At 72.0% G+C, this 461,373-nt stretch carries 383 protein-coding genes, 4 tRNA genes and 11 pseudogenes (2 of these 398 running past the window's edge); 185 read left to right on the forward strand and 213 right to left on the reverse strand.

The window, feature by feature from the left end; genetic code table 11:
- Positions 1–1,162, forward strand: the 3' portion of a protein-coding gene (locus HA039_RS14675; protein WP_167029223.1) for a threonine aldolase family protein. Its footprint begins 20 nt before the window's first position; only the last 1,162 of its 1,182 coding nucleotides appear in the window; its start codon lies off the left edge, out of view; it ends in the stop codon at positions 1,160–1,162.
- Here HA039_RS14675 and HA039_RS14680 read toward each other — a convergent pair.
- Positions 1,159–1,839 (reverse strand): response regulator, encoded by a 681-nt coding sequence (locus HA039_RS14680; protein ID WP_167029226.1) that lies wholly within the window; start codon positions 1,837–1,839, stop codon positions 1,159–1,161. The genes HA039_RS14675 and HA039_RS14680 overlap by 4 nt on opposite strands.
- A 34-nt stretch (positions 1,840–1,873) precedes the next feature.
- The gene (locus HA039_RS14685) at positions 1,874–3,073 is read right to left on the reverse strand and encodes a sensor histidine kinase (protein ID WP_167029229.1); all 1,200 of its coding nucleotides are present in this window, start codon (positions 3,071–3,073) and stop codon (positions 1,874–1,876) included.
- 150 nt (positions 3,074–3,223) lie between these two features.
- Between HA039_RS14685 and HA039_RS14690 the strand changes: the two genes are divergently transcribed.
- Entirely contained in the window at positions 3,224–4,303 is a 1,080-nt protein-coding gene (locus HA039_RS14690; protein ID WP_167036800.1) for an SAM-dependent methyltransferase, read from the forward strand.
- A gap of 13 nt (positions 4,304–4,316) precedes the next feature.
- A complete protein-coding gene (locus tag HA039_RS14695; RefSeq protein WP_167029232.1) occupies positions 4,317–5,468 on the forward strand; it encodes an NADH-quinone oxidoreductase subunit D in 1,152 nt (383 codons plus the stop codon).
- A gap of 30 nt (positions 5,469–5,498) precedes the next feature.
- Here the strand turns inward: HA039_RS14695 and HA039_RS14700 are convergent, their stop codons facing one another.
- From HA039_RS14700 to HA039_RS14715, 4 genes are all read right to left on the reverse strand, one after another.
- Positions 5,499–6,725 carry a hypothetical protein gene (locus HA039_RS14700; RefSeq protein ID WP_243869437.1) on the reverse strand — a complete coding sequence of 409 codons (1,227 nt, stop codon included), beginning with the start codon at positions 6,723–6,725 and terminating at the stop codon, positions 5,499–5,501.
- Between the two features lie 117 nt (positions 6,726–6,842).
- Positions 6,843–7,838 (reverse strand): ABC transporter substrate-binding protein, encoded by a 996-nt coding sequence (locus HA039_RS14705; RefSeq protein ID WP_167029235.1) that lies wholly within the window; start codon positions 7,836–7,838, stop codon positions 6,843–6,845.
- A 35-nt stretch (positions 7,839–7,873) separates the two neighbouring features.
- On the reverse strand, positions 7,874–8,608 hold the full coding sequence (locus HA039_RS14710; protein ID WP_167029238.1) for an ABC transporter permease: 735 nt from the start codon (positions 8,606–8,608) through the stop codon (positions 7,874–7,876).
- Between the two features lies 1 nt (position 8,609).
- On the reverse strand, positions 8,610–9,404 hold the full coding sequence (locus tag HA039_RS14715; RefSeq protein ID WP_167029241.1) for an ABC transporter permease: 795 nt from the start codon (positions 9,402–9,404) through the stop codon (positions 8,610–8,612).
- 155 nt (positions 9,405–9,559) lie between these two features.
- On the opposite strand from HA039_RS14715, the gene HA039_RS14720 reads away from it, so the two are divergent.
- The 6 genes from HA039_RS14720 (at position 9,560) to HA039_RS14745 (ending at position 13,795) form a co-directional block, all read left to right on the forward strand.
- Positions 9,560–10,726 (forward strand): ABC transporter ATP-binding protein, encoded by a 1,167-nt coding sequence (locus tag HA039_RS14720; protein ID WP_167029244.1) that lies wholly within the window; start codon positions 9,560–9,562, stop codon positions 10,724–10,726.
- Between the two features lie 47 nt (positions 10,727–10,773).
- The gene (gene folP / locus HA039_RS14725; protein ID WP_167029247.1) at positions 10,774–11,631 is read left to right on the forward strand and encodes a dihydropteroate synthase; all 858 of its coding nucleotides are present in this window, start codon (positions 10,774–10,776) and stop codon (positions 11,629–11,631) included.
- Positions 11,628–12,083 carry a nuclear transport factor 2 family protein gene (locus HA039_RS14730; RefSeq protein WP_167029250.1) on the forward strand — a complete coding sequence of 152 codons (456 nt, stop codon included), beginning with the start codon at positions 11,628–11,630 and terminating at the stop codon, positions 12,081–12,083. The genes folP and HA039_RS14730 overlap by 4 nt, the downstream gene beginning before the upstream one ends.
- 144 nt (positions 12,084–12,227) lie before the next feature.
- A complete protein-coding gene (gene folB / locus HA039_RS14735) occupies positions 12,228–12,587 on the forward strand; it encodes a dihydroneopterin aldolase (protein WP_167029253.1) in 360 nt (119 codons plus the stop codon).
- Positions 12,584–13,198: a 2-amino-4-hydroxy-6-hydroxymethyldihydropteridine diphosphokinase gene (gene folK, locus HA039_RS14740; RefSeq protein WP_167029256.1), complete on the forward strand. Its 615-nt coding sequence runs from the start codon at positions 12,584–12,586 to the stop codon at positions 13,196–13,198. The genes folB and folK overlap by 4 nt, the downstream gene beginning before the upstream one ends.
- 111 nt (positions 13,199–13,309) lie before the next feature.
- A complete protein-coding gene (locus HA039_RS14745; RefSeq protein ID WP_167029259.1) occupies positions 13,310–13,795 on the forward strand; it encodes a DUF3180 domain-containing protein in 486 nt (161 codons plus the stop codon).
- A gap of 58 nt (positions 13,796–13,853) precedes the next feature.
- Here the strand turns inward: HA039_RS14745 and folE are convergent, their stop codons facing one another.
- From folE to dacB, 6 genes are all read right to left on the reverse strand, one after another.
- Positions 13,854–14,459: a GTP cyclohydrolase I FolE gene (folE, locus tag HA039_RS14750; RefSeq protein ID WP_167029262.1), complete on the reverse strand. Its 606-nt coding sequence runs from the start codon at positions 14,457–14,459 to the stop codon at positions 13,854–13,856.
- A gap of 112 nt (positions 14,460–14,571) precedes the next feature.
- The gene (gene ftsH, locus HA039_RS14755) at positions 14,572–16,608 is read right to left on the reverse strand and encodes an ATP-dependent zinc metalloprotease FtsH (protein WP_167029265.1); all 2,037 of its coding nucleotides are present in this window, start codon (positions 16,606–16,608) and stop codon (positions 14,572–14,574) included.
- A gap of 183 nt (positions 16,609–16,791) precedes the next feature.
- Entirely contained in the window at positions 16,792–17,352 is a 561-nt protein-coding gene (hpt, locus tag HA039_RS14760) for a hypoxanthine phosphoribosyltransferase (protein ID WP_167029268.1), read from the reverse strand.
- 45 nt (positions 17,353–17,397) lie between these two features.
- A complete protein-coding gene (gene tilS, locus HA039_RS14765; RefSeq protein ID WP_167029271.1) occupies positions 17,398–18,453 on the reverse strand; it encodes a tRNA lysidine(34) synthetase TilS in 1,056 nt (351 codons plus the stop codon).
- A 187-nt stretch (positions 18,454–18,640) separates the two neighbouring features.
- A complete protein-coding gene (locus tag HA039_RS14770) occupies positions 18,641–19,783 on the reverse strand; it encodes a zinc-dependent metalloprotease (protein ID WP_167029274.1) in 1,143 nt (380 codons plus the stop codon).
- Positions 19,784–19,865: 82 nt separating this feature from the next.
- On the reverse strand, positions 19,866–21,284 hold the full coding sequence (gene dacB, locus HA039_RS14775) for a D-alanyl-D-alanine carboxypeptidase/D-alanyl-D-alanine endopeptidase (protein ID WP_167029277.1): 1,419 nt from the start codon (positions 21,282–21,284) through the stop codon (positions 19,866–19,868).
- Positions 21,285–21,457: 173 nt separating this feature from the next.
- Here dacB and HA039_RS14780 point away from each other — a divergent pair, with 173 nt between their 5' ends.
- Positions 21,458–21,955, forward strand: coding sequence for an inorganic diphosphatase (locus HA039_RS14780; RefSeq protein ID WP_167029280.1), 498 nt, complete (start codon positions 21,458–21,460; stop codon positions 21,953–21,955).
- Between the two features lie 360 nt (positions 21,956–22,315).
- Positions 22,316–23,971 (forward strand): threonine/serine exporter family protein, encoded by a 1,656-nt coding sequence (locus HA039_RS14785; RefSeq protein WP_167036803.1) that lies wholly within the window; start codon positions 22,316–22,318, stop codon positions 23,969–23,971.
- A 21-nt stretch (positions 23,972–23,992) separates the two neighbouring features.
- On the opposite strand, the gene HA039_RS14790 is transcribed toward HA039_RS14785, so the two are convergent.
- On the reverse strand, positions 23,993–24,697 hold the full coding sequence (locus HA039_RS14790; RefSeq protein WP_208298614.1) for a DedA family protein: 705 nt from the start codon (positions 24,695–24,697) through the stop codon (positions 23,993–23,995).
- Between the two features lie 258 nt (positions 24,698–24,955).
- On the opposite strand from HA039_RS14790, the gene HA039_RS14795 reads away from it, so the two are divergent.
- Positions 24,956–26,242 carry an ion channel protein gene (locus HA039_RS14795; RefSeq protein WP_167029286.1) on the forward strand — a complete coding sequence of 429 codons (1,287 nt, stop codon included), beginning with the start codon at positions 24,956–24,958 and terminating at the stop codon, positions 26,240–26,242.
- A 129-nt stretch (positions 26,243–26,371) separates the two neighbouring features.
- Complete coding sequence (gene gad, locus HA039_RS14800) at positions 26,372–27,808, forward strand: glutamate decarboxylase (protein ID WP_167029289.1); 1,437 nt, start codon at positions 26,372–26,374, stop codon at positions 27,806–27,808.
- 23 nt (positions 27,809–27,831) lie between these two features.
- On the opposite strand, the gene HA039_RS14805 is transcribed toward gad, so the two are convergent.
- The 5 genes from HA039_RS14805 to HA039_RS14825 all read right to left on the reverse strand — a co-directional run bounded on the left by HA039_RS14805 (position 27,832) and on the right by HA039_RS14825 (position 32,849).
- Positions 27,832–28,662 (reverse strand): ABC transporter permease, encoded by an 831-nt coding sequence (locus tag HA039_RS14805; protein WP_167029292.1) that lies wholly within the window; start codon positions 28,660–28,662, stop codon positions 27,832–27,834.
- Entirely contained in the window at positions 28,659–29,636 is a 978-nt protein-coding gene (locus HA039_RS14810) for an ATP-binding cassette domain-containing protein (RefSeq protein WP_243870105.1), read from the reverse strand. Before HA039_RS14810 ends, HA039_RS14805 begins: the two co-directional genes overlap by 4 nt.
- A 98-nt stretch (positions 29,637–29,734) precedes the next feature.
- Complete coding sequence (locus HA039_RS14815; protein ID WP_167029298.1) at positions 29,735–30,376, reverse strand: PadR family transcriptional regulator; 642 nt, start codon at positions 30,374–30,376, stop codon at positions 29,735–29,737.
- A gap of 54 nt (positions 30,377–30,430) precedes the next feature.
- Positions 30,431–31,888: an aldehyde dehydrogenase family protein gene (locus tag HA039_RS14820; RefSeq protein WP_167029301.1), complete on the reverse strand. Its 1,458-nt coding sequence runs from the start codon at positions 31,886–31,888 to the stop codon at positions 30,431–30,433.
- A 91-nt stretch (positions 31,889–31,979) separates the two neighbouring features.
- Positions 31,980–32,849 (reverse strand): helix-turn-helix domain-containing protein, encoded by an 870-nt coding sequence (locus HA039_RS14825; protein WP_208298615.1) that lies wholly within the window; start codon positions 32,847–32,849, stop codon positions 31,980–31,982.
- Between the two features lie 336 nt (positions 32,850–33,185).
- Between HA039_RS14825 and HA039_RS14830 the strand changes: the two genes are divergently transcribed.
- Complete coding sequence (locus HA039_RS14830; protein ID WP_167029307.1) at positions 33,186–33,680, forward strand: ATP-binding protein; 495 nt, start codon at positions 33,186–33,188, stop codon at positions 33,678–33,680.
- An 83-nt stretch (positions 33,681–33,763) separates the two neighbouring features.
- Here HA039_RS14830 and HA039_RS14835 read toward each other — a convergent pair whose 3' ends face one another.
- From HA039_RS14835 to rpmG, 5 genes are all read right to left on the reverse strand, one after another.
- The gene (locus HA039_RS14835; protein WP_167029310.1) at positions 33,764–34,006 is read right to left on the reverse strand and encodes a DUF397 domain-containing protein; all 243 of its coding nucleotides are present in this window, start codon (positions 34,004–34,006) and stop codon (positions 33,764–33,766) included.
- A gap of 355 nt (positions 34,007–34,361) precedes the next feature.
- Positions 34,362–34,637: a 30S ribosomal protein S18 gene (gene rpsR / locus HA039_RS14840; RefSeq protein WP_167029313.1), complete on the reverse strand. Its 276-nt coding sequence runs from the start codon at positions 34,635–34,637 to the stop codon at positions 34,362–34,364.
- A 1-nt stretch (position 34,638) separates the two neighbouring features.
- On the reverse strand, positions 34,639–35,856 hold the full coding sequence (locus HA039_RS14845; RefSeq protein WP_167029316.1) for a CobW family GTP-binding protein: 1,218 nt from the start codon (positions 35,854–35,856) through the stop codon (positions 34,639–34,641).
- Positions 35,856–36,113, reverse strand: coding sequence for a type B 50S ribosomal protein L31 (locus tag HA039_RS14850; protein ID WP_167029319.1), 258 nt, complete (start codon positions 36,111–36,113; stop codon positions 35,856–35,858). The genes HA039_RS14845 and HA039_RS14850 overlap by 1 nt, the downstream gene beginning before the upstream one ends.
- A gap of 58 nt (positions 36,114–36,171) precedes the next feature.
- Entirely contained in the window at positions 36,172–36,336 is a 165-nt protein-coding gene (gene rpmG, locus HA039_RS14855; protein ID WP_161309516.1) for a 50S ribosomal protein L33, read from the reverse strand.
- Between the two features lie 52 nt (positions 36,337–36,388).
- Between rpmG and rpmB the strand changes: the two genes are divergently transcribed.
- A complete protein-coding gene (rpmB, locus tag HA039_RS14860; RefSeq protein ID WP_167029322.1) occupies positions 36,389–36,625 on the forward strand; it encodes a 50S ribosomal protein L28 in 237 nt (78 codons plus the stop codon).
- On the forward strand, positions 36,625–36,930 hold the full coding sequence (gene rpsN, locus HA039_RS14865) for a 30S ribosomal protein S14 (protein ID WP_167029325.1): 306 nt from the start codon (positions 36,625–36,627) through the stop codon (positions 36,928–36,930). The genes rpmB and rpsN overlap by 1 nt, the downstream gene beginning before the upstream one ends.
- A 78-nt stretch (positions 36,931–37,008) precedes the next feature.
- On the opposite strand, the gene HA039_RS14870 is transcribed toward rpsN, so the two are convergent.
- Complete coding sequence (locus HA039_RS14870) at positions 37,009–38,241, reverse strand: DUF2786 domain-containing protein (protein WP_167029328.1); 1,233 nt, start codon at positions 38,239–38,241, stop codon at positions 37,009–37,011.
- Positions 38,242–38,396: 155 nt separating this feature from the next.
- Here HA039_RS14870 and HA039_RS14875 point away from each other — a divergent pair, with 155 nt between their 5' ends.
- Entirely contained in the window at positions 38,397–38,969 is a 573-nt protein-coding gene (locus tag HA039_RS14875; protein WP_167029332.1) for a sugar O-acetyltransferase, read from the forward strand.
- 63 nt (positions 38,970–39,032) lie between these two features.
- On the opposite strand, the gene HA039_RS14880 is transcribed toward HA039_RS14875, so the two are convergent.
- The gene (locus HA039_RS14880; protein ID WP_167029335.1) at positions 39,033–39,947 is read right to left on the reverse strand and encodes an NADP-dependent oxidoreductase; all 915 of its coding nucleotides are present in this window, start codon (positions 39,945–39,947) and stop codon (positions 39,033–39,035) included.
- Positions 39,948–40,063: 116 nt separating this feature from the next.
- On the opposite strand from HA039_RS14880, the gene HA039_RS14885 reads away from it, so the two are divergent.
- Entirely contained in the window at positions 40,064–41,755 is a 1,692-nt protein-coding gene (locus HA039_RS14885; protein WP_167029338.1) for a bifunctional 3'-5' exonuclease/DNA polymerase, read from the forward strand.
- Between the two features lie 445 nt (positions 41,756–42,200).
- Here the strand turns inward: HA039_RS14885 and HA039_RS14890 are convergent, their stop codons facing one another.
- Together HA039_RS14890 and HA039_RS14895 are read right to left on the reverse strand one after the other, a co-directional pair.
- Entirely contained in the window at positions 42,201–43,496 is a 1,296-nt protein-coding gene (locus HA039_RS14890) for a hypothetical protein (protein WP_167029341.1), read from the reverse strand.
- 67 nt (positions 43,497–43,563) lie between these two features.
- On the reverse strand, positions 43,564–44,106 hold the full coding sequence (locus HA039_RS14895; RefSeq protein ID WP_425086343.1) for a SigE family RNA polymerase sigma factor: 543 nt from the start codon (positions 44,104–44,106) through the stop codon (positions 43,564–43,566).
- Positions 44,107–44,348: 242 nt separating this feature from the next.
- Between HA039_RS14895 and HA039_RS14900 the strand changes: the two genes are divergently transcribed.
- The 3 genes from HA039_RS14900 to HA039_RS14910 are packed head-to-tail and all read left to right on the forward strand — an operon-like array spanning position 44,349 to position 46,823.
- On the forward strand, positions 44,349–45,362 hold the full coding sequence (locus HA039_RS14900) for a heavy metal-binding domain-containing protein (RefSeq protein WP_167029345.1): 1,014 nt from the start codon (positions 44,349–44,351) through the stop codon (positions 45,360–45,362).
- A gap of 26 nt (positions 45,363–45,388) precedes the next feature.
- The gene (locus HA039_RS14905; protein WP_243869439.1) at positions 45,389–46,279 is read left to right on the forward strand and encodes a heavy metal-binding domain-containing protein; all 891 of its coding nucleotides are present in this window, start codon (positions 45,389–45,391) and stop codon (positions 46,277–46,279) included.
- Positions 46,272–46,823, forward strand: coding sequence for a hypothetical protein (locus HA039_RS14910; protein WP_208298616.1), 552 nt, complete (start codon positions 46,272–46,274; stop codon positions 46,821–46,823). The genes HA039_RS14905 and HA039_RS14910 overlap by 8 nt, the downstream gene beginning before the upstream one ends.
- A gap of 65 nt (positions 46,824–46,888) precedes the next feature.
- On the opposite strand, the gene HA039_RS14915 is transcribed toward HA039_RS14910, so the two are convergent.
- Complete coding sequence (locus HA039_RS14915; RefSeq protein ID WP_167029348.1) at positions 46,889–48,397, reverse strand: glycoside hydrolase family 3 protein; 1,509 nt, start codon at positions 48,395–48,397, stop codon at positions 46,889–46,891.
- A gap of 506 nt (positions 48,398–48,903) precedes the next feature.
- Here HA039_RS14915 and HA039_RS14920 point away from each other — a divergent pair.
- Genes HA039_RS14920 through HA039_RS14940 form a run of 5 tightly spaced genes read left to right on the forward strand, consistent with a single transcriptional unit; the run spans position 48,904 to position 54,401 of the window.
- Positions 48,904–49,968: a phytanoyl-CoA dioxygenase family protein gene (locus HA039_RS14920; protein WP_167029351.1), complete on the forward strand. Its 1,065-nt coding sequence runs from the start codon at positions 48,904–48,906 to the stop codon at positions 49,966–49,968.
- Positions 49,950–51,269 (forward strand): DUF6271 family protein, encoded by a 1,320-nt coding sequence (locus tag HA039_RS14925; protein ID WP_167029354.1) that lies wholly within the window; start codon positions 49,950–49,952, stop codon positions 51,267–51,269. Before HA039_RS14920 ends, HA039_RS14925 begins: the two co-directional genes overlap by 19 nt.
- Before the next feature lie 8 nt (positions 51,270–51,277).
- Positions 51,278–52,528, forward strand: a complete 1,251-nt coding sequence (locus HA039_RS14930; protein WP_167029357.1) for a type III PLP-dependent enzyme — start codon at positions 51,278–51,280, stop codon at positions 52,526–52,528.
- Positions 52,529–53,122: a GNAT family N-acetyltransferase gene (locus tag HA039_RS14935; RefSeq protein ID WP_208298617.1), complete on the forward strand. Its 594-nt coding sequence runs from the start codon at positions 52,529–52,531 to the stop codon at positions 53,120–53,122.
- 7 nt (positions 53,123–53,129) lie between these two features.
- Positions 53,130–54,401 carry an MFS transporter gene (locus HA039_RS14940; protein WP_167029360.1) on the forward strand — a complete coding sequence of 424 codons (1,272 nt, stop codon included), beginning with the start codon at positions 53,130–53,132 and terminating at the stop codon, positions 54,399–54,401.
- Here the strand turns inward: HA039_RS14940 and HA039_RS14945 are convergent.
- Positions 54,375–55,715 (reverse strand): acyltransferase family protein, encoded by a 1,341-nt coding sequence (locus tag HA039_RS14945; protein WP_167029363.1) that lies wholly within the window; start codon positions 55,713–55,715, stop codon positions 54,375–54,377. The genes HA039_RS14940 and HA039_RS14945 overlap by 27 nt on opposite strands.
- A gap of 123 nt (positions 55,716–55,838) precedes the next feature.
- On the opposite strand from HA039_RS14945, the gene HA039_RS14950 reads away from it, so the two are divergent.
- From HA039_RS14950 to HA039_RS14960, 3 genes are all read left to right on the forward strand, one after another.
- Positions 55,839–56,651, forward strand: coding sequence for a class I SAM-dependent methyltransferase (locus tag HA039_RS14950; protein ID WP_167029366.1), 813 nt, complete (start codon positions 55,839–55,841; stop codon positions 56,649–56,651).
- A 74-nt stretch (positions 56,652–56,725) separates the two neighbouring features.
- Positions 56,726–57,340, forward strand: coding sequence for a cysteine hydrolase family protein (locus HA039_RS14955; protein ID WP_167029369.1), 615 nt, complete (start codon positions 56,726–56,728; stop codon positions 57,338–57,340).
- Positions 57,341–57,578: 238 nt separating this feature from the next.
- Positions 57,579–57,977: a nuclear transport factor 2 family protein gene (locus HA039_RS14960; RefSeq protein ID WP_167029372.1), complete on the forward strand. Its 399-nt coding sequence runs from the start codon at positions 57,579–57,581 to the stop codon at positions 57,975–57,977.
- 345 nt (positions 57,978–58,322) lie between these two features.
- On the opposite strand, the pseudogene HA039_RS34600 reads toward HA039_RS14960, so the two are convergent.
- The 5 genes and pseudogenes from HA039_RS34600 to HA039_RS14985 all read right to left on the reverse strand — a co-directional run.
- Positions 58,323–58,732 (reverse strand): annotated as a pseudogene (locus HA039_RS34600) (winged helix-turn-helix domain-containing protein); the annotation flags it as partial.
- Between the two features lie 127 nt (positions 58,733–58,859).
- Complete coding sequence (locus HA039_RS14970) at positions 58,860–59,948, reverse strand: DNA cytosine methyltransferase (protein ID WP_167029375.1); 1,089 nt, start codon at positions 59,946–59,948, stop codon at positions 58,860–58,862.
- Positions 59,945–61,111, reverse strand: a complete 1,167-nt coding sequence (locus HA039_RS14975; RefSeq protein WP_167029378.1) for a DNA cytosine methyltransferase — start codon at positions 61,109–61,111, stop codon at positions 59,945–59,947. The genes HA039_RS14970 and HA039_RS14975 overlap by 4 nt, the downstream gene beginning before the upstream one ends.
- A gap of 152 nt (positions 61,112–61,263) precedes the next feature.
- Positions 61,264–62,457: a 5-methylcytosine restriction system specificity protein McrC gene (locus tag HA039_RS14980; RefSeq protein WP_167029381.1), complete on the reverse strand. Its 1,194-nt coding sequence runs from the start codon at positions 62,455–62,457 to the stop codon at positions 61,264–61,266.
- A gap of 2 nt (positions 62,458–62,459) precedes the next feature.
- Positions 62,460–64,073: an McrB family protein gene (locus HA039_RS14985; protein ID WP_167029384.1), complete on the reverse strand. Its 1,614-nt coding sequence runs from the start codon at positions 64,071–64,073 to the stop codon at positions 62,460–62,462.
- Positions 64,074–64,389: 316 nt separating this feature from the next.
- On the opposite strand from HA039_RS14985, the gene HA039_RS14990 reads away from it, so the two are divergent.
- The 4 genes and pseudogenes from HA039_RS14990 to HA039_RS34605 form a co-directional block, all read left to right on the forward strand.
- On the forward strand, positions 64,390–64,614 hold the full coding sequence (locus tag HA039_RS14990; RefSeq protein WP_167029387.1) for a hypothetical protein: 225 nt from the start codon (positions 64,390–64,392) through the stop codon (positions 64,612–64,614).
- Between the two features lie 52 nt (positions 64,615–64,666).
- Positions 64,667–64,813: pseudogene (locus HA039_RS33975) on the forward strand (DNA cytosine methyltransferase); the annotation flags it as partial.
- A gap of 214 nt (positions 64,814–65,027) precedes the next feature.
- Positions 65,028–65,189 (forward strand): hypothetical protein, encoded by a 162-nt coding sequence (locus HA039_RS33980; protein ID WP_243870298.1) that lies wholly within the window; start codon positions 65,028–65,030, stop codon positions 65,187–65,189.
- Positions 65,190–65,377: 188 nt separating this feature from the next.
- A pseudogene (locus tag HA039_RS34605) lies at positions 65,378–66,447 on the forward strand (tyrosine-type recombinase/integrase); the annotation flags it as partial.
- 48 nt (positions 66,448–66,495) lie between these two features.
- On the opposite strand, the gene HA039_RS15005 reads toward HA039_RS34605, so the two are convergent.
- The 10 genes from HA039_RS15005 to HA039_RS15055 form a co-directional block, all read right to left on the reverse strand.
- Positions 66,496–66,569, reverse strand: a tRNA-Thr gene (locus tag HA039_RS15005).
- A gap of 97 nt (positions 66,570–66,666) precedes the next feature.
- A complete protein-coding gene (locus HA039_RS15010; RefSeq protein ID WP_167029390.1) occupies positions 66,667–68,211 on the reverse strand; it encodes an alpha/beta hydrolase in 1,545 nt (514 codons plus the stop codon).
- Positions 68,212–68,302: 91 nt separating this feature from the next.
- A complete protein-coding gene (locus HA039_RS15015) occupies positions 68,303–69,508 on the reverse strand; it encodes a DNA polymerase III subunit delta' (RefSeq protein ID WP_167029393.1) in 1,206 nt (401 codons plus the stop codon).
- A 241-nt stretch (positions 69,509–69,749) separates the two neighbouring features.
- The gene (gene tmk / locus HA039_RS15020) at positions 69,750–73,751 is read right to left on the reverse strand and encodes a dTMP kinase (RefSeq protein ID WP_243869445.1); all 4,002 of its coding nucleotides are present in this window, start codon (positions 73,749–73,751) and stop codon (positions 69,750–69,752) included.
- 121 nt (positions 73,752–73,872) lie between these two features.
- The gene (gene topA / locus HA039_RS15030; protein ID WP_167029395.1) at positions 73,873–76,749 is read right to left on the reverse strand and encodes a type I DNA topoisomerase; all 2,877 of its coding nucleotides are present in this window, start codon (positions 76,747–76,749) and stop codon (positions 73,873–73,875) included.
- A 416-nt stretch (positions 76,750–77,165) separates the two neighbouring features.
- Positions 77,166–77,363: a hypothetical protein gene (locus tag HA039_RS15035; protein ID WP_167029399.1), complete on the reverse strand. Its 198-nt coding sequence runs from the start codon at positions 77,361–77,363 to the stop codon at positions 77,166–77,168.
- A 123-nt stretch (positions 77,364–77,486) separates the two neighbouring features.
- Positions 77,487–78,986 (reverse strand): DUF7059 domain-containing protein, encoded by a 1,500-nt coding sequence (locus HA039_RS15040; protein ID WP_167029402.1) that lies wholly within the window; start codon positions 78,984–78,986, stop codon positions 77,487–77,489.
- 91 nt (positions 78,987–79,077) lie between these two features.
- Entirely contained in the window at positions 79,078–79,659 is a 582-nt protein-coding gene (locus HA039_RS15045; RefSeq protein ID WP_167029405.1) for a small secreted protein, read from the reverse strand.
- 199 nt (positions 79,660–79,858) lie between these two features.
- Entirely contained in the window at positions 79,859–80,314 is a 456-nt protein-coding gene (locus HA039_RS15050) for an ATP-binding protein (protein WP_208298618.1), read from the reverse strand.
- A 103-nt stretch (positions 80,315–80,417) separates the two neighbouring features.
- Positions 80,418–80,771 carry an STAS domain-containing protein gene (locus HA039_RS15055; RefSeq protein ID WP_003967428.1) on the reverse strand — a complete coding sequence of 118 codons (354 nt, stop codon included), beginning with the start codon at positions 80,769–80,771 and terminating at the stop codon, positions 80,418–80,420.
- A 79-nt stretch (positions 80,772–80,850) separates the two neighbouring features.
- Between HA039_RS15055 and HA039_RS15060 the strand changes: the two genes are divergently transcribed.
- Positions 80,851–83,493, forward strand: coding sequence for a DEAD/DEAH box helicase (locus HA039_RS15060; RefSeq protein ID WP_243869447.1), 2,643 nt, complete (start codon positions 80,851–80,853; stop codon positions 83,491–83,493).
- Between the two features lie 70 nt (positions 83,494–83,563).
- On the opposite strand, the pseudogene HA039_RS33580 reads toward HA039_RS15060, so the two are convergent.
- The 7 genes and pseudogenes from HA039_RS33580 to ssd form a co-directional block, all read right to left on the reverse strand.
- A pseudogene (locus tag HA039_RS33580) lies at positions 83,564–83,794 on the reverse strand (Rv3654c family TadE-like protein); the annotation flags it as partial.
- Entirely contained in the window at positions 83,791–84,141 is a 351-nt protein-coding gene (locus tag HA039_RS15065) for a TadE family type IV pilus minor pilin (RefSeq protein ID WP_425086345.1), read from the reverse strand. The gene HA039_RS15065 and the pseudogene HA039_RS33580, both read right to left, overlap by 4 nt.
- A 127-nt stretch (positions 84,142–84,268) precedes the next feature.
- On the reverse strand, positions 84,269–84,481 hold the full coding sequence (locus HA039_RS15070; protein WP_341830019.1) for a DUF4244 domain-containing protein: 213 nt from the start codon (positions 84,479–84,481) through the stop codon (positions 84,269–84,271).
- A gap of 79 nt (positions 84,482–84,560) precedes the next feature.
- The gene (locus HA039_RS15075) at positions 84,561–85,343 is read right to left on the reverse strand and encodes a type II secretion system F family protein (protein ID WP_167029411.1); all 783 of its coding nucleotides are present in this window, start codon (positions 85,341–85,343) and stop codon (positions 84,561–84,563) included.
- Positions 85,340–86,239 (reverse strand): type II secretion system F family protein, encoded by a 900-nt coding sequence (locus HA039_RS15080; protein WP_167036826.1) that lies wholly within the window; start codon positions 86,237–86,239, stop codon positions 85,340–85,342. The genes HA039_RS15075 and HA039_RS15080 overlap by 4 nt, the downstream gene beginning before the upstream one ends.
- Positions 86,240–86,250: 11 nt before the next feature.
- Complete coding sequence (locus HA039_RS15085) at positions 86,251–87,438, reverse strand: TadA family conjugal transfer-associated ATPase (RefSeq protein ID WP_243869451.1); 1,188 nt, start codon at positions 87,436–87,438, stop codon at positions 86,251–86,253.
- A complete protein-coding gene (ssd, locus tag HA039_RS15090; protein ID WP_167029414.1) occupies positions 87,435–88,532 on the reverse strand; it encodes a septum site-determining protein Ssd in 1,098 nt (365 codons plus the stop codon). The genes HA039_RS15085 and ssd overlap by 4 nt, the downstream gene beginning before the upstream one ends.
- 539 nt (positions 88,533–89,071) lie before the next feature.
- Between ssd and HA039_RS15095 the strand changes: the two genes are divergently transcribed.
- Complete coding sequence (locus tag HA039_RS15095; protein ID WP_167029417.1) at positions 89,072–89,908, forward strand: HAD family hydrolase; 837 nt, start codon at positions 89,072–89,074, stop codon at positions 89,906–89,908.
- Positions 89,909–90,434: 526 nt separating this feature from the next.
- On the opposite strand, the gene HA039_RS15100 is transcribed toward HA039_RS15095, so the two are convergent.
- Positions 90,435–91,313, reverse strand: coding sequence for a Fic family protein (locus tag HA039_RS15100; RefSeq protein ID WP_167029420.1), 879 nt, complete (start codon positions 91,311–91,313; stop codon positions 90,435–90,437).
- A 101-nt stretch (positions 91,314–91,414) separates the two neighbouring features.
- On the opposite strand from HA039_RS15100, the gene HA039_RS15105 reads away from it, so the two are divergent.
- Positions 91,415–92,401, forward strand: coding sequence for an ATP-binding protein (locus tag HA039_RS15105; RefSeq protein ID WP_167029423.1), 987 nt, complete (start codon positions 91,415–91,417; stop codon positions 92,399–92,401).
- 74 nt (positions 92,402–92,475) lie between these two features.
- Here HA039_RS15105 and HA039_RS15110 read toward each other — a convergent pair whose 3' ends face one another.
- Positions 92,476–93,753, reverse strand: a complete 1,278-nt coding sequence (locus tag HA039_RS15110) for a polysaccharide deacetylase family protein (protein WP_167029426.1) — start codon at positions 93,751–93,753, stop codon at positions 92,476–92,478.
- A gap of 264 nt (positions 93,754–94,017) precedes the next feature.
- On the opposite strand from HA039_RS15110, the gene HA039_RS15115 reads away from it, so the two are divergent.
- The 6 genes from HA039_RS15115 (at position 94,018) to HA039_RS33995 (ending at position 102,549) form a co-directional block, all read left to right on the forward strand.
- Positions 94,018–96,921 carry a SulP family inorganic anion transporter gene (locus HA039_RS15115; RefSeq protein ID WP_167029430.1) on the forward strand — a complete coding sequence of 968 codons (2,904 nt, stop codon included), beginning with the start codon at positions 94,018–94,020 and terminating at the stop codon, positions 96,919–96,921.
- A gap of 231 nt (positions 96,922–97,152) precedes the next feature.
- On the forward strand, positions 97,153–99,108 hold the full coding sequence (gene acs / locus HA039_RS15120; protein ID WP_167029433.1) for an acetate--CoA ligase: 1,956 nt from the start codon (positions 97,153–97,155) through the stop codon (positions 99,106–99,108).
- Positions 99,109–99,343: 235 nt separating this feature from the next.
- Complete coding sequence (gene nhaA / locus HA039_RS15125) at positions 99,344–100,744, forward strand: Na+/H+ antiporter NhaA (RefSeq protein WP_425086347.1); 1,401 nt, start codon at positions 99,344–99,346, stop codon at positions 100,742–100,744.
- A gap of 67 nt (positions 100,745–100,811) precedes the next feature.
- Positions 100,812–101,306 carry a phage holin family protein gene (locus HA039_RS15130; RefSeq protein WP_167036829.1) on the forward strand — a complete coding sequence of 165 codons (495 nt, stop codon included), beginning with the start codon at positions 100,812–100,814 and terminating at the stop codon, positions 101,304–101,306.
- A complete protein-coding gene (locus tag HA039_RS15135; protein ID WP_167029439.1) occupies positions 101,303–102,226 on the forward strand; it encodes an alpha/beta fold hydrolase in 924 nt (307 codons plus the stop codon). Before HA039_RS15130 ends, HA039_RS15135 begins: the two co-directional genes overlap by 4 nt.
- A 143-nt stretch (positions 102,227–102,369) precedes the next feature.
- Positions 102,370–102,549, forward strand: a complete 180-nt coding sequence (locus HA039_RS33995) for a hypothetical protein (RefSeq protein ID WP_167029442.1) — start codon at positions 102,370–102,372, stop codon at positions 102,547–102,549.
- Between the two features lie 63 nt (positions 102,550–102,612).
- Here the strand turns inward: HA039_RS33995 and HA039_RS15145 are convergent, their stop codons facing one another.
- The 3 genes from HA039_RS15145 to nth all read right to left on the reverse strand — a co-directional run bounded on the left by HA039_RS15145 (position 102,613) and on the right by nth (position 105,789).
- A complete protein-coding gene (locus tag HA039_RS15145) occupies positions 102,613–103,812 on the reverse strand; it encodes a MarP family serine protease (RefSeq protein WP_167029445.1) in 1,200 nt (399 codons plus the stop codon).
- Positions 103,813–103,905: 93 nt separating this feature from the next.
- Positions 103,906–104,625 carry an NUDIX hydrolase gene (locus tag HA039_RS15150; protein WP_208298620.1) on the reverse strand — a complete coding sequence of 240 codons (720 nt, stop codon included), beginning with the start codon at positions 104,623–104,625 and terminating at the stop codon, positions 103,906–103,908.
- Positions 104,626–104,892: 267 nt separating this feature from the next.
- Entirely contained in the window at positions 104,893–105,789 is an 897-nt protein-coding gene (gene nth, locus HA039_RS15155; protein WP_167036834.1) for an endonuclease III, read from the reverse strand.
- Between the two features lie 302 nt (positions 105,790–106,091).
- Between nth and HA039_RS15160 the strand changes: the two genes are divergently transcribed.
- A complete protein-coding gene (locus HA039_RS15160; protein ID WP_161307922.1) occupies positions 106,092–106,766 on the forward strand; it encodes a Crp/Fnr family transcriptional regulator in 675 nt (224 codons plus the stop codon).
- Positions 106,767–106,948: 182 nt separating this feature from the next.
- Here the strand turns inward: HA039_RS15160 and HA039_RS15165 are convergent, their stop codons facing one another.
- The 4 genes from HA039_RS15165 to sp36 form a co-directional block, all read right to left on the reverse strand.
- Complete coding sequence (locus tag HA039_RS15165) at positions 106,949–107,782, reverse strand: MBL fold metallo-hydrolase (protein WP_167029448.1); 834 nt, start codon at positions 107,780–107,782, stop codon at positions 106,949–106,951.
- On the reverse strand, positions 107,779–108,735 hold the full coding sequence (locus tag HA039_RS15170) for an NUDIX hydrolase (protein ID WP_167029451.1): 957 nt from the start codon (positions 108,733–108,735) through the stop codon (positions 107,779–107,781). Before HA039_RS15170 ends, HA039_RS15165 begins: the two co-directional genes overlap by 4 nt.
- Positions 108,736–108,848: 113 nt before the next feature.
- Positions 108,849–109,340 (reverse strand): RidA family protein, encoded by a 492-nt coding sequence (locus HA039_RS15175; RefSeq protein WP_167029454.1) that lies wholly within the window; start codon positions 109,338–109,340, stop codon positions 108,849–108,851.
- The gene (gene sp36 / locus HA039_RS15180) at positions 109,337–109,498 is read right to left on the reverse strand and encodes a Sp36 family protein (RefSeq protein WP_107018142.1); all 162 of its coding nucleotides are present in this window, start codon (positions 109,496–109,498) and stop codon (positions 109,337–109,339) included. Before sp36 ends, HA039_RS15175 begins: the two co-directional genes overlap by 4 nt.
- 117 nt (positions 109,499–109,615) lie before the next feature.
- On the opposite strand from sp36, the gene bagA reads away from it, so the two are divergent.
- Both bagA and bagB read left to right on the forward strand, forming a co-directional pair.
- Positions 109,616–110,581 carry an ATPase BagA gene (bagA, locus tag HA039_RS15185; RefSeq protein ID WP_167029458.1) on the forward strand — a complete coding sequence of 322 codons (966 nt, stop codon included), beginning with the start codon at positions 109,616–109,618 and terminating at the stop codon, positions 110,579–110,581.
- Positions 110,578–111,954, forward strand: a complete 1,377-nt coding sequence (gene bagB / locus HA039_RS15190; RefSeq protein WP_167029462.1) for an ATPase BagB — start codon at positions 110,578–110,580, stop codon at positions 111,952–111,954. The genes bagA and bagB overlap by 4 nt, the downstream gene beginning before the upstream one ends.
- Positions 111,955–112,149: 195 nt before the next feature.
- On the opposite strand, the gene HA039_RS15195 is transcribed toward bagB, so the two are convergent.
- Positions 112,150–112,494 carry a WhiB family transcriptional regulator gene (locus HA039_RS15195; protein WP_208298803.1) on the reverse strand — a complete coding sequence of 115 codons (345 nt, stop codon included), beginning with the start codon at positions 112,492–112,494 and terminating at the stop codon, positions 112,150–112,152.
- A gap of 396 nt (positions 112,495–112,890) precedes the next feature.
- On the opposite strand from HA039_RS15195, the gene HA039_RS15205 reads away from it, so the two are divergent.
- A complete protein-coding gene (locus HA039_RS15205) occupies positions 112,891–115,176 on the forward strand; it encodes a transglycosylase domain-containing protein (RefSeq protein WP_167029465.1) in 2,286 nt (761 codons plus the stop codon).
- Positions 115,177–115,297: 121 nt separating this feature from the next.
- Here the strand turns inward: HA039_RS15205 and HA039_RS15210 are convergent, their stop codons facing one another.
- A complete protein-coding gene (locus tag HA039_RS15210; protein ID WP_167029468.1) occupies positions 115,298–115,765 on the reverse strand; it encodes a GatB/YqeY domain-containing protein in 468 nt (155 codons plus the stop codon).
- 100 nt (positions 115,766–115,865) lie between these two features.
- Between HA039_RS15210 and HA039_RS15215 the strand changes: the two genes are divergently transcribed.
- The 5 genes from HA039_RS15215 to HA039_RS15235 all read left to right on the forward strand — a co-directional run bounded on the left by HA039_RS15215 (position 115,866) and on the right by HA039_RS15235 (position 119,661).
- A complete protein-coding gene (locus HA039_RS15215) occupies positions 115,866–116,792 on the forward strand; it encodes a metallophosphoesterase (RefSeq protein ID WP_167029471.1) in 927 nt (308 codons plus the stop codon).
- Positions 116,793–116,876: 84 nt separating this feature from the next.
- Positions 116,877–116,950: transfer RNA gene (locus HA039_RS15220), tRNA-Pro, on the forward strand.
- A 153-nt stretch (positions 116,951–117,103) separates the two neighbouring features.
- Positions 117,104–117,607, forward strand: coding sequence for a DUF4365 domain-containing protein (locus HA039_RS15225; RefSeq protein ID WP_167029474.1), 504 nt, complete (start codon positions 117,104–117,106; stop codon positions 117,605–117,607).
- A gap of 1 nt (position 117,608) precedes the next feature.
- The gene (locus HA039_RS15230) at positions 117,609–118,745 is read left to right on the forward strand and encodes a hypothetical protein (RefSeq protein WP_167029477.1); all 1,137 of its coding nucleotides are present in this window, start codon (positions 117,609–117,611) and stop codon (positions 118,743–118,745) included.
- A gap of 478 nt (positions 118,746–119,223) precedes the next feature.
- Entirely contained in the window at positions 119,224–119,661 is a 438-nt protein-coding gene (locus HA039_RS15235) for a hypothetical protein (RefSeq protein ID WP_167029480.1), read from the forward strand.
- Between the two features lie 166 nt (positions 119,662–119,827).
- Here the strand turns inward: HA039_RS15235 and HA039_RS15240 are convergent.
- A tRNA-Trp gene (locus tag HA039_RS15240) sits at positions 119,828–119,902 on the reverse strand.
- Positions 119,903–119,965: 63 nt separating this feature from the next.
- Positions 119,966–121,345, reverse strand: a complete 1,380-nt coding sequence (locus tag HA039_RS15245) for a PIN-like domain-containing protein (RefSeq protein WP_167029485.1) — start codon at positions 121,343–121,345, stop codon at positions 119,966–119,968.
- Positions 121,346–121,501: 156 nt separating this feature from the next.
- On the opposite strand from HA039_RS15245, the gene HA039_RS15250 reads away from it, so the two are divergent.
- Positions 121,502–121,696, forward strand: coding sequence for a DUF7336 domain-containing protein (locus HA039_RS15250; RefSeq protein WP_208298621.1), 195 nt, complete (start codon positions 121,502–121,504; stop codon positions 121,694–121,696).
- 19 nt (positions 121,697–121,715) lie between these two features.
- Here HA039_RS15250 and HA039_RS15255 read toward each other — a convergent pair whose 3' ends face one another.
- Both HA039_RS15255 and HA039_RS15260 read right to left on the reverse strand, forming a co-directional pair.
- The gene (locus tag HA039_RS15255) at positions 121,716–122,075 is read right to left on the reverse strand and encodes a YbaB/EbfC family nucleoid-associated protein (RefSeq protein WP_167029491.1); all 360 of its coding nucleotides are present in this window, start codon (positions 122,073–122,075) and stop codon (positions 121,716–121,718) included.
- Positions 122,076–122,185: 110 nt separating this feature from the next.
- Complete coding sequence (locus tag HA039_RS15260; protein ID WP_167029494.1) at positions 122,186–123,106, reverse strand: RICIN domain-containing protein; 921 nt, start codon at positions 123,104–123,106, stop codon at positions 122,186–122,188.
- Between the two features lie 481 nt (positions 123,107–123,587).
- Between HA039_RS15260 and HA039_RS15265 the strand changes: the two genes are divergently transcribed.
- The 4 genes from HA039_RS15265 (at position 123,588) to HA039_RS15280 (ending at position 128,422) form a co-directional block, all read left to right on the forward strand.
- Entirely contained in the window at positions 123,588–123,947 is a 360-nt protein-coding gene (locus tag HA039_RS15265) for a WXG100 family type VII secretion target (RefSeq protein ID WP_167029497.1), read from the forward strand.
- A gap of 11 nt (positions 123,948–123,958) precedes the next feature.
- Entirely contained in the window at positions 123,959–124,279 is a 321-nt protein-coding gene (locus tag HA039_RS15270) for a WXG100 family type VII secretion target (RefSeq protein ID WP_167029500.1), read from the forward strand.
- Between the two features lie 64 nt (positions 124,280–124,343).
- Positions 124,344–125,702, forward strand: coding sequence for an EsaB/YukD family protein (locus HA039_RS15275; protein WP_167029503.1), 1,359 nt, complete (start codon positions 124,344–124,346; stop codon positions 125,700–125,702).
- Positions 125,699–128,422: a right-handed parallel beta-helix repeat-containing protein gene (locus HA039_RS15280; protein WP_167029506.1), complete on the forward strand. Its 2,724-nt coding sequence runs from the start codon at positions 125,699–125,701 to the stop codon at positions 128,420–128,422. Before HA039_RS15275 ends, HA039_RS15280 begins: the two co-directional genes overlap by 4 nt.
- Positions 128,423–128,444: 22 nt before the next feature.
- Here HA039_RS15280 and HA039_RS15285 read toward each other — a convergent pair whose 3' ends face one another.
- Positions 128,445–129,194: a hypothetical protein gene (locus HA039_RS15285; RefSeq protein ID WP_167029509.1), complete on the reverse strand. Its 750-nt coding sequence runs from the start codon at positions 129,192–129,194 to the stop codon at positions 128,445–128,447.
- A 152-nt stretch (positions 129,195–129,346) separates the two neighbouring features.
- Between HA039_RS15285 and HA039_RS15290 the strand changes: the two genes are divergently transcribed.
- The 3 genes from HA039_RS15290 (at position 129,347) to eccCa (ending at position 134,333) form a co-directional block, all read left to right on the forward strand.
- Positions 129,347–129,640 carry a WXG100 family type VII secretion target gene (locus HA039_RS15290; RefSeq protein ID WP_167029511.1) on the forward strand — a complete coding sequence of 98 codons (294 nt, stop codon included), beginning with the start codon at positions 129,347–129,349 and terminating at the stop codon, positions 129,638–129,640.
- A gap of 63 nt (positions 129,641–129,703) precedes the next feature.
- Positions 129,704–130,141 (forward strand): hypothetical protein, encoded by a 438-nt coding sequence (locus HA039_RS15295; protein WP_167029514.1) that lies wholly within the window; start codon positions 129,704–129,706, stop codon positions 130,139–130,141.
- Positions 130,142–130,148: 7 nt separating this feature from the next.
- Positions 130,149–134,333 carry a type VII secretion protein EccCa gene (gene eccCa / locus HA039_RS15300; RefSeq protein ID WP_167029517.1) on the forward strand — a complete coding sequence of 1,395 codons (4,185 nt, stop codon included), beginning with the start codon at positions 130,149–130,151 and terminating at the stop codon, positions 134,331–134,333.
- 195 nt (positions 134,334–134,528) lie between these two features.
- On the opposite strand, the gene HA039_RS15305 is transcribed toward eccCa, so the two are convergent.
- From HA039_RS15305 to HA039_RS15315, 3 genes are all read right to left on the reverse strand, one after another.
- Positions 134,529–135,248: a hypothetical protein gene (locus HA039_RS15305; RefSeq protein WP_167029520.1), complete on the reverse strand. Its 720-nt coding sequence runs from the start codon at positions 135,246–135,248 to the stop codon at positions 134,529–134,531.
- Positions 135,249–137,306: 2,058 nt separating this feature from the next.
- Positions 137,307–137,993, reverse strand: a complete 687-nt coding sequence (locus HA039_RS15310) for a hypothetical protein (RefSeq protein ID WP_167029523.1) — start codon at positions 137,991–137,993, stop codon at positions 137,307–137,309.
- A gap of 390 nt (positions 137,994–138,383) precedes the next feature.
- Complete coding sequence (locus tag HA039_RS15315; protein ID WP_167029526.1) at positions 138,384–139,967, reverse strand: hypothetical protein; 1,584 nt, start codon at positions 139,965–139,967, stop codon at positions 138,384–138,386.
- A 220-nt stretch (positions 139,968–140,187) separates the two neighbouring features.
- On the opposite strand from HA039_RS15315, the gene HA039_RS15320 reads away from it, so the two are divergent.
- Positions 140,188–153,117 carry a hypothetical protein gene (locus tag HA039_RS15320; protein ID WP_167029529.1) on the forward strand — a complete coding sequence of 4,310 codons (12,930 nt, stop codon included), beginning with the start codon at positions 140,188–140,190 and terminating at the stop codon, positions 153,115–153,117.
- Positions 153,118–153,174: 57 nt separating this feature from the next.
- Here HA039_RS15320 and metG (HA039_RS15325) read toward each other — a convergent pair whose 3' ends face one another.
- A complete protein-coding gene (metG, locus tag HA039_RS15325; RefSeq protein ID WP_167029531.1) occupies positions 153,175–154,896 on the reverse strand; it encodes a methionine--tRNA ligase in 1,722 nt (573 codons plus the stop codon).
- Positions 154,897–155,174: 278 nt separating this feature from the next.
- Here metG (HA039_RS15325) and HA039_RS15330 point away from each other — a divergent pair, with 278 nt between their 5' ends.
- Positions 155,175–155,777: an SMI1/KNR4 family protein gene (locus HA039_RS15330; RefSeq protein ID WP_167029534.1), complete on the forward strand. Its 603-nt coding sequence runs from the start codon at positions 155,175–155,177 to the stop codon at positions 155,775–155,777.
- A gap of 1 nt (position 155,778) precedes the next feature.
- Here HA039_RS15330 and HA039_RS15335 read toward each other — a convergent pair whose 3' ends face one another.
- Both HA039_RS15335 and HA039_RS15340 read right to left on the reverse strand, forming a co-directional pair.
- Entirely contained in the window at positions 155,779–157,776 is a 1,998-nt protein-coding gene (locus HA039_RS15335; RefSeq protein WP_425086348.1) for an ABC transporter ATP-binding protein, read from the reverse strand.
- A gap of 173 nt (positions 157,777–157,949) precedes the next feature.
- On the reverse strand, positions 157,950–158,651 hold the full coding sequence (locus tag HA039_RS15340; protein WP_167029537.1) for a hemerythrin domain-containing protein: 702 nt from the start codon (positions 158,649–158,651) through the stop codon (positions 157,950–157,952).
- A 220-nt stretch (positions 158,652–158,871) separates the two neighbouring features.
- On the opposite strand from HA039_RS15340, the gene HA039_RS15345 reads away from it, so the two are divergent.
- Both HA039_RS15345 and HA039_RS15350 read left to right on the forward strand, forming a co-directional pair.
- Positions 158,872–160,680 (forward strand): S9 family peptidase, encoded by a 1,809-nt coding sequence (locus tag HA039_RS15345; RefSeq protein WP_167029540.1) that lies wholly within the window; start codon positions 158,872–158,874, stop codon positions 160,678–160,680.
- Between the two features lie 266 nt (positions 160,681–160,946).
- Positions 160,947–161,711 carry an SURF1 family protein gene (locus HA039_RS15350; RefSeq protein ID WP_167029542.1) on the forward strand — a complete coding sequence of 255 codons (765 nt, stop codon included), beginning with the start codon at positions 160,947–160,949 and terminating at the stop codon, positions 161,709–161,711.
- A 79-nt stretch (positions 161,712–161,790) separates the two neighbouring features.
- Here HA039_RS15350 and HA039_RS15355 read toward each other — a convergent pair whose 3' ends face one another.
- The 4 genes from HA039_RS15355 to HA039_RS15370 all read right to left on the reverse strand — a co-directional run bounded on the left by HA039_RS15355 (position 161,791) and on the right by HA039_RS15370 (position 166,548).
- Positions 161,791–163,095 carry a hypothetical protein gene (locus tag HA039_RS15355; RefSeq protein WP_167029545.1) on the reverse strand — a complete coding sequence of 435 codons (1,305 nt, stop codon included), beginning with the start codon at positions 163,093–163,095 and terminating at the stop codon, positions 161,791–161,793.
- Complete coding sequence (locus tag HA039_RS15360) at positions 163,092–163,667, reverse strand: SigE family RNA polymerase sigma factor (RefSeq protein ID WP_167036847.1); 576 nt, start codon at positions 163,665–163,667, stop codon at positions 163,092–163,094. Before HA039_RS15360 ends, HA039_RS15355 begins: the two co-directional genes overlap by 4 nt.
- 524 nt (positions 163,668–164,191) lie before the next feature.
- Positions 164,192–165,250, reverse strand: a complete 1,059-nt coding sequence (locus HA039_RS15365; protein WP_167029548.1) for an aspartate-semialdehyde dehydrogenase — start codon at positions 165,248–165,250, stop codon at positions 164,192–164,194.
- The gene (locus HA039_RS15370; RefSeq protein ID WP_167029551.1) at positions 165,247–166,548 is read right to left on the reverse strand and encodes an aspartate kinase; all 1,302 of its coding nucleotides are present in this window, start codon (positions 166,546–166,548) and stop codon (positions 165,247–165,249) included. Before HA039_RS15370 ends, HA039_RS15365 begins: the two co-directional genes overlap by 4 nt.
- 99 nt (positions 166,549–166,647) lie before the next feature.
- Between HA039_RS15370 and HA039_RS15375 the strand changes: the two genes are divergently transcribed.
- Both HA039_RS15375 and HA039_RS15380 read left to right on the forward strand, forming a co-directional pair.
- The gene (locus HA039_RS15375; RefSeq protein ID WP_167029555.1) at positions 166,648–166,959 is read left to right on the forward strand and encodes a hypothetical protein; all 312 of its coding nucleotides are present in this window, start codon (positions 166,648–166,650) and stop codon (positions 166,957–166,959) included.
- A 49-nt stretch (positions 166,960–167,008) separates the two neighbouring features.
- On the forward strand, positions 167,009–167,833 hold the full coding sequence (locus HA039_RS15380; protein WP_167029558.1) for a hypothetical protein: 825 nt from the start codon (positions 167,009–167,011) through the stop codon (positions 167,831–167,833).
- 436 nt (positions 167,834–168,269) lie between these two features.
- Here HA039_RS15380 and HA039_RS15385 read toward each other — a convergent pair whose 3' ends face one another.
- The 4 genes from HA039_RS15385 to HA039_RS15400 form a co-directional block, all read right to left on the reverse strand.
- Entirely contained in the window at positions 168,270–169,205 is a 936-nt protein-coding gene (locus HA039_RS15385) for an NHL repeat-containing protein (RefSeq protein ID WP_243869456.1), read from the reverse strand.
- A 275-nt stretch (positions 169,206–169,480) separates the two neighbouring features.
- Entirely contained in the window at positions 169,481–170,158 is a 678-nt protein-coding gene (locus HA039_RS15390) for a DUF5063 domain-containing protein (protein WP_167029561.1), read from the reverse strand.
- The gene (recR, locus tag HA039_RS15395) at positions 170,151–170,750 is read right to left on the reverse strand and encodes a recombination mediator RecR (RefSeq protein WP_161311300.1); all 600 of its coding nucleotides are present in this window, start codon (positions 170,748–170,750) and stop codon (positions 170,151–170,153) included. The genes HA039_RS15390 and recR overlap by 8 nt, the downstream gene beginning before the upstream one ends.
- A 113-nt stretch (positions 170,751–170,863) precedes the next feature.
- Positions 170,864–171,199, reverse strand: coding sequence for a YbaB/EbfC family nucleoid-associated protein (locus tag HA039_RS15400; protein ID WP_167036853.1), 336 nt, complete (start codon positions 171,197–171,199; stop codon positions 170,864–170,866).
- Between the two features lie 318 nt (positions 171,200–171,517).
- On the opposite strand from HA039_RS15400, the gene HA039_RS15405 reads away from it, so the two are divergent.
- Complete coding sequence (locus HA039_RS15405) at positions 171,518–172,435, forward strand: SLATT domain-containing protein (RefSeq protein WP_243869458.1); 918 nt, start codon at positions 171,518–171,520, stop codon at positions 172,433–172,435.
- A gap of 86 nt (positions 172,436–172,521) precedes the next feature.
- On the opposite strand, the gene HA039_RS15410 is transcribed toward HA039_RS15405, so the two are convergent.
- The 6 genes from HA039_RS15410 to HA039_RS15435 all read right to left on the reverse strand — a co-directional run bounded on the left by HA039_RS15410 (position 172,522) and on the right by HA039_RS15435 (position 181,163).
- Positions 172,522–173,172 (reverse strand): hypothetical protein, encoded by a 651-nt coding sequence (locus HA039_RS15410; protein ID WP_167036859.1) that lies wholly within the window; start codon positions 173,170–173,172, stop codon positions 172,522–172,524.
- Positions 173,173–173,317: 145 nt separating this feature from the next.
- Complete coding sequence (locus HA039_RS15415; RefSeq protein ID WP_167036862.1) at positions 173,318–176,002, reverse strand: dolichyl-phosphate beta-glucosyltransferase; 2,685 nt, start codon at positions 176,000–176,002, stop codon at positions 173,318–173,320.
- A 98-nt stretch (positions 176,003–176,100) separates the two neighbouring features.
- Positions 176,101–176,784 (reverse strand): GntR family transcriptional regulator, encoded by a 684-nt coding sequence (locus tag HA039_RS15420; RefSeq protein ID WP_167029564.1) that lies wholly within the window; start codon positions 176,782–176,784, stop codon positions 176,101–176,103.
- Positions 176,785–176,862: 78 nt separating this feature from the next.
- Entirely contained in the window at positions 176,863–177,927 is a 1,065-nt protein-coding gene (locus tag HA039_RS15425) for a PP2C family protein-serine/threonine phosphatase (RefSeq protein ID WP_167036865.1), read from the reverse strand.
- Between the two features lie 140 nt (positions 177,928–178,067).
- Positions 178,068–179,498: an aspartate aminotransferase family protein gene (locus HA039_RS15430; protein ID WP_167029567.1), complete on the reverse strand. Its 1,431-nt coding sequence runs from the start codon at positions 179,496–179,498 to the stop codon at positions 178,068–178,070.
- A gap of 573 nt (positions 179,499–180,071) precedes the next feature.
- Entirely contained in the window at positions 180,072–181,163 is a 1,092-nt protein-coding gene (locus tag HA039_RS15435; RefSeq protein ID WP_167029570.1) for a GlxA family transcriptional regulator, read from the reverse strand.
- A gap of 175 nt (positions 181,164–181,338) precedes the next feature.
- On the opposite strand from HA039_RS15435, the gene HA039_RS15440 reads away from it, so the two are divergent.
- From HA039_RS15440 to HA039_RS15450, 3 genes are all read left to right on the forward strand, one after another.
- On the forward strand, positions 181,339–181,977 hold the full coding sequence (locus HA039_RS15440) for an HD domain-containing protein (RefSeq protein ID WP_167029573.1): 639 nt from the start codon (positions 181,339–181,341) through the stop codon (positions 181,975–181,977).
- A gap of 286 nt (positions 181,978–182,263) precedes the next feature.
- Positions 182,264–184,102: a serine/threonine-protein kinase gene (locus HA039_RS15445; RefSeq protein WP_167029576.1), complete on the forward strand. Its 1,839-nt coding sequence runs from the start codon at positions 182,264–182,266 to the stop codon at positions 184,100–184,102.
- Between the two features lie 73 nt (positions 184,103–184,175).
- Positions 184,176–184,691 (forward strand): GNAT family N-acetyltransferase, encoded by a 516-nt coding sequence (locus HA039_RS15450; protein ID WP_167029581.1) that lies wholly within the window; start codon positions 184,176–184,178, stop codon positions 184,689–184,691.
- Between the two features lie 1,160 nt (positions 184,692–185,851).
- Here HA039_RS15450 and HA039_RS15455 read toward each other — a convergent pair.
- Positions 185,852–186,418 (reverse strand): AAA family ATPase, encoded by a 567-nt coding sequence (locus HA039_RS15455; protein WP_167029584.1) that lies wholly within the window; start codon positions 186,416–186,418, stop codon positions 185,852–185,854.
- 119 nt (positions 186,419–186,537) lie between these two features.
- On the opposite strand from HA039_RS15455, the gene HA039_RS15460 reads away from it, so the two are divergent.
- Positions 186,538–186,951, forward strand: coding sequence for a MarR family winged helix-turn-helix transcriptional regulator (locus HA039_RS15460; RefSeq protein WP_243870110.1), 414 nt, complete (start codon positions 186,538–186,540; stop codon positions 186,949–186,951).
- Positions 186,952–187,067: 116 nt separating this feature from the next.
- On the opposite strand, the gene HA039_RS15465 is transcribed toward HA039_RS15460, so the two are convergent.
- The gene (locus HA039_RS15465; protein ID WP_167029587.1) at positions 187,068–188,540 is read right to left on the reverse strand and encodes a M6 family metallopeptidase; all 1,473 of its coding nucleotides are present in this window, start codon (positions 188,538–188,540) and stop codon (positions 187,068–187,070) included.
- A 239-nt stretch (positions 188,541–188,779) separates the two neighbouring features.
- Positions 188,780–190,000 (reverse strand): erythromycin esterase family protein, encoded by a 1,221-nt coding sequence (locus tag HA039_RS15470; protein WP_167029590.1) that lies wholly within the window; start codon positions 189,998–190,000, stop codon positions 188,780–188,782.
- Positions 190,001–190,057: 57 nt separating this feature from the next.
- Here HA039_RS15470 and HA039_RS15475 point away from each other — a divergent pair, with 57 nt between their 5' ends.
- Complete coding sequence (locus HA039_RS15475) at positions 190,058–190,879, forward strand: TioE family transcriptional regulator (RefSeq protein WP_167029593.1); 822 nt, start codon at positions 190,058–190,060, stop codon at positions 190,877–190,879.
- Positions 190,880–190,901: 22 nt separating this feature from the next.
- Here the strand turns inward: HA039_RS15475 and HA039_RS15480 are convergent, their stop codons facing one another.
- Positions 190,902–191,498, reverse strand: a complete 597-nt coding sequence (locus HA039_RS15480) for a methylated-DNA--[protein]-cysteine S-methyltransferase (RefSeq protein WP_208298622.1) — start codon at positions 191,496–191,498, stop codon at positions 190,902–190,904.
- An 88-nt stretch (positions 191,499–191,586) separates the two neighbouring features.
- A complete protein-coding gene (locus tag HA039_RS15485) occupies positions 191,587–192,192 on the reverse strand; it encodes a hypothetical protein (protein ID WP_243869460.1) in 606 nt (201 codons plus the stop codon).
- A 175-nt stretch (positions 192,193–192,367) separates the two neighbouring features.
- On the opposite strand from HA039_RS15485, the gene HA039_RS15490 reads away from it, so the two are divergent.
- Entirely contained in the window at positions 192,368–193,093 is a 726-nt protein-coding gene (locus HA039_RS15490) for an SDR family NAD(P)-dependent oxidoreductase (protein WP_167029595.1), read from the forward strand.
- A 27-nt stretch (positions 193,094–193,120) separates the two neighbouring features.
- Here the strand turns inward: HA039_RS15490 and HA039_RS15495 are convergent, their stop codons facing one another.
- On the reverse strand, positions 193,121–194,032 hold the full coding sequence (locus tag HA039_RS15495) for an NAD(P)-dependent oxidoreductase (protein ID WP_167029598.1): 912 nt from the start codon (positions 194,030–194,032) through the stop codon (positions 193,121–193,123).
- A 90-nt stretch (positions 194,033–194,122) separates the two neighbouring features.
- On the opposite strand from HA039_RS15495, the gene HA039_RS15500 reads away from it, so the two are divergent.
- Positions 194,123–194,521 carry a winged helix-turn-helix transcriptional regulator gene (locus tag HA039_RS15500; protein ID WP_243869462.1) on the forward strand — a complete coding sequence of 133 codons (399 nt, stop codon included), beginning with the start codon at positions 194,123–194,125 and terminating at the stop codon, positions 194,519–194,521.
- A 216-nt stretch (positions 194,522–194,737) separates the two neighbouring features.
- Complete coding sequence (locus HA039_RS15505) at positions 194,738–195,505, forward strand: alpha/beta hydrolase family protein (protein ID WP_167029601.1); 768 nt, start codon at positions 194,738–194,740, stop codon at positions 195,503–195,505.
- Here the strand turns inward: HA039_RS15505 and HA039_RS15510 are convergent.
- Positions 195,489–196,275: pseudogene (locus HA039_RS15510) on the reverse strand (transposase). The gene HA039_RS15505 and the pseudogene HA039_RS15510 overlap by 17 nt on opposite strands.
- Positions 196,272–196,730: a nuclear transport factor 2 family protein gene (locus tag HA039_RS15515; protein WP_167029604.1), complete on the reverse strand. Its 459-nt coding sequence runs from the start codon at positions 196,728–196,730 to the stop codon at positions 196,272–196,274. The pseudogene HA039_RS15510 and the gene HA039_RS15515 overlap by 4 nt, the downstream one beginning before the upstream one ends.
- Before the next feature lie 206 nt (positions 196,731–196,936).
- Between HA039_RS15515 and HA039_RS15520 the strand changes: the two genes are divergently transcribed.
- Positions 196,937–197,479 carry a hypothetical protein gene (locus HA039_RS15520; RefSeq protein ID WP_167029607.1) on the forward strand — a complete coding sequence of 181 codons (543 nt, stop codon included), beginning with the start codon at positions 196,937–196,939 and terminating at the stop codon, positions 197,477–197,479.
- A 97-nt stretch (positions 197,480–197,576) separates the two neighbouring features.
- Here HA039_RS15520 and HA039_RS15525 read toward each other — a convergent pair whose 3' ends face one another.
- On the reverse strand, positions 197,577–198,389 hold the full coding sequence (locus HA039_RS15525) for an AraC family transcriptional regulator (RefSeq protein WP_167029610.1): 813 nt from the start codon (positions 198,387–198,389) through the stop codon (positions 197,577–197,579).
- 55 nt (positions 198,390–198,444) lie between these two features.
- Between HA039_RS15525 and HA039_RS15530 the strand changes: the two genes are divergently transcribed.
- Positions 198,445–199,725 carry a CynX/NimT family MFS transporter gene (locus tag HA039_RS15530; RefSeq protein ID WP_167029613.1) on the forward strand — a complete coding sequence of 427 codons (1,281 nt, stop codon included), beginning with the start codon at positions 198,445–198,447 and terminating at the stop codon, positions 199,723–199,725.
- 39 nt (positions 199,726–199,764) lie between these two features.
- Here the strand turns inward: HA039_RS15530 and HA039_RS15535 are convergent, their stop codons facing one another.
- The gene (locus tag HA039_RS15535; RefSeq protein ID WP_167029617.1) at positions 199,765–200,277 is read right to left on the reverse strand and encodes a TetR-like C-terminal domain-containing protein; all 513 of its coding nucleotides are present in this window, start codon (positions 200,275–200,277) and stop codon (positions 199,765–199,767) included.
- 227 nt (positions 200,278–200,504) lie between these two features.
- Between HA039_RS15535 and HA039_RS15540 the strand changes: the two genes are divergently transcribed.
- Together HA039_RS15540 and HA039_RS15545 are read left to right on the forward strand one after the other, a co-directional pair.
- Positions 200,505–201,746 (forward strand): MFS transporter, encoded by a 1,242-nt coding sequence (locus tag HA039_RS15540; RefSeq protein ID WP_167029621.1) that lies wholly within the window; start codon positions 200,505–200,507, stop codon positions 201,744–201,746.
- A 64-nt stretch (positions 201,747–201,810) separates the two neighbouring features.
- On the forward strand, positions 201,811–202,626 hold the full coding sequence (locus HA039_RS15545; protein ID WP_167029624.1) for an alpha/beta fold hydrolase: 816 nt from the start codon (positions 201,811–201,813) through the stop codon (positions 202,624–202,626).
- Between the two features lie 91 nt (positions 202,627–202,717).
- Here the strand turns inward: HA039_RS15545 and HA039_RS15550 are convergent.
- A pseudogene (locus tag HA039_RS15550) lies at positions 202,718–203,116 on the reverse strand (hypothetical protein); the annotation flags it as partial.
- 155 nt (positions 203,117–203,271) lie between these two features.
- Here HA039_RS15550 and HA039_RS15555 point away from each other — a divergent pair.
- Positions 203,272–204,108: a helix-turn-helix domain-containing protein gene (locus HA039_RS15555; RefSeq protein ID WP_167029627.1), complete on the forward strand. Its 837-nt coding sequence runs from the start codon at positions 203,272–203,274 to the stop codon at positions 204,106–204,108.
- A complete protein-coding gene (locus HA039_RS15560) occupies positions 204,105–204,341 on the forward strand; it encodes a DUF397 domain-containing protein (protein WP_167029630.1) in 237 nt (78 codons plus the stop codon). Before HA039_RS15555 ends, HA039_RS15560 begins: the two co-directional genes overlap by 4 nt.
- A 15-nt stretch (positions 204,342–204,356) precedes the next feature.
- Here HA039_RS15560 and HA039_RS15565 read toward each other — a convergent pair whose 3' ends face one another.
- Complete coding sequence (locus HA039_RS15565) at positions 204,357–205,373, reverse strand: hypothetical protein (RefSeq protein ID WP_167029633.1); 1,017 nt, start codon at positions 205,371–205,373, stop codon at positions 204,357–204,359.
- 298 nt (positions 205,374–205,671) lie between these two features.
- Here HA039_RS15565 and HA039_RS15570 point away from each other — a divergent pair, with 298 nt between their 5' ends.
- Entirely contained in the window at positions 205,672–206,448 is a 777-nt protein-coding gene (locus HA039_RS15570; protein WP_243869464.1) for an IclR family transcriptional regulator, read from the forward strand.
- Positions 206,449–206,506: 58 nt separating this feature from the next.
- Here the strand turns inward: HA039_RS15570 and HA039_RS15575 are convergent, their stop codons facing one another.
- A complete protein-coding gene (locus HA039_RS15575; RefSeq protein ID WP_167029639.1) occupies positions 206,507–206,992 on the reverse strand; it encodes a hypothetical protein in 486 nt (161 codons plus the stop codon).
- 112 nt (positions 206,993–207,104) lie between these two features.
- Positions 207,105–208,388, reverse strand: a complete 1,284-nt coding sequence (locus tag HA039_RS15580) for an adenylosuccinate synthase (protein ID WP_167029642.1) — start codon at positions 208,386–208,388, stop codon at positions 207,105–207,107.
- Positions 208,389–208,650: 262 nt separating this feature from the next.
- On the opposite strand from HA039_RS15580, the gene HA039_RS15585 reads away from it, so the two are divergent.
- Positions 208,651–209,730 carry a diacylglycerol kinase catalytic domain-containing protein gene (locus tag HA039_RS15585; RefSeq protein ID WP_167029645.1) on the forward strand — a complete coding sequence of 360 codons (1,080 nt, stop codon included), beginning with the start codon at positions 208,651–208,653 and terminating at the stop codon, positions 209,728–209,730.
- A 110-nt stretch (positions 209,731–209,840) separates the two neighbouring features.
- Positions 209,841–210,386 (forward strand): hypothetical protein, encoded by a 546-nt coding sequence (locus tag HA039_RS15590; protein ID WP_167029648.1) that lies wholly within the window; start codon positions 209,841–209,843, stop codon positions 210,384–210,386.
- A gap of 257 nt (positions 210,387–210,643) precedes the next feature.
- Here HA039_RS15590 and HA039_RS15595 read toward each other — a convergent pair whose 3' ends face one another.
- Positions 210,644–211,741 carry a DNA polymerase III subunit beta family protein gene (locus tag HA039_RS15595; protein WP_167029651.1) on the reverse strand — a complete coding sequence of 366 codons (1,098 nt, stop codon included), beginning with the start codon at positions 211,739–211,741 and terminating at the stop codon, positions 210,644–210,646.
- A gap of 443 nt (positions 211,742–212,184) precedes the next feature.
- Here HA039_RS15595 and HA039_RS15600 point away from each other — a divergent pair, with 443 nt between their 5' ends.
- Positions 212,185–212,916 (forward strand): hypothetical protein, encoded by a 732-nt coding sequence (locus HA039_RS15600; RefSeq protein WP_167029654.1) that lies wholly within the window; start codon positions 212,185–212,187, stop codon positions 212,914–212,916.
- Here the strand turns inward: HA039_RS15600 and HA039_RS15605 are convergent.
- Positions 212,893–213,273 (reverse strand): aromatic-ring hydroxylase C-terminal domain-containing protein, encoded by a 381-nt coding sequence (locus HA039_RS15605; RefSeq protein ID WP_341830020.1) that lies wholly within the window; start codon positions 213,271–213,273, stop codon positions 212,893–212,895. The two genes, HA039_RS15600 and HA039_RS15605, sit on opposite strands and share 24 nt — an antisense overlap.
- Here HA039_RS15605 and HA039_RS15610 point away from each other — a divergent pair.
- Complete coding sequence (locus HA039_RS15610) at positions 213,272–213,712, forward strand: hypothetical protein (RefSeq protein ID WP_167029660.1); 441 nt, start codon at positions 213,272–213,274, stop codon at positions 213,710–213,712. The two genes, HA039_RS15605 and HA039_RS15610, sit on opposite strands and share 2 nt — an antisense overlap.
- A gap of 89 nt (positions 213,713–213,801) precedes the next feature.
- Here the strand turns inward: HA039_RS15610 and HA039_RS15615 are convergent, their stop codons facing one another.
- The 18 genes from HA039_RS15615 to HA039_RS15700 form a co-directional block, all read right to left on the reverse strand.
- Positions 213,802–214,461 (reverse strand): response regulator, encoded by a 660-nt coding sequence (locus HA039_RS15615; protein WP_167029663.1) that lies wholly within the window; start codon positions 214,459–214,461, stop codon positions 213,802–213,804.
- Positions 214,458–215,705, reverse strand: a complete 1,248-nt coding sequence (locus HA039_RS15620; protein WP_167036876.1) for a sensor histidine kinase — start codon at positions 215,703–215,705, stop codon at positions 214,458–214,460. Before HA039_RS15620 ends, HA039_RS15615 begins: the two co-directional genes overlap by 4 nt.
- A gap of 1,440 nt (positions 215,706–217,145) precedes the next feature.
- Positions 217,146–218,048, reverse strand: coding sequence for an alpha/beta hydrolase (locus tag HA039_RS15625; protein WP_167029666.1), 903 nt, complete (start codon positions 218,046–218,048; stop codon positions 217,146–217,148).
- An 893-nt stretch (positions 218,049–218,941) separates the two neighbouring features.
- A complete protein-coding gene (gene kynU, locus HA039_RS15630; protein ID WP_167029669.1) occupies positions 218,942–220,246 on the reverse strand; it encodes a kynureninase in 1,305 nt (434 codons plus the stop codon).
- Positions 220,239–221,207: a tryptophan 2,3-dioxygenase gene (locus HA039_RS15635; protein WP_167029672.1), complete on the reverse strand. Its 969-nt coding sequence runs from the start codon at positions 221,205–221,207 to the stop codon at positions 220,239–220,241. The genes kynU and HA039_RS15635 overlap by 8 nt, the downstream gene beginning before the upstream one ends.
- A gap of 170 nt (positions 221,208–221,377) precedes the next feature.
- Positions 221,378–222,037 (reverse strand): DUF3152 domain-containing protein, encoded by a 660-nt coding sequence (locus HA039_RS15640; RefSeq protein ID WP_341830021.1) that lies wholly within the window; start codon positions 222,035–222,037, stop codon positions 221,378–221,380.
- Positions 222,038–222,183: 146 nt separating this feature from the next.
- The gene (locus HA039_RS15645) at positions 222,184–222,597 is read right to left on the reverse strand and encodes a DUF3151 domain-containing protein (protein ID WP_167029679.1); all 414 of its coding nucleotides are present in this window, start codon (positions 222,595–222,597) and stop codon (positions 222,184–222,186) included.
- Positions 222,598–223,270: 673 nt separating this feature from the next.
- Positions 223,271–224,662 carry a Mucin-2 gene (locus HA039_RS15650; RefSeq protein WP_167029682.1) on the reverse strand — a complete coding sequence of 464 codons (1,392 nt, stop codon included), beginning with the start codon at positions 224,660–224,662 and terminating at the stop codon, positions 223,271–223,273.
- 504 nt (positions 224,663–225,166) lie between these two features.
- Complete coding sequence (locus tag HA039_RS15655) at positions 225,167–226,651, reverse strand: MFS transporter (protein ID WP_167029684.1); 1,485 nt, start codon at positions 226,649–226,651, stop codon at positions 225,167–225,169.
- Between the two features lie 75 nt (positions 226,652–226,726).
- The gene (locus tag HA039_RS15660) at positions 226,727–227,917 is read right to left on the reverse strand and encodes a MalY/PatB family protein (RefSeq protein ID WP_279592838.1); all 1,191 of its coding nucleotides are present in this window, start codon (positions 227,915–227,917) and stop codon (positions 226,727–226,729) included.
- Positions 227,918–227,992: 75 nt separating this feature from the next.
- The gene (fbaA, locus tag HA039_RS15665) at positions 227,993–229,024 is read right to left on the reverse strand and encodes a class II fructose-bisphosphate aldolase (protein ID WP_167029690.1); all 1,032 of its coding nucleotides are present in this window, start codon (positions 229,022–229,024) and stop codon (positions 227,993–227,995) included.
- 283 nt (positions 229,025–229,307) lie between these two features.
- Entirely contained in the window at positions 229,308–229,847 is a 540-nt protein-coding gene (pyrE, locus tag HA039_RS15670; RefSeq protein ID WP_167029693.1) for an orotate phosphoribosyltransferase, read from the reverse strand.
- A 44-nt stretch (positions 229,848–229,891) separates the two neighbouring features.
- Positions 229,892–230,719, reverse strand: coding sequence for an aldose epimerase family protein (locus HA039_RS15675; RefSeq protein ID WP_167029696.1), 828 nt, complete (start codon positions 230,717–230,719; stop codon positions 229,892–229,894).
- A gap of 112 nt (positions 230,720–230,831) precedes the next feature.
- Positions 230,832–231,773 (reverse strand): SRPBCC domain-containing protein, encoded by a 942-nt coding sequence (locus tag HA039_RS15680; RefSeq protein WP_167029699.1) that lies wholly within the window; start codon positions 231,771–231,773, stop codon positions 230,832–230,834.
- Between the two features lie 132 nt (positions 231,774–231,905).
- A complete protein-coding gene (locus tag HA039_RS15685) occupies positions 231,906–233,594 on the reverse strand; it encodes a polyamine aminopropyltransferase (protein WP_167029702.1) in 1,689 nt (562 codons plus the stop codon).
- A 73-nt stretch (positions 233,595–233,667) separates the two neighbouring features.
- Positions 233,668–234,186: a DUF2617 family protein gene (locus HA039_RS15690; protein ID WP_167029704.1), complete on the reverse strand. Its 519-nt coding sequence runs from the start codon at positions 234,184–234,186 to the stop codon at positions 233,668–233,670.
- Between the two features lie 474 nt (positions 234,187–234,660).
- Positions 234,661–234,987, reverse strand: coding sequence for a hypothetical protein (locus HA039_RS15695; RefSeq protein WP_167029707.1), 327 nt, complete (start codon positions 234,985–234,987; stop codon positions 234,661–234,663).
- Positions 234,988–235,146: 159 nt separating this feature from the next.
- Positions 235,147–236,283, reverse strand: coding sequence for an aminotransferase class I/II-fold pyridoxal phosphate-dependent enzyme (locus tag HA039_RS15700; protein WP_243870116.1), 1,137 nt, complete (start codon positions 236,281–236,283; stop codon positions 235,147–235,149).
- Positions 236,284–236,597: 314 nt separating this feature from the next.
- Here HA039_RS15700 and HA039_RS15705 point away from each other — a divergent pair, with 314 nt between their 5' ends.
- Positions 236,598–237,836 carry a hypothetical protein gene (locus HA039_RS15705; RefSeq protein WP_167029713.1) on the forward strand — a complete coding sequence of 413 codons (1,239 nt, stop codon included), beginning with the start codon at positions 236,598–236,600 and terminating at the stop codon, positions 237,834–237,836.
- Positions 237,837–237,867: 31 nt separating this feature from the next.
- On the opposite strand, the gene HA039_RS15710 is transcribed toward HA039_RS15705, so the two are convergent.
- Entirely contained in the window at positions 237,868–238,395 is a 528-nt protein-coding gene (locus HA039_RS15710; RefSeq protein WP_167029715.1) for a type III secretion system chaperone family protein, read from the reverse strand.
- Positions 238,396–238,593: 198 nt separating this feature from the next.
- On the reverse strand, positions 238,594–241,233 hold the full coding sequence (gene clpB / locus HA039_RS15715; protein WP_167029718.1) for an ATP-dependent chaperone ClpB: 2,640 nt from the start codon (positions 241,231–241,233) through the stop codon (positions 238,594–238,596).
- Between the two features lie 99 nt (positions 241,234–241,332).
- Between clpB and HA039_RS15720 the strand changes: the two genes are divergently transcribed.
- Positions 241,333–241,740, forward strand: coding sequence for a pyridoxamine 5'-phosphate oxidase family protein (locus tag HA039_RS15720; protein ID WP_167029721.1), 408 nt, complete (start codon positions 241,333–241,335; stop codon positions 241,738–241,740).
- 146 nt (positions 241,741–241,886) lie between these two features.
- Here the strand turns inward: HA039_RS15720 and HA039_RS15725 are convergent, their stop codons facing one another.
- Positions 241,887–242,207 carry a Rieske (2Fe-2S) protein gene (locus tag HA039_RS15725; RefSeq protein WP_167029724.1) on the reverse strand — a complete coding sequence of 107 codons (321 nt, stop codon included), beginning with the start codon at positions 242,205–242,207 and terminating at the stop codon, positions 241,887–241,889.
- Positions 242,204–242,419, reverse strand: a complete 216-nt coding sequence (locus HA039_RS15730) for a 5'-nucleotidase (RefSeq protein ID WP_243869467.1) — start codon at positions 242,417–242,419, stop codon at positions 242,204–242,206. The genes HA039_RS15725 and HA039_RS15730 overlap by 4 nt, the downstream gene beginning before the upstream one ends.
- 166 nt (positions 242,420–242,585) lie before the next feature.
- On the opposite strand from HA039_RS15730, the gene HA039_RS15735 reads away from it, so the two are divergent.
- Positions 242,586–243,596: a helix-turn-helix transcriptional regulator gene (locus tag HA039_RS15735; protein WP_167029730.1), complete on the forward strand. Its 1,011-nt coding sequence runs from the start codon at positions 242,586–242,588 to the stop codon at positions 243,594–243,596.
- A gap of 196 nt (positions 243,597–243,792) precedes the next feature.
- Here HA039_RS15735 and HA039_RS15740 read toward each other — a convergent pair whose 3' ends face one another.
- From HA039_RS15740 to dnaK, 4 genes are all read right to left on the reverse strand, one after another.
- The gene (locus tag HA039_RS15740) at positions 243,793–244,260 is read right to left on the reverse strand and encodes a heat shock protein transcriptional repressor HspR (RefSeq protein WP_167029733.1); all 468 of its coding nucleotides are present in this window, start codon (positions 244,258–244,260) and stop codon (positions 243,793–243,795) included.
- 6 nt (positions 244,261–244,266) lie between these two features.
- The gene (gene dnaJ / locus HA039_RS15745; RefSeq protein ID WP_167029735.1) at positions 244,267–245,469 is read right to left on the reverse strand and encodes a molecular chaperone DnaJ; all 1,203 of its coding nucleotides are present in this window, start codon (positions 245,467–245,469) and stop codon (positions 244,267–244,269) included.
- Positions 245,470–245,544: 75 nt separating this feature from the next.
- Positions 245,545–246,216 carry a nucleotide exchange factor GrpE gene (gene grpE, locus HA039_RS15750; protein ID WP_167029738.1) on the reverse strand — a complete coding sequence of 224 codons (672 nt, stop codon included), beginning with the start codon at positions 246,214–246,216 and terminating at the stop codon, positions 245,545–245,547.
- A complete protein-coding gene (gene dnaK / locus HA039_RS15755; RefSeq protein ID WP_167029741.1) occupies positions 246,213–248,078 on the reverse strand; it encodes a molecular chaperone DnaK in 1,866 nt (621 codons plus the stop codon). Before dnaK ends, grpE begins: the two co-directional genes overlap by 4 nt.
- A gap of 288 nt (positions 248,079–248,366) precedes the next feature.
- On the opposite strand from dnaK, the gene HA039_RS15760 reads away from it, so the two are divergent.
- From HA039_RS15760 to HA039_RS15770, 3 genes are all read left to right on the forward strand, one after another.
- Positions 248,367–249,095 carry a sugar transferase gene (locus HA039_RS15760; protein ID WP_167029744.1) on the forward strand — a complete coding sequence of 243 codons (729 nt, stop codon included), beginning with the start codon at positions 248,367–248,369 and terminating at the stop codon, positions 249,093–249,095.
- A gap of 59 nt (positions 249,096–249,154) precedes the next feature.
- On the forward strand, positions 249,155–251,467 hold the full coding sequence (locus HA039_RS15765) for a (Fe-S)-binding protein (protein ID WP_167029747.1): 2,313 nt from the start codon (positions 249,155–249,157) through the stop codon (positions 251,465–251,467).
- A 128-nt stretch (positions 251,468–251,595) separates the two neighbouring features.
- Entirely contained in the window at positions 251,596–252,567 is a 972-nt protein-coding gene (locus tag HA039_RS15770) for a Yip1 family protein (protein ID WP_167029750.1), read from the forward strand.
- A gap of 102 nt (positions 252,568–252,669) precedes the next feature.
- Here the strand turns inward: HA039_RS15770 and HA039_RS15775 are convergent, their stop codons facing one another.
- Together HA039_RS15775 and dcd are read right to left on the reverse strand one after the other, a co-directional pair.
- Positions 252,670–253,143 carry a phosphoribosyltransferase gene (locus HA039_RS15775; RefSeq protein WP_167029753.1) on the reverse strand — a complete coding sequence of 158 codons (474 nt, stop codon included), beginning with the start codon at positions 253,141–253,143 and terminating at the stop codon, positions 252,670–252,672.
- Positions 253,144–253,158: 15 nt separating this feature from the next.
- On the reverse strand, positions 253,159–253,734 hold the full coding sequence (dcd, locus tag HA039_RS15780) for a dCTP deaminase (protein WP_167029756.1): 576 nt from the start codon (positions 253,732–253,734) through the stop codon (positions 253,159–253,161).
- Positions 253,735–254,293: 559 nt separating this feature from the next.
- On the opposite strand from dcd, the gene HA039_RS15785 reads away from it, so the two are divergent.
- Together HA039_RS15785 and HA039_RS15790 are read left to right on the forward strand one after the other, a co-directional pair.
- Positions 254,294–254,367: transfer RNA gene (locus tag HA039_RS15785), tRNA-Gly, on the forward strand.
- A gap of 79 nt (positions 254,368–254,446) precedes the next feature.
- Positions 254,447–255,112, forward strand: a complete 666-nt coding sequence (locus HA039_RS15790; protein WP_167029759.1) for an RNA-binding protein — start codon at positions 254,447–254,449, stop codon at positions 255,110–255,112.
- Positions 255,113–255,602: 490 nt separating this feature from the next.
- Here the strand turns inward: HA039_RS15790 and HA039_RS34610 are convergent, their stop codons facing one another.
- Positions 255,603–256,205 carry a transposase family protein gene (locus HA039_RS34610; protein ID WP_425086350.1) on the reverse strand — a complete coding sequence of 201 codons (603 nt, stop codon included), beginning with the start codon at positions 256,203–256,205 and terminating at the stop codon, positions 255,603–255,605.
- 110 nt (positions 256,206–256,315) lie between these two features.
- Here HA039_RS34610 and HA039_RS15800 point away from each other — a divergent pair, with 110 nt between their 5' ends.
- Together HA039_RS15800 and HA039_RS34005 are read left to right on the forward strand one after the other, a co-directional pair.
- Positions 256,316–256,891: a DUF302 domain-containing protein gene (locus HA039_RS15800; protein WP_208298625.1), complete on the forward strand. Its 576-nt coding sequence runs from the start codon at positions 256,316–256,318 to the stop codon at positions 256,889–256,891.
- Between the two features lie 78 nt (positions 256,892–256,969).
- Positions 256,970–257,121, forward strand: a pseudogene (locus HA039_RS34005) (telomere-protecting terminal protein Tpg); the annotation flags it as partial.
- 312 nt (positions 257,122–257,433) lie between these two features.
- Here HA039_RS34005 and HA039_RS15810 read toward each other — a convergent pair.
- Positions 257,434–259,374: an NPCBM/NEW2 domain-containing protein gene (locus HA039_RS15810; RefSeq protein ID WP_243869469.1), complete on the reverse strand. Its 1,941-nt coding sequence runs from the start codon at positions 259,372–259,374 to the stop codon at positions 257,434–257,436.
- Positions 259,375–262,419: 3,045 nt separating this feature from the next.
- Complete coding sequence (locus tag HA039_RS15815) at positions 262,420–263,409, reverse strand: helix-turn-helix domain-containing protein (RefSeq protein ID WP_167029768.1); 990 nt, start codon at positions 263,407–263,409, stop codon at positions 262,420–262,422.
- A gap of 102 nt (positions 263,410–263,511) precedes the next feature.
- Between HA039_RS15815 and HA039_RS15820 the strand changes: the two genes are divergently transcribed.
- The gene (locus tag HA039_RS15820; RefSeq protein ID WP_167029771.1) at positions 263,512–264,543 is read left to right on the forward strand and encodes a saccharopine dehydrogenase family protein; all 1,032 of its coding nucleotides are present in this window, start codon (positions 263,512–263,514) and stop codon (positions 264,541–264,543) included.
- A 200-nt stretch (positions 264,544–264,743) separates the two neighbouring features.
- Here the strand turns inward: HA039_RS15820 and HA039_RS15825 are convergent, their stop codons facing one another.
- The 3 genes from HA039_RS15825 to HA039_RS15835 form a co-directional block, all read right to left on the reverse strand.
- Positions 264,744–265,496, reverse strand: a complete 753-nt coding sequence (locus tag HA039_RS15825) for a DUF4232 domain-containing protein (protein ID WP_167029774.1) — start codon at positions 265,494–265,496, stop codon at positions 264,744–264,746.
- A 146-nt stretch (positions 265,497–265,642) separates the two neighbouring features.
- On the reverse strand, positions 265,643–266,140 hold the full coding sequence (locus HA039_RS15830; protein ID WP_167029777.1) for a hypothetical protein: 498 nt from the start codon (positions 266,138–266,140) through the stop codon (positions 265,643–265,645).
- Positions 266,141–266,190: 50 nt separating this feature from the next.
- The gene (locus tag HA039_RS15835) at positions 266,191–267,132 is read right to left on the reverse strand and encodes a CPBP family intramembrane glutamic endopeptidase (protein ID WP_167029780.1); all 942 of its coding nucleotides are present in this window, start codon (positions 267,130–267,132) and stop codon (positions 266,191–266,193) included.
- A 589-nt stretch (positions 267,133–267,721) separates the two neighbouring features.
- Here HA039_RS15835 and HA039_RS15840 point away from each other — a divergent pair.
- Entirely contained in the window at positions 267,722–268,723 is a 1,002-nt protein-coding gene (locus HA039_RS15840) for an SMP-30/gluconolactonase/LRE family protein (RefSeq protein ID WP_167029783.1), read from the forward strand.
- A gap of 123 nt (positions 268,724–268,846) precedes the next feature.
- On the opposite strand, the pseudogene HA039_RS34010 reads toward HA039_RS15840, so the two are convergent.
- Positions 268,847–268,990, reverse strand: a pseudogene (locus HA039_RS34010) (type I-E CRISPR-associated protein Cas6/Cse3/CasE); the annotation flags it as partial.
- A gap of 62 nt (positions 268,991–269,052) precedes the next feature.
- Between HA039_RS34010 and HA039_RS15850 the strand changes: the two are divergent.
- From HA039_RS15850 to HA039_RS15865, 4 genes are all read left to right on the forward strand, one after another.
- Positions 269,053–271,098 carry a PA14 domain-containing protein gene (locus HA039_RS15850; RefSeq protein ID WP_167029786.1) on the forward strand — a complete coding sequence of 682 codons (2,046 nt, stop codon included), beginning with the start codon at positions 269,053–269,055 and terminating at the stop codon, positions 271,096–271,098.
- A gap of 459 nt (positions 271,099–271,557) precedes the next feature.
- Complete coding sequence (locus tag HA039_RS15855) at positions 271,558–272,127, forward strand: DinB family protein (protein WP_167029789.1); 570 nt, start codon at positions 271,558–271,560, stop codon at positions 272,125–272,127.
- A gap of 115 nt (positions 272,128–272,242) precedes the next feature.
- Complete coding sequence (gene cutA / locus HA039_RS15860; protein ID WP_243869471.1) at positions 272,243–272,566, forward strand: divalent-cation tolerance protein CutA; 324 nt, start codon at positions 272,243–272,245, stop codon at positions 272,564–272,566.
- A 208-nt stretch (positions 272,567–272,774) separates the two neighbouring features.
- Positions 272,775–273,401: a C39 family peptidase gene (locus HA039_RS15865; protein ID WP_167029795.1), complete on the forward strand. Its 627-nt coding sequence runs from the start codon at positions 272,775–272,777 to the stop codon at positions 273,399–273,401.
- 58 nt (positions 273,402–273,459) lie between these two features.
- On the opposite strand, the gene HA039_RS15870 is transcribed toward HA039_RS15865, so the two are convergent.
- Entirely contained in the window at positions 273,460–274,545 is a 1,086-nt protein-coding gene (locus HA039_RS15870; RefSeq protein WP_167029798.1) for a DNA topoisomerase subunit B, read from the reverse strand.
- Between the two features lie 880 nt (positions 274,546–275,425).
- Here HA039_RS15870 and HA039_RS15875 point away from each other — a divergent pair.
- Positions 275,426–275,866 (forward strand): DUF4259 domain-containing protein, encoded by a 441-nt coding sequence (locus HA039_RS15875; RefSeq protein ID WP_425086351.1) that lies wholly within the window; start codon positions 275,426–275,428, stop codon positions 275,864–275,866.
- Between the two features lie 483 nt (positions 275,867–276,349).
- On the opposite strand, the gene HA039_RS15880 is transcribed toward HA039_RS15875, so the two are convergent.
- The 3 genes from HA039_RS15880 to HA039_RS15890 form a co-directional block, all read right to left on the reverse strand.
- Positions 276,350–276,985: a hypothetical protein gene (locus HA039_RS15880; protein WP_167029801.1), complete on the reverse strand. Its 636-nt coding sequence runs from the start codon at positions 276,983–276,985 to the stop codon at positions 276,350–276,352.
- On the reverse strand, positions 276,982–277,626 hold the full coding sequence (locus tag HA039_RS15885) for a hypothetical protein (protein ID WP_167029804.1): 645 nt from the start codon (positions 277,624–277,626) through the stop codon (positions 276,982–276,984). Before HA039_RS15885 ends, HA039_RS15880 begins: the two co-directional genes overlap by 4 nt.
- Positions 277,627–277,734: 108 nt before the next feature.
- Positions 277,735–278,703 (reverse strand): hypothetical protein, encoded by a 969-nt coding sequence (locus HA039_RS15890; RefSeq protein ID WP_167029807.1) that lies wholly within the window; start codon positions 278,701–278,703, stop codon positions 277,735–277,737.
- A 119-nt stretch (positions 278,704–278,822) separates the two neighbouring features.
- Here HA039_RS15890 and HA039_RS15895 point away from each other — a divergent pair, with 119 nt between their 5' ends.
- The 11 genes from HA039_RS15895 to HA039_RS15945 all read left to right on the forward strand — a co-directional run bounded on the left by HA039_RS15895 (position 278,823) and on the right by HA039_RS15945 (position 292,157).
- On the forward strand, positions 278,823–279,281 hold the full coding sequence (locus tag HA039_RS15895) for a hypothetical protein (RefSeq protein WP_167029810.1): 459 nt from the start codon (positions 278,823–278,825) through the stop codon (positions 279,279–279,281).
- A gap of 147 nt (positions 279,282–279,428) precedes the next feature.
- Entirely contained in the window at positions 279,429–279,941 is a 513-nt protein-coding gene (locus HA039_RS15900) for a hypothetical protein (RefSeq protein WP_167029813.1), read from the forward strand.
- The gene (locus tag HA039_RS15905; protein ID WP_167029815.1) at positions 279,941–280,585 is read left to right on the forward strand and encodes a hypothetical protein; all 645 of its coding nucleotides are present in this window, start codon (positions 279,941–279,943) and stop codon (positions 280,583–280,585) included. The genes HA039_RS15900 and HA039_RS15905 overlap by 1 nt, the downstream gene beginning before the upstream one ends.
- A gap of 3 nt (positions 280,586–280,588) precedes the next feature.
- Positions 280,589–285,412: a putative T7SS-secreted protein gene (locus tag HA039_RS15910; RefSeq protein ID WP_167029818.1), complete on the forward strand. Its 4,824-nt coding sequence runs from the start codon at positions 280,589–280,591 to the stop codon at positions 285,410–285,412.
- A gap of 44 nt (positions 285,413–285,456) precedes the next feature.
- Positions 285,457–285,909 (forward strand): hypothetical protein, encoded by a 453-nt coding sequence (locus HA039_RS15915; protein WP_167029821.1) that lies wholly within the window; start codon positions 285,457–285,459, stop codon positions 285,907–285,909.
- Positions 285,910–286,285: 376 nt separating this feature from the next.
- On the forward strand, positions 286,286–289,174 hold the full coding sequence (locus HA039_RS33585; RefSeq protein ID WP_208298626.1) for a sensor histidine kinase: 2,889 nt from the start codon (positions 286,286–286,288) through the stop codon (positions 289,172–289,174).
- Positions 289,171–289,602, forward strand: coding sequence for a roadblock/LC7 domain-containing protein (locus HA039_RS15925; RefSeq protein WP_167029824.1), 432 nt, complete (start codon positions 289,171–289,173; stop codon positions 289,600–289,602). Before HA039_RS33585 ends, HA039_RS15925 begins: the two co-directional genes overlap by 4 nt.
- Positions 289,599–289,997: a DUF742 domain-containing protein gene (locus tag HA039_RS15930; protein ID WP_167029827.1), complete on the forward strand. Its 399-nt coding sequence runs from the start codon at positions 289,599–289,601 to the stop codon at positions 289,995–289,997. Before HA039_RS15925 ends, HA039_RS15930 begins: the two co-directional genes overlap by 4 nt.
- Positions 289,978–290,577: a GTP-binding protein gene (locus HA039_RS15935; RefSeq protein ID WP_167029830.1), complete on the forward strand. Its 600-nt coding sequence runs from the start codon at positions 289,978–289,980 to the stop codon at positions 290,575–290,577. Before HA039_RS15930 ends, HA039_RS15935 begins: the two co-directional genes overlap by 20 nt.
- A gap of 12 nt (positions 290,578–290,589) precedes the next feature.
- A complete protein-coding gene (locus HA039_RS15940; protein ID WP_167029833.1) occupies positions 290,590–291,267 on the forward strand; it encodes an SMI1/KNR4 family protein in 678 nt (225 codons plus the stop codon).
- Between the two features lie 41 nt (positions 291,268–291,308).
- Entirely contained in the window at positions 291,309–292,157 is an 849-nt protein-coding gene (locus HA039_RS15945; RefSeq protein ID WP_167029836.1) for a PIG-L family deacetylase, read from the forward strand.
- Positions 292,158–292,263: 106 nt separating this feature from the next.
- On the opposite strand, the gene HA039_RS15950 is transcribed toward HA039_RS15945, so the two are convergent.
- Both HA039_RS15950 and HA039_RS15955 read right to left on the reverse strand, forming a co-directional pair.
- Positions 292,264–293,019 carry a cation efflux transmembrane domain-containing protein gene (locus tag HA039_RS15950; RefSeq protein WP_167029839.1) on the reverse strand — a complete coding sequence of 252 codons (756 nt, stop codon included), beginning with the start codon at positions 293,017–293,019 and terminating at the stop codon, positions 292,264–292,266.
- On the reverse strand, positions 293,019–293,354 hold the full coding sequence (locus tag HA039_RS15955) for an ArsR/SmtB family transcription factor (RefSeq protein WP_167029842.1): 336 nt from the start codon (positions 293,352–293,354) through the stop codon (positions 293,019–293,021). Before HA039_RS15955 ends, HA039_RS15950 begins: the two co-directional genes overlap by 1 nt.
- 164 nt (positions 293,355–293,518) lie before the next feature.
- On the opposite strand from HA039_RS15955, the gene HA039_RS15960 reads away from it, so the two are divergent.
- The 3 genes from HA039_RS15960 (at position 293,519) to HA039_RS34385 (ending at position 295,928) form a co-directional block, all read left to right on the forward strand.
- Positions 293,519–294,784 (forward strand): APC family permease, encoded by a 1,266-nt coding sequence (locus HA039_RS15960; RefSeq protein ID WP_167029845.1) that lies wholly within the window; start codon positions 293,519–293,521, stop codon positions 294,782–294,784.
- Positions 294,785–294,970: 186 nt separating this feature from the next.
- Positions 294,971–295,642: a hypothetical protein gene (locus HA039_RS15965; RefSeq protein WP_167029848.1), complete on the forward strand. Its 672-nt coding sequence runs from the start codon at positions 294,971–294,973 to the stop codon at positions 295,640–295,642.
- A 160-nt stretch (positions 295,643–295,802) separates the two neighbouring features.
- Positions 295,803–295,928 carry a hypothetical protein gene (locus HA039_RS34385; RefSeq protein WP_279592839.1) on the forward strand — a complete coding sequence of 42 codons (126 nt, stop codon included), beginning with the start codon at positions 295,803–295,805 and terminating at the stop codon, positions 295,926–295,928.
- Positions 295,929–295,933: 5 nt separating this feature from the next.
- Here the strand turns inward: HA039_RS34385 and HA039_RS15970 are convergent, their stop codons facing one another.
- Genes HA039_RS15970 through HA039_RS34390 form a run of 4 tightly spaced genes read right to left on the reverse strand, consistent with a single transcriptional unit; the run spans position 295,934 to position 298,447 of the window.
- Positions 295,934–296,605 (reverse strand): hypothetical protein, encoded by a 672-nt coding sequence (locus tag HA039_RS15970; protein WP_167029851.1) that lies wholly within the window; start codon positions 296,603–296,605, stop codon positions 295,934–295,936.
- Positions 296,602–297,066, reverse strand: a complete 465-nt coding sequence (locus HA039_RS15975) for a DUF6228 family protein (protein WP_341830022.1) — start codon at positions 297,064–297,066, stop codon at positions 296,602–296,604. Before HA039_RS15975 ends, HA039_RS15970 begins: the two co-directional genes overlap by 4 nt.
- A gap of 53 nt (positions 297,067–297,119) precedes the next feature.
- Positions 297,120–297,611 carry a hypothetical protein gene (locus HA039_RS15980; protein WP_167029854.1) on the reverse strand — a complete coding sequence of 164 codons (492 nt, stop codon included), beginning with the start codon at positions 297,609–297,611 and terminating at the stop codon, positions 297,120–297,122.
- Positions 297,608–298,447 carry a class I SAM-dependent methyltransferase gene (locus HA039_RS34390; RefSeq protein WP_167029857.1) on the reverse strand — a complete coding sequence of 280 codons (840 nt, stop codon included), beginning with the start codon at positions 298,445–298,447 and terminating at the stop codon, positions 297,608–297,610. The genes HA039_RS15980 and HA039_RS34390 overlap by 4 nt, the downstream gene beginning before the upstream one ends.
- A 43-nt stretch (positions 298,448–298,490) precedes the next feature.
- On the opposite strand from HA039_RS34390, the gene HA039_RS15990 reads away from it, so the two are divergent.
- Positions 298,491–299,174, forward strand: a complete 684-nt coding sequence (locus tag HA039_RS15990; protein WP_341830023.1) for a hypothetical protein — start codon at positions 298,491–298,493, stop codon at positions 299,172–299,174.
- Between the two features lie 59 nt (positions 299,175–299,233).
- A complete protein-coding gene (locus tag HA039_RS15995; RefSeq protein ID WP_167036888.1) occupies positions 299,234–300,223 on the forward strand; it encodes a nucleotidyl transferase AbiEii/AbiGii toxin family protein in 990 nt (329 codons plus the stop codon).
- A gap of 25 nt (positions 300,224–300,248) precedes the next feature.
- Here the strand turns inward: HA039_RS15995 and HA039_RS16000 are convergent, their stop codons facing one another.
- Positions 300,249–300,962, reverse strand: a complete 714-nt coding sequence (locus HA039_RS16000; RefSeq protein ID WP_167029863.1) for a hypothetical protein — start codon at positions 300,960–300,962, stop codon at positions 300,249–300,251.
- Entirely contained in the window at positions 300,956–301,978 is a 1,023-nt protein-coding gene (locus HA039_RS16005) for a helix-turn-helix transcriptional regulator (RefSeq protein ID WP_167029866.1), read from the reverse strand. The genes HA039_RS16000 and HA039_RS16005 overlap by 7 nt, the downstream gene beginning before the upstream one ends.
- Positions 301,979–302,099: 121 nt before the next feature.
- Here HA039_RS16005 and HA039_RS16010 point away from each other — a divergent pair, with 121 nt between their 5' ends.
- Positions 302,100–302,888 carry an NIPSNAP family protein gene (locus HA039_RS16010; RefSeq protein WP_167029869.1) on the forward strand — a complete coding sequence of 263 codons (789 nt, stop codon included), beginning with the start codon at positions 302,100–302,102 and terminating at the stop codon, positions 302,886–302,888.
- Between the two features lie 31 nt (positions 302,889–302,919).
- Here HA039_RS16010 and HA039_RS16015 read toward each other — a convergent pair whose 3' ends face one another.
- Positions 302,920–303,702 (reverse strand): polysaccharide deacetylase family protein, encoded by a 783-nt coding sequence (locus HA039_RS16015; protein WP_167029871.1) that lies wholly within the window; start codon positions 303,700–303,702, stop codon positions 302,920–302,922.
- Between the two features lie 344 nt (positions 303,703–304,046).
- Here HA039_RS16015 and HA039_RS16020 point away from each other — a divergent pair, with 344 nt between their 5' ends.
- Together HA039_RS16020 and HA039_RS16025 are read left to right on the forward strand one after the other, a co-directional pair.
- Positions 304,047–305,663 (forward strand): discoidin domain-containing protein, encoded by a 1,617-nt coding sequence (locus HA039_RS16020; protein WP_167029874.1) that lies wholly within the window; start codon positions 304,047–304,049, stop codon positions 305,661–305,663.
- Between the two features lie 113 nt (positions 305,664–305,776).
- Positions 305,777–306,769, forward strand: coding sequence for a DUF4232 domain-containing protein (locus HA039_RS16025; protein ID WP_167029881.1), 993 nt, complete (start codon positions 305,777–305,779; stop codon positions 306,767–306,769).
- A gap of 319 nt (positions 306,770–307,088) precedes the next feature.
- Here the strand turns inward: HA039_RS16025 and HA039_RS16030 are convergent, their stop codons facing one another.
- A complete protein-coding gene (locus tag HA039_RS16030; RefSeq protein ID WP_243869475.1) occupies positions 307,089–307,589 on the reverse strand; it encodes a YfbM family protein in 501 nt (166 codons plus the stop codon).
- A 68-nt stretch (positions 307,590–307,657) separates the two neighbouring features.
- On the reverse strand, positions 307,658–309,226 hold the full coding sequence (locus tag HA039_RS16035; protein ID WP_167029886.1) for a cryptochrome/photolyase family protein: 1,569 nt from the start codon (positions 309,224–309,226) through the stop codon (positions 307,658–307,660).
- Between the two features lie 268 nt (positions 309,227–309,494).
- On the opposite strand from HA039_RS16035, the gene HA039_RS34025 reads away from it, so the two are divergent.
- Together HA039_RS34025 and HA039_RS16045 are read left to right on the forward strand one after the other, a co-directional pair.
- Positions 309,495–310,958 carry a fibronectin type III domain-containing protein gene (locus HA039_RS34025; RefSeq protein ID WP_243869477.1) on the forward strand — a complete coding sequence of 488 codons (1,464 nt, stop codon included), beginning with the start codon at positions 309,495–309,497 and terminating at the stop codon, positions 310,956–310,958.
- Between the two features lie 155 nt (positions 310,959–311,113).
- The gene (locus HA039_RS16045) at positions 311,114–312,787 is read left to right on the forward strand and encodes an esterase-like activity of phytase family protein (RefSeq protein WP_167029893.1); all 1,674 of its coding nucleotides are present in this window, start codon (positions 311,114–311,116) and stop codon (positions 312,785–312,787) included.
- 116 nt (positions 312,788–312,903) lie between these two features.
- Here HA039_RS16045 and HA039_RS16050 read toward each other — a convergent pair whose 3' ends face one another.
- From HA039_RS16050 to HA039_RS16075, 6 genes are all read right to left on the reverse strand, one after another.
- A complete protein-coding gene (locus tag HA039_RS16050) occupies positions 312,904–313,503 on the reverse strand; it encodes a hypothetical protein (RefSeq protein WP_167029900.1) in 600 nt (199 codons plus the stop codon).
- 528 nt (positions 313,504–314,031) lie between these two features.
- Entirely contained in the window at positions 314,032–315,366 is a 1,335-nt protein-coding gene (locus tag HA039_RS16055) for a vWA domain-containing protein (RefSeq protein WP_167029905.1), read from the reverse strand.
- Positions 315,363–316,685 (reverse strand): AAA family ATPase, encoded by a 1,323-nt coding sequence (locus HA039_RS16060; RefSeq protein ID WP_167029927.1) that lies wholly within the window; start codon positions 316,683–316,685, stop codon positions 315,363–315,365. The genes HA039_RS16055 and HA039_RS16060 overlap by 4 nt, the downstream gene beginning before the upstream one ends.
- A 186-nt stretch (positions 316,686–316,871) precedes the next feature.
- Positions 316,872–318,482 (reverse strand): hypothetical protein, encoded by a 1,611-nt coding sequence (locus tag HA039_RS16065; protein ID WP_167029930.1) that lies wholly within the window; start codon positions 318,480–318,482, stop codon positions 316,872–316,874.
- 105 nt (positions 318,483–318,587) lie between these two features.
- A complete protein-coding gene (locus HA039_RS16070) occupies positions 318,588–319,136 on the reverse strand; it encodes a hypothetical protein (RefSeq protein WP_167029933.1) in 549 nt (182 codons plus the stop codon).
- Positions 319,133–320,662, reverse strand: a complete 1,530-nt coding sequence (locus tag HA039_RS16075; RefSeq protein WP_167029936.1) for a helix-turn-helix domain-containing protein — start codon at positions 320,660–320,662, stop codon at positions 319,133–319,135. Before HA039_RS16075 ends, HA039_RS16070 begins: the two co-directional genes overlap by 4 nt.
- Before the next feature lie 190 nt (positions 320,663–320,852).
- Here HA039_RS16075 and HA039_RS16080 point away from each other — a divergent pair, with 190 nt between their 5' ends.
- The 3 genes from HA039_RS16080 (at position 320,853) to HA039_RS16090 (ending at position 325,006) form a co-directional block, all read left to right on the forward strand.
- On the forward strand, positions 320,853–321,587 hold the full coding sequence (locus HA039_RS16080; RefSeq protein ID WP_167029939.1) for a DUF4232 domain-containing protein: 735 nt from the start codon (positions 320,853–320,855) through the stop codon (positions 321,585–321,587).
- Between the two features lie 225 nt (positions 321,588–321,812).
- Entirely contained in the window at positions 321,813–323,654 is a 1,842-nt protein-coding gene (gene leuA / locus HA039_RS16085; RefSeq protein ID WP_167029942.1) for a 2-isopropylmalate synthase, read from the forward strand.
- Positions 323,651–325,006, forward strand: a complete 1,356-nt coding sequence (locus tag HA039_RS16090; protein ID WP_208298628.1) for a DMT family transporter — start codon at positions 323,651–323,653, stop codon at positions 325,004–325,006. The genes leuA and HA039_RS16090 overlap by 4 nt, the downstream gene beginning before the upstream one ends.
- On the opposite strand, the gene HA039_RS16095 is transcribed toward HA039_RS16090, so the two are convergent.
- The gene (locus HA039_RS16095) at positions 324,978–329,138 is read right to left on the reverse strand and encodes an AAA family ATPase (protein ID WP_167029945.1); all 4,161 of its coding nucleotides are present in this window, start codon (positions 329,136–329,138) and stop codon (positions 324,978–324,980) included. The genes HA039_RS16090 and HA039_RS16095 overlap by 29 nt on opposite strands.
- Positions 329,139–329,331: 193 nt before the next feature.
- Between HA039_RS16095 and HA039_RS16100 the strand changes: the two genes are divergently transcribed.
- From HA039_RS16100 to HA039_RS16110, 3 genes are all read left to right on the forward strand, one after another.
- Complete coding sequence (locus HA039_RS16100; RefSeq protein ID WP_167029948.1) at positions 329,332–332,415, forward strand: LuxR family transcriptional regulator; 3,084 nt, start codon at positions 329,332–329,334, stop codon at positions 332,413–332,415.
- Positions 332,416–332,557: 142 nt separating this feature from the next.
- On the forward strand, positions 332,558–333,199 hold the full coding sequence (locus tag HA039_RS16105; protein WP_167029951.1) for a helix-turn-helix transcriptional regulator: 642 nt from the start codon (positions 332,558–332,560) through the stop codon (positions 333,197–333,199).
- 119 nt (positions 333,200–333,318) lie between these two features.
- Entirely contained in the window at positions 333,319–336,501 is a 3,183-nt protein-coding gene (locus HA039_RS16110; protein WP_167029954.1) for an FG-GAP repeat domain-containing protein, read from the forward strand.
- 465 nt (positions 336,502–336,966) lie between these two features.
- On the opposite strand, the pseudogene HA039_RS34395 reads toward HA039_RS16110, so the two are convergent.
- Positions 336,967–338,058 (reverse strand): annotated as a pseudogene (locus tag HA039_RS34395) (HtaA domain-containing protein); the annotation flags it as partial.
- Between HA039_RS34395 and HA039_RS16120 the strand changes: the two are divergent.
- Positions 337,979–338,197 carry a hypothetical protein gene (locus tag HA039_RS16120; protein WP_167021941.1) on the forward strand — a complete coding sequence of 73 codons (219 nt, stop codon included), beginning with the start codon at positions 337,979–337,981 and terminating at the stop codon, positions 338,195–338,197. The pseudogene HA039_RS34395 and the gene HA039_RS16120 overlap by 80 nt on opposite strands.
- 33 nt (positions 338,198–338,230) lie before the next feature.
- Here the strand turns inward: HA039_RS16120 and HA039_RS16125 are convergent, their stop codons facing one another.
- On the reverse strand, positions 338,231–339,757 hold the full coding sequence (locus HA039_RS16125) for an HtaA domain-containing protein (protein WP_167029957.1): 1,527 nt from the start codon (positions 339,755–339,757) through the stop codon (positions 338,231–338,233).
- A gap of 61 nt (positions 339,758–339,818) precedes the next feature.
- On the opposite strand from HA039_RS16125, the gene HA039_RS16130 reads away from it, so the two are divergent.
- From HA039_RS16130 to HA039_RS16145, 4 genes are all read left to right on the forward strand, one after another.
- On the forward strand, positions 339,819–340,919 hold the full coding sequence (locus tag HA039_RS16130) for a heme/hemin ABC transporter substrate-binding protein (protein WP_167029962.1): 1,101 nt from the start codon (positions 339,819–339,821) through the stop codon (positions 340,917–340,919).
- The gene (locus HA039_RS16135; RefSeq protein WP_167029965.1) at positions 340,916–342,040 is read left to right on the forward strand and encodes a FecCD family ABC transporter permease; all 1,125 of its coding nucleotides are present in this window, start codon (positions 340,916–340,918) and stop codon (positions 342,038–342,040) included. Before HA039_RS16130 ends, HA039_RS16135 begins: the two co-directional genes overlap by 4 nt.
- Positions 342,037–342,936 (forward strand): heme ABC transporter ATP-binding protein, encoded by a 900-nt coding sequence (locus HA039_RS16140; protein WP_167029968.1) that lies wholly within the window; start codon positions 342,037–342,039, stop codon positions 342,934–342,936. Before HA039_RS16135 ends, HA039_RS16140 begins: the two co-directional genes overlap by 4 nt.
- Before the next feature lie 106 nt (positions 342,937–343,042).
- On the forward strand, positions 343,043–344,830 hold the full coding sequence (locus HA039_RS16145; protein ID WP_243869481.1) for a protein kinase domain-containing protein: 1,788 nt from the start codon (positions 343,043–343,045) through the stop codon (positions 344,828–344,830).
- A 21-nt stretch (positions 344,831–344,851) separates the two neighbouring features.
- Here HA039_RS16145 and HA039_RS16155 read toward each other — a convergent pair whose 3' ends face one another.
- From HA039_RS16155 to HA039_RS16185, 7 genes are all read right to left on the reverse strand, one after another.
- Positions 344,852–345,190, reverse strand: a complete 339-nt coding sequence (locus HA039_RS16155; protein ID WP_167029974.1) for a YciI family protein — start codon at positions 345,188–345,190, stop codon at positions 344,852–344,854.
- 95 nt (positions 345,191–345,285) lie between these two features.
- Positions 345,286–345,741, reverse strand: a complete 456-nt coding sequence (locus tag HA039_RS16160; protein ID WP_167029977.1) for a DUF4440 domain-containing protein — start codon at positions 345,739–345,741, stop codon at positions 345,286–345,288.
- A 76-nt stretch (positions 345,742–345,817) separates the two neighbouring features.
- Positions 345,818–346,801, reverse strand: coding sequence for an oligopeptide/dipeptide ABC transporter ATP-binding protein (locus HA039_RS16165; protein ID WP_167029980.1), 984 nt, complete (start codon positions 346,799–346,801; stop codon positions 345,818–345,820).
- Positions 346,801–347,709: an ABC transporter ATP-binding protein gene (locus HA039_RS16170; protein WP_243869484.1), complete on the reverse strand. Its 909-nt coding sequence runs from the start codon at positions 347,707–347,709 to the stop codon at positions 346,801–346,803. Before HA039_RS16170 ends, HA039_RS16165 begins: the two co-directional genes overlap by 1 nt.
- Positions 347,706–348,629, reverse strand: coding sequence for an ABC transporter permease (locus HA039_RS16175; RefSeq protein ID WP_243869485.1), 924 nt, complete (start codon positions 348,627–348,629; stop codon positions 347,706–347,708). The genes HA039_RS16170 and HA039_RS16175 overlap by 4 nt, the downstream gene beginning before the upstream one ends.
- On the reverse strand, positions 348,626–349,687 hold the full coding sequence (locus tag HA039_RS16180) for an ABC transporter permease (RefSeq protein ID WP_243869487.1): 1,062 nt from the start codon (positions 349,685–349,687) through the stop codon (positions 348,626–348,628). The genes HA039_RS16175 and HA039_RS16180 overlap by 4 nt, the downstream gene beginning before the upstream one ends.
- Positions 349,677–351,263: an ABC transporter substrate-binding protein gene (locus HA039_RS16185; RefSeq protein WP_167029986.1), complete on the reverse strand. Its 1,587-nt coding sequence runs from the start codon at positions 351,261–351,263 to the stop codon at positions 349,677–349,679. Before HA039_RS16185 ends, HA039_RS16180 begins: the two co-directional genes overlap by 11 nt.
- Positions 351,264–351,521: 258 nt before the next feature.
- Between HA039_RS16185 and HA039_RS16190 the strand changes: the two genes are divergently transcribed.
- The 3 genes from HA039_RS16190 to HA039_RS16200 all read left to right on the forward strand — a co-directional run bounded on the left by HA039_RS16190 (position 351,522) and on the right by HA039_RS16200 (position 354,704).
- Positions 351,522–352,091 (forward strand): Lrp/AsnC family transcriptional regulator, encoded by a 570-nt coding sequence (locus HA039_RS16190; protein WP_243869489.1) that lies wholly within the window; start codon positions 351,522–351,524, stop codon positions 352,089–352,091.
- Positions 352,092–352,332: 241 nt separating this feature from the next.
- Positions 352,333–354,012 (forward strand): TROVE domain-containing protein, encoded by a 1,680-nt coding sequence (locus HA039_RS16195; protein ID WP_167029992.1) that lies wholly within the window; start codon positions 352,333–352,335, stop codon positions 354,010–354,012.
- An 89-nt stretch (positions 354,013–354,101) separates the two neighbouring features.
- Positions 354,102–354,704: a DUF998 domain-containing protein gene (locus HA039_RS16200; protein WP_167029995.1), complete on the forward strand. Its 603-nt coding sequence runs from the start codon at positions 354,102–354,104 to the stop codon at positions 354,702–354,704.
- 548 nt (positions 354,705–355,252) lie between these two features.
- Here the strand turns inward: HA039_RS16200 and HA039_RS16205 are convergent.
- On the reverse strand, positions 355,253–356,185 hold the full coding sequence (locus tag HA039_RS16205) for a LysR family transcriptional regulator (RefSeq protein WP_167029998.1): 933 nt from the start codon (positions 356,183–356,185) through the stop codon (positions 355,253–355,255).
- Positions 356,186–356,396: 211 nt separating this feature from the next.
- Between HA039_RS16205 and HA039_RS16210 the strand changes: the two genes are divergently transcribed.
- Together HA039_RS16210 and HA039_RS16215 are read left to right on the forward strand one after the other, a co-directional pair.
- Positions 356,397–357,371 (forward strand): FAD-dependent oxidoreductase, encoded by a 975-nt coding sequence (locus tag HA039_RS16210; protein ID WP_243869491.1) that lies wholly within the window; start codon positions 356,397–356,399, stop codon positions 357,369–357,371.
- A 179-nt stretch (positions 357,372–357,550) separates the two neighbouring features.
- Positions 357,551–358,042: a DinB family protein gene (locus HA039_RS16215; protein ID WP_167036907.1), complete on the forward strand. Its 492-nt coding sequence runs from the start codon at positions 357,551–357,553 to the stop codon at positions 358,040–358,042.
- 14 nt (positions 358,043–358,056) lie between these two features.
- Here HA039_RS16215 and HA039_RS16220 read toward each other — a convergent pair whose 3' ends face one another.
- From HA039_RS16220 to HA039_RS16235, 4 genes are all read right to left on the reverse strand, one after another.
- The gene (locus HA039_RS16220; RefSeq protein ID WP_208298629.1) at positions 358,057–359,208 is read right to left on the reverse strand and encodes an HTTM domain-containing protein; all 1,152 of its coding nucleotides are present in this window, start codon (positions 359,206–359,208) and stop codon (positions 358,057–358,059) included.
- The gene (locus tag HA039_RS16225) at positions 359,198–359,863 is read right to left on the reverse strand and encodes a DUF5819 family protein (RefSeq protein WP_167030000.1); all 666 of its coding nucleotides are present in this window, start codon (positions 359,861–359,863) and stop codon (positions 359,198–359,200) included. The genes HA039_RS16220 and HA039_RS16225 overlap by 11 nt, the downstream gene beginning before the upstream one ends.
- A 201-nt stretch (positions 359,864–360,064) precedes the next feature.
- Entirely contained in the window at positions 360,065–361,372 is a 1,308-nt protein-coding gene (locus tag HA039_RS16230) for an ice-binding family protein (protein WP_167030003.1), read from the reverse strand.
- 232 nt (positions 361,373–361,604) lie between these two features.
- Positions 361,605–362,252 (reverse strand): GOLPH3/VPS74 family protein, encoded by a 648-nt coding sequence (locus tag HA039_RS16235; protein ID WP_167030006.1) that lies wholly within the window; start codon positions 362,250–362,252, stop codon positions 361,605–361,607.
- A gap of 254 nt (positions 362,253–362,506) precedes the next feature.
- Between HA039_RS16235 and HA039_RS16240 the strand changes: the two genes are divergently transcribed.
- Both HA039_RS16240 and HA039_RS16245 read left to right on the forward strand, forming a co-directional pair.
- Positions 362,507–363,802 (forward strand): amidohydrolase, encoded by a 1,296-nt coding sequence (locus HA039_RS16240; RefSeq protein WP_167030009.1) that lies wholly within the window; start codon positions 362,507–362,509, stop codon positions 363,800–363,802.
- On the forward strand, positions 363,799–364,926 hold the full coding sequence (locus HA039_RS16245) for a DUF5937 family protein (protein ID WP_167030012.1): 1,128 nt from the start codon (positions 363,799–363,801) through the stop codon (positions 364,924–364,926). The genes HA039_RS16240 and HA039_RS16245 overlap by 4 nt, the downstream gene beginning before the upstream one ends.
- Before the next feature lie 38 nt (positions 364,927–364,964).
- On the opposite strand, the gene HA039_RS16250 is transcribed toward HA039_RS16245, so the two are convergent.
- Together HA039_RS16250 and HA039_RS16255 are read right to left on the reverse strand one after the other, a co-directional pair.
- Positions 364,965–366,371, reverse strand: coding sequence for a tetratricopeptide repeat protein (locus tag HA039_RS16250; RefSeq protein ID WP_243869495.1), 1,407 nt, complete (start codon positions 366,369–366,371; stop codon positions 364,965–364,967).
- Positions 366,372–366,436: 65 nt separating this feature from the next.
- Positions 366,437–367,171: a CDP-alcohol phosphatidyltransferase family protein gene (locus HA039_RS16255; RefSeq protein ID WP_243870122.1), complete on the reverse strand. Its 735-nt coding sequence runs from the start codon at positions 367,169–367,171 to the stop codon at positions 366,437–366,439.
- Between the two features lie 317 nt (positions 367,172–367,488).
- On the opposite strand from HA039_RS16255, the gene HA039_RS16260 reads away from it, so the two are divergent.
- The 5 genes and pseudogenes from HA039_RS16260 to HA039_RS16285 all read left to right on the forward strand — a co-directional run.
- On the forward strand, positions 367,489–368,487 hold the full coding sequence (locus HA039_RS16260; protein WP_167030014.1) for a zinc-dependent alcohol dehydrogenase: 999 nt from the start codon (positions 367,489–367,491) through the stop codon (positions 368,485–368,487).
- Between the two features lie 112 nt (positions 368,488–368,599).
- Entirely contained in the window at positions 368,600–368,998 is a 399-nt protein-coding gene (locus HA039_RS16265) for a 6-pyruvoyl trahydropterin synthase family protein (protein WP_167030017.1), read from the forward strand.
- Entirely contained in the window at positions 368,995–370,488 is a 1,494-nt protein-coding gene (locus HA039_RS34035) for a glycosyltransferase (RefSeq protein ID WP_243869497.1), read from the forward strand. Before HA039_RS16265 ends, HA039_RS34035 begins: the two co-directional genes overlap by 4 nt.
- Complete coding sequence (locus HA039_RS16280; protein ID WP_167030020.1) at positions 370,485–371,360, forward strand: class I SAM-dependent methyltransferase; 876 nt, start codon at positions 370,485–370,487, stop codon at positions 371,358–371,360. Before HA039_RS34035 ends, HA039_RS16280 begins: the two co-directional genes overlap by 4 nt.
- Before the next feature lie 62 nt (positions 371,361–371,422).
- Positions 371,423–372,214 (forward strand): annotated as a pseudogene (locus HA039_RS16285) (lysylphosphatidylglycerol synthase domain-containing protein); the annotation flags it as partial.
- Positions 372,215–372,919: 705 nt separating this feature from the next.
- Here HA039_RS16285 and HA039_RS16290 read toward each other — a convergent pair.
- Together HA039_RS16290 and HA039_RS16295 are read right to left on the reverse strand one after the other, a co-directional pair.
- Positions 372,920–373,873, reverse strand: a complete 954-nt coding sequence (locus HA039_RS16290) for a RibD family protein (RefSeq protein ID WP_167030022.1) — start codon at positions 373,871–373,873, stop codon at positions 372,920–372,922.
- The gene (locus HA039_RS16295) at positions 373,870–374,739 is read right to left on the reverse strand and encodes a creatininase family protein (RefSeq protein ID WP_167030025.1); all 870 of its coding nucleotides are present in this window, start codon (positions 374,737–374,739) and stop codon (positions 373,870–373,872) included. Before HA039_RS16295 ends, HA039_RS16290 begins: the two co-directional genes overlap by 4 nt.
- A gap of 101 nt (positions 374,740–374,840) precedes the next feature.
- On the opposite strand from HA039_RS16295, the gene ribA reads away from it, so the two are divergent.
- The 3 genes from ribA (at position 374,841) to HA039_RS16310 (ending at position 378,003) form a co-directional block, all read left to right on the forward strand.
- Complete coding sequence (ribA, locus tag HA039_RS16300) at positions 374,841–375,554, forward strand: GTP cyclohydrolase II (RefSeq protein WP_167030028.1); 714 nt, start codon at positions 374,841–374,843, stop codon at positions 375,552–375,554.
- A gap of 190 nt (positions 375,555–375,744) precedes the next feature.
- Complete coding sequence (locus HA039_RS16305) at positions 375,745–376,662, forward strand: ABC transporter ATP-binding protein (RefSeq protein ID WP_167030031.1); 918 nt, start codon at positions 375,745–375,747, stop codon at positions 376,660–376,662.
- Positions 376,663–376,665: 3 nt separating this feature from the next.
- Positions 376,666–378,003, forward strand: coding sequence for an ABC transporter permease (locus tag HA039_RS16310; protein WP_167030034.1), 1,338 nt, complete (start codon positions 376,666–376,668; stop codon positions 378,001–378,003).
- Positions 378,004–378,006: 3 nt separating this feature from the next.
- Here HA039_RS16310 and HA039_RS16315 read toward each other — a convergent pair whose 3' ends face one another.
- A complete protein-coding gene (locus HA039_RS16315) occupies positions 378,007–378,990 on the reverse strand; it encodes a TrmB family transcriptional regulator (RefSeq protein ID WP_167030036.1) in 984 nt (327 codons plus the stop codon).
- Positions 378,991–379,154: 164 nt separating this feature from the next.
- On the opposite strand from HA039_RS16315, the gene HA039_RS16320 reads away from it, so the two are divergent.
- A complete protein-coding gene (locus HA039_RS16320) occupies positions 379,155–383,432 on the forward strand; it encodes a peptidase S8 (protein WP_167030038.1) in 4,278 nt (1,425 codons plus the stop codon).
- A 109-nt stretch (positions 383,433–383,541) separates the two neighbouring features.
- Here the strand turns inward: HA039_RS16320 and HA039_RS16325 are convergent, their stop codons facing one another.
- Complete coding sequence (locus tag HA039_RS16325) at positions 383,542–384,483, reverse strand: hypothetical protein (protein WP_167030040.1); 942 nt, start codon at positions 384,481–384,483, stop codon at positions 383,542–383,544.
- A gap of 191 nt (positions 384,484–384,674) precedes the next feature.
- Here HA039_RS16325 and HA039_RS16330 point away from each other — a divergent pair, with 191 nt between their 5' ends.
- A complete protein-coding gene (locus HA039_RS16330) occupies positions 384,675–385,154 on the forward strand; it encodes a hypothetical protein (protein WP_167030042.1) in 480 nt (159 codons plus the stop codon).
- Between the two features lie 160 nt (positions 385,155–385,314).
- Here the strand turns inward: HA039_RS16330 and HA039_RS16335 are convergent, their stop codons facing one another.
- The 3 genes from HA039_RS16335 to HA039_RS16345 form a co-directional block, all read right to left on the reverse strand.
- On the reverse strand, positions 385,315–385,524 hold the full coding sequence (locus HA039_RS16335) for a DUF397 domain-containing protein (protein WP_243869499.1): 210 nt from the start codon (positions 385,522–385,524) through the stop codon (positions 385,315–385,317).
- On the reverse strand, positions 385,521–386,378 hold the full coding sequence (locus HA039_RS16340) for a helix-turn-helix domain-containing protein (protein WP_167030044.1): 858 nt from the start codon (positions 386,376–386,378) through the stop codon (positions 385,521–385,523). The genes HA039_RS16335 and HA039_RS16340 overlap by 4 nt, the downstream gene beginning before the upstream one ends.
- Positions 386,379–386,544: 166 nt before the next feature.
- A complete protein-coding gene (locus HA039_RS16345) occupies positions 386,545–387,132 on the reverse strand; it encodes a hypothetical protein (RefSeq protein WP_167030046.1) in 588 nt (195 codons plus the stop codon).
- A 333-nt stretch (positions 387,133–387,465) separates the two neighbouring features.
- Here HA039_RS16345 and HA039_RS16350 point away from each other — a divergent pair, with 333 nt between their 5' ends.
- The 3 genes from HA039_RS16350 to HA039_RS16360 all read left to right on the forward strand — a co-directional run bounded on the left by HA039_RS16350 (position 387,466) and on the right by HA039_RS16360 (position 390,265).
- Positions 387,466–387,975 carry a hypothetical protein gene (locus tag HA039_RS16350; protein ID WP_167030048.1) on the forward strand — a complete coding sequence of 170 codons (510 nt, stop codon included), beginning with the start codon at positions 387,466–387,468 and terminating at the stop codon, positions 387,973–387,975.
- Between the two features lie 93 nt (positions 387,976–388,068).
- Positions 388,069–389,520 (forward strand): SPFH domain-containing protein, encoded by a 1,452-nt coding sequence (locus HA039_RS16355; protein WP_167030050.1) that lies wholly within the window; start codon positions 388,069–388,071, stop codon positions 389,518–389,520.
- A 220-nt stretch (positions 389,521–389,740) separates the two neighbouring features.
- On the forward strand, positions 389,741–390,265 hold the full coding sequence (locus HA039_RS16360; protein WP_167030052.1) for a molybdopterin-dependent oxidoreductase: 525 nt from the start codon (positions 389,741–389,743) through the stop codon (positions 390,263–390,265).
- A 69-nt stretch (positions 390,266–390,334) separates the two neighbouring features.
- On the opposite strand, the gene HA039_RS16365 is transcribed toward HA039_RS16360, so the two are convergent.
- Positions 390,335–391,198, reverse strand: a complete 864-nt coding sequence (locus HA039_RS16365; protein ID WP_167030054.1) for a helix-turn-helix domain-containing protein — start codon at positions 391,196–391,198, stop codon at positions 390,335–390,337.
- Positions 391,199–391,470: 272 nt separating this feature from the next.
- Here HA039_RS16365 and HA039_RS16370 point away from each other — a divergent pair, with 272 nt between their 5' ends.
- Together HA039_RS16370 and HA039_RS16375 are read left to right on the forward strand one after the other, a co-directional pair.
- On the forward strand, positions 391,471–392,346 hold the full coding sequence (locus HA039_RS16370) for a glycosyltransferase family 2 protein (protein WP_167030057.1): 876 nt from the start codon (positions 391,471–391,473) through the stop codon (positions 392,344–392,346).
- Between the two features lie 229 nt (positions 392,347–392,575).
- Positions 392,576–393,577, forward strand: coding sequence for an ABC transporter substrate-binding protein (locus HA039_RS16375; protein WP_167030059.1), 1,002 nt, complete (start codon positions 392,576–392,578; stop codon positions 393,575–393,577).
- Positions 393,578–393,635: 58 nt separating this feature from the next.
- Here the strand turns inward: HA039_RS16375 and HA039_RS16380 are convergent, their stop codons facing one another.
- Complete coding sequence (locus tag HA039_RS16380; protein ID WP_167030061.1) at positions 393,636–393,971, reverse strand: hypothetical protein; 336 nt, start codon at positions 393,969–393,971, stop codon at positions 393,636–393,638.
- Between the two features lie 71 nt (positions 393,972–394,042).
- On the opposite strand from HA039_RS16380, the pseudogene HA039_RS34615 reads away from it, so the two are divergent.
- Positions 394,043–394,108, forward strand: a pseudogene (locus HA039_RS34615) (DUF6368 family protein); the annotation flags it as partial.
- Between the two features lie 72 nt (positions 394,109–394,180).
- Here the strand turns inward: HA039_RS34615 and HA039_RS16385 are convergent.
- The 4 genes from HA039_RS16385 to HA039_RS16400 form a co-directional block, all read right to left on the reverse strand.
- The gene (locus tag HA039_RS16385) at positions 394,181–395,554 is read right to left on the reverse strand and encodes a lysine N(6)-hydroxylase/L-ornithine N(5)-oxygenase family protein (protein ID WP_167036926.1); all 1,374 of its coding nucleotides are present in this window, start codon (positions 395,552–395,554) and stop codon (positions 394,181–394,183) included.
- Between the two features lie 89 nt (positions 395,555–395,643).
- Positions 395,644–397,194 carry a pyridoxal phosphate-dependent decarboxylase family protein gene (locus HA039_RS16390; protein ID WP_167030063.1) on the reverse strand — a complete coding sequence of 517 codons (1,551 nt, stop codon included), beginning with the start codon at positions 397,192–397,194 and terminating at the stop codon, positions 395,644–395,646.
- The gene (locus HA039_RS16395; protein ID WP_167030065.1) at positions 397,154–398,761 is read right to left on the reverse strand and encodes a diaminobutyrate--2-oxoglutarate transaminase family protein; all 1,608 of its coding nucleotides are present in this window, start codon (positions 398,759–398,761) and stop codon (positions 397,154–397,156) included. Before HA039_RS16395 ends, HA039_RS16390 begins: the two co-directional genes overlap by 41 nt.
- An 89-nt stretch (positions 398,762–398,850) precedes the next feature.
- Positions 398,851–399,531, reverse strand: a complete 681-nt coding sequence (locus HA039_RS16400; protein ID WP_167030067.1) for a GNAT family N-acetyltransferase — start codon at positions 399,529–399,531, stop codon at positions 398,851–398,853.
- 125 nt (positions 399,532–399,656) lie between these two features.
- Between HA039_RS16400 and HA039_RS16405 the strand changes: the two genes are divergently transcribed.
- Complete coding sequence (locus HA039_RS16405; RefSeq protein WP_167030070.1) at positions 399,657–399,869, forward strand: hypothetical protein; 213 nt, start codon at positions 399,657–399,659, stop codon at positions 399,867–399,869.
- Positions 399,870–400,630: 761 nt separating this feature from the next.
- Here the strand turns inward: HA039_RS16405 and HA039_RS16410 are convergent.
- Positions 400,631–407,752 carry a polymorphic toxin-type HINT domain-containing protein gene (locus HA039_RS16410; protein WP_243869505.1) on the reverse strand — a complete coding sequence of 2,374 codons (7,122 nt, stop codon included), beginning with the start codon at positions 407,750–407,752 and terminating at the stop codon, positions 400,631–400,633.
- Positions 407,753–408,329: 577 nt separating this feature from the next.
- Here HA039_RS16410 and HA039_RS16415 point away from each other — a divergent pair.
- Entirely contained in the window at positions 408,330–411,821 is a 3,492-nt protein-coding gene (locus HA039_RS16415) for a DNRLRE domain-containing protein (protein WP_167030073.1), read from the forward strand.
- Between the two features lie 23 nt (positions 411,822–411,844).
- Here the strand turns inward: HA039_RS16415 and HA039_RS16420 are convergent, their stop codons facing one another.
- Positions 411,845–412,681, reverse strand: coding sequence for an alpha/beta fold hydrolase (locus HA039_RS16420; RefSeq protein ID WP_167030076.1), 837 nt, complete (start codon positions 412,679–412,681; stop codon positions 411,845–411,847).
- A 154-nt stretch (positions 412,682–412,835) separates the two neighbouring features.
- Here HA039_RS16420 and HA039_RS16425 point away from each other — a divergent pair, with 154 nt between their 5' ends.
- Together HA039_RS16425 and HA039_RS16430 are read left to right on the forward strand one after the other, a co-directional pair.
- Positions 412,836–413,297 carry a GNAT family N-acetyltransferase gene (locus HA039_RS16425; protein ID WP_167030079.1) on the forward strand — a complete coding sequence of 154 codons (462 nt, stop codon included), beginning with the start codon at positions 412,836–412,838 and terminating at the stop codon, positions 413,295–413,297.
- A 42-nt stretch (positions 413,298–413,339) separates the two neighbouring features.
- Positions 413,340–413,867, forward strand: coding sequence for a DUF5959 family protein (locus tag HA039_RS16430; protein WP_208298630.1), 528 nt, complete (start codon positions 413,340–413,342; stop codon positions 413,865–413,867).
- Between the two features lie 116 nt (positions 413,868–413,983).
- On the opposite strand, the gene HA039_RS16440 is transcribed toward HA039_RS16430, so the two are convergent.
- The 3 genes from HA039_RS16440 to HA039_RS16450 all read right to left on the reverse strand — a co-directional run bounded on the left by HA039_RS16440 (position 413,984) and on the right by HA039_RS16450 (position 415,311).
- The gene (locus HA039_RS16440) at positions 413,984–414,361 is read right to left on the reverse strand and encodes a hypothetical protein (RefSeq protein WP_167030082.1); all 378 of its coding nucleotides are present in this window, start codon (positions 414,359–414,361) and stop codon (positions 413,984–413,986) included.
- Between the two features lie 59 nt (positions 414,362–414,420).
- Positions 414,421–414,819 (reverse strand): copper chaperone PCu(A)C, encoded by a 399-nt coding sequence (locus HA039_RS16445; RefSeq protein ID WP_167030085.1) that lies wholly within the window; start codon positions 414,817–414,819, stop codon positions 414,421–414,423.
- Between the two features lie 321 nt (positions 414,820–415,140).
- Positions 415,141–415,311, reverse strand: a complete 171-nt coding sequence (locus tag HA039_RS16450; protein ID WP_167030088.1) for a hypothetical protein — start codon at positions 415,309–415,311, stop codon at positions 415,141–415,143.
- Positions 415,312–415,429: 118 nt separating this feature from the next.
- Here HA039_RS16450 and HA039_RS16455 point away from each other — a divergent pair, with 118 nt between their 5' ends.
- The 6 genes from HA039_RS16455 to HA039_RS16480 all read left to right on the forward strand — a co-directional run bounded on the left by HA039_RS16455 (position 415,430) and on the right by HA039_RS16480 (position 418,777).
- Complete coding sequence (locus HA039_RS16455; RefSeq protein ID WP_167030091.1) at positions 415,430–416,260, forward strand: helix-turn-helix domain-containing protein; 831 nt, start codon at positions 415,430–415,432, stop codon at positions 416,258–416,260.
- Entirely contained in the window at positions 416,257–416,463 is a 207-nt protein-coding gene (locus HA039_RS16460) for a DUF397 domain-containing protein (RefSeq protein WP_167030094.1), read from the forward strand. The genes HA039_RS16455 and HA039_RS16460 overlap by 4 nt, the downstream gene beginning before the upstream one ends.
- 136 nt (positions 416,464–416,599) lie before the next feature.
- Entirely contained in the window at positions 416,600–417,082 is a 483-nt protein-coding gene (locus HA039_RS16465; RefSeq protein ID WP_167030097.1) for a hypothetical protein, read from the forward strand.
- 51 nt (positions 417,083–417,133) lie between these two features.
- Positions 417,134–417,340: a DUF397 domain-containing protein gene (locus HA039_RS16470; protein ID WP_167030100.1), complete on the forward strand. Its 207-nt coding sequence runs from the start codon at positions 417,134–417,136 to the stop codon at positions 417,338–417,340.
- 115 nt (positions 417,341–417,455) lie between these two features.
- On the forward strand, positions 417,456–417,842 hold the full coding sequence (locus HA039_RS16475) for a BlaI/MecI/CopY family transcriptional regulator (protein WP_167030103.1): 387 nt from the start codon (positions 417,456–417,458) through the stop codon (positions 417,840–417,842).
- A 5-nt stretch (positions 417,843–417,847) separates the two neighbouring features.
- A complete protein-coding gene (locus HA039_RS16480; RefSeq protein ID WP_167030106.1) occupies positions 417,848–418,777 on the forward strand; it encodes a M56 family metallopeptidase in 930 nt (309 codons plus the stop codon).
- Positions 418,778–419,200: 423 nt separating this feature from the next.
- Here HA039_RS16480 and HA039_RS16485 read toward each other — a convergent pair whose 3' ends face one another.
- From HA039_RS16485 to HA039_RS16505, 5 genes are all read right to left on the reverse strand, one after another.
- A complete protein-coding gene (locus HA039_RS16485; RefSeq protein WP_167030109.1) occupies positions 419,201–419,656 on the reverse strand; it encodes a tellurite resistance TerB family protein in 456 nt (151 codons plus the stop codon).
- A gap of 146 nt (positions 419,657–419,802) precedes the next feature.
- Positions 419,803–420,834, reverse strand: a complete 1,032-nt coding sequence (locus HA039_RS16490) for a sporulation protein (RefSeq protein WP_167030112.1) — start codon at positions 420,832–420,834, stop codon at positions 419,803–419,805.
- A gap of 38 nt (positions 420,835–420,872) precedes the next feature.
- A complete protein-coding gene (locus HA039_RS16495) occupies positions 420,873–421,091 on the reverse strand; it encodes a hypothetical protein (RefSeq protein WP_167030115.1) in 219 nt (72 codons plus the stop codon).
- 188 nt (positions 421,092–421,279) lie between these two features.
- Positions 421,280–421,870, reverse strand: coding sequence for a DUF1062 domain-containing protein (locus HA039_RS16500; RefSeq protein WP_167030118.1), 591 nt, complete (start codon positions 421,868–421,870; stop codon positions 421,280–421,282).
- A 175-nt stretch (positions 421,871–422,045) separates the two neighbouring features.
- The gene (locus HA039_RS16505) at positions 422,046–423,116 is read right to left on the reverse strand and encodes a hypothetical protein (RefSeq protein WP_167030121.1); all 1,071 of its coding nucleotides are present in this window, start codon (positions 423,114–423,116) and stop codon (positions 422,046–422,048) included.
- Positions 423,117–423,364: 248 nt separating this feature from the next.
- Between HA039_RS16505 and HA039_RS16510 the strand changes: the two genes are divergently transcribed.
- Genes HA039_RS16510 through HA039_RS16520 form a run of 3 tightly spaced genes read left to right on the forward strand, consistent with a single transcriptional unit; the run spans position 423,365 to position 425,649 of the window.
- Positions 423,365–424,459 carry an LLM class flavin-dependent oxidoreductase gene (locus HA039_RS16510; RefSeq protein WP_167036933.1) on the forward strand — a complete coding sequence of 365 codons (1,095 nt, stop codon included), beginning with the start codon at positions 423,365–423,367 and terminating at the stop codon, positions 424,457–424,459.
- Positions 424,460–424,461: 2 nt separating this feature from the next.
- A complete protein-coding gene (locus HA039_RS16515; RefSeq protein ID WP_167030124.1) occupies positions 424,462–425,199 on the forward strand; it encodes an FMN reductase in 738 nt (245 codons plus the stop codon).
- Between the two features lie 9 nt (positions 425,200–425,208).
- Positions 425,209–425,649, forward strand: coding sequence for a universal stress protein (locus HA039_RS16520; protein WP_167030127.1), 441 nt, complete (start codon positions 425,209–425,211; stop codon positions 425,647–425,649).
- A gap of 90 nt (positions 425,650–425,739) precedes the next feature.
- On the opposite strand, the gene HA039_RS16525 is transcribed toward HA039_RS16520, so the two are convergent.
- The 5 genes from HA039_RS16525 to HA039_RS16545 form a co-directional block, all read right to left on the reverse strand.
- Positions 425,740–426,891: a MerR family transcriptional regulator gene (locus HA039_RS16525; RefSeq protein WP_167030130.1), complete on the reverse strand. Its 1,152-nt coding sequence runs from the start codon at positions 426,889–426,891 to the stop codon at positions 425,740–425,742.
- Positions 426,892–426,995: 104 nt separating this feature from the next.
- Positions 426,996–427,865, reverse strand: a complete 870-nt coding sequence (locus HA039_RS16530; RefSeq protein ID WP_167030132.1) for an ABC transporter permease — start codon at positions 427,863–427,865, stop codon at positions 426,996–426,998.
- Positions 427,862–428,848: an ATP-binding cassette domain-containing protein gene (locus tag HA039_RS16535; protein WP_167030135.1), complete on the reverse strand. Its 987-nt coding sequence runs from the start codon at positions 428,846–428,848 to the stop codon at positions 427,862–427,864. The genes HA039_RS16530 and HA039_RS16535 overlap by 4 nt, the downstream gene beginning before the upstream one ends.
- A gap of 149 nt (positions 428,849–428,997) precedes the next feature.
- The gene (locus HA039_RS16540) at positions 428,998–429,375 is read right to left on the reverse strand and encodes a hypothetical protein (protein ID WP_167030138.1); all 378 of its coding nucleotides are present in this window, start codon (positions 429,373–429,375) and stop codon (positions 428,998–429,000) included.
- 84 nt (positions 429,376–429,459) lie between these two features.
- A complete protein-coding gene (locus HA039_RS16545; RefSeq protein WP_167030140.1) occupies positions 429,460–429,834 on the reverse strand; it encodes a DoxX family protein in 375 nt (124 codons plus the stop codon).
- Between the two features lie 120 nt (positions 429,835–429,954).
- On the opposite strand from HA039_RS16545, the gene HA039_RS16550 reads away from it, so the two are divergent.
- The 6 genes from HA039_RS16550 to HA039_RS16575 all read left to right on the forward strand — a co-directional run bounded on the left by HA039_RS16550 (position 429,955) and on the right by HA039_RS16575 (position 435,847).
- Entirely contained in the window at positions 429,955–430,530 is a 576-nt protein-coding gene (locus HA039_RS16550) for a MarR family winged helix-turn-helix transcriptional regulator (RefSeq protein WP_167030142.1), read from the forward strand.
- A gap of 51 nt (positions 430,531–430,581) precedes the next feature.
- On the forward strand, positions 430,582–431,535 hold the full coding sequence (locus tag HA039_RS16555; protein ID WP_279592840.1) for a hypothetical protein: 954 nt from the start codon (positions 430,582–430,584) through the stop codon (positions 431,533–431,535).
- A 137-nt stretch (positions 431,536–431,672) separates the two neighbouring features.
- The gene (locus tag HA039_RS16560) at positions 431,673–432,104 is read left to right on the forward strand and encodes a DUF7144 family membrane protein (RefSeq protein ID WP_243869507.1); all 432 of its coding nucleotides are present in this window, start codon (positions 431,673–431,675) and stop codon (positions 432,102–432,104) included.
- Between the two features lie 135 nt (positions 432,105–432,239).
- Entirely contained in the window at positions 432,240–433,313 is a 1,074-nt protein-coding gene (locus tag HA039_RS16565; protein WP_167030151.1) for an endonuclease/exonuclease/phosphatase family protein, read from the forward strand.
- An 84-nt stretch (positions 433,314–433,397) separates the two neighbouring features.
- Positions 433,398–433,694, forward strand: coding sequence for a DUF2630 family protein (locus HA039_RS16570; RefSeq protein WP_167030154.1), 297 nt, complete (start codon positions 433,398–433,400; stop codon positions 433,692–433,694).
- A 56-nt stretch (positions 433,695–433,750) separates the two neighbouring features.
- On the forward strand, positions 433,751–435,847 hold the full coding sequence (locus tag HA039_RS16575; RefSeq protein WP_167030157.1) for an FUSC family protein: 2,097 nt from the start codon (positions 433,751–433,753) through the stop codon (positions 435,845–435,847).
- Here HA039_RS16575 and HA039_RS16580 read toward each other — a convergent pair.
- The gene (locus HA039_RS16580; RefSeq protein ID WP_167030160.1) at positions 435,840–436,292 is read right to left on the reverse strand and encodes an ATP-binding protein; all 453 of its coding nucleotides are present in this window, start codon (positions 436,290–436,292) and stop codon (positions 435,840–435,842) included. The two genes, HA039_RS16575 and HA039_RS16580, sit on opposite strands and share 8 nt — an antisense overlap.
- A 258-nt stretch (positions 436,293–436,550) precedes the next feature.
- On the reverse strand, positions 436,551–436,970 hold the full coding sequence (locus tag HA039_RS16585) for an RNA-binding S4 domain-containing protein (RefSeq protein ID WP_167030163.1): 420 nt from the start codon (positions 436,968–436,970) through the stop codon (positions 436,551–436,553).
- 218 nt (positions 436,971–437,188) lie between these two features.
- On the opposite strand from HA039_RS16585, the gene HA039_RS16590 reads away from it, so the two are divergent.
- Positions 437,189–438,709: an APC family permease gene (locus tag HA039_RS16590; RefSeq protein WP_167030166.1), complete on the forward strand. Its 1,521-nt coding sequence runs from the start codon at positions 437,189–437,191 to the stop codon at positions 438,707–438,709.
- 19 nt (positions 438,710–438,728) lie between these two features.
- The gene (locus tag HA039_RS16595; RefSeq protein WP_243869509.1) at positions 438,729–439,739 is read left to right on the forward strand and encodes a hypothetical protein; all 1,011 of its coding nucleotides are present in this window, start codon (positions 438,729–438,731) and stop codon (positions 439,737–439,739) included.
- 89 nt (positions 439,740–439,828) lie between these two features.
- Here HA039_RS16595 and HA039_RS16600 read toward each other — a convergent pair whose 3' ends face one another.
- Positions 439,829–441,898, reverse strand: coding sequence for a PhoX family protein (locus HA039_RS16600; RefSeq protein ID WP_167030169.1), 2,070 nt, complete (start codon positions 441,896–441,898; stop codon positions 439,829–439,831).
- A 494-nt stretch (positions 441,899–442,392) separates the two neighbouring features.
- Here HA039_RS16600 and HA039_RS16605 point away from each other — a divergent pair, with 494 nt between their 5' ends.
- A complete protein-coding gene (locus HA039_RS16605) occupies positions 442,393–444,438 on the forward strand; it encodes a VWA domain-containing protein (protein WP_167030172.1) in 2,046 nt (681 codons plus the stop codon).
- 120 nt (positions 444,439–444,558) lie between these two features.
- A complete protein-coding gene (metG, locus tag HA039_RS16610) occupies positions 444,559–446,181 on the forward strand; it encodes a methionine--tRNA ligase (RefSeq protein WP_167030176.1) in 1,623 nt (540 codons plus the stop codon).
- 155 nt (positions 446,182–446,336) lie between these two features.
- On the opposite strand, the gene HA039_RS16615 is transcribed toward metG (HA039_RS16610), so the two are convergent.
- Both HA039_RS16615 and aspS read right to left on the reverse strand, forming a co-directional pair.
- The gene (locus tag HA039_RS16615) at positions 446,337–447,188 is read right to left on the reverse strand and encodes a L,D-transpeptidase family protein (RefSeq protein WP_167030179.1); all 852 of its coding nucleotides are present in this window, start codon (positions 447,186–447,188) and stop codon (positions 446,337–446,339) included.
- A gap of 165 nt (positions 447,189–447,353) precedes the next feature.
- The gene (aspS, locus tag HA039_RS16620; protein ID WP_167030183.1) at positions 447,354–449,162 is read right to left on the reverse strand and encodes an aspartate--tRNA ligase; all 1,809 of its coding nucleotides are present in this window, start codon (positions 449,160–449,162) and stop codon (positions 447,354–447,356) included.
- Between the two features lie 157 nt (positions 449,163–449,319).
- On the opposite strand from aspS, the gene HA039_RS16625 reads away from it, so the two are divergent.
- Positions 449,320–451,569 (forward strand): SpoIIE family protein phosphatase, encoded by a 2,250-nt coding sequence (locus HA039_RS16625; RefSeq protein ID WP_167030186.1) that lies wholly within the window; start codon positions 449,320–449,322, stop codon positions 451,567–451,569.
- A 93-nt stretch (positions 451,570–451,662) separates the two neighbouring features.
- Here HA039_RS16625 and HA039_RS16630 read toward each other — a convergent pair whose 3' ends face one another.
- From HA039_RS16630 to HA039_RS16640, 3 genes are all read right to left on the reverse strand, one after another.
- A complete protein-coding gene (locus HA039_RS16630; protein ID WP_167036944.1) occupies positions 451,663–452,778 on the reverse strand; it encodes an AI-2E family transporter in 1,116 nt (371 codons plus the stop codon).
- A 65-nt stretch (positions 452,779–452,843) separates the two neighbouring features.
- Complete coding sequence (locus HA039_RS16635) at positions 452,844–453,800, reverse strand: pirin family protein (protein WP_167030189.1); 957 nt, start codon at positions 453,798–453,800, stop codon at positions 452,844–452,846.
- Between the two features lie 183 nt (positions 453,801–453,983).
- Positions 453,984–454,469 (reverse strand): SseB family protein, encoded by a 486-nt coding sequence (locus HA039_RS16640; RefSeq protein ID WP_161307010.1) that lies wholly within the window; start codon positions 454,467–454,469, stop codon positions 453,984–453,986.
- A gap of 194 nt (positions 454,470–454,663) precedes the next feature.
- On the opposite strand from HA039_RS16640, the gene HA039_RS16645 reads away from it, so the two are divergent.
- From HA039_RS16645 to HA039_RS16655, 3 genes are all read left to right on the forward strand, one after another.
- On the forward strand, positions 454,664–456,490 hold the full coding sequence (locus HA039_RS16645) for an acyl-CoA dehydrogenase (protein WP_167030192.1): 1,827 nt from the start codon (positions 454,664–454,666) through the stop codon (positions 456,488–456,490).
- Positions 456,491–456,647: 157 nt separating this feature from the next.
- Positions 456,648–457,946: a M18 family aminopeptidase gene (locus tag HA039_RS16650; protein ID WP_167030195.1), complete on the forward strand. Its 1,299-nt coding sequence runs from the start codon at positions 456,648–456,650 to the stop codon at positions 457,944–457,946.
- 99 nt (positions 457,947–458,045) lie between these two features.
- Entirely contained in the window at positions 458,046–458,261 is a 216-nt protein-coding gene (locus tag HA039_RS16655; protein WP_161307013.1) for a DUF6458 family protein, read from the forward strand.
- Between the two features lie 316 nt (positions 458,262–458,577).
- On the opposite strand, the gene HA039_RS16660 is transcribed toward HA039_RS16655, so the two are convergent.
- A complete protein-coding gene (locus HA039_RS16660) occupies positions 458,578–460,470 on the reverse strand; it encodes an NHL domain-containing thioredoxin family protein (RefSeq protein ID WP_167030198.1) in 1,893 nt (630 codons plus the stop codon).
- A gap of 205 nt (positions 460,471–460,675) precedes the next feature.
- Here HA039_RS16660 and HA039_RS33590 point away from each other — a divergent pair, with 205 nt between their 5' ends.
- Positions 460,676–461,373: the 5' portion of a YncE family protein gene (locus HA039_RS33590; protein WP_243870128.1), read on the forward strand. The gene runs 1,420 nt beyond the window's last position; the window shows 698 of its 2,118 coding nt (coding positions 1–698); its start codon is at positions 460,676–460,678; its stop codon lies off the right edge, out of view.

The following is a 461,373-nucleotide window of genomic DNA, read 5'->3' on the forward strand; positions in this document are numbered from 1 at the left end:
GGCCGAAGAGGCGAGGGAGCCCTCCCCCGACGACGTGCGGGACCGCCGGCGGGCCGCGTGGCGGGGCGCCGAGCGGAAGCTGGGCAACGACTTCATGAGCCGCCCCATGGGCGGGGCGCTGGCCGAGCTCGCCGAGGCGGGCGGCTCGGTGTACGACCTGGACGAGGGTCCTGACATCTACGGGGACGGGGTGGTCGCGGAGCTGGAGCGGCGGGTGGCCGCGCTGCTGGGCTTCCCGGCCGCCGCGTTCTTCCCGACGGGCACGATGGCGCAGCAGGCCGCGCTGCGCGGCTGGGCGGGGCGTACGGGCAACGACGTGGTGGCGATCCACCCGCTCGCGCATCCGGAGGTCCACGAGAGCGGTGCGCTGTCGGTCGTCGGCGGGCTGCGCACGGTCCATCCGACGCGGGAGCCCAGGCAGCCGACGGCCGAGGAGGTCCAGGACCTGGCGGAGCCGTTCGGGACGCTGATGCTGGAGCTGCCGCTGCGGGACGCGGGCTTCGTCCTGCCCACCTGGGACGAGCTGGTCGCGGTGGTGGACGCGGCGCGTGAGCGGGACGCTGTGGTGCACTTCGACGGGGCGCGCCTGTGGGAGTGCGTGACCCACTTCGGGCGGCCGCTGGCGGAGATCGCCGGGCTCGCGGACAGCGTCTACCTGTCCTTCTACAAGTCGCTGGGCGGGTTGTCGGGCGCGGTGCTGGCCGGTCCCGCGTCGCTGGTGGCGGAGGCGCGGGTGTGGCGCCACCGGTACGGGGGGCAGGTCTTCCAGCAGTATCCGGCGGCCCTGTCGGCGCTGCTGGGCCTGGAGCGGGAGCTGCCGCGCCTGCCGTCGTACGTGGCGCACGCGCGCGAGGTGGCGGCCGCGCTCGCCGAGGGGTTCGCGGAGTCGGCCGTCCCGTGGTTCCGCGTCCATCCGGAGCCGCCGCACACGCACCAGTTCCAGGTGTGGCTGCCGTACGCGCCGGAGGTGCTGAACGAGGCGGCGCTGCGGCAGGCGGAGGAGACGAAGGTGCTGCTGTTCCGCGTCTGGCACGCCTCGGGCACCGGGCCGCCCGGGGTCTCCCTCACGGAGGTCACGGTCGCGGAAGCGGGGCTGGAGTGGACGGCTCAGGACGTCCGGGCGGCGGTGGCGGACTTCGTGGAGCGGATAGCCAGGGTCTAGGCCGCGCCGCCGCCCGCCCGTACCAGCCCGGACTCGTAGGCGAGGACGACCACCTGCACGCGGTCGCGCAGGCCGAGCTTGGTGAGGATGCGGCCGACGTGTGTCTTCACGGTCGCCTCCGACAGGACGAGGCGGCCGGCGATCTCGCCGTTCGACAGGCCCTGCGCGACCAGCATCATCACCTCGCGCTCCCGCTCGGTCAGCCGCTCCATGTCCTTGTTCCTGGGCTTGTCGGCGGTCGGCAGGAGCGGGGCGAACCGGTCGAGCAGCCGCCGGGTGGTGGAGGGCGCGACCACGGCGTCCCCGCTGTGCACCGAGCGGATCGCGCTCAGCAGCTCGCTGGGCGGCACGTCCTTCAGCATGAAGCCGCTCGCCCCGGCCTTGAGGCCGGAGAACGCGTACTCGTCGAGGTCGAAGGTGGTCAGGATGAGGACTTTCGGGGGGTTGGGCTCCGCGCAGATCCGGCGCGTGGCCTCCACCCCGTCGAGGCGGGGCATGCGGACGTCCATCAGGACGACGTCGACGGCGGTGGTGCGGAGGTTCTCGATCGCCTCGGCGCCGTCCCCGGCCTCCGCGACGACCTCCATGTCGGGCTGCGCGGCCAGCACCATGCGGAAGCCGGTGCGAAGCAGCATCTGGTCGTCCACGAGCATGACGCGAATCGCCGTCGGGGTCATCGGGGGTTCCTTCTGTGGGGCGGGCCCGGGCACGTCAGTGCGCCGGCTTGAGGGGGAGGAGCGCGCTGATGCGGAAGCCGCCGCCGGGGCGCGGCCCCGCGTCCAGCGTGCCGCCGACCATCCCGACCCGCTCCCGCATCCCGATCAGGCCGTGGCCGCGGCCGTCGGCGCCGCCGTCCTCGTACAGCTCGTGGGTGGCGCCCCGCCCGTCGTCCTCGACCAGGAGGCCCAGGCCGTCGTCGAAGTAGACCAGCCGCACGCTCGCGCCCACGTCCGGTCCGCCGTGCTTGCGGCTGTTGGTGAGGGCTTCCTGCACGATCCGGTACGCGGTCAGCTCGACCCCGCTGGGCAGCGGGCGCGCGGTGCCCTCGATCCTGAAGTCCACGGTGAGGCCGGCCCTGCGCACCTGCTCGACCAGGTCCTCGATCTGGTCGACGTCGGGCTGGGGCACGTACTCCCCGCCCTCCCGGGTGTCCCCGGTCCGCAGGACGCCGAGCAGCCGGCGCATCTCGGCGAGGGCCTGGCGGCCGGTGCTGGAGATGGTCTCCAGGGCCTGTTTGGCCTGGTCGGGGGCGGCGTCCAGGACGTACGCGGCGCCGTCGGCCTGCACGACCATCACGGACACGTTGTGCGCGACGACGTCGTGCAGTTCGCGGGCGATCCTGGCCCGCTCGGCGGCGACCGCCACCTTGGCCTGCGCCTCGCGCTCCTTCTCCAGCCGGGTCGCGCGCTCCTCCAGCTGGTCGAAGTAGGCGCGGCGGGTACGGAGGGAGTCGCCGAGCACCCAGGCGAGGACGAACGGCACGGCCAGCACCACGCCCGCGAAGACCCGACCGAAGGTGCTCGCCCCGTCCACGGGCCAGCGCAACTGCGACAGCGGGGCCGCGAACAGGCCGCCGACCAGGGCGAGCCGGGAGGCCCAGCGCGGGCCGCCCTCGGCGGCCACGGTGTAGATGATGACGAGCATGGCGAAGTCGCCGGGGTTGACCGCGACGTCCAGCGCGAGCTGGACGACGCCCAGCGCGACGACGAGGAGCAGCATCCCGGCCGGCGCCCGGCGGCGCAGCGCGACCACCAGGCTCAGCAGCACGACCACGCCGATCGCCCGGAGCCGGTCGCCGACCCCGGTCTCCGCGGTGACCGCCCACAGCAAAGACACCCCGAGGAGCATGACAGCCCAGAAGGTGTCGACGCCCGTGGGGTGTCTGCGGAGGAAGTCGTAGAAGCGCTGCACGTCATCCAGCGTAGGGAGGCGGAGAAGGCGGAGGGGTCAACCGGAGGGTCGATCCGGTCGGCGGAAGCGTACTCCCCAAGGTGGAGACTTGACGCCGTGACGGATGACACCGGGAAGCACCCGGGCGCGCGCCCCGGCGCGGACGATCCCCTGGCCACGGGCCCGGGCGGAGCGCGGGCCACGGGCTGGCGGGCGGCGGCGGAGCGCGCGCTGTACGGGCCGGGGGGCTTCTACCTGCGCCCGGAGGGCCCGGCCGGGCATTTCCGCACGTCGGTGCACGCCTCCCCGCTCTTCGCGACCGCCGTCGCCCGGCTGCTGGCCGCCACCGCCCGGTCCCTGGGGACGGACGAGGTGGCGTTCGTCGACATGGGCGCGGGCCGGGGCGAGTTGGTGGCCGGGGTGCTCGCGGCGGTCCCCGAGAGCCTGACCGTGCATCCGTACGCCGTGGAACGCGCCCCCCGCCCCGCGGGGCTCGACCCGCGGGTGGAGTGGTACGCGGAGCCCCCGGCCGGGGTCAGCGGGCTGCTCTTCGCGAACGAGTGGCTGGACAACGTGCCGGTGGACGTCGCCGCGACGGACGCCGACGGGGTGGTGCGGTACGTGCTCGTGCGCCCCGACGGCACGGAGGAGCCGGGCCCGCCCGTCGGGGGCGCGGACGCCCGGTGGCTGGCGCGCTGGTGGCCGCCGGCCGGTCCCGGCACCCGCGCGGAGATCGGCCGGCCCCGCGACGAGGCCTGGGCGGCGGCCGTCGGCACGCTGGCGCGCGGGCTCGCGGTGGCCGTGGACTACGCGCACGTACGGGACGCCCGGCCGCCGTTCGGGACGCTGACGGGCTTCCGCGAGGGCCGGGAGGTGGCGCCCGTACCGGACGGGAGCCGCGACCTGACCGCCCATGTGGCCCTGGACGCCTGCGCGTTGCCGGGCGCGGAGCTCACCGACCAGCGCACGGCGCTGCGCCGCCTCGGGGTGAGCGGGGCGCGCCCGCCCCTGTCCCTGGCCGCCGCGGAGCCGGGCGCGTACGTACGGGCGCTGGCGGCGGCCGGGGAGGCGGCGGAGCTGACGGCCCGGGGCGGGCTCGGCGACTTCGGGTGGCTGGCCCAGCCGGTGGGCGTCGACCTCGGGTGGCCGTCCCGGTCCCTCGGCGCGGAAGCGGCCGACGGCGGTGAACCGGGCGGCGGCGGTGAACCGGGCGGCGGCGCCCTGCCCGGCGCCGGGTCCCGGGGCCTCTGAGAGACTGTCGCCCATGACGGAGACCACGCGGACGACGGTCGGCATCGGCGGCGCGGCGGAGAGCACCGACATGGTGCTCAACATCGGCCCCCAGCACCCTTCGACGCACGGTGTGCTCCGGCTGCGCCTGGTGCTCGACGGCGAGGTGATCCGCGAGGCGGAGCCGGTCATCGGCTACATGCACCGGGGCGCGGAGAAGCTCTTCGAGGCGCGCGACTACCGGCAGATCGTGATGCTGGCCAACCGCCACGACTGGCTGTCGGCGTTCTCCAACGAGCTGGGTGTCGTGATGGCCGTCGAGCGCATGCTCGGCATGGAGGTCCCCGAGCGCGCCGTGTGGACGAGGACGCTGCTGGCCGAGCTGAACCGGGTGCTCAACCACCTGATGTTCCTCGGCTCGTACCCGCTCGAACTGGGCGGGATCACCCCGGTGTTCCACGCGTTCCGCGAGCGGGAGGTCATCCAGGCGGTGATGGAGGAGGTCTCCGGCGGCCGGATGCACTACATGTTCAACCGGGTCGGCGGCCTCAAGGAGGACCTGCCCGCGGGCTGGCAGGGCCGGGCCCGGCAGGCGATCGCCGAGGTCCGCTCCCGGATGGACGTGTACGACGGGCTGGTCCTCGGCAACGAGATCTTCCGGGGCCGTACGCGCGGCGTCGGCGTGCTGTCGCGCGAGGCGGTGCACGCGTACGGCGTCTCCGGGCCGATCGCCCGCGCCTCGGGGGTCGACTTCGACCTGCGCAGGGACGAGCCCTACCTCGCGTACGGCGACCTCCAGGACACGCTGAAGGTCGTGACCCGGGAGGCCGGTGACTGCCTGGCGCGGTTCGAATGCCTGCTGGAGCAGACGCACAACGCGCTGGACCTGGCGGACGCCTGCCTGGACCGGCTCGGGGAGCTGCCTCCCGGGCCGATCAACCAGCGGCTGCCCAAGGTGCTGAAGGCCCCGGAGGGGCAGACGTACGCGTGGACCGAGAACCCCCTCGGCATCAACGGCTACTACCTGGTGTCGAAGGGCGAGAAGACGCCGTACCGGCTGAAGCTGCGCTCGGCGTCGTTCAACAACATCCAGGCGCTGACCGAGCTGCTGCCCGGGACCCAGGTCGCGGACATGGTGGCGATCCTGGGGTCGCTGTTCTTCGTCGTGGGCGACATCGACAAGTAGCGGGCCCGTACCGGTGCGGTACGGGCGGCCTCAGCGGGTGCCGCGCCCCACTTCGAGGGGCTCGGCGGCCTCCGCCTTCTCCGTCGCGCCGTCGGTACGGTCGTCCCCCGCGTCGCCGTCGTCGGAGTCGGCCAGGTCGATGACCGCGCCGACGGCCGGGTCCTCGGAGCGCCGCCGCTCGGCGAGCGCCTCCTCGCCCACGACGTCCGCGAGGTCCTCGCGCTCGACGGTGGCTCCCCCAGCCGCCGGGGCCTGCGCGGGACCGTCCTGCTCCGCCTTGGGATGCGCGCCCGCCTGCGTACCGAAGAAGTCGAAGCCGCTGCCCGGCCGCCGTGCCGGTCGGCGCTGCGCGGCGTACGGAACGATCGCGGACGCGCCCGGCACCCGCTTGGCGAGCGCCGCGGGCGGCCGGGTGGGCCGCTCCCCCACGCTCCGGGGGGTGCCTCCCCCGCCGAACACGGAGTCGTCCGCGCCCTCGGCGTCGTCGTCGCCGGTGTCCGCGGCGTCCTGCCCCGGAACGTCCTGCGCGGGGGTGCCCTTCGCGGGGGTCTTCTCCGGTGCCCCGGCACCGGACTCGGACTTCGCCCCCTCGGCGGGCTCCTTCGCCGACGCCTCGTCCGCGACGGGCCGGCCTGCGACGGGCTCGCCCGCGACGGCCTCACTCACGACGGCGGTCGCGGCCGGCGGGAGCGGCTGCCGGTTCTCGGCGTTCTTGGCCAGGGTGTCGAGGGCCTGCGCCGCGCGCAGGTAGACGGACGCGGTGGGCGTACTGCCCGCCGGCGGGAGCGCCTTGGGCTCGACGGCCGCCTCCAGGGCGAGCTGGCGCCGCCCCTCCAGCGCGGTGGCGCGCTCGGTCTCGGCGGTGGCGTACCGCCGCAGCAGCGCCGCGTGTTCGCCCCGGAGCCCGGCCAACTCGACGCGCTTCGTGCGGAGTTTGGCGTCGAGTTTCACGCGCAGTTCGCGCGATTCGTCGACGTCCGCCTCCAGCTCCGCTATCCGCTCCTCGGTCTTCCACTGGTCGCTCTCCCGCGCCCGGGTCAGATCCGCGACCCGGCGGCCGGCGCTCTCGTCCCAACTGCGCATGAACACGGCGCCGGTGAGCGCCGCCACGGCCGTGGCGGCGACCAGACCGCGCAGCGTCGCCGGATCCGCGACGAACCAGGCCCCCGCCGCGCAGAGGACCGCGGCTCCGGCGACCGCCATCGGCGGCAGAAGCTTGTGGAGGGGTGGGGAATGGCGGTGGCGTCCACGTGGCATGGCCTGAAATTTACCGTGCGTGGAGACCGGATGGGGTGCCCGTCGGACAATCTTTCCCGGCCCGTTGCCGATCCGCCGCCGATTCGGCTTTCGCGCCCCGCCATTCGCCCGCCGGACCTACTTCGTAAGAAGGCCCTTCGACTCCAGGTACTCCTTCGCGACGTCCTCCGGCTTGGCCCTCTCGGCGTCGACCTTGAGGTTCAACGCGGCGAGATCGCCGGTGGTCAGAGTGGCTGTCAGCTTGTTGAGGACCGCGGCCACCTCCGGCGTTCCGGCGTCCTTGGCATTGACGACGGGAAGCAGGTTGTCCGCGTTCTGGAGCTTCTTGTCGTCCTCCAGGACCACCAGCCCGAAGCTGTCGAGCGTGCCGTCCGTGGTGGAGCTCAGGACGACCTGGTCGACCCCGTCCTTGACGGCCTGCTTGGACTGCGGCGTACCGACACCCTTGGGGTCGATGCCCGCGACGTCGATGCCGTAGGTCTTCTTGAGGCCCGGCGCGCAGAACGGGCGCACCTCGCACTCGTCACCCGCCGCGATCTTCACCTTGATCTTCGACTTGCCGAGGTCGGAAAGGGTCTTGAGGTTGTTCTTCTCGGCGAATTCCTTGGTGACCGCGAAGGCATTCTGGTCGACGGCCTGACCGACATCCAGCACCTTCAGCCCGCGGGGCTCGGCGAGCTTCTTCAGCTCGGCGACGGTCGCGGCGGGGTCGCTGGACGCGAGCGGCTTCGCCGCGGCCTCCTTCGCGCCGTTCACCTTGGCGTTGAGGAATTCCGTGATCGTCGCCGCGTATTCCGGTACGACGTCGATCTCGCCCTTCTCCAGGGACGGTTCGTACAGCTCACGGTTGTTCACCGTGGTGACGGACGTCGAATACCCGGCGTTGCCGAGGATCTGGGCGTACAGCTGCGCCAGCACCTTGGACTCCGTGAAGGCCGCGGCGCCGATGACGAGCGAGCCCTTCTTGCCGGAGCCGGAGCCCGCGTCGGTGTCCGAGGAACTGCCCGAGTCGCTCTTGCCCTTCTCCAGGCTGTCGCCGCCGCACGCGGCGAGCGACACGGTCAGCACCGAGGCTCCGAGGACCGCACCCGCGATGCGCGAGATCTTGCTCATGAGATTCACCATCCAAAAAGACCAGAAGACATTCGTCACGCGGTCGTGGGGGACCCGGCGGCATCAGTGGCACCGGACGTCTGTGAGGGGCGCGAGCGCGCGGAGGCGCTGCGCCGGCCGGGGTCGATCAGCCGGTCGATCAGCAGCAGCGCGCCCTCGACGAACAGGGCGAGCAGTGCCACGAGGAGCGCGCCCGCGACCACCTGCGGGGTGTTGTACGTGTTGAAGCCGGCCGTGATGATCCGGCCGAGCCCGCCCTGGCCGACCATCGCCGCGATGGTGGCCGTGGCCACCACCTGGACGGAGGCCGAGCGCAGGCCGGTCATGATCAGCGGGTACGCGAGGGGCAGCTCGACCCGGACGAAGACCTGGCGCCCCGACATGCCCATGCCCCGGGCCGCCTCCACCACCGCGCGGTCCACCTCGCGCATGCCGACGTACGCGTTGGTCAGCAGCGGCGGCACGGCGAAGAGGACGAGGGCGATGATCGTCGGCACGTAACCGGAGTTGCGCAGCGGCGAGACCATGAACAGGGCCAGCACCGCGAACACGGGGACGGCCCGGCCCACGTTGGAGATGTTGATCGCGAGCGCGCCGCCCTTGCCGAGGTGGCCCAGGTACAGCGCGACGGGCAGGGCGACCAGGCAGGCCAGGACGAGGGCGACCCCGCTGACGTACACATGCTCGCCGAGCCGGTGCCAGACCCCGCTGGTGCCCGACCAGTTGGCGCCGGTCGTCAGCCAGGTCCAGGCGTCTCCCAGGACTCCCATGTCAGCCCACCGCCTTCACGGGGTCGTCGGCCGTCGCGCGGCCGTCCTCCGGGGACGGGCCGCCGCCCCCGGGCCGGGCGGCGCGGTCCGTACGGCGCGGGAGGCGCGCGCGGCGCGACGCGCGGCCGCCTCCCGCCCGCGTCCAGGGCGTCAGCAGCCGCTGCACCCCGAGGAGCAGCAGGTCGGCGACGACCGCGAGCAGCACGCAGAGCACCGACGCGGCGAGCACCTGCGCCTTGAAGAAGCTGGTCAGCGCGTCCGTGATCAGATTCCCGAGGCCGCCCTTGCCGACGATCGAGCCGACCGTCGTGAGGGCCACCGTCGAGACCGTGGCGATGCGCAGCCCCGCCATCAGGGCGGGCAGGGCGAGCGGCAGCTCGACCTCCCAGAGCAGCCGCGCGGGACCGTAGCCGAGTCCGCGGGCCGCTTCCCTGGCCTCCTCGGGCACCGATTCCAGCCCCGCCATGATGTTCCGCACGAGGATCGTCAGCGAGTACAGCACCAGGCCGGTGATCACGAGACCGGCGGACAGCCCGAAGAACGGCAGCAGCAGCGAGAACATCGCCAGCGACGGAATCGTGTAGAGCAGGGTCGTCAGCCCCAGCACCGGCCCCGCGAACGCCGGCCGGCTGCGCGCCAGCAGCGCCAGCGGGAACGCCACGATCAGCCCGATGGCGACCGACACGGCCGTGATCCAGATGTGCTGGACCGTCGCGTCGGTCAGTTCTTGGCTACGGGAGCGGAGATACTCCCCGCAGATCCAGTCGTTCGCCGCCAGGCATCCTTGTGCGCTCATCCGTCCCCGCCTCCCCCCTCTTCCCGTACCTATGTATCCGAACGTATGTGTCGTCTGTGTGTCCGGCGAGACTATCCCCGACCACTGACATTCGCGGAAATCCGCCACATTCCAGCAACATGGCCTTCACACAAGACGTCGCACAATGGGGAATCATGATCCGATTCGAGAACGTCACCAAGCGATACCCGGACGGCACCACCGCCGTCGACGACCTCTCCTTCGAGGTCTCCGAGGGCGAGCTGGTCACGCTCGTCGGACCGTCCGGCTGCGGCAAGACGACCACCATGAAGATGGTCAACCGCCTGATCGAACCCACCGAGGGGCGCATATTCCTCGACGGCGACGACATCTCCGCGATCGACCCGGTCCAGCTCAGGCGGCGTATCGGATACGTGATCCAGCAGGTCGGGCTGTTCCCGCACAAGACCGTGCTGGAGAACACCGCGACCGTCCCGCACCTCCTCGGCTGGAAGCGCGACAAGGGCCGGGCCCGCGCCGCCGAGCTGCTCGACCTGGTGGGCCTCGACCCGTCCGTGTACGGCGACCGGTACCCGGAGCAGCTGTCCGGCGGCCAGCGCCAGCGCGTCGGCGTGGCCCGCGCCCTGGCCGCCGACCCGCCCGTGCTGCTGATGGACGAGCCGTTCGGCGCGGTCGACCCGGTGGTGCGCGACCACCTCCAGAGCGAGTTCCTGCGTCTCCAGGCGGCCGTCCGCAAGACCGTGCTGTTCGTCACGCACGACATCGAGGAGGCCGTGCGGCTCGGCGACCGCATCGCCGTCTACGGACAGGGCAGGATCGAGCAGTTCGACGCCCCGGCCGCGGTGCTCGGCACGCCCGCCACCCCGTACGTCGCGGACTTCGTCGGCGCGGACCGCGGCCTCAAGCGGCTCTCCGTGACCCCGATCGAGGAGGGCGACCTGGAGCAGCCGCCCGTCCTGCACCTCGACGACCCGCTGGGGCGCGCCGCGGCGAAGCTCAAGGAGGAGGGCGCGCGCTGGGCCGTCGTCCTGGACGGCGACGACAACCTGCACGGCTGGATCTCCACCGAGCAGACCGGCGCGGAGGGGACCGTACGGGAACACGCGCGCCGCATGGAGGCGTGGCTGCCCGTCGGCGCCTCGCTCAAGCAGGCGTTCTCCACGATGCTCCAGCACGACGCGGGCTGGATAGCGGTGATCGACAAGGAGGGCACGGGCCGCTTCCTGGGCGTCCTCACCCCGGCCCGCCTCCACGAGGCGCTGCGCCGCTCGATCGACGCGGACGCGCACGCCGTCCCCCGTACCGCCGTGGAACTGGAGACGATCAGCAAGATCGGGTGAAGCCCGCCGATACCGACACTCATACCGACACCCCCTAGGGTGTCGGTATGAGTACGTTGCGCGGGCGAGGCACGGTCGAGGGGCTGCCGCGGTGGGACCGCTGCGCGGTCATGGGAGTCGTCAATGTGACGCCGGACTCCTTCTCCGACGGAGGCCGCTGGTTCGACACCACCGCCGCCGTCAAGCGCGGTCTCGACCTGGTCTCCGAGGGCGCCGACCTGGTCGACGTCGGCGGTGAGTCGACCCGCCCCGGGGCCACCCGGGTCGACGAGGACGAGGAGCTGCGCCGGGTCGTTCCCGTGGTGCGCGGCCTCGCCTCCGAGGGCGTCACGGTCTCCGTCGACACCATGCGCGCCTCGGTCGCCGCGCGGGCGGTCGAGGCGGGCGCGGTCCTCGTCAACGACGTGAGCGGCGGCCTGGGTGATCCGGACATGATCCCCGTCGTCGCCGCCGCCGGGGTGCCCTTCGTGGTGATGCACTGGCGCGGCTTCAGCCAGGACATGAACAGCCGGGCCGTGTACGAGGACGTCGTCGCCGAGGTCGTCGCCGAGCTGCGCGCCCGGATGGACGCGGTCGTCGCGGGCGGCATCGCCCCCGAACGGCTGGTCATCGACCCCGGCCTCGGCTTCGCCAAGCGGGCCGAGCACGACCTCGCGCTCGTCGCGCACCAGGCCGAGCTGCACACCCTGGGCCGCCCGCTCCTCATCGCCGCGTCCCGCAAACGCTTCCTGGGCCACGTCCTGGCCACCGAGGGCGCCCCGCCGCCGGCCCGCGAGCGCGACGCGGCCACCGCCGCGATCTCCGCGATCGCCGCGCACCAGGGCGCCTGGGCGGTCCGGGTCCACGAGGTACGGGCCACGGCGGACGCGGTCCGCGTGGCGCGCGCCGTCGAGGACGCCGCATGACCGCCCGCACGGACGTCGAGCAGGTGGAGCTGGCGAACACCACCTTCTACGAGGCCATGGAGCGCGGCGATCTCGACGCGCTGACCGCGCTGTGGCTGGCGGACGAGGACGGCATCTCCTGCGTCCACCCCGGCTGGCCCGTGCTCTCGGGGCGCGCCGAGGTGCTGCGCTCGTACGCGCTGATCATGGCGAACACCGAGTACATCCAGTTCTTCCTGACGGACGTCGCCGTGTCCGTCTCCGGCGACACCGCCCTCGTGACCTGCACCGAGAACATCCTCAGCGGCGGCCCCGCCGAGGAGAGCGGCGAGCTGGGGCCGCTCGTCGGGCAGCTGGTCGTGGCGACCAACGTGTTCCGCCGCACCGGCGACGGGTGGCGGGTCTGGTCGCACCACGGTTCTCCCGTGCTGACGGAAACCGACGAGGAGGAAGACGAGGAGCCGTCCTCCTGAGTGGGTAAGGGCCTCGTACGGGTCGGTTCCCCGGGGACCCGTGAAGGAGCCCTGTCGGTGTCCGAAGGTAGATTCGAATCAGGGCCCCTGCCGCCGACCCGCGCCGGGACGCCCCGACGACCGACAACAGCAGGAGTGATTCGCGTGGATCGTGTCGCGCTGCGCGGCCTCAAGGCCCGTGGGCACCATGGCGTCTTCCCCAGGGAGCGCGAGGAGGGGCAGACCTTCGTCGTGGACGTGGTGCTCGGCCTGGACACGCGCCCCGCGGCGGCGGCCGACGACCTCACCAAGACCGTGCACTACGGAATCGTGGCCGAGGAGATCGTGGAGGTCGTCCAGGGGGACCCGGTCGACCTGATCGAGACACTCGCGGAGCGCATCGCCCAGCGCTGCCTGAAGCACGACGGCGTCCAGGAGGTCGAGGTGGTCGTGCACAAGCCCGACGCGCCGATCACCGTGCCCTTCGACGATGTGACCATCACCATCACCCGGAGCCGAGTATGAGCGCCCCCTCCGTGAACGGGCCCCAGAGCGACCCGACCGTCCAGCCGGTGCCCGCCTCCGTCGTCGCCCAGGTCGACGCCGCCGACGTCACCCTGTCCAACCCGCAACGGGCCGTGGTGGCCCTCGGCTCCAACCTGGGCAACCGGCTGGAGACGCTCCAGGGGGCCGTCGACGCCCTGGAGGACACCCCGGGCCTGCGCGTCAAGGCCGTCTCCCCGGTGTACGAGACCGAGCCGTGGGGCGTCGACGCCGGCTCCCAGCCGACGTACCTGAACGCGGTCGTGGTGGTGAAGACCACCTTGCCGCCCTCGTCCTTGCTGGAGCGCGGCCAGGCGATCGAGGAGGCCTTCGACCGGGTACGGCTGGAGCGCTGGGGCCCCCGGACGATCGACGTCGACATCCTGGCGTACGCGGACGTCGTCCAGGACGACCCGCTGCTCACCCTGCCCCACCCCCGCGCCCACCAGCGGGCCTTCGTCCTCGCCCCGTGGCACGACGTGGAGCCGGAGGCCACGGTGCCCGGCCTCGGGGCCGTGGCCGACCTGCTGGCCTATGTCGGGACGGACGGCGTCCAGCCCCGCGCCGACCTGGAACTCCGCCTGCCGGATTAGTCGTTAGGCTCAACGGATTCCCCGATACGGATTCCCCGGTACGGGGACTCTCGGGCCCAGCGGATTTCCCCGGTACGGCACAGGACGGCAAGGCGAAGGGCGGCTCTCTCGGTGCAGCAGTTGCGGATCAAGGTGCTCGCCGGCCTCTTCGTGGTGGCCGGTGTGCTCTCCTGGGGCGCCGCCCGCCTCTGGGACGCCGTCGGCAGCCTGCCGGGGGTGCCGCTCGCGGCGCCCATCGTGCTCGCGGTGATCGCCGTCGTCCTCGCGGCCACCGCGCTGTCGCTGCGCTCGCGGCTGCGGGCCCAGCGGGAGCGGCGGCCGGGGGCCAAGGGCGTCGACCCGCTGATGGCCGCCCGCGCCCTGGTCTTCGGCCAGGCGAGCGCGCTCGTCGTGGCCCTGGTCGCGGGGATGTACGGCGGGGTGGGCGTCTTCCTGCTGACGAAGCTCGACATCCCCGCCCGCCGCGACCAGGCGATCTACTCGGGCTTCGCCGTGGTCGCGGGCATCGCGGTGATCCTCGCGGCCTTCTTCCTGGAGCGCGTCTGCAAGCTCCCCGAGGACCACGACGACGACCACCCGACCGCGACACGCGCCTGACCCGTACGCCCGCCCCGCCTACCCCCGGCCCCGTCACCGCGGGCCGTCGGCCGTTCGTTCAGCGCGCCATGATCAGGCTCATCGCCTCGGCGCGGGTGGCCGGCACGCGCATCTGGCCGCGGACCGCAGACGTGATCGTCTTGGCGCCCGGCTTCCGTACCCCGCGCATGGTCATGCACATGTGCTCGCACTCGACCACGACGATCACGCCGCGGGGTTCGAGGATGTCCATCAGCGAGTCGGCGATCTGGGTCGTCAGCCGCTCCTGGACCTGCGGGCGGCGGGCGAAGACGTCCACCAGCCGGGCCAGCTTCGACAGTCCGGTGATCTTCCCGTCCGCCGACGGGATGTACCCGACGTGGGCCACCCCCACGAACGGGACGAGGTGGTGCTCGCAGGAGCTCATGACCTCGATGTCCTTCACGAGGACCATCTCGTCGTGCCCCAGGTCGAACGTGGTGGTCAGGACGTCCTCGGGCGTCTGCCACAGACCCGCGTATATCTCCTTGTAGGCACGGGCCACCCGCTCCGGGGTCGCCCGCAGACCGTCGCGGTCGGGGTCCTCGCCGATGGCGGACAGCAGCTCCCGCACCGCGTTCTCCACCCGCTTCTCGTCGAACGCGCGGATCGGGCTCTCCCCGTCCAGAGTCACCGGGTCGGTCATGTCTGTGCCTCGTTCCTGTGCCGTCCTGTGGGCGGGCAGACGAATGCCGCGCCCCCACAGGCTAAAACCTGGGGGACGCGGCATGCATTCCGGGCCTGGTGGCGGCCCTTGATCAGCTCTCCGGGCGGTCCTCGGGGATCGCTTCGGTCGGCGTGTCACCGTTGGTGACGGACGGCAGGCCGCCGTTCGACCCGTTCGTCCCGAGGGCGCCGTTGGTGAGCGCCAGCTCCTTCGGTGAGAGCACCGGCGGACGCGTCGAAGGCGTACGACGCGAGGAGCCGGTCCACGCCGGGCGGGCGGGGCGCCGAACGATGGTGGAGAAGATCTCGGCGATCTGCTCCTTGTTCAGCGTCTCCTTCTCCAGGAGCGCGAGGACCAGGTTGTCGAGAACGTCGCGGTTCTCGACCAGGATCTCCCAGGCCTCGTTGTGCGCGGTCTCGATGAGCTTCTTGACCTCTTCGTCGACCAGCGCCGCGACCTCTTCCGAGTAGTCGCGCTGGTGGCCCATCTCACGGCCGAGGAAGGGCTCGGTGTTGTCGCCGCCGAACTTGATGGCGCCGAGCCGCTCGGTCATGCCGTACTGGGTCACCATGGCCCTGGCGGTGGCCGAGGCCTTCTCGATGTCGTTGGCGGCGCCCGTGGTCGGGTCGTGGAAGACCAGTTCCTCGGCCGCGCGTCCGCCCATCATGTACGCGAGCTGGTCGAGCATCTCGTTGCGCGTGGTGGAGTACTTGTCCTCGTCGGGCAGGACCATGGTGTAACCCAGGGCCCGGCCGCGGGACAGGATGGTGATCTTGTGCACCGGGTCGGAGTTCGGAGACGCCGCGGCGACCAGGGCGTGTCCGCCCTCGTGGTACGCGGTGATCTTCTTCTCCTTCTCGGACATGATCCGGGTCCGCTTCTGCGGGCCCGCCACCACTCGGTCGATCGCCTCGTCCAGAGCGTGGTTGTCCACGAGCTTCTTGTCGCCGCGCGCCGTGAGGAGCGCCGCTTCGTTCAGCACGTTCGCCAGGTCGGCGCCGGTGAAGCCGGGCGTACGACGGGCGACCGCGCCCAGGTCGACGTCCGGGGCGACCGGCTTGCCCTTCTGGTGGACCTTGAGGATCTCCAGACGGCCCAGCATGTCGGGGCGGTCGACGGCGATCTGCCGGTCGAAGCGGCCCGGGCGCAGCAGCGCCGGGTCGAGGATGTCCGGCCGGTTCGTGGCGGCGATCAGGATCACGCCGCCCTTCACGTCGAAGCCGTCCATCTCCACGAGCAGCTGGTTCAGCGTCTGCTCGCGCTCGTCGTGGCCACCGCCGAGACCCGCACCGCGGTGCCGGCCGACGGCGTCGATCTCGTCGACGAAGACGATCGCCGGGGCGTTCGCCTTGGCCTGCTCGAAGAGGTCACGCACGCGGGACGCGCCGACGCCGACGAACATCTCGACGAAGTCCGAGCCGGAGATCGAGTAGAACGGGACCCCGGCCTCCCCCGCGACCGCGCGGGCGAGCAGCGTCTTGCCCGTACCGGGCGGCCCGTACAGCAGGACGCCCTTCGGGATCTTGGCGCCGACGGCCTGGAACTTCGCCGGCTCCTGGAGGAACTCCTTGATCTCGTGGAGCTCCTCGACGGCCTCGTCGGACCCCGCCACGTCGGCGAACGTCGTCTTCGGGGTGTCCTTGGTGATGAGCTTGGCCTTGGACTTCCCGAACTGCATGACTCGGGAGCCGCCGCCCTGCATGGAATTCATCAGGAACAGGAAGACCACGACGATCAGCACGAAGGGCAGCAGCGAGAACAGCACCGAGAGGAACGGGCTCTGCTTCGACGGCGAGACCGTGTAGCCCTTCTTGATGTCGCCGTTGTCGAACTTCGACTGAAGCGTCTTGGCCAGGGTCGAGCCCTGGCTGCCGATGTAACTCGCCTGGATCTTGCTGCTGTCCTTGATCTTCACGCCGGACTTGAGCTCGGCCTTGATGATCTGATCGTCGCCGGTCGTCAGTTTGACCTGCTGGACCTGGTTCTTGTTGATCGCCTGGATCACCTGGCCGGTGTCCACTGTCTTATAGCCGCCCGACGAGCCGACGACCTGCATCAACACGACCACGGCGAGGACGGCCAGCACGATCCACATGACCGGCCCACGGAAGTATCGCTTCACGTCCATCCATACGGAGCGAGAACGCTCCGTCCCTCCTGCCCGTAGGTAAATGACGCTGTGAGAAAAGACTGTTCTTCGGACGGTACCCCAGCATTGTCACCCGCGACCGCACGGGACGGCTGACAAACCGGCCTTCCCCTGCTCCAACGGCGGGAGGGGGGCGGGGGTTCCCGTCCGGAGCCGAACGGTTCAGCCGCCGTACACGTGCGGTGCGAGTGTGCCGACAAATGGCATGTTGCGGTACTTCTCGTTGTAATCCAGGCCGTATCCGACGACGAACTCATTCGGAATGTCGAACCCGATCCACTTCACGTCGATCGCGACCTTTGCGGCATCCGGCTTACGGAGCAGGGTGACGACCTCCAGCGAGGCCGGCTCCCGGGAGCCCAGGTTGGACAGCAGCCACGACAGGGTCAGCCCCGAGTCGATGATGTCCTCCACGATCAGGACGTGCTTGCCCTTGATGTCCGTGTCCAGGTCCTTGAGGATCCTGACGACACCGGAGGACTGCGTGCCCGCCCCGTACGAGGAGACGGCCATCCAGTCCATCGTCACGGGGGTGGACAGAGCTCGCGCCAGGTCCGCCATCACCATCACGGCGCCCTTGAGCACCCCGACGAGAAGCAGATCCTTGCCCGCGTACTCCGCGTCGATCTTCCCGGCCAGTTCGGCCAGCTTCCCGTCGATCTCTTCCTTGGTGATGAGCACCGATTGAAGATCGGTGCCCAAGTCCTTGTCGTCCACCCGCATCACTTTCGTCGTCGCCAGGAGACCAGCGCCACAGATGCTGTTGTCTCAGCCCTGCCGGATGACCAGTCTGCCACCCTGCCTCCTGGCCTCCACGCGGCCGGGCAGGTTGATGGCTCCCTGGCCGCGCCAGCCCGTGATCAGGCGGTCGACCTCCTCGATGTGCCGGGCGAACAGCGAACCGGCCGGGGCGCCCGCGCCGATGACCGCCGTACGGAGCACCCGGCGGCGGACGGCGGGCGGCAGCGCGTACAGCTTCGCGCACTCCAGCAGGCCCGCCGCGTCCCGTACGGAGCGCTCCGCGTCGGCCGCCCAGGCGTCCAGGGCGTCCGCGTCGTCGCGGGAGAGCCGTGCCGTACGGGCCAGGGCCTCCACCACGCCCTTGCCGAGGGCCTTCTCCAGGGCGGGCAGCCCCTCGTGGCGCAGCCGGGAGCGGGTGTAGGCCGGGTCGGTGTTGTGCGGGTCGTCCCAGACGGGGATCGACTGCACCAGACAGGCCTTGCGCGCGGTCTGCCGGTCGACCTGGAGGAACGGGCGGCGGTAGCGGCCGGCCGCCCCCGAGACGGCCGCCATACCGGAGAGCGAGCGGGTGCCCGAGCCGCGGGCGAGACCCAGCAGCACGGTCTCCGCCTGGTCGTCGCGGGTGTGGCCGAGCAGGACGGCGGCAGCGCCGTGGCGCTCGGCCGCGGCGTCCAGCGCGGCGTACCGCGCGTCCCGGGCCGCGGCCTCGGGGCCGCCCTCGCGGCCGACGGTCACGGCGACGGATTCGACGGGGTCGAGCCGCATGCCGCCCAGGCGGGCCACGACCTCGGCGGCGCGGAGGTCCGAGCCGTCCTGGAGGCCGTGGTCGACGGTGACGGCGCCGGCGCGGACGGAGAGTTTGGGGGCCTCGAAGGCGAGGGCCGAGGCGAGCGCCATGGAGTCGGCGCCGCCGGAGCAGGCGACGAGGACGAGCGGGCGGTCGTCGGCGACGAGCGTCGAGGAGCGGTGGGGGGTGGTGACGCGGGACGCCTCAGGTCGCTCGATGAGGGCGTCGTGCAGTACGTCGTGGAGTACGCGGCGGACCGCCAGGCGTATCGCCGCGACCGCAGGATGGGGACCCATGTCCGGTGCCCTTCGTGATGTTTTTCGGGGGGTGCCTCGGTCGGAGACCGGCCGGAGACCGTCACGCAGAGTGCGTAGATGGTGACAGATCCGAGCCATTACCCGAGCATGGCACGCCTACCCCTGGCTCACGGTCCCTCGGACGGGTGATTACTGAGGCGTACTTCTGCCGTCGGCGGGATCACGATCAGGAATCTGTCTTACGGTGCACCCTCGCCACCCAGTCCGCGGGCTTGGCGATCTCGGCCTTGGTCGGCAGGGTGTTCGGCGAGGTCCAGACCCGGTTGAAGCCGTCCATGCCGACCTCCTCGACCACCGCGCGCACGAACCGCTCGCCGTCCCGGTACTGGCGCAGCTTGGCGTCGAGCCCCAGCAGCTTGCGCAGCGCGAGGTCGAGCCGGCTGGCGCCGCTGGCCCTGCGCTGCTGGAACTTCTCGCGGATCTCGGCGACGGACGGCACGACCTGCGGTCCGACGCCGTCCATCACGTAGTCGGCGTGGCCTTCGAGCAGGGACATCACGGCGGTGAGGCGGCCGAGGACCTCGCGCTGGCCGGGGGTCTGGACCAGCTCGACGATGCTGCGGCCGCCGTCGGTGCCCGTGTTGTCGTCCCCGCCCTCGGCACGGTTGCCCGTGAGGGACTGGGCGGCCTCCCTGAGCCGTTCCACGACGGTCGTGGGGTCGACGTCGGTCTCGGCGAGGAAGGACTGGATCTCGCCCTGGAGGTGGTCCCTGAGCCAGGGCACGCCGGTGAACTGGGTGCGGTGCGTCTCCTCGTGGAGGGCGACCCAGAGCCTGAAGTCGTGCGGGTCGACGTCGAGTTCGCGCTCGACGTGGACGATGTTGGGGGCGACGAGCAGCAGCCGGCCGCCGCCGTCGGCGCCCGACGGCAGGTCGCGGGTGGGCGGTGCGAACGTCTCGTACTGGCCGAGGACCCGGGACGACATGAACGACAGCAGCATGCCCAGCTCGACGCCGGTCACCTTGCCGCCGACCGCGCCGAGGACGGCCGATCCCGGGTTGCCGGAGCGCCGCTCCTGCATCTTCTCGAACAGGGGCTTGAGCAGCTCACGGAATCCGGCGACGTTGGCCCGGACCCAGCCGGCCCGGTCCACGACCAGCACGGGGGTGTCGGCGGGCTCGTGCCCCTCGGGGATCATCCGGGTGTACCCCCGGACGTGCTCCTCGGAGGCCTTGGCGTGCCGCCGCAGCTCGGCGACGATCTCGCGCGCCTCGTCCCGCGTGACCTCCGGGCCGGGCCGCGCCAGGCGGATCGCCGTCGCGACCGCGAGGTTCCAGTCGACCATCTCTGCACCACCGATGCTCGTCATGCGTCAACCGTACGTGGTCGGCGGCGGAGTCGTCAGGGGACGACGGGCCCCCCTTGGCGCCTTCGGGGGCCTCCCGGCCGCGTCAGCGGGGGCCGAGGGCGGCGGAGAGGCGGTCCAGGGCCGCCTGGGCGGTGTCGGGGGCGGGGGTGGCGCCGGCCATGAAGGCGAAGGCCAGGAGCCGCCCGCCGGGGTCCACGACGGTGCCCGCGAGGGTGTTCACGCCGGTGAGCGTGCCGGTCTTCGCCCGAACGAGTCCCCTGGCCGGTACGGCGTCGGCGTACCGGCCGCGCAGGGTGCCGCTGAATCCGGCGACCGGCAGCCCGGTCAGGACGGGCCGCAGCTCGGGGTGGTCGGGGTCGGCGGCCCGGGCGAGGAGCGCGGTCAGCAGGGAGGCGCCGACCAGGTCCTTGCGGTTCAGTCCGCTGCCGTCGGTGAACCGGGCGTGGCCGAGGGGCAGTTCGAGCTCGTCGAGCTGTTCCCTGACGGCCCGTCCCGCGCCGGCGAAGCTCGCCGGTTCGTCCTCGGCGAGCGCGGTCTGCCGGGCCAGGGACTCCGCGATGTCGTTGTCGCTCTCGGTCAGGGTCCGCTCGACCAGCGCGGACAGGGGCGCGGAGTACGTCCTGGCCAGGGGCTTCGCGTCCTTGGGGGCGCGGTGGGACCCGGTGACGGCGGTGACCCGGACGCCCCGGTCGCGCAGCAGCCCGGCGAAGACGTCGGTGGCGTCGCCGGCCGGGTCGCCGCTGCGGGGGGCGGGCCCGCTGGTCGAGGCGTTCAGGCGGCCCTCGTCGGCCATGAGGGCGACGACGGGGGCGATGTTGTCGTTGGGGCCGATGGGGTGCTGGCGGGGGCCCGAGTAGAGGGAGACGTCGTAGCCGAGGCGGACCTCGGCGACGCCCCGGTCGCCGAGGGCGCGGGCGGTGTCGTCGGCGAGCGCGCCGAGCCGCCGGGTGGTGAGGGTGGCGTCGCCGCCGCCGACGAGGGTCAGCGTCCGCGCGTCGCGGCCGGCCACGACGGTGGTGGGGATGCGGTGTTCGGGGCCGAGGGCGGAGAGGGCGGCGACCATGGTGGCGATCTTCACGGTGGAGGCGGGGACCATCGGGGTGTCGGGGCCCTTGCCGTACAGCCGCCTGCCGGTGGCGACGTCCACGACGTCCGCCGTGCGGACGGCGCCGAGCGCGGGGTCGTCCAGGAGGGGGCCGAGCTTCTTGCCGAGCTTCTCGGCGAGGCCGGCGGGGAGCCGGGCGGGGGCCGGGGCCGTACCGCTGAGCGCGGCGAGGACCGCCGGGGCGCTGGGGGCGGGCGCGGGCCCCCGGTCGGGGCCCCGCGCGGGCGCCGGGCCGTGACCGGCGGCGGCCGTGCGGTCCTGGGCGGCGGCCCATCTCCGCTCGGCCTCGCGCTGGCCGGAGTCCCACGGGCCGGCGAGCGCGACGGCTCCGGCGGCGAGCACGAGTCCGACGGCGACAGAACCCGCGGTGAGCTGCCACACTTTCGGCTCAAGCACGGCTGACCAGCCCCTTTCGCAATCACACAGCTGCGTGGGGGACACTTAATCACTGCGCCTTGCCACGAGCACGGCACCCCGGCCAACGGCAGCCCGTCCAGCCGCGGCACGGGGTGCTTCTCCGTGAGGCCGCAACGTCACCGTACGCATGTGTTGATCATGGAGGAGCACCCGTGGAGTTCGACGTCACCATCGAGATCCCTAAGGGTTCGCGGAACAAGTACGAGGTCGACCACGAGACCGGTCGGATCCGACTTGACCGTCGGCTCTTCACCTCGACCAGCTACCCCGCGGACTACGGCTTCGTCGAGAACACCCTGGGCGAGGACGGCGATCCGCTGGACGCGCTCGTCATCCTGGACGACCCGACCTTCCCGGGCTGCCTCATCAAGTGCCGCGCGATCGGCATGTTCCGGATGACCGACGAGGCCGGCGGCGACGACAAGCTGCTGTGCGTCCCGGCGTCGGACCCCCGGGTGGAGCACCTGCGCGACATCCACCACGTCTCCGAGTTCGACCGCCTGGAGATCCAGCACTTCTTCGAGGTCTACAAGGACCTGGAGCCGGGCAAGTCCGTCGAGGGCGCCGACTGGGTCGGCCGCGCCGAGGCGGAGGCCGAGATCGAGGCCTCGTACAAGCGCCTTGAGGCCAAGGGCGGCGCGCACCACTGATCGCCTGACCGCGTACGGCCGTACGGGCGGCGCACCCCTCCAGGGGTGTGCCGCCCGTTCGTGTGCGGAGGTCACGGGGGCAGGGGGGCGTGCGGGTACGAGGGCATGCGGGCATGCGGGTACGGGGGCAGGGGGGACAGCGGGGCAGGGCGACAGACGACGCGCTAGGGCCTGTCTGACCATTCGCGTCGTTGCCCGGAGGGCGGCCTCGCGGCGTCAGGTGCGTGCTCTCGGCGTGCCGGGCGCGGATCCTCGTACTGGACGTACTCGGGTCTGTGCCCGGTGCGGCGAGAGTGCGTGCATGGCGTCGCGAGGCAGACGGGAATGGGCAGACAGGCCCTAGAGAGCGGGAAGCAGACAGTGGTGGTCGAGCCGGACGGTCCCGAGGACCGCAAGCCTCTTACGGACGAGGCGCGTAGTGCCTTCACCCCGCCGTTCGGGGTGGCGCGGCCGCCCGTTCCCGGGGACGACCACCCGACGTCGGAGTTCGCCGCGCCGGCGGGCTTCACGGCGCCGCCCGCCGCCTCCGCGCCGCCCGCGTACGGGCTGCCGTCGCAGGCCGGGCTCCCGTCGCAGGCGCTCACACCGGCGGAGGGCATCCCGCTCGTCACGTTGACGAAGGAGGCGCCCTGGCAGGACCGGATGCGCACCCTCCTACGGATGCCGGTCGGCGAGCGGCCCGTACCGGACACCGTGCAGCGCCACGACGGCGCCGGGCCCGCCGTCCCCCGGGTGCTGGACCTGACGCTGCGCATCGGGGAGCTGCTGCTCGCGGGCGGCGAGGGCGCGGAGGACGTGGAGACGGCCATGTTCGCGGTCAGCCGGGCGTACGGGCTGGCCCGCTGCGAGCCGACGGTGACCTTCACGCAGCTGTCGATCTCCTACCAGCCGTCGCTGGTGGAGGACCCGGTGACGGCCAGTCGGACCGTACGGCGCCGGGGGACGGACTACACGCGGCTCGCGGCGGTCTACACGCTCGTGGACGACATCACGGCCGAGGACACGGACGTCACGCTGGAGGAGGCGTACCGCAGGCTGGCGGTGATACGGCGCAACCGCCACCCGTACCCGGGGTGGGCGCTGACGCTGGCGAGCGGACTGCTGGCGGGGGCCGCGTCGGTGCTGGTGGGCGGTGGTCCCGTGGTGTTCGTGGCGGCGGCCGTCGGCGCGATGCTCGGGGACCGGCTGGCGTGGCTGGCGGCGGGGCGCGGGCTGCCGGAGTTCTACCAGTTCGTGGCGGCGGCGATGCCGCCGGCCGCGGTGGGGGTGGCGCTGACGCTGCTGGGGTCCGCCGTCCACTGGGACGGCCGGCCGTCGGCCGTGATCACCGGTGGGCTGTTCGCGCTGCTGCCGGGGCGGGCGCTGGTGGCCGGGGTGCAGGACGGGCTGACGGGCTATTACATCACCGCCGCGGCGCGGCTCCTGGAAGTCATGTACTTCTTCGTCGCGATCATCATCGGTGTGCTGCTCGTGCTCTACCTGGGGGTGCAGCTCGACGCGCAGCTGAACCCGGACGCGGCGCTGAGCACCCCCGAGCGGCCCGTGGTGCAGATCGTCTCGGCCGTCGTGCTGAGCTTCGCCTTCGCGATCCTGCTCCAGCAGGAACGTTCCACCGTGCTGATGGTGTCCCTCAACGGCGGGGTGGCGTGGACGGTGTACGCGGCGCTGCACCACACCGGGGGCATCTCGCCGGTGGCGGCGACGGCCGTGGCGGCGGGGCTGGTGGGGCTGTTCGGGCAGCTCTTCTCGCGCTACCGCTTCGCGTCGGCGCTGCCGTACGTGACGGCGGCGATCGGTCCGCTGCTGCCCGGCTCCGCCACGTACTTCGGGCTGCTGGGCCTCGCCCAGAACGACCTGGACCACGGGCTGGCGTCCCTGTCGAAGGCGGCCGCGCTGGCCCTGGCGATCGCGATCGGGGTGAACCTCGGCGGCGAGATCTCCCGGCTGTTCCTCAAGGTGCCGGGCGCCGGGCGGGCGTCCGTCCGCCGCGCGGCCAAGCGGACGCGCGGCTTCTGATCCGGCTCGTACGACGCGCGGTCAGCGCTTCGCGTGGCGGCCCCGGCCGCCCGTCTCCGGGGCGGTGTCCGTGGCGGGCCGGGAGGCCGGGGAGCCGCCCTCCTTCTTGGACTTGGAGCGGGCCCGCAGGAACTCGATCGCGATCGGCAGCACCGAGATGAGGACGATCAGGATCAGGATCAGCTCGATGTGCTGGTGCACGAAGTCGATCTTGCCGAGCGCGGCGCCGAGCAGCGTGACGCCCGCGCCCCAGAGTGTGCCGCCGATGATGTTGAACGTGATGAACGAGCGGTAGTTCATGCGGCTCACACCGGCGATGATCGGCGTGAACGTCCTGACGACCGGTACGAAACGGGCCAGGACCAGCGACTTGGGGCCGTACTTCTCGAAGAAGTCGTGCGCCTTCTCCACGTTCTCCTGCTTGAAGAGCTTGGAGTCCGGGCGCTTGAACAGCGAGGGCCCGACCTTGCGGCCGAAGAGATAGCCGACCTGGTCCCCGACGATCGCCGCCAGCACCACCAGCGCGCAGACGAGCCACAGCGGGTGGTCGAGCGTGCCCGCCGTGACCAGCAGGCCCGTGGTGAAGAGGAGCGAGTCCCCCGGCAGGAAGAAGCCGATGAGGAGGCCGGACTCGGCGAACACGATGACGAGGACACCGATCAGTCCGAACGTCCCGATCAGATAGTCGGGGTCCAGCCAGCTGGGTCCGAGCGCAAGGGTGGTCACGGGTTCCGGACTCCTGTGTCGTTGGTCGGTCGATCGTCGAATCGGCGTGGTCGGCCGCGCACAAGCTATCAACGCGTACCCCCGCTCCCTGGTTCCACCCGCCCCCATGAGATCCGCCCCGGCCACGGCCCGGACAGAGAGGGACAAAAGAACCCCGGGAACGGCGCGCGGACCCCTGGGTCGCGCCGGCCGGTTGTTTCCGCCCGCCATGCCACTCTTTGCGACGGTACGGGGCGTTCGCCCCCGTACGGTGGGCGCGTGGCCTCCGACGCTCCGCCGACCGGCACCGCGCCGGCGCCCGCGCCCTCCGCGCGCACGCTGCTGCCCCTGGTCGTCCCCTCGCTGGTGACCGGCGTCCTCGCCAGCCTCGTGCTGCTGGGCGTGAGCGAGCTGGCGGGACAGCTCCAGGACGTCCTGTGGAAGTACCTCCCGGACGCGCTCGGGGTCGGCCGGTACTCGACGCTCTGGATGATCGTGGTCCTCACGGCGACCGGTCTCGCGGTGGGCATCGTCGTACGACGGGTGTACGGGCACGCGGGACCCGACCCGGCGACCACGGCCCTGGTCGACAGTCCCCTGCCGGCGGGCGTGGTGCCGGGGCTGCTGGTCGTGACCGTGCTGGCGCTGGCGGGCGGGGTGAGCCTCGGCCCGGAGAACCCCGTCACGGCGGTGAACATCGCGCTGACGTACTGGCTCGGGCGCAGGGTCGCGCCGAAGGCGCCCGCCGTGCTGTGGGTCTCGCTGGGCGCGGCCGGGACGATCGGGGCGCTGTTCGGTACGCCGGTGGCCGCCGCGCTCGTCCTGTCCGAGACGCTCGCGTCGCGTCCCGGGCCCGGCTCGCTGTGGGACAAGCTGTTCGGTCCGCTGATCGCGGCGGGGGCCGGCGGGCTGATGACCGTCCTGGTCGACCGTCCGACGTTCGACCTGGACCTGCCCGACCACTCGGGCACCCACTGGAGCGACGCGCTGGCGGCGCTGGTGATCGCGCCGGTCGCCGCGGCGCTGGGCATGGTGATGGTCTACGCGTTCCCGTACGCCCACACGGCCTTCCGGCGCCTGGGGCGCCCCGTCCTGGCGCTGACCCTCGGCGGGCTGCTGCTGGGCCTTCTGGGGGCCCTGGGCGGCCCTCTGACGCTCTTCAAGGGGCTGGACGAGGTGAAGACCCTGGCCGCCGACCCCGACGGCTGGTCGGCCGGGCGGTTCGCGCTGATGTCGGTGGTGAAACTGGCGGCGGTACTCGTCGCGGCCACCTGCGGCTTCCGGGGCGGCCGGATCTTCCCCGCGCTCTTCGCGGGGGTGGCGCTCGGGCTCTGCGCGCACGCCCTGGTCCCGGGCGTGGACCCCACGGTCGGGGTGGTCTGCGCGGTGCTCGGGATGCTGCTCGCCGTCACCCGGCAGGGCTGGCTCAGCCTCTTCACGGCGGCGGTGCTGGCGGCCGACCCGAACCTGCTGCCGCTGCTGTGCGTGGCGCTGCTCCCGGCCTGGCTGCTCGTCACCGGCCGTCCGCAGATGCAGGTACGGGAGGACGGGACGGCGGTGCGGTGAGGCCGCCGGGCGCGCGGACGGCCCCGGTGCGCTCCCCCGGCCGCCCCGTTCGTCCGTCCCGTCGGGCGACCGGCGGCGATCCTCCGTATCCTCGCCGAGGGGGCCTTTCCCACGCCGAGGAGACCCGCAGTGTCACTCCACCGAGGAGCGCCCCCGACGCCGCACGAGTCGGACGAGCACGCCGCCGAGACGCGCAGGCTGTCGCTCAACCCCTTCTACGGGGAGGCGGATCCGATCGCCGGCATGACCTCCGCGCCGCCGCTGCACCGGCTGGCCGACGGGCCCATGCCGCCCTCCACCGCGTACCAGCTGGTCCATGACGAGCTGCTCCTCGACGGCAACTCCCGGCTGAACCTCGCCACCTTCGTCACCACCTGGATGGAGCCCCAGGCGGGGATCCTGATGGGCGAGTGCCGGGACAAGAACATGATCGACAAGGACGAGTACCCCCGCACGGCCGAGCTGGAGCGGCGCTGTGTGGCGATGCTCGCCGACCTCTGGAACGCCCCCGACCCGGCGACGGCCGTCGGCTGTTCCACGACCGGGTCGAGCGAGGCGTGCATGCTCGCGGGGCTGGCGCTGAAGCGCCGCTGGGCCACCCGGAACGCCGCGCGCTACCCGGCGACGGCCCGGCCGAACCTGGTCATGGGCATCAACGTGCAGGTCTGCTGGGAGAAGTTCTGCAACTTCTGGGAGGTGGAGATGCGGCAGGTACCCATGGAGGGCGACCGCTTCCACCTCGACCCGCAGGCCGCCGCCGACCTCTGCGACGAGAACACCATCGGCGTCGTCGCCGTCCTCGGCTCGACCTTCGACGGCAGCTACGAGCCGGTCGCCGAGCTGTGCGCGGCGCTGGACGCCCTCCAGGAACGCACCGGCGTCGACGTCCCCGTCCACGTCGACGGGGCCTCGGGCGCCATGGTCGCGCCCTTCCTCGACGAGGACCTCGTCTGGGACTTCCGGCTGCCGCGCGTCTCGTCCATCAACACCTCCGGGCACAAGTACGGCCTGGTCTACCCGGGGGTGGGCTGGGCGCTGTGGCGCTCGCCCGCCGAGCTGCCCGAGGAGCTGGTGTTCCGGGTGAACTACCTGGGCGGCGAGATGCCCACCTTCGCGCTGAACTTCTCCCGGCCGGGAGCGCAGGTCGTCGCGCAGTACTACACGTTCCTGCGCCTCGGCCGGGACGGCTACCGGGCGGTCCAGCAGACCGCCCGGGACATCGCCATGAAGCTGTCCGGGCGGATCGGGGCGATGAAGGAGTTCCGGCTGCTCACCCGGGGGGACGAGCTGCCCGTGTTCGCCTTCACCACGGCTCCCGGTGTGACGAACTTCGACGTCTTCGACGTGTCGCGGCGGCTGCGGGAGCGGGGCTGGCTGGTGCCCGCGTACACCTTCCCCGCCAACCGCGAGGACCTGGACGTGCTGCGCATCGTGTGCCGCAACGGCTTCTCGGCGGACCTGGCGGAGCTGCTGATCACCGACCTGGCGAACCTGCTGCCCGAACTGCGCGCCCAGGATCGCCCGTCGGCCCGGGACAAGACGGCGGCCACGTCCTTCCACCACTGAGTTCCGTCACGGAGTGGGACGCCCTAGTGGCTCAGGCGGCGGAACCTCCGTACCGCCAAGGGGAAGAACACCAGGAAGAGGGCCGCCGGCCACGCCACCGCCAGCAGCGCCGCGTGGTCGGCCGCCCACGAGCCGCCCGTGACACCCGGGTTGCCGAAGAGGTCGCGTACCGCCGTGGCCGTGGCCGACAGCGGGTTCCACTCCACGACCGCGCCCAGCCACCCCGGCATCGACTGGGGCGTCGCGAAGGCGTTGGAGAGGAAGCCGACCGGCCAGACGAGGATCTGGACCGCCTGCACCATCTCCGGGCGGCCCGCCACCATCGCCAGGTGGATCCCGATCCACAGCATCGCGAACCGCAGGAGGAGCAGCAGCCCGACCGCGCCCAGGAACGAGGCCGGGCCGTCGTGCCAGCGCCAGCCGATCGCCCAGCCGACGCCGATCATGACCACCAGGCTGACCGCGGACTGGATCATGTCCGCGACGCTGCGCCCCACCAGGACCGCCGACGGCGCCATCGGCATCGAGCGGAAGCGGTCGATGACGCCCTTGTTGAGGTCCTGGGTGACGGCGAGCATCGTCGCTTCGAGGCCGAAGGCCATCGTCAGGGCGAGCATGCCGGGTACGAGGAAGTCGACGTAGTCCCCCGCGAGGCCGCGCCCGCCGCCGACCAGGAAGCCGAACATCAGGAGCAGCATCACGGGGAAGACCAGGCCCACGACGACCTGGACGGGCTGCCGCGCCCAGTGGGCCAGTTCGCGCCGGGTCATGGTCCACGAGTCGGCGAGCGCCCGGCCGAGCCGGTTGCCCCCGCCGGCCGCGGGGAGGGACGGGGTCACGTCCAGGGTGGTCATACGAGCGCCTCCTGCTGGTGGTCGTGGTGGCCCGGGGTGTCGCCGCCGGTGAGGTGGAGGAAGGCCTCGTCGAGCGTCGGCCGCCGCAGCGCGATGTCCTCGGCCTCGATGCCCGCCGCCCCCAGCGCCCGTACCACCTCGGCCAGAGCCGCCATCCGGTCGGTGACGGGCGCGCTCAGCAGCCGCCGGTCCACGTCCGTGCCGACCGCGTACGTGCCCGCCACGGCCGCCAGCAGCCGGGCGCCCTCGCCGAGCTGGTCCGCGTTCCGCAGGACGACGTCGATGCGGTCGCCGCCGATCGTCGCCTTCAGCTCGTCGGCCGTGCCGTCCGCGACCACGCGCCCGCCGTCCACGACCGAGATGCGGTCGGCGAGCTGGTCGGCCTCCTCCAGGTACTGCGTGGTGAGGAGGACCGTCGTCCCCCCGCCCACCAGGGAGCGCACCGCGCTCCACACCTCCGCCCGGCCGCGCGGGTCGAGCCCGGTGGTCGGCTCGTCCAGGAACAGCACCTCCGGGTCGGTGATCAGCGACGCCGCCAGGTCGAGCCGCCGCCGCATCCCGCCGCTGTACTGCTTGACGGCCTTGCGCCCGGTGTCCAGGAGCCCGAAGCGGTCGAGCAGTTCGTCGGCCCTGGTCCCCGCGCCCCGGGCGCCGAGCCGGTGGAGCCGCCCGAACATCTCCAGGTTCTGGCGGCCGCTCAACTCCTCGTCCAGGGCGGCGTGCTGGCCGAGGAGCCCGATCCGGCGCCGCACCTCGGCGCCCTGGGTCCGTACGTCGAAGCCGGCCACGCGCGCGACGCCCTCGTCGTGCCGCAGGAGCGTCGTCATGATCCGTACCGCCGTGGTCTTGCCGGCGCCGTTGGGTCCCAGCACGCCGTGCACCGTGCCGCGCGCCACGGCCAGGTCGAGGCCGTCCAGCGCCCGCTTCCCGCCGTACCGCTTCCGTACGCCCTCCATGACGATCACGTCGATCAGCTCAGCCACGCGTTCCCCTTCGTTTCGGGCAAGCAGAAGTAGTCAAACTTGACCACACGCACCAAGGTATCCCCCGTTCGCGCTTTGGTCAAACTTGATTAGCCGAGATCGCCTTCATGGGTGACGCCCGTCGCGTAAGGGTTCTCCTCGCCGTCGGCGAGCACGCCGATGAACGGCTCGCCCTCGCCCGCGAAGGTGTAGGCCCCGCCCTCGATGCGCGCGATCAGCCCGCGCGTCCACTCGGCGCCGGTGTCCGCCGTGTGCACCCAGAGGTTCATGATCTCGCCGATGTGCCCGAGCTGTTCGGGACCGGCTTCCGGTACGTAGTCCTCGGTCACCGCGTCCCGCCAGGCCTCGATCGCGGCCACCCGCCGCCGCAGCAGGCCGACCACCTCCGCGCGCGGCAGGTCAGGGATGAAACCGAGGGCGGCGGAGAGGACGTCGACGTTCTGGTCGTACGCCGTCAGCGCCTCGCGGAGCAGCTTGAAGTACTCCTCGTGCCCCGTCGCGGTGATCTCGTACTCGGTCCGCGGCGGTCCGCCCGCCGTGCTCGGCGCCACCTCGTGGGCCAGCAACACGCCCTGCTTCGCCATCTGCTTGAGGGCGTGGTAGATCGAGCCGGGCTTGGCGTTGGACCACTCATGGGCGCCCCAGTACTCCAGGTCGTTGCGCACCTGGTAGCCGTGGGCCCGCCCGTGCTGGCGCACCGCGCCGAGCACGAGCAAACGGATCGCTGACATGCCTCAAGGCTATTGCGCGGCAGGGCACACCCGGCGCCGACCCCGCAACTCGCCTCAGAACGGGAACGTGGAGCGGCCGTACTGCACCGAGATCCACTTCTGGGTGGTGAACGCCTCGATCATGGACTCGCCGTTCAGCCGTCCCGAGCCCGAGTGCTTCTCGCCGCCGAAGGGGACGATCGGCTCGTCGTGGACCGTGCCGTCGTTGATGTGGATCATGCCGGTACGGATCCGGTGGGCGATCCGCACGCCGCGCTCGATGTCCCCGGTGTGGACGGCGCCGCTCAGGCCGTACGGGGTGTCGTTGGCGATCCGTACCGCCTCGTCCTCGCCGTCGAACGGGAGGAGGAGCGCGACCGGGCCGAAGATCTCCTGCGAGAGCACCGGGGAGCCGGCCGGCAGGCCGGTCAGGATCGTCGGGGAGACGAGGTTGCCGACGGTCGTGCCGCGCAGCAGCGCGGTCGCGCCCGCCGCGACGGTCTGCTCGACCGCCGCCGTCACGGAGTCGGCCTGCGAGGAGTTGATGAGCGGGCCGATGTGGGTCTCCGGGTCCGCGGGGTCGCCGACCTTCAGCGTCCGCACCTTGGCGACGAACTTCTCGGTGAACTCCTCCTCGACCGAGCGGTCCACCAGGATGCGGTTGGCCGCCATGCAGACCTGGCCCTGGTGCACGAACCGGCTGAACACCGCCGCGTCCACCGCGTAGTCGATGTCGGCGTCGTCGAGGACGATGAGCGCGCTGTTGCCGCCCAGTTCGAGCACGGACCGCTTGAAGTTCTGGGCGCAGACCGTGGCGACGTGCCGGCCCACCCGGTCCGAGCCGGTGAAGGAGATGACGGCGGGCACGGGGTGCTCCAGCAGCGCGTCGCCGATCTCCGCGATGTCGGTGATCACGACGTTCAGCACGCCGGGCGGCAGGCCCGCGTCCTCGAAGACCTTCGCCACCAGGGATCCGCCGCAGACCGGGGTGTTCTGGTGGGGCTTGAGGACCACCGCGTTGCCGAGCGCCAGGGCCGGCGCGACGGACTTGAGCGAGAGCAGGAACGGGAAGTTGAAGGGGCTGATGACCCCGACGACACCGACCGGCAGCCGGTGGACGCGGTTCTCCTTGCCGTCGATCGGCGACGGGAGTATTCGGCCCTCGGGGCGCAGCGACAGCTGGGCCGCCTCGCGCAGGAACTCCTTGGCGAGGTGCAGCTCGAAGGCGGCCTTGAGGCGGGTGCCGCCCAGCTCCGCGACGATCGTCTCGGCGATCTCGTCCTCACGGTCCTGGACGATCCGCAGGGCCCGCTCGAACACCAGCCGCCGGGTGTACGGGTTGGTCGCGGCCCAGGGCACCTGCGCGCGTTCCGCCGCACGGTAGGCCTGGTCGACCTCCGCCACCGAGGCCACGGTGATCGCGGCCAGCTTCTCCCCGTTGTACGGGTTGAAGTCGATGATGTCCCAGGAGCCGCTCCCGGGCTTCCACTCACCGTCGATGTACTGATGGGCGAGGCTGGTGAAGAAGGACATGAGACTCGACCCCTCGTCGCAGGACTACCGCGTACAGGACTACCGCGTAACCGATGTCACGTCACTGATGTCACGTCATCATACTTCTGTATCAGCAGAGTTCGAGGAGACCACGGAGCAGATCGCGGCTCTCCTCGGGCCCCGGGCTGTCCTGATGCAGCCGCTCCATCACCCGTTCGTAGTGGGCGATCTCCTCGCGCTTGTCCAGATACAGCGCGCTGGTGAGCTGTTCGAGGTAGACGACGTCGGAGAGGTCCGACTCGGGGAAGCTCAGCATCGTGAAGGCGCCGGTCTCGCCGGCGTGGCCGCCGAAGCTGAACGGCATGACCTGAAGGGTGACGTTCGGCTGCTCGGAGATCTCGATCAGGTGCCTCAACTGGCCCTGCATGACGGAGCGGTCGCCGTACGGGCGGCGGAGCGCGGCCTCGTCGAGCACGGCGTGGAAGCGGGGCGCCCGTTCGGAGACGAGGACCTTCTGCCGCTCCAGCCGCAGCGCGACGCGCCGTTCGATCTCGGCGCACTGCTTCTCGGGGTCGCGCATCCCGCGGGTGACCACGGCGTGGGCGTACGCCTCGGTCTGCAACAGGCCGTGCACGAACTGCACTTCATAGATACGGATGAGTGAGGCGGCGCCCTCCAGACCGATGTAGGTCGGGAACCAGCCAGGGAGCACGTCGCTGTAACTGTGCCACCAGCCCGCGACGTTGGCCTCCCTGGCCAGGCCGAGGAGAGCTCCGCGCTCCCGCTCGTCCGCGACCCCGTAGAGGGTCAGCAGGTCCTCGATGTCTCTGGCCTTGAAGCTCACCCGTCCCAACTCCATACGGCTGATCTTGGACTCGGATGCGCGGATCGAGTAGCCGGCGGCCTCACGGGTGATGCCGCGCGTCTCGCGCAGGCGCCTCAACTGTGAGCCCAGCAGTATGCGCCGCACTACGGAACCGCCCGATTCGGCTGCGGTCACGTCTCCAACCCTCCCCATCACAAGTGGTTCACCGCAGGGCACCCCCGAACCCCAAGCCCCGGATTCTGCCATCAAAACGCTTCAGCGCGTACTCATTCGATTACGGAAAGAAGAAGGCTTTACGGAGAGCCTAAAAGTAGTCGGTGGGAGAAATGTGAAAGAACCGTCACGGGAGGGGACAGGTCCGGCACGTGCACGTGCATCTGCCCTTGCATCTGCCGTACGCATTCGGAACCATGGTCCCCGCGCACCTGTGTGCTCGTTCGTGATTGACGTGTTGTGACGCTGGACCACCGCGCAGTATCGCTACGGCCGCGAATCCCGGGAGTGCCTCGCATGGGGACGAATGGATCGACCATGCTCGAGCCTTTAAGGCAGGGGCTTCCCCCGATAGATCCCGCTGGGGTCGCGAGTTCGGCGTCGTGCGCCCTGCCCGCCCGCTACGAGGCGGTGCGCGGGGCCAGGCAGTTCACCCGGACGACGCTGTGCCAGTGGGAACTCGACGACCGCTTCGACGACGTCGCGCTGGTCGTGTCCGAGCTGGTCACCAACGCGCTGCGGCACGCCCTGCCCGCGGACACCCCGCGGGAACCCCAGGACTCCCCCGTACGCCTGCACCTGATGCGGTGGAAGTCGCGTCTGGTGTGCGCGGTCCGCGATCCCAGCCACTCGAGTCCGGTGGCGCGGGAGACGGACGAGGACTGTGCGGCGGAGTCCGGCCGGGGACTGTTCCTGGTCGACTCCTTCAGCGACACCTGGGGGTGGCACCCGCTGGCGGGATCGCTGCACGGAAAGGTGGTCTGGGCGCTCTTCCAGCTCCGGACCGAGTGAACGACCGGACGACGGACACGAGGGTGGCCGGAACGCATGCGTTCCGGCCCGACTCTCCGGGCGGTTCGCCCGCTTCGCGGCTCTCAGCCCTCCGCGATCAGGTGGTCGAACTCGCCGTCCTTGATGCCGAGCAGCATCGCCTCGATCTCGGCCGGCGTGTACACCAGCGCGGGGCCGTCCGGGTGGCGTGAGTTCCGTACCGCCACCGCCCCACCAGGCAACTTGGCGAACTCCACGCAGGATCCCTGGGAGTTGCTGTGCCTACTTTTCTGCCAGACGACGCCGTGCAGCTCTGTGGCCGCAATGCCGTTGTACACGTGGTGCACAGGTCGCTCCCCGAGTTGCAAGGTGCAAGTGTCAACTTTCCCGGATCATAGCTGTGTTCATGTGCGCATGCATGAGCAGATGCACGTGCACGCGGGGTGGTCCCTCGGTTACACCTTCACGCGTGCACGTGCGCTCTCCAGGAACAGACGCACGGAAGGGCTTTCTGGCTCCAGTGTCCAGGTAAAGATCGAGAGCGTCACACCGGCCCCATAGATCACATTGGTCACACGGGTAACGCGGAAGAGGCCCCCCGACGCGCGAGAGGCTCCCCCCACGCCGTGGGGGGAGCCTCCGGTCGGCCGGAGCGCGGCGCGTGCGGCGCCCCGCGCGGCGTCCCGCGCCCGATCGCGCCGGTCAGCGCGGTACCGAGCGGTACGGCAGCAGGCCCATCTCGCGCGCGTTCTTGATCGCCCGCGCCACCTGCCGCTGCTGCTGCGCGCTGACGCGCGTCACCCGGCGGCTGCGGATCTTGCCGCGGTCGGAGATGAACTTCCGCAGCAGGTCGGTGTCCTTGTAGTCGACGTAGGTGATGCCCGCGTGGTCCAGCGGGTTGGGGCGGGCGGACGGCTTGCGGTCGGCGCGGCGGCCGGAGCCGGCGCGCGCGGAGGAAGCGGGGCCTCGGGTGGGCATGTCAGACCTCCAGGAGGGAGTCGAAGGCGGGGGGCAACTGCTTCCAGGCCTCGCGGCCCGCGTGGTACTCGGCGTCGGTCAGCAGGCAGGAGTCGAGGAGGTGCTCGATCCCGTCGCGGTCGAGGCCGGGCGAGGTGAAGACCAGGTGCTGGCAGCAGTCGCCGTGCTCGGGGTGCCAGTCCAGGGCCGCCGCGGCGCGCCGCAGCGGGGACACCGTGTCCCAGGCGGCCTCCGGCAGCGAGGCCAGCCAGGGGCCGAAGCTCTCCACGCACAGGGCGCCGCCCGCGGCGTCCCACGCCAGCAGGGTGTCGGGCCGGTCGGCGAGCCAGAAGCGGCCGCGGCTGCGGGCCGCCGCGCAGCACAGGTCCTCCAGGGCCCGGTAGAGGCGCTCGGGGTGGAAGGGGCGGTCGCGGTGCCACACCAACGTACCGACACCGCAGTCGTCGGCGTCCTGCGGCAGCAGCGCGCACGCGGGGTGCTGGCGGGCCGCGGCCGAGTCGATGTCGAAGCCGGCCACCGCGGCGGCGGCCAGCCCGGCGCCGTCCTCGATCCGTACCTGGGGGGCGGTGGGGTGGAGTTGGGCCAGCAGCGCCCGGTCCTCGTCGTCCGCGAGCGGGTTGTCGGTGACGGCGAGCACCGACGCGTACTCCAGCTGCCTGGCCCAGGTGTCCGCGACGGTCCGCCGGTCGGCTGCGGCCGCGGCGAGGCCGGCGTCGGAGAGGTCGTCGCCGTTGCCGAGGTAGGGCAGGAGCAGGGCGGGGTCGACGGCGGTCAGGACGGAGCTGACCACGAGCCGTTCGCCGTGCGCGGCGATGACCTCGGCCATGCCGCGCGGCTCGACTGAGTCCCAGAGCTCGACGATCGCGAGGCGGGTTATGCCGTCGTCGGCGAGCCGGACCAGCTCGGGGACGAGGTCCTCGCGCAGGGCGCAGCAGGCGCAGTCGTTGACCAGCGGGGTCTCGCCGTGGGACAGCAGGGAGGAGGCGTCGCGGACCGTCCGCACGACCGTGCCGCGCTCGGCGGTGGAGAGGTCGTGGTGGAGCACGACGCTGCCGGGGACGGAGGCGAGCAGCCGCTCGACGGCTTCCTTGCGGGCGTCGGAGTGCAGGCCGCCGACGAGGGCGACGGGGAGGCGGGAGTCGCCTCCGCTCCTTCCGGGTCCCGCGCCGTCCGCCGGGCCGTTTGCCGCGCCGTTTGCCGCGCCGTTTGCCGCGCCCATCAACGGGCCTCGGGCTTGCGGCCGTAGCGGCGCTCGAAGCGCTCGACGCGGCCGGCGGTGTCCAGCACCCGGGCGGTGCCCGTGTAGAAGGGGTGGCTCGCCGAGGACGTCTCGACGTCCACGACGGGGTAGGTGTTGCCGTCCTCCCACTCGACCGTCTTGGTGCTGGTGAGGGTCGACCGGGTCAGGAAGGCGAAGTCGGCGGCCTTGTCGCGGAAGACGACGGGCCGGTAGTCGGGGTGGATGCCGGGCTTCATGGGGGTCCTCTTGTCGGGGTGCGGGTCAGCTCGGGGCGTGAATCGGCTCGGGTGCGGGTCAGCGTTCTTCGCGGAAGTCGACGTGCCGGCGGACGACCGGGTCGTACTTGCGCAGGGTCATGCGGTCGGGGTTGTTGCGGCGGTTCTTGCGGGTCACGTACGTGAAGCCGGTCCCCGCCGTGGACCGGAGCTTGACGATCGGGCGTAGTTCGTTGCGGGCCATGGGGTTAGTATATGGAAACGGTTTCCATTACCAAAGAGAGGGGTGCGCGACGTTGTCCGCCCATTGCCAGCTGACCGGTGCCAAGCCCGGATTCGGCAACCAGATCTCCCACTCGCACCGGCGCACCTCCCGCCGGTTCGACCCGAACATCCAGCGCAAGCGCTACTGGCTCGCCGGCGAGGGCCGGTACGTACGCCTCACGCTCAGCGCGAAGGGCATCAAGACCATCGACTCGATCGGCATCGAGGCCGCCGTGGCCCGGATCCGCGCCCGCGGGGTGAAGGTCTGATGGCGAAGAAGAGCAAGATCGTCCGCAACGAGCGGCGCAAGGTGATCGTCGAGCGGTACGCGGTACGGCGCGCCGAACTCAAGGAGATCCTGCGGCGCCCCGGCACACCCGAGGCCGAACGGGACGCGGCGCGCGCGGAGTTGCTGCGCCAGCCGCGGGACGCCAGTGCGACGCGGGTGCGGAACAGGGACAGCGTGGACGGGCGGCCCCGCGGTCACCTCAGGAAGTTCGGCATCTCCCGGGTCCGGCTGCGCGAGCAGGCGCACGCGGGGTTCCTGCCGGGGGTGCGCAAGTCGTCCTGGTAGGCAGGGGGGTGGCTGCCGGAGGGCTGCCGGGTGGTGGCTGCCGGGGGGGGCAGGCGTACGGCGAGTGGCGCGCGTCCCTCAGCGCCGGTCCGTCCCCGGGCGGATCCGGCCGCGCCCGTCCCCCGTACCCCCGCCGCCCGTGCCCCCGCCGCCCGGCACCCGCGCCGCGTCCGCCGCCGACGTGCCGTGCGTCCAGCCCGCCGCGTCGGTCACCCCGCGCACCCGGGTCGCGACCGTCTCGGGGAACATCCGGTCCGTACGGTCCTCGACCGCCACGTCCCGCGCGGCCAGCACCGGCAGCAGGGCGGCGGACCCCTCCCCCGGGTGCGCGCCGGCGTCCGCCGTGACGTGCTCGGTCGCCGAGGCCAGCCGTTCGCCCATGCGATGCGCGTACGCCATCAGGAACGACTGCCGGAAGGTCTTCGTCCGCTTGCGCCCCGCCGCCCGCTGCTCGGCCTCGGCGCGGGTCATCGCCGCCGTCCCCTGCACCAGCAACGACGTGTGCAGCAGTTCGACCGCCGTCAGGTCGGCCTCGAAGCCGACGACGGTGGAGAAGCCGTACGCGCTGTTCCACACCGCGCGGCAGCGGTTGGCGGTGGCGACGGCGTCGAGCAGGATCGCCTTCGCCGTCTCGTACGGCGCGTCCACCCCGATCCGGCACGCGCCGGGCACGTCACCGCGCAGCGTCCGGTCGGCGAGGAGCGCGTCGTCGATGCTGTGCCGGGCCATCAGCTCCTGCGCCTTGGCGGTGAGCGCCTCGGCCTCCGGCGGGTAGCCCGTCGCCTCCGCCTTCGCGAGCAGCGCGCGGATCCGGGTGAGCATGCGGGGCTCGCCCTCGGCGGGCGGCAGGTGCAGGGGGGTGCCCGGGACGGGACCGACCGGTTCGAGGGCGGGCAGGCGGACGAGCAGCAGGTAGAGCTCCAGTACGGCGGTGGCGTGCGAGAAGCGGTCGGTCCTTGGCCGCTCCTGGCCCACGTCGGCGGCGAGGTCGGCGAGCTGGCCGGACCAGCGCGGCGGGAGCCGCTCGTACCCCTCCGTCTCCGCCGTGATCAGGTCGGTGACCAGCCGGACGTGTGTCTCGTCGAGGTCGCGGCGGACCAGCCGTACGACGTCGGCGGGCTGCCAGCCGCGCTCCCAGGCCAGCCGGACGAACCCCTCGCCGCGCCGGCGCAGCTCGGCGTCGGCGGTGGGGTCGGCGGCGAGGAGGGAAGCGCCGGTGTCGACGCCCTCGCCGCCGTCGCGGCCCCGGCCGCCGGTGGCCAGGAGGGCGGCGAGGGCCCGCTCGACGGTCCGTGTGCCGGCCTCGCTCATGCCACTGCCCTCTCCGAACCCGCCCGCCGTACCCGCCCGAAGGATCAATGGTCCCAGACCGGCGGTACGACTACCGTGGGCGCCTCCGTATCGCGTCCTCGGGTGCGATCGATCCGCACTTCGAGTGCGTCCCGCATCCGACGAGAGGACCGTCCGTGGGCGAGAACAAGCGGCGCATGCTGGCCGGGGAGTGGTACGTCGCGGACGACGAGGAGCTGGGCGCGGACACCGAGCGGCGCTTCGCGCTCTGCGCGGCGTACAACGCCGGCGGCGGCGCGGCGCCCGCCGACCGGGCGGGGATCCTGGCGGAGCTGCTCGGTTCGGTCGGTGAGCGGGTGAACATCCGGCCGCCGTTCCACTGCGACTTCGGTACGTACATCAGCGTCGGGGACCGTACGTTCGTCAACTTCAACGCGGTGTTCCTGGACGCGGCACCGATCACGATCGGGGCGGACGTCAAGATCGGCCCGAACGTCCAACTGCTCACGCCGCTCCACGAACTGGACACGGAACGGCGGCGGGCGGGGTGGGAGCGGGCGGCTCCGATCACCATCGGGGACAACGTGTGGCTGGGGGGCGGGGTGATCGTCTGCCCCGGGGTGACGATCGGCGAGAACACGGTGGTGGGGGCGGGGGCCGTGGTGACGAAGGACCTGCCGGCGGGGGTGCTGGCGGTGGGGAATCCGGCGCGGGTGATCCGGTCGCTGACGGGGCCGGAGTCTGGCTGAGGGGGGCGGGCGGGGCGCTCGCTGAGGGGGCAGGGGTCTCGCGACCCCGCCGCCCCCGCCGCGTTACGGCACGATCACCAGCTTTCCGTTCGCGCCGCCCTGCTCGATCCGCGCCTGTGCCTCGGCCGCGCCGGCCAGCGGGTACGTCTCCGCGATCCGGAGGAGCAGGTCGCCGTCCGCCGCCAGCCGGGCGGTCCGTACCAGGGAGTCCCGCCGCGACTCGTCGTCCGGCGCGCCGGACGTCATCGTCACGCCGTACGCGGCGGCCTCCCCGTCGGCGATGGTGACGATGCGGTCGGTCGTACCGCCGCGCAGTTCGATCGAGTCGGGCAGCGCGCCCCGGCCCGCCGCGTCGAAGACGGCGTCCACGCCCTGGGGCGCGACCTTGCGGACCCGTTCGACGAGACCCTCGCCGTACGCCACGGGGACGGCGCCCAGCGAGCGCACGTAGTCGTGGTTCGCCGGGGCCGCCGTGCCGATGACGTTGACGCCGCGCGCCACCGCGAGCTGGGCGGCGACCGCGCCGACGCCGCCGGACGCGCCGTGCAGGAGCAGGGTCTCGCCGTCGGCCACCGCCAGCAGGTCCAGCACCCGGTTCGCGGTCTCCCCGGCGATCGGGACGGCCGCGGCCTCCGCCCAGCCGAGGCCGGCGGGCTTGGGGGCGATGACGTCGGCGAGGGCGTACTCGGCGTACGAACCGGTGGCGCACCACCCCAGCACCTCGTCGCCGACGGCGTACTCCGTCACTCCCTCACCGGTCTCGTCGACGACACCGGCGAATTCGAGGCCGGGGACGTACGGCAGCGGGGTGGGGAAGAAATCTTTCAGCCATCCGTGGCGGATCTTGTAGTCCATCGGGTTGACGCCGGCGGCCTTCACGGCCACCCGGACCTGGCCGGGGCCCGCGTGCGGTTCGTCGATGTCCTTGAGGCGCAGTACCTCGGGGCCGCCGAACTCCTCGAACTCGATCGCCTTCATGCCTGTCTCCGTGGGGGTGGGGTGGGGGTCGTGTTCCTGTGGGCTCGATCCTGTCGCCTCCCGGGACCCCGGCCGGTCGGACCTGGCTGTCAGACCCTCCTGCGAAACTCGTTCCCATGACCGATCGATGGGCTGTCGCGCCGACGGACGGCGGCGGCGCGCTGCTCGCCCCGCTGGGCGCGGACGGGCGTCCGGCCGGGCCCGTGCTGCGGGAGCCCGACCTGGTCGCGGCGGTCAGGCAGCGGCTGCCGGAGGTCGGCCGGTGGGTGTGGCGGTCGACGGCGGAGACGTATCCGCGCCTGCTGGCGGCGGGGGTACGGGTGGAGCGGTGCTACGACATCGAGGCGGCCGAGCAGCTCCTCCTCGGCCACGAGGGCCGGCTCGGCGAGCCCCGGTCGGCGGCGGCGGCCTGGGCGCGGCTGCGCAACGGGCCCGTACCGCCCGATCCGCCGCCGCGCTCGGCGGCGCCGGGGTCGCAGTCGTCGCTGTTCGAGCAGCACGCGGGCGCGGACGTCCCGTTCGAGGGCCTGTTGGAGGTGTACGCGCGGCAGCAGGATCGGCACGGGGAGGCCGAGCACCCGGGGCGGATGCGGTTGCTGACGGCGTCGGAGTCGGCGGGGATGCTGGTGGCCGCCGAGATGCACCGCGCGGGGCTGCCGTGGCGGGCGGACGTGCACCGCGAGGTGTTGAACGAGCTGCTGGGCGAGCGGTACGCGGGCGGGGGCGAGCCGCGGCGGCTGGCGGAGCTGGCGGACGAGGTGTCGGCGGCGTTCGGGCGGCGGGTGCGTCCTGACCTGCCGGCCGACGTGGTGAAGGCGTTCGCGCAGGCCGGGATCAAGGTGAGGTCGACGCGGCGCTGGGAGCTGGCGGAGATCGACCATCCGGCGGTGGAGCCGCTGATCCAGTACAAGAAGCTGTACCGGATCTGGACGGCGCACGGCTGGGGGTGGCTCCAGGACTGGGTACGGGACGGCCGCTTCCGGCCGGAGTACCTGCCGGGCGGTACGGTCTCCGGCCGCTGGACGACCAACGGCGGCGGGGCCCTCCAGATCCCCAAGGTGATACGGCGGGCCGTCGTCGCGGACGAGGGGTGGCGGCTGGTCGTGGCGGACGCGGACCAGATGGAGCCCCGGGTGCTGGCCGCGATCTCGCGCGACCCGGGCCTGATGGAGGTGGCCGGGCACGGCGGCGACCTGTACACGGCCCTGTCCGACCGCGCGTTCGCGGGCGACCGCGACCACGCGAAGGTCGCTCTGCTGGGCGCGATCTACGGCCAGACGTCGGGCGACGGGTTGAAGAACCTGGCGGCGCTGCGGCGCAGGTTCCCGCTGGCCGTGGCGTACGTGGACGACGCGGCGAAGGCGGGCGAGGAGGGCCAGCTCGTACGGACGTGGCTGGGGCGCACGAGCCCGCGCGCGGCCGGGGCGGAGGACGACGGGGAGGCGGGGATCCCGCAGGAGGGCGGCGAAGCGGCGTCCGGGGACGGCGAGTTCACCCCCGGGTACGCGTCGACGAACGGGCGGGCGCGCGGGCGCTTCACGCGGAACTTCGTCGTGCAGGGCAGCGCCGCGGACTGGGCGCTGCTGATGCTGGCGGCGCTGCGGCGGTCGACGGCGGGACTGCGGGCGGAGCTGGTGTTCTTCCAGCACGACGAGGTGATCGTGCACTGCCCGGAGGAGGAGACGGCGGAGGTGACGAAGGCGATCCACGCGGCAGGCGAACTGGCAGGCCGCATCGCCTTCGGCGAGACACCGGTGAGGTTCCCGTTCACGACGGCAACGGTGGAGCGCTACTTCGACGCGAAGTAAGGGGCCGGCCGGCCGGGGGCCGCGGAGGGGCGGGGTCCGGCCCCGGGACGACGCGGACCGCGAACGGGAGCAGCGCCGACTCCGGACCCGACGCGGGGAAGGCCGCCGCGAGCGGGAGCGGTGAGCCCGGACGGCGCGGGTGCTGGGCCCGTCAGGGGGCAGGCCGCCGGCCCGGACTGCCGGGCTGCGGCGGGGCAGGCCCCGGTGCTGGAGCGACGCGGGCCGCGAACGGAGCGGCGTCGGCTCCGGCCCGGCGCGGGGCGGGGTCCGCGAGCCGCAGCGGGCGGACCGGACTGCCGGGCCCCGCAGCGGCGCGGGTACCGGGCCGGGTGCGGGTGGGTGCCCGGCGCAGGGTAGGGCCCGGCGCAGGGTGGGTGCGTAGCGGGTGGCGGGAGCCGCCGGGCCCCCCGGCTCGGCGGATCTCGGTGCCTCCTCGTGGGCGGCCCTAGCGGGCCGTTCGCCACTTCTCGCTGGTGGCGAGGGCGGTGAGTTGTTCGATCGAGAGCACGGGCGCCTCCCGGGTCGCGTCGGCGTGGAACCCGGCCGCGTTGAGGGCGGAGACCACCACCCGGAGCCCGTCGGGGCGCAGGGTGTCGACCGTCCACATGACCGCGCCCTGACCGCCCTTCTCGCTGGGCTCCTTCTTCGTGCTGAGGAGCGTGCCGTCCGGCAGGGTCGTCGAGCCCGCCCCGAACAACTCGCCCGCGACGTCGCCCATGCCGGCCTGCACGTTGATCTGCACGAAGCCCGCCCCCTTGCCGTCGTCCACGACGGCGTACGCGTACTCGTCGCCCTGCCCGCCCTGGTCGAGCACCTTCACCCCGGCGGGGAGCAGGGACAGGAACGTCTGACGGACCTTCTTCGGCGCGGTCCCGGCCGACCCGCTCCCGCCCGCCCCCTTCGGGTCCGGGGTCGTGGAGGGGGCGGCCGACCGGGTGGGGGCCTTCGCCGGGCCGGTGGCGTCCTTGCCCGACGGCGCGACGGCCAACTCGCCCAGCGGCCCGTTCCACGCGTTCGACGTCACCAGGTCCCGCAACTGCTCGACGCCGAGCGGTGGTTCGGGCCGGGAGACCGGAGCCCCCTTCTCGGCCGGGGAGTTGTACTCGGTGACGTCGACCAGGAACCGGTCGGTCACCAGCGTCGCCTGCCACCGCTGGACACCCTGCGGCTGGTCCGGGTACTCGTACCCCTGGAAGATCCGGAGCGTCGAGCCGCCGAGCAGCGTGGTGAGGGAGCAGCCCTTGTGCGGGACGATCGCCCGCGGGGGGCACTGCTTCTCCGGGATCGCGGGCTCGCCCGACACGCGGGTGAGGGTGAGCGAGATCCCGGCCCGGCCCTTCCCGTCGTCGAACACCCCGGACACGAGGGCGCCGTGCGGGTCCCCCGGCCCCCGGGCGGTCACCTCACCGAACGTTCCCCGGGGAAGCAGCCCGGTGAGGATCCTGGTCAGCTCGGCCCCGGACGTCTCCTTCGCGGAGGCGGACAGCGCGGGCAGCGCGACGGACGTGTCGCCCTTCCCCGTACCGTTCCACCACCCCCCGCCGTACGCCCCGCCGACACCGACCACGGCCAGCGCCACCACGCTCCCGGTCACGGCGGCCCACCGCCGCCGGACCACCGTGCGGCGGCCGCGTGCCAGTCCGCCGTCGACGAGGGCGGAGCGGTCGGGGGGCTCGAAGGCGTCGCCCGTGGCTCGCAGCGCCTGACCGATCCTGTCCTCGAACGGCTCTTCGATGGGCATGGCTGATCCCACTCCTAACTCATGGTTCATGGAACAGCGCCGGTTCCGGGCTGAGGTGGTACGACGGTCAGTGGTCGGCGAACTCGGCGAAGGCTCCGCCCAGTTGCTCGCGCAGCTTCGCCAGCGCCCGTACCGAACGGGTGCGTACGGCCGCCGGACTGCACTGCATCGCCTCGGCGGTCTCCTCGATGCTGCGGTCCTCCCAGTACCGCAGCACCACCACCGCCCGGTCCTTCGGCGCGAGCCGGCCGAGCGCGGCGAGGAGCGCCACGCGCAGCGCGGGGTCGTCGGCCGAGTGGAGGACGGCCTCGGGTATCGCCTCGACGGGACGTTCGGTGGCCGAGCGCCGCCGCCGGTGGGTGAGGAACGTACGGACCAGGACGGTCTGGGCGTACCCCGCCGGGTTGTCGATGCGGGCGACGCGCCCCCACAGCGCGTACATCCGGCCGAGGGTCTCCTGCACCAGGTCCTCGGCGAGATGCGTGTCCCCGCTGGTCAGCAGGCACGCGGAGCGGAACAGGGGGTTCGTGCGGCCGGCCGCGAACTGTTTGAAATCGTCCGCGCGGGTCGTGCGCACGATCTCGCCGCCGCTCCGCCCCCTCACCCCCATGAGGGCCATGGTCTCCCCGTTCCGTGAACTGCTCCGGCTTCCCGGCCTTACATCTGTCTGACGCGCCGGCCGGGCCGGAATGTTTCAGGGAAATCCTCGGCGATCCGCGGTGGGCGCCACCGAGCGGGTCCGGCGCTCGTCGCTCGACTGGATTAGGGTGAAGAGAGGCACAAAAGAGACAGAAAGCAGCACCGGCGCACAAGCTCGGACGATCCTCGCGGTCAGCGACAGGTGGTGGGCGGATGACGGTCCCATGGAGCGGCGCAGGCCTGCCCCCCGCCGCCGAGCTGCGCATCACCGAGGCCCAACGAAGCGGAACGTGGTCGTCCGCGCTCTCCACCAGCGCCTTCGCGGCGATCCGCTCGGTGGGTTTCGAGCCGGTCGGGCAGGCGATGGGGTCGACGGTCTACCAGGTCGGGCGCGCGGGGCGGTTCTGGGGCTACTACGACTGCCTCTACCTCGGGGCCGGCTACACGATGTCGTCCGCGCCCGGCCAGGTGGCCCTGTCCGGGGACGACGCCCCGTCGGCCGGGCTCGTGCACGTGTTCGACGAGGCGCGCCGTACCGCACTGGGCAGGCTGGCGGCGGAGTGCACGGCGCTGGGCGGCGACGGGGTGGTGGCGGCGGAGTTCACCATGGCGCCCTTTCCCTCGCAGCCGAACTGCCTGGAGTTCAAGGTGATCGGTACGGCCGTCCGGGCCAGGGGTGAGGTCCGGGCCCCGCGCCCCTTCACGTGCCACCTGGACGGCCAGGGCTTTGCGAAGCTCGTCGCGGCGGGCTGGGTGCCGGTGGAACTGCTGGTCGGCATGTCGATCGGCGTACGCCACGACGACTTCGGCACCCGCTCCCAGGCGTTCTCGTGGAACAACACCGAGGTCGGCGCGTGGAGCGAGCTGGTCGGGGACGTACGGGCCGACGCCCGGCACCAGCTGGAGCTGCAAGGGACCCGGGCCGGGGGCGACGGCGTGGTCCTGGCCAGCGGTGACCTGCGGATCTGGCGGGAGTCGTGCGTACGGGCATCGCGGTACGGCACCGAGGCGGAGGACCACGTGGCCGAGTCGACGATGATCGGCACGACCATCGCCCGCTTCCGGACGCGCGCGGAACGGCCGCCGACGCTCGCCGTGATGCCGCTGGGGCGGCGGGGCGAACGACTGCGGCGGCGGCTCGCGGCGATGGAGGCCAGTCCGTACGGGGATCCGGCCGAGCGCCGCCGGCTCGGCGCGGAACTGGAGGAGTTGGGCGACCAGGGATGACACGGCCCGGAGGAAGAGGTGGAGACGTGAGTGGTGACAGCGCGGACGAGGGTACGTACGACGTCGGCCCCATGGACGCGGCGCCGGATCCCGGCGCCGCCCCGGGCGACCAGGGCGTCCCGGTCGACGCCATGCGCAGGCTGGCGGCGCTGGAGCCGGGGAAGGCCGGTTCGATCTTCACGAGCGACCTGTCGGTGAACGAGTTCCTGCTCGTACGGGAAGTGGGCTTCCGGCCCATCGGCCTGGTGCTCGGCAGCTCGATCTACCACGTGGGCATCCAGCTCGGCCGGTGGAACAAGAACCAGGAACTGGAGACCCTCAGCCAGGCGATGTACCACGCCCGCGAGTTGGCCATGACCCGGATGGAGGCCGAGGCCGCGCAACTGGGCGCGGACGGCATCGTCGGGGTGCGACTGAGCGTCGAGGCACGGGAGTTCGGCAACGACATCGCCGAGTTCATCGCCATCGGCACGGCCGTGAAGTCCGACCACCCCGCGCCGGGCGGCACGGCCTGGCGCAACAACAAGGGCCAGCCCTTCACCTCGGACCTCTCGGGCCAGGACTTCTGGACCCTGATCCGGGCGGGCTACGCGCCGCTCGGCATGGTGATGGGCACCTGCGTCTACCACATCGCGCACCAGCGGATGGGGTCCACGTTCTCCAACTTCGGCAAGAACGTGGAGATCGAGAAGTTCACCCAGGCCCTCTACGACGCCCGCGAGTTGGCCATGGCGCGGATGCAGGCGGAGGCGGAGGAGCTGGACGCGGAGGGTGTGGTCGGCGTGCAGCTGAACGCGCACAACCACCGCTGGGGCGGGCACACCACGGAGTTCTTCTCGATCGGTACGGCGGTACGGCCGCTGCGCTCCGACCACGAGATCGAACGTCCGACGATGGTGCTGAGCCTGGATGGGTGACGCCCGCATGGACCAAGGCCAGGGCCAGGACCCGGAGCGCGGCCAGGACGGGACCGAGAACGAGGCGCAGGGCGAGGCCCTGTTGCCCGCCTCCCCGGCGGAGCCGGACCTCGCCCCCGTATCTCCCCCGGACGCCGGAGAGCCGAACCCCGCCCGGACCGTCGACACCCTCGCCGCGGCCCTCCGCAGGGACGCCGCGGACCTGGAGATCTACGGCCAGGTGCTCAGCGGCTCGCTGGCGGTGGCGCTCCCGCCCGGATCCATCACGCTGGACCGCAGGCGGACGCTGTCCGACCGCCTCGCCGGCCGCGAGGGCCGGGTCGAGCGGGTGGAGATCGCCCTGGAGGACCAGCGCCTCACGCTCACCCTCACGCACGGCCACCCGGTGGCCGAGGTCGCCAAGATGGTGCGGGGCGTGGTGCTGTCCCGTACCCCGGTGGGCCTGGACGAGTGGACGCGCCGCCTCGCGGCGGCCATGGCCGCCCGCTCCCGCTCCGATGCCGAGGCCCGCGCGGCCCTGGAGAGACTGATCCTGGAGGGCTGAAGCGCGCGGGCCCGGGCGCCGGACATCCGCCGACGGGCAACGGGCGAGCGGGAGCTGACGGTACGTCAGGCGCCGACCAGGACCTCGGCCGCCGCGACGCCCGAGGCCGCGGTCGCGCCGTGCGTGAAGATCTGGAGAGCGCCGGGGACGGCCGAGCCGGGCAGGCCCATCTCCACCACGATCGCGTCGGGGCGCGCCGCCGTGAGGTCCGCGAGGGCGCGTCCCATCCACTTGTTCCGGGAGGCGTCCCGTACGACCAGGACGATCGGCCGGCCCGACGCGGGCGCCAGCGCGTGCTTCTCCAGGACGGTGGAGTCCGCCTCCAACTGCTGGTGGTGCACGCGTACGAAGGTCGTTCCCGGCAGCCGCTCGCGCAGCGGTACGGCGACGCCCCACGGCGTCTCCTTGCCGATGGCCAGGTTGTTGGACGGCACCAGCTCCACCACGTGGGGCGCGGCCGCCAGCGGGAGGACGCCCTGCGTCGTACCGCTCGTACGGATCGCGCGCCGCGCGGCGACGAAGCCGATGTCGCCGCTGACGGGGTCGACCGGCACGCCCTGGCCCAGGCGCGTGGACCACTCGGCGAACTCGGCGACCCGGCGGGAGGCTTCCGCGAGGCGGTCCTCGGCGAGGTCCCCGGAGGACACCGCGCGGACGAGGGCGTCGGCGAGGAGGGCGACGGTGGACTCCTCCGCGCTCTCGCCGCCCACGCAGATCGCGTCGGCCCCGGCGGCGACGGCCATGACCGTGGCGCCCTCGATCCCGTAACGGTTCGTCACCGCGCCCATCTCGATGGCGTCGGTGACGATCAGTCCGTCGAAGCCGAGTTCCTTGCGGAGCAGGCCGTTGAGGACCCGGCTGCTGAGAGTGGCCGGCAGGTCGGGGTCGTACGCGGGGACGAGGAGGTGGGCGCTCATGACCGCGCGCACCCCCGCCTCCAGCGCGGCCCGGAACGGGGGCAGTGCCTGCGCGGCGATCTCGTCGAGGTCCGCGTCGTAGGTGGGCAGGCCGTGGTGGGAGTCGACGGCGACGTCCCCGTGGCCCGGGAAGTGCTTGGCGCAGGCGGCGACCCCGCCCGACTGGAGGCCCTGGATCCACGCGGCGGCGTGCCGGGAGACCAGGCCCGCGTCGACGCCGAAGGACCTGACGCCGATGATCGGGTTGTCGGGGTTGGAGTTGACGTCCACGCTGGGCGCGTAGTTGAGGCTCACGCCGGACGCGTGGAGCTGGCGGCCCAGGTCGCGCGCGACGGACTCGGTCAGCTCGGGGTCGTCCACGGCGCCGAGGGCGAAGTTGCCGGGCCGGGTGGATCCGGTCGACGACTCGATGCGGGTGACGTCCCCCGCCTCCTCGTCGATGGCGATGATCAACGAGGGCTTCTCGGCGCGGAGTTGGGACGTCAGGCGGGCGACCTGTTCCGGCGACACGATGTTGCGCGCGAAGAGCACGACGGAGGCCAGACCGTCACGGATGTCGCGCAGGATCCACTCCGGCGCCTCGGTGCCCACGAAGCCCGGCTGGAGGACGGAGAGCGCGAGTCGCCGCAGCTCTTCGCTGCGCTTGCTGGAGGACATCGGCTGGGCCTTCCGGTAGTGCCGGATGACCCGGCCCTTGGTACAGACCAACGGATATTCGCCTAGCTCAATCGGCAGTGTCAAGACACCCCCTCGGCCCCGGGCGCCGACGTTACGCCGCCCGTACCGCCGTTCTCGTCACCCCACCGACACCAGCCGTGACCACCGAATAACGAGGCGATTCTCGTAACCTCTTCGGCACTATCCGTGACCGCCAAACCGGAATCCGCTCACCTTCTTACCGCGGCGGGAATCATTGCCCATTCATGCGGTTGACACGGAGCCGCTGGTCTAGTCCAATTTGTGATGCGCGAGTTCGCCAAGGGACACGAGGGGGCGCAAGGGGCTGGCGGGGCGAACCGTCTCTGGGGGGACGGTACGTCGGCGCTGACCGCTGTGTGTATCAACTCCCGCACGGACAGCGACTGCTGACTGACGCTATGCCCCGCCGCGTGAACGGCCCGGGAGCGATCCGCTCAAGCAATTTCGATCATTGGAGCGACCCTATGTCGGAGCCCGACAACTATCTCTATCGAGCGCCTTCGGACGTCCCGTATTTCAGTTCGGACGGCGAAACCTATCTCGCGCAGACGCAGTTGCGGGATCTCCGGAAGACACAGAAGCTCCGCGTGCTGTCGGAGGAGGACTTCGCCTTCTGGCAGACGTACGGCTACATCGTGGTGAAGGAAGCGATCCCGGCCGTTTCCGCGAAACAACTCCTCGATTTCGCCTGGGAGTTCCAGGGCCTTGATCCGGAACGGCCCGACACGTGGTACGAGGAGAAGGAGTTCCGCTCCGACCTCGAACGCGAACTGCACATCTACGGCTTCGTCGAGGCGTACCACCACCAGCTCATCTGGGACAACCGCCAGACGCAGCGCGTGTACGACGCGTTCGCCGACGTGTGGGACTGCGAAGAGCTCTGGGTGAGCCTGGACCGGCTCAACCTCAACCCGCCCAACGTCAAGAACCGCGACCGCGCGCACATCGCGCCCACGGAGCGGGGCTTCGACATCGACCTCCACTGGGACGTCGACACCACGCTCGGGGTGCTGCCGCAGCGGGTGCAGGGGATCATCGCGCTCGACGACACGCGGCCGGACCACGGCGGCTTCCAGTGCAACCCCGAGCTGTTCCGGCGGTTCGACCCCTGGCGGGTGGCCCAGCCGGCCGACCGGGACCCGATCAGGCCGCAGGTCGACCGTACGGAATTCCCCGTGATCCGGCCCGAGTTGGAGGCCGGCGACCTGCTGATCTGGAACGGCCTGCTGGCGCACGGAGTGGCCCCCAACACCTCCGACAACGGTGTCAGGGCGGTCCAGTACCTCACCATGATGCCCGCCCTGGAATCGCACCGGGAACTGCGGCGTTCGCGCGTCGAGTCGTGGCGCCACCTCCGTACCCCGGAGTGGAACAAGACGCTGGTCGGCGACGCCACGAAGCACGAATCGCTCCGGTACGGGGCCGCCGAGCTGACCGACCTGGGTGCCAAACTGCTGGGTCTCGAATCCTGGGGCAAGCAGGACCGCGAACTGTCGACCGGGGACACCGCGTGCGCAGAATCTGCCTGACCCTTCCGACCAACAGAGCCTGCGGCGACACGATTTCGGCCATCGCCGAAGAAGCGGCCTACGGGGCGGGACAGTTCGGCGTCGAGGTCCACCTGCTGATCCTCGACTCGTCCGACGCCGACACGTTCGCCGAGCACGCGCGGGTCGTACGCGGGACGCCCTCCGTACCGCATGTGATCACCCATCATCTCGACGAGGCCGAACAGCGGGAGTTTCTCCGGCGGGTCATCGAGCGGGCCGGCGCGACCAAGCCGGATCTGCTGCTCGACCTGATGCTGCCGGACGGCCTTTCGTATGGTGCGTGCACCAATCGCGCGTTCCTCATCGCCGCCGCACTCGGCTGCGAATCCGTGCACCGCAGGGATTCGGACAGCCGTTATCAGGCCGTCGACGGGGTGCCCGTCTTTCCCCTCCACCACGAACTCATGTCGCTCGGAAAGCGCGCGGCCGACGCGGCCGGCGGCGTGGACGAGACCACGCTCGATCCCCGGCACGCGGACAAGCCCGTGACCATGGTGGGCAGTTCGTTCGTGGGCGAGATGTCCGTCGACATCGACGAGATGTACCGGCTCGACCGCGACGTCTACTACGACGTGGTCAGCCTGTGGGCCCCCGGCGAGTGGTCGGCGGAGGAGAAGAGGGACCTCGCCGAGGAGTCCTTCCGCGGCGCCGGCTCCGAGGCCTTCACCCGGGACCACGCGACGCTCACCGTCGTGGACCCCATGCACGTCGACATGTGCAACATCGCCTTCCACCAGGTGCATGAATCGGTGCCGCTGCCCCCCGCGAGGGACACCATCGGCAGCGACTACTTCCTCCTGCACCTGGTCCACGATGCGACGCTGCCGGGTGTGCTGCACAACCGCCACATCGTGAACTACTACACGGGTGAGAGGCGCACGGACGCCGGATTCGTCGCGTACCAGACGAGGTTCGCGAAGTTCTTCCTGTCGATGCTCTACTTCAATTTCGTCTACGACAGGATGACGGCGGCCGGCGGGAATCTGCTGGACGACCAGCACCGGGTACGGGTCCCCGAGATTCTCGAATTCGTCAGGGAAAGCGCCGGGCTCGACCGGACGGAGAACGTGGCACGACTGGACACCCTTGACCGGTCCTACCGGAAACTGGGCGGCAGGTACGCCGAGTTCGCCGACGTCCTTCTCGCGCATCGCGAGCGATTCCTGGACGAGGCCCGGCAGGACATCAATGATTTCGCGCTGTTGATCGAGGCATGGGGGCCGATGATGCACGCGAGCCGAGCCACGAGCCTTTACCGGCTCGAACGGCAGTCTGGCTGAAACTGTCGATGACGCACGAGAACACATCCATGCTCACCGCCCTGGCCGCCGCCACCGATGACCGGATCTTCTTCGATCTCGCCGGGATCGAGGCGAGTTACGACGTACTCATCCAAGAACTCCCCGACGTCGCCGTCCGCTTCGCGATGAAAGCCTGTCCGGTGGACGAGGTGATCTCCTGCCTCGCTGAAAGGGGAGCCGGAGTCGACGCGGCGAATCCGAACGAGATCGCGCAGGCGATCCGTTCGGGTGTGCCCGTCGATCGCATTCATTACGGCAACACCGTCAAGTCCGACCGGAACATCGTGGACGCCCACCGGCTCGGAATCCGGGACTTCGCGACCGACAGCCTGGAAGACGTCATGGCGATCGCGGAACACGCCCCCGGGGCACGGGTGTTCTGCCGCCTGGCCACCGACGGGCAGGGCGCTCTGTGGGGTCTGACCAACAAATTCGGCTGCTCGGCCGCGGACGCCGTACGCGTACTGGAAAGGGCCCGCGAGACGGGCCTGACCCCGTCCGGGCTGTCCGTGCACGTCGGTTCGCAGCAGATGACCGCGGAGGCCTGGCGCAGCGCCTTCGACAAGCTGGCCGACGTGCTCGAAGTCCTGCACGAGCGCGGCATCTCCCTCGATCACGTCAACCTGGGCGGCGGCCTGCCGGCGCTCGGCTACCTCAACAAGCGCGGGGAGCGGCTCGATCCGCCGCTCGACAAGATCTTCGCCGTCATCCGCGAGGGCGTCCGGCGGTGCCGGGGGGTGCCGGGGCACGACCTGGGCTTCCTCGTGGAGCCGGGCCGGTACCTCGTCGCCGACCACGGGGCCATCCGGGCGCACGTCTCCCGGCTGTCCACGCGGGGGACGCCGGACGGTGCGCGGGAGCACTGGCTGTACCTGAGCTGCGGGAAGTTCAACGGCCTGTACGAGATGGACGAGTTGCAGTACCGGCTCAGCTTCCCGACGCACCAGGGCGCCGAACTCGTACCGGCCGTCGTCGCGGGACCGACCTGCGACAGCGACGACGCGTACTCCCGTGAGCACGGGTTGGTGGCGGTCCCCCGGACGGTCACCTCGGGCGATCCGGTCTGGGTGCTGTCCAGCGGGGCGTACGCCATCAGTTACATGACGCAGGGCTTCAACGGCTTCAGCCCGCTGCCCTACACGTGCTTCCGGGACGACGGGGGCACGGCGGGACTCGGTCGGCGGGACTCGGCGGGCGGCTCGGTCGGCGCCTCGGTCGGCGGGGAGGGCTGGGAGTAGATGAGCCACGACGTGCGCATCCGGCCGATCTCCCCGGGGGACTGGGACGGCATCGTCGCGCTCGAAGCGGGCGCGTACACCGCCCTCGGGCTGTCCGAGGAGCGGGATGCCCTGGAGTCCCGGGTGCGCGCGTCGCCGGCCACCTGCTTCGCCCTCGACGCCGAACAGGGCGCGGTGGGTCACGCGTTGGCCGGGTACGTGCTGGCGCTCCCGTACCCGGAGCACGGGTATCCGGACCTGACCCGCGCGGAGGAGCCGACCACCGCAGCGTCACCCCACCGGGGTGACCGGAATCTGCACCTGCACGATCTGGTGATCGACGAGCGGCTTCGCGGCCGGGGTCTCGCCAGGACCCTGCTGCGCCATCTCCTCGCCACGGCGCGGTCGGAGGGGTACGAGCGGATCTCCCTGATCGCCGTCAACGGGAGCGACACCTTCTGGGGGGCGAACGGCTTCGCACCCCACGAGGGGGTCGCGCCCGAGGAGGGGTACGGCCCGGGCGCGGTCTACATGTCCAGAGCCGTACCCGATGTGCCGGACGCGCCGGCCGTACCGGATGTACCACCCGTACCAGGGCAAGACGAAGTGAGCTGATCCCACCATGTCCCGTCTCCACGACGATCCCTTCCTCCGGGCGCAGTTGGCGATCGCCGCACTGTTCAGCTCGCTGGGGTTCCAGTACGCCACCTGGGCCTCGCGGCTCCCCGCGATCAAGTCCCATCTCGACCTCAGCGCGGCCGAGGTCGGCCTGCTGCTGATGGCGACCGGCGTCGGCGCGGCGGCGTCGTTCCCGCTGGTGGCCTACCTGATGCGGCGGCTGGGCTCCCGCCGCCTCTCCCTCGTCTCGGCCGTCGGACTGGCGCTCCTGCTCCTCGTCCTGGCGGAGGCGCCGAACTACCCCGTGGCGCTGCTGATCATGGCGGTCGACGGCGCGCTCGTGGCGTGCCTGAACGTCGCCATGAACGCGCAGGGCGCGGCGCTCGAAGTGAAGTACGAGCGCAACGCCATGTCCAAGCTGCACGCGACGTTCAGCGGCGGTTCGCTGTGCGCCGCGCTCCTGGCGTCGGGCCTGAACACCGTGACGTCCACCGTGCTCGTCCACTTCGCGGTGGCGGCCGTCCTGCTCCTGCTGCTGACCGCGTACGCGCGACCGGGCCTGCTGGCGCAGGAGCAGCCGGCGGCGGAGGAGAAGACCGAGGCGGCCTCGGAGACGTCGGGGGCAGCGGGGACCTCAGGGGCTTCGGAGAAGAAGAGCCGCGCCCGGTGGACCCTCCCGGCCGCGATGACGCTGTGGATGGGCGCCGCGATGGCGTTCGGCACGGTCACCGAGGGCGCCATGAATGACTGGTCGGCGATCTACCTCAGGGACGTCGCCAAGGCCTCGGCGCAGCTCGCGCCCCTCGGCATCGCCGTCGTCTCCGGGATGATGGTCCTCGCCCGCCTCTTCGCCGACGGCTGGCGCAGCCGCTGGGGCGACGCGCGCATCGTCCGTACCGGCAGCGCGCTGGCCGGCGTGGGCCTGGCCCTCGCCCTGCTCGCCGGCGGGGTGGTCCCGGCCCTGATCGGCTTCGCCTGCGTCGGCCTCGGCATCGCGGCGGTGACGCCCTGCGTGTACGTGGCGGCGGCGGCGCAGGGGTCGGACGCGCTGACCCTGGTGGCGACGATGGGCACGGTGGGGCTCCTGGGGGGTCCCCCGGTGATCGGCTTCATCGCCAACGGGAGCGGCCTGGTCTGGGGCATGGCGGCGGTGGCGGCCTCGGCGGTCATCGTCTCGCTGTGCAGCACGCAGATCCGCTGGACCCCGCAGCCCAAGAGCGCGGACCCGGACCCCGGTCCCGGCCCGGACTCACTGGACGACCCGCTGGCGGCCTGACGGCCTCACGGCCCGGCCGCCGGATGTCAGGCGGGTGGTCGTCACCAGCGCCGTACCCACGGCGAGGCCCAGGGCGGCCACCACCGGGAAGTGGCCGTCCGGGGCGAAGCCGCGCGTGGCGAAGTGGGCCAGCGCGGCGACGACGGTGGCCAGGCCGAGCCACAGGGGCCAGGCGCGGCGCAGGCCGGGGCGTGGCCGCGTACGGTCGTACAGCAGCGCCTGCCACCGCTCCAACGGCCGCATTACCAGCAGCAGTCCGACGAGGATCGCGCCGAGCAGCAGCAGCCACGGCACGCGCAGCGCCCACCAGGCCCCGGAGCCGAACGCGGGGTCGGGCGCGATGCCGGGCAGGTAGAGGGCGGCGGCGACCACCAGCACGGGCAGCATGTGCCACAGGTAGAGCGTCATGCTCGCGCCGCCGACCCGGCGGACGGCGCGCCGGACCCGTTCGCGGGCGAGGAACCGCCGTACCGCCGGCGCGACGAGCAGGCACAGGCCGACCTGGGCCACCACCCACGCCAGCATCGCGGCCGACGGGGGGTCGGTGTTGCTGGGAGTCTGGCCGGTCACCCGGATCAGGCTGACCGGGAACGGCCCGACCGTGATCAGCGCCACGAAGGCGACTCCCCCGCCCGCGGCCATCAGGAGGGGCACGGACACGCGCCCGTCCCGGGGCAACAGCCCGTCGTGCCAGCAGAATCCCAGCTGGTACGCCACCCCCCACACCAACACGTAGGTGAGCGCCCCGAGGTGTCCCAGGGGTCCGAGGTACGGGTCGTGCCCCGCCACCAGCGCCCCATCGAGCAGCACGGCCGCACCGCCCATCACCACCGGGACGCGGACCCCCCAGCGCCGGTGGGCCGCGTGCAGGGGCGGGGTCAGGGCGCTGAGCAGCAGGTACACCGGCAGGAACCAGAACTGCATCGCCATCGCCCACCCCACCAGCGCGAGCGTGTCCGGGTCCACGCCGACGGCCGCGCAGATCCCGACGGCGAGCAGGACCGCCCCGCTGTAGACGGCCGCCGGAAGCAGCAGCCGCGCCGCCCGCCCGCCGACCCACCCGGCCGCCGTACCCCCCGCCGCCCTGGCCCGCGACCAGGAGCCGCCCGCCGCGTGGCCGCCGGCGAGGAAGAACAGCGGCATGATCTGGAAGCCGAGCGTCAGCCACTGGGTCCAGGGCACGACCGCCAGCAGCTCCGGCGCCCCGATCTCCTCGCCGGGCCCGCGCACCAGACCGGTGATCAGCCAATGCCCCAGCACCACCAGGACGATCGCCCACGCGCGGATGAAGTCGACATAGCGGTCTCTGCCCATGCGTCGTCATGCTGGCGCGGATCGGGCGCGATTCCGCCGGAAGATCCAACACCGCAACCAACTCGTGCCCAGCACGACACCACGCGCCGCCCTCCCTCTCCCCCTCTCTGCCAAACTCACCACATGGATGAGCCCTACACGGACCCTGGCGACCGCGGCTACCTGCTGAACAACCAGCAGGCGGAGGCGGGCGTCCGCTTCGGCGCGCTCGCCGAGCTGTTCGACCCCGTGACGTTCCGCCACCTCGACCGGCTCGGGCTCGGCCCCGGCATGCGCTGCTGGGAGGTGGGCGCGGGCGGCCCCTCCGTACCCCTCGGGCTGGCCGAGCGCGTCACACCCACGGGTACGGTGATCGCCACCGACATCGACACGTCCTGGACCCGGGACGTCGCCGGGGGCGCGATCGAGGTGCTGGCCCACGACGTGGCGGCCGACCCGCCGCCGCCCGGCGTCTTCGACTTCGTGCACGCCCGGCTGGTCCTGGTGCACGTCACCGACCGCGCCGAGGCCCTGCGCCGCATGGTGGGCGCGCTGCGCCCGGGCGGCTGGCTGCTGCTGGAGGACGCCGATCCCCTGCTGCAACCGCTGCTGTGCCCCGACGAGTCGGGCCCCGAACAGCGCCTCGCCAACCGGCTGCGCTCCGGCTTCCGCACCCTGATGGCCGCGCGCGGCGCGGACCTCGCGTACGGCAGGACGCTGCCCCGCGTACTCCGCGAGGCGGGCCTGACGGAGGTCGGGGCGGACGCGTACTTCCCGATCACGTCACCCGCGTGCGCCGTCCTGGAGGACGCGACGGTACGCCAGATCCGCCCCCGCCTGGTGGCCGAGGGCCTGGCCACGGACGAGGAGATCGACCACCACCTGACCCACGTCGCCACCGGCACCCTCGACCTGGCCACAGCCCCCTTGATCTCCACCTGGGGCCGCCGCGCCTAGGGGCGTGTCCGGCGGTCCCCGGTCGGGCAGGCTGTTCCTGCCGCTGATATGTCCCAGCTCACCGAGGAGCCGTCATGTCCGAGACCTTCCGCCTCGATCCCGCGAAGACCGCGCTCGTCCTGATCGAGTTCCAGAACGACTTCACCAGCCAGGGCGGGGTGCTCAACGGTGCCGTCGCCGGGGTGATGGAGAAGACCGGGATGCTCGCGAACACCGTGGCCCTGGCCGCGGCCGCGCGCGCCGCGGGAGTCACCGTCATGCACGCGCCCATCACATTCGCCCCCGGCTACGGCGAGTTGTCCCGGCACCCGTACGGGATCCTCAAGGGAGTCGTGGACGGCTCGGCCTTCGTGAAGGGCTCCTGGGGCGCCGCGATCGTGGACGAACTCACCCCGGCCGACGGCGACATCGTGATCGAGGGCAAACGCGGCCTCGACACCTTCGCCAGCACCAACCTCGACTTCATCCTGCGCAACAAGGGCATCGAGACGATCATCCTCGGCGGCTTCCTCACCAACTGCTGCGTCGAGTCGACGATGCGCACCGGCTACGAACACGGCTACCGCGTCATCACCCTGCCCGACTGCGTCGCCGCCACCTCCCAGGAAGAACACGACAACGCCCTCACCTACGACTACCCCATGTTCTCCCTGCCCATGACGTCGCCCGAGGTCATCGCCGCCCTCTGACCGTACGACCGGACCCGCACCGGTCTCCCCTCCCGCCCCCGTATCCGGGTGATACGGTCCCGCCGCTCGTGCGGCTCTCCCTGCCCCGGAGGCGGGACCGGCACTACCGTGGCAGGCTGTTTGTTGCCGTTGACAGGCCCGGACAACGCGACGCGAACGACACGAATGCGGAGATCCGCACGGCAGAGCCGCTCTCCCCGATCGCGATCCGGCGCATCCTTCGGACGAGGAGCCCCGCATGCCTGACGCAGCCAAGCAACCGGCCGGCAAGGTCAGCGACCTCACACAAAGGGTCTTCGGAAACCTCGACGCCGGCGATGTCGAGGCCTTCATGAAGCCGTTCGACGAGAACTGCACCGTCATCTTCGGAAATCTGGCCCCGGTCACGGGAACGACCGCGCTCCGCGGCCTGGTGGACCAGTTGCGCAGCGTGGTCAAGACGTTCCACCACGGCGTCGTCCACGAGTGGATCGCCGGCCCCGACACCATCCTGGAACTGGCGATGGTCTACGAGCGCCACGACGGCAGGAAGGTCGACCTGCCCTGCGCCGCCGTCCTCACCGTGAACGACAAGGGACTGGTCTCCGATTGGCGAATCTTCCTGGACCCGGCTCCGCTCTACGCCGAACAGGAGTAGCGATGAAGAGTACGAGCGGGCCGGCACCGCTCTCTCCGACCGCCGAGCCGGCACCCCGGCCGCACAGGGCGCGGGAATAGCAAAAGCCCCAGGTCATGGCGAGATGTCCTGGGGCTTCTACAGAGCCGCCTTCGGGATTCGAACCCGAGACCTACGCATTACGAGCTGTCCGATCTTGTTCCGGTGTGGTCCACAGCGGTCCGCAAATCAGCTCGCGTTGCAGGTCACGCCACGCGCCGGACGTCCACGGACCAGCCCGTACTGCGCCGGATTAGGCAGCAACCGAGACTGAACCTAAGACTGGCCCCATCCGTACAGCTCCCGTCCACTCGAAGGGCAGGAGGCCGCCCGGCGGGCCAGCTGCTGCCACGACCAGCCATGGCGCTTCAGCAGCCGCCATGTCCCCTCCACCGTGTAGCTGACATGGAACAACCGTCCGATCAGAGTCTTCACCCCGGCCAGTGTCCCCCGCTGGTCAGCCCAGCCATGGGCGAGCGGACTACGCTTCAACTCCCGCTCCAGCTTCGGAATTTGTTCCGCCGAAAGCTGCGGATGCCCTTCGACCGGACACCCTCCTCGCCAGAATCCCGCCACTGACGGCGCCAGCGCTCCACCGACCGCTCGCTCACCCGCAGCCCGGCCGCGGTCTCCCGGCTCTTTGCGCCACTCTCAAAACGACCGACCGCATCCAGCCGGATCCGCTCTCTTGCAGCCCTCTTGGCATCGGTCAAACCGCCGCCCTGCACGTATCTCACACCCCACAGCTACCGACCCGACTCAGCCCCAGTAAGGCGAACGGCCCGACATCACGCATTCAAGCAATAGCTCCCTCTGTCCGCGTAGTCCACGGGTTGTGCTGACGCTTCAGAGTTCAAAACATGCTTAAACAGCGGCAACGCCTGCACCCCACAAGGACATCTGCACCGGTTCGGAGTCGCCAGGTGTCTGACTTCCGGACAGGGCTGACTTGATGCTCTGCCCAATCGCTTGTGCGAGCAGGGGGGGCACCGCATTGCCGATCAGCCTTGCACCTTCTTCACGATTTCCAAGGAAGACAAAATTATCTGGAAATGACTGAAGGCGCGCCCCTTCGCGAAGAGTGATAGTCCGATGCTCTTCCGGATGACCGAATTTGCCGCGAGTGAAACTGTCGAACCGTGCCGTGATCGTCACCGCTGGCTCATTCCACGACAGGCGTCCGTACGTGTCTAGGTGGCGATGGTTCCCCTGGTGGCATGCGAGCTGGAGGTGCTTTGGAAGATACTCTCGGCCTCCCCCAGGTGGGACGTGCTTGATCCGTTCGATGTTGAGGTCGCTCAGCCTAGCTTCCCTGTAGTGGTTCGCTAGAGATGGATGACTCGACCCGTCTGCGGGTGGCGACGGAAGGTCTCGAATGGCATCCCCCACAGTGCGCGGGGACGGGGTAATCGCCGCAGGCCAAGAGAAATGCGTGCCGGCCGGAAGTCCTACTAGGAATGCTCTCCGACGTTTCTGGGGAACGCCATATTGAGAAGCGTCGAGAATTGTTGCATGAACCTGAAATCCTAGATCCTGTGCGGCCTCTTCCACGGCCCTCAAAATATGCTTCCCGCGCACACTTTGGATGGCGGCGACATTTTCCATAAGGAATGCACGAGGCCGCACCTCTTCGAGCCAGTCGAGATACCGAAGGACGAGGAGATTTCTTGGGTCATCTCGCTCTCCTCTGCGCTGAAGGGAGAAGCCCTGGCACGGAGGTCCTCCAGCGAGCAAATCGACTTGGCCGCGCTTTAGCCCAGCAAGGTCGAGAAGCTCACTCCCGCTGGTAGTGGCGGCGTCAAGCATTTCCGCACGGCATGACAGATTTTTACGATGCGTGTCTACGGCAATCTGGCTGTTATCGAAAGCCAGGCGCACTGAATACCCGGCACGGGTAAGCCCTAGGCTGAGCCCACCCGCGCCAGAAAATGCATCGATTGCAGTAAGCGTCACGGAGTCAGCAACCCTCCGCGCCGGCGGATACCCGGGATCAGCACCGAGAAGCTGCTACCAACTGGCTTGTCAGCCACCTCGAAGAGGCCTACCTCGGATTCCACGGGTGGCATACCTGCTGCGATATGTTCACCGAAAGCCTGAGCAGCCAGCGGAGGCACCGCATTTCCGATTTGCTTGTAACGGTCGTCGAAAGGCCCCTTGAACTGCCAAGTGGCCGGGAACGTCTGCAGGAGTCCGGCTTCCCTTGCAGTCAACCCACGATTTTGCTCAGGGTGGGCAAATCGCCCGCAACTAGGCGTTCGGCATCGAGCAGTGATTGTCGGCGCCGGGCCAGACCAAGGGAGACGTCCGTACACATCCGTATACCCACCGTGGGACCCACGCGTGCGGTCCAAGCACTCCGGACCGACCCCAGGGGGACGCGATCCGCCGTCCTGAGGGACCTGCTTCAGAATCTCGATCGTGGATGGCCGGTGCCGCGATGTGACATGCATCGGGTCGTCAGGATTCGCCTCACCGCTGGAAATATGGGGTAGCTGACCAATCCATTCCTTGACGGTGGCAAACGTTTCTGGCGTGTTTCGAATCGAGGGAAACGTTGGCATTTGATGCAAAGATGCCAGCACTACGGTCCGGAAGCGTTCTTGTGGAACACCAAGCTGAGCCATGTTCATAATCCGCGCCCGAACGCGGTAGCCCGCTTTCTCCAGCTTCGAACGAAATTCGTCGAACAAATCCCATGATCGAGCCGACACGAGGTCAGCGACGTTCTCGACCATAACGACATCTGGTTTGAGTGTGGCCGCCAAATCACCGAACACGCTGAAAAGTTGGTTCCGCCCTTTGCGGTCGCCACGTGTTTTGACGTGTGACGAGAAGCCCTGGCACGGCGGCCCGCCAGAGAGCAGGAACGACCGAGAACCGACTGATTCGCGGATCTGCGCTGCCCACGAACGCCGAGCGGCAGGGTCCTGCAGCGTCAGCAGGTCCATATCGTCCGGCGTGTGGCCGATGTTGGCAGCGTAAGTAGCGTTGGCCCAACGGTCGTTGTCTGCGGCGTAGACCGCCTCAAACTGGCCTGTTGCTGCCAGGCCGGCCGACATGCCGCCGCAACCACTGAAGAGGTCGGCGTATGCCCAACCGGGTTCACCCTTGTCCATGGGATAGATCCTAAGAGCTCGGACTGACAGCGCGGTCTCTGGCGCACCCTCTGAGACCATCGGACCTCGAGGGTGAGCCGGCACAGCCATGGGGACATGACGGCGTGTTGATAACACAGCATGCCTCACCGATCATCCCGACGTGAGCTAAATCACTGCGCCAGCCTCGCGGTCCACTGACCGATCAGGTCGCTCATCACATCCGCTCGCGTGGGATCGACTGCGATGACGTCCACAGAACACCCCGTGCTGATGCGACCTAGTCTGCGGATGCCTGGCGGGCCATGTAGAGCCGGTGCCACCAGTGCAGCAGCGTCGGCCGCGCAGGCTCCAGCGTGAGAGATCAGTTGATATATAGCGTCTTCGGTGACCTTTTCTCCTGACTTCCTATACTTGGCATCGAGTAGTCCGATCCTAGTCGCGCTCCGGATCACGATGTCCGGATCAGCTCTTTTGGCTACAGGTAGTGGCTCTCCCTCTATTGCGTGAAACAAAGAAATTTTCTGCGATTTCCCATCCGTCACGGTGCAGTTGGTGGGTGTCGTATTCCGACAGATGGTGCGCACAGCTTCCTCGAAGATTCGGTCGATGTTCACCCAGGCGCTGAACGGCGAATTACCCGCATTTCGGAAGTTGAATGGCACGCCGCGGATCAGGGTCTTGGCTACTTCCAAGGTCTCTTTCAGGCTTGCGCTGATGTTAGGAGAAGGTGACGTAAGTGTTGGTTCGACAAGCATCTTCGCTCCCGAAAGCATTTGGATGCATCGCTGTACGGCCGCTCTTTCCTCATCGTATTTATTCAGCAGATGTTCGGCCCGGAGGCATGCGGACAAAAGATACCTATTTATCTCTGTATCTTCGGTTAGATTGCGATATCGTATTGCCAGCAAGTCGTGTCGTCCGCGACTCCACAAATTGCGAACCGTTTCGCCGACGTGGATTTTTCCTCTGACACGATTACTGTAGGCGGAGGTGGCTGTGTACTGCTTTTGCGGCCCCAACGCCAACTCCCTCTCGATCATGTCGGAGAATGCTCGCGCAACTGACGCGAGCGGAGGCAGAATTGAACCGGATTGTGCCGCTTGTGAGGCTTGCCGTCGGCCGCTGGAGGACAAACTGAGACACGCATCAACAGTTCCAGGAATCATCTCCTCGATAGTAATAATGAGGTTTTCGTGGACGACGAGAGTGCCAGCATAGGGGCCGATTTCGAGGTCGTAGCCGAAACGATTTGGCCGCACAGAGGCCACTTTGCCTTGAACCCATGAAAGCTGAGACAGCTCTTCGAGGGAAAATCCAACCTCTTCATGCGTGAGTTGAACGCGTCCGTATGTGGTGGCTCTCACATCTATTCCTCGGATGTCGCGCTATAAGTGGGACTTCTCCAGACATAACCATTCTCGATCTGTTCCGGATTGGGGTATGTTGTGATACCGCCCCGGCGGAGGAAGTATCGTAGCGATTCGTTCCAGAGGTCGTGCAGGTCATGTTCATCGCGCATGCCAACGAATAGACCGTGCCCGAAGGGGGCATCTGCTGGCAGACCGTCGAACCACCGAACCACTTGGCTTCGAAGGTCATTTTCCATTCCCGACTCGGTCAAGATTGCTTCGAGAGCATCGCGACTGGGTGGAATTTCGATCTGCCTCAGCCTTCTTACCAATGCGTCGTCCATGTTGATAACGCTTCGATCGGAAGGATTCATGGTTGCAATGATCACGAGGTTCGGAGCAATGGATACCCGTTGATTCAGTCCAGGGACTAGGAATGGGCGGTTTCTATACTCGATGTATGTGAGGAGTTCGCCTAGGACATTGGCGACATCGGCTCTGCTCAACTCGTCGACGATGAGAACGTGCGTCTTATCTGGAGACGCCAGAGCTGCCTCGTTTATCTGCACAAGAGCCCCGGGTGACGGCTCAAAACCACCGCCATTGCTGGGAGCGAGTCCGCCCACGAATTCCTCGTAGGTGAATGCGGCATGGAATTGCACGGTCAAAATGCGCGTGAGGTCCCCTTCCGACAAGGCCATGGCCACTTCCTGCGCCACTCTTGTTTTTCCTGTCCCAGCTGGTCCGACGAGCGCCACGATTTGACGATCGCCATAGCGGCGACACTTCTCGACGATGAGGTTTCGGAACTTATTGTCGGAGTGGGCAAGAATGAGTGTCGGTTTCTCTGGAGCTTCTCCTAGCCAACGCACGTACTCCCCTCGGTCTTCAAACAGTCGCGGCTCAGAGGAGGCCTCAATCGTTTCGTCGATGAGAGGAATAAATTCTGGGTTCAGGTAGCGGTAGCCATCCGGTCGATCGCGATATTCAAGCAAAAGATTTTTGAAGGCTGCGCGAGAAAACCATGTGTCTAGCCTGTCGGACTGGTTGGCTCCCTTGTCGGGGCGACGAGGGCCGAGGACCTGATCCATGATGGCAGGGTCATTCGGATCGTAGCCAGCCTGCGTGCGAGCATTTGCAATCCGTTCGATTGCCGAATCGATTTCTGATTCCTTCAAGCACGTGGTGAGGCACCGCCCCATTTCCTCCCAATGTAGTTTGTTGTCCAGTTTCCTCATCGTGCGCCAGATCGCCAACAGGGGCCTGATGTTAGTTCCCGGCGGATAAGGGTCTCGTGTGAGTGGATTTGCGAGTTGGTACCTAGCGAGGCTAGGGGCCACCATCTGGGCGAGCTGAGCGCGGTAGGTGCCATAGATCTGCTGGCTGAAGTCATCGATGCGCTGATATTGTTCATTGAGGATGGCAAGTAGAGTTTTGCCAATGTCCGTAGACTCCAGCACGCCGCTTTCTTCATATAGCAGGCCGATTCCTCGGAACAATGCCATGTATGTTCTAAAGCGTTGATCTGCTTGATCTTGTAGCTCGGGCGCAACCTGCTTGCTTCTGATCTGCAGATTTTTGCGCACTTCGTCGTAAGGCGGTGCCCAACGTGTTCCCGATGAAGTCAGCATTGCGTGAAGGGCGGCTGCACCTACATCAGCCGGACGTGCCGTGGCACGTAGGTCTGGTACGACATCACGTCCCGAAAGATCCCAGTGTTCTTGCATGGACGTAGGTTGCCATACGGAGGATCTCGCGTGGTGGGTTGCTGAGGACCGAAGCCGTGAGCGGAACAGCGCGGCGACTCCTGCCTAGTGCTGTGGCCGCAAAGGTTCGCCGGGTTGCCTGGCAGGATCTCCCCATGCTCGATGAGAAGCTCGACGCGCTTGCGCAGATGATGGCAGAGCACATGGCCAGGCCGTTTCCCCCCGGCTTCCACATACCCGCATGCTCGACCCAGCTACGGTGATCGGCGTGATGTCCTATTTGGTGCGCTCGTCGCTCAGGCCAGCTCGTTGGTACGTCCGCTACGCGCCGGGGACTCTCGGCAAGGCGCCGGCGGTGGCCCAACTCCCCAACGCCGGCCTCCGTGACCGGCCGCAGCGCACGATGGCGCGGACAGTGTTCAGAGACCGGTTCGAGGTCGACACGGTCGACTTGATCCAGCGCTAACGTTGCTCAGGCTGTGGGCGTCGTTCGACCCCGCTACGTCTTCCTGGAAAACGTGGCGGCGCTCCGCTCGCGGCGGCTGGACGTCGTCGCCGGGGACCTGGCCGCGCTCGGGTATGACGCGCGGTGGACATGTCTACGAGCTGGTGACCTCGGAATCGGCACCCCGCACCCGCAGGACCGGTGGTTCGCAGTTGCCCATCCCGCTGATGCCGACCACGACCACCTCGGACGGCACTGGCGGCCCCGGCACCTCCCCCAAACGGCGCGGGGGCCTGAACCTGCGGACCGCGGTCACACGACTTCCCGCATCACCTCCGCGGAACTGACGTTCCTGCACACCGGCAGCGCGGGACTGGAAGTCCGGCGCCTCGAACCTGATCGGCCGCAACAGCCGGCCGCTCAACGAGGTCGTCGTGAACCTCCTGCCCACCCCGAAAGCCTCCGACGGGCCGCACGGCGGATCCAACCAACGCGACACCTCGGGCCCCTACTACCTGCCCGGCCAAGCCGTCCGCCTCGACCCGACATGGGTGGCCCTGGACGGCACCGCCTACGGCCCCGCCATCCGCCGCTGAGAACACGTCACCGGACGCCCGGCGCCCTGCACGACCGAGCCGGGCACCCGCGGCAACCGGCGCCTGTCGCCGGCGTTCGCCGAATGGCTCATGGGCCTGCCCACCGGCTGGGTCACCGACGTCCCGGACATCCCCCGCAAGGAACAACTCCGCATCATCGGCAACGGCGTCGTACCTCAACAGGCACCCCCGGCATCGGGAAGCACCGCATCGACAAGCTCGCCCCCGAGTACCTTGAGCAGATGTACCGAGCCATGCTCGATGCCGGACACGCGCCATCCCACGTGGTCAAGGTGCACCGCATCCTGTCGCGGGCCCTGAAGATTGCCCACCGCTGGCGGATGATCGGCGAGAACGTCGCCACGCTGGTCGAACCGCCTAGCATCGAGGAGGCCGAGACCAACCCGTTCACCCAGGAAGAGGCGAAAGCCTTCCTGAAAGCGGCTGCCAAGCGCCCCACCTTCATGCGGTGGATCGTCGGCGTGGGCATGGGGTTCCGGCAGGGCGAGACCCTGGGGCTGCGGTGGCCGTACGTCGACCTACAGGCCGAGCTGTTCCACCCCCGGTGGCAGCTTCAGCGGCTCACGTGGCGGCACGGCTGCGGCAACGCGCACGCCTGTGGAACGCGCCTGCAACCGCTTCGAACCCTGCCCGCCGGACTGCGCCACACACACCGGGGCTACAAGCGGGGATGCCCGAAGCCGTGCACGGCGACGTGCGTCAAACACGCGAGCATCTGCCCCGACCGTAAGGGAGGAGTTTGGCCTTCACCCGCCCCAAAACGAGGAAGAGCACGAACCCCGTGCCGATCCCGCCGGCGTTCATCCCCCACCTGATCGCACACAAGGCACAGCAGGACGAATTGCGTGAGGCGGCCAGCGAACTCTGGCAGGAGCACCAGGCCGTGTTCACTCAGGCCGACGGGCGCCCCATCGACCCCCGCGACGACTGGGAGGAGTTCAAGGAGCTCCTGGCAGAGGCAGGCATCGGTGACCGTCGCCTCTACGACGGGAGCCGCCACACTGCGGGCACGATCCTGAACGAGCTGGGGGTGGACATGCCCACGATCATGGAGATCCTCCGGCACACCCAGATCAGTCAGACGCGCCGCTACGTCAAGGGCCGATCGCATCTCTCGAAGGACGCCATGCGACGCATGGGAGACACCTTCCTCCCCGCCCCGAAACTGGCCCCTGAGCCCCCGACTGAGACTGGGGACCGGCGCGCGGCCCGCGCGCGGCGTCGCAGGATCCGGTGAAATAGCAAAAGCCCCAGGTCATGGCGAGATGTCCTGGGGCTTCCACAGAGCCGCCTTCGGGATTCGAACCCGAGACCTACGCATTACGAGTGCGTTGCTCTGGCCAACTGAGCTAAGGCGGCGTGCCGTCCGGACCATACTGCGGTCAGCGGCGGGGCCAAGTCTACACAGTTTCCGGGGGTGCTCCCGACCTCCCGGGTTCTGGGGCCTTTTCGCTGGTCAGGAGCACTTTGTGGCGGGTTTGGGGGGTGTGCCCTCCAGGAGGTACGTGTTGATCGCCGTGTCGATGCAGTCGCTGCCCCGGCCGTAGGCGGTGTGGCCGTCGCCGTCGTACGTGAGCAGGGTGGCCGACGAGAGCTGGTCGGCCAGGGAGACCGCCCACTTGTACGGGGTCGCCGGGTCGCGGGTGGTGCCGACCACGACGATCGGGGCCGCGCCCTTCGCCTCGATGCGGTGGGCCGTGCCGGTGGCCTTCGTCGGCCAGTACGCGCAGTTCAGGGACGCCCACGCGAGGCCCTCGCCGAAGACCGGGGAGGCCTGCTCGAAGGAGGGCAGCGCCGCGGTGACCTCGGCGGGGCCGCTGAAGGCGGGCGGGAGGTCCAGGCAGTTGACGGCGGAGTTGGCGAACATCAGGTTCGCGTACGTACCGTCTCCGTCGCGTTCGTAGTACGAGTCGGCGAGACTGAGGAGCGCCGAGCCGTCGCCCGCCATCGCCGTCGTGAGCGCCTCGCGCAGCTGCGGCCAGGTGGACTCGTCGTACATCGCGGCGATCACCCCCGTCGTCGCCAGCGACTCGGTCAGGCGGCGGCTCTCCCCGGTGGCCACGGGCTTGGCGTCCAGGGCGGTGAAGAACGCCTTCATCCGCGCGCCGACGTCGGCGACGGACTTGGTGCCGAGCGGGCAGTCCTTCCGCTTCACGCAGTCGGCCGCGAAGGACGTGAAGGCCGTCTCGAAGCCGGCGGTCTGGTCGCGGTTCAGCTCGCGGGCCGGGAGCGAGGGGTCCATCGCCCCGTCGAGGACGAGTCGCCCGGTGTTCCCGGGGAACAGCTCGGCGTACGTCGCCCCGAGGAAGGTCCCGTACGAGGCCCCCACGTACGTCAGCTTCTTGTCGCCCAGCGCCGCGCGGAAGATGTCCATGTCGCGGGCCGCGTCGACCGTGGACACGTGCGGGAGGATCTTGGCCGACCGCTTCTCGCAGCCCGCCGCGAACTTCTTGAACGACGTGGTCAGCAGCGTCTCCTCGCGCGGGTCGTCCGGGGTCTGGTCGACCTGCGTGTACGCGTCCATCTCCTTGCCCGTGAGGCATTCGACGGGCTCGCTGTCGGCCACTCCGCGCGGGTCGACGGCCACCATGTCGTACCGCGCACGGACCGGGGCCGGGTAACCGATGCCCGCGTACGCCTGGAGGTAGCCGATCGCCGAGCCGCCGGGGCCGCCCGGGTTGACCTGGAGGGAACCGAGGCGTTTGCCGGGGCCCGTGGCCTTCTTCCGGGCAACCGCCAGGCTGATCTCGGTCCCGTCCGGCTTCGCGTAGTCCAGCGGGGCCTTCATGGTGGCGCAGTCGAAGCCGGCCGCCCCGCACGAACGCCACGCGAGCTTCTGCCCGTAGAACTTCTTCAGCGCGGCCTGTTCCGCCGTCGAGCCCGCTCCCGTTCTCGTCCCCGTACCCGCTCCGGACGCCGAGTCCGAACTACAGCCGGAGAGCAGCAGGCCGGCCGCCACGAGGGCGGTGGCGGAGATACGGAAGAGGCGCCTCGTGTCCATTCCGCGAGCCTAGCCGCCGGGTGACGCCTTCCTGGTACCCACGCTCGTACGGGTGAATCACGGCCCCAAGCGGGACGAAACCACGTCCCCGTCAGCCCGCGCGCAGCGACACCGCCATCGCCTCGACCGCCAGCAGCGGCGCCACGTTGCGGTCCAGGGCCTGCCGGCACGCGCTGATCGACTCGATGCGCCGCAGCGTCCGCTCCGGCGTGGAGGCCCTGGCGACCCGGTCCAGCGCGTCCCGTACGTCCACGTTGGCGAGCTGGACGCGGGAGCCCAACTGGAGGGCCAGGACGTCGCGGTAGAAGCCGGTGAGCTCGGTCAGCGCCAGGTCGAGGCTGTCGCGCTGCGTACGGGTCGAACGGCGCTTCTGGCGGTCGGCCAGCTCCTTCATCACACCCGCCGTACCGCGCGGCATCCGGCCGCCCGCCGACGCGCCGAGCGCCGCCTTCATGTCCTCCGTCTCCTTGACGTCGACATCCTCGGCGACCTGCTTGGCGTCCTCCGTCGCGGCGTCGATCAGCTCCTGGGCCGCCCGCAGGCAGCCGCCGATGTCGTCGACGCGCAGCGGCATCTTCAGGACCGTGGCGCGGCGGGCGCGGGCCCGCTCGTCCGTGGCCAGGCGGCGGGCCCGGCCGATGTGCCCCTGGGTCGCGCGCGCGGCGGCGTGCGCGGCCTCGGGGTCGATGCCGTCGCGCCGGATCAGGACGTCCGCCACCGCCTCCACGGGCGGCGTACGCAGGACGAGGTGGCGGCAGCGCGAACGGATCGTGGGCAGGACGTCCTCCAGCGAGGGGGCGCAGAGCAGCCATACGGTGCGCTGCGCCGGCTCCTCCACGGCCTTCAGCAGGACGTTGCCCGCGCCCTCGGTGAGGCGGTCGGCGTCCTCCAGCACGTTGACCTGCCAGCGCCCGCCGGCCGGGGAGAGCTGCGAGCGGCGGACCAGCTCACGGGTCTCCTTCACGCCGATGGAGAGCAGGTCGGTACGGATGACGTCCACATCCGCGTGCGTCCCGATCAGGCTCGTATGGCAGCCGTCGCAGAACCCGCAGCCCGGCTCCCCGCCCAGCGCGCGGTCCGGGCTGGTGCACTGGAGGGCGGCGGCGAAGGCGCGGGCGGCGGTGGAGCGGCCGGAACCGGGGGGGCCGGTGAAGAGCCAGGCATGCGTCATCCTCGACGCCTCGGGGGGTACGAGGCCCGCCGCCTCGGCCGTGACGCGCGCGTCCGCGTCCCGCGCGGCCGCCGCCAGCGTCGCCTGGACGCGGTCCTGCCCGACCAGGTCGTCCCATACGGTCATGTGCCGCCATCACCTCCGTGCCGTGCCGTCTGCCGTCTGCGTTGTACGGAGTGTTTCGCGCCGTACGGAATCCATTGTGGGGCCCGGGTCTGACAGTCCCGCCCCTCACCAGGAACCCCACGGGCTGACCGGGGCCCGACCGGCGCGGGAACGGCCTCGGGGCCCGGGCGCGAAAGCCCGGGCCCCGAGGCCGTTCAGCCGTACTCAGGTCCTGCCCGCCGGGCAGACCAGCGGACGGGTCCTAGCGGCGCCGCCGCCGTCCGCCGTTCTCGTCGCGGTCGTCGTCGTGCGGGCCGAGCAGTTCGTCGGCCAGGGTCGGGAGGTCGTCCAAGGGGGTCTCCTCCGCCCAGTCCGAGCGACGGCGCGGACGCTCCGCCTCCGGCGCCTGCGCGTACCCGGGCTCCGGGCCCTGTCCGGCGTCCGGATACAGCTGCGGCAGCTCACGCGTGCGCTCGTTGGGGCCGTCGACCGCCGCCGGATCCGGCGTCTCCTCACGGAAGAAGCCCGGCGGCACCCGGTCCGCGGGAACGGTGTCCTGTACGGGCCGTACCGGCGGCAGTACGGCGGTCTCGTCGGTGGCGCGCACCTCGCGCGCGTCCCTGGCGTCCCGCACGCCACGCGGCTGGGGGGCGGCTGGCGGGGCCGGCGGGGCCCACGACTGCCGCGGATCCCGCGCGTCCGACGAACCCGGCTCGTCCTGTGAGCCGTGCGAACCCGGCGCCTCCTGCGCACTGCCCGAGTCCGCCGCGTCCGCCGAACCCTCCGCATCCTTAGGACGCTCGACACGCGCGTCCCGTACCTGCGGGATCACCGCCGTGTCGTCGGCCGCCGGATCCTGGATCCGCGGGATCACCCGGGTCTCGTCCGCGGCCGGCTCCTGGACCTGCGGGATGACCGCCGTCTCCTCGGCGTCGGAGTCCCGTCCCGGCCGCTCGCCCTCCGGACGTACCGCCGGCACCTCCCGCGTCACCTCGTCCGGAGCGAACTGCGGTCCCTTCGCCTCCGGCCCCTTCGAGTCGGGCCCCGTCGACTCGGGCCCCTGCGAATCCGACTCCCCCGACTCCGGCTTCTTCAACTCCGGTTTCGTCAGGTCCGGCTTCTTCAGGAACTTCCCGCTCGGCACCACCGGCGTCGGCACCGTCGTCTCGTGCGGCGGATACGCCGGCGGTACGGGCCGCTCCGCGTCCGCCGCAGCCCGAGCCGCCGCCTCAGCGGCCTCCCGAGCAGCCGCGGCCTCCCGCTCAGCGGCCTGCCTGGCCGCCTCCTCGGCCGCGGCGCGCTCCGCGACAGCCCGCTCGGCAGCGGCCCGTTCCGCCACAGCCCGCTCGGCGGCAGCCCTCTCGGCCGCGGCCTGCTCCGCAGCGGCGCGCTCCACGGCGGCCCTCTCGGCAGCCGCCTGCTCCGCGGCGGCCCGTCCGGCCGCCGCCTCTTCCTCCGCCGCCTTGGCCGAAGCCGCCGCGGCCGCCGCCGCGGACTCCTCCGCGAGCCGCCGCGCCTCCTCGGCCCTGAGCAGCGCCTCCTCCGCCTTGCGCTGCTTCTCCCGGCGCCGTTCCTCCGCCTCGGCACGCAGCCGGGCCTCGTCCTCGGCCTGCCTCCTGAGACGCGCCTGCTCCGCCTCGTGCGCCTGCTGCTCGGCCTCCCGGCGCCTGCGCTCCTCCTCGGCCAGCCGGCGTTCGTCCTCGGCGCGCTGCCTGGCCTCCTCCGCCTGCCGTTCGGCCTCGCGCTGCCGCGCCTCCTCCAGCTCGCGGCGCTTGCGCTCCTCCTCCTCGGCCCGGAGCTTGGCCAGCTGCGCCTGGCGCTCGCGCTCCAGCCGCTCTTCCTCCGCCTTGCGCGCCGCCTCTTCCTCGGCCCGGCGGCGAGCCTCCTCGATGGCGGCCTTCCGCGCGTCCTCCCGGGCTTTCACCTCGGCCTCGGACAGCGGCAGCATCTGGTCGAGCCGGTGCCGTACGACCGTGGTGACGGCCGCCGGCTCCTGGCCCGCGTCCACGACGAGGTACCGGGCGGGGTCGGCCGCCGCGAGGGTCAGGAAGCCGGACCGTACCCGCTCGTGGAACTCCGCGGGCTCCGACTCCAGCCGGTCCGGCGCCTCCGTGAACCGCTCACGCGCCGTCTCCGGGGAGACGTCGAGCAGCACCGTCAGGTGCGGTACGAGACCGTCCGTCGCCCAGCGCGAGATCCGCGCGATCTCCGTGGGCGAGAGGTCACGGCCCGCGCCCTGGTACGCCACGGACGAGTCGATGTACCGGTCCGAGATGACAATCGCACCCCGCTCCAGGGCGGGACGGACCACCGAGTCGACGTGCTCGGCGCGGTCGGCCGCGTACAGCAGCGCCTCCGCGCGGTTCGACAACCCGGCGCTCGACACGTCGAGCAGGATGGACCGCAGCCGCTTGCCGACCGGCGTCGCGCCGGGCTCGCGCGTGACGACCACCTCGTGTCCCTTGCCGCGGATCCACTCCGCCAGCGCCTCCACCTGCGTGGACTTGCCGGCGCCGTCACCGCCCTCCACCGCGAGGAAGAAGCCGGACGCGGCCGGGGCCTGCGCCGGATCGGCGCCGCCGCGCACCGCGTCCCGCAGGTCCCTGCGCAGCGGCACACCCGCGCGGTCGTCGGTCTTGGCGAGCACCACGGCCGCGACGGGCAGCAGCAGCGCGCCGACCAGCATGAGCGTGAAGGCCGCGCCGCCGTGCGCGAAGACGAAGTCCTCGTTGGCGAGGCGGTGCGGGCCGATGGCGGCGGCGAGCAGGGGCGCGACGACCACGCCGGCCGCCACGAAGACCCGTACGACCGCGTGGAGATGTTCCGTCACGCGCGTACGGAGTGATTCCTCGGTCTCCAGATCGATGAGCGTGTGCCCGGTGTTCGCCGCGACACCGGCGGCGAAGCCGGTGAACAGCGCGAGGAACAGGACGGTCGCCGTGTCCGGGACGAGCCCCATGGCGAGCAGCGAGATCCCGGTCAGCGCGATCGCCAGCGGCAGCAGGCGGCGGCGGGACAGGGAGGGCAGCACCTTGGCCGCGCGCCGGATGCCGAGCCCGGTGCCTCCGGTCAGGAGGAGGACGAGCAGCGCGAACGCGACGGGGCCGCCGCCGAGGTCCTTCGCGTGCAGGACGGACACGGCCACGGCGGCCGACACCGCGCCGGCCACGGCGGAGCAGGCGAGGACGAACAGCGGCACTCCGCCCGTACGCCCCTTGCCCGCACTGGAGCGGGAACCGGCGGACGTGGAGGCCGAGGGCCGTCGCAGCCCTTCCAGCGGCGAGCGCGGCCGGGGCGTCCGCCCGTCGGGCAGCTCGATGAAGTAGAGCGTCGACACGGAGGCGGCGAAGAGTCCCGCCGCCACGTACGACCCGAGGGCCGCCTGATGCAGCGAGAACCAGTCGATGCCCGTGCCGAGCAGATTGCCGATCAGTGTGGCCACGAGCAGCACGGCCGCCGCCGCGGGCACGGCGAGGAACGCCGTGCGCAGCGAGAGCCGGTGCAGGGCGTCGAGATGGTCGGGCAGCGGGCGGACCGCCGCGCCCTCCAACGGAGGCGCCGGGAGCAGGGCGGGAGCCGCGCTCTCCTTGGCGATCGTCCAGAAGCGCTCGGCGACGCCGGCCACGAAGACCGTGCCGAGCAGGATGGGCAGGGCGCGGTCCGGGGTCCAGTCGATCCACAGCGGCGCGATGATCAGGAGCGCGAGGCGTACGACGTCCGCGCCGATCATCGTCCAGCGGCGGTCGAGCGGCCCGCCCTCCCGCGGCTGCTTGCGCGGCTTGGCACGCTTGCCGGAAGCGGAAGCGGGGGCAGAGGCGTTACGCGGCAGGGGGCTGCCGTCGGCCGCGACGGCCGAGGCGCCGGTCCCGCCGGCCTCGCCCGCACCGGCGCCCGTCCTCGGACGTGTGCCGGAAGAACGGGTGCCGGAAGGGGGAGTCACCAACGCCGTCAGCGGTCCCAGGAGCACCGCCCCGAACAGCACCGTGGCCACGACCCGTGCCCCGAACACCGCCGCGACGGCGAACGCCGCGCCCCGGTATCCCGCACCGAACGAGCCCTCGGAGATCGCCGCTTGCAACGACAGGAGCAGAAGCACGAGAACGGCGAGCGCGTCGCCCACCCCGCCGATGAGCTGGGCGCCCCACAGCCGCCGGAGCGGTGGGAGGCGCAGCAGTGATCGGACGGCGCGCTCTCGTGAGTCTGCGGCAAGTGCGTCGGAGTCGGAGGTGGGGCTCACGACCGTTGGCTGCTCGGCTCGCGTCATCCGCCCAGCCTATCCGCAGCCGCTGACAGTCCGTGCGGCCGGTGCGGAGCGGGTGGCCCCGGCGTGGTGATTACCGCCCGGTTGCCCTCCCCGACCCGCCCATCGGTCCGCCCGGGTCCGCCTATTCGTCCGTTTTCGCCGACCTCGAAGCGGAGGCGGACGTCTTCTTGGCCGTCGACTTCGCCGCGGTCGACTTCGCCGCCGTGGACTTCGCCGCCGTCGTCTTCTTGGCGGCCGTCTTCGCCGTGGTCTTCTTCGCGACGGCCTTCTTCGCCGTCGTCGCCTTCTTGGCCGGCGCGCGCTTGGCGGGGGCCTTCTTCGCCGTCTTCTTGGCAGGCGACTTGGCGCGCTTCTCCGCGAGCAGCTCGTAACCCCGCTCAGGAGTGATCGCCTCGACGCTGTCGTCCGTCCGCAGCGTCGCGTTCGTCTCGCCGTCGGTGACGTACGGCCCGAACCGGCCGTCCTTCACCACCACGGGACGCTCGCTCACCGGGTCCGTGCCCAGTTCCTTGAGCGGCGGCTTGGCCGCGGCGCGGCCCCGCTGCTTCGGCTGGGCGTAGATCGCCAGCGCCTCGTCGAGCGTGATGTCGAAGAGCTGGTCCTCGGTCGTCAGGGACCGTGAGTCGGTGCCCTTCTTAAGATACGGGCCGTACCGGCCGTTCTGCGCCGTGATCTCGACCCCCTCGGCGTCCGTCCCCACCACACGCGGCAGCGACATCAGCTTGAGGGCGTCGTCGATGGTGACCGTGTCCAAGGACATCGACTTGAAGAGGGAGGCGGTACGCGGCTTGACCGCGTTCTTGCCCGTCTTCGGGGTGTTCTCCGGGAGGATCTCGGTGACGTACGGGCCGTACCGGCCGTCCTTGGCGACGATCTGGTTCCCCGTCACGGGGTCGGCGCCCAGTTCGAAGTCGCCGCTCGGCTTGGCCAGCAGCTCTTCCGCGTACTCGACCGTCAGCTCGTCCGGTGCCATCTCCTCGGGCACGTCGGCGCGCTGGTGGCCCTCTTCGTCCTTCTCGCCGCGCTCCACGTACGGCCCGTACCGGCCGACGCGCAGCATGATGCCGTCGCCGACGGGGAACGAGGAGATCTCCCGGGCGTCGATCGCGCCGAGGTCCGTGACCAGTTCCTTCAGGCCGCCGAGGTGGTCCCCGTCGCCGTTGCCCGCGGCCGAGGCGGCGCCGACGTCCTCGCCGTCCCCGCCCTCGCCGAAGTAGAAGCGCTTGAGCCACGGCACGGAGTGCGCCTCGCCCCGCGCGATGCGGTCGAGGTCGTCCTCCATCCGGGCCGTGAAGTCGTAGTCGACGAGCCGGCCGAAGTGGGTCTCCAGCAGATTGACCACGGCGAAGGAGAGGAAGGACGGGACGAGCGCCGTGCCCTTCTTGAACACGTAACCGCGATCGAGGATGGTCCCGATGATCGAGGCGTACGTGGACGGGCGGCCGATCTCGCGCTCCTCCAGCTCCTTGACCAGCGACGCTTCCGTGTAGCGGGCCGGGGGCTTGGTGGAGTGGCCGTCGACGGACAGTTCCTCGGCGGACAGCGCGTCGCCCTCGGCGACCTGCGGCAGTCGGCGCTCGCGGTCGTCCAGCTCGGCGTTCGGGTCGTCGGCGCCTTCGACGTACGCCTTCATGAAGCCGTGGAAGGTGATCGTCTTGCCGGACGCGGAGAACTCCGCCTCGCGGCCGTCGGAGGCGGACCCGACGATCTTGACGGTGACGCTGTTGCCGACCGCGTCCTTCATCTGGGAGGCGACGGTCCGCTTCCAGATCAGCTCGTAGAGGCGGAACTGGTCGCCGGACAGACCCGTCTCGGCGGGCGTGCGGAAACGATCACCCGAAGGCCGGATCGCCTCGTGCGCCTCCTGCGCGTTCTTGACCTTGCCGGCGTACGTGCGCGGCTTGTCCGGCAGGTAGTTCGCCCCGTACAGCTGCGTGACCTGCGCGCGGGCCGCCGAGATCGCGGTGTCGGAGAGCGTCGTGGAGTCCGTACGCATATAGGTGATGAAGCCGTTCTCGTACAGCTTCTGCGCGACCTGCATCGTGGACTTGGCCCCGAAGCCCAGCTTGCGCGAGGCCTCCTGCTGGAGCGTCGTCGTACGGAAGGGGGCGTACGGGGAGCGGCGGTACGGCTTCGACTCGACGGACCGCACCGAGAAGGAAGCGTTCTCCAGCGCGGCGGCCAGGGCGCGCGCGTTCGCCTCGTCCAGGTGGAGCGTCTGGTCGGACTTGATCCGGCCGTCGGAACCGAAGTCACGGCCCTGGGCGACCCGCTTGCCGTCGACCGCGTTGAGCCGGGCGAGCAGCGAGGACGGGTCGGAGGCGTCACCGGCACGGCCGGTGGAGAACGTGCCGGTCAGGTCCCAGTACTCGGCGGAGCGGAACGCGATGCGCTCCCGCTCGCGCTCGACGACGAGGCGGGTGGCGACGGACTGCACACGGCCGGCGGACAGGCCGCGCATGACCTTCTTCCACAGGACCGGCGAGACCTCGTAGCCGTACAGCCGGTCGAGGATACGGCGGGTCTCCTGGGCGTCGACCATGCGCGTGTTCAGCTCGCGCGGGTTGGCGACGGCGGCCCTGATCGCGTCCTTGGTGATCTCGTGGAAGACCATCCGGTGGACGGGGACCTTGGGCTTCAGGACTTCCTGGAGGTGCCACGCGATGGCTTCGCCCTCGCGGTCCTCATCGGTGGCGAGGTAGAGCTCGTCGGACTCGGCCAGCAGCTCCTTGAGCTTTCTGACCTGTGCCTTCTTGTCGGCGTTGACGACGTAGATCGGCTCGAAGTCGTTGTTCACGTCCACGCCGAGACGGCGTACCTCGCCCGTGTACTTCTCCGGCACCTCGGCGGCACCGTTCGGGAGGTCGCGGATGTGCCCGACGCTCGCCTCGACGACATATCCGGGGCCGAGGTAGCCCTTGATCGTCTTCGCCTTGGCGGGCGACTCGACGATGACGAGTCGGCGGCCGCCGTGTGCGGCTTCGCTGGTCGGGGACAACTTCGCTCTTCTCTCCGGATCGACACTCGGTGGGCCCGTACGCCAGTACGGCAGAACGGCACGGCGGGACCGGGTACGGCCCAGCGGTGACGCTGCTTCGCTGCGGAGTGTGACGGTACAACCCGCCCCCGTGTCAAACGGCGAAAGACCGCAGCGGCCACTCGAACGGTAACCCGACTCCGGGCATTCCTGCCGCCCGGACCCCCGGGCCCGTCGCGTCGGGGCGCTTCCCGGGTGGTTCCGGGGCGGGCCGGGAGGGGGGTCGCGTACCGGCGGCCCGGAGAGGGTCCGGTGCAGGTCCGGGGTGGTCGGGGCGCCGGGCGGAGGCGCCTGTCGATCATGGACGGGAGATTCCGGTCCGGGACCGGAAAGCCGGAATCGGATCGGGGAGCCGGAGCCGGATCGCGGGGAGCGGATCAGATACGACCGAAGAACCAGACGCCGAGAGCGAGAAAGACCACGCCAGAGAGTGTCGTGAGCGTGACGGAGGCCGCGGTGCCCACTCCGTGGGCCACCGGCGCGCGGTGCAGGACCCGGACCCCGGTCCACAGCAGCAGCGCGGCGCCGAACAGCGCGAAGGCCGTCCCCGCGAAGATCGCCGGTCCGCTCTCCATGCCCGCACCCCGTTCGCTCCGTCGTACCCCGGCGCCCATGACGCGGCGCCGGGACCCAGGAGCCCGAGGCTGGCACCCCGGAGCGTCAGGAGTACGAATTTCGGGTGAACGCCACGCGCCGGTTCACCCGGAAGCCGGTTCCAGGAAGCCTTCCTCCACCAGGAGCCGGATCGACTGCGGCGTACGGTCCCTGAGCAGCACCGGGTCCTCGCCCATGACCTGCGCGATCGCGTCCAGGATCCGGCCGGCGCTCAGCGTCCCGTCGCAGACCCCGGCGAAGCCCGCCCCGACGGTGTCGACCTTCGTGGCCCGCCGCATCCCCCGGTGCTGGCGCAGCACCACGTGCTCGGGGTCCTCCGCGCCGGGCAGCCCCACCTGCTCCTGGACGACCTCGGTCGCGAGGACGAAGTGGTCGGCGAGCAGCGCCGCGTCGTCATGCCCCCGCAGGTAGTCCTGCCGCGCGAAGTGCGCCTGTACGGCGTCGCCGAGCGGCTGCTCCACCGCGTGCGGCCACTCCTCCACGACGACCGAGGGCTCCTCGGCGCCGGACTTCCTCAGCGTGATCCAGCCGAAGCCGACGGCCTTGGTCCTACGGGACTCGAACTCGTCCAGCCACGCCCCGTACCGCTCCGCGTACGCCTCCGGGTCGCTGCGGTGGTCGCCGCTGTCCCGCAGCCACAGCTCCGCGTACTGCGTGATGTCCTGCACCTCCCGCTGGACGATCCACGCGTCGCACCCGCGCGGCACCCAGGAGCGCAGCCGCTCCTGCCATTCCTCGCCCTCGACGTGCTCCCAGTTGGCGAGAAACTGCGCGTACCCGCCCCGGTTCAGGTGCTCCCCCGCCTGCGACACCAGCGTCCGGCACAGGTCGTCGCCCGCCATGCCGCCGTCCCGGTAGGTGAGCCGGGCGCCGGGCGAGATCACGAAGGGCGGGTTCGACACGATGAGGTCGTACGTCTCGTCCGCGACCGGCTCGAACAGTGATCCCTCGCGCAGGTCGGCCCCGGGCGCCCCGGAGAGGGCCAGGGTCAGGCGGGTGAAGGCCAGGGCGCGCGGATTGAGGTCGGTGGCGGTGACGCGTGTGGCGTGCCGGCTGGCGTGCAGGGCCTGGATGCCGGAGCCCGTGCCGAGGTCGAGGGCGCTGTCCACCGGCGTCCGTACGGTGATGCCGGCCAGGGTCGTCGAGGCGCCGCCGACCCCGAGCACGACCCCCTCGTCGTGGTCACCCACGCCGCCCGCGCCGCCGACGGCGCAGCCCAGGTCGGAGACGATGAACCAGTCCTGCCCCTCGGGTCCGCCGTACGGCCGGACGTCGACCGTGGCGCTGATCTCGTCCCCGTCCTCGACGATCCAGCCGTCGGCCAGCGCCTCGGGGAGCGTCAGGGCGCGCTCCGCGTGTTCGCGGGCGACGGGCCGCTGGAGCAGGAAGAGCCGGACGAGCGATTCGAGCGGGGTGTGGCCTTCGGTGGCGCGCAGGGCGGGCACGGTCTCGCTGCGGGCCAGCGCGGCGTAGGCGGGGGCGCCGAGCAGGTCGAGCAGGCCGTCGACGGTGAAGTCGGCGGCGAGGAGGACCTCACGGAGCCGGGACGAGTGGTCGGGCGAGGGAAGGCTGGTCGTACTCACGCCACCATTGTGGCGGGTGTCACCGACAACGGCCCGCGGCCCGCCGCCCGGAAGGGGTGACGGGCCACGGCGCCGGCTCGCGCTCGGCGTCCTAGGACGCGCTCGCGCCGTCCGAGGCGGACGGGGAGGGCTTCTGGCAGCCGGGCTGCTTGGCCATGGCCTTGCCGACCTCGCCGGACTGGAGCCTCTGGAGCGCGTCGTCCCCGCTCTTGCTGAGCTTGTCGAGCTCGTCGGCGATCCCGGTCAGGCCGTCGGCGAACCGGGCCTGGTCCTTGGTGTCGAGCGCGTCGACCTTCTGCTTGAGGCCCGCGTAGGCGGCCGAGGTGGCGTTGAGTTCCTTGACGGCTTCCTGCTGGGTCGTCGCGCCGTCCTTGACGGGCGGGGCGCCCGCGCCGTTCACGGCGGAACCCAGGGCCTTGTAGGCGTCCGAGATGGACTGGAAGGCCGCCGAGTCCGTCTTCTGGACGTCGGCCGGCTTGCTGCTGTCCGAGGTCACCTGCTGGATGGAGACGTTGGCGGCCGCGATCTTCTTGAGCTGCGGCTGCACCTGGTCGCAGACCTGCTTCGCCCAGTCGTTGACCTTGTTGTCGCTGTCGTCGCCGCTACTGCAGCCGGTCAGCGCCATGAGCAGTGCCGCACCGCCGGACAGCGCGGCCACAAGCTTCTTGTTCACCGGTTTGGTCCCTTCCAAGGCTCTCGGCCCCGGAACATACACGCCATGTGGGCTACATCCGCGCGCCGGACGTCCGGTTCAGATCGCATTGTCACCGTTTGCACCAGCGGCGAGGGAGAGACACCTCACGCTCGCCGGACGTTCCGGAGAACAAGAAAGACCCTGCTCAGCAGGGCCTCTCCCGAAATGAATCAAGAATTCACGACAGCGCCACGGCGTGCGCCGTCGGCCACGTCATGCGGATGACACCACCGTCGTCGTCCGAGGTGACCTGGACGTCGTCGACGAGCCCGCTGATGACCGCGAGACCCATCTCGTCCTCGCCGTCGGCCTCATGGTCGTAGAGATCGCCGGCAGGCGCTCCCCCGCTCGTCTCCGGGGTCCCGGTGGCGACGCTGCCCGTACTCGGCACCTCGTCGCCGACCTCGATGGAGAAGCTCTTCTCCTCCTCGATCAGGACGACCCTCACCGGGGCGGTGATGCCATGGCTGCGATGCAGCCCGACCGCCCGGCTGCATGCCTCACCGACCGCGAGTCTGACCTCGTCCAACACAGCTTCGTCGACCCCGGCCCGGCGTGCCACGGCGGCCGCCACCAGACGGGCCGTCCTGACATGTTCGGGCTGGGCGCTGAAGCGGAGTTCAACGGTGGCCATGCGATCCCCCTCGAACGTACGAGCGTGCAAACTCACAGGACGCGGGCGCCCGGGCGCACAGCCCGGAGCCCACCGCCCTTCCTCCGGAAGGTGGCGACCGACCTCAGTCGGTGGCCGCCACGGCCTCGTCGACCGTGGTGTGGATGGGGAACACCTTGGTCAGACCGGTGATCCGGAAGATCTTGAGAATGCGCTCCTGGTTGCAGACCAGGCGCAGCGAGCCTTCATGCGCACGCACCCGCTTGAGTCCGCCCACGAGCACGCCGAGACCGGTGGAGTCCAGGAAGTCCACGCCTTCCATGTCGACAACCAGGTGGTAGCTGCCGTCGTTCACCAACTCGACCAACTGCTCGCGCAGCTTGGGCGCGGTATACACATCAATCTCGCCACCGACCTCGACGACCGTACGGTCGCCACCAGGGCCGGACACATTGCGAGTCGACAGAGACAGGTCCACGGATCCTCCAGCACCTTGCTATCGAGCGGTCGCCCCTCGGGTCTCCCCGACGGAGCCAGGGGACGTATCGCCAGCCGCGATGGCATTCAATCACTTACCAGCAGCCATGCACGACGCCTTGGGACCATTGTCCGTCATGCCAGTGACACACTCGATGCCGATGGCCAGGAATCACCGCCCCCAAGGACCCGCCGAGAGCGGGGAAAGCCGCCCCTCCCCGGACACGGTCCTCGACCGGCTCGCCGCGGGGGCGGGTCGTGCTGCGCGCATCACCCATACGGAGCACCTGCCCCCGAGGGAGGGACGTCATGCGGTCTGGCCTGATCGCATCCGCGCGGAGGTGATCGACGCCGTCCAGCGGGCCGGGATCGACCATCCGTGGGCCCACCAGGCGACCGCCGCCGAGCACGCCCTCGACGGCGAATCCGTCGTGATCGCCACCGGCACCGCCTCCGGCAAGTCCCTCGCCTACCTCGCCCCCGTGCTGAGCACCCTCCTCGACGGCTCCGAGGCCCCCAACGGGCGCGGCGCGACCGCGCTCTACCTGGCCCCCACGAAGGCCCTCGCCGCCGACCAGCGCCGCTCCGTCAAGGAACTGGCCGCCCCGCTCGGCACGCGCGTACGCCCCGCCGTCTACGACGGGGACACCCCCGTCGAGGAACGCGAGTGGGTCAGGCAGTACGCCAACTACGTCCTGACCAATCCGGACATGCTGCACCGCGGGATACTCCCGTCCCACCCCCGCTGGGCCTCCTTCCTGCGCTCCCTGCGCTATGTCGTGATCGACGAGTGCCACACCTACCGCGGGGTCTTCGGCTCCCACGTGGCCCAGGTGCTGCGGCGGCTGCGCCGCGTCTGCGCCCGGTACGGGGCCGACCCCGTCTTCCTCCTCGCCTCCGCCACCGCCGCGAGCCCCGCCCAGGCCGCGGGACGGCTCACCGGCCTGCCCGTCCACGAGGTCGCCGACGACGCCTCCCCGCGCGGCGAGCTGGTCTTCGCCCTGTGGGAGCCCCCGCTCACCGACCTGCACGGCGAGAAGGGCGCCCCCGTCCGCCGTACCGCCACCGCCGAGACCGCCGAGCTCCTCACCGACCTCACCCTCCAGGGCGTCCGTACGGTGGCGTTCGTACGCTCCCGGCGCGGCGCCGAGCTCATCTCCGTCATCGCCCAGGAACGGCTGGCCCAGGTCGACCGCTCCCTGGTCCGCCGGGTCGCCGCCTACCGGGGCGGCTACCTGCCCGAGGAACGCCGCGCCCTGGAGCGGGCCCTGCACTCCGGCGAACTCCTCGGCCTCGCGGCCACCACCGCCCTGGAACTCGGCATCGACGTGTCCGGCCTGGAGGCCGTCCTGATCGCGGGCTACCCGGGCACCCGCGCCTCCCTGTGGCAGCAGGCGGGCCGCGCGGGCCGCGCCGGGCAGGGGGCGCTGGCCGTCCTGGTCGCGCGGGACGACCCGCTGGACACGTTCCTCGTCCACCACCCCGAGGCGCTGTTCCAGCAGCCCGTCGAGTCGACCGTCCTCGACCCGGACAACCCGTACGTCCTCGCCCCCCACCTGTGCGCGGCCGCGGCGGAGCTGCCCCTCACCGAAGAAGACCTGCCGCTCTTCGGCCCGGCCGCCGCCGGGCTACTCCCCCAGCTGGAGGCCGCGGGGCTGCTGCGGCGGCGCGCGTCCGGCTGGTACTGGACGCGCCGGCAGCGGGCCGCCGACCTCGCGGACATCCGGGGCGAGGGCGGCCGGCCCGTCCAGATCGTCGAGGCGGCGACCGGGCGGCTGCTCGGCACCGTCGACGAGCCCGCCTCGCACGCCGCCGTCCACGACGGCGCCGTCCACCTCCACCAAGGCCGCACCTACCTGGTGAAGCGGCTCGACCTGGAGGACTCGGTCGCGCTGGTCGAGGAGGCCGCCCCGCCGTACTCCACGACCGCCCGCGACACCACCGCCATCTCCGTCCTGGAGACCGACACCGAGATCCCGTGGGGCGCCGGGCGCCTCTGCTACGGCTCCGTCGAGGTCACCAACCAGGTCGTCTCCTTCCTGCGCCGCAGGCTCATCACGGGCGAGGTGCTCGGCGAGACCAAGCTCGACCTGCCGCCGCGCACGCTGCGCACCCGGGCCGTGTGGTGGACGGTCACCGAGGACCAGCTGGACGCCGCCCGGGTCAACCCGGAGCAGCTGGCCGGCGCCCTGCACGCCGCCGAGCACGCCTCGATCGGGATGCTCCCGCTCTTCGCCACGTGCGACCGCTGGGACATCGGCGGGGTGTCCGTACCGCTCCATCCGGACACGCTGCTGCCGACGGTCTTCGTGTACGACGGCCACCCCGGCGGCGCGGGCTTCGCCGAGCGGGCGTTCCACACGGCCCGTGAATGGCTCACGGCCACCCGCGAGGCGATCTCCTCCTGCGAGTGCGAGGCCGGCTGCCCCTCCTGCGTCCAGTCCCCCAAGTGCGGCAACGGCAACGAGCCCCTGCACAAGCGCGGTGCCGTCCGCCTCCTCACCGAACTGCTCAGGGGATCCCCGGCGGACTCCGCCCCCACGGCGACCCCCGCGGCACACCCCCCGGCCCCGGAGCCGGCTGCAAGGGAGCCGGTGACGTCGCCGGGGACCACGGCGACCGTGCCGCCGGCCCGGTCCCGACCCGCGCCCCGGTCCCGACCCGCGCTCCGGTCCGAACCGGAGCAGGGCCCGGCGCCTGTGGTGGCCCCGCCCGGGACCTGACCACCGGGCCGTACGGGCCGAAGCGCGCCCGTACGCTCACGTCCGCGACCTCCCCCGTCAGCGCGCACCGCACCAGCTCGGCCCCCTGGGCCGCGGCCACCTCCGCCGCCCGGTCGCAGGCGGCGGCCCGGCCCTGGAGCGCCCGCCCGGCCGCACCGAGGGCGGCCAGGTCGGCGGCGCCCCCGGCCCGGTGGCGGGTGGCGACCGCCTGGCCGAGCGCGAGGACCACCGCGAACACCGCGCACATCGCCGTCGCCGCCATCGCCGCCCAGACCGTCGCGGCCCCCCGGTCCCCGCTCATGAGGCGACCCGCACAGCCCCAGGGCCTCCAAGGCCGCCTCCAGAGCCGCCCTGGGCGTCCTCGGCCGGAGCCACGGCCTCCGCACCGAGCGTGAGGGCGAGCGCGCCCGGCCCCGGCATGGGGGCCTCCACCCGTACCCGCCACAGGTCGCCGGACCGCGCCATCGTGATCCGCGCGCCCTCCGGAGCGGCCGACCGGGCCGCCGCCAACGCCTCGGCCCCGGGCTCCGACCTGGCAGCCGCCCGCGCCCCCGCCCGCGCCGCGTCGACGCACCGGATCTGCGCGGCGGCCGCCCACAGCCCCCAGACCAGCGCCAGCGTGAACGCCACCAGCACCGGCACGGCCATCGCCGCCTCCACCGTCACCGACCCCCGGTCACCCGCCACGGACCGCCGGCGGCCCACCCGGGGTCGACCGGATGATCGCCACGACCGCCCCACCGTTCGCCGAAGGTCCCGCACCGGGCGCCGGGCGTCAGTAGCGCGCACCGAGCGCCTCCCCGATGACCGACCGCAGCGCCTCGGAGACCTGTCCGCCCGTGACGACCTTGTAGAGCACCGCCGCCAGCGCCGCGGCGGCCAGCGTCACCATGGCGAACTCCGTCGTCGCCATCCCCGCGTCCGTCCAGGCCCCGCGCAGCCGCAGCCACCGCACGCCCGCCCGCATCCCCATGACGATCTTCCTCATGCCTGCCTCCCGTGATCCGCGAAATGAACATGAACTCGAAGGGTGAAAAGGCCTCGCGACCGTTGACAGCTGCCGCGCCTCACCTGCCGCGCAGCAACCCGCCCGCCAGGCCCACCACCACCGGCGCCACCCCCAGGGCCAGGAACGCGGGCAGGAAGCACAGGCCCACCGGCGCGGTGATCAGCACCTGCGCCCGCTGGGCCCTGGCCAGCGCCGCACGGGCCCGGTCCGCCCGGAGGCCTTCGGCCAGCCGCGCCACCGGCTCGGCCGCGGGCGCCCCGCTGGCCCCGGCCCGCTCCAGGCACCTGGCCAGCCCCGCCGCGCCCGGTATCGCGCCGAACCTCCCCCACACCTGAGCCGGTTCACCGCCGAGCCGAAGCTCCGCCGCCGTCCGGGCCAGCCGCTCCCCGACCGGTCCGCCCAGCGACTCACCGACCGCCGCGGCCGCCTCACGCGGGCCCGCCCCGGCGGCGACACAGGCCGCCAGGAGATCCGCGGCGAGCGGCAGCCGGCGCGCCACCTCGGCCTCGTCGGCGGCGACGGCGTCCTGGTCCGGCGTCCGGCCCCGCGCCCACCGCCACACCCCGTACGCCGCCGCGCACCCCACGATCCAGCCGGTCACGCCTCCGACCAGCGCACAGCCGACAACCAGCGCCCCGAACACCGGGACCCAGCGCCGCGCCCGAGCCCGCACGTCCGGCCACGGTCGCCGCCGCCGCCCGTACTCCACGGCTAGGACACCCGCGAGCCGCCTGCGCACGCGCCGCTCGGACCGCACCGCCCCCACCGCGAACCACACGCACCCGACAGCGGCCAACGCCCAGACCACCACCCACAACAGATGGCTCAACTCCCCACTCATGTCCCCATCCCCGTCCGCACGATCCGGCCGGCCCACCACAGACCGGCCCCCTCCAACAACCCGCCGACCACCAGGCAGCCGCACCCGGCCGGCGTGTGCAGCAGCACGCGCAACGGATCCGCGCCGAGCGCCCAGCCCATCGCCAGGCCCAGCACCGGGAGGAGCCCGAGCACCGCGACCGTCGACCACGCCCCGGCCAACTGGGCCCGCAAGGCCTCCCGCTGCTCCCTCTCGGCCCGCAGGGCCGCCTCCAACCGGTCGAGACCGGCGGCCAGACCCGCCCCGCCGTCCACGGCCACCCGCCAACAGGCCGCCAGCCCGGCCAGCCCTTCGCATCCGGGCTCCCGCGCCGCCCGCCGCAGCGCCTCGGACACGTCGCCCCCGAACCGCGCGGCGGCCACCACCCGGGCCTCGCCGTCGCCCAGGCCACCGGTCGCCACGGCCGCCGCCAGCAACGCCGGGACGGGCTGCGCACCGGACCGCAACTCCCCCGCCGCCGCCCCGCACAACGCGACGACACCCCCGGCCCGCCGCTCGGCCGCCCTCGCCCGCTCCCCGGCCCGCAACCGCCGCCGCACGAACGGCACCGCGACCGCGCCTCCGACCAGCGGCAGCACCGAGTCGCCCAGCACCGCGAGCACCACCGCCACCGGCAGACAGAGCCACTCCCCGCGCAACCGCCGCGCCCCCAGCACGACGCGCACCCGCCACCGCCGCCACAACACCGCGCCGGACCACCGACCGACCCCGGCACGGCCACCGTCCACACCGTGGGCCGCCCCCTCCGGGCCGTCCACGAACAGCACCGTGGCCCGCCTCACCGCCGCGTCGCGGTCAACCGTCAGCCACGCCGCGACCCCCGCGCAGAGCATCGCCGCGTACGCCGCGGCCGACATCGGCACCGTCGTCACAGCGCACCCCCGATCAGCATCAACAGCCGTGGCCAGCCCCGGTCGTACGCGAACGCCTCCTCGCCCCACCGCAACGCGGGCACCGGCACCACCAGCCCCGCGCTGTCCCGCTCCAGCACGTCCACCTCCGCGACCCGCCGCCGCCCCTCCCGGTCCCGCACCAGATGGATCACCACCGACAGCGCGGCCGCCAACTGGCTGTGCAGCGCCGCCCGGTCGAGACCCGCCGCCGTCCCGAGAGCCTCCAGCCGGGCGGGCACATCGGCCGCCGCATTGGCGTGCACCGTCCCGCAGCCGGCATGACCCGTGTTGAGCGCGGCCAGCAGGCTCGTCACCTCAGGCCCGCGCACCTCGCCGACGACCAGCCGGTCGGGCCGCATCCGCAACGCCTGCCGGACCAGGTCCTCCAGCGTCACCAGGCCCGCGCCCTCCTGATTCGCCGGCCGGCACTCCAGCCGCACCACATGCGGATGATCCGGCCGCAGCTCCGCCGAGTCCTCGGCCAGGACGATCCGCTCCCGCTGGCCGACCAGCCCGAGCAAGGTCGAGAGAAGGGTTGTCTTTCCCGTGCCGGTCCCGCCGCTGATCAGGAACGACTGCCGCGCTTGGACCAGGGCGCGCAGCACCCGGTCCCCGCCCGGCGGGACCGTCCCCGCCGCGGCCAACTCCCCCAGCGAGAAGGCCTTGGGCCGCACCACCCGCAGCGAGAGATACGGCGATCCGACCGCCACCGGCGGCAGGACCGCGTGCATCCGGGTGCCGTCGGGCAGCCGGGCGTCCACCCAGGGCCTCGCGTCGTCCAGCCGCCGCCCGGCCACCGCCGCCAGCCGTTGCGCGAGCCTCCGCACGGAAGCCGCGTCCGCGAACGCCACCCCCGTCAGCTCCAGTCCGCCGCCCCGGTCCACCCACACCCGGTCGGGCGCCGAAACCAGGACGTCCGTCACCGAGGGGTCGGCGAGCAGCGGCTCCAGCGGCCCCGTGCCCACCAGCTCGCACCTCAACTCCTCCGCCGCACCGAGCACTTCCGCGTCCCCGAGCAACCGCCCCTGGGCCCGCAGCGCCGCCGCCACCCGTGCCGGGGTCGGCTCCGCCCCGCTCTCCGCCAGCCGCTGCCGCACGGCGTCCAGCAGACCGCCCGCCGCCGTCCCGCCGTACGGGATCTCGTCCCGCGCGCGGCCGGTCACGGGCTCACGCTCCCCTCGCCGGCGAGCGCCCGCTCCCAGAACGCCGTACAGAACGCGGCGAGCGGCCCACGCGCACTCGATCCCGGCGGCGCACCCCCGTCCTGCGCCTCGGCCAGCCCCGGCTCCCACGGCAGCTCACCCACCAGCGGCAACCCGAGCGCGCCCGCGATCCACCGCTCGTCCAGCCCCGCCGCGTACGGCCCCCGGACCACGGCCCGCAGGTCCTGGAGGACCATCCCGACCATGGCGGCCACCCGGCCTGCCGCCGCCACGGCCCGCAGCTCGGCGGGCACCACCAGCAGCCCCAGATCCACCTGGGCCAGGGCCTCCGCCATGGCCTCGTCGATCCGGCGCGGCAGATCCACCACCACGATCCCGCCGCGCCTGCGGGCAGCGGCGAGCACGGACCGCATGGCCTCGGGCTGCACCACCACCGCGTCACCGCGATCCCAGCTCAGCACCCGTAATTCGTGCAGCCGGGGCAGCGACTCCTCCAGCGCGCCGCCCGCGACCCGGCCCTTCGAGGCCGCGAAGTCCGGCCAGCGCCGGCCTTCGGTCTGCTCGCCGCCGAGGAGCACGTCGAGGCCGCCGCCCAGCGGATCGGCGTCGATCAGCATCGTGCGGCGCCCGGCCCGCGCGGCGGTGACGGCCAGCGCGCAGGCCAGGGTCGAGGCGCCCGCCCCACCCCGCCCGCCGATCACGCCGACGGTGAGGGCCTGCCGGCCCACGCCCTCCGTCGCGTCGGCGATCCGGTCGACCAGCCAGCCTTCCGCGTCGGGAAGCCGCAGGACACAGTCGGCGCCGATCTCCACGGCGCGGCGCCACACGTCCGGATCGTCCTGGTCCCGGCCCACCAGCATCACGCCCCGCCGGCGGGTGGCACCGCGGCAGCGCGCCGCCGCGTCGTCCCCGACGAGAACCATCGGCGCGTCCTCCCAGCACCCCTTCGCCGCCGGCACCCCGTGGTGGACCTGCGGCTCGGCGCCCGCCGCGGCGCACAGCCGCAGCAGGTCGTCCAGCAGGTCCGCGTCCTCGGTCACGATCAGCGGTCCCGCCCGCCGCCCTCCGGCGACCTGCGACCGATCGGATGTCATGGATCCCGCCACGATCTCCGCCCCCTCATCCCCGCTCGATGCCGGAACGCCTCGATCCGTGATCCGCGAGCGCTTCTCGGCGATCTCGCGGGAATCCGGTATCGGCGATTCCGGCTGCCGCGGACTTCGCGGTCGGAATCACCGTGCGGGGGAACGGAAAATCTTGTGGATCTTGGTCAAAAACTGTGGACAACTCACAGGTTGTGAATAACTCGCTCGCTCGTACCGGTGACTTCCGGAGCGCAGCGCATCGGCTACGCAGAGTGAGGGGTATGAATGAAAACGCGCCGCCGCACGCCGAGCCGTCGAGAGGGACCGAGAGAGAGGGGACAGCGGGATCCGAGAGCCGAAAACGCGTCCGGACATGCGACGACCCCCGCCGGGGGGGAGAGCGGGGGTCGTCCCCACGGCCTGACTCGGGGGGGGAGGAGTCGGGCCGGGTTAGCACGGTCGCGAACGATCCGTGACTTCCATGGTGTACCCGAGGGGCTTCTCAGGCAAACCCACGCGCCGGACCTTACGCCGAATGGTGGGCGCATATGCTCACCCTCGTGGAAATCCGCTCCTTGCCGCGCACAGCTGCCTTCTTTGACCTGGACAAGACGGTCATTGCGAAGTCATCGACGTTGACCTTCAGCAAGCCCTTCTACCAAGGCGGTCTGATCAACCGCCGGGCGGTACTACGGACCGCTTACGCGCAGTTCGTCTTCCTCGCGGGAGGCGCCGATCACGACCAGATGGAGCGGATGCGCGAGTACCTCTCCGCGCTCTGCAAAGGCTGGAACGTCTCACAGGTCAAGGAGATCGTCGCAGAGACCCTGCACGACCTCATCGACCCCATCATCTACGACGAAGCGGCGTCCCTCATCGAGGACCACCACACCGCCGGCCGGGACGTGGTGATCGTCTCCACCTCGGGCGCCGAGGTGGTCGAACCGATCGGTGAACTCCTGGGCGCCGACCGGGTGGTGGCGACCCGGATGGCCGTCGGCCCCGACGGTTGCTTCACCGGCGAGGTGGAGTACTACGCGTACGGACCGACCAAGGCCGAGGCGGTCAAGGCGCTCGCCGAGTCGGAGGGCTACGACCTGTCGCGCTGCTACGCGTACAGCGACTCCATCACGGACGTACCGATGCTCCAGTCCGTCGGCCATCCGTACGCGGTCAATCCGGACCGATCGCTGCGGCGTGAGGCGATCGCGCGCGACTGGCCGATCCTGGTCTTCAGCCGGCCCGTTCGGCTGAAGCGACGCCTGCCCGCCCTGTCGATGCCGCCGCGCCCGGCGTTGGTGGCCGCGGCCGCCGTGGGCGCGGCGGCGGCCACGGCGGGGCTGGTCTGGTACGCCAGCCGTCGCAGGACGGCGACGCCCGTGTGACCGCCTCACCCACGTCACCCGCTGCGCCGACTCCACCCGCTTCACCCGCGCGCGCCCGGTCGCCCCTTTCCTGGGAACCGGCTGTCCGTTTCACCCCTGTTTGAACGTGAAAGTAAAGAAGTCGGGCCGGGGGTTTCGCATCCCTGGGGAGAGGAGTACAAAGGAATCAACGGCCCGCGAGACCAAGGACATCCGAGAGGATCACCTGAGAAACGCTTGAGGCCCCACGGACCGAAGCACGGAAGTCGAGTACCCACGCGACGTCGACCCGTCGATTACGGGCCAGCCGCACCAGGTGACGGGCGAAGATCCCGGCCTGATGGGCACTACTTCGAGGACGCTTGGTAACTCGGCGGACGTGTTGGCGGCGGCATCGAATGTGATGCCGCCGCAATTACGTCCGGACGCGACGCGAATTCGGACCCGGAGACCGCGCCGAACGAATGCGGGGCGAATTCACCGGAGCGCCCGATTCGGAAGCGCCGACCGGTCAGGCCGGGTCGGGTGCGATGAGCAGGGCGTCAGGTCAGGCCGCGCCGCGCTGGAGGGCTTCGCACACCGCCGTGGACTCCCGTACGCCCAGCTCGATCGCGCGGGCGCAGTGCGCGATCCACGTGACCATCCCGTCCGGGGTGCCCGACAGGTAGCCCGCGAAGGCGGCGGCGTACGCGGCCCGGCCCAGCTCCGCGTGGCCGGCCTCCGCGGGACAGACCGACTTGGGGTCGAGCCCGCTGCCGGTCAGCACGATGCGTTCGGCGGCGCGCGCCACGAGGCCGTTGTACGAGCCGAACGGGCGCAGCGCCAGGAGTTCGCCGTGGACCACCGCGGCCGTCACCAGGGCCGGCGCCGAACTCCCCGCCAGGATCAGGGCCGACAGCCCCTTCAGCCGTCCCGCCACCTCGTCGGCGCCGGGGAGCGGCGCCTCGGTCAGCGGTCCGGTGGCGTCGGCGCCGGGGGTCTCCGTCACGCGTTCGCCGTGGAGCCGGGGACGCCCGACCGTGTCATCGGCGGGGCCCGCGCCGCCCGCCGCCACCAGATGCAGCCGGGCCAGCACCCGTACCGGTGACTGGTCCCAGATGGAGAGGAGTTGGCCGGCCTCGGCGGTCAGGCGCAGGGCGGCGCCGACCGTGCGGGCCTCGTCGTCGGCGCCGAAGTCGCTGCGCCTGCGCACCTCTTCCAGCGCCCAGTCGGCGCCGGACAGCGCGGCGGAACCACGCGCGGCGCGCAGGGCCGCCTCCGAGGTGACCTCGTTGCTGCGGCGGCGCATGACCCGGTGGCCGTAGACGCGGTCGACCGCCCTGCGCACGGAATCCACCGCGTCGGGGACACCCGGCAGGGAGGCCAGCGCGAGCAGGGGTTCCTCCGGCCGCGGAGCGGAAGAGGCGTCAGAGGCAGTCGTACTCATAAGTAGCAAGGCTACGCGCCCGGAACGGGGGCCCTACCTTGGAGTGGACTTCTTCACTGAATGTGATCGGCGAACACAGAGAGCCGCTAACCTATGTGAACATGAAGATCGCTTTCGTGGGTAAGGGCGGCAGCGGCAAGACCACGCTGTCCTCGCTCTTCATCCGCCACCTGACCGCCAATGAGGCTCCCGTCGTCGCGGTGGACGCCGACATCAACCAGCACCTGGGGGCCGCGCTCGGCCTCACGGACGAGGAGGCGGCCGCGCTGCCCGCGCTCGGCGCGCACCTTCCGCTGATCAAGGACTATCTGCGCGGCAGCAATCCGCGGATCGCGTCCGCCGAGGCAATGATCAAGACGACTCCGCCGGGCGAGGGGTCGCGGTTGCTCCGGGTGAACGAGGACAACCCGGTGTACGACGCGTGCGCGCGGCCCGTCCGGCTGGACGACGGGGAGATCCGGCTGATGGCGACCGGGCCCTTCACGGAGTCGGACCTCGGGGTGGCCTGCTACCACTCCAAGGTCGGCGCGGTCGAGCTGTGCCTGAACCACCTGGTCGACGGGCCGGACGAGTACGTCGTCGTCGACATGACGGCCGGTTCCGACTCGTTCGCGTCGGGGATGTTCACGCGGTTCGACATGACGTTCCTGGTGGCCGAGCCGACCCGCAAGGGGGTGTCGGTCTACCGCCAGTACAAGGAGTACGCGCGGGACTTCGGCGTCTCCCTGAAGGTCGTCGGCAACAAGGTGCAGGGGGAGGACGACCTGGACTTCCTCCGCCAGGAGGTGGGCGACGACCTGCTCGTCACCATGGCGCACTCCAACTGGGTCCGGGCGATGGAGAAGGGCCGCCCGCCCCGCTTCGAACTGCTGGAGACGGACAACCGCTGCGCGCTCCAGACCCTCCAGGACGCGGCGGAGGACTCGTACGCGAACCGCGACTGGGAGCGGTACACCCGGCAGATGGTCCACTTCCACCTCAGGAACGCGGAGAGCTGGGGCAACGCGAAGACGGGCGTCGACCTGGCTTCCCAGGTCGACCCCGCCTTCATCCTCAGCGAAGCCTCAGCCGTCCCCCTGCCCGGCTGAGACCCCGCTGTGCCTCGGTCGCCGCGCCCCGGCCGGCGGTCCCGCGCCGGCCGAGGCCGCGTCGCCCGGCCCGGTCAGTGCTTCGCTTGCGGGCCTGCCGGGGCCACGGAGGGGGTGAGGGTGGCCGGGTCCGTCATGTACGGGGCCCAGCCGCCCTTCGGCGCCTGGCCGACGCCGAGACCGCGCAGCTTCTCGAGGATCACCGGGTCCTGCGTGTCCAGCCAGTCGGCCAGCTGACGGAACGACACGCAGCGCACGTCCCGCTTGACGCAGACCGTCTTGATCGTCTCCTCGACGGCGCGCATGTACGTGCCGCCGTTCCAGGACTCGAAGTGGTTGCCGATGATCAGCGGGGCGCGGTTGCCGTCGTACGCGCGGTCGAAGGCCTTCAGCAGCCCGTCCCGCATCTGGTTGCCCCAGTACGTGTGCTTGGCCGGGTCGCCCTTCGTGGTCCCCGACTGGTTGAACATGAAGTTGTAGTCCATCGACAGCGTCTCGAAGGCGCGCCCCGGCACCGGGACCAGCTGGAGCGGCAGGTCCCACAGGCCCTCGGTCTTCTTCGGCCAGACCTGGTTGCCGACGCCGCTGGAGTCGTAGCGGAAGCCCATCGTCCGCCCGGCCAGCATCATGTTCTTCTGCCCTTCCAGGCAGGGGGTGCGGCCGCCGACCAGTTCCTTGTCGTAGTCGAAGGGCAGCGGCGGCTCGTTCGTGAGCCCCGCGTTGGTCTTCCAGCCCTTCACGAACGCCTTGGCCTGGCTGATCTCGCTCTTCCACTCGTCGACCGACCAGGTGCCGACGCCACCGTCCTTGCCGCAGAAGTGGCCGTTGAAGTGCGTGCCGATCTCGTTGCCGTCGCGCCAGGCGCCCCGGAGCTGCCGCAGGGTGTCGGAGATCCCCTTGGTGTCGTTGAAGCCGATGTCCGAGCTGCCGGAGGCGTGCTGCGGCGGGTCGTACTGCCGGGCCTTCTCCTTGGGGAGGAGATAGACGCCGCTGAGGAAGTACGTCATGGTCGCGTCGTACTTCCGGCCCACCTCGCGGAAGTGGGAGAAGAGGCGCTGGCTGTCCTCGCCCGCCCCGTCCCACGAGAACACCACGAACTGCGGGGGCTTCTGACCGGGCTTCAACCGGAGCTGCTTGGGCAGGCGCGGCTGCGCACCGGTGTACGCGGTGGACCCGTCGCCGATGAGCCGTACGACGTTCTTGGGCGCGGCCGGGGCCTTCTTGGCCCCGTGCGCGCCCTTCTCGGCCGCGGGGCCGTCCCCCGGGGCGCCGGCGCCCGAGCAACCGGCGAGTCCGACGGCGAGCGCCGTGACGACGGCGCCGAAGGTGATTCTCTTTCTGGCGGCCAGCATCCGCCCACCTCTTCCTTCAGGTTTCGCGTACCGAAGTGCCGAGCGCCGCCAACCTCGCATCACGACCAAAAGGAAGATGAAACGACAAGCCGTACAAAATTACTAATCACTAGTTCGAGTGATTGATTACCCCAATTGACTGGAAAGTCCTGCCTGAGTCTTTACTCTGCATTACGATCTGTTTACCTAGATTTGCCTTCGGCTTCCCCACCGCCGCGTCCCCCCACGTTCCGCGACCGCGCCGCCCCGGAGGAGACGGGAATCATGTCTGCTCGCGTACCCACTCGCGCCGACCGCGCGTCCCGATCGACCCGTACCGACCCGTCCGACCCGTCGTCCCCCGGCTCCGAGTCCGGTTCCGAGTCCGGTTCCCGGTCCGGATCCGACTCGGGCTCCGGCTCCGGCGCCCGGCCCCCCTTCCGGTCCCGGTTCCGTTTCCGGATCGCCGGGGCCGACCTGTCCGCCTCCGTCACCGTCTTCCTGATCGCGCTGCCGCTCTCGCTCGGCATCGCGCTCGCCACCGGCGCGCCGCTCCAGGGCGGCCTGGTCGCGGCGGCCGTCGGCGGCCTGGTCGTCGGCCGTCTCGGCGGCGCCCCGCTCCAGGTGAGCGGACCGGCCGCGGGGCTCACGGTCGTGACGGCCGATCTGATCCAGCTGTACGGCTGGCGCACGACCTGCGCCATCACCGTCTGCGCCGGCCTCGCCCAACTCGCCCTCTCGGCGCTGCGGGTGGCCCGCTCCGCCCTCGCCGTCAGCCCGGCGATCGTGCACGGCATGCTCGCCGGCATCGGGGTCACGATCGCCCTGTCCCAGCTCCACATCGTGCTGGGCGGCTCCCCGCAGAGCTCCGCCGTCGCCAACGTCAAGGGGCTGCCGGCCCAGCTGGCGGACCTGCACCCCGGCGCGCTGTCGGTCAGCGCGTTCACGATCGTCGTGCTGCTCGCGTGGCCGCGGATCCCGGGGCGCGGCGGCCGGATCGTACGGAAGGTCCCCGCCACGCTCGCCGCGGTGGCCCTGGCGACCTCGGTGGCCGCCGTCTTCGGGGTGAGCCTCCCCCGGGTCGACCTGCCCTCGTGGCGCAACCACGCCCTCCCGGAGCTGCCCGAGGGGCCGGTGCTCGGGCTGATCGCCGCGGTGCTGACGGTCACGCTGGTCGGCAGCGTCGAGTCGCTGCTCTCCGCGGTCGCCGTGGACAAGCTGGTGGCCGCGCGCAAGGAGCCGGCCGTCCGGATCCCGCGCGCCCGTCTCGACCGCGAGCTGTTCGGTCAGGGGTCGGGCAACGTCCTGTCCGGCGCGCTCGGCGGGCTGCCCATCACGGGCGTCGCCGTCCGCAGCTCGGCCAACGTGGCGGCCGGCGCGGTGAGCCGGAACTCGACGATGCTCCACGGGCTGTGGGTCGCGGTCGCGGCGCTGCTGCTGGTGCCGGTGCTCGACCTCATCCCCCTGGCGGCGCTGGCCGCGCTGGTGATGGTCGTGGGGATCCAGATGGTCAACCTCGTCCATCTGCGCAGCGTGAAGCGGAACCGCGAGATGCTGGTGTACGCGGTGACGCTGGCCGGGGTGGTGTTCACCGGCGTCCTCGAAGGGGTGGCGATCGGGATCGCCGTCGCGGTGGCGGTCGCGATGCACCGGCTGACCAGGACGCGGATCACGGTGGCCGAGCGGAACGGTGTCCACCGCATCCGGGTCCGGGGCCAGTTGACGTTCCTGGCGGTGCCGCGACTCAGCCGGATCCTCCAGGAGGTGCCGCAGCGCGCGGACAGCGTGGTCGAGCTGGACGGGTCCTTCATGGACCACGCGGCGTACGAGGCGTTGCACGACTGGCAGACGGCGCATCTCGCGCAAGGGGGGACGGTGGAGTTCACCGGGCGGGCCGGCGGGAGGATCGCCGAGCCGACGACGGAGCTCCAGTCCTGTTGCCGTCCGTGGACGCCGTGGCGCAACCACCACTGCGGGGAGCACCCTGCGGCGGAGGCGACGCGGGAGGCGGCCGTCGCCGAGGTGTCGGGCGCGAGTCCGTCCTCGGACGTGGCCCCGGCAGACGTGCCCGCGACGGAGCCGACAGCGCCCGGCACGACGGCGGTCAGCGCGATGACGCCCGACACGACGACGGCCGACGCAACGACGGCCGACGCAACGACGGCCGAAGCGACCGCGCCCGGGGCGACGGCCTCCGGCCCGGGCCCGCTCGACAAGACCGCCCCCTCGGTCGCTCCGACCTCGCCCGGGGACCACCCTTCCGAGGACCACCCCTCCGAGAACCACCCCTCCGAGAACCACCTGCCCGAGGGCCACGCCTCCGGGGCCCCCTCCGGGAACCTCTCGGCGCACATCAACGCGCTCAACGCCGGCACGCCCACCCCTGACCTGTCCGCCACCGCTCCCTCCCCCGCCACCCCCCGCGTCACCGAGCCCCACCCCGGGCGGCGGCCCGCGGGCGGCGGGGCGAGCAGTCGTCAACTGGCCAGCGGGATCAGCTCGTTCCAGCGCAACACGGCTCCCCATGTCCGGGAGGAGCTGGCGCGGCTCGCCCGCGAGGGGCAGCGCCCGTCGCAGCTCTTCCTCACCTGCGCGGACTCCCGCCTGGTCACCAGCATGATCACGTCCAGCGGTCCGGGCGACCTCTTCACCGTACGGAACGTCGGGAACCTCGTGCCGCACCCCGGCGCCGACGGCGCGCACGGTACGGGGGACGACTCGGTGGCGGCCGCGATCGAGTACGCCGTGGACGTCCTCCGCGTCCAGTCCATCACCGTCTGCGGGCACTCCGGATGCGGCGCGATGCAGGCCCTGTTGAACACGCCGGACGTCAACGGCGAGCCCCGCACCCCCCTGCGGCGCTGGTTGCGGCACGGGCAGCCGAGCCTGGACCGGATGAAGAGCAAACGTCACTCCTGGGCCAGGATCTCCGGACGGCTGCCGGCCGACGCGGTCGAGCAGCTCTGCCTGACCAACGTCGTCCAGCAGTTGGAGCACCTGCGCGCCCATGACGCGGTCGCGCGCGGACTGGCCGACGGGAGGCTGGAGTTGCACGGCATGTACTTCCACGTCGGCGAGGCGCAGGCGTACCTGCTGGCCGACGGCAGTACGACGGGCAGTTCGGGCGGCGGCGACGAAGAGGTGTTCAACCGCGTGGCTCCCACGGCCCTGGAGGGCTCGCGCGCCTGAACCGTAGGCGCCTCCCGTCCGTGAGAGTGTGTGGCCCGCCGTGGCCCTCTTCCCCGCCGCCCGGGGCGGAGGGCCACGCCCCGTCGTACCCGAAGAGCCTCCGCGGCAGGGCCGTACCCCACACAGGTCTAAACCAATTGCCGGAAGGGCCTTGTCACCCGGGCATCCGCCTGATGAGCTAGGCCAGGGACACATAGGACGCCCTGGGGACGCCCGGGAGAGGGAGATGTCGTGAGCAACGAAAGCCTGGCCAATCTGCTCAAGGAGGAGCGGCGGTTCGCGCCGCCGTCCGAGCTGGTCGCGCACGCCAATGTGACGGCGGAGGCCTACGAGCAGGCCGAGGCGGACCGGCTCGGCTTCTGGGCCGAGCAGGCGAGGCGGCTCACCTGGGTCACCGAGCCGACCGAGACGCTGGACTGGTCGAACCCGCCCTTCGCGAAGTGGTTCGCGGACGGTGAGCTCAACGTCGCGTACAACTGCGTGGACCGTCACGTGGAGGCCGGCAACGGCGACCGGGTCGCGATCCACTTCGAGGGAGAGCCGGGCGACAGCCGCTCGATCACCTACACGGAGCTCCAGGACGAGGTCTCCCGCGCCGCCAACGCGCTGACGGAGCTGGGCGTTCAGGCCGGCGACCGGGTCGCGGTCTACCTGCCGATGATCCCCGAGGCCGCGATCGCGATGCTCGCCTGCGCCCGGATCGGAGCGGCGCACTCCGTCGTCTTCGGCGGCTTCTCCGCCGACGCGGTCGCCTCCCGCATCCAGGACGCGGACGCCAAGGTCGTCATCACCGCCGACGGTGGCTACCGCCGCGGCAAGCCGACCGCGCTCAAGCCCGCCATCGACGAGGCGGTCACGAAGTGCCCGCAGGTCGAACACGTGCTGGTCGTGCGCCGTACGGGGCAGGACACCGCCTTCGACAGCACCCGTGACGTGTGGTGGCACGAGATCGTCGCCCGCCAGGCCGCGACCCACACCCCGCAGGCGTTCGGCGCGGAGCACCCCCTCTTCATCCTCTACACGTCCGGGACGACGGGGAAGCCGAAGGGCATCCTCCACACCTCCGGCGGCTACCTCACCCAGGCGGCCTACACCCACCACGCCGTCTTCGACCTCAAGCCCGAGTCGGACGTCTACTGGTGCACGGCCGACATCGGCTGGGTGACGGGCCACTCGTACATCGTGTACGGGCCGCTCGCCAACGGCGCCACGCAGGTCATGTACGAGGGCACCCCCGACACCCCGCACCAGGGGCGGTTCTGGGAGATCGTCCAGAAGTACGGGGTGACGATCCTCTACACCGCGCCGACCGCGATCCGTACGTTCATGAAGTGGGGCGACGACATCCCCGCCAAGTTCGACCTGAGCAGTCTCCGGGTCCTGGGCTCGGTCGGTGAGCCGATCAACCCCGAGGCGTGGATCTGGTACCGCGAGCACATCGGCGCCGGCAAGACCCCCATCGTGGACACCTGGTGGCAGACCGAGACCGGCGCGATGATGATCTCGCCGCTCCCCGGCGTCACCGAGACGAAGCCGGGCTCCGCCCAGCGCGCCCTGCCCGGCATCTCCGCCACGGTGGTGGACGACGAGGCCAACGAGGTCCCGAACGGGGGCGGCGGGTACCTGGTCCTGACCGAGCCGTGGCCCTCGATGCTCCGGACGATCTGGGGCGACGACCAGCGGTTCATCGACACGTACTGGTCCCGCTTCGAGGGCAAGTACTTCGCCGGTGACGGCGCGAAGAAGGACGACGACGGGGACATCTGGCTGCTGGGCCGGGTGGACGACGTCATGCTGATCTCGGGTCACAACATCTCGACCACCGAGGTCGAGTCGGCGCTCGTCTCGCACCCCAAGGTCGCGGAGGCCGCCGTGGTCGGCGCCGCCGACGAGACCACCGGCCAGGCCATCGTGGCGTTCGTCATCCTGCGCGGCACCGCCAGCGTCGACGACGGGCTCGTCGCCGAGCTGCGCAACCACGTCGGTACGGCCCTGGGCCCGATCGCCAAGCCCAAGCGGATCCTGCCGGTGGCGGAGCTGCCGAAGACCCGCTCGGGCAAGATCATGCGGCGCCTGCTGCGCGACGTGGCCGAGAACAGGACCCTCGGGGACGTCACGACCCTCACCGACTCCTCCGTCATGGACCTCATCCAGACGCAGCTGCCGTCGGCCACCACCGAGGACTGACCGCCACCGCGCGAAGCGGCCGGAGCACCGAGCCCCGCCGCGCGCACGAACCGTCCGTATCGGGGCACCCGGGTCAACACCCCGGGTGCCCCGGCGCGCACCCGGGTACGGTGTGCGGGACGCCAACAAATCAACACCGCCAACAAATCAACACCGAGCATTCTGGGTGCGCCGGGAAGTCTGGTCGGCAACGTGATCCGCCATGTCCGCCGAACCGCCCCGGAGGTACGACCCCGTGCCAGCCCCCACGGCCACCACGGCCCGCAAGTTCCTCGGCCGGCTGCCGCTGCCCGAGCGCAACCACCTCGCCGACGCGCTGCGTACCGAGACGGTGGGCGGACTGCTCCTCCTCGCCGCTGCCGTCGCGGCCCTGATCTGGGCCAACACCCCGGCGAGCGCCTCGTACGCCTCCGTACGTGACTTCCACCTCGGCCCCGCCGCCCTCGGCCTGCACCTCTCCGTCCAGCACTGGGCGGCCGACGGCCTCCTCGCCGTCTTCTTCTTCGTGGCCGGCGTGGAGCTGAAGCGCGAGCTGGTCGCCGGCGAGCTGCGCGATCCCCGGGCCGCCGCCCTCCCCGTCATCGCCGCGCTCTGCGGGATGGCGACCCCGGCGCTCGTCTACCTGGTCGTGAACGTGGTGGGCGGCGGGTCCCTCGACGGCTGGGCCGTGCCCACGGCCACCGACATCGCCTTCGCCCTCGCCGTCCTGGCCGTCCTCGGCACCTCCCTGCCCGCCGCGCTCCGCGCCTTCCTCCTCACCCTCGCCGTCGTCGACGACCTCTTCGCGATCCTGATCATCGCCGTCTTCTTCACGAGCGACCTGGACTTCGCCGCGCTCGGCGGCGCGTTCGCCGGCCTCGCGCTCTTCTGGCTGCTGCTCAGGAAGGGCGTCAAGGGCTGGTACGTGTACGTCCCGCTCGCCCTCGTCAACTGGGGGCTCATGTACAACAGCGGCGTCCACGCCACCATCGCGGGCGTGGCGATGGGCCTGATGCTCCGCTGCGTCAGGACCGGCGACGAGACCCGGTCCCCGGGCGAGCGCGTCGAGCACCTGGTGCGCCCCCTGTCGGCGGGGGTCGCCGTGCCCGTGTTCGCGCTCTTCTCCGCGGGCGTACTGGTGACCGGGAGCGTCCTCGGCGACGTCTTCACCCGCCCGGAGACCCTCGGGGTGGTCCTGGGGCTGGTGGCGGGCAAGGCCGTCGGCATCTTCGGCGGTACGTGGCTCGCGGCGCGCTTCACGCGGGCGCGCCTCAACGAGGACCTGGCCTGGCCCGACGTGTTCGCGGTCGCCGTCCTCGCCGGGATCGGCTTCACCGTGTCGCTCCTCATCGGCGAACTGGCGTTCGCCGGGAACGCGGCGCTCACCGACGAGGTGAAGGCCTCCGTCCTGCTCGGCTCCCTCGTGGCGGCGGTCCTCGCCGGCGTGCTGCTCAAGCTGCGCGTACGGACCTACCGGGCGCTGTACGAGGCCGAGGAGCGCGACGAGGACGAGGACGGCGTACCGGACATCTATGAACAGGACGATCCCGGGTATCACCTGCGCATGGCCGCGATCTTCGAGGCGAAGGCCGCCGAGCACCGCCGTCTGGCGGAACACGCGGGGGCAACGCGCGATGACGGCGACGGTCCGGCATGATCTGACAACGGATCCGCCACACATGACCCACACACGCGAGACCCAGAGCGAGAAGAGGGAGTCACCGATGAGCGACCCCGGCAGGAAAGCCGCCGACGCAGTCCGGACCGGCGTCATCGTGGAACCCGTCAGTGCCGACCGCAGCCTCGGCCAGCTGGTCGCCGAGGCGACGACCGAGCTGTCCGGGCTGGTGCACGACGAGATCGCGCTCGCCAAGGCGGAGATCCGGGAGGACGTCAAGCGGGGCGCGATCGGCGGCGGGGCCATCGCCGTCGCGGGGATCCTCGCCCTCTTCTCGCTGCCGGTGTTCAGCTTCGCGGCGGCGTACGGCATCCACAACTGGGGACTGGGCCTCGCCTGGTCGTTCCTGATCGTGGGCGGGGCGTTCGTGGTGCTCGCGGGCCTGCTGGCCGGGCTCGCCGTACTCAAGTTCAAGAAGATCAAGCCGCCGGAGAAGACCATCGCCTCGTCCAAGGAGACGGCGGCCGTTCTCCAGAACGCGAAGCCTCACCCCCGGGGGGTCCGGCAGGAGACCAAGTCTGTGGCACGCTCGTCCGCATGACCGTCCCTGATTCCGCCTCCGCCGTCCGCCTCGATGGCCCGTGGGTCCACCGCGACGTGGCGGCCAACGGCGCGCGCTTCCACATCGCCGAGGTGGGCGACGGACCGCTGGTGCTGCTGCTGCACGGGTTCCCGCAGTTCTGGTGGACGTGGCGGCACCAGCTGACTGCGCTCGCGGACGCCGGGTACCGGGCGGTCGCCATGGACCTGCGGGGGGTGGGCGGCAGCGACCGTACGCCGCGGGGGTACGACCCCGCCAACCTGGCGCTCGACATCACCGGCGTCGTGCGCTCCCTCGGCGAGCCCGACGCGGCCCTCGTGGGGCACGACCTGGGCGGCTACCTCGCGTGGACGGCCGCCGTCATGCGGCCCAAGCTGGTGCGCAGGCTCGCGGTGTCCTCGATGCCGCACCCGCGCCGCTGGCGCTCCTCGATGCTCTCCGACCTGTCGCAGAGCCGGGCCGGCTCGTACATCTGGGGCTTCCAGCGGCCGTGGCTGCCGGAACGTCAGCTCGTGGCGGACGACGCGGCGCTGGTGGGGCAGCTGATCCGGGAGTGGTCGGGGCCGACCCTGCCGGACGAGGAGGCGATCGGCGTCTACCGGCGGGCGATGACCATCCCGTCCACGGCGCACTGCTCGATCGAGCCGTACCGCTGGATGGTGCGGTCGATGGCCCGTCCGGACGGCATCCAGTTCAACCGGCGCATGAAGCGCCCGGTACGGGTGCCCACCCTCCAGCTGCACGGGTCGCTGGACCCGGCGATGCGTACGCGCAGCACGGCGGGGTCGGCGGAGTACGTGGAGGCGCCCTACCGGTGGCGGCTCTTCGACGGGCTCGGGCACTTCCCGCACGAGGAGGACCCGGCGGCGTTCTCCTCGGAGCTGATCAACTGGCTGAAGGACCCGGAACCGGACCGCTGAGGGGGCGTCGGGCGGCGCCGGAACGGTCCTCCCGAGCCCCACCGCGAACACCTGTCCTACGAAGCGCCACTTGCCGGGCGCATAGGCCAATTGGCCCTCCCCCAGGCGGTTATCGACCTTGGGGCACGGGCACACGTCCCCGTATGGGCTGGACGCACGACTACGGTGACGCACCACGCAAGCGCCGCTCGGCCACCGCGCCGATCACCCACGAGAGGGGCGGCCCGCCGGATCGAGCACACGATCCGAGGCTCGGCATTTCCCTCATCCTCCGCCGCAGGGCCCGCTGGGTCTCCGCGCGGCTGCGCCACCCGCGCACGTAGCCACGAGCGGCCCGCCCGCGCGGATCCGGTGGATCCGCCACCGGGCCACGGTCCGCCGTCGGGCTACAGCGCGCACCCCTGGCTGTCGACCTCCTGATTGGCCGTACGGCCCTTCTCGATGTCCTCGCGGATCTCGTCGACCGTCAGGGCGTACCCCGTGTTCGCGTCGTCGAGCGACCGCGCGAAGATCACGCCGTACACCTTGCCGTCCGGCGTGAGCAGCGGGCCGCCCGAGTTGCCCTGGCGCACGGTCGTGAACAGCGAGTACACCTGGCGGCTGACCTCGCCCCGGTGGTAGATGTCGGGCCCGTTGGCGTTGATACGGCCCCGGACGCGCGCGGAGCGCACGTCGTACGCGCCGTTCTCGGGGAAGCCCGCGACGATCGCGTTGGCACCGCTGCTCGCCTCGCTGCCGCTGAAGCGGAGCGGGGTCGCGGGCAGGTCCGGCACGTCCAGGACGGCGATGTCGCGCCGCCAGTCGTAGAGGACGACCTTCGCGTCGTACAGCTTGCCCTCGCCGCCTATCTGGACCGTCGGCTGCTCCACGCCGCCGACCACGTGCGCGTTGGTCATCACGCGGCGGTCCGCGAAGACGAACCCGGAGCCTTCGAGGACCTTGCCGCAGCTCTGCGCCGTACCGACCACCTTGACGATGGACCGCTGCGCGCGGGCCGCGACGGGGCTGCCCGCGAGGGCGGGGTCGGGGGGCTGGACCGCGGTGATCGGCTCGTTGGCGAAGGGGCTGAAGACCTGCGGGAAGCCGTTCTGCGCGAGGACGGACGAGAAGTCCGAGAACCACGTGGAGGCCTGGCCGGGCATCACCCGGGAGACCCCGAGGAGCACCTTGGAGCTGCGGACCTCCTTGCCGAGCGTCGGCAGTGTCGTCCCCGCGAGGGCGGAGCCGATCAGCCAGGCGACCAGCAGCATGGCGAACACGTTGACCAGCGCCCCGCCGGACGCGTCCAGGGCGCGGGCCGGGGACCACGTGATGTAGCGGCGGAGCTTGTTGCCGAGGTGGGTCGTGAAGGCCTGCCCGATGGAGGCGCAGACGATGACGATCACGACCGCGACGACGGCGGCCGTGGTGGAGACCTCCGCGTCCTCGGTGAGGTTGTCCCAGACCACCGGGAGCAGGTACACGGCGACCAGGCCGCCCCCGAGGAAGCCGACGACCGACAGGATGCCGACCACGAAGCCCTGGCGGTAGCCGACGATCGCGAACCACACGGCGGCGAGCAGCAGCAGGATGTCCAGCACGTTCACCGTCGTTAGCCTCGCAGATTCGTCAACGGCCTGGGCAGCGGGGTCGGGCGGGGGCGGCGCGCGGGGGCCGGCGCGTCCCCCGGAGTCAGCGTGTCACGCGCGCCAGTCCAGTGGGACCTCCTTCGAGCGGTCCCAGGGGACCTCGAAGCCGGCGAAATGCAGGATGCGGTCGATGAGTCCGGCGGTGAAGCCCCAGACCAGGGTGGACGCGACCAGGAACGCCGGGCCCACGTACCCGCTCGGGTGCAGGGCGCTGACCCGGTGGTCGGGGTCCGTGAGCTCCGCCACGGGGACGGTGAAGACGCGGGCGGTCTCGGCGGGGTCGACGGCGGCCACCGGGGTCGGCCGGCGCCACCAGCCGAGCACGGGCGTCACCACGAAGCCGCTGACGGGGATGTAGAGGGCGGGGAGCACCGCGAAGAGCTGGACCCCCGACGGGTCGAGGCCGGTCTCCTCCTCGGCCTCCCGCAGGGCGGCCCGCAGCGGTCCGGTGGTCGCCGGGTCGCCGTCCTCGGGGTCGAGCGCGCCGCCGGGGAACGACGGCTGGCCCGGGTGCGAGCGCAGGCTGCCCGCCCGCTCCATGAGGAGCAGCTCGGGGCCGCGCTCGCCCTCCCCGAAGAGGATGAGCACGGCGGACTGGCGTCCGCCGCCGCTCTTGGGCGGCAGGAAACGGCTCAGCTGCTCGGGCGCCACGCCGAGCGCGGCGCGCGCGACGGGCATGAGCCACTCGGGCAGCCCGTCCGTGGTCACGTCGAGCCCGGTCGTCCCGTCGTCGTACATCCGGTCGTGGTACGTCCTGTCAGCGCGCGTCATCTGCACCCCTGTCGCATAACGCCTGCCGTCGGCCGGATCGTTCCGCCCTCGTCCGGCTCCGCCCGTGTGTGTCGCCGCGCGGCCGTCACGCGTCGCCGCACGGCACTCGCGTCGTGCGGCTGTGACGTCATACGGCGGGGGCCCCTCATACGCTCAACGCGCGCGGTTCTTCTGTGCGACCGCGCTCTGTACGGGGGCTGTCAGCCCCCGTACAGCGGTCAGCCCCCCGTACAGCGGTCAGCCCCCGGTCCACCGGCCGCCCGTCGCTCATTCGGCCCCCGCGTCGCCGCCGGTCCCGGCGTCCGCGCTCGCGCCCAGCGGGGGCGCGGGCCTGCCCGGGTAGTCGGGGGGCGGGCTCAGGCGCTGGCCCGGGTAGCCGCCCTTCTCGTACTTGAGGAGCTTCTCCGCCTTCTCCGGGTCCGTCTCCCCCACCCCGTACGACGGACAGAGGTGCGCGATCGGGCAGGCGCCGCACGCGGGCTTGCGTGAGTGGCAGATCCGGCGGCCGTGGAAGATCACCCGGTGCGAGAGCATCGTCCACTCGCTCTTGGGGAAGATCGCCTCGATCTCCGCCTCGACCTTCTCCGGGTCCTCCTGCTCCGTCCACTTCCAGCGGCGCACCAGCCGGCCGAAGTGGGTGTCGACCGTCAGGCCGGGGACCCCGAACGCGTTGCCCAGCACCACGTTCGCCGTCTTGCGCCCCACTCCGGGCAGCGTCACCAGGTCGGCGAGGCGGCCGGGGACCTCGCCGCCGAAGTTGTCGCGGAGCGCCTTCGACAGCCCTATGACGGACCGCGCCTTGGCCCGGAAGAAGCCCGTCGGGCGGATGATCTGCTCCAGCTCCTCGGGCACGGCGGCGGCCATGTCCTCGGGCGTGGGGTAGGCGGCGAAGAGCGCGGGGGTGGTCTGGTTCACCCGCAGGTCGGTCGTCTGGGCGGACAGGACCGTCGCGATCAGCAGCTCGAACGGATTCCGGAAGTCCAGCTCCGGGTGGGCGTACGGATAGACATCGGCCAGCTCGCGGTTGATCCGCCGGGCCCGCCGGACCATGGCCAGTCTCGATTCCGGTTTCGCCGCGCTACGGACGGGCGTAGCGGCTTTCGTCGCTTTTCTCGGTTTCTCCGAGGGCTGTTCGCCCACAGCGGAATTGTGGTCGGCCGCCACTTCTCCAGCCCCCTCTGCCTGCGCTGTCACCGGCTTTTTGGACACCCGGCCAGCCTAAAGCCCTGCACCGACATCCGCCCCGGCCACGGCCGATCACCACCCGAATCGGCCTCCCGGGCACGGTCCGGGGCCCCTGTACGTCAAGCTTGTGACCGATCACACGGTTTCGAACACGGGGTGGCACGGCAGACGGCGAGAGGGCCGTGAGATACGGAGCCACCCGAGAACGGACAGCACGTACGGCATTATGGGGACCCTGGTTCCGCTCTGGTTCCCTGAGCAGGTCGACAAGGAGAGAACACGTGGACGACGTTCTGCGGCGTGCCCCGCTCTTCGCGGCGCTCGATGACGAGCAGGCCGGAGAGCTCCGCGCCTCCATGAGTGAAGCGACGCTGGCCCGCGGTGATGCTCTCTTCCACGAGGGCGACCCCGGCGACCGTCTCTATGTGGTCACCGAAGGCAAGGTCAAGCTCCACCGCACTTCCCCGGACGGCCGGGAGAACATGCTGGCCGTGCTGGGCCCCGGCGAGCTGATCGGCGAGCTGTCCCTCTTCGACCCCGGCCCGCGTACGGCCACGGCGAGCGCGCTCACCGAGGTCAAGCTGCTCGGCCTCGGCCACGGCGACCTCCAGCCCTGGCTGAACGCGCGGCCCGAGGTGGCCACGGCGCTGCTGCGCGCGGTCGCGCGCCGGCTCCGCAAGACCAACGACCAGATGTCCGACCTGGTCTTCTCCGACGTCCCGGGCCGGGTGGCCCGCGCGCTCCTCGACCTGTCGCGCCGCTTCGGCGTGCAGTCGGAGGAGGGCATCCACGTCGTGCACGACCTGACGCAGGAGGAGCTGGCCCAGCTGGTCGGCGCGTCCCGCGAGACGGTCAACAAGGCGCTCGCGGACTTCGCCCAGCGCGGGTGGCTGCGGCTGGAGGCGCGCGCGGTGATCCTGCTGGACGTGGAACGGCTCGCGAAGCGCTCGCGCTGACCCGCTGAGGCGCTGAGGCCCTGAGGCCCTGAGGTTCGACGCCCTCGGCCTGAACCCGCCGTATCCGTAGGACGACCTCCGTCCGGGCCGCCGCACCGGCGCCCGGACGGAGGTGTGTCGGGGGCGGGGTGAGGGGTGGCCCGCCGGCGGGTTGAGCGGCTGACCCCGGCGCCCCGCGGCGATCAGGTGATCAGGCCGTGTTCGCGCAAGTACTCCAGCTGCGCCCGTACCGACAGCTCCGCCGCCGGCCAGAGGGATCTGTCCACGGCCGCGTAGACCTGTTCCACCACCTCGGACGGGGTGCGGTGGCCGTTCTCGACGGCGGTCTCGACCTGGGCCAGCCGGTTCGCGCGGTGGGCGAGGTAGAACTCGACCGCCCCCTGGGCGTCCTCCAGCACGGGACCGTGGCCCGGGAGCACCGTATGAACGCCGTCGTCCACCGTCAGCGAGCGCAGGCGGCGCAGCGAGTCCAGGTAGTCGCCGAGCCTGCCGTCCGGGTGGGCGACGACCGTCGTCCCCCGGCCGAGAATCGTGTCGCCCGTCAGTACGGCGCGGTCGGCGGGCAGGTGGAAGCAGAGCGAGTCGCCGGTGTGGCCCGGGGTCGGGACGACCCGCAGTTCCAGCCCGCCGGTGGTGATCACGTCGCCCGCCGCGAGCCCTTCGTCGCCGAGGCGCAGCGCGGGGTCGAGGGCTCTGACGTGGGTACGGGTCAGCTGGGCGAAGCGCGCCGCGCCCTCGGCGTGGTCCGGGTGGCCGTGGGTGAGCAGGGTCAGCGCGACCCGCTTCCCGGCGCGCTCGGCGGTGGCGACGACCGCTTTCAGGTGGAGGTCGTCCAGGGGGCCGGGGTCGATGACCACGGCGAGGTCGGAGTCCGGCTCCGCGACGATCCAGGTGTTGGTGCCGTCCAGGGTCATGGCGGAGGCGTTGGGCGCGAGGACGTTGACGGCGCGGGTGGTGGCCGGGCCGGAGAGCGTGCCGCCGCGCGGCTGGCCGGGCAAGGCCGCGGCGTCCGTCATCGGGGCCCTCCCTCGGCTCGGGCCGCGGGATTGGCTCCCGGGGGCGTGGCCGCGCCCGTACCGACCGGGTCCACGCGCTTCGTGAACTCGTCGTGGCCCGGCCAGCTCAGTACCAGCTCGCCGTCCACCAGCCGGGCCGTCGCCAGCACGGGCGTCAGGTCCGGGCCCCCCGCGGCGGCGTCGTCGGCTGCTGCGGCGGCGGCGGCGAGCGCCTCGGCCGCCGAACCGTACGCCGTGAGCGCGCGCAGGGTCGAGACGGTCGGCGGCATCATCAGCAGGTCGCCCTTGTCGTACGCCTCGATGGCCGCGGCCGGCCTGATCCACACCGTACGGTCGGCCTCCGTGGACGCGTTCCTGGTGCGCTGCCCGGTCGGCAGGGCGGCCACGAAGAACCAGGTGTCGTAGCGGCGCGGTTCGAACTCCGGGGTGATCCAGCGCGCCCACGCGCCGAGCAGGTCGCTGCGCAGGACCAGGCCGCGGCGGTCGAGCAGGTCGGCGAAGGACAGCTCGTGGCGGACGAGGGCCGCGCGGTCGGCCTCCCAGTCGTCGCCGGTGGTGTCGCCGACGACGGTCCCGGGCGTCTCGCCCGCGAGCAGGACGCCGGCCTCCTCGAACGTCTCGCGGACGGCGGCGCAGACGATGGCCTGCGCGGAGGCCGCGTCGACGCCGAGGCGGCCCGCCCAGACGTCCCGGCCGGGCCCGGCCCAGCCGACCGGCCGGTTGTCGTCACGGGGGTCGACGCCGCCGCCGGGATAGACGTACGCGCCGGCCGCGAAGGCCATCGAGGCCTGCCGCCGCAACATGTGCACCTCGGGCCCGCGGAGGCCCGCGTGATCGTCACGCAGCAGCATCACGGTGGCCGCGCGCCGTGGCGTCACCGCGGTGATCTCACCGGCGGCGAGGGCCCGGATCCGTTCGGGCCACTCCGGCGGGTACCACTGACCATTGGGCATGGCGGGATGCTATGCGCTGAGGACCCGATGTTCGAGAGCCACCCGCCTCCCGAACGCGCTGCCCGCCCTCGGCAAGGCACCCGCCCGCACCGTCACGACTCAGGACGCCGGCCTCACGCCTCCGTCAGTTCCACCAGGATCTCGACCTCGACCGGCGCGTCCAGCGGCAGGACCGCGACGCCCACCGCGCTGCGCGCGTGCACGCCCTTGTCACCGAGGGCCTGGCCCAGGAGCTCGCTGGCGCCGTTGACCACCGCCGGCTGGCCGGTGAAGTCCGCCGCCGAGGCGACGAACCCCGTCACCTTCACCACCCGCGCGATGCGGTCCAGGTCGCCGGTGACCGACTTCACGGCGGCCAGGGCGTTCAGGGCGCAGATGCGCGCGAGGTCCTTCGCCTCCTCGGGCGTGACCTCGGCCCCGACCTTGCCGGTGACCGGAAGCTTGCCCTCCACCATCGGGAGCTGGCCCGACGTGTAGACGTAGAGGCCCGTCCGTACGGCCGGCTGGTACGACGCCAGCGGCGCGACCACCTCGGGCAGGGTCAGGCCGAGCCCGGCGAGGGCGGCCTCGACGGTCCCGGTCGCCGTGCTGTCCGACGCGCTCACGCGGCCCGCTCCCGCTTCAGGTAGGCCACGAGCTGCTCGGGGTTGTTCGGCCCGGGCACGACCTGGACGAGCTCCCAGCCGTCCTCGCCCCAGGTGTCCAGGATCTGCTTGGTCGCGTGCACGAGAAGGGGCACGGTCGCGTATTCCCACTTGGTCATGGGGGCGACTGTATCCGTACGGCGCGGGCGGCTGTATCCGTACCGCCCGGCGACCGTACGCGTACCGCCGGGCAGCCTCGTGCGTAGCCCGCGGCCTTACTGGTTAGGCTCGAATACGTGAGCAGGCTCCAGGTCGTCAGCGGCAAGGGCGGTACCGGTAAGACGACGGTCGCCGCCGCCCTCGCGCTCGCCCTCGCGACGGAGGGCAAGCGCACCCTCCTCGTCGAGGTCGAGGGCAGGCAGGGCATCGCACAGCTCTTCGAGACGGAGGCCCTTCCGTACGAGGAACGCAAGATCGCCGTCGCCTCGGGCGGCGGGGAGGTGTACGCGCTGGCGATCGACGCCGAGCGCGCCCTTCTCGACTACCTCCAGATGTTCTACAAGCTCGGCGGCGCGGGGCGGGCCCTCAAGAAGCTCGGCGCGATCGACTTCGCGACGACGATCGCCCCAGGCGTCCGGGACGTCCTGCTGACCGGCAAGGCGTGCGAGGCGGTCCGGCGCAGGGACAGGCAGGGACGTTTCGCCTACGACTACGTGGTGATGGACGCGCCGCCCACCGGGCGCATCACGCGCTTCCTGAACGTGAACGACGAGGTGGCGGGGCTGGCGAAGATCGGCCCCATACACAATCAGGCGCAGGCGGTGATGCGGGTCCTCAAGTCGCCGGGGACGGCCGTGCACCTGGTGACGCTGCTGGAGGAGATGCCGGTCCAGGAGACCGTGGACGGCATCGCCGAGCTGCGGGCCGTGGAGCTGCCGGTCGGCAAGGTGATCGTGAACCAGGTACGGCCCCATCTCCTGGACGAGGCAGCCGTGCGCGCCGCGTCGGGCGACCGTCGCAAGGAGGTCGCGAAGGCGCTCGGTACGGCGGGGGTCGGCGCCCCCACGAAGCTGGTGGGTCCGCTGCTCGACCAGGCGGCGGAGCACGCGCAGCGCGTGGAGCTGGAGCGCGAGCAGCGGGCGGTCCTGGCGAAGCTGGGCCTGCCCACGTACGAACTCCCCCTGATCGGCGAGGGGATGGACCTCGCCGGTCTCTACCGGCTGGCGGGGGAGCTACGGCAACTCGGGAAGGCCTTCGCATGACCCGGACCCAGCCCACCGCATCCGCCGCCGGCCGGACCTCCCCCGCCCTCGACGCCGCGGCCGCCCCCCTGGAGATCGATCCCCTGCTCGACGACCCGGACACCCGCATCATCGTGTGCTGCGGCTCCGGCGGCGTCGGCAAGACGACCACGGCGGCGGCTCTCGGCGTACGGGCGGCGGAGCGCGGGCGCAAGGTGGTCGTGCTCACGATCGACCCGGCCCGCCGGCTGGCCCAGTCCATGGGCATCGACTCGCTCGACAACACCCCGCGCCAGGTCAAGGGCGTCGAGGGTCCGGGCGAACTGCACGCCATGATGCTCGACATGAAGCGGACGTTCGACGAGATCGTCGAGGCGCACGCGGACCGCGACCGGGCGCGCGCCATCCTGGACAACCCCTTCTACCAGTCCCTGTCGGCCGGGTTCGCGGGCACGCAGGAGTACATGGCGATGGAGAAGCTCGGGCAGTTGCGGGCGCGGGACTCCTGGGACCTGATCATCGTCGACACCCCGCCCTCGCGCTCCGCGCTGGACTTCCTGGACGCGCCGAAGCGCCTCGGGTCGTTCCTGGACGGGAAGTTCATCAGGTTGCTGATGGCGCCGGCCAAGGTCGGCGGCCGGGCCGGGATGAAGTTCCTGAACGTCGGGATGTCGATGATGACCGGCACGATCGGGAAGGTGCTGGGCGGCCAGTTCCTCGGTGACGTGCAGATGTTCGTGACGGCGATGGACTCGATGTTCGGCGGGCTGCGGACGCGCGCGGAGGCGACGTACCGGCTCCTCCAGGCGCCCGGCACGGCGTTCCTGGTGGTCGCGGCGCCGGAGCGGGACGCCCTGCGCGAGGCGGCGTACTTCGTGGAGAGGCTGGCCGCCGAGGAGATGCCGCTGGCGGGTCTGGTGCTCAACCGGGTGCACGGCAGCGGCGCGGCGCGGCTCTCCGCCGAGCGCGCCCTGGCCGCCGCGGAAAATCTTGAAGAGGGCGGCATTGTGGATCAGGAGCCCGGGAATGCTCCTCCTCGTGGCGTCGCAGCCGCGGCAGGCTCCTCTCCCCGGGCCTCCGAGGCGCCGCCCGAGCCGCCCCCCGAGTCCCCCGAAGCCCCCGTGTCCGACTTGTCCACAACTGCGCCTGCCCCCGGGGCGGGTTCCGTCACACCTTCTGTCACAAGTGTGGAACAGCTGACCGCTGGTTTGCTGCGTCTGCACGCCGAACGGATGCAGGTGCTCGCGCGCGAACGACGCACGCGCGACCGCTTCACCGCGCTGCATCCGGAGGTCGCGGTGGCCGAGGTGGCCGCCCTGCCCGGCGACGTTCATGACCTCGCCGGGCTCAGGGCCATCGGTGATCACCTCGCGGCGGGTCGTAGTACGACCTGACCTGCGAGGACGCGCTCGGTGGCGCGGCTGATCGAGCCGCCACCACCGGTCCCACTACCGGGCCGTACCGCCGTCAGGCCGTACCGCCCACGCACTACCGGCCGCGCACGTCCGGACGCACACCGGACGTAGCAGTCGTACGCGCTCCACGTGCTGCGCGAGCCGTACGGGTCGTACGGATCCGTACGTCCGCCGCTATCCCGCGGCCGCGTACGTCTCGTACGTCTCGTCGTCCTCCAGGCCCACGGGCAGGAGGCCCGCGCCGCGCTCGTACTCGGTACGCGCGGTTTCGAGCAGTCTTCGCCACGACGTGACGGTCGGACGCCTGCGCAGCAACGCGCGGCGCTCCCGCTCCGTCATCCCACCCCACACGCCGAACTCGACGCGGTTGTCCAGCGCGTCCGCCAGGCACTCCGTGCGCACCGGGCAACCGGTGCACACCGCCTTGGCCCTGTTCTGCGCTGCACCTTGCACGAACAATTCATCCGGATCGGTAGTGCGGCAAGCTGCCTGCGCACTCCAGTCGGTTACCCAGCCCATTCCGGCGCCGTCCTCTCCCGAATCGAGGCTCCCCCACGGCGGCAGCGGCATATTCACCGCTGCCAGTTGAGGACGTTACGGAAGGCGGGCACAGCGCAACACCCCCTTCGGGCCCAATCTTGAATGGCCCGAACGGACTATGCGTGCGTGGTAGATCACCCAGGGGAGTGAGCGAAGGACATCACTCATGAACCCGGCACGGCGGGGCAAGAGGGGTGAGTCACAACGGACGTTCAGGGGCAGACATACTCAATACAGACGTGGCTCCCCGTGTTTCGGGTTCACGGGAAGTTCACACCGAGGGCTTGATGCGCAACCCCACTGCTGTGACAGTTGGATACAGCTTAGGCCAGAGCCTTGACGCGTGTCCGGCGAATGAGAACGTAGGCTGCCCTCATGCCAAAGAAGCGCTCGGGCGGGGGTCTGACCGGGACCCAGCAGGCCGCCAAATTCCTCGGTGTCAGTGTGCTCGCGGGAGCGGTGCTGGCGGGAATCGCCTTGCCGGCGTTCGGCGCGCTGGGACTCGCGGCCAAGGGAACGGTCGAGGGATTCGACGAGATCCCCGCCAATCTCAAGACGCCGCCGCTGAGCCAGCGCACCGAGATCCTGGACGCCGACGGCGGCCAGATCGCCACGGTCTACTCGCGTGACCGCACCGTCGTGCCGCTCAAGGACATCTCCCCGTACATGCAGAAGGCGATCGTCGCGATCGAGGACTCGCGCTTCTACGAGCACGGGGCGATCGACCTCAAGGGCGTGCTCCGCGCGGCCAATCGCAACGCGCAGTCGGGCGGGGTGTCGGAAGGCGCCTCGACACTGACCCAGCAGTACGTGAAGAACGTGTTCGTCGAGGAGGCCGGCGACGACGCGACGAAGTTCAAGCAGGCCACCCAGCAGACGCTGGGCCGCAAGATCCAGGAGTTGAAGTACGCGATCCAGGTCGAGGAAGAGCTCGGCAAGAAGAAGATCCTCGAGAACTATCTGAACATCACCTTCTTCGGTCAGCAGGCGTACGGCATCGAGGCCGCGTCGCAGCGGTACTTCTCCACGTCGGCGAAGAACCTGAGCCTCGGCCAGGCCGCCATGCTGGCGGGCATCGTCCAGTCGCCGACGCGCTACGACCCGGTCAACGACCCGGCGGAGGCGCAGAAACGCCGTAACACCGTCCTCCAGCGGATGGCCGACGTCGGCGCCGTCACGCAGGCCGAGGCCGACAAGGCCGGCGCCGAGCCGATCAAGCTGAAGGTCAGCAAGCCGAAGAACGGCTGCATCACCGCCGTCAGCGGCGCGGGCTTCTTCTGCGACTACGTCCGCGAGGTCTTCCTCACCGACCCGGTCTTCGGCAAGACGCGCGAGGCGCGCGCCAAGGTCTGGAACCAGGGCGGGCTGACGATCCGTACGACGCTGGACCCGCAGGCGCAGAAGTCGGCGCAGGCGTCGATCAAGGACCACGTCTACAAGAGCGACCCGGTCGCGACGGCGCTGTCGATCGTCGAGCCGGGCACCGGCAAGATCCTGGCCATGGGCCAGTCGCGGCCGTACGGCTTCGGGAAGAACGAGACCCAGATCAACCTGTCCGTGAACCAGAACATGGGCGGCGGCGCCGGGTACCAGCCGGGGTCGACGTTCAAGCCGATCGTCGCGGCGGCGGCGCTGGAGCAGGGCATTCCGGCGACGCAGCAGTTCCCGTCCCCGTACCAGATGACGTACCCGCGGCCGGTCCAGACCTGCGACGGTCCCTGGAACGACAGGGACGTCCCGGTCGAGAACGAGAACGAGTCGGAGCACGGCCCGTACGACATGAAGGAAGCGACCGCGAAGTCGGTCAACACCTACTACGTCGAGCTGATCAGCAAGATCGGCGTCTGCCCGGTGACCGACATGGCCACCAAGATGGGCGTCAAGCGGGCCGACGGCAACCGGATCCAGCAGGTGCCGTCGATCACCCTGGGCACGCAGGAGATGTCGCCGCTGACCATGGCGTCGGCGTACGCGACGTTCGCCAGCCGCGGCATGTACTGCTCGCCGATCGCGATCGAGTCGATCACCGGCCCCGGCAAGAAGCAGCTGCCGGTGCCGAAGTCGACCTGCAACCGCGCGATGTCCGAGAAGACCGCCGACACCATCAACACGCTGCTCAAGGGCGTGGTGGAGGACGGTACCGGTACGGAGGCGGGCCTCGGCCCGCAGCGGCCGAGCGCGGGCAAGACCGGTACGACGGACTACCGCTACGCGGCCTGGTTCGTCGGCTACACGCCGAACATGTCGGGCGCGGTGTGGGTCGGTGACCCGCAGCACAAGCGGAAGATGGTGAACATCACCATCGGTGGCGAGTACCAGGCGAAGGTCTTCGGTGGGCAGGTGCCGGGGCCGATCTGGAAGGACGCCATGACGGGCGCGCTGGCCGGGCACCCGGCTCCGCCGTTCAACGAGATCAGCATCCCGGATCCTCCGAGGAAGGACGCGAAGCCGGAGAACGGGGACGCTAAGCCGGGTGACATCGCGGGCCAGACGGACGGCGGGAACGGCGATGGCGGCGGCAACGGTGACGGTGGGAACGGGGGCGGTGGGAACGGCGGCGACAACCCCTTCCCGGACTTCTCGGTGCGGCCGGGGCTGCTGAGCGGCGGGAACGGCAACGGCGGCGGGAACGGCCAGGACGGCGGCGGAAACGGCCCGTAGGGGCCCTGCTCCTCCGTACCTGACAGAGAAGGGCGCCCGGCCGGTGACGAGACACAGTCACCGGCCGGGCGCCCTTCTGTGCTGCGGCCGCAGTCCCTTTACATCTCTGCTTCTGTGCTTCTCACCCAGCGGCGAGCTGCTGCTTGACCAGGGCGGCGACCCGGCCGCCCTCGGCCCGGCCGGCGACCTTCGGGTTCACGATCTTCATGACGGCCCCCATCGCGCGCGGCCCCTCGGCGCCCGCGGCGCGCGCCTCGCCGACGGCCTGGGCGACGATGTCGCCGAGCTCGTCGTCGGACAGCTGCTTCGGCAGGTACGCGTCGAGGAGCACGCCCTCGGCCTTCTCCCTCTCGGCCTGCTCCGTACGCCCGCCGAGCGCGAACGCCTCGGCCGCCTCACGGCGCTTCTTCGCCTCCCGGGCGATGACCTTCTGCACCTCGTCGTCGGAGAGCTCACGGGCGGACGTGCCCGAGACCTCCTCCTTGGTGATCGCGGTGAGGGTCAGCCGGAGCGTGGCGGAGCGCAGCTCGTCACGGGCGCGGATGGAGGCGGTGAGGTCTTCCTTGAGCTTGGACTTGAGGCTGGTCATGGTTCCAAGTGTGACAGGTACGCCACGAAACCCGCCCCGCATTAAGGGCCTCCTCCCCTGGTCGTACAGGGTCGGACACAACCTCTGAGACGATGGGAACATGCGCGCACGTTACGGAGTACCCCTCGGAATCGCGGCAGTCGGCGCGGCCGGAATCGCCTACGCGGCGGGGATCGAAGCACGCTCGTTCCGGTTGCGGCGGGTCACCGTCCCCGTACTGCCGCGGGGCATGCGTGATCTTCGTTTCCTCCAGGTGTCCGACATCCACATGGTGAGCGGACAGCGCAAGAAACGGCACTGGCTCCAGGCGCTCGCGGGGCTGCGCCCGGACTTCGTGGTGAACACCGGCGACAACCTGTCGGACCCGGAGGGCGTACCGGAGCTGCTGGACGCGCTGGGCCCGCTGATGGAGTTCCCGGGCGTGTACGTCTTCGGCTCGAACGACTACTACGGCCCGAAGCTCCGCAACCCGGCCCGCTACCTCCTGGAGAAGGCCCAGGGCCGCCACGGCCTGAACGGCAACGCCCCGGCGCCGGCCGCGGTGCGCAACCCCTGGGAGCCGATGCGCGACGCCTTCGACGCGGCGGGCTGGGCGGACCTCACCAACACGCGCGGCCGGCTCAAGATCGACGGCTACGAGCTCGCGTTCACGGGCCTGGACGACCCGCACATCAAGCGGGACAGGTACGAGCGGGTCGCCGGCGGCCCGGAGGCGGACGCGGACCTCTCGATCGGCGTGGTCCACGCCCCGTACCTGCGCGCCCTGGACGCCTTCACGGCCGACGGCTACCCGCTGATCCTGGCGGGCCACACCCACGGCGGCCAGCTGTGCATCCCCTTCTACGGCGCCCTGGTCACCAACTGCGACCTGGACACGGACCGCGTGAAGGGCCTCTCGACCCACCGCTCGGGCGGCCACACCTCGTACCTGCACGTCTCGGCGGGCTGCGGCACGAACCGCTACACCCCGGTCCGCTTCGCCTGCCCCCCGGAAGCCACGCTGGTCACCCTGACCCCCCACCCCTGACACGCCACCCCTCCCCGAAACCGGATTTCGTCCTCGGCCAGCGGTGGGCTAAAGTAAGCGATGTCGCCGCCACACGGGCGACATCGGGGTGTAGCGCAGCTTGGCAGCGCGCTTCGTTCGGGACGAAGAGGTCGTGGGTTCAAATCCCGCCACCCCGACAGCCAAAGCAGCAGGTCAAGGGCCTGATCCTCTCTGAGGGTCAGGCCCTTCCCGCGTCTCCGGATCGGGCGTCGGAAGGCGGCCCGTGTCCGCGGTATTCCCTCGTCGGCGGAACCCACCTATCGTCGCGGTCACGCAACCGGGGGGTGAGTATGGCTGCTGAGGCGACAAGCTGGCAGAAGGAGCAAGTCAGCCGCGCTTACGTGCACGCCTTAGCCACGCAGGGTGGGTACACGATCTGCGACTGGAACGTGGACAAGGACGGAGTCGACGTCACTCTTCGTTCTCGTGGCCTCATGGTCGATATCCAGCTCAAGTGCACACAGAACCCGCGCACTATCAGGAGCGGCTACAGCTTCGACCTGGACATCGAGACCTACGACAAATTGCGTGACCCTGAGCGCTCGGCGCCTGGTCATCTTGCACTGCTCATCGTCCCGCGCGACATCGGGCGCTGGGTCATCCACCAGCCGGATTCGATAGTCCTTGCTTGTCACGGCTACTGGTCCTCCCTCTACGGGATGGAACACGCCCCAGGGAGCTCAACCACCGCGATACACCTTCCTGAGCACCAAGAGCTCACCGTGAAGGCCATGGGGACCATGTTCGATGCTGCACGCCGCATGACCAACAGCGCCGGTCCGGGGTTGAACTGACATGGCGGACATCACCCCTGACTTCGGCCCCGAAGAGATTCGCAGCTACCTCAAGGTCACCGGATGGGCCCCGGTATCGGGCGGCGCCGTAGCTGAGCTATGGACGCTTCCGGGGCCGGCTGACGAAGTCGTCCTGGTCCCGATGAAGCCCGGCGCGCCAGACTTCGCCAAGAGGGCGCGGATTCTCATCCAGGACCTCTCGAGGATCGAGTGCGAAGACGTCCAGACAGTCCACGACGCCATCGCCACGATCTACAACGACGTCACCGACCTCCGGGCCTCCCACCCATCGATGAGCGACGGATCGATCCCCCTTGAGTCCGGGTACGAGCTCTTCGTCTCCGCCAAGCGTCTCCGTGTCGCCTCCGCAGCGGCGACCCTCCGACGCCAAGGGCACTTCCGGAACTTCCCACCTCGGGCGCGTGATCAAGCACGAGAGGTTCGCCTGGGCCAGACGCGTCGTGGCTCGTACATCGTCCCCATCATCAGCCAGGCACGCTCCCCCGAGGACGTCTACTCACCGCGTCAAGATCACATCGACGTCAAGATCGAAGAGACTCTCTTCGACCGGCGGGTGACTGCCACAATGTCCCGCGCGCTGGGCGTGCTGGGGGATATGGCGGGTGCCGACCACGAACCCACCCCGAGCGAGATCAACGACTCCATCGGGGAAGGCGTCTCGTACGAGCTCTGCAAGGCCCTCGCCAAAGTCGTGAACACAGAATCCGTCAGCGCGCTCGACGTGACCTTCAATTGGTCGCGCGTGGCGGCGCCACCACCGGGCACCCCGACGCGTGTCGAGTTCAACCGCGAGGCGATCGAGATCGTCGACCTGGTATCCGAACAGCTCAAGTCCAAAATCCACACACGGAATCACTTGATCTACGGTGTCGTCACAGACCTCAGTCGGCATCCCAATGACGACACCGGCCATGTCGGCGTCCAGACGCTTCTTCAGCGCCGCAGTCGCACGGTGTGGATGGACCTTCCGGACAGGGAGTACCACACGGCCGTGCGTTGTCACGACGCCGGAATCCCTGTCCGCGTCAGCGGCACGTTGACCAGTCCGCCAGGTGGGCTCGCCCGCATGAATGTCAGCGCCTTCGGCCCCGATCCGTCGCTGGGAGCGGACAACTAACAGCCCGAAGGGCCTCTCCGTCCGCCCGACCGCAGCAGGCGTTCGAGACCTCGCACCGGCGAGGTCGAGCACGTGGCACGACGCGTCCCGAGGGCGGCTTCTCTCTGCTCGGTCAGAACCGTGTACACGGCGCTTTCGCATTCCGCAGGTGACGTGGGCGTGCGCCGACACCAAGCCGTCGACCTGGCCCGTGCGCTCGTCCATGAACAGCCTCTCGGGTACCGCTCTGGAGCGCTGTCGTCGCTGCGCTCGCTTTCGCGGTCCCCACGGCCGTATCGGCCAAGCAAGCCCTCTTCCCCTCGGCCCGGGCCACGCTTTTGGTCGAACCCAACAACCACTTCTGCTTGAACCGTTGGTACATTCCGGACTCGGACGCGGCCCTGCGGCCGCGGGTGAACGGCGCGACTCCCCATCAGCTGAAAACCTGGCAACGGGAGGGCCGCATCGCGCACGCGGGGTTCTGGAAACGGCCGTCACAGTGCATGGCAAAGCGGGTTCGTCCGTCGAGGTGCGAGACATATCCATCACGGTGACCCGGCGCGAGAAGGTCGCGCCCGGTACGGTGACTGCTCCGTCTGGCTGTGGGGGCGATCCGAACGAACCTGCCTATCTGGTCGTCGACCTGGACACTCTCCCGCTGAACAGGCCCGCACCCGCCGCTTATCTGCTGCGGAGCCCCCAGCAAAGGTCGGCCCGCCAACTGGAGAGCGATTTCGGCAAGTCGCTCAGCCTTCCCCATACCGTTGCCGCCGGCGACTTCTACTCGCTCTTCCTGATCAGCCGCACACAGCGTCATGACTCTTACTGGCGTGCCACGATTACTTGGTGGGACGGCGAGGAAACGCATCGCCGTTCGATCTCGGGAAGCAGTGGCCAGGACCTCCGTGTGGTTCCGACCGGGGACGACGCGCCGTAGCACTGATGGTCTGGAACTCAGTTGCCAGCGCAGTCACCGGGTTGCAGGCCCACCTCCCACCTGTACGCAGGTAAGGGGTCCATCGACCTGTCCTGGCCCGGGACGAAGCGCTGTGAGGTCGTACGCCGGACCGGCGTCACAGGCCGGATTCGGTGGCAGTGGAAGGCGGGACCGGCCGGGATCGAACCGGCGTCCTCGCGATTGTGGAGACCGCGCGCGTCGACCTCTGCGCTACGGCCCCGCCCCGTCGGCCATTCTACGGATCGTACGGACTCCTGCGCCCTGGGCTGTCCGGCGGTCGCGCCTACGGAGCGGCCTGCTCGTCGCCCCGGACGGGCTCGGGCTTGGTCTCCTCCGCCATCCGCGCGAAGAACGCCATCACCTCGTCGGCCAGCCGGAAGCCCGTGGCCCAGGAGGGCTCGTCCGGCGAACCGTAGATGGTGCGCAGCAGGAACGGCTCCTCACCGGTGAGCACTCCCTTGTCCTCCAGGTTTCGCGTGACCGTGCTGATCGGCCGCGTGAACCCCTTGAGTTGCCGATCCGGTCGGTATCCGGCCAGCTCGTAGACCCTCGCCCGATCCACGAAACCACCGTTCTGAGCGGCCTCGACCACCACCTTGTGGTGCACCGGGTACCGCGCCTCGAGTTCCCCGACGAAGCGCCCGAGGGACATCACTCCCCACCCCGTCGGCGCGCTCGTGTCGCCGTCCTGGCCCTCCCCTCGCAGTCGGTCCAGGTCGGAGACCGAGTCCTCGTCGACCTCCAGGCCTTCGAGCAGATCCTCGGCCCACTTGAGCAGCTCACCCGGGGTGAGCATGTAGAGGCGGCCGCCGGCCTGCTTGCGTAGCTCGACGACAAGCTCCGGCCGGGGGCGCGCGGGGATGTCCGCGTCCCGCGGCACCCACCAGTCCTTCTTCACGTCGCCGGTGACCAGCAGCACGTCACCCCCGCGGCGCTGCGCCTCCTGCATGAGTTGCAGCCACAGCACGTAGTCACCGGCCGCCTGCTCGGGGGACTTGGTCCTGAAGTCCTCGTACCCCGGCGGGATTTCGTCCTCGGCACGTGTCTGTGCCTCTTGTACGGCCTTGTCGTACTCATCCTGAGGCAACGGACCGCCGATGCGGCCCGACAACAGCGTTTCCAGCTCGGTCAGTACAGGATCGGTGTACGTCTCCGCGGTTCCGACCAGTGCGTCGAGCTTCGCCTGGCCCTCGATGAGGCCACGCAACTCCGCTGCTGCCTCTCTGAGTTGCTCCAAAGCCGCTTCGATCTGCTGAGTGACGGCCTCGTCCTTCTTCAGCCTCACGTCTCTCATCCAGCGCTCCACCGCGTCCTCCGCAGTCCGCGGCACCTTGTCCATCACCGCGGCGGCGTCCTTCGCCTTGGTGCTGTGGTGGTGGCGGACGGAGCGCTGCTCCCGGTTGCGCCAGATCTCCGTCAACACCTGGTGCGGAACCCACAGTCGGTCGCGGAGCTTGGTCAGTACGGCGAGGGTGTCCAACCGTGTCCGCTCGTTCGAACGGTAGAGATTGAGCAGCACATTGGTGTCCAGGACGACCATGCCGGTCCGGAAGACGTGCGCGTAGTCGGCGGCGACCGGACTGCGGTACGCCTCGTCACAGTCGAAGATCCCGCGCGGCACTTCGACACCGCCCGCTTCCGGGTCTGTTCCCGCGTACGTCATGGTCGTGCGCCCCCCGTCCCCCGCGCCGCTCACACGGCGGTATGAGCGGCGATTCTGGCAGGGGATCGATCGAGTAGGGGCAGGAATTCGCGGATTGGCTCGCGTCCGAAGGGTCTTTTCCGCGCGGCTGCGAGACGGCCCGCGGGTGGTGTGTTCGTGGACGAGCGGGACGGCGACGACGTCAAGCTGCTCGGTGTGTTCTCGACGCGGGAGCGGGCAGAGGCGGGGCGGGAGCGGGCGCGGGTTTTGCCGGGGTTTCGGGATGAGCCCGAGTGCTTTGTCGTCGACGGGTACGAACTCGACGTGGGCACCTGGGGCGAGGGGTTCGTTCGGGTCCCGCCCGGTGAGTAGGTGCCCACGTGCGTTCTCGTTACTCCGGGGTCGGGCGCGGGCGTTGTGCGGCGTTGGGGTGGCGGGGGTCGAGGTGTTGTCGGATGCCGTGGGTCAGGGTGTCGGCTATGGCCGGGAGCAGGGCGCTGGTCGCGGTCTCGCGGGCCGAGGCGCGTGCGTTCTCCGTTGCCGTGAGGATCAGGCGGGCCAGGTGTTCGGTGTCGTTGGGGTCGGCGGCCTCGGGGGCGATGAAGACGTGCTTGAGCTGGAGGGCTCCGTCCACCGTGACGCGGACCGCCCCGCCGCCGGCCGAGCCCTCGATGGCCAGTTCGGTCAGTTCCCGTTGCGCGGCCAGCAGGCCGGCCTGCATCTGCTGGGCCTGTTGCAGGAGTTGACTCATGTCCGGGCGGCGGGAGGCAGGGGGAGGGGAAGAGGGGGGAGGGGGCGAGGGGGGTGTTTTCATGGGGGCCTGTCTTTGGGCTGGGGCCTGGGCCTGGTGGGCTGGTCGGGTCAGCCGAAGTGCCACTTCTGGTTGTTGGTGCCCTCGCAGGCGTAGATCTGGAGCGCCGTGCGGTCCGCGGTGCCGAAGTCGCGGGCGTCCAGGCACTTGTTGGCCTTGACGTTGGCGATGTCACCCGCCGCTTCGACGCGCCACTGCTGGCTGGCGCTGCCGTCGCAGGTGTAGAGGTCGACACTGGCGCCGTCGGCCGTGGAGCCGCCGCCCACGGACATGCACATCCCCAGGGAGCGGATGGTGCCGTCGGAGTGGACGGTCCACTGCTGGTTCGGGTTGTTGCCGCACGCGAACAGCTGGAGCGCGGTCGCCGGGGCGGCGGTGTAGATGGCATCCTTCACGTCGACGCAGCGGTTCGACGCGGCGCCGACGATGCGGTGGCTCGGCTGGGAGGCCTGGAGGCTGAAAGATTTCTGTCCGGCCGCCAACTGCTGGGAGTTGCCGGCGGAGGAGTTCGCGGGCTTCTCGGAGGGCTTCTGTGACGGCTTCTTGTCGGCGGGCGCCTTGGACGGCTTGTCGCTCGGCTTGCCCGTCGGGCTCGGCGAAGAGGGGGCGACGGGCTGGAGCGCCGGGGGCACCAGGTACCGGATCGGCCCCTGCCCGGACGGCAGTTGGGGGATGTCCCGGGGTTTGCCCGTGCCGCTCGGCGCGGGCGACGGGCGGGACGGTTCGCTCAGCGCGACCCGTTCGGCGGCCTGGGCCTGCGCCGCCCGGCTCTTGTCGCGCTGGTAGTCGATGAGCTTGCCCACGCCCATGACCCCCGCGCCCAGAACCACGACCACCAGTCCGGTGGTGAGGAGCCGGCCCAGCAGACCCGGGGTGTCGCGGTCGCCCCGCTGCCTCGAACTCGTCGCGAAGCTGGCCGCGAAACCCGGTACGCCGGGGCCCTTGGGCCCCTCGTGTATGGGCTCTCCCACAGCGTGCATCCTTTCCGGCGCCGGAAGATTTTGCCTGCACCGTACAATACGGTTGCCGCGGCCCACAATTGAGCCCCCTTGATACCGCTATACCGTTGCTTTCCGAAGTCACTTCCCTTCGGCGCGGGTTGAACAGAACCAATGAGTAACCAACCCATCGGTATGTTGTCTCCTGTTCATTCATCGGCCACCGACCGTGACATGACAGGGCCGCACATGCGCTGACCTCGGACGCAGACATGGCGTCCCGCTGGGTAAAAAAAGCGTAAACAGCGCTGCCCGGGCTGGCCCGGTTGACATGGACAATGTGAGCATATAGCCGTCACGTCGGCCGCCGAGCGGCACCAACGCCGCTTCCGCCGACTGCTTTCGCCCCGCACCGCAGGCTATTTTGGGTAACTGAGACAAAGCATTCAGGGCTGTCCCGAGTGATTTCTCCGTGTTCCCTCGCAGGCAGTCGCGGCAGGTACGAGGAGGATCCATGTCCACTCCGGTCGAACAATCCACAACAATCGGTGATGTCGAGTACAGCGTCACTCCCGGTGAGCTTCTGGCGGCGGCGAACAGTACGAACACCACCGCGCAGGAACTCGACGCGCAGCTGAGCGCGCTCAAGACGTACGTGATCGGCCTGGAAGAGGCCTGGCACGGTATGGCGGCCAACGAGTTCCAGGACCTCATGGTCCAGTGGGACACCTACGCGCGGATGCTCAACGACGCGCTGACCAGCATCGCCGGCGGCCTCCAGGGGAACTACGGCAACTACGACGTCTCCGAGCAGCGGAACCTGACGAACCTGTCGTCCGTCCGCGCCAACATCCCCTCCGCCAACTTCTCCTGAGGAGTCCCGCCATGCCCGGTTTCGACGACGTACAGATCCTTGTCACCCATGAACTCGGCACCGCCGGCCCCACTTTGACCAACCGGGCCGACGAGTGCGTCGACGAGCTCAACGCGCTGAAGGCGCGGCTCGCGCCGCTCGCCGACTCCTGGACCCGCAGCCAGGCCGCCTCCTTCTACCAGGAGAAGCAGGCCGAGTGGGACACCGCGGCGCTCGGCCTGTTCGGGCCCGAGGGGATCCTCGCGCAGATCGCCCACGCCATGAACGTCAACTACGGCAACTACGCGGACGCGGAGCTGTCCAACATCAGCACCTGGCGCAGCGGCAACTGACCCGCCCGGCCACCGGAAGACAGAAGCCCGAACACCGGAAGACAGAGGACAGAGGACAGCGCTAGTGGACGACGAACGGTGCCGGATCACGGTGGTGGGCAGCCGCAGGCGGGTCGATCTGGCGGTCCCGGCCCGGACGGCGATCGCCGAGTACACCCCGGGTCTGCTGCGGCTCTGCGGGCAGGACGAGGAGGACGACACCTTCCCCGCCGCCTGGTCGCTGGCGCTGCCCGGGGCGAGGCCGCTCTCCCCCGGCGTCTCGCTCAGCGAGGCCGGTGTCGCCGACGGCGCGACGCTGTACCTGCGGGACGCGGCCGCGGGTGAGTTCGACGGCCCGGAGATCACCGACCTGGACGAGCTGGTCGGCGAGGCCAACCAGGACGGGCTGCACTGGGACACCCGGCAGCACGCGCTGACCGTGCTGTTCCTCGGGCTGGGCGGCATGGTCGCCGCACTCGCGGTGTTCGTCGGCCTGACCGCCGGCGACGCCGTGTACCAGGCGGCCGGACTCGGCGCGGTGGTGGGCGGGTTGGGGCTCGCGGTGCTCGCGGGCCACGCGACCCGCCGCGCCTGGCCGCTCGCCCTGCCGGTACGGCTCGGGCTGGCGCTCGCGGCCGTCCCCCTGGTCGCGGTCGGCGCCGTACTCCTCGTACCGTCGTCGCGGGACAGCTCCACGGCGGTGATCGTCGCGACGGCCTCGGGCGTCCTGGCCGGCGCTCTCGCGGCCCGGCTCGCGGTCAACCACGCGCTCACCCTGACCACCCTGGTGGTGGCCGCGGTCGTGCTGCCCACGGCCGGGCTGCTCGCCGGCTTCGGCGCCACCCTGGTGGAGAGCGCCGGGGTGGTCGCGGTCCTGGCGATGGGCGCGCTCGCCGTACTCCCGGTGACGGCAGGTCACTTGGTGGCGCTCTCGGCGCCGTCCGACGCGCGGGAGGGCGTCTCGGGGGCCTCGGTGCCGGGCCTGGTGGCCCTCGGCCGCCGGGTGCTCGCCGGGCTGACGCAGGTCCTCTCGGCGGTCCTGGTGGCCGCGCTGGTGGTGCTCGGCACCGCCGCCGACGCGTACGCGCTGATCCTCACGCTCGTCGTCAGTGGCGTACTGCTGCTGCGCTCGGGCCAGTTGAAGATCACGGCGGCGGTGCTGCCGATGGCCGCGGCGGGCTTCGCGGGCCTCGCCACGGTGCTGCTCCACGCACCCGGCGCCCTCGGGGCGCCCGACTGGTCCGGCCCGCTGGCCGGGCTGGTGGCCGGCGCCGTCCTGCTCGGCACCGGAGTCGTCAGGGCCCTGCCCGCCGCCGAGCAGATCCGGGAGCGGCCCTCGTGGTTCTCCGGCCTCTCCTCGGCGCTCGCCCTGACGGCCGTACCGCTCGCCGTCGGTCTCTTCGGGGTCTTCGGCACCCTGATGAACATGGGTGAGTTGATGTGACAAGGGAGTTGCAGCGCGTCGCCGCGCGGGGCTGGGGCACCCACCGCACCATCGCCTCGGCCGTCCGCGCCGCCGCGGACGGCGCGGTGGTGTCCGTACAGCCCGGTACGTACACCGAGTCCCTGGTCCTCGACCGCGACGTGACCCTGGTCGCCGAGAAGGGGCCGGGCACCGTACGCCTCACGGCGGCGCACGGGCCCGCGGTCAGTGTGCCCGCGGGCCGCGTGGCGTTGCGGGAGCTGGAGATCACCGGGGCGGATCCGGCGGAGCCCGCGGTGCTCGTCCGGGGCGGCGAAGTGGAACTGGAGCGCTGCGAGATCTCCGGCGGACGGCTGGAGTTGGCGCGCGACGCGCGCGCGGTGGTCCGCGGGTGCACGGTCCGGGACAGCCGCCGGGCCGGGGTGCACGTCACGGGCACCGCCCACGGCACCTTCGAGGACTGCGTCGTCCACACCGTCGACGGCCACGGGATCACCCTGGTCGACACCGCGGGCGCGGAGTTGCGGCGTACCCGGGTACGGCACACCACCGCCTGCGGGATCCTCCTCGGCGGCACCAGCACCGCCGTCCTCGACGACTGCGACGTGGCGCACGCCGGGGACGCCGCCCTGCTGGTGTACGCGCCCGCGCGGCCGCTGCTGCGCGGCTGCCGCCTGCACGACACCACGGCCCAGGGCGTACGGGTGGAGGACGCGCCCGATGTGCCGGTCCAGCGGACCCGGGCGGGCACGGCAGGCGCGTCGGCCACGGCAAGCACCGCGGGCGCGTCGGACGCCGGCGCGGAGTCGGCCGGCCAGGACGAGCGCCGGATCCGGCTCGACGGGTGCGAGATCTTCCGTACGGGGGCGGAGGGCGTCCTCGTCTCGGGCGGCAGCGAGGTGCTGCTGCGCGCCTGCGAGGTCCGCGAGACGCCCGGCGCCGGGGTGCTGGCGCGCGGCCTCGCGCGAGTGGAACTGGACACGGTACGGATCGTCGACGTACCGGACACCGCGCTGACGGCCACCGAGGGCGCCGAACTCCGCGCCCGGGCCTGCGAGCTGGCGCGCAGCGGGGGCAACGGGCTCCTGGCCGACGGCACTTCGGTGGTCGAGATGGTGGACTCCTCGATCGCCGCCACCGGGAACTGCGGGGTGCGCCTGGCGGGCAACGCCCGGCTGCGCCTCGCGGACTGCCGGGTGGCGGACAGCGCGCAGGACGGCGTCCGGGTCGGGGGCAGCGCCGAACTGGTGGCGGAGCACACCCGCGTAGAGCGCAGCGCGCTCGCCGGGGTGCGGGTGGACGGCGCGGACGCGGTGCTGCGCGCGTGCGAGGTCACCGGCGCCGAGACGGGGGTACGGGTGGCGACCCGGCACCGGCCGCTGCTGGAGGACTGCGTGGTCACCGGGGCCCGCCGCACCGGGATCGAGGTCGGTCCGGACACCGGCGTGCTGATCCGCGGCGGACGGGTCGCGGACACCGGCTCGGCCGGGGTGTTCCTTGAGGAGCGCAGCCAGGCCTGGATCGAGGGGCTGGAGATCTCGGAGGCGCGGGGCAGCGGGCTCGTGGTGTGGACCGGTGCCGATCCGCGGATCCGCGCGGTGACGGTCGCGGGCAGCGGGAAGAACGGGATCTACGTGCATGAGGAGGGCGCGGGGGTCTTCGAGGACTGCGAGATCTCCCGGTCCGCCTTCCCCGCGCTGTACGTGGGGTCCAAGGCGGCCCCGGTGCTGCGCCGTTGCCTGGTGCGCGACGTACAGGAGGATCTGTCGGCGGCCGAGGACGCCGTGCCGGTCTTCGAGGACTGCACGGTCCGTGACGTCGCCGTCGGCACGATGCCGCACCGCCCGGAGGAGGCCGCGCGGTCCGGCGGCCCGGGGTCTTCCGCGGTCCCCGGCCGGCCGGCGGAGCAGGACCCCGCACCGGAGCAACTGCCCGCGCTGATGAAGGAGTTGGAGGCGCTGGTCGGGCTGGAGCGGGTCAAGCAGGAGGTCGGCTCGCTGACCAAGGTGATGCAGATGGTCAAGCGGCGCGAGGAGGCGGGCCTGCAACCGCCGCCGCTCAGCCGCCATTTGGTGTTCGCGGGGAATCCCGGGACCGGCAAGACGACGGTGGCCCGGCTGTACGGGCGGTTGCTGGCGGCGCTCGGGCTGCTGGCCCGGGGGCATCTGGTGGAGGCCGACCGGGGCTCGCTGGTCGGTGAGTACGTGGGGCACACCTCCCCGAAGACCACCGCGGTCTTCCGGCGGGCGATGGGCGGGGTGCTCTTCATCGACGAGGCGTACGCCCTGGTCCCGCACGGGCAGTCCACCGACTTCGGCCACGAGGCGATCGCCACCCTCGTCAAGCTCATGGAGGACCACCGGGACGACGTCGTGGTGATCGCGGCGGGCTATCCCGCCGACATGCGGCGGTTCATGGAGTCGAACCCGGGGCTGGAGTCGCGCTTCACCCGGACGCTGACCTTCGACGACTACGCCGCAGACGAGCTGGTGGAGATCGTCCGCTACCAGGCGGTGCGGCACCAGTACCGGCTGCCGGACGAGACGCTGGCCGCGCTGCTCGGTTACTTCGACGGGCTGGAGCGCGCGGAGCACTTCGGCAACGGCAGGGCCGCTCGGCAGGTGTTCCAGCGGATGACCGAGCAGCACGCCGAGCGGGTGGCCGATCTGCCGGAGCCCGACACCGACGACCTGACGATCATCCGGCCGCAGGACCTGCCCGAGTCCCTGGCGCCGCCGTGAGCCCGGCGGCGGGACCCGGGGGTCATCCGACGACGGGGCCGGGACCGAAACCCTTCGGCACGGAGTCCGGCGGCACCGCGTGGCCGAACCGGATGTCCCCGCCGATGCCCTTCGGTACGGATTCCGGCGGGACCCCGTGGCCGAATCGGAGATTACCGATGGAGCGGACCACTTCCTGGCCGAGTGCGTCGGTGGGGAATCGGGAGTTGCGGTCGACCTCCGAGTAGGTCTGGCCGGCGCGGTTCACCATGGCGATGTATTCGCCGACCAGCTCCAGCACATTCCCGATGGAATAGAGCGCCTTCTCCATCGCCGGATTCATCGTCGCGGCGAACTCCTTGGCGAAGGGCTGGATGTCGCTGTCCACGGGACCCGGGAAATACGGAATCCCGTAGACGGGGTCCTCCGCCTCCTGCCCGAATACGGAGTCACCCATGCCGAGGACCCGGTCGCGCAACGCCTGGTAACTGTCGGTGGCGACCCGGGCGGCGGCCAGCATGGTCTCCTCGGCACCGCGCATGCTGGCGAGGTTCACCCTGATGGGAGGCGTTTCGGGCACATCGGCGGTGGGCGCCTGGCCGCTTCCGGCAGGGGACCCGGGAGGGGGGTTGTTGAAGGAGGGCGGGGTGGTGCCCCAGCCGACGTGGACATTCGGCGCCAGATAGCCGAGGTCTTTTCCCCGGTCCGGATCGGGCCCGGGATTTGTCTGGATGTCCGGGTTCGGTTGCCAGTGGTCGTACGAAGAGTGCTGGATTCCATCGTCGTCAGCCATGGTCCGGATATTACCTCGGCGACCCGCCCCGGATGATTAAGATTTGGTAATGAGTGGGCTCATGTGCTTATCCGCTGTGGCAGGATGGGAAAGCGGCGGCATGAATGCGTGTGGCGGCGGACAGGCAAGCGGAAGGTCTAATTATGCCCGATATGTCGTGGTCGGATTTCAAGGTGGCACTGGGGCAATTGCAGGCGGCCGTCGGCTCGGTGAACGGCGAGGCGGGCAATATCGCCGGAAGTATGTCCAGCATCTCCGGTGAGTTCGCCAAGATCGGCTCGGCCTGGCAGAGCCCCGCCTCCATGACCCTCCAGGAGGTGCAGGAGTGGTTCGCGCGCTCGTCCTCCGACCTGCACGCCCTCCTGGAGGACGTCGGACGGCGCCTCCAGGTCGCGTACGACAACTACCACCAGGTCGAGACGACCAACACCGGCAACCTCACCTGAGCACCGCCGCCCGCGCGCCCCTTCCTTCCCCCACCCTCCCCCTGCATCCCTCGCGGAGACGGCATGGCCAGCGACCCCAACTACGACGCCTCGTCCCTCTACATCGACCCGCAGTCCATCGTCACGTCGGCCCGGCTGCTGACCACGTACGCCCAGGACGTGGCCGACGCGATCACCCGCATCAACACCACACTGGGCGACCTCGCCCTCGGCTGGGCCGGGGAGACGCAGCAGGAGGTCGACCTGATGAACCAGCGGTGGACCACGGTCATGCGGGGCCTGTTCGGCACGGAGGACTCCCCCGAGAGCGGCGTGCTCAACGTCATGGCCGCCGGGGCGGAGGCGGTCGCCGCGGGCAACGCCCAGACCGAGGTCGCCCTGCGCGACATGTTCAAGCAGTTCGGCAGCGCCATCGACGCGCCGCAGGGCAGCGGCACCCCCGGCTCCGCCCCCGCGGACCGTACCGATCTCGACTACACCGCGATCACCGCGGACTGGTGAACCCCACATGACCCGTACCGCGTTCCACCGCCCCGCCCGCACCTTCCCGCCGTCGGTGCCGGAAGAGCGGATCAGCCTCGCCGCCGCGCCGCAGAAGCCGGCCAACAACCAGGCGTCGAACTGGCTGATCATCCTGCTGCCGCTGCTCAGCAGCGTCAGCATGGCCGCCTACATGGTCACCTTCGGCCGCCCGTGGATGATCCTCCTCGGCGTGTCCTTCGTGATCCTGTCCGTCGCCATCACGGTGTACGTGCGCTGGCAGTCCCGCAGCACCACACGCCAGCAGCGGCTGCGGCAGCGCGACCGGTACGTCGAGTACCTGTCCGGCATCCGGGCCAAGGCCCGCGCCTCGGCCTCCGCCCAGCGCGCCGTCGGCGCCTTCCTGCACCCCAGCCCCCGGCGGCTGTGGGCCATCGCGGTGAACCGGCGCCGGGTGTGGGAACGCCGCCCCGGTGACGCGGACTTCCTCACCGTACGGGTCGGACTCGGCCGGGGCCTGCCGCAGTTGCGGATCGCGCCCGGCAACCGCAACGACCCCACCGCCGAGTTCGAGCCGCTGTCCCAGCGCGCCGCGGAGAAGCTGACCCGGGACTACGCCTGGGTCGGCCTCCAGCCCGCCTGCGTCGACCTCGCCCGCACCGGGGTCGTCAGCCTGCTCGGTACGAAGGAGCGCACCCGGTCCACCGCCGCCGCCCTCCTCCTCCAACTCGCCGTGCTGCACGCCCCCGACGACGTCCAGCTCGTCGTCCTCGACGGGGACGCGGCCGCGAAGGGCGACGGGCCCCGCGAGGCGGGAACCGCCACGACCGACTCCCCCTGGTCCTGGGTCAAGTGGCTGCCGCACACCCACGAATCGGACGCGTCCTCCTCCGGCGCGGGCCTGGTCCCCACGATCGCGGGACGGCTCGACGGAGTCGCCGACGTCCTGGAACGCCGGCTGGAACGCGCCCGCGCCGAGCGCTCGGAACGCTCCACCGTGCTGCCCTCGCTGCGCAACGCCGACCCGGGCCGCCGCTGCGTCGTCGTCCTCGACGGATACCGCCCCGACGCCCTCTGGGCCCGCTCGTCCCTGATCGCCGAACTCCTCGCCGAGGCCGGCCCGGCCAGCGGCATCCACGTCGTGTGCCTGGTCTCCAAGGAGAACGAGGAGCCCGGCCGGGTCGACGTACGGGCCAGGCTCGACGGCGGCCGGGGCCTCACCCTGGAGAGCCGCGACCCCGACCTCCTCGACGGCGTCGAGGACATCGTCGCCGACGAGGCGGAGCCCGCGCTGTACGAGCAGACCGCGCGCGCCCTCGCCCCGCTGCGCCTCTCCGGGGAGCGCGACCAGGTCCTCTCCCGTACGGTGTCGCTCCCCGACATGCTCGGCTTCGGGGACCTCGCGGCCTTCGACCCGACCGCGTTCTGGCGCGCCCCCGGTGACGAGGCGCTGCTGCGTATCCCGATCGGCGTCACCGGCTCCGGCGACGACCTCGTACTGGACCTCAAGGAGTCCGCCCAGGGCGGCATCGGCCCGCACGGCCTGGTCGTCGGGGCCACCGGTTCCGGCAAGAGCGAACTGCTGCGGACCCTGGTGACCGGGCTGACGATGACCCACTCGCCGGAACAACTGGGCTTCGTCCTGGTCGACTTCAAGGGCGGCGCCACCTTCGCGGGCGTCACCGAACTCCCGCACGTCGCGGGCCTGATCACCAACCTGGCCGACGACCTCGCGTTGGTCGACCGGATGCGTGCCGCGCTCGCCGGCGAACAGCAGCGCCGCCAGCGGATGTTGCGCGACGCGGGCAACGTCGACTCGGTCCGCGAGTACCAGATGCTCCAGGCGCAGGGCGGCACCGACACCGAGGGGCGGCCGCTGGAGCCCATGCCGTACCTGATGATCGTCGTGGACGAGTTCGGTGAACTGCTGTCCCAGCGGCCGGACTTCATCGAGCTGTTCGTCCAGATCGGCCGCGTCGGCCGCTCGCTCGGCATGCACCTGCTGCTCGCCACCCAGCGGCTCGACGAGGGCCGGCTGCGCGGCCTGGAGTCCCACCTCTCGTACCGGATCTGCCTGCGCACCTTCTCCGCCGCCGAGAGCAAGGCCGTGCTCGGCACGAACGACGCCTACAAGCTGCCGCCCATCCCCGGCTCCGCGTACCTGCGCGTCGACGAGTCGGTGTACGAGCGGTTCCGCGTCGCCCACGTCTCCGGCACCTACCAGGAGCCCGACCCCGAGGCCTCGGCCGAGGCGTCCGGGCCCGCCCCGACGCCCGTGCTCTTCGGCCTGCGCACCGCCGAACACGCCCGCGCCCGCTCCGAGGACCCGGACGTCACCCGGACCCCGGCCCCGCTGCCCGTCGCGGGATCGCGCACCGAGATGCAGGTCGCGGTCGAACGGCTGCGGCGGTACGGGCGGCCCGTCCACCAGGTGTGGCTGCCGCCCCTGCCCGCCCACATCGACCTCGACTCCCTCCTCGGCCCGGTCGGCGAGGACCCCGAACGCGGCTTCCAGGCCGCCAAATGGGACGGGATCGGCTCCCTCTCCTTCCCGGTCGGCGTGGTCGACCTGCCGATGCGCCAGGCGCAGAAGGCCCTCCTCGTCAACCTCGCCGGCGCGCACGGCCACGTCGCCGTCGTCGGCGCCCCGCAGTCCGGCAAGAGCGTCGCCCTGCGCACCACCCTGCTGGCCGCCATGGCCACCCACACCCCGGACGAACTCCAGTTCACCTGCGTCGACTTCGGCGGTGGCGGACTCGGACCCTTCGAGGCCGCCCCGCACGTGTCCGGCGTCGCCACCCGGCACGACGAGACCCGCGTCCGGCGCGCTCTCGCCGTCGTCCGGCAGACGGTCGTCGCCCGCGAGCAGCTCTTCGAACGCCTCAACGTCGACTCCGTCGCCGGCTTCCGCCGCGCCCGCGCCGAGGGCCGGCTGCCGCAGGACACCCTCGCCGCGGACCTCGTCCTCGTCATCGACAACTGGGCCGCGCTGCGCGGCGCGGTCGAGGAGGCCGAGTCGCTCGTCCACGACATCGCCACCCGCGGCCTCGGCGTCGGCGTGCACCTGCTGCTCACCGCGAACCGCTGGGGCGAGATCCGCACCAGCCTGCGCGACGCCATCGGCGGGCGGTTCGAACTGCGGCTCAACGAGACCGGCGAGTCCGAGATCAACCGCAAGGCCGCCAAGCTCCTCAGCGCCGCCGCGCCCGGCCGCGGCATCGCCCCGCCCGGCGACCAGATCCACATCGCGCTGCCCCGACTCGACGGCGCCCAGACCATGGAGGGCCTCGCCGAGGCCCAGCAGGCCGCCATCGCCGAGTCCGCCGCCCGGTGGACCGGCACGCCCGCGCCCGTGCTGCGCGTCCTGCCCGACCGCGTCACGCCCGGCGACCTCAAGGCGGCGGCCGCGGACCAGCCGAAGGCGTCCGCCACCGCCGTACCGATCGGGATCCGCGAGTCCGACCTCGGCCCGACCAGCGTCGACCTCGGCACGGGCGACTCGCACTTCCTCGTCCTCGGCGACTCCGGGTCCGGCAAGACCTCGTTCCTGCGGTCCTGGATGCGCGGCCTGGCCGAGCGGAACTCGCCGTACGCGATCCGCTTCATCACCGTCGACTACCGGCGCGGCCTCCTCGACGCCGTACCCGACGAATACCTCGGCGCGCAGGCGGCCAACGCCGAGCACGCCGCCGCGTACGTCGAGCAGCTCGCCGCCAAGCTCCAGGAGCGGATGCCGCCCGCCGGGATCTCGTCGCGCGAACTGCGGGAGCGCGCCTGGTGGTCGGGGCCCGAGCTGTACGTCGTCGTCGACGACTACGACCTGGCCGCCGGCCAGCCCGGCGCCCGCGGCCCGCTCGCGCCCCTCGCCGAGTACCTCACCCACGCCGCCGACATCGGCTTCCACCTCGTGCTCGCCCGGCGCGTCACGGGCGTCACCCGCGCGCTGATGTCGGACCCGCTGATCTCGCGGCTGCACGAGTACGGCACCGGCGGCCTGATCCTGTCCGGCGACCCGCGCGAGGGCGCCCTCATCGCCGACCAGCGCGCGGCCCGCCGCGTACCGGGCCGGGGGCTTGTGGTCGGCCGCCGGGTCGCGCCCACCCTCGTACAGACGGTGCTCGATCCCGCGCTCGACCCGTCGCTGGATCCCACCCTCGATCCGTCGCTCGACTCCTCGCTCGATCCGCTCGCTACCGGGCCCGACTCCCGCTGAGCGTCCGAGAAGGACAGCTGAGCGCCCCAGAAGGACAAGAAGCATGGCCGTCACCTTTGATACCGGTCCTCTCCACGAACTCGCCGCCCAGTGGATGAAGACCGGTGACACCCTCTTCGAGCAGTTGCAGAGGATGAGCGATGCCGTCAACGGCATCGAGTGGTCGGGCATGTCCGCCGACGCCGCCCGGGCCGCCTACGCGGAGGCCCCGGGCGGCGCCGGCGCTCCCAGCGGAGGGGTCGCGCTCCAGGTCCTGCTGTCGGCGATCACCGCCTGGCGGGTCAGCGAGTCGCTCCAGTCGTACGCGAACCAGCTCGACACGACGATCGACGACATCAACGACGCCGAGATGATCTCGGGCCTCGCGTCGATCTTCGGCCTGATCCTGAGCTTCGCGCTGCCGGGCCTCGGGGCCCTGCTCTCCTCGCTGTTCGGGGTGGTCGGCGAGGCGATCTCCTTCATCGTGTCCGTCGTCAGCCGCGTCGTGGGCGCTCTCGGCGAGCTGTCCTTCGTCGGGAACTTCGCCATCAACGCCGTTCTCGGCGCCGCGATCCAGCTGGGTACGGACGTGTTCGCCCAGGCCCTCGCCACCTGGGCGACCGGCAACAGCGACATCAAGGTCGACTGGAACGCGGAGGCGATCAGCCTCGGCATCGGGGCGGGACTCGGCGGGCTGTTCGGGCCCGACTGGCGCGGCCCGTCGAACATCAAGGGGACCAGTCCGGAAGGGCTCGGCGCCGGCAACTTCCGGCCCACGCCCCTCGACGAGCCGGTGAACGTCCCGCGGACCGGCTCCCCGCAGACGGTGACCGCGCCGCACACGGACATCACCGCGCCGCCCGCGGTACGGACGAACCCCGCGGACGGCGTGACCCTGACCGGCCCCGGCACGCGCGTGGAGACCCCGACCGGCATCACGGACGTCGTCAGGGGCAACCCAAGGGACAACCCGGGCCTGGGCGGGCGGCCCGTCGGCACGGCGGGGAACGGCGACCCGGTCGTGACGCGGTCCTCGTCGCCCGACACGGTCGCGCCCCGGACGGGCGACCCGGCGACCGGGAACCCGGGCCGGGTCAACCCCGAGGCGTCGACGCCCGGTTCAACGGTGCCGGCCCCGACGGGGTCTACGCCGGGGGGCGGTGCGGGGGTACGAAACGTGACGGCGACGGACGCGCCACCACCGCTCGCCACGCGGGGCGGGGCGCCTGGCAGCCGGGTGCCGGACAGCGCGGTACCTGGCTCCGGGACCCCGCAGGGCGCGGGTGCGGGGACTCCGGGGCGGGACGTACCCGGATCGACACGGGTGGATGCGGGCTCGCCCAACACGGTGGCACCGGACCGGCCGGTGACGGGGAACCCGGGTCGGGTGAACCCCGAGACGACGACTGCCGGTTCGGTGGCGGCAGGTGGACGGGGGGCGGACCCTGTGGTCCCCACGAACACCGGTCGGCCGGGTGACCCGGCGGGGGTTGCGGCCGGCGGGCGGGGCGCGGATCCCGTGACGCCGGGCAACGGCAACCCCGGCCGGGTCAATCCTGAGACGGCGACGCCCGGTTCGGTGGCGGCAGGTGGCCGGGGGGCGGATCCTGTGGCACCCACGAACACCAGTCGGCCGACCGACCCGGCAGGGGTGGCGGCGGGAGGCCGTACGCCCGACTCGGCGGGGGTGGCGGGTGGGCGTGCGCCTGACTCGGCCGGCTCTCCCGGTACGCGGACGACGCCCGGCTCCGGTACGCCGGCCGCGGCGGACCCGGTGGCCTCGCCTCCGACGCGGGCGGCGGGCGACCCCGCGTCCTCTCCGGGCACGACACCGACCCGGCCGGGTGCGGGCGGCGCCGACACGTCGGTGCCGGGCGGGAGCCCCGCGCGCGCGGGAGTTCCCGACCAGCCGGTGCGTACCGGCGCCGGTACGCCCGGCGCGGGCGCCGGCGTCCGCGGCACCTCACCGGACGCGTCCACGGGCTCCTTCCCGGGCACCGGGCAGCGGCTCGGAGACGTACCCGCCGGGACGCCGCCGCGCTCGGTGACGGCTGACGCGTCGCCGTCTGCGGGGAGTGGGGCTTCGGGGGCTGGTTCGGGTTCCGGTGCTGGTGCCGGTTCCGGCTCTGGCTCTGGTTCGGCTGGCCGGGGGGAGGCGTTCCCGGGGAGTGGGAAACGGCTCGGAGACGTACCCGCGGGGACTCCGCCGCGCTCGGTGACGTTGCCTGACGGTCCGTCAACTAGCAGTGGTGTCACGGGATCCGGCTCCGCCGCACAGGGCGAGTCCTTCCCGGGCGCCGGGCAGCGGCTCGGCAGCACGCCCGCGGGGACTCCGCCGCGTTCGGTGACGACCGACACGCCGTCGACCGGCAGCGGTGTGCCCGGTTCCGGCCCGGTGGGCCGGGGCGAGCCGTTCCCCGGCCGGGGTGACGTGTTGGGCGGTCCCAATTCGGGCGTACGGAACGCCGGTGGTCCGGCGGCCGGTACGCGCGCGGTGGAGGGCTCGGGTGCGCCCGCGAGCATCGTTCCGCCGCGGGAGGGGCCGGGCTGGGGAGGCCGTCCCGCGACGATGAACGACCTGCCGTCCGGTGACGTCCCCCCGGCGACGGTGCCGGGGGGCCACCGGGACCCGTTCCCCGGAGCGGGCAGGACCCTGGGCGGGGATCCGGCAGGCCCGGTTCCGCGCGCTGGTACGGGCGGGGACGCGCCCGCGTCCGGGGCCGGATCCGGCGGGCAGCGTTCGGGCCTCGGGCACGACCGTCCGATGACGGTCGACGATCTGCCGGGGCACTCCGGTGCGCCGGGCGGCGGCACGGGGGCCGGGGCCGATCATGGCGCCGGCGGCGGGCGTGGCGGTGGCAGCGGTCCGGGCAGTGGTGGTGCGGCGGGGTCGGCGGGGGCCAAACCGTCGGGCGGCGGTACGGAGTTGAACCGGGGCAACAACGGCTCGGTCACCCAGGTCGAACACCGCCGACCGACCGGCACCGGGCCCGATCAGGGCACGCGCGGGGACGGTACGCCGGGCGATCCCGCGGACGCGACGGGCACGGCGTCGCGCGACACGACGGGCACGGAGGTCGCCACGGCGACGGACGCGCCGGAGACGTCCACGGCGACGCACGTGGATACGGCGACGGGGACGCGGACGGACACGCCGACGCCGACCCGTACCGACACGGGGACGCGTACGGATACGGCGACGGGGACGCGTGCGGACACGGCTGCGTCGACGCGCACCGACGCGGGGACGCGGACGGATACGGCTGCGTCGACGCGCACGGACGCGCCCACAGGGACGGGTGCGGATACGGCGACGCCGTCCCGTAGCGACGCGGGGACGGGGACGCGTACGGACGCCCCGACCGGGACACGCACGGATTCCGGGACGCGCACGGCAGGTACGGCAGGGTCCTCGGTGGGCGCCTCCACGACGGACGCGCCGGTCACGACGCCCTCGGGCGCGAGCCGTTCGGGGTCCGCCCCGACCGGCGGGGACGCCTCCGCGGCGCCGACCGGCACGCGCCCGGCGGGCGCCACCGGCGACGTCGGGACGTCGACGTCCACGCCGACCGCCGCCTCTTCGACGGGTGCGCGGCCGGGTTCGGCGGCGCGGCCGGCGACGATCCGCGACCTGCCGCAGGGCGACCCGGCGGGGCGTACCGCGGCGAACGCGGCCCCCACGGAACCCTTCCCGGGACGGGGCCAGGCAGTTGGCGGCGCCAACACGGGGGTGCGCGGAGTCGACGCCCCGGCGCCGGGAACGCGCCTGGTGGAAGGCCCAGGAGGTGCCGTACGCGCCGAACAACCGGCCATGGCAACGCCCGACGGGCGCCCGGGTGCGCACCCGGGCCAGGACGCCGGGAACAGCGGGTCCTCGGCGGGCGCCCCGGCCGAAGCCAACCCGGTCCAGGGCACGAGCGACGCGCCGACCCCGGCCAACAACGCGTCGGGGGCGTCCTCTTCGGCCGTACCGCCCACCACCGTTCCCTCGACGGCGGTCGGCCAGGAAACTCACACAGGCGTGGGTACGGGTACGAGTACGGGCCCGATCGCGGCCGGTGACGGCGAGGTTCAGAGCGTCCCGGGGTCCGCGGCCACGCCCGACCCCCGCGACGCGGGATTCCCCGGCGCAAGCCCCTCGGTCGTGACAACTCGGAGCACAGCGGACGGTACGGCGTCCACGCCTGGCGCCGTCCAGGCGGACCAGACGACGGTAGGAAACGGCCCCGGCAGCGGTACGCAAAGCCCGACCGCCACGACGCCCCCTCCCAACGTAACCACCATCCCCAGCACGGCCCCGGCGACCGGCACGCCGGCCGCAACCGCTCCAACGACGGGCTTCCCGTCCCCGGGGACTGCGGCCCTGGCCACTCCGACCACGGGTCTCCCGACCACGGACACGGGGAACGCCCCTGCTCCGACAGCGGGCTCCCTGTCCCTGGGCACGTCGGACACCTCCCCTCCGACCACCGGCCTGCCGCCCACGGGAGGCGTTGCCACGCCGCCGACGACCTCCCCAGCCGCAGCCGCTTCCAACACAACCGTTCCAGCACCAGGCTCCCCGACCACGGGCGCGTCAGACACGAGCACTCCGGCCACCAGCACACCTGCCTCGGGCACGTCGGACGCCACCCCTCCGACTACCGGATCCCCAGCCCCAGGTACCGCCGAGAGCGCCGCTCCAGCGACGGGCCTCCCGGCAACGGGCACGTCGGACACGAGTGCTCCGACCATCGGCACACCCACCCCGGGGACTGCGGAGACCACCACTCCGACCACCGGCACCCCGGCAACGGGCACCGGGAGCGCGGCTACTTCAACGACGGACGCGTCGGACGCCACGACCCCGGCGACCGTCACCCAGGCCTCGGGCACGACGAACGCGGCTCCTCCGACCACCGGCACCCCCGCAACCGGCACCGGCGAGAGCGTTACTCCAGCGACGGGCTCCGCGGCCACGGGCACGTCGGACACCACGACCCCGATCACCGGCACCCCCGCCACGGGGGTCGCGGGGACCGCCACCGCAACCACCGGCGGGGCGGACGCGGCCGTTCCGGCGACGGGCTCGCCGGCTGCGGGCAACACGAACGCGGGCGTTCCAACCACCGGCACCCCAGCCCCAGGTACCGCCGAGAGCGCCGCTCCAGCGACGGGCCTCCCGGCAACGGGTGCTGGCAATGCCGATACTTCGACCACGGACGCGTCCGACACCACGAACCCGGCGACCGGCACCCCGGCCGCAGGCACGTCGGGCACGAGCACTCCGAGCACCGGTTTCCCTGCCACAGGCACGTCCGATGCCAACACTCCAGCCACCGGCACCCAGGCCCCGGGTACCGGGGACAGCTCTACTCCGGCCACGGGGACTTCGGACACGGGCACTCCGAGCAACGGCACCCCCGCCGTGGGGACCGCGGAGACCGGCGCCCCTGCCACGGGCGCGACGGACGCGGCCTCTCCGACCACCGGCACCCCGGCCCCGCCTACCGGGGCGAGTGGTACTCCAGCGGCGGGCTTCCCGGCAACCGGGACTGGGAACACGGCTACTTCGACCACAGGCTCCCGGACCACGGACGCCGCGACCACAGCGACCGGCACGCCGGCCACGGGCGCATCGGGCACCGGCACTTCAGCCACCAGCACGCCGGCCACGGGCACTTCCGACGCCACCCCTCCGGCCACGGGCACCCCGGCGGCGGGCTCCGCGGCTGTGGGGGGCGTTGACTCGGGCGTTTCGGCCATCGGGACCCCCGGCCCGGACGCCATCCCCGTGGATGCCACCCCTTCGGCCGCCGGGGGCCCCGTCCCGGGCGACCCTGTCTTCGGTGACCGGCCGGCGGCGCAGGTGGCGGGGCAAGCAGCGGTGTCTGCGGTGCCCCGCGTCGCCGCGAGCGGAGCCGTCCGCGACCGCTGGGACATCGACGCCGCCCTTGCCGCGCTTGCCGATCCCGGGCGGAACCCCGGCGACGTGGCGCTGGCGTTGGCTAACGCTTCGACGATCATGGTCGTGCGGGCCCATCAGGTTCTGCCGGGTGTCGACCCGCGCGGGATCGCCCCCCTCGTACCGCGCCCGACCGGCGGCCCCGGTGTCGTGATCCGCCCGGCGATGGTCCGCGCGCAGCACCTCGTCGCCGCGGAGATACTCCGCCACGGCGTCCTCGCCGGGCAGGTACTGGCCCGGGACCTCCTGCCGGGAGCCGTGAAGCCGGAGGGCGCGGCGCCGCCCGTGCTCTACGGGACGACGTACGACCACGCCGGGCGGACCGTGCAACTCGGTTCCCACAGCGTGCCGTTGACCGACCTGCCGGACTTCCTCCGGGAGAACCTGGACTGGCGTCCCGGCCTGCCGGTGATCCTCCCCGTCCCCATGACCCCGGCGGCCCTGGGGACGCCCGGAACGGCGGAAGCGGCCGGCCCCGCCGAACTCACCCTGCCCGAAGCGCTGGCCGACGCCCTGGGCACCCCGGTCCTCGTGCCGGTCGCCGACGACAACAACCCCCTCGCCCCCCTGCTCTGGGTCGAGCTGGGCCCCGGCGGCGAAGTCCTCGGATCCGCGCCCTCGCTGGGCGTGCTGATCACGGACAGCCCCTGGAGTACGCAGGCGGACGTCCCGGCGGAGTTCGGCGGCCCGTCCGCGGACCGGGGGCAGGAGCCCTCGGCGGTCGAGTCGCAGGACCACTCGGACACCCTCCAGCGGTACACCGACGCCCGGCGCGACGCGATCACGGCGCAGGACGCGCTGGACACGGCCAGGGCCGCGCACGCGGCCGGGATCCAGGCGTCGGCCCACGCCGACGGCAGCGCCGTCGCCGCCGCGGCCGTCCGCCTGGACGCCGCGCTCGACCGGCTCACCGGCGCGGAACGGGAGTGGTCCGCGCGGACCGGGGGCGAGCCGCTGCCGACGGTTCAGGAGGTGGCGGAGCCGACCGGCGCCCTGCCCGGCGGGGCGCCCTGGTTCAGGCGCCTGTTGGAGCGGGTACGGGTGGCCGGCGCGTCGTCCGGACCGTCAGCACCGTTCGTACCGTCCACAGAGTCCACACCGCCCGCATCGTCCACACCGCCCGCACCCCTCGCCGGCGCCGGCGCCGGCGCCCCGCCCGTGCCGCCCCCCGCCGTTCCGCCCGCGGAGCCCGGCGACTTCGGCGGGATCGCCGCCGAGTTGCTCGCCTCGATGACCATCGGTCGCCGGGACGCGTTCGGCGGCGACCCGTTCGGGGTGCGCAACCCCGCCCCGGCGCCCGACTTCCTCCAGGTCGAGGGGCACCCGTACGACTACGCGGCACTGCGCCCCGACCAGCTGACCGCCTTCTTCCACGCGCTGGACCTCGGCCGCCCCGACCGCCCCACCGCCGCCGAACTCTCCCCCCGGACGCTCCCCCGGCAGCCGCGCACCGTGACGACCGGGTCGGCCGCCCGGGACGCGGCGGGGCACCGGGTGCGCAACGAGATGCCGCACCTGGCGCACAGCATCTGGTTCGGCGGTCCCCTCCACGACGACGGGCCGCACGGCTCGCGTACGGACTTCCGGCAGAACGTCTCGGCCGCCGCCGGGGCCAACCCCCGCATCACCTTCGTGGTGTGGACGGACCTGACACGCGCCGAGACCGAGGAGGTACGGCGGCTCCCGGACGGGCCCGTGACCGAACGACAGGCCCAGGCCGCCTCCATGCTGGAGTGGGCCGCCGGACGCCCGAACATCGTGCTCGTCAACGCCGACGAGGTGTTCAACGCCGCCACCCCCGCCTCGACGCAGGCCGAGATCCTGACCGAGCGGGCCCGCGGCGGCAAGTCGTACGCCATGGCCAGCGACCTGTTCCGGGTCGAGGCGCTGCACACGTTCGGCGGGGTGTACTCCGACGGCGACAACACGATCACCGGCCTGGTGAAGCAGCTCCGGCCCGTCGCGGACCGGCCGGACGGGTTCGCCGTCGTACGCGTCGACATGCCGCGCAACCCCCAGGACGCACCGGGGCGCGACTCCCGCGCCCTGACCAACGCGGCCGTCGCGTCCGTCGCCCGCGGCACCGCCGTCGGGGTCTACCGCGACCTGCTGCGCGCCAACTACGCCCTCACCTACGCGTCCCTGCTGCGCAAGCCGTTCGCCGGCCTCGGCCAGGTCGACGACGACACGATCAACCAGGACAACACCCGCTTCGGCGACCGCCTCCACCAGCCCAGCATCGAGGTCGTCCAGCGGACCGGCCCCAACAAGGTCACCTACGACGCGATCGCCCGCGCCCTCGGCCTGACCCAGCAGGACGTCCCGGCGAACGCCCCGGCCGACGCCCCGGCGGCCGGTGACCGCTTCCGCCTCGGCGCGATCCCCCCGGAGGTCATCGCACCGGGCAGCAAGAACAGTTGGAACGTCGGCTTCTCCGAGACCGCGACCCAGGTGTCCCGGGACCGGCTGCTCTCGACCGTCCGCACGCTCGTGATCGAGTTGCACGCGGAGTTGCGCAACCGTCCCGGCGGCGTCTACCTGCCCGCCGTCGCCCGCGCGGCGGAGAAGCTGCCGCCTGCGGACCGGATCCCCTTCTGGCACACGGCACTTGACCTCTTCCACACCTCGCTGGGGGATCAGGCGGGCGACATCCGGTGGATCACCGGCAAGGGTGTCACCGTGCCGGTGGAGGTGCATCCGGCGCTGGTACGGCTCTTCCCCGGCGCCGAGCACGTCGGCTTCACGGTGACCGCGCCGCCCCCGCCCGTACCGGCACCCGGCCCCGGCCCCGACACCGGTACGGGCACGGGCACGGGCACGCGCACGCGCACGCGCACCGAATCCGACGACGACATCGACCACTCCCTCGCCACCGACTTCCCGCACACGGTGGTCGACTATCCGGCGGACGGCGACGGTTGGTACGTGGAGCCGCCCGAGGTCATCCCGGTGCCGGACCGTTCGCGCGCGCTGCGGGCCTTCGAGCGGGCCTGGGCGAAGGCCCCGGCCGAGGCGCCCGGTGAAGGCGCCCCCACCAACCCGGTGCACGTCGCGGTGTTGGACGCGTACACGCTGGTGAGGCAGTTCCAGGAGCTTCCGTTCGGTGGGATCGCCGGCCGGCTGGAGGAGCACGCGGACGACTTCACGGGGCTGGCCCCGGCCGACCAGGACGTCGTGATCGTCGCGCACCACCTGCTCACCGCCCCCGAGGCGGACCCCGCCGAGGCCCCGCGCCTGGCCCGGGCGCTGTCCGAGGGCCGGCCCACCCCCCGGCCGGGTGGGCTCTCCGGAGGCGCCCCGACCTGGCTGAGTCCGTCCCAGCGGGCCGCGTACGCCACGGTGGAGCCGGCCATCGGCCAGGTCCTGCGGCGGATGACGACGGACCAGGTGGACTCCGACGATCCGCTGGACAGGGCGTTCCTGGAGCCGAGGAACGCCGACGGCGGCATGTCCGCGACGGCGCAGCAGTACATCCTCCAGCAGGCGGAGCAGGTGTTCCGGCACGTCATCGGCTCGATCTTCGGTGACGCGAGAACTCCGGGCCTGGGTGTCAGGCGCTCCCGGGCGGCGGCCGACTCCACGGTGTGGGAGCGGTTCACGGCCGACCGACAGGCATCGTTCCCAGAGGTGGAGTCGTACCTCCTGCGGCCGGACCGGACGTATGCCAGCGACATCAACGTGCCGTACAACGCGCTGCACACGATGCAGGTGCCGGTGAACAGCACCCAGATCACGGTGCGTTACGACCCCACCGAGCCCGCGCAGGTACGGGACGCCCGGATCGGCCAGGCGGTACGGGCCGTCACGCGCGTCCAGCAGGCGGGGTTCACCGTGCCGCCGATGGAGTTCATCCTCCCGAAGTACGGACGGCAGTTGCAGATCCTGGACGACGGCCGGGTCGAGCACGTCGAGGTGCGAAACGGCTGGGGCGCCGCCGCCGAGTACTTCGCCCCCAACAGGTTCGTACTCTCGCCCGTCCTGAGGAGCACGGCACAACGTCTCCGGACGGCGAGCGGCACGTTCGGGGCGGTGAAGATGCGCTTCGCCGCGGACGACATCGCGATGATCGTCCACGAGATCGGGCACGGCCTGCACCAGAACCAGAACCAGGCGCGCCACTTCGACGCGAAGGGGACGCGGTTCACGGCGCAGGCCTTGGCGCACGCGACGGAACTGAGCGTGTACAGCGAGCGGCCCAACGAGTTCGTGGCGGAGGCGTTCACGGCGATCGTGATGGGCCAGCAGCTCACCTCCGGCCAGACCGACCTGTACCTCGCGCTCGGCGGCCCGCTGCCGTCGCACGCGCCGCTGCCTCCGGCTCCTCCCGCTCCGCACTTCGGCGACCTGCGCAACGAGGTCAACCTGCACCTGCGCGGGCGCGGCGACACGAGGGTGGCCAACCCCCAGGACGTGCGGACCGCCTACGAGCAACTGCCCCCGGGACTCAAGCAGTCGTACCTCCGCCTGATGGCCGCCGCCGTCGCCGACATCCTCCAGACCGGCGCCGTCGGCCGGATGCTGGGCGGCGCCCCGGCGACCGGCACGGTCACCGTGACCGACGCGGAGCAGGACGAGCAGGTCGCCGGGCCCTCCGGAACGACGTCGGACGACAAGGGCCAGGGCGAGGGCCAGGGCAACGGCAAGGGCAAGGGCCGGGAGAACAGCGGACCGGAGGCGGCGCCCGCGCGGGTGCCCGCGCCCGAGACCGCCCCGGGATCCCTCTCCGCGACCGCCCGCGAGATCATCCGCAACCTCCAGGAGAACGCCGACCGCAGGGGCTTCGGTGAAGGGCGGCTCCCGGACCGGCCCGGGCCGCTGGGCGTCGACCTCTTCGGGCTGCTGGAGCCCTACCCCGTACCGGAGTTCCTGACCGACCCGGCGACGGGCACCCCGTACGACTACACCCGGCTCGACGCGGACCGGACCGTCCAGTTCCTCTACAACATGGACATGGCCGAGAGCCCCTCCGCCGCGCTGATGGACCCGGCGACCTGGGAGGTGTCCGGCCTGAGCGCGTCGCACGAGCGCGCCGACACCCGCTGGTCACCCGGCGCCGACGTGGAGCCGCTGCCCGACCGGACCGTGCACATGCCCGGCCTGGTGCACGCGATCTGGCTGGGCGGGCCCCTCACCGAGAGCGGGCCCGGGGGATCGTTCCGCGACCAGTTCGGCGGGGACGCCGAACGCCTGCGCGGCCAGGCGATGTTCACGCTCTGGAGCGACGTACCGCGCTGGGCCGTGGAGGCCGTGCGCGACCTGGAGGAGGCTCCGGAGGACGCGTACTACGCGGACGTCTGGCGGTTCGTCAACTGGGCGCGGGACCGGGGCGTGGCCCTGGTCAACGTCCACGAGGTGTTCAACGAGGCCAGGCCCCTGAGCCTGCACGCCGAGGTCATGACGGAGCTGGCCAAGCAGACCGGCCCCGGCTACGCGGCGGCCAGCGACATCCTGCGGCTGGAGATCGTCGCCGCCTTCGCCGGTCTGTACGTGGACGGGGACAACGAGCTGCGCAACGTCGGCAGTCTCTGGGAGACCCTCGCGTCCGACGCGGCCTTCGCGATCAACACCAAGAGCGGCATCTTCACCAACTCCACCCTCGCGGCCACCCAGGGCCACCCCTTCCCGCGGCTGGCCCTGGAGGTCATCAAGGAGAACTACGCACAGACGCAGCCCGAGCTCCAGGGGCCGCGCGTCGCCGCGCTCCCCCCGGCGTTCTGGACCAGGGGGATGGGGCTGGCCCGCCGCAACTCGGTCATGCGCCGGACGGGCCCCGACGCCTATCCGGCCGTCGCCCGGCGGACCGGTTACGCCTCGACCGCCGCCATGCCGGCGATGGGAGGGGTGAACGTCCGTTCCGACAACAGCTGGTTGTCGACGCGGTCGGACGAGGCGCGGGACTTCTCGCTGGACGAGCTGACGGCGTTCACCGAGTCCGCCGTCCACACGCTGGTCCGCGGACTGCACAACCGTCCCGGTGACCTCTCCCTCCTCCCGCTCGAGAACGCCATTCGCCGGCTTCCGCTGCCGACGCCCCCGGAAGGCGAGCCGGACAGTGTCCGGGACGCGCTCTGGGAGGCGGCCGTCGGCTACCTCGCCTCGCGTGAGGACCTGCGTGCCCTGGTCCGCGGTGTCACGCGGACGACCCTGCCGCCTCACAGCACGGAGCCCCGCGGGATCGTGCTGCCGCGGGCGGTGGAGGACCTGTTGGAGCCGCTCACCGGCGCCGACGCCCGGCCGCCGATCGGGAACGCGGAGGGGTGGTGGTTCGGCGACCGTTCGGAGCCGGCCACACTCCTGCCCCTGCCGGCGCAGGCCTTGGAGGCCGCTGGTACGGATGGGTCGCTCACCGGGCCCGGCGCGGAGGCGGATGCGGGGGCTGTCGCGGACGCCGTGCCCGCCGGCCTGCGCAACGAGGTCAACCTCCGCCTGCGAAGCCGGGGGGACAGCCGGGTGGCCACGGACGACGACGTCGCCGCCGCGTACCGAGAACTGCCGCCGCACCTCCAGCACGCCCACCTGCGCCGGACGGCGTCGGCGATCGCCGACCTCGTCCAGAGCGGCGAACTGGGCCGGGTGATCGGTGGCTCCTCCACGGCCACCATGACGACCACGGCCACCACAACCACAACCACAACCACAACCACCGACATCGCCGCCGGCCCGTCCGGGACGTCGGCCGACAAGGGCAAGGGCCGGGCGGACGGCCGCGACCGTACGAACCTCCTGCCGCGCGCCCCGCGCGCCGAAGCCCCCGCACCCGACCCCGCGCCCGCGCCTGCTCCCGCCGCCCCCCTCGCCGAGAACGAGCCCGATCACGCGCGGCCCTACCCCTGGTACGTGGACCACGGCGCGCTCGGCGACGCCGAGGTCGCCCAGGTGCCGCGGTGGTCCGACGGGCGTGCCCACATGTGGGCCTCGATCGTCACCTCGTACCTCACCGACCAGACCCTGGCGGACGCGGTCACCCCGGTCCTCCGGGAGATCCTGGCCTCGGAGGACGTCGCCGGGTGGAACGAGCTGCTGGCCAACGGCCGCACGCTCGTCGTCGGCGGGAAACTGGTGTGGCTCAAGCCCGTCCCGGCCGGGATCCGCCCGCACGCCCGCCCGGCACCGCTCCCGACGGGCGCCGAGGCCGTCCCCGTACCCGAAACCGTCCCGGCCCCCGCCCCCGTAACAGAAACCGCCCCCGTCCCCGTGCCCGAAGGGTGGGCCCCCGAAGGCGACCGGGAGTTCCGCGTCGGCACCCGGAGCACCGCCCGGTCGGGCGCGCGGACCACCACCTCCGCCCTCACCTCCGCCGCGATGGTCGCCGTGGACGTGGCCTCGGCGCACGCGTCCGCGCTCTACCCCGTCCCGCGTGTGTCCGTCACCGCCTCGACCGGTGAGAGCCGCGGGTACGAGGCCGCGGTCAAGACCGCGCACCGCACCCACGCCGAGTGGAAGGACTTCTCGGCCGCCGACTCCCACCTGCGGTTCCGCGTCTTCGTGGACGGCGAGGAGCAGGCGAACGACGCCGAGGTCCCGCGCGACCTCGGCGTTGTCTTCCCGCCCGCGCTGCCCGCCGACGTCACGCCCGACACGACGGTGCTGGACGCCACCCCGCCGCAGACCCCGGACGGGCGGCCCGAGGTGCAGCGGCCCGTACGGAACCCGCAGTACCTCAACGCCCTCGACACCGTTCCGCTGATCACCGGACTGCACCGGCAGTTGCGCGAGGCCGGGCTGCCCGCCGTGACGGTACGGGACGTGATGACCCAGCTCGACGCGTGGCTGGCCGAGAAGAGCCTGCGCCAGCAGGGCCGCTGGGTGCTCACGTCCGGACTGTCCACCGGGCCGATCGAGGCAGGGATCCCGGGCCGGACCAAGCCGTTCCGGGCCTCCTTCACCATCAAGGCGGGCATCGCCGACCTCCAGTTCCTGGGACTCTCCGAGCCGGGGCTCAGCCGCGGCCTGGAGGGGCTGGGAAGCAGCAGCTCCGCCGGTGTGGCGGGCAGTTCGGGCGTCTCCGTCAGCGCCGGGGTCTCCCTGAGCGGGCTGACGGACGGCGGCGGCGCTCCGGTCACGGGCCGCTTCCCCGACGTCTCCGTCGTCGGATCGGCCGCTCGCGGCGTCGGGTTCACGCTGTCGTCGACCACCGCCCGCCACACCGAGTTCAAGTCCGCCAAGCCGCAGGTGACGTACGCGGCGGGGCTCGGGCTCTCGGTGTCCGTGACCTCCCCCACCCACCCGGACATCGGCGAGGTGACCCGTACGGTCCAGTCGGAGCTGGGCACGATGTGGCGGGGCCGCCCGCACGCCGCCGACTTCGAGCGGCGGGTGCTGGGCGCCGTACGCACCCCGCTGTTCCGCCCGCCGGTCGACCCGGCGGACGAGGCGGCGCGCCCCGCGCTGCTGCCGGGTCCCGTGGACGCGCAGCCGCACGTTCGCGCGCTGCTCAAGGAGTCGGGCACCCGGCCGGTACGCCGGACCACCCGGCCCGCCCGGCTGGACGCGCCGCTCCCGGCGCCCCACCCGCGCGAGCCGCGCGCGCTGGCCTCCCGCAAGGGCGGCGGCTACGCCACGACCCTCGGCCTGCCCGGCGCCGAACTGGTCCAGGACCACTTCCTCGCCGCCCTGCGGGACGACGTCGAGCGGCGCGGCGCGAAGGTCGCGGACTGGACGACCGTCGAACGGGACCTGTCGGGCACCTTCGGCCGGCCCGTCCTGGAACAGGACCCCGGCCGCGTGATGGCCGGCTACCGGCGGACCGTGTGGGTCGGCGGCCGGCCGTACCGCCTCTACGTCCGCGGCCACCTGGTGGAGCGGCTGCCCGGCGACGTGGCGACCACGATGGAGGTCGAGTCGGTCGTCGGTACGGGCGGCGGCGTCTCGTCCCGCCGGGGTACCAACTGGACCGTGCGGGCCAACGTCGGCGGCGGTCTGCGGGTGAAGATCCTCGACCTGTTGTCGCTCCAGCTCGGCAGCGTCGGCGGGTATGTGGGTTACGGCCGCGGCAACGAGGTGTCGTTCACCGGCGGCAACAAGTCCAGCCGCCGGTCCAAGCCGAAGGCGGGCGCCGACGAGCACACGTACAACGTCGTCTACGAACAGCGGCTCACCCCGCTGAAGGTCCCTTCGTGGCCGGCGCGCGACAAGAAGGAGGCGCTGCGCAAGCCGCGGGCCGACGGACCCACCGAGACCTGGTGGATCGACCGGCCGGGCGACGTGGTGGCGCAGGTCGTCGTGCCGCACGCGTTCGTGCCGGGGACACCGGTCACCGCCGCGGAGGCCGCCGGGGTCGGTACGGCGAAGCGCGAGGAGTCCTGGCCGGCGGGCCCGGGCCGGGACGGGCAGCACCTGGACTTCGCGCGCGGCGGCACCGGGGGCGTCGTGCCCGCGTTCCTGCCCGCGCCCGAACTCGCCCGTACCGCCGCCGCGTTGTACGCGGACCTCAACGGTCTCGGGGAGGAGTGGGCCCGCGACCCCGAGCTGTGGCCGGACGAGATCCACGCCCTGGCCGACCCGGCCGTCCTGGGCGCGGCGTTCAACGACCTGGTCGGCCGCTTCGGCCACGAACCCGAACTGGCCCACCGCAAGGGCTTCCAGCAGGCCTTGCGGGTACGGCTGCGGGCGTACGCGCCGCAGGACCTCGGCGAGACGGCGACGGCCACGGACATCGTCGACACCAAGGAGGTGAACAGCGGCCAGGGTTCGGTACGGGGGACGACGGTCGAGGTCGGCGTCAGCGGCACCGTGGGCGGCTATATCACGGCGCTGGGCGCGGAGGCCGGGGAGCATTCCTCGGTGGGCGCGAGCGGCGGTCACCTCTACGCCCAGGGGCGGGTGTGGACCTCCCGGGGCTGGAGCACCACCCACCGCGAGGAGCCGGGGCAGCTCAACCGGAACAAGGCGACCTACCGGGGCGCGCCGCACGAGGTGGACTCGCTCCCGGTGTTCGAGGTCACGGCGGTCCGCTGGAAGAACGGCGGCCGGCAGGAGGAGCGCACCGGGTACCTGTCGGTGACCCAGGGCCTCCAACTCCTCGTACCGCCACGGACGCTGGAGGAGGTGATGCCGGCGGGCGAGACGACCGGGGAACAGGCGGCAGGCGAGCGGCCAGCGGTCGAGCAAGCGGCAGTTGAGCAGGAAGCAGTCGCGCAGGGGGCAGTTGAACAGACACCGGCCGAGCAGGCAGCAGCGCGCGAACCGCTCCCCGCCCCCGTCGAGCGCGACTACCTCGTTCCCGACATCGCGAGCGGCATCGGCCGCCCCGAGGTGATGCACGCCGACCAGGTCCTCGACACGATCGTCGCGCGCCTCGCGGCGCACGGTGTGCTCCGGACCGGGCAGTCGGCCGACTCACCGCGCCCCGACCTGCTCACCCGTACGCTCCACCAGCTCTACTCCTCCGAGTCGCTGGCGAACCAACTGCCCGTGCTGCTGGGCACCGGCGTCTGGTCCTGGCTGCCGGTGCCGGGCTTCCTCGGCGCCACCTCGTACGTATGGGTACGTGTCGTGGCCGAGCGGGTGCGCCCCGCGCACGCCCACCGGCCGCGCCCCGAGATGAAGCTCAACGTGGCGGCGGCGGCCACGTCCAACACCCGTGACGAGAAGGGCACGTTCAAGTCGTCCGGCGGCGATGTGCGGAGTCGGGTGGGTGGGTTCACCGACGGCACCACGGACGCCGGCTTCGAGACCGGCGCCGGGTACCGCAGCACGAGCAGCCGGACGGTGGCGGACAGCGGCGCCGGGTCGGAGGTCTACGACGCGGACCCGCAGGACACGTTGGAGGAGTTCAGCCACCAGGTCGACTTCCGCGTGGAGGTCGGTGGCACGACCGAGCTGCCCCGGGTCCTGGACCTGCCGCTCACCGGGGCGCACCACGCGCTGCTGAGCGCGGCGCACCACGGCTTCGACTCGCGCGACGCCATCGCGCGATGGCTGGACGGGCACCGGGCGTGGACGTGGTTCGAGCGCGACGCGCGGCCGACCGGTGACGTACGCCTCCTCGTACCGACCCACCTGACCGGGCCCGCCGGCGAGCAGCGGGTGGTACCGGTCAGCCAGTCGCTCGGCACCGAGCCGCGCTGGGCCGGGCCGCCGGCCGCGCCGCCCGGGCTCCCCGAGGCGCTGCTCCACGGCCTGCACCCGCTGGCCGTCCCCGCCGCGGCGGCGGTGGAGCGCTGGGCGGGCGTCGCCGGGTCCGCGGCGAGGCGGGCGCCGGACCTCGGCGCCGCCGCCGCGAGCCGGGACGCCCGGGGCCCGGACTTCACCACCACCGCGGGCCCCGCGTACGCCCACTTCGCCGGCACCGGCATGCTCAAGACGCACATCGCGCAGCTGCTGGAGCACACCTACGGCGTACCGGTCGACGGCGGGAACGTCACCGTCGGCTTCCGGCTGGACGGCGCCCACGTCGTCGGGCCGCAGGAGGGCTTTGCGTACGACGCGGCCCGGTACTCCAAGAACGAGACGACCACGTCGTACGCCGAGGCGGAGTCGCGCGGCTGGTCGGCGGGCGCGGGTCCGCGGGTCGTGGGCGCGGGCGTGGACCCGACCACCGTGTACGGCGACGCGTCGGCCGAAGGCGGGGTCGCGCAGAGCTTCGGCCAGGTGTTCCGGGACGGGGACAACGACGAGAACTCCCGTACGGGCAAGGTCAAGCGGCCCTACCGCTACTACCAATTCGATCTGACGGTGGTCCTCCAGGGCCCCCGACGCACCCTGGAGGTACGGGCACCGGGCGGCCTGCTGGGCATGCTGCCGCTCGGTCCGGACGGCAAGCTGATCGGCGACCTCGAAACGGCGCTCCCGGAACTGTTCGGCGGGGCCGTCACCGAGACCCCCCTCACTCGGGCACCCGGGGTCGCAGGGCCTCTGCCGCGCGTGGAGGAGACCGCGGAGGAACACCTGCTCGCGGCCGCTCCCCCGCCGGTGGCGGAACCCGCACCGTTGGCGGAGCCCGCACCGGTAACGGACCTTGCGCCGGTGACGGATCTTGCACCGGTCACGGACCCCGCACCGTTGGCGGACCTTGCACCGGTCACGGACCCCGCGCCAGTGACAGATCTTGCACCGGTCGCTGACCTGGCACCGGCGGCGGATCTTGCACCGGTCGCTGACCTGGCACCGGCGGCGGAACCCGCGCGGGCCGAGGCACCACCCGCACCCCTCGCGCCACCCGCACCGCTCGCACCGCTCGCACCGCTCGCACCGCTCGCACCGCTCGCACCGGCCCAGGCGGCGCCCGTCCGGGAGACACCCCCGACCACGGACCCCGCTCACGAGGCCGCCCCCGCCCCGGGAACGGCCCCCACCCCGGAGATCACCCCCGCCCCCGCCCCGCCACTCACGGCTCCCGAGCCGCCCCGCCCCGTCGTCACGGCCAACACCTGGGCCGGCACCGCACCCGTCCTCAACCCGGTGGTCGGCGTGCAGCCCGGGGCCCGGAACGGGACAGGAGACACCACCGCCCCCGCGACACCCGTCACCCCCGCCCCGACGGCCGCGCCCCCGACCGTCCCGCAGGCCTTCCTCGACGCACCCCGCCCGAACCGGCCGGCACCACCGGCGGAGGAGGCGCCCGCGGGGAACGTACCGCCGGAAACCATCCCGACACCCCCGCCACTCACCGCCGAGCCCCGGACGGCCGACCCGTCGTCCGACGAGGTCCCGAACGACCCCGTCGCGCTCATCAGGGCGGAGTACGAGGCGGCGCGCCAGGACGCGATGACCGTACGGGAGCGTTACGCGGCCGCCGCGGCCCGTTCCGCCGCCGGGCGGTCGGTGGGCTGCGAGTTCGCCGAGGCCGCCGTGTCCCTGGGCGCGGCCGAGGACCGCTTCGACCGCGCCCAGGCGATGCTGAACCTGCTCGGCGGCTGAACAACGGCGGACGCCGGCGCCAGGCTTCGAAGCCAGGCGCCGGCGTCGGGCTATGGCTCAGGCGTCGGCGCCGCCGAAGCGGGTGCGGTACGTCTCCAGGTCCTCGTCCGAGAGCTTCGCGAAGAGGACCGGCGGCACGGTGAACGGCGTACCGGCCGGGACCGCGTCCAAGGACCTGGCCTCGTCGGCGGTCACCCAGGTCGCCGTGTCGCCTTCGAGCGCGAAGGCACCGCGCATCGCGGCGGCCGAGGCCGGGATGAACGGCTCGGAGACGATCGCGTAGAGGTGGATGAGGTTCATCGCGGTACGGAGGGTCAGCGCCGCGCCCTCCGGGTCGGTCTTGACCTCCGTCCAGGGGACCTTGGCCTCCAGGTACGAGTTGCCCGCCGACCACAGGGCGCGCAGCGCCGCACCGGCCTTGCGGTACTGGAGGGCGTCCATGTACTCCTCGTACTCGCCGAGCAGCCGCGCGATCTCCTCGCCCAGTTTCGCCTCGGCCTCGCCGGCCGCGTTGCCCGCCGGGACGTCGTCGCCGAAGCGCTTACGGGAGAAGGAGAGGACGCGGTTGACGAAGTTGCCGAGGGTGTCGGCCAGGTCCTTGTTGACCGTGGCGGCGAAGTGCTCCCAGGTGAAGGACGAGTCGTCGGACTCCGGGGCGTTGGCGATGAGGAAGTAGCGCCAGTAGTCGGCGGGCAGCAACTCCAGGGCGGCGTCGGTGAAGACGCCGCGCTTCTGGGAGGTGGAGAACTTGCCGCCGTAGAAGGTCAGCCAGTTGAAGCCCTTGACGACGTCGACCTTCTTCCACGGCTCACGCACGCCCAGTTCGGTGGCGGGGAACATCACCGTGTGGAACGGGACGTTGTCCTTGGCCATGAACTGGGTGTAGCGGACGGTGTCGTCGGCCTCGAACCACCACGACTTCCAGTCGCGGGTCTCGCCGTCGGGCGCCGCGTCCGACCACTCCTTCGTCGCGGCGATGTACTCGATCGGGGCGTCGAACCAGACGTAGAAGACCTTGCCGTCCGCGGCGAGTTCCGGCCAGGTGTCGGCCGGTACGGGGACACCCCAGTCGAGGTCGCGGGTGATGGCGCGGTCGTGGAGGCCCTCGGTGAGCCACTTGCGGGCGATCGACGAGGACAGCTGCGGCCACTGCTCCTCGTGCCGGCCCACCCAGGCCTCCACCTCGTGCTGGAGCTTCGACTGGAGCAGGAAGAGGTGCTTGGTCTCGCGGACCTCCAGCTCCGTGGAACCGCTGATCGCCGAGCGCGGGTCGATCAGGTCGGTCGGGTCCAGGACGCGGGTGCAGTTCTCGCACTGGTCGCCGCGGGCCTTGTCGTAACCGCAGTGCGGGCAGGTGCCCTCCACGTAGCGGTCCGGCAGGAAGCGGCCGTCGACGGGCGAGTACACCTGCCGGATCGCACGCTCCTCGATGAAGCCGTTCTTCTGGAGCTGGCGCGCGAAGTGCTGCGTGATCTCGGCGTTCTGCGGGGAGGAGCTGCGGCCGAAGTAGTCGAAGGCGAGCTGGAACCCGTCGTACACGGCCTTCTGCTCGTCGTGGGCCCGCGCGCAGAACTCGGCGACCGGCAGCCCGGCCTCCTTGGCCGCCAGCTCGGCCGGCGTCCCGTGCTCGTCGGTGGCGCAGATGTAGAGGACGTCGTGACCGCGCTGGCGGAGGTACCGGGAGTAGACGTCCGCCGGAAGCATCGACCCCACCATGTTGCCCAGGTGCTTGATCCCGTTGATGTAGGGAAGCGCGCTGGTGATCAGGTGTCGAGCCATCCTTGGATGCTCCATTTCGTACGTAAGTCTTCGGTGGCGGTGCCGCGGCGGGCCCAAGTCGGGGGGCGGCAGCAGACTCGTCCGCCCGGCGTCGCTCGGTCGGGTGACGCACGGTGACGGGCGGGCCGGGTCTGCAGGCCACTGCCATGGTATCCAACCTGGCCATGGGTCCGGCGAGGTGTTTGTTACGGGGCGGGGGCGGGGCCCTGGGAGAGGAGGGGGACGGGGTGTGCGGCCTGACCACCGCGTTGTCAGACCTGGATGTCACGATCCGTTGCATGTCCGATCACGATGAACTGATACGCCGCGTCCGTACGCTGGCCGTCCAGGAGTCCTCCCCGCTGCCGCCGTGCGTGGACTCCGCCGCCGTCGCCGAGGCGGAGCGGCTGCTCGGCTTCGGCCTGCCCCCGCTGCTCGTGCGCCTGTACGCGGAGGTCGCCAACGGAGGGTTCGGCCCCGACTACACACTGTTTCCCCTGCTCGGGGAGGGGCAGACGGTTGTTTCGGAGTACGGCGAGCAGCGGCCCGTACAGCCTGCGGAGCCGGCGGGGTCGATAGGGCCGGCGGAGCCGGAGGAGACCTGGGACTCGGAGCCCCACTGGCCGCACGGCGTGCTGCCCGTCCTGGAGTGGGGCTGCGCCATGTACGCCGCCGTCGACTGCCTCCGGCCGGATGCGCCCGTCCTCCTCTTCGAGCCGAACGGCTACGTGGACGACTGGGCCGAGGTGTGGTTCCGGGACGCGCCGTCGCTCTCCGAGTGGTTGCTCAGGTGGGTGAACGGCACGGGCTGGTGGGAGGAAGACGCGACGCGGTCCGAGGACGCCGTGGTGCCCGTCCCCTGGCCGGAGGCGGCCGACCGGATCAACGTCTCCGCCCAGTAGGTCAGTTGCCCGGCCGGACGGGCGCCGCAGGGAGGGTGGTGTATTGGGCTGCCTGGAGTTGGTAGAGGGAGCGGAAGAGGTGGGGGCCTGGGGTGTGGTCGGACATCAGGGCGGGGAACGTGCCGCTTTCCGCCACGCGGCCGTGGTCCAGGACGTGGATCAGGTCCGCCGCGCGGACCGAGCCCAGGCGGTGGGTGATGAGGATGACCGTCTGGCCGGCGTCGGCGAGGGTGCGGATCTGTTCGAAGAGGCGTTGTTCCGCCTTCGCGTCCAGAGCCGAGGTCGGTTCGTCGACGATGAGGATCTGGCCGGACCGGTAGTGGGCGCGGCCGAGGCCGAGGCGCTGCCATTCGCCGCCCGACAGTTGGTGGCCTCCCTTGTAGCCGCGGGCCAGCAAGGTCTGCCAGCCGCGCGGGAGTTCGGCGATCAGGTCCTCGGCGCCCGCGTACCGGACGGCCTCTTCGAGGCGGGGGCGCGAGACCGGCACGTCGGCCCGGCCGATGCTGATGTTCACCGCCGCGGTGAACGGCCAGCGGTAGAAGTCCTGTCCGACGACCGCCACGCGCGAGACCAGTTCCTGGCGGTCGGCCTTCGCGGCGTCGACACCGTCCCACAGGATGCGGCCCGCGTCCGGCTGGTAGAGGCCGCACAGCAGCTTGATCAGCGTGCTCTTGCCGCTGCCGTTCTCGCCCACCAGCGCGACGATCTTCCCCGTCGGGATGGTGAGACTTACACCGTCGAGCGCCCGCTTGTTGTCCTTGCCCCGGTAGGTGAACTCCACGTTCTCGAAGGTGATTTCCGCCGGGTCCGGCGGAAGGGGCACTCCCCCGGTCGGGATGGACCGGGTGACGGCCTCCTCGCACAGCCGGTGCAGGTCCCCGACGAACAGGCTCTCCTCGTGCAGGTAGTTGACCTGGAGGACAAGGTTCTCCAGGCTCGCGGACCCGCTCCGGATCGCCAACACCGCCGTCCCGCCGACCGCCAGCGCCATCGTCCCGGTCCACAGCAGTCCGCCGAGGGTCGAGTACGCGGCGGCCGTGGCGAGCCCCGTCCAGCCGGCCGCGATCAGTCCCGTACGGGCGGCGAGGCGCGCCAGGCGGCGCTGTTCCGCCTCCTGCGACTGGGACATCGCCCGGAAGTGGTGCAGGAGGAACGGGCCGACGTCGTGGACGCGGATCTCGGGCGCCGCGTCCGTGGAGATCAGCATCTGGCTGATGAGGTGGCCGGCCCGGGAGTGCTGCACCCAGACCTGGAACGACGCGTAGCGGCGCCGCGCCACCGACAGGGCCGCCCAGGCGCTCGGCACGGTCATCGCGACGAGCAGCGGCAGCAGCACCGGGTGCAGGACGGCCAGGACGCCGGCGGCCGCGACGAGTGACATCAGGGCGTTGAGGACGCCCTGGCAGTACTGCACCATGCGCCGCGCCGAACTGGCCCCGTACTGGGCGCTGTCGAGGAGTTTGTGGAACTCGTCGTCCTCGACCGCCTCCAGCTCCACCCTGGCCGTGTGCGACAAGTACCTCTCGGTGGCGACCCGTTCGACCTTCGGCTCCAGTTGCCCCGTACCCGCCGTGGCCAGGGCGCGCAGCACCGCGCCCGCCAGGGCCGTACCGGCGGCCAGCGCCAACGCGCCGCCGGCGTCGGCGAGTCGCTCGGCCGTGGTGCCTTCGCCGAGGAGGTGGGCGAGGACGCGGTTGACGGCGATCAGGCCGACCGCCTGGCTGATCCCCCGCCCGGCCTCGGCCAACGCCACCAGCTTCAGGGCGCCCCGGTCCGCCTCCCAGGCCAACTGGCCCGTCATGCGCAGGAGTCGGGGCATCCCGGTGATCATGGATCGCAGGTTCAGCTGGAGGAACGCGTCCTCGTGCTTGTTCCAGCCCATGTCGTACCGCAGCGCTCCCCCGAAGAGCAGCTCCTCGGATTCCGAGACCTGGGGGGTCTCGACCTGGGCCGTCGTGCCGCTGTCGCTTCCGCCGGTGGGGGTCTTCCGCCTCGCCATACGCACTCCCGCTCGTGTCGTGCGTGGGTGACCGTCTCCGCTCCCCGGCATTCAATCGCCCGGCGCCCCTCGGCGGAGAGGGCGCACGGCGCGTCCGCGGCGGCGCGTGCGGGGCACGTCCGGCGCGCGGCGGTGGTACGGAGCGGACGTACCCCAGCAGCGGTACGGAGCGGTCAGCGCGTCGCGCCCAGGGCCTTCTTGGTGGCGCGGTAGCGGGTCAGGAGCAGGGGGCGCAGCCAGCGCAGGGGCGGCGGGAAGTTGGCGGCCATCGCCGCGTAGCCCGGCACCCGCACCGGGTCCTCCATCAGGCCGAACACCAGGTGCGGGCTGTCGCGCGGGGCGCTGTGGACGATGGCCTTGCGGACGCGGACGATGTCGGCGTCCGGGACCTGGGGGAAGAGGTCGCGCAGGACCGGTTCCTCCCTGTCCAGGTGGGCTGCCAGGAGGTCCTGGACCTTCTGCGCCGACGGAAGCCCGGCGAGCGCCGCCTGCCCGACGACCGCCAGGGTCTTGGCGCGCTCGCCCGCGACGGCGGGGTCGGCGATGCCGTCCACGGCCCGGGTGAGGGTGTGCAGCTCCACGTCCAGGGCTTCGTGTTCGACGGTCAGGGCGTCCAGTACGGCGACCGAGGACGGGAAGAGGCCGCGCAGGACGGGCCAGAACAGTTCGTCCTCGCTCGCGTGGTGGTGATGCACGAACGCGATCAGCCAGCGGGACGTCCTGACCAGGGCTCTGACGTCGACCGCCTCGCCGGCGGTCAGACGGGCGAACGACGTCGTCACGAGGGTGGTGCCCCGGCGCATGATCATGTGTACGGCGAGCAGCTCGTCGTACATCCTGGAGCCTTCGGCCCCGGCCTGGGGTGAAGCAGCCATCGTCCGGTCCTCGACGTCGTCCTGGGCGCCGGTTCCGCGACGCGTCCGCCCCCCACAGTGCCCCCGGCCGCGGGGCGGCGCATCTCGGACCTGGCCGGGAGTGGCATTCGGGCTGGTCGGGAAAGGGCTCCGAGCTGGTCGGAGAGTTATCCACAGGCGGTTGTCCACAGGCTGGGCGGTAGGCCGACGGAATGTCCTGGCCCGGGCGCAGAATGGGGTCATGACTCAGATCACCGGTTCGATGCCGGATTGGGAGAAGCGCTTCAGGGCGCCGCGGGTTTCGCTGCCCGACTGGGCGGAGGACGCTCCGCAGCGGGCGCTGTTCGTGTCGAACGCGACAGGGACATACGAGCTGTACGCGTGGGACAGGGCGACGGGCGAGCAGCGGCAGGCGACGGACCGGCCGAACGGGACGACGGACGGGGTGCTGTCTCCCGACGGCGAGTGGATCTGGTGGTTCTCCGACACCGACGGGGACGAGTTCGGGGTCTGGATGCGGCAGCCGTTCGTGGCGTCCGGGGCGGGGACAGGAGCGGGATCCGGGGACGAGCCCGCGACCCCGGGGCTGGAGCCCTCCTACCCGGGCGGGCTGGCGCTCGGGCGGGACGGGACGTCCGTGGTGGGGCGGTCCACCGACGAGGACGGTTCGACGCTCCATGTCGTACGGCCGGGGCAGCCGCCCGTCGAGATCTACCGGCACCGGGAGTCGGCGGGGGTCGGGGACCTGTCGTACGACGGCGACCTGCTCGCGATCGAGCACACCGAGCACGGGGACGCGATGCACTCGGCGGTCCGGGTGCTGCGGCTGGACGGTTCGGTGGTGGCCGAGCTCGACGACACCGCGGGCGGGACGCGCGAGCTGGGTCTTGAGGTGCTGGGGTTCGCGCCGGTGGCCGGGGACAGCCGGCTGCTCGTCGGGCACCAGCGGCGGGGGCGCTGGGAGCCGATCGTCTGGGACCCGCTGACCGGCGAGGAGACCGACCTCGCCATCGAGCTGCCCGGGGACGTCAACGCGGAGTGGTATCCGGACGGGTCGGGGCTGCTCGTCGCGCACAGCTTCGAGGCGCGCGGGGAGCTGTGGCGGTACGACTTCGCCCGGCGCGCGCTGATCCAGGTGGACACCCCGCCCGGGACGGTGTCGGGGGCGACGGCCCGGCCGGACGGGAGCGTCGAGTATCTGTGGTCGTCGGCCGCGCAGCCGCCGGAGGTACGGTCCACGGCCGGCGGGGTCGTGCTCGACCCGCCCGGCGCCGCCGCGCCCGCGTCGGTGCCGGTGGAGGACGCGTGGGTGGCGGGTCCCGGCGGGCGGGTGCACGCGCTGGTCCAGAGGCCCGAGGGCGAGGGGCCGTTCCCGACGGTCTTCGAGATCCACGGCGGGCCGACCTGGCACGACAGCGACGCGTTCGCCGCCGGGCCCGCCGCGTGGGTGGACCACGGGTTCGCGGTCGTGCGGGTCAACTACCGCGGGTCGACGGGGTACGGGCGGGACTGGACGGACGCGCTCAAGCACCGGGTCGGGCTGATCGAGCTGGAGGACATCGCGGCGGTCCGGGAGTGGGCGGTGACGTCCGGTCTCGCGGACCCGGCGAAGCTGGTCCTGTCGGGGGGATCGTGGGGCGGTTACCTGACGCTGCTCGGGCTGGGCACGCAGCCGGAGGTGTGGGCGGTGGGGTTGGCGGCGGTGCCGGTCGCCGACTACGTGACGGCGTACCACGACGAGATGGAGGCCCTCAAGGCGATGGACCGCACCCTGCTGGGCGGTACGCCGGAGGAGGTGCCCGAGCGGTTCGAGGCGTCGTCCCCGATCACGTACGTCGATGCCGTACGGGCGCCGGTGTACATCTCGGCCGGCGTCAACGATCCGCGCTGCCCGATCCAGCAGGTGGAGAACTACGTCGACCGCCTGGCGGCCCGGGGTGCGCCGCACGAGGTGTACCGGTACGACGCGGGCCACGGCTCCCTCGTCGTGGAGGAGCGCATCAAGCAGGTCCGCATGGAGCTGGACTTCGCGGCTAGGCACCTGGCGTAGCCGGGGGCCGCCGTCCCAGCGGGTCGCCACTGCCGGGCCGGGCCTCGTGTCCGGCTCGGCGGGGGTGGGCCGGGCGGGCGGCTCGGGAAGACAGGTGGTTCTGGGGCGGGGGGATGTTGGGCCGTTCGGGGGACTGCGGGGGTGGGGGTCCGGGGGTAGGGGTTTCGCTGCGGCGGTGGGGGGGCTTGGTGGGGCGGGGCTCGGGAGGGGGTGGGGTAGCGGGACCCGGGGGGTCGGGGGTGGGGGACGTTCCGTACCGTGGAGGGGTGTATCGCTTCCTGGTGACTCCCCACTGGTGGGGGATCAATCTGTTCGTCGTGCTGGCGATCCCCGTCTGCATCTTCATGGGCACCTGGCAGCTCGGGCGCTTCGAGGACCGTGTCGCCACCCAGAACGCGGCCGACAGACGGCCCGACCCCGCCACGGAGGCCACCGCGCCGCTGGCAAAGCTGCTGCCGGTCGATCAGGAGACCTCAGGTCGGCACGCGACGGCGACGGGCCGCTACGGCGATCAGTTCGTCGTGCCGGACCGGGAGTTGGACGGGAAGGACGGTTCGTACGTCCTGACCCTGCTCCGTACGGACGGCGGCAAGGCGCTGCCCGTCGTACGGGGCTGGGTGGCCGACGGCGAGAAGGTGCCCGCGCCGCCGGCCGGCGAGGTCACCGTGACGGGTGCGCTCCAGGCGTCGGAGACGTCCGGTTCCACCGGTGTGCACACGGGCGGCGGGCTGCCGCAGGGGCAGCTCGGGATGATCAGCGCGGCGTCGCTCATCAACGTCGTGCCGTACGCGGTGTACGACGCGTGGGTCACCGTCAGCCAGGCGTCGCCGGGGCTGCTGCCCGTACCGGCCACCGCGGCGCAGAACACCGGGCTCGACCTCAAGGCGTTCCAGAACCTCGGGTACACGGGTGAGTGGTTCGTGTTCGCCGGGTTCGTGGTGTTCATGTGGTTCCGGTTGTTCCGCCGTGAGGTGGAGACCGCGAAGGACCGGGCGCTGGGGCTGGACCTCGGGCTGGACACCGCCGCCTGAGGGAGCTCGGCGGGTCCGGCAGGTTCATTGGGTCAGCGGGCCGGACGGGCCGGGCCTCGCCCGGCCCCGGCCCCGACCTCTACGCCGTCGGTGGCAGGACGCCCGTCCGGTAGATCGTGCCCGCGCAGGCGTTGGGGATCGTCGCCTCGGCGACCGGTGAGCCCGGTTCGGCCGTGTGGGACACGGTGACGCTGCCGTCCTCCGTACCACCGCCGTCCTCGACGAGCTGCGTGTCGGTGCTCGTCGCGTCCGTGCCGGACGTGGCGCTGGAGCCCGGGTTGGAGCCGCCGGTGCTGCCTGTGGTGGTGCCCGACGACACGTTGTCCGTCGGCGAGGGGTCCGGGGAGGGGTCGACCGTCGGACAGGTGTCCGCCGGCACCCAGGCGAACTGCACCTCGTACGCGCCGTTCGGCGGGAGGACCATCGCCGGCGCCTCCAGCGACGGGTCCGGCAGGCCGCTCGCCTGGTCGCCCGCCGTGTGCTGCACCACCGCGATCTTGTCGCGGTCGGCGGCGCCCGCCGCCGTGAAGTTGACCGTTCCCTTGCCGGCGACCGCGCACTCGGATCCCGAGACGTTGGCGACGCGGAAGGTGCCGTAGACCGTGCCGTCCGCGGTCGGGGCGCCTGTCCTGGCGGTCACCACGTTGAGCTGGTTCGGGTCGCACACCGGCGAGGAGGCGGTGGAGGTGTCGTGCGGCGGCGCCGTACCCCCCGTACCGCCGTTGACGGAGCCCGGTGAGGGGTCCTTCGGCTTGTCGGGCTTCCCGGACGCGTCCGGGTCCGAGGAGGCCTCGCCCGGCAGGTGGTCGGTGTCCTTGTGGATGCCGCCCGACGTCTTCCCGCCGTCCGCGCCGTGCTGCTCGCGCTCGCCGTGACCGGCGTTGACGGACCGGCTGTCCGTCGTGCTGCTGGAGTTGGCGACATGGACGAACGCCGGGATCGCCGTACCGCACAGCAGCGCGGCGGCCGCCACGCCGACCATCGCCTGGCGCTTCCTGGCCCGCCGGGTCGGAACCGCCTTGCGGAGGTGGTCGAGCGCGCCGTCCGACGGCTCCAGGTCCTCCACCGCGGTGTGGAACAGGCGGCGCAGCGCCAGTTCGTCGTCCCCGAAGCCGAAGTCCTCGCGCCCCGAGCCGTCGTCGTCGCCCTTGCCGGTGCCCGATTCGGCCCCGTTGTCGCCACCGAGCGCCTTGCGCAGGCCACTCAGCTCGTTCTCCGGCCCGTTGTTCACAATTCCGTTTCCAGTCAGGTCGTTCATCGGCGCGCCCTGCGTGTCGCCCGGCCGGCGGTCCCTGTCGGGGTCCCACCGGTCCGGTTCTTCGTGCCGCGCGTTCTCACGGCCGTCTCCCCGGCCGTTCGTACGGCCGAAGCCGCGCCCTTTCATGCCTGCGCCTCCATCACGACGCGCAGCGCCTTGATACCCCGCGAGCCGTACGCCTTCACCGAGCCCAGCGATATCCCGAGCGTCTCGGCGACCTGCGCCTCCGTCATGTCCGCGAAGTACCGCAGCACCAGGACCTCGCGCTGCCGCCGCTGGAGCCCGCGCATGGCCTTGATCAGCGCGTCCCGCTCCAGCTGGTCGTACGCCCCCTCCTCCGCGCTCGCCATGTCGGGCATCGGCTTCGAGAGGAGCTTGAGACCCAGGATCCGCCGACGCAGCGCGGAACGGGAGAGGTTCACGACCGTCTGGCGCAGATACGCCAGGGTCTTCTCCGGCTCCCGTACCCGGTTGCGGGCGGAGTGCACCCGGATGAAAGCTTCCTGCACGACGTCCTCGCAGGAGGCGGTGTCGTCCAGGAGCAGGGCCGCGAGGCCGAGCAGCGAACGGTAGTGCGCCCGGTAGGTCTCGGTGAGGTGGTCGACGGTCGTACCCGCCGCCGCCGTGTCGTCACTGCCGTCGCGCTGGGCCGGAATGCGGGTCGAACGCGCGGCGGGCATGCGGGCGATCACCGGCATACCGCCGGGCGCACGCGGGCGCCGGGCGGGGCGCACTGCCGCGCCACGCACCGGGACGATCGCTGTGATGTCGAGAACCTCTGCCACGCCTGTTGGACACGCTCCCCCCCGTCAGGGTTGTACGCGTAGGCCCACCCATTTGACGTTGCACCAAATACCGTCATGCGTACCTGATCTCCCCCAATGCCCCATTTGCCTGCGGCACCCCGCACCCCCACAGGCGCGACCGCATAGACGCCTCCCGGCGAGCGAGCGGTTGCGGAACTCCCGAAGGAAACTCACAGAAAGACTGATACGCATCGTCGGACACAACGACATACCAGTTCAAGTGGTACAGACCATCGTCTTGATCACAGGGCGTTCACAGATCCTACAAACACTTAAGGATCCAGGGCTTCCGGTTTTCTCTCGACTACCCCCAGAACAGGGCAAGTTCAGCCAAGGAAGGTGAGCAAGGCATACGGAAGGAGCACACAAGGGGTACGCGAGGACAACGGGGGCGGTATGGCAGTACAGCTGCGGCCTCAGGCCTTCGAGAGCTCGACCGCCACGGCCTCGGCGATCTGCGCCACGTTGAGCGCCGCCCCCTTACGGAGGTTGTCGCCGCAGACGAACAGCTCCAGCGCCCTGGGGTCGTCCAGCGACCGCCGTACGCGCCCCACCCACGTCGGGTCCGTGCCCACCACGTCCGAGGGCGTGGGGAAGTCGCCGGCGCCCGGGTTGTCGAACAGCACCACACCCGGCGCGGTCGCCAGGATCTCGTGCGCGCGGTCGACCGTGATCTCCTGCTCGAACCGCGCGTGCACGGCCGCCGAATGGGCAGTGATCACAGGCACGTTGACGCAGGTCGCCGCGATCCGCAGGCCGGGCAGGTCCAGGATCTTGCGGGTCTCGTCGCGGATCGCCGTCTCCTCCGACGACCAGCCGCCGTCCTGGAGCGAACCGGCCCACGGCACCACGTTGAGCGCCAGCGGAGCGGCGAAGGGGCCGGTGCTGTCGCCCACCGCGCGGCGTACGTCGCCCGGGTGCGTACCCAGGTCCGTACCGGCGACGAGCGAGAGCTGGTCGCGGAGCGCGGTGACGCCGTCCTGGCCGGCGGCGCTGACGGCGAGGTACGAGGAGACGACCAGTTCGCGCACCCCGAACTCGGCGTGGAGCGCTCCCACCGCGACCACCATCGACAGTGTGGCGCAGCCGGGGCTCGCGACGATGCCGCGCGGACGGGACCGTACGGCGTGGGAGTTGAGCTCGGGGACCACCAGCGGGACATCCGGTTCCATCCGGAAGGCGGCCGAGTTGTCCACCACGACCGCGCCCTTGGCGACGGCGACGGGTGCCCACTGGGTGGACACCTCGTCCGGTACGAGGAACACCGCGACGTCCACGCCGTCGAACGCCTGCTCGGTGAGCGCGACGACCTCGGTCTCCTGACCCCGTACGGACAGCTTGCGGCCGCTCGTACGGGGCGAGGCGACGAGCCGGATGTCGCCCCAGACGTCCGCGTGCTGCGACAGGATCTGGAGCATGACGGCGCCGACGGCACCGGTCGCACCCACGACCGCGAGCGTCGGCTTGCCGTTCATCGTCCGGTGCCCCCATAGACCACGGCCTCGTCCGAGTCGCTGTCGAGGCCGAAGGCGCTGTGCACGGCCCGTACCGCCTCCGTGACCTCGTCCGCGCGGGTGACGACCGAGATGCGGATCTCACTGGTCGAGATCAGCTCGATGTTCACGCCCGCGTCCGACAGCGCCTCGAAGAAGCCCGCCGTCACTCCCGGGTTGGTCTTCATCCCGGCGCCGACCAGCGAGATCTTGGCGATCTGGTCGTCGTACCGCAGCGAGTCGAAGCCGATCTTCGACTTCGTCTTCTCCAGCGCGTCGATCGCCTTGCGGCCCTCGGACTTGGGGAGCGTGAACGAGATGTCGGTCAGACCGGTCGCCGCGGCGGACACGTTCTGCACGATCATGTCGATGTTGATCTCGTTGTCCGCGATGGCGCGGAAGATCGTCGCGGCCTCGCCGGGCTTGTCGGGGACGCCGACGACCGTGATCTTCGCCTCGGAGGTGTCGTGGGCGACACCGGAGATGATGGCCTGCTCCACCTTGCGGTCCCCTTGCGGTTCGTGACTGAGCGGTTCGCGACTGAGCGGTTCGTGACTGACCCACGTGCCCGGCAGCCCCGAGAAGGAGGAGCGGACGTGGATCGGGATGTTGTAGCGGCGTGCGTACTCGACGCAGCGGTGCAGCAGCACCTTCGAGCCGGAACTCGCCAGCTCCAGCATGTCCTCGAACGAGATCCACTCGATCTTCCGGGCCTTCGTCACGACCCGCGGGTCGGCGGTGAAGACGCCGTCGACATCGGTGTAGATCTCGCAGACCTCGGCGTTCAGCGCGGCCGCGAGGGCGACGGCGGTGGTGTCCGAGCCGCCCCGGCCCAGCGTGGTGATGTCCTTCTTGTCCTGGGACACCCCCTGGAACCCGGCGACGATGGCGATGTTGCCCTCGTCCAGCGCGGTACGGATCCGGCCCGGCGTGACATCGATGATGCGCGCCTTGTTGTGGACGGAGTCGGTGATGACGCCGGCCTGGCTGCCCGTGAACGACTGGGCCTCGTGGCCCAGGTTCTTGATCGCCATGGCCAGCAGCGCCATGGAGATCCGCTCTCCCGCGGTCAGCAGCATGTCGAACTCGCGCCCGGCGGGGATCGGCGATACCTGCTCGGCGAGATCGATCAGCTCGTCCGTCGTGTCGCCCATCGCCGAGACCACGACGACGACCTGGTGGCCGTTCTTCTTGGCATCGACGATTCGCTTGGCGACCCGCTTGATGCCCTCGGCATCGGCTACGGAGGAGCCTCCGTACTTCTGCACGACAAGGCCCACGTGCGCTCCTCGCTCAATCCAGCAATCCATCACAACTGTCGACTGTCGGCTCAGTCTAACGAGCGGCCGTAGGACGCCATGGCTATATCACATCGTGAGATGTCCCGCTCACTGGATGATCACCGAGTCCGCTCGGTGAGGATGTATGCCCGCGATCGCGGCGCCCACGCGGAACGTAACCCACGTCACACGGCCGGCCTCGGCGCGCGCTTGTCCGTGTTCAGGCAAGAGGGTGGGCAGGAAGGTTGTACGGCGGCACGTCTCGATCCGACGGCTCTGGGATTGCGCGAGCGTCACGATCCCGCGCGCGAGCCCTATTTCTTGATCACGCGAGCCTTATTTCTTGATCATGGGACGGCAAAGAACGTACTTTCGGTCGATCAACAGAATCCGCGTGTCGCTGAGCAGTGAACTTCGCGCGGGGGGAACGTTGTTCACCGAGACCCAGAGGACCCGCTCCATGCGCAGCACCACCGCCGCCCGCACCACCACCCCGGGCAGCTCCCTCGTCCGCCGTACCGCCGTCGCCGCGTCCGCGCTCTCGCTCGCCCTGCTGGTCGGCGCGTGCGGCGGCTCCGACGACAGCTCCGCGGACTCCGACAAGAACAGCGGCAAGTCCGGCGACAAGACCAAGGCGAGCGCCGCGGCGAAGCCGGCGGCCGACGCGGCCGGCGCCACCGCCCTGCCGCAGGCCGAGCTGGAGAAGCTGGCGCTGGCCGAGGGGGACGTGAAGAACTACAAGATCGCCAAAGCTTCCGCGGCGGACGTCGCCGCCGGGGCGGGCATCACCACCGACAACAACGCCTGCACCCCGCTGATCGACGTCCTGGGCCTCCGGCCGACGGGCAAGCCCGGCGCGTCCACGCCGCTCCGGATCTCGAGCGTGCCGCAGAAGCCGGCCGCGGACGCCCCGCCGGAGGACGCGCTCGCCGCCCTGACCAGCATGACGATCACCGCCGAGACCCTCAGCTCGTACGAGGGCCAGGGCGCCCCGGAGGCGCTCGAAGCGCTGCGCGCGGCGGGCAAGGCGTGCGCGGGCGGCTTCACGTACACCGTCGGCGGCGAGAAGACCAAGGTCACGAAGGTCGCCCCGGCGACCTACACGGCGGGCGACGAGGCCGTCGCCTACACCGTGACGACGGACGTGGAGGGCGAGCCCACCACGTCCCCGCTGGTGGCCGTGCGCAAGGACGGCCTGGTGGCGGCCTTCGTCGCGATCAACCTCGGCGGCGAGAGCAAGCAGCCGAAGGACCTCATCGACGCGCAGTTGGCCAAGCTCGGCTGACCGCCGTCCGGCACGGCTCGCACCCCGTCCCGGCGTCGTGCCGGGACGGGGTCGTGCCCGTGCGGGGTCGGTTGGCGGTGGCGGAGAGGGCGGGTACGGGGGCTTCGGCGGCGCCCCTGGAGGCCGCCCGGGCCAGCACGCCCCCGGCCGCGGCCAGCCCGCGGGCGGTGCGGGCGCCCAGGGCGCGGGCGGTGTTCCGTACGCGCCTGGCGTGTTCCGTACGACGCGTCGTGGGGACGGCGGCGGTCGACAGGGTCGTACAGGCGGGCGCTGTGGTCGAGGCGGTCACATGTCCGGGCACGAGCGATCGGGTCCATTCCGTCCGGGGCGCACCGCCCGGCGACCGGGTGGGCGCGGGCGGTGCGGTGTGTCGTACTGACTGCTACCTACATTCATATACGGCACCCGGACGCCGTTCGTTCAACGCCCGAACAAACTAGCGGACCAACCCCGCGATCCTCCAGAGCGAACCCCCGCCGCTGGCCACGTCCGTCGCGTAGGCGTCGCCGTTCCTGTCGACCTTGAAGAAGACGGAGTTGAGACCGCGCAGCGTGGCGATCTCGACGGCCTGGCCCGTGACCGGATTCAGCCGGGTCACCTCCGAGCCCACCGCGAAGTAGACCTGCCCGTCGCTCCCGACGGAGATGGACGTCGGCTCGTACTGCTCCTTGGCCAGGCTCTTGACCGCGCCCGTCGTGAGGTCGGTCTGAAGGATCCGCCCGGTCATCATGTCGGCGGTGTAGGCGAGGCCCTTGCCGTCGAGCGCGATGCCCTGGGAGAGCCCGAGGCCGGAGGCGACCACGCGTACGGCCCGCCCGGGCCGTACCTCGTACAACTTGCCCGCCCCACCGGTCGCGTAGGTGACACCCGCGCCGTGGACGATGCCGTGCAGCGGCCCCAGCCCACTGGCCAGCAACTCCTGCGAACCGGTGGCGAGATCCACCTTCCGCAGGTTCCCGTCGAAGTCACCGACGTACGCGCTGCCGGCGCCGTCCAGGTCCACGCCGCGCAGATTGCCGAGGCCCTTGGCGACGGTGGTCGTGGCACCGGAGGCGAGGGCGACCTTGCGGAGGTCGCCGTTGACGTACGTGATGTACGCGTTGCCCGCGCCGTCGAGCACCGAGGTGACGGGCTCGCCGAGACCGGAGGCGAGGCGCTGGCAGGAGGTGGAGGGGCACGTAATGGCCGCGGGAGCCGGGGAGTTGACGGCCCCCGAGGCAGGCGCCGCGTTCATCGCGTTCGCGGTGTTCCCGGAGATGCCGCCGGTGAGGACGAGGGCCCCGGCCGCGAAGGCACCCATGGCGAATGCGGTGAGACGTACGTGCCAGGTCGAGCGGGAGGTGCCGGTCGGAAATGCCGAGGGAGCAGTCACGATCGAGTCCATTCCGTGTCGGGGCCGAGTGCCGCGACCGCACAGCTGAGAGCCGTACGGCCGCACGTACCGAACCAGTGCGCCAGGAGCGCCCAAGTCACCTCGCACGCCCCCACCAGACATACGGCGACAACGACCCCGAGGTTCAACTCCCCTGACAACCTGGCCGAAACCCCACCACCACACACCCCACCCAGACACTCAAGCCCCGTACCGAACAGACCAGTTGACGGTCCCTCAGCCGACGCGGGCCTGCGGGCGCGCGTTGTCGGCACTCACGGCCGGGCGGTCCGGGCCGGGAGGCCCAGGGGGCCGGCGATTTCTTCGGCCATTACTCGGCCCGCCTCTTCCGCCAGGGCGTCTTCCGCGTCCTCGCTGAGGTCCTGGTCCGTGTCCAGGCCGTCGAGGGCCGGGAGGGGCTGGTCCAGGCGGACGTGGGCGACCAGGGAGTGGAGGGCGCGGAGGGTGGCGGAGGCGGTGGAGCCCCAGTTCGAGAAGTACGAGAACTGCCACCACCACATCGCCTCGGTCGTCCGGCCCGCGCGGTAGTGCGCCAGGCCGTGGCGCAGGTCCGCCACCACCCCCGCGATGTCGTCCGAGATCCGCGCGGCGACCGGCGCCTTGCGGGGCTCGTACGGGTCGAAGACCTCCGAGTAGACGTCGATCGGCTCCAGGAGCAGGGCGAACCGCTCGCGCAGGTCGTCCGTGTCCGGCTCCGGGCCGAGGTCCGGCTCGTACCGCTCGTCGGGGAGGATGTCCTCGTGCGCGCCGAGCCGGCCGCCCGCCAGCATGAGCTGGGAGAACTCCAGCAGCAGGAACGGTACGGCGCTGTCCGGCTCGTCGCCCTTGGCGACCTCCGTGACCGCGACGATGAAGCTCTCGATCTGGTCGGCGATCTGGACCGCGAAGTCGTCCGGATCCTGATGAGCCGCGTGCAGCGTTGCGTCAGACATCGAGAAGTCGTCTCCCCTCGAAGGCACGCCCGAGCGTGACCTCGTCGGCATATTCGAGGTCGCCCCCCACGGGGAGACCGCTGGCCAGGCGTGTGACCCGCAGGCCCATCGGTTTGATCATGCGGGCGAGGTACGTCGCCGTCGCCTCGCCTTCCAGATTCGGGTCCGTCGCCAGGATCAGCTCCGTGACCGTGCCGTCGGCGAGGCGCGTGAGCAGCTCGCGGATCCGCAGGTCGTCCGGGCCGACCCCCTCGATCGGGCTGATCGCCCCGCCGAGGACGTGGTACTTCCCGCGGAACTCGCGCGTACGCTCCACCGCGACGACGTCCTTGGGCTCCTCCACCACACAGATCACCGTCACGTCCCGGCGGACGTCACGGCAGATCCCGCACAACTCCTCCTGCGCGACATTGCCGCACACCGCGCAGAACCTGACCTTGTCCTTGACCTCGAGGAGGGCGTGGGCGAGGCGGCGGACGTCGGTCTGCTCGGCCTGGAGGATGTGGAAGGCGATCCGTTGCGCACTCTTGGGGCCGACGCCGGGCAGCCTGCCCAGTTCGTCGATGAGGCCCTGAACCACGCCTTCGTACAACGGATTGCCTTTCCTGGTGCCGGGGTTGTGCGGGGTGCCGCGCCGGGTGTCCTGCTTCTACGTACCGTAGTTGGTACGCCCTTGCCCGGAGAAGGGCGGGCCGGAAGGGCGGGCTAGAAGGGCATCCCCGGCATGCCTCCCAAGCCCTGCGCCAGCGGGCCCAGCTTCTGCTGCTGGAGCTGGTGCGCGTTCTCGTTCGCGGCGTGGACCGCGGCGACGACAAGATCCGCGAGCGTCTCCGTGTCGTCCGGGTCCACGGCCTTCGGGTCGATGACAAGGGCGCGCAGCTCACCGGAGCCGTTGACCGTGGCCTTCACGAGGCCACCGCCCGCCTGCCCGTCGACCTCGGTCGCCGCGAGCTCTTCCTGTGCCTGTGCGAGCTCCTGCTGCATCTTCTGGGCCTGCTGGAGGAGCTGCTGCATGTTCGGCTGACCACCACCGGGAATCACGGTCACTCCTGGCATTTCGACGACGTTCTGTCCGTAAGCCGAGCCTACGTGGTCCCCGAGCGGCGCGCCCTACCCCGAGGGGACCAACTCTTTCGAGTGAGTGCCACGGGCTCCTCTACCTGATCAACACGCCCGTGCGGGCGGAAACCCCTGGATTTCGACCCTCCGGCCCACCATTCGGCGGTAGGAAGTGCATGCGCGTCCACATCCGTCGTCACGACGTCACACATAGTCACGACGTGTAGTCACAGCCACGAAGCGTCACGCAACACAGCGTGCCCGCAGATCCGTCACAGCAGATCGCAGAGGAGTGCCCCGGTGAGCCAGCCGGAGATGCAGCCCGGAGGCCCCGCCCGGGAGGAGGACCCCTCGGACCACTCGTACCCGGCCAACCCGCCCAACCCGTCCCACCCGTCCAATCCGGCCAATCCGGCCGACCCGTCCCCTCACCACCCGGACCCCTCGGACCACCCGGACGCGTCGGGCCGGCCCGGACCCCCGGACGCCGCCGATCCCGCGTCCGGCCGCTCCACCCGATCCGGCCGCCCCGCCTGCCCGCCCGTCGGCGACCTGACCGGCGGCCCCTTCCCGCTGGGGGACTGGGGCGAGCCGGCCGAGCGGCTGGACGAGCTGTACCGGTGGGCCGAGAGCGGGGCACTGCGCACGGTCGCCTGGTACCTCGCCGACCGGGTACGCAAGCGGCGCGCCGCGTGCGTCCTGCGGGCCTCCACGGCTTTCGGCGTCGTCGCGGGTACGGCCCTGCCGCTGCTCGACCTCACCCGGGCGCTGCCCGGAGCCGCCGGCTGGGGGTACGTCTCGCTGCTGCTGGGCGCGGCCTGCGTGGGGTGCGACCGGTACTTCGGCCTCACGTCCGGGTGGATGCGGTCGGTCGCGACGGCCCAGGCCGTACAGCGCCGGCTCCAGACGTTCCAGTTCGACTGGGCGTCGGAGAGCGTACGGGAGGTGCTGGGCCCCGCCGAGGGCACCGCGAGCGAGGCGGCGGAGCGGTGCCTGAACGTGTTGCGGCGCTTCTCCGAGGACGTGACGGAGTTAGTTCGGTCGGAGACCGCGGACTGGATGGTGGAGTTCCGGTCGGGACCCGCCCCGCTGGTCATGCAGTCCCTCGCGAGCGGCGGGGGACGGCAGGACGCGGGGCCGGGGCCGGGGCGCTTCCCGCTGCCCCCGGGCACCCGCCCCAACATGCCGCGCCAGCGCCCCCCGGAGTCGCCCCGCTAGGCAGGGGGTGGGGGACGGGGCGCGGGGCGGAGGTACGACGCGGGCGCGGGGCGGGGGCGTGACCTCCCGCCCCGGCACCCCCGTCGTCAGCTGAAGACGATCATCGAGCCTTGCGCCAGGCTCCTCGTGGCCGCCGCGTGCAGGCCCAGCCACACGTGGCGTTCCCGGGCGAACGGACTGTCGTCGTACGGGATCGGGTTCGCCGGCTCCTCCAGGGAGGTCGGCCGGTCCGGCGGGGTCGGGGGCGCCGGCGGGTTGGCCGGGTCGATACCGATCGACGCGGCGACGAATTCGAGCTCCCGCAGCAGACCGTGCGTGGAGCCCAGCGGGCCACCGCCCGCGAGGAGTTCCTCGTTCGACAGAGGTACGGCGAAGTCCACCGGGACGTACGCGCCCGCGTGGTCGTAGTGCCAGACCAGGTGCGACTGCTGGGCCGTCGACTCGAACATCTCCAGCAACTGTTCGTAGTCACCGCCCAGTTCGCCGACCGGCGTGACCGCCAGGCCGCACACCTGGAGCAGGTACACGCGCCGCAGGAAGTGCAGCGCGTCGTAGTCGAATCCGGCGACGGGGGCGACGTCCCCCGAGAGGCCCGGCATGTAGGCGAAGACGGGGACGGACGGGAGCCCGGCGTCGCCGAGCGCCTTGTCGTAGACGGCGATCTCTTCGGCGAAGGGGTTGTCGGGGCTGTGGCACAGCACATCGACGAGGGGGACCAACCACAGGTCACAGGCCAAGGGAGGCTCGCTCTCCAACGAGTTCGTACGCGTGCGCGCGATGGTCACGATGGTCGGGACAGCGTAGTGCGGCGGGCACGTTCCGCGAAGGGTGCCGGTCGACCGGCCTTTCCCCCTCACTATGCCCTTGCCTTCTCACTATGCGTCACCCCGCGGCCCCCGCCGCGCGCGCCCCCGCCCCCGTCGGCGGCAGGTCCCAGATCCAGGCGCCGTCGACCCGCTTCCCCGGTTCGCCGAGCAGCTTCTCCACCGTCTCGTACAGCGCCGCGTCGTTCGGCTGCGGCGCGAGCACCACCACCCCGGCCTTCCAGAACGCGAGGTCGAAGCGCGCCTGCGCCTGCTGCCCCGGCCCGATGGGCGGCACCTGGCCGGTGTTACGGACCTCACGCAGCCAGTTCGAGGTGAAGCGCGGGGACGCCCCGTAGATGCCTCTCCGGTCCGGGCCCCAGGGCCCGTTGAAGTACCCGCCGGGCACGGAGAACCCGAGCCCGGACGCCGACTGCCAGTGCAGGGCCTCCGCGTCACCGGGATCCGGCAGCGGTACGGGCACGACGGACTCGCCCGGCGAGACGTACGACCGGTACGTGCCGTCCGCGATGAACGCCGGGACGTCGGGCCGCTCCCGTACCGGCATCGGCGTCGGGATGATCGGGATCAGCGCCGTCGCCAGCGCCGCGAGGCCGACGAGCCGGTCGGAACGCCGGGGAAGGACCCCCTCGTCCCCCAGCCGGTCCGCCGCCAGCGCCACCAGCGCGCCCAGCGCCGGGGCGCAGATCATCGCCACCCTCGACTCGATGACCGACTCGAAGAGCGGCTGGTGCGCGAGGACCCGCCAGGGGCCGGGCAGCACCACGTCCGTGAAGGGGATCCGTACCCTCGGCCCCAGCGAGAGCAGCGCGGCGGCCGCCGCCGTGAACGCCAGGGCCCGCACTGCCGCCAGCCGCCACAGCCACACCACCAGACCCCCGGACAGGGCGATCAACGGCCAGCCGTAGAAGGCGTTCTGCTCGGTACGGTTCATGGCGAGCGGGTCCGCCGCCGCCTCCGTACCGAAGAGCGCGCGTCCGGAGAAGTGGAGGAAGGACAGCGGGCTGTTGCCGGCGTTGTCGCCGTGCAGGACGCTGTGGTAGCTCTGCGGGCCGAAGAACTGCCAGTACAGCGGGAACGCGAGCAGCGGCAGGCACACCTGGAGCGCGTACCCGAGCCCCCGCAGCAGGGGGCGGACCGACGCCTTCGCCACGTCGCGGCGCTGGAAGGCGTACGCGAGCGCGAAGAGCAGCATGCCCATGACGGCGAGCAGGAGGGGTTCCTCGCCGAGGAAGATCTGGTACGTCACGAAGAGGCCGAGCAGCACACCGTCCCGGGCCACCCGCTTCGGGGCGGCGCCCGCCGCCACCGCGTCACCGGGACCCGCCTCGCCGGGGGCCGCCCCCGCCGCTGCCGCCGCGTCGCACAGTCGCAGCGCCCGGTCGATGATCACCGGAATCATGAACAGCACGAGAAAGTTGGGGTGCGCGTTCGCGTGGGACATCATCGGCGGCGCGAACGCGGCCAGCGCCGCGCCGAGCGCGGCCGCCCAGCGGTTACGCGTCAGCCGGCGGGCGAACAGCCAGTACCAGGCCGTCGCCGTCGCCGCCAGCCCGAAGGTCAGGACGAACGCCCAGGTCACGGTCGGCCCGAAGAGGAGCGTGACGGGCGTGAGGGGGACGGAGAGGCCGAGCATGACGGTGTTCGCCATGAGGTTCACGCCGTCGGGGAAGTTCTGGAAGGTCGTGAACAGCGGGTTGTGGAGGTGCCGGACGTTGTCGGCGGTGACCGCGAAGAACCACTCCCACTGGTTCTGGTCCGACCCGGAGTCGGCGAGGTAGGAGTGGTCGAGGTCGCTCCAGAGGCCCTTGTAGAGGAAGAGCGCGGCGAGGACGAAGAGGACCGTCACCGTCAGGTCCACCGGCCGCAGGCCGGACGTCCCCGGGCCGGACGTCCCCGGGTTCGGCGCCTCCGAGCCGGACGGCCGGGAACCGGAGGCCCAGCGGGCCCAGCGGGCCGAACGCGACCGGCCCGCCTTGAGCCGTACCAGCTCCAGCAGCACCCGGACGTAGTCCAACGGCCGCACCTTGGAGCCCGGTTGGTGCGCCCAGCGCACCGGGACCTCCGTCACCGGCCAGCCCGCGCGCCGGAAGTACCGCAGTATCTCGACGTCGATGCCCCACCCGTCCAGCCGCGACGCGCCGAACGCGGCGCGCGCCTGGTCGCCGTCGAACAGCTTGAAGCCGCACTGGGTGTCCTCTATGCCGTCGACCGCGACGGCCTGTATGAGCCGGTTGCCGAGCCGCCCCAGCCACTCCCGCAGCGCCCACTGGCGCACCTCGATCCGGGCGTCGGGGTGGGCGCGGGAGCCGATCGCGGCGCCGAGGCCGTCGTCCGCGGCCTGCTCGCCGAGCCGCTTGTCGAGCTGGTCCAGCTCCTCGATCGGGGTCGCGAGGTCCGCGTCGGTGAGCAGGACACGCCGGCCGTACGAGGCGAGGACGCCGAGGCGCAGCGCGTGGCCCTTGCCGTGGTTGCCGGGGCTGCGGACCAGCCGGACGCGCGGTTCCTCGGCGGCGGCGGCCTCGGCGATCGCGACCGTCCCGTCCGACGAGCCGTCGTCCACCACGATCAGCTCCCACACGCCCCAGCGGCCCGGGTCGGCGGCGAGGTGGGCGCGGATGGCGTCGAGGGTGGGGCGCAGGCGCGCCTCCTCGTTGTAGGCGGGGACGACGACAGAGAGGGTGACGTCGGTGTTGCGCGGCCGGCCGGCCGCGGCGTCCGCGACCCGCGACTCCTCGGCCACACCCGCCCCCGTACGCGTATCCGTATCCGTACGCGTATCCGTATCCGTACCGGCGCCCGACTCCCCGGCCCCGCCCGGCTCCCCCGCCTTGTCCGCGCTCACCTGTGTGTACTTTCCAGTCGGTCCGCCCACTTGCGGGCGTGCTCGTCGTACTCCCCGATCACCGCCCGGACCGCCCCGGCGTCCCCCAGGGTGATCGCGTCGACCAGCGGTTCGTGCCCGCTCCACAGCCACTTCTCGCCCTCGGCGTCCGCCCGCAGGAACGGGACGGAGAACACCCACGCCTGCACCCGCATCCGGTGCAGGAACTCGCACACGTACCGGTTGGCGATCAGCGCGCCCAACTCCCGCCAGAAGCGCAGGTCGTACCCGATGAGAATGTCCAGGTCCCCGGCGCGCGCCGCCCGCGCGGCCTCCTCGGCCCTGCGCCGTACCGACACCAGCGACTCGCCGTGCGCCCTGGCCGCGAGGCCCGCGCCGTCGAGCCTGCGGACCACCCCGTCCACGACCAGCGAGCGCGCCTCGACCATGCCCCGGAAGTCCTCGACGGTGAACTCGTGGACGTGGAAGCCGCGATGCTGGTCGGAGTCGAGCAGACCCTGCGCGGAGAGGTCGACGAGCGCCTCGCGCACGGGCGTCGCGGAGACCCCGTACTGGTCGGCGATGTGCTTGACCGTGAATTCCTGGCCCGGCAGCAGACGCCCGGCGAGCACTTCGTCACGCAGCGCGTCCGCGATCTGCTGCCGCAAGGTGCTGCGGGTCACAGCTCCGCTGGCAGGCATGGTGGTACGTCCCCTCGTCCGGCTCCCGACACCCTAAGCCAGCGCGCGAGGGGCGATGTCACGCCCGGGCCCCCGCCCTCACCCCTTGGGCGCCGCGCCCGCCGCTTCCGGTGGGGTCCTGCGTACGGCCAGGACCGCGATGTCGTCGTCCAGTCCCCCCGCGCTGTGCTGGAGGAGCGCCCGGTGCAGCTGGTCGAGCAGGGGCCGCGGCGGTACGGACGTCCGCTCCCCCGCCCACGCGGCGAGCGGGAAGAACGCGCCGTCGCCGTCCCGCGTCTCGGTGACGCCGTCGGTGTAGAGGAGGAGTTGGTCGCCGGGCACGAACGGCACCTCCTCCGCGTGGTACGCCCCGCCCAGCAGCGTCGCGAGGTTGATGGGCGGGGACGACGTGCGCGGGGTGAGGGAGCGGATGCGGCCGTCGTGCGTCAGGAGGACCGGCGGGTGCCCGCAGCTCAGGATCCGGGCGTGCGAGCCGTGCGTGGGGATCTCGGCGAGGACGGCGGTGGCGAACAGCTCGGAGGCGTCGGGGCCCGGGCCGGCCGCCTCGTAACGGCCGACGGTGGTGTCCAGGCGCCGCGCGAGCACCCCGAGGTCCGGCGCGTCGTACGCCGCCTCCCGGAACGAGCCCAGCACGGCCGAGGCCACCCCGACCGCGTCCAGCCCCTTGCCGCGTACGTCGCCGATGATCAGCCGGAGCCCGTGGGCGGTGTCGGCGACCGCGTAGAAGTCGCCGCCGACCCGGGCCTGGGGGGCGGCGGCCACGTACAGCGTCTCGATCCTCACGCACCCGATGCGGGCGGGCACGGGCCGCAGCAGGACCCGCTGGGTGGTGTCGGCGACGGCCCTGACCTCGGCGAGCGTGTCCTCCCGCTGGAGGCGCAGATGGCTGGCGTAGGCGGCGGCCAGCGTGACCGCGCCGATGGCACCGGCGGTGTAGAGGGTCGAGTCGTGGTCGGCGAACATCGAGTACGCGATGACACCCAGCGCGCAGATCACGCCGAGCCCGAGGGTGGCCGCCACGGACCACAGCGACGCGGCCAGGGCGGGCGCGGCGGGCAGGAGGCGGGTGAAGGGGACCTCGGGGGGCGTGAAGATCGCCAGGAGGGCGATCACGGCGGTCAGGACCGCGGGCGTCCAGAGCATGGGATCCCGCCGCCCGTGGACAGGTCGGCGGGACGGGAACAACCGACCGAGTCCGCTCACACAACGCACCATACCTACATGTTCCACCCACCTGACGCTCCCTCAGCGCGGCTTGCCGCCTGCCGCCTCCCGCCTGCTGTCTACCGCTCGCCGCCCGCCGCCCGCCGCTGGACCGTGTACTCGTCCGCGACCCCCAGCGCCACGTCCAGGGCGGCCAGGCCCTCCTTCGCCTCCGCCTCCGTGACGTTGCAGGCGGGGACGGCGTGGGTGCGGTTCATGTTCACGAAGGGCCACAGGCCGTTCCGCTTGCAGGCGGCGGCGAACGCGGCCATGGGGGCGTTCGCCTCACCCGTCGCGTTGTACGGGACGAGCGGCTCGCGCGTCTCCCTGTCCCGTACGAGATCCAGCGCCCAGAACACCCCCGTCCCCCGCACCTCCCCCACCGACGGGTGCCGCTCCGCCAGGTCGCGCAGGCCCGGGCCGAGGACGGTCGCGCCGATGTGCGCGGCGTGCTCGACGACCTTCTCGTCTTCCATCACCCGGAGCGTGGCGACGGCCGCCGCGCAGGCCAGCGGGTGGCCGGAGTACGTGAGACCGCCGGGGTACGGGCGGGTCGCGAAGGTCTCCGCGATCGCCGCCGAGATCGCGACCCCGCCGAGCGGTACGTAACCGGAGTTGACGCCCTTCGCGAAGGTCAGCAGGTCGGGTACGACGTCGAAGTGGTCGGCCGCGAACCACTCCCCCGTACGCCCGAATCCCGCCATCACCTCGTCCAGTACGAAGACGATCCCGTGCCGGTCGCAGATCTCGCGCACCCCCGCGAGGTAGCCGGGCGGCGGCATCATGATCCCGGCCGTGCCGGGGACGGTCTCCAGGATGACCGCCGCGACGGTCTCGGGCCCCTCGAAGGCGATGGTCGCCTCCAGGTGCTCCAGCGCGCGTGCGCACTCCTCGGCCTCCGTCGAGGCGTAGAACGGGGAGCGGTAGAGGAACGGCGTCCAGAAGTGCACGACCCCGGCGGTGCCGCTGTCCGACGCCCAGCGGCGAGGGTCGCCGGTCACGTTGATCGCGGTGGTCGTCCCGCCGTGGTACGAGCGGTACGCCGACAGCACCTTCGGGCGGCCGGTGTGCAGCCGGGCCATCCGGAGGGCGTGCTCGACGGCGTCGGCGCCCCCGTTGGTGAAGAAGATCTTGTCGAGGTCGCCCGGGGTGCGGGCGGCGATGAGGCGCGCCGCCTCGGACCGTACGTCGAGCGCGAAAGCGGGCGCGAAGGTCGTGAGCCGGGCCGCCTGTTCCTGGATCGCCGCGACGACGGTGGGGTGCTGGTAGCCGATGTTGGTGAAGACGAGGCCGCTGGTGAAGTCGAGGTAGCGGTTGCCTTCGTAGTCCCAGAAGTACGCGCCCTCGGCGCCGGCGACGGCGAGCGGGTCGATCAGCTCCTGGGCGGACCAGGAGTGGAACACGTGCGCACGGTCGGCGGCCTTCACGGCCGCACCGGCCCGGGGGTCGGCGAGCGGGGCGGCGGACGCGGGGGCGTGCGAGGGCGCGTGCGACGGGACAGGAGGGGTCATGGGGCCCAGGGTAGGGAGACGCGGGTGGCGGGCGTCATCGCCATCTTGTATGGCGTCGGCCACTTTGCTGGGCAAGGTGTCGAACGGGGTGCAGGGGGCTCGCGCCGGCGGGCCGGTGCAGGGGGGCTGGTGCCGGTGGGCCGGTGCAGGGGCCCGGGTGGCCGCCCGGGGCCGGGGTGCCGGGGTTCCCGCCCGGGACCGCGGTGCGGGTGCGGGAGTGCCGGGGTTCCCGCCCGGGACCGCGGTGCGGGTGCGGGGGTGCCGGGGTTCTCGCCCGGGACCGCAGTGCGGGTGCGGGGGTGCCGGGGTGCCTGTGCCGGGGTGCCCGCCCAGGACCAGAGTGCCAGGGCCGGGATGTGCGGATGCCGGGGTTCCCGCCCGGGACCGCGGTGCGAGTGCGGGAGTGCCGGAGTGCCTGTGCCGGGGTGCCCGCCCAGGACCAGAGTGCCGGGGCCGGGATGTGCGGATGCCGGGGTTCCCGCCTGGGACCAGGATGCCAGTGCCGGGGGCCCGCCCGGGGCCGAGGTGCCGAGGCGGGGACGGGTATGCCCGCCCGGCACGGGGAGGTCGGCGTCAGCGGCTGCGCGCGCCTCCTCCCGCCTTCGCCCCCGCTGCCGCCCGGGTCCCCTCAGCCCCAGCCCTCGTCCCAGCCCGCGCCCCCGCGCCCTCCCCCGTCGTACGGAACCGCGCCCGGTACGTCGACGGGGTCACCCCCAGGTGTCGCAGGAACACCCGTCGCAGCGACTCGTCACTCCCCAGCCCGCTCCGCCGCGCCGCCCCCGTCACCGTCTCCCCCGCCTCCAGCAGCGCCTGCGCCGCCTCCAGCCGTACGGACTCGACGTACGCGGCCGGCGTGCTGCCGACCTGCTCGTTGAACAGTCGCGTCAGGTGCCGGGCGCTCAGCCCCCCGCGCCGCGCGAGCGCCGGGAGCGAGTGGTCGGCGGCCGGGTCGCCGGCCATCTCGTCCAGCAGCCCGCGCAGCACGTCGTGCCGGGGGCTCGGCGTGCGCGCCGCGACCGAGAACTGCGACTGCCCGCCCGGCCGCCGCAGGAACACCACGAGGTCCCGCGCCACCTCGCGCGCCAGACCGGCGCCCTCGTCGTCCTCGACCAGCGCGAGCGCCAGGTCGATGCCCGCGGTGACGCCCGCCGACGTGTACATGTGCCCGTCCCGTACGAAGATCGCGTCCGGGTCGACGGTGACCGCCGGGTGGCGGCGGGCCAGGACCGCCGCGTGCCGCCAGTGCGTGGTCGCGCGCCGGCCGTCCAGCAGCCCGGCCGCGGCCAGCGCGAACGCGCCCGTACAGACGGACGCGACCCGCGCGCACCGCCCGGCGAGGAGCGTGACCGCGTCGAGAAGCCCGTCCGGCGGCGGGTGGTGCGGCAGGTCCTCCGAGCCCGGGACGATCACCGTGTGGACCTCGCCGACCTCGGACACGGCCGCGTCGGCGTGCAGCCGGGTCCCGGTGGAGGTGATGACGGGCGCGCCGTCCGCCGAACAGACGGTCAGCGCGTACGCACCACCGAGCCCGGCCGCCGTGGCGAAGACCTCCAGGGGCGCGGCGACATCCATCAGCCGAACGCCGTCGTAGACGAACACGACGACGTCCCGGGGCTCGCCACGCCGCTTTCGCGTCTTCCGTACCCGCTGCTGCCTGCCATCCATCCCTCCACGGTAGCCCGGACCCATGTCCGAATGTGTGGGATGTACGTCTCCGTAGACATGGCGGACCACCCGAGCCCGAGCGGAGAGTAGGGAGAACAGAAGGCAGCCGCACCCCCCGCCGCGCCACCCCCGGCCGCACCCCCCGGCCGCACCCCCACAGGAAAGGCTCCCCGCCATGCCCGAGATCGTCGCCGGTATCGAGATCCCCGACAGCACGCTCGCCAGGGAGGCCACGGAGCTGGTCAGGGACACCGCGAGCCCGCTGCTGTACGACCACTCCCGCCGCGTCTTCCTGTTCGGCTCGCTCCAGGGGCGGCGGCGCGGACTCCCGTACGACCCCGAGCTGCTCTACGTCGGCGCGATGTTCCACGACCTCGGGCTGACCGAGGGCTACCGGACCTCGCAGCAGCGGTTCGAGATCGACGGCGCCGACGCGGCCCGCGACTTCCTGCTGCGCCACGGCCTCTCGCGGGACAGCGCGCGCATCGCGTGGACCGCGATCGCGCTGCACACGACACCCGAGATCCCGGCCCACATGGAGCCGGAGGTGGCGCTGGTGACGGCGGGGGTGGAGTTCGACGTCCTCGGGATGGGGCTGGACGTCGTCCCCGAGGAGGTCAGGGCCGAGGTGGTGGCGGCGCACCCGAGGCCGGACTTCAAGCGGCGGATCCTCCAGGCGTTCACGGAGGGCATCGAACACCGCCCGCAGACGGCCTTCGGGAACGTGAAGGCGGACGTGCTGGCGCACTTCTCGCCGGGCTTCGTCCGTACGGACTTCGTCGAGGTGATCGAGAACTCGGCGTGGCCGGAGTGAGACGAGCCGAGGTCGGCTCCGCCGGCCGACCGGACGCCCCCCTCGCCTAGCCCCCCGACCCCCCGACCCGGCGCGCCCGGCGCCCTCCGCCCCGAGGGCGCCGGGCGCGTCGTACTCACTCCATGCGCCCGGGGCGGAGATCTGTCCGAAAAGCACGAGGAACTACCTTCGGATAGTCGACGGTTCCGGCCGCTTCATGCGAGATGATCCAGGGCGTGACAGTGGCGTGGCCCGCGATGGATCGGGAGCGCCGGGTGCGTCAGGTTCGGGGAGGGGCCGCGCGGCCATGGAAAGACTCGTAGCAGATGATCCGCAACACATCGGCTCCTACCGGCTGTTGGCACGCCTCGGGGTGGGCGGCATGGGCCGGGTGTACCTGGCGCGCTCGAACCGGGGACGTACCGTCGCCGTCAAGCTCGTACGGCGGGATCTGGCCGAACGGGAGGAGTTCCGCAGCCGGTTCCGGCAGGAGGTGGCGGCGGCGCGGCGCGTCGGGGGCGCGTGGACGGCGCCGGTGCTCGACGCCGACACGGAGGCGGAGGTGCCCTGGGTCGCGACCGGGTACGTGGCGGGGCCGACGCTCCAGACGATCGTCTCGGGCGACGACGGCACCGGCTCCGGCCACGGCCCGCTGCCCGAACGCTCCGTACGCGTCCTCGCGTCGGGCCTCGCCCGCGCGCTCCAGGACATCCACGCGGCGGGGCTGATCCACCGCGACCTCAAGCCGTCCAACGTCCTGGTGACGATCGAGGGCCCGCGTGTCATCGACTTCGGCATAGCCCGCGCGCTGGAGTCGGTCGGCGAGGACGGCCTGACCAGGACCGGCGCGCTGATGGGCTCGCCGGGCTTCATGGCACCGGAACAGGTGCGGGGCGACCGGGTGACGGCCGCGTGCGACATCTTCTGCCTGGGCTCGGTCCTGGTGTACGCGGCGACGGGCCGGCAGCCGTTCGGCGCGGCGGACAGCGGGATACCGGCGCTGCTGTTCCGTATCGCGCAGGAGGAACCGGACCTGTCCGACCTCCCCGACGGGCTAAGGGAGTTGACAGCCCACTGCCTCCAGAAGGACCCGGCCGCCCGCCCGACGACGACGGACGTGCTGGCCCGCCTGGCGGACACCCACCAGGGCCCGAGCACGAGCGGCGAACCGTGGCTGCCGGGCGGCCTGCTGGCCCAACTGGGCCAGGGCGCGGTGGAGTTGCTCAACCAGGAGGACCCGGCGACGCAGGGACGGGGAACGCCCACCCCCGGAACGCACGAACTACCGACAGCGCGCGCCACGACCCCACCCCAACTGCCCCTGCCGCAGGCGACCCTCCAGCCACCGTACGGATACCCCCGGACCCCCCAGACCTCGCAAACCTCGCAGACCCAACCAACTCCCCAACCACCCAACGGCTTCGGCCCCCCGACACCCCCCGGGGCCCCGTTCGGCCCCACACCACCGTACGGAGCGACCCCGCCCTACGGAGCGACCCCGCCGCACGGAGCGACCCCGCCGTACGAACCGATCAGCCCCACCCCGTACGACCCACAGACCCCACCCCCCGAACCACCGCCCCGCAACAAGCGCGCGACCGTCGCGCTGATCCTGGTGGCCCTGATCGTGGCGATCGGCGCGGGCGGTTCGGTGTACGCGTTCATGGACGGCGGCGGCACGAGCGACAACAAGGCCCGCTCGACCGACACCCGCACCTCCGCCCCCACCCCACCAACGGACCAATCCCCACCCCCATCCGTCTCCCCCTCCCCGTCCCCATCGGAGACGCCGGGCGAGGTACCGAAGGAGTACCTGGGCACCTGGACGGGCGGTGTCGACACCGGTACGGGCACGAACACCCGCGAACTGGTCATCACCCAGGGCAAGGTGGGCGAGACGGTCCTCTCCCTCACGGCGGACGGCCCGACGGACACCGGCACGTACCACTGCGTCTTCGAAGCCCCCCTGGCCGCCGCCCCCACCCCGGGCAAACCGGTCCGCATCGGCCCGTCGAAGGTCACGGTCGGCGAACCGGCGGAGTCCTGCTCACCGGGCAACCCGACAGAACTGAAGCTACTCACCGACGGCAGACTGAGCCGCACCACAACAACCGGCGAGAAGCTGACGTACACAAAGTCGAACTGAACCGGGCAACAGCCCGCGCGGGCACGGCAAATCTCCTTTGCGGGGCGTCCACCACCCACCCCACACTGACGCCATGCTGATCCGCCGCGAGACCCCAGCCGACCACCCCGCCGTACGCGCCGTCACGGCAGCCGCCTTCGCCCGCCCGGAACAGCCGGTGCCCATCGAGGTCACTCTGCTGGACGCGCTGCGCGCGTCCGACGCCTGGCTCCCCGCGCTCTCCCTCGTGGCGACGGACGACGAGGGCGCGGTGGTCGGCCACGTCGTCTGCACACGCGGCCACGTCGACACCACCCCGGTCCTGGGCCTCGGCCCCCTGAGCGTGGCCCCCGCCCACCAGCGCCGCGGGGTGGGCCTGGCCCTGATGCACGCCACACTGGGCGCGGCCGACGCCCTGGACGAACCCCTGGTGGCCCTCCTAGGCAACCCGGCGTACTACACCCGCTACGGCTTCCGCCGGAGCACCGACCACCACATCACCCCACCGAACGCGTCCTGGGGCCCGCACTTCCAGGTCCGCACCCTGACGGCGTACAGCAACGACCTACAGGGCCAGTTCGCGTACGCGGAGCCGTTCGACGAGGTGTAGGGGGGGTTCAGACGAAGACGTAGTCGGGGTGGGCCGGGTTGTTCGGTGAACGTGGGGGCCGCCCCTTGCTGTTGAGTGTCGCGGTTTCGGGGCGGGCGTCAAGGGCGCTCCTTCGTCGCGTCGGCTCCGCCGATTCCGCTTCGCTCCACCCTTGACCCCCGCCCCGAAACCGCAAGTGAAGGCGGAGGGGGGCGGCCCGGGGGAGGGGTCCCCGGAGGGCCTGTTTGTTGTCGGGGTTTCGTTGCGGTCTGCGGCTCCGGTTGGGGGGTTGCGCACCACTTGAATGGGGCGGCAGGCCTCGGCTCAGCGGCTGGAAAGCTGTCTGTTGGCGGGTGCGCAAGCACCGTGTCTGAGATTCGTGCTCAGCTGCGGGGTGGGGTGAGGGATATCCCATCCGGCAGCCAGGACACCCCCATTCACCCAGCCTCGGGATTCCCCTGGCGGCCTTTCCACCCCAGCCTTGCGTCCTGCGTTCCGTTGACCGGAACCCAGGACACACAACCCGCCGGATAGGGCCGGGGAAGGGATGGGATGGGGCCTGCCAGCCGCCTCACTCACCCCACCAACCCCATCAACCCCACCCGCCTCCCGGCGTGGGGGTGATGTCCGCATAACGGCCGGGGAGGCGGCAACCGACGGCTGAAACCACCCCACCACCCACTCCAGCCCACCCATATGCCCTATTTGCCCTGACTCGGGAGCCCTCCGGCGGCCCTTCCTCCCCGGTCTTGCGTGCTGTGTTCCGTTAGTGCATACCCAGGGCACATCACCGGCCGGAAGGGGGGAAACTGCCCGCCTGCCCCCTTCTGCCTCCCCTTCCACCCACCCAGCCCAGACACGGTGCTTGCACACCCGCCAACAGACGGCCAGCTAGCCGCTGAGCCGAGGCCCGCCGCCCCATTCAAGTCGTGCGCAAACCCAGCCCCGAGCCGCAGACCGCGACGAAAGCCCGGCAACAAACAAGCCCCCCGGGGGACCCCTCCCCCGGGCCGCCCCCCCTCGGCCTTCACTTGCGGTTTCGGGGCGGGAGTCAAGGGTGACCGAAGGTCATCGGCTTGCCGACGCGACGAAGGAGCGCCCTTGACGCCCGACCCGAAACCGCGACACTCAACAGCAAGGGGCGGCCCCCACGTCACACAACACAAGAACCGCGACCCCGACTACGCCCCGCCTGAACCCCCACCCAAACACCCCAGCACCGCATCCACCGTCTCATCCACCGTCTGGGTTCCGTTGTCGATCCAGGTTCCCTCGCCCGCCAGTTCGGTGCGCAGGGCCTGGTCCAGGGGGGACCAGTCCGTTGTCAGGGTTTTGGCGCGGGTCTGGTTGCGGTGGTGGGTCGTGGTTGGGGTGGGGGACAGGACTACGAGGTGGAGGGGGCGGGTGTGGAGGGTTGCGCGGTAGAAGTCGAGGTGGGCGCGGCGTACCACCACGTCGTCCAGCACCGGTACGAACCCCGCGGCCGCGAAGCTGTCCGCCAGCAGGCACGCGTTGCGGGCGCGCAGGAAGATCTGGCGGTCGGCCTCGGCGTCCGGCTCCGGGGTGGGCCAGCGGCCGCCGCTGACGATCATCTGCTGGAGCCCGTCCACCTCGACGTGGGCCGCCCGCGGCAGCCGGGTGGCCAGTGCGGCCGCCACGGTGGACTTGCCGCTGCCGGGGATGCCGGTCAGCAGGACGGCGCCGACGGGGGGCGGTTCACGGTCGATGGGGACCAGGGCGAACGTCATACCGCCATCGTCGTACACGGGCGGGAGGGGGAAGGGGAATGTAGCGTCTTGGCGTGAGCGAATCGTTGAACGCCGGCATCACCGACCAGGCGCCCGCCGACCCGGCCGCCACCGACGACATGCTGGCCAACCAGCCCGTCGGCTACTGGACCGGACTCGCGCACGACGCCGTGACCCGGCATCTGCGTGACGCCATGGCCAGGGTCGATGTCACCCAGCCTCAGTACTGGGTGCTCAACCGCGTGAACGGCGGGCCCGAGGCGCCCGGTCGGGACGAGGTCGTCGCCCAGCTCACGCACCTCGCGGACGGGCCGTACGAGATCCCGCGCGTCATCGACCAGTTGCTCCACCGCCGCTGGCTGCGGACGGACGCCGACCGCCGCCTCCACCTCACCGACGACGGGGAGGCCGCCAGGGTCCGGGTGCGGGAGCTGGTCACGGGCCTGCGCGCCACGGTCCACGCGGGCATCAGCGACGAGGAGTACGTTGCCGCGCTCAAGGTGTTGCGCAGGATGGTCTCCAACATCGGGTGAGAAAGTCGGGCTCCCGGAGCGTTCGGGTGGTTGGGGGTCCGCCACACGTGGCGAAGGGGCCGCCCCCGTGGTGGGTCTGCGGGGGCGGCCCCTTGGTGCTTTGGCGCGGTATCGGGTCAGCCGACGTTCAGTGCCGTGTCGTCCACCACGAACGACGTCTGGAGCTTCGAGCCCTCGGTGCTGGTGAACTTCAGCGTCACCGACTGGCCCGCGTAGGCGCTGAGGTCCAGGGTGCGCTGGGTGTAGCCCGTCGCCGCGTTGACGTTGGAGTACGTCGCGGGGGTGCCGAGCACCGTACCCGAGGAGTTCAGCACCTGGACCTTGAGGGTGTCGTACGCCGTCGTGCCGGTCTCCGCCGTATCGATGTGCAGCCAGAAGCTCAGCGTGGCCGCGCAGCCCGCCGGGATCGTCACCGACTGGGAGAGGGTCTCCGTCCCCGCCGTACCCGCACCGCCGAGCCAGGCCTTGTACGAACCGGAGTGCGACGCCTTGGTGGTGCTGGACGTGATCACGCCGGACGTGGCGCTCCACCCCGAAGTGCCCGATTCGAAGCCGGGGTTGGCGAGCAGCTGGCCCGACGTGGTGCAGGTCTCGCCGCCACCGCCACCGCCTCCGCCGGTGCTGCCCGTGCCGGACAGCCAGGCCGTGGCGTTGAGGGCGAGCGCGGCGTTCGTCGCGGACGGGTCGTTCCAGCCGTCGTACAGGGTGTCGCCGGAGGCGCCCGTACCGTCGTCGATCGGCGAGCTGTCACCCCAGATCGCCACCCGGCCGCTGCCGAAGGTGCTGGTGACGAAGAAGGCCCCGGTGGTGCCGGTGGTGCTGGAGCCCGAGCGCCAGAGCAGGCCCTTGACGGCCGGGTTGTCGGCCGGCTTGAGGGTGAAGGTGGTGCCGTTGGCGATCAGGCTGCCGGTGACCTTGCCGAAGGAGCCGTTCAGCACCGGGTTCGAACTGTCGCTGATCGCCTTCGGGTTGCCGGAGGTGATGTTGAGCTTGTCGACGGAGAAGCCGAACGGGTCGGTGTTGTCGACGCCGTTGCTGGTCATCAGGTCGTTGATGACCATGGGTGAGTCGTAGCCGTCGTTGTTGCGGTCACTGACGTCGTGGTCGGAGATCAGGAAGAGCCCGCCGCCCGCCTGCACGAACTTCATGACCGCGGTCTTCTCGGCCGTGCTGAGCCGGATGTTGGGCTCGGGCAGGACGAAGGTGTCGAAGTTCTTCAGGTCGAGCGCGCCGGAGCCGCCGTAGGTGATGGTGTTTCCGGCCGGCAGGGTCTTGAGCGAGTAGTCGCCCGTCCGCTGGAGGGCGACTCCCCACGAGGACAGGCCGCCGGTCCAGTCGGTCTCCTTCGTGGGCGTGGAGTCCTGGCCCAGCGGGTCGGGCTGGCTGGAGCCGATGACCCAGTCGGCGTTGCCCGCCTGCTCGGCCTTGGAGTTGTCGAAGAGCACGCGGTGCGTGGCGGCGGCGGCCGCGGCGGGAGCCGGGGCCGCCGCCGGGGCGGCCTGGGCGGAGTAGCCGGCGCCCGCGGTGACCAGACCGAGGGACGCCGTGGCGGCGATGAGCAGGGAGCGGGACTTCACGGATCCGAGCATCCGTCAACCTCCGTGTGGGGGTGGAGTGGTGGGGGTGGAGTCGTGGAGCGGGGGTGGGGCGAGGTGGTGCGGGAGTGGTGCGGGATGGAGCGGGATGGGGCCGGCGGCGGTGCGCGGGACAACTCTGCGCGCGTAGACCCGGGTGCGGAAGACCTTTTTGCCAAAGCTCGATGAACGTTGTACGACTCGCGGGCGTCAGACCGGAGCGGATGGGCCGTACCGGACACCGGGCGTCAGCTTCACCGCACGTCCTTGACGAACACGAGGCCGTCGGTCGTCCCCAAGTGGGCCGGATCGAGCGGGGCGTAGCCGAACCACGGGGAGACGCGGGGCGCCGGGCGGCTGTCGGCGACGGTGGCGGTCAGGCGCCGGGCGTCGACGACGCGGCGCTCCTCCGGGAGTTGGTACAGGAGCCCCTCGACGGTGTCCGGCGGCGGGGCCTCCACGCCCTGGTGCCGGATCGTGCCGAGGGCCGTGGGGACGAACGCGTACTCCGCGCCGTACCGCGCGCTCACCAGCGCACCCGGGCTCCACCACTCCACCACCCCTTCCCACAGCCGCATCGAGCTCTTCTCGCGTTGCAGAAGGGAGTTGTGGGCGTGGACGAGTACCGGGCCCCGGGCGGCGACGGCGAAGAGGTTGTCGGCCATCATCGAGGCCCGCAGCGCGCACAGCCGTGTCATGCGCGCGGGTGAGGTGTCGGCCATCCAGTGGTGGTAGCGCAGCAGGCCGGTCGCGGTACGCGCGTACAGGCCCGCCCGCTCCCGCTCGTCCCGGGACGTCGCGGCTATCAGGTGCGGAGTCTGCTGGTCGAGCAGTGTGGCCAAGTCGTCGGCGAGCAGGCGGAGTTGGCCGGCCTCCGCCGACCGCCCCACCGACCGGGACGGGTCCAGCATCGCGGCCGGGTCGGTCCACCGGTCGTCGGTCCCGGTCAGGCGGTCGAGTGTGTCCGCGGTGCAGGGGAGCAGGCCCTCGTCCACGTGGGCCGCGAGGTAGCGGTGGAGCGCGGTGAGGGCGAGCCGGGGGCTCGCGGCGTGGGTGAACTCCAGAGGGCCGTCGAGTCCGGCGAAGCGGAGCCGCTCCGACGCGGGCCGTCCTTCGTCGTCCGTACGGATGTTGTACGCGCGCATCCAGCGCACCAGCTCGCGGTTGGCCGCCGACGCGCCCCAGCCGTGGCTGATCCCCCGCTCCATGACCTCGTCGAGGGTGCCCGCGCCCGACGTGACGTGGTCGTCCACGGCCAGGCCCGTCAGGCAGTCGCTCTCGATCGCGATGGTCCGGTAGCCGTGGTGCTCGACCAGTTGCCGGAAGAGTTCGTTACGGACGTCGAGGAGGGCGTCCTCGCCGTGGGTGGGCTCGCCCAGGGCGAGCAGCCGGGGGCGGGCCGGGAGCAGGCGCATGAGGGCGGCGGCGTCGAGGGCATGGGTGGTGTCGGCGATGTCCTTGAGGTCAGTTGCCATGCCTTAAACGCTATCGTTGAACCTTCGGTGGAGACTTTCGCGCGTTATCGTCGGCGTATGGCGAGAAAGCTTCAAACGGAGGGTGAGCGGCCGCGCCTCCGGCCGGTCGATCTGGCGCGCGGTCACGGCGTGTCCACCCAGGCCGTCAGGAACTACGAGGAGGCCGGCATCCTTCCGGCCGCCGACCGCGGCCCCCACGGCTACCGCGCCTACACCCCGCTGCACGCGACCGCCCTGCGGGCGTTCCTCGCCCTGCTGCCCGGCCACGGGCATGCGACGGCGGCGTCGATCATGCGGGCGGTGAACGAGGGGGTGGCCGAGGAGGCGTTCCGCCTGATCGACGAGAGCCACGCCCAACTCCTGGACGACCGGCGGACGCTCCGGGCCGTGGAGGGCGCGCTGCGCGACCTGGAGCCGGGGGTGGGGAACGGGGCGGGGCCTGCGGCGGGGGCCGGGCCCGAGGGGGCGGGGGTCAGGGCCGGTCGGGGGCCCGGGTCTCGGGCCGCGTCCCGGTCCGTCCCGGGGTCCGGCGGCGGCGCCACCTTCATCGGCCCGCTCGCCGCCGAGCTGGGGGTCCGGCCCGCGACGTTGCGCAAGTGGGAGCGGGCCGGGCTGGTACGGCCGGGCCGCGACCCGGTCACCGGATACCGCGTGTACGACGAGGCCGACGTACGGGACGTGCGCCTCGCCCATCAACTCCGGCGTGGCGGCTACCTGTTGGAGCGGATCGCCCCGCTGATCGCCCAAGTGCGCGCGGCCGGCGGGTTGGAGCCGCTGGAGGCCGCGCTGTGCGACTGGCGCGACCGGCTGTCCGCCCGCGGGCGGGCGATGCTGGCCGGGGCGGCGGAGTTGGAGGCGTACCTGCGCGAGCGCGGCTGAGGGGTCGGTCTCACCGCCCCGTTCACGACCAGTCCAGCGTCGGCGGCAGCACTCCCTCCAGGGTGAGCAGCCAGTGCTTGGTCGCGAGGCCCGCCTCGCCGCCCCCGTAACCGCCGACCCCGCCCGCCGCCACCACGCGGTGGCACGGCACCAGGACGGAGACCGGCGCCGAGCCCATGATCGAGCCCACCGTCTTGGCGCGCAGGCCGCGTTCGCCGGGTTCGTCGTCGAACGCACCGCTCAGGTCGGCCAGTTCGCCGTACGTGACGGTCCTGCCGTACCCGACCGTGCGGTGGAGCGTCCGCAGGACGGCCTGTTGGGCGCCGGTGGTCACGCGCCAGTCGATGGGCAGGTCGAACTCCCGGCGCCGGCCCGCGAAGTACTCGGCCAGTTGGGCGGTGACGGCGGCGGCCCGGCGGTCCTCGGTCGTGAGGTCGGCGCCGGTGACGGCGTCCGCGGCGGGTGTCCCTTCGCCACCGCCACCGCCACCGCCACCATCACCGTCCGGCCCGAACGCGACCGTCGACACCACACCCTGGTCCGTGACACCTATACGCATGCCGCCCGTGGGCAGCGGGGTCTCCACGGTGAACCAGCCCACCCCTTGATCGTTCCGCATACGGGAAACGTACCCGCGCGGCGGGCGGACGCCGGTCGGGTCCGCGACCGGCGTCGGAAACCCGCTGGTGACGGGGCGCTGCCGCCCGTCAGGGGAACAGGGGATCGAGCGGATCGCCCTCGCACCCGAGAACGAGGCAGGTCGCGGCGACCGGTCCTCGGGACAGCTCCCCGAGCCGGGCCAGGACCGCCGCCTCGGACGGCAGCCCGGCCGGATCGAGGCCGAGCGCCCGGGCCGCGCGGTCGCGTCGCCGGTCGAGGTCGGGCATGTCCTCCCGGAACTCGTCGGCGACCGCGCGGAGTTCGCCGGCCGTCCGCCCGGGAGCGTCCCGCCACCACGGCGCCACCAGACACAGCCGCACCAACTCCGCCAGCCCGAGCGCGAGCGGTCCGGCCTCGCCGTCAAGGCTGACGTACACGACGGGGCGTTCCTCACCGCCCTCGCCGACGAAGCAGAAAGCGTCCCCCGAGCCCGCCCGCGCGAACTGCTCCAACCGGGCCCCCGAGGCAAGCCGGACCCCGTCCTCCAGGTGCTGGTCGGCCGGGTTCGTCGCGTCGAGATCCGCGACCCCCACGAAGAAGTCGACGACCTCCTGGTCGGCAACCAGGAGAGGCAACAACGCGCCCTGGCGGGCGGGTATCTCGGCCGGTGCGGCCGGCGCGTTCGATCCGTTCGATCCGTTCGATCCGTTCACCCGGCCACCGTAACGGGGCCCTGGCGCCGAGGGCCTGGGCGCTCCACTCTCACCTCCCCTCGCCCGGCGGGCTTCTGAGGGAGCGCTCGGCCTCACGTGTAGAAAGTACCCATATCGGCCGGATCGTCGGCCACAGGACAGCCGAGGACACGAACACACCGAGGAGCGGAACCCCATGGCGAGACTCGCAGGCAAGGTCGCACTGGTCGCCGGTGCCACGCGCGGCATCGGCCGCAGCGTCGCGGAGCTGTTCGCCGCGGAGGGGGCGACCGTCATCGGCGGCGGGACCTCCGTACCCGAGGCCGGTTCCGCCGAGAACGGCGTCGCGTTCGTACGGCTCGACGTGACCGACGAGCAGGGCTGGGACGCCGTCGTGTCCCGGCTGGTCGAACGCCACGGCAAGCTCGACATCCTGGTCAACAGCGCGGGCGGTGGCGGTTACAGCTCGATCGCCGACTCGACGGTCGAGGACTGGCGCAGGACCGTGGACCTGATCCAGACCGGCACCTTCCTCGGAATGCGCCGGGTCATCCCGGTCATGCGCGAGAACGGGGGCGGCTCCATCGTCAACATCTCCTCCATCTGGGGCAGCGCCGCCATCCCCGCCGCGGCAGCCTACCAGGCCGCGAAGGCCGCGGTCGAGCAGATGACGCGGAACGCCGCCGTGACGTACGTCGGCGACGGCATCCGTGTGAACACCGTGATTCCCGGCATCACCGCCACACCCTTGATCGAGAATCAGGCGCAGGAGATCACCGACCTGGTGGTCGCGGCCACCCCGATGAAGCGCATCGCCCGCCCCATCGACATCGCGTACGGATGCCTCTACCTCGCGAGCGACGAGGCGGCCTTCACCACCGGGGCCGCGCTCGCGATCGACGGCGGTTACCTGGCTCAGTGAGGGAGTGAACGAGCGAAGAAGGTACGGTCAGCGCGGCTCGCGGATGCTGTCGATGATGCGCGTCCAGTTGTCGCCGCCGTGCCCGTGGTCGATCGCCCGCCGGTAATGCCCCTGTACGGCCAGGGCGAGCGTCGGATCGAGGCCGAGTGACGTGCTCGTCTCCACGATGTGGTCGGCCGTCGCGCCCATCATGATGACCGTACTGAGGTCGCCGGGGTGCTCCCCGGCGTCGAGCGCCGCGCCGGGGTTCTCCTCCCCGGCCCGCAGGATGTCGCCGATCGAGTCGGCGGAGGCGAGCAGTTCCGGCAGCGCTTCCCGGGCCTTCATCCCCGCCGTACCCAGCATCGCGGTGGCGTGCATCAGGCCGGACAAGGTGCTGAGGAACACGGCGAGTTGGGCTTGGTACATCATCTGCGCCAGACCGGGATCCCCGCCCAGGTACCGGGGTGTGCCGAGCAACGCCAACACCCCCCGGTGCCCCTCCATCACCCCTTCCGGCCCGCTGTAGTAGACGTGGGCCGCCGCCGTCCCGACCATCGGCGCCGGGACCATCACCCCACCGCTGAGGAACGCGGCACCGTGGCCGGCGGCCCAGGTCGCCGCCTCGCGCGTACGGTCGGGTGTGTCGGAGCTGAGGTTGACCAGCGTCCGCCCGGCGAGTGACGCCGTGGCGGCGCCGAGGATGTCGTACATGGCCCGGTAGTCGGTGAGGCTGAGGATCACGAGGTCACTCGCTCCGACGGCCTCGCCCGGCGTCGCGGCGAACGTCGCCCCGGCGGCGACGAGTTCGTCGGCCCGGCCGGCGGTACGGTTCCAGACGGTGAGCGGGTGGCCGGCGGCGAGAAGGGTACGGGCCATCGCCCGCCCCATCGGCCCGAGCCCGATGACGGTGACGGCGCTACAGCGCCTATGGGTGGTGTGTTTCCGCTGTTCGTTCACCCCTCCATGCTCGGAGAGCGCCACTACGCTCGGAAGTACCCACTATTTACTGCGGTACTTACCTTTCGGTAAGGGGATCGGGGAGCAGCGATGGCCAAAGCGCCGAGACGCGGGCCGTACATCTGCGGCATCGACGCCGCGCTCGATGTGGTCAGCGGCAAGTGGAAGGGCCTGATCCTCTGGGAGTTGGACACCCATGGGGTACGCCGCTTCGCGGAACTCCGGCGCGGTCTGCCGGGCGTGAGCGAGAAGATGCTGACGCAGCACCTGCGCGAGATGGAGGAGGACGGTCTGGTACGGCGAGTTGTCCACGCCGAGGTGCCCCCGCGCGTGGAGTACTCCCTGACCGACCAGGGCCGCACCCTCAACCAGGCACTCGTCCCGCTCGGCGCCTGGGGAACGGAGCGAATGCGCCGCGAGACCGAAGCCACCGGGCCCGAGCCGGTGACCGAATCGGTGGCGACAGCCGAGGCGGTGGCGGCGACCTAGGGCCTGTCTGGAGTCGTGATCACGTGGCGGGGAAAAGAGGTGGGCGGGATCGCGGTCGGGCTGGTAGCTTTCGGTCGACCGCGACACCGCCCGAGGAGGTGAGACCCATGAACGCTGTATCCATGTGGGTGCTCCCCCTTCCCGTCACGGCCGGCGATTGACGTAGGTGTCGCCGGGAGCGCCTCGACAACAAGGCACTCCCGAAAGGCAACACCTATGTACTCTCCGCAGTTCACCGCCGAGTCGTCGTCGAACGGCATGCTCGAACGCGACTTCACCGTGGGCGGCATCCCCGGCGTCCTCTGGTCGTCGGCCTCCCATGCGGCCGATCGTGCGCCCCTGATCCTGATGGCCCACGGCGGCGGCAACCACAAGAAGCACCCGGCGATGTCCGGCCGCGCCCAGCGCCTCGTGACCCGCTGCGGCTTTCACGTCGCCGTCATCGACGCGCCCGGTCACGGCGACCGGCCTCGCACGGCGCACGACGAGGCGGAAATCGCCGAGCTGTTCCGGGCGAGGGCGGCGGGCGAGCCTGAAGGCCCGATCGTCGTGCGCTACAACGACCACTTGGCGGAGCTCGCGGTGCCCGAGTACCAGGCGGCCCTGGATGCCCTCCAGGAAATCCCGGAGATCGGCACCGGCGGGCTGGTCGGCTTCTGGGGCATCAACATGGGCACCGCGATCGGCGTACCGTTCGTGGCGATCGAACCCAGGATCACCGCCGCGGTCTTCGGTCAGCACTGGCCCGATGTCCTGGCCGAGAAGGCGAAGCAGATCACCATCCCGATCGAGTTCGACCTGCAGTGGGACGACGAGCACATCTCGCGCGAGGAAGGTCTCGCGCTGTTCGACGCCTTCGCCTCGAAGGAGAAATCGCTGCACGTGAACTCGGGCAAGCACAAGGAGCTGCCTCGGTTCGAGGTCGACAGCGCGGTCCGGTTCTTCGCCCGGCACCTCGGCGGAGCGGTCACCGCGTCGGCCTGACCGGAGCGGTCGCGGCGTCCGGCTTGCCGGCCTGGCGCCGCGACCACGGCCCCGGGTCGAGGCTGCGTATCCAAATGATGGATCCGCGTAGTTGAAGCCCCGCCAGGTAGCTCGCAGGCGTCCAGTCGTAGCGCGTGGCCAGGCCCCGCCACGCCCGGATGTCGGCGGCCTGTCAGGGCGTGAGCACGAACGCCGGCGGGCGGCAGCGCCGGTCTGCCGCGAGGTGGACCTTGCTGGTCAGCCCACCGCGTGAGCGACCCAGTGCGGCTGCCTCGAGCCGGGCCCGCGGCGCCGCCGCAGCCGTCGGCGCTCGGCCCGCTCGGACTCCCGGACCGGCGAGTCGACGGTCGCTGGGGCGATTTGCCCGGTTTCCGTGGCCCCTTTTCCTGCGCCGCGGCCTCTTCCAGCGCCGCTAGGACCTCCGGTTCCACCACCATCCCAGCCGCATCATGATGGGCGCGGGTCACCGTGGAGTCCACGCTGACCAGGGACATGTCGGCCTGGCCGCGCCGCGCGGCCTCGGCGATCATCCCCTCCATCAGCGCGGCCAACACGCCGACGTCGCTCCACCGGGTAAAGCGGTCGTAGACCGTCTGCCGGGCCCCGAACTCCTCGGGTATCTCTCGCCATTGGCCGCCAGTGCGAAACCGCCGGATGACGCCCTCGGACTGTTCGCGCAGGTGCTGCGGGAAAGGGCCGTACCGTCCTATCGGCAGGAAACCGCGTTGATCACGACTCCAGACAGGCCCTGGACGCCGCCCCCGCCTCAGTCCTCCACCGCGAACGCCTGGGCCACGGCGAGGCTGTCCTCGTAGACGTGGTGCCGGGTGATCAGGCCGTCCTCGACGGTCAGGTGCAGGGCGAACCGCGCCCGGTACGCACGTCCCGTGGCGCGGGCCGTCTGGCGGATCTCGCCGAGTACGACCGCGTCCTGGCCGTCCACGAAGATGCCCTCGATGGCGGTCGCCGCCTCCTCCGGTACGTGGTGCTCGGCCAGCTCGCGGAAGTGGGCGGCCGCGTCGGCCCGCGTGGAGCGGTGACGGATCCAGGGCGTCGCCGCCCTGCCGTGCTCGGCCTCCGGCCAGTCCAGCTTCCAGTCGACCCGTACGGCATACATCTCGGCGATGCCCGCCGCGTCCCCCTCCCCGATCCGGCGCAACAACTCGTGCACCACAGCCCGCGTGGCCTCGGACGCGGCTACTGGCAAGGACGTGGACGTGGTCATGACCCATCACTCCGATCGGACGCCCCGCGCCCGAACCGACGCGGCGAGAACGCCATTCTCACCAGCGCCACCGAACCCACGCCATTACCCGCGGGGTAAGGGCCGAACCCCACTACGATCAACCTCTGATATGGGGGGGCGGAATGCTCGGTAGGTCAGGCGCCGCAAACGCCGAACACTACTTCTCGGGGTACGGGTCGCGGGTCGTGGCGGTGCCGGAGAGGCTGCGCGGCCGACCGGTGAGGATCGAGGCGTGGGGCTGGATCGGCAGCTTGGGTTTCGAGGTTGTCGGCGTGACCGAGCCCCAGGGGCGCTACACCGAGAACGACGCCGGCTCATCGGGGATCGGTCGCGAGAAGTCGCACATTCTCCTTGTGCCCGGGCAGTGTGAATCGGTACGGATCAAGCGGGGCTGGAAGATGTCGGGCCGGTGGAAGATCCGCTTCGCGGACGCGATGCCCGCGGAGCCGCTGCCGCCGAAAGCCAAGGGCGCGACGTCGCGGCTCTTCCGGTGCCCGGCGCCGGGAACGCGGCTCGCCGTCGAGTTCGGTGACTCCGGAGGGCGGTTGACCGTCTACAACGAAGAGGGGCGGCGCATCGCCACGCTGGCGGGGCGCGAGCACCAGTTCAACGACGCCGTTGTCATACCGAAGGTGAAGGGCCTGCTCGCGGTCGAGAGCACGGTGGCGAAATGGGGTCCGATGACCCACTGGTCGCTCCGGACCGAACCCACCACCGCGACGAGCTGAACCAGCGCGGGGGCACGTTCAGCCACGCTGGGCGAGGACCTGCCGCCGGGGTCCTGCGGCGCCGCTGGGGCCGCCGGGGCCTGGACCATGATCGTGCTCACCGAGAACCGCTGAACCGATGTTCCCCGAGGGCCTGGCCGCCCCCCGTCGGGAGTTGGCGGGTTCGGTAGCGGCCGGGGGTTTCGCCTACCAGGGTGGCGAAGGCTTCGATGAAGCTGGTCGGGTTGGCCCAGCCGCAGGCCAGGGCGGTGTCCGTGACGGACTTGCGTGCGGCGAGCAGGGTGAGGGCGTGGTGTACGCGTAGTTGTGTGCGCCACTGGTGGAAGCTCATGCGGAGTTCCTGGCCGAAGAGGCGGCTGAGCGTGCGTTCGCTCGCCCCTACGCGTGCGCCCAGCTCGGCGAGGGTCTGCTGGTTGGCGGGGTCCGCGTACAGGATGCCGGTCAGCGCCCGGAGGCGGTCGTCCGCCGGCTCGGGCAGGTGCAGTGGCTGTTCGGGCGCCGCGGTCAGTTCGTCGACGACCACCGCGTGCAGCCGGTCCACCGCCTCCGGCGCCCGCCCGCCGGTGTCCGCCTCCTCCGCCGTCAGGGCCAGCAGGGCTTCGCGGGCGAGTCCGGAGACGGTGAGTACGGCCGGATGCGCGGGCAGCCGGGCCGCGAGCGCCTCGTACAGGAACAGGATCCGCATGTCCGCGCTGCCGTGCGCGGTGTGGTGGTGCTCGAAGGCCGCGGGGGTCCACGCGACCCGGGTCGGCGGGGCGATCCACGTACCCCCGGCGGTGGTCACGGACAGCACGCCGGTGGCCGAATAGACCAGGTGACCGCGGTCGTGGGCATGGGTGGGCAGCCGCTGGCCGTGGGCCAGGACGATGCGGCCGCGTTCCACGGGATCAAGATGGCGGGTTTCCCTCATGGATTGGCATCCTATCGGTAGCCCGCCGCCGCCACGCCGTCCGAGAGTGGATGGCATGAACAGCCCAGTCACCCATCAGGCCCCTTCCGCGGCGGGCCCGCAGCCGTCGCCTCCCGGACCGGCCGGCGCGCGCGCCGTGCAAGCCGCCGTCGCGTTCAGCCTGGCCGCGCTCAACCTGCGTATCGCCGTCGCCTCCCTCTCCCCCGTCCTCACCGAGGTCCAGCACGACGAGCACCTGTCCTCGTTCGGCGCCGGGGCCCTCTCGACGGTGCCGGTCGTCTGCTTCGGGGCGTTCGCGTTCCTCGCGCCCCGGCTCACCCGCCGCTTCGGACCCCACCACCTGCTCTGGTACGCGCTCCTCGCGCTGTCCGTCGGCATCGTGCTGCGCTCGGTCCCGGGCGTCCTCGCCCTGTTCGGCGGCACCCTGATCGCGGGCGCGGCGATCGCCGTCGGCAACGTCCTGATGCCGCAGCTCATCAAGCACGACTTCGCCGGCCGCGCCGGGCTGATGCTCGGCTGCTACTCCCTGGCCCTGTCCGGCGGAGCCGCGCTCGCGGCGGGCGTGGTCGTCCCGCTGGAGTCGGCCACCGGCTGGAGCTGGCGGCAGGTGCTCGCGCTGTGGGCGATCCCGTCCCTCGTCGCCGCCCTCGCCGGGCTTCCCGAACTGCTCGTCCCGGAACGGCGTTCCGCGCACCAGCAGCAGCAGAAGGCCGTGCGGCACGGAAGAGGAGAAGGGGGCGGAGCGCCTGCCCTCGGGGCGCTCTGGCGCGACCGGACCGCCTGGGCCGTGACCCTCTTCATGGGACTCCAGTCCCTCGGCTACTACGCGATCCTCGCCTGGCTGCCGACGCTCCTCCAGGACCACGGCATGAGCGACAGCCAGGCCGGATGGATGCTCTCCTTCTCCAGCTTCCCCGGCATGGCCGCCTCCTTCGCCGCACCCTGGCTCCAGCAGCGCCTGCGCCCCGCCTTCGCCGCGCCCCTCGCGGCCGCCGTGCTGTGCGCGACCGGCTTCGTCGGCCTGCTCACGTCCCCGGTGTCGGGCGCCTACCTCTGGATGACCGCCCTCGGCCTGGGCCAGGGCATCGCCATCGGTCTCGCCCTCGGCTACATCGTCGCCCGCTCCCCCGACGCCCACCACACCGGCCGGCTCTCGACGATGGCCCAGGGCGTCGGCTACCTCATCGCCTGCCTCGGCCCGCTCGGCCTGGGCCTGCTGCACTCCGCGAGCGGGGGATGGTCGGTGCCGATCGCCGCGCTGCTCGCCGTACTCGTCGCGCAGACCGTCGCGTCCTTCGGCGCGAGCCGCGACCGCCACGTCCTGGCGTCCTCATGAGGCCGCCAGGACGTCGATCCCGAAGGGCCCGGCGATCGGTCAGGCAGCGGGAAGCAGGTACGTCACGAGGCCGCGCGCCCAGTCGAGGGTGAGCGGGAAGTCGGTGAAGACGGCCCGGTAGTAGAGCGGCGCGAGCACGGCGTCCGTGGTGCGTTCCAGGGTCGGGGGCCGGTGGCCCCGGCCCTGGTCCCGTTCCAGGATGGCTTCGAGCTGCCGCTCGCGTTCGCTACGGCAGGCGGCGGCGCCCTGCTCTCCGCCGATGCCGATGGTGGCGCGTACGAGGGCGAGGGTGTCCGGGTCGCAGAGGTCCTTGGCCAGGTCGCACGCGTAGCGCTCCAGGTCGCCGCGCAGGCTCCCGGTGTCCGGCACCACGATGTCACCGGAGAAACGGCTCGTCACGACGTCGGCCAGCAGGTCGCCGACGGCGCCCCAGCGGCGGTAGACCGTCGTGGCGTGCACGCCCGCGCGTGCGGCGACGACCGGGATCGTCAGGGGTTCGTTGCCCTCCTCGGCGACCAGTTCCTCCACGGCCCGGTGCACGGCCGCGCGCACTCGGGCGGAACGACCCCCCGGCCGACTCCCGGCCGACGAGGCGGCCCCGGTCGGCGAGGCGCTCCCGGTCGGTGAGGCGCTCCCGGTCGGTGAGGCGGAGGACGCGGCAGTAGGAGGCACGTAGCCAGTATCGCACTGATCACTGCGACTAAAACGCAGCGATCGCTGCGTTTGTGTTAGCGTGAAACCACTAACGCACAGATCACTGCGAGAGCTGCGAGATTACTATGCGCGCCGACGTCACCTTGTCCTCCCCACCCACCCCCTCCCCCGCACGGCCCGCCGCCTTCCCGAGCGTCGCCGCCGTCTTCGTCCTCTTCCTCGCCGCCTCCAGCGTCCCGTCCCCCCTCTACGCCGTCTACCAGCAGCAATGGCACTTCGCCGCCTGGGTCCTGACCGTCGTCTTCGCCCTGTACGTCGTCGGCCTGCTGGCCTCACTCCTCGTCGTCGGCGCCCTGTCCGACCACCTCGGCCGCCGCCCGGTCCTCGCCGCGGCCGTCGCGCTGGAGATCGTCGCCCTCGTGCTCTTCCTCACCGCCGGGAACGTCGCCGTCCTCGCCACCGCCCGCGTACTCCAGGGCATCGCCACCGGCGCCGCGACCACCACCCTCAGCGCCACGCTCGTCGACCTCGAACCCCCGCACGCGCGGGGCCGCGCCGGCGTCGTCACCTCGGTGGCGCCCCTCACCGGGCTCGCCCTCGGCGCCCTCGGTTCCGGCGCCCTGGTCGAGTTCGGCCCCGCCCCGACCCGGCTCGTCTACGCCCTGCTGCTCGCCGCCATGGTCGCGGCGCTGCCGGTCACCGCCCTTCTCCCGGAGACCTCCCCGCGCCGGCCGGGAGCCGTCGCCTCCCTGCGCCCGCGGGCGGCGCTCCCCGCGCACCTGCGCGCGGACATCGTGCCGGTGGTGCCCGCGATGGTGGCCAGTTGGGCGCTGGCCGGGCTGTTCCTCTCCCTCGGGCCGTCCGTCGCGGGCGAGTTGTTCGGGCTACGGAGCCGGCTCGTCGGCGGCGTCGTCGTCACGCTCCTCGCGGGCACCGGGGCGCTCACGGTGGCCGCCCTCCGTACCCGTCCCGCGGCCTCGCTGCTGGCCCCGTCCTCCGCGCTGCTCGGGCTGGGCGTACTGACGGCCCTCGCGGGCACGGTGACGCACCACGTGTGGCTCGCCGCCGCCGGGACCGTCGTCGCGGGCGTCGGCTTCGGCGCCTCCGTACTGGCGACGTTCGGTACGTTCGCCCGGCTCGCCGGGCCGCACGAGCGCGGCGCGGTCTTCGCCTCCGCCAACATCATCAACTACCTCGGCAACAGCGTCCCCGCCGTGCTCGGCGGCATCGCCGTCACCGCCGTCGGCCTGCGGACCGCCACCGAGATCTACGCGCTGGCCATCGTCGGAATCGTCTCCGTCGCCTTCCTCCTGCGACTGGCCCAGCTACGGGCAGGCCGCCGCGCCACCGCGTCCCCGGGCGAGTGAGACCCGGGGCGCGCACCCCCCGAACCGCCAGGCACCCTACGTAACGTACGAAAGAGGGAACACCGTGACGACCTCAAGCAGCACGACCGACACCACGAGCAACAGCGAGAACCTCCTCGTCCGGCGGGCGGACCACACCACCATCCGGTACACCGCCACCGGCCCCGCCGACGGACCGGTCCTGGTCCTCATCCACGGCTGGGCCTGCGACCGCCACGACTTCGACGCCGTGACCCGCCACCTCCCCGACCACTACCGCGTCCTCGCCGTCGACCTCGCCGAGCACGGCGAGTCGCGGTCGACCCGGACCGTATGGACCATCGAGGAGTCCGCCCGCGACGTGGCGGCGGTACTGGACGCCCAGTCGGTGACCACCGCCGTCGTGGCCGGGCACTCCCACGGCGCGGCGGTCGCCGTAGAGGTCGGGCGGCTGCTCCCCGACACCGTCTCGCACGTGGTCGCCCTCGACGGGCTGCACTACCTCTCCCTGTTCCCCGCGCAGAGCGAGGAACAGACCGACAACCTGCTGGGCCTGTTCCGCGACGACTTCCCCGCGGCGGTACGCGCCCTGGTCGAAGGCGGCTCCCCGGCCGGGACCGAACCGGCGCTCAAGGACGCGTACTTCGAGAAGATGGTCCGGGTGCGCCGGCCCGGCGGGCTGCGCGCCATCGAGGGCCTGGTCCGCTGGGACATGGACGCGGCGCTGCGCGAGACGAAGCAGCCGATCACCGTGTTCGGCATACGCGAGCTGGTGACGCGGGAGGCGCTGGACCGGTACGCGGACCGCCTCGACATCGTGCTGATCGACCTCGGCAGCCACCACTTCCAGGTGGAGGCCCCGGAGGGCACGGCGAAGCTGCTGGCCGGGGTCGTGGGCTGAGAGGAGCCGGTTACGGCGAGGCGTAGGAATCGCCCCGGTCGCCCCGCTCTTCCCGGTCGCCCCACTGACACAGCGTCGAGCCGTCGCCGAACAGCAGCGTGGCGGTGTTCAGCAGGAGCAGCGGATGTACGAACCGGTCGGGCCCGGTCGGCGGTACGTACCAGGACAGCGGCCAGGTGTCCCCGTCCAGCGCCGGCACCGGTACGTAACTCACGTGCCCGTAGCAGGAGTTGAATCGCGTCACTCTCGGCGGCCAGGCCCGCAGCGCGGTGCTTCCCGGCGGTAAGTAGAAGTACACGGCCCGGCGCCCGTTCGCCTCGCTGACGATCGGGCCCGGGTCCCCGGCCGTGATCGCCTCCATCGCGTCGGCGAGGCGACGACCGTCGTCCCCGTCCACCCGTACGGCGTCGAATTGCACGCCGGCCTTCCGGAGTTGGAATCCCGAAAGCGGAATCCAGCTTGCCTTTAATTGGCGAGTTCTCGCATCCATAGAGACAGTGTGCGGCCCACCGACTAGCGTTTTACGCGATCACGGCAGAAGGTCGCGTACGGCCCTGACCTGCTTGAACGTGGTTGAACGCGGAATGAAATCGGTGGGTTCCGGTTGAGACCGGTTGAGTCCGGTTGTGTCGAGAGGGGATCGCAATGGCGCGAGCCGAGAACAAGGAAACGGTAAGCCCGACGATGCGTTACGTGGCGGCCATCGCACGACTGCTGAGGAAGCAAAAGGGTTGGTCACAGGAGGAGTTGGGGAAGAAGATCGGGTTCACGGGCTCGGCGATCAGCGCGATGGAGACGTGTGCCCAGCCCGCGAGCGACCAGATGTTGGTGGGGTTGGAGCGGGAGCTCGGCGAGGGAAGCGGCATCTTCGAGCGGGCGAGGGAGGAAGTGCGCGTAGAGAAGTTCCCGAGCCGCTTCAAGGACTTCGTGGCGTTCGAACAGAAGGCGCGGAGCCTGACGATGTACGAGGTCCTGCTCGTGAACGGCCTGTTCCAGACTGAGGGTTACGCGCGTGCACTCTTCGCGGGCGGGTTTCCGCAGATGTCCGACGAGCGGGTGGAGGAACTGGTCGACATCCGGATGGCCCGCAAGGCGGTGTTCGACCACAACCCCCCGGCCGTGATCGAGCTGGTCGTGGACGAATCGGCTCTGCTGCGCACGATCGGAAGCGCATCGATCATGCGTGAGCAGCTGCTGCACCTTGCCGCAATGGCTCAACGCTGGAACGTCACCCTCCAGGTGATGCCACTGAACCAAGGCCTTTCCGGTCAGTACGCCGGTACTGACGGTCCGTTCACGCTGATTGAGACGGACCAACATGACCATCTGGGTTACATGGAAGGACAACGCGAAAGCCAAGTGATCAGCGACCCAGCGAAGGTGAGCGCCCTAACTCAGATCTATGCGAAGATTCGCGCACAGGCCCTCGGCCCGCGTGAATCGCTGGCCCTCATCGAGCGGTTGGCGGGAGAAGAGCAATGACCAGCACCCAGCAGTGGTTCAAGTCCAGCTATAGCGGCTCCAGTGGTGGCGAGTGCATCGAGGTCGCCTTCAACTGGCGCAAGTCCAGCTACAGCGACAGCGAAGGCGCCCAGTGCGTCGAGGTCGCCACCACCCCCCACACCATTCACCTCCGGGACTCCAAGAACCCCGGAGGCCCCACCTTCGCTGTCGCCCCGACCGCCTGGACGAAGTTCCTCGACTGGACGGCCTGACCGCCCCGACCCGGGTCAGCTCGTTGCCGTACCCACGCTGAAGAACATCCGCGGGTCGTCGCCGACCCCCTTCCAGACCACCAGGGCCTTGAAGCGGTCCACCGTCGTGACGGCCGGTGTGGTGCTGGTCAGGCCGGCGTCGACGAACGCCTGCGGCTGCCAGTTGCCGTTGGTGTCCCGGACCGAGTAGTAGACGCGGCTGTCGTCGGCGCGCCCGCGCCACACGCCCCGGTCGCCGTAACGGTCCACGCCCGGGGCGTGGCTGCTGCGCCCGTCGCCGCCCCAGAAGGTGACGGGACCCCAGGTCACCTTCCCGGGCTGGCCGAAGCGTGCCTCGTACATGCTGGTGTCCGTGCCGGCGCCCCGCCAGACCACGCTGCCCCAGGTGGCGCTCGGGCCGGTGGAGGTGCTGACGTCGCCCGGTACCGGCTCCGGGGTCTGCCACACGCCGCCCCACAGGTACGAGTAGCTGAGGCGGGTCGAACCGGCGTCCTTCCACACCAGGACGGGCGAGTTGATGCGGTCGGGCTCGAAGGTGAAGGCGAGGGCGGGCCGGGCGTCGGTGCGGGCCGTACCGCTCACCGCTGCCTGGGGGGTCCAGGTGAAGCCGTGGTCCGTGGTGCGGGTCCAGTAGAGGGTGGTGTCGGCGCCCACGCCCTTGTACGCGAGGTACACGACGTTGTTGGCGCACGCGAGCGCCGGGGCCTCGCTGGTCAGCGCGCCGCCCTCCACCTGGTGTTCGGGCGACCAGACGCCTCTTTCGTCGCGGGTGGCGAAGAAGATCCGCGTATCGCTGCCCATTCCCTTCCAGACGAGGAAGTTGTCGCTGCCGCAGTTGCCCACCGCGGGGGCGTGGCTGGTGAGGCCGCCGACCGTGGCCTGCGGGGTCCAGGTGTAGCGGGTCGCCGCCGCGGCGGCGCCGGCCGTACCGGTGGTTCCGGCGGTGACGGCGGCGACGCCCAGCAGGGCGGCGGCGGCTCCCGTGAGGCGGCGGAGGCGGCGGCGCGTACGAGCTGTGCGCGGTGTGTGCATGGGATCCTCCTCGGTCCTCCCGGGACCCGCGGTCCCGGGAGTCCGAAGTCTCCGGTTCCGGGGCGGACTTGTCTGTGGGTCGGTCCGCTGAGCGGACCGAGGAGGTCAGGGGGTGTCGACGGCGGAGAGGCCCGGGTCGGAACCCAGCTGCGGAATCCGGCGTTCCAGTGGTTTCCTGGAGAAGACCGGATTCCTGAGAGGACCGGTTTCCGGGAGAAGACGATCGGGCTTCGACCAAGGCCCGGCTGTACCGGCGGCCGTGCCTCGACCGGGCGGGGCGGCTCGGGAGGGGTGGGCTGTGGCAGGGGGAACGCGGGTGGCCGGACGCGGCGTCATCGAGGGGGCCTTCCAACTGCTCGAAGAGCTGTCGCGGTTGGGGGACGCGGGACTGACCGAACTCGCCGACGCGGCCGGGCTGCCCAAGTCGACCGCCCACCGGCTGCTGGACCAGCTCGTCGCCGCCGAGGCGGTCGAACGGCACGGCGGCCGCTACCGGATGGGCACCCGGCTCTTCCGCATGGGGCAGGCGTGGGCGCCCGGGCCGTCCCTGCGCGCCGCCGGACGGCACCCGCTGGGGCAGCTCGCCGAGGCGGTTCCCGGCGCCAGCGTGCTCCTGTCGGTGCCCGAGGGGGGCCGGACCGTGGTGGTGGCGGGGTACCGGGGGGAGCCCGACGAGGTGTTCCCGATCCAGCCCGGCGCGCTCATCTGGCACGGCAACACCGGGGACCGGCTGTTCGCCGCGCCGGCGGAGATGGACAGGACGGCGGAACGAGTACGGCCTCCCGGCGTCCCGGCGTCCGTGTGGCGGCGGCAGGTCGCCCGCGCGCACGACGAGGGCGTCGCGTACGACTTCCGCCCGCCGGTCGGCCCCGCGGTCTCGTGCGTCTCCGCGCCGCTGCGGAGCCCGGCGGGCCGGGTGGTCGGGGCGGTGACGGTCGTCCTGCTCGACAACGACCGGGTCCGCCCGTACGCCCCCGCCGTCCAGCGTGCCGCGCGGATGACCACGGCGAACCTGACCCGCCTGCGCACGACGGACACCTCCCTCGCGTCGTGGCTGGACGAAGCACCCCGATGACCACGCACTCCGACTCCGCAGTGGCGGCGCGGGACCACCACGTAAGCGGGGTGGGGGGCTATTGCGCGGGCGGTTCGCTCACGACCAGTCGCCAGATCACCGAATTCGGTGCCGTGAACTTCCACGCCAGGTCATTCAGGTGCGCGTGCGGGACTTTCGCGGTGAATACGCCGCTCCCGTCGCCGCATTCCGACCCGGCGAGGGTCTTCCCCGCGGCGGTGATATCGAACTTGGCGGGCCCCGCGCAGGTCCACATCACCGTCACCGACGAAGCCTTCCCCGCCGACGCGGGGAGCGTGACCGCGCCCGCGCCCCGGCCCGACCCCGTGTACAGGGTCTTCGACCCGACGGGCGCCGGGGACTGGACCGGATCGGGCAGACCGTCCGGGCTCGTCGGGGTCGACGCGGGGGCGGGGGTGGTCGTGGTCGCCGCGGGCGTGGCGGTCGTCCCCGTATCCGCGTCGGAGTCCTTGCCGCCGGAACAGGCCGACACCGACACCAGCACGAGCGCCGACAGGCCGACGACCAGCAGGGAAGGCTTCATCAGGTCGTCCTCGACTCACGAGTGGGCGATGTAGGGGGAGACTTGGCGCGGCGCCCCCCTGGCCGCCAAGGGCCATGGGAGCGCCGCGTCGTACACGTACGTACCGCGAGACCTACAGGAAGGAGTTGATCTGGATCGTCTCCGTACGGCCCGGGCCCACGCCGATCGCCGAGATCGGCGCCCCGGACATCTCCTCCAGGGCCTTCACGTACGCCTGCGCGTTCTTCGGGAGGTCGGCGAAGGTCTTGGCCTTCGTGATGTCCTCCGACCAGCCGGGCAGCATCTCGTAGATGGGCTTCGCGTGGTGGAAGTCCGTCTGGCTGTACGGCAGTTCCTCGACCCGCTTGCCGTCGATCTCGTACGCCACGCACACCGGGATCTGCTCCCAGCCGGTGAGCACGTCGAGCTTCGTCAGGAAGAAGTCCGTGAGGCCGTTGACGCGGGTCGCGTACCGCGCGATCACCGCGTCGAACCACCCGCACCGCCGGTCACGGCCCGTCGTGACGCCCCGCTCGCCGCCGATGCGGCGCAGCGCGTCGCCGTCCTCGTCGAACAGCTCCGTCGGGAACGGTCCGGCGCCCACGCGCGTCGTATAGGCCTTGAGGATGCCGATGACCCGGCTGATCTTCGTCGGTCCCACACCCGCGCCCGTGCAGGCGCCGCCGGCGGTCGGGTTGGAGGACGTGACAAAGGGATACGTGCCGTGGTCGACGTCCAGCAGCGTGCCCTGGCCGCCCTCGAAGAGGACCACCTTGCCTTCGTCGATCGCGTTGTTGAGGACGAGGGTGGTGTCGGAGACGTACGGCTTCAACTGGTCCGCGTAGGTGAGCAGTTCCTCGACGATCTTCGCGGAGTCGATCGCGCGCCGGTTGTAGAGCTTGGCGAGGATCTGGTTCTTGAAGTCGAGCGCCGCGTCGACCTTCTGGATCAGGATCGACTCGTCGTACAGGTCCTGGATGCGGATCCCGACGCGGTTGATCTTGTCGGCGTACGTCGGGCCGATGCCGCGGCCCGTCGTGCCGATCTTCCGCGAACCGAGGAACCGTTCCGTCACCTTGTCCATGGTGGTGTGGTACGAGGTGATCAGATGAGCGTTTCCACTGATCAGCAGCTTGGACGTGTCGACACCGCGGTCGTTCAGCCCGCTCAGCTCGGAGAGCAGGACGGCCGGGTCGACTACCACTCCGTTGCCGATCACCGGGATACAGCTGGGCGAGAGGATTCCGGAAGGGAGAAGATGCAGCGCGTACTTCTGGTCGCCGACGACGACCGTGTGGCCGGCGTTGTTGCCGCCCTGATAGCGCACGACATAGTCCACGGACCCACCGAGCAGGTCGGTGGCCTTTCCCTTGCCTTCGTCACCCCACTGAGCACCGAGCAGCACAAGTGCGGGCACAGGCGTACACCCCTTCCGGGCGGGGCATGTCCAAGGTCGGGGGCGCACGTACGGCGTTCGTACGTCGCGTGTGCGCCGTACGACCTGGACGACATCGCACGACATCGCACGAGTTCGCCGGACGTAGATCACAGACGCGGATCGCACGACGTCGTACGACGCAGCCCGAACCGTCGAACCGGTTGCCCCGGAATAGACGAAGCCCCTGGCGCAATAGCGCAAGGGGCTCTTGCACAAAGATGCTACCCGAGGAAGGACCGAGGTGTCGGCTCCAGGGCCCGCCGAGAACGGCGCGCAGCAGCTTCTGGTGGTCATCGACCCGGTCGCCCGCCGGACCGACGGTGAATCCGTACGTATCGCGAAGGACGTGTTGAGCGCGGGTGCGGCGGTGAAGATATGCCTGCCCGAGGGGCCCGAGGAGTTCGCGCGGGCGCTGGCCAGGCGGGGCGGCCGGCGGCCCGTGGTGATCGGCGACGACCGGGCGCTGTTGCGTACGGTCGCGCTGCTCCACCGCGAGCGGGAGCTGTCCTCCGGGGCGCTCTCGCTGGTGCCGGTGGGGGCGTCGGTCGAGCTGGCGCGCGCGCTGGGGGTGCCGACGGGCGCGGTGGCGGCGGCGCGGGCGGTGCTGGACGGGGTGGTGCGGCGGCTGGACCTGCTGGTGGACGAGAGCGATGGGGTGGTGCTGGGGGATCTGCATATTCCGGGGGTGGGGGGTGGGGGGTCCGGGTGGTCGGGGTCTTCGGGGTCGGGGTCCGGGTCGTCCGGGTCCGGGTCCGGGTCCTCCGGGTCCTCCGGGTCCTCCGGCGACGGTTCCGATGGCGGCCGCCAGCGGAACGGGCACGGCAACGGGGCCGGGAGCGAATCCGGCAGCGGATCGGGGAGCGGGCCCGGCAACAGACCCGGGAGCGGCCCCGGCAACGGATCCGGCAACGGGCCCGGGAGCGCGGGCGGGGCGCACGGTGCGGCGGCCATGTGGAACACGTGCCGTTCGCTGGTCCGGACGCTCGTACGGCCGCCGTCCGGCGCGTACCCCGCGCACACGTACCGGCTGCGGGTGGAGGCGGACGGGGTGCTGCTGAGCGACCTGGACGAACCGGTCGAGGGGATCCTGGTCCGCTCGCGGGGCGGCCGGGCGGAGGTGGTGATCCGTACGCGCGCGTCGGCGGAGCCGGTGCGGGCCAGCGCGCTGTCGGTGACGGTTTCGGGGGCGGACTTCCGCTACCGGGCCGACGCCCGGGTCACCGGTCCGGTCCGGACGCGGACGTGGACGCTCCGGGCGGGGGCGTGGGGGCTGACGTTGCCGACGACGTATTCGGTTCCGGGGGCTTCTGGGACGCGGTGACCACCGATAGCCTCGGGTGCCACGAAGCCGGTACCACGCCTGGGGGCCGACCGATGCAAGATCCGACGCTCGATCCGCCGTCCGATTCCCTCTCGAGCCACGCACCGGAGGTGGCTCTCGACGTCCCCGCCACGGCGGAGGCGCTCGCCCGCTACCGCTCGCGGGCCGGCATGTGGGTCCGCGTCGGCCTGACGACGGCGGCGGGCGGCGCGGTCGTCGAGCTGGCGAACGCCGCCAAGCGCCTGGACTGGGCGGACGTGGTGGCGGAGGTCATGGGCGGTCTGGCGCTGGCGCCACTGCTGGTCGGCCTGAGCGCGCTGCGCCTGGCCCGGCTGATGCGCCTGCGCCTCGCGGCGCGGCCCTGGACGGCGCTCCCGGCGGTGACGGCACCGCACGGCCCCCACGCGGCGGCGGTGGTCCTGCGCGACCCGGCCCCGGGCGGCGAGCCGGTGGCGCTGACCCTGGTGGGCCTGCACGACCGCCACCGCGCGGCCGACCCCGGCCCGGACGGCGAGCTGTGGTGGTGCGGCGACCCACAGGTAGGCGGGGTCCTGGCCCGCCCAGGCGGCACCGAACTGATCTGGGCCCGCACCCCGGGCCGTTTGACCCGGGAACGGATCCTGGCGGCGGTACGGAGGGCGGAGGGGGCGCCGTAGGGGCTTGACGGGGGCGGGGGTGCCTCGCGGGGCGGGGGGTCGCTTCGCGGCGGGCCGGGGCGAGGTGCCGGACGGCGGGGGCACGCCACCGGGCGCGGCCGAGGCCGGTCACCGCACGGCAGGGCACGCCACCGGACGTCGGAGACCGGACGCCTCGTGTCCGTGCCAGGGCCGGAGGACGAACGGTCGGGCACGCCACCGGGCGGTCGGGGCGCGGGGGCCTCGTTGGATGCGTCGCGATTGGACCCCGGAGGGTCTCAGGCGGCTGTAGTCGTCGTGGGGGTGGCGAGGGCTACTGGCATGACCAGGGTGGTGAAGCTGCCCTGGTCGGCGGAGCGTACGACGACCGGTTGGGTCGGCGTGGAGATCTCCAGCAGCACGTCGGGGCCGACCCCGGTTTCCAGGGCGGGGGCGAGAACGGCCGGGTCGAAGGCGATCGTCAGGGTCAGGTCCTCCTGTCGGACAGCCGGTACGGCGCTCCCGCCCTGGGGGCCGGGGTCGGCCGACCGCGAGACGACCACCTCGTCCTCACCCAGCCGCACGGTGACCGCGGGCGTGTCCCCGCAGCGGTGGACGGCGGCCAGGAGTGCCGCCCGGTCCACGATCACCCGGCATTCGGGCGGGGGCAGGGCGGAGAGCATGTCTCGGTAGGCGGGGAAGCGGCGGTCGACGAGTGGGAGGGGGCGCGAGCCGGCCGTACCGTACAACCTGCCGCCGTCCGGCGCAATCTCGATGGTCACTTCGGCGCTGCGCGCGGCCCACGCCCCGATCTCGATCAGGTCGGCCGCGTCGATCAGGAAGTGGCAGGAGGGGCCGTCGGAGGCGGCGGGGGTCAGGACGCGCGTCGAGAAGCGATAGCGGTCGGTGGCGACGAGGCGGACCTCGGCGTCGTCGATCTCCACGAGGACGCAGGCGAGTTCGGGGTGCGCCGCGTCGCGGCCGACGGCGGGGGCGACCTGGCGGGCGGCACTGGCCAGCTCGGCGCCGCCGAGCCGTACCCGGGTAGGGGCCGCGGTCTCCGAGAGGGTACGCAGGACCGCCGCGATCGTGACGTCGGCCTCCTGGCTCCGGGCCCGTACGCGGCCGCGGTGCCGCTCCAGCACGGCGCGGGCATCGTCCCCGGACCCTTCGAGTACGGCGACGACGTCGGCCAACGGCAGCCCGGCCTCCCGCAGACTCCGCACCAGCCGGGCGCGCGGCTCCTGGTCGGGGCGGTAGAAGCGGTAGCCAGAGGCCCCGTCGACATGGGCGGGCCGCAGGACGCGGCAGTCGTCGTAGAAGCGCAACGCGCTGGGCGCGAGGCCGACGCGGCGCGCGAAGGCACTGATGCTGAGGAGTTCTGTGTTGCCGTCCATGCCCTGATCCTCGACTTTCATCCCACTCGAAGGTCAAGCCGACCGATGTCCGCCGCGCCCTCCGTCCGACTCGGGACCGTCACCGCGACACGGAGGCCTCGTCGTCGCTCCGCGCGCGGCAGACGGTCACGATCGAGGCGACGGCATCGATCCCGACGGGCCCGACGATCCTCGACCGAGCGAGCGCGGGCAGTTCGGCGGACCGCCTCTACCGGCCAGGGGAGCGGCATCTCGGGCAGGTGGCGCGTGAGCGAAGTCTGAACTCGGCCGTTCGCAGCCCGCACACCGCGCACCGCACACCGCAGGAAGGCGGTTGGCGGCGATCGTCTTCGTTGCCTCGTCATCGGGCTGTACGTGGGGGGCAGTTGCCTCCGTCGTTCCGCTACCGCCGACCAGCAGAATGAGATGTCCTCCAACTCCGGTAGCCGGGAGCGTTTCCACTGATGACCGCACAGCCCGTACAGCCGTTCAAGCCTTCCCTCGTCAAAGCGGTATTCAGGGATGTGACCTCGATGCACGTCTCTCGGTCGGCTGCGCAGGCCGCCGCCTCGGTGACGCGGACCGTGCTGACGGAGATCATCAACGGCGCGAGGGCAGCGGCCGCGGCGGAGGCCCGGAAGAAGCTGATCCCCCGGGACCTTGTCACCGCGATCGACCGGAACGTCGAGCTCGAGGTGGGGAGCAACTGGTACGCGCACACCCCGACGTTTCATGGCCTGCTGGGTGTCGCATACGACGCCAACGGTGTCATCGAGCCTCCTCGTAAGCGCAGCAGGTCGCGCAAACCGAGTGCGGTGGTCGGCGCCCACAAGTTCGAGGCCGGAGTCAAGCAACTGCTGCGAAGCCGGGGGGTGACGGCCGTCCCGGCGATGGTCCGCGACCTGGACGGAATCGCGAGCATGTTCCTGACGGACCTCGCCCGGGACGCGGCCATGGTCACCCGCGAGGGCGGGATCAAACGTTTCGGTACGGTCAGCCTGGTGATACCGGGCGAACCGGACCCACCCCCGCGCCTCAAGGAATTCCCCCGAGTCCGGTCCGTCCGTGTGGGCGACAGGCGGACCATCGGCAGCGACGACGTCCTGGACGCCGCCACGATCCAGCTGTTCGGCGACCTCAGGCACCAAGCCCTTACCGAGGCGCACGAGACGCTACAGAACATTTCGGCCGGCTGAGGGGAGGGCAGCGGTGGGGCGGCGGGTGGCTATGCAGCCGTCGGGGCGGATGAGGACGAGTTCGTCGCCGGTGGTGCCGTAGGCGCGGTGGGCATGGCCGTTCGTGTCGATGACGGTGCCGGGGGTGGTGGCGGTGGCGGACGGGTCGGTGGTCACGTGGACGGTTCGTGGTGCGGCCGCGGTCGCGGGGGTGCCCGGGAGGTCCGGGAGCGGTGTGGTGGTGACGGTGAGCAGGGTCCAGTGCGGGCCGCGCAGCAAGTCGTACAGGCGTACGGGCCCGCCGTTATCGTCAACGGCTGGTTCGACGGCGCCGCCGAAGGGCCCAACGGGACCGCTACGTAAGGAAGGGACCCGCATGAACGCCCCGGAGGCGAAACGCGAGGCACCCGCACCCAAACCCGCACCGGGATTCGCGCCGGGGTGTGGGTGGTACGCGCTGACTCCCGGCCTCGCCGCGCTCGGCGTCTACGGGGCCACGGTGTGGACCGCCCGGTCCTGGGCGAGTTGCCCCCTCGGGAACGACGCGAGTAACGCCATCGGGCTCCAACTGCTCATGCCCGTCATGTGGATCTGCGTCACGCTGCCGGTGCTCCTGCTCCAACTCGCCCTGCGCCGAGGGCCTTTGCGCGGCAGCCGGGTGGTGATGTGGCTCGTGCCGTGCGTCGCGGTTGTCGCGCTCGCCCTGCTGTACCGGTGGGGGATGGGGTGGCCTTACCACCCGCCTGGCGGCCAGTGCGCGGAGGGCTATCCGCTGTTCCCGTTCACCGGCACGACAGGTCCGCGCTCCGTCGAGTAGGCGAGGGTGAGTGGGGTGCGGGGCCCCGGCTTATCCACAGGCTGTGGACAACCACGGCCGCGCGCGTACGAATGTCCGCACCCCGACGCCTACCCCGGCGTCACCAACCGCGCCTCGTACGCGAACACCGCCGCCTGCGTGCGGTCGCGCAGGCCCAACTTCACCAGGATGCGGCTCACATGCGTCTTGATCGTGGACTCCGCCACCACCAGGTGCTCCGCGATCTCCGCGTTCGACAGACCCTGTGCGATCAGCACCAGCACCTCCGTCTCCCGCTCCGTGAGATCCCCGATACGCGCCAGCGCCGGCGGCCTCGGCGTCTCCGAGAGCTTCGAGAACTCGGTGATCAGACGCCGCGTCACCGTCGGCGCGAGCAGGGCCTCGCCGGACGCCACCACCCGTACCCCGTCCGCCAGTTGACGCGCCGACGCGTCCTTCAGCAGGAAGCCCGACGCGCCCGCCCGCAGCGCCTGGTACACGTACTCGTCCAGGTCGAACGTCGTCAGCACCAGCACCTTCGCCGCCGCGTCCGCCGCCACGATCTCGCGGGTCGCCTCGATCCCGTTCAGTTCCGGCATCCGGATGTCCATCAGGACGACGTCGGGGTGCAGGGCGGCGACCTGCGTGACCGCCTCGCGCCCGTTGACCGCCTCCCCCACCACCTCGATGTCCGGCATCGCGTTCAGCAGCACCGAGAAACCCTCGCGGACCATCACCTGGTCGTCGACGATCAGCACTCTGATGGTCACGCCGCTTCCCCGTCCTTCACGGCGGCCACCGGGATGAACGCCGCGACCTCGTAGCCGCCGTCCTCCTGGAGATCCGCGGTCATCTCGCCGTTCAGCATCGTCACACGCTCCCGCATCCCCGTGATGCCGTGACCCGCCCCCGGCGACGGCTTCACCAGCCCGCGCGGCGGGGTGTTGACGATCCGCAGCCCGAGCCCGCCGAGCACGTAACTGATCTCCACCCGCGCCGTCGACCCCGGCGCGTGCCGCAGCGCGTTGCTCAGGGCCTCCTGGACGATCCGGTACGCCGACAGCTCGACGCCCTGCGGCAGCTCCCGTACCGCGCCCGTCACCGTCTTCTCCACGGTCAGCCCGGCGTCCCGCACATTGCCCAGCAGCCCGTCCAGGTCGGCGAGCGTGGGCTGCGGGGCGTCGGGCGCCTGGTAGTCCTCGGCGCGTACGACCCCGAGGACGCGGCGCAGCTCGGTCAGCGCGGCGACGGCGTTCTCGCGGATCGTGGCGAAGGCCTTCTCCAGCTCCGGGGGCGGATTCTCCACCCGGTACGGGGCCGCCTCCGCCTGGATCGCGACGACCGACATGTGGTGGGCGACGACGTCGTGCAGTTCGCGGGCGATGGTGGTGCGCTCCTCCAGCAGCGTGCGCCGGTCGCGCTCGACGGCGGTGACGCTCTGCTGGATCGCGACCTCCTGCTCCGCCTCGCGGCGGACGTGGAGCACGGTGACGGTGAGGAGGACCAGAGCGGAGAGGAAGAGCATGGGGGCGGAGGTGGCGCCTCCGGCGTACCCGCCGAGGAAGATCGCGGCGAAGGTCGCGTACACCGCCGTGAGCACCCACAGCCAGGCGGCGGTGCGCGGCCGGGTCCGGATCGCGACGACGGTGATCACGAAGAGGTACCCGGCGAAGGCGCCCGGCGTCCAGGGCCAGTTGTCGTAGCTCCCGCCGAGGATGCTCAGCACGGCGGAGACCGCGAGGGACAGCCACCAGGCGCCGACCGGCCTGACCAGCGTCATCAGCAGCGGGACGGCGGGGAGGAGGCCGAGGAGCGACTGTTCGTCGGACACCCCGACCAGGGCGACGATCAGCGCGCCCAGCACGATCACGCCGTGCGGCAGCCACGCGGAGTACTCCCGTATCCGGCCGGGCAGCCGGCGGGTGATCGGGCCGTCCGTCCGCCTGGGTTCGAGCGGGCGGTAGGCGAAGGCGTCGTGGAAGAGGTCCTCGCGCAGGCCGCTGATGGCGTCCATGGCGAGGCGGAACTCGGGGCTCCGGGTCTTCCCGGTCTCTGTCTCGGTCACATTGCCAAGGTAGGGGGAGGCGCGCCGCTGGGTCGTCACCACGGAAGCGGATCCTGGGGGGTCCGTCGCAGGGACTACGGGGGTACGTGGGGCGGCGGCCCTCCGGGGACCACGGGGGCCTGGGGCGGGCGCGGGGGCCCATGTCCCGTGGCCCGGGGACGACTCGACACCGAGCGGTCGCGCCGAGGCGGAGGGCGCCGGGGAGCGAGGCAGGGCACGGTACGCGCGGGGCGGGACGGTGACGACACTCACACGGGGTCGGTACGCACGAGGCGGCCGGCGGCGGGGGCGAAGTGGGCGGCGGGGAGGCTGGCGGGGGCAGTGAGCCGCCGGGGTGGAGGGTGACGGCGTTCACGGGGCGGGCCGTGCGCGCACGGGCAGGCGGCGACGACGTTCACGGGGGCCGTACGCGCCGGGCGGACGGTCACCGATTCGCCGGGACCAGCCCGACGCGCCCAGCCGGACGGCGGTGCTCGCGAAGCCGGCGATACCGACGCAGACGGGGCCGCACACCCCGGGCAGACGGTGACCGCGTTTACGGAGGGGCCGTACGCGCCCAGGCAGACGGTGACGACGTTTACGGACGGACCGTACGCGTCGGGGGCGGACGGCCGTACGCACGAAGCCGACGGCTGGCAAGGGGCCCGTCGGGTGGACGGTGACCGCTCGCGGCCGGTCCGCGCCGAGGTGGACAGCGGTGCGCGCGAAGCTGGCTGGCGGTGAGGACGCTGACGGGGACCGTACGCGCCGGGCGGACGGTGACCGCGTCACGGGCGGGGCGGCCGGCCCGCGCCGAGGCGGACGACGGTGCGCACGAAGCCGACGGTGACGGCGCTGACAGAGGCCCGTACACGCCAGGCGGACCGTGACGGCGCGTACGGGGGGGGCGGGCACCACGCGACCAGGCGGACGGTCACGACGTTCACGGGGCTGGCCGGCCCGCGCCGGGGCAGACGGCGGTACGCGCGAAGCCGGCGGTGCCGACGCTGACCGGGGCCCGTAGACGGCGGGGCGGGCGCTGGCCGCATTCACGTGGGCGAGCCCGTACGCGCACCGGCCAGGCGGTCACCGCGTGCACGGGGGGCTTGGCCGTACGTGCCGGGGCGGCGTGACCGTGTTCACGGGAGCGGGCCTACGCGCCAGGGCAGACAGTGGCCGCGTTCACGGGGCCGGCCGGCCCGCGCCGGGGCAGACAGCGGCCACGTTCACGGGGGGGGTGCCCGCGCCAGGGCAGATAGTCACCGCGTTCACGGGAGCGGGCCCAGGCGCCGAGGCGGACGGTGGCCTCATTCGCGGGGGCCGGCCCGCGCCGGGGGCGGACCGTGGGCGCGTTCGCGGGCGGCGTTCGCGAGAGGGGACCTGCCACGGCGGTACAGCGCCGCGTCCCCCTCACCACGCCAGCTGGGCGATCTCCTCCGCCACCACCGCGCACGCGTCCGCCGCCGGGTCGATCAGGGGGAAGTGGCCCACGTCCGGCAGCACGGTCAGGCCCACCGTCTCGCCCGCCTTCGCCGCCGCGTCCACGTACGCCTCCGCGACCTCGTACGGCACCGTCAGGTCGGTGCGGCCCTGGACCACGGCCGTCGCGATGCCCGTCGGGAGCAGGGCCGCCGGGTCGGCGCTCGCCCTGCGCTCCGCGAAGTGCTCGTCGCCGCCCAGGAGTTGGACGATCGCCCCGCCGCACACGTCCAGCTCCACCGCCCGCGCCAGGTCCGCGATCGGCGCGAGCGCCACGACCCCGCGCAGCGGCGGCGGCTGCGGGAGCCGCCACGGCGACCCCTCGGGCAGTACGTGGCGGGACGACGCCCACAGCGCGAGGTGGCCGCCCGCGGAGTGGCCGGTCACCACGATGCGGCGCGCGTCGGCCTGCGGTACGGCGGCCGTGACCAGCGCGGGCAGCGCGTCCATCGCGGCGGCCACGTCGTCGAACGTCTCCGGCCAGCGGCCCGCCGCGGGGCGGTCGTCGGGCTGGGGCGTGCCGGTGCCCTGGTGCGGGAGGCCGGGACCCCGCCGGTACTCGACGTTGGCGACGGCGAACCCCCGGCGCGCCAGGAAGTCGGCGAACGGCGTCATGTGCGCGCGGTCGTACCGCGCCCGCCACGCGCCGCCGTGGAACACCACGACGAGCGGGACCCGTTCCTGGTTGCCCCGGGGCGCGTAGAAGTCGATCACCTGGTCGGGGTGGTCGCCGTACGCGGCGGTGGCGTCGGGCGGGACGACCGGGTGGGAGAAGGCCGACTCGGTCTCTGCTGCGTCACGAACCACGGGATCGTGCGCGCCGGGGTCCGGCATGGTGCTCCAACCTCTAGGTGCAGGCTGCGAATTGACCTGATCAGCGGGGACGGTACCAGTACGACCCGGAGTCGATCACATCCCCGCGGACCAGAACGTGACCACCCGCCCCGCACCCGCCGCCCGACCACAGAGAGCAGCTGGCCAAACCCCGCCCCACGCCACCCGCCGTCACCGCCGACGCCGGTCCGCGTCACCACGGACCCGGTGCGCGTCACGCCGAACGCCACCCCCGCCCCACCACCGACCCCGGGGCCCGCATCACCCCGAACACCGGCCCCCGCCACCCCGGCCCCCAGTCCGCGCAGCCCCCGGACACCGCCCGCGTCACCACACACGCCGCGCCGCACAACCCCCGCCACGCCACGGGCGCCCGGTCCGCGTCACCCCGCGTCACCACAAACGCCCACCCCGCGCCGCCCCGAGGGCCAGTCCGCGTCACCACACACACCCCGCCCCGCGCCACCCCGGAAGCCAGTCCGCATCACCACGCACACCCCACCCCGCGTCACCCCGGAAGCCGCCCCGCGCCTCCACCGGCGCCCGGTCCGCACCACCCCGCCACACCACGAACGCACACCCCGCGTCACCACGCACACCCCGCCCCGCGCCACCCCGGAAGCCGCCCCCCGTCACCACCGGCGCCCACTCCGCGCCACCACAAACGCCCGCCCACGTCACCACAGACCCCGCGCCGCGCCACCCAGGAAGCCGGAGTCCGCGTCACCACACGCAGACCGCCCCGCCCCACCCCGGAAGCCGCCCCGCGCCTCCGCCGGCGCCCACTCCGCGTCAACACGAACGCCCGCCCGCGTCACCGCAGACGCCCCGCGTCACCACCGGCACCCGCCACCGGCACCGCCACCCCGAACCCCGCGCCCCCCGCGCCCCCCTCACCCCGCCGCCAGCACCTCCCCCAGGACCCGCGCCGCTCGTTCCGCGTCCGTGAAGCGCACGTACAGCGGGGTGAAGCCGAAGCGCAGGACGTCCGGTCTGCGGAGGTCGCCGACCACGCCTCGGGCGATCAGCGCGTCCATGACCGCCGGGGCCTCGGCGCAGCGCAGGGCGACCTGGCTGCCGCGCTCCGCGTGCGCCGCCGGGGTGAGCGGGCTGACCCGCCCCGCCGGGGCGTACGCCTCCACGCACTCCAGGAAGAAGTCCGTGAGCGCCAGGCTCTTGGCCCGTACGGTCTCGATCCGCACCCCGTCCCAGACGTCGAGCGCCGCCTCCAGCGCCAGCATCGAGAGGATGTCGGGCGTACCGACCCGGCCCCGCGTCGCCCCCTCCGCCGCCTCGAAGTCCGACGCCATCGCGAACGGGTCGGCGTGCGACGTCCAGCCGGGCAGCGGGGAGTCGAAGGCGGCCTGGTGGCGCCCGGCGACGTACAGGAAGGCGGGCGAACCGGGACCGCCGTTCAGGTACTTGTACGTGCAGCCCACCGCCAGGTCCACCCCGTGCGCGTCCAGCCCCACCGGCAGGGCGCCCGCGCTGTGGCACAGGTCCCACACCGCGAGCGCGCCGGCCTCGTGCACGGCGGCGGTGATCCCGGGGAGGTCGTGGAGCCGGCCCGTACGGAAGTCGACGTGGTTCATCAGGACGACAGCCGTACGCGGCCCGAGCGACCCGACCAGCTCCGCGGGGTCGACGGGCACCAGCGGCTTGCCCGTCATGCGGGCCGCGGACTGCGCGATGTACCCGTCGCTGGGGAACGTCGTCGCGTCGACCAGGATCTCGTCCCGCGCCGGGTCCGTCGGGTCGAGCAGGCGCACGGCGGCGACGAGGGCCTTGAAGACGTTCACGCTCGTCGAGTCGCCGACGACGATCCGCCCGGGGGCGGCGCCGACGAGCGGCGCGATCCGGTCGCCGATCCGCTCGGGCGCGGTCCACCAGTCGCCCTCGGTCCAGGAGCGGATCCGCAGCTCGCCCCACTGGCGGGTGATGACGTCGCGCATCCGCTCCGGTACGTGCCGGGGCAGCGCGCCGAGCGAGTTCCCGTCCAGGTAGACGGACGCGTCGTCGAGCGCGAACAGGGCGCGGCGGTCGGCCAGTTCGTCGGCCGCGTCGAGGGCGGCGGCCTTCGCGGCGAGGGCTTCGGCCTTGGCCGCGAGGGAAGTGGCGGCGAGGGAAGTGGCTGCGGCGGCGGACGGCTGGGACGAGGCGCCCGGCGCGGCGGCCGACGGGGCTGGGGTGTCAGACATAGCTGCGCGCCGTCCAGAGCTCGGGGAACACGTTCTTGGTCGCGCGCTTCTCCAGCCACGCCACCCCGGCGGACCCGCCCGTACCGGTCTTCGAGCCCATCGCGCGCCGCGTGGCGACCAGGTGGTCGTTGCGCCAGCGCCACACCAGCTCGCCGACGTCCGTCAGCGCCTCGCCGAGGCGGATCAGCTCGGTGTGCTGGTCGGCGTCCGCGTAGACGCCGGCCCACACCCGCTCGACCTCGGGCGACGGCTCGTACTTCTGCGAGAGGTCGCGCTCGACCACCGCGCGCGGAACGGGGAGCCCGCGCCGGGCGAGCAGCCGCAGCGTCTCGTCGTACACGCTGGGCTCGTGCAGGGCCTTCTCCAGCTCGGCGTGGACGCGCGGGGCGCCCCGGTGCGGGACGAGCATCGACGCGGACTTGTCGCCGAGCAGGAACTCCATCCGCCGGTACATCGCCGACTGGAAGCCGGAGCCCTCACCGAGGGCGCTGCGGTACGAGTTGAACTGCGCGGGCGTCAGCTGTCCGAGCGGCTTCCACGACGCGTTGAGCGCCTCCAGCTCGCGTACGGACCGCTTGAGCGCGTCGACGGCCACCTGGATCCGGTCCTCGCGCAGGGCGCGGGACGCGGTCTCCCACTCGTGGACGATGACCGTGAACCACAACTCCATGACCTGCGTGGTGACGAGGAAGACCATCTCGCCCGGGTCGTCGGAGAGGGGGTGCTGAAGGTGGGTGAGGACGTCCGCCTGGACGTAGTCCTCGTACGGGGTGGTGCCTGCGAAGTCGAGATGCGGGGCTTCCGTGGGCGGGGCGTCCGCTTGGGGCGCTCCTGTGGGCGGGGCGTCCGCGTGGGGCGCTCCCGTGAGCGGCGCTTCTGTGTGCGGGACGCCCGTGTGCGGGGCGTCCGGACGCGGCGTGCCCGAACCCGCGGATCCGGAGGCATCGGGGGCATGCGACATTGCTGTCTCCTCGATATTGCTACCGGGTAGCGGTCCGCCCCTTCCGTTTCGTCTCGGAGCTCCGGTCCCCTGTTCGCATCATAATCCGGCTCCCGGCACACGGCTCCGCCAGGCCACAGGCGCCCCATAAGGCCTGATCAGGCGAAGGCCCCCGGCCCCATAAGGCCTGATCAGGCGAAGGGTCCCGAGAGGTACGTCCCGTTCCTGTCGTACGGCCAGGCGTTGGCCCGGCACCCGTCCAGCCCCTTGATCTGCTGCATCATCACCGGCGCCGGCCAGCCGGGCCCCGGGCACGCGAGATGGCGGCGGAGGCCGATCTCGTGGCCGATCTCGTGGTTGATGATCAGGTGCCGGTAGTCCGAGGCGGGCCCGTCGAAGGTGGGCGAGCCCTCCGTCCAGCGCCGCAGATTGACCACCACGCCCTCGGTCGTCTCGCAGTTCAGCTCGCCGTGGGTGTCGAGCCCCTCGGCCCGGCAGAGCCGGTCGGCGGTGGCCGGGGTGGCGATCCTGATGGTGAAGTCGGCGTGGGCGGAGACCAGCTGGAAGGCGCCGCGGCCATGGGCGGCCCAGCTGCGCGGGTCGGCCAGGATGTCCTGGATCTCGGTGGCCGCGCGGTCGGCGGACAGGCCCGTACCGGTCTCGACCTGTACGAGGTAGCGGCGCGGGGTGCCCGTACCGACCGGGGCGCCGTGCGCCGACGCCGTGGTGAAGGCGGCGGGCTCGGGGCCGCGCTGCCGGGAACCCAGCGAGGCGGCCGCGCCGATCAGGACGACCAGGCAGAGGCCGAAGAGCAGCGCGCGGGCGCCCGGACCGCGTCGTTCGCCCGTCACCGCCCCCACATCCGCCCCTTCCGTACCGGTAATCGACAAAGGCCCACCCCCCGGAGAGACGGGGTGGGCCTTCGTGAGGTTGCTCGTTCAATGATTCAAGCGGTTGGAGCGACGTACGGGCCGACCGCCCTACCGGCCTGCCTACCTCAGCCCAGCGTGTCCGCCGCCAGCGGGGACGAGTCGCGGAGGAACGTCGAGCAGCGCTCGTACTCCTCCTGCTCACCGATCGCCTGCGCGGCCCGGCCGAGCGCGTGCAGGGCGCGCAGGAAGCCGCGGTTCGGCTCGTGCTCCCACGGCACCGGGCCGTGCCCCTTCCACCCGCTGCGCCGCAGCGAGTCGAGGCCGCGGTGGTAGCCGGTCCTTGCGTACGCGTACGACTCGACGACCCGCCCACCCTCGAACGCGTCGTCAGCAAGCCGCGCCCAGGCCAGCGAGGAGGCCGGGTACTTGGCGGCTACGTCGGCGGGCGAGGTCCCGTTGGCAAGGAGCTCGCGCGGCTCGGGGTCGTCGGGCAGTTCGGTGGGGGGCGGCCCCCCGAGAAGGTCTTTGTGAATGGCCATGCCTACAGTCTGCCCTGCCCCACCGAAGACCCGCCCCGCCCGGCAGGCCGCGGAAGGGGGGTGGCTCCGCCGGGCGAACGTGGGGAGCGTCGTGCGCGGGACGGGGCGGCCCCACCGGGCAACTGCGGGAAGCGGCGCACGCGGCACGAGGCGACCCCGCCCAGCAGCTGCCGGAAGCAGCGCACACGGGACGCGTGGCCCGCCTGGCGACCGCGGGGAGCGGCGCGCGGAACAGGGCAGCTCCGCCGGGCTACCGCCGGAAGAAGCGCACACGGAACGAGGCGGCCCCACCGGGTCCCGGCCCACCCCGGCCGGCAGGCCGCGGGAGGCCCGGTCGGCAATGGGAAGCCCGGGCAGCCGTGGTAGCGGCGTGCGGGAGGGGCGGCTCCGTCGGGCCCGTGGAAAGCGGGCGCGTGGGGAACAGGGCGGTCGCGCCGGGCATCCGCCGGAAGCGGCGCCCGCGGAACGAGGCGGCCCCGCCCGGCGACCGCGCGAAGCCCGGCGAACAGCCCGGGACCGGGAACGCCACCTGGCGGTTGGCACAGGGCCGGGCAACCCCGCCTGGCGCTAGGCAGCCCCCAGAGTGGGACCGGGCGAGCTCGCTCGGTGGGCGCGCCAGGACCGGGCACCGCCGCCCAGCGAACAGCCCGGCAAGGGCAACCCCGCCCGGCGGTCAAGCCGGGACGGCTGCTCGGGACAGGACCGCTGTCATGTCCTCCTCGGGGAGTGCCGGGTTGGTGCCTGCGCTGGAGGCCAGTTCGGGGACGTGCAGTGCCTCGCGGAGTCTGGGGAGCGGGAGGCGGGGGTCGGCGGCCGCCGCCTGGCGGGTCCAGACCTCGGGGTCGTGGCTCAGCCGTTCGATCAGCGCGGGGGTGGCGGCCGGGTCCCGGACGGCCAGGCGGCGGTAGGTGCCGTCCGGGTGGTCCGCGTAACGGCGGGCGAGGCCCTCACTGGGGAAGCGGGGGTGCGTCTCCGCCATCCACGCGGAGAACGAGCTGCCGAGCCGCGCGTACACCCGCATGAGGACCTCCTCCGGGACGTCGGGGTGGTGGATGCCCAAGAGGTTCTCGACCGACGGGTCCTCGGTACGCGCGAGCAGGCGCAGGAGGTCGGGCGGCAGGTGGGGGCTGAGGGCGGCGGTGCGCCGGAGCAGCGGGTGGGCGGAGGTCGCGGCCCGGCGCAGCACCCCGGGGTCGGCGAGGCCGTCCCGTACCCACTCCACGTCTCCCCCGGCGTGCGCGCGCACCGTGAAGTCGATCGACATGCGCCGCGTCTCGCCCAGTTCGGGCCTGACGGAGACCGCCAGCCGTACGGCCTCGTCGGGGTCGGCGGCCAGGCGCTCCACCAGGTCGGCGGGCAGCGACGGGTTCCCGGCGAGGGCGGTCAGGTGTGTCCGCTCGGCGAGGTACCGCTCGGCGTCCGCGCGGTGGAGGAGCCCGCGTCGCAGCGCCTCGGCGGCGGACTCCGGGTCGCGGAGGAGCGTGGCGGTGAGGCGCGCGTCCCGGTGGCACTCCGCCAGCGCGGCGGCCCGCCGTACCGGGGCGTCGGGGTCGGCGAGCAGCGCGGCCCGCGCGTCCGCCGGCAGCGTCCGCCACGCGCGCGCCGCCCGCAGGCGCGCCGCCGGATCGCGGTGCGCGGCGAGCGAGGCCACGAACGACGGGGTCAGGTAGGGCGAGTCCAACAGCGCTTCTCGTACGGCGGGGTCGGGGTCGTCGAGCAGGCGGGCGCACACGTCGTCCGGCAGCGGCGCGACCGTCGTACGCGGGGCGGGCCACTCGGGTCCGTAGGCGAGCGCGGCCCGCACCTTGGGCGAGGGGTCGTCCACGAGACGGGCACGCTGCGCGGGTTCCGCCCTGGCGCTCATCGCGAAGCCGACGCGGGTACGGGGGTTGGGGTGCGCCAGGATCGCGGCGACGGCCTGCTCGGGGAGTCCGGCCCGCTCGACGGCCTGCCGGGGCGGACCGTACCCGCCGCCGTCGAACGCCAGCAGACGCAGCAGCAGCGCGGTCGGCAGCGCCTCGTTCCGAGCGACCCCATCCAGCGCGGACGCGTGGAACGCGACCATGGCTCCTCCTCACCTCAGCCCCGGCAGGTCACCCCGCCCACCACCATGATCCCCGCACGAGCGGGCCATTGCCGCCCCCGCACACAGGCGACAACCCGTTCCCCACCAGCCACAACCCGTCACACCCTCACCGGCCGCCGGCCCGTCAAGCGCCACGGGCCGCAACCCACCGCCCCACCAGCCGCAAGCCCGCCAAGCCCAACGGGCCGCAACCCACCTCCCCACCGGCCACCGGGCCGTTAAGCGCCACGGGCCGCAACCCACCACCCCACCAGCCGCCGGACCGCCAAGCCCCACGAACCGCAACCCACCACCCCACCAGCCGCCGGACCGCCAAGCCCCACGAACCGCAACCCACCACCCCACCAGCCGCCGGACCGCCAAGCCCCACGAACCGCACCCCACCGCCCCAGGGCCGCCCAGCCCGAGGAGCCGCACCCCACCACCCCACCAGCCGCAGGACCGCCAAGCCCCACGAACCACACCCCACCAGCCGCAGGACCGTCACGCCCCCGCCTCCCCCTCCCGGTGACGCAGGTCCGCCCCCCGTACCGGCTCCAGCGGTGGCGACGACAGGCCGCAGTGGACCTTGCACTCGGGCTGTTCGTGTGCGGCGGGCGCCCCCGTCGGCGCCGGTGGTGTGCGTACGGTCAGGAAGGCCACCAGCGACCCCACCACCAGGATCCCCGCGCACACCGGCATCGACATGCGGAACGTGTGGTCGAACTCGGTCGCCGACCGGAACGCCTCCGGGCTCGTCCCCGCGATCAGCGGCAGCGCGGCCACCGCGAGCAGGCTCGCCGCACGGGCCGCCGCGTTGTTGATCCCGCTCGCCAGCCCCGCGCGCCCCACGTCCACCGACGCCAGCACCGTCGCCGTCAGCGGCGCGACGAGCGTCACCATCCCCGCGCCCATCACCACCAGCGCCGGCAGGACGTCCGCGAGGTACGACGCGCCCTGTCCCACCCGCAGCATCAGCAGCAGCCCGCCCGCGCACAGCAGCGGCCCCACCGTCAGCGGGATGCGCGGGCCGATCTTCGCCGCCAGTTCGCCGGACCGCGCCGAGAACAGCAGCATCAGCGCCGTCGTCGGCAGCAGCGCGGCGCCCGCCTGGAGCGCCGAGTACCCCACCACCACCTGGAGCTGGAGCGCGGCCAGGAAGAAGAACCCGCCGAACGCCGCGTACACGCACAGCGTCACCAGGTTCACCGCCGTGAACAGCCGGGACTTGAAGATCGACAGCGGCAGCATCGGGTCCGGCGTGCGGTGCTCGTACAGGACGAAGCCCGCCGCGACCACGACGCCCGCGATCCCCGACCACACCTCCTTGGCGATCAGCGCGTACGTCACCAGCGCCAGCGCCCCCGCGCCCAGCACCGCGCCCAGCACGTCGAACCGGCTGTGGTGCGCCGGGTCCTTGGACTCGGGCGCGTGCCGCAGCGCCACCGGCACGCAGATCGCCGCCAGCGGCAGGTTGATCAGGAACACCCAGCGCCAGCCGGGCCCGTCCACCAGGTAGCCGCCGAGGAACGGCCCGACCGCCGCGCCCACCCCGCCGAGCCCCGACCACACCCCCACGGCCCGCGCCCGGTCGTCCGGGTGGAAGCTCCCCTGGATGATCGCCAGGGAGCCCGGTACGAGCAGCGCCCCGCCGATGCCCTGCAACGCGCGCGCGAGGATCAGCAGTCCGGCGTTGGGCGCGACCCCGCACAGCAGCGAGCCGAGCCCGAACCACACCACCCCGACGACGAAGACCTTCCGCCGCCCGTACCGGTCGCCGAGCGACCCGCCGAGCAGGATCAGGGCGGCGAGGGTGAGCGTGTACGCGTTGATGGTCCACTGGAGGGCCGCCAGGTCGGCGTTGAGATCGTCCCCGATGTGCGGCAGCGCCACGTTGACGACGGTCCCGTCCAGCAGGGCCATGCTGGAACCGAGCACCGTCGTGAGAATGATCCAACGGCCCTTGGCCGAGGACAGTCTGATCTCCATACCCGGATCATCCACGTCCGGAGGTCAGGAGGCGAGCCTGCCGAGCGCACAACCCGGATCATCCACGCCCGGAGGTCAGGAGGCGAGCCTGCCGAGCGCGCGGATCAGCGCGTCGACGCCCCGTTCGGCCTTGGCGCGCGGACACCCCACGTTGAGCCGTACGAATCCGTCGCCACCGGCCCCGTACGTCGACCCCCGCATGATCGCGACCTTCTCGACCTCGACCAGCTCCCGCTGGAGGGCGTCGTCGTCGATCCCGAGGGGCCGCAGGTCGATCCAGGCGAGGTAGCCGGCCTCCGGCGGGCGCCAGTCGAGCTGGGGAAAGGCGGAGTTCAGCCGCTCGGCGACCAGGAGGAGGTTCTGTCCGACGTACGTGTTGAGGGCGTCGAGCCAGGGGCCTCCCTCGCGGTACGCGGCGATGTGGGCGATCAGCGCCAGCACGGCTGGCGATTCGAGCCCCTCGCCGGTCGCCATGCGGCGGACGAAGGCGGCATGGTCGCCGGGGTCGCCGACGAGTCCGTACGAACCGCTCAGCGCCGGGAAGTTGAAGGCCTTGGACCCGGACGTGATCAACGCCCAGCGCCCGGTCCCGAACCGGGTCCAGGGCAGGTGGCGCACCCCGCCCACATGCAGGAAGTCCGCGTGGATCTCGTCGCTGATCACCGCGACCCCGTACACCTCCGCCAGCCGCGCGAACTCCGTCAGCTCGCCCTCCGTCCACACCCGCCCCGTCGGATTGTGCGGCGAGCAGAGCAGCAGCACCTTGCTGCCGGGGCGGGCGAGCTGCCGCTCCAGCGCGGCCGTGTCGCCGACCGGCGCCCCGCGCAGCTCGCGCCCGAGCCCCGCTATCGCCTTGAGGAAGCCGTCGTACGTCGGGGTGTGGACCACCACCCCGTCCCCCGGCCCGGTCCACATCCGCAGGAGCTGCGAGAGCTGGTTGAGCACGGACGGCGCGTACACCAGCCGGTCCGTGTCGATCGCGGTGTCGTACCGGGTCGCGAACCAGAGCCGTACCGCCGACAGGAAGTCCTCGTTGCGCCAGTCCGTGTACCCGAGCACGCCGTGCGCGATACGGCGGTGCAGCGCGTCGAGCACGACGGGCGGCGACGCGAAGTCCATGTCGGAGATGGTGAAGGGCAGCATCCCGTGGGCCGCCGCCGCGCCGAAGCGGTCGGCGACGCCGTCCCACTGCACGGACCAGGTGCCGGTGCGGTCGATGACGGTGTCGAAGTCGAAGTCGGTATCGAAGTCGGTATCGATGTCCACGAGATTCCTCCGGGCATGACACGGGCCCGGCATCGTGAAAGGGATGCCGGGCCCGGTGTACGGAAACGGTGCGTACTACTTGATCTTCGTGCCCGTGGAGCGCAGCGCGGCGCACGCCTCGGTCACGCGCGCGGCCATGCCGCCCTCGGCGAGCTTGCCCCAGGTGCGGGGGTCGTACGTCTTCTTCGAGCCGACCTCGCCGTCGACCTTCAGCACACCGTCGTAGTTGCGGAACACGTGGTCCACGACGGGCCGCGTGAACGCGTACTGGGTGTCGGTGTCGAGGTTCATCTTCACGACGCCGTTCTCCAGCGCGGTGGCGATCTCCTCGGCCGAGGAGCCCGAGCCGCCGTGGAAGACGAAGTCGAAGGGCTGGCTGCCCGCGGGCTTGCCGTACTTCGAGCCGACCCCCTCCTGGAGGTCCTTGAGCAGCTCGGGGCGGAGCACGACGTTGCCCGGCTTGTAGACGCCGTGCACGTTGCCGAAGGACGCGGCCAGCAGGTAGCGGCCCTTCTCGCCCAGGCCGAGCGCCTCGGCGGTACGGAGCGCGTCGTCGACCGTGGTGTAGAGCGAGTCGTTGATCTCGTGGCTGACGCCGTCCTCCTCGCCACCGGTCGGGGTGATCTCGACCTCAAGGATGATCTTGGCGGCGGCGGCCTTGGCCAGCAGCTCCGCGCCGATCTCCAGGTTGTGGGCGAGCGTCTCGGCGGAACCGTCCCACATGTGCGACTGGAAGAGCGGGTTACGCCCGGCCTTCACGCGCTCGGCGGAGACGTCGAGCAGCGGGCGGACGTACGTGTCGAGCTTGTCCTTGGGACAGTGGTCCGTGTGCAGCGCCACCGTGATGTCGTACTTCGCGGCGACGATGTGGGCGAACTCGGCGAGCGCGACGGCGCCCGTCACCATGTCCTTGTTGTACTGGCCGCCCAGGAACTCCGCGCCACCGGTGGACATCTGGATGATGCCGTCGCTCTCGGCCTCCGCGAAGCCGCGCAGCGCAGCGTGCAGGGTCTGGGACGAGGTGACGTTGATGGCCGGGTAGGCGAACTTGCCTGCCTTCGCCCGGTCGAGCATCTCGTTGTAGACCTCGGGGGTTGCGATGGGCATCGGGCCGCTCCTTGTGATGTGCGGGTGTGAGGACTAGTCCCTGACCGGGGGCATGTCGTGGGGCGACGTCATCGTCGGCCCCATCTTTCCAGACTCTCGCTCGGGCTCGGCGCTGACCGGGGGCCGTTTCACGTGAAACGGCCCCCGTGCACACAAACGCCCAGGTCACACCAGGTAACAGACACCTCAGGAACCCCAGACCGGAGCCTCGAACGCCTCCCGCCCCGGCCTCAGGCCAGGTCGAGATCCCCCCGGCCTCAGGCCAGGTCGAGGTCCCGCGGCCTCAGGCCAGGTCGAGATCCGCCGTCGTGTACGCGTGGAGGTACGGGAGCCCCGCCTCCGTCACGGTCGCCGCCGCGCCCCGGTCCACGATGACGGCGACCGCGACGACCTCGCCGCCGGCCTCCCGTACCGCTTCGACGGCGGTCAGCGGCGACCCGCCGGTGGTGGACGTGTCCTCGACCACCAGGCAGCGGCGGCCCTTGACGTCCGTGCCCTCGATCCGGCGCTGCATGCCGTGCGCCTTCTGCGCCTTGCGCACGACGAACGCGTCCAGCCGCTTCCCGCGCGCGGCGGAGGCGTGCAGCATCGACGTCGCCACCGGGTCGGCGCCGAGGGTCAGCCCGCCCACGCAGTCGAAGTCCAGCTCGGCGGTGGTCTCCAGCATGACCTGGCCGACCAGCGGCGCGGCGTGACCGTCCAGCGTGATCCGGCGCAGGTCGATGTACCAGTCGGCCTCCAGACCCGAGGAGAGGGTCACTTTGCCGTGCACCACGGCGATGTCCTTGATCTGCTGGAGCAGTTCAGCGCGTACGTCAGTCATGGTCACGAGCTTAGACCGCCCGGTCGGGCGGGCCGCCGGTGCGCTCAGAGCCGCTGCCAGCTCCACTTCGCCGACACTTCGAGCGGCTCCAGCGGGGTGACCAGGCGGGGCAGGGTGTTCAGCCCGTTCGGCGGGCCCGACTGCGGTTCGACGCAGACCGCCTCGTCCTGCTCGTCGTACACCACGACCCACTCCTCGCGGCTGGTGACCCGCAGCCGCAGCTGCCCCGGCCAGGTGAGGGTGACGTCGACGCCGTCGGGCATGCCGAAGCAGTCGTCCCAGGGGCCCGGTACGGGCTCGATGCGGCGGCCGGTGGGCAGCGAGTTCTCGCCGCGCTCCTCCTGCCAGGCCGGGCTGAAGTCGAGGTGGACGTCGCCGTTGCCGAGGTTGCGCCGGAACCACGGGTGCCAGCCGGCCTGCGCGGGGAACGACGAGTCGTACGTCTCCACGCCCATCGTGAGGATCAGGGAACCCTCGGCCAGCTCGAAGGTCTGGGTGACCCGTCCGCTGTACGGCCAGGGCTCGCCCAGGTCGTACGTGAACGCGGCCCGGCTCTCCGTCGCCGCCGCCCTGCCCTCGGGCTCGATCCCGCTCGTGCGGGCGACCCGCCAGCTGGTGTCGCGGCCGGTGCCGTGGATCGCGTGCGCGCCGGAGTTCAACGGCATCTGGTGCACGACGTCGCCGGTGCGGAACTGGCCGTTCTCGATCCGGCCGCACCACGGCACCATCGGGAAACAGCCGAACCGCTCGCCCTGGCGCAGCAGTTCCGTCCCGTCGATCCGCAGACCGCTGATCCGGCAGCCGTTCTCCGGGTCGATGGTCAACTCGGCGGTGCCGGCTGTCAGTCGGATGCTCTTCTCGCTGCTAGTCACGCTCCGACAGTACTGGCGCGAGCCGACCGGCGCGCCCGCGAGCGGCCGGCGCTACTCGCGCGAGGCGACTGCCGCCCCCGCGTGGAACCGGCGCCCCCTCGTGCGGCCGGCGCTACTTGCGGCGCCGCAGGACGCGCCCGACGACCACCGCGGACGCGAGGGCGAGGGCGGCGGCGGGCGCGATCCACCGGAGCGTGGCACCCGGCCCGGCGGCCTCCGGGGCGGGGACGGGGGCGTACCGGCCGCGCGGGGGCGCGTGGTCGACCTCCTCGGCGCTGCGGCCGATCATGGTGCGGCGGGCGTGGGCGGCCTCGGCGGGGGGTTCGTCGGGGATCAGGAAGTCCCCTTCGCCGGCGGTGGTCTCCCCGTCGAGGGGCACGAGGGGCCCGTCGGGCGGGCCGTCCAGCGCGGACGGGGGTACGGAGGCACCGAACCCGCTGCCGGCGTCGGCATCGGGGTCCTCGACGTCATCCGCGTTCTCGACATCCTCCGCGTCCGCCGCGTCCTCCACCGGCGCCAGCGCGTCGGCCGCCCGGTCGGCGGACGGCGGGGGCGCGGGCCTGTCGCGGCGCGCGGCCTTCCCACCGGACCCCGGCGCCCCCGGCCCTTCGGGCGTCTCCGGCGCCACGGCCTCTTCCGCCAATCGGGTGGCGAACCGGTCCAGCAGCCGGTGCGCGGCCGCCGTGGCCGCCTCCGGGGGCAGCTCGGCGAGGCGGCCCTCGGCGCGGGCGCCGCCGGTGAAGGCGAGCGTCGTGCCCTCCGCCGTGTCGGTCAGCCGCAGCGTGAGCGTCAGCTTGGCGGAGCCCGTACCGCGGGCCTCCGTGCCCTCGGCCCCGACGGTGAAGACCCCGTCCGCGCCCTCGGCCAGGGTCAGCGCGCCCCGGTACGTGATGGTGTGGCCGCCGGCCCGGAACTTCAGCCGCCCGGCGAGCGCGCCCGCGGCGGCGTCCGCGTCCTGCTGGAGTCCCGGCACGCAGCGGGCGACCCGGACGGGGTCCCGCAGCGTCTGCCGGAGGGTCTCTGCCGTCACCGGAACGAACACCTCATGCTCCATGAGAACCGAGCCTACTCAGCCCACCCCGTTCAGGCGCCCCCAAGCGACGAACGAACCCGTACGGGTACGTGCCCCCGCCCGGAGGCCTCGCCCGGAGGCCCAGCCCGGAGTCCCCGCCCGGACAGGCGCCCGTCACCCCCCGTACCGCGGATGCACCAGCGTCGACGGCGGCAGGTCCGCCCGGCGGGAGTCGGCGGCCTCCCGGGCGTCCGACGCCAGCTCCGGCAGCGTCAGGGAGCGCAGGCGGGGCGCGTCCGCCGCCAGGCCGAGGGCGGGCGGCCGGCCGGGCGCGGCCAGGACCAGGCCCCAGTCGCCCGTCGCCGGGGGACCGCCCCGGACGCGGTCGGGGCCCGCCGTGAAGCGGGTGAGGCGGCCCTCCGCGCGGTACGGGGTCGTGCCGAACCCGGCCGCCCGGAGCGTCGCGTCGACCGTCCAGTACGTACGCGGCTGCGCCGTCGGCGAGCCCGCGTGCACCGCCAGCCGCCCGCCGGGGGCGAGCGCCCCGCGCGCGAGGCCGTAGAACTCCTCCGAGTACAGCTTCGTGCTCGCCGTGATGCCCGGGTTCGGCAGGTCCGAGACGATCACGTCGTACGTGCCGTCGTCCGCGTCCTCGTCCCCCCGCACCCCGTCCGACCGATCCGGCCCCCGCACCCCCCGCAGCCACGCGAACGCGTCCGCCGTCACCGCCCGCACCCGGGGGTCGTCGTACGCGTGCCCGTTCAGCGCCGACAGCGCCGGGTCCGTGCGGGCCAGCCGGACCACCCCGGGGTCCAGCTCCACGACCGTGACGGAGCGGACGTCCCCGTACCGGAGCACCTCCCGCGCGGCCAGCCCGTCCCCACCCCCCAGGACCAGCACCCGCCCGTGCGGCCCGCGCATCGCGGGGTGCACGAGCGCCTCGTGGTAGCGGTACTCGTCCCGCTCGCTGACCCGCAGCCGCCCGTCCAGGTACAGGTCGAGCGGTTCGCCGCGCCCGCCCGTGAGCACCACCTCCTGGACCTCCGTGTGCACCGCGACCCGCACCCCGTCCCCGTACACCGCCCGCCGCGCCGCCCGCTCGAAGTCGTCCACCAGCACCGCGGCGGCCGCCAGCACGGCCAGCACCAGCACGTTGACGAACACCAGCAACAGCCGGGAACGCGGCGTCAGGTCCCGGCGGAACACCCACAGGACGAGCGCCCCGCCCGCCAGCGCGTTGACCGCGCCCGTCAGCAGCGCCCCGGTCAACTGCCCCAGCCACGGCAGCAGCAGGAACGGGAAGGCGAGCCCGCCGACCAGCGCGCCCACGTAGTCGGCGGCGAACAGGTCCGCGACCGTCCCGCCCGCGTCCTGCCGGGACACCCGCTGGATCAGCGTCATGAGCAGCGGGATCTCCGCGCCGATCAGCACCCCGATGGCGAGCGAGAAGCCGACCAGCGCGAACCGCGACTCCCCCACCCACGCGAAACTCGCGTACAGCACCAGCGCCGAGCAGCCCCCCAGCAGCGCCAACGCCGCCTCCACCAGCCCGAATCCGACCGCCGCCCAGGGCCGCAGCCGCTTGGCGAGCAGCGAACCGATGCCCATCGCGAAGACCATCACCGACAGCACGACGGACGCCTGCGTGACGGAGTCACCGATCAGGTACGACGCGAGCGCGACCAGCTCCAGCTCGTACACCAGTCCACACGCGGCGCACACGAAGACCACCGCGAGGATCAGGAAGCGGCCGGCGTCCGGCCGAACGGGCAGCCGCGCCCCGCCCTCGGGCGGTCCACCTGGGGGAGGCCCACCGTGAGGCGGTCCACCCTGCGGTGGCGAGGAGACGGACTGCTCGATCATGCCGTAACGCTACGTCACAGCAAGATGCCGGTTTGTCACCCACACGGGTGCAAAAACCGGCGCACGCGTGTAACTACAGCGTGGCGGGCATACGGACCCCGATCCGGGTCCGTGTCACGACCAGCCGGCCCTCCTGCGGGTAGGCGTGCCAGGTGCGCCAGCCCAGCTGTCCCTTCTCGCGGTGCGCGACCATCGCGGTGAAGGCGTGCGGGGAGCCGGGGAACGTCCCGGCCAGCCCGTTCGGATGGTCGGTGACCAGCGCGAGCAACTCCTGCGCGCGGGCCGCGAACTTGCCGGGCGAGAGCGTCTCCACGCGCGCGGCGAACTCGTACTCCCACTCCCCGAGGCGCTCCGAGACGCCGAGCGGCAGCGGTGTGCTGCTGCCGGGGATGCAGGCCACGGTCTCGGAGCAGGTGCCCCGCTCCTCCTCCACGAGCACTTGGTGGGAGGCGCCGAGAAGCCTCAGCTGCAATGTCGTACCGGACAGTTCGAGGTCGAGGACGGCCAGGGCGGGAAGCGGCTCCCGGCCCAACGCCCAGGCCAGATCGGCGGCACGGGTGTCGGTGTAGGCGGTATTGAGGGTCGTGAGCATGGGTCGGCTCCGCAAACACGCTTGACGGGTGGACCGGGGGCGTCCCGGGGAAGAGCGAATGGACTGGTGGGGAAGGTCGCCCGCCCGGCTCGAACGAGGGCCGGGGGCTGGGGCTCTCCACAGCGAGGGAATCACGAACTACGCGGCACTCACAGCGTTTTTACCCAACTTGACGGGGTTTCCATCCCCATGGGGGCTGCACGGTTCAACTGTTCACCAGAAAACGAAGATGAAGTCAACGAAGCGGTCAACATGGGTACTTCGGCCCCGCGCCGACTGCCCGGTGGGCATCGGGTACCCGCGAACGGCACGCACACTCCCCACATCGCCCCCGGCCGCCGACACCGTGCCGGACGCACATGCCCCCGGCCACCGTTGACGTGCCGGGACGCGCGTGCCCCGGGCACACCGGTGCCCGGTGGGCACCTGCTCCCCACCGGGCACCGACAACCCGCGCGGACCGGCTGCCCCGTGTCAGCCGCCTCCGCCGCCGCATCCCCCGCCACCACCACCGCACGACGACCCACCGCCGCACGACGATCCGCCACCGCAGGAGGAGGAGGAATGCCCGCCGCCGCCCCCGCAGGACGCGCCACCGCCGTCACCGGCCGCGGCGCCCCCGGCCCACCAACTGCCTTCGGAGCGGTTCCTCTTGGCACCCTTCTTCCCCAGCGACGTCGAGCCGGTCATGGTCCTCAGACGCCGCTGTTCGCGCGCGACACTCCGGACCACCGCCTGCATCGCCGTCGCGATCACCGCGAGAACAAGGAGAGCAACGAACACGATCACCAGAATTCCCATGGCCCCCACCGCCTTTCACTTCCCCCGAAGCGAGACCCTCGCGCCTTTGCGTGGCCGGCTTCGCTCCTGCCCGGCTTCCTGCGTGACAGGGATGTCCCCGCCCGCCCGCACGGCCAAAGCCGAATTGAGCAACTCCAGAGGTTCGGAGGCGGTTTCGCCTCAGCGGGCGAGCGCCGCCAGCCGCCGCACCGCCTCCTCCAACACACTCGCCTCCTTGCAGAACGAGAACCGCACCAGCCACGTCGGCGCGTCCGACCCCACGTAGAACGCCGAGGTCGGGATGGCCACCACGCCCACGCGCCCCGGCAGTTCGCGGCAGAAGTCCACGCCGTTGCCGTACCCCGCCGGGCGCACGTCGGCCTGGACGAAGTAGCCCGCGTCCGCGCGGAAGGGCCGCAGCCCGGCCGCCGCCAGGCCGGTGCCCAGCAGGTCCCGGTGCGCGCGCAGGGTGCCGCGCAGTCCGGCGGCCCACTCCTCCACCGAGCCGAGCGCGCGGGCCAGCGCCACCTGGTACGGCGTGCCCGAGGCGTACGTCAGGAACTGCTTGGCCGCGCCCACCGCGGCCACCAGCGGGGCCGGCCCGCAGACCCAACCGATCTTCCAGCCCGTCGTGTTGAAGGTCTTGCCGGCCGACGAGACGACCACCGTCCGCTCCCGCATCCCGGGCAGCGCGGCGACGGCGAGGTGGCGGACGCCGTCCTCGTACACAAGGTGCTCGTACACCTCGTCCGTGATCACCGTCAGGTCGTACGTACGGCACACGTCCGCGACCTCGGCCAGTTCCGCCGGGGTGAAGACCTTGCCGGTGGGGTTGTGCGGGGTGTTCAGGATCAGGACGCGCGTCCGGGGGGAGAGCGCGGCGCGCAGCGCGTCGGCGTCCAGCGCGAAGTGGTCGCCGTCGAGGGCGAGCGGGACCGGGACGAGGGTGGCGCCCGCGAGCCGGGCGTCCGCGGCGTACGCGTCGTAGCAGGGGTCGAAGGCGACGACCTCGTCCCCCGGGTCACAGAAGGCCAGCACCGCCGCGGCGAGCGCCTCGGTCGCCCCGGTCGTCACGAGCACCTCGCCGACCGGGTCGTACGCCACGCCGTACCGCCGCAGCTGGTGCGCGGCGACGGCCTCGCGCAGCGCGGGGAAGCCGACGGCGGGCGGGTACTGGTTGTGGCCGGCGAGCACGGCGTCCGCGACGTCGCGCAGGAGCGCGGGCGGGCTGGGCAGCTCCGGGACGCCCTGGCCGAGGTTGATCGCCCCGGTGGTACGGGCCAGCTCGGTCATCTCGGTGAAGATCGACGTCCCCATGCCGCGTACACGCGCGGCGGGCGCCCAGGAGCGCGCCTCCACGTCGGCGCCCACGCCCACACCACCCACACCCAGATCCATGTTCACGCCTCTGCCCATCCGCCGGTCCGCTGACCGCCCTCACGATAGGCGCCGCCCGGGACGACCCACCGGAAAGCCCCGGCGCGGGACGACCACGCCCCCGCGTAGCAACAGCCCCCCTCCCTGTCACGGCGACACGCCCACTCTCCCCGCCTCCCGCCCGTACGCGACGGCTTCCCACCCGGTCGGCGCCCCTGCGGTCGCCCCGCGCACGGCCGCCGCACAGGGTCGGGGTGTCCTACCTCGCGCGCGCCCGGAGGTGCCCCCTGTCCGCCGACCTCTCCGCCGACACGCTCGACACGCTCAAGCCCGCGCGGGCCCGGTGGAGCGCCGCCCGCGCCGACGCCACCTCACGCACCCGCGCGGCGCTCCACCGGGCCCTCCCCGCACTCGGCCTCTTCGCCGCGGCCCGGCTCGCGGGCATGGCGTTCATGGCCCTGTGGGCGTGGCACATCGGCCGCTCGCCGCGGGCGCTGCTCGCGTACTCCTGGGACTCGCGCTGGTACGCGCACATCGCCGCGCACGGCTACGGCCGCACCCTGCGCTTCCCGGGCGGGATCGTCCAGAGCGACCTGGCGTTCTTCCCGCTCTACCCGGGCCTGATCAGGGCCGTGACGGGCGTCCTGCCGGTGACCGGCGGCACGGCGGGGCTGCTGCTGTCCTGGTCGGCGGCGGGCGCCGCGGCGTGGGGGATCTACCTGGTGGGCGAGCGGCTGCACGGCCGGACCACGGCCACCCTGCTGGTCCTGCTCTGGGGGCTGCTGCCGCACTCGATCGTCCTGTCGATGGCGTACACGGAACCGCTCCTGACCGCCTTCGCCGCCTTCTCGCTGTACGCGGTGCTCACGCGGCGCTGGCTGTGGGCGGGCGGCCTCGCCGTCCTCGCGGGGCTGTCGCGGCCGAGCGGGATCGCGGTGGCGGCGGCGGTGTCGCTGACGGCGGCGTACGAGCTGGTACGGCTGCGCGGCCGGGGCCCCTGGCGGCTGTGGGCGGGGGCGGCGGTCGCGCCGCTCGGGTGGGCCGCCTACGTGCTGTGGGTCGGGGTGCGCGTCGGCGACCCGCTGGGCGGGTACTTCGCGGTGCAGCGCGGCTGGTCGTCGCGGTTCGACCTGGGCGCGGGCTCCCTCGGGGTCGTCCAGGACCTGGTGACCCGCAGGGCGGACCTGGGCTTCCCGGTGGCGCTGCTGGTCGTGGGGGTGGCGGTGGTCCTCTTCGCCCTGCTCGCCCTGGCCGGACCGCCCCTGCCCGTCCTCGTCTACTCGACGATCCTCCTGCTGATCACGGTCGGCGGCTCGGGCTTCTTCGAGTCGAAGCCGCGCTTCCTGCTGCCGGCGTTCCCGCTGCTGCTGCCGCTCGCGGTGGCCCTGCGAAAAGCCCGGCCCAGGGCGGCGATCGTGGTGATCACGGCCCTGGCCGGGCTGTCGTTCTGCTACGGAACGTACCTGCTGACGCTGGCCTCCATGGCGCTGTGAAGCGCCGTGCGGAGTCCGGACTCACGTGTCCTCAGGCGTTCTCGGGGTCCTCGTCGCCCGGCTCGAGGCCGAACTGCTCCAGGAGCCACTTGTCGAACTCGATCGACGCGCGCACCCAGCTGACCGTGGACGACACGAAGTGCTCCAGGTTGACGCCCATGCTGATCAGCATCTGGGCCTCACCGATGAGGCGGATGGTGGGCGGACCGTCACCCTCCTCGTGGATGTGGCTGTACACCTTGGGCCACAGCGTCCGGCGGTTCCAGTCGTCGATCGCGTCGAGGATCTTGTCCTTGTCCGTGATCGGGTGCGGCCGGTCGTAGAACGTCCGCACCGAGAAGACCTGCTGGTCGTCCTCGCCGCGGAACATGAAGTACGTGCGGAATTCCTCCCACGGCGCCGCGAGGTCACCCTCGTCGTCGACGACGTACTTCAGCTCCATCTGTTCGAGGAGCTGCTTGACCAGATCCTGGTCGGGGACGACGGGGCCCGCCGGTCCTGCACCCTGCGGCTGGGGCGGTCCCCCGAAATTCGGAATCGAGGACGGGTCGATAGACATCGCTGGAAACTCCTGAGGATGGCGTGCGTGCCGTTGTCTGCGGACGACCCTAGTCGCGATCGTCGGCGGGTGGCCCTCCGGCCCGGACGGAAACAACCTGTCCGTCCAGCCTATGGCCTGTCCGGACCGGGCGGGACGGCGGCGAGGGGACGGACCGGAACCCGGCCTGTCCCGCCCCCGCCGACCCGCCGGTACGCGCTACAGCGTCTTCTCCGGCGGCGCCGCGGCCTCCGCGGCCTCCGTCGCCGTCGGCGGCTCTCCCGGGCCCACGATCAGGCCGTCGGCGAAGCGGGCCACGCGGACCGTGTCGCCGTCCGTGATCTCGCCGGCCAGGATCTCCTTGGCGAGCTGGTCGCCGATCGCCGTCTGGATCAGGCGGCGCAGGGGGCGGGCGCCGTACGCCGGGTCGTTGCCCTCCTCCGCCAGCCAGGCCAGGGCCTCGGGCGTGACGTCCAGGGTCAGGCGGCGTTCCGCGAGGCGGGCGGCCAGGCGGTCGATCTGGAGGCCGGCGATGTGCGCCAGTTCGTCCTTCGAGAGGGCGGAGAAGACCACCAGGTCGTCCAGGCGGTTCAGGAACTCCGGCTTGAAGGCGGACCGCACGACGGTCAGCACCTGCTGCTTCTTCTCCTCCTCGCCCGTCAGCGGCTCGACCAGGTACTGGCTGCCCAGGTTCGAGGTCAGGACCAGGATGGTGTTGCGGAAGTCGACCGTCCGGCCCTGGCCGTCCGTGAGGCGGCCGTCGTCCAGGACCTGGAGCAGGATGTCGAAGACCTCGGGGTGGGCCTTCTCGACCTCGTCCAGGAGGATCACCGAGTACGGGCGCCGGCGCACGGCCTCCGTGAGCTGGCCGCCCTCCTCGTACCCGACGTAGCCGGGAGGCGCGCCGACCAGCCGGGCCACCGAGTGCTTCTCGCCGTACTCGCTCATGTCGATGCGGACCATCGCCCGCTCGTCGTCGAAGAGGAAGTCCGCGAGGGCCTTCGCCAGCTCGGTCTTGCCGACGCCGGTGGGGCCGAGGAAGAGGAACGAGCCGGTGGGCCGGTCCGGGTCGGCGATCCCGGCGCGGGTACGGCGTACCGCGTCGGACACGGCCTGCACGGCCTCGTGCTGGCCGACCAGGCGCTTGCCCAGCTCCTGTTCCATCCGCAGCAGCTTCTGCGTCTCGCCCTCCAGCAGCCGCCCCGCCGGGATGCCGGTCCAGGAGCCGACCACGTCCGCGATGTCGTCGGGGCCGACCTCCTCCTTGACCATCGTGTCCTTGGAGGCTTCCTGTTCGGCCTCCGCGGCCTCCTCCAGCTCGCGCTCCAGGCCGGGGATCTCGCCGTACAGCAGCTTGGACGCGGTGTCGAAGTCGCCGTCGCGCTGCGCGCGCTCGGCCTGTCCGCGCAGGTCGTCGAGGCGCTCCTTCAGCTCACCGACCCGGTTGAGGCCCTGCTTCTCCTTCTCCCAGCGCGCGTTCAGCCCGCGCAGCTCCTCCTCGCGGTCCGCGAGGTCGCGGCGCAGCTTCTCCAGCCGCTGCTTGGAGGCGGGGTCGGACTCGTTCTTGAGCGCCAGCTCCTCCATGCGGAGGCGGTCGACGGACCGCTGGAGCTCGTCGATCTCCAGGGGCGAGGAGTCGATCTCCATCCGGAGGCGGGACGCGGCCTCGTCCACCAGGTCGATGGCCTTGTCGGGCAGGAACCGGGAGGTGATGTACCGGTCGGAGAGGGTGGCGGCGGCGACCAGCGCCGCGTCCGCGATCTGCACCTTGTGGTGCGCCTCGTACCGGCCCTTGAGCCCGCGCAGGATCGCGATGGTGTCCTCGACGTTCGGCTCGGCCACCAGCACCTGCTGGAAGCGCCGCTCCAGCGCAGCGTCCTTCTCGATCCGCTCGCGGTACTCGTCCAGCGTCGTCGCGCCGACCATGCGCAGCTCCCCGCGCGCGAGCATCGGCTTCAACATGTTGCCCGCGTCCATGGAGGAGTCGCCGCCGGCGCCCGCGCCGACGACGGTGTGCAGTTCGTCGATGAACGTGATGATCTGTCCGTCGCTGCCCTTGATCTCGGCGAGGACGGTCTTGAGGCGCTCCTCGAACTCGCCGCGGTACTTCGCGCCGGCCACCATCGCCCCGAGGTCCAGCGAAACCAGCCGCTTGTTCTTGAGCGATTCCGGCACGTCGCCCTTGACAATCCGCTGCGCGAGCCCCTCGACCACGGCCGTCTTGCCGACGCCGGGCTCGCCGATCAGCACCGGATTGTTCTTCGTACGGCGTGACAGCACCTGCACCACCCGCCGGATCTCCTGGTCCCGGCCGATGACCGGGTCGAGCCTGCCCTCGCGGGCGGCGGCGGTGAAATCGGTGCCGAACTTCTCCAGGGCCTTGTACTGGCCCTCCGGGTCGGGTGTGGTCACCCGGCGCCCTCCCCTTGCCTTCTCGAACGCGTCCAGCAGCTTTTTCGCCCCGGCCCCCTGCCGGTCCAGCACCTCCCCGGTCCGCCCGCCCTTGGCGGCGATCCCGATCAGCAGGTGCTCCGTGGAGAGGTACTCGTCCCCCAGCTCCTTCGCGCGCCGGTCGGCGTCCGCGATGACGGCCAGCAGCTCGCGGTTGGGCTGCGGGGGCGCCACGGTGGAGCCGGTGACGCTGGGCTGGGCGGCGAGCAGCCGCTCCGTACCGGACCGTACCGCGCCCTGGTCCGCCTCGACGGCGGCCAGCAGGTCGGTGACGTTCTCGTTGTCCTGGCCTGAGAGCAGGGCGAGCAGCAGGTGGGCGGGGGTCAGGTCGGCGTGCCCGGCCGCCACGGCCCTGCTGGTGGCGGCGTTGATGGCGTCCCGGCTCTTGTTGGTCAACTCGGCGTCCACGGGCGCTTTCTCCTCCTCGCGCGGATCTCAACTCTGACTGGGGCAACCTCTGCAAAGTTGAGTCTATTCCACTCAGGGTCGCACGCCTACGCTTTCCGCATGGCCCATGACGTACACCACCCCAGTCCTGAGTTTCTCGCGTTCTGGCGCGAGTACCACCTGTGCACCCTGACCACCCTGCGGGCCGACGGCTCGCCGCACGTGGTCGCGGTGGGGGTGACGTACGACCCGGAGGCAGGCCTCGCACGGGTCATCACCAACAAGAGGAGCAGGAAGGTCGCCAACATCCTGGCGTCGCACGCGAGCGGCGGTGCGCGGGTCGCGGTCTGTCAGGTGCACAAGGGGCGCTGGGCGACTCTGGAAGGCGTCGCGACCATCCGTACGGAACCGGAGGTCGTGGCGGACGCGGTACGCCGTTACGCGGAGCGCTACGAACGCACTCCCGCGCCCAACCCGGACCGGGTTGTCATCGAGATCGCCCTGGAACGGGCGCTCGGTCGCGCGTGATCGTCCGGTCGGGGCCAGGGGGGTGCCCCGACCGGACGTGCCCGCACGCGGGCGGGGGGCACAGCGGCGCCATCGTGTTTCAGGTCCACGATGGCGCCGCTGTGTGGGGGAAGTGCCGGAGCGATTTACAACGACGGGGGAATCGCTCAGGCACTGCGGGGGGTGGCGAGGATGGTCTTGGGTTCGACCAGCTGGTGGTCACGCTGGTCGAGGTTCACGAAAATCATGTCGTACCGGATGGCACATCGGACGGGCTGTGGGGCGCCCCTGGGCTTCCTCAGGCAACGGTAGGCCCGGACGTCGTCGTCCTCCTCGCGTACCACGAGGATCGGCTCTCCGAACAGCGGCACCGTCAGCGAGTCGCCACGATGTGGAATCGCGGTGACCAGGTCGATGAAGTGCCAGCCCGACCGGTAAGCCGTGGCCATCTCCCGCCGGAAGACCCGGTCGTCCGGCGGGACAGTCATGCGACGGTGCCGGCAGGCTCGCCCCAGGCGATGTCCTTCGGGGCCGGGCCCCAGGCGATGTCACCCGCACCGGAGTTCCACGCGATGTCTCCCGCGGCGGCACCCCAGGCGATGTCACCCGCCTTGGCGGCCCACGCGATGTCCCCCGCTCCAGCGGCCTGCGATCCGGCAGGCGTGGTGACCTGGCCCGCGTCCCCTCCGACAGCCAGCACACCACAGGCCAGAGCCGCAGAGAAAGCGGTGGCGACCACCGCGCGAAGCATTCTCTTATACATAGTCGGCTTCGTCCTCACTTAATGGGTTCCTCTTCCCCCGCCATGAAGACGATGTCCCACCCGGGCACGCCAACGCCACCGGATCGAGGCATCATGTTCCTGTATGTTCAGGACCCTGGGGGGTGGAGATTTGCCCGCAAGAGACACAAACCAGACACATCCCCATGCCATCACCGATATGTGTGATGAAGGCAGGCGGCTTTACGCCAGTGCGTTGCGCTCCGGGCGCATTGCCCGGAGCGAGGTCGCGGTGGCGCCGTGCCTCATGGAGTTCCCTCTTCTGCACCCGGATCCGGACGACGCGGACTGGCTTCGCCCCGTTCCACCGTCCGCGGCGCTCGCCCAGCGGCTCCACCCCATCGAGCGGGAGATCCAGGAGCGGCGGCACTTCGCCGTCGAGCTGACCGACTCTTTTGAGCCGTTCATGACGATCAGCGCCCAGGATCCGCCGATCACCCACGCGATCACCGTCCTGGAGGGCGACAGCCGGATCAACGCCGCGCTGGACCTGTCCACCGCCGAGTGCAAAACGGAAGTACTGACGCTGCAACCGGGCGGCGGCAGGAGCGCGCATCTGCTCGCCCAGGGGCTGGAGCGCGGCAGGGCGGTGGTGAACCGCGGGGTCAGCATCCGAACCTTGTACCAGCACACGGCCCGCCACAGCCAGGGGACCTTGGCCTACGCGGAGATGCTGGGCAAGAGCACGGTGGAGATCCGGACACTGGAAGAGCTCACCGAGCGCCTGATCATCTTCGACCGGACCGTCGCGTACATCCCCGCCAGGTCCGACCGGCAGGTCGCCCTGGAGCTGCGCCACCCGGGGCTCGTGGACTACCTGGCCCAGGTCTTCGAGCAGCTCTGGCGGCGCGCCACGCCCCTCACGGAGCAGGTGGAGTACGAGCCGACCCCGGCCGGCATCACGGGTGTCCAGCGGACGATCGCGCAACTGCTGGTGGAGGGGTACGTGGACGAGGCCATCGCACGACGGCTGGGAATGAACGTACGGACGTGCCGCGCGCACATCGCCAAGCTCGCCACCACGCTGGGCAGCGGCAGCCGCGCGCAGTTGGGCTACCTCATCGCGAACTCGGGGATCCTGAACCAGCAGTCCTGACCTGCTCGCGCCAGTCCTGACCGGTCACCGCCAGTCCGCCCGGCTGGGCCCCACGGAGGCCTCAGCCGCCCCAGGGAGCCCAAGGCGGCCCTTCTGGCCCTTCCGTGCCCAGCACGGACGCCCCCGGCGCCCAACAGGGCTCCGGGGGCGTGCTGGTGGCTCTCAGGGCGTGGCGGACGCCGACGCCTTCAGGGCCTCAGGGCCGGTCCGCCGGGCGCCACACGACCAGCGCGCCGGTCGCCTGCACATCGGTGTACGGCACCAGGTCGCGGCGGTACGAGGCGTGCACCTGCGCCTCGCGCTGGCGCATCGCCGCCGCCGCGCCGTCCACGGCCGCCGACAGCTCGGCGACCCGGGCCTGGAGTGCGGCGACCTGGTTCTCCAGCTCGATGATCCGCTTGATGCCCGCCAGGTTGATGCCCTCGTCCTGGGACAGCGCCTGCACCTGGCGGAGCAGCTCGATGTCACGGGCCGAGTAGCGCCGGCCCCGCCCCGCCGTACGGTCCGGGGAGACCAGGCCCAGGCGGTCGTACTGCCGGAGGGTCTGCGGGTGCAGTCCCGAGAGCTGGGCCGCCACCGAGATGACGTACACCGGCGTCTCCTCGGTCAGTTCGTACGCCCTGCCGAACGCGGAAGGCGGTCTGCGCCGCCCGTCCCTGTCCATCTCGGGTCATGCTCCTTTCGCGGCCTGGAACAGCTCCGCCCGCGGGTCGTCGTCCGCGGTCGCCTTCCGGTAGGCCTCCAGCGCGTCACGTGCCTCCACGCCGAGGTCCTTGGGAACGGCGACCTCGACGGTGACCAACAGGTCCCCGCGGCTGCCGTCCTTGCGTACGGCGCCCTTGCCACGGGCGCGCATCGTACGGCCGTTGGGGGTGCCCGCGGGCAGTTTCAGCGTGACCGGGGGGCCGCCGAGCGTCGGCACCTTCACCTCGCCGCCGAGCGTGGCCTCCGTGAAGGAGACCGGCACCGTGACGGTGAGGTTGTCGCCCTTCCGGCCGAAGACCGGGTGGGCGCCGACATGCACGACCACGTACAGGTCGCCCGCCGGGCCGCCGCGCTCACCGGGAGCGCCCTTGCCGCGCAGCCGGATCCGCTGGCCGTCGCTGACGCCCGCCGGGATCCGCACCTGCATCGTCCTGGACGACCTGGCGCGCCCGCTTCCCTTGCAGACCTCGCAGGGGTCCTGGGCGATCAGGCCGCGGCCCTTGCAGTCCACGCACGGGTCGGTGAGCGAGAAGCCGCCACCGCTGCCGCGGGAGACCTGCCCGGTGCCGACGCAGGTCGGGCAGACCCGCGGGGTGCCGTTCTTGTCGCCCGTACCCGAACAGGCCTTGCAGGGTGCCTGGCTGGACATCCGCAGCGGGACCGTGGCCCCGTCGACCGCCTCGGTGAAGCTGAGCGTCACCTCGGACTCGATGTCCTGGCCGCGGCGCGGCTGGACCCGGGTGCTGCCGGGGCCTCCCCGGTTGAAGAGGCCGCCGAACATGTCCCCGATGCCACCACCGCCGCCGCCGCCGAAGCCGCCGCCCTGCGCCGTTCCCGTACCACCGCCGCCCGGGGCGCCCCCGAAGAGGTCGCCCAGGTCGAAGTTGAAGGAACCGCCGCCGGCGCCCGGTCCGGGCCGGAAGCCGCCGTTGCCGAAGAGCGCGCGGGCCTCGTCGTACTCCTTGCGGCGCTTGGTGTCGCCGAGCACGTCGTTGGCCTCGGAGATCTCCTTGAAGCGCTCCTCGGCCTTCGCGTCACCCTTGTTGGCGTCCGGGTGGAACTCGCGGGCGAGCTTCCGGTACGCCTTCTTGATCTCGGCCTCGGTGGCGTCCTTGGGGACGCCGAGAACCTTGTAGTAGTCCTTCTCCACGAAGTCCTTCGTGCTCATTCCCGACGTCCCTCCTCTCCACCGGCCGCCGTTACGCCGTCCGTGCCTGCCGTACCCACCGCCGTGCCCGCAGCGTCAGCCCTCGTCGGGGCCACCGCTGTCCTTGCCTTGCGCGGACGAGCCCGACTCGCCCGCCTGCTCCTCCGACTTGGGCGTCGCCCCCGGCTGGGGCTCCGCCACCGCGACGCGGGCGGGCCTGATCGTCCGCTCGCCGAACCGGTACCCAGGCTGAAGGATCGCGACGCAGGTGTCTTCCGTGACATCCGGCGCATACGAGTGCATCAGCGCTTCGTGGATCGTCGGGTCGAAGGGCTCGCCCTCCTTGCCGAACTGCTGGAGGCCCATCTTGGCGACGATGGTCTCCAGCGACTCGGCGACCGACTTGAAGCCGCCCACCAGCTCTTCGTGCTCGCGGGCGCGCCCGATGTCGTCGAGCACCGGCAGGAGCTCCGTCAGCAGCTTCGCGACGGCGATCTCCTTGACCGTGACCCGGTCACGCTCCACCCTGCGGCGGTAGTTCTGGTACTCGGCCTGGAGCCGCTGGAGGTCCGCCGTGCGCTCGGCGAGCGCCGTGCGCACCTGGTCCAGCTGCGCCGTCAGCGCTATGTCGTTCACGTCCCCGGCCGGGGCCGCCGGGCCGGTCTCCTTCGCGGAGTCCGGCCCGCCGGCCTGCGGCGCGGCGTCTTCGGGGGTCGCGCCGGAGGGGACGTCAGGCTTCTCCTCGAAGCCCGGGGTCTCCTCGGTCACGCGGCACCGCCCTTGGTGTCACGCTCGTCGTCCACGATCTCGGCGTCGACGACGTCGTCCGTGCCGTCCTGGGAGGCCTGGCCCTGCTGGGCGCCCGGCGCCTCGGCGCCGGCGGTCGCACCCTCGGCCTGGGCGTTGGCGTACATCGCCTGGCCCAGCTTCTGGGAGACGGCCGCGACCTTCTCGGTGGACGTACGGATCTCGGCGGTGTCCTCGCCCTTGAGCTTCTCCTTCAGCTCGGCGATGGACTCCTCGACCTCCGTCTTGACGTCGCCGGGGACCTTGTCCTCGTTGTCCTTGAGGAACTTCTCCGTCTGGTAGACGAGCTGCTCCGCCTGGTTGCGCGTCTCGGCGGCCTCGCGGCGCTTGTGGTCCTCGTCCGCGTACTGCTCGGCCTCTTCGCGCATCCGGTTGACCTCGTCGCGCGGCAGCGAGGAGCCACCGGTGACGGTCATCTTCTGCTCCTTGCCGGTGCCGAGGTCCTTCGCGGCCACGTGCATGATGCCGTTGGCGTCGATGTCGAAGGCGACCTCGATCTGCGGCACGCCACGCGGGGCGGGCGGCAGGCCGGTCAGCTCGAACATCCCGAGCTTCTTGTTGTACGCGGCGATCTCGCGCTCGCCCTGGTAGACCTGGATCTGCACCGACGGCTGGTTGTCCTCGGCCGTCGTGAAGATCTCGGAGCGCTTCGTCGGGATCGTCGTGTTGCGCTCGATCAGCTTGGTCATGATGCCGCCCTTGGTCTCGATACCCAGGGACAGCGGGGTCACGTCGAGGAGCAGGACGTCCTTGACCTCACCCTTCAGGACACCGGCCTGGAGCGCGGCACCGATGGCGACGACCTCGTCGGGGTTCACACCCTTGTTGGCGTCACGGCCGCCGGTGAGCTCCTTGACGAGCTCCGCCACGGCGGGCATACGGGTCGAGCCACCGACGAGCACCACGTGGTCGATCTCGGACAGCGCGATGCCGGCGTCCTTGATGACGTTGTGGAACGGCGTCTTGCAGCGGTCCAGCAGGTCGGAGGTGAGCTGCTGGAACTGCGAGCGGGTGATCTTCTCGTCCAGGTGCAGCGGGCCCTCGGCCGACGCCGTGATGTACGGGAGGTTGATCGTCGTCTCGCTGGACGAGGACAGCTCGATCTTCGCCTTCTCCGCGGCCTCGCGGAGACGCTGGAGAGCCATCTTGTCCTTGGCGAGGTCCACGCCGTGGCCGTTGGCGAACTGCTTCACCAGGAAGTCCACGAGGCGCTGGTCCCAGTCGTCACCACCGAGGTGGTTGTCACCGTTGGTGGCCTTCACCTCGACGACGCCGTCACCGATCTCCAGCAGCGAGACGTCGAACGTACCGCCACCGAGGTCGAAGACCAGGATCGTCTGGTCGTCCTTGTCGAGCCCGTAGGCCAGCGCGGCCGCGGTCGGCTCGTTGACGATACGCAGGACCGTGAGGCCCGCGATCTCGCCGGCCTCCTTGGTGGCCTGGCGCTCGGAGTCGTTGAAGTAGGCCGGGACGGTGATCACCGCGTCGGTGACCTTCTCGCCCAGGTACGCCTCCGCGTCCCGCTTCAGCTTCTGCAGCACGAAGGCCGAGATCTGCTGCGGGTTGAAGTCCTTCCCGTCCAGGTTCATCTTCCAGTCGGTGCCCATGTGGCGCTTGACCGACCGGATGGTCCTGTCGACGTTCGTGACCGCCTGGCGCTTGGCCACCTCTCCGACGAGCACCTCGCCGTTCTTGGCGAAGGCGACGACGGACGGCGTGGTCCTGGCGCCCTCTGCGTTGGTGATGACGGTGGGCTCGCCGCCTTCGAGAACGCTGACGACGGAGTTAGTCGTGCCCAGGTCGATGCCGACCGCACGTGCCATTTCGATTCCTCCAACTGACTTGAGTGGAACAGACTCAAGGATGCATCACGGATCGCGGTGAGTCAAAGGACCTGAGTCGAGGGGGCTCAACAATCGTGCTGACGCGGCGCAACGGGGCTGGCGGGAGGCCTGCGGAAGGCCGGTGAGGGGATCCGCCGGCGCCCGGAGTGCCTCCGGGGCGAGGCGGCCGCGTCATGCGATCGTTCTGTCATAACTTTCACAAAGGCCCCGAAAGTTCCCCGGGAGCCCCCGGAGCCCCCTTGAGCCCAGAACGGTCAGGTGTCCGCCATGGAACGACTCCCGGCACGGGCGCGGCGCCTCGCGAGGGACGTCCCGGCCACCCGGACGGGACGCCTCGCGAAGGGACTCCTGACCCGGGCGGCGCACCGCGCGGGTGACCGCCTGGCCCGGCTCGCGGACCCCAAGCGCCTCCTGGACCTGACGCTCGGCTCGGCCCTGCTGGTTCTCGCGGCCCCGGCCCTGCTGGCGGCGGCGCTCACGGAGGCGGTACGGGCCCGGGGCTCGGGGCGGCCCGTCCTCGCCGGCGACTACCGCACCGGCCTCCACGGACACCCCTTCGTCCTGCGCTCGCTGCGCACCCGCCGGTTCCGGCTCGACCTGCTCTCCCGGCTGCCCCACGTCGTACGCGGAGACCTGTCCCTCGTCGGGCCCGCCCCGCTCGGGCTGGGCACCCCGGCGGCGGCCGCTCCGTGGCGGCAGCTCGTACGGCCGGGCCTGACCGGTCTCGCGCAGGTACGGCGGCACTCGCCGATGCCGTGGGACGAGACCCCGCTGCTGGACCAGCACTACGTCGAGCACCACTGGATCGGCCTGGACCTCCTGATCCTGGTCCGTACGGCCCCGGCCCTGCGCCTGGCGGCACACCCCCAGGGGCACGTACGCACCACGCCCTCCCCCCGCTCCCCGGCCCGCGGGCGCGCCCCAGCGACACAGATCACCACCCGCGCCACTACATTGCGTCGAGACAACTGGGTAACCTCAGCACGAACCGATTAAGTTACTGCTTAGTACGAGTGCTGGACCTTCCACCCTCGCAGGCCCGAGGAGCCCCTCACATGCAACTCGCCGCGATCATCGTGTCGCTGGTACTCGGCGTCGTCGGCGTGGCGCTGTTCGCCCGAGCCATCGCGCAGATCTACCGCTTCGTGCGACTCGGCCAGGACGTCCCCGCGGGCACGCGGACCGACGACCCGAAGCAGCGCACCCTGACGGTGGCCAAGGAGTTCCTCGGCCACACGCGCATGAACCGGTGGGGTGTCGTCGGCGTCGCGCACTGGTTCGTGGCGGTCGGCTTCTTCTCGCTCGTACTGACGCTCGTCAACGCCTTCGGGCAGCTCTTCCAGGCCGACTGGCTGCTGCCCGTGATCGGCGACTGGACCCCGTACGAGGTGTTCGTCGAGCTCATCGGCGCGCTGACGACGCTCGGCATCCTGACGCTGATCGTGGTCCGCCAGCTGTCCCTGCCGACGCGCGCGGGCCGCAAGTCCCGCTTCGCGGGCTCGAACTTCGGCCAGGCGTACTTCGTCGAGGCCGTCATCCTCGTCATCGGGGTGGCGATCCTGCTGCTGCGCGGGCTGGAGGGCGCGCTGCACCACGCGGACGGCTACCAGGCCGCGTACGTCGTCTCGTACCCCCTCGTCGCGGCCTTCAAGGGCCTGAGCCTCACCACCCTCCAGAACCTGGTCTACCTGATCGCGATGATCAAGATCGGGACGTCCTTCGTCTGGATGATCACGGTCGCGCTCAAGACCGACATGGGCGTCGCCTGGCACCGCTTCCTGGCCTTCCCGAACATCTGGTTCAAGCGCGACGCGGCCGGCGGCACGGCGCTCGGCGCCCTGCTCCCGATGACCAGCGGCGGCAAGGAGATCGACTTCGAGGAGCCGGGCGACGACGACGTGTTCGGCGTCTCCCAGATCGAGCACTTCTCCTGGAAGGGCATCCTCGACTTCTCGACGTGCACGGAGTGCGGCCGCTGCCAGTCGCAGTGCCCCGCCTGGAACACCGGCAAGCCCCTCTCCCCCAAGCTGCTGATCATGTCGCTGCGCGACCACGCGCACGCCAAGGCCCCGTACCTGCTGGCCGGCGGCGGCAAGACCATGGAGGGCGAGGAGAAGGCGACGGCGGAGCAGCTGGCCGGGGTGCCGGCCGCCGCGCTGGCCGAGGCCGAGCGCCCGCTGATCGGGACGCTGGAGGAGAACGGGGTCATCGACCCGGACGTGCTGTGGTCCTGCACCACGTGCGGCGCGTGTGTCGAGCAGTGCCCCGTGGACATCGAGCACGTCGACCACATCCTCGACATGCGGCGCTACCAGGTGATGATCGAGAGCTCGTTCCCGAGCGAGGCCGGGACGATGCTCAAGAACCTGGAGAAGAAGGGCAACCCGTGGGGGTTGCAGAAGAAGCAGCGGCTGGAGTGGACGAAGGAGGTCGACTTCGAGGTCCCGGTCGTCGGCCAGGACGTCGAGGACCTGTCGGAGGTCGACTACCTGTACTGGGTGGGCTGCGCGGGCGCCCTGGAGGACCGGGCGAAGAAGACGACGAAGGCCTTCGCGGAGCTGCTGAACATCGCGGGCGTGAAGTTCGCGATCATGGGCGGCGACGAGAAGTGCACGGGTGACTCGGCGCGGCGCCTGGGCAACGAGCCGCTGTTCCAGCAGCTCGGCCAGGAGAACGTGGCGATGCTGAACATGGCGTTCGGCGAGGACGACGAGGACGCCACCACGCGGAAGCCCAGGTCGGCCAAGCGGATCGTCGCCACCTGCCCGCACTGCTTCAACACGATCGCGAACGAATACCCGCAGCTGGGCGGGGAGTTCGAGGTCATCCACCACACGCAGCTGCTGCAACACCTGGTGGACGAGGGCAAGTTGGTGCCGGTGACGCCGGTCGAGGGGCTGATCACGTACCACGACCCGTGCTACCTGGGGCGGCACAACAAGATCTACACCCCGCCGCGCGAGATCATCGCGAGCGTGCCGGGCCTGCGCAGCGAGGAGATGCACCGTCACAAGGAACGGGGCTTCTGCTGCGGCGCGGGCGGGGCGCGCATGTGGATGGAGGAGCGGATCGGCAAGCGCATCAACAACGAGCGGGTGGACGAGGCGCTTTCGCTGAACCCGGACATCGTGTCGACGGCGTGCCCGTTCTGCCTGGTGATGCTGACCGACTCGGTCAACGGGAAGAAGAACGAGGGCACGGCGCGGGAATCCGTCCAGGTGGTGGACGTGGCGCAGTTGCTGCTGGACTCGGTACGGGTGCCGGTGGCGGCGGGGGCGGTGTCCTCGGACGCGACACCTCCGCCCGCTCCTGAGCCCTCGACGCCGCCGAAGCCGGAACCGACGCAGGACGAGGCACCGGTGCAGTAGCGGCCTCGGCGGCCATCCCCTGGGCGCGCCCTCCGGGGCCCCTAGGGGATGTCACAGCTCAGCAGCAAACCCTGCCCGGTCCCGTACCGCGTCGGCCGTACGGCCCGGGAGCGGGTACGTTCGACGACGTGGCTGGATTCAGGATCGGACGCGGCCGGGACAACCGCACCTCGCGACAACAACCGCAGCGGCAGCAGCAGCAGCAACAGCAGCCGTACGGACGGCAGGCGCCGCCCCCGAGCTACGGGGGCGGCGGACAACCCGCGCCTCCGTACGGGCAGCCGCCACGCCCTCCGCAGCAGCAGTGGCCGCCGACGGGCGGTGGACAGTACGGCGGCGGGCACGGCGGCCAGGGAGGCCCCGCGCAGGGCGGCGCCCACGGCGAACCGGAGTACTTCGGCGACCCGTACGGCCAGCAGCCCCACCAGGGCCAGGGCGGCGGCCACGGCGCCGACCCGTTCGCCAACAACCCGGGCCACACGCAGATGTTCAGCGTGAACGAGGACCCGTACGGCGACGGCGCGACGTACCAGGCGGGCCAGGCGGCCGCCCCGGCCGGACCGCGGCTCCCCTGGAAGGAACTGCTGAGCGGCATCGTGCTGCGCCCGGCCCAGACCTTCCTCCAGATGCGGGACTACCCGGTCTGGGGCCCGGCCGTGACGGTGACGTTCGTCTACGGCCTGCTGGCGCTCTTCGGCTTCGGCACGGCCCGCGAGGACACGATCAACGCGACGCTCTCGTCGGCCGTACCGTACGTCCTGGTGACCGCCGTGACCTTCGTCATCGGCGGCCTGATCCTGGGCGCGGTGACGCACACCCTGGCCCGCCAGCTCGGCGGCGACGGCGCGTGGCAGCCGACCGTGGGCCTGTCGATGCTGATCATGTCGATCACGGACGCCCCGCGCCTGATCTTCGGCGTCTTCCTGGGCGGCGGGAACTCCCTGGTCCAGATCCTCGGCTGGGTGACCTGGGTCGCGGCGGGCTTCCTCTTCACGACGATGGTGAGCAAGAGCCACGACCTGCCGTGGCCGAAGGCGCTGGGCGCGTCGGCGATCCAGCTGGTCGCGCTGCTGTCGCTGCTGAAGCTGGGCACGCTGTAGGACGTCTTCACCTGCTCCGGGCCCGCCCCGCCGTCCTGCGGCGGGGCAGCCGGGACACCAGGAAGTTACATGGGGTACGGCGCGTCGGACGCCCGCGAGTGGCTACCGGACCGGTGGCAGGACACTCCACGGAAAGTTGATCCAGTCGTCGGTGCGCTTCCAGACGTACTCGCACTTCACGAGCGACTGCGACTTCTCGTAGATGACCGCGCTGCGCACCTCGGCCACCTCACCCGCGCAGAAGTCGCGGACGAGCTTGAGCGTCCTGCCGCTGTCGGCGACGTCGTCGGCGATCAGGACACGCTTGTCCGTGAAGTCGACGAGGTCGGGGACGGGCGCGAGCATGACGGGCATGTCGAGGGTCGTACCGACGCCGGTGTAGAACTCGACGTTGACGAGCGAGATGTTCTTGCAGTCGAGGGCGTAGGCGAGGCCGCCGGCGAGAAACACACCGCCGCGGGCGATACCGAGGACGATGTCGGGCGTGAACCCGTCGTCGACGACGGTGCGGGCCAGCTGGCGCACGGCGACACCGAAGTCCTCGTAGGACAGCTCTTCCCGCTTGTCCGGACTCATCGCGCCGCCCTTCCCTCAGACCTGGGTGCGGTGGAAGTTGAGGAAGGACCGGGAGGCGGTGGGACCGCGCTGCCCCTGGTAGCGGGAGCCGTACCGCTCGGAGCCGTACGGGAACTCCGCCGGCGAGCTCAGCCGGAACAGGCACAGCTGCCCGATCTTCATCCCGGGCCACAGCTTGATGGGGAGCGTCGCGAGGTTGGACAGCTCCAGCGTCACGTGCCCGGAGAACCCGGGGTCGATGAACCCGGCCGTGGAGTGCGTGACCAGCCCGAGGCGCCCGAGGCTGGACTTGCCCTCCAGGCGGGAGGCGATGTCGTCGGGCAGCGAGATGACCTCGTACGACGAGGCGAGCACGAACTCCCCGGGGTGCAGGATGAACGCCTCGTCGCCGTCCGGCTCGACCAGGCGCGTCAGGTCGCTCTGCTCGACGGCGGGGTCGATGTGGGGGTAGCGATGGTTCTCGAACACCCGGAAGTACCGGTCGAGCCGCACGTCGATGCTCGACGGCTGCACCATCGATGCGTCGTACGGTTCGACACGTACGCGTCCGGAGTCGAGCTCGGCCCGGATGTCCTTGTCAGAGAGAAGCACGCCCCGAGGATACGCAAGGAGCACGAGCCACCCGCAATCGGCCGACGCGCACCCCGAGCGCCCCTAACCCCCAAAAGCCAAGAACACCCTAAACCGCCACACCAGCCACCCCACCCCCCACCGGCGGCGCAACCTCCCCCGCAACCTCTCCCACAACCCCCACGGCCGCCTCCACCGGCACGGCGTGCCGCAACCGAGCACACCGCGGACACCGGATGAGCCGCCCGGGCCCGATCCGCCCGGCGTCGAGCTGCTGCATCGGAAAGGCCGACGCTCGGAACACGTGCCCCTCGGCACAGCGAACAACGGGCCGCTCGATCAGATCCATGAGATCCCTTCCCCAACAAACGCGGACAAAGGACCACACTAGGGGATCAACAGGACGCAAACCCACCCCGCCGCTCCGACCCAACCTATCCACCCCCACCCACCCCAACTCCCGCCCCCCACCCCCACATCCACCCCCCGAACACAGAAAGGACCCCAGGACGCAACCACGCCCGGGGCCCACGATGAGGTAGAGTGTCCGACGATGCGAGGCCAACAAAAGCCTCGCTCGGCGGGTGTAGTTTAATGGTAGAACATGAGCTTCCCAAGCTCAGAGCGCGAGTTCGATTCTCGTCACCCGCTCCACACAAAAGCCCCAGGCCAAGAGGCCGGGGCTTGTTTGTTGTCTAGACCATTCTCGCTTGAACAGCCTCCAGTGACCGCCATGCCGACGCTGTCGAAGCTGACGACCTGGGAAAGTGCTTCCATGATCGTGCCCTCCGAGAAACCCATGCGCCCACTCACGGTGATGCCCTTGCGCGGGGACGAACCGATCGCCGGACTCTCCGACACCGCGGTCGTCGACTTCTGGCGCTTCGCCATGCCGGACCTCAAGGTCAACAACACCCGGGGCGTGTTCGCCGAGTTTCTCGTCCACCAAGCGGTCGGCTCCGCTCGGCGCCGGGTTGAATGGGCCAGCCACGACGTGGAGACGGACGACGGCCTCCGCATCGAAGTGAAAGCCGGCGCTTACCTCCAGGCATGGGAACAACACCGCCACTCCGACATCCGCTTCACCGGACTGCGCGCCCGCACCTGGACCCCGACGACCGGATACTCCAACGAGAAGTCCTACAACGCAGACGTCTACGTATTCGCCGTCCAGACAGCGCGCGAACACGCCAACTACGACCCGCTGGACACCACCCAGTGGGAGTTCTACGTGCTCCCCCGCCCGACGCTGGAGCGCCTGAACACTGACACCCTCAACCTGGCATCCGTGCGCACGGCCGCAGGCCAACCAGCCCTCTTCCCCGGCCTAGGTGGCCGAATCCGGGCCACAGACCCCCGCCCATCCGCACACACTGTTGAGGCAGCCAGAACAACCTGACCATCTCTCTGCGCACGCGCACCCCGCCATGCAGCAGCCCCGCAGTGTGCATGAACCGGTGGTGCGCCAAGGGCTTGGCCACTACGGTCGCGGCGTGACAGGTTCCCTCGGACTACGAGTTCGACGTAGGGGGCGCAATCCAACAATTCGAGGGCCGCCCGCTGTCACACGAGCAATGAGAAACGCCGGTGCTCAAATGGCCAACGGGGTCTCGGAACTGGGCAAGCGTGCCGCGGAGCAGCCGGAGAACCACCCGCGGGCCCAATCGGCGGTTTCGCATGGACAGAGAGTGATCGCGAAGGGGGCTCGCAAGGTCGGTGCCGGGCTCGGGGAGCCGCCGGCGTCCTCCCGGACTGGAGCGGCACTGCCTTTCAGTCCTTGCGGGCAGACGGTGAGACGGGTCTCGCGAGTGGGACTTTCCCTCAAATCGGCGGTCACCGTCACCCCGGTCAGGTCGTAGGGCTCCAGCAGGGCTGGGAAGTGGGTGATTTCATTCCTCTTGTCCGGCACCCGCAGCTGGGTAAACGGTCCGGCCGCCGCCGGTCATGGCGGCAAGGAGATGGGCGGCCGGAGTCGTACCGAGGCGCGAGCCGCGAGCACTCTTGCCGTCCACGGTCAGCGTGTCGCTCCCGGCCGGATCGCATCCCGGCGGGTCGGCCGGCCCGCCGGGGCAAGTGCGCTGGACGACCCGGCGGATCGTCACGCCGCTGGGTGCGACGCACAGGGTGAACGCCGTGGCGGTGCGGGTTCCGAGCCGCGCGAGGGTGTCCTGCGGCGCTCGCTCGGCCCACTTTCCGATGGCAGCGAAGGACTTCACCCCGGTGACCACCGCCGAGCAGGCCACCGGCATGGCAGCCACCAAAGGGTGACGCCGCCCAGGCCGGCACCGCGGATCGGCCAGAGTCCGCCGCCGATCGGCCAGTGTCGGCAGCCGATCGGCGCCAGCGGGCCGGTCGGCTGGATGCTGACGGATGGACGACTTGGTCAAGCAGACAGCGGGAGATCGGCGGCAGATCGGAACTCCGTTGGGCGAAGGCGACTTGGAAAAGGTCACCTGCGCAACGGAGCTTCGCTGCGTACGGTGCGCGCCCACCGGACCTTGTCACACCGCCGCGAGCTGCACACCTACAAGATCATCAAGCCTTTGAAATCACTCTGGATAAGAGTTGCGGAGGTACGCCACGACGCATAACGTCGAAGTCGGTGGGAACCGTTTTCGCCGGTGGCGAGGCGGTTCCCGCGGCAATTGCGGTATCGGAGAGGACGGAAATGCCTAGCGAGATTTTCACGGTCAGACGTGTTGATGTCCATACAGGTATGCCGTACACGGAGTTCGTCACCGCTCTGGAGAAAGCTGCGCCTCCCCTCGATCCTGGAGTGTTCGAACTCATCGAAGAAGAGGGCGGTAGCTGGGACGACGTTCGTGCGGCCATGGCGAAGATCGCCCCCCACCACCTGATTCGCTACTGGCGGATCAATGGTACGCAGGTCCTGAAGCTGGCCGGAGGCACGACCAGGTCGGTGGAGTACCTGATCGGAAATCACGTAATTGCCCAGAGTATGTTCCAGTACAATCCTCGAGCATTGCTGTATGCGCCTCTGCGTATGATGGTGTGGAGCGAAGACAAGGGCGACGCCGTTTGCACCATGCACCGCCCCAGTGACGAATTCAGGAGTCTGGGAAACGCGGAAGTGGCGAAGATCGGCGAAGATCTCGACAGGTATGTGATCGAGCTTCTCCGTCTGTGCGGGGTCGAAGCGGAGCAGGACTTCGCCTGAGGTGGCCGCGATCACGTGAACACGGACTACGGACAGCAGTCTCGGTGACGTACGAGATCACCGACGTTCGGGGACGGCCTGGACAAGGCAGTGAGCAAGGCGTTCACCCGACCGACACCGAAGAACGCGGGCGAGTGGATGCGGTACCTGGTCAAGCGGCTCGGCGGCAAAACAAGGCCGCCACGCAGGTGCTGCTGCGGGTCTCCCGCCGCACGGTGGAACGGTACGTGACGAGCTTCGCGTACCGGATGCGGCGCTCGTAGATGAGACGCCGTGATGATCCGCGCCCGGCCGCTGACCCGATCTCGGCCGGCACACCGGCCGGCTCAACGGCACCGGCCCGCCCGTGCTGTGGACCGCCGAGCACGACACGGAGCACGACGCCGAGCTCGTTCGGCGCGGCCGTGCCTGGTTCCCTCCGCTCCCCCTCCGGGTCGGCCCGACATCACGATGCCGTGGCGCGTCACCGCGCCACGGCATCTCGAAGTCTCGGCGAATCGGCCGCACTCAGGTGAGGTGTCACCTGATGCGGCCGAGCCGAATCAGCAGGTCGCGTTCAGACCCGCCCAGTTGGCACGGTCGTTGTAGCCGCCGTCGCCGGCATCGCCGACCACCAGGTCGAGCACCCGGACGCCGGTCAGGTCGACGTCGACCTGGCGGATGTCGTCGCGGGTCAGCGCACCGCTGTCGAACAGCACCTGGCCGTCACCGATTACCTGGAAGGCCGAAGTGCCGCCCTCCGGGCCGACGTTGCGTACCGCATCGTCGATGCCGACGGTCGCGGTCAGCCGGCTGCACCGGTCGCCGAGGTAGTAGCGGACCGTGGAGGGCGAAGCGACCCCGATACCGGTCGGGTAGACCTGGCCGAGCATGCTGATCGGCGACCATCCACCGACACTCAGGTCGACCGTCGGGCTCATCCACCCGCTGGTACCGCTGATCCACTGGTGGTGCGACAGCACGACGTCGCCGTCCGGCGCCGCCGGTGCGACCACCATCGCCGTGGACATCTCCTGCCGCAACCGCCCCTTGCCCATCACCTCGTACGACGACCTGGCAGTGAGCACGGCACTGCCCGGCGCGGCGGTGGTCGGCAGGGCCACCGTGAAGGCCAAGGTCACCGAGCGGTTGGGGCGCAGCAGCTTCGGCGCTTTGCCGAGCGGACGGGCCGTCCAGCCGGTAGGCACCGTCAACTCGACCCGCGGCGCGAAGACCGGCTGCGCACCGTCGTTACGGACGGTCACCTCGACCCGGGCCTGGTCGCCGCCGGCGGCCAGCGGGGCGGCACCGGCCGGTGTCGCGTCGTCACCGACCCGCGTCACCTGCGGCAGGCCGGTGACGACGTGCGGAACACCGGGCTTGCCCGTTGCCCGTCCTACCCGGAACAGGGCGGCGCCGTGGGCCGGGACGGCGGCGCTGATCGTGCCGGCGCTCTCGGTGACCTGGTCGGTCCATGCGTTCTTCAGGGTGAACCGGTGGCCGGACAGCCCGACCGACGACGCCTTCGTGGTCAGGGTCGCCGGGCTGTCGCCCCGGTTCAGCAGCACCACGGCACGGTCGCCTCCGGCCAGCCGCTTCACCCAGGTCTCCGTCGTACCGGCGGGCCCGACGCGGACGGCCTGGACACCGGCCGAATCCTGATTGATCGCGAGGACATCGCGGTCCTCGAGAATGCCGAGGGAGGTCGTGCTGAGCTTACGGATGTCGCTGCCGATCACCAGCGGTGCGGCCGCCACCGACCAGAGCGTCATCTGGGTACGGAACTCCTCGTCGGTCATCCCCAGCTCAGGTCCGAGGTAGTCCGGGTCGTTGAAGTGCCCCGGCCCGGCGGCCTCGGGGTGCCGCGCGTTCGCGTCGTAGTTCCGCAGCACGTCCTTGAACTTGATCTCGCCGACAAAACCCACATCCGTGTACGTCCGCCAGGACTGCGCGATCGCCGGCGCATAGGTCCAGGAGTACGTCGACTGCTGCTCCTCCGGGTAGTTGCCCCAGTCCGGGGAGGTCACCGGGTTGCAGAGGTTCAAGAGCATGGGGCGCTTGCTGGCGTTGTTCCGCAACGCCTTCGCGAACTCGGTGTAGACGGTCTTCGGGTCGAGGTTCGCGGCGATCCCGCAGAGGTAGTCCGCCTTGACCGCGTCGAACTTCCAAGCGGCGAACTGGTCCGCGTCGCGCTGGTAGTAACCGTGGCTGCCGAGGCCGCACTTGCCCGGGATGTACGGGCCGGCGTCGGTGTAGATGCCGGCCTTCAGCCCCTTGGAGTGGATGTAGTCAACCAGCGGCTTCAGCCCGTTCGGAAACTGGTCGGGGTTGGGCACCAGGTCGCCGGCCGCGCTGCGCGGGGTCGGCGCCGCCCAGTTGCCGTCGATCCAGACGTACTGGTAGCCGGCGTCGCGCAGGCCGCTGCTGACCAGGTGGTCGGCCACTGACTTGACCTCGGCCTCGGTCGGATCGCCACCCAGCGCGTAGTAGGTGTTCCAGCCCATGTACGGCGTCGGGCTCAGCGCCGCCCGAGGTGCTGGCGCCGTGACAGCGGCAGGGCTGGCCGCTGGGCTGGCTTGGGCGGATACAGGCACAACCAGCAAGCCCGTCAGGAGGGCAAGGAGGACGGTGAATTGTCGTTTCACATCGGCACCTTCGCTGTCCGATCGATCAGGCGTGCAGATCCGTCCTGGTCGTGAGTCCTACGTACCGCTCCCTCGCGGGGGGGTGCGGCGGTCGGGCTTCGGGCCAGGCCATGCCTGCGCGCCTGCGATTTGTTTCCAGGATCTTGCAGCGGTCGCCGGTGAGCGTCAATAATAATTCCTAAATTAGGAGTTACCAGTTTGGCTCCACGCTTGTCAGGCCTGTCAGGCCTGTCCGGCAGACCCAGCTCAGGTACGGGGAGACCGCGACGGGGGCGACTCGGTCGCGGCGGAACCCGGCGATCAGGGAGTGCGGGCCGCGATGTCGTCGGCGAGGACGATGTCTTCATCTGATCGGGCAGCACGTCGCTGCGTCGGTCGTGGTGCATCGCGGTCATGTGACGAGCGGGCCCCGGCCGTTGAGTCCCCTTCGTCCATTCAGGCGCGGTTCCCGAGGTCAGGAGCGTAGGGCGAGATGGTCCGGCGCAGGACTGTCTCGCTTGCGCGCCCTTCGAGCGTTGCGGGGTAGACCGGCCCGTAGGCGTTCGCCGCGATGGCGCACGGAGTGGTCCCTAGGGTCCCGACCGAGACCGAGAATGGGGCATCCGCCGACGCCGATTGCACGCCGGCCAGCGGTGGATGGCTCCAGCCGGCTCGGTTGAACCGGTGGAAGCCGCTGGGGGCTTCGACGGCGATCATCAGTCCGTTGCCGGGTCCCTCGCGGGTCCAGGTCCGGAGCCGTTCGGCGACTGCTTCCGCGTCGGCCGACGCGAGGCCGAGCCATCCGCGAGGCCGTGTCCGCTGATCTTCTGAAGGATGCGGCCACCGCCGAACTGCTCGTGCACGGTGCGCTTCACCACCAACCCGGACGACCACAAGAGCCTCGCCGGCCTCCTCACCGTCCACCCGCCACCCGCCCCATCGCCATCCACGACCGGTAGGGCGCGCCCCGCCGCACCGCCTCCGCACCATGCACAGCGGTACGGGGCGGTCAGCCACAGTCACCAACGGCAGCGCCCCAGTGCGCACTTCAGGACCACATATGCCGCTGACCAGCCCGGACTCCGACAAGGCACCCGTGATTCCCCGGCTCAGAGCGCGAGTTCGATTCTCGTCACCCACTCCACGACAAACCCCCAGGTCACCGACCCGGGGGTTCTTTGTTGTCTAGACCTCTTCAGGACCCTTGTGCCCGTTGCGTGCCCGATGGCAGATCGGCGGCCTTCCTGCGTTGCGCCTGCACCATCTGGTCCAGGCCGGCCGCCGCTTCCCGCTGACGCTCGTGGTCCGGACCTGGAGCACGTGGAGGATGCAGCCGCAGCAGAAATCTCGGTAGAAGAAGCTCTCTCGGGTCGTGAAGAGCTGATCCCTGGGCGGGCCGTGCGACAGTTCCCGTTACGCGACTTCCGCGGCTCGGGAAGTACCCGTCTTCCGTACCACCGGCGGCGTCGGCGTCGTCCATGGGATGCGGTGCGGGCCGGACCGCTGTCGCATCCCATGGACGCCTGGTCAGTCGAAGAGTCCTTCGACGACCTCTTCGGCGACCTCGCCGCCGATCTCTTCGGCCGTCTCTTCCGCGATCTCCTCGATGAGTTCTCCGAAGATGTCGTCCATCTGTTCAATCCTTCTCGTCGGCGTGGCTGACCCGTGACACGCGTGAGGTGGCTGCGGGGTCCTGGGCATCCGTTCAACGTGCCGTTTGTGGGGGCGAGTTCCCAGAAAATCTTCCCTCTTCGGCGGCAACCAGGTCCACCGGATCGGCACGCTGGCTGACCTCCGTGACCTGGCCGGGCTGGTGCGGCGTCCCGTTCGGGTTCGAGGGAACCTCACTGGATCCGTGACGCCCCGCGCCCTCCGCCGTCGGAGCACCCGGGCGCCCCGGAAGGAGCGCCCGGGACACGTCATGTTCCGGTGACCCGCAACCAGCAGGCGAGCAGGACGGGTTCGGGACGGTGGAGGCCGTTCGGGTCGATGTCGAACACCTGGAGTGCGCGGAGCATGCGGATGGACGGGAGCGGCTCGTCGCTCGACGAGTGCCCGGAGGTACCGCCTCAGCCGCGCTTCGTCCGCCGGGTCGCCGGCTCCTGGCCCGATCATCCAGGGAGTGATCAGCGGAGGATCCACATAGGGCCGCCAGACCTCGTCCGAAGTCCCCTCCGCCAAGGTCCCGTTCTCCCGTGTACTTCGCATATGCCCCCCATGCTCACGGCTCGCCGGAGGAAAGAAAAGGGTTCGACCCCACGAGAACCAGTTGACGGAGGGCCCCGGCGTACGAAGCAACTGCCTGGTCGGTAAACCGGTTTCCTGTCCCTACGGGCCGGCCGCGCCACAACGTGCCAGTCGGAGCGGTGTACGGCGGTCTCGAACGGCATGGTCAAGGCGACTCGCCGACGTCCCCGGATTACCGTTTCCACAGGTCAGACAGATCTCAGCGACCTCGTGCCGGGTGATTCCCAAGCTCGGGGCGCGAGTTCGATTCTCGTCACCCGCTCCACATAAAAGCCCCAGGCCAGCGGCCGGGGGCTTTCTTGTTGTCCAGTCCAAGGCGAGGGCCGCGCACCACTTGTGCACGACATCTACCTGCGGCAGGGCGTGGTTGTCGGCAAGTCCGTCGTGCACGTCGATGCGGAAGAAACGGTCCCGCAGGGATAAGGCCACCGTGATCTTTTGGCCGCGCCGCTGTGCACGATGGCGTTGGTGACCACTTGGACACGACCAACACCGCCTCCGCGGCGACATGGTCGAGGCCGGGGGGGGAGGTCGCCCGTCCACCCGCGGACGGGCTGCTCCGGGGTCCGTCCCCGCGGGCGCGGGGAGCAGAACGAGTAGTGCCTGGCGAACGACGTTCCCCCGGGTCCATCGCTGTCGGCGTATGGGCGTTCTAGCTGTGTTGGTGTCTGGCGACTCCTATGCGCGACCGTGTGACGCTTGGTCGGTTGCCGATCCTGAGGTCGTACGTGGCTGGGAGCGGAAGGTGCGGCGGTAGGTGTCCGGGGGGACGCCGAGGCTGCGGTTGAAGTGTCGGCGCAGCGTCGTGGCGGTGCCCATGCCGGTGGCCGCGGCGATGGTGTCGATGCTCTCGTCGGTCTTCTCCAGCAGTTCCTGGGCGTGGCGGATCCGTTGGGTCAGCAGCCATTGCAGGGGGGTGGTGCCGGTCGCCGCCTGGAAGTGGCGGCCCAGGTGGCGTGAGCTCATCCGTGCGTGGCGGGCCAGGTCCTCGACGGTCAGTGGCTGGTCGAGGCGTTCGATGATCCAGGGGAGCAGGGCGGCGAGTGGGTGGTCGTCCTGGGTGGGCACCGGCGCGGTGACGAATTGGGCTTGGCCGCCGGCCCGGTGCGGTGGTACGACGAGGCGGCGGGCGACGGCGTTGGCGATCGACGAGCCGTGGTCGAGGCGGACGAGATGCAGGCACAGGTCGAGCGCGGCGGCCTTGCCCGCGGAGGTGAGCACGCTGCCGTTGTCCACGTAGAGGACGTCCGGGTCGACCTCCACGTGGGGGTAGCGGGAGGCCAGGTCGTCGGTGTGTGCCCAATGGGTGGTGGCTCGCCGGCCGTTCAGTACGCCTGCGGCGGCCAGCACGAACGCGCCCGTGCACAAGGAGACGACGCGGGCGCCCGCGTCGTGGGCCGCGCGTACCGCCTCGACCAGTTCGGCGGGCGGGGCCACGTCGACGTCGGCCCAGCCGGGGACGATCACGGTGTCGGCGCCCTGGAGCCGGTCGAGGCCGTGGTCGGGCTCCAGCCGGAACGGGCCGAACCGCACCGTGTCCGGCCCGCAGACGGAGATGTCGTACCAGGGGACGGTGACTCCGTCCGGGGCGGAGCCGAAGACTTCATGTGCCACGGACAGTTCGAAGTGCAGCATCCCGTCGGTGACGGCCAGCGCGACAATGGTCATGTCCGTAATTGTATGGGAGATGTCGTTCCAGACACTCACGGGTGACGCTTCGACCGCGCAAGGATCGTCGCAGTTGACCGGTTCGAGCACAGGAGAGAAGTCATGGCAGCGAGGCAGATGGTGACGGTGTACGGCGCGTACGGGCACACCGGGCGGTTCGTGGTGGCACACCTGCGCGAGCGCGGATTTCTCCCGGTCCTGTCCGGGCGCGACGCCCACAAGCTGAAGGCGTTAGCGGATGCGTACCCCGGAGTCGAGGTTCGCCCTGCTTCGGTGGACAACCCGGCGTCGCTCGACCACGCGCTGGCAGGTGCGGCAGCCGTCATCAACTGCGCGGGCCCCTTCGCCACGACGGCCGCCCCCGTGATCGAGGCGGCCCTGCGGGCCGGGATCCCGTACGTCGATGTCGCGGCCGAGATCGAGGCCAACGCCGATACGTTCGCGCGATTCGCGGACCGTGCCCGCGACGCGGGCACGGCGATCGTCCCCGCGATGGCCTTCTACGGCGGCCTCGGCGACCTGCTGGCCACCGCGGCGATGGGCGACTGGACCGAGGCGAACGAGGCGCACATCGCGTACGGGCTGAACAACTGGGCCCCCACGGAAGGGACGCGCGCCGCGGGCAAGGTCTCCGCCGAGCGGCGAAACGGCCGCCGTGTCCGCTTCACGAAGGGGCAGTTGGAGTACCACAACGACGACCTGCCCACCCTGAAGTGGCACTTCCCGGACCCGTTGGGGCTCCGTACCGTCATCGGCGAGTTCACCATGGCCGACGTCGTCACCATCCCCAGCCACCTGTCCATCCCGGAAGTACGCACCTACATGACGACCGAAGCGGCCAGGGGTGTGTCGGCCCCGGACACGCCGACTCCCACCGCGGTCGACGAGCACGGGCGGTCCGCACAGACCTTCCTCGTCGACGTCGTCGTGCGCGCGGACGACACCGAACGGCGTGCCGTGGCCAGGGGCCAGGACATCTATGCCGTCACCGCACCGCTCGCGGTCGAAGCGGTCGACCGCATCCTCACGGGCCGGACCAGGACGGTCGGCGTCGCCTCCGCCGGCGAGATGTTCGACGCGCCCGGCTTCCTCCGCGCGCTGTCCTCGCACATCTCGGTGGTACTGCATCCTTAGCGGGAAGGGCGCCCACACTGCGGTCTGCGTGACCAGCGGGTTTCCTGGCGAGCAGGGGCGGCGTTGAACCAACTGCGACGGGAGCGACGAAGGCACCCGTGATTCCCGAGCTCGGAGCGCGAGTTCGGATCTCGTCGGCCGCTCCACGACTGAGGCCCAGGTCGGAGACCTGGGCCTTTCTTGGTGTCGGTCCTTGCAGCCTAGGCGAAGGGGTGGGCGGCGGCGTCGGCGGTGGGCTGCCAGGGGGTGACGAGCGGCTTGCTCACCGGGAGGGCTTCGTCCCCGGAGAACCTGAGCACCCCGGCCTCGTCGGCGTCGTCGGAGACCGAGATGACGAGCGTCTCGAACACCTTGCCCTCGTCGAGGCCGGTGCTCCGCGGCTGCACCGCGAGGTAAGCGGCGGTGGACCCCTTGAGCTTGATCGATTCGCCGGTCCCCCGATCGACGTCGGCGGCCACGGTGTCGGGGTCGGAGCCGAACATGACCTGCTGGGGCGGGCCTTGGAGGATGCAGGTCACACCCGGCTTGGCCTTCGCGGTGATCAGGTGGTAACCGCTGCCCTCGGAGAACGTCGCGGCCGTGAAGTTCAGATCGCCGTTGTCGCACTTCTTGGCGAAGTGGTCCTGCTTGGCGCCGTCGACGTCGTTGTCCTTTCCGGCGTCGGCGCCGCTGCTGTCGCCGTAGTAGTCGTCCTTGGCACCGTCGACGTCATTGTCCTTACCGGCGTCGGCGCCACTGTTGTCGCCGTAGTAGTCGTCCTTGGCACCATCGACGTCGTTGTCCTTACCGGCTGCCCCGCTCGCCGTTTCCTTGGCCGTCGGCGATGAGCCGACTATGGCGCCGGTCTCTTCAGGGCCGCACGCGGTGAGCGTGGCGGTGAGGGCCGCAATGGCGACTGCGCCCATGGCGAGGCGGGTGTAGCGGGAGGAACCTTTGGCGAGGCGCGAAATCATCTGTCTACTCCGTCGAGTTGTGGGTTGTTTGTTGTGGGTTGTTTGTTGTGGGTTGTGTGGTGCGTGTTGACTTGCTGGTGCGACAGGCGGTGGGGGCCACGGACAGCGTGTTCGCGGGGTACGTGCCCGGCGCCGCGTCGTACCCGTCAATCTCGGAGCCCGCGCATCCGGGAGTCGGCCGGGGAGAAGTACTTGTTCGCCGCCGGCTGGAACATCAGCACGACCGCACCGGCGATCAGAGCGACCGGACTGACGCTGATGAACAGGTCGTAAACGAGATCAGTCGTGGTCTCTTTGTGGAATTCGCTTGCGTTCATGCTGTTGATCAGGAAGAGCGTGACGAGGGCGGCGGAGGCGGTGACGAGGCCTCGCGCCCAGTTCCGTCCCTGACGCATCATGAGGACGAGGAAGAGGAAGCAACCGCTGGTGAGGACGAGGAAACCGGCAGACATCGCGACTTGTCGAATCGCTTCGCTGTCGCCCATTTCTTCGCGCATTTCATCGAGTCCCGAGGGCGAGAGGAGAAGTGTGTCCCACACCCAGAGGACAGCGTCCACGGCAATCGCCGTGAGGAGCAGCAGGAAAGCGGTTCGCACCTCCTTGGGGCGCGTCATGCTCCGGCTTGTTCCTTCATTGGTCGTCATTCTGGTTCTCCTCTGGTGGAGGGCATCCCTCCCGAAGGCGTACGAAGCGGTCAGTGGGGCAGGCTGATCGGGTGCGGCGCGTCGGCCGGGACCTGGTGCGGGTGAGGGGCCGCCGGAACGGGCGGGGTCGTCCGGCGATCGCGTCGGGTGGCGAGCAGCGTCATCGCGAGACCGACCTGCACCGCGAGGATGAACGCCTGGGTCACAGGCGAGTCGACACTCAGGACGGCCATGGTCGTGTTGAAGCCGAGGTGGACCGCGACGGCTGCCGCGACTCCGGCGCGCTCGTAGGCGTAACCGGTCAGCAGTGCCACGGGGAAGACGCTGAGCGAGAACATCAGGCCGCTCCAACTGAACAGACCGAGTTCGGCCTGGACCGTCCCTTCGATGAAGAACAGCGGCAGGTGCCAGACCGCCCAGACGCCACCCAGCAGCAGTCCGGCCTGGAGCCGGCTCATGGACGCCCGTAGACGGGGGTACGCGGTGCCGCGCCAGCCGGGTTCCTCGGCCAGGGGACCGCCGATCAGCATGCTGATGAGGAACGGCGCGATTCCGCCGACGCTCGAGATCAGTTCCTTACCCTCGGTCAGGCTCACCGTGGCGTCGCCGAGGAAGTCGGCGAGGAGCGCGCCCGCCACCAAGGACGCCGAAGACAGTGCCAGCAAGGGCAGCGCCCAGAACAGGCGTACGCCCTGCCTGAGTTTGACCGTACGAGCGGGTACGGGCTCCCCGCGGCGGCCACGCCGTACCCGGACCGCGATCGCGCCGAACACCGGGCCGAAGCCACCGAGCAGAAAAGGAAGGGCGGTGGGGGAACTCGTCGGCGATCCGCCGAGTGCGATCGCGGTCAGCCAGAAGGTCCAGGTCGTCGCGAAGGTGACAGCGAAGAAGAGGCCGAGGCCGCTTCGCCGGGTCCGAACTCCGCCGTCCTCGGCCTTCCGCGGCGCTTCGCCACTGACGGTGTGTCCGACTCCGCTGTTCTGCTGGAACATCTCCGCTGCCCTCTCCGCTGAGGCGCTCTCTGCGCCATGACCACGACGCTACGCACGGCGAGGGCTCGGAACACTGGGCGCAGGGCCCGGCGTTGAGGTGGTGCTGGGTACACCCCTGACGGAGGTACGCACCTCTCCGACGGGGCAGAGGTACGCCCCCCTCTCGGCCTTCTCCGACCGGTCGGGCGGTTCCGGCTCGCTGACTCACGTGTGTTTCCCGCCCAGTTCACCGACGGTGGCACCCGGCAGCCAGACCCGCCCGTTCCTATCCGCGGCGGGGGCAGGCACGGTGTTTCCGGGGAGTCGATACTCAGAGCCATGAACGGACAAGCTCAGCTCGGGGACTTCCCGAGGACGCGGTGTTCCCCGACACGTCCCACGGATGTCGCGGTGTGCACCGGACGAGTCCGAGCGGCCGCACCCACCCAACCCGGCCCGGGCGGAGCACCAGACCGGGCCTGACCTGGCCCGTGACGCACGAGCTCCTGCCGGCGGACCCTGCGCGGCCCCGCCCCCTTCCACTCCCAGCCAGACCCGTACACACGTCGGTGTGCCACCGCGGCATGCCCGAAACCAGTGAAGGAACACCATGTCCAAGAAGTCGCTCGCCCTCGCGGCGGCGTCGGCCGTCCTGATCGCGGCCACGGCCGCGGCGCTCAGCCCGGCCTCGGCCTCCGCCTCCGCCTCGGCTACAGCTACGGCTTCGGCCTCGGCCGTCGCGTCGCCGTCGACCGGCCAACGCGTCTCCGTGCACTTCGACCTGACGAAGGGTCAGACTCCGGAGAACATCGCCCTGGCACCGGACGGCGACGCGTACGTCACCTTCGCCGCAGGCCGCCAGGTCGCCAAGGTCTCCCGCGACGGCACCACCCGGATCCTGGCCACCCTGCCCGAGCCCGCCGACGGCGGCATCCACACCCCGGTGCTGGGCTTCCCGCTGACGGTCGGCATCGTCCGGGCCCAGGACGGCACCCTGTACTTCCTGTACGCCACCGGTACCGCCGACCTGACCGGCCTGTGGCGCCTGCGCCCCGGCGGCACACCGCAGCGGATCGCCGCGCTCCCCGAGAAGGGCCTCCCCAACGGATTGGCCCTCGACGCACGCACCCGCATGCTCTACATCACCGACTCCGTACTCGGCACCATCTGGAGGGTGCCCACCACCGGCGGCACCCCCACCGCCTGGTCCACCGCCCCCGAACTAGCTTCCACCGGCTTCCTCGGCGTCAACGGCCTGAAGATCCACCAGGGTGCGGTCTGGGCCACCAACCTCGACAAGGGAACCGTCCTGCGCATCCCCGTGCGCCCGTACGGTCGCGCCGGCCGGATCCGTACCGAGGCCACCGGCCTTCAGGGGATCGACGACTTCGCCTTCACCGGCCACGGCGACCAGTTGCTGGCCACGCTCAACGCCACGAGCGAGGTCGCGCTCGTCCAGCCCGACGGCAGCCACTCCATCGTGCTGACCCCGGCCGACGGTCTGCAGAACCCCACGGCCATCGCCCTGCGCGGAGACATCGTCCACGTGACGAGCGCCGCCTACCTCACCGCCAAGGACCCCAACCTGCTCCGCGTCCACCTGAAGCGCTGAGCACCAGGACAACGCCCCGGCAGGAAACGCACCGCCCCGGCAGGGAACGCACCGGCCCGCCCGGACCCGTCGCGCCCCTGCCGGGGCCTGTGCCTCACCACCCGTACCCGTATATGCCCGGCCGCCGTGGCCGATGCCCTGGGACAGGGCGTCCACCAGGGCGGTTGGGTCCGTGACGGTGAGCGTCCCGTGGATTTCTGCCCGAACGATGCGCAGGCCCTTGTGGGGGCCGGGACTCGTGAAGGGCGGGCCCGGATGTACAACCAAATGGGGCTTCCGATGGTCATCTCCTGGTCCAACTGATCATTGTGGAAAGGAAGCTCCTCTCTGTGAGACCCCATTACCGGTTGAGCGGTGTCGGTGCGGTGGGGGCCGTCTGCGGTCTCGCGGGCGTGCTGCTCGGCGGCGCGGCGACCCCGGCTGTCGCTGACGTGAGTTGTGCCTCTCCGGCCTGGAAGGCGCAGTTCTACGCCAACACCAGCTTCAGTGGCACCCCCAAGTCGACCGCCTGTGACACTGCCATCAGCGAGAACTACGGGACCGGTGACCCCGCGGGAGTCACCCTGCCCCGGGACAACTTCGCCGTGCGCTGGAGCGTCACCCGCGACTTCGGCTCGGGTGGTCCGTTCACGTTCTCGGCCGCGACCCAGGACGGCATCCGCGTCTACCTCGACGGCGTCCGCAAGATCGACGTGTGGCGTAACGTCTCCAGCACCCAGAGCAAGACCCTCAATCTCACCGTCCCCGCCGGGAAGCACACCCTGCGCGTCGACTTCGTTGCCTGGACCGGGTCCGCGAACGTCAAGTTCTCGTACACCCCCCGGAGTACGGCCGCGGTCGACAAGGTGCGGCCGCTGGCCCCCACCGCGGTGACGGGCAAGCTGGACAACGCCACCGCCAAGGCCGTGGTGTCCTGGGCGCCCAACAAGGAGATGGACCTCGCCGGTTACCGCCTGTACCGGCGGGAATCGGGCAAGACCACGTGGGCCTACGTCGGCATGACCGCCGGCACCTCGCTCACCAACCTGCCCACCACCGCCGGCCTCACCTACTACTACGAGGTCCGGGCGTACGACAAGGCCGGCAACGTTTCGGCGGGCAGCGCGGACGTACCGGTCACCGTCCTCGCCATGACCCCGCCGGCCGGGCTGACCGGCCAGGGCCTGGACACCGGCAACAAACTGACCTGGAAAGCGGTGCCGGGGGCGGTGAAGTACTCCGTCGAGTGGCGTGACACCGACGGCGGCATCCGGTTCCTCGCCGCGACCACCACCACCGGTTACACCGACACCGCGGCACCCAGGTCCGAGAGGCGGTCGTACCTGGTGCGGTCCATCGACGGGGCCGGCCGGTACTCCGGTTACGCCGGTACGGAGGCCTCGCGCCCCGTCGCCGCGCCGCACGAGGTCACCGCGCGGGCCGACGCCAATCGGGCGGCACTGACCTGGAAGGTCAACTCGGCTACGGGCGGGGCCTATTACGGCTACCACGTCTACCGCTCCACGTCCCTGCCGGTGGACACCACCGGCGAGCCGGTGCGGTGCGACGTACGGTTGACCGCTCTCGTCGACGGCCAGAAGCAGTACAGCTGCACCGACACGACCACGGCCGCGGAGACCACGTACCACTACGTGGTGAAGGGCTACGACAACGGCAGTCGTGAGTCGGTCGCCTCCGGCACGGCGTCCGTCACCACGCTCGTCTCCGACCGGGACCTCACCCCGCCGGCCGCCGTCAGTGTGATCGCCGCCGAGGCGACCGAGTACGGCATCACGCTGGACTGGAAGGCGAACACCGAGTCCGACCTCGCGCGGTACGTGGTCTACGTCGGGACGGTACTGCGCGACGACGAGGACGGCGGCGACGGCGAGGCCGTGTGCAGCGGCTCGGAGTACGCCTACCTCAACACGTCCACCACGCACTACCTGTACCCGGCGAAGCCCGACGGTGAAGAGCGCTGCTTCTGGGTCGACGCCGTCGACACCAGCGGCAACTCCAACTACCGATGGACCAGGGCGGCCGACGCCAGGATCGTCACCGCGCTGGACCTGACGCCGACCGTCCCCACTCCCCCGGGTTCGCCCCTGTACCTGAACGCCCGTGCGGGTGAGCCGAGTCCGGGGCAGCAGAGGCCGGTGGAGCTGTCCTGGAACGCGGTCGAGGGGGCGACGGGGTACCGCGTGTACCGCTGGGACCGGGCTGCGGGCCGGTACGAGCAGCTGACCGTCGCCGACCCGATCGCGCTCACTTCGTACACGGACACAACAGCGGCCTCCGGGACGACCCACTACTACTGGGTGACGGCCGTCCTGGCCGACGGCACGGAGACGGCGCCGGGCGCGGACTGGGTTCCGATGCCGCCGACGGCGGGCTGACTGGCTGACTGGCTGTCCGAGGTGTGACGGGGGTGGGGGCCGATACGGGCTCCCGCCCCACCGGCTTCCGCGAGACGGTGGGCGCCGCCGCCGCGAGCGGCAGCCCGAAGGGCTCATCGGCGCGACCGATGAGCCCTTCGGCGTACGGTACGGGGCGCGAGTCCGCGTAACTCGTGACCCGTGAGCCGTGACGAAGTCGCCCCGCCCCTCGTCTGCGGCGATCGCCTGGACGCGGGCCGCTGCTGGCGTGCCGTGGACAAGCCGCTGCCGCCAACAGGTTCTGGGTTTCGGCCTGCGAGCTCGGGCTGCGTTCTGCGAAGTGAGCGGGGAGGGGATCACAGAAATCTTGCCTCATCCCTCATTCCTCATCCCTCGCCCCTCATCTAGGTCAGAATCTGGCCTTTATGACCTCTAACGTCGTCCTTGCCCGGTAGAACACAACCACGGAAGGCACCGGCAATGAGCGAGAACGTGACTGTCAACGAACTGGCCACCCAGGGCCCGGCCGACGCGCCGGCGGCCACCGGCGAGCGCGCCGACCTGCTGGAGGCGCTGGCCAAGCATCGGCACTTCCTGCGTTTCACCACCCGCGACCTCACCGACGAGCAGGCCGGGCGCCGTACCACCGCCAGCGAGCTCTGTTTGGCCGGCTTGATCAAGCATGTGGCCGGGGTCGAGCGGGCCTGGGTGCGGTTCATCCTGGACGGCCCGTCGGCGATGGGCGACTTCACCGCCATGACCAAGGACGACGAAGCCCGACGGGCCGACGAGTTCCGGTTGCTGGACGGCGAGACGCTGGCCGGCGTGCTCGACGACTACGCCGAGGTGGCCCGCCGAACCGACGAACTGGTCGTCACCCTGCCCGACCTGGACGCCGCCCAACCGCTGCCGAAGGCGCCCTGGTTCGAACCGGGCGCGCAGTGGTCGGCCCGCCGGGTGCTGCTGCACATCGTCGGCGAAACCGCCCAGCACGCGGGCCACGCCGACATCATCCGCGAGTCCCTGGACAGCGCGAAGACCATGGGTTAGTCAGGCGGCCGGCGGACTCCGCGTACGCCTGATTGATCGTTTCGGAATGAGTTCGGTGGGGGCTTCGCCGGGGGCCGGGTACGTTCCCCGGGACGCCTTACGAAGGAGACCAACCGTGTCGGAGTACCTCACCGTTCTGACCACGACCGACTCCGCCGAGAAGGCCCAGACCCTGGCCGCCGGCGCGGTGGAGGCCAGGGTGGCGGCCTGCGCGCAGGTCGACGGGCCGATCGCCAGCGTGTACCGCTGGGAGGGCACCGTACGAACCGACCAGGAATGGCGGGTGCTGTACAAGACGACCACCGACCGTTACCCGGCCCTGGAGGCGCACATCAAGGCCGTCCACGACTACGACACCCCGGAAATCATCGCCACCCCGATCACCCACGGGAGCGACGCCTACCTGTCGTGGGTGAGCGCGGAGACCACCACGGGGTGAGCCGGGCGGCGGGGGCGACCCCACCCTTCGGCCGAGTGCGGGTACGACCTGGCCGCGAACGGCGACTTCCTGCTGAAGCTCACCACCGGGTAGCCACACACCCGCGCGTGCGGGGAGCAGTTCGACCCCGAGGAGTCCTCGGGGATCGACCGGGGTCCATCCCCACATGCGTCAGGAGCGGTGTACGTGTCGTAGCAGACTATGGGCCATGACTGGTTTCCGGTTGATTCATCGTGTTCCGTACTACTCGCAGTGGGAATCCGCTGCTCTGGTGGCGGAGTTCGTCTCCGGCGTCAGGGGGGCGGCCGAGGACCCGCTGTGGCTCAAGTCCGGGGCTGACTCCGCGGAGGATTATGCCTTCTGGGCGCCGCGCATGTGTGGGATGGCTTGCCTGCGCATGGCCTTGGACCACTGGGGGCACGAGGTGCCGCCCTCGGTTCCGTTGGTGCGGGAAGCGGTGGAAGCGGGGGCATACGTGCGGACCGAGGAGCAGGTCAAGGGGCTGATCTACGCTCCCTTCGCCGGCTGGGTCGCGCGGCGCTGGGGCCTGTACGCTGAGGTACGGCCCGAGTTGGTGGTGGGCGACGTCGGGTCGGAGATCGCCCGGGGGCGTGTGGTGCTGCTCTCCGTTCACAAGTCCATCCGGACCCTTGATCCGGTACCGCCCCAGCGCGGCGGGCACCTGGTCCTGGCCGTGGGCACCGACCCCGACGGGGTCTTCCTGCACAACCCCTCCGGGCTGCCGGGGCGGTCCCAGGAGTTCCACCACGTCCTCTGGGCGGACCTCGACCGGTTCTTCGCCGGCCGCGGAGTTGTTCTGGGGCCTCACGCGTAAGGAGTCACTCTCCGGTCATCCACCGAGGCGACCGCTGGGCTTAGGCGTGTTTCGGCTGTCAAGCGGCGGGGGTTGCGGTGATTCGGGTGGCGATCTCTTGGGCGCTTTTCGGGTGTTCCCTGAACCAGTTGGTCAGGTGTTCTCGTACGGATTCCTCGATGCGGTTCCGGACTTCTGGGTTGCTCAGCTGCCGGCGTGTGGCGCCGACGAATTCGGGGTGGTCGAGTTTTACGGACACGACTGCCGTAAGGCCTTTGCCGATGCGGTCGGTGTGGGGGTCGGGGTCCGTGGGTGCGAGTAGGCCCTGTTCACGGGCGAATGCGGTGACCGCGGTTGCCAGTGCGTCGCGGAAGCCGTCCACGTGTGTGCCGCCCTGAGGGGTTGGTCGGCCGTTGGCGTAACTGCGTAGCCGCTGCTCGTGAGCGTCGCTCCACAGCAGGGCCACCTCCATCGTCCCCGCGATGCGCGGGTCGTACCGCTCGAATCCGATGAGGTCCGGAGGGAGGGGCGACCCGGTCTCGGCGTGGAGGGCGGCTACGAAGTCCCGTACTCCGTGGGGGAAGCGGAAGCTCACCGCCCTCGGGCCGGTCGCCGGGCGTTCGTCAGTCAGCGAGATCGCGAGGCTCCGGTTAAGGAAGGCAATCTGCCGGAAGCGTTCCGCGAGGAGAGCGAACGAGCAGCTCGTCGTCTCGAAGATCTTTGGGTCGGGCCAGAACTCGATGACCGTACCGTGCCCGTTCGGCCGCTCTACGGGGGTGGGCGGGGCGGCCGGGACGCCGCGTGCGTACTCCTGGACTGTGCGGCGGGCGCCCGTGCCCTGCGTTTCGGCCGTCAGCCGGCTCGACAGGGCGTTGGCGACCAAGAGGCCCGCGGTGAAGTGGATCACGGCCTCGTTGTTCCAGGCTGGGGGGTGGGGCCCGGTCGGCATGCGCGTCAGCAGCGCGTCGAGATTGGGGCGGTCAGCGTCCCTGGTGGCCTCGAAGGGGGCAACCGGCCCGTCGTCGGCGACCCGCACACAGCCGTCGGGCGTGAGCGTGACGTCGACGCGGCCTCCGCCCCCGGACAGCACCTGGTTCACCGCCCGGCCGACGACCTCGAACACCAAGCCGTGCAGGCCGCGTGCGCCGGTCGAGCCGATCCACATCCCGGGGCGCTTCCTGATGCCTTCAGGTCCCCGCAACTCCTCGGTTCGGGCGGTGTCGTGTTCTCTGCTCTCTCCACTCACGAAGAGCCCTTCGTCGCGTCCGGCAAACCCTCACCAGCTTAGGGTGAATCTGCGGAAGCAGCAGGTCAGAGGTGTTTTGGCGGAGCCGTGGACGGGCGGGTGAGTACGTTTCCGGGCTTGGGCCGCCCCAGATGCCGCGTACCTCGGCCTGAGTGTGTCAATGGGGCCGCCGAGGGCGTGTGGGACACCGTTCTGGGTGGCTCTCGGGCCCCGAAAACAGTTACTGGGCGCCTCATCGGGGGAGGTTGGATCGCGGCGGGGCTTGTCGGGGGTCCTCCCGTGGAACGAGCCGAAGTCCGAGAGGAGTTCGCTGACGCGTTCCAAGGCGTGGTCGGTGCGGGGATCGTCGTGGCGGGCGAGGGCGTGGACGATCTCTAGGCGCAGAAGCTGGTTGTCCTCGTCCAGCAGGGCGAAGGCGGCGTCGGCCACTTCGGTTGTGCGATCGGTGGAGGCGCCGAGGGGGTGAGCGGCACCGCGCCGAACGTCGGCGGGGGTCCGGAGGGGGCTGGGTCGACTACGTACGTCCCGGGTTCCATGAGGGCGGAGAGCGTCTCGTGTCCGTAGCTGTGGTGGGCGTGGACGGGTAGCGCGACCTGGGAGACGGGAGCGGTCAGCACGGTGTCGCACCCCGCACACGCGAACACGTCGACCATCGTTCCTTCTCCCTGCCCCGCCGGGCAGACGGATCATCGCGAACCGGCGGGCTGGGGCCAAGTGGTTTTGTCCATTGCGGGCTGCGTCCGGTTGCGTGCTGACCTTGGGCGGAAGTGATCCGTCCCGGCAGGATCTCTGGCTGTCGGTGCTGTCTGCTGTGATGGGGAGTACGTACGGCAACGGCGACGCGGGGTGTGGGGGCGGGGTAGTGGGTACGTGGGGCGCGGGCAACTTCGACAGCGACACCGCGGCGGATCATCTTGGGGCGCTGGCCGACAGGTTGGTGTCCGAGGTGACGGAGGCCATGGCGGGTGATCCGGTGGAGCTCGAACCGGACGAGTACTGGGGGACGTCCGTTCCCTGCAACCTGGAGCTGCTGCTCCTTCTGGTGCGCCAGGGATGGGTCGGGGTGACGCTGCCCTCGCCGGAGGTGATCAGGGACTGGCGGGAGGTGTTTCTGGGGGTGTGGGAGCGGACGATCGACGACTTGGGGCCGGATGCGGCGTACAAGGACGAACGCCGGGTGGTGCTGCGCGAGACGTTCGAGCGGCTGGCGGAGGCGGCGGAGGGGGGTGCTTCCCTCTGAATCGCGTGGGGTTGCGGGGACCTTCCGGCTGTCCGGGTGCCTGGTCGTCGGGGTGGCGGGCGGGCAAGCTCGGTGGACGTTCATGGCGCTCCCCCGCGCCACGCGCTATCCGTGCCCGGCCAGCTGCGGTGGTCAAGGGCGCCAGGCAACTGCGTTGCTTGATCCTGTAGCTGGCGCCGGGCCGACAACGGCGGTGGGGTGGCAGTGCTGCCGCGGCCCTCGGGCGGGTTCGACCGGGCTCCGGTCAATGGCGGCGGCTTCGTGGAGTCTCGCCGCGAACGCTTGATGCGACCGTCGGCCCATCCCTGCGGGCGCGGGAGCAGGCAGGGGGGTAGCTACGGCGCCCGGGGTGCCGCGTTGGGTGATTGATGGGGGCTTGGCCCGTTGCGGGAGGGGTCTCTGTTTGGCTGCGGTGGTGCGGTGCAGGGTGTGGGGGTGCTTCTCGGCGCGTGGTGGCGGGGGGGGGTTTGGTTGTTGGGTTGCTTATGAGTGGTAGAGCACTCGTACGACCATTGTTTCGCCTGGTAGGGCGTCCAGGTACGTGTTGAACATTCGGGCGTGGTCCGGGCCGCCGTCCTCCAGCCAGCGGCCGTCCAGGGTGAGGAGGGTGGGGGTGAGTAGTACGGCGGCTGCGTGGCGGGCCGCGTAGGTTTCCTGGTCCTCGTTGAAGTGCAGGGCCGGGTTGGAGGTGAACCTCTCCTCCAGGGTGGGGTCGGACTCGATTGTCTGGATGAGGGGTTGTTCGTGGGAGGCGGTCGCGGTCAGTTCTCTGGGATCCTGGGTTCTGAACCGCTCGGCGAGGGCGTGGTAGGCCGTCCAGGTGTCGGCTGCTCTGCGGGACTCGGCGGTGCGGGGGGTGTCCAGGTCGAGGAGGGCGCGTGGGCCGCCGTGGCAGTGGGAGGGTGGCAGGTTCTCGGGGGAGTCGGTCCAGTCGTCGTACCGTACGAGGCGGGGGTCGTCCTCGTGGCCGGGGAGTACGTCGAAGAGGTGGTTACCCGCGGAGACGAACCAGTAGCTCCACTCCCCCACCCAGTCGGGGCGGGGGCGGTCCTCACGGTCGTACCAGAAGGGGGCCATCGCCTGTCCGATCGCCTGCCTCAGCCCGGCGTGGTCGCTCAACGGTCGGCTGTTCTTGATTCTGATCGCTCGGCCACCGCTACCAGTGCCATGGCGGAGACGCTCATCGCGAAGAAGAGGGACGCGGCGACCGTGGGGGAAGGGTGCCACAGCTCTGCCCGGTCCAGGAACAAATAGGCGGTGACGCCGCTGAGGAATCCGAACTTGAAGAAGAAGATGCGGTTGCTCACCGCCCTCAGGGCGTAGTGGGCCACCAGGTAGAGCGTCGCGTAGATCCAGAGCCAACTGTCCGTGAAGGCAAGCCAGATGGTGGTGGCGAAGACCGGCAGCGTGACCAGGGGGACGAGTGCGGTACGCCACGCCAGTTCGGCGTTCACCCGGCGGGCGACGGCTGCTTTGGACTTGCCGCGTCCTGACCTCCATCTCAGGAGCGTGGGTGGGGAGAACCGTACGAGAAGGAGGCTCTCGTCCGCGTCGCGCGCGCCGTTGTACCAGGTCATCACGACCTCTCCGGCTCGCGAGTGGAACACCGCCCCGGCCGGGAGGCGGGGAAGGCCGCGTCGGACGGCCATGAGCGCGCGGACGGTTCTCACGTGTCCGAAGCCGATCAGCAGCAGGACCGCTGTCGAACCCGCCCAGAGGGCCGCGGTGATCAGGGCGGCGGCCAGAAAGTGCTTGATCATGTCCAATTGGCTCACCGTTTCTGGGGTGATCGGGTGATGGGGTGATGGGGTGATCTGGGGCTCGGGGGCCTCGGGGCCTCGGGGGCTCGGGTCATCTGGTGCTCGGAGTCAGTTGAAAAGGTCGTCCAGGAATCCTTGGTCGTCGGGGTCGTGTCCGTACCCGGGCCGTGTCCCGTGGTGGCTGCCGGGGCGGCCGTCGTCGTCGGCGTCTGTTCCTCCTACGGAGGGTGTGTCCGGCGTTCCGTGCTCCTGGCGGTGGATCCATGTCCACACCTGCTCGGCCAGTTCGCTCGCGGCGCTCGTACCCACACCTCCCAGAGCCGCGGCGCCGAACAGCCAGACCAGCATCGCCTTGGGCTCGGCCTTGCGAGGGGGCGCGGAGAACCCCTGGGCCAGTGCCAGGGGGGTCAGGCACGCGCCGCCGCCTCGCGGGTCTCCCAGGTCCTCCAGCAGGGCCAGGATGCCGTGGGTGAACGGTCTCTCCGCCAGGGCGCGGCCGAACAGGTCCGGGGGCACGGGGCGTCCCCGTTCGCCGGCTCGGCGTGCCTGCGCCACGAGTTGGGCCAGGCGGGGAGAGGTCAGGCGGGCGAGTTCGTCCTGCCACCCCGCGGGCGGTACGGGGATCTGGACGAGGGGCCACAGCGCGAAGACCGCGAGGTCGATCATCATCGACTCGGGGAGCGTGCCGTCCGGCAACCGCGTGCTCTTGTACAGGTACTGGGCGGCTCCGGCGGCCAGCAGGCGGCGCACCTGGTCGCCGGCCTTGCGCGCTTCGATCGTGGCCGCCAAGTCCTCTTGGAGCGCGTCGAGTTCTCCCGTACGGCTCGATGCCCTGCGTCGTCCGACGGGTCCCTTACCGACCGTGGCAAGGGTACGGTAATCGGCCGCCATGCGGTCTATCCAAAGGCGTAGGTCAGGCAGGGCGAGCGGCGCCTGGAGACCGTCGTAGTGGTGATGGTGGGCGATGTTCTGTGTGCCGTTCACGACCTGGTAGGCGTGCCCCCGCCCTTTCACCCGGGCCCGCAGGTAGGTGTGTTCGCCGGGTTCGGGCCCGTCGTCAGGGGCGCGTGGGCTCATGCGCCACAGTGTGGACCCAGCCCTTGATCAAGTGCAGCCGAACCGGCACAAGAACCCACCGCCTGTGCCATGTTGGGCATATCCCGCCTGCCTGGGGCGGGCCCGGGAAGAGGTACGCGATGTCGGGTCCCGCGCGGTGGACGGTGGCGGCCGTCTTGTCGGTGGTGGCGTTCGCCCTGGTGCTGGCGACGGTGCGGGCCGCGCCCTGGGGATGGTTGCCGAAGGACGACGGGGACCTGTGGGCGGTCGGTACGGCGTGCGGAGCCGTGGTCGCCGCGGCGGTGCTGTACGCGCTGACGTGGTGGAACTCCCGGGCGGCGGCTCCCCCGGTGCCGGCCGCGCCCGGACGGCACGTGACGCAGGACGCCGACGGTCGGGACGACGCCGTCATCGAACAGACCGTCGGGCGCCGGCGGCCTTCGGTGTCCGGTTCTGATACGGCCGTTGGTACGCCCCCGAGTACGCCGACCGGTACGCCTCCCGGCCCTGGAAGCGCGCCCGTCGACAGCTTCACCCAGCGCGCTCGGGGGCGGGGGCGGTCCAGGATCCGGCAGACCGGCGGTGACGATCACTCCTGATGCGTCCGGGTGTGGGGAGGGGGGCGGGGGGCCGGGGGGCCAGGGGCCGGGGGTAGGAAGAACTCGCGGAACCGGCGGGTGCGGGAGACGCGTGATGTCCTACGGTGCTTATGACGGCTTCTGGCGGCTTCGCGAAGGGGGATTCCGGTGGGGGACGGGACGGCGCTCGAGGAGCGGATCGCCGAGCGGCGGGCCGGGGTGGGTGATCCCCGCGCGCTGGTCGGGGAGTTGAGGCGCGCGCTGGTGCTGGTGCCGTACGACCGGGGCGGGTTGTGGACGGCGCGGTTCGGCGGGGTGCGCTGGGTCTGCGGGTTCACGGACGAGGCCGCGTTGGCGCGGTTCGCGCGGGCGCGGGACGCGGAGGACGGCCGGGAGGCGGCGCGTGGGCCGGACCCTGCGAACCGGCGAGAGGGCGACGGCGAGGCGGCCCGTGGGCCGGACCCCGCGAACAGCCAGGAGGCCGGGCCGGTCTGGGAGTTCGCCGCGTTGCGTGGGGCTCGGCTGCTGGACGAGATCGTCCCGGCGATGGGTGAGCCGGCCGGGGTGGCGGTCAACATCGGTGACGTGGACGGGGCGATGCTGTTCCCGCCGGTGGTGGGGATCGTGCCCGAGGCCGTCGCCGTGGATGCCGGTGAAGCGCGCGACGGGGAGCGTGGGTGATGGGCGGCGCCGAGGACCTGAAGGTCGACAAGGAGAGCGTCCAGCGCATCACCAACGGCCTGCGGGCCGCGGTGAGCGAGCTGCGGGACGTCGGTACGGGCACGGGGGCGGTGCTCGGCAAGGGGTTCTCGGACCTGTCGCTGACCGGCATGGAGGCCGGGCACCACGGGCTCTCGGTGGACTTCGAGGACTTCTGCGAGCGCTGGGAGTGGGGCGTACGGGCCCTGGTCCAGGACGCCAACACCATCGCGGCGAAGCTGGGGCTGGCGGCGGGGCTGATCTGGGAGGAGGACCAGTACGTCGAGGGCACGTTCAAGATCGCGGTGAACTCCGCCGTCGGCAATCCGCACGCCTCCGAGGACGACGTCGTCAAGCAGGACTGGGGCGACGTGTTCACCCCCGACTACCTGAGCCCGGACTACAGCGCGGAGTCGTTCGAGAAGGCGGCGGACGAGGCCGGGCAGACCTGGAAGGACACCGGCCGGGCGCTGGTGACCGAGGGGCAGGGCGGCCGGCAGGCGAGCGCCCTCAACGACCTGATCGGCGTCGACCAGGGCGACTTCGACCGTGCGGTGGACGACACGTTCGGGCCGTCTCCGGAGGAGCGGGCCCGGCAGCAACAACAGGGCGACGGGGGCAACTGAGTCGTGGGTATCGGTGACTTCATCAGTGACATCACGCCCGATGTGGTGGAGGACGCGGTCGAGGACGGTGTCGAGTGGGCGGGCAACCGGGTCGAGGACGCGGGGAACTGGACCGCGGACCGGTTGGACGACGCCGGCTGGGAGTCGGGTGCCGACTGGGTGCGGGAGAAGTCCCGGTCGGTGGCGAACCGGATGGGCGCCGAGGTCGACGAGCTGGACCTCGGGCAGACCGAGGACAAGACGAAGCTGATCTACGGTTCGCCCTCGGAGTTGCGGGCGACCGCCTCCCATCTCAAGGACTTCCAGAACGCGTTCGACAACGTGGGCAAGGGACTGGGCGGTCTGGATTCGGCGTCGCTGAAGGGGCAGGCGGCGGACGCGTTCCGGGCGACGGTGGCGATCGAGCCGCCGAAGTGGTTCAGGGGCGCGGACGCGTTCGAGAAGGCCGGGGCCGCGTTGGAGGCGTTCGCCGGGACCGTGGAGTGGGCGCAGGGGCAGGCGCAGAGCGCGATCGACAAGTGGAAGGCCGGGACGAAGGCCTCACAGGAGGCGCGGGACGCGTACAACGGGAAGGTCGACGCCTACAACAAGGCGGCTGACGCGTACAACGCGAAGCCGGCCGATCAGCGCGACCCGGCCGCCCTGCCGCCGAAGCCGGGGGAGTTCAGCGATCCGGGTACGGCGCGGATGAAGGAGGCGCAGGAGCTGCTGGCCGAGGCGCGGCGCCAGCGCAACACGGCGGCTGAGACGGCGCGTGCCGCTGTGCGGGCGGCCCGTGACACGGCGCCGCCGAAGCCCTCGTACGCCCAGCAGGCGACGGACGGGCTGAACGAACTGAACGTCATGCAGACCCACTTCGGTGGTGGCATCGTCAAGGGCACGGCCGGGCTGCTGACCTTCGCCCGGAGTATCAACCCGACCGATCCGTACAACATCACGCATCCCGCCGAGTACGCCCTGAGCCTGAACAACACCGTCGCCGGGCTCGTCCAGGTCGCCAACGACCCCTGGGGCGCGGGCAAGCAGATGGTCACCGACTTCATGAAGGACCCCGCCGAAGGCCTCGGCCGGCTCGTACCCGACCTCGTGATGACCGCCGCCACCGGCGGTGCGGGCGCGGGCGTCAAGGGGGCGCGGGTCGCGAAGGAGGCCGCCGATCTCGCCGCGGACGCCAACCGGGCGCGCAAGCTCCTCGACGACGCCCCCGAGGGCACCCACAACCGGCCCGACGGGGAACGCACCACCACCGGCACCGACCCCGTCGACCTCGCCTCCGGCCGCATGTACCTCCCGCAGACGGACGTGGTCCTGCCGGGCATCCTGCCCCTGGTCTTCACGCGCCGCGTCGAGTCCGGTTACCGGGCGGGCCGCTTCTTCGGGCCCTCCTGGTCCTCGACTGCCGACGAGCGCCTGGAGATCGACGCCACTGGGGTCGTCCACGTCACCGACGACGGCCTCCTCATCACCTACCCCCACCCCGTTCCGGGCCTGCCCACGAACCCGGAGTCCGGCACCCACCGCACCACCCTGGCCCGCGACGAGAGCGGTGACTACACCCTCACCGACCCCGACACCCGCCTGATCCGCCACTTCACCGCACCACCCGGTACCGAACCCGGCGGGGACGGCGACGCCTGGCTCGCCCAGGTCACCGACCGCAACCACCACACCATCACCGTCGACCGCACCGACGACGGCACCCCCCAGGCCCTCGTCCACTCCGCCGGCCACCACCTGGCACTGACCGTGACCGACGGCCGCATCACTACCCTCACCCTGGCCGGAGCGGACGGGGAGCCGCCGCGCCCCCTGATGGCGTACGGCTACACGGACGGCAACCTGACCACCGTCACCAAGCCCTCCGGCGCCACCCTCACCTTCACCTACGACCACCACCGCCGCGTCACCGCCTGGATCGACTCCAACAACCGCCGCTACGACTACGCCTACGACGACCAGGACCGGTGCGTCGCCGAAGGCGGCGAGGCCGGACACGTCCAACTCACCCTCACCTACACCGATCCGGACCCCGACACCGGACACCGCGTCACCACCCTCACCACCGCCGCCGGCCACACCACCCACCACCTCGTCGGTCCCGGCAACCACATCCTCGCCACCACCGACCCCCTCGGCCACACCACCCGCCACACCTACGACACCCGCGGCAACCCCCTCACCCACACCGACCCCCTCGGCCGCACCACCCACCTCACCTACGACAACAACAACAGACTCACCACCATCACCCGCCCCGACGGCAGCGAAGTACGCGCCGTCCGGGACACGTTGGGCCGGCTGACCGAGTTCACCGGCCCGGACGGCACACACCGGCAGCAGGAGTTCGACGACCGCGGCAACCGGGTGGCCGTGACCGACCCCGCCGGACACACCACACGTTTCGCGTACGACGCACACGGCCGGCTGGTCGCGGTCACCGACGCGCTCGGGGCCGTCACCACCGTGCGGTCCGACCCGGCCGGGCTGCCGCTGGAGGTCACCGATCCGCTGGGCGGCACCACCCGCTACGACCGCGACACCTTCGGCCGCCCCGTGCGCGTCACGGACCCGCTGGGAGCGGTGACGCTCCTGGAGTGGACCGCCGACGGCCAACTCGCCCGCCGTACCGGCCCGGACGGCGGCACCGAGTCATGGACGTACGACGGCGAGGGGAACCGCACCAGCCACACCGACCCCCTGGGCCAGGTCACCTCCTTCACCTACACCCATTTCGACCTGCCGGCGGCACGCACCGGCCCGGACGGCGCCCACTACGCGTTCGCCCACGACGCGGAACTGCGCCTGACCCAGGTCACCAATCCCCAGGGCCTGACCTGGTCCTACGCCTACGACGCGGCCGGCCGGCTCATCTCCGAGACGGACTTCGACGGCCGCGTCCGCACCTACTCGCGCGACCCGGCGGGACAGATCACGGTCCGTACGAACGCCCTCGGCGAGGCCATCACCCTGGAACGGGATCCGCTCGGCCGCGTGACCGCCAAGGACGTCGCGGGCGAGGTGACCACGTACGCGTACGACAGCGGCGGGCGCATGATCCGGGCCAGCGGGCCGGACAGCGAACTGATCTACCAGTACGACCGCCGCGGCCAGATCAAGACGGAACTCGCCGACGGGCGCACCACCACCTACGCCTACGACGCCCTCGGCCGCCGCGCCCGGCGCACCACACCCAGCGGCCGCGTCACCACGTACGGGTACGACGCGGCGGGCCGCCCCACCCACCTGACCGCCGCCGGCCACCGCGTCTCCTTCGTCCACGACAGGGCCGGCCGGGAGACCGAGCGGATCTTCGGTGACACCCTGACCCTGGCGTCCGGCCACGACGCGGCGGGCCGCCTCAGCACGCAGCGCCTCGCGGCCGGCGGCCGGGTCCTCAACGACCGCGTCTACACCTACCGCGCCGACGGTCACGTCACCTCCCTGGACGACACCCTGCGCGGTTTCCAGCGCTTCGACCTCGACGCGGCCGGCCGGGTCACGGAGGTCACGGCGGCCGACTGGACGGAGTCGTACGCCTACGACGTGGCGGGCAACCAGACCTCCGCCACCTGGCCCGAGGGCCGCTCGGACGGCGGGGCGAGCGGCGCCCGTGTCCACGCCGGCACCCGGATGCTGCGCGCGGGCGCCAACAGCTACACGTACGACGGGGCGGGGCGCCTGGTGGCGCGTACCAAGACGCGTCTGTCGAGGAAGGCGGACACCTGGCGTTACTCCTACAACGCCGACGACCAGCTCACCGCGGTCACGACTCCCGACGGCACGCGCTGGCGCTACCGGTACGACCCGCTGGGCCGCCGCGTCTCGAAGGAGCGGATGGCCGCAGACGGTACGGGGGGCGGCGGTACGGGCGCCGATGGCACGGGGATCGACGGTACGGGCGTCGCGGAACGGATCACGTTCACCTGGGACGGCACCGTCCTGGCGGAACAGACCACCAGCCACCCGGAGCGGCTGCCCCATCCCGTCACGCTGACCTGGGACCACCGCGGCCTCACCCCGCTCGCCCAGACCGAACGCCTCACCGACGAGACCACCCAGCGCGAGATCGACAGCCGCTTCTTCGCCATCGCCACCGACCTGATCGGCACCCCGACCGAACTCGTCGGCGAGTCCGGCGACATCGCGTGGCGGACGCGCACCACGCTGTGGGGCAACACCACCTGGAACGCGGACGCCACCACGTACACCCCGCTCCGCTTCCCCGGGCAGTACTACGACCCCGAGACCGGTCTCCACTACAACCACCACCGCTACTACGACCCGCGGACGGCCCGCTACACGACACCTGATCCGCTGGGGCTCGCGCCCGCCCCGAATCCGGCCGTCTACGTGCACAATCCGCTCACCTGGGCCGATCCCCTCGGGCTCACGCCGTACCCGCCCAAGGGCGAGCACTCCAATCCGTTCGGCCACCGGACCGACGCCGAGAGAGCCGCGTTCGAAGCGGCGGGGGTGCCGTACGGCGAGACACCGATCGCCGAGTGGACGGTGACCGGCGACAAGAGCCTGAAACACGTGCCGGGATACACGTATTCGAGCGAGGCGACCCACTGGGGGAACTTCCGCCAGTTCGAGACGGACCAGGGATCCCGGGTGATCGTGGAGCACACGCACGATCCGGCGGGTCAGCACTTCCACGCGGGGAAGCCCAAGATCGACGATTCCCGGGAGCTGGTCAACTTCGGCTGGGACAACGGCCGGGTGCAACGCGGGGACGGCTCTTTCGGGTATCCGGAGGACATGGAAAGATACGGCAAGATCAACAAACCGGGCGGGGACCACCACTTCTTCTACGTGGAGAAATGACGGAGCGCCGGCCCGGTGGTCCGGCCGGCCGGGAGAGGAATCACATGGAAGCGGACTCGGGTACGGGGCCTCCGGCCTGGCACCGGACCCTCGAAGCGTGCGGTCTGGTGGTCCTCGGGCGGGACGCCTCCCCCTCCGCGCCCGACGTCCTGACCGCCATCCGCGCCGTGACGGGGGTGGAGGTCACCCCGTCGGTGACGGTCCCGGAGTCGCGCGCCGACGCGGCGGCGGACCTGGACCGCCGATGGCTGGCCACGGCCTCCGCACTGCCCCTGGCGTCGGGCGAGGGGGAGTTCCTCGTCGTACCGCCGGGGCGGGGCGGCAGCGCGGTGGGCTGGGTCCGCGTCCACGATCCCGTCGGAACGGGACTGCCGTCCCGGGTGGCCGGCGCCACGGGTTCGCCGGAGTTCCTGGCGCTGTCGGCGGACGGCCGGCACCTTTGTGCGGTCACGTCCGAGGAGGACGAGTACTGGATCGTCACGCGCGCCCTTCCCTGAAGCGCTCCGCCCACGCTCAGGAGCGTTCACACCGCCAGGAGTTCGCCGATCCGGCACCGGCCCGGAGATGGATCGGGCAGGTGTGGCTCAGGGGGTTACGGGGGTCGGTGTATGTGGCTACTATCGGCCACAAGTCGCCGAACTTTGGCGATTTTTCCTCATAGAGGCGCTGAGCGGTGAGGGGAGCATCCCTAAAGTGACCGGATTGGGTAGGTTCGGGGGCAGGCGGGGCCGAGGCGTGGTCGTCGGGGACCGGCCGTCGGACGCCGCCGCCACCGCCGCCTCCGCGACAACCACCCACAGCGCGGAGCCGGTTACGGCGCGGGGCGGGTTTCGCCGACTGCCTCTGCGTACCGTTCTGGTCATCCTTGTCGTGGTGCCGAGCCTCGCGCTCGCGCCCCTGTGGGGACTGACCACGTATCAGCTCGCCACCCGCTGGCAGTCGGAGAAGAGCGAGAGCGACCTCACCGCCTCGCTGAGCCGGCCCTCGTCGGTTCTCTTCCGGTCCCTGGAGGAGGAGCGGCGGCTCACCGCGGAGGCGCGGTCCGATCCCGGCGCCTCCACCCGCGACAAGCTGGCCGCCGCGCGGGCCGTGACCGACCGGGCCGTGACCGGCTTCCGGCCGGTGGCGGCCGAGAGCACCTCGCACGGGCAGCAGGGACTCAGCGCCGCCCTCGCCGCCACCCTGGGCGACCTCGACCGCCTCCCCGCCCAGCGCAAGGCGGTCGACTCCGGGTCCGCCGGCGACACGGCGTCGTACGACTTCTACAGCGGTACGGTCGACTCGCTGATCACCGTCTTCACCGCCCTCGGCCGCAGCAGCAACGCCGCCGCGGCCCTGCTGGCGCACACGATGGTCGACCTCTACAGCGCCATCGACATGATCGGACGCGAGGACGCCCTCCTCGGCCGCGACTGGCGGACCGGGCACCTGAAGGTCGACGAGTACGACGCGTTCGTCGACGCCGTCGGCGCGCAGGACTACCTGCTCCAGCGCGTGGCCCTCAGCCTCACCGGCGCCGAACGCGACACGTACAAGAAGCTGACGGCCGCCAAGTCCTGGGCGGTCCAGCACGACCTGGAAGAACAGATCGTCGTCGCCGGTCCCCACCACTCGCAGGGCGAGCTGGTGCTCGGCAAGATCCACAACCAGTGGCGCGGCTCGGTGGACGCCAACTACCCGCGGCTGCTCGACCTGGCCCTCGTACGGTCCACGCACCTCAACAAGGTCTCCGCCGACAGCGTCAACGAGCTCCAGCGGACCCTGGTCATCATCAGCGCCGTCGGCCTGCTCGCCGTGATCCTGGTCATCCTCACCAGCTGGCGCCTCACCGTCACCCTGCGCCGGCGCATCCACGCGCTGCGCGAGGACGCCGTCGGACTCCAACAGCGCCTGCCCGACGTGGTGTCCCGGCTGGAGCGCGGCGAGAACGTCGACGTGGACCGCGAGGTCCGGCTCGTCGAACCCACCCCCGACGAACTCGGCGAGCTGGGGCGGGCCCTGAACGCGGCCAGCCGCAGCGCCGTCGCCACCGCCGTTCGCCAGGCCGAACAGCACCGCGGCTTCGAGCGCCTGCTCCAGCGGATCGCCCGCCGCACCCAGATACTCATCGGCCTCCAACTGCGCAAGCTGGACGAGCTGGAGCGCACCCACGACGACCCGGACGTGCTGAACGGCCTGTTCGACCTGGACCACCTCACCGCCCGGCTGCGGCGCTACGAGGAGAACCTGGTCATCCTCGGCGGCGGCCAGCCGCAGCGCCGCTGGCACAAGCCGGTCCAACTGCTCGACGTGCTGCGCGCCGCGCAGGGTGAGGTGCAGGACTACCGCCGGATCGCGATCGACGTCGAGAACGAGCCCTGGGTGCACCAGCGGGCGGTGGGCGCGCTCGTGCACATCCTGGCGGAGCTCATGGAGAACGCGGCCGCCTTCTCCAAGCCGCCGACGCCGGTCGAGGTGCGGGCCGCGGTGGTCGGCCGGGGCATCGCGATCGAGATCGAGGACCGCGGGCTGGGGATGGATCCCGAGCAGTACGCGGCCGCCAACGCGCTGATGGAGGCGCCGCCGCAGCTCGACGTGATGACGCAGGCCGACGACGTACGGCTCGGCCTGTACGTGGTCGCGCGGCTGTCGGCGGGTCTGGGCCTGCGGGTGGAGCTGCGGCCGTCCGCCTTCGGCGGCACGCGGGTGATCGTGCTGCTGCCGGAGCAGGTGGTGGTGGAGCCGGCGGGTGCGGGTGTGGGTGCCGGGGCGGGTACGGGTACGGAGCCTCGGTCGGGCGTGCTTCCCTCGGAGGGGATGCCGCTCCGGGGTGGGGGTGGGTCGGCTGTCGGAAGCTCTGTCGCGGGCGGAGGCTCGGTCGCGGGCGGGGCGGGTGCCGGGTTCGGGCCTGCTGTCGGGAGCGGTTTCGGGGCCGAGGCCGGGGCCGGGTTCGGGGCCGAGGTCGGGGCCGAGGTCGGGGCCGGGGCCGGGGCGGGGGCCGGGTTCGGGCCTGCTGTCGGGGGCGGGTCGAGGCCGCAGCCGTACGACGGGAGTGTCGCGGGCGGGCCGACGTCGCAGCCGTACGACGGGAGTCACGACGGGAGTACCGGGGCGCGGGCGCCGTACGACGGAGGTGTCGGGGCGGCGCAAGTGCCGCCCGACGACGGGCAGTTGCCCTTCCGCTCCCGGGGACGCGCGATGGCGAACGTCACCGCCTCCGCCTTCCGGCCGCCGGACGGCGACGTACCGACGCCTCCGCCGGCCGAGGCGAAACCGCTGCCCCAGCGGGTCCGCCAGGCCAGCTTGGCGCCCGAGCTGCGGCTCCCGGCGGAACCGAAGAAGCCGGACGAGCCCGACCTGTGGACGGCCCCCGACCGGTCCGGCCGGTCCGGGGCGACGATCGGCGCGTTCCAGAGGCAGTCCCGGCTGGCCCGGATGACCCCGGGCGGCGACCACCCGGACAGCGGCGGTACGGCGGGGGGCTCCGGCGGCGACGGTCGTGGTGACGCCCAGGGCAACGTCCAGGGGGACGCCCCCGGTGACACCTACGAGCCCTTCGGTGAGCGTGTCCGTGACAGCCGCGGTTACCCCCCTGTTTACGCCCCCGGTTACGGCAACGATCACACCAACGGCTACAACTACGGCTACGGCAACGGCGATGCCAGTGGCGGCGCCGGCAGTGGCGATGGCGGCGGCGATGGCAATGGTGTCGGCAACGGCTACGGTGACGGGCTCACCGCGCCCGACTGGCCCGGCTCTCCTAGGACGGATGATCGAGAATGACGCAGCGAACGACGGCCACCGACTTGGACCTGGACTGGCTCCTGGACGGCCTGGTCGATCAGGTCACGGGCACCCGGTACGCCATCCTGCTGTCCGACGACGGCCTCGCGATCAGTCGCTCGCGGACCATCGACCGGTCGGACGCCGAGCGGCTCGCCGCGATCGCCACCGGCCAGCAGAGCCTTGCCCGCGGCGCCGGGCAGCTCTTCGGCGGCGGACCGGTGCACCAGGTCATCGTCGAGATGGCCGGCCTCTGGCTGTTCGTGATATCCGCCGGCCACGGCACCCACCTGGCGGTGATCGCCTCCCAGGATGTCGACGCCGAGCTGATGAGCGTCGCGATGCACACCCTGGTCCAGCAGGTCGGCCAGCGGCTGGGCACCGACGCGCGCACCCCGGCGTCCGACGACGCCGGGCGGGCCGGATGAGGCACTGGGCCGAGGGGTTCGACGACGATGACGACGACGAGCAACTGGTCCGTCCGTACACGATCACCAGCGGCCGCACCGCCCCGGAGCGGGCGGACCTGACACTGATCACGCTGTTGACGACCGTGCCCGACATCACCCCCCGGGGGGCGCTCGCGGCGCGGCGGATGCAGCCGGAGCACCGCACGATCCTCGCGATGTGCCGGGAGCCCAAGGCGGTGGTGGAAGTCGCCGCCGAACTGGGCCTCCCGGTGTCGCTGACCAAGATCCTCATCGGCGATCTGGTCGACTCCGGGCAGATGTGGGCCCGTGCGCCGCGGCCGTTCACCCGGCCGGGCGGCCTTCCCGACATGACAATCCTTGAGGCGGTGAGAGATGGACTACGCCAGCTCTGAGCACGCGGCGGGGCGTACGGACGCCGCTCCCCTGGCGGTGAAGATCCTCGTCGCCGGCGGGTTCGGCGTCGGCAAGACGACCCTGGTCGGCGCGGTGAGCGAGGTCGCCCCGCTGCACACCGAGGAGTACCTGACCCTGGCCAGCGTGGGCGTGGACGACCTGGAGGGTCTGAACAGCAAGTTCACCACCACCGTCGCCCTCGACTTCGGGCGGATCACCATCAGCGACGACCTCGTGGTCTTCCTGTTCGGCACCCCCGGGCAGGAGCGCTTCTGGTTCATGTGGAACGACCTGGTCAACGGGGCGATGGGGGCCGTGGTCCTGGTCGACACCCGGCGGCTGGACGTCAGCTTCGCCTCGATCGACTTCTTCGAGAGCCGCGGCATCCCGTTCGTCGTCGGCGTCAACTGCTTCCACGGGGTACGGGACCGGAGCGCGGAGGAGATCCGCGCGGCGCTCGCCCTGGACCCCCAGGTCCCGCTGCTGCTCTGCGACGCCCGCGACCGCGGGGCGGGGCGCGACGTACTGCTGGCGCTCGTGGACCACCTGATGGCCAGTCAGTCGACGTCGTCCGTCTAGGAGTTGGGGGCCATGAGTACGAGCACATGGGCGGGCGTACGGGACCGGGTGCTCGGGCTCGCCGAACGCCCCGGCGCGGACCAGGTGTTCGGGGCGCGGGGGCACGGCTTCCGCCTCGGTCCGGTCATGGACGAGGTACAACTCCGGTCGCTGGAGGCGGACCTGGGCGTGGGGCTGCCCGCGTCGTACCGCGCCTTCCTGCTCCACGTCGGGGGAGGCGGCGCCGGCCCCGACTACGGCCTGATGACGCCGACCCCGGGCGACGGCGGGTGGCAGTGGCGCGGCACCGGGCTCGGCTTCTCCGCCGCGCCGACCACCGCCGAGTTCGCCGGACGGCCCTTCGTGGCGGAGGCACTGGCGGGTGAGCTCGCCGCACTGGAGGCGCGGGAGCCCGGGGAGGACGCCTACGCGTCGGAGGAGGAGTTCCGGCGCGCGTACGCGGCCTGGGACGCGCGCTACGAGGAGCTGTACGACGCGCAGGAGGCGGGCGCGGTGTTCCTCAGCGAGCAGGGATGCGGCTACTCGTCACTGATGGTGATGACGGGGCCGCACCGAGGTGCCATCTGGGAGGACCTGCGGCCGATGGACCGGGGGATCGTGCCGACCGGGCACAACTTCGGTGACTGGTACCGGAGTTGGCTGGAGCGTACCGAGCGGGATCTCGCGGGGGTTCGGCCGACCGCGACGTAGCGCAGCCCGGCGCCACGCGCGGGTGAAGGAGAATGGGTCCCATGACTGACCGACCCTTGACGCTCATGGCCGTGCACGCCCACCCCGACGACGAAGCCACCGGAACCGGAGGGGTCCTCGCGCGATACGCGGCGGAAGGCATCCGTACGGTACTCGTCACCTGTACCGACGGCGGTTGCGGCGACGGACCCGGGGGTGTCAAACCGGGCGATCCCGGGCACGATCCGGCGGCCGTCGCCGCGATGCGCCGGGACGAACTCGCCGCGAGCTGTGACGTCCTGAAGATCAGCGATCTGGAGATGCTGGACTACGCCGACTCCGGGATGATGGGCTGGGCCACCAACGACGCTCCCGGGGCGTTCTGGCGGACCCCCGTGGAGGTGGGCGCCGCCCGGCTGGCGGAGCTGATGCGGCTCTACCGGCCGGATGTGGTCGTCACGTACGACGAGAACGGCTTCTACGGGCACCCCGACCACATCCAGGCCCACCGCATCACGATGGCGGCGCTGGAGATGATCGAGGCGGAGCCCACCCCGCTCACCCCCAAGGTGTACTGGACGACCATGCCCCGGTCGGCGATGCGGCGGTTCGGCGAGACGCTCCGCGAGTTCGGCGAGGAGATGCCGGAGCCGGATCCCGACGAGGCCAGCCCGGCGTTCGAGATCGGCCTTCCCGACGACGAGATCACCACGTGGGTGGACGCGACCGCGTTCAGTGACCAGAAGTTCGACGCGCTGGCGGCGCATGCCAGTCAGGGCGAGAACATCTTCTTCCTCAAGATGGGGAGAGAGCGGTTCGGCGGCCTGATGGGCATGGAGACGTTCGTACGGGTCAAGGACACGACGGGCGCGGCGCTGCCCGAGAACGATCTCTTCGCCGGGCTGCGCTGACCTGCTTGTTCGGGGGAGTCCCGGGGGGTCCGAGCGGGTCCCGGCGGGGGGCGGCCGGGGGGCGGCCCGCGTCGGGACTTTCGCCGACGGCGCTGACGCGGGTCGGTCAGCCGCAGCAGGTGCAGGCGGAGGCGGCGCGGGGGGTGTCCGCCTCGCCGGCCGGGGGCGTGACGACCGTACGGAGGTCGGCGGGGGCGGACGCGGGCCCCGTACCGAAGTCGGCGGAGGACGGCGCGCAGCAGCCCTTCCCCCGCCACGCGTCACGCCCCTCCTTCACCGCCACGACCGCGATGGCGAGGGCCGCGACCGGGTCGGCCCAGGACCAGCCGAGGGCGGCGTTCAGCACCAGGCCGGTCAGCAGGACGCCCGAGAGGTACGTGCAGAGCAGCGTCTGCCGGGAGTCGGCGACGGCCGAGGCGGAGCCGAGTTCGCGGCCGGCCGCGCGCTGGGCCGCGGAGAGGAACGGCATCACCGCCAGGGACAGCGCGGCGATCGCGATGCCGGGGAGCGAGCGGTCGGCCTCGCCGGTGCCGGTCAGAGTCCGTACGGCGTCGACGCCGACGTAGGCGGCCAGGGCGAAGAAGGACAGGGCGATGATCCGCAGGGTGGTCGCCTCGCGGGCTTCCCGTACGGCGTGCTCGCGGGCGGAGAACTGCCAGGCGACCGCCGCCGCCGAGGAGACCTCGATGACGGAGTCCAGGCCGAAGCCGATCAGCGCGGTGGACGAGGCCATCGTCCCGGCGGTGATCGCGACGACCGCCTCGATCGCGTTGTAGGTGATCGTCGCGGCGACCAACAGCCGTATGCGCCGGGTCAGGACATCGCGGCGGGCCGTCCCCGGCCCGAGGGACACGGTGGCCATCAGCAGCACTCCCCCGTGGCCGCGTCCGCGCAGGTCCGGTCCGACTCGACGGCCACCACCGCGGCGAGCAGGTGCTCCAGGGCCTGGCCGAGGCGGGGGTCGGCCAGCTCGTAGCGGGTGCGGCGCCCGTCGGGCACGGTGACGACGAGGCCGCAGTCGCGCAGGCAGGCCAGGTGGTTGGAGAGCCGGGTCCGGGAGACGCCGAGGGTGTCGGCGAGGTCGGAGGGGTAGGCCGGCGCCTCGCGCAGGACGAGAAGGATGCGGCAGCGGATCGGGTCGGCGAGGGCGCGGCCGAACCGCGCCAGCACCTCGATGTCAGGGGCAAGAGTCAGCACCCGTATGACAGTACAGCAGATCCTGAATTCACAGAAGCATGGATCGTTCACCCCGGCCGGACCCCGGCCGGACACCTTGCTTGGGTACGGTGCGCCGGAGTCCCGCGACGGCTGTTGCCCGAGGACGCGGGACGCGGTCGTGAGCCGCTGCGAAGGAGTGGGCGATGGACGGAGTCAGGAACCCGGGCGCGGGCGGGGAGTTGAAGCGGCGCCTGGGGCTGTCCGACGCGGTACTGATCGGTCTCGGGTCGATGATCGGGGCCGGTGTCTTCGCCGCGCTCGCGCCGGCCGCCCGCGCCGCCGGGTCGGGTCTGCTGCCCGGGCTGGCCCTCGCCGCCGTCGTCGCCTACTGCAACGCCACGTCCTCGGCCCGGCTGGCCGCCCGCCACCCGGCCTCCGGCGGCACCTACGTCTACGGCCGCGAACGCCTCGGGCCCTTCTGGGGTTACGTCGCCGGCTGGGCGTTCGTCGTCGGCAAGACCGCCTCCTGCGCTGCCATGGCCCTGACCGTGGGCACGTACGCCTGGCCCGGCCGGGCCCACGAGGTCGCGGTGGCCGCCGTGGTGGCGCTGACGGCGCTCAGCTACACCGGCGTGCGGAAGAGCGCGCGGCTGACGCGCGTCGTCGTCGCGGTGGTGCTGGCGGTGCTCGCCGCAGTGGTCGTGGCCTGCCTGACCGGCGGGACCGCCCAGGCCGCCCGCCTGGACATCGGTACGGACGCCACGGCGGGCGGCGTCCTCCAGGCGGCCGGGCTGCTGTTCTTCGCGTTCGCCGGCTACGCCCGGATCGCCACGCTCGGCGAGGAGGTCCGCGACCCGGCCCGTACCATCCCCCGCGCGATCCCCCTCGCCCTGGGCATCACCCTCGTCGTCTACGCCTGCGTGGCGGTCGCGGTCCTCGCGGTGCTCGGGCCCGACCGGCTCGCGCACGCCACCGAACCGCTCACGGAGGCCGTACGGGCGGCCGGCGCGCCCGCCCTCGCCCCCGTCGTACGCGTCGGCGCCGCCGTCGCGGCCCTCGGCTCCCTGCTCGCGCTGATCCTCGGCGTGTCCCGTACCACGCTCGCCATGGCCCGCGACGGGCACCTGCCCCGCACCCTGGCCGCCGTCCATCCGCGCTTCGGCGTACCGCACCACGCCGAGATCGCCGTCGGCGCGGTCGTCGCCGTCGCCGCGGCCACCGCCGACCTGCGCGGCGCGATCGGCTTCTCCTCCTTCGGCGTCCTGGCCTACTACGCGATCGCCAACGCCGCCGCGCGCACGCTCTCCCCGTCCGAGGGCCGCCCGCCACGGGCGGTCCCCGTCGTCGGCCTGGCCGGCTGCGCGGCCCTCGCCCTCGCCCTGCCGCTGGACTCCGTCCTCGCAGGGGCGGCGGTGCTGGCGGTCGGGGCGGGTGTGTACGGGGTACGGAGGGCACGTACGGCCGACTGACGCTGACCAACCATCCGGACTTCGCCCACGAAAGCGGCCCGCCCACGGTCCGGCCGTGGTCCGCCCGCCGCCCGCTCGCGATCCGGCCGGTCGGCGACTCGCGCGTCCCTGTCAGTACCCGGCGATAGCCTCGCGCCGACCGAGCGTCCGCAAGCACAGCACCCGGCCGAACAGGACAACCCATCTATGCCCCTTCCCTCCAACCCCCTCAATCCCCCCAATCCCGCTGACGCCCACGGCACGCGCCTCACCGAGCGCGCCATCGCCTCCGTCGAGGCGGACCCGCACCGGCTGGTCCTGGACCACAACAAGTGGGCGGGGCCGTGGATCGGCGCGGTGGCGGAGCCGGTGCCCGGCGACACACTGGCCGCGATGGTGTTCCCGAGCGGACGCCCGTTGCCGCCCAGCCTGCGCCGGTGGCTGGCGTTCGACGCCGGTCTCCTGCGCAGGTACGGCTGGTTCGACGCGGGCCTGCGTTTCACCCCGCGTACCCTCGGACGGCTCGCGCGCGACGAGTTCGGCGACGGGTGGGGTGCGGGGTTCGACACGCTGTCGGCCCGCTTCGACGAGTGCTTCCTGCTCCCCGGGGGGTCCGATTCCCGGCGGGTCCTGGCCACGGGCGAGGCCGACGAGTACGGCGAGTACCCGGTCTTCGCCCTGGACGTGGACGACCTGCCGTGCGTCGAGTTGATGTACCCGGGCCTGGACGTCCACCTCGCGGACACGGCCGGCGTCATCTCCCGCCGGGAGGGCGGCTACTCGTCACTGGCCGAGGACGCGACGTACGGCCCCCGCATGCGCACCCACGCCCGCAACGCCTTCGCCGGCGAACTGCACCAAATCTGCCTCCCGGAGTAGCCGCGGGGCGCGGCTCGGGCGGGGCTCAACTTCCTGGTCACCTTCGCGGTGCTCGCGGCGCGTACCTGGGCCGTACGCGAACCGTCCAGGTTCGCCCTCGCTCTCGCCGGACTGATTGAGGACGGTGGAGGCGCCGCTCCCCCCACCTGTCCACGCGAACATGGCGCGTTTGCGGGACGCGTTCTGCTTCGAGAAGCCGGTGCGGACCTTCTTCCGGGCCTGCGGCCTGTGGTCCGCAGTCATCGACGCCATCCTCGACCTCCCCCGGGACCGCGCCGCCTCGTGACAACGTCACCTCGCCCGGGACGACTTGGTGGGTGCGAGGGCTTGTCCGGTGGCGGTCAGCATCTGGCCGAGCAGGTGGAGGGCTCGCGCCCGTGGCGGGGCTCCTCGTGGTGTGGCTGGCCGGCGGGCGGCTGTGAGGTTCTCGGTGGCGTCGAGGGTACGGGGCGTGGGAAGGGCCACCGACAACCCGGCGAGGGCCAGTTGGACTGCCGGGCACTCGGCTTCCCATCGGGCCAGCAGGGCCGGCGTGTGGACTCGCACCGCGCTCCGGGCGCGGGCCTCGCTGCCGGGGTCGGCATGCCGCGGAGCGGCCGGCCAACTCTCGGCACGATGGCGGTCCGTGACCGTGGCGGTCCTGAACAGCAGGTCCACGACGGTGAACCGGTGACGGGCGGGCACGCGGTCGTCGACGGCCAAGGCCGCGAGCAGGGGCACGCCGTCGGCGGTGCCCGGCAGGCACGTGTCCTGATGAAGGATCTCGCTGAAGAAGTCGGCGAGGAAGCCCCCGTCGTCGTCCCGGTACGGGTCGTCCGCAGGGCCGAACAGCAGCGCCGCCTGCGGTGGCCGCCGGTCCGGCAGGCGGTCCGCCACGACGTCCCGAAAGATCCGCCGGATCGACGGGGCGGGTACGGGGGTGGCCACCGGGGCGTCGCGCTCGACCGGAGGCCGCGGCGTCACGTACGACCACCACCCCTCAGGAACACCCCGACCTCAGCGGCCAGACGCCGCATGTCCTCCCCCGCCGCGTGGACCGTCGTCGCCTCGAAACGCCATCCGTTGTCGGACGCGGGTCCGCCGTGAAGCCCCCAGGTGAGCCGGACGTAACCGCCGGAGCCGTGCGTGGCCGACAGCGTCAGGTCCCGTTCGAGGGAGCGCCACGTACGAGACCCGTCCCACCCCCGTAAGCCCTCGGCCAACTTCGCGAGGAACCCGTCGAGGCCGTCGCCGTACATCGTCCGTACCGACACCTCGACGCTCACCCACTCACCCCGCGCACGGACCACGAAGTCGAGCATCGGGTCGTCCGCGTCCTCGGGGAACGGCCGCGTCGGTTCGGACAGGGAGACCCGGACGGCGCCGGAGCGGCCGCCGCCGACGCTCACCTGCGGGCGGCCCTCGGCGCCTTCCTCATCTCTCACCCGCGCAGGCTAGAACACGGGCACATCACGCGACGAGGCGGACTCCGAGGAAGTCAGAAGTACCCGAAGAAGCGCTGCCACCAGGTTGACTGATACGAGATGACGGGAAACCGAGTGGGGCCGGTGTAGTCGGTCACCAGTAGTTCTTCGGGGACCACCACGTACGCGAGATCCGCCAACGCCTGGTCGACCTTGGCGAGATCGTCGGCCGCCAGCTCTCCTTCCGCCTGGGCCTCGGCCGTGCCGAGGAAGGCGCCGGGGTTGTCCGCCGTGATGAGGGCCAAGGACCCGAACTTGCTGACGCAGACGACGATTCGGGTCCCGCACACCGTCGCCCCGGCGGGTACGACCACCCGTCCGTACTCACTGGAGTCCTGGGTGTCCTGCTCTGCGGGACAGCGGGTCGTGAAGTCGTCGTCGAGCCGGGCCACCAGGCGTCCGAACAGGGCGGCGGTCGCGTTGCGGTCGTAGCCTTGCGGCCGCTCGGCCCACTGCGGGTCGTCCAGCTCGCGGAGCAGGGTCAGTAGATCCGGTTCGCTCCTCATGGCCCTGCCTCTGTGCTCCTTGTGCGGGCTGTGATGAGCCAGGCGCGTGAGTCGAAGTGCACGCCGTTGCCGGTGTCGTGGGCGGCGAGGGTGGTGTGCAGGCGGGCGCGGGCTCGGTCGGCCGTGGCGGGGGCGAGGGGGGTGAGCAGGTCCTCGAACTTGAGGAGGCGGAGCACGTTGTCCAGGGCGGTGTCGGCGTCGGGGCCGTAGTGGACGGGTTCGTGCACGTCCGTGAAGTCGATGTCCGTGAAGCCCGCCGTCGTCAGGATGGCCGCCGTGGCGCTCGGGTCCGCGAGTGAGAACGCGTTCGGGGTGAGGGTGGGAGTGGGGGTGGGGGTGGGGGTGGGGGTGGGGGTGGGGGTGGGGGTGGGGGTGGAAGGGTTGGGGAGCAGGGTTTCTCGGATTGCTGCGGCCCATTCGTTGCGGTCGCGGGCCTGCCACACCAGCAGCACCATGCGCGCCCCGGGGCGCAGCGCCCGCCCGATGTTGGTGAACGCGGCGACCGGGTCGGCGAAGAACATCGTTCCGAACCTGCTGATACAGACGTCGAAACGGGCCGGCGCGAAGCCGTGCACCTGGGCGTCCGCCTGCTCGTAGGTGGCGTTGCGCGGGCCCTCCGCGTCGGTGAGCAGGCGCGCTTGCGCGATCATCGACGCGGAGACGTCCACCCCCAGCGCGCCTCCGTCGACGGCGGCCCGGGCGGCCTCGCGCGTGGTCAGGCCCGTACCGCAGCCGACGTCGAGCACCTGGTCGCCGGACCCGACGCGGGCGGCGGCGCGGAGGTGCTCGTTGTGGAGCCTCAACTCCGCGTCGTAGTCGAACACCTCGGACGTCATGATCACCGGATCCTCTCGGGTCGGAGTACGGCATCCTGTCACGGTGTACGAGAGCCATGTGACCGTGCTGTGCGGTGGGGACGAGTTGGGCCGGCTGGAGCGGTGGGCGGCGCGGCGGGGTGGTGTGAAGTTCACGCACATCGAGTTGGCGCGGGGGCGTACCTCCTCGCAGCCGATGCTGACGCTGTGCGGGTCGCGGGCGTCGTACGCGGACGAGGTGTCGGCCGTGAACGACATGGTGGGGCAGCTCGCCCGGGACGGGTTCGCGGTGGCGCGGGTGAAGGTCGAGTGCGCGCCGTGGGCGGCCGAGGTGCCGCGGGGCGGCGGCGAGGTGTCGGCTGTTGGCGGCGACGGGCCGGCGGCTGGCAGAGACGTACAGGCGGCTGAAGGTGACGGGCCAGCCGCCGGTGCGGGCCGCGGGGGGCGGCACTTCGAGCACCATGTGAAGCTGCTGCTCGACCCCGCGTACGACCGGGAGGCCTTGGTCGCTCTCGCCGTACGGCACGGCGCCCACGTCTCGCGCAACGCGCGCAGGCGGCGGGAGGACGGTCGGGAGGAGCGGTTCGTCACCCAGCGGTGCCACGACGGCGGTTCCGTGCGCGCGGAGTTGGTGCTGGACGCGCTCCTCGCGGATCTTCGGAGGTACGAAGTGGTGCACGTGGAGCGGGAGTACGTACTGCTGGACAGCGGTCCGCAGCTGGACGAAGGGTGGTTGGGGTCGGCATGAACGCGGAACACGACAGCGACGAGGACATCGCCGCCCGGTGGCGGGACGCACAAGGCCCCATGGTCCCGCTGCCTTGGGAGCCCTTGGCGTCGGACGTGCCCCGGACCCTGCTGCGGGTGATGGGCGCCGAGGCGATCCAGAAGGCGGTGTTCGATCCGGCGCTCAAACAGTTCCCGGACGCCTTCCGGGCGTCCGATCCCCTCTTCCCCACGCTCGATGCGACGCGGGCGTGGCAGACCGCCCGGTCCGCGGCGCTGTCCGCCGTACGGGACGGGGTGGCCGCCTCGCCGTGGGCACCGTCGCTGGTGCTGCGGGGCAGCGTGCTGATGGCCCTGTGGTTCGGCGAACAGGCCCGGGAGCCCGGTGACCTGGACTTCGTGGTCGTCCCCGCGTCGTGGCGGATGGACGAGGAGCGGACCTCGGCGCTGCTGGCCGGCGTCGCGGCGGCGGCCGAGGCGGGGGCCGCCGGACGGGCGGACGGGGTGCGGATCGACGCCTCCGGGGCCGTGTGCGAGGACATCTGGACGTACGAACGGGTGCCCGGGCGCCGCATGATGCTCCCCTGGCACGCGCCGGAGACCCCGGGCGGCTGGATCCAACTGGACTTCGTCTTCGGCGAGTCCCTGCCCGAGCCGTCCGAGCCCGTCGACCTGCCGTCGGGTGCGGTCCTGTACGGGGCGACGCCCGCGCTGTCCCTGGCCTGGAAGGTGATGTGGCTGGTCAACGACATGCACGCGCAGGGCAAGGACCTCTACGACGCCGTTCTGCTGGCCGAACGGTACGCGCTGCCGAACACACTCCTGCAAGAAGTGTTCCGGGTGGGTGGGGAGTGGCCGGTGCACGGGCGGGAGCGGGTACTCGGCGAGGACGTGGCCGAGGCGCTGGGGTTCGTCGAGTGGTCCCACTTCGCCGGCGAGTATCCGCGGTTCGCGGGACGGGAGGGGGAGTTCGTGGCGCGTCTGTGCGCGGCGCTGGAGCGGACGTTCGCCGACGGTCCGGGGGACGGGGACGGGGACGGCGACAAGGACGGGGACGACGGGGTGGTGTGAGCGCGGGACACGGCCGAGGTGACCGCTACGGGTTCGGGTTCGGGTTCGGGTTGGACAGTGCGTCGCTGATCTCCTTGAGGCGCTGTCCCGGCAGGGCGAAGGGGTTGGCCGGGTTTCTGTAGGAGTGTCCGCCGTCGTTGATTCGGACGCCGTTCACCGAGCTCCAGTGTGCGGGGGTCCATTGGCCCTGGTTCTCCAGGAGCGTGCGCGCCACCGTGGCCGGGTCCTCGATCACGGTGAGAGCGGCGAGCGCGGTGGTTACGGCGGTGGTCGCGTCGTCCGGGAGGCAGGCGTCGCCCAGCGTGGGGAAGAGCAACAGGAGGCGGGCGTCGGTCGTCTCGGCGGCGGGCTCCGCCGGCGGTTCGGCGGCGTGCAGGAGTTCGGGCCACGCCATGCCCGGCCCCATGAAGTGGCCGTCGTCCACGGCGAGGGTTTCCGCATCGGGCCAGGCCGGGTGGTGTATCAGGTAGTCCACTCCCCCTTCGCCCTCGATGTTGCGGTAGACGACATGAACGGTGTGGCCGGAGCGCAGCGGCACGCTGAACACCGGCCACTCGTCCTCGGCGGCCAGCGCGCGGTAAAGATCGTCGGCCGCGTCCCAGTCGGCGCCGAACGCGGCTCGTTGTGCGTCCTCGCCGGGGAGGGAGCTGCCCAGGTGCAGGGGCCAGAAGAGCGGGTGGTCCAGGTAGGCATCGGCCCGGGTCAGCGGGCCGCCTTCGTATCCCGGGATGTTCAGCACGGTGAGGATGATGGCATGGGGCGTGGGGGCGCGTCGGCGGCCGGGGTGTCGTACCTTCCGGTCAGGGCCCGCACCGTCTCGGTCATCGCCCCGCGCAGTTCCTCCGGTGCCATGACCTCCACGTCGACGCCGAGCCGCAGCAGTTCTCCGCACGCGTGTTCCGTGCTCTCCGTCGGGATCACGGCCTCGCTCCAGCCGTCGTCGCCGACCGCCGTCGCCGTGTCCTCGAAGGCCCGTACCACCTCGGGCGGGACGTTGTCGGCCAGCCGTTCGCGGCCCCTCGGTGACAGGCGGATGGTGGCGGTGCCCGTGTACCGACGCGAACGGAAGTCGTCCAGGTAGCGCGACCAGTACGCGCCCAGGACGAAGTCCGCCGGGCGTTCGAAGCGCTCGTCGCTCAGGGCCGCGTCGAGGACCTGGGTGATCCGGTACGTGGCGGGCCGCCCCCCGGCCGCCGCGACGAGGTACCACGTACCGGACTTGAGGACCAGGCCGTACGGGTGCAGCCGCCGCCGTACCTCCTGCGGCGCGCGCCAGCGGCGGTAGCGCACGTCCACCGCCCGCCGGCCGAGCACCGCGTCCACGAGCAGGCGCAGGTACGGGGTGGCCTCGGCCTCGCGGTACCAGCCGGGGGCGTCCAGGTGGAACACCGCGTCCGTCCGCGTCGCCTCCTCACGCAGGACCTCGGGCAGCGCGGCCAGCAACTTCAGCCGCGTCGCGGCGACTTCGTCCGCCCACCCCAACTCCGCCGCGGGCAGCGGCAGTCCGGCCAGGAACAGCACCCTGGCCTCGCGCTCGCTCAACCCGGTCAGGCGGGTGCGGTAGCCGTCGAGGAGCTGATAGCCGCCGGTACGGCCCTGCTCGGCGTAGAGGGGGACCCCGGTGGCCTGGAGACGCTCCAGGTCGCGGTAGGCCGTCCGTACCGAGACCCCCAACTCCTCGGCCAGGCGCCGGGCGGACATGCGGCCACGGGTCTGGAGCAACAGCAGCATCGACAGCAAGCGGTCAGCGGACATACGGGGATTCTGCTTCGGGAACTCGGAAACACTGACAGGTTCTGGCACACCTGGGCCATAGCGTCTGCCTGCCTGCCCGTCCAAGGCAGTCACTACGACAAGGAACGAACGGAGTCCGCCGTTGTCCGGAACCGGCCCCGGCCGCCGCCCCACCGTCATCGAGCTGCGCCAGTACACCCTGCTCCCCGGTCGGCGGGACGAGCTGATCGAGTTGTTCGAGCGGGAGTTCGTCGAGACGCAGGAGGAGGCCGGGATGGCCGTCCTCGGCCAGTTCCGCGACCTCGACGACCCGGACCGCTTCGTGTGGCTGCGCGGGTTCGCGGACATAGAAACCCGGCGGGACGCCCTCTCGGCCTTCTACGGCGGGCCGGTGTGGGCCGCGCACGGGCCCCGGGCCAACGCCACCATGGCCGATTCCGACAACGTCCTGCTGCTGCGGCCCGCGCCGGGCTCGCGCGGTCCCGCGACGGCCTCGTCCGTACGGCCGGCGGTGGGCGCCGCGGCGCCGGACCGGTTCGTGGCCGCCGCGCTGTGGCACTTCCCGCCGGGCGGGGAAGCCGGGGAAGGCGTGGAAGGCGTGGACGACAGGGAAGCCGGGGACGACGGCGGCGTCCGGCTGATCCTGGACCGTCTCGTGCCGCTGCTCGCGCAGACGGGGCCCGCGCCCTTCGCGGTGCTCACCACCGAACCCGCGGCCAACACCTTCCCGGGGCTGCCGGTCCGTACCGGGGAGAACGTCGTCGCGGTCCTCACCTCGTACCCGGACGAAGGCGCCCACCGCCGCCACCTCGCCGACGTCATGGCCCATCCGCTCGTACGGGACGAGATCCTGCCGGGCATCGAGCGCGCGCGGACGGAGGCTCCCGAGCTGCTGCGGCTGGTGCCCACGGGGCGGTCGCTCATCCGTTGACGGGGATCGGGGGGGGGAGGGGGAGGCGCGTCTACCGTACGGGGAAGCCGAAGACGTACCCCTGCTGCCGCAGCCACGGCAGCACCTCGCGCAGGGCGGCCACCGTCTGGGAGCGGTCGCCTCCCGCGTCGTGGAAGAGGACCGTCGGGCCCTCGGGGATCTCGGTCTTGACGGTGGCGACCATGGTGTCCACGCCGGGGCGTTCGAAGTCCTTGGAGTCGACGTTCCAGCCCAGGGGGCGCATCCCGCGCGACGCGGCGAGCTGGCGGCTGTACGGGGTGAACGCGCCGCCCGGCGCCCGGTAGTACTGCGGCCGGACGCCGCCGGACGCCTCGGTGATCATGCGTTCGGCGTCCAGGATCTGCTGCGACTGGTAGGCCTCGGACTTGGTGTCCATGGTGGTGTCGTGCGAGACGGTGTGGTTGCACAGCCGGTGCCCGTCCGCCACGACGTCCTTGACCAGGTCCGGGTACGCCCGCGCCTGGGTGCCCACCATGCAGAATGTGGCCTTCACCCCCTCGTCCTTCAGCAGTCGCAGCACCTGCGGCGTCCAGGTCGGGTCGGGGCCGTCGTCGATGGTGATGTTGACGCCCCGGTCGCCGCGGTCCGAGGCGTGCACGATCTCCGCCGCGACCTTCGCCACCGTCCGGTCCTGGGCGCCGGCCGCCGGCGCCGAGGCGCGCGCCCGCGGCTGCGCGGCGTCGGCGGGGGCGGCCTGCACGGTCCACATCGAGGCGGCGACGGCCGCCGCCGTCACCCCGAGCGCCGCCGCGAGAACCCGGCCGTGCCATCCCATGCGCTTGTGCCTCGCCATGTCCGCCCCGCCCCTTGATGTCTCCGCCGACGCCCGGTCCCCGTGCCGACCCCGTGTGCACCCATGAAGACATACGAACGCCGTGGTACGTCCCTGGTGTTACGGATCGCGGACAGAGCCGGGCAAGGGCGGCGACAAACGCCGGAAGGCCGCGACAGAAGGGGCCGGCCGGGGCGGCGGATGGGTGACGGTTCCGGGCGTTGTCAGTGGGGGCCGGTAGCTTCTTGCCATCGAGGGACGGGAGTTGGCCCGCGGATCGTCGTCGCGGGCCGGCCGGCCTCTCGCGTACGCCCGCTCACCTCCTGCTCTCCGCCCGCTCACCGCTCGCTTACTGAGGGACGCTCATGGAACCGGTCTTCGCGGATTTCTCCACCACTCCCGCCCGGCTGTCGAACGCCGTCGTCGGGTACCACCGGTGCGGGGTGGCACCCTCGCACCTGGCGGTGGGCTCCGACGGGTACGTCAAGATCGACTTCACGACGGACGGGCGGGAGGAGATCGGCGAGGCCGTTCTGACCGTGACGACCCTCGGGACGGGCGTTCCCCTGGACGTCCTGCTCAACGGCAAGGCCGTGGCGGAGGGGCTCGTGTTCCCGGGGGCCGACGGGGACGGCCTCGCGCGGGGCGGTCAGGACGAGGCAGGCGACCGGGTCGTGTCCCTTCCCGGGGAGCTGCTGACGCCGGGCGACAACCTCCTGGAGATACGCAGCCCGGCCGGCGAGCCGGGCCTGCTCCGGCTGACCGCCGTCACCGTGGACCCCGTCCAGGACCGCGGTCGCGCCCGGCGGGCCATGGCGGCCCGGGCGAGTACGCGGTCGGTCTTCGCGTTCGACACGGAGCGGCGACCGGCCGGGTCCTCCGTCTGGCAGGCCGCTTCACGGCTGCTCTTCCACCTCGACCGGGGCGAGCGGGCGGTTCCCGCGCAGCTCTCCTGGCGCGGGACGGACGGCGCGGAGACGGCGATCGCCCTGCGCGAGGACTTGTCCGGGTTCCACGGTCACCACCGGGCCGCCGACGGGGCGATCGGCGAGCTCCGCGGCGTACTCGCCGACCGCTGGGCCTACCCCGAGGGGATCGCGGACGTCCCGCCGTACCGGTTCTCCACCGAGGAGGGGCGGGACGGCGAGTGGCGTCCGTCCGGTGAGCTGCGCGTCCTGCTCGACGACGGCCGGGGCGCCGGTGTGGAGCGGGTGACGTGGACCGACCGGCGGGGGAACGCGGCGTCGATCACCCTCACGGCCGCCGTGGCTGCTGCCGCTACCGACGGGCGTACGGCGGGAGGCGGGCCCGCGCCCGTACCCGCGCCCGGTGAGCTGAGCGACATCACCGACACCGTGACCGACGTCGAGGCGAGCGACGAGTTCGCGGCCGGCGGGGAGGTGGCGCGGAACCTGCTGCGCAAGTCCCGCACCAAGTGGCTGGTGCACGACGACACCGCCGAGCTGGACTTCACCCTCGAGCACCCGGCCGCGGTCGCGTCGTACAGCCTGACGTCCGCCAACGACGCCCCGGACCGCGATCCGCGGGACTGGCGCCTCCAGGGCTCGCACGACGGCGGTACGTGGACGACGCTCGACACCCGGACCGGCGAACGCTTCGGCCGCCGCTTCGAGACGAGGGACTTCTCCTTCGCCAACTCCGTTCCGTACCGCCGCTACCGGCTCCTCATCACCGACAACGCGGGCGGCGACGAGATCCAGCTCAGCCGGGTCCAGTTCCTCGCCGGGGCCGGCCGGGCCCCGGCGGCCACGGCCGCCGACTTCATCGGCTACTACGCGCCGGCCGGAGGGACGCCGACCGGATACCGGGGTACGACCGTCCCGGTCCCGGGGTCCGACGCGTACGGGGACGGGGAGCCCCGCGAGAAGCTGCTCGCCGCCGACCTGACGGACACGGCCCAGGACCTGGACAGCGCGGCCCGCCTCCTGGGCAAGCTGGCGGAGTACCTGCGGACTCCGTGACGGTGGTTGCGGGGGCGATGACGGTGGTGGGGGTGGTACTTGTGACACCCCTGTGACTCGAAGTGTGACCTCCACCACGCGTGCGGGGCGGGTGACTTGATGAAGATGACCGGATGAGCAGACGACAGGCACGTCCTCGCCCGCCCCTCGCCGCGACCGCGTCCCTTCTGGTGGCCCTCGTGGTCGCGGCCCCGCTGCTCTCGGGCTGCGGGACGCAGAGCGCGGGCTCCGGATCGGCCGCCGGGGGCTCCGCCGCGCCCTCGGGCCGCACGCCGGTCAACGATCCGGGCAAGGACGGTGTACGGGTCACCTCCGTGACGCTCCCGCCGGCCTCCCCGTCGCCCTCCCCCTCGCCCTCCGACGACTACATCGTCTCCGCCGACAGCCTTCCCGGGGACGCGGCGAAGCCATCCGCCGACTACGAGGTCACCAACAGCGGTACGGAGGCCCTCACCTACACGGTCATCTTCACCTTCCTGAGCGCGGACGGCGGCGCCATGGACAACCCGAGCGTGACCGTGCGCGACGTCGGCCCCGGGAAGACCGTGCGGGGTACGGTCCGGTCCGGGGAGATGCCGCCCTCCGCGCCACGGATCACCGGCGCCGAGGTGCTCGAAGTGACCGCGGTCCCCTCGGCCGAGGCGCCGGCCGAGCCGGGCGTCTGCCCCGCCTCCGGGGTCCGGGTCAGCGTCGACCGGGGTGACGCGGCCATGGGACTGCGTGTCGTGAGCCTGCACCTCACCAACTGCGGCACGCGCCCGTACAGCCTCGACGGTTACCCGCTGCTGGAACTCCTGGACGACCGGCGCGAGCCCGTCGACGGCGTGAAGATCCTCGACGGCACCGGCGGGATCACCACCGGCCTCGGATCCGACCTGCCGCCCGAGCCCTTCACCCTCGCCCCCGGTGAGTCGGCGACCGCCGGGCTGGCCTGGCGCAACACCACCCAGTTCGGGACGCCCGTGAACGTGCCGTACGTACGGGTCCGGGCGAAGACCGGCACCGACCCGGTGATCGTGACCCCGAACCTCGACCTCGGCACCACCGGCAAGCTCGGCGTCGGACCGTGGCAGAAGACGAAGCCCGGGCAGGGCGCCGCCGGCTGACAGAAGGGAGCCACGGCGGCCGCGGGGAGAGGCTCCCGCTCGTCAGGTGAACCTCGAACTCGCCACCGGACCAGAGGAGTTCAGGCGGGAGCGGCCGGACCGGAGCCAGGTGTCCCGCACGGCCGCCACGAAGTCGGCGGCTTCGGGCGGCCGGGGGCCGCTCAACAGCGGTACCGGCAGGGGCCGGTGGCGGTACGGGCCGGTCGGCGCCCCGGTCGCGGAGCCCGTCTGCACCCCGATCGCGGGGGCCCGCCGACACCGCGGCCACGCTGCCCTCAGCCCCCGCCGCCCGAAGCCCGGCTGTCCGAAGCCGCCCCCCTCAGTCGAGCCAGACCAGCATCCCCTCGTCCGCCGCCGCGGCTGCCTCGAAGAAGTCCGTCAGGCCGTCGTACCAGTTGCGGCCCCACTCCAGCACGCCCGGCTCGTCCCAGCCCAGCGGATACACCTCGGCCCGCGTCAGGTCGGCGGGGTCGACGCCCGCGACGAGCCGCTCGTACGGGGTGGCGCGCAGCGTGCGCGCGGCGAGGCGGACGCGGTCGGGTCGCAGGCAACGCGGCGGGCCGTAGCCCCAGTCGCGGCCCTCGGCGAAGGTCTCCTCGCCGTGGATCACGTTCACCGGAACCTCGGCGCGCTCCAGCAGGTAGCCGAGCAGGCCCCAGGCCTTGTACGTGCTGAAGTGGCGCGCCCCGGCGGGCGCGGGCTCCGACTCCTCCTCGGAGTCCTGGACCTCCTCGACGTGGTCCAGCGCCCAGTCGGGATCCTGGATCGCACGGTCGAGCTGGGCCGCGGTCACCCGTACGTACTCACCGATCATGCTCATGGACCGAGGCTAGGGCGTGTGCGGCCGATCCACGAGGATCCGCCGGACAGGCCCGGCGCGGGCACCGATCACGGAGGCGTGTCCCGTTGTTGTGTTCGGGTGGCGAGCAGCTCCGGGAGGTCCTTCAGGCGGTCCAGGCCCCGAACGGCCTGGGCCGTGCGGGGGTTGGTGGCGAGCGTGGAGCGGTGGCGGTGGAGGAACGCCCAGTAGCCGGTGGTGTACGGGCAGGCCCGGGCGCCGGTGCGGTGGGTGGGCGTGTACGCGCAGGGGGCGCAGAGGTCGCTCATCCGGTTGATATAGGCGCCGCCGGAGGTGTACGGCTTGGTGGTCATGAGGCCGCCGTCGGCGTACTGGGACATGCCGACGACGTTGGGGAGCATGACCCAGTCGTAGCCGTCGACGAAGCAGCGGCTGAACCAGTCGGTGACCGCCGCCGGGTCCCAGCCGTCCTGGAGGGCGCGGCTGCCGAGGACCATCAGGCGCGGGATGTGGTGGGTCCAGCCGGTGTCCCGTACCTGCGCGAGCACGGTGGAGAGGCAGTTGGCCGTGACGGCGTCGGCGTCGAGGTCCAGGAACCAGTCCGGCAGGGGTTCGGTGTGACGCAGTGTGTTGCGGTGGCGGTAGTCCTCGCCGAAGTGCCAGTACAGGTGCCACACGTACTCGCGCCAGCCGGCGATCTGCCGGACGAAGCCCTCGACGCTGTTGAGGGGCGCGTCGCCCGCCCGGTAGGCCCGTTCCGCGCGCTCGACGCATTCGGCCGGGTCGAGGAGGCCGAGGTTCAGGGGCACGGACAGCAGGCTGTGGCTCATCACCGGGTCGGCGGCGAGCATGGCGTCCTCGTACCGGCCGAAGTCGGGGAGCCGGTGGGTGACGAACCCGCGCAGCGCGGACAGCGCCTCGCGGCGGGTGACGGGGAAGCGCCGGGGGCCGTCGCGGCCGACGAAGGAGACGTCGCCGTCGCGTTCCCAGCGGTCGAGGTCGTGGCGCACCTCCTCGTCGATGGCGTCCTCGCGCGGCAGCCAGGGGCCCCGGACGTCGAGGACGGGGCGGTCGCGCGGCGGGGGTTCGCGGTTGTCGTGGTCGAGGTTCCACCGGCCGCCGACGGGCGCGTCGCCGTCCATGAGCAGGTCGTGCCGCTCCCGTACCCAGCGGTAGAAGCCCTCCAGCCGCAGCCCTTTCCCGCTGCCCCGGCCGGCCCACTCGGCGAAGTGGTCGTGGCTCACGAGGAAGCCCCTCGCGGGGAGGATCTCCACGTCGTCCCGCGCGGCGACGAAGTCCAGGGCGCGGCGGGAGGTGGGGTGACAGACCGTCAACTGCGCTTTCCGCTCGACTGGTTCGGCGTGGCGGCGGTTGCGGGTGGCCGCCGCTCCCCGGTGTTCCGCGGCCTGCGCGAGGCCCTGCGCGTAGGTGTCGGTACGGAGGTACGTGACGCGGTCGCCGAGTTCGGCGGCGCGGTGCCGCATCGCGGAGAGGATCAGGTGCGCCTTGGCGCGGTGGAAGCGGCGCCTGCGCAGGACCGAGCGGGCCTCGATCATGAGCACCGGAGCGCCGGGGTCGGGGCCGCCGTGGCGCGGGTCGAGGAAGTGCGGGCCGAGTTGGTCGCCGAACAGCCAGTGGGGGCGTGGCGGGGGCGTCATGACGTACGTTCCGCCTCTCGCGGCCTTTGTCGTGCGGGGTGTTGGGGGTGTGCTGGAGGGGTGCTGGGGTGCCGGCCTTCTGTCGCGCCGCCCGGGCGCCCGGCCGCCGTCCATGCTGTCAGGGTCGTCCCGCCGGACCCGCGACGACACTCCGGCGGGCAGTGGCGCGGGGGCGGAGTGCCCGGCCCTCGTCGTGTCCGTGCAACCTTCCCGCGGCCTCGCGGGTCTCCACCCCGTACCACCTGACCGCACCGCGCGAAAGGCCCCCGTGCACCCCAAGAGATCCGTCGCCGCCCGCACCGTCGCCGCCCGCACCGGCAGCGCCCTGACCGGCGGCGCGCTGTTCGCCGTCGCCGTGGGCGGGCTGCTGGCCGCCGCCCCGCAGGCGGCGGCCGCCGACGTCAGCTGCCCGGCGAACGTCTACAAGCGGACGTTCTACAAGAACACCTCGTTCTCCGGCACCCCCGCGCGGACCGACTGCGACACCGCCGTCGGCGAGAAGTGGGCCGGCGCGCCGGCCTCCGGGATACCGTCGAACAACTTCGGTGTCCGCTGGTCGGTGACGCGTGACTTCGGCTCGGGCGGCCCCTTCACGTTCTCCGCCTCCGCCACCGACGGCGTCCGGGTGTACCTGGACGGTGTGCGCAAGATCGACCTGTGGAAGAACACCGGTGACACCGCCCGTACCAAGGGCCTCAACCTCGCCGTCCCCCCGGGGAAGCACACCGTGCGCGTGGACCACGTGAACTGGAGCGGCGCCGCGAAGGTCACGTACACCTACGCACCCCGGACCTCGGCCACGTACGACAGGACGAAGCCGCTCGCGCCCACCGGTGTGAAGACCGCCTACGACACGAAGACGCGCCGGACGACCGTCTCGTGGGCCGCCAACAAGGAGATGGACCTCGGCAGTTACTCCCTGTACCGGCGGGCGGTCGGCTCCGGCACCTGGACGAGGGTCACCGCGTCGACCACCGCCCGCAGCCACACCGATCCCTTCGTGAACCCGGACGACCGGACGCCGTACTACTACGAGGTGCGCGCCAAGGACAAGGCGGGGAACACCTCGTCGGGCAGCACGGACACCGTCGTCCGGCCGCTGCCGGACGTCGGCGTCCTGACCGGTGTGTACGACAAGGCGACCCACAAGGTCACCCTGAAGTGGCCCCTCAACACCGAGCCGCACTTCGACCACTACACGGTCCTCGGCAACGACAAGGTGGAGGGCCGTTACGACTGGGTCCCGCTCGGCACCACCAAGGGCGCCACGTGGACGACGGCGCCCGTCACGGCCGACGGCGAGACCCGGCACTACCGCGTCCTGGCCACCAACGACGGCGGGACCACCACGTACAACCCCGACTGGCTCGACGCGAGCGCGGCGAACGAGCTCTGGCTCGACATCCCCGACGGCATCGCGCCCGGCAACGCCCCGGCCCTGACCCTGGGCCGCTGCGCCGAGGGGGTCCAGGCGACCGCCACCGAGTACACGCCGCCGCCGCTCCGGGACTACGACGGCCTCGCCGTCGAGCGGCGTGCGGCGGGCACGGAGGCGTGGACGCAGGTGCTGCGCGAGGGGTACAACCCGCGCTCCGCCTTCGCCACGGTCTCCGTCTGCGACCCGCTGCCGGCGGACGGGCGGACGTACGAGTACCGGGCCCGCAGCTACGACCGGGCCGGCAACTACTCCCCGTCCAGCCCGGTCGAGACGGTGACGCCCGGACGCGACTGAGGCCCGCCGGGCCCTGTGCCGTCCGGGCACAGGGCCACGCCTTCGACAACCGCGCGGCGGACATTGCGGTCCCGGAAGGGACCGGCCCGCTGTTTCGAACCAGGGGTTCACCCGGTTGCGGTCCGGTGTTCACCGGGGGCAGGGAGGTTCAAGCCATGACTTCAAGCCCCTTCTCTCGCAAAGGCACCCGGATCGCCCTCGCGATCGGTGCCACCGTCGCCGTGGTGGGTGCGGGCACCGTCACCGCGCAGGCCTCCGGCTGGTTCTCGGCCCCGTCCCACGACTTCCGCGCGACGGCCGACTCCTTCTCCGGGCACGGCACGGTGACCGGCAACGTGCTGCGGAACGACTCCGGCGCGACCTCCGTCGTACGGCACACCGATCCGTCCGACGGCGCGGTGTCGGTGGACGCGGACGGCTCGTTCACGTACACACCGAAGTCCGGCTTCAAGGGGACGGACACCTTCACCTACACCACGACGGACGCGGTGCGGCTGTACAAGGACACCGACGCGAAGGGCGCCCCGCTGCCTCCGCTCAAGGAGGTCGCCGGTCCGAACGGCACCACCACCAAGATCTCCGGCGCGGGCTACGGCTCCTCGCTCGCGCCCGTACCGGGCAAGCCCGGTCACTTCTACGGCCTCACCGACCGGGGCCCGAACGCGGACGCCCCCGACGGCAACAAGTCGGAGATGGTCACCGACTTCACGCCCCAGATAGGCGAGTTCAAGCTGGTCGACGGCAAGGCGCAGCTGGTCAAGCAGGTCACGCTGAAGGGACCCAAGAGCCTCGGCGGGGTGAAGTACAGCGGCCGCCCGCCGCACGACACCAGCGAGGTCATCGACGACGTCGACGCGACGAACGCCAACGGCGGCAAGCCCACCCCGGTCGCCAGGGACGCGTACGGGTACGACTCCGAGGGCCTGCTGGCGCTGCCGGACGGCACGTTCTGGGTCTCGGACGAGTACGGGCCGTACATCACGCACTTCGACGCCAAGGGGTACGAGCTGGGCCGGCTGACCCCGTACCGGAACAGCCCCGACAACGCCTCCCACAAGATCGTCGGGTACCTGCCTGCCGAGCTGGCCAACCGGGTCAAGAACAAGGGCATGGAGGGCCTGACGGTCACGCCGGACGGTTCGACCCTGGTGGGCGTCATGCAGTCCGCGCTCCAGCAGCCGGACCTGGGCAGCACGAAGGCGGGCGGGGTCGCGCCCGCGCGGATCGTCACGATCGACCTGCGGACGTACCGGACCAAGCAGTACCTGTACCTGCTGGACAACCCGGGGACCACGGGCGCCGCCAACAGCGAGATCACCGCGCTGTCGAACACGAAGTTCCTCGTGGACGAGCGGGACGGCAACTTCGAGCCGTTCGCGCAGAAGTCGCTGTACGAGATCGACCTCAACGGCGCCACGGACGTCAGCGGCCTGACGCTCGGCGGCAAGTCGCCGGAGGCGTTCGTCGGGGCGGCCACCACCAACGCGGCGCTCACCGCGCTGACCGGCGCCGGGGTCCACGTCGCGCAGAAGCAGCCGTACCTCGACGTGGGCACGCTGGTGAGCCAGCTCGACCCCACGGGGGCGTACTTCGGGCACGACAAGGTGGAGGGTGTCGCCACGGCGGACGGCGGCAGGACCGTCTACCTGTCGAACGACGACGACTTCGGCATCGACACGATCGCGGTCGACCCGGACGGGAAGTGGCGGGTGCACCAGAAGGTGCTGCCGGCGACGGGGCGGACGGACAACGCGGAGATCCTGAAGGTCGACACCACGAAGCTGCCGGCCGTGCTCAAGACGGTGACGGTGACGGTGCGGGTGCGCTGAGGCGGGCACCGCTCCACACAGCGCTCCACACACGGCGCTCCACACGCAGACAGACGCCCGGCCGGGGGAACCGGCCGGGCGTCCGTCTGTTCAGAGCCGCGCGTCAGAACGGCACGTCAGATCGTCGGCGTCTCGTCGACGACCTCCTTGTGCGGCTCGACGACGAACTTCCAGCCGTCGCTGGGCTCCAGGAACCGCACGCGGGTCGGGTAGATGTCCAGGGCGCGGCGGTCGCGGTTCTGGCCGTTCGTGTTCTTCCGCCCCCGGGCCGGCTCCTCGAACAGGTCGACCTTGACGTCCGGCACCTCGACGACTTCCTCGCTCCAGCGCTGGACGACGCCCACGCCGAACGCGTCACGCGCGGAGGAGTAGAGCGCCTCCAGGGACTCCTTCGTGCCGTTGGGCACGAAGAGGGCCAGGTTCAGGAGGACGCCGGCGCTCTGGAGGACCTCGATCTCCTCCCCCGCCTTGTCGGCGACCCAGATCCCGCGCTCCTCGGCGTTGTCCGGGAGGACGTGGCTCTCCTCACCGAATACCGTCCTGGTGGTGAAGGAACCCCCCTCGAAGTTCTTACCCGGCTCTGTGAGGAAAGCCGGGGCGTAGCAGTCGAGAGGAAGACCATCCATCTCCGCCGAGACGAAGATGCTGTCTTGGAGGCCCAACTCCGAAACCTCTTCGGCCGTAAGACGTCGAGCCGTAACCTTCTCGGTATTCACGCCATTCCCCTTTTTTCGCGGCGTCCTATAAACCCATCAAGACTCTACCACGGAAACGGTCGACCAGTTCCCATTGCGTCCCATTGCGCATGCCTTCGCACGCACGGCACTTATGGTCGGGCCGTACGTGATTTGTTTCCGCGACGCGGCGGGCGGGCCCGGCCAAATAGTGTGCACCACCTGGGAGTTCGTGATCGTTGCATCGGTTCGACGGGGTAAGCGGGGGCCGTCCGCCTCCACCGGACAAGGTGATTACTTCTGACGGACGAATGAACGGTCCTGTCGAATCGTGGCCGACCATTTACGGTCGGTGGCGCCAATTCACCCGGCCACCTCATACATATCGAGCGGCGTCATCCTGCTTTGGGCGATCTGATCCCCTTCACCCCTGCATGCATCGAATCCTTCGAGAAGAGAAAGGGATTGCGCACCGACGGGCGCACGTGAACCTATGCCGGAACTCGTTACCCGCTCGAAGCTTTTGCTCCTTCGAGCTCTCTGTTTTCTCACGGCGGAGTGCACGGCCTCTCAGCCGATCGTGACGACGCGGGCCCACTGGGGTGGCGTGTCCGGGACGTAGTCGGGGTTCTCCTCGTCCCGCTCGCGGGTGGGGCGGGGGAAGAGGCCGACGACCGTACGGCAGGGAGGCGGGGCGGAGGGCCAGGGCGTCTGGCCGTCCGTCAGGGCGACGATCACGTCCGGGCGGGGGCGCGAGCGCAGCGCGCGGGCGAAACCCGACCGGAGGTCCGTACCGCCGCCGCCGATCAGCTCCACTCCCTCGGCGCGGCACAGCGGCACCGCGATCCCGGCCGCCGCGTCGCAGGAGATCACCGACACCAGATCGCGCCGCCCGCCCACCGCCCGCGAGATCGCCGCGACCTCCAGCAGCGCGGCGCCCAGTTCGGCGTCGCTCACCGACCCCGAGGTGTCGATCACGACGCACACCCGGGGAGGCGTACGGCGCAGACTCGGCAGCAGCACCCCCGGCACACCGGCCGAACGGCGCGACGGGCGCCGGTAGCTGTGGTTCTCGCCCACCCCCTGCGCACTCACCGCCGAGCGGATCGCCGCCCCCAGCAACCGCCTCCACGGCTGCGGGGTGTGGAACGCCTCGTCGGCCCACCGCCGCCAGCCCGCCGGGGCGTCCCCCGGCAGCCCCTTGATCCCCTCCGCGACCCGGAAGCGGACCGCGTCGCGCTGCTGCCGGCTCAGCCCGTGCGCCCCGTCGGGCCCCAGCTCCCAGGGCCGGCGGTGCCCGTCGGCGCCGCTGCCGCAGTCCAGCCACGCCAGGTCCGCGGTGAGTGCCGACAGGGACGCCTGCCGCAGGTACTCCTCCATCAACAGCCCGTCGGCCAGGCCCAGCAGGGACGGCATGACCACGCCGGCGGGCTGCGGCAGACCGTCGCCGTAGATGTCGTCGTTGATCTCGAAGTCGGCGGCAATGTTACGGCGCAGGCGCTCGCCCGGCCCGTACTCCTCGTGCTCCCTGGCGTACCGCGCACCGCGCCCGTGGTGGTCCCTGAGCAGGTGAGAGACCTCGTGCACCCAGACGCCCGCCAACTCCTCGACCGGCATGCGCGCCACGAAGGCGGGCGAGACGTAACAGCGCCAGTGGGCGTCGACCGCCATCGTGGGGACCGAGCGGTCCTCCACGATGTGCAGCGCGAAGAGGGCGCTCGCCAGGTAGGGGCGGACCTTCACGGCGTGGAGCCGGGCGGCGAGCAACTTCTCCGTGTCGAGCGGGAGTTCGGGCTCGCTCGCTCTCCGGACCCGGCGCGGCGGGGTCGGGCGGGGCGCCGGGCGGGGGCGCGGCGCGCCGTCCGGCGGGGGCGGCGGCAGGGGGTGCTGGGCCCGCCCCGTCATCGGCCCGCCCCCGTCGCGCGGCGCGCGTTCGCCGCCACCCGGTCCACCGACCGGTCGGCCCGCCGGGACACGTCGATCACCCCCACCAGCCGCTCCACCGCCTCCGGCACCTCCCAGTCGTCGCGCCGCAGCGACGCCAGCACCGCCGCCGGGGCGACCAGGAGGTCAGGGGCGCCGGTCTCCAGCGCGCGGACCAGCACCGCCCAGCCCGCCTCCCACCGCGCCCGCTCGGGCCGCGCCCCGACGGCGGCCACCACCGCCTCCAGCGCGGCCTGCCGCAGATCGCCCCGCTCCGGCAGCTCGGCGGCGGCCGGGTCGGCGAGCAGCGACTCCGGGTCCGGCAGGTCCATCCGGTCCAGGTGCGCGAAGAGTTCGAGCCCGGGACCGTCGCCGACCGTGCCCCGTACCAGCAGGGCCAGCACCTCCCGGGAGACGGACGCCGCCGTGCCGAAGGCCAGCAGCGCCAGCGCGGCCTCCCAGCTCCGGGGCGACGGCCACGCACCGCCGCGCCGGGTCTCGGTGCTGGGCAGCCGGTGGATCAGCGTCGGCCGGGCCTCCAGGAATCCGCAGACCGCGCGCCGCGCGAAGGCCACGGCCTCCGGCAGCCGCGCCGGGTCCAGCCGGGGCAGCTCGGCCCGGGGCCAGACGCCACCGAGCCCGCGGACCACGACGTCCTTGTCGTGCACCCAGTACAGATGCACGAACCGGTTGGCGAGCGGCGGGCTCAGCTCCCACCCGTCCGCCGCCGACGCGCTGGGGTTGGCGGCGGCCACGATCCTTACGTCCGGGGGCAGTTGGAGCGCGCCGACCCGCCGCTCCAGGACCACCCGGAGCAGCGCGGCCTGCACGGCCGGGGTCGCCGTGGACAGCTCGTCCAGGAACAGCAACCCCCGCCCGGCGCGGACGAGTTCGACGGCCCACTGCGGCGGCGCCATCGGCACTCCGCGCACGGCGGGGTCGTCGCCGACGATGGGCAGCCCGGAGAAGTCGGTCGGCTCGTGGACGCTGGCGATCACGGTGGTCAGCGGCAGGTCGAGGGAGGCGGCGAGTTGGGTGAGGGCCGCGGTCTTGCCGATGCCGGGCTCGCCCCAGAGCAGGACGGGGAGGTCGGCCGCGACGGCCAGCGTGAGCGCTTCGAGCTGCTCGTCGGGGCGGGGCTGGGTGGTGCTGGTGCGGAGGAGGGTCAGGAGGTGGTCGGCGAGGGCCAGTTGGGGATTGGGGGTGGAAGGGGAGGTGGGGGTGGGTGTGGGGGTGGGGGTGGGGGTGGAGCGGGACGTGGAGGGCGCGGGCGCGGGCGGGAGTGTGGTGCTGGGGGGCATGGGCATCACCTTGGGTGTCGGGATGGATGAGGGGGCGTGGCGGGGCGAAGAGGGGCGTACGGGACGGAACCGGGCGGCACGGGACGTGCTCCGGTACGGAACCGCGCTCGGGTGCGGGGCCGGTTCGGGTGCGGGGCGGGTTCGGGTTTCGGGCCTGGGTGCTCGGGTGTCGGGGTGCTCAGGCCCTCACGTGCTCACGTGCTGGGCGGATCGGGGTCGGCCCCGGTAGGTGTGTTTGAGGCGGGTCTCGCGCGGCGTGTGACGGTCGAGTCGGCGGCGGTGGGACGCCTTGGCGTAGTCGCCGGAGGCGGCCGCACCCCCATCCGCACCCGCGCCCGGGTACACGTCGGCGAGCCCCGCGCGGAACAGCCCGTGGTCGATGCGGCGGGCCGCGGCGGACTCCAGTTCCTCCCGCAGCGGACCGTCCCGCAGGATCGCGCCGGGACCGAGCAGGCCCTCGACCACCGCCAGCGCCCCTGCGATGTCGCCGTGGCCGAGCCGTTCCCGTACCGCCGGCAGCGCCTCCGGGTCGCGGTGCACCGCGTCGATGGCCCGCAGGCAGGGGAGTCCGGGCCCCCCGAACGCCATCAACAGCTCCTCGCGGCGCAGTTGGGCCGGGTCGTGGTCGACCGCCGCCAGCGTCCCGGCCCGCAGCGCGATCCGGTGGACCTCGCCCCGGCACTCCACCCGGTGCGGATCACCGGGCGGCGGGGCGGCGTCCGGGGACGCGGCGGACGTGGTGGGCCAGGACCCCGCCAGCGCCCCGGCGACCAGCGGGTGCAGGCGGTCGGCCGCGATCAGGCCGTTCCGCAGCAGCTCCAGGTCCGGGAGGACCCGGGCCGCCGCCTCCGGCAGCACCGGGAGCGCCGCGACGTCCTGCGGCGGCAGCGTCTCCCGCAGCGGCCGCCAGGTCGGGGCGTGGTGGTCGTCGGGGGCGACGAGTTCGAGTACGGCGCGGTTGCGCGTACCGAGTCGTACGGTGAAGGCACCGCGTGGGTTCCGCCCGTCGGCCCGCAACAGCAACTCGGCCTCGGCGGCCCAACTGGTCGATGCCCAGGGGTAGTCGTGGAGGGCCGGGAGCCCGTCGGCGGGGAGCCCGTCGGCGGGCGGCCCCTCGGCGGACAGCGCCTCGGGAGTCAGCCTGCCGGCGAGGAGCCCCTCGGCGGACAGCCGGTCGGCGGACAGCCCCTCGGCGGGCGCCTCGGGTGGCGTGGGCCGGCTCGCGCCGCACCGCCGGGCCAGTTCGTCGGCGCGCTCGGCGTCCCAGAGGTGCCGGTGCAGGTCGAGCCGGAAGCGGCGGTCGGGGTGCGGGTGCGGGTGCCCGGGCGAGTCGAGGTGCGGCGGACGCCCCGCGGCGGGGTGCTCGGACGGCTCCTCCCACCACGCCAGGGACATCCGCTGTCCCGCGTCCGCCCAGGCCGGCGGGGTGCGTACGACCAGGTGCGGGGGCGCGGCGCCGTGGCGCCCGTACCCCTCGTAGCGCACGAGGGAGAGCGTGAGTCCGGCGCGCAGCCGCCCGTCGGGGGCGCTCCGGGGCATGTGCCAGCGGAGCAGATCGGGCGCCAGGCGCCGCAGGTCCGCGCGGAGTCGAGCGGCGAGTTCGGTGCCGTGGCGCTCGCGCACGGCGCGCGGATCGAGATCGACGTCGACGCGGGCGGCGGCGCACGCCCCGCCCCAGTCACCGACGGCACGCCGGGCGGTCGCGGTCTCGATCATGGACGGTGGGACGGCGTACTCGCGTACGCGCTGCCACATCAACAGGTGGGGCGGAATCGTGTTCTCGGAGCGAAGTGCCATCAGCACTCACCTTGCGAGAACGATTCCCCCGATCCGTACGAGGAGTTCTTCATCATCCCGCGCATCATAAGCACCGCGCCGCGCACCTGTCAGCAGCCTTTCGCGCTAGGGCCGCTGCCGCTCCAGTACGTACGTGCTCCGGGAGTCGGGGTCACCGAAGAAGAAGTAGAGCTCCACCCCTTCCTGCTTGTCCCGCTTCTTGTTCCGCCGCAGCTCGAACGTCCAGTGGTACGTGGCGGGCGCCTCGGGCGGTTCGGCCGAGGCGTCGAACGGCTCGGCCGGATCGGGCGCGCGCGTGGCCGACGCCGTACGCGAGGTGAGGGACAGCCGGACGTGCTGACCGTCGTTCCACCCCATGCGCTCGTCGGTCAGAGCCCACGTCCCGGAGCCCGACAGCCGCCACCGGTCGTCGAAGTCGAACTCCTGCCCGTCCAGGAGCCGGACGACCGCCTTTCCGTCCGGCCGGAGAGTGACCTCCGTCCCCTCGACGCAGTACCACGACCCCACGATCTCGGACCTCTTGACGTCCCGGAGCGCGGGCACCTCGGCGTACGTGTACGGACCGGCGCACCCCGCCGACGCGAGCAGGCAGGTGAGCGCGGCGAGGAGCAGAAACGGGGCCCGGTGCCGGGGACCGCGAGGCGGTTTTGTCATCCGCCCTGGCGCTCGATCCACTCGCCGCCGCCCAGCGGGTAGTCGTAGCCGGGGCGGGCCGCGCCGGCGCTCGTGCGGAACGGGGTGCCCGCGTTGTCGATGTGCACCGTCCCCCGGCGGCCACCGCTGGACCACTCCAGGCTGAGGTCCCAGCGGACGTCGTGGGCGGCCGCGTGCGCGGTGATGTAGAAGATCTCCGGATCGGATTCGCTGACCTTGTACGGGAAGTCGCGCTGGCCGTTCTTGACGCGGACGGTGGGGCTGCCGTTGTCGAGGTCGACGTCGAACGACTTGGTCTCGACGCCGCCCCCGCAACCGACCCCCATCGCGTAGTCGTTCCAGGCAAGGGGCGCTCCCTTGGCGACGACACGTACGTGCAGCGCCTCCAGGACCACCGTGTTCCGGCCCGTCCCCTGAACGGTCAGGGCGACCCGCTGCTCCCCCGAGGACACCGCGCCGTACGCGGCGGCCCAGCGCGGTGCGTCCTGCTCGCTCGCGGGCGGGCCGACCTGCTCGGGTTCGCTGTCGACGAGGAAGTGCTGGCTGCACGGGTTGTCGTAGATGTAGGGGCGGGTGCCGACGTTGAGCGGTACGGCGTTGCCGCCACCGGCGGGGTCACCGGCGCCGCCGCCGTCGGCGACCCCGCCGGTGCCTTCGGTGTCACGGGCGGCCGTGTCGGGGCCGGGTGGGGTGGTGGCGGAGGGGGAGAGGGACGCGGGGGCGGAGCCGGAAGGCTTGCGGGGCGTGCCGCTGCCGCTCGGGTCACGCGGCGGCGAGGCCGTCGCCGAGGACTGTGCGTGCTGCTCGCCGGGGGTCACGGCCGTGGCGCCGGCCGCTCCCTGGGCTCCGGTGTCGTGTTGGCCGCCGCGGAAAGGGCCTTGGGCGGCGAGGGCGGCGGCTCCCAGCACGGCGGCCACGGCGACGGAGGCGATGAGCGCGGTACGGCGACGACGCACGGGACCGCGCCGGGGCCCGGGATCGGGTCCGGGGCCGTGGCCGGACCCGAGGCCGGGGCCAGGTCCGGGCAGGACGTCGACAACGACGGGCTCGGCGGCGTCCTTGGCGGACAGGGACGGGGGCGGCGAGGCGGGGTCGGCCGGGTTGGCCGGGTTGGCCGGAGCGGCAGTCGGGTCAGCCCCGCTGGCCTGGCCCGCGCCCCCGGCTTCCCGAGCCGGGTCACCACGCCCCACCCCCGCACCGCCACCCCCCGGAACTCCCCCGGAGGCACCCCCCAGTACCGGTTCCGACCTCCCCCTCCGCGCCGCGTCCGCCAGGATCCACCGCCGGTGCAGCTCCACCAGCTCCCCCGGCGTCGCCCGGCACACCCGCGCGAGGCGCTCGGCCGGCGCGTACTCCGCGGGCACCGCGATCCCGCTGCAATAGCGGTGCAGGGACGACGTACTCATGTGCAGCCGCTTGGCCAGCGCCCCGTAACTCAGCCCCGAGCGTTCCTTCAGCTCCAGCAGCAGTTCCGCGAATTCGCCCGCCCGCCCGGCCCCGGTCGGTTCCGGCACTCGTCCCACCATTCCCCCCACGTCCTCCCCGTCCCGTCCCGTTCCGGCGTCCCAGGAGGACTGCGTTTCCCCAGCTCAAAGCCCATTCGGGCGTCCCGGCGTCCCTGACTCGCCGCTGTCCGTGGCGGTTGGGACGGATCACCCCACAAGCTCTGGTCATCCAAGCACCACACCCACCCGAACACCCAAGGGGCCACCGCACATGTCCAGCATCCGCACCTCCCGCACCCTCCACACCCCCCGCACCCGGCTCCTCACCGCCGCCGCGACCGTGGCGCTGGCCGCGCTGTCCCTGACCGCTTGCAGCGACGGAACGGGTACGAGGGACGAGGGCGCCTCGGCGACCCCCCGGAGCGCGTCGACCCCCACGATCTCCGCCACGTCGTCGACACCGGCCACCGACTCCGGCTCGGACGCCTCCTCGACCGGCGACGCCAAGCCTGCGGACCCGGCCGCCAAGCGCACGGCGGTCCAGGCGTCCACCGCGAAGGCACCGGCGGCCGCCGCGAAGGCGGTCACCTGCGAGGGCTCCGTCACCAAGACCGTCGCGGCCCCGCTCAACCGCCCCGTCAACCACATGCTCCTCACCGTCACCAACACCGGCAGCAAGATCTGCTACCTGTACGGCTACCCGGCCGTCCGCTTCGGCGAGGCCCAGTCCGTACCGCCGGTCATCGAGGACTCCCAGCCCCAGGCCGTCGTCACCCTCGAGCCCGGCCAGTCCGGCTACGCCTCCATCAGCCTCTCCGCCACGGACGGCTCCGGCACCCACGGCCGCACGGAGAAGTCCCTGGCCGTCTACTTCCAGGGCCGCTCGGGCAACGGGAGCGTGGGCAAGGGCGCCACCCCCCGTCTCCCCGCCAAGGGCACGTACATCGACGACTCGCTCCAGGTCACGTACTGGCAGCAGTCGATGGACGACGCCATCAGTTGGTAGTCGCTCGGCGAGGGCGCGGCACCGGGCGAACACCCGGTGCCGCGCGGGAGCGTGACGATGTGTCACACCGTGTGTCCGGACGCGCGGGCACAGCGGGCTGTATCGAGGGGCAACGTCCTCGCGAAGCGCGGCCCGGCGGCCGGAAGTCGACCGAGGATGGCGGACGGGGCACGTGGCCCGGGCCGCTCCTCGCCCTCGTACAGCACCTCCAGGAGATCGCCCCACATGTCTGAGCCTTCCGTCACTTCTGTCGGTCGCCCCACGCCCGTGACCAACGCGACCCACACCCAGAAGCCTTCCGGGATGCCGATTCACAAGTACGGCCGGTACGAGGCCGTGGCGATCCCGGACCGTACGTGGCCGGAGAAGCGGGTCACCACCGCGCCGCGCTGGCTGTCCACCGACCTGCGCGACGGCAATCAGGCGCTGATCGATCCGATGTCCCCGGCGCGCAAGCGGGAGATGTTCGATCTGCTGGTGCGGATGGGTTACAAGGAGATCGAGGTGGGTTTCCCGTCCTCGGGTGAGACCGACTTCGCGTTCGTGCGGTCGATCATCGAGGAAGGCGCGATCCCCGAGGACGTGACGATCTCCGTCCTGACCCAGGCCCGTGAGGAGCTGATCGAGCGCACGGTGGAGTCCCTGCGGGGCGCGCACCGGGCGACGGTGCATCTGTACAACGCGACCGCGCCCACCTTCCGCCGGGTGGTGTTCCGGGGGACGAAGGAGCAGGTCAGGCAGATCGCGGTGGACGGTACGCGGCTGGTGATGGAGTACGCGGAGAAGATCCTCGGCCCCGAGACGATCTTCGGCTACCAGTACAGCCCGGAGATCTTCACCGACACCGAGCTGGACTTCGCGCTGGAGGTCTGCGAGGCGGTCATGGACGTCTGGCAGCCGGAGGCCGGCCGCGAGATCATCCTCAACCTGCCGGCCACGGTGGAGCGTTCGACGCCCTCGACCCACGCGGACCGCTTCGAGTGGATGTCGCGGAACCTGTCGCGTCGTGAGTTCGTGTGCCTGTCGGTGCATCCGCACAACGACCGGGGTACGGCCGTCGCCGCCGCCGAGCTGGCGCTGATGGCCGGGGCCGACCGGATCGAGGGGTGTCTGTTCGGGCAGGGCGAGCGCACCGGCAACGTGGACCTGGTGACGCTGGGGATGAACCTCTTCTCCCAGGGCGTCGACCCGCAGATCGACTTCTCGCAGATCGACGAGATCCGGCGCACCAGTGAGTACTGCAACCAGATGGAGATCCACCCGCGGCATCCCTACGCGGGCGATCTGGTCTACACGTCGTTCTCGGGTTCGCATCAGGACGCGATCAAGAAGGGCTTCGACGCGATGGCCGCGGACGCGGCGGCCCGGGGGAAGGGTGTGGACGAGATCGAGTGGGCGGTGCCGTACCTGCCGATCGATCCGAAGGACGTGGGGCGGTCGTACGAGGCGGTCATCCGGGTCAACTCGCAGTCGGGGAAGGGTGGTGTGGCGTATGTCCTGAAGAACGGGCACAAGCTGGACCTGCCGCGGCGGATGCAGATCGAGTTCTCCCGGATCATCCAGAGCAAGACCGACGCCGAGGGCGGCGAGGTCACCCCGGGCCAGATCTGGTCCGTGTTCCAGGACGAGTACCTGCCCAACCCCGACAACCCCTGGGGCCGCCTCGCACTGCGCTCCGCGAAAGTCTCGGTCTGCGGTGACGGGTCGGACGCGCTCACCGTCGAGGCGGTCGCCGACGGCGAGGACATCACCCTGACCGGCACCGGCAACGGCCCGATCTCCGCCTTCGTCGACGCGCTGGCCGGCATCGGGATCGACGTCCGGGTCCTGGACTACAGCGAGCACGCGATGAGCGAAGGCGCTCACGCGCGGGCGGCCTCGTACGTGGAATGCGCGGTCGAGGGCACGGTGCTGTGGGGCATCGGGATCGACCCCAACGCGACCTGGGCGTCGCTCAGAGCGATCACCTCGGCGGTCAATCGCGCGCGAAAACAACGCACCGGGACAACCGCATCCCCCACGCGCACACGCACGCCCATACGTACGAGAACGAGTTCGGAATCGTGAACAGCACCGACCGCACGGGCGTGAAGACCAGACTCGATCCGCTGACCGCCACGGCGATGGTCGTCACCATCGTCTCCGTCGCGACCACCGCCCCCCTCACCGCCGCCGCCACCGCCTCACCGCTCGCGATGGCCTTCTGGCGCAACTGCCTCGGCTTCGCCGTCCTCGGACCGCTCCTCCTGCTGCTGCGCCGGCGCGAGGTGGTACGCGTCGTCCGCGGCGAACGCGCCCTCCTCCGCCGGGAGCAGTGGCGGCCCCTCGTCTTCGGCTTCCTGGCGGCCACGGCGCTCGCGCTCCACTTCGCGGCGTTCATGACGAGCACCCGGCTGACCACGGTCGCCATGTCCACCGCCCTCGTCGCCACACAGCCCGTGTGGCAGGCCCTCATCGCCGCGGGCCAGGGGGCCAGAACGTCCCGGAGGACCTGGGCCGGGCTCACCCTCTCGGTCGTGGGCGCCACCGCGGCCGCCGGTCTCGACATCAGGACCGGTGGTACGGCGCTGCTGGGCGACCTGCTCGCCCTCGTGGGAGCCGTCGCCCAGGCCGGGTACACGGCGCTGAGCGAAAAGTCGCGCGCGGACGTGAGCACCCCCTTGTACTCCACGTTCACGTCGCTGGTCTGCGGTCTGGAACTGCTGCTGGTCTGCTGGTTGGCCGACATCCCCCTGACCGGTTTCGACAGCGCCACGCACTGGTCGCTGCTCGGCCTGCTCGTCCTTCCCCAGCTCCTGGGGCTCGGGGCGCTGAACTTCGCCCTCGGCAGGGCGTCGGCGACGTCCATGAGCGTGCTCCTCCTGCTGGAGACCCCGGTGGCCGCGCTCATCGCCTGGTGGCTGATGGGACAGCACATCGAACTCGCGACGCTCCCCGGACTCCTGCTGATCATCGTGGGCGTGACGGTCGTGCTGACGAGCGGTGGCACCGAACAGGCCGCGGGGCGCCAGGGCGCGTACCCGGACCACCCGTACCCGTACCCGCAGCCGACTCCGGGCGCGACCGCCGGCGCGACCGCCGGCGCGGGTCCGGGCGGGGCCGCCGTACCGCCCGGCCCGTACGGGGTCGGCGTACCGCCCTATCCCGGCCACGCGCCGCACACCCCGCCGCTCCCCGCCGAGGCCGCTCGGCGCGACCCCCGGGTGGACTGGGCGGCGTACCAGGAGAGTCCGACGGTGAGGTTCACGTACCACGGCGCGGGGGCGTTCGACACGGTGCACCTGCGCCGGCCGCACTTCGAGGCGGGCGAAGGGGAACGGGATCGGGAACGGGAGCGGGAGCGGGCTCCTGGGCGGGATCCCGTACGAACTCCCGTACAGGCTCGGGAGACTACGCCGGAGGATGGAACGGAGTACTGACCGGCGACGGCCCGTCTCCTCCCGGCCGGTCCGGCGCGGCGGGGCCGGGGAGCAGTCCTCGCCGGACGAGGCTGCCGTCCAGCCAGGCCGCGGCCAGTTCGGCCCGGGACCGGCACCCGGTCCGTCTGAACAGGCGCGTCAACCGCTGCTCCACCGTCTTCTCGCTGCACCCCAGCCGGGCGGCGACCTGCCGGTTGGTGGAGCCGTCGCTCACCAGCTCGATCAGCTGTACGTCCCGCTCGCCCCGCTCGTTCCGGCCGCCTGATCCGGCCGGTCCGCCCTGTCCGTCCGGGGCGCCACGGGGGCCGCGGCCTCTCGGGAGCGACACGTTCCGGCGGCGGGCGGCCGCGCCGAGCCGGTTACGGACCGGCCGGCCCATCCCCAGCGCGTGCCCGCTCCGCGTCGCCTCGGCGAGCCAGCGTCCGGGGTCGTCGCCGACCTCCGCCAGGCTGCCGCAGCAGTCGACCTGGAGAGGCACGTCGCCTCGTTCCCGTACCAACTCGTAGGCGGCCAGGGCGCTGTCCGCGTCGCCGTGCGCCATACCGCGCGCGGCGAGCACCGCCTCGCGGGTCATGGGCGAGGCGACCTCGTCGTGCAGAGCCTCGATCTCGGCGGCGGCGCGGCGTACCGCCTCGGGGTCGTTCCGCTCCATCTCAATGGACAGGATCCGCAACAGGACGCGGTCGACCCCGGCGAGCAGTCCGTCCGCACGCGCCCGGCGCACGTCCCGCCACGCCGCCTCCACCGCGGCGGCCTCCATGGCCTCGTCGCCCTGGCCCGACCAGTACCGGACACCCAGCCGCGCCCGGGCCACCAGGGGGTGGCCGACGGAGTCGGGAATCAGGTCCAGCCACTCGCGGGCGCGTCCCAACTTGCCCCGTACGAGCTGGATCTCGGCCGCCAGCGCCCGGGCCGGCTGCACCACGCCGGGCACGCCGTCACCCCGGCCGCGCGCCTCGATGCGCCGAGCGGCCGAGAGCGCGCGGTCCCACCGGCCGGCGAGGTAGTCGCGAACCATGCCTTGGTACTCCCCGGCCGCACTCCGCCCGGCCCCCACATACCGCTCCCCGAGCACGGCCCCCAAAGCCCCAGCCAGGTCCCCGTAGGCGGCGGCGCTCCGAAGCCGATCGAGGTCGACGGCGGAGGGGAGGGCGAGGCCGGGGGCGCCGCCGGGGACGCGGCCGGGGACGCGGCCGTGGCTTCGGTCGGGGGCGCCGCCGGGGGCGAGGCCGGGCGCGCCGCCGGGGATGCTGTCGGGGCCGCGGTCGGGGGCGCCGCCCCGGGAGCCACGCTGCGCGAGGGCCTGCCAGGCGCCCTCGAACCGGGCGTGACCGCCCACGGCGGCCGCGAGGAGGCGCACTTCGGCGAGAGAGGGAAGGGGGCTGGCCCAGGAGGGGGCCAGAGAGCCGGGGGCGGGGTTCGGGCCGGCTCCGGGGTTGGGCCCGGAGAGGGTGCCGGGCCCCGCTCCGGTGGCAGCGTCAGGGACGGTGGCGGGACCGGGGGCGAGGGCGGGGTCAGGGCCGGGGGCGAGGGAAGCGCCGAGGACGGGACCGGGGTCAAGGACGAAGTCGAGGTCAGGGATGGGGGCGTGGCCGGGGACTGGACCGGGGAATGCGTCGAGGACGGGGGCAGCCTCAAGGCCGGGACCGGGACCGGGACCGGAGTCGAGGTCAGGGCCAGGTGCGGGGTCGCCTTCGCGGGCAGCGTCGGGGCTGGGGCCGGGGTAGGGCGCAGCCTTGACGACGGGACCGGGCTCGGGGGCAGCGGCGGAGCCGGGGTTGGAACCGGAACCGAGGTCGGAGCCAAGGACCGGACCGGGGTCAGGGGCGGGACCGGGGACGGAATCGGAACCGAGGTCGGAGCCGAGGACCGGACCGGGGTTGAGGCCGGGGCCGGAACTGAGATCCGGGTCGAGGTCGAAGCCGGGGGCAGGGGCGGCTTCGGGGTTGGGGCCAGCACCCGGACCGGGGTTCAGGCGGAGGTGGAGGCCGGGGGCGGGGTTGAGGCCGGGGCCTGGGGCCGCTTCGGGGTTGAGGCTGGCACCGGGGCCGGGGTTCAGGCCTGAGCCGAGGTCATGGCCAGGGACTGGGGTGGGTGGCTTGTGTGGGATTGCGTTTGGCGTTGTTGGGGTGGTTGGGCCTATTCCGTAGGGGGCGCCGAGCGCTGCCAGTGCGGCTGCGGTCGGGACCTGGGTTAGCGCCGCGGCGTACCGGGGGTCCACGTCGTCGGACCGTGGGGACCGGTGCTCGTGCAGTGTCGACAGCGCGCAGGCCTGGGTGACCCATTCGAGGTCGTCCCGGTCCGGCGTTGCCTCTTCGCCGTTTCGCGCCTCCAGGCACTCCAACACCTGCTCGCCCAGGGCGAGTACGCCCACGTGGTCGGCGGACCGCAGGCTCAGGGCGGCGGATTCGCGCAACACGGTGGCGGTAGCGGGGTCGTACGGCGACAGGTGTCGCAAGGCCGCGTGGTAGCCGCGGACTCCCGACGACGGCTCCGACTTCGCGCTCGTACGGGCCGCGGCCAGAAGCAGCGGCACCGCGAGCGCGGCGTCGAGCGCCGCCCCCGCCGCTGCCACGTGGCCGGCCAGCCGGGGGTGGACGGTGCCCGCCGCGACGGCGCCCAGCCGGTCGGTGAACGACCTGGTGATCGTCGCGTGCAGCGGCCGTACGTCGTGGTGGCCGCCGGGAAGCGCCCGCAACGCGGCCGCCAGAGCGGGCACGGCGAAGGAGACGCGGCCGGCCCGATCGACGGTCACGACCCGGTCCTTCACCAGTCCGTCCACCGCCCGGCCAAGGGTTTCGGACGGCCCGGCTTCGGACGCGCCGACCTGGGGCGGGGTGGCTTGGGGCGGGGTGGCTTGGGACGGGGTGGCTTGGGACGCGCCGACCTGCGATGGGGCGGCTTCGGACCCAACGGTTTCGGCCGCACCGGCCCCAGGCGGGTCGGCTTCGGGCGCATCGACTTCGGGCGGCCCAGCCCCAGGCGGGCCGTCGTCGGCCGCACCGGCTTCGGACTGGCCGCCGTGTTCGGACGGGCCGGGTTCGGACAGGCCGACCCCGGGCAGACCGGGTTCGGACGGACCAACCCCGGACGGACCAACCCCGGACCGACCAACCCCGGACGGGCCGGTCTCGGGCCGGCCGGCCTCGGGCGCGTCTGGCGCGGGTCGATCCGCTCCCGGCGGGGCGGTCGGCAGGGGTGTTCTGTGCAGGTCCTCGACGTGTAGGTCCGCGTGGGCGACCAAGTGGGCCAGTGTCGTTGCCGTGTGGAATGTGGTGGGGGGTGGGGGGGAGTGTGGCCAGCCCAGTTGGGCCAGTTCCGTGGCGTTCGCGGTGAGTTGTAGCTCGTTGTCCGGGACGGTCAGGCACATCAGGCCGTCGAGTTCGAGCAGGCCCCCGCGGTCCTCCAGGGCGGCGAGCACCGACAGGACCGCCCCGGGGCTTCCCGCCGACGGGCCCAGTGCGCGCAGGAGTGCCGTCACCAGATCCGGTTCCACGGGGCGGTCCAGGCGCCGCACGACCAGTTCGCCCACCTCGGCCGGCGACAGCGGCGGCAGGTCGGTCACCCCGTCGGCCGCCGCGAGCAACTGCGCGGCGCCCCCGGGCCGTCCGGCGAGCGTCGGACGGGCGGTCAACACCACCGGCACCCCGGCCGGACGGAACACGCGCAGCGCCAGCCCCAGCGCGGAGGCCGTCGCGTCCGGCATCCGGTCGGCGTCGTCGACGACCAGGGCGAACGGGACGTGCCGGGCCGCGTCGGCCAGCACGTCGCCCAGGACCGCGAGCAGAGCCACCTCGCCCCCGCCGCCGCCCGCCTCCGCCCGCGCCCGGCGCAAGTGGGTCACGCGCGCCAGGACCCGGCCGTCGCGGACCTTGGCGAGCACCGCGCGTACGGCGTCCGCGAGGGCCTCCGGACCCGCCGCGCCCTCCGCGACCTCCCAGTCGAGCCGCAGGACCTTGGCGCCCGACTTCGCCGCGGCCCGCCGCGCCTCGTGCAGCAGCGCGGTCCTGCCGGCGCCGGCCGCGCCGGTGACCAGGAGGGTGCGCGCCTCCGGACCCGTGGCACGCAACACCCGTACCACCTCGGCGACTTCCTCGTGCCGACCGACAAGAGGTGAACGGTAGCGCTGCACGACAACTCCTCGTTCGTCCGGGTTCACCCTGCCGAACGGCTCGGCGGGACAGGGGGTTTGCGTGAACTTCCCGAACAAGTCACCATCACTCGCGTCAGGGTGGCCATGATGACAACCCCGCGGACCGGGCCCGGTCCGCAGGGTGGGTCCGCCCGTCGCGTACAACACGGCGATCAAGGATGTGGCGGGATCTGTGGCTGCTCGGACGGACACCGAGCTGGTCTTCGGCGGCTCGGCCGCGCGCCTGCACGGCGAGGACGCGCACCTGCTCGGCCGGGAGGCCGAGTCGGCCGGGGTCGATGCCGTGCTCCGGGACCCGGACGGGCCGCGGCTGGTGCTGGTGCGGGGCGAACGGGGGGTCGGGAGGACCGCGTTCGTACGGGCGGCCGGGGAGCGGCTGCGGGCCGACGGGGTCGCGGTCCTCGCGGTGGACTGCGTCGCGGGTGACAGTGAGCGTCCGCTGCTGCTCGCCCTGCGCGTGGTCATGGTTCTGGAGAAACACCGGTCCGCCGCCGCGAGACGCCGAACCCCTCACAAGTCCGCCGGGGAGACGCCGTCCGGGGCCGTGTCAGGAGCGCTGTCCGCGATGCGGGAAGGCGACGGTACGGCGATGGCCGGCGCGCTCGTCGGCGCCCTGGCGCAGTCGGCGCCCGTGGTCGTCGTCGTGGACGACGCCCACCACGCCGACACCCGATCGTGGTCGCTGCTCGGGGAGTTGGACTTCGGCCGGCTGCCGCCCGGTGCGCGGCTGGCACTCACGGCGGTCCACCGCGACGGGGCGGACGGCCCGGCCCCGGGCGCGCGGACCGCGGGGGCCGGCCTGGAGCGACTCGCGCGAAACCCCTCCGCGTACGAAGTCGTCCTGCCCCGCCTCGGATCCGGGACCGTCTCCGCCCTGGTGGCGCAGAGGCTGGGGGCCGTACCCGATGACGGTCTGGTACGGCGGGTCCGCGAACTCAGTCGCGGCATCCCCGGGGCCGTCGACGCCCTGCTCGCCGCGTGGGCGGAGCAGGACGCGATACGGGTGGCCGACGGGCACGCCTTCCTCGGCCCCGGGACTCCGCCGCCGGTCCTGCCGGACGACGACAGGTACGTCGTGGCTCTGCGCTCGCTCGGCGAACCCTGCTGGACCGTGGCCGGGGCGCTCGGCGTCCTGTGGCCGCTCGGGGCGGCCGCCCTGCCCCTGCTGGCGGCGGCGACCGGCCTGTCCGCCCGGGAAGTCGGCGACAGCGTCGGGCGCCTGGTGGACGCGGGCGTCCTGGACGAACCGCGCCCGCCGGACGCGGGCGCTCCCCAGGGGTGGACGTTCCACCTGCCGCTGCTGGCCCACGCCGTGCACGCACGCCTCGGGCCCTGGGAACGCGGCCGCCTGTCCGCCGTCGCCGTGGAAGCGCTGTGGGCCGACGGCGCGACACCCGCAGCCGCAGCCTCGCCCGTACCCGTACCCGCGCCCTCGCCCGCACCCACACCCGCACCCACACCCACCCCCGTCACCTCACCCACGCCCGCACCCGCATCCGCCCCCTGGCCCCCACCCCTCCCCCCGACCTACCTCCCCGACCGGATCGCCGAAGCCGGGAGCCTCGTCGCGCCCGAGCGCGCCGTGGCGGAGCTGACCGCCGCCGCCCGGGCCCTCTACCCCGACCTCGAACACCAGGGCATGCTGCGGTGGTACCTGGGCGCCGTCCGGCTCATCGAGGAGCCGACCGCCCGCAGCCTGACCGTGTTGCGGTACGGGCAGGCCGCGCACGGCAGCGGTGACTACGCGACGGCCCGGCGCGCGGCCCAGTGGGTCGTGTCGGCCCCGGCCGAGGGCCTCGAACCGCTGGCCCTCTACGAGGCGGCCACCCTCCTGGTCGCGGCGACCGCCGCCGAGAGGGACTGGGCGGCACTCTCCGAGATGGGCGCGGCGTCCTGGTGGGACAGCACACCGCTGCCGCCCCTGGCCACCGTGTCCGGCCGCATCCAGGCGCTGTGGCAGCTGGAGAAGTGGCGCGAGGCGCTGACCCTGCTCGGCGACACCGAGGCGGTGTGGCGTCGGACCCCCGACAGCCGGGTGCTGCTCGAACTGTTCGGCAGGGTCGCCGAGTTCGTGCTGGGCCGCCCGGAGCGATTCACGCAGGCGCTCACGGCGCCGGAACCAGCCGACCTGCCGCGCAGCAAGACCTTCGCGATGGTCGTCGCCCAACTCGACATGCTGCTCGGCACCGGCGACCTGCGGTCGGCCACGGCGCTGTTGGAGGCGCGGGGGCTGACGCCCGAACTGCTGCCCGCCGGGAGCCGGTTCCTCCTGCTGCACCTGCGCGGCAGGTGGGACGAGGCGCTGGCGCTGGCACGTCGGCCGCTGGTGAACGGCGGGGTGCTGAACGTGGTGCCCGGGCACCACCTGCTCCCCGCCCGTACCGCGGCCGTCCTCCTCGCGAGAGGCCGCGTGGCCGGCGCCGCCCGGCTGATCGACAGCGCCCGCGCGAAAGGTGTCACGGGGCGGGACGGAACCGGGCCAGGCGGAACCGACGACCCGGGTGCCTCCGTGAGCGGCCCCCTCGAACACGTCCTGGACCACGTGGAGGCCGAAGTCCTGCGCGGTCTCGGCGATCCCGACCGGGCCGGGCGGGTCCTGCGGCGCGGACTCGACGCGGCGGACGAACACGGATCCGTCTACGGCACCGACGAGTTGTGGGCGTCCCTCGCCGAGGTGCACGCGGAGGCGGGGCACCCGCGTCGGGCGGCGGCCTGCCTGGAACGGCTGGAGCGGCTGGCCGGACGGACGGGTGGGGGACGGACGGGCGGCGGACGGACCAGGCTCCTGTACCTGCTGACGTCGGCCCGCGTCCTGCGACCCGACTCCCGGGAGGCCCGCGCACGTCTCCTCGAAGCCGTCGAACTGGCTCGTGAGCGCGAGCAGTTGTTCGAGACCGCGGTGACCTTGTCGGCCGCCGCACGCGGGGGCGCCGGCTCGGCGGCACTGCTGTACGAGGCGTACGAGCTGTTCGGCGCCACGGGCGCCGCCCTGTGGCGCTTCCGTACGAGGACCGCGATGCGCGAGGCCGGGCTGGTCGTCCCCGGGCGCAGGCAGGCCACGGCGGAGAACGACCACCTCCTGGCGACCCTGTTGGCCGAGGGCCTCACCAACCGCGCGATCGCGGACGTACTCCGGCTCAGCGAGGACGCGGTGGCGAACCGGCTGTCCCGGCTGTTCGCCCGTACCGGCATGCGCTCACGCACGGAGGTCGTGACAGCGGTGCTCGCGGGCAACCCGTCGGCGCCGGAGCTCTGACCGGGGCTCGCCCGCCCACTCGTGACAGGTTTCCCTGCCCTTGAGGGGACGGCGTCGGCCCGACCGGACCGGGGCGGCCTCACGTGGCACGATCGGCCTCCTGGAGCACAGGAACCACTTGAGTCCCGGAGGGAGAGGGCACATGCCTCAACAGGTACTCACCGACACCGTGCGGGTGGCGATCCACTCGCCCGACGCCATCGTCCGGGCGGGCCTGGTCAGTTACCTCCGGAACGACCGCCGGACCCGCGAGGTCCCGCCCGACCGGATCGGGGAGGCCGACGTCGTCGTCGTCGCCGTGGATGTCGCGGACGCCTCCTCCCTCGACCTGCTGACCGGCCTCTGCGACAAGCCGGAGGCGCGCTTCGCGATGGTCGTGGGGAAGCGGTGGCAGGCGGACGTCGCGGCCGCGGTCGACCTCGGGGTCCGCGCGGTGCTGTGGCGCGACTCTTTCAGCCCGGAGACGTTCATCCGGACGCTGCTCACCGTCACGGAGGGCGGCGGCAGCCTCCCGGCCGACCTCCAGGGCACGTTGATGGAGCAAGTCAGCCGGACCCAGAGGGAAGTGCTCTCCCCGCGCGGCCTGACGGCCTCCGGAGTCAGCCCCCGCGAGGTGGACGTGTTGCGCCTCGTCGCCGAGGGCGAGGAGCTGAGCGAGATCGCGACCAGGCTCTCGTACTCCGAACGCACCGTGAAGTACATCCTGTACGGCCTGATGAAGCGCCTGCACCTGCGCAACCGCGCCCACGCCGTGTCGTACGGCATACGCACCGGTCTCATCTGACGCCCCCCCCCACACACACAGCCGACGCACAGCGAACTCACACGCAATCCACACCGGACCCACTGGTAACGTTCGCTCCCTTGTGCGAGGGCGGAGTCCCTCGCGGGGAGGGACATCACGTGGGCAGACACGCCCTGGAACGGGGCGGGCTCGCCGTCGCCGTTTCCTCGCTCGTGGTCGCCGTCGCGGCCGTCACCGTCGCCTCCGGGGGCGTCGAAGCCGCCCAGGGGGCCACCGCCGCCGCCGGCACCACACACATCACGCTCGCCGACCCCAGCTCGCCGCGGCCCCGCGCCGACCGGCCGCTCAGTGCCGGTACGACCGGATTCCTGCACCGGCAGAGCGGGTTCGACGGCCTGTTGTGGACGGACTACGAGCGCGGCACGACCGTCGCCGTCGGGAACGCGGCCGGCGTCTACACGCCCGGCCAGGGGTGCACGGAGCTCGACTCGGACTGCCGGACGGCCTGGTACGGCGCGGACGGCGACCTGGTCGCCCTGCCGTCGGCCCTGAACAGCAGGACCGTCACCCTCTGGGACCCGGCGACCCGCGCCTCGTCCACCGTCACGTCCGCCTACTACTACCGGGCGCTCGCGGGGGACACCGTCGTCACCGAGCGGACGCTGATCGACACCGTGGACGGTGAGCGGCGCGAACGGCCCGTCACCGGCGACTCGTTCACCATCTCCGACAACACCGTCAAGGCCGCGGACGCGTCCGGTGTGCTGGTCTCGACCCGTACCGGGCTCTTCTCCATCGACGTCGAGAGCGGCGTCAGCACCGAGGCCTTCGCCGAGATCCCGGCCTCCGCGTACTCCACACGATCCGTGCAGAGCGAGAAGTGGGTCGGCTGGTTCGACGCCGAGGCCGAACCCGGCGCGGGCAGGCTCCACCTCAAGCCCCGCGGCGACCTCGCCGCCGAGGAAAAGGTCGTCGGCCTGCCCGCGTACGGATCCCTCGTCGGCACCCCCGTGCTGCTCGACGACTGGCTGCTGCTGCCGACCGACACCGTGACCGGCGGCGCGCTCACCGCGGTATCGCTCGCCGACGGTTCCTCGCACACCCTGCTCGACTCCGCCGGCGCGTACGCGATCGGCGCCCCGGGCGACCACGCCCTCATCACGGGCGGCACCGGGCCCGCCGACTGGTGGGTCCAGCGGGTCGGCCAAGGCCCGGACGGCATGCCGGAGTTGGCGAAGGTACGGGCGGTCCCCGCGACCGAGAACGCCAAGACCGGCCTCGCGCTCAGCCGGGGCAGCCTGCGCGTCGTGGAGGACGACCCCGGCGCCGTCACGGACACCACGTCCGTCCGGACGCTGACCACGAACGGCAGCACCACGCTCACCGCCGGCCCGGCCGAGGCGGGCCGGTCGGTCAACGGGGTGTGCCCGTACCCCGGCGTCAGCTGCACGCCCCTGTGGGGCAACAGCGGTTCGGGTCCCGAGGACGTCTTCCTCGTCCGGTTCAACGATGTGGACGGCGACGACGCCAGCGGCCTGCCGAACGCGGACAGGCTCGTCGCCATCGGTGACCAATCACCCGGCGCCACCTTGGAGTTCAAGACCGCGGGCGGGTCGATCGTCGACGTCTCCGACGACTACGCGGTGTACAACTCCGGGGGCGCCAAACCCCTCCAGTACGTCGGACAGTTCGGCCAGGGCGAGCAGCTCAGGCGTACGGTCCGCGCCGCCGCCCTCAACGGCTCCACCCTCTGGAGCGCCACCACGACCGCCGGCACGATCACCTCGTACAGCCTGACCGGGAAGAAGACCCTCAGCACGGTCAGGATGCCCGGCGCCGGCTGCGTACCGACCGAGCTCCAGGCGGCGGGCCGTTGGGTGTACTGGGCGTGCGGGACCACCTCGGCCGGGGTGTACGACACCAAGGCCGGGACGTCGGTCGCCACCGCGCCCGGGGACGTGCTGCTCGGCGACGGGTTCGCCGTACGCCACGACCACACCACGGACGAGCTGATCCTGACCGAGGCGGCGACCGGCGCGAGGCGCGTGCTCGCGTCCGGGCTGGCGCCGCTCGGGACGGCGGGCCCGAAGCAGGTGGGGGCCGCGGCGGCCGCCGACCGGCGCCACCGGTGGACGGTGGACGAGTACACGGGCCTGGTGGCCTGGTTCGACGCGTACGAGCAGACGCACGTCACCACGACCGGGATGGCGCCGTCCGCGCCGGCCACCTTCCAGGCGGCGGTCGACGACCTCGTCTGGGCCAGGTCGTCGGACGCCGACTCCCGCACGTGGAACGGCACGTGGCTGCTGTCCCGGCCGGTCACGTCCTGGTCCGTGGCCTTCACCTCGGTCGGCAGCGGCGAGCGCGGCAGGGCGACCCGTACGATCACCGGCGGCGCCACCGCGGCGTGGCTGGAGTCGTCGTGGAACGGCAAGGCCACGAACGGGAGTTACTTCCCCAACGGCCACTTCACCTGGACCCTCAAGGTGACCGGTCCCGGCACCACCGGGTCGGCCACGGTGGCCACCGGCAAGGGATCGGTCTTCGGCGGGGCGACGGCACGCCACGACTTCAACAGCGTCGAGGGCGAGCCGGACGGGATCGGGGACGTCCTCACCCTCAGCTCGTCGGGCGGCCTGACGTACCAACTCGGCACGGGCAGCGGAAAGTTCGGCGACAAGCTCACGGGTACGGGCTGGCCCGCCACCGTCAAGGCGGTCCCGTTCGGCGACCTGAGCGGCGACCGCTGCAACGACGTCCTCGTCCGCCTCAGCAGTGGGGCCCTGCGCCTGTACCGGCCGGGCTGCACGAGCGCGCTCAAGCCGTCGACGGCGTACACGACACTCGGGACGAGCGGCTGGACGCAGTACGACGTCCTCACCTCGCCCGGCGACATCAGCGGTGACGGGCTGCCCGACCTGGTCGCCCGCAACGCCTCGACCGGGGCGGTCTACCTGTACAAGGGCACGAGCGCGGGGAAGCTGTCCGCGCGTGTGCAGCTGTACGCCAACTGGAAGACGTACAAGAAGATCGTCGGGACCGGCGACCTCAACGGGGACGGCATCGGCGACCTGATCATCCAGGACAAGTCCAACAACCTCTACCGGTACGCGGGCAAGGGCAACGGCACCTTCGCGGCCGCCGTGAAGGTCTTCACCAACTGGGGCGGCTCGTACAACACGATCGTCGGGCCCGGCGACCTCAACCACGACGGCAAGGCCGACCTGGTGTCCCGCGACACGGCGGGGGTGCTGTGGCGCAACTACGGTGACGGGAAGGGTTCGTTCGGGGCGCGGACGAAGGTCGCGACGGGGTGGGGCGGGTACAAGTCGCTCTCTTAATGGGTGAGTTGGGCCCGTAGCGCGCCCGCCCCGAAGTGGGGCGGGCCGCTGCCGGGGCGGGGTTACGCCTGGTGAGGGGCGGTGGCCGAGCGGCGGCGGGACGACACGACCACGATCGCCGCGCCCGCCGCCACGGTCAGGGCGGAGGCCGTGCCCAGGAACCATGTCGGGATGTCGGCGCCGGTGGAGGCGAGGCTGCCGGTCCCGAGGGAGCCCGTGGTGCCGCCGCCGCCGGTGGTGGAGCCGGTCGTGCCGCCCGTGGTGCCGGCCGTGGTGCCGCCGGTCGTGCCGCCCGTCGTTCCTGCGCCGCCTGCGTCCGCCGGTGCTGCCGCCTGTTCCCGTACCGCCCGTTCCCGAGCCGCCCGTGTCGCCGGGCAGTTCGGCGGAGTCGGTGAGGGCCAGGTCCAGGTTCACCGGGTCCAGCGCGGTGCCCGCGGTGTAGAAGTCGCCGAAGGCCTTCGCGCCGGCCTCGGTGAGGGTGGCCGCGACGCCGTCGAGCGAGAGCACGTCGTCGGTGGCCGTCAGGTCGGCCGGGTCGGCCGCGAGGTCGGCGAGCACCACGTCCTCGGACTTCTCGCCGAGGCTCTCGACGTCGGCGGACAACGTGCCCGCCCCGCCGTCGAGTTCGACCCGCAGACCGGTCAGGGTCAGGTCGAGACCGTACACACCGCCCGTCTCGTGTCCCTTGAACGTGACCGAACCGGCGAAGGAGGCCGCCAGGGTGTCGGCGTCAAGGTCGTACGCGCCGGTCCCGTCGGTGAAGGTGAAGGGGCCGTTGCCGGTCGCCTGGGAGGCGCCGTCGGCGGTGGTGATGCCGCCCTTGGCGTTCGCGCCCACGACGTACGAGCGGAAGGACGCCTTGACGCCCCAGCCGAGCCGGCCGTCGGCGAGGTCGCCCCTGACGGGCGCCTGGGTGGGGGTGGGGCTCGGGGTGGAGGTCGGGCTCGGGGTGGGAGTCGGGCTCGGCGTCGGGGTCGGCGTGGGCGTCGGGGCCGGGGGCTCGCCCGGCTTCTTGACCACGGTCAGCGGGTCGCCCGCCACGCCCTCGTACCCCGGGCTGCCGAGCGCGTCCGCCGCGCCCTTGGTGAGCGTGGTGGCCATGTCGGTCATGGCGCGGTTGACCGTGACCTTCGCGAGGGGCACGTCGTCGTCGGTCTTGCCGGCCCGCGTGACGTCGGCGGTGACCTGGGCCGTACCGCTGTTGAACTTGACGTCGGACAGGGTCACTTCGAACCCGTGCGCCGCGGACCTGGCCGTCACCGCGCCGCCGAAGCCGAGCGCGACCGTGGTGGTGGCGGAGTCGTACGTGCCGGTGCCGCCGGTGAAGGTGAAGGCACCGTTGGCGGCGGCCTGCGAGGCGCCGGACGCCGTGGTGAAGGTGCCGGCGGCCATGCCGGTCACGTACGCGCGGTACGACGCCTTGATGCCCCAGGTCAGTTCGTAGCCCTGGAGCGGCGTACCGGCGGCGGACGCGGGCGTGGCCAGCAGGGCGGCGGCGCCCAGGGTGACGGCGGTGGCGGCGGCCGCGGCGAAGGCGATGGGTCTGCGCGTGGACATGGGGCGTGATCTCCTCGGGGCGATGGTGGCGGTGATGGTGGTGGAATGGGCGTGGGGATTGGTGTCGGGGGGTGTTGGTCGGGGGGTGTTGGTCGGGGCGGGCGGTGTGGTCGGTGTGTTCGGGGGCGGTCGGTTGTGACTGGTGTGTCCCGGTCGGTCGGGCCGGCGCCGGTCAGCTCGTCCCGGCGCTCGCGCGCCCACGCCGCCCCCGTACGACCGCGAACGCCGCGCCCGCCGCAAGCAGCACGCCCCCCGCGATCCCCAGCGGCAGCACCGGCACGTTCGCCGCGTCCGCCACCGGATCCGTCTCCGGCTCCGTCCGCGGCCCGGCCCCCGTCCCGGGCCGCGCCCCCGCGCTCCCCTCCGCCGCGGGTGTGGCCTCCGCCCCGCTGCCCAGGTCGGGCAGGGCGGGGAGCGCCGCGGTGCCGTTCAGCGCGACGGCCAGCGAGACGGGGTCCATCGCGGTGCCCGCGCGGTACAGGGAATGGAAGACCCCGGCCCCCTCAGCGGTCAGCTTCGCGGGCGCCTCGACCAGGCTGACCAGGCCCTTCGCGGCCTTGAGGCGCTTCGCCCCGAACGTGACCAGGGGAACGTCCGGCGTGGTGGTACCGCCCCCGGTGACGTCGGCGGTCAGCGTGCCCCTGCCCTTCTCGACGCGCACCCGGACCCCGGCGAGGGCGAGGTCGAGGCCCTGCGCGCCGGTGAAGCGGACCGTCCCCGCGAAGTCGGCGTCCAGCGTCTGCCTCGCCTCGTCGTACGTCCCCTTGCCGCGAGGGAAGCGGAAGAGAGCCCCGCCGTCCTGGGCGCCGCCCGAGAGCTTCCACGCGCCGTGGGCGATCTCGCCGGTGACGTACTCGCGGAAGGTGCGTCGTACCCCCCAGTCGACGGCCCCGTTCGCGACGTTCACCGGGCCCTTCTCCGCCGGTTTCCCGGAAGCCTTGCCGGACGCCTTCCCGGACGCCTTCCCGGAGCGCTTCGTGGACGGATCCCGCGAGGCATCCCCCGCCCCCGCCGCCGATCCCCCGGTCTTTCCGCTCCCGTCGGGCGTCGCCGCCCCGGTGGCCGCGGCCTTGACGTCCGCCGACAGGCTGACCGGGTCGAGCGCGGTGCCCGCCGTGTAGTAACCGGCGAAGGACCGTGCGCCCTGGGCGGTAAGGGTGGCCGGAACGTTGGTGAGTTGGACGACGTCGCCGCCGCCCCTCATGTCGATCCCGCCGAGCGCCAGCGTGGCGAAGGCGACCTGCGACGAGGTGGAGACCCTGCCGCTCCCCCGCTCCGTGCTGGTGACGTCGGCGTACAACGTGCCGCCGCCCCCGGAGATCCGGACGGTCGGGCGGCTGATCGTCAGGTCGAGCTGGTACGCGCCGCCGCTCTCCCGGTGCCCGAGGAAGCGGACCGACCCGGAGAAGCCCGCGGCGAACGCGCCGGTGCCGGAGTCGTACGAGCCGGTGGCCGAGTGGAAGCGGAACCGGCCCCCGCCGACCGTGGCCGCGCCGCCGCCGAGGGAGTAACTGCCCTGCGCGATCGGCCCGGTGACGTACGACTGGAACGAGGACTTGATGCCCCAGTCCAGCCGTCCGCCCTGCACCGAACGGCCCGCCGCGTGCGCGGTGGTGGCCGGGAGCAGGGCCGCCGAAAGGGCCGTGAGCAGTGCGAGGAGCGCGACGCCGGAAGCGCGCGCACGTCTGGACGATGGCATGGGGAATCCCCTCCGAGCCCTAGCAACTTAGGTGAGGCTAACCTAAGCTACTGCTGCCCCGATGGGAACCCATCCCTCCCCCGACGACAGGACGGTGCCGCTCGTGCGCACACGACTGGCGGGCGCACTGGCATCCGCGCTCACCCTCACCCTCGCCTTCACCGCGACCGCGTGCGGCGGAGGCGGGAGCGGAATCGGAAACGGAGGCGGGGCCGGGGGCGGGGGCACGAGCGGCGACGGCCCGGGAGGTTCGGCCTCCCCGGCGGCGGCCGTCGCCGACCGCGTCGAGCCGCTCGCCGGCACGCCCGCGCCCGAACTGCCCGTCACCGTCACCTCCGCCGACGGCCGGAAGGTCACGGTCACGAAGGCCGACCGGATCGTCCCGCTGTCCGGCAGCCTCAGCGAGATCGTCTTCACGCTCGGGCTCGGCAAGCGCGTCGTCGCGCGCGACATCACCGCCACCTTCGCGCAGGCCGACCAGCTGCCGGTGGTGACGCGCGGCCATGACGTGTCAGCCGAGAGCGTGCTGTCCCTCAGGCCCGACCTCGTCCTCGCCGAGACCACCACCGGCCCCGCCGAGGCCGTCGGCCAGATCCGCGACGCGGGCATCCCGCTCGTCACGATCGACGCCGCCAAGAGCCTCGCGGACGTCGGCACCCGCATCGGGACCGTCGCCGGCGCGCTCGGTGTCGCCCCGGCCGGGCGGGAGTTGACGACGCGCTCCGAGCGGCGGATCGCCGCCGTACGGAAGGACATCCCGAAGGAGCACGACCGGCCGCGCGTCGCGTTCCTCTACGTACGCGGCTCGGCGTCGGTGTACCTCATCGGCGGCCGGGGATCGGGCGCCACCCCGCTGATCGAGGCGGCCGGGGCGGTGGACGCGGGGGCGGACGGCGGGCTGGACAAGGACTTCACCACGATCACGACGGAGGCGCTGGCGCGGGCGGCGCCGGACGCGATCCTGGTCATGACCAAGGGACTTGAGTCCGTCGGCGGGGTGGACGGGCTGGTCGAGCTGCCCGGCGTGGCGCAGACACCCGCCGGGATGGACCGGCGGATCGTCTCCGTCGACGACGGCGTCCTGCTCAACTACGGTCCGCGCACCGACCAGGTCCTGCGGTCGCTGGTCCGGCAGTTGTACGGGAAGGGCAGCGCGAAGTGACCACGACCGACCGGCCCGCCGGGACGGGCCGGGCCGCGAGACCGACGCACCCGCCCACCCAACCCGCTCCCCCCTCGGACCCCCGCCGTCCCCCGCGCGGCGCCGCCTGGCTGCTGACCGCCGGACTCGCCACCGCCCTCGTCCTCCTCGTCCTCGCCTCCGCCCGGCTCGGCGCCTACGACCTGTCCACCGGCGACGTCCTCGGCTCGGTCCTGCACCGGATCGGCCTGGGCGGCGGGGAGTTGGACCGGGTCGGCGAGTCCGTGCTGTGGAACGTCCGCCTCCCGCGCATCGTCCTGGCCCTCCTGGTCGGCGCGTCCCTGGGCTGCGCGGGCGCGCTGATGCAGGGCGTGTTCGGGAACCCGCTCGCCGAACCCGGCGTCATCGGGATCTCCTCCGGCGCGGCGGTCGGCGCGGTCGGCTGCATCTCGCTCGGCCTGAACTTCCTCGGTACGTGGACGGTCCCGGCGGCCGCCTTCGTCGCCGGCCTCGCGACGGTCCTGCTGGTGTACGGGCTGTCGCGGTCGGACGGGCGAAGCGAAGTGGTGACGCTGATCCTCACCGGCATCGCGGTGAACGCCTTCGCGGGCGCGCTGATCGGCCTGTTCATCTTCTTCGCGGACACCGCCGCCCTCAACCAGATCACCTTCTGGCAGCTCGGCTCGCTCGCCCAGGCCACCTGGCCCAAGGTGCTCGCCGTGCTGCCCTGCGCGGTCGCCGGCCTCGCCCTCGCCCCGTCGTACGCACGGAAGTTGGACCTGCTCGCGCTCGGCGAGCGGCCCGCCCGCCACCTGGGGGTCGACGTCGAGCGGCTGCGGATGGTCCTCGTCCTGGTCATCGCGCTGTTGACCGCGGCGGCCGTGTCGGTCTCCGGGATCATCGGCTTCGTCGGCCTGGTCGTCCCGCACCTCCTGCGCATGGCGGCCGGCCCCGGGCACCGCTTCCTGATCGGCGGGAGCGCGCTGGGCGGGGCGGTGGTGCTGCTGGCGGGCGACCTGGCGGCCCGTACCGTCGCCGAACCCGCCGAACTCCCCCTCGGCGTACTGACCGCCCTCTTCGGCAGCCCGTTCTTCTTCTGGCTGCTGCGCCGCACCCGCCGCAAACAGGGAGGCTGGGCATGAGATCACCCTTCCGCTCAGGATCACCGTCCCGCACCGCATCACCGTCCCGCACCGGATCGCCCTTCCCCCGGTTCGCCGCCCGCGAGCGGGCGCTGCCCGAGCGGTACGAGGCCGGGGCCGCCGTCGCCGAGGTCCGCGGCCTGCGGGTGGGGCGGGGCAGCCGTACCGACGTGCTGGCCGGGATCGACCTCACCGCCCGCGCGGGCGAGGTGCTGGCCCTGGTCGGCCCCAACGGGGCGGGCAAATCGACCCTGTTGGCCGCCCTCGCCGCCGATCTCGCCCCCACCGCCGGTGAGGTACGGATCTGCGGTCGCGACGCCCGCGCCTGGTCCGCCCCGGAGCTGGCCCTGCGCCGGTCCGTGCTCCCCCAAACCGCCACCCTGGCCTTCCCGTTCACGGTCGAGGAGGTCGTACGGATGGGGCGGGCGCCCTGGTCAGGCACCCCGCGGTCGGACGGGGACGACGCGGTGGTCGCGCGGGCGATGGCGGCGACGGAGGTGACGCCGTTCGCGGGCCGTGTCGTCACCACGCTGTCGGGCGGCGAGCGGGCGCGGGTCGCCCTGGCCCGCGTACTGGCCCAGCGGGCACCGCTGTTGCTCCTCGACGAACCGACCGCGGCGCTGGACCTGCGCCACCAGGAGCTGGTGCTACGGATCTGCCGCACCCGCGCGGCGGCCGGCGACGCGGTTGTGATCGTCCTCCACGACCTGGGCCTGGCGGCCGCGTACGCCGACCGGGTCGCCGTACTGCACGAGGGCCGCGTCGCCGCCGAAGGCCCTCCGGGCCGGGTCTTCGAGGAGGACCTGCTGACCCGGGTCTACCGCCAGCCGGTCGAGGTGCTCCCGCACCCCCGCACGGGCGCCCCCCTGGTCCTGCCCAGACGCCCGTCCCCCTGACCATCCATCGGTGAACTGCGCAGTCCTACTACGCCAGTTGACGCACACCCACGGTGATGCATTGATTGCATGGACACGTGATCACCTCGTGAGGCAGGCTCGCGGCGTGACCTCGAACAACGCGCCGCTGAGCCCCGACGACCCGCGAGAGGTCGCCGGTTACCGCCTCGTGGCCAAGATCGGCGAAGGGGGCATGGGCGCGGTCTACCTCTCGCACACGCGGGGGAACCAACCCGTGGCGCTCAAGGTGATCCGCCGCGAGTACGCCCGCGACGAGGAGTTCCGCCGCCGCTTCCGGCAGGAGGTCACCGCCGCCCGCCGCGTGCGGGGCTACCACGTGGTCCCGGTCGTCGACCACGACACCACCGGCGAACAGCCCTGGCTCGCCACGACCTTCGTCCCCGGGCTGTCCCTGGACGAGGCCCTGACCGCGTACGGCCCGCTGCCGCTGCCCGCCGCCCTCCAGCTCACCGGCTGCGTGGCCGAGGCGCTGCGCGCGGTGCACGCGGCCGGGGTGGTCCACCGGGACCTCAAGCCGAGCAACATCCTGCTGGGCGCCGACGGCCCCTGGGTGATCGACTTCGGCATCGCGCGGGCGAACGACGCCACCCGGCTCACCCGGAGCGGCGGGGTCATCGGCACTCCGCAGTACATGTCCCCGGAGCAGGTCAACGGCGGCGAACTCGGCGAACTCACCGCCGCCACCGACGTGTTCTCCCTGGGCCTGGTCGCGGCGGTCGCGGCGACCGGCCGTCATCCGTACGGCGACGGCGGGGCCCTCACCCTGGCCACCCGCATCGCCGCCACCCCGCACCAACGGCCCGACCTCACCGGCTACCCCGACGCCCTGCGCCCCCTGCTGGAGCGCTGCCTCGCCGCCGACCCGGCCGCCCGGCCCGCACCGGACGAACTCGCCGAGTGGTGCGTACGGGCCTCCGGCCGCCCCGCGCGCGACTTCACCGGCTGGCTGCCGGAGGCCACGGCCGCCGAGATCGCCCGCCGGACGGAGGCGGCGACATCACTCCCGCCCGCCACCCCGGCCCCCGAGGCGCCGCCAACACCCCCGGTCGCGCCCCATGCCGCGCCGACCCACGCCGCGTACACGCCCACCCACGTCCCCGGCCAGGCACCGAACCACGCACCCCCGGGCGGTACGGCTCCGGCCAACGGCGCGTTCGCCTCCCAGGCCCCACCCGCCCCACCCGCCACCGCGCCTGCCCCCGCCCCCGCCCCCCGGAACCGGACCCCGCTCATCGTGGCCGCCGCGGTACTCGGCGCGGTGGTGGTGGCCGGTGCCGTATGGGCGCTCACCGGCGGCGACGCCCCGGACCACGGCGACCGGTCCGCGGCCGGCGCCCCCGCGCACGCCTCGCCCTCCACGTCCGCGCCCGGATCCGGCCCCGCGTCCGGGTCCGCCTCGGCCTCCGCCCCGGCCTCGCCCTCCGCCGACACCCCGCCGCCCGCGACCACCGGCGCCTACACCCCGCTCTTCGAGAAGAAGCCGCTCACCCTCCGCGCCCCCGCCGCCACCGCCTACAGCCACGTGGACCTCGACCTGCCGAAGACGGCGACCGAGAGCGGCAGTTCGGCCCCGGCGGGCACCGAGCTGACCTACCACGAGTTCGGCGCCTACTCCTCGGTGAGCTTCCTCACCACCACCGGCGTCAGCGACGGCACGACCCCGGAGCAGTGCGCCGCGGCCGTCGCCGCCAACGCGCTCCCGGGCACGATCACCGGCAAGAAGGACCTGCTGGAACTGCTCCCCGAGGGCACGGTCCTGTGCACCGTCACCACGGACGGCAACCTGGCCATGCTGCGGATCACCCAGGCTGTCATGAGAGCCGGCACCCTCCCCGACTACACCACCGAACTGACCGTCTGGAAGCGCTCGTAGAGCGGGTGGACCCGGGCCGTCCTAGGAGGCCGGGTCGTACATGATCTCCCGGACCTCCTGCGCGCAGCGGCACGCGGCGGCCATCTTGGCCGCCCACTCCAGCGCTTCCGCGCGCGAGGACACCTCGATGACGAAGAACCCGCCGAGCACCGCCTTGGTCTCCGGGTACGGGCCGTCGGCGACGGTGCCGTCCGTGGCCACGACACTCGCCCGCTGACTCTGCAATCCTCCGCCGAAGATCCACACCCCGGCGTCCCGGGCCTCGCTCACCACCTGGTGCGAGGCGTCGGCGACCGCCGGCAGCTCCCCCTCGGGGATGATCATCGTGCCGTCGTCGAACGAGATCAGGTACCGCTCCATCTGCGACTCCCTAGGCTGTGGGTCTCCTTCGGCCACCGCTCACCCTACGACGGGCGCCCCCGCCGGGCCGGGACCACGCCGCCTCCGGGCCGGGACTACGGCGTGCCGTCGATGTCCTCGTGCAGGTGCACGATGAGCCAGGGGCCGTCGGAGCGCGCGCGTTGCAGGACCGCGGTGTTGCGGGCCAGGACCGACGGGGCCGTGTGGAAGTCGACCCGGAGCCAGTAGCGGGCCACGGCCAGGTCCCCGAAGATGTCGATCACCTGCCCGTACGCCGTCAGCCCCGACTCGGCGGGGCCGCCGCCGGACGTGGGCCTGGCTTCGCGTACCCGGTCCAACTCCTCCTTGCCCAGCAGGAGTTCGGACGTGTCGGAGTCCCAGATGGTGGCCTCGGGGTCCAGGTACGAGTCGATGCGGGCGCGGTCGCCCGCGGTGTAGCCCTCGTACATCTCCGTGATCACCGACCACACCGCCGCGAGGTCCGGGGGCGCGCCACCGGGCCGTGCGCTCCTGGGGGCGCTCGGCTCGGTGCGGGGCGGGGAGGCGGGCATGGCGAGGTCCTTAGGTGGGAGCGGGGAGGGAGGCGAGGGGAAAGGGAAGGGGATTGGGCCAGGACCCTGGTTCGGGTCAGGCCGCGTACAGGCGGCACGCGACGCCGCCCGCGACGAGTTGCGGGTCCTCGCGGTCGCAGCCGTCGAAGGCGACCGGGCAGCGGGGATGGAAGCGGCAGCCGCTCGGCGGCGCGGCGGGATCCGGTACGTCGCCGGGGAGTTCGGCGGGCAGCAGGCCGGCGCCGTCGGGCTGCGGGATCGCCGCCAACAGCGCCCGGGTGTACGGGTGCCGGGGGTTGGCCCAGACCTCGGCGGTGGGGCCGGTCTCCACGATCCGCCCGAGGTACATGACGGCGATGCGGTCGGCGATCAGCCGTACGACGGACAGGTCGTGGCTGATGAAGAGCAGCCCGGCGCCCGACTCGACGGCCAACAGCCGCATCAGCGTCGCCACTTGGGACTGCGCGGAGGCGTCCAGCGCCGAGATCGGCTCGTCGCCGACCAGCAGCCGGGGGCGGGCGGCGAGGGCGCGGGCGATGGCGATGCGCTGGCGCTGGCCGCCGGAGAACTCCTGCGGGTAGCGGGCCGCGTCGTCGGCCGACAGGCCGACCCGGGTCAGAAGGTCTCCCGGGGTGGCGCCGTCGGCGGCGTCGCCGCGCGCGGCCGCCGCGCGGATGCCGTCGGCGATCTGGGCCCCGATCCGGCGGCGGGGGTTGAGGGATCCGTACGGGTCCTGGAACACCATTTGCACACGCGTCAGCCCGGGGTCGCGGCGGCGCACCCCGAGCGGTCCCACCGGGGCGCCCTCGAACGCGATCGTGCCCTCCTTCGGCGCGGTGAGCCCGCAGACCGCGCGGGCCAGCGTCGACTTGCCGCAGCCCGACTCGCCGACGAGCCCGACGACTTCCCCGGCGCGCACCTCCAGGCTGACCCCGGCGACCGCGCGGGTCGGCTCCGCGCCGGGGCGGCGGTACTGGACGACGAGGTCGTCGACGCTGAGGAGGGGGGCGGGTGCCGGGGTCGGGACCGGGGTCAGGTGCGAGGTCGGGAGGGGGGTCATCAGGTGCTCCTTCCGGGGAGCGCGTCCAGGAGCGTACGGGTGTAGTCGTGGCTGGGTGCGGTGAGGACGCGGCCGCGCGGACCGGTCTCGACGACGCGGCCGTACCGCATCACACTGACCTCGTCGGCGATCGCGGACATCACACCGAGGTCGTGGGTGACGAGCAGGACGGCCAGGCCGAGGTCGTCGCACAGGCCGCGCAGCAGCCGGAGCACCCCGGCCTGGACGGTGACGTCGAGCGCGGTGGTCGGTTCGTCGGCGATCAGCACCTTGGGTTCGCAGGCGAGCGCGATGGCGATGGCGATGCGCTGGCGCATCCCGCCGGAGAACTGGTGCGGGTAACTCCCCAGCGCCTCCTGGGGGTTGGGGATCCGCACCTGGCCGAGCAGGTCGGCGGCCCTGGCGCGGGCGGCCTTCTTGTCGAGCTCGAGGTGGTGGCGCAGGTGGTCGGTGAGCTGGTGCCCGACGCTGAGCATCGGGTGGAGGCTGGTCGACGGGTCCTGGAACACCATGCTTATCGCCCGGCCCCGCAGCTCGCCGAGCCTGCGGGGCGGCAGGGTCAGCAGATCGGTGCCGTCGAGCCGGACGCGGCCCGTGGTGCGGGCGCCGCTCGGCAGCAGCCCGAGGACGGCGAGGCCGGTCATCGTCTTGCCCGAACCACTCTCGCCGGCCAGCCCGTGGATACGACCGGGACGCAGGGCGAGGTCAACGCCGTGCAGAATGCGGCGGGGGCCGCCCTCGGCGGGAAGGTCGACGGTAAGACCGGTGATCTCCAGGACGTTGCCCAACTCCGGTGCGCCGCCCGGCTCCCGTACCCCGCCCGGCTCCCGGGCGTCATCCGGCGCCGCGCCCGCCGGATCCTTCGCCGGATCCTCCGTCGGGTCCTTCGCCGCGTTGTCCGTGCTCACGCCACACGCTCCTTCTCCGCGCCGAGGGTGCGGGCCGTGCCGGGGTCGAGGGCGTCTCGCAGGGCGTCGCCCAGGAAGTTGAAGGCCAGGACGACGGTGAGGATCGCCAGGCCGGGGAAGACCCCGATCCACCACTTGTCGAACTGCTGCGTCCCCGACGCGACCATCGCCCCCCACTCGGCGGTCGGCGGCTTCGCGCCCAGGCCGAGGAACGACAGCCCGGACAGCAGCAGCGTCGCCGTGCCGATGTCGAGGGTCGCCAGCACCAGCAGCGGCCCGAGCACGTTGGGCAGGACGTCCACGCGCAGCGACCGCCAGGCGGAGAAGCCCAGCAGCCGCCCGCTGAGCACGAACTCGCGCGAGCGCAGGCCCATCACCAGGCCGCGGGTGACGCGGGCGTACGAGGGCCAGGCGACGACCAGGACGGCGAGCACCGCGTTCTGGAGGCTGGCGCCGAGCGCGGCGGCGACGACCATCGCGAGGATGACGGTCGGGAAGGCGAACACCAGGTCCGCGATCCGCATCACGGTCTCGTCCACCCACCGCCCGAAGAACCCGGCGCAGGCCCCGAGGACCCCGCCGATCAGCAGCGACAGGCTGACCAGCAGCAACGCCAGCGGGATCGAGACGCGGGCCCCGTAGAGCACGCGGCTCAGGACGTCCCGGCCCAGCTCGTCCGTACCGAACCAGTGCCCGGGCCCCGGCCCGGCCAGCCGGGGCAGGTCCTGCGCGAGCGGGTCGTGCGGGGCGAGCACCGGCGCGGCCAGCACGATCACCAGCCAGAGGCCGGCGAGCACCCCGCCGACGACCGCGAGCGGCCTGCGCCAGGCACGGGGCAGGCGCCGCAGCGGATGGAACCGCCCGAAAGGGAACCGCCCGGAGCCGAGCCGCCCGGAGCCGCTGGACCACGTCGCTTTCACTGCACCCTCACCCTCGGGTCGATCACGCCGTACAGCACGTCCACGGCGAGGTTGACGGTCAGATACACGATGCCGACGACCAGCCCGACGCCCATCACGGCCGGCAGGTCGAGGGTGGTCGCGCTGCGGTACGCGTACGCCCCCAGACCCGGCCAGGCGAAGATCGACTCCACCAGGACCGTGCCCGACAGCAGCGCCCCGAAGGCCAGCCCCGCGACCGTGATCACCGGGACGAGCGCCGCCCGCAGCACGTACTGGAACAGCACCGTCCGCCCGGGCAGCCCCTTGGCGCGCGCCGCCCTGACGTAGTCCTGGCCCAGTACTTCGAGCACGGCGGAGCGGGTGAATCTGGTGAGCAGGCCGACGGTGTACGCGGTGAGCACCAGCGCCGGCAGCACCAGGTGCCCGGCCGCGCTCCAGAACACCTGCCACTGCCCGGCGAGCGCGGCGTCGACCGTGTACAGGCCCGTGACGTGCGGCGGGGCGGTCAGGTCGGGGGCGATCCGGCCGCTGCCCGGCGCGATGCCGAGCCGGTAGAAGAAGACGTAGAAGGCGAGCAGCGCCAGCCAGAAGGTCGGCACCGACACGCCCAGCAGGCTCACGACCCGCAGGAGCTGGTCGGTGAACCGGTCCCGGCGCAGCGCCGCGACCACCCCGAACGCCACCCCCACGACCAGCGACACGACGATCGCGGCCCCGGCCAGCTCCAGGGTGGCCGGCACGGCGGTGCTCAGGTCCGTCAGCACCGACTGGTGGCTCTGCTGGGACTCGCCCAGGTCGCCCTGGAACAGGTTGCCGAGGTACGTGACGTACTGGAGCGGCAGCGGCTTGTCGAGGCCGTAGTGGTGCCGGAACTGCGCGACGATCGCCGGGTCGCCGACCGCCCGCTGGCCGAGGGCGGCGGCGGCCGGGTCGCCCGGCACCAGGTTGGTGAGGATGAACGTGACCAGCGTCACGCCGAACGCCAGCAGGACGGCGGTCGCGGTCCTGCGCAGCAGGAAGCGGGCCAGCGGGTGGCGCGCGAGCAGGCGCCGCCCGCCCTTCCCCTTACTTGGCACCGAGCTCAGCGACATCGATCGTCCACACCGGGTTGTACGCCAGGCCCGTCACCGACGACGCCGCCACGATGTGCCGGCTGGGCTGCATCAGCGGGATGAACGCCCCGTCGTCGTTCAGGTCCGTCTGGATCTCCTCGTACAGCTTCTGGCGGCCGGCCGCGTCCGTCGTCGTGGCCGCCTGCTCGCCCAGCGCGGTGAGCGCCGGGTCCGCGCCCGCCTTGGAGCCGGCGCGCAGCCCGACCAGGCCGCCGGGCAGGAACGCCAGGTAGTCGCTGGGGTCCGGGTAGTCCGGGCCCCAGTACCAGAGGCCGACCTGCTCCTTGCCGTTCCGGTAGTTGTCCAGCTCGGTGGTGGTGGGGGCGGGCGCCAGGGTGACCTTGACGCCGACCTCCTTGAGCTGCGCCTGGACGCGCTCGGCCATGGACTGGAACGACAGGCCGTCCAGGGTGAGGTCGCTCGCGTAACTGAGCTTCACCGACGGGTTCTTGATCTTGCTCGCCGCCAGCGCCGCCTTGGCCCCGGCCAGGTCCCGGGCCGGGGCCTGCCCGGGGGGCAGCGCGCCGACGAACGTCGACGGGATGACCCCGCCGGGCTGTACGGAACCGCTGCCGCCGAGGGTCAGCAGGCTCTTGTAGTCGATGCCCTTGCGGACCGCCTCGCGGAACTTCGCGTCGGCGGTGGCGTCGCTCACGCCCGGGTCCAGGTTCAGCAGCAGGAAGATCACGTCCGAGGACGGCCCGCTGAGCACCTTGAGCCCGCCGGCGATCCCCGCCGTCTGGTCGGAGTTCAGGTCCAGCGCGATCTGGCTGTCGCCGCGCTGCACGTTGAGCTTCTGGGTGGGCGCCTGGACGTTGCGCAGGACGATCTTGTCGTACGTGGGCTTCTGCGCGCCGTTGTACTTGGGGTTCTTCGCGAGCACGACCTGCGTGTTCGCGTTGAAGGACGTCAGTGTGTACGGGCCGGAGCCGGCGGAGCTCTTGTTCAGGTACTTCTCCGCCGCGTCCGCCGCCGTGGCCGTACCGCCCTGGGCCCGGACCGCCTTCGCGTTGAGGATGCCGAGCGCGGGGTTGGGCAGGATGTTCGGCAGCGCCGGGTTGGCCTTCTCCGAGGTCAGGGTGACCGTCGAGGCGTCCTTCTTGGCGACCGTGACGCCGTCCAGCAGGAACGACGGGTTGCCCTTGAGCCCGATCACGCGCGTCAGCGAGAACACCACGTCGTCGGCCGTGACCGCGCTCCCGTCGGAGAACTTCGCTCCCGCCCGCAGGTGCAGGGTGAGCACCTTGCTGTCCGGCGACTCCTCGTACGAGGACGCCAGCCCCGGCAGCGGCTTGGTGACGTCACCCCCCTTGAAGGTCAGCAGCGTCTCGTACAGCGCCTTGTCGACGATGCTGCCGGTCGGCTCGAACTCCCGGCCGGGGTCGGCGGTCTTCAGGTTGAACGACGTGTCGACGACCAGCGTCTTCCCGCCGGCCGAGCCCGGGGCGGACGTGCCACCGGAGCAGGCGCTGAGGGCGAGCGCGGCCAGGGTGACGAGCGAGACGGCCGCCGGGTACGACCCGGTGCGCGATCTGGACATGGGTGCCTCCGAGGGCGGGGACGAGCGGAAGAAGGCGGGGCGGAGGGGTGTGCGGGGGCGGGCGTCGACGGCCGCCGGAGGGAGATCCCTGGACGTTTCACCGTAGGGTGGGGTGAAGCTAACCAACACTTCCGGCCAACAGGACCAGAACAAGACAGAAAGTTCCCGAAAGGCGCGAGCGTGGAAGATTTGTCAAGCCCGGGATCCCCCGGCGAACGCGGCTCTGGACGGATAGGCATTGGTCTTGCCCTGGATTCGGTGCATTTCAAGATCCTGGGCGTGCTCCGGGGCCAGGGCCGCATCTCCGTGGCCGCGCTCGCCGAGCGGGTCGGCATCTCGCGCGCCAACGCCTACACCCGCTTCGAGGCCCTCCGCGCCGACGGCGTGATCACCGGCTTCAGCGCCCGCGTCGACACGTCCCGCATCGGGCTCGACATCTGCGCGCTGGTCTTCGTCACCGTCCGCCAGGACCTCTGGAAGCAGTTCCGCGCGACCCTCGCCACCATGCCGGAGGTCGAGTACTGCGCCATCACCACAGGTCAGCACGACGCGATGATCCAGATCCGGGTCCAGGACGTCAGTGCCGTGCACCGCCTCGTCACCGAGCAGCTCGCCAGCATCCCGGCCGTGCGCGCCACGGAGACCGTGATCATCCTCGACGAGGTGCTGCGCCGCCCGTACGTCCTGCCGACCGCGCCCCGGAGCACCGAACCGACGCCCGCCCCCGCGCCGGGCGCGGCCGGGACGGGCCAGTTCGGCATGACGCGCTTCATCCCGGCGGCGGAGGGCCGCGCGGACCTGCAGCGGGCGGCGGACCCGGAGGAGTGACCGGGGGCGATAAATCAGGTGCCCGGTCGCGCTCGCGGGGGTAGCTTCTGCGAGGCGTCCTCCGATGCGACCGGCCCCGGTTACTTCCCGAAGAAAACAAGCACCGGTGCCACTTCTTGATCTCGGAGGGCGCGTTCACCGCCACGTACCGCCGTGTCGTTCCGGCGGTGTGCCGGTGTGCCGGTGTGTTCCGTTCACGCCGGCCCGTGATGTCCGCGCCACCCACCAGGGGGACTTCTGCATGACCCGGTTCAACCGTCAGCGGGCCAAGGCCGAGGCAAGGGCAGAGGTTCAGGTTGAGATACCGGGGGTGACCGCGGGCGGGGCCACCTCGCCGCTCTCCACCCACGGGCGCTGGAAGGAACCGGCGCCGTACACCGCCCCGGGCGCGGTCGCCGGGGCGACGTGGATGCCCGGTCACCAGGCGGGGGCCGGGTTCGTACGGGAGCCCAAGGACGAGCTCTTCGTGCTGGCCACGACGCATCTCGTGGGGCAGCCGAGTTTCTACGAGGGCGCGGCGGCGCGCGACGAACGGTACGTCCGCCTCGTACACCAACTCGCCCTCAGTGACCCCGAATGGACCCTGGGGCTGCTCGGGTGGTTGCGCACCGAGGCGCGGATGCGGACGGCTTCGCTGGTGGGGGCGGCCGAGTTCGCGCGGGCGCGGGTGGCGGCGGGGGCAGCCGGGCTGTCGCGGCAGGCCGTCGACTCCGTACTCCAACGGCCGGACGAGCCGGGGGAGTTGCTCGCTTACTGGACGTCACGGTACGGGCGGCGGCTGCCCCAGCCGGTCAAGCGCGGGGTCGCCGACGCCGTGCGACGGCTCTACACGGGTCGTGCGCTGCTCAAGTACGACACCGGCTCGCGGGCCTACCGCTTCGGTGACGTACTGGAGTTGACCCATCCCGCGCCCGCCCGGGACCGGCCGTGGCAGGGCGAGCTGTTCCGGTACGCGCTGGACCGGCGCCACCACCCCGACCGGGCCGTGCCGCCCGCCGGTGAGCCGCTCCTCGCCGCGCATCACGCCCTGATGTCCGTCCCGGTCGAGCGGCGGTACGCGCTGGTCACCGGCGAGGGCGGGGCCGGGCGGCTGGCGGCGGCCGGGATGACGTGGGAGGCGCTGGCGGGGTGGTTGCGGGGACCGCTGGACGCCGCCGTGTGGGAGGCGGTGATCCCCTCGATGGGGGCGATGGCCCTCGTCCGCAACCTCCGGAACTTCGACCTCGCCGGGGTCGGCGACGAGGCCGCCGCCGACGTGGCGCGGCGCATCTCGGACCCGGCGGAGGTGGCGCGGTCGCGGCAGTTCCCGTTCCGCTTCCTGGCCGCGCACCGGAACGTGTCCTCGGCGCGCTGGGCGGAGGCCCTGGAATCGGCCCTCGGGCACTCGCTGGCCAACGTTCCCGCGCTGCCCGGCCGGACCCTGGTCCTGGTGGACCGCTCGGGCTCGATGTTCGACCGGCCCAGCTCCGGGACCGAACTCAACCGGGCCGACTCGGCGGCCATCTTCGGCACCGCCCTGGCCGTCCGGGCGGAGCGGGCCGACCTGGTCGAGTTCGGCTCCGACAGCCGGCCGGTCGAGTTCGGCCGCGACGAGTCCGTCCTGCGGGCGGTGGACCGCTTCCACGACCTGGGCGGTACGGACACGGCCAGGGCCGTCACCCGGCACTACCGGGCGCACGACCGGGTGGTCGTCGTCACCGACGAGCAGGCGCAGTGGACGCGGCCCGGCCACCGGCCGCTCGGCGCGGTGCCGGAGCAGGTGCCGGTCTACACCTGGAACCTGGCGGGATACGCCCTCGCCCACAACGCCCCGGGCCCCCACCGCCACACCTTCGGCGGCCTGAGCGACGCGGCGTTCCGCCTGATCCCGCTCCTGGAGGAGGGACGGCGGTCGGGGTGGCCGTGGGAGCGGGACCTCTGACGCTCGCTCCTCGTTGACGCCGACGATGACCACCCGGTCGTCCGCGTGTGAGGAACGATAGGGCGAATCGCGCATCTTAGGGTGATCTGATGCGACTTGCACCCTGGTGGGCCTTGCTCTCGTCCGGGTCCGCTCCCCTCCTGCTGGTCGGTGGGTGGACGACCGCGGAGCTGTTGCAGGGACCCGGCTACGACCCCGTCACCCAGACGATCAGCATCCTGGCGGCCTACGGCGCCCCCGGCTACTGGGTCATGAACGCCATGCTGGTCACCCTGGGCACCTGCTACCTGGCCACCGCCCGGGGGCTCCACGCCGCGAAGCTCCCCGGCCGGCTGGCGCTCGCGGGCGGCGGGGTGGCGGCGATCGCGCTGACGCTCTTCCCGGCCCCGGTCAGCGGGGGCAACTTCGGCCACGGCACCGTGGTCACCATCGGCTTCGCGCTGATGGCGGCGTGGCCGGTGCTGGCCGCCAACCGCACGGGAAAGGGGCCGTGGGCGCTCCGCCTCCCGGCGGCGATCGTGGCGAGCGCGCTGATGGTGCTCGGCGCGGCCTGGTTCCTGGTCGAACTCCAGACCCGCGGAGCCGCCGGCGTAGCCGAACGCGTCCTGACCGCCGCCCAGGCCGTATGGCCCCTCCTGGTAGTGACGTCCTGCGTCCACCACCCGGCCCGAGAGGAACGCGAAACGGCGTGACGAAGGGGGGCCCGGGGGGCCGGGGGGTGCGGGGTGCGGGGTGACCGGGAGGCGCGGCGAGGGGCGCGGGTTGACCGGGGCGCGGCGTGACCGGGGCGCGGCGTGACCGGGAGGCGGGGCGAGGGGCGCGGGGCGCGGGTTGACCGAGGCGTGGAGTGACTGGGGGACGGCGCGACCGAAGCCCGGGGCACGGGGTGACCAGGGAACGGAGTGACCGAGGCGCGGGCTGAGCGAGGCGCCGGGTGAGCGGGGCGCGGGGCGACCGAGGCGTGGAGTGACCGGGGCGCCGGGGACGAGGCGACCGAGGCGCGGGGTGACCGAAGTGCGGGACGACCGGCGCGTCGTGACCGAAGTGCAGCGCGAGCAGGGCGACCCGGGGGGGGCGAGGCGACCGGGGGCGGCCGGCCGGCGCGCCGGGACCCGCCCGGTCGCCGGGACCCGCCCGGTCGCCGGGACCGCCGGGACCGCCGGGACGCCGGGGCCGCCGGGACGGTAGTCGTACTCGTACTCCGCCGGAGCCGCAGCCGCACGTGCCCCCAACGGCGGCCTCAGGCGGGGTGGTCCGTCGCCGCCGGGGGCTGACCGGCGTCCCCGCCGGGCGGGGCCGCGCCTCCCGCCAGCGGCAGCAGCAGGTTCACCACCCGTAGGTCCGCGCCCGGGTGGTACGCCAGGGCCAGGGGGACCGTCGGTACGGGGGCGGTGAGGTGGCGCAGCCGGACGCCCGGGAGGCGCAGCGCGTGCGCGCGGCCCGCCGGGACGGCCGAGATGCCGTGGCCCGCGGCCACCGCCAGCAGGAGCTGTTCGTCGTCGGGCTCCTCCCGGACGATACGGGGCCCGCCCGGCCAGACCTGACGGGTGATCAGGTCGTGCATGCCGGGCCCGTTCTCCCGGGGGAAGAGGATCACCGGTTCGTCGGCGATCCGCTCGCGGCTGATCCTCGTACGTAACGCCGCCAGCGCGTGCCCGGCGGGCAGCGCGAGCAGCAGCTCCTCCTCGGACAGCACGAGGTAGCGCAGCTCGGGCGCCTCGTCGATGGGCGGCCTGACGAAGGCCGCGTCGAGCCGGCCCGCGCGCAGTTCCGCGACGTTGTGGGCGGTCCAGCCGGTCTGGACGCTCAGCTCGACATCCCCGTACCGGGTACGGAACTCGCTGACCAGCGCGTCCACCACCCCGCCCCGCGCCGAACGGGTGTACGCGAGCCGCAGCCGGCCGGCCCGGCCGCGCACCGCGGCCTGGATGCGCTGCTCGGCGGCCTCGGCCTGGCGCAGGAGCCGGCCCGCCTCCTCCGCGACCACCACACCGACCGGCGTCAGCGAGCACCCCTTCGACCCACGCAACACCAGGCGCGCGCCGACCTGCCGTTCGAGCGCCTGGATCTGCTGGCTCAGGGCGGGCTGGGCGATGTGGAGCCGCCGGGCGGCGCGCGTGAAGTTCAACTCCTCGGCCAGTACGGCGAAGTAGCCCAGTCGTCGCAGGTCCATGAACCGATGGTAGGGGGCGTCCCCGGCCCCCATCCAAGACAAGTTCCCGGCCCGCCGATAAGCGGTCCGTATCGCGATAGGCGGCCCGTATCGCCCCCGTACAAACGCGTCTTGGACACCGCCCGCCCACGCCTGGCCTCCTGGGAGCACACCCCGGGGCCGGGCAGGCCGAGCCGGGGCGGAGGCGGCACGAGACGAAGGACGGCCCACCGTGAAACCAGGGAAATCCATGAAGGCGGACATCGTCGTCGTCGGGGGCGGGATCGTCGGGCTCACGACGGCGGTACGGCTGCTCGAACGCGGCGCGAGCGTCCTGGTGGTGACCGACGAGGCGTTGCCCGCGAGGACGTCGTCGGTGGCGGCCGCGGTCTGGTACCCGACCGGGGTACGGCCCGGCCGCGCCACCACCGTACGGGCGGCGGACACCTACGCCGAACTCTCCCGCCAGGCGGCCGACGGCGTCCCGGGCGTCACCCTCGGCCCCTGCCGGACCTACACGCCCGCCCGGGCCGCCGAACTCCCCTGGTGGGCCAAGGCCGTCCCCGGCCTGCGCCCCCTCCGTACGGACGAGGCGACCGGGACGTGGACGCACGGCTGGGCCTTCGACGCGCCCACGGTCGACATGCCGGTCTACCTCGACTGGTTGGTGACCCGCTTCCTCGCGGCCGGCGGCCTCCTCCACCACCGCCGCGTCAACCACCTCTCCCAGGCCGCCGTATGGGCCCCGCTGGTCGTCAACGCGGCCGGACTGGGCGCCGGTTCACTCTGCGGCGACCCCACCATGACGCCGGTACGCGGCCAACTCGTCGTGGTGGCCAACCCGGGGCTGCGCACCTCGCTGCGCGTACAGGACCACCCCGAGGGCTACACGTACGTCCACCCGCGCCGCACGGACGTCGTGCTGGGCGGCACGTTCGACGCCGACCGCTGGGACCTCTTCCCCGACCCCGCCACCGCCGCCGCGATCCTGGCACGCTGCACCGCCCTCGAACCCCGCCTGGCCGGCGCCCCGGTCCTCGCCCACCCGGTGGGCCTGCGCCCCCACCGCCCCTCGGGCGTACGCCTGGAACGCGACCCCCACCTGCTCCCCGGCACCCCCGTGATCCACAACTACGGCCACGGCGGCTCGGGCGTCACCCTGTCCTGGGGCTGCGCCGACGAGACGGCCCGCCTGGCGGCCACCTGACGCACCGGGCGCCCTGGGGCGGCGCCCCGCACACCCGCGCGCAACCGCACTGTGGGAGCCGCCGGGCTGTGGGAGCCCCGCCGCACTGTCGGAGCCCCGGAGCACTGTCAGACCCCCGTGCCACGATGACGACCATGAGCACCCCCTCCCCCTCCCCCAGCACACCGACCCCCCGCGCCATGCCCCCGCTGGACGCCGACGAGCGGACCTCCCTGGAGAGCTGGCTCGACTTCTACCGCGCCACCCTCGCCCAGAAGTGCGAGGGGCTGTCGGAGCACCAGCTCCGCGAGGCGTCCGCCGCGCCGTCGTCCCTCACCCTGCTCGGGCTCGTCCAGCACGCGGCGGAGGTCGAGCGGAACTGGTTCCGCCGGGTGCTGACCGGCGAGGACGTCCCGGCGATCCACACCCCCGACGCCGATGTCGCCGCGACCGACGGCGGCTTCGACCTCACCGACGAGGTCACCTTCGACCGGGTGCTGTCCGTCTGGCAGGCCGAGATGGACCGCTCACGCGCGAACTGCGCCGCCCGCGCCCTCGACGACACCAGCCCCTTCATGGGCGGCCGGGTCACACTGCGCTGGATCTACACGCACATGATCACGGAGTACGCGCGGCACTGCGGCCACGCCGACCTGGTGCGGGAACGGGTCGACGGCCGTACGGGCGTCTGAGGCGCCCCGGGCCGTCACGGACGCGCGGCTCCGGACCGTCGGGGCACGGACTGACGCGGTACGGACACGTCCTCGGCCCCGGCGCCCGCGCGCCCGGACCCACCGCGCCCCGGCCGATCGTGCCCCGGCCCGCCGCGCCCCGGCCGCCGGAGCGCGCGGCCGCCCGCCGCGTACACCGCGAGGTAGAAGCGGTCCGGGAGGAACACCGCGTCCGCGACGATCATCGCGCCCGAGAAGAGCGGCAGCCCCATCAGGACGGCGATGCCGACGTGCATGCCCAACAGCATCGCCAGGACGGGGTACTTGAGCGGGCCGAAGAGAACGAACGGGAAGGCCACCTGGAGGAGCACCGTCAGGTAGCCGGCGACGGCGATCAGGAGCGTGTGCTCGTCGGCCAGTCGGGACAGGAACGGCCAGGGCTGGAAAAGTTCGAGGTTCAGGACGTAGTGGAGGGCGGTCCCGTTGCCCCAGGAGCCGCCCTGGACCTTGTAGAGGCCCGCGGAGCCGTAGAGGAAACAGACCTGGGCCGCGATCACGAGCAGGGCGCAGTTGTGCAGGACGGTGGTCAGGGTCCGTTGTGAGGCGCGGACGCGGGGCGCGTCGGGGATCCGGAGCCGGAGGCGTCCTCGTTCCGGCTGCCCCGGGGGCCGCGCCGCCGCCCGGAGCCGGGACCTGCGCGCGTCGAGGGACCAGCGGCGCCCGCAGGCGGTGAGGACGAGGTACGCCGCCATCAGGAGGATGAGGTTGTCGCCGCCGTCCGTCATGAAGATCGCCCGGGCGTGGAAGGACTCCACGACCCCGAAGAAGAGGACGGACACGGCCCGCGTCCGCCACCCCACCAGGAACAGCGCGGCCACCACCAGGGCACCCGCGTAACAGAGTTCGAAGTACCACCGGCTGTCGGACAGCGTGAGGACGCTGAACCAGCCGGTCCGCTCGAAGAGTTGCTCCGCCATCGCGGGCGTCCACGGCGATCCGGGGCCCCAGATCTCGTCGCGGTGCGGGAACTCCCGCAGCAGGAAGACGAGATAGAGCAGGCCGTACCCGATACGGAGGACCGCCACCGCGTGGAGGGACACCGGGCGCGCGGTCAGCAGGGTGAGAAGCCCACCGAGCCGGTCGAGGACGCTTGAGGGGGTGGTGCCGGGTACGTGCTCAGTGGTCATCGGAGGGCACCTTCCACCAGGGCAGATAGCGGGTGTCGGCGGAGGGCGCGGAAGGTGCGGAGGGCGCGGAGGAACCGGCCTGCCGGGCCGCGGGCCGTACCTGCCGTACCGCCTGCCGGGTGCCGGGGGCGGCCACCGGCACCGTGACCACCCGGAGCTGGAGGGACCGGAAGGTCCCGCCCCGGTGCGCGGTGACCCGCTTCACCGCGATGTTGCGCAGGTACGCGCGGGTCATGAGCGCCCGTTCCGAACGCGTCCGGTCGTCGGCACCGTGCGATTCGACGTACGCCGTCCAGGCGCGGCGCAGCAGGTTCTGCGCCGTGTGGCTGGGGAACACATGGTGCTCGACGGCGGATTCGTCCAGTGCCGTCAGGTCGAACCAGTCACTGACCTGTACGGTGCCGTCCGGCGCGGTGGAGGCGGTCCGCGCGGAGATCCGCCGGTTGGCGGAGTCGGGATCCGGGGCGAAGAGCTTCCAGTTCTGCTCGAACACCGGGAAGACCCAGCCGTTGACCTGCTGGTTGAACCGCTGGGTGACGGTGTTCGCGGGAGCCACGTGCAGGAACACCAGCAGGACGTGGGTGAGCGCGACCGTCAGGCACACGGCGACGATGACGCCCCGCACCGCCCGTGGGGTGCCGACCTCGGCGGTCATGTGCCTTTCCTGCGGGCGGCGTTCCTCGGGGGACGTGGGCACTCCCGCCTCCCCGCCCGGTTCTTCTCGTGTCAACGTGCTCTCGATCCGTTCAGTCCGCTCGACGTGCTCGACGTGCTCCCGCCGCGGGCGGGGGGCGGGGCAGAGCGGTCACCGGTGACCGCTCTGCCGCACCCCACCGCTCACGCGGACCGGGGTGGTTCAGCCGTCGTGACGGGGGCCGTCGTCGGGCCGGTCGCCGTAACCCTGGTCGCCGTACTCCTCGTCGCCGCCGTAGCCGTCGCCGCCGTAGCCGTGGTCACCCTGGCCTTCGTCGCCGTGGCCCTCGTCACCGCCGTAGCCGCCTTCGTCGCCGCCGTAACCGCCCTCGTCGTGCGGCTTGCCGGGCTTCCCGTGGCCGTGCCCATGGCCGTGACCGTGGCCGTGGCCGGGCCCGCCCGTGCCGCCACCGGTCGTGGTCGCGCCCGTCGTGCCCGCGATCAGGCCGCCCGGGGTGCCCCCGGTCGTACCGCCGGTCAGGACCCCGCCGAGGACGCCGCCGAGCACGCTGCCCGTGGTCCCGCCGGTCGTGGTGCCCGTACCGCCCGTGGTGAGACCGCCGAGCGCGCCCCCGAGGACGCCGCCCAGCACACCACCCGTGGTGGTGCCGGTCGTGGTCGCGCCGGTGGTGCCCGCGGTGGTGGTGCCGCCCGTGGTGGGGCCGCCCAGCACACCGCCTAGAACGCCGCCCAACACACCGCCGGTGGTGCCACCGGTGGCGCAGTTGCCGCGGTTGATCACGTTGTTGATCAGTGTCACACCGCCGTTGCGGGCCAGGGCCCGGCCGTTGACGGTCGCCGAGTCGTCGAGGCTGATCGAGGTCAGGGCCATGATCGTGCCGACGAACGACGAGCCGCTGCCGAGGGTGGCCGAGGCGCCGATCTGCCAGTACACGTTGCACGGCGAGGCGCCGTTGACGAGGAGGACGCGGCTGGCGGAGGCGGTGGTGAGGGATTCGGGGATCTGGAACACCCACACCGCCTGGGGGTCGCCCGCGGCGTCCAGGGTGAGGTCGCCGGTGAGGCCGACCCCGACATCCGCCTTGTAGACGCCCGGAGCGAGCGTCTCACCGGCGAGGCCCGCCGGGATGGACGCGTCGGGCGCCTGTCCGGCGGCCTGGTCGTACGCCGTGACCAGGTCGTTCTTGGCCACCATGGCCACGGCGTCACCGGCGTGCTGCACGCCGTTGACCGTGCCCGGCTCCGCGGGGGGCGGGCGGAATCCGGTGATGGCCGTACCAGGGCTGACGCCCAGGTCCCCGGTGACCACCGAGGGGCCGGTGTTGGTGACCGTGCTGCCCGCGAGGATCGCGAAGCTGCTCGCGGTACCGAGCGGCACGGGTGTGGCGATGGCGACGGCTTGGGTCGATGTCATCGCGACCACGGTCGCGGCGACGAGCGGGGTGACGAGCCCCGCGATCCAGGTCGACACCGCGCGCCGGTGGGGCGCGCGGAAATGAGGTGGCGTCATAGGCTTACTCCTGTCAAGGACTTCGGAGTGTGAGCCGTTCGGGGTCCGGGAACCGCCACTGTGTCACTGGCATAACGTCTGGGTATGTGCCAGGAAATGCGGCATTCGAGTGAGACCGCGAAAACCACCGTGCGGCCGGTGGTGGGGGCGGGGGCACAACGGTGGGCCGACGCGGGTCACCGGACGTAGGCGGCGTGCCTCGGTATCCGCGCTGTTACGCCAACGTCCCGCGTCAGTATCCGCGCTGTACGTTCGTGACGGCCGCGTCGTCGCGTTTGTGGGCGCGGCGTTCCGCCTCCGCCGCCAGTTCGCTCGACGCGTCGTCGACAGCGGTCAGTACGGTCGCCACCGACTCGTCGGTCACGGCCGGGGAGGCCGTCGTGCGCTTGTCGCGGATCCCGACGGCCGTGGCGAGCGCGGCCAGGACGGGTTCGTCGGCCGTCCAGCGCTCGGCGGCCACACGGCGGGCGGGCGAATCGACCAGGACCAGTTCACTGGACCGGAACACCCCCCAGCGGCGGTGGTGCCGGCGGGCGAGCTGCCCTTCCGCCTCCAACGCGGCCGTGTACACCGAGGACAGGTCGCGGCCGCGGCGCCAGAGCCAGTTGCCCACGGATTCGTACGGAGCCTGCCGCACGAACGAGGACGCGGCCTCGCCCAACAGCGGGTCGTCCAAAAGGGGTTCGTCCACCAGCGGATCGCCCGACCCCAGCCCCTCCCCGGACGGCACGACGCGGTCGCCCTCCAGGGTGATCGCCCCCACGGCGAGGAGATCGACCGCCTCGGCGCCCGCGAGGGCGAGCGACAGCGTGCCCCGCTCCACCGTGCGGACGGATGTCATGTCCATCGCGACGATCAACAGCTCGCGCGGCGTGCTCATGACGTACTCATCCGGAATCCTCCGGTGATGGTAGGGATCGAGCGGTATGGGGCGGTGAGTGAGGTACCGGTAGCTGCACACCATTATAGGCGCCGCATTCCATGAGCGCCCTGTTCTGTCCGGTACGGCCCGGTGAGCGCGGCACGGTTACCTGGGGCGCGGTAATCGGCGTCACGGCGGGGGTGGGCGCGCGCAGGCTCGTCGTACGCGAAGGACGCGCACCCCACGCCAGACGTCGTACGACAGGAGTCGTCATGCCCGGTACCCGTACCGCCCCCACCCTCCAGGCCCTCGCCGCCGAACTCGCCGTGCTGCGGCCCCGCATGGAGGAGGTGAGCCGCTCGATCCACGCGCGGCCGGAGCTGAAGTTCGCCGAGCACCACGCCCGGGACGTGCTCACCGGCTGGCTCGCGGAGTCCGGCTTCGTGGTGCGGACGCCGGCGGGCGGGCTGGACACCGCGTTCGTCGCGGTGCACGAGGGCGGCGGCGGGGCGGGGCCGTGCGTCGCCGTGCTCGTCGAGTACGACGCGCTGCCCGGCGTCGGCCACGGCTGCGGCCACAACCTCATCGCGGCAGGTGGCGCCGCCGCCGCGATCGCCGCCGTACGGGCGCTGCCCGACCACCCGGGCACCGTCGCCGTCATCGGCACGCCCGGCGAGGAGATGGGCGGCGCGGGCAAGGTGCTGCTGGCCGGGGCGGGGGTCTTCGAGGGGGTCGACGCCGCGCTGATGTTCCACCCGGCCGACCGCTCGATGACCACCCAACACGCCCTGGCCGCCGCGCACATGCGCGCCGAGTTCACGGGGGTGAGCGCGCACGCCGCCAAGTCCCCCTGGGAGGGCCGCAGCGCGCTGGCCGGGGCGCAGCTGTTCCTCAACGCGCTCGATTCGATGCGGCAGTTCGTGCCCCCGACGGCCCGGCTGCACGGGATCGTCTCGGACGGCGGCCAGGCCCCGAACGTGGTCCCCGCGCGGGCCGTCGTGGACTTCTACGTACGGGACGGTACGGCCGTGTCGGTCGGCGCCCTGGTCGAGCGGGTACGGAGGGCGGCGGAGGGCGCGGCGTACGCGACGGGGACGGCGGTGGAGTGCTCGGAGACGGGCCCGCTGTACGCGGAACGCCGTAACAACGCGGTGCTCGCGGCGCGATTCGGCGCGACGGTACGGGCGTTGGGGGTGGAGATCGGCCCGGGCGCCCCGGACTCCCCGGCGGGCTCGTCCGACATCGGCAACCTCTCCCAACTGCTGCCGGTGATCCACCCGTACGTCCAGACTGCGGCACTCGGCACCCCGAGCCACTCGACGGCCATGCGCGACGCGGCGGTGACCCCGTTCGCGCACGACCGCACCCGCGTCGCGGCGATCGGCCTGGCACGGGTCCTGGCGGACCTGCTGACGGAACCGGAGTTCCTGGAGGCGGCACGGGCGGAGTTCGAGGCGGGGGCGAGGAGCGCGGCGGACGCAAGCCCGGCGGATGCCCCCGCGGCGCCCGCCGAACTCCCCGAACTCCCCGGGCCCCCGGCGCCCGCCGGTCGTACACTCCGCGCATGACGGTCGTGATTGTCCTGGAAGGGGCCGTCCCCGGGCGCTTCACGGTGGCGGTCTCCCCTCTCGCCGAGCTGGCCGCGTGCCTGCACGTGCTGACCGAGCGCGAACACCACGCGGACCGGGCGCCCTGGGCCGAGGAGGTCATCCGTACCGCCCCGCCCGCCTTCGTGACCGGCCTCCGGCGCTTCTCACCGCTGTGGACGGCACTGCGCTGGCGCGGCTTCTACACCGGACTCGGGAGCGACGCGGGGCACCAAGGCCCGGGGCGAGACGGCGCGGGGCGGGGGCCGACGCTGGCCCGGCTGCCGCTCGACCAGTTCGCCCAGCTCACCGCGTACTCCTGCGCCAGCGGCTACCGCGGTTACGCCTTCGACCGCCTCCTCCACGACCCCACGCAGGCCGCCGCGCTGCGCCACGCCGCGTCCGGGCTCCCGGCGCCCCATCTCGCCCTCGCCGAGGACCTGTTACGCGGGCCCGGGGCGCTCCGCGCGGACGTCCTCGGGTTCCTCGACCTCTGCCGCCACGTCTTCTTCGGGGCCCTGTGGGCCGAGACGGAACCGGTCCTCACCGGCGCCGCGCACCGCGTACGCCAGCGGCTCGCCGACGACGGACCGGCGGCGGCCCTGATGTCGCTCAGCCCGTGCAGCGCCCAACTCGCCCACGCGCCCGGCGACATGGCGGGCACGGCCGCCGGCCCCCTGCGCGTCGTCTTCGACAAGGTGCACCACGCGGTGATCACCCCGGCCCGTACGCCGGTCCTGCTCATCCCCACCCTGTACGGCGCCCCGCACCTCGTCGTGAAGAACGAGCCGGGCCTGCCACCCGTCCTGCACTTCCCCGTCCACTCCCCGGTGGTCGGCGTCACCCTGGCCCGCAGCCGCATGCTGGCCCTGACCGATCCCCGCCGGGTACGGCTGTGCCGCCTCATCGCCCGCCAGTCGATGACCACCGCCGACCTGGCACACCGCCTGGCGATGACCCGCCCCCAGGTCTCCCGCCACCTCCGCACCCTGCGCGACCTGGGCCTGGTCCGCACCGAACGCCACGGCCGCTACGTCCACTACGGCCTCGACCTCACCGCGGTGGCCCGCATCGGCCAGGACGTGGCGACGGCGCTCCAGTACTGAGGACAACCGAGAGGAAGAAGCCCCACCGACCGAGGCCGCTACAGCGGTGGCTCCACGGAGTACCCGTCCACGCGGCGAGGGACGGATCCCGCCCCCTCTTCGACGCCCCGCTGGGCGGCCCGGTGTTCAGCCACGGTGGGATGGGCGGCCAGGGCCTCGGCCGCCCGCCCTTGCCGGACCAGGATCGCGAACAGCTCCTCACGTGCCTCGATCGTGCCGAGGTCCCGCAGTTCGGCGGCGGCGGCCGCGAGACGGCCGGCGGTTCCGAGGAGGCCGGCCCTGACGACGCGAGGGTCGGCCCACCAGGCCGGGTGGGCCTCGACGACGGCGATCGCCTCCTCGGCGCGGCCGAGACCGGCGAGGGCGTGGGCCCGCCACCAGTGCTGGAACTCCTCGTGGCCGTGGTGGGGCACCGTGAGGGGATGGTCCAGGAGGTGGAGCAGTTCCTCGGGCCGGTCGAGAAGCGGGATGACGAGCGGGGTCAGGAGGTTGGAGCAGTCGTACCAACTGAAGCCGACCTCGGCCACGGCGATCGCGTCGTCCAGCCGGCCGGCCCGCAACAGGAACGAGGAGAGCCAGGACCGGTATCCGACCCAGTCGTCGGCGGCGATGGCGTCACGCATCACAGCCTCGGCTTCCCCGGCCCGGCCGTGGTCCCGGAGGGCGCCCGCGTAGATGTCGAGGACGGTGTGCGCGTTCTCCCCCGCGGCCAGCTCGCGCAGCTCGTCCAGCCGGCCGTGGCGTGCCAGCAGTCCGGCGTAGGAGGTGAGGGTGCTCTGCGTCAGGTGGCGCCCCTCGGCAACCTCCTTGCCCAGGAGTCGGATCGCGTCGTCGGCGTGCCCCGCCCGCTCCAGCACCCGGGCCCGAAGCTCCGGTACGTCCCCGCAGGAATCGTCACTCCGGCTCCCGCCACCGGCCCGCCGCGCGTCACCGGCGTACGGGGCGATCAACTCCATTACCCGCTGGTCACGGTCCTGGCCTTCGGTGATGTCCACCAGTGCCGTCCGGATCCACGCCTGGTCCAGGTACGGCACGAGCAGGTCGACGGCCTCGTCCACCCGCCCTGCCCCGACGAGCAACTCGGCGGCGTCACGGCATGCGTCCGGTGAGGCGTGGCCCTCCTCGTCCGGGCCGACCAGGTCCAGCGCCTCGTCCGTCCTGCCGGCCCGCAGCAGGATGTCCGCCTTCGCCCACACGGCCGGCCACCACCCGCTCGCGACGAACGGCTCCATCACCTTCAGCGCTCGCGCGAACTCACCCGACCGGCAGAGCTCCTCCACCGCGCCCTGGGCGCAGAACCACTCGCCGCGCTCCTCCGCCGCCCGGATCACCAGGTCCAGGTGGCCGTGTTCCAACAGCAGATCCACTCTCCGGGACGGAAGACCGCCGTAGTTGCTCGCCTGCCATTCGAGCTCGTCCGCATCCACATCCACCTGCACATCCACAGGCGGAAGCGTAGAAGGAGCCACTGACAGGGCGCGGCGGCCCTGATTCGCCCGGCGGACGGGCCTCACGCGCTCGTCGCGTGGGTGGGCTTCGTCTCGGCCGCCGACGGTGCCTGCTGGGGCCTCGTGCGGAACAGCCAGTGGATGTCGCGGGCGAACGACCAGGTCAGCAGGGCCAGCGCCGCGATCACCGCGGCCAGGGCGGGGGCGTAGGGGAGGAGGCCCGAGGCGGTGGTGAGGAGGATGACGCCCTGGAGCGCGGCCACGGTCTTGCGGGCCGTGCTCGGGGGGAGGGAGCCGTTCAGCCACGGCAGGAAGCGGGCCGCGGCGACGAACCCGTACCGCATCGAGCCGATCAGCAGCACCCACGCGCCCAGCGAGGTCGCGACGAAGACGCTCAGCACGAGGATGAGGAACGCGTCGACCTCCATGTCGAACCGCGCGCCCAGCGCCGACGACGTGCCGGTACGGCGTGCCACCTGGCCGTCCACGGCGTCCAGGATCAGCGCCACCGTGGCGAGCGCGACCAGGGCGGTGAGCGGCGGCGGGCTCTCGAAGGAGTCCGCGACCAGCGCCGCCACGCCGCCGACGAGGGTCGCCCGCGCGAGGGTGACGCGGTTGGCGGGGCCGAAGGGGCGGGACCAGGAGCGGCCCAGGGCGCGCGTGAGTACGGCCCAGGTGGCGATCGCGACGGCCGCCCCCGTCAGCCAGCCGGCGGGGCCCAGCCCGATCGCCTTGCTGAGCAGCAGCAGGAGGAGCGCCTGCGCGGCCAGCCCGGCGGCCGTCTCCCGCCGGACCATCCTGGCCTGGTGGGACAGGGACGCACGCGGGGCGCGGGGCGGGCGGGGCGCCGTACCCGTACCCGTACCCGTGCCCATCCCTGCCCCCGCCCCCAGGCCCCCGGGTATCCCCGCGACCCGGGCCGCCCCGCCGACCCCCGGGAGCCCGGGGAGCCCGGGGAGCCCGGCGGGCTGGAGGGTTTTGTGCGTGTTGGACATGTTCACCGTTCACCCCGGCTGTGTGGCCGACTCGATGCGTGCCGCGTACGGTGATCGCGGCCTCGTAACCGTCACTACGCAATCCACCCCCCGAGCGTTCAGGTCCAGGAGGACACCACATGGAGCGCAAGGCCCGCGCATTCTGGCTCCGCGCCCCGGGGCACGGCGAGATCCGGGAGGTCGTCCTGCCCGAGCCGGGCGCCGACGACGTCGTGGTGCGCACGCTCTGCTCCGGCGTGAGCCGGGGCACGGAGTCGACGGTCTTCCGCGGGGGCGTGCCGGAGAGTCAGCACGCCGCGATGCGCGCCCCGTTCCAGGAGGGCGACTTCCCCGGGCCCGTCAAGTACGGCTACCTCAACGTCGGCCTCGTCGAGGAGGGCCCCGCCCACCTGCTCGGCCGTACGGTCTTCAGCCTCTACCCGCACCAGACCCGCTACGTCGTCCCGGCGAGCGCCGTCACCCCCGTCCCGGACGGCGTCCCCGCCGGGCGGGCGATCCTGGCCGGGACCGTGGAGACCGCCGTCAACGCCGCCTGGGACGCCGCCCCACTGCTCGGCGACCGGATCGCGGTCGTCGGGGCCGGCATGGTCGGGGCGTCGGTCGCCGCCGTCCTCGCCCGGTACCCGGCCGTCCGCGTCCAGTTGGTCGACGCCGACCCGGGCCGCGCCTCCGTCGCCCGCGCGCTGGGCGTCGACTTCGCGCTCCCCGCGGACGCGCTGGGCGACTGCGACCTGGTCGTGCACGCCAGCGCCAGCGAGGCGGGGCTCACGCGCTCGCTGGAACTGCTCGGCCCGGAGGGCACGGTCCTGGAGCTGAGCTGGTACGGGGACCGGCGGATCAGCGTGCCGCTGGGCGAGGCGTTCCACTCCGGGCGGCTCGTGCTGCGCAGCAGCCAGGTGGGCATGGTGTCGCCGGCCCGGCGCGGGCGGCGGACCTACGCCGACCGGCTCGCGCTCTCGCTCGACCTGCTCGCCGACCCGGCGTTCGACGCGCTGGTCACCGGCGAGTGCGGCTTCGAGGAGCTGCCGGGCGTACTCGCCGGAATCGCCGGGGGCGAGGTGCCCGGACTGTGCCACCGTGTCCTGTACGGTCCCGTGGCGGAGCCCGCCGGGACCTGAACCGCGCGCGGGTTGAACAAGTGGCGGGCAGCGGCCGTACTAGTCGCCGTACCGGCACACACGCCCTGGCAGACAGCCTGACAGGAGTACGAGGGACCTGGAGGGTCATCCGTTGTTCAGCGTCACCGTCCGCGAGCACCTCATGATCGCCCACAGCTTCCGCGGAGAGGTCTTCGGGCCCGCGCAGCGCCTGCACGGCGCGACGTTCCTCGTGGACGCCACGTTCCGGCGCCCCGAGCTGGACGCGGACAACATCGTGGTCGACATCGGCCTGGCCACCCAGGAACTGGGCGCGGTGGTGGGCGAGTTCACCTACCGGAACCTGGACGACCTGCCCGAGTTCGCCGGGATCAACACGTCGACGGAGTTCCTCGCGAAGGTCATCGCCGACCGGCTCGCCGACCGGGTGCACGCCGGGGACCTCGGCGAGGGCGCGCGCGGCCTGACGGCCGTGTCCGTCACCCTGCACGAGTCGCACATCGCCTGGGCGAGCTACGAGCGGGCGCTGTGAACCCCGCCGGCGCCGCCGCGGCCCCCGCCCGCCCGGTGCGGGTGGTGATGCCCGGCGGCGTCGACGATCCGGCCGCGCCGAGCGGCGGGAACCGCTACGACCGCCGGGTGTGCGACGAGCTGGCCCGCTCCGGCCGGCCGGTCCACGAACACGCCGTCGCGGGCGCCTGGCCCGACCCGGGCCCGGAGGCGCGCGCCGAACTGGCCCGGATCCTCGCGGAGTCGGCGGACGGCAGCGTCGTCCTCCTCGACGGCCTCGTGGCGTGCGGCGTCCCGGACGTCGTCGTCCCGGAGGCGGGGCGGCTGCGCCTGGTGGTCCTGGTCCACCTCCCCCTGGCCGACGAGACGGGCCTCGCCCCGGAACGGGCGGCTGAACTGGACGCGTCGGAACGCAGGACGCTGCACGCGGTGTCGGCGGTGGTGGCCACGAGCACCTGGGCGGCCACCCGCCTGATCACCCACCACGCCCTCCCCGCCACCCGCGTCCACGTAGCCCCTCCGGGCACGGACCCGGCCCCGTTGGCACGGGGGGCGCTGTCCGCAGGGGAGGGCACTGAAGCACCGGGCGCGGGTACGGGTACGGGCGCGGGTACGGGCCCCACCACGACCACGGCGCCGAACGCCGACGCGGGCGCGGGCACGAACCCCGGCACGGGCACGGAGCCCAACCCGGGCACGGGTACAGGCACGATGCCGGACCCCGGCACGGGTGCGGGTCCGGCCACGATGCCGGGCCCCGGCACGGACACCATGCCAACGCCGGCCCCGGGCGCAACGACGGGCACGGCACCCGCCCCCAGCTCGGGTACGGGCACGGCGACAGCGCCAAGACCCGGCACCGGCGCGACCACGGGCACGGCGCCCGCCCCCAACCCGGGTGCGGCCCCCGCGTCCCCAGCCGCGTCAGCGGCCGCCCCGCTTCTTCTCTGCGTGGCCACCGTCAGCCCGCGCAAAGGGCAGCTCCGGCTCGTCGACGCGCTCGTCGAGGTGGCCGATCTCGGTTGGCGGTGTGTGTTGGTCGGGGGGCTCGGGCAGGACCCCGGTTACGTCGCGCGCGTGCGGGAGCGGATCGACGCGGCCGGGCTCGGGGCGCGGATCCGGCTCGCCGGGCCCCGTACCGGACCCGCTCTCGCCGCCACCTACGCGCAGGCCGACCTCCTCGTCCTGGCCTCCCGCGCGGAGACGTACGGCATGGCCGTGACCGAGGCGCTCGCCCGCGGCATCCCCGTCCTGGCGACCGCCGTCGGCGGCGTCCCCGAGGCGCTCGGGCAGGCGCCCGACGGCACCCTGCCGGGCGCGCTCGTCCCGCCCGACGACCCCGCCGCCCTCACCGCCGCGCTGCGCCGCTGGCTCGCCGGGCCCGACGAGCGGCGGCGGTGCCGGGAGGCCGCGCGCCGGCGGCGTACCACGCTGGCCGGCTGGGACACCACCGCACGGAGTCTGGCCGAGGTGCTGGAACGACTCCCCCACGAACCTCGGAGGACCGCGTGAACACGACCGAAGAGCCGCGCTACACCCCGGAGTGGCTGGAGCTGCGCGAAGGCGCCGACGCCGCCGCCCGCGCCACCGCGTCCCTCGAACCCCTCCACCGCCACCTCGCCAAGCGCTCCGCGGAGAGGAAGAAGCTCGGGCAGGACCGCACCCTCGTCGTCCGCGACCTCGGCTGCGGCACCGGCTCGATGGGCCGCTGGCTCGCCCCGCGCCTCGACGGCCCCCAGCACTGGATCCTGCACGACAAGGACCCCGGCCTGCTGGACCTCGCCGTCGCCCGGATGCCGGCCGAGGCCGCCGACGGCAGCCCGGTCACCGTCGCGACCGAACAGGGCGACATCGCCGCCCTGACCGCCGCCGACCTCGCGGGCACCACGCTGGTCACCGCCTCCGCCCTGCTCGACCTGCTCACCCGCGAGGAGGTGGACGCCCTCGCGACCGCCTGCACCGGGGCCGGGTGCGCGGCGCTGTTCGCGCTGTCCGTCGCCGGGCTGGTCGAACTCGCGCCGCCCGACCCGCTCGACGCCACCATCGGCGCCTCGTTCGACGCCCACCAGCGCCGTACCGAGCACGGCCGCAGGCTGCTGGGGCCGGACGCGGTGCCCGCCACGGAGGAGGCGTTCGCGCGCCACGACGCGACGGTGTTCACGTACGCCGCGCCCTGGCGGCTCGCCGCCGCCGAGTCCGTCCTGACGGCGCAGTGGCTGCGCGGCTGGGTCGGCGCGGCCCGCGAACAGCGCCCGGACCTCGCGCCCCGCGCCCACGCGTACCTGCGCCGCCGCCTCGCCGAGGCCGCGGCCCGCGAACTGCGCGTGGTGGTGCACCACCACGACCTCCTCGCGCTGCCCCGGCCGGCCGGGGAGACCCCGTGATACCCCGCGCCGTGCGGACCCGGCTCGGCACCCTCGCCGGCGCCGGGCTCCTCGCGGTGCTGGTGTGGCGGCTCGGCGACGGGGCGTTCGTGGACGGGCTGCGCGGGATCGACGGCGCCGTCCTGCTGGCCGCCCTCGGACTCGGGCTGCTCACCACGGTGTTGAGCGCCTGGCGCTGGTGCCTGGTGTCCCGGGCGCTCGGCGTCGAACTGCCGCTGGGGGGCGCCGTCGCCTCGTACTACCGGGCCCTGTTCCTCAACGCCGCCCTCCCCGGCGGTGTCCTCGGCGACGTGCACCGCGCGGTACGGCACGGGCAGGACGTCGGTGACGTGGGGCGCGGGGTCCGCGCGGTGGTCCTCGAACGGACCGCGGGCCAGGCGGTCCTGGCGGCCGTCGCGGTGGCGGTGCTTGCGGTACGGCCCACCCCGGCGCTCGCGGAGGCCGGCCACGCCGCCGGGCGGGCCGTCACCACGTCGGCCGTGGGCGCGACCGCCGCCGTGGCGGTGGGGTGCGGCCTGGCGGCCGTGGTGGCGGTACGGCTCCGAGGCGCCGCGCGCCGCAAGGACGCCGCGGGGTCGCGCCGGCGCCGTACCCTCCGGTCCGAACTGGCCCAGGCGCGTGGGGCGTTGCTCTCCCGGGCGAGCTGGCCCGGCGTGCTGCTGTCGTCCGTCGCGGTGCTGGCGGGGCATCTGGCGATGTTCGTGCTGGCGGCGCGGGTCGCGGGGGCCACGGCGCCGGTGTCCGAACTGCTGCCCCTCATGCTGCTCGCCCTGCTCGCCATGGGCCTGCCCCTGAACATCGCCGGCTGGGGCCCCCGCGAGGGCGTCACGGCGTGGGCGTTCGGCGCGGCGGGGATGGGGGCGTCGCTGGGGCTGACGGTGGCGGTGGTGTACGGAGTCCTCGCCCTCACGGCGAGCCTGCCGGGGGTGGCGGTACTGGCGACCCAGTGGGCAGCGCGCCGCCGCCGCGCCAAGGCCGAGGAGGGGCTCACGCCCGCCCCCGAGCCCGAGGAACCAGCCGCCCAACTCGCCCCTTCCCACCCCGGTCAGGCCCTGACGGCCCAGGTCCGACCCGACGAACGATCAGGTCCGGCCGTACCCGCGGGCCAACCCCGCAACCTCCCCACCGCAGCCGCCCCCGCACGCAGCGAGTACGGCGGACGACCCGCCGAGGTCCGGCCCGGAGCCGACCCCACCAGGGCCGAGCCCGGAACCGGGCCGGAAGGCATCCGGGTCGACGGCGAACCGGGCGCCCGCCCCCGCCAGGTCCGCCCCGACGAACGATCAGGTCCGGCCGTACCCGCGGGCCGAACCCACAGCGTCCCGGTCGAAGCCGCCCCCGCGAGCGGCGGATCGGGCAGGCGGCCCGGCGAAGCCCGGACCGGAGCCGACCCGACCGGGGCCGAGCCCGGAACCGGGCCGGAAGACGTCCCGGTCGACGGCGACCCCGGCGCCCGCCCCCGCCAGGTCCGCCCCGACGAACGATCAGATACAGCCGTACCCGCAGGCCGAACCCACAACGCCCCGGTCGAAGCCGCCCCCGCGAGCGGCGGATCGTCGCTACAGCGACCCCTCGTCCTCCCCGGCGAACGCCTCACCCCTGAGGTCCAGTTCGAAGAGGGTGTCCTCGCCGACGGACGATCGGCGGACCGGTGGGCGGAGGGCGTCGCGCATCACGTCGGGGCCGTCGAAGCGGATCCCCGGGACGCCGTCGCCGAGCAGGACCGGTGCCACCGTGACGTACAGCCGGTGCAGCGCCCGCTCGTGCAGGAAGCGCGACACGGTGACCCCGCCGCCCTCGACGAGCACCCGGCCCAGGCCGCGCGCGGCGAGCGTCCGTACCAGGGCGCGGGGCGCGAACGCCTCGCGGTCCGGCAGGGTCAGCACCTCGACGCCGTCCCCCACCCGGCCGGGAACGGCCTGCCCGTCCTCGCGGTCCGGGCCCACCACCCACAGGGTCGGGGCTGATCCGTCCGTGAACAGATGGCAGTCCCGCGCCACCCGCCCCCGCGGATCGATCACCACACGCACCGGGTTGGCCCCGGAGCAGGTACGGACGGTGAGCCGGGGATTGTCGGACACGGCGGTGCCGGCCCCGACGACCACCGCGTCGGCGAGCGCCCGGAGGCGGTGCAGATGATCGCGGTCCTCCTCGCCGGTGACGTAGTCCGCGTCGCCGGTCCGGGTGGCGATGAAGCCGTCGAGGCTCTGGCCGAGCTGCGCGAAGGTGACGTACGGCCCGGCCAGGCAGAGCGACAGGTAACGGTCGAGGAGCAGCCGCGCCCCGGGCGCGAGGTCGTCATCGCCGCCGGCCCGTCGGGGGTCTGCGGCGCCGCCGGCCCGCCGGGTGTCCGCGGCGTCCGCGACGCGCGCGGTGTCCGCGGCACCCACCACGCCCCCGGCGCCCGGGCCCCCCTCCCCCGCACGGACCAGCCCCGCCGCCACCGCGTCCGCCTCGCACCGGACGCCGCGCAGCCGCTCCCACACCTCGGCCGCGTCGAGCGCGCCCGTCACGACGTCGCCCCGGCAGCCAGGTCCGCCGCGCCACCCGACGCGGAGTCACCCGACGCGGAGCTACCCGGCGCGGAGTCGGCCCGCAGGGAGCCCCCCGACACGGAGCCCCCCACCCCCCCAACCCCCCCGTCAGCCGTCACGAGCGCGAGGTATTCGGCGAAGCAATCGACAAGTCCGGCGAGCAATTCCTTTCCCTTCTCGGCGGATGCCAAGGACGGCCGCCCGACCACACCGGAGTCCGTATAGGAACGCATACCGAGAGTGAGCAAATGCTTCCGTTCATCGGCGACGAAATCGGAGGTTTCATAACCGGAACGGACCAGTTCCGGACGGGCGTGGAGGAGGATCGACGCCTCCACTTCTCCGGCATGCATATCGCTGTACGACGGAGTCCGCACACCGGCCCTCTCCCGAGCCGCGTCCCAGTCCGACGACCCGGGGAATAGCGCCATGCGCGTACCACTGCCGGCCGACTCCTGAACCACGTTCCGCAACACATAGTTCCCCCCGTGCCCGTTCACCAGAATGAGCCCGTGGATACCCGAACGGCGCAACGACGCGGCGATGTCCGCGACCACCGCGTAGAGCGTCGCGGCCGAGATGCTGACCGTGCCCGGCCAGTCCGCGTGCTCGTGGGAGCAGGAGATCGTCAGCGGAGGCAGGTGCAGGACCGGGTGCACGGCGGCGATCTCGGAGGCAACAGCGCAGGCCACGACGGTGTCCGTCACCAACGGGAGGTACGCGCCGTGTTGCTCGAAGCTGCCGATCGGCAGGACGGCGACCCGGGGCCGCCGCTCCCCGACGTCCTCGGTGGTGTCCCCCGGCAACAGGCCGGAGGCCGGTGGTGGTACGGCCGGACCGCTCATCTCTGGGGCCTTTCGTTTCCTGTCGTTTCCTACGTCCGCGGACGCCCAGGTTACGTCGTCCTCTCGTTCTCCTTCCGCGATCCGGCCGATAAGATATGGCCATGAGGGAAATTGATGGTGCGTCCGACGGCAGTCGCCCCCCGGTCGCGGAACGAGTGGTGGATCTCCGCCTGGCCACCGCGTACGGCGATTTCCTCGCTGTCGGCTACCGGGACGGCAATGGCACGGACGAACAAATGGCCCTGGTGTACGGCGACGTCACGGGAGAAGGGGCCCTTGTCCGGTTGCATTCGGAGTGTCTGACCGGAGATTCCTTCGGCTCCCGGCATTGCGACTGCGGCGGCCAACTGTCCGCCGGGCTCAGCGCCATCGTGCGGGAAGGCCGGGGTGTTCTCGTCTATCTCCGGGGGCACGAGGGCCGGGGCATCGGGCTGCTCGCCAAGCTCCAGGCGATGAAGCTGCAAGCCGAGGGCTTGGACACCGTCGAGGCGAATCTCGCGCTCGGCCTCCCCGCGGACGCCCGCGACTACCAGGTGGCGGCGGAGATCCTGCACGACCTCGGGGTGCGGTCGGTGCGGCTGATGTCGAACAACCCGCTCAAGCGGGAGGCGCTCCAGCGGCACGGGGTGAAGGTCACCGAGGAGGTGCCCCTGCTGATCACCCCTCAGGAGGAGAACATCTTCTACCTGCGCACCAAGCGGGAGCGGCTGGGCCACCACCTCCCGCATCTGGAGGACGCCGAGTCGGGCGCGGAGACGGGCGCGGAGACAGGCGGGGGGACGGGCTCCGCCGACGGTACGGAACCTCCGCGCTGAAGTCCCGTCCCTGGGGCGTCCCGGGGGTACGAGGTGCACCCAGCACCACCCCCCGTCCGGGCGCCACGCCCCGTGTGCGCCGCCCTCACCGTCCGTAGCGTCGTGGACAGGACGCAACCGGGCGTCCTGGGTGGACGGACGGGGACGCCACGACCTTGCCGGCGGGCGTCCGAGAGGGAGGGACGGGGACATGTTCCGTCGTACGGGGACGACCAAGGACACACGCGGGGGTACGAGGGGGGCGCGGCCCGCCCGCGGCCCGGAGGCGCTCCGGCTCGTCGGGGTGAGCAAGGTCCACGGCGAGGCGGAGAACGCCGTCACCGCCCTCGACCGGATCACGCTGAGCCTGCCGGCCGGGAGCTTCACCGCGGTCATGGGGCCGTCGGGGTCCGGCAAGTCGACGCTGCTCCAGTGCGCGGCCGGGCTCGACCGCCCGGACCGGGGGCTGGTCATGGTGGACGGCGAGGAGATGACGGGCGGGGGTGAGGCGGCGCTGACGAAGTTCCGCAGGCGGCGGATCGGCTTCGTCTTCCAGCAGTACAACCTGCTGGACACGCTGACGGTGGAGCAGAACACCACCCTGCCGCTGCGGCTCGCGGGCCGCCGTGCCGATCCCGTACGGGCCAGGGAGATCCTGACGCAGGTCGGCCTCGGCGACCGGCTCGGCCACCGGCCCGACCAGTTGTCCGGCGGTCAGCGGCAGCGGGTCGCCATCGCGAGGGCGCTGGTCACCGAGCCCAGCGTGATCTTCGCCGACGAGCCGACGGGCGCGCTGGACACCCGGAGCGCGCGGGACGTGCTGAGCCTGCTTCGGGACGCGGTGCGGGTGCACGGCAGGACGGTGGTGATGGTGACGCACGATCCGGTGGCCGCGTCGTACGCGGACTCCGTCCAGTTCCTGGCGGACGGCCGGCTCGCCGGGCACCTGACCGCGCCCACCGTGGACGCGGTCGCCGAACGGCTCGCGCACCTGGGCGACCTCGCGGAGCGAAGCCAGGACGGGGGCTACGGCCCGGGCCACGACCAGAGCCAGGGCCAGGGCCACGGCCAAGGCCGCCACCAGGATCACGGCTACGGCCAGGGCCGCGACATCACCCTGGAGGTCTGAGCCATGTTCGCTCTCGCTCTGCGATCGGTCCGGCAGCGGCCGGGCCGCTTCCTCGCCACCCTCCTGTCCGCCTTCCTGGGCGCGGTCGTCGTCATGACGTTCGGCTCGCTCCAGGACACCGCAGGCGCCCCGGGCGTCGACGCCGTCAGCGCCGAGACGCTGCGGGTGTCGTCGAACATCGTCGGCGGGTACGGCGCGCTGCTCGTGTTCTTCGCCGTGGCGTCCGCGCTGACCGTGAACGTACGGCAGCGGGGCGCCGAGATCGCCCTGCTGCGCAACACCGGCGCGACCCCGGCCCAGATCAAGCGCATGGTCGTCGGCGAGGCGGTCCTGGTGGGCATGGCCGCCGCGGTGCTGGCCGTCGGGCCCGCGATGCTCGGCGGGCGGGTACTGCTGGGGCTGTTCCAGGACAGCGGCCAGGTCGCCGACGGCGTGGACTTCGCCTTCGGCCCGGTCGCGCTGGGGATGGGCGTTTCGGTCACGCTGCTGGCGTCGGCGGGCGCGGCGTTCCTCGCGGTGCGCCGGGCGACGCGGGCGCTGGCCGGGGCGCGGGCGGGGCAGGGCCGGGTCAAGAAGGTGGCGGGGGTCGCCGCGCTGGTGGGCGGTACGGGGGCGGTGATGGCGACGTTCGCGATGGACGCCACGGCGCCCGCGCTGATGGCCGCCCCCGGGTACGGGGCGATCCTGCTCTCCGTCGGCTTCGCGATCTTCTCCCCGGCGTTGCTGCGGGGCCTGCTGACCGTCTTCGAGCGGCCGATCACGGCGCTCGCGGGGGCGAGCGGCTACCTGACCGTCCAGACGATGCGGCACCGCGCCGCGCAGTTGTCGGGTCTGCTGATGCCGCTGGTCCTGTTCACCGGTACGGCGACGGCCGCGCTCTACATGCAGGCGGTCCAGACGGACGCGATCCGGGCGTCGGGCCTCGTCCGGTCCGTCGAGGACAAGAACGTGGCGACCGTGAACCTGGTGGTCGTCGGCATCGTCGTGGTCTTCGCCTGCCTCATGATCATCAACACGCTGTACGCGGAGACGTCGTACCGCCGCGGTGAGTTCGGCCGCCAGCGCCTCGCCGGCGCGACCCCCGGCCAGGTGCTGAGGACGGTCGGCCTGGAGGGGCTGGTCCTGACGGTGACGGGCGTCTTCTTCGGCACGACGGCAGGCCTGTCCGGCCTGCTCGCCTTCACGGCGGTCCGCACCGACTCCCCCTTCCCGGAACCGGGCCCGGGCGTCTGGCTCCTCATCGTGGCAGCGGCCACAACATCCACCTTGGTCACAGGCCTGACAACAGCACACAGAGCCCTGCGCGACCCGGCGGTAACAGCGGCGAACTCAACAGCCTGAGACTCAGAGCCACCCCCGCCGGGCTGCCGTCAGGCTGGCCTGGAAGCGGGTGGTGGCGTCCAGTTCTGTCATCAGGCGGTGGATGCGGCGCTGTGTCGTGCGTTCGCTCCAGCCCTGCGCGCGGGCTATCGCCGCGTCCGTGAGCCCCGCCGCCAGCAGCGCCAGCAGGGCGCGGGTCTCCGGGCCGGGCTTCGGCGGGGCGCTTTCGGGGACGTGCGGCACGTCCACCGCCAACAGCGGGAGCGCCCGGTCCCATTGGGCCTCGAAGAGCGCCGACAGCGCCACCAGCATCGGTGACGGATGGATCAGGTACGCCACGGACTGGCCGCCCGGCGCCAGGCTGAACGGGATGATCGCCGCCCGGTCGTCGCTCAGCACCAGCTTCAGAGGCAACTCGTTGCGTACCCGCGCCTGTTCGCCCGTACGGATGCTCGGCACGATGTCGTTGTCGAGCCGCCCCGGCCACCCCACCGCCTCCCGGTCGTAGATCACCCGGTGCACCACACCGGTCCGTTGCCGCTGGACCTGGGCGTCGAGGTTGCTGCCGGGCCGGTCCACGTACGGCGGGCGGTCGAACGCCCGCACCTCGCGCCGCGCCCCCGCCGTCAGCCGGCGGACCGCGGCGCTGATGTCGTCGCGGTCGGAGAGCAGCTCCACCGCCAGGTCCGGATGGCTGATCCTGGCCGCCTCCCGGTGCGTCTGGGTGAGCCGTTCCACCAACGACCGCGCCTCGTCGAGCCGGTGCTCGCGCTCCTGGATCAGCGCGGTGACCGCGACGTCCGGGGACACCGCGGTGAAGCGGGGCGGGCGGCCCGCCGAGCGGGTCGCGAGACCGTCCTTGACCAGCCCGGACAGCAGCTTCCCGACGGCGGACGCGGGCCGGCCGCACGCGTCGGCGATCTCCGAGGCGGTGGCCCGGGGCAGCCCGACCAGCACCTTGTAGACGTGTTCTGTTTCGTCCGTGAGTCCCAGGACGTTAAGTTCCATGCCTTCTCCGACGTTCCTGTGGCGGCACCCCGCCAGGTGGCGGAAGTCGGCCACCATCACCCACTTGCGCCGCTTCCGTCACGGTTGACATCTTCCACGAGAGTTGCGGCTCGGTGTAGCCCGCACTCAACCGCTTCTCAGGTCACAGGAAGGTGTCACCCCCCATGCCGCGTTCCCGTCCGCCGGGCAGACGTCCCGGTGTGGTGTCCGTCGTGCTCGTGGCCCTCGCGGCCACCGTGTCCGCACCCGCGTTCGCCGCCGACGGCCCCACCGCCACCCCGGGCAGCCCCGCCCACGCCGACTCCGTATCCGACAGCGTCGTACCGGACAGCCTCGCACCGGACGGGTCCGCGTCCAACGGCCCCACCGCCACCGGCAGATCCCCCCTCGGCGCCGCCGCCCCGAAGGCCCTCCCCCCGCAGCGCCAAGGCGTCGTCCCGGGGCAGGTGCTGCTCACCCTGGACGCGAAGACCTCGGTGACCGGAAGCCCCGTCGCCGGTTCCCGCCTCGCGGCGCGCACGCCCCGGACGAACAGCGCCCCGCTCGACTCCGCGCTCCACGCGGCCGGCGCGTCCTCGCTGCACCCGCTGTTCCCCTCGCTGTCGAAGGCCGCCACCGACTCCCTGACCACGACGGCCCGTTCACGGCTCGGGTCCGGGGTCTCCGACCTTTCGCGTACGTACGTGGTCCAGACGCACGAGCGCGACTCGGCGGCCGTCGCCGAGCGCCTCCGGAACACGGCCGGGGTCGCGCACGCCGAGCCCAACCGCTACGTGAACACCATGAACACCGGCGCGCAGCCGCTCCCGAAGCAGGCGACGACGCTCACGAAGGCGCTCACGAAGGCGACGGCCGCGAAGCCGGCGGCCGACACAGCCACGACCACCCCCGCGATCCCCACCAACTACGCCCTCTCCACCTCCGCCCAGGCCTTCCTCAACGCCGGCGGCGTGAATGCGGCCGGCGCCTTCGCCACCCTCCAGGGCACCTACGGCCAGCAGCCGGGCACCGGCCGGACCATCACCAACGTCTCCATCGGCGACCTCACCGACCGGTCGATGGCCGACGCGGGCGACGCCTACGTGCGGGGCAACGGCCCCACGACGATCCTCAAGGACGGACAGCGCTACCTCGACCTGCCGTCGATGCCGCTGATACCCACCTACGTCGCCGGCACCGACGGCCGCGTCGACGGCGCCGCCTCCACCGAGAACCAGGACCCCTCCCTCGGCGAAGTCCTCCTCGACTTCAGCGTGATGGCCCCGCTGACCCACGACCGCCAGCGCCCCGACGCGACCGGCAGCGGCTACACCGACCTGCTCGGGATGGCGCCCGGCGCCGCCTACCGGCTCGTCGTGCCGCAGCAGCCCACCATTGACCAGATCGCCGGCGCCCTGCTCGCCGCCGCGCACCAGTCGCCCCGCCCCGACGTCATCACCGCCAGCCTCGGCTTCGGCACCGACCAACAGGGCTTCCCCGGGCGTTACCTGGAGGACGACCCGTACGTCCGGTCGATCGTGGCGTCGATCGTCCAGAAGGACGGCATCGTCGTCTCGATCTCCTCGAACGACGGCACCCGCCTCTACACCCCGGCCTCGGTCGGCCCCGACGGCGGCAGCACCCCCACCGACCTGGCCCCGCGCGCCTCCGCCGCCACCACCATCGACGACGTCGAACAGTCCACGACGCCCAGCCGGGTCCCGGACACCGGCGCGATCGCGGCGGGCGGCACCACCCTGGACGACACGCTCGCGGCACCGGCCGACCCCACTCGTACCGACGCGGCCACCACCGCCGAGACCCGCGTCAGCGGCTTCGGCACCTTCTCGTCGGGCTTCGGCACCCGGATCGACCTCTCCGCGCCCAGCGACAACATCATCGCCTTCACCCACACCCCCGGACAGGACGCGCGGGCCGTCACCCCGGTCCTCAACGGCGGTACGTCGGCGTCCGCGCCGGAGATCGCGGCGGCCGCGGCCGTCGTCCTGCACGCCGGCGGGCTGGTCGGGCGCCATCTCGAACCCGCCCAGGTCAGGGACCTGTTGGAGCGGACAGGACGCGCGGTGTCGACCCCGGCGCAGATCGACAGGAAGCTGAACGTCGGCCCGCAGATCGACGTGACCGCGGCGACGCGGGCGACGCTGGCGCTCAAGGGCGGCCGGAGTACGAAGAAGGCCGCCACCGGCACGAAGCACACCCCCGCCCTCGTCCGCCTCTCCGTCGCGCACCGCGTCACCACCGGCGGACTCGGCGGTTCGTTCCTGGAGACCACCGACCAGAACCGGATCGACCTCGGCGACGCGGCCTCCGGCGGCAACGGCCAGGGGCTCGTCGGCCCGGTGACCTTCGCCGGTGACGTCACCGGCGTGACCGACCCGCACGACACCCGCTACCGCCTCACGGTCGAGGCGTCCCCCTCCGCGCCCGCAACCAGCCCCGGCACCACCTACACGTCCACCACCCCGGCCATCCGCCTGACGCCCCGTCAACTCCTCACCGCAGCAGGCCTCCCGCTCACCTCCACCGAGGACCGGAACGTCACCGTGACGTACGCGGTGCTGGTCGACGGCAAGGTACGGGCCTCCGAGACGCGCACCCTCGCCGTCGGCCCCAGCGACGGCCGGTACACCGAGGCCACCGCCCCGCACGCCCCCGCCACCGTCGGGGCCGGGCACGCGGTGACGGTCACGTACGACCTCTCCGGGGTCATCGGCACCAGCGACCCGCAGCTCGTCGTCTCGGGCGTCGGTCACTGGAACCCGGCCCTGGCCGGGGCCTTCTCCGCCGGCTGGCACCAGGCCCTCACCGGCACCACCGGCACGGTCACCGTCCCGGCCGAGGCCTTCACCGGCGGGGGCGGGCTCTACGGGATCGGCATCGTCCAGAAGGGCTTCGGCGGCAACCCGCAGCAGACGACGTACGGCGAGTTCGCTCCCATACGGGTCGACGGCGGCACCGCCTCCGTCCGCCCCGAGGCGCCCCTCCTGACCGGCGCGAACCGCGTCACCGGCCACAACGCCGAGGTCACCCGCGCCACGCCCGGCTTCGGGGTGCGGTACGACGTCCGGGCGATCCCGGGCGCCCGGTACGCGCAGGTGGAGTTCTCCGCGCCCGCGCCGACGCTGCGCAACTCGCTCAACACGTTCACCAACGCCAACGGCACCACCCTCGACCACGACGGCGTGAACACCCCCTCCAGCGCCCAGCGCGTCCTGCCCGGTACCTCGGGCACGGTACGGCTGGACGCGCTGGGACTGGGCCTCACCACCTCGGACTTCTACGGCGTCCGGGTGCTGGCCCTCGACAGCCACCACCGGGTCGTCGGCCAGGCCTCCCCCGTTTCGGGCCTCGCCGTGGACGACGGACCGGCGCCCGACGGCAGCACGGTCCTGAGCTTCGCGGTCGGGGGCGTCGCGGGCGACACCTCGGTCGCGGCCCTGCGTACCGCCGCGGGGACCACGGAGATCACCCACTACTCCGCCACGACCGGCCGCTACGGCCCCGTCATCGCCTCCGACACCGGGGACACCTCCGACTACGAGGTGCTGGGCGTCGCCCCGGCCGCCCACCGCGCGCTGGTCGTGCACCAGCCGGCGCAGGGCGGCGACGTCCGGGTGGAGACCTGGGACACCGCCACGGACACCCTCGTCGGCAGCACCGAACTGGCCGCCGACACCTACACGTTCGTGGTCGGACGGGTCGACGCGGCCCGGGCGCGCGGGGCGCTGCTGCTCCGGGCGGTCGCGGACAACGCCGACGTGGTGCTGCCGGTGGATCTCGCCGACGGCTCCACCACGGGGCCGATTCCCGCCGACCCGGCGGGAGTTGGCGCGGGTACGTACAGCGTCCTCGACATCGATCCGTCCACCGGGGACGTGTATCTCGCCAAGGGCGCACCGGCGTTCCTGTGCCTGGGCGGGGTCACGGCGGCGCGGGTGAACCTCACCACCCGGGCGGTCACGGGCGCCGGTTCGACGTCCGGGTGCAGCCACGGCATCGCGGCGGACGGCGCGGGCAAGCTCTACAACCTGTCCGCCACCGCGCTGAGCACGAAGATCGCCCCGACCGCCGTGCTGGGGTCGCTGGACCTGGCCACCGGCGCGGCGGGTGACTCGGTGACGGTACGGCGTGGCGCCCCGGTCGCGCTGGGGCTGGACGGCACGAACGGGATCGCGGTCGCGTCCTTCGCCGCGCCGGAGGGCACGATCTACTTCGGTTCGCAGCAGGGCGTGGTGCTGGACAACAACGCGACCGGCCAGCTCGTGATCACGGACCTGAGGTCCGGTGCCCCGGCGCGGACGCTGAGCGGCGTCAGCGTGACGGGCCACGGCGGGAGCCTGGTGCACGGGGGGCTGATGAACTCGATCCAGCTGGACCCGGCGACCAGGACCGGCTGGACGTACGGCCCGTACGACACCCAGATCCAGCAGTTCTCGTACTGAGCACCTGAGAGCTGACCGGCCATGACGAGGGCCGGGCCCCACCCCACGAGGGGAGGGGCCCGGCCCTTGAGTCGTACCACCGCTCACGTGCTCACCCGTGGAGGGTGTCCTAGCCGAAGAAGACCGAGGAGACGTCGTTGTCGAAGCCGATGGTGGCGAGGTCGGCGACGTTGCCGTCGATGACCTTCGACTTGCCGGTGCAGTCGGGGCCGGTCCAGAGCTTCAGCGAGCCCTGGGCCTGGACGGAGGAGGCGATGTTGTCCCGGGCGACGTTCTGGCAGCCCTTGCCGGAGAGGCCCTGGGAGCCGTTGTCGGCGAAGTTCTTGTCGTCGAAGAGCACGACGTTACTGGCCGGCTTGGCGGCCGGGGCGCTGGGGTCGGGGACGACCACGACGCCGCCCGCCTTCTGGCCGTCGGGGGTCACGCCGAACCACGTACCGCCCACGCCCTGGCCGTTGGTGTCACCGGGCTTGAGGTCCTTGGAGAACCGGTAGACGGGCCAGCCGCCCAGGGTGACCTGCAAGGATCCGTCGTCGCGCTTGACGACGCCGACGTCCTTCTTCTTGATGCCGTCGATGAAGATCTTCCCGTGCGGGGCGACGATGACCGGGGGCCAGGTGACGGCGCAGGCGTCGTTGCAGTTGGACTTCGACGGGTGGGCGGTGTCCTTGTCGAACCGGTAGAGGGTGAAGCCGGCGCCGTTGGCGACGACGGGGTCGAGGTCGCCCGCCTTGGTGGCCGACAGCTGGACCCACTTGGCGCCGGCGGGGGTGGTGGGCTTGCCCGCCGGGTTCGCGAAGTCCCCTGTGTTGGCGGGGGCGTTGTTCTGCTTCGCCGTACCGCCGCGGAAGCTGAGGCTGCTGAGCGCGGCCCTCGCCGCCTCGGCGGCCCGCGCCCCGGCGTCCGCGGCGCCCGACGCCGCGCCCGACGCGACGTCGGCGGCACTCGACGCGGCGGGGCCGGCGGCCGTGTCGTCACCGTTGCAGGCGGTCAGCAACATCGCGCCCGCGGCGACGGTGGCGGCGATCAGTCCCATGCGCTTCCGGAACATCTTCTGTCTCCCGAGGTGATCCGCTCCGGCTCGTCCGAAGCTTTCATGGGGGAGTACGAGGCGGCTTTCGGGCGAACTCACCCGGTTACGTCCTCAGGACACAACACGAACAGAGCCCCGACAACGCGTACTTGATCAAGACAGATTCACGGACATACCGGACACTTGGAAATGACCGACAAGGACGCGACGTGGGAGGCCGAGGTCGTCCCATCGGCATGAACGTCTCGGGCGGTACGGAGGCACAGGTGGACGACGCCGGACAACCGCATCCCGCGCTCGCGCTCCCCGAGGGGACCTGGTGGGACTGGGACGTCCTCGCCTGGGACGCGGGGCGGTTCCTGCTGGCCGCCGGGCATGACCTCAGCTACCACCACGGGCTGGAGCTGGTCTTCACCGCACCGCTCTTCGTCAGCTGCCCGGCGGCCTTCCACGATCCGGTCTTCCGGGCGCCCACGCCCGAGGAGGTGGCCGCGATCACGCGGCGACTCGGCGGAAGGCCGCCCGTCCTGGCCGCCTTCGAGGCGGACGCCGGCGGGTCGGAGGCCGTCGCGTGCCTGGTCGCCGCGGAGCGGCTCGACATCGTGCGGGGGACGGTCCTGAGGTACTGGCGTGAGGACGAGGCCCCGGGCCAACGGTTCGCTCCATGGGTCCGGCCCCCGGGCGAGTGACGCCGACGGGGACGTCGGTGGCAACTGCGGTCACACCCTTCTCAGGAGCAACAGCCGAGGGGTCGGTGCGTCGTGGCGGCGCGCGGGCGCCAGGTGCCGGGGGTACGCGAGGTACCCGTCCCCGACCCGGCCCGGCCCGCGCCGGCCGCCCCGCTCCCGGCTACACCGTCGTCAGGAACGAACTCCACGCGCCCGCGGTGAACGTCAGGCGGGGGCCCGTCGGGGTCTTGCTGTCGCGTACCAGCATCACCAGGACCCGTCCCAGGACGCCGTCCGCCACCTCGACACAGTTGCCCTGATCGCCGCTGAAACTGCTCTTCCGCCAGGTCACGTGGCCGAGGTCCACGCCGGGCCCGATGCAGTGCTTCACGTCTGTTCCCTCATTCGGCGCGCGATCATGTCGCGCGAAGGTTCTACGTCCAGGGCGGCCGCACGCAACCGGTCGAAAGTTCGGCCGTAAGCGGTCCGGTCGGCGTCACGTTCGAGGTAAACGCTACTCGCAAGGCCTTCCGAATACACCACATCAAGGTCGGCCTGGACGGGGAACTCGAGGATCACGAACGGCCCCAGCATCCCGGCGTGCGCCCCCGCGCCGAACGGCAGGATCTGCAACGTGACGTTGGGCAGCTCCGCCGCGTCCAGGAGCCGCTTGAACTGCCGGACCGCGGTCGCCACGCCCCCCACCGGGCGGTGCAGCACGGACTCGTCGAGAATGGCCCACAGTTGGAGCGGGTCCTCCCGGTTCAGCGCGGCGTTCTGCCGCGCCAGCCGTACCTCCACCAGGGCGTTCACCTCGTCGGCCTTGCGCTCCGGCTTGAGGGACCTGATCACCGTGCGCGCGTAGTCGGGCGTCTGCAACAGGCCCGGCACCAGGGTGGTTTCAAAGCTGCGCGCCGCCGACGCCTCCGCCTCGAAGTTGATGTAGTCGAGATAGCGCGGCGTGAGGACGTCGTTGTACGGCTGCCACCAGACGCGCCGCTTGCCCTCCCGCGCCAGCGCCTCGAGGCCGGTACGGGTCTCCTCGTCGCGGACCTTGTACAGGTCCAGCAGCGCCCCCACCTCGTGCACCCGCAACCCGCTGCGGCCCGTCTCGATGCGGCTGATCTTGGACGGGTGCCAGGACAACTCCGCCGCGGCGTCCTCCGCCTTCAGCCCACAGCGTTCCCTGATCTTGCGAAGCTCGGCACCCAGCATGCGGCGGCGCATGGTCGGAACAGCGGCCAACTGGCACACCTCCCTCTCACTCGTGACAGGTCAGCGTATGTGGTGGCCGACGTGGTCACCGCCCGACCCGGGCAAAGTGTGAGTCCGCTTCCGGGGAGGCCCGGTACGGCTCGGCCGCGACCCTCCGGCCACGGCCGACGGCGGCCGACCGCGCCCGCGTCGGGGGTCAGTGGTCGTCGACGACACTCACGGCCACGCCGCCCTCGATCTTCACCTCGGCGGAGACGCCCTTCTTGGCCGCCGCCTCCAACTCGGCCTCCGTGCACGGCGTGGCCGCCTGGCCGTTCTCGTCCCCGCAGATGTCGCCCGCGCCCTGGATGTCCGTGTCCTCGGCGACCCAGAACATCTGCTCCGTCCCCTTCATGTCGCTGACGGAGTACTTGCCGGGGGCGATGTACGAGACGTTCCCGAACCACGTACCCGAGACGCCCTTGCCCTTGCCGGCCGTGACGTCCCCTTCGCCGTTGCCGCTCCCGGCGGTGGTGTCGCCCTCGTCGGCGCCGCTGCCCGCGGTGGTGTCGCCCTCGTCCGCGCCGCTGCCGGCCGTGGTGTCGCCCTCGTCCGCGCCCTTCCCGGTGGCCGGCTGCTCGTTGGCCGCCGGCTTCTCCTTCGCGGCGGGCGCCGCCGTGGCCGTGCCGGACGCCGCCGGCTCCGTCGCGGCGACGTCGTCCCCGTCGCAGGCCGTCAGCAGGGTGGTGGCGGCGACGAGGGCGACGGCGGCGAGGACGGCCTTGCGAAGGTGGGTACGGGCCATGATGACGAACTCCATCTGTGTGTCGGGATGTTGTCTGCGAATCAGGGCGCGTCCCCCTGCGTGATCACCACTGTGTCGGGTGCCATGCCCCGGCCGTAAGGGCGGTCCTGGACTGAGGACGCCCTCGTCGCCGCCCTGTGACATTCGGGACCGGACCCGGGTCATCGACGGCGTACGAGACGCCCAACTCGCCCTCGGAACCGGCCCCGTGACCGCGCCCCACCCCCAACTCGTGTGAATCGGGGGAACAACGGCAATGCACCGGAGCGCCCCGAAGTGCGACAATCGAGTTCCACCGAGGGGGTCGGTGGCGGCACGGGGGAGGTGGTTCCGATGACCCTGTTCCTGGGTCTCGGCGTCGGGGGGATCGCGCTGCTGATCCTTTCGCTGATTCTGGACGGCGCGCTCGAAGGCGCCTTCGGCGGGGTGTTGAACGGCTTCTTCGACGGGCTGCTGTCACTGCCGGTGATCGCCGGCTTCGTGTCGATGCTCGGTTTCTGCGGTGCGATCGTGCTCGGTACGACGGATCTCGGCGTCGTCGCCGCCGTCGCCGCGGGCACCGTGGCCGGCGCCGTCGCCGCCGTACTGACCTGGCGGTTCAGCCGCGCCCTGATGCGCAGCGAGACCACCGCGACGCCGCGCGGCGACGACCTCCTGGGGACGTCGGGCACGGTCGTCACGCCCATCCCGGCGTCCGGGTACGGCGAGGTGCTGCTGCGGCTCGGGGGCCAGCCCGTGAAGTTCGCCGCGAAGAGCCACGAGCCGGTGGGGTACGGCGCCGAGGTGTGGGTGGAGGCGACGCTGTCGTCAACGGCCGTCTCCGTACGCCCCGTTCAGCGCTGACCCGCGCCCGCGCACACACCCGAACGCGCACACAGGGACCACAGGAATCACTGGGACCACAGGCACCACAGCAATCACAGGGGAGAGTTCGTCATGAGTCCAGTCATCATCGCCGTCCTCGGGATAGGCGTCCTCGCCGTCCTGCTCGCCGTCGCCGTCGTCACCCGCTACAAGGTCGCCGGGCCCAGCGAGGCGTTCATCGTCACCGGGCGGCGCGGCAAGCAGGCCACCGACCCGGAGACCGGGCAGGTCTTCACCGACAACAGCGGCCAGAAGGTCGTGGTGGGCGGTGGGGTGTTCGTCGTCCCGTTCGTCCAGCAGAAGTTCTCGCTCGACCTGTCGAGCCGGCACATCCCCGTCGCGGTACGCGGCGCGGTCACCCTGCGCGGCGTCAAGGCCCACCTCGAAGGCGTCGCCATCGTGAAGGTCGGCGGCAACGAGGACTCGATCCGGGCCGCGGCCCAGCGGTTCCTGCGCCAGCAGGGCGGGATCGTCGGCTTCACGCAGGAGGTGCTCTCGGGCGCCCTGCGGTCCATCGTCGGCCGCATGTCGGTGGAGGACATCATCCGGGACCGCGCGGCCTTCGCCGGCCAGGTCGCGGAGGAGGCCGAGGCGAGCCTGTCGGGGCAGGGGCTGGTGCTCGACGCGTTCCAGATCCAGGACATCACCACCGAGGGCTCGTACCTGGAGGACCTCGGCCGTCCCGAGGCCGCCCGCGCCAAGCAGGAGGCGGACATCGCCGAGGCCGTCGCGCGCCGGGCCGCCGAGCAGGCGCGGCTCAAGGCCGAGGAGGAGATCGCGATCGCGCAGCGGACCTTCGAGCTCAAGCAGGCCGAGATCAAGGCCGAGACGGACGAGGCCAAGGCGCGCGCGGCGGCCGCGGGACCGCTCGCGCGGGCGGCCCGCGAGCAGGAAGTGCTCAGCGAGCAGGAAAAGGTGGCGGAGCGTCAGGCCGCCCTGACCGACCGCGAGTTGGACACGCAGGTGCGCAAGCCGGCCGACGCGGCCCGGTACCGCGCCGAGCAGGAGGCGGAGGCCCGGCGGATCGCGCAGGTCAAGGAGGCCGAGGCCGAGGCCGACCGCGCCCGGCTCACCGGTGAGGGCGAGAAGGCGCACCGCGCGGCGCTCGCGGCGGCGGTACGGATCGAGGGCGAGGCGGAGGCCGCGGCGATCGGCGCGAAGGGCGCGGCCGAGGCGGAGGCGATGCACAAGAAGGCGGACGCGTTCGCCCGGTACGGGGACGCGGCGGTCCTCCAGATGCTCGTCGGGGTCCTGCCCGAGGTCGTGGCGAAGGCGTCGGAGCCGCTCAGCGCGGTGGAGAAGATGACGATCATCTCGACGGACGGCGCGGGCCAGTTGGCGCGTACGGTCGCCGACAACGTGGCGCAGGGCGTCGAACTCCTCAACGCCACCACGGGAGTCGACCTGACGGAGCTCCTGAAGAAGCTGGGCGCGAGCGGTACGGACGGCAAGGCGGCGGCCGCCACGGCCGCGGTCGAGGCGGGAAGTGTCACGGTCAACGGCCGCATAGAGGTCACCGACTGACGACGAAGGGCCCGCCCCTCACCCCACCGCACACCTTCCCTCCCCCCGCGAGCCGAGATCGCTTCTGCGGCCCATGAGGTCACCTCACCTCACACCGGCAAGGTAAAGAAGCGGTCTTGGCTCGCATCCGAGGTTCGTCCCCGAGATTCCCCCGCCCGGCGGCTGGGCATCACCCCGATGCAGCCGCCCCGCGCACGCGGACCTCCCGAGGGGGAATCTGATGAGCCGAGTCAGCACACAGCACCGCACCCCGCTTCCCGCCGCCGCCCCGTTCCTGCTCCGGGGGGAAGTCGCCCGTCCGGTGTCGCTGACCGTCACGGACCTGCGCGAACGCTGGGCCGCCCACCGCGCCGACGTCGTCTTCCACTGCACCACCGACGGCCCCCGGCACCACACCTTCGAGGGCGCCCTGCTCCGGGACGTGATCGCCGACGCGAGCCCCGACTTCGACGCCCGGCGCCGCAAGGACCGTACGCGCTACCTGCTCGCCGTCACCGGCGGCGACGGCCATCACACGGTGCTCTCCTGGGCGGAGGTCGACGCCGACTTCGGCGACATACCCATCCTGCTGGCCACCTCCATGGACGGACGCGACCTGGACGCCGAGGGCAGTCAGCTGGTCGTGCCCTCCGACCACTGCGGGGCGCGGTACGTGAGCGCGATCACGAGCGTGTGGCTGGGCGCGTACGCGGGGCCGCCCCTGCCGCCCGTACCCGCCGCTGACCTGCCCGTACCCCCGCGCTGACCGACGCCACCCGCGCCACCCACTTCGCCTGCGTCCCCCGCCTCACCCACCTCCCGCGCCTCGCCCGCCTCACAGATCCTTGCGGAACGCGGCCAGGATCTCGCGGGTGCGGCGCGCCGACTCCGCCTGCGCCACCATGCGGTCCATCGCCTCCATGTGCGCGGCGACCTCGGGGGGTTTGTCGAGGTAGAGCGCGCCGGTGAGGTACTCGATGTAGACCATGTCGGGGAGTTCGGGCACGGCGAACCGGAAGAGGACGAACGGGCTGTACGTCCCCGGATGGTGCCCGGCGGCGAACTCGGCTATCTGGAGCGTGATGTTGGGGCGCTCGGTCGCCTCCAGGAGCCGGTCGATCTGCGCCCGCATGACGGCCGCGGACCCGACGGGCCTGCGCAGCACGGTCTCGTCCAGGACGGCCCAGTAGACGGGGGGTTGTTCGGCGCGCGTGAGGAGCGACTGCCGCTCCATCCGCAGCGCCACGTGCCGTTCCAGGCGCCCCGGGACCCCGCGGCCGACCTCGCCGGTGGTCAGGACGGCGCGGGCGTAGTCCTCGGTCTGGAGCAGGCCGGGCACGAAGTGCGGTTCGTACGACCGTATGGTGCGCGCGGCCTCTTCGAGAGCGACATGGCCGCCGAACCAGTCCGGCAGCACGTCGTGGAAGCGCTGCCACCACCCGGGCTTGCTCGCCTCGTCCACGAGGTGCAGGAAGGTGGCGGCCTCGTCGTCGGGAACGCCGTACGCGGAGAGCAGGAGCTGTACGTACGGGATCTTGAGCGCGACCTCGGCCATCTCCATCCGCCGTACGGTCGCGGCGGTGACCCGCAACAGTCCGCCGGCGTCGTCACGGCTGAGCCCGGCGCGCTCGCGGAGTGCCTGGAGCCTTCTGCTGAGGACAAGTTGCCCGATGGTCGGCGCCGACCTCGGCTCGCTCACGCCTGTCTCCCGGTCACCATACCGAGCAGTATGCCACAGTGAACCTCTGATTCCGGTGGGATCAATGTGGTTGGTGGGACCAGTGGGATCAGTGAGATACATGGTGCTGATGTGGCCAGTGGGACCGATGTGGCCCGTAGGGAGCCACCCCCTCCACGGAGCGTCAAGATGAACCCAAGGCATCGGCAGGGGTACCTTCCAGTGGCCCCCGGATGTCGGGGGCCGGATACCATCGGTTTCCTGACGTCAACGAGAGCTGGGGTGATCCGGACATGTCCCGACCGCGTGTGGGTGTGGCCGTGCTGACCATGGGGACCCGGCCCGTCGAGCTGCGGGCCCTGCTGGACTCCGTGGCCAAACAGCGCGAACCGGCCACCCGGATCGTGGTCGTCGGCAACGGTTCGCCCCTGCCGCAGCTGCCCGACGGCGTCATCGGCGTCGAACTCCCCGAGAACCTCGGCGTCTCCGGCGGACGCAACGTCGCCATGGAGAAGCTCCGCGAGTACGGGGACGTCGACATCCTGGTCGACCTGGACGACGACGGTCTCCTCATCGAGGCCGACGTGATCACCCGGGTGGCCGACCTGTACGAGGCGGACCCGAAGCTCGGCATCGTCAGCTTCCGCATCGCGGACGAGACCGGTTTCACGCAGCGCCGCCACGTACCGCGCCTGCGCGCCGACGACCCGATGCGGGGCGGCGAGGTGACCACGTTCCTCGGCGGCGGCCACGCGCTCTCCATGCCGATGCTGGCGGAGACCGGCGGCTGGCCGGACGCGTTCTTCTTCACGCACGAGGAGACCGACCTCGCCTGGCGCGCGCTCGACGCGGGCTGGACGATCCGGTACGAGCCCGACCTGGTGCTCCAGCACCCGCGCACGTCCCCCGCCCGGCACGCCGAGTACTACCGGATGACCGCCCGCAACCGCGTCTGGCTGGCGCGCCGCAACCTGCCCGCGCCGCTCGTCCCCCTCTACCTGGGCACGTGGATCCTGCTGACGGTGGCCCGTACCCGCTCCATGACGGGCCTGCGCGCCTGGTTCGGCGGCTTCGCCGAGGGCGTCAGAACGGCGTGCGGGACGCGCCGCCCGATGCGCTGGAGCACCGTACGCCGCATGACGGCACTGGGCCGCCCGCCGGTCATCTGAACGCGCGACGAAACACCTGCTCCCGCGTGACTCCATCCGGCCCCGCGTGCCGACCCACTCCACGGCAGTTCATCTGACGTCACGTCACCCTCCGCCTCCAGCAACGGTCTTGACGCTGTCCCCGTCCGAAACCCTCTGGCCCCACCCCCTCCTCACGGTTAGGCTCGCCTAACCCACCCATGCCACGTCCCGGACCGACCCCGGGGCACCGCCGAGGAGGCCCCCGATCGTGTCCACACCCCCCGCCCGCCGGCTCACGGCCGCCGTCGCCACCAGCGCCGCCCTCGTATTGACGCTCACCGCGTGCGGCGGCGACGGCGACGGCCCGGGGGACGGCGCGTCCGGTCCGTCCGGCGGGGACGGGGCGCGGGCCGCGGCGACGCACATCGTGGCCACGGTCATGGGGGACGTGAAGGTCGCGAACGTACCCCGGCGGATCGTCGTCCTGGACACCGACGCACTGGACTCCGTGGTCACCCTCGGGGCAACTCCCGTCGGCGCCACCACCGTTGCCGCCGACGCGCCCGTCTCCACCTATCTGCCGGCCGACCGCCTCAAGGGCGTCAAGCCGGTCGGCCTGATCGCCGCACCGAACCTGGAGGCGATCGCCGCGCTCAAGCCGGACCTGATCCTGAGCAGCAAGGTCCGCGACGAGAAGAACTACGCCGCGCTGTCCGCGATCGCCCCTACCGTCTTCACCGAGACCACGGGCCCCAGTTGGCGCCAGAACTTCGCGCTGCACGCCGAGGCCCTCGGCAAGAAGCCCGAGTCCGACAGGATCGCCGCCGCCTACGACGCGCACGTGGCCCGGCTCACGGCGGCGCTGGGCGGGCCCGAGAAGGCGAAGAAGACGAAGGTCGGGTTCGTACGGTTCGTGGAGGGCGCCGACACCCGCCTCTACCTGAACGACACGTTCGTCGGCTCCGTCTTCAAGGACCTCGGCCTGGGCCGCCCCGCCAACCAGGACCGCGCCGGTTTCTCGCTCGACGTCAGCCCCGAACAGATCGACAAGGCCGACGCGGACGTCCTCTACCACTCCACGTACGGGGACCCGGCCAAGGCCAAGCAGACCGCGACCACCGCGAGCCCCCTGTGGAAGAACCTCACCGCCGTGAAGAAGGGCCACGCGTTCGCGGTCGACGACAACCTGTGGATGCTGGGCATCGGCTACACCGGCGCGGAGAAGATGCTCGACACGATCGAGAAGACATACGTCTCCGCCGCGCGCTAGCGGGTAGGCGGTTCCGGGCGCCCGGCCCCGCGGGGAGGATCTGCCGCGACGTGCCACTTCACTCCGGGCTGTCGACCGCTTCCTTCTGCAATCGCGCCGCCGCCAGCAGGCTCAGTTGCGGCTCCGCCTGGCGCAGCGCCTTCACGGCCGCGACCGAGGCGATGTCCCCGGTGAAGCCGACGGCCGCCAGCCGCGAGCGGACCCACCGGGCGCGCAGCCGGCCGTCGGTGGCCGCGGCGGTCGACTCCACGAGCGCGACGGCGCGTTCCAGCCCCGGACGCTCCTCGGGCGGCGCCTCGGCCAGCGCCTGCCGCAGGGCCGTCGCCACCACGTCCGCGTCCCGGATGACCGGCACGAAGTCGTGCTTACCGCTGAGTCCCGCGAAAGCTGTCATACGCCTCACCCTGACGGCCACGCTCCGGGCATGGCAAGCAACTTGAGGATCTCCAGAGCCTCCCCCGCCGCCCCGTCGGAACGGCCGAGTTCCTGCGGGCCTGGGCCGCGCACCCCGCCTTCCGGCTGGTGAAGTAACCCGGACCACGCCAGTCCCCCGGGCCGACACCCCGCCCGGCGCCCCGCCCACCCCCACGCGGCGCCCCCGCCTCACTCCCCCGGCACCCCGAACGTCGTCCACGCCGCGCGCTCCGGGAGTCTCAACACCCGCCTCCCCGCGACCGCGTTGAGGATCGTCGCCGCGCGCCACGCGCCCAGGGTCAGGTCGGGGGCGCTCACGCCGTGCGTGTGCAGCTCGGCGTTCTGGACGTACAGGCCGCCGGACACGTGCGGGGCGAGCGCCACGCGGTAGTCGGCGTCGATGCGGTAGCGCCCCTTGCCGTCCCAGTCCACGAGCTTCGACAGCGGCTCCAGGAAGGCCGGGCGGACCGCCGCGTACCCGGTGGCCGACACGATCGCCGCCGTACGGACCTCGAAGCGCTCGTCCCGCTCGGTGTGCAGGCACACAAGGCGGTACCCGCCCCCGTCCGGCAGGGGCTCGGCCTCCACGACGGCGACGCCGGGATGGAGGGCGGTGCGCGGTTCCGTACCGCCGACCGTCCGCTCGTACAGCTCGTCGTGGATCGCCGCCAGCGTCTCCTCGCTGACCCCCTTGTACAACTGCCACTGCTCCCGCACGAGTTGCTCGCGGCGCCGCTCCGGGAGGCCGCGGAAGTAGCGGATGTAGTCGGGGGTGAAGTGCTCCAGGCCGATCTTGGAGTACTCCATGGGCGCGAAGGCCGGGGTCCGCGCGAGCCAGCGCACGTACGGCCCGGCCGCCGCCCCGTCGCGCGGCCCCACGGGCTGCTGACGCAGCAGGTCGAGCACCACCTCCGCGCCCGACTGCCCCGCCCCGATCACCGTGACGTCGTCCAGACCGGCCAACTCGGCCCGGTGCGCACGGTAGTCGGCGCTGTGCAGCACCCGCCCCCGATGCCCGGCGTCGCCCAAGCCCCGCCCCCGGTGCCCACCGCCTCCCGTGAGCAGCGGCAGCAGCGGCTCGGGGACCACCGGCTGCGTACCGACGCCCAGCACGACCTGCCGCGCCAGGACCCGCGCCGCGCCACCCGCCGCCGACCGGTACGTGACGGCGAACGCCTCGGCGCCCTCGTCCCACGCCAGCTCGGTGACCCGCGCGTCGAAGCGGCAGGAGGGCAGGCGGCCGGCGACCCAGCGGCAGTAGTGGTCGTACTCCCTGCGCGGTATGTGGAACCGTTCCGAGAAGAAAAACGGGAACATCCGGTCGTGCTCGCGCAGGTAATTCAGGTACGACCAGGGGCTGGTGGGATCGACCATCGTCACCAGGTCGGCCAGGAAGGGGACTTGGAGCGTCGTCCCGTCGAGCAGCAGCCCCGGGTGCCAGGAGAAGTCCGGCTTGGCGTCGAGGAACAGCGCGCGCAGACCGGGCACGCCGTCGCAGAGCGCGGCGAGCGAGAGGTTGAACGGCCCGATGCCGATGCCCAGGAGGTCGTGGACGGGCGGCAGTTCGGCGGACGTGCCCGTCGGAGCGGTCGGAGCGGTCGGCGCAGTCGGCGCGGTCGGAGGAGTCGGAGGGGTGGCGGCGGGTTGAGGGGTCACAGCAGGTCCTCCTCGGCCCGGCCGGCGGCGACCACCGCGTGCAGCAGGCGCGCCACCTCGGCCGGAGTGGTGTGGGGGTTGAGCAGGGTGAGCTTGAGCCGGACGCGGCCGGGTCCCTCGCCGGGGAGTTCGGTACGGCCGACGACGGCGCGGCCCTCGCGGAGGAGGCGGCGCCGCAGCGAGGCGTTGAGGTGGTCGAGGGCGGCCGGTTCGTGCGCCGCCCCGCCCCCCACGTACCGGAACAGGAATGCGGTGAGGACCGGTTCGGCGTGCAACTCCAGCCGGGGATGCTCCTGTACGGTACGGGCTCCCGCCCGCGCGAGGTCGTGGCACGCGTCGACGAGCCGGCCCAGGCCCTCCCGGCCGAGCGTGCGCAGCGTGACCGCGATCTTGAAGGCGTCGGCACGCCGTGTCGTACGCAACGACAGCCCCAACAGGCTGGGATAGCCGGCCTCTTCGTCGTCGGCCGGGTTCAGGTAGACCGCGCGGCGGGCCAGCGAGGCGTACGTCTCCGACTCCCGCACCAGGAACACCCCGGCGGCGGCCGGCTGCCAGCCGAGCTTGTGCCAGTCGAGGGATAGGGAGTCGGCCGCGCCGATCCCGTCCAGGAGCGGCGCGAGCCGGTCGGAGAGCAGCGCGCCGCCGCCGTACGCGGCGTCCACGTGCAGCCACGCCCCGTGCGCGGCGGCCAGTTCGGCGCAGGCGCGCAGCGGGTCGACGGCCCCGGTGTCGGTCGTACCGGCGGTGGCGACCACCGCGACGGGCACCTGTCCCCGGCGCCGGCACGAGTCGAGCAGCGCGGCCAACTCCCCTTCCCGCATACGGAGGTTCCGGTCCACCGGCACGGGGATCACCGCGTCCTCCCCGAGCCCGAGGACGGCGGCGGCCCGTTGGACGGAGAAGTGCGCGGCGGCGGAGGCGAGGACGCGGGGCCGGGGACCACCCGCGACCCCGCTCATCTCGACGCGCCGCCCGGTCACGGCCCCGAGGACGCGGTCGCGGGCGAGCATCAGCCCCATGAGGTTGGACTCGGTCCCCCCGGAGGTGAGCACCCCGGCGGCGCGGCCGGGGTCGTACCCGGCCATCCCCGCCAACTCCCCGATCAGCAAGGTCTCCAGGGCGGTGGCGGCGGGGGCCTGGTCCCACGAGTCCTGGGAGGGGTTGAGCGCGGACACGGCGAGATCGGCGGCCACGGCAACGGCGAGGGGCGGACAGTGCAGGTGGGCGGCGCACCCGGGATGGGCAGGGTCGGCACTCCCGGCGGCAAGCAGCCGAGCAAACCGCGAGAGAACCGCCCCCGGGCACGCCGCAGCCCCACCCGCACCACCACCGCCCTCCCCAGCCAAGAACTCCTCCGCCACCGCCGCGGCGATGTCCTGTGGCAACCCGGCGGGAAGGGGCCCGCCGCGCAGCGCGGCCCCGTCGGCGAGGGCGCTCAGCACGGCGGCGACCAAGGGCTCCAGGGCGGCGGCCCCGCCCACCCCACCGGAGAGTTCCTCGCTCAAGTCACCGCTCCCGCGCCGAAGCGTCCGCGCCAGGCACGCCATCCGCGCCGGGCGCCACAGACCCGTCCCCAGCGGCCTCCGCCTCACCACCCACCCGCGCCACCGAGCCCGAGTCCGAGTCCGAGTCCGACGCCACCACACCCCACCCCGCCGCCAGGCCCCCGACCCCATACGTCGTGGGCCCACCCGGCCCCGAACCCGAAGCAGTCCCGCCCGAACGCCCACCCGAACCGGACCCCAGCGACTCCGCCACGACCGCCGCGACCGCCTCCGCCACCCGCTCCACCACCTCCCCCGCCTCCTCGTCCGTGATCGTCAGCGGCGGCAGCAACCGCAGCGTCGCGTCGTACCGCCCGCCCAACTCCACGATCAGCCCCCGCTCCAGGCACGCCGCGCGGACCCGCCGCGCCAGGTCAGGGTCCGCCGGATAGGCGCCACACGCGTCCAACGGCCCCGCCACATCGACCAGTTCGACGCCGATCATCAGCCCCCGCCCCCGCACGTCACCGATCACGGGCAGCGCCCCCCGCAGTTCCTCCAGCCGGGCCGTCATCCACGCCCCCACCGCCGCCGCGCGCGCGACCAACCCCTCCCGGGCCACGTACCGCAGCGTCGCCGCCCCCGCCGCCATCGCCAGCGTGTTCCCCCGGAACGTGCCCGTGTGCGCGCCCGGCAACCAGCCGTCGTACCGCTCGTCGTACACGATCACCGCCATCGGCAGCCCCCCGCCGACCGCCTTCGACATCACCATCACGTCCGGCACGACCCCGCTGTGCTCGACCGCCCAGAACGCGCCCGTCCGCCCCACCCCGGTCTGCACCTCGTCCACGATCAGCGGGATGTCCCGCTCGCTCGTGATCCGCCGCATCGCCCGCAGCCACCGGTCCGGCGCGACGACCGCGCCGCCCTCCCCCTGCACCGCCTCCAGGATCATCGCGGCGGGCGGGACGACGCCCCCGGCGGGATCGTCGAGGAGGCGTTCCGCGTACGTCACGGCCAGATCCGTACCCCCCTCACCCCCCACGCCGAACGGACACCGGTACGCGTACGGATACGGCAACCGCGTCACCTCACCCGCGCCCCCGCCCGCCACCCGCTCCTTCACCGCGACCGTCCCGCTCGCCGCCAGCGCCCCCGCCGTCATCCCGTGGTACGCCCCGGTGAACGCCAGCACCCCGCGCCGCCCGGTCGCGGTCTGCGTCAGTTTCAGGGCGGCCTCGACGGCGTCCGTACCGGCCGGACCGCAGAAGTGGATCCGGGCCCGGTCGGCGAACCCCTTGGGCAGCGTGGCGAAGAGCGCGTCGGTGAAGTCGTCCTTCTCGGGCGTGGCGAGGTCGAGGACGTGGAGCGGCGCCCCGCTGTCGAGGGTGCGCCGCAGAGCCTCCCGTACGACGGGATGGTTGTGCCCGAGCGCCAACGACCCAGCCCCGGAAAGGCAGTCGAGATACCGGCGCCCGTCGACGCCCTCCACCACCATGCCCTGCGCGCGGGCCGGAACGATGGGGAACGACCGGGCGTACGTACGCGCGGACGACTCCCGCTCCCGCTGCCGCCGCAGAATCGACCCCGCGGGCGTCTCGGACGGACCGGCAGGACGAGGCACTGTCATGGGTACGACTCCGAAGCGCGGCGGTCAACAGAACTAAGGCAAGGCAACCCTAACCCAACCTAACGCCCCGTCACTCCACCCCCGCGCCCTCAAGGAGTCAGAGCCCGACACCACACATCCGTACCGCCCCCCACACCCGCACCCGCCCCCGTTCCCGACGCCCCCACACCCACACCCACCGAGGGAACCGCCTCGCTGGCCGCCGAACGCGCGACCCCGAGCCGCGTCCACCCCCAGGACCGCAACGCACCCACCGCGGCCTCGTTCGCCGGATCGATCCGCATCGTCACCAGCGCCGCGTCCGTCCGCAGCAGCAACTGCTCAACCATCCGCGTAGCCACCCCACTCCGCCGGAACGCGGGCAGGACCATCAACTCGGCGAGCCCGAACACCTGCCCGGACACGGTGAGTTCCTCGACGTCCCACGGCACCCCGTCGTCCAGCCCGCGCCACCACTCGCCGTCCCGATCGAGCAGGAACCCGTACGCGTGCGCCGCCGGCTTCCCCCCACCGCTCGCGACCACCATGTCGAACCCGGTCCGCTGCACGTCCTCCGCGAACGCCCGCAGGAACTCCTGCCGGTCGTGGAACTCCTCACCGTGGACCCGGTGGTACGCCTCGACGTACACATCCGCCACGTCCTCGCGCTGCTGCTCCGCCTGCCACCGGCTAAGGCGCCGGATGAACACCTCTGACACGTGCACTCCCGCCCGCATGTACGCCAGCCCGCCGGACACCCGCTGTACGAGGCGCACGCGAATGTCCACCACTCCACCCATCGTCGCAGGACACCCACGATCACGGGAACACCGGTCTCGGCCCACTTTCGGTAAACCCCGGAAGCCGACACCGGAGTACGGTGAATACGGGGGACCCCTCGGACGCGGAGCCACCGATGGACACCAGCACACTGATCAGCCTGCTAGTGGCCCTCGTGACCACAGCTCTACTCGTCGCCGGAGTCTTCGTGATCAGGCGCCTGAACGCCCAGCACAAGACCCGCAACAGTTCCTTCCCCTACACCCGCAACCTCTGGGACCCCGAGATCCCCTCCAAAACCACCACCCACAAGTCCCCCACGCGCCCCCCGGACCACGGGCCACACTGAGCAGCCGCTCACCCGGCGGCGCGCAAGCCTTTCCGATGGTCAAGGACTGGGGCAACGCGAAGGCAGAGCCTGTGAGCCAACCAGCGGGTGGTCAACACCTAAGACGACTTTGACACCGAAGGCGAGGACGTTCTGGGCATACTCCAGCGGCCGACTTCGTATTCGCCGCACCGCTGCACCTCTCCGGTGAACACCACTCTCGAAACACGATAGCTCTCGGGATTTCCTAACCTGCCTCCGCGTAGGCGAATGCTTACTCCTCTGGAGAGAAGATAGCATTGCGCACAGTCACCGCCCCGTTGTCAATGCCCGGAAGCGCTAGACCAACTACCGAATTCAGCTCACCTTCAGACAAGACATGGAAACCACGGGCCGTCAGCAATTGGAATACATCACGCTCGAAGTCCGATGAACAATCCTTCCGTGAGGTAATAAGGTCCGCATCTCGGTGACCGTGCAACCTTTCAAAGGTTGCATACAGCCCAACCATTGAAAGGCGAACAAAGTACAACCCATCCGACCTCAGAACATAGCTGAAACACACATCACAGTTGACGTCCGTATCGTCATTCAATTCAGCTACTTCACTCAGAGCGTGGACGAGATCGCGGTAGGGTTGAATTTGCTCAACAGCCAAGACGAAAGATCTCCGTGGCGCATCGATGTCCTCGTAGGCGTTCCGAATATCTCGCATCAATTCGTCCCATGCCCGCCAAGGCCATGAGGCTCTCGCTCCCATAAGTCCCCCTTTCCTTAATGCGCTAGTCTCGATAGACGGGGCCGACCGGGTGCCCGTGCACGCGACCCTTTCCATCAATATGAGCTCGTACGCTGGTCTGCCAACCAGGAGCCGATCCGTCGCGCGGTATGGGACTCCTCCCCACTGGTTTGCCAAAATTATACTGGCGAATATTCGGACGACCGGGCACCGGGGATCCGTGCTCCCATGCGTAACGAGCATACGCATCGGCTTCACTGCGGGATGCGAAAACGGACGTCGGCGTACCTTGGGCAAGCCGCTCCTCATATTCCTTGGTTCCCGCAACGTGCTGATCTTGCTTCTGCCGAGAAATCTTGGTGAAGCACTCGCTGTTGTGAACCAGGACCGGCGTCTCCCCCGCCAGCACATAGTACGTGTGGAGGTCATCCACCGTGAAGTTGTACGTCCGGGCACGCTTCGTGAACGGATGGTTAGCTGTGACGATTACCGTCTTGCTGTGATCCGTGAGGAGGGTTGCCCCGGGCCGGAGATCTCGTGCCTCAACCCATCGACCCTCGGAGGGTGACCAGAAGGGGTGCTCGTGAGTCGCCGTGAGCTTCTTGATCCCGTCCGGTGTCGCAATGGACAGGGTGTTGAAGTGTTTGTCCCCTTCGGTGACGATCAGCCGCGTCACGGCTCTGGGTCCGGACTCACCAGTCTCCGGATCCCTGGCCATCACCTTGTCACCGAGCTTGACGTCTTCGATGTTCTTGGTCTTGCCGTCGGCCATGAGGACATCGGTGCCGGCGAGAAAACATTTGGTGCAGCTGATAGCCCGGGGGGCACCCTTGCCACCCACGCGGCTACTCAAGATGATATCGAGGCCGGGATTCTCGCAAATGGGGCACTTGGGACCAAGATCGAGCCCCTCCACATGCTTATAGCCGTCGTAGAATTTACGGGCTTCCAGGCAGAAATCATTGGGACCCGAAGCCATGCACTGCTCACGGTAATAGAGTTCAAGCTCCAGCTCTTTACTCAGCAGCGACTTGTACGGACCAACAGTCCTGGCGATCTGGTTACGCGACGGGTACCCCTTGGACATCCACTTCTTCGCCGTCTTCAGCGGGAGGAGCGGAGCCGGCCCGTTGCCAACGTCCTTGATGAGGGCAGGCTTCGGGGTGGTCGGGGTATTCGGGGAGGTATTTCCCGGGTGGGAACCGTCTGGCTTGGTCTTTCCGTCCTTGTTGCCCTGCGGAGTGTCCCAGTTGCAGCTGTCGCAGTAGAGGCCGGACGGGTCGGAACCGGATATCGGGCTGTTGTTGCTGTACGCGTAGCCGTTCATCTGGAGCGGGTCCGCGAGGTCGATCACCGGGTCCGCCGAGAGGAAGCGGCCCGCCGCCTGGTCGTACTCGCGGGCGCCCATGTGGGTCAGGCCCGTCGCGGTGTCGTCGATGCCGACGCCCAGGTAGCTGCGCTTGTTCGGCCACGTCGTGGGCTTCGGGCCGCGGGCCTCTCCGTACGGCTTGAAGGCGCGCCGGGTCACCGGCTGGGTGCCGCCCAGCTCGACGGACGTGTTGGCCGTGCCCAGCTGGTCGGTGATCAGGACGTTGAGCTTGTGGCCCGTGGTCGCGCCGTTCGTGGCCGTCCGGACCACCGTGGGCGCGCCCGCCTGGCCGTAGGAGCGCGACGCGCGGGTGATCTTGCCGGTGGAGTCGGTCGTCAGCTCCGTCTCGCCCAGGTACAGGGTGGACCCGGTAGGCGAGTTCTCCAGGATGCGGTTCCCGGCGGCGTCGTAGATGTACGTCGTCCTGACGCCGTTCACCGTGATGGTCCGGAGCTTGTTCTCGGTGCTCCAGTCCAGGTCCTGGGTGTTGCCCGGGAGGTCGCGATCGGTCGTGTTGCCCGCGTCGTTGTTCGTGTACGAGCTGCCCTGCCCCGCGGTCGTGGAGGCGATCGCGGAGAGGGTGTGCGGCTGGACGAGGCCCTTGCCGGCCACCTGGCGGCCGTAGGAGTACGTGAGGGTGACGTTCTTCGTCGCGTCGGCCGTGTTGTGCTCGGTCAGGGTGGCTCGGTTGCCGAGCCGGTCGAAGGTGAAGGACTGGCGGTACGCGGTGGCGCTGGTGGCCGTCGTGGAGACCGTGCCGGCGGCGGGCGCCGCCGCGGCCAGTGACGACGTCAGCGCGGCGCTGGGGTTGGTCCCGTCGACGGCCGTCGAGGCGGCGTCCGCGACCGGTCCGCTGCTCGGGGCACCGTCGGACCTGGGACCCCAGTTGACGTTGCCCGACGAACGACAGCCCGTCCCCGAGTCGTTCGGGGTGATGTTGGAGGTCCAGGCATGGACCAGTTCACCCAGCGCGTCGTACGTGTAGCACTGGTTGTCCCAGGTCGCACTGGTCCCGTTGCTGATCTTGCTGGCGTTGGCGGTGACGATGCCCGCGGCGTCGTACGCGTACGTGCTGTCCGCGACCGGCGTCTTGCCGACCGTCTCCGTGTTGGTGAGGGTGCGCTGGAGACTTCCCGTGTGCTGGTCGACGAAGTTGGTCGTCCAGACCCGCGAGGGCTGCGATCCGCTGACCGCGCGCAGAGGCTCACCGTACGGGGAGTAAGTGACGTCGGACGTGTACCAGTTGGCGCCGGACGTGGACTCGGCCAGGCCGTCGGAGTTGTAGCGGGTGACGACCTTCTCGCCCGCCAGGCCGCCCTTCGCCGGGAGCGTGACCGACAGGGGCTTCCCGGTCGGGGTGTAGGCGTACGAGTAGGCGTACGTACCCGACAGGCCGGCCGTCATCGTGTTGGCGGGTATCACCGTCTCGCTGCCGGTGACCTGGTAGTCGGTGTCGTAGCCGGTCACGCGGTTGACGTAGTCGCCGGACGCGTCATGCCGGATCGTGGCGACGGGCAGGCCGAGCGCGCCCGCCATGTCGTACGTGAACTTCTTGATCGGTTCCGCGTCGACCGATCCCTCGCGGACGGCGACGGGCCGGTCCAGCTCGTCGTACTCGGTGAAGACGGTCTTGCCGAGGGTGTCGGTGGTCTTCACCGCGCGGTCGGCGTCGTCGTACTCGGTCAGGGTGTCGCCCGTGTCCGGATCCGTCGCCTGCATCTGGCGGCCGCGGACGTCGTACAGGTACGACCAGACGTTGCCGGCCGGGTCGATGACCTTGGTGCGATTGCCCCGCGCGTCGTAGGAGTAGTCGGTGGTGCGGCCGGCGCCGTTCGCCCCGGCGGCGGTGGTGTAGTGCGTGATGGAGGTGACCCGGCCGAGCGCGTCGGTCGAGCTCTTGGTGGTGGCGGTGGTCGATCCCGGGGGGTCGACGGTGACGGTGGTGTCGTCGTAGGTGCTTCTGATCTCGTTCTGGTACGTGCTGCCGTGGTAGCGCATGGCGTGAACCACGCGCTCCTGGCCGTCGTACTGGGTGCGCGTCTTGCTCGGTACCAGGGTTTCCGAGATCCGGGCGAACAGCTTGGTCTCCGGGTTGCCCTTCGCCAGGTAGCCGCTGGTCTGCTCCTGGACCAGCCCGTGGTCGTTGTACTTGGTGTCGGTGATGATCCGGCCGGCGCCGTGCGCCTCGCTCTGGGTCTGCACCTCACGCGACAGACCGTCGTAGAGGGTGACCTGACTGGCGTATCCGCCGTCGTCCTTGAGGGTCTTGACCGTGACGGCGGCCGGCTTGGTCTCGGCGGGTGTCGCGACGGCGGTCTGGTAGACGATCTCGGCGTCCGGCGACTTGCCGCCCGACGAGCGGGACGGGGACCAGCCCCTGACCAGGCGCCCGAGCGCGTCGTACTCGTTGCGGGTGACGCGGCCGTTGGAGTCGGTGGCGGTCAACGGCAGGCCGCGGCCGGGATCGTACGTCGTGGTGGACTCGTGCAGTTTGGCGTTGATGGTCTTGACCGCGGTGACGGGACCACCGTCGGCCGGGGTGTACACGGTCTCGGTCGAACCGGTCAGAGGCCTGGTGACCTTCTTGACCCGGCCCAGGTCGTCGTAGGTGCTGGTGGTGGTGATGGAGTGGGACGTGCCCTTGCCGTTGATCTCCGCCACGAGGGTCTCCAGACCCTTGACGGGTTCCTCGCCCCACGCCTGGTTGTCGTACGAGGTCCGCACGGAGCTGAGCAGCTGGGTCTCCGGATCAGCGGTGTCGAACTTCGAGCAGGGGGTCGCCGTGGAGCGCGACTCCTTGGTCTTCCCGATGATCCAGGCGGTCTTGTTGTGGACGTAGGACGTCCGTACGCAGACCTGGTTGCTCACGGTCTCGCCGGTGCCGTTGGGCTTGACGACCGACATCTCCATCTCGATGGGCAGACCGTAGGTCTCCTCCATCGTGGTCGCGGTCCTGACCGTCTGCCAGCTGTTGCCGACGGTCTGGACGGCGTCCGTCCGCCCCACCCAGGTGCGCTGGGCGAGCAGCGGGTCCAGGTCCGTGCCGTCCTCCGCCTCCCGGCCACGGGAGGCGGTCTGCTTCGACTCGGGGAAGGTCAGGGCGCGCTTGAGCAGACGGCCGCCGGCCTCCTTGTACGTGAGGCTCTCCGCCGCCATGCCCGCGAACTGTGTCGCGTCGTCCGCGAGCAGTACGACCGCGCCGGTGGAGTCCTTGACGGCTCCGCCCGTGCCCTGGAAGTAACGGGTGACGGAGTACGACGCCGGATCCGGGTCCTCCTCCTTGGCCGTGGAGCCACCCTTGGTGGTGGCGACCTGGCGGTAGCCGCGCCAGATGCTGTACGTGCGCAGGGAGGGGCGGCTGAACTCGTCGTCGCTCTTGTCCCAGGCCGGTGAGGTGTACTTGTACGAGGTCACCACCGGCCGCGAGTGCGTCGTGACCTTGTCGGTCTCGGTGACCGAGTCCACGACGTACTTGTTGAACCAGGCCTTGGCGGGCGTCTTCTCGTCCCCGTCGGGAGACCAACGCACCGGGTAGCAGGTGCCGTTGGCCTTGCCCTTGTCGGTGGTGGGTTCGGTGGCGCAGCCGCCGGTGTACTCGACCTCGATGTCGCCGCCGTTCTCGGTGGAGACGACGCCGATGCGCGGGCGGGTGAAGCCGGGGCGCTTGTCACTCGTCCCGGAGGGCACCAGGTTGCGCAGCTGACGGTCCTTCAGCCGCGCCCTCAGCGGTGAGGCGCTGCCGACCGTGTAGTGGCTGAAGCTGACTCCGTCCGCGGACTGGACCGTTCCCTTGGTGTCGCCCGGCGCGAAGCCGGTACGGGTCAGGGAGTTGAGCCACAGGCTGGGAGAGGTGTCGTACCAGTCGGCGGGAAAGGACTGGTGAAGGGTGTACGTGTCCACCTTGCCCAGTCCGGTCTGCCCCGGGCGGGCGGCCTTCGTCGTCACCGAGTCCAGGCGGAGCTGGGTCCAGAAGGAGGGGAACGGAGGGCACAGCTTGGAGGTGGACTTGCAGTTGAGGTTGCCCGGGGAGTCCCACCAGGGGCGGTACGCACCGGGGTCGTCGGTCTTGGCGAAGTTCGCCGGGTCGCAGGCGGTCCCCGTCGCGAGGCGGCGCTGCTCGACCTTGAACTCGACGGTCGCCGACGGCTTGGTCAGGTCGGCGGTACGCATCCCGTACTCGATGGATACGGGGTACGCGGCCCGGTCGTAGTTCTCGGGCGCCTTGAACTTCTTGTTGACCGCGTAGTAGTTGGTCTCCTGCTTCCAGTTGACGACCATGGCGTTGCCGTGGACGTCGACGACCTTGTCCATGCCCCACTGCCAGGCCTGCTGCTTCCCGGCCCCACAGCGGGAGTCGGCGAAGCCGGCCTCGTGGCAGGGCTCCTCGGGGTGATTGCCGTAGACGGGGACGGTGGACACCGAAGCGGTGTTCGCGTGACCGCCGCCGACCGCGTTCAGGCCGTAGTAGTACGTCGTGCCGTCCGGGGTGGTGACCACCCAGTGCTCGCCGTTGTTGTCGTCGTTGGTGGCGCCGGTCCTCAGCTCGACGCGGGTGCCGTCGTCGTTCTGCGGGCGGTACGTGTCGGTGCTGCCCACCCGGACCAGTTCGGTGGTGCGGCCGTTCAGCGACATCACCGCGTTGTACGACACCCAGCACAGGTCGGACGTCTTGTTCTTCTTGGCGGTGTTGTTGGGCGTGCCCGCCTTGAGCGTCTTGGAGTCGTCCTTGCAGGAGCGGTAGCGGCGCTCGATGTGACCGGGCTCGTAGTTCCAGCCCTCGCCGATCCACGACGCCTGCGGCGAGGAGACGGCCGTCCTGCCGTCCACCTCCTGCGAGTCGTACTCGAAGGAGACGTTGGGAGACGGACCCGCGGGCGTCGGGGGAACCGCCAGCGGATACGACCAGGCGAAGGAGCCGGACGAACCGCCGGCCGACCATTTCCCGCTGGACGCCAGCGGGCTCGCCTTGAACGAACCGCCTTCTCCTGAGCCGGAGTCGGTGACGCCGAGCACGGCGGTGCCGCCCGCGGCCGCCGCCTGGGTGCGGTAGCCGGCCCGCAGGACGGTTGCCCCCTGCTGACGGCTCGTGGAAGAGGAGGACGCCGAGGAGGACGCGGTCGTGGCCGTGACGTCGGCGGACGCGTCCACCGTCGCGGTCACCGTGCCGGTGGCGGTGTCGTTGACCGTCTCCACCTCGTCGTACGCCTGGCACTCCTCGACGTCCGGAGTGGTCAGGTAGCACGGGGGGAACTGCACGAAGCGCAGACGGGAGGCCCAGTCCGCGCCGTACAGATTCTTGAACTTCTTGTAGTCGAACCGCACGGACACCGGCACCGCGTCGGCCGGGGCGCGCAGCGTCACCACCGCCCCGTCCACGCCACGGGCCACTGTCTCCGTCCGGCCGTCCACGTCGACCTGCCACGTGCCGGTGGGCGCGGCCTGGCCGGCCGCCTGCCCGAGGCTGACCGGGAGGTCCTCGACGGGAGCGGTGGCGGCGGCCGCCGTCACACCGTTGACACGCGCGGACGCGGACTTCGGGACGGCATCGAAGTTGATCTTCCCGGAGTCCTTCAGCGGGACCGTGGTCGTGCCCGCCGGCGCCGCGCCGAGGTCCTTGGGCACGTCGGCCTTCAGGCTGTCCAGGTCCTTGCGGAGGACCTTGCCCGGTACGGGCTGCTCCTGGTCGAGTTGCTCCAGGACCAGATCCTCGCGACCGATCTTGTCAGGGCTGGGCGGGATCGCCAGTGCCTGCGCGGGCAGCAGCCCCACCAGCAGGGCGAGGCCCACGGTGGGCACCACGGTGTGGCGAACGCGGCGCCAGCGACGGCGAGTTTCAGACAGGCGAGACACGCCAGGATCCCCCCGGACCAGTGAGCGCGGCACCGGGGTGGGCCGCACGGGACGTCGTGCAAGAACGCGCTGATTCTGTGGGGGAGCTGTGAGGAAACACCAGAGAATTAATGATCAAGTGATGATCATCACTTGACGTAATGGATCAATCACAGGCACGTTCCACAGAAGTGGCACACAAGCACCCGATCAGCGACTTCCCGCCACATCAACGATCAAAGGGACCTTGCGCCCAGCCATGTGCCTTCACGATCAATTCACCCCGATCTTTGGGCGGTTACGCGGCTTTCCTCACCCCTGGCGGCGGAGACGGCACCGATGACGGGGCGTCACCGACCGACCCGCGCCGGTCGCCCCCGAAGCCGCGCGCCATTTCCGCAGGGTGACGGCCGCTCACACATGGGTCATGATCTGCTCGCTCATCTCGTGTGCTCAGGCTCGTGTGCTCAGGCCCGCGCGGGGGCTCCGTATCCCCGGTCGGCGACCCGCCGAACGCCGGGGCCGAGGGGGAGGGGTCTCACTCATGCCACAACGCAGAAACCGCCTGCCGGGCCGGCGCGCCGTCGCCCTGGCCTGCGCGGCCGCGATCACCGCGACCGGGCTGACCTACGCGGGCCTACGACTCACCGGGCCGGAACCGTCCGCCGGCGGATCCCACGCGCCCGCGGCGGCCCCGGTGGTGAAGGAGGCCGACGCGCTCACCCAGGCGGCGCGGACCGGCAAGCCGGTCGAGATCTCCTCCCTGCGTACGGCTGACACCACCACCTGGGCGCGCCCCGACGGCCAGATGTCGCGCCGGATCTACGTCTCCCCCATCCGCGCCGAGGTGGACGGCGTGTGGGAAACCATCGACACCTCGCTGCACCGGACGGGCCGGGGCTGGGAGCCCGCGGCCACCAACACCAAAATGGTGTTCTCCGCCGGATCCGACGCCGCCTCCGCCGCCTCCGCCGGTTCGGCCGGCCGCGACGAACGCGCTTCCCGCGGTACGGTGCGCCGCGTCGGACTTCTCAGGAGCGCGGCCGCGGCCGACGACGCGGACAGTCCGCTGGTCACGCTGCACGCGGACGGCCACGACATCCAGCTCACCTGGCCCGGCCCGGTCCCGCAGCCGATCATCGACGGCGACAGAGCGCTGTACCCGGAGATCATCCCGGGCGCGGACCTGGTGCTCACCGCCGACGACGAGGGGTTCTCCCAGCTCCTGGTGGTGAAGAACCGCGCCGCCGCCGCCGACCCGCGCGTCGCGCAGCTCGCCTACGGCCTGTCCTCACCGACCCTCAGCTTCCGGCTCGACCCGGCGTCCGACATCGTCACGGCCGAGAACAGCGACGGCGACGAGATCGCCCTGTCGCCCTCCCCCGTCATGTGGGACAACGCCGGGTCCCCCGCCGTGACCGACGGCGAGGTCGGGGCGACCGCCCAGCCCACGGCACCGGAGGTCCTGCCCTCCGACTCGGCGCCCCCGGAAGAGACGCCCTCCCCCTCGGAGAGCACCGACCCGGAGGCCGACGGGGAGACCGACGAGCAGAGGGACCCGTACCCCGAGACGCTGCCGCCCCCGAGCGACGAATCCGTTCCCCCCGTCTCGGAGTCACCGCTTCCGCCGGTCCCGGCCGAGCCCACACCCGCTCCCTCGCAGACCGGGTCGGCCGCCACCCTCTCCCTGCCCGCCCTGGACGGCCCGTCCCCCGACTCGCACGGAGCGCTGGTCGAGGCCGCGCTCGCGGGCGGCAAGTGGCTCATCACCCCGGACGCGGATCTGCTGACCGACCCGTCCACGGTCTACCCCGTCTTCATCGACCCGTCGGTCAAGAAGCACGTGCAGAACTGGACCACGGTCTACGACCGCTACCCGAAGGCCACGTTCTACAACGGCAAGGGCTTCAACAAGGGCGGCACACACGAGGCGCGGGTCGGCTTCGAGTCCGACACGTGGGGTACGTCGCGATCCTTCCTCAACATCGACTACGACAGTTCCCTCAAGGGAACGGTGATCACCAAAGCCACTCTGCGCCTCCTGGAGACGTACGCCTGGTCCTGCACCGACCGGGCCATGAGCGTGCACCTGACCGGCGAGATCAACTCGAAGACGAACTGGAAGAACGCCCCGAAGCTCAACGACGGCAACAAGATCACCACGCGGAGCTTCGCCCACGGCTACAAGTCCGGATGCCGCGACGCGTACGAGACCTTCGACGTCAAGAAGGCGGCCCAGACGGCGGCGGACAAGGGTGCCGACACCATCACCTTCGGCATGCGCGCGGTGAACGAGGACTCGCAGTACTCCTGGAAGAAGTTCGCCGCCAACGGCGAGAACGCCCCCTACCTGGAGATCGTCTACAACCGCCGCCCTGACACGCCCACTTCCCTGGACCTGGGGCCCGACGCCAGGTGCACCACCACGGAGCCGTACGTCCGCATAGGCGCCGGGGACATCACCTTCACCGCGTCGGCCGGCGACAAGGACCGCAACCTCGACTACCTGGACTTCGACCTGTGGCCCACGGGGAAGTGGGAGACCGTGGGCGACATGCTCAAGACCACCGGCAAGAAGTCGGTGGGCGGGGACACCACCAGCGCGCGTGTCACCACCAGCGGTTTCTCCACGACGAAGCTGACCAACAACACGAAGTACTCGTGGCGCGTGAGGTCGGTCGACGACGCCGGGTCCAGCTCCGACTACGCGCCGAAGGGCACGCCCTGCCGGTTCATCATGGACACCGCGGCGCCGAGGCCGCCCGTGGTGACGTCCACGGACTTCCCCAACGCCGACGCGAACCGGAACGGCTTCGGCATCCAGCCCGAGGACAGCATCTGGAGCACCACCACGTTCGGCATCGCGGGATCCTTCACCTTCCGCGCGCTCGACACCGACGTGGTCCGGTACGAGTACGGCTTCAACTCGGCGAGCTACCCCTTCTCCCTGGCCCGTACGAACGGCACGGCGGCGTCGGTGAGCGCGAAGGTCTCGACCGCCAAACCACCGACCGCCGGGCCGAACGTGCTCTACGTGCGGGCGGTCGACGCGGTCGGCCACGTCTCCGAGCCGAACAAGTACCTGTTCTACGCGTCGCCCAAGGCCGAGGCCGACACTCCTGGTGACTTCACCGGCGACGAATTGCCCGACCTCTTCACCGTCGCCGACGACGGGCGCCTGTTCATCTATCCCTCCCAGGCGACCAACGATCTGTCCAAGGGCTCGGGAGACCTCGACTACTCCATGCCGGGCGCCTATCGCGGCAATCCCGACAAGGACCCCAACGGCGACAAGCTCCCCGACCAGGTCGCCCCGCCGACCAAACACTTCGACAAGGCGCTGATCACGCACAACGGAGACATCTACGGCGGCGACGGGCTCCAGGACCTCGTCGTGCGCGTCGAGGGCAAGCTGTGGGTCTACCCCGGCGACGGCTACGGCGCCGTGGACACCGACAAGCGTCGTGAGATCCTCCTCCCGGCCGGAGCCCCCGATCCCGCCACCTTCACCCAGATCGTCTCGGCCGGAGACGCGACGGGTGACGGCAAGACCGACTTCTTCGTCACGGTCGGCGACGCTCTCTGGGCCCTGACCGGCTACAGCGGCGCGACGGTCGAACAGGCCACACGGCTCTCCGCCACGGCCTGGACGACAAGGGACATCGTCACCGTCCTGGACATCACCGGCGATGGCGTCACCGATCTGCTCTACCGTACGGACGAATCGGGACGACTCCTGCTGCGTACGGGCATCAAGCGCGCCGCCGGTGGCGTGGACCTGAACTCGCTCGCGTCGGCGGCCACTTCACAGGGTGGGGCGGACACCGAGTACGCGGCGTCCGGCTGGTTCAGCTCCGCCGTCCTCCAGATCATGGGGACGCCCGACGCCAACGACGACAACATCCCCGACATCTGGGCGCTGCGCTCCGACGGATCCGTACGGCTCCACCTCGGCGGCAGGGCGGCCCTGTCCGGCACCGGCAGCGAGGTGATCGGTCCGAACGACTACTGGAAGGTCCGGCAGGCGATCGGCTGACCCCACCCTGGTGGCGGGGCGGGTCAGGGCTTGAGGAAAGCGATGATCTGGGGGGCGAGCTTCTTCGGGGCCATGACGGGTGCGCCGTGGTTCAGGGCGGGGAGGGTGTGGTGGTCGGAGTGCGGCAGGATCTCGGTGAGGGCTTGGGCGGCGCGTTGGAAGGCGGCCGGGCTCTTGGCGCCGGTCAGTACGCGGGTGCGCGCGGCCACCCCCTTCCACTCCTCGGCGTCGAGCGGCCTGCCCTGCTGGGTGTCGCCCATGACCGCGATGTCGTACGGCAGGGTGTGGGCCATCCCGGTCAGGTTCGCCCACACCTTCGGCATGAGCTTCATGAAGAACACGGCGATGCCCGGCATGCCCTGCACCCTGGTCATGAAGTACTTGACCGCGTCGCCGGGCCGGCCCTCCGCGAGCAGAGCGTCGACCTGCCGCGCGAGGTCCCTGGGCGGGCCGTCGTCGCCCTCGGCGACCACGAACGGCGGCTCGTACAGGGCCAGGCGGTCGACGTTCAGTCCGGCGGCCGCCGCGCGGAGGGCGAGGACCGCTCCGGAGGACGAGCCGAACAGCGACGCCGAACCGCCGACGTGCTCGATCAGGGCGGCGATGTCCTCCACCTCGCGGTCGGGGGCGTAGGCGGCGGCGTCGCCGCTGGCACCCCGGCCGCGCCGGTCGTAGTTGATCACGGTGAAGTGCGGGGCGAGGAGGGCGGCGAGTCTGGTCGTGTCGGAGCGGTCGGCCAGGGCCGAGGCCACCAGCACTAAGGCCGGCCCGCTGCCCGACTGCTCGAACGCGATCTCGGTGCCGTCGGCGGAGACGACTCGGGCGCCGGCGCCGGCCGACTGCTCTCGGGCTGCTGACATGTCTGTCTCTCCGGGGCACGTAGGGGGTGGGGTGTGGTTGGGGTGCTGTGGCTTGTGTGTCGGCGTTGAGACTTCCGTGGCGTGCGGAACTCATCGGTGCCGCGGGGCGATAAACGCAATGCTCTGTCCGTGTCGGTGCTGCTAGACAATCCCGATGAACGAGATCAGCGAGGTCGGCGGGATGAAGGTCCGCGTCGCGCGCATCGCCGAGGTTCCCGCCCTGCTGGCCTTCTGGGCCCGGTCGGCCGAGGGCATCAGCATCACCGACGACGCCGACGGGGTCAGCCGGCTGCTTGTCCGTGACCCCGAGGCCCTGTTGGTGGCCGAACGGGACGGGGTGATCGTCGGTACGGTCATCGCCGGTTACGACGGGTGGCGCTGCCATCTGTACCGGCTGGCCGTCGCCCCCGACCACCGCCGCCGGGGCGTCGGGGCGGCGTTGCTCGACGCCGCCCACGAACGCTTCGTGTCACTGGGCGGCCGCCGGGCCGACGCCATGGTCCTGGACCACAACGAACTCGCCCATCACGCGTGGCGCGCGGCCGGTTACCACGCCGAGGAGCAGTGGAGCCGCTGGGTCAGGCCCCTCGGCGACGGCGCCTCGTCCGCCGGATGACGTGGGGGATTCCGCATGAGGGTGTGTTGTGGGAGGTGAGTTGTGGATCTCGTCGATCTTTCCGACGGTGACAACAGGGTTCGGGTACGGGTGCGGGGGCGGCACGCGGAGGGCATTCTTCCGCTGCATGACCTGCTCGACGCGGAGATCGTCGTGGAGAGCGGCTTTGTCCGCGGGCGGCTCCGTGTGGGCCTCTGTCCGGCGGACCTGGCGTCCTGGTCGGTGGTTCTGGATGCGCTCGACCGGGGTCAGGACGCCGAGTGGCTGGACCAGGGGAACGGGCCGGTGGTTCGCTTCGAGTTCTCCGACGACGATCGTGATTGCCCCACGGTCCTCGTCGAGGACGCTTCCGCTTCCGGCGCGTACGTCGGCGTCCCGGTGGCCCTGGAGGGTGAGTGGGTCGAGGAGCAGCGCGAGCACCTGCGCGAGGTGGAGCGGGCCTGGCCCAGTGAGGTGCTGGTAACGGCGCCGGGTGCTTACGAGTGGCGGAGCGGGTCCGGTCTCGGCGGCGGGAGCGGGTCCGGTCGTGGGAGCGGGAGCGGGAGCGGGTCCGGTCGCGGGTCCTCGTGACGCGCCGTCAGGGCGGGTCCGGGGCGGGGTGTCACCCGCCCCGGTGGAGCGCCCCGGTGGAGGGCCGGGGCGGGTGGGGGCCGGTCAGGTCCTGCGCGCGGTCGCGTGCTCCTCGGTCACTTCTCGATCGTGATGTCGGCGAAGGTGATCACGAACGCGTCGGGGTCGTCGTCCTCGTCCAAGTGGTAACTCGCGCTGGCCCAGGCGTCGGCGAGGCGGACGCGCCGGGCGGTGGGGGCGGACGGGTCGCCCGCGATGAGGACGACGTCCTGGTGGGTCTCGGTGTTCTCGACGTCCTCGACCCAGGTGGTGGTCGCGGGATGGCGTACGTCGCCCCGGGTGAGGACCACGTTGCCCCACAACGGCACGGGGGCACTGGAGTTGGAGGCGAGGAACGCGTCGAAGTCGAGTTCGCTGCCCGTCAGGGTCAGCTTGGTGACCGAGTCGAGCGCTTCCGCGTTGCTGTCGCCGAGGTCGAGGTGGTACGTGGTCATGTCTCTGGTTCTCCTGGTGGCTGGAATCGGCGAGGGGCCGCGGTGGAGGGGGGAGTCCGTCAGTAGAGGTCGGGCGAGGTACGGACGGGGAGCCGCGTCTTGAAGACCGTGCCGTTGTCCAGGAAGAAGATGACGCGGGCGTTGTCCCCCGGCGTGATCAGGCGGGTCGGCTTCTCCAGCATGAGGTGGTGAGCGCCCGGTACGAACGAGAACTCGCCTTTGGCCGGGAGCGTGACGCCGTCGAGCTTGACCATCTTCGAGCTCTCCGTGTCGGTCACCGTCCGGTAGATCGTCACGCGCTTGTAGTCGGGACTGGTGATCTTCGAGACCTTGATGTCCTTGCCCCCGGAGTTCTCCAGCCTGATGTAGCCCGCGCCCGGCAGCGCGTTGGGCAACCAGCGGACCCAGCCGCTCCGCGCCGCGGCCGTGACGTCGAGAGAGATCTTCGACTTCGCCATCGATGTGCCTTTCCGTTCGCGAGGCCCTTCGACCCCGTCCGGTGATCACGCTATGCATGCGTTCGGTGACGCACGGATGCTTCCCGTCAAAGATCATCCGATTCGGGGGCCCGGGCACGGCCGTGGGCGATCACGTCCTGCCCGGCGGTTCGTAGTCGGGGCATAACTTCCGGCCGCACTCGCACTTGGGCCAGCGCAGGGCCGCCCCCGGCACCAGGTCGGCGTCGCCGCCGGCGGCCTCGGGCTTGCGGACGACCAGGAGGCCGTCCGAGCCGAACTCCTCCGTGAGCCTGGACAGGAAGTGCCTCGCCTTGCTGTGTGTCATTCCGCCACTCGCCTCAATCCGTCCAGGACGCGTTCCAGGAGCTCTTCGGTCACCGGGTCGTACATGCGGGGGACCCGCTCGGGCACGAGCCGCCAGAAGCCGCCGCCGTGGATCGTGGCCTCAAGTTCCGCCGTACTGTCCGCCGTTCCGGCGGCTCGCTCGCCCATGGGGGGTGTGCCTTCCGTCATCGCAATGTCACCGTCTGTGCAACAAGCATCGGCAACTCTGCGTAGGATCAGAAGCCATTTCCCTCCCAATCCGCCCACGGGGATAAGGGGTTCCGGCATGGCACCACGACCGCGCGAGCTGACACCCGACCGTTCGGCCCGCCATCTGTTCGGCTCGGAGATGCGAAGGCTGCGCGAACAGGCCGGGATGAGCTTGGAGAGCCTGGCGAGCGTGGTGCGGTACGCGAAGAGTTCGCTGGCGCGGTACGAGACCGCCGACGCGATGATCCCCCCGGACCTCGCCGAACGCCTGGACGCCGCCTTCGGCACGGACGGGTTGTTCGTGAAGCTGTACAGCCTGGCGAGGCACGAGATCCATCCGGACCAGTTCCGGAGGCTGATGGAGCTGGAGACGCAGGCACGGCTGATCCAGGAGTACTCGGGTCAGCTGGTGCCGGGGCTCGTGCAGACCGAGGGTTACGCGCGCGCCCTGTTCGAGGTCCACCACCCGCGGGCGACGGATGACGAGATCAACGAGTTGGTGACGGCTCGGATGAGCCGACAAAGCCTGCTCACGGCGGACCCCGCGCCTGACTTCTTCGCCATTCTCGATGAGGCGGTGTTGCGACGATCGTTCGGCGGCCCCGCCGTCATGCGGGAGCAACTGGCCCGGCTGCTCGACCTGACGCTCACCTCTACCAGCGTCTTGCAAGTTCTCCCGTTCGAGCATGGGGGACACGCCATGGCCGGGGGCTCGGTGAAGCTGATGACTCTGGGAAACGGCACGCAAGTTGTCTGGGAGGAGAACAGTGTCACTGGCACGTTGTTCGAGGAAAAGCATGTCGTGACTGCGCGCCATCGGACCTACGATCTGCTGAGGGCGTGTGCCCTGTCGCCCAAGGAGGCGGCAAAGATGATCGAGTCCGCGATGGAGGCCCTACCGACATGAGCGCCACCCCCAGGCTCACCCACGCCGTGTGGGTCAAGTCGTCGTTCAGCGGCACCGGCGGCAACAATTGCCTCGAATGGGCACCCGCCCACGGCAACGTCATCCCGGTCCGGGACAGCAAGGATCCCGCCGGCCCCGCCCTCCTCCTTGCCCCCGCCGCCTGGGCCACCTTCGTCGCGTACGCCGCGCGCCACACGGTGTAGGGCGAACGCGCCTCGCCTCCTGGCCAGTTGGCGGATTCAGGGTGATTGGCTGGTATGTGACGCGGGCATGATTGCCGTCTGTTCAGAGGCAATCGTCCGAGGGGGGCGCCACATGGCGTTCGGAAGCAGCATCGTCATGGATCAGCCGAGAACCTACTTCGCCCACATACTGAGTGCGCGTGGGGTCGCGGTCCTCGTCACCAACCACCAGGTCCAACCGCTTCCCGTACGGCCCAGGAAAGGCAACCGCACGAGCGGAATCGTTTGCTCGGCCTGCGGCGAACAGTTCCTGGTGACCGTCGACAGCTGTGCCCGTACGACCGCGCTGCGCGTGCGCTACTTCGTCGTCGGGCTTGTCCTCCTGGCCCTCTCCGCCTTCCTGCTCTGGCTGACCTTCGGCGTCGGCATGCAGCCGGACGGCCCGGATCTCGACCTGGATCCGGACAACGCCTCGTGGTACGGGTACACCGGCATAACCGGGGTTCTTCTCCCCATCTTCGGCCTCGGCCTCCTGCTCCACTCCCGGCGGTACGACGGTGTCGGCAAGCTCCGCCGTATCGGCGCGAACGGAAGGCCGTCCAAACTCGTGCCGGGGCACAAGCTCCTGCCGAACAAGTAGGAACGTCGGAGTCGGCGGAGTTCATCCGAGCAGCGACGGAGGCACATCCTCATGCGGACCACCCTTGACCTGACCCGCGCCCAGTGGGTCAAGTCCACCTACAGCAACGGCAACGGCGGCGGTTGCGTGGAGTGGGCGCCCACCCACGGCCACCTCATCCCCGTCCGCGACAGCAAGAACCCCGCCGGCCCCGCCCTCCTCCTCGCCCCCGCCGCCTGGGCCGCGTTCGTCGCGTACGCCGCGCGCCACGCGGGGTAGGGCGCGGCGCGTCCCCCTCTCCGGCGCCCCCGCCTGCCCTCGCGCGCGGCTGGCTACGATGAGCGTTCGCAGTGGGCGGGTTCGGAGCGGGCGGGGGCGGCGGGAGGTGGGCGTGATGGGAGATCCGCGGGAATCGTCGCGTCGGCGGGGGCAGGGGGAACTGGAGGTCCAGGTCCTCTCCGCCCTGCGGGCGTCCCCCGGGCCGGCGAGCACGGCATGGGTACGGCAGGAACTCGGGGACGGTCTCGCGTACACCACGGTCATCACGATCCTGACCCGGCTGCTGGTCAAGGGCGTCGTGACGCGGGAGAAGTCGGGGCGTTCCTTCGTCTGGTCGCCGGTCGCCGCCGAGGCCGACCTGGCCGCGCTGCGGATGCGCAAGGTGCTGGACGGGGAGAGCGACCGGGAGGCCGTGCTCGCCAGCTTCGTCACCGCGCTGCCGCGGGACGACGAGCTGCTCCTGCGGGAACTGCTGCGCGGCGAGCGGGAACAGGAGAACTGACCGGCGTGGGGCTCTTCGTCTTCCTCCCCCTCGTCCTGCCGCTCACGGCCTGGCCCGTGGCGCGGCTCGCCGAACACCATCTCCACCCGCGCGGCGCGACGTTGCTGCTGACGGCGGCGGCCGGTGTGCTGGCCGTGTGCAGCACCCTGTGCCTGGGCCTGCTGATGGTCGTGGGCACCGCCACACTGCCCGGGAACCCGCTCCCGGACGGCTGGTCGGACCCCGAGGTGCGGGAGGCGGTGCCGTACGACGAGGTCGCGGGCAAGGCCGCCATCCCGGCGCTGGCCGTGGCCGTCGCCGCCTGTCTGCGGACCGTGTGGCGGCACCGGCGGGTACGGCGCCAGGTGGTCCGCGCCCTGGCGGGACTGCCGGACAGGGAGGTGGCGGTGCTTCCCGACGCGGCGCCGTACGCCTACGCGCTCCCGGGGCGGCGCGGGCGGGTGGTGGTGTCGCGGGGGATGCTGGCGTGCCTCCAAGGCCGCGAGAGACGCGCCGTGTTCGCGCACGAACGCGCGCACCTGACCGGTCGCCACCACCGCTTCCTGCTGGTCGTACGCCTGGCGGCGCAGGTCAACCCGTTCCTGCGCCCCCTGCGCACGGCGGTCGCCTACACGACGGAGCGGTGGGCGGACGAGGACGGCGCCGAAGTGATCGGCAGCCGGCGGGCGATGGCCCTGGCGGTGGGCAAGGCGGCCCTGGTCTCGCAGGGCGCGCCCGTGGCCACCCTGGCGGGCTTCGCCACGCCTGGGCCCGTACCGCGGCGGGTGGCGGCGCTCCTGGGGCCGGCCCCGGCGGTGCGGCAGTGGCCGCCGGTGTGCACCGCCGTGGGGCTGGCGGCGTGGACGGCGGCGGGCGGCGCCACGGTGTCGGCCCTGTCCTCGGCCAACTCGGCGGTCACCCTGTTCCTCGTCCTCAAGGCGGCCACGCCGCTCTGAGGTCACGGCGGGTGGCGGGCGGCGGAGTTGCCGGTCGGCCGGGGCGAGGGGATCGCCGGCCGGCCGGGGGCGAGGGGCGCGCTCGGTGCGGGGCGGAGGCCGGTGAGGCGCCGCAACCGGGGGCGAGGGGCTGCGGCCGGTAAGGGGCCGCGAGAGTCGGCGGCCGGGGGCGAGGGGCGAAGGCCGGTGCGGGGCGGAGGCCGTACGCCTGGCCGCCGGTACGCGGGGGACGCCCCGCTCCGCGTACGCGGCGGACGGTCGCCCGGTATCCGTACGCGGGGACGCCCGGTATCCGTACGCGTGCGCCCGGGGGCCGTACCCGCGCCCGGGGCCGTACCCGCGCCCGCACCCCGCCCCGCGCCACCGCCCCCTCACCCCGCTCCGCGCGCGCAGCGCCTCCCCCCCGCCCGCGGCGCGTCGGGCTTACAGGTCGAACTCGTGCGGGGGCAGGCCCAGGGTGTGGCAGGCCTCCCTGACCACGGCCTGTTCCGTCTTGTCGAAGTCGCCGTCCGCGCCGCCGATGACGATGCCGATCTGGACGACCGCCCGGGCCTCGGCGGGCTTCTTCGCCGCCTTGGCGATCTCCTGCAACACGCTGACCTTGCCGAAGTCGAAGTCGGCGAGGAGCTTGTTCAGGTTGTCGTCGAACCTCCGCTGGAGGTCGGCGGCGGGGAAGTTCTGGAGCACCTCGTTGGTGCTGATGAGCTGGGCGACCCGACGCCGTTCCGACGGGTCGATCGTGCCGTCCGCGGCGGCGACCAGCGCGCAGATCGCCATGCTGGCGTCGCGGAACGCGCCGCTCTTCAGGTCGTTCTTCTTCGCGACGAGTTGCGTCTGCATCGTCGAGGCGGATTCCTTGAGGCGATCCCAGAGGGCCATGTCAGCTCCGAACGTCATCGGGGACGCCCCGGGGCGGCACGGGCCGTCCCGGGGCGTTCAATTTCTACATCACTGTAGAAGTTAGCAGGGGTCGGGCCGCCGTGGGGGCGGCCCCGCCCCTCGGGCCGCCGCCGGAGCGGCCCCCCTCAGCCCTCGTCCTCCTCCTCGCCCTCGTCGTCCCCCTCGAAGGCGTCGCCGATCTCGTCGACGACCTCCGCCGCCACCAGGCCTCCGACCACCCCCACCGCGAGGCCGGCCGCCCCGGCCGCGACGACCGTGCCCATGCCGGGACCGGAACGGCGCTGCCCTTCGCGGTGTTCGTGATGCTCGTGGTGGCCGTACGCGCCGCCGTACCCGGTCGCCGGGGCGGCGTGCGGGTCGCCGTATCCGTACGGCGCGGGGGCGGTCCGCCGGTCGACGAGTTGCCGGATCCAGGTGTCGACCAGCGCGTTCCAGTCACTCCGGCCGGCCTCCGCGTGGCTGACCGTGAAGCGGGCGATCGCGTCCTGGCCGGAGGTGAAGAGGCCGCTCCGCTTGTCCGCCTCCATCACGACCTCGACGCCCGCCGGACCGGCGAGGAAGGTCACCTCGATCTCGTTGACCACGCGCGCGTACTCGGGCGCCGGGGTCAACTCGATCTCCTGGTAGAACGGCAACCCCTGCCCCGTACCGCCGATACGGCCCCACTCCAGGTCGGCGGACCTGAAGCCGTGACCGAGCTGCCCCAGGGCCTCCAGGACCGCTTCCTGCACGGGCAGCGGCCCGACGGCGAGCGGGTCGAGGTCGCCCTTGTCCCTGGCGCCGGCGATCGCGAGTTCGGTGCGCACGCCGAGCACGATCCCGAGCGGCTGCCCGTGAAGCTCCGTCACCGGCGTCTCCCACGGCAGGGTCACGGCGAAGGGGACACTGCGCGACTCGCCCTCGCCCAGGCGGAAGCCGCCCCCCACCGTGAAGCGCTCGAAGACGACGCCTCCCTCGTGCTCCCCGCCGTCCTGCTCGACCTCAACCCGGGCGACCAGTTCCAGGCCGATCCGCTCGATGTCGAACGCGGCGTCGCCGCCCCGGAGATGGACCTGTCCCGTCAGACCGCCACCCGGCAGCGCGGGCCCCGGGTCAAGGACCGTGTCCACCGTCGGGCCGCCCACGCCGAGCGACCCGAGCAGTCGTTTGAACACCATCGCGGCGTTCTCTCCTCACGTGTAGTCGCGCCGTACGGTCACTTGGCCGCGTCGAGTGCGGCCAGCGCCTGCGCCCAGTGGGCGTACTTCAGGTCGGCGAGGTCGGCCACCGTGGTGATCCCGAACGCCTCCTTGAGCAGTTCGCCCTGCCGGTCGGAGACGCCCTTGAGGGCGGAGACGGGGGCGGCGAGGACCTCGGGCACGGACTTCTCCGCCCATGCCTTGTCCAGCACCTTGTCCAGATCGATCGACGCCATGTTGTCCTCCGGAGATGTGAATCATTGGGTGTGCGGGCAAATTTCTACACGCGTGTAGAAGAATAAGGGCGGGGCGTCCCCGGGGCCGCCGGTCCGGACTCCTGAGGCGAGAAAGTCCGAAAGTGACCGCCCGGCCGCCCGGCCGCCCGGCCGCCCGGCTCGCGCGCGGCCCCGGGGACGTTCGGGTCTCAGCGCTTGAGCGTGAAGGTGAAGTCGCCCGAGAGCTTGCCGTTCAGACGGACCGTCGAGACGAGATTCCCCTCGGCGATGAGCCTTTCGGCCTCCGCCCGCGCCAGGCCGAAGCCCTCGGCGATCAGCCGCGCCGGACGGACGGGTATCCGGGCGCCGAAGCGGACCGAGACCTCGACGGCCTCCGTCTCTGCCTCCGCCCCCGCCTCCGCCCGGGCCTTGTCCCAAGCCTCCGGCCGGTCCGACCGGCCCGTGTCCAGGCGCCAGGCACCGTCCCAGTCCAGAGCCATGCGGTTACGGCGCCGCACCGCCGGGTCCTGGAGCAACTCGGCGGCCAGGGACGGGTCGTTGGCGTGCAGGCGGTCCAGCAGGCCGGGCCGTACGGAACGTACACGCGCCCGCTCCAGGACCGTCAGCTTCGCCGTCTCCCCGCACGCGGCGCACAGCGCGAGGAGCCAGACGTCGAGGAGCTTGTGGTGGGCGTTGACGCGGAACTTGCCGTTCACCCGGAGACGTCCGGACGGGCAGGCGTGGCAGCGCCGGAGAACAGTAGGCGGGCAGGTGGGCATGACCACCCAGATGTTGAGCACAGAGGTACACCGTTTCCAGTGAGAAGTCCGCAGCAGGAAGCAGCGCGGCGCGCAGGCGCGACGCGCGACGAATCAGCGCTCGGGAGATCTCACTTGGTGTACAACGGCACGTCCTTGCCCAGACGACTCGACCGGGCAGCACGCTAGCGGCGCGCGGTGGCGCCGCTCCACCGGTTTACGAACGCGCCGTGGCGATGTCCACGTTCGCCTCGTCCGCGCGCAGCAGCTTCACGGTCACCGTGACCGTGGTGCCGCCCGCCCTGCCGTACGAGCCCCTGCCGCCCTCGCCCAGGGTCATCGAGCCGGAGCCGCCGGACGGGTACGCGGTGTGCAGCCGGACCACGCGGTTCCGCACCCACGCGGTCAGGGTCAGGTCGCCGATCCTGATGTCCGCCGGGTCGGTCGTCAGCCGGACCTCGCACCTCCCGTCCGCGCAGGCGGCGAAGTCCGTGCCGTCCGCCGCCGGGGGCAGCTCGGCCGGGGCCTGAGACCGGACCGGGGCAGGGGTACGGGACGGTTCCGGCGAGGCGGACGGGTCGGCCGGACGTACCGGGCGGACCGGGCGGACCGGGGCCGGTGACGGGACGCAGCGGGGCGCCAGGTGGTACGCGGCGGCCAGGTCCTGGTGCGTGTCGGCAAGCGCCGCCAGGTCGGGGCGCGGCTGTCGTACGGAGGTCAGCAGCGCGCCGACCCGCTTCGCGCGCTCGGTCCGCTCCGCCGGGGAGAGGCTCGTCAGCGCGAAGTAGTCGGACAGCCTGGTGACCTCGGGGCGGATCTCGCCGACGCCCGCCGCGAGCCGCGCGCGCAGGCGGTCGGCGGCGGGGATGCCGGACGGCCGCAGTCCGGCGTAGCCGGCGGCGACGGCTTCCACGGAGGAGGAGGCCCACTTCAGGTAGCTGTCGGCGGTGAATCCGGGGTCCGGGCGGTACGCGGGACCGGGGGCCGGGTCGGAGTCGACGCCTTCGAGGGCGGAGGTGTGGGCGCTCGCGGGGTCCGAGGTGGGGTGCAGGAGTTCCTCGATCTTCCGCGCGCTCACCTTCCGGGTCTCGTCGAGGGTCGCGGTGGTGGCGCACATGGTGTCGGTCCAGACGACCAGTGCCCGGGCGGGGACCCCGGCGGCGGTGACGGCCGGCTTGTCGTCCGTACGGGCGGGCGCGTCGTCCTTGCCCGGCGTGCAGGCGCTCGCCAGGGCGAGCCCCGTCACGAGCGCGAGGGCGATCCCTGTGCGGCGTACCGGCTTGAGCATGCGAGATCCTCTCCTGGTCCGGGTGCGGAGCGTAGCGAGAGGTTGCCGTGCGTGGTCGCGATGCGCCGTTTCCCGTTCTCGCGTTCACTCGTCAGGAGGGACGGGCGGGGTGCGGGTGGACGGGCGGAATAGGTGGAGGGGGGTCTCCGTTGTAGGGTGCAGAAACAGTTTAAGATTCAACCAAGAGCGTCTACCCAGAGCCACCGACCACCGGCTACGGCACTGGCTACCAGCGAGAGGTGAGCACGATGCAGTTCGGGATCTTCACGGTCGGCGACGTCACGCCCGACCCGACCACCGGACGGACACCGAGCGAGCACGAGCGGATCAAGGCGATGGTCACCATCGCGCGGAAGGCGGAGGAGGTCGGGCTCGACGTCTTCGCGACGGGGGAACACCACAACCCGCCCTTCGTCCCCTCCTCGCCGACGACCATGCTCGGCTACATCGCGGCCACCACCGAGCGGCTGATCCTCTCCACGTCCACCACCCTCATCACCACCAACGACCCGGTGAAGATCGCGGAGGACTTCGCGATGCTCCAGCACCTGGCCGACGGGCGGGTGGACCTGATGATGGGGCGTGGCAACACCGGCCCGGTCTACCCGTGGTTCGGCGAGGACATCCGCCAGGGCATCCCGCTCGCCATCGAGAAGTACGCGCTGCTGCACAAGCTGTGGCGGGAGGACGTCGTGGACTGGGAGGGCAAGTTCCGTACGCCCCTCCAGGGGTTCACGGCCACGCCCCGGCCGCTGGACGGCACGCCGCCGTTCGTCTGGCACGGGTCGATCCGCTCGCCCGAGATCGCCGAACAGGCCGCGTACTACGGAGACGGCTTCTTCGCCAACAACATCTTCTGGCCCAAGGAGCACTACCAGAAGCTGATCCGCCTCTACCGGAAGCGGTACGCGCACTACGGGCACGGCACGCCGGAGCAGGCGATGGTCGGTCTCGGCGGGCAGGCGTTCATCCGGAAGAACTCGCAGGACGCGGTACGGGAGTTCCGGCCGTACTTCGACAACGCGCCGGTCTACGGGCACGGCCCGTCGCTGGAGGAGTTCACCGAGCAGACGCCGCTGACCGTGGGGAGTCCGCAGGAGGTCATCGAGAAGACGCTGACGTTCCGGGAGTCCTTCGGTGACTACCAGCGCCAGTTGTTCCTGATGGACCACGCGGGGCTGCCGCTGAAGACGGTGCTGGAGCAGCTCGACCTGCTGGGCGAGGAGGTCGTGCCGGTGCTGCGGGCGGAGTTCGCCAGGAACCGGCCGGCGGAGGTCCCGGACGGGCCGGTGCATCCGGCGGCGGGGGCGGCGCTCGGTGCTCGTACCAGCTCGGAGGTCTGACCATGGGAGCGCATGTGGGTACGCGGGAGCCGTTGCGGATCGTCGCCGTGTCGGCCGGGTTGAGCAAGCCGTCCTCGACGCGTCTGCTCGCGGACCGGCTGGCGGAGTCGGCCACGTCGGAGCTGACGTCCCTCGACGTCAAGGCGGAGGTCACGGTCGTCGAACTGCGCGATCTGGCCGTCGACATCGCGAACAACCTGGTCACCGGCTTCCCGTCGCCCGCGCTGCGGGCCGCGCTGGAGGCGGTGACCGGGGCGGACGCCCTGATCACGGTGACGCCGGTGTTCGCGGGGTCGTACAGCGGGCTCTTCAAGTCCTTCTTCGACCTGGTGGAGCCCGACGCGCTGCGGGGGACGCCGGTCCTGCTGGCGGCGACCGGTGGGACGGCGCGGCACTCGCTGGTCGTGGAGCACGCGATGCGGCCGCTGTTCTCGTACCTGCGGACGCTGACGCTGCCGACGGCGGTCTTCGCGGCGACGGACGACTGGGGGACGGGCGCGGACACGTACGGGGGCGGGCTGTCCGCCCGGATCGAGCGGGCGGGGGCGGAGTTGGCGGGGGTGCTGGCGGGGGCCGCGGCGCCTCGGGCGGGCGCTTCGGGGCGGATGGCCGCTTCGGGGCGGAATGCGGAGGACTCCGCGGACGCTGATGTCGATGCGGATGCGGAGGCCGACGAGGTGGTGCCGTTCGAGCAGCTCCTCGCGGATCCGACGCGAGCCAGTGGAGCGATCAACCGGTAGGAGAACGACATGAGCACCACCAGCGGGATCGTCGTCGGCGTCGACGGCTCGGAGCCGTCCTTGAAGGCCCTGCACTGGGCGGTACGCCAGGCGGAGCTGACCGGCGACCGGGTGACGGCGCTGATCGGGTGGGAGTACCCGGCGACCGGGTGGGCCGCGATGATGCCGGGCACTCCGGCGGAGTTCGACCCCGAGGCGCTGGCGCGCCAGATACTCGACGAGACGCTGGACAAGAACCTGGACGCGGCGGTGGCGGGGGCGGTCGAGCGGCGCGTGGTGAACGGGCCGGCGGCGCAGGTGCTGATCGACGCGTCGGAGGGGGCTGCTCTGCTGGTGGTGGGGGAGCGGGGGTACAGCGGGTTCACGGCTACGTTGCTGGGGTCGGTGAGCCTGCATGTGACGCAGCACGCGAAGTCGCCGGTAGTGGTGGTACGCGGCGAACAAGGCTGACGCCGGCGCCGGCGGGGGTGCCCTCAATCGCCGGGCAGGCTTGAATGGCCGACCGCTTCAAGCCCGTCCGGCGATTGAGGACACACGGGGCTACGCCAGTAGGTGCACGACGTCTGCCACCACGCAGGCCACGTTGTCCGGGGCGCCTGCCTCTTGGGCCAGGGTCAGGAGTTCCGTGACCGCGTCCTCCGGGGGTGTCTCGGCGGTCACGACGCGGCGTACCTCTTCCGGCGGGACCACCGTCGACAGGCCGTCCGAGCAGAGCAGGTAGCGGTCACCCTCCCGTGCGTCGTGGAGGCGCAGTTCCGGGCGGACCGGCTCCTCCGTACCGTCCAGGGAACGCAGCAGCATCGACCGTTGCGGATGCGACTCCGCCTCCTCGGCCGTGAGGGCACCCCCGTCGATCAGCGACTGCACCACCGTGTGGTCGTGCGTGATGCGGAAGAACGCGCCGTTCCGCGCCAGGTACGCGCGGGTGTCCCCGATGTGCACCAGCGCCAGTTGCGACCCGGTCCACAGCATCGCGGTGAGCGTCGTACCGGAGGCACCGGCCACCGCGCCCACCGCCGCGTTCGCCCGTACCACCCCCTCCGTCAGCGCGTTGAGCAGGTCGCCGCCCTCGATCGCGACCGACCGCAGTGCCTCCACGGCCGCCGAACTGGCCCGCGCCCCCTCCGCGCCGTACCCGTCGGCCACCGCCAGCAGCCCGTCGTCCGCGTACGCCGTGTCCTGGTTGGTCGGCCGCACCAGACCCCGGTCGGACCGGGACGCGTAACGGATCCCGAGCATGCCCGGTGAACGATTCGTGTGCTCCATCGCTTCAACGCCCTTTCCCGCCGGAGGCCGATCCCCCGACAGCGTCAGATGGTCGACGAGGAAGGTCGCCAGATCCCGGCGCGCGGCGGTCTCGTACTCCACCCGCGCCCAGTACGCCTCGATCTCCCGCCCGGCCGCGACCGCGTCCGTTCCCCGGAGATCGCACACGTGCCGGATCCGGGCCAGCGGCATCCCGACCCGCCGCAGCCACGCGACCAGCCGGGCCCGCTCCAACTGCGTCTCGTCGTAGTACCGGTAGCCGGTGTACGGGTCGACGCGAGCCGGTCGCAGCAGGCCCAGCTCGTCGTAGCGGCGCAGCGCCTTCGCCGACAGCCGGGACGCGCGGGCGAAGGCGCCGATCGTCAAGCCGCGCCGGGGCCCGGCACCACTCGTCCGCTCGTCGTCGGGCTCGTCGTCGTCCGGCATGTTCCCTCCTCGTGCCGGGCTCTCCGCCCGGCCCCGCCGATGCTGGTGCTTCCCCGGGGAGGAAGGTCAAGTGGAGGTGAGCGGGGGCGGGCTGGGGTGGTGTGTCACTTTTGGTTGTACAGGTGCATCGTCACCGCGCCGAAGATCGTCAGCAGGGCCGCCGACCAGCCCAGGGACCATCCGATGTGGGCCGCGGGCCAGTTGCCCGCCATCAGTTCGCGTACCGCCGTCGCCACGTGGCTCACCGGGCTGTTGTCGACGAAGGCCTGGAGCCAGCCCGGCATGGTCTTCGGGTCGACGAAGACGTTGCTGAGGAACGTCAGCGGGAAGATCACCATCATGCTGACGCCCATGACGGACTTCTCGCTGCGCAGGAGCAGGCCGAACATCGTCCAGAGCCACGAGAACGAGAACGCGAAGACCAGCAGCACCGCCAGGCCCGCGAGGATGCCCAGCGGTCCCCCGTGCGGGCGGTAGCCGATGACCATGCCGACCGCGAGCATCACCAGCGACGCGATCACGTAGCGGACCAGGTCGCCCAGCAGGTAGCCGACCATGGGCGCGGGGCGCCAGATGGGGAGCGTACGGAAGCGGTCGAAGACGCCCTTCTCGATGTCCGTGTTGACCGCGACGCCCGTGTACATCGTGATCATCACGACGCTCATCACCAGGATGCCCGGCAGCAGGAACTGGATGTACGCCGAGACGGAACCGGCGAGCGCGCCCCCGAAGAGGTACGCGTACATCAGCACCATCATGATCGGGAAGGCCGTCACGTCGAAGAGCTGTTCCGGTACGTGCTTGATCTTGAGCATCGCCCGCCAGCCGAAGGTCAGCGACGCGGAGAGCGCGCCGGGGCGCGGCGGGCGGTCCTTGTCGACCAGCAGGGCGGCGAGATCCTCCCGCTTGGGGGTGGCCAGGGTCAGTTCGATGTCGTTCGCGTCGGCGTTCGCCGCCTCGGTGCCGGTGGTCATGCCGTCGCCCCCTCCTTCGTGACGTCGAGCGGCTTGTCCGTGAGGGCCAGGAACACCTCGTCCAGCGTCGGCTGCCCCAGCGAGAAGGTGTCCACGGTGATCCCGGCCCGCGCCAGCTCCCCCAGCGCCCGCGCCGCCCCCTCCGCCGCGCCCTGTTCGCCGCGCGCCGTGACGGCGGCGGTCAGGGCGACCGGGTCGGGGTCGAGCTGGACGACCGCGTCGAGCGCGCGCGTCAGCAGCCGCTCCGCCTCCGGCCTGTGCTCCGGGTCCCGCAGCCGCAGATGGACCGAGCCCGCGCCGACGGACGCCTTCAGCTCGCCCTTCGTCCCCTCCGCGATCACCTTCCCGTGGTCGATCACGGCGATACGGGACGCCAACTGGTCCGCCTCGTCCAGGTACTGGGTCGTCAGCAGGACCGTCGTGCCCTGCGCGACCACCGCCCGCACGATGTCCCACACCTGGTTACGGCTGCGCGGGTCGAGCCCGGTCGTCGGCTCGTCCAGGAACAGCAGGTCCGGCGTGTTGAGGATGGACGCGGCGATGTCGACACGGCGCCGCATACCGCCCGAGTACTGCTTGACCTGCTTCCCCGCCGCCCCGGTCAGCCCGAACGCCTCCAGCATCCGCCCCGCCCGCGCCCGCGCGGCCGCCTTCCCGTGGCCGAGGAGGCGCGCCAGCAGCACCAGGTTCTCGGTGCCGGTCAGGTCCTCGTCCACCGAGGCGTACTGCCCGGTGAGGCTGACCCGGCCCCGTACCGCGTCCGCGTCCCGCACCACGTCCTTGCCGAAGACCCGCGCCTCGCCGCCGTCGGGCCGCAGCAGCGTGGCGAGCATCTTCACGGCGGTCGTCTTGCCCGCGCCGTTCGGTCCGAGGACCCCGTAGACCGTGCCCGCCGGCACGGCGAGGTCGATGCCGTCCACGGCGCGGTGCCCGCCGAAGACCTTCACCAGCCCCCGGGTCTCGATCGCGAGATCTGTTGTCATCACCAGTCCTTGTCGGTCCTGACGGCCTTGGTCCGCCTTGGCCGCCTTGTCTCACGCACTTCCTACTTCTCAGGTACTGGTGAAGACCCCGCGGCCCGCCAGAACTCATCTGGCGGGCCGCGGGCAGTTTCTCCGGACTTCGGGGAGCGTCATGGCTCCCGCATGTAGAACGCGTAGAACGTGACCAGCGTCGTACTGACCCCCAGCACCAGCCCGATCACCGACGACAGCAGGATGCTGTGCTGGGTCAGGCTGTACAGGAAGCCCATCGCCCCGCCGACCAGCACGCCCCAGGCGCCCGCGCGCAGTTCGCGGGGCAGCGCGTGCTGGATCCGCAGCAGACCGTAGATCAGTACGGTCAGGGCCAGCCCGGAGGCCAGCGCCAGGGCCAGCTGGCCGAAGTTGGCGGCTCCTCCGCTGCGGGCGATGAACTGCGTGTAGATGCCGTACGCGGCGCCGAAGAGCAACGGCACCCGCCAGCCCCGTAGGGAGACGTGCGGCCGCGTGCGGATTGCAGCGTGTGCCATGGCAGGAGGCTCCTTCCCTCACACACCCCCACCTCTCCAGGGCACACCAGCGGCCGGGGACCGGCAACTCAGAAGGAGTACGGGTCAGAAGGAGTACGGGCCGAACCTGCCCCACGCCACCAGCGCCGCCACGATCACCAGGACGACGTTGAAGACGACGTGCCGGGTCTCCGCGCGCCTGCCGTGCACGACGGCCGCGATCGCCATGACCACCGCGAGGCCGGTGGCGGCGAGCGGCACCAGGACGGGCGCGATGTCGAGGGCGGCCGGGAGTATCAGCCCGAGCGCGCCGAGCACCTCGACCACGCCGATGAACTTGAGCGCGGCGGGCGAGAAGTCCTCGGCCCAGGCGCCGCTGCTCTCCACGACCTTCGGTTTGGGCTGGAGCGCCTTGCCCGCGCCCGAGGCGAGGAAGAGGAGGGCGAGGAGCGAGGCGACGATCCACAGGGTGATGTTCATGGGGGACTTCCTGACGACAGGAGGGGGAGCGGGACACAGTGACTTGAAGCTTCAAGTCAAGCCATGCGTGACCGTAGAACGGATCACTTGAAGCGTCAAGTGATCCGGTACGCTCGATCCATGGACGACGCGAGCCAGGGACAGGACGGGCAGGGCGGGACGCGCTGGCTGGACGACCACCAGCTCTCCGCCTGGAAGGCCTTCAGCGGCATGCTCCTGAAGCTGCCGGCCGCGCTCGACAGCCAGCTGACGCAGGACGCGGGGCTGAACCAGTTCGAGTACGTGGTGCTCGCCGCCCTCTCCGAGTCCGAGAACAGGACCCGGCGCATGTCCACGCTCGCGATCCTCGCCAACGGCTCGCTCTCCCGGCTCTCCCACGTGGTCAAGCGCCTGGAGAAGCGCGGCTACCTGCGCCGGGAGCCCTGCGCGGCGGACGGGCGCTACACCAACGCCGTCCTGACCGACGCCGGCTGGGACAAGGTCGTCGCCACCGCTCCCGGGCACGTCGAGGCCGTACGGTCCCTGGTCGTCGACGCCCTGGAGCCGGAGCAGCTCGACCAGCTGCGCGACATCAGCCACCGCCTGCTGCACGCCCTGGACCCGGACCTCGGCTGCCCGTCGGGCGGCACCCCGGCCACCCCGGCCCGCGGCCCGGAGGACACCGATCCCCGTACCGGCCCCGCCGCCCCTCACTGAGTCGGCGGCGCCCCGCTCGCGCCGCCCCGCCCCGCCGCGTTCCCTTGAGACGTGCGGACCCTTTCCTCCCATACCCGCCCCGCCCTCCCCACCGCCCCCTCGACCCCTCTCTCCACCGCCCTCGCCGCCACCTCCGCCGCCGCGCTGGTCGTCCTGCTGACGCTGCTCGTCCCGCTGAGCGCGCTCGCCGCCTGGTCCGAGCTGGAGATCGGCGACCGCGACCGGTTCGTCGCGACGATGGCGCCGCTCGCCTCCGACCCGCCGGTGCAGGACGCGGTCGCCGACCGCATCACCGAGCAGGCGATGCGTCAGCTCGACGTGGGTCCGCTGGAGGGGGAGGTACGGGACCTGCTCCACGACGCCGTGCGGTCCTTCACCACCACCGCCTCCTTCCGCGCCGCGTGGCGGACGGCGAGCGTGGCCGCGCAGTCCGCCGCGAACCAGGTCCTCACCGAGGACACCGACAAGGCGGTGACCCTCGACCTGGCGCCCGTCACGGACCAGGTGAAGCGCCAACTGCGGGACGACGGGGTGCCGTTCGCCGACCGGATCCCCGTACGGCACACGGAGATCACCGTCCTCAAGGCCGACGGCCTCGGCGGCCGGCGCGATGTGGCGCAGGGGCTGCGGACCGCGGGGATCTGGCCGGCCGTCGGGACCGTGGTGGTCGCGGGACTGGCGGTGGCGGGGGCCGCGTTCCGGCGCCGGGAGGGGCGGGGGCGCCGGGCCCGCCGGGGGCTGGTGGTGACCGGTACCGGGTTCGCGGCGGGCGGGTTGCTGCTGTTCCTCGCCGTCGGGGCGGCCCGGGGGTTCACGCTGGACGGCCTGCCGGACGACGGAGACCGGGCGGCGGCCGCCGCCGTGTACGACGCGCTGACCTCCTCGCTCCGGACGACGTCCTGGGCCGTCCTCGCCGCGGGGCTCGCGCTGGCGGCCGTCTGCTGGCTGCTCGGACGGCTCCGCCGGGGCCGTCCCGTACCCCGCTCCACCGGGCGCTTTACTTAATCTTTATTTCGATCCCTTCGTCCCAAATTTCCCTTTTGAGCCATTTGGCGCATGGTGGGGATATGAGCCAGAACACAGCACACAGGCCCCCCCACACGGGCATGGGCAACGGATCGAGCGCGAGCAACGGAACTGGCATGGGTACCGGGACCGGAGCAGGCACCGGTATCCACGCGGGAAGGACGGCCAGCCGCTGGGTCGGCGGAAGCTTCTTCGCGGGCATCCTGATGCTCGTCGCGGGCGCCACGGAGATCCTCCAGGGCGTCGTGGCGATCAGGTCCGACAACATCCTGAACGGCGTGTCCGGTTACGCCTACGCGTTCAACCTGGACGCCTGGGGCTGGATCCACGTCGGGCTCGGCATCCTGGTCGCGGTGGTCGGCCTCGGCATACTCGCCGGGTCGAGGATCGCGCGCTACACCGGGATCGGACTGGCGATGGTGAACCTCGTCGCCCAGTTCATGTTCCTCTTCTACCAGCCGGTCTGGGCGGTCGTGGGCATGGCGCTGTCGGCGTTCATCATCTGGGCACTGACCACGGACCGGGTGACATCACCTCAGACCAGGTGACGGCCCGGAGCCGGTGAGGCCTCGGAGCCGTACCACTGATCCACCGTCAACCGACAGACCATCACTACGGGCATACCTGGGGACAGCAGCCTCTTGGCTACTGTCCCTGTATGCGTGCCCGGTACGCGGTACGGCATGGCACGCCCCACCGAGCGAGAGGCCGGCCCCTTGGACAGCACGGGCAACGACACCGTCGTCCCGCACCAGCCCGTCCGCCCCTCCCCCGCGCCGCCGACCGCGCGCCCCGCCCACCAACGCCTCCTGATCGGGGCCGGCGCGCTCTTCCTCGCCGCCGCGACCCTGCTCGTGGCCTGCCGCGCCGTCGGCGCCGACGCCGTCACCCCCGTACCGCAGCTCCTCGCCTTCCTCCCCTGGCTCCTCGCCCCCGCCGCGGCCGCCCTCCTGCTCACCGCCCTGCTGCGCTGGCGCGCCGGCGTGGTCTGGGCGCTGGTGCTGCTGGCCGCCACGGGGTGGTTCGTCCGGCCGTACGACGCCGGCGCCTTCGGGCCGCGCGGTCCCGCGCTCGCCCGGGTGGAAGTGCTCACCTCGAACGTCGAGTTCGGGCAGGCGACCCTCGGGCTGATCGGCGCGATCCGCCGCGAGAGGCCCGACCTGGTCTTCGTCCAGGAGTGCGAGTTCGTCTGCGCGCGGCTGCTGGACACCCGGATCCCGCGCTCGGCGTACCCGTACCGCCACGTCGTGGAGGCGAGCGGCGCCGAGGGATCCGCGATCTACTCCGTCTTCCCGCTCACGGACACGGACGGCATCGACGGCACGCTCGCCATGCCCGGCTCCGAGGCGCGCATCGGCGGCCGTACGGTCGGACTCCAGCTCGCCCACCCCCTGCCGCCCGTCCCCGGCGGGGTCGACGACTGGCGGGAGGAGCTGGGCCGCGTCCGCGCGTACGCCGCCGGCCACCGGGAGGGGCCCGTCATCCTGGCGGGCGACTTCAACGCCACCCGCGACCACGCCGCGTTCCGGGACGTCCTCGACGCGGGCGGGCTGCTCGACAGCGCGGCGCTGGGCGGCGCGGGCCGTACCCCGTCCTGGCCGTCGGCCGCGCCGCGGCCGCTGGGCGCGCAGATCGACCACGTGCTGGTCAGCGACGACTTCTCGGTACGGGACGCCCGCTTCCTGGACCTCGCGGACACCGACCACCGGTCGCTGCTGGTGAGCCTGGAGCTGCACGGGGAGGCGGGGGCGAAATAAAGCGCACCGAGGTGCGCTTGTCGTCAGGGATTGCGAGGATCGAAGCCGGGAAGCCGGTCCGGCGGAAGAGCAGAGGGAGTGGTCATGAGCACCCCGCGGAGCAACGACAACAGCGGCGAGACCAGCGGCGACAAGAGCGGCGACAACCAGATCTTCCGGAACATCAACGAGCTGGTGGCGGAGGAACGCGCGCTGCGCGACCGCTCGACCGACCACCTGGGCCTCGGCGCCGAGGACCGCGAGCGGCTCCGCTCGGTCGAGGTCCAGCTCGACCAGTGCTGGGACCTGCTGCGCCAGCGCCGCGCCAAGTCGGAGTACGGCGAGAACCCGGACGACGCGGCGGTGCGGCCGGCGAGCGAGGTGGAGGGGTACCAGGGGTAGGCGTGCGGGGGCAGGGCGTCCCCGGACCCGCGCGGCGATAGGCGAAGCTGTCCGCCATGGGAGAGAACCCGAAGTCCCGGCGCCCGTCGCGGCACCCGTCCCCGCGCCCGTCGCCACGGCCGTCCCGCCACCCCGGTGCCGTCGCCCGGCGCCGGGCCGCCGCCGCGGCGGCGCGCCTCTCCCCGCCCGCCTGGCTGCTCGACAACCTGCGCCCCCAGCCCGCCCCGATCCGCTGGCCCGCGGTCGCCCGCGCGTCCGTCGCCCTCGCCGCGCCCCTGGCGGTCGGCTTCGCCACGGACCAGCACGCGTACGGCGCGCTCTTCGCGCTCGGCGCCCTGAACGGCATCCTCAGCGACACCGCCGACGCGTACCGCATGCGGGTCCTGCACGTGGCGGTCCCGCAGGTCTTCGCCGCGATCGGCGTCACGCTCGGCACGCTCGTCTTCGGGCAGGAGTGGGCGGCGGTCGGCGTCCTGGCCCTCGTCGCGCTCGTCTCGGGCATGATCTCGTCGATCGGCGCGGTGGCCTCGTTCGGCGGGCTGCTCCTCCTGCTCAACGCGGTCGTCGGGGCCGGGCTGCCGCTGCCCGAGCCGTGGTGGAAGGCGCCGCTGCTGATCGCGCTCGGCGGGCTGTTCGTCCTGCTGCTCTCGCTGCTGGCATGGCCGTTCCGGGCCGGCGTACCGGAGCGCGCGGCCGTGGCGCGGACGTACCGCGCCACCGCCGACCTGCTGGAGGCCTCCGCCGCGCCGGACAGCGAGTTCGACCGCCGCCGCCGGGCCGTCACCCTCGCCCTGAACCACGCGTACGACATGCTGCTCGCCCGCCGCGCCTCCGACCACGGGTGGCGCGCACCGCTCGTACGGCTGCTGGCGCAGCTCAACGTGATCATCCCGCTGGTCGAGGCGGCCTCCCTGCGCGACCGGCGACCGTCGCCCGAGGTGACGGCCGCCCTGCGGCACCTGGCGGACGTCGTCGCCGAAGGCCGTACCGGCGAAGGCGAACCGGACCTGCCGCCGCCGCGTACCGCGTCCGACCGGGCCGTCGACACCGCGCTGCGGTACGTGGCGTCGGTGGTGGGCGAGGCGGACGTCGACCCGACGCACCTGAACGACCGGCTGGGCCGCCCCGCCGCACTCTCCGTCCGCGTCCGCCGCGCGACCCGCGACGTCCTCCTCTCCGAGGCGTCCTGGCGGTACGGGCTGCGCCTCGCGCTCTGCATCGGCCTGGCGCAGACGCTGGTGGCGGTGATCCCGGTGCAGCGGTCCTACTGGGTCGCGCTGACCGTCACCTTCGTGCTGAAGCCCGACTTCGGTTCGGTCTTCTCGCGGGCGGTGCTGCGCGCGCTGGGGACGGCGGTGGGGCTGGTCGTGGCGGGGGTGGTGCTGGCGGAGGTCCCGGTCGGCTGGTGGGACGTCCTGGTCGTCGCGCTGCTGGCGCCGATCATCCCGGCGGTGTCTGCGAAGGGGTACGCGTTCCAGACGGCGGCCATCACGCCCGTGATCCTGCTGATCTCCGACGTCCTCAACCACGAGGGTTTCGACCTCGTGGCGCCCCGGCTGGTGGACAGTCTGATCGGGTGCGCGATCGCACTGGTCGCGGGGTACCTGCTGTGGCCGGAGAGCTGGCACACCCGCGTCGGCCACCGGCTGGCGGACGCGGTGGAGGAGACGGCGGAGTACGTGAGACGCGCGTTCGGCGCGGGGGGCGCTGGGGGCGCGGGCGGCGCGGGTGGCGCGGCTGAGGTGACGGCGGCCGCCGACCAGGCGGAGGTGGAGCGGACGCGTCGGCGTATCTACCGCGACCTGTCGACCGTGCGCACGGAGTTCCAGCGCGCGCTGACCGAACCGCCGCCCATCGGCAGGCGCGCGGCGGCCTGGTGGCCGCTGGTCGTCGCGACGGAGCGGATCGTCGACGCGACGACAGCGGCGCGGGTGCGCGTCTCGTACGGCGCCCCCGCGCCGGCCCCGGCGGAGACGGCGGATATCGCGGACCAGTTGACGGACATGGCGGAGCGCCTGCGGTCGAGCGAGGTGCTGGTGGAGGTACGGGGGGAGTCCGGCGACGGCGCCGAGGAGGGGAGTGTGCTGGCGGCGCTGCGGCAGGAACTGCGGGCGGCGAAGGCGATCGCGTCGCCGGGGGCGCGGGTCATGTGAGGGGCGCGTCGCCCTTGTCCTGAGGCTCGTCCGTGACCTTCAGGGAGACCCACACGCACTTGCCGGGGCCTCGGCGGGGAGCCACCCCCCAGTCGTCGGCCAGCGCGGCGACGAGCGCGAGGCCTCTTCCGCACTCGTCGTCCAGGTCGGGTTCCGCGGTACGGGGGCGGGGAAGCCGGTCGCCGGCGTCCTCGACCTCCAGCCGGAGCAGGCCCTCCGCGCGGTGGAGGGTGACGGCGATCTGCCGCCCGGGCGGGCTGCCGTGGCGCAGGGCGTTGGTGACGAGCTCGGAGAGGAGGAGCGCGGCGACGGCGGCGGTGTCTCCGGTGAGCCCCGCACATGCCCGCAACGCGTCCCGCGCCCGCGGGACGCTGCGGGGGTGGCGCGGGAAGCGGAAGGTGAGGGAGTGGTCGTCGGTGGGGTGGGGGGTGCCGTCGAGGTTCATGAAGGGGACCTTCCCTTCGGCGACGGGTTTTACTTTCCGTCCAACAAGGGTGACTTTGAGTGACGTCCGGTGCGCGGGCGCGGCTTACCGATGTCCTCAATCGCCGGACGGGCTTGATTTGTCTTGCCCCCGGCGACAACCTGCGGATGGGATCCGGCCGCAGCGGCATCATCAAGCCCGTCCGGCGATTGAGGACGTCTTTGAGCCGCGCGCACAACCAAGCCCGTCCGGCGATTGAGGACACCCTGCGGGAGGGGGTCAGTGGCCCTGGAGGCGGGTCAGGTCTCGGCGTTCTCGTTTGGTGGGGCGGCCCGCGCCGCGGTCGCGGGTCGCGATCGGGGCCGTGAACTCCTTCGGGGGCGGCGGCGGACTGTTGTCCACGAAGCACTGCACCGCCACCGGCGCCCCCACCCGCTTCCGCACCACGCGCGACACCACCACCACCCGGTCCCGCCCCGCGAAGCGGAGCCGTACCTCGTCGCCCTGCTTCACCGCGTGCGCCGGCTTCACGCGCTCGCCGTTCACGCGGACGTGGCCCGCCCGGCACGCCGCCGCGGCCTGGGAGCGGGTCTTGGTGAGCCGTACCGACCAGATCCAGGTGTCCGCCCGCGCCGAGCCCTCGCCGCCCGCGCCCCCCACGAACCCCGCGCCGTCCGGTCCCTCAGCCTCAGAAGCCATACCCCAAGGGTAGCGAGACCAGGACCATCCCCCCATCCGTGGCACCTCACCGCGCACTCGCGACTACGATGCGCTCCACCTTCCTTTTTCGCGGCCGGACCGACCCGCCGAAAAAGATCTGTTTCTGACATGCCGACACATGTCGTGCCACAGAAGGACGCGCAGGACACGGGGGTCTCCCACCGCGGCACGACGCACTCCCGGAAGCAGTGAACGCCATGCGCAGCAACTCCGGCAGAGGGCTCCAGCCCAATGTCCTCGGTACGTTCGACACCATCGTGATGGCCGTCGCGGGCAGCGCGCCCGCCTACTCGCTCGCCGCCACCACCGCCGTCCTCGTCGCCTCCGTCGGACTCGCCGCGCCCGCCGCGCTCCTGTACTGCGCGATACCCATGCTCGGCATCGTCCTCGCGTACGGCCGCCTCGGCCGGCTCGACGCCAACGCGGGCGCCGCGTACTCCTGGGTCGGCCGCACCCTCCACCCCGCGCTCGGCTTCCTCTCCGGCTGGGCGCTCGTCGTGTCCGCCACGATCTTCATGGTGGCCGGTTCGCTGCCCGCCGGCGCGATGACGCTGGCGCTCTTCGACACCGGCCTCGCCACGAACACGGGCCTCGCGCTGCTGGTCGGCGGCGGCTGGTTCCTGATCATGCTGCTGGTGGTGCTGGGCGGCGCCCGGCTCACCGTACGGGCCCAGCTCCTGCTGTCCGGGGTGGAGCTGACCCTGCTCCTGCTGTTCGTCCTGGCCGCCCTCGCCCACCACGGCTCCGCCGTCGCCTTCGACTGGTCCTGGCTGGGCTTCGGCCACTTCGACGGCGCCTCCGGCTTCGCCTCGGGCGCGCTCGTCGCCGCCTTCTACTACTGGGGCTGGGACGTCACCAGCAACCTCAGCGAGGAGACCCGCAACAGCCGCAGGACCGCCGGGCTCGCCGCCCTCGTCGGCATGGGCGTCGTCTTCCTGCTCTTCGAGGCGTTCACGATCGCCGTCAACGTCATCCTCACCGAGGACCAGATCATGGCGGGCAGCGCCAACGTCCTCGGCATCCTCGGCGAGGCCATCTGGCCGGGCATCGGCGGCAAGCTGCTGATCGTGGCCGTGATGCTGTCCACCGTCGCGACGCTGGAGACGACCCTCATCCAGGTCACCCGCTCGCTGTTCGCGATGGGCCGCGACCGTACGATGCCGTCCGCGCTCGGCCGGGTCCACCGCAGGTGGAACACCCCCTGGGTGGCCATCGCCGCCGTCGGGACGGTGGCGTTCGGGCTGCTCGCGGCGGCGAGCGCGCTGGGGTCGGTCACCGAGATCCTCTCCGACGCCGTCACCGCCATCTCGCTCCAGATCGCCGTCTACTACGGCCTGGCGGGGATCGCGGCGGTCGTCGCGTACCGCAAGGTGATGTTCCGCTCCGCCGGCGACTTCTTCCTCGGCGTGCTGTGGCCGCTGTTCGGCGCGCTCTTCATGTTCTGGATCTTCTACGAGTCGCTGGGCGAGTTGACCGCGACCGCGATCGCCATCGGGGTCGGCGGGCTCGCCGCGGGCCTGGTGCCGATGTTCTGGTACTGGCACAAGGGCAGTTCGTACTACCGGCCCGCGAAGCTGGACGCGGCGGCGCGGATGCCCGACGACCACCACGATCCGTACACCTCGTACGCGCCGTACGCGCCGTACGCGCCCTACTCCGACGCCGCCACCGCCGACCGGTCCGACCGGACCGGCGAGTCCCTGTCGACCGACTTCTGACGGGGACGGGGCTGCTGCCATGGCGGAACGCCGTCACCGCGCCCCCGGGGGCCGCGCCGCGGGCAAGGGCCGTGCGGCGGGAAGGCCGGGCGCGCCCGACTTCGACCCGGACTTCGGCGACCTGCCGCTCACCGAGGCGCGCCAGGACATCGTCATCGGGCGCTGGCAGGGGGTACGCGACCTCCTGCGCGCCACGGGCACCGACTGGCCGCGCCGGACGCACCGCCTGCGGATCCTGTCCCACGCGGCGGCCGGCAGCTCGGCCGTGGAGACCTGGCGGGCGGCGGAGCCCGGGAGCCCGGACGCGGCGGTGCTGCGGGCGGCGACCGAGGTGGTACGGGTCTTCAACCACGCGATCGCGGCGGGCCGCGGCGTCGGGATCGACCAGGCGCGGCTGGACGGGGCGGTCACGACCTGCCTGGACGCGGCCGACGCCAGCCCGGCCGACCCGATGCCCTGGGTCTCGCTGCTGACGGTCGCCCGGCTGTACGAGGGCGGGATCACGCAGGGCGAACTGCGGCGCTGGTGGGACGAGATGCGGCGGCGCGACCCGTACAACATGGAGGGTCATGTGCAGCTGCTGCGGTACTTCTCCGCGCGGTGGCACGGCACGCACGGCCGGATGTACGACTTCGCGCGCGACGCGGCGGGCGCGGCGCCGCCGGGGTCCTCGCTGTCGGTGCTGGTGCAGATCGCGCGGGTGGAGGAGTTCCGCCACGTGGCGGAGGCGGCGCGGGGGCGGCGGCCGGTGCGGGACTTCGGCCAGCACTGGCACCACGAGCTGGCGGTGACCGAGGTGCGCAGGACCTTCGAGCGGTGGATCGGCGGGCGGGCGGCGGGGCCTGTGGTGCCGGAGGAGGTGGGGGAGCTGAACTACCTGACGCACGCGGCGTGTTACGCGGGCCTGGACGGCGAGGCGCGGGCGCTGTTCGCGCTGCTGGGCTCGCGGGCGGCGCGGGTGCCGTGGTCGTACACGGGGGACGCGGCGGAACAGTTCACGGCGTTCAGGGCGGCGCGGCTGGAGGGCTGAGCTACGGGGAGCGGGTGCTCGCCCGTGAGTCCGGGGTGGCGCCGGTCCGAGTCGGCGCCACCCCGGGGCGGTCAGGCGGGTCCCGCGGCTCAGACGCCGATGTCGCGGCCGTCCTTGCGCCACACGGCGACCACCGAGGGACGGACGATCCTGCCCGGTCCGTCCGGCCACGCGCTCGCGGGCTTCTCGACGGTCGCGCCGTCGATCTCGCCCGGGTGCTGCACGGCGACCAGGACGCGGCGGTCCTGGACGATCGGCCCGCACGTCTCGGCGCCGTTCGGCATGGTCAGGAACTGCTTCAGCTCACCGCGCCGTTCGCCCTGCGTCGCGACGCCGAACAGGCCGTCGTGCGTGCCGAGCGCGTTGCCGTCCGTCGAGATCCACAGGTTGCCGTGCGGGTCGAACGCGACGTTGTCGGGGCAGGAGATCGGGCTGACCTTGTCCTTGGGGAAGCCCGCGAAGTACGTCGCCGGGTCCTTCGGGTCGCCCGCGACCAGGAAGAGCCGCCACGCGAAGCCGTCGCCCGCCGGGTCGTCCCAGTTCTCCGCCAGCTCCAGGATCTGGCCGTGCTTGTTGGCGTTGCGGGGGTTGGCCTCGTCGGCGCCCGCCTTGCCCGCCTTGCCGCGGTCGGTGTTGTTGGTCAGCGCGATGTAGACGCGGCCGGTGCGCGGCGACGGCTCGACGTCCTCGGGGCGGTCCATCTTGGTGGCGCCGACCTTGTCGCCCGCGAGGCGCGTGAAGACGTACACCTCCTCGGCGGTCATGCCGGGGACGTGCGAGACGTCGCCGGTGGCGAGGGGGATCCACACGCCGGAGCCGTCGAACTCGCCGTCCGCGGGGAGCTTGCCCGTACCGTCGAACTCGCCCGCCGGGGAGTCGCCGGTGAGCTTGGCGACGTACAGCGTGCCCTCGTCCAGGAGCGTCAGGTTGTACGCGTGGTCGGCGCGGCTGCCGCCCTTGCGCATGCGCTTGGAGGAGACGAACTTGTAGAAGTAGTCGAAGCGTTCGTCGTCGCCCATGTAGACGACGGGGCGGCCGTCGGCCGTCAGGCGCGGCTGCGCGGCCTCGTGCTTGAAGCGGCCGAGCGCGGTGCGCTTGCGCGGGGTGGACTCCGGGTCGTACGGGTCCAGCTCGACGACCCAGCCGAAGCGGTGCGGCTCGTTGGGCTCCTGCTTGACGTCGAAGCGCTTGTCGAACAGCTCCCACTTGCGCTCGGTGGCGCCGGTGCCGATGCCGTACCGCAGGTCGGTGGTGCTGGAGGCGTTGGCGAAGTACTGGTTGAAGTTCTCCTCGCCGTGCAGCGTGGTGCCCCACGGGGTGGTGCCGCCGGCGCAGTTGTTGAGCGTGCCGAGGACCTTGGTGCCCGTGCGGTCCGCGGAGGTACGGAGCAGGGCGCTGCCCGCGGCCGGTCCGGTGAGGCGGAACTCGCTGGTCGCGGTGAGGCGGCGGTTGAGCTGGTGGCGGGTGACGGCGGTGAGCTTGCCGCTGCCGCGGTCCTCCTCGACCACGACGACGGACAGGCCGTGCGCGGCCCAGGCGATCTCGACCTGCTCGCGGGTGGGGGCGGCGGCGCTGTAGCCCTTGAACATCAGGATCTCGTCGGTGTACTCGTGGTTGGCCACGAGGACCTGGCGGCCGCGCTCGCTCTTGAGCGGGAGCAGGCTGAGGAAGTCGTTGTTGTAGCCGAACTGGCCGGCCTGGGCCTTCGCCGTCTGCCTGTCGGGGTCGAAGGCGGGGGCGCCGCGCAGGATGGGCTCGCCCCAGCGGATGACGACGTGCTGGCTGTAGCCGGCGGGGACGGTGACCTGGTCGGCGACGTTGGGCGCGACCGGGGTGAACCGGAGGCCGCGCGCGCCGTCGGGGGCCGGGGTGTGGCCGTGTCCCTTGCCGCCGGTGCCGCCGGTGGCGACGGCGGCGGAGGCCGGGACGTCACCGGGGCCGGCGGCGAGGGCGGTGCCCGTGGCGGCGGCGACGGTCACGACGGCGGCGGCGCGCACGAGGGAACGTCTCGACAGCGCACCGGCGATGACGTCGCCGAGGTACTCGTTGTCGCTCTTGTTGGGGACCTCGTGGAAGCAGGCGTCGCCGCAGCGGTAGCGGCAGGTGAGGGCGGAGCGCCCGCCCGGGTGTGAGCTGAGCATCGGCAGGAATGTGCGCACGTGTACCCCTCCGGTGGTGCATTCTCCGGCGCCCCCGCGGCGCCGGCATGACCGACACCACCGACAGGTTGTCGGGATGTCCCGACGCCCGACGCTAGGGGCGGCGGCCAGCAGGGTGGAGGCGGGGCGGTAAAGGGGAGATGAACGAGGGGCGTACGGGTGGCCATGGCGGACCCATGGGGGTGCCACGGGTGTGTCATGGGGGGTGCGTGGGGTCGGCGGGGGCTCGGGGGGCGCGGGAGGCGTGGGGGTCCGGGGGCCGTGGGGCGTGGGGTCGTGCGGGGTACGGGGGCGTCGGTCGGCCTCGTACGGTCGGCGCGGGGTCGCGTCACGGGGTCGCGTCGCGCGCCATCGCCCGCCGACGTGCGCCCGACGCCCGGCCGCCCCTGCCGAAGATCGCCGGGCGTGGCCGTTAACCTTACGTATCCGCCCTGGCCAGGGATGCCGCTTTCCCGGGGGCGGCACGCACCCAACTCATGTGAAAGGCCTCGCTCATGGGCATTCGGAGCTTGCTGCGCAAAGTGTTCGGACGCGACCGTGCGGAGGAGCGCGAGGAGTCGCCGGCGGCGTCCGTCCCGCCCCAGGCCGACCGTACGGAAGCGGTGTCCGCGCCGGAGCCCGTGACCGCGTCGGTGGCGGCCCAGGCCTCGACGGCGGTGCCCTCGCCCGCGCGCTCGGCGCAGTCGCCGGAGGACGCGGCGGCGGAACTGGTGGCGGCGGCGTTCGACAACCCCCGTCCCCCGAAGCCGGAACGAACCGTCCCGCCCCAGGCGACGCGCCCCCAGGAAGCCCAGCCCACCCCGACCGTCCCGGCCCAGAAGTCGGCGCAACAGCCCACCGAGGCGGCAGCGGAGCCGGTCACGCCGAGCGACGACGCCCCCGTGGCGGACGCGCCGGTGGCCGAGGCGCCGAACGACGGCGATCAGGTGGCCGAGCCGGTCGCGCCGGTCGCCGAGGCCGAGTCGGCGCCGCTGGCCGAGGGCGTCGCCCCGGCGGCCGACACCGAGGCGGCGACCCCGAGTTCGGTCGCCCCGGAGGACGCCAAGAGCCCCGCCGAGGCGGAGGCCGCGACCCCGGACCCCGACAACCTCGCCGCCGAAGCGGTCCCGGCGGAGCCCGAGGCCGTAACGACGCCCGAGGCCAAGGCCGCTGACGAACCGACCCCGGCCACGGACCAGGACGTCGAGACCCCCGGCCCCCAGCCCGAGCCCGAGCCGGCCGCCCCGGCGGCCGACACGACGGACGACGCGCCCGTCGCGAGCGAGCTGCTCGCCCCGGCGGCCGACGTGCCCGCAGACACCCCCGCCGACGCGGTCGCGGCAACCGGCACCACCGAGCTCTCGGCCGTCCCGGACGCCAACGCCGAGCCCGTCGTATCAACGGCCGACACCGCGACGCCCCCCGTCACCACCCCGGCGGACAACCCCGCCGACCCGGTCGCCGCCACCGACACCACCACGGCCCCCGAGCAGACGACCGACCCCGCCACCGAGGCTGTCACCGAGACCGACGTCCCGGTCGCCGAGCCCCTCGACACCACCGCAACCCCTGAGCCGACGCCCGAGGCCGAAGCCACCCCCGTCGCCGACAGCAACACCGCCACGGCCCCCGCCGAAGCCATCGCCCCCGCCCCGGACAGCGAACCCGCAGACGCCACACCTCACACCGCTGACACCACCCCCGAGCCCGCAGCCCCGGCCGCCAAGGCGGACACCCCCGCCGAGGCCGTCGCCGCCGGCACCACCGAGGTCACGCCCGCCGTGGACAGCGAGCCCGCAGACGCCGCAAACGAGCCGGTCGCCGCACCCCACACCGCTGAGGCCACCCCCGCCAAGGCGGACTCCCCGGTCACCGCGACGCCCGCCGTCGCCACCCCCGCCAAGGCAGACTCCCCGGTCACCGCGACGCCCGCCGTCGCCACCCCCCACCACGCCGCCGCCGGCGACGCGCTTCGGGAGCGGGGGCTGGTGGGCGCGCGGGCCGTCGTGTATCTCGTGCTCGACCGGTCCGGGTCGATGCGGCCGTTCTACAAGGACGGCAGCGCCCAGCACCTCGGCGAGCAGACCCTCGCCCTCGCCGCCCACCTCGGCGACGCGGACGTCACCGTCCACACCGTCTTCTTCTCCACCGACATCGACGGCACCGCCGACCTCACCCCCGCCTCGTACGAGAACGTCGTGAACGAGACCCACGCGAGCCTCGGACGCCTCGGCCGTACCAGCTACCACCGCGCCGTCGAAGAGGTCGTCGCGCACTACGAGGCGTCCGGCACGAAGGACCCCGCCCTCGTCGTGTTCCAGACCGACGGCGCCCCCGACGCCAAGCAGCCCGCCCGCCAGGCGCTCGTGGACGCGGCCGGCAAGCCCCTGTACTGGGCGTTCGTCGCCTTCGGGGAGCACGACTCCAAGGCGTTCGACTTCCTGCGCAAGCTGGGGCTCGACAACGTCGGGTTCACCCACGCGGGCCCCACCCCCCGCGAGGTCCCGGACGCCGACCTCTACCGCGACCTCCTCGCCGGCTGGAAGCCCTCGCAGCCGTAACCCGGAGCCCACGGAAAGCACAGCACCACCTCCCGGCCCCCGGCCACGCGTCCCCGCGCGTGGCCGGGGGCCGTTTCACGAACGCGTGCCCGCCACCGGCCGCCCGATACCATTTCGGACATGGCGGTCACCGGTTCCGAAGAGCAGGAAGAGCACGAAGAGCGGAGTGGGAAGGCGTTCTACGTCACCACCCCCATCTACTACGTCAACGACGCTCCTCACCTGGGCCACGCCTACACCACCGTCGCGGGGGACGTGCTCACCCGCTGGCACCGCCAGCGCGGCGAGAAGGTGTGGTTCCTCACCGGCACGGACGAGCACGGCCAGAAGATCATGCGCACCGCGGAGGCGAACGGCGTCACCCCGCAGGCCTGGTGCGACCAGCTCGTCGAGGAGGCCTGGAAGCCCCTCTGGGAGCACCTCGGCATCGCGAACGACGACTTCATCCGTACGACGGAGAAGCGGCACACGGACCGGGTCCGGGAGTTCGTGCAGGACCTGTACGACAAGGACGAGATCTACAAGGGCGGCTACGAGGGCCCGTACTGCGTGAGCTGCGAGGAGTACAAGCTCCCCGGCGACCTGATCGAGGGCGACGCCGGCGTCCTGCTGTGCGCCATCCACAAGACCCCGGTGGAGATGCTCAAGGAGGAGAACTACTTCTTCAAGCTCAGCGCCTGGGGCCCGAAGCTCCTCGCCCACTACGAGGCCAACCCCGGCTTCGTCCAGCCGGAGTCCGCCCGCAACGAGGTCGTGAACTTCGTCCGGCAGGGCCTCCAGGACCTCTCGATCTCCCGCTCGACCTTCGACTGGGGCGTCCCGGTGCCGTGGGACGAGAAGCACGTCATCTACGTGTGGATCGACGCGCTGCTGAACTACGCGACGGCCGTCGGGTACGGCGCCGACCAGGACAGGTTCGACTCCACCTTCCCCGCCGACGTCCACCTCGTCGGCAAGGACATCCTGCGCTTCCACGCGATCATCTGGCCCGCGATGCTGATGGCGCAGGGCCTGCCCGTGCCCGGGAAGATCGCCGCCAACGGATGGCTGATGGTCGGCGGCGAGAAGATGTCGAAGTCGAACCTGACCGGCATCAAGCCGCAGGACCTCACGTCGCACTTCGGCGTGGACGCCTACCGCTGGTACTTCCTGCGGGCGGTGGCCTTCGGCCAGGACGGCTCGTTCTCCTGGGAGGACTTCGGCGCCCGCTACACGTCCGAGCTGGCAAACGACTACGGCAACCTCGCGTCGCGCGTGGCCGCGATGGTCGGCAGGTACTTCGGCGGCGCGCTGCCGGAGGCCACCGCGGCGGGCGACGCCGAGCGGGCCGTACGGGACGGGCTGGCCGGGGCGGTCGCCGCGGCGGACCGCAGGATCGGCGACGAGCTGGACTTCGCGGGCGGTATCGCCGCGGTCTTCGACTTCGTCCGGCAGGTCAACGGCTATCTGACCGAGCAGGAGCCCTGGAAGGTCGCCAAGGACACGTCGGAGGCCGGGCGGGCCCGTCTGGCGACGATCCTGTACACGGCCGCCGAGGCGCTGCGCGGGATCGCCGTCCTGCTCCACCCGGTGATGCCGGACTCCTCGCGGAAGCTGTGGGAGTCGCTCGGCGCGGCGGAGTCGCTGGGCGCGCTCGCGGACCAGCGGGTCCGGGACGCGGCGGACTGGGGGCGCCTCGCGGCCGGCACGACGGTGACGAAGGGCGCGCCCCTGTTCCCCCGCCTGGAGGAAAAGCCCGCGTAGACGCGCGGGGGGCGAGGCGCTGCGCGCGCGTAGGCGCGAGGCCCGGCGCGGCGTCCCGCGCCCGTCGCGCCCGGCCCGCGCACCTGGAGGTACGGGCCCCTCGCCCCGCCCCGTACGCCCGCCTCCGTACCGACGCAGCCCGCGCCGACCCGGGCTCACCGGGCCAGCGAAGCCCTGTCCCCCATCACGACCACCGGTCGCTTCCCCGGGTCCAGCAGGCGCAGCAGTTCCTTCATCCGCGGGCGGGCCACCGAGACGCAGCCCTGGGTGGGGCCGCCGTGGTCCACGTGGATCCAGATGCCACCGCCCTTCTCCTCGCCGAGGGGGCGGCCCAGGTGGCGGGGGGTGTGGCCGGGGCGGCGGTTGTAGTTGATGGCGACGACGTAGTCGAAGGACCCGGCCAGCGGCTCGTCCTCGAAGCCGGTGCCGGAGATCGCGTAGTCCGAGGAGCGGTCGTACGGGAGTCTCGCCCCCGGGTCGCGCAGCTCGCCGCCCGCGTCCGTGAGGCCGAACACCCCGATCGGCGAGCGGCGGTCGCCCGCGTCGTGGTCGTCGGTCCAGCCCCGCAGCCCGTTGTGGGCGGGCCACGGGCCCGCCGCCACCTGCCAGCCCGTCACGGGGTCGCGTTCGTAGACGACGACGGTCGTGCGGTTGGAGTTCCGGGAGCGGCCGGTCGCGACGACGGCCTGGTTGCTGTCCTCGGGGAGGTCGGCGCGGGTCTCGGGGCCGAGGCCGGGGATCTCCGCCGGTACGAGCGCCCGGGCCGCGTCCACCCCCCGGTGCTCGGCGGCGGCCCGCTGCCCGGGCGGCCCGCCCGCCGCCACGGCCTCCACCGGGCCCGCGCCGCGGGAGTCACCCCGGTCGGGAGCGAGCGACGCGCACCCGGTGAGCAGCAGCGCGGCGACGAGGAACGCCGGGCAGGAACGCAGGCGCGAAGGGCGCGTGGGTGAGGAGCGGTGACGCGAAGATCGGTGACGCGCACGCGAAGAAGGGGACGGTCGTCTCATTTCGCCTACCGTGGTCTGCGGAGAAGGACAAAGGTGCATCGACACCGGGATCGTCCGGCACTCTGGGTCACCATAGGCGACCGGAGAGTACACACCGCGCGTACACGAGGAGGGGCCAGGAACCGGTACCGGTTCCTGGCCCCTCCCGTGGTGTGCGGACCGCCGCTACTCGCCCGTCTTGGCGTCCGGCTTGGCGCCCGCCTTCGCCTCGGTCTTCGCGACCGGCTTGCGCAGTGCCACGTTCAGCTCCCGCAGCCGCGACTCGTCCAGCTCGGTCGGCGCGCCCATCATCAGGTCCTGGGCGTTGCCGTTGAGCGGGAAGGCGATCGTCTCGCGGATGTTCGGCTCGTCCGCGAGCAGCATCACGATGCGGTCGATGCCCGGGGCGATGCCGCCGTGCGGCGGGGCGCCCAGGCGGAACGCGCGGAGCATGCCCGCGAACTCGTGCTCGACGGTCTCGCGGTCGTAACCGGCGATCTCGAAGGCCTTGATCATCAGCTCGGGCTCGTGGTTCCGGATCGCGCCGGACGACAGCTCGATGCCGTTGCAGACGATGTCGTACTGCCAGGCCAGGATGTCCAGCGGGTCCTTCGTCTCCAGGTCGGACAGGCCGCCCTGGGGCATCGAGAACGGGTTGTGCGAGAAGTCGATCTTCCCGGTCTCCTCGTCCTTCTCGTACATCGGGAAGTCGACGACCCAGCAGAACCGGAAGACGCCTTCCTCGAAGTGCCCGGCGCGCTTGGCGGCCTCGACGCGGACCGCGCTCATGATCTTGGAGACCTCGCCGAACTCGCCCGCGCCGAAGAAGATCGCGTGGCCGGGGGCGAGGGAAAGGCGCTCGGTGAGGACCTTGACGTTGTCCTCGGTGAGGAACTTGGCGATCGGGCCGCTCAGCGCGCCGTCGTCACCGACCCGCACCCAGGCCAGGCCCTTGGCGCCGAGGCCCACGGCGAAGTCGCCGAGGCCGTCGAAGAACTTCCGCGACTGGCCGGCCGTGTCCGGCACCGGCAGGGCGCGCACGTGCTTGCCGGCGAACGCCTTGAAGTCGGAGTCCTCGAAGACGTCCGAGATGTCGCTGAGCTCCAGCTTGGCGCGCAGGTCGGGCTTGTCGTTGCCGTACTTGACCATCGACTCGCGGAACGGGATCCGCGGGAAGGGGGAGGTGACCTCGCGGCCCTCGCCGAACTCGGTGAACAGCTCGGTCATGAGCTTCTCGATCGGCTGGAAGACGTCCTCCTGCTCGACGAAGCTCATCTCGACGTCGAGCTGGTAGAACTCGCCCGGCGAGCGGTCGGCGCGGGCGTCCTCGTCGCGGAAGCAGGGCGCGATCTGGAAGTAGCGGTCGAAGCCGGAGACCATCAGCAGCTGCTTGAACTGCTGCGGGGCCTGGGGCAGCGCGTAGAACTTGCCGGGGTTCAGCCGGGAGGGCACGACGAAGTCGCGGGCGCCCTCGGGGGAGGCCGCGGTGAGGATCGGCGTGGCCATCTCGTTGAAGCCGAGCGCGGTCATCTTGTGCCGGATCGCGGAGATGACGGCCGTCCGCAGCATGATGTTGCGGTGCATGCGCTCGCGGCGCAGGTCGAGGAAGCGGTACTCGAGGCGCCGCTCCTCGTTGACGCCGTCCTCGGTGTTGATCGTGAAGGGCAGCGGGCCGGCCGCGCCCAGGATCTCGACCTCCGAGACCTCGATCTCGATCTCGCCGGTGGCGAGGTCCGGGTTCACGTTCTCCGCGCCGCGGGCCGAGACCGTCCCGTCGATGCGGACGACGGTCTCCTTCGTGAGCTTGGACAGCTCCTCGTTCGCGGCGGTGCCGGGCCGGGCGACGAGCTGGACCAGACCGTAGTGGTCCCTCAGATCGATGAAGAGGATGCCGCCCAGGTCTCGGCGATTGTGCAGCCAGCCGCTCAGCCGGACGTCGGTGCCGACGTCAGAGGCGCGGAGCTCGCCGCAGGTGTGGGACCTGTACCGATGCATCGTCTTTCGTCCAGTCTTCGCGATTCGGGCCGTGACGGATGCCACGGCGTTCAGGCGGGTGTCACAGCAGGCGTTCAGGCATGTGGCACAACCCTAGCGCCCGGCGGTGGGGGCCCCTCATTGGCGTTTGCTCTACAGATGTTCATAAAGTGTGACAATGCGCACCGAGGAAGTCCTGGCCGCGATCGCGACCGGCATCTGGCGCTGGGACGACGCGACCGGCCGCGTCACCCTGGACGCCGAGGCTGCCCGGCTGCTCGGGCTGCCCGCGGAACCGGCGTCCCTCACCGCGTCGGGCGCGCGCTCCCACTTCCACCCCGTCGACTGGAACGAGATCCAGGGCATCGTCGGCCTCGCGGTCGCGGAGGGGACGCTGGCCGAGGCGCGGCTGCGGATCATGGACGAGAAGGGCCGGGTGCTGCGTACCGTACGGGCGCGGTCCAAGCCGATCGTCCGGGCCCGGCCCGACGACAGCCGGGCGTACGAGCTGATCGGCACGCTCCAGGAGGTGGCCGAGCCGCGCCCCGGCACGGCCATCGAGGGCAGCTCGGTCACCGGGGACTGGCGGCGGTCGCGGGAGGCCTTCCTGCTCGACGCCGGGCGGGCGCTGGCGGAGGCCCGGTCCACGGCGGAGGTGCTGCGGGTCGCGTCGTCGCTGTCCATGCCGGGCTTCTCGCCGGACGGCCTCGCGGTGTTCAGCGCCTCGCCGACGCAGGAGGGGCTGCGGATCGTCGGCATCCTCGGGAACACGGCGGCGGACGCGGACGGCTTCTCCAGCCTGACCGTCGAATCCGACTACCCGGCGTCCGAGGTCATCAGGACCGGCCGGGCGATCTACCTGCCCACGGCGGAGTCGTACAAGGAGCGCTACCCGGAGATGTGGCCGCTCGTCGAGCCGTTCGAGCGCAACTCCTGGGCCTTCCTGCCGCTGACCGTCGCGGGCCGCACGCTCGGCACGTGGATGGCGGCCTTCAAGAACCGCGTGGCGTTCTCGCCCGACGAGCGGTCCGTGCTGAACACGGTGGCGCGGATGCTGGCGCAGGCGCTGGCCCGCGCCGGGGTGACCGAGAGCGAGCGGGAACTGTCCCTGGGGCTCCAGCGCTCGATGATGCCGACGCTGAACACGGACATCCCGGGGATGTCGGTCGCGGCGCGGTACGTGCCGACCGGCGGCGGGCTCCAGGTCGGCGGCGACTGGTACGACATGATCCCGCTGCCGGGCGGCACCACCGAGGCGGAGGGGCGGGGGAGCGGGCGGTTCGCGCTGGTCATCGGGGACGTCCAGGGGCACGACGTACGGGCGGCGGGGCTGATGGGGCAGCTGCGGATCGCGCTGCGCGCGTACGCGGCCGAGGGGCACCGGCCCGACGCCGTGCTGTCCCGGGCGTCACGGTTCCTCGCGGGGATGCGGCAGCTGCCGGGGCCCGACAGCGGCGGGGGGACGGGGGCGCCGTACGCCGTCGGCGGGGACGGCTCGGCGGACGCCACCATGACGGACGAGGAGTACGAGAGGACCGGGCCGCGCTTCGCCACCTGCCTGTACATGGAGGTCGACCCGGAGAACGGGACGCTGGAGATCGCGCGGGCCGGGCACCTGGACCCGGTGTTCCGGATGCCGGACGGGACGGCTTTCATCCGGCAGACGGCGGGTGGGCTGCCGCTGGGGATCGAGGCGGACTCGGACTATCCGACGACGCAGATCGTGCTCCAGCCGGGGGAGCTGCTGATGCTCTGCACGGACGGGCTCGTGGAGACCGGCGGCCACGACCTGGCGACCGGCTGGGACCGGCTGCGGCCCGTGCTGGAGGGCGACACGGAATCGTCGCTGGAGGAGCTGGCGGACGCGCTGATGGGGGTCGTGCACGGGCCCGGCTCGCACTACATGACGGGGCCGCTGCCGGAGCACCGGGAGGACGACATCGCGCTCGTCCTGCTGGCGCGGGACGGCTCGCCGACGCGGGCGGACCGGCAGCCGCCGCCGCGGCGCACGGTGCTGACGATCGCGCAGGCGGAACCGGAGCGGATCGCGGGGGCGCGGCGGCAACTGCGCGACCTGCTGCACGACTGGTCGGACGACGAGCAGGTGGACGCGGCGGTGCTGATGGTGTCGGAGATGGTCACCAACGTCCTGGTCCACACGGACGGGGACGCGCTGCTGGTGGCCGAGGCGGCGGGCGAACGCGGCGACCGCCGGCTGCGGGTGGAGGTGGCGGACGTCAACGACGAACTCCCGCACCGCCGCCGCCCCGGCGAACTGGCGTCGAGCGGGCGCGGGCTGGTCCTGATGGAGGTGCTGGCGGACGCGTGGGGGGTGAATCCTCGCGGCGAGGGCAAGTCGATCTGGTTCGAGCTGTACGAGTCGGGCGACCACGCCCCCGCCCCGGAGGAGGCCCTGCCGGAGGCGTGACGCCGCGGACGAGGGGTGCGGCCTGCGGCCACGCTTTGTCCTCAATCGCCGGACGGGCTTGATTGTGGCTGGTCTCTGTCCGTACCCGCGGATTCATGATCCGGGAGCACCCCCGTCGAGCCCGTCCGGCGATTGAGGACTCGGTGGGGCGGGCGGGTCGCCGGGGTCACTGGGGGGCATGCGGGCGCGTACCTCTGACAGCACCCCCAAGGCCGCCGCCGTGAGCGGCACCGCCAGCAAAGTACCCAGGATCCCCGCCGTCCCCGCCCCCGCCGTGATCGCCAGGAGGATCACCGCCGGGTGCATCTGGACCGTACGGCTCTGGATCAGCGGTTGCAGCAGATGCCCCTCCACCGCCTCCACCGCGATCAGCACCGCCAGCACCCACAGCCCGATGACCACCCCGCGGTCGGCGAGCGCGACCAGGACGGCGATCGAGCCCGACAGCAGCGCGCCGACGAACGGGATGTACGCCCCGACGAAGACGAGCGCGCCGAGCCCGAAGGCCCCCGGCACCCGCAGGATCAGCAGCCCGGCGGTGATGCACACGGCGTCGATGAGGGCGATCAGCGTCGTCCCGTGCATGAACCCCGCCACCGCCCGGAACGCGTGCCGCGCCATCGCCTCGACCGCCTCCCCCGTGGACGCCGGGGCCAGCGAGCGGAACGCCCGCGCGATCCGCTCCGCGTCCCGGAGGAAGAAGAAGATCAGGAGCAGCGCCAGCACCGCGGTGGCGATCAGTTCCGCCACCAGGCTGATCCCGTTGACCACCTCGGACGCCGCCGTCGCCCCGTACCGCGACAGCAGTGACTTCGCGTTCGACGCGAGATCGTCGAGCGACGTCCCCGCGAAGCCGAAGTGCTCGGACAGCGTCTTCGCCGCGTCCCGCACCGAGGCCACGATCTGGTCCCCGGTGTCGACGAGCGCGTTGACGACGATGTACCCCGCCCCGCCGACCACCACGACCACACACAGGCACGTCAGGAACGCCGCGATCGACCGGTTCACCTTCAGCCGGACGAGCCACCCGTACACCGGCCCCAGCAGCGCGGTGCCGAGGATCGCCAGCAGCACCGGCGTGACCACCGCCTTGAGCGTCAGCGACAGCCAGATCACCACGGCCCCGACCGCGGCGGCCAGCACGATCACCCCGCACCACGCGGCGAACCGCGAGGCGGCCCGGGGCAGCAGCGGCGGCGTCGAGGGCATCTTCACCCGCCCACCCGACCACGCCGGCCCCCGCTCCGCCGGGCTGACGCGCCCGCCGGTGACCCCTACTGCACGTGCGGGACCGGCACCGTTCCCAGGCGCCCGGCCTGGAAGTCGTCGAACGCCTGCTTCAGCTCCGCCTGGCTGTTCATGACGAACGGCCCGTAGTGCGCCATCGGCTCCCGGATCGGGCGCCCGCCGAGCAGCACGATCTCCAGGTCGGGGGTGTTCGAGTCCTGCGACTCGTCCGCCCGTACGGTCAGCGAACCGCCCGCCCCGAACACCGCCGTCTGCCCGGTGTGGACCGGCCGCCGGTCCGTACCGACCGCGCCGCGCCCCGCCAGGACGTACGCGATCCCGTTGAAGTCCTCGCGCCACGGCAGCGTGATCTCCGCGCCCGGCCGCAACGTCGCGTGGACCATCGTGATCGGCGTGTGCGTGATGCCGGGGCCCTCGTGGCCGTCCAGCTCACCCGCGATCACCCGCAGCAGCGCGCCGCCGTCGGGCGAGGTGAGCAGCTGCACCTGGCCGCCGCGGATGTCCTGGTAGCGCGGGTTCATCATCTTGTCCGCGGCCGGCAGGTTCACCCACAGCTGGAGGCCGTGGAACAGCCCGCCCGACATCACCAGCGACTCCGGCGGCGTCTCGATGTGCAGCAGGCCCGAGCCCGCCGTCATCCACTGCGTGTCGCCGTTCATGATCGTCCCGCCGCCACCGTTGCTGTCCTGGTGGATGAAGGTGCCGTCGATGATGTACGTCACGGTCTCGAAGCCGCGGTGCGGGTGCCACGGGGTGCCCTTGGGCTCGCCCGGCGCGTAGTCCACCTCACCCATCTGGTCCATCATGATGAACGGGTCGAGATGGGTGTAGTTGATCCCGGCGAACGCGCGCCGCACCGGGAAGCCCTCTCCCTCGAAGCCGCCGGGCGCCGTCGAGACGGCGAGCACCGGACGGGCCACGGCGTCCGCGGGGGCAGCGACGCGCGGCAGGGTCAGCGGGTTTTCGACGGTCACTGCGGGCATGAGGTCCTCCTCGATGATGTCAACGCTCAATTTAGTTGAACGGTGAACATCTGGCAAGGCGGCCTTCATTCCCGCGCGTTCCGGGGTACGCGAAAGGGCCCGTACCACGTCGGTACGGACCCCAGGGCGGTCAGGCAGTCGAGCTGCCGGGCGGTCAGGCGGCCGAACGGCCGGGCGGATTCGTCAGCCGTACATCCGCCGCATCGCGAAGTCCACCATCTGCTCGACCGCCTTCGCGTCGAACACCATCCGGTGGTCCCCCTCCATGTCGAGCACGAAGCCGTAGCCCGTCGGCAGCAGGTCGATCACCTCCGCGCCCGTGATCACGAAGTACTTCGACTCCTTGCCGGCGTACCTGCGCAGCTCCTTGAGCGTGCTGAACATCGGGATCACCGGCTGCTGCGTGTTGTGCAGCGCCAAGAACCCCGGGTTGTCGCCACGGGGGCAGTAGACCTTCGACGTCGCGAAGATCTGCTGGAAGTCCTCGGCCGACAACGACCCCGTCGTGAACGCCCGCACGGCGTCACCCAGAGACGGAGGTGACGGTTCCGGATACAGGGGCTGCTCGCCGTACCCGCCGACACCGACACCGCCCATCGGCTGCTGCGGCTGCTGTTGCGGGTGCGCGTACTGCTGCTGAGCGCCCGGGGTCTGGTCGTAGCCGTACATGACCGCAAGAGTACTGAGAATCAGCGCCCGCAGGTGCCCCGTCCGTCCCCTGGTCGGCCGGGATCGGCCTCCCTCGACCTCGTCACATCATCCAGGAGGGGGTTGCATCTTATTACCCACGGGTAGCATCATCGTAGCTACTAACCGGTACATGTCTGAGGAATCCGCCTCCCGAGCCTTACGGAGCCGTCGCCATGGGGCACTACAAGTCGAATCTCCGCGACATCGAGTTCAACCTCTTCGAGGTCCTCGGGCGCGACAAGCTCTATGGCACGGGCCCGTTCGCGGAGATGGACGTGGAGACGGCCAGGAGCGTCCTCGGCGAGATCGCCCGCCTCGCGGAGAACGATCTGGCCGCGTCCTTCGCCGAGGCCGACCGCACCCCGCCCGTCTTCGACCCCGAGACCCACACCGCCCCGGTCCCGGCGGCCTTCAGGAAGAGCTACCAGGCGTTCATGGACGCCGAGTACTGGCGCCTGGGCCTGCCCGAGGAGATCGGCGGCACGACGGCCCCCCGCTCCCTGATCTGGGCGTACGCGGAGCTGGTCCTCGGCGCCAACCCGGCCGTGTGGATGTACGCGTCGGGCCCGGCCTTCGCCGGCATCCTCTTCGAGGAGGGCAACGAGGCCCAGAAGAAGGTCGCCGCGCTCGCGGTCGAGCGGCAGTGGGGCTCCACCATGGTCCTCACCGAGCCGGACGCGGGCTCGGACGTCGGCGCGGGCCGCACGAAGGCCGTCCAGCAGGACGACGGCACGTGGCACATCGAGGGCGTGAAGCGCTTCATCACGTCCGGCGAGCACGACATGTCGGAGAACATCCTCCACTACGTCCTCGCCCGCCCCGAGGGCGCCGGACCCGGCACCAAGGGCCTGTCCCTCTTCCTCGTACCGAAGTACGAGTTCGACTGGGAGACCGGCGAGCTGGGCGAGCGCAACGGCGTCAAGGCCACCAACGTCGAGCACAAGATGGGCCTCAAGGCCTCCAACACCTGCGAGATGACCTTCGGCGACGGCCGCCCCGCCCGCGGCTGGCTCATCGGCGACAAGCACGACGGCATCCGCCAGATGTTCCGCATCATCGAGTTCGCCCGGATGATGGTCGGTACGAAGGCCATCGCCACGCTCTCCACCGGCTACCTGAACGCGCTGGAGTACGCCAAGGAGCGCGTCCAGGGCCCCGACCTCGCGCAGTTCATGGACAAGGCCGCGCCCAAGGTCACCATCACGCACCACCCCGACGTGCGCCGCTCGCTCATGACGCAGAAGGCGTACGCGGAGGGCATGCGCTCCCTCGTCCTGTACACCGCGTCGGTGCAGGACGAGATCGCCGCCAAGGAGACCGCGGGCGAGGACGTCAAGGGACTCGCGGGCCTCAACGACCTGCTGCTGCCCATCGTGAAGGGTTACGGCTCCGAGCGGTCGTACGAACAGCTCGCGCAGTCGCTCCAGACGTTCGGCGGCTCCGGCTACCTCCAGGAGTACCCGGTCGAGCAGTACATCCGGGACGCCAAGATCGACACCCTCTATGAGGGCACCACCGCCATCCAGGGCCAGGACTTCTTCTTCCGCAAGATCGTCCGCGACCAGGGCCAGGCGCTGAACACCCTCTCCGAGGAGATCAAGAAGTTCCTCGCCGTCTCCACCGGCGGTACGGACCTGGCGCCGGCCAGGGACGCGCTCGCCAAGGCCGCCGTCGACCTGGAGGCGATCGTCGGCCGCATGCTGGCCGACCTCACCGCCACCGGCGAGGACGTCAGGAACATCTACAAGGTCGGCCTCAACACCACCCGCCTGCTGATGGCTTCGGGCGACGTGGTCGTCGGCTACCTGCTGCTGCGCGGCGCGGCGGTCGCGGCGGAGAAGCTGGAGACGGCGGCGGCGAAGGACGTGGCGTTCTACCAGGGCAAGATCGCGGCGGCGAAGTTCTTCGCGGCGAACGTGCTGCCCCAGGTGTCCGCGGCGCGCACGCTCGCGGAGGCGGTGGACAACTCCCTGATGGAGCTGCCCGAATCGGCGTTCTGAGCGACCCGGACCGGACCCGGACCGGCCGGCCCGCGGGGCGTCTCCGACACGGAGGCGCCCCGCGGCGCTGCCGGGCGGCCCCACGCGCCGTCCCCGTCCCTCCCCCGTAACAACCGGTGGCGACCCCTCTGTCACGCCCCGTCGTTAGGGTGACCCCATGAGCACTTCCGCCCGCTTCGACCGCGGCCACACCGACGACCTCATGTCCTTCCTCGCCGCCAGCCCTTCGCCGTACCACGCGGTGGCCAACGCTGCGGAGCGGCTGGAGAAGGCCGGGTTTCGGCAGGTGGCGGAGACGGACGCCTGGGACGGCGCCACGGGCGGGAAGTACGTCCTGCGGGGCGGCGCGATCATCGCCTGGTACGTGCCGGAGGGCGCCCTGCCGCACACCCCGTTCCGGATCGTCGGCGCGCACACCGATTCGCCGAACCTGCGGGTCAAACCGCTGCCGGACACCGGGTCGTACGGCTGGCGGCAGATCGCCGTCGAGATCTACGGCGGCACGCTGCTCAACACCTGGCTCGACCGCGACCTCGGGCTCGCGGGCCGCATCACCCTGCGCGACGGCACGAACCGGCTCGTGAACATCGACCGCGCGCTCCTGCGGGTCCCCCAACTCGCCGTCCACCTGGACCGGTCGGTCAACTCCGACGGGCTCAAGCTCGACCGCCAGCGCCACATGCAGCCGATCTGGGGACTGGGCGAGCCCGAGGAGGGCGACCTGATCCGCTTCGTGGCCGAGGAGACCGGCGTCGAGGCCGAGGACGTCACCGGCTGGGACCTGATGCCGCACGCCGTCGAGCGCCCCTCGTACCTGGGCCGCGACAAGGAGCTGGTCGCGGGCCCCAGGATGGACAACCTCCTGTCCGTGCACGCGGCGACGGCCGCCCTGGCCGCGGTCGCCGGCCCCGGCGCGGGGTCCCTCCCGCACATCCCGGTCCTCGCCGCCTTCGACCACGAGGAGAACGGGTCGCAGTCGGACACCGGCGCGGACGGCCCCCTGCTCGGCACGGTGCTGGAGCGCTCCGTCCTCTCCAGAGGCGGTACGTACGAGGACCGCGCCCGGGCCTTCGCCGGTACGGTCTGCCTGTCGTCCGACACGGGCCACGCCGTGCACCCCAACTACAGCGACCGCCACGACCCGACGCACCGGCCTCGCCCCAACGGCGGCCCGATCCTCAAGGTCAACGTCAACATGCGCTACGCGACGGACGGCAGCGGCCGCGCGGTGTTCGCCGCGGCCTGCGAGAAGGCGGGTGTGCCGTGGCAGTCGTTCGTCTCCAACAACTCGATGCCGTGCGGCACGACGATCGGCCCGATCACCGCGGCCCGGCACGGCATCCAGACCGTCGACATCGGCGTGGCCATCCTCTCGATGCACAGCGCCCGCGAGTTGTGCGGCGCCGACGACCCGTACCTCCTGGCCAACACCCTGGTCGCGTTCCTCGGCGACTGAGCCCGGAAGACGAACTTCCGCCGCCCGCATGGCTGTTCCGGACCGGGGTACCCGAGGCACAGGCCCGGAACGGCCAACTGTCAACAGGAGGCGGAATTCATGGGCATCGGCGGATGTATCGCACTCATCGGCGTGGGCGCCATCCTCACGTTCGCGACCGACTGGCACTCCGACAGCGTGAACCTCGACCTGGTCGGGCTGATCATGATGGCGGTGGGCATCATCGGCATCGCCACCTTCACCAGCATCGCCCGCCGCAGGCGCGCCGTGGTAGCCCCCACGGTGGTCCAACAGGACGACCGCAGGGGCTTCTGACCCCGGGCCCTGCGCGGCCGGCCACCGGCGATCGCCGACAATCACGGCATGGATCGCACGCGTGGACCCGTCGGCAGGACGTTCCTGACCTGGCCCGTGTCTGGCGCCTCCTGCCCCCGCGCGTCCGCTTCGTCGCGGAACCGAGGCTCCATCAGCTCGGCTCGACGCCGAGGAGGGCGACCCCTGTGAACGGGGCTGGCCCTCGGGCTGGGACATGATGCCCTTCCCCAAGCCGGATTCCGTTCACGTGGTGGTCTGACACCGAGGCGGTTCAGCGCGTGCTGAACCGCCTCGTCGGCGTCGCGAACCGTACCCCTCAGGCGCCGGTCGTCGGCGGGGGCTCGGCCATGCCGGCCAGGACCAGGGGGAGGTGGGTGGTGCCGGTGGGGGTTACCTCGATCGGGACGCCCCAGTCCTGTTGGTGGACGTGGCAGGCCGGGTACTCGTTCGACGGGTCGTCGTCGCAGGACGCGGCCATCGCGGAGACGTGCAGGACGCCCTCCGTGACGCCGTCGGCCAGGACCAGGTCGCGGTGGAGGTCCGTACCGGCGCCGGAGCCCTCCGCCAGGAGGCCGGGCGGGGTCGAGGAGACGAGCAGCCGGGTCGAGGGGCCGTAGCGGGTGTCGAGCTTCTGGCCCGACGGCGCCGCGAAGACCACGTCCAGCCGCAGCGCGCCCGGCGCGACCTCGGTGGCCGCGCGCCGGGTGCGGTGGGCGACGGACTCGACGCGGACGGCCTCGTCGGGCAGCCTCAGGCGGGTCAGCCGGTGGCGCGCGGACTCCACCACCACGATGTCGTCGCCGGCCAGCACGGCGGCGGACGGCTCGCGCAGGTCGGTGGCGAGCGTCGTCACCTCACCCGTCGCGGGGTCGAAGCGGCGCAGGGCGTGGTTGTACGTGTCCGAGACCGCGACCGAACCGTCCGGCAGCGCCGTGACCCCCAACGGGTGCTGGAGCAGCGCCTGTTCGGCGGCGCCGTCACGGTGGCCGAAGTCGAAGAGGCCGGTGCCGACGGCGGTGCGCACGACGAAGCCGTCCGATGCCGGCGCCCGCTCCACGTACCGCAGCGCACTCGTCTCCGAGTCCGCCACCCACAGCCGGTCCCCGGCCGCCGCGAGGCCCGACGGCTGCGCGAACCACGCCTCCCCGGCGGGCCCGTCCACCAGCCCCTCGTTCGTCGTCCCGGCCGCCACCCCGACCGTGCCGGTGGCCGGGTCGTACGTCCACAGCTGGTGCACGCCGGCCATCGCGATCCACACCCGGTCCGCCCACCACGCCACGTCCCACGGCGACGAGAGGTCCACCTCCAGCGCCGGCCCCGAGGTCGGCGACCCCTGCCACCACTGCCGCCCGGTCCCGGCGACGGTCGCGATCCGGCCGCTGACCGGGTCGTACGTACGCAGCGCGTGGTTCACGGTGTCGGCGACGATCACCGTGCCGTCGGGCAGCAGCGCCAGCCCCTGCGGCTCGCTGAACGAATCCGGCCCGAATCCGCGCCCGCCCGTCCCGATCCGCCGTACGACGCTCTCGCCGTCCGGCTCCAGCTCGACCAGCTGGTGCCGGGTGGAGTCGGACACGAGGAAGTTCCCGCTGCCCGGCAGCACGACCGCCTTCCCGGGGAACCGCAGGTCCGTGGCCACGGCCTCGGGCGCCACGTACGGCCCGTCCCCGCGCCGCAGCGTCCCCTTGGCCGCGTGCTCGGCCTCCAGCTCCTCCACGAGCTTCTCGATGGCGTGCGCGTGCCCCTCGCCCGCGTGCTGCGCGACGACGTACCCCTCGGGGTCGATCACGACCAGCGTCGGCCACGCCCGCACGGCGTACTGCTTCCACGTCGCCAGCTCGGGGTCGTCCAGCACGGGGTGGTGCACCTCGTAGCGCTCGACGGCGTCGACGACGGACCGGTGCTCGGCCTCGTGCACGAACTTCGGCGAGTGCACACCGATGATCACCACCGTGTCCCGGTGCTTCTCCTCCAGCTCCCGCAGCTCGTCCAGGACGTGCAGGCAGTTGATGCAGCAGAACGTCCAGAAGTCGAGAACGACGATACGTCCCCGCAGGTCGGCGAGGGTGTACGAGGTGTCACCCGTGTTCAGCCACCCGCCCTTCCCGACCAGCTCGGGAGCGCGGACTCGGGTACGTCGGCGGGGCGCGGGCGCGGGGGTGGGCGCGGAGGCGGGCGCGGGGACAGGCCCGGAGGAAGCGTCGTTCATGCTTCAAGCTTGCCACTCGACGTCGCCCCCGGAGTCCCCCGCATAACCCACTTCTCCGTTGTCACAGCCATGGCCTAGGGTTCAGTGGTAGCGGCCGCGCCCCGAAGCAACTGTCCCTTCGAGACGGTTTCCCGGGTCTCGCGCGGCGCTCTCGACACACCCGGTCGACGAACCGGGTTTCCTTGTGGGGGAAATGTCCGTGCGTATGCGCAGTATGTCGATCGCGACGTCGTTCGCGGTCCTATTCAGTTCCGCGGCGCTGAGCGCCGCCGTGGCCGGGTCCGCCTCGGCCGCGACGGTCGCTTCGGTCGCCACACCCGGCGGCATGGCCGTGGACGGTGCCCTGCACCGGGTCTTCCTCGGTGACAGCACGGCCGGGAAGATCGTGGCCGCCGACTACTCGGGCGCGCTCGTCGACTCGGTGACCGGTGTCCGCGGGGTCTCGGATCTCGCGGTGTCCGACGACGGCTCCACCCTGTACGCGGCCGTGGAGGCAACCCACGAGATCGTGGCGCTCGACGCGGCCACCCTCGACATCAAGGCCCGCTACCCGGTCGCGACCGACAAGGGTCCGCGGTACGTGGCGTTCGCCGCGGGCAAGGTCTGGTTCACCTACGGGGACCAGTGGGACGGCAACCTGGGCTCGGTCGACCCGCAGGCCGGTCGGACGACCGACCCGGACCCCGACCCGACGACCGGCACCACTCCGCCCCCGGACACGGAGCCGACCACCGGCACCACCCCGCCTCCGGACACCGACCCCACCACGCCGCCGGACACCGACCCGACGGCCGGGACCACCACGCCCCCGGACACCACCCCGACCACCGCGACCACCCTCGCGGCCGCCGCCGACCCGGTGACGCTCGGCCAGTTCCCCCAGTCGGGCATCGGCCTCTGGAA

It is taken from the genome of Streptomyces liangshanensis, from assembly GCF_011694815.1.
GTDB lineage: Bacteria > Actinomycetota > Actinomycetes > Streptomycetales > Streptomycetaceae > Streptomyces > Streptomyces liangshanensis.

What these genes read in the sequence shown, in the direction of transcription:
- HA039_RS14680 (WP_167029226.1), bottom strand. Translation starts at nt 1,839, where the DNA reads ATGACCCCGACGGCGATTCGCGTCATGCTCGTGGACGACCAGATGCTG.
- HA039_RS14695 (WP_167029232.1), top strand. Translation starts at nt 4,317, where the DNA reads ATGACGGAGACCACGCGGACGACGGTCGGCATCGGCGGCGCGGCGGAG.
- HA039_RS14700 (WP_243869437.1), bottom strand. Translation starts at nt 6,725, where the DNA reads ATGCCACGTGGACGCCACCGCCATTCCCCACCCCTCCACAAGCTTCTG.
- HA039_RS14705 (WP_167029235.1), bottom strand. Translation starts at nt 7,838, where the DNA reads ATGAGCAAGATCTCGCGCATCGCGGGTGCGGTCCTCGGAGCCTCGGTG.
- HA039_RS14710 (WP_167029238.1), bottom strand. Translation starts at nt 8,608, where the DNA reads ATGGGAGTCCTGGGAGACGCCTGGACCTGGCTGACGACCGGCGCCAAC.
- HA039_RS14715 (WP_167029241.1), bottom strand. Translation starts at nt 9,404, where the DNA reads ATGAGCGCACAAGGATGCCTGGCGGCGAACGACTGGATCTGCGGGGAG.
- HA039_RS14720 (WP_167029244.1), top strand. Translation starts at nt 9,560, where the DNA reads ATGATCCGATTCGAGAACGTCACCAAGCGATACCCGGACGGCACCACC.
- folP (WP_167029247.1), top strand. Translation starts at nt 10,774, where the DNA reads ATGAGTACGTTGCGCGGGCGAGGCACGGTCGAGGGGCTGCCGCGGTGG.
- HA039_RS14730 (WP_167029250.1), top strand. Translation starts at nt 11,628, where the DNA reads ATGACCGCCCGCACGGACGTCGAGCAGGTGGAGCTGGCGAACACCACC.
- folK (WP_167029256.1), top strand. Translation starts at nt 12,584, where the DNA reads ATGAGCGCCCCCTCCGTGAACGGGCCCCAGAGCGACCCGACCGTCCAG.
- folE (WP_167029262.1), bottom strand. Translation starts at nt 14,459, where the DNA reads ATGACCGACCCGGTGACTCTGGACGGGGAGAGCCCGATCCGCGCGTTC.
- ftsH (WP_167029265.1), bottom strand. Translation starts at nt 16,608, where the DNA reads ATGGACGTGAAGCGATACTTCCGTGGGCCGGTCATGTGGATCGTGCTG.
- hpt (WP_167029268.1), bottom strand. Translation starts at nt 17,352, where the DNA reads ATGCGGGTGGACGACAAGGACTTGGGCACCGATCTTCAATCGGTGCTC.
- tilS (WP_167029271.1), bottom strand. Translation starts at nt 18,453, where the DNA reads ATGGGTCCCCATCCTGCGGTCGCGGCGATACGCCTGGCGGTCCGCCGC.
- HA039_RS14770 (WP_167029274.1), bottom strand. Translation starts at nt 19,783, where the DNA reads ATGACGAGCATCGGTGGTGCAGAGATGGTCGACTGGAACCTCGCGGTC.
- HA039_RS14805 (WP_167029292.1), bottom strand. Translation starts at nt 28,662, where the DNA reads ATGACCACCCTGGACGTGACCCCGTCCCTCCCCGCGGCCGGCGGGGGC.
- HA039_RS14815 (WP_167029298.1), bottom strand. Translation starts at nt 30,376, where the DNA reads ATGTCAGCGATCCGTTTGCTCGTGCTCGGCGCGGTGCGCCAGCACGGG.
- HA039_RS14820 (WP_167029301.1), bottom strand. Translation starts at nt 31,888, where the DNA reads ATGTCCTTCTTCACCAGCCTCGCCCATCAGTACATCGACGGTGAGTGG.
- HA039_RS14830 (WP_167029307.1), top strand. Translation starts at nt 33,186, where the DNA reads ATGGGGACGAATGGATCGACCATGCTCGAGCCTTTAAGGCAGGGGCTT.
- rpsR (WP_167029313.1), bottom strand. Translation starts at nt 34,637, where the DNA reads ATGCCCACCCGAGGCCCCGCTTCCTCCGCGCGCGCCGGCTCCGGCCGC.
- HA039_RS14845 (WP_167029316.1), bottom strand. Translation starts at nt 35,856, where the DNA reads ATGGGCGCGGCAAACGGCGCGGCAAACGGCGCGGCAAACGGCCCGGCG.
- HA039_RS14850 (WP_167029319.1), bottom strand. Translation starts at nt 36,113, where the DNA reads ATGAAGCCCGGCATCCACCCCGACTACCGGCCCGTCGTCTTCCGCGAC.
- rpmG (WP_161309516.1), bottom strand. Translation starts at nt 36,336, where the DNA reads ATGGCCCGCAACGAACTACGCCCGATCGTCAAGCTCCGGTCCACGGCG.
- rpsN (WP_167029325.1), top strand. Translation starts at nt 36,625, where the DNA reads ATGGCGAAGAAGAGCAAGATCGTCCGCAACGAGCGGCGCAAGGTGATC.
- HA039_RS14870 (WP_167029328.1), bottom strand. Translation starts at nt 38,241, where the DNA reads ATGAGCGAGGCCGGCACACGGACCGTCGAGCGGGCCCTCGCCGCCCTC.
- HA039_RS14880 (WP_167029335.1), bottom strand. Translation starts at nt 39,947, where the DNA reads ATGAAGGCGATCGAGTTCGAGGAGTTCGGCGGCCCCGAGGTACTGCGC.
- HA039_RS14885 (WP_167029338.1), top strand. Translation starts at nt 40,064, where the DNA reads ATGACCGATCGATGGGCTGTCGCGCCGACGGACGGCGGCGGCGCGCTG.
- HA039_RS14890 (WP_167029341.1), bottom strand. Translation starts at nt 43,496, where the DNA reads ATGCCCATCGAAGAGCCGTTCGAGGACAGGATCGGTCAGGCGCTGCGA.
- HA039_RS14895 (WP_425086343.1), bottom strand. Translation starts at nt 44,106, where the DNA reads ATGGGGGTGAGGGGGCGGAGCGGCGGCGAGATCGTGCGCACGACCCGC.
- HA039_RS14900 (WP_167029345.1), top strand. Translation starts at nt 44,349, where the DNA reads ATGACGGTCCCATGGAGCGGCGCAGGCCTGCCCCCCGCCGCCGAGCTG.
- HA039_RS14910 (WP_208298616.1), top strand. Translation starts at nt 46,272, where the DNA reads ATGGGTGACGCCCGCATGGACCAAGGCCAGGGCCAGGACCCGGAGCGC.
- HA039_RS14915 (WP_167029348.1), bottom strand. Translation starts at nt 48,397, where the DNA reads ATGTCCTCCAGCAAGCGCAGCGAAGAGCTGCGGCGACTCGCGCTCTCC.
- HA039_RS14920 (WP_167029351.1), top strand. Translation starts at nt 48,904, where the DNA reads ATGTCGGAGCCCGACAACTATCTCTATCGAGCGCCTTCGGACGTCCCG.
- HA039_RS14930 (WP_167029357.1), top strand. Translation starts at nt 51,278, where the DNA reads ATGACGCACGAGAACACATCCATGCTCACCGCCCTGGCCGCCGCCACC.
- HA039_RS14935 (WP_208298617.1), top strand. Translation starts at nt 52,529, where the DNA reads ATGAGCCACGACGTGCGCATCCGGCCGATCTCCCCGGGGGACTGGGAC.
- HA039_RS14940 (WP_167029360.1), top strand. Translation starts at nt 53,130, where the DNA reads ATGTCCCGTCTCCACGACGATCCCTTCCTCCGGGCGCAGTTGGCGATC.
- HA039_RS14945 (WP_167029363.1), bottom strand. Translation starts at nt 55,715, where the DNA reads ATGGGCAGAGACCGCTATGTCGACTTCATCCGCGCGTGGGCGATCGTC.
- HA039_RS14950 (WP_167029366.1), top strand. Translation starts at nt 55,839, where the DNA reads ATGGATGAGCCCTACACGGACCCTGGCGACCGCGGCTACCTGCTGAAC.
- HA039_RS14955 (WP_167029369.1), top strand. Translation starts at nt 56,726, where the DNA reads ATGTCCGAGACCTTCCGCCTCGATCCCGCGAAGACCGCGCTCGTCCTG.
- HA039_RS14960 (WP_167029372.1), top strand. Translation starts at nt 57,579, where the DNA reads ATGCCTGACGCAGCCAAGCAACCGGCCGGCAAGGTCAGCGACCTCACA.
- HA039_RS14975 (WP_167029378.1), bottom strand. Translation starts at nt 61,111, where the DNA reads ATGGACAAGGGTGAACCCGGTTGGGCATACGCCGACCTCTTCAGTGGT.
- HA039_RS14985 (WP_167029384.1), bottom strand. Translation starts at nt 64,073, where the DNA reads ATGCTGACTTCATCGGGAACACGTTGGGCACCGCCTTACGACGAAGTG.
- HA039_RS14990 (WP_167029387.1), top strand. Translation starts at nt 64,390, where the DNA reads ATGCTCGACCCAGCTACGGTGATCGGCGTGATGTCCTATTTGGTGCGC.
- HA039_RS15010 (WP_167029390.1), bottom strand. Translation starts at nt 68,211, where the DNA reads ATGGACACGAGGCGCCTCTTCCGTATCTCCGCCACCGCCCTCGTGGCG.
- HA039_RS15015 (WP_167029393.1), bottom strand. Translation starts at nt 69,508, where the DNA reads ATGACCGTATGGGACGACCTGGTCGGGCAGGACCGCGTCCAGGCGACG.
- tmk (WP_243869445.1), bottom strand. Translation starts at nt 73,751, where the DNA reads ATGACGCGAGCCGAGCAGCCAACGGTCGTGAGCCCCACCTCCGACTCC.
- HA039_RS15035 (WP_167029399.1), bottom strand. Translation starts at nt 77,363, where the DNA reads ATGGAGAGCGGACCGGCGATCTTCGCGGGGACGGCCTTCGCGCTGTTC.
- HA039_RS15050 (WP_208298618.1), bottom strand. Translation starts at nt 80,314, where the DNA reads ATGGCCACCGTTGAACTCCGCTTCAGCGCCCAGCCCGAACATGTCAGG.
- HA039_RS15060 (WP_243869447.1), top strand. Translation starts at nt 80,851, where the DNA reads ATGGCATTCAATCACTTACCAGCAGCCATGCACGACGCCTTGGGACCA.
- HA039_RS15065 (WP_425086345.1), bottom strand. Translation starts at nt 84,141, where the DNA reads ATGGCCGTGCCGGTGCTGGTGGCGTTCACGCTGGCGCTGGTCTGGGGG.
- HA039_RS15070 (WP_341830019.1), bottom strand. Translation starts at nt 84,481, where the DNA reads ATGAGGAAGATCGTCATGGGGATGCGGGCGGGCGTGCGGTGGCTGCGG.
- HA039_RS15075 (WP_167029411.1), bottom strand. Translation starts at nt 85,343, where the DNA reads ATGAGTGGGGAGTTGAGCCATCTGTTGTGGGTGGTGGTCTGGGCGTTG.
- HA039_RS15080 (WP_167036826.1), bottom strand. Translation starts at nt 86,239, where the DNA reads ATGTCGGCCGCGGCGTACGCGGCGATGCTCTGCGCGGGGGTCGCGGCG.
- ssd (WP_167029414.1), bottom strand. Translation starts at nt 88,532, where the DNA reads ATGACATCCGATCGGTCGCAGGTCGCCGGAGGGCGGCGGGCGGGACCG.
- HA039_RS15095 (WP_167029417.1), top strand. Translation starts at nt 89,072, where the DNA reads ATGCTCACCCTCGTGGAAATCCGCTCCTTGCCGCGCACAGCTGCCTTC.
- HA039_RS15100 (WP_167029420.1), bottom strand. Translation starts at nt 91,313, where the DNA reads ATGAGTACGACTGCCTCTGACGCCTCTTCCGCTCCGCGGCCGGAGGAA.
- HA039_RS15105 (WP_167029423.1), top strand. Translation starts at nt 91,415, where the DNA reads ATGAAGATCGCTTTCGTGGGTAAGGGCGGCAGCGGCAAGACCACGCTG.
- HA039_RS15110 (WP_167029426.1), bottom strand. Translation starts at nt 93,753, where the DNA reads ATGCTGGCCGCCAGAAAGAGAATCACCTTCGGCGCCGTCGTCACGGCG.
- HA039_RS15115 (WP_167029430.1), top strand. Translation starts at nt 94,018, where the DNA reads ATGTCTGCTCGCGTACCCACTCGCGCCGACCGCGCGTCCCGATCGACC.
- HA039_RS15130 (WP_167036829.1), top strand. Translation starts at nt 100,812, where the DNA reads ATGAGCGACCCCGGCAGGAAAGCCGCCGACGCAGTCCGGACCGGCGTC.
- HA039_RS15135 (WP_167029439.1), top strand. Translation starts at nt 101,303, where the DNA reads ATGACCGTCCCTGATTCCGCCTCCGCCGTCCGCCTCGATGGCCCGTGG.
- HA039_RS33995 (WP_167029442.1), top strand. Translation starts at nt 102,370, where the DNA reads ATGGGCTGGACGCACGACTACGGTGACGCACCACGCAAGCGCCGCTCG.
- HA039_RS15150 (WP_208298620.1), bottom strand. Translation starts at nt 104,625, where the DNA reads ATGACGCGCGCTGACAGGACGTACCACGACCGGATGTACGACGACGGG.
- HA039_RS15165 (WP_167029448.1), bottom strand. Translation starts at nt 107,782, where the DNA reads ATGACGGACGCCGCGGCCTTGCCCGGCCAGCCGCGCGGCGGCACGCTC.
- HA039_RS15170 (WP_167029451.1), bottom strand. Translation starts at nt 108,735, where the DNA reads ATGCCCAATGGTCAGTGGTACCCGCCGGAGTGGCCCGAACGGATCCGG.
- sp36 (WP_107018142.1), bottom strand. Translation starts at nt 109,498, where the DNA reads ATGACCAAGTGGGAATACGCGACCGTGCCCCTTCTCGTGCACGCGACC.
- bagB (WP_167029462.1), top strand. Translation starts at nt 110,578, where the DNA reads ATGACCCGGACCCAGCCCACCGCATCCGCCGCCGGCCGGACCTCCCCC.
- HA039_RS15195 (WP_208298803.1), bottom strand. Translation starts at nt 112,494, where the DNA reads ATGGGCTGGGTAACCGACTGGAGTGCGCAGGCAGCTTGCCGCACTACC.
- HA039_RS15205 (WP_167029465.1), top strand. Translation starts at nt 112,891, where the DNA reads ATGCCAAAGAAGCGCTCGGGCGGGGGTCTGACCGGGACCCAGCAGGCC.
- HA039_RS15210 (WP_167029468.1), bottom strand. Translation starts at nt 115,765, where the DNA reads ATGACCAGCCTCAAGTCCAAGCTCAAGGAAGACCTCACCGCCTCCATC.
- HA039_RS15215 (WP_167029471.1), top strand. Translation starts at nt 115,866, where the DNA reads ATGCGCGCACGTTACGGAGTACCCCTCGGAATCGCGGCAGTCGGCGCG.
- HA039_RS15225 (WP_167029474.1), top strand. Translation starts at nt 117,104, where the DNA reads ATGGCTGCTGAGGCGACAAGCTGGCAGAAGGAGCAAGTCAGCCGCGCT.
- HA039_RS15230 (WP_167029477.1), top strand. Translation starts at nt 117,609, where the DNA reads ATGGCGGACATCACCCCTGACTTCGGCCCCGAAGAGATTCGCAGCTAC.
- HA039_RS15245 (WP_167029485.1), bottom strand. Translation starts at nt 121,345, where the DNA reads ATGACGTACGCGGGAACAGACCCGGAAGCGGGCGGTGTCGAAGTGCCG.
- HA039_RS15255 (WP_167029491.1), bottom strand. Translation starts at nt 122,075, where the DNA reads ATGAGTCAACTCCTGCAACAGGCCCAGCAGATGCAGGCCGGCCTGCTG.
- HA039_RS15265 (WP_167029497.1), top strand. Translation starts at nt 123,588, where the DNA reads ATGTCCACTCCGGTCGAACAATCCACAACAATCGGTGATGTCGAGTAC.
- HA039_RS15270 (WP_167029500.1), top strand. Translation starts at nt 123,959, where the DNA reads ATGCCCGGTTTCGACGACGTACAGATCCTTGTCACCCATGAACTCGGC.
- HA039_RS15285 (WP_167029509.1), bottom strand. Translation starts at nt 129,194, where the DNA reads ATGGCTGACGACGATGGAATCCAGCACTCTTCGTACGACCACTGGCAA.
- HA039_RS15290 (WP_167029511.1), top strand. Translation starts at nt 129,347, where the DNA reads ATGTCGTGGTCGGATTTCAAGGTGGCACTGGGGCAATTGCAGGCGGCC.
- HA039_RS15295 (WP_167029514.1), top strand. Translation starts at nt 129,704, where the DNA reads ATGGCCAGCGACCCCAACTACGACGCCTCGTCCCTCTACATCGACCCG.
- eccCa (WP_167029517.1), top strand. Translation starts at nt 130,149, where the DNA reads ATGACCCGTACCGCGTTCCACCGCCCCGCCCGCACCTTCCCGCCGTCG.
- HA039_RS15305 (WP_167029520.1), bottom strand. Translation starts at nt 135,248, where the DNA reads ATGCCGGTCGGGGTCTCCACGCGCGTGCCGGGGCCGGTCAGGGTCACG.
- metG (WP_167029531.1), bottom strand. Translation starts at nt 154,896, where the DNA reads ATGGCTCGACACCTGATCACCAGCGCGCTTCCCTACATCAACGGGATC.
- HA039_RS15330 (WP_167029534.1), top strand. Translation starts at nt 155,175, where the DNA reads ATGTCCGATCACGATGAACTGATACGCCGCGTCCGTACGCTGGCCGTC.
- HA039_RS15335 (WP_425086348.1), bottom strand. Translation starts at nt 157,776, where the DNA reads ATGGCGAGGCGGAAGACCCCCACCGGCGGAAGCGACAGCGGCACGACG.
- HA039_RS15340 (WP_167029537.1), bottom strand. Translation starts at nt 158,651, where the DNA reads ATGGCTGCTTCACCCCAGGCCGGGGCCGAAGGCTCCAGGATGTACGAC.
- HA039_RS15345 (WP_167029540.1), top strand. Translation starts at nt 158,872, where the DNA reads ATGACTCAGATCACCGGTTCGATGCCGGATTGGGAGAAGCGCTTCAGG.
- HA039_RS15355 (WP_167029545.1), bottom strand. Translation starts at nt 163,095, where the DNA reads ATGAAAGGGCGCGGCTTCGGCCGTACGAACGGCCGGGGAGACGGCCGT.
- HA039_RS15360 (WP_167036847.1), bottom strand. Translation starts at nt 163,667, where the DNA reads ATGCCGGTGATCGCCCGCATGCCCGCCGCGCGTTCGACCCGCATTCCG.
- HA039_RS15365 (WP_167029548.1), bottom strand. Translation starts at nt 165,250, where the DNA reads ATGAACGGCAAGCCGACGCTCGCGGTCGTGGGTGCGACCGGTGCCGTC.
- HA039_RS15375 (WP_167029555.1), top strand. Translation starts at nt 166,648, where the DNA reads ATGTCCCGCTCACTGGATGATCACCGAGTCCGCTCGGTGAGGATGTAT.
- HA039_RS15380 (WP_167029558.1), top strand. Translation starts at nt 167,009, where the DNA reads ATGCGCAGCACCACCGCCGCCCGCACCACCACCCCGGGCAGCTCCCTC.
- HA039_RS15390 (WP_167029561.1), bottom strand. Translation starts at nt 170,158, where the DNA reads ATGTCTGACGCAACGCTGCACGCGGCTCATCAGGATCCGGACGACTTC.
- HA039_RS15420 (WP_167029564.1), bottom strand. Translation starts at nt 176,784, where the DNA reads ATGCCTGCCAGCGGAGCTGTGACCCGCAGCACCTTGCGGCAGCAGATC.
- HA039_RS15425 (WP_167036865.1), bottom strand. Translation starts at nt 177,927, where the DNA reads ATGCTCTGGACGCCCGCGGTCCTGACCGCCGTGATCGCCCTCCTGGCG.
- HA039_RS15430 (WP_167029567.1), bottom strand. Translation starts at nt 179,498, where the DNA reads ATGACCCCTCCTGTCCCGTCGCACGCGCCCTCGCACGCCCCCGCGTCC.
- HA039_RS15435 (WP_167029570.1), bottom strand. Translation starts at nt 181,163, where the DNA reads ATGGATGGCAGGCAGCAGCGGGTACGGAAGACGCGAAAGCGGCGTGGC.
- HA039_RS15440 (WP_167029573.1), top strand. Translation starts at nt 181,339, where the DNA reads ATGCCCGAGATCGTCGCCGGTATCGAGATCCCCGACAGCACGCTCGCC.
- HA039_RS15445 (WP_167029576.1), top strand. Translation starts at nt 182,264, where the DNA reads ATGGAAAGACTCGTAGCAGATGATCCGCAACACATCGGCTCCTACCGG.
- HA039_RS15450 (WP_167029581.1), top strand. Translation starts at nt 184,176, where the DNA reads ATGCTGATCCGCCGCGAGACCCCAGCCGACCACCCCGCCGTACGCGCC.
- HA039_RS15455 (WP_167029584.1), bottom strand. Translation starts at nt 186,418, where the DNA reads ATGACGTTCGCCCTGGTCCCCATCGACCGTGAACCGCCCCCCGTCGGC.
- HA039_RS15460 (WP_243870110.1), top strand. Translation starts at nt 186,538, where the DNA reads ATGCTGGCCAACCAGCCCGTCGGCTACTGGACCGGACTCGCGCACGAC.
- HA039_RS15465 (WP_167029587.1), bottom strand. Translation starts at nt 188,540, where the DNA reads ATGCTCGGATCCGTGAAGTCCCGCTCCCTGCTCATCGCCGCCACGGCG.
- HA039_RS15470 (WP_167029590.1), bottom strand. Translation starts at nt 190,000, where the DNA reads ATGGCAACTGACCTCAAGGACATCGCCGACACCACCCATGCCCTCGAC.
- HA039_RS15475 (WP_167029593.1), top strand. Translation starts at nt 190,058, where the DNA reads ATGGCGAGAAAGCTTCAAACGGAGGGTGAGCGGCCGCGCCTCCGGCCG.
- HA039_RS15480 (WP_208298622.1), bottom strand. Translation starts at nt 191,498, where the DNA reads ATGCGGAACGATCAAGGGGTGGGCTGGTTCACCGTGGAGACCCCGCTG.
- HA039_RS15490 (WP_167029595.1), top strand. Translation starts at nt 192,368, where the DNA reads ATGGCGAGACTCGCAGGCAAGGTCGCACTGGTCGCCGGTGCCACGCGC.
- HA039_RS15500 (WP_243869462.1), top strand. Translation starts at nt 194,123, where the DNA reads ATGGCCAAAGCGCCGAGACGCGGGCCGTACATCTGCGGCATCGACGCC.
- HA039_RS15505 (WP_167029601.1), top strand. Translation starts at nt 194,738, where the DNA reads ATGTACTCTCCGCAGTTCACCGCCGAGTCGTCGTCGAACGGCATGCTC.
- HA039_RS15515 (WP_167029604.1), bottom strand. Translation starts at nt 196,730, where the DNA reads ATGACCACGTCCACGTCCTTGCCAGTAGCCGCGTCCGAGGCCACGCGG.
- HA039_RS15525 (WP_167029610.1), bottom strand. Translation starts at nt 198,389, where the DNA reads ATGAGGGAAACCCGCCATCTTGATCCCGTGGAACGCGGCCGCATCGTC.
- HA039_RS15530 (WP_167029613.1), top strand. Translation starts at nt 198,445, where the DNA reads ATGAACAGCCCAGTCACCCATCAGGCCCCTTCCGCGGCGGGCCCGCAG.
- HA039_RS15540 (WP_167029621.1), top strand. Translation starts at nt 200,505, where the DNA reads ATGCGCGCCGACGTCACCTTGTCCTCCCCACCCACCCCCTCCCCCGCA.
- HA039_RS15555 (WP_167029627.1), top strand. Translation starts at nt 203,272, where the DNA reads ATGGCGCGAGCCGAGAACAAGGAAACGGTAAGCCCGACGATGCGTTAC.
- HA039_RS15560 (WP_167029630.1), top strand. Translation starts at nt 204,105, where the DNA reads ATGACCAGCACCCAGCAGTGGTTCAAGTCCAGCTATAGCGGCTCCAGT.
- HA039_RS15565 (WP_167029633.1), bottom strand. Translation starts at nt 205,373, where the DNA reads ATGCACACACCGCGCACAGCTCGTACGCGCCGCCGCCTCCGCCGCCTC.
- HA039_RS15575 (WP_167029639.1), bottom strand. Translation starts at nt 206,992, where the DNA reads ATGAAGCCTTCCCTGCTGGTCGTCGGCCTGTCGGCGCTCGTGCTGGTG.
- HA039_RS15595 (WP_167029651.1), bottom strand. Translation starts at nt 211,741, where the DNA reads ATGGACGGCAACACAGAACTCCTCAGCATCAGTGCCTTCGCGCGCCGC.
- HA039_RS15600 (WP_167029654.1), top strand. Translation starts at nt 212,185, where the DNA reads ATGACCGCACAGCCCGTACAGCCGTTCAAGCCTTCCCTCGTCAAAGCG.
- HA039_RS15610 (WP_167029660.1), top strand. Translation starts at nt 213,272, where the DNA reads ATGAACGCCCCGGAGGCGAAACGCGAGGCACCCGCACCCAAACCCGCA.
- HA039_RS15605 (WP_341830020.1), bottom strand. Translation starts at nt 213,273, where the DNA reads ATGCGGGTCCCTTCCTTACGTAGCGGTCCCGTTGGGCCCTTCGGCGGC.
- HA039_RS15620 (WP_167036876.1), bottom strand. Translation starts at nt 215,705, where the DNA reads ATGGACGCCATCAGCGGCCTGCGCGAGGACCTCTTCCACGACGCCTTC.
- HA039_RS15625 (WP_167029666.1), bottom strand. Translation starts at nt 218,048, where the DNA reads ATGCCGGACCCCGGCGCGCACGATCCCGTGGTTCGTGACGCAGCAGAG.
- kynU (WP_167029669.1), bottom strand. Translation starts at nt 220,246, where the DNA reads ATGTCTGACACCCCAGCCCCGTCGGCCGCCGCGCCGGGCGCCTCGTCC.
- HA039_RS15635 (WP_167029672.1), bottom strand. Translation starts at nt 221,207, where the DNA reads ATGTCGCATGCCCCCGATGCCTCCGGATCCGCGGGTTCGGGCACGCCG.
- HA039_RS15645 (WP_167029679.1), bottom strand. Translation starts at nt 222,597, where the DNA reads ATGGCCATTCACAAAGACCTTCTCGGGGGGCCGCCCCCCACCGAACTG.
- HA039_RS15650 (WP_167029682.1), bottom strand. Translation starts at nt 224,662, where the DNA reads ATGGTCGCGTTCCACGCGTCCGCGCTGGATGGGGTCGCTCGGAACGAG.
- HA039_RS15655 (WP_167029684.1), bottom strand. Translation starts at nt 226,651, where the DNA reads ATGGAGATCAGACTGTCCTCGGCCAAGGGCCGTTGGATCATTCTCACG.
- fbaA (WP_167029690.1), bottom strand. Translation starts at nt 229,024, where the DNA reads ATGCCCATCGCAACCCCCGAGGTCTACAACGAGATGCTCGACCGGGCG.
- pyrE (WP_167029693.1), bottom strand. Translation starts at nt 229,847, where the DNA reads ATGACTGACGTACGCGCTGAACTGCTCCAGCAGATCAAGGACATCGCC.
- HA039_RS15680 (WP_167029699.1), bottom strand. Translation starts at nt 231,773, where the DNA reads ATGGAGCATGAGGTGTTCGTTCCGGTGACGGCAGAGACCCTCCGGCAG.
- HA039_RS15685 (WP_167029702.1), bottom strand. Translation starts at nt 233,594, where the DNA reads ATGATCGAGCAGTCCGTCTCCTCGCCACCGCAGGGTGGACCGCCTCAC.
- HA039_RS15690 (WP_167029704.1), bottom strand. Translation starts at nt 234,186, where the DNA reads ATGCTCACGACCCTCAATACCGCCTACACCGACACCCGTGCCGCCGAT.
- HA039_RS15695 (WP_167029707.1), bottom strand. Translation starts at nt 234,987, where the DNA reads ATGGGAATTCTGGTGATCGTGTTCGTTGCTCTCCTTGTTCTCGCGGTG.
- HA039_RS15700 (WP_243870116.1), bottom strand. Translation starts at nt 236,283, where the DNA reads ATGGGGACGTCGATCTTCACCGAGATGACCGAGCTGGCCCGTACCACC.
- HA039_RS15710 (WP_167029715.1), bottom strand. Translation starts at nt 238,395, where the DNA reads ATGTCTATCGACCCGTCCTCGATTCCGAATTTCGGGGGACCGCCCCAG.
- HA039_RS15720 (WP_167029721.1), top strand. Translation starts at nt 241,333, where the DNA reads ATGGCCCATGACGTACACCACCCCAGTCCTGAGTTTCTCGCGTTCTGG.
- HA039_RS15725 (WP_167029724.1), bottom strand. Translation starts at nt 242,207, where the DNA reads ATGACTGTCCCGCCGGACGACCGGGTCTTCCGGCGGGAGATGGCCACG.
- HA039_RS15735 (WP_167029730.1), top strand. Translation starts at nt 242,586, where the DNA reads ATGTTCAGGACCCTGGGGGGTGGAGATTTGCCCGCAAGAGACACAAAC.
- HA039_RS15740 (WP_167029733.1), bottom strand. Translation starts at nt 244,260, where the DNA reads ATGGACAGGGACGGGCGGCGCAGACCGCCTTCCGCGTTCGGCAGGGCG.
- dnaJ (WP_167029735.1), bottom strand. Translation starts at nt 245,469, where the DNA reads ATGAGCACGAAGGACTTCGTGGAGAAGGACTACTACAAGGTTCTCGGC.
- dnaK (WP_167029741.1), bottom strand. Translation starts at nt 248,078, where the DNA reads ATGGCACGTGCGGTCGGCATCGACCTGGGCACGACTAACTCCGTCGTC.
- HA039_RS15760 (WP_167029744.1), top strand. Translation starts at nt 248,367, where the DNA reads ATGGAACGACTCCCGGCACGGGCGCGGCGCCTCGCGAGGGACGTCCCG.
- HA039_RS15765 (WP_167029747.1), top strand. Translation starts at nt 249,155, where the DNA reads ATGCAACTCGCCGCGATCATCGTGTCGCTGGTACTCGGCGTCGTCGGC.
- HA039_RS15775 (WP_167029753.1), bottom strand. Translation starts at nt 253,143, where the DNA reads ATGAGTCCGGACAAGCGGGAAGAGCTGTCCTACGAGGACTTCGGTGTC.
- HA039_RS15790 (WP_167029759.1), top strand. Translation starts at nt 254,447, where the DNA reads ATGCCGACGCTGTCGAAGCTGACGACCTGGGAAAGTGCTTCCATGATC.
- HA039_RS15810 (WP_243869469.1), bottom strand. Translation starts at nt 259,374, where the DNA reads ATGGGCTGGAACACCTACTACGCGCTGGGTGGCGATCCGACCGAGGCC.
- HA039_RS15815 (WP_167029768.1), bottom strand. Translation starts at nt 263,409, where the DNA reads ATGACCATTGTCGCGCTGGCCGTCACCGACGGGATGCTGCACTTCGAA.
- HA039_RS15820 (WP_167029771.1), top strand. Translation starts at nt 263,512, where the DNA reads ATGGCAGCGAGGCAGATGGTGACGGTGTACGGCGCGTACGGGCACACC.
- HA039_RS15825 (WP_167029774.1), bottom strand. Translation starts at nt 265,496, where the DNA reads ATGATTTCGCGCCTCGCCAAAGGTTCCTCCCGCTACACCCGCCTCGCC.
- HA039_RS15830 (WP_167029777.1), bottom strand. Translation starts at nt 266,140, where the DNA reads ATGACGACCAATGAAGGAACAAGCCGGAGCATGACGCGCCCCAAGGAG.
- HA039_RS15835 (WP_167029780.1), bottom strand. Translation starts at nt 267,132, where the DNA reads ATGTTCCAGCAGAACAGCGGAGTCGGACACACCGTCAGTGGCGAAGCG.
- HA039_RS15840 (WP_167029783.1), top strand. Translation starts at nt 267,722, where the DNA reads ATGTCCAAGAAGTCGCTCGCCCTCGCGGCGGCGTCGGCCGTCCTGATC.
- HA039_RS15855 (WP_167029789.1), top strand. Translation starts at nt 271,558, where the DNA reads ATGAGCGAGAACGTGACTGTCAACGAACTGGCCACCCAGGGCCCGGCC.
- HA039_RS15865 (WP_167029795.1), top strand. Translation starts at nt 272,775, where the DNA reads ATGACTGGTTTCCGGTTGATTCATCGTGTTCCGTACTACTCGCAGTGG.
- HA039_RS15870 (WP_167029798.1), bottom strand. Translation starts at nt 274,545, where the DNA reads ATGTGGATCGGCTCGACCGGCGCACGCGGCCTGCACGGCTTGGTGTTC.
- HA039_RS15885 (WP_167029804.1), bottom strand. Translation starts at nt 277,626, where the DNA reads ATGATCAAGCACTTTCTGGCCGCCGCCCTGATCACCGCGGCCCTCTGG.
- HA039_RS15890 (WP_167029807.1), bottom strand. Translation starts at nt 278,703, where the DNA reads ATGAGCCCACGCGCCCCTGACGACGGGCCCGAACCCGGCGAACACACC.
- HA039_RS15895 (WP_167029810.1), top strand. Translation starts at nt 278,823, where the DNA reads ATGTCGGGTCCCGCGCGGTGGACGGTGGCGGCCGTCTTGTCGGTGGTG.
- HA039_RS15905 (WP_167029815.1), top strand. Translation starts at nt 279,941, where the DNA reads ATGGGCGGCGCCGAGGACCTGAAGGTCGACAAGGAGAGCGTCCAGCGC.
- HA039_RS15915 (WP_167029821.1), top strand. Translation starts at nt 285,457, where the DNA reads ATGGAAGCGGACTCGGGTACGGGGCCTCCGGCCTGGCACCGGACCCTC.
- HA039_RS15925 (WP_167029824.1), top strand. Translation starts at nt 289,171, where the DNA reads ATGACGCAGCGAACGACGGCCACCGACTTGGACCTGGACTGGCTCCTG.
- HA039_RS15930 (WP_167029827.1), top strand. Translation starts at nt 289,599, where the DNA reads ATGAGGCACTGGGCCGAGGGGTTCGACGACGATGACGACGACGAGCAA.
- HA039_RS15935 (WP_167029830.1), top strand. Translation starts at nt 289,978, where the DNA reads ATGGACTACGCCAGCTCTGAGCACGCGGCGGGGCGTACGGACGCCGCT.
- HA039_RS15940 (WP_167029833.1), top strand. Translation starts at nt 290,590, where the DNA reads ATGAGTACGAGCACATGGGCGGGCGTACGGGACCGGGTGCTCGGGCTC.
- HA039_RS15945 (WP_167029836.1), top strand. Translation starts at nt 291,309, where the DNA reads ATGACTGACCGACCCTTGACGCTCATGGCCGTGCACGCCCACCCCGAC.
- HA039_RS15950 (WP_167029839.1), bottom strand. Translation starts at nt 293,019, where the DNA reads ATGGCCACCGTGTCCCTCGGGCCGGGGACGGCCCGCCGCGATGTCCTG.
- HA039_RS15960 (WP_167029845.1), top strand. Translation starts at nt 293,519, where the DNA reads ATGGACGGAGTCAGGAACCCGGGCGCGGGCGGGGAGTTGAAGCGGCGC.
- HA039_RS15965 (WP_167029848.1), top strand. Translation starts at nt 294,971, where the DNA reads ATGCCCCTTCCCTCCAACCCCCTCAATCCCCCCAATCCCGCTGACGCC.
- HA039_RS34385 (WP_279592839.1), top strand. Translation starts at nt 295,803, where the DNA reads ATGGCGCGTTTGCGGGACGCGTTCTGCTTCGAGAAGCCGGTGCGGACC.
- HA039_RS15980 (WP_167029854.1), bottom strand. Translation starts at nt 297,611, where the DNA reads ATGAGGAGCGAACCGGATCTACTGACCCTGCTCCGCGAGCTGGACGAC.
- HA039_RS34390 (WP_167029857.1), bottom strand. Translation starts at nt 298,447, where the DNA reads ATGACGTCCGAGGTGTTCGACTACGACGCGGAGTTGAGGCTCCACAAC.
- HA039_RS15995 (WP_167036888.1), top strand. Translation starts at nt 299,234, where the DNA reads ATGGTCCCGCTGCCTTGGGAGCCCTTGGCGTCGGACGTGCCCCGGACC.
- HA039_RS16005 (WP_167029866.1), bottom strand. Translation starts at nt 301,978, where the DNA reads ATGTCCGCTGACCGCTTGCTGTCGATGCTGCTGTTGCTCCAGACCCGT.
- HA039_RS16015 (WP_167029871.1), bottom strand. Translation starts at nt 303,702, where the DNA reads ATGGCGAGGCACAAGCGCATGGGATGGCACGGCCGGGTTCTCGCGGCG.
- HA039_RS16020 (WP_167029874.1), top strand. Translation starts at nt 304,047, where the DNA reads ATGGAACCGGTCTTCGCGGATTTCTCCACCACTCCCGCCCGGCTGTCG.
- HA039_RS16025 (WP_167029881.1), top strand. Translation starts at nt 305,777, where the DNA reads ATGAGCAGACGACAGGCACGTCCTCGCCCGCCCCTCGCCGCGACCGCG.
- HA039_RS16030 (WP_243869475.1), bottom strand. Translation starts at nt 307,589, where the DNA reads ATGAGCATGATCGGTGAGTACGTACGGGTGACCGCGGCCCAGCTCGAC.
- HA039_RS16035 (WP_167029886.1), bottom strand. Translation starts at nt 309,226, where the DNA reads ATGACGCCCCCGCCACGCCCCCACTGGCTGTTCGGCGACCAACTCGGC.
- HA039_RS16045 (WP_167029893.1), top strand. Translation starts at nt 311,114, where the DNA reads ATGACTTCAAGCCCCTTCTCTCGCAAAGGCACCCGGATCGCCCTCGCG.
- HA039_RS16055 (WP_167029905.1), bottom strand. Translation starts at nt 315,366, where the DNA reads ATGACGGGGCGGGCCCAGCACCCCCTGCCGCCGCCCCCGCCGGACGGC.
- HA039_RS16060 (WP_167029927.1), bottom strand. Translation starts at nt 316,685, where the DNA reads ATGCCCCCCAGCACCACACTCCCGCCCGCGCCCGCGCCCTCCACGTCC.
- HA039_RS16065 (WP_167029930.1), bottom strand. Translation starts at nt 318,482, where the DNA reads ATGGCACTTCGCTCCGAGAACACGATTCCGCCCCACCTGTTGATGTGG.
- HA039_RS16070 (WP_167029933.1), bottom strand. Translation starts at nt 319,136, where the DNA reads ATGACAAAACCGCCTCGCGGTCCCCGGCACCGGGCCCCGTTTCTGCTC.
- HA039_RS16075 (WP_167029936.1), bottom strand. Translation starts at nt 320,662, where the DNA reads ATGGTGGGACGAGTGCCGGAACCGACCGGGGCCGGGCGGGCGGGCGAA.
- HA039_RS16080 (WP_167029939.1), top strand. Translation starts at nt 320,853, where the DNA reads ATGTCCAGCATCCGCACCTCCCGCACCCTCCACACCCCCCGCACCCGG.
- leuA (WP_167029942.1), top strand. Translation starts at nt 321,813, where the DNA reads ATGTCTGAGCCTTCCGTCACTTCTGTCGGTCGCCCCACGCCCGTGACC.
- HA039_RS16105 (WP_167029951.1), top strand. Translation starts at nt 332,558, where the DNA reads ATGCCTCAACAGGTACTCACCGACACCGTGCGGGTGGCGATCCACTCG.
- HA039_RS16125 (WP_167029957.1), bottom strand. Translation starts at nt 339,757, where the DNA reads ATGCCATCGTCCAGACGTGCGCGCGCTTCCGGCGTCGCGCTCCTCGCA.
- HA039_RS16130 (WP_167029962.1), top strand. Translation starts at nt 339,819, where the DNA reads ATGGGAACCCATCCCTCCCCCGACGACAGGACGGTGCCGCTCGTGCGC.
- HA039_RS16140 (WP_167029968.1), top strand. Translation starts at nt 342,037, where the DNA reads ATGAGATCACCCTTCCGCTCAGGATCACCGTCCCGCACCGCATCACCG.
- HA039_RS16155 (WP_167029974.1), bottom strand. Translation starts at nt 345,190, where the DNA reads ATGGAGCGGTACCTGATCTCGTTCGACGACGGCACGATGATCATCCCC.
- HA039_RS16160 (WP_167029977.1), bottom strand. Translation starts at nt 345,741, where the DNA reads ATGCCCGCCTCCCCGCCCCGCACCGAGCCGAGCGCCCCCAGGAGCGCA.
- HA039_RS16165 (WP_167029980.1), bottom strand. Translation starts at nt 346,801, where the DNA reads ATGACCCCCCTCCCGACCTCGCACCTGACCCCGGTCCCGACCCCGGCA.
- HA039_RS16185 (WP_167029986.1), bottom strand. Translation starts at nt 351,263, where the DNA reads ATGTCCAGATCGCGCACCGGGTCGTACCCGGCGGCCGTCTCGCTCGTC.
- HA039_RS16195 (WP_167029992.1), top strand. Translation starts at nt 352,333, where the DNA reads ATGACCCGGTTCAACCGTCAGCGGGCCAAGGCCGAGGCAAGGGCAGAG.
- HA039_RS16200 (WP_167029995.1), top strand. Translation starts at nt 354,102, where the DNA reads ATGCGACTTGCACCCTGGTGGGCCTTGCTCTCGTCCGGGTCCGCTCCC.
- HA039_RS16205 (WP_167029998.1), bottom strand. Translation starts at nt 356,185, where the DNA reads ATGGACCTGCGACGACTGGGCTACTTCGCCGTACTGGCCGAGGAGTTG.
- HA039_RS16215 (WP_167036907.1), top strand. Translation starts at nt 357,551, where the DNA reads ATGCCCCCGCTGGACGCCGACGAGCGGACCTCCCTGGAGAGCTGGCTC.
- HA039_RS16220 (WP_208298629.1), bottom strand. Translation starts at nt 359,208, where the DNA reads ATGACCACTGAGCACGTACCCGGCACCACCCCCTCAAGCGTCCTCGAC.
- HA039_RS16225 (WP_167030000.1), bottom strand. Translation starts at nt 359,863, where the DNA reads ATGACCGCCGAGGTCGGCACCCCACGGGCGGTGCGGGGCGTCATCGTC.
- HA039_RS16230 (WP_167030003.1), bottom strand. Translation starts at nt 361,372, where the DNA reads ATGACGCCACCTCATTTCCGCGCGCCCCACCGGCGCGCGGTGTCGACC.
- HA039_RS16235 (WP_167030006.1), bottom strand. Translation starts at nt 362,252, where the DNA reads ATGAGCACGCCGCGCGAGCTGTTGATCGTCGCGATGGACATGACATCC.
- HA039_RS16240 (WP_167030009.1), top strand. Translation starts at nt 362,507, where the DNA reads ATGCCCGGTACCCGTACCGCCCCCACCCTCCAGGCCCTCGCCGCCGAA.
- HA039_RS16245 (WP_167030012.1), top strand. Translation starts at nt 363,799, where the DNA reads ATGACGGTCGTGATTGTCCTGGAAGGGGCCGTCCCCGGGCGCTTCACG.
- HA039_RS16255 (WP_243870122.1), bottom strand. Translation starts at nt 367,171, where the DNA reads ATGGTCCGGCGGGAGACGGCCGCCGGGCTGGCCGCGCAGGCGCTCCTC.
- HA039_RS16260 (WP_167030014.1), top strand. Translation starts at nt 367,489, where the DNA reads ATGGAGCGCAAGGCCCGCGCATTCTGGCTCCGCGCCCCGGGGCACGGC.
- HA039_RS16295 (WP_167030025.1), bottom strand. Translation starts at nt 374,739, where the DNA reads ATGAGCGGTCCGGCCGTACCACCACCGGCCTCCGGCCTGTTGCCGGGG.
- ribA (WP_167030028.1), top strand. Translation starts at nt 374,841, where the DNA reads ATGAGGGAAATTGATGGTGCGTCCGACGGCAGTCGCCCCCCGGTCGCG.
- HA039_RS16305 (WP_167030031.1), top strand. Translation starts at nt 375,745, where the DNA reads ATGTTCCGTCGTACGGGGACGACCAAGGACACACGCGGGGGTACGAGG.
- HA039_RS16310 (WP_167030034.1), top strand. Translation starts at nt 376,666, where the DNA reads ATGTTCGCTCTCGCTCTGCGATCGGTCCGGCAGCGGCCGGGCCGCTTC.
- HA039_RS16315 (WP_167030036.1), bottom strand. Translation starts at nt 378,990, where the DNA reads ATGGAACTTAACGTCCTGGGACTCACGGACGAAACAGAACACGTCTAC.
- HA039_RS16320 (WP_167030038.1), top strand. Translation starts at nt 379,155, where the DNA reads ATGCCGCGTTCCCGTCCGCCGGGCAGACGTCCCGGTGTGGTGTCCGTC.
- HA039_RS16325 (WP_167030040.1), bottom strand. Translation starts at nt 384,483, where the DNA reads ATGTTCCGGAAGCGCATGGGACTGATCGCCGCCACCGTCGCCGCGGGC.
- HA039_RS16345 (WP_167030046.1), bottom strand. Translation starts at nt 387,132, where the DNA reads ATGGCCCGTACCCACCTTCGCAAGGCCGTCCTCGCCGCCGTCGCCCTC.
- HA039_RS16350 (WP_167030048.1), top strand. Translation starts at nt 387,466, where the DNA reads ATGACCCTGTTCCTGGGTCTCGGCGTCGGGGGGATCGCGCTGCTGATC.
- HA039_RS16355 (WP_167030050.1), top strand. Translation starts at nt 388,069, where the DNA reads ATGAGTCCAGTCATCATCGCCGTCCTCGGGATAGGCGTCCTCGCCGTC.
- HA039_RS16360 (WP_167030052.1), top strand. Translation starts at nt 389,741, where the DNA reads ATGAGCCGAGTCAGCACACAGCACCGCACCCCGCTTCCCGCCGCCGCC.
- HA039_RS16370 (WP_167030057.1), top strand. Translation starts at nt 391,471, where the DNA reads ATGTCCCGACCGCGTGTGGGTGTGGCCGTGCTGACCATGGGGACCCGG.
- HA039_RS16380 (WP_167030061.1), bottom strand. Translation starts at nt 393,971, where the DNA reads ATGACAGCTTTCGCGGGACTCAGCGGTAAGCACGACTTCGTGCCGGTC.
- HA039_RS16390 (WP_167030063.1), bottom strand. Translation starts at nt 397,194, where the DNA reads ATGGCGTGCCTGGCGCGGACGCTTCGGCGCGGGAGCGGTGACTTGAGC.
- HA039_RS16395 (WP_167030065.1), bottom strand. Translation starts at nt 398,761, where the DNA reads ATGACAGTGCCTCGTCCTGCCGGTCCGTCCGAGACGCCCGCGGGGTCG.
- HA039_RS16405 (WP_167030070.1), top strand. Translation starts at nt 399,657, where the DNA reads ATGGACACCAGCACACTGATCAGCCTGCTAGTGGCCCTCGTGACCACA.
- HA039_RS16415 (WP_167030073.1), top strand. Translation starts at nt 408,330, where the DNA reads ATGCCACAACGCAGAAACCGCCTGCCGGGCCGGCGCGCCGTCGCCCTG.
- HA039_RS16420 (WP_167030076.1), bottom strand. Translation starts at nt 412,681, where the DNA reads ATGTCAGCAGCCCGAGAGCAGTCGGCCGGCGCCGGCGCCCGAGTCGTC.
- HA039_RS16425 (WP_167030079.1), top strand. Translation starts at nt 412,836, where the DNA reads ATGAACGAGATCAGCGAGGTCGGCGGGATGAAGGTCCGCGTCGCGCGC.
- HA039_RS16440 (WP_167030082.1), bottom strand. Translation starts at nt 414,361, where the DNA reads ATGACCACGTACCACCTCGACCTCGGCGACAGCAACGCGGAAGCGCTC.
- HA039_RS16445 (WP_167030085.1), bottom strand. Translation starts at nt 414,819, where the DNA reads ATGGCGAAGTCGAAGATCTCTCTCGACGTCACGGCCGCGGCGCGGAGC.
- HA039_RS16450 (WP_167030088.1), bottom strand. Translation starts at nt 415,311, where the DNA reads ATGGGCGAGCGAGCCGCCGGAACGGCGGACAGTACGGCGGAACTTGAG.
- HA039_RS16455 (WP_167030091.1), top strand. Translation starts at nt 415,430, where the DNA reads ATGGCACCACGACCGCGCGAGCTGACACCCGACCGTTCGGCCCGCCAT.
- HA039_RS16460 (WP_167030094.1), top strand. Translation starts at nt 416,257, where the DNA reads ATGAGCGCCACCCCCAGGCTCACCCACGCCGTGTGGGTCAAGTCGTCG.
- HA039_RS16465 (WP_167030097.1), top strand. Translation starts at nt 416,600, where the DNA reads ATGGATCAGCCGAGAACCTACTTCGCCCACATACTGAGTGCGCGTGGG.
- HA039_RS16470 (WP_167030100.1), top strand. Translation starts at nt 417,134, where the DNA reads ATGCGGACCACCCTTGACCTGACCCGCGCCCAGTGGGTCAAGTCCACC.
- HA039_RS16475 (WP_167030103.1), top strand. Translation starts at nt 417,456, where the DNA reads ATGGGAGATCCGCGGGAATCGTCGCGTCGGCGGGGGCAGGGGGAACTG.
- HA039_RS16485 (WP_167030109.1), bottom strand. Translation starts at nt 419,656, where the DNA reads ATGGCCCTCTGGGATCGCCTCAAGGAATCCGCCTCGACGATGCAGACG.
- HA039_RS16490 (WP_167030112.1), bottom strand. Translation starts at nt 420,834, where the DNA reads ATGGTGTTCAAACGACTGCTCGGGTCGCTCGGCGTGGGCGGCCCGACG.
- HA039_RS16495 (WP_167030115.1), bottom strand. Translation starts at nt 421,091, where the DNA reads ATGGCGTCGATCGATCTGGACAAGGTGCTGGACAAGGCATGGGCGGAG.
- HA039_RS16505 (WP_167030121.1), bottom strand. Translation starts at nt 423,116, where the DNA reads ATGCTCAAGCCGGTACGCCGCACAGGGATCGCCCTCGCGCTCGTGACG.
- HA039_RS16510 (WP_167036933.1), top strand. Translation starts at nt 423,365, where the DNA reads ATGCAGTTCGGGATCTTCACGGTCGGCGACGTCACGCCCGACCCGACC.
- HA039_RS16515 (WP_167030124.1), top strand. Translation starts at nt 424,462, where the DNA reads ATGGGAGCGCATGTGGGTACGCGGGAGCCGTTGCGGATCGTCGCCGTG.
- HA039_RS16520 (WP_167030127.1), top strand. Translation starts at nt 425,209, where the DNA reads ATGAGCACCACCAGCGGGATCGTCGTCGGCGTCGACGGCTCGGAGCCG.
- HA039_RS16525 (WP_167030130.1), bottom strand. Translation starts at nt 426,891, where the DNA reads ATGCCGGACGACGACGAGCCCGACGACGAGCGGACGAGTGGTGCCGGG.
- HA039_RS16530 (WP_167030132.1), bottom strand. Translation starts at nt 427,865, where the DNA reads ATGACCACCGGCACCGAGGCGGCGAACGCCGACGCGAACGACATCGAA.
- HA039_RS16535 (WP_167030135.1), bottom strand. Translation starts at nt 428,848, where the DNA reads ATGACAACAGATCTCGCGATCGAGACCCGGGGGCTGGTGAAGGTCTTC.
- HA039_RS16540 (WP_167030138.1), bottom strand. Translation starts at nt 429,375, where the DNA reads ATGGCACACGCTGCAATCCGCACGCGGCCGCACGTCTCCCTACGGGGC.
- HA039_RS16545 (WP_167030140.1), bottom strand. Translation starts at nt 429,834, where the DNA reads ATGAACATCACCCTGTGGATCGTCGCCTCGCTCCTCGCCCTCCTCTTC.
- HA039_RS16550 (WP_167030142.1), top strand. Translation starts at nt 429,955, where the DNA reads ATGGACGACGCGAGCCAGGGACAGGACGGGCAGGGCGGGACGCGCTGG.
- HA039_RS16560 (WP_243869507.1), top strand. Translation starts at nt 431,673, where the DNA reads ATGGGTACCGGGACCGGAGCAGGCACCGGTATCCACGCGGGAAGGACG.
- HA039_RS16565 (WP_167030151.1), top strand. Translation starts at nt 432,240, where the DNA reads ATGGCACGCCCCACCGAGCGAGAGGCCGGCCCCTTGGACAGCACGGGC.
- HA039_RS16570 (WP_167030154.1), top strand. Translation starts at nt 433,398, where the DNA reads ATGAGCACCCCGCGGAGCAACGACAACAGCGGCGAGACCAGCGGCGAC.
- HA039_RS16575 (WP_167030157.1), top strand. Translation starts at nt 433,751, where the DNA reads ATGGGAGAGAACCCGAAGTCCCGGCGCCCGTCGCGGCACCCGTCCCCG.
- HA039_RS16580 (WP_167030160.1), bottom strand. Translation starts at nt 436,292, where the DNA reads ATGAACCTCGACGGCACCCCCCACCCCACCGACGACCACTCCCTCACC.
- HA039_RS16585 (WP_167030163.1), bottom strand. Translation starts at nt 436,970, where the DNA reads ATGGCTTCTGAGGCTGAGGGACCGGACGGCGCGGGGTTCGTGGGGGGC.
- HA039_RS16590 (WP_167030166.1), top strand. Translation starts at nt 437,189, where the DNA reads ATGCGCAGCAACTCCGGCAGAGGGCTCCAGCCCAATGTCCTCGGTACG.
- HA039_RS16595 (WP_243869509.1), top strand. Translation starts at nt 438,729, where the DNA reads ATGGCGGAACGCCGTCACCGCGCCCCCGGGGGCCGCGCCGCGGGCAAG.
- HA039_RS16605 (WP_167030172.1), top strand. Translation starts at nt 442,393, where the DNA reads ATGGGCATTCGGAGCTTGCTGCGCAAAGTGTTCGGACGCGACCGTGCG.
- metG (WP_167030176.1), top strand. Translation starts at nt 444,559, where the DNA reads ATGGCGGTCACCGGTTCCGAAGAGCAGGAAGAGCACGAAGAGCGGAGT.
- HA039_RS16615 (WP_167030179.1), bottom strand. Translation starts at nt 447,188, where the DNA reads ATGAGACGACCGTCCCCTTCTTCGCGTGCGCGTCACCGATCTTCGCGT.
- aspS (WP_167030183.1), bottom strand. Translation starts at nt 449,162, where the DNA reads ATGCATCGGTACAGGTCCCACACCTGCGGCGAGCTCCGCGCCTCTGAC.
- HA039_RS16625 (WP_167030186.1), top strand. Translation starts at nt 449,320, where the DNA reads ATGCGCACCGAGGAAGTCCTGGCCGCGATCGCGACCGGCATCTGGCGC.
- HA039_RS16630 (WP_167036944.1), bottom strand. Translation starts at nt 452,778, where the DNA reads ATGCCCTCGACGCCGCCGCTGCTGCCCCGGGCCGCCTCGCGGTTCGCC.
- HA039_RS16635 (WP_167030189.1), bottom strand. Translation starts at nt 453,800, where the DNA reads ATGCCCGCAGTGACCGTCGAAAACCCGCTGACCCTGCCGCGCGTCGCT.
- HA039_RS16640 (WP_161307010.1), bottom strand. Translation starts at nt 454,469, where the DNA reads ATGTACGGCTACGACCAGACCCCGGGCGCTCAGCAGCAGTACGCGCAC.
- HA039_RS16645 (WP_167030192.1), top strand. Translation starts at nt 454,664, where the DNA reads ATGGGGCACTACAAGTCGAATCTCCGCGACATCGAGTTCAACCTCTTC.
- HA039_RS16650 (WP_167030195.1), top strand. Translation starts at nt 456,648, where the DNA reads ATGAGCACTTCCGCCCGCTTCGACCGCGGCCACACCGACGACCTCATG.
- HA039_RS16655 (WP_161307013.1), top strand. Translation starts at nt 458,046, where the DNA reads ATGGGCATCGGCGGATGTATCGCACTCATCGGCGTGGGCGCCATCCTC.
- HA039_RS16660 (WP_167030198.1), bottom strand. Translation starts at nt 460,470, where the DNA reads ATGAACGACGCTTCCTCCGGGCCTGTCCCCGCGCCCGCCTCCGCGCCC.